Below are 456302 nucleotides of genomic sequence, written 5' to 3' on the forward strand. Positions count from 1 at the left end.
AGGAGGATGGTCATGGAAGCTCCGCAATTTGTTGTTGGATTCACTCATGGTCGATCAGACCGGGTTTGTCACCACCCTCGCGGATGATCGCGGGGCTTGCTTCCGATTGTCAATTTCAGCAAAGTCCGCGCATCGGTACACTTTGCCCCGCCAACAAGCCTGAAAGCAGGAAACAGATGTCATTGATGAACAGCGTCGCCTGCACCCAGCCCGGCAGTCTCGAGATCCGGCAGGTATCCCGGCCGGTGCGCACCGACGGCGACGTGCGGCTCAAGATCCGGCGCATCGGCATCTGCGGCACGGATTACCATATTTTCGATGGCAAGCATCCGTTTCTCAATTACCCCCGGGTGATGGGGCATGAACTGGCAGCGGAAGTTACTGAGACTGGTCCTGACAGCGCTTTTGCCGTGGGCGACCATGTCATCGTCAATCCCTATATTGCCTGCGGCAGCTGCCGGGCCTGCACGCGCGGCAAACCCAATTGCTGCACGGCGATTGCCGTGCTTGGCGTGCACCGCGACGGCGGCATGTGCGAGGAAATCTGCATTCCCGAACGCAATCTGGTGCACTCCGATGGCCTGTCTCTCGATGCTTGCGCGACGGTCGAATTCCTGGCCATCGGCGCCCATGCAGTGCGGCGTGGCGGCATCGGCCCGGACGACCGGGTGCTGGTGACCGGCGCGGGACCGATCGGACTGGGGGCGGCGATCTTCGCCCGGCTGGCCGGCGCCGCGGTGTCGATCCTCGATCTTGATCCAGCCCGGCTGGAAGAGGCCTGCGCAATTGCCGGTGATTGCCAGCCGATTGTCGCCGGCGCGTCGGCTGACGCCGAGATCAGCCGGCTGACGGAGGGTGACGGTTTTGATGCGGTGTTTGACGCCACCGGCAATCTGGCCTCGATCCAGTCAGGCTTTGTGCGGGTGGCGCATGGCGGGCGCTATATTCTCGTCAGCGTCGTCAACGAGACCGTGGCGTTTTCCGATCCGGAATTCCACAAGCGCGAAATGAGCCTGATCGGCAGCCGCAATGCCACATCGGAGGATTTCCGCACTGTCATTGCTGCGCTCAAGGCCGGGCATGTGCCGCTTGAACGGATCATCACTCACAGAACCGATTTCGACGGTGTCATTGCCGACCTGCCACGCTGGGCGAACCACAAGGACGGACTGATCAAGGCAATGATCACGCTCGATTAAAACCATGCGCACACAAGCCTGATCCGTTTTTCGGCTGCAGATCCAAGGGCACTGTTCCTTGGCTAACAAGCGCTCATGCCATGCTCAAATGCCGGTATTGCAACCGTGACATCGCCGCATCTATTCTCAACAAGTTTTGTTGCACCGCCGTTCTGCCCTTGCAAATCGGCGCAGTTGCAGCCAATAAGCCGCCATGCTTACGATTACAGACCTTTCCGCACGCATTGCCGGGCGCCTTTTGATTGACAATGCCTCGCTGGCGCTGCCCACGGGCATCAAGGCCGGGCTTGTCGGGCCCAATGGCGCAGGCAAGTCGACCCTGTTCAAGATCATCACCGGCGAGATGGCGACCGAAACCGGCCATACCTCGATTCCGAAGCAGACACGCATCGGCCAGGTGGCGCAGGAAGCTCCCTCGGAAGAGACATCGCTGATCGAGATCGTGCTGCGCGCCGATATCGAGCGTACCAAGCTGATGAAGGAAGCGGAAACCGCCAAGGACCCGCTCCGCATTGCTGAAATCCAGATGCGGCTCGTCGATATCGACGCCCATTCGGCCGAAGCCCGCGCCGCCTCGATTCTGGCCGGCCTTGGTTTTGACCATGATGCCCAGCAACGCCCGGCCTCGAGTTTCTCCGGCGGCTGGCGCATGCGCGTGGCGCTGGCCTCGGTGCTGTTTTCCGAACCCGACCTCTTGCTGCTTGACGAGCCGACCAACTATCTCGACCTTGAAGGCACGCTGTGGCTGGAGGATTATATCCGCCGCTACCCGCACACCGTGCTGATCATCAGCCATGACCGCGACCTCTTGAACACCGCGGCCAACGCCATCGTCCATCTCGACCAGAAGAAGCTGACATTCTATCGCGGCGGCTTCGACCAGTTCGAGCGGCAGAAAGCCGAGCGTGACGAGCACCAGATGAAGGCGCGCGAAAAGAGCCTGGCTGCGCGCAAGCACATGGAAGAATTCGTCGAACGCTTCCGCGCCAAGGCATCCAAGGCACGTCAGGCCCAGTCGCGCATCAAGGCGCTGGAAAAGATGGGCACCGTCGATGCTGTGATCGAGAACGATGTCAGCGGATTTTCGTTTCCGCGCCCCGATCGCGGTGTCGCCTCGCCGATCATCGCTATTGAAGGCGGCTCTGTCGGCTATACGCCCGGCTCGCCGATCCTGACCCGGCTCGACCTGCGCATCGATGCCGATGACCGCATCGCGCTTCTGGGCTCGAACGGTAACGGCAAGTCGACCTTCGCCAAATTCATCGCCGGACGGCTGCAGGCCGAGGCCGGCCTGATCCGCACAGCACCAGCGCTGAAGACCGGGTTTTTCGCCCAGCACCAGATGGACGACCTGATTCCCGAGGAATCGGCGGTTGCCCATGTGCGTGCCTTGATGCCCGATGCCCAGGAAGCCCGCGTCCGCGCCCGGGTGGCGCAGATGGGCCTCAAGCAGGACAAGATGAACACCCCGGCCAAGGACCTCTCCGGCGGCGAGAAGGCGCGCCTGCTGATGGGTCTGTCGTCGTTTCATGCGCCGAACCTGATGATCCTCGATGAGCCGACCAACCACCTGGATATCGACAGCCGCGCGGCACTGATCCGGGCGCTCAATGCCTTCCCCGGCGCCGTGATCCTGATCTCCCATGATCGCCATCTGATCGAGGCCACGGTCGACCGGCTGTGGATCGTCAAGGATGGAACCGTCAGCGTGTTTGACGGTGACCTTGAGGATTACCGCCAGGAAGTTGTGGGCACCTCGGGCAAGGGCAAAAAGAGCGGCGACAACGACGGCGTTTCCAAAGCCGAGAAGCGCAAGCAGGCCGCCCAGGAGCGCGCCGACCTTGCGCCGATGAAGAAAAAGATCAAGGATTTTGAAGCCTTGGTCGAAAGACTTGGCAAACAGATTCAATCGCTGGATGCCGAACTGGCGGATCCGGATCAGTTTGCCGACGCGCCTTACAAGATCGCGCAAAAAACCAAGCAGCGCGGCGAACGGGCCGCGGAACTGGCCAAGGCCGAAGAAGATTGGCTGGCATTGACCGGCGAGGTCGATGACGCCGAGGCGGCAGAATAAAATTTGCCGCCAAACGGCTGTTGCATGTCGCAGGAGCCAGCAGATCCCCTGCCCGCACAAAGTGGCGTTCACAAGCCGCCATCACGGCCCGGGATGGCGGCAGCAAATTGATCCCGCCCGGAGCCGCGCTTGACTCATATCAAGCGTGGCGCGCTGCGACCATGCTAGCAAGGTCCCAAACCACGGGACCTGCACATGCCACCTTCCAAATCAGATATCGAATCGATCGTCAAAACAGCTGACAGCGGATCGCCTCGCCGACGCTGGCTGATATGGGGACTGGTGCTGATCTTTGCTGTGGCCGGGCTCTGGTACTGGTGGAGCGCAGCCTCAAAGCAAAGCCTGCCGGTCTATGCGACACAGGCGGTCGAACGGGCCGATATCATCGTCCAGGTGACGGCGACCGGAACGGTCGAGCCAACCAACGAAGTCGAGATATCGAGCGAGCTTTCGGGCACGGTCCGGTCGGTGGAAGCCGACTTCAATGATGAGGTCAAGAAAGGCCAGATTCTGGCGCGACTCGATACCGACAAGCTTGAGGCCAATGTTGAACTCAGCCAGGCTTCACTGACTGCGACCCAGGCCCGTCTCGCAGAAGCAACCGCAACGCTGAATGAAACCAAGGACAATTATGACCGCGCGGTGCTGCTTGAGCAAAAGCATGTCACCACGCTGGAGGGATTGCTCAAGGCGAAAGCTGCCTATGACCGCGCCAAAGCCGCGCTGAAAAGCGCGGAAGCCGATATTCGCGTGTCCGAGGCCAATCTGAAGATCAATCAGGCCAATCTTGAAAAGGCCTGCATCTGCTCGTCCATTGATGGCGTCGTGCTGGACCGCAATGTCGAGGTCGGACAGATCGTGGCCTCGTCGCTGCAGGCGCCGGTGCTGTTCACGCTGGCTGCCGATCTGACGAGCATGCAGTTGCAGGTGGACATCGACGAGGCTGATATCGGCAAGGTCAAGGTCGGTGACGCGGCCCTGTTCTCGGTGGAGGCCTATCAGGGCCGCACCTTCCCGGCTGCCATTTCCGAATTGCGGTTCGCGCCAAAAACTGTCGATGGAGTGGTCACCTACGAGGCAATCCTGTCGATCGACAATTCCGACATGTTGCTGCGTCCCGGCATGACTGCCACCGCCGACATCACGGTTGCCGAAATCAAGGATACGCTGGCAATTCCCAACGCCGCGCTACGGTTCGCGCCGCCAGCAGTGGAGGTCGACAGCGGCGGAACCGGGCTGTTGGGGATGCTGTTTAAGAATGCACCGCGACCTCCGGCTGCGACACCGAAAGCCGATACCGAAGGACGTCGCGAGATATGGATCCTGAAGGATGGACAGGCCACAGCCGTCGATATCCTGACCGGCGAGACCGACGGATCGAAGACCGAAGTTCGCGAAGGCGACCTGAGCGAGGGCGATCTGGTGATTACCGATCAGACCACCGAATGACGGACACGCCCACTGCCGCCACCGAAACGTCTGCCGACATGCCGCTGATCAGGCTTCGCGGCATCACCAAGATCTACGGAACCGGGGACGCGGAAGTCCGGGCTCTGCGCGGCATCGACATGGACATCCGTGGCGGCGAATTCGTCGCGATCATGGGACCCAGCGGCTCGGGCAAATCGACCGCCATGAACATTCTGGGATTTCTCGACAAACCGACAGGCGGAACCTATCTCTTCGGCGGCGCAGAGGTTGATCATCTCGGTCGCGATCAACTGGCGCTGCTGCGCCGGAATTTTCTGGGCTTTGTCTTCCAGGGCTACAATCTTCTGGCCCGCACTTCAGCGCTCGACAATGTCGAACTGCCGCTGATCTATCAGGGCATGGCCGCGACCAAACGGCGCCAACTGGCGCGCGAGGCGCTTGCCAAGGTCGGGCTGAAGGGCCGCGAGGACCATGACCCGTCCCAGCTCTCGGGCGGACAACAACAGCGCGTGGCGATTGCACGTGCCATTGTCACCAACCCGGATGTGATCCTGGCCGATGAACCCACCGGAAACCTGGATACTGCCCGCAGCCGGGAAATCATGGACTTGCTGACCAACCTCAACCGGAAGGATGGCATCACCATCCTGATGGTCACCCATGAACCGGACATGGCCGAGTATGCCGACCGGCTGATCCATTTCCTTGATGGACGCATTGAAACCGACTCCAGCAACACCAGGGAGCCGGTCAATGCTCTATGAAGCGGTCCGCCTGGCGTTGCAGGCGATATTGAGAAACGCATTCCGGTCATTCCTGACTGTTTTGGGAATCGTCATCGGTGTCGCCGCAGTCATTGCCATGGTCACTGTCGGACAGGGCTCCACCGAGCAGGTGCAGGCGGACGTGTCGACGCTCGGCACCAACCTGCTGATGATCCGCCCCGGCCAGCCTTCGCAAGGTCCCGGCTCCGGCGCTGGCGGCACTGCGGCAAGCCTGACGCTGAAGGATGTCGAAGCCATTGAGCAGCAGATACCGAGCGTTGCGGTTGCGACCCCGAGCAATTCCCGGTCGATGACGACGATCTTTGGCAATGTGAATTACACGACCACCGTGACCGGCACCGACAACCGCTTTCTCACCGCCCGCGACTGGGCGCTGGCCAGTGGCCGATCATTTTACGAAAGCGAACTGCGGACCGGATCCTCGGCCTGTATTCTGGGCAATACCGTGAGCGAGAAACTGTTCGGCAATGGCGATCCGCTCGGCGCCAATATTCGGCTCAAGCAGATTTCCTGCCGGGTCATCGGTACGCTTTCGGTCAAGGGGGCTTCCAGCTTCGGCACAGATCAGGACGACATCGTGCTGATCCCGATCCGGGCATTCATGCGGCGTATTTCCGGCAACCAGGATGTCTCGATGATCTACGCCTCGATCAGGGACGGCGTTTCCACAGACAAGGGAAAAGCCGATATCGAGAGCCTGATGCGCGAACGCCGGCGGATCGGTCCCTTCGAGGAAGACGATTTCAATGTCTTCGACATGAAACAGATCAGCTCGATGCTGACCGGCATCACCAGCGTCCTGACCGGCCTGCTCTCGGCCGTCGCGGCGGTGAGCCTGCTCGTCGGCGGTATCGGTATCATGAACATCATGCTGGTCTCGGTGACCGAGCGCACCCGCGAAATCGGCATCCGGCTGGCGGTTGGGGCGACCGAGCGACAGGTGCTGTTGCAGTTTCTCGTTGAAGCCACCGTTTTGTCACTTATCGGCGGATTGATCGGCATTGTGCTGGGGCTCTCGTTGGGCTTGCTCGGCGCACGGTTGCTGTCGGTGCCGTTTTCTCCGTCGGCTAGCCTAGTGCTGGCGGCCTTCGTCTTCTCTGCCCTGGTGGGAATCGTGTTCGGCTATTTCCCCGCCCGCCGGGCTGCGCGGATGGATCCGATCGAGGCGCTGCGGCATCAGTAAAACATCAACGATCCCGAATCGTTAGCGGCAAGCGTTGGCAAACTGATTCCGCCTGCCAGTGCGAGCCATCCGTTGTTGCCGACCCATTTTGAATAGACGCCCGAATTCAGGCTGACGCCGGACAGTTGCGGCGCTAGTCTGAGCCATGTTGTTTGATCTGCCAGGCCCCGCCACCCTTTACGATGCGCTGCTCAACCGTGATCCCGATTACGATGGCCGCGCCTATGTCGGTGTGTCATCGACCGGCGTGTTTTGCCGACTGACTTGCCCTGCACGCAAACCCAAGCGTGAAAACTGCAGCTTCTACACCAGTGTCGGCGAGTGCATTCAGGCAGGATTCAGGCCCTGCAAGCGCTGCCATCCTTTAGCGACCGCCGCCGAAGCCGAGCCGGCGATCAGGATCCTTCTGGCGGCACTGAACGAGCGCAAGGGCCACCGCTGGAGAGAGCCCGACATTACCCGGATGGGACTTGATCCTTCCACCGTACGGCGTGCCTTCAACCGGCATTTCGGGATGACATTTCTGGAAATGGCACGGCTTGACCGGTTGCGCGACGGCCATGTTGCGCTGGCAGGCGGCAGTAAGGTGATCGAGGCGCAACTGGATGCCGGCTTTGGATCGCCGAGCGCCTTCCGCACTGCATTTGCCCGGCTGATGGGCCTGCCGCCAGGCAGTTTTGCCGCTGACGGCTTGATCAAGGCCGATTACATCGACACGCCCCTGGGGGCGATGATCGCGCTGTGCGACACCACTCATTTGCATCTGCTCGAATTCGCCGACCGCAAGGCGTTGCCGGCGGAATTGCGCCGTTTGCACCAAAGTTTCAAGGGCCGCATCGGCTTTGGCCGCCAAGCTCCGATGGATCTTCTGGAGCGGGAACTCGAGTCCTATTTTTCAGGCCGCGGCGCGCAGTTCAGCGTGCCGATGGCGTTTCATGGCAGTGATTTCACCAAATCGGTCTGGCGTGCGCTGGTGCAGATTCCGGCTGGAGAAACCAGAAGCTATTCGACAATCGCCAACGAGATCGGGCGACCCATAGCTGTTCGGGCGGTGGCGCGTGCCAATGGCGCCAACCAGATCGCGCTGCTGGTGCCATGCCACCGGGTGATAGGCGCCGACGGGTCGCTGACCGGCTATGGCGGCGGGCTGTGGCGCAAGCAGAAACTCATCGAAATCGAACGGCAATATGCCCGAAACTCAAAGGACCCCGGACATGACCCAATCCGCTAAAGCCAAGCATTTTGCCGCCTTGCATGTAGCGGGTGATCCGCTGGTTCTTTACAATATCTGGGATGCGGGCAGCGCCAAAGCCGTCAGTGATGCTGGCGCCTCCGCGATTGCCACCGGCAGCTGGTCGGTCGCAGCCGCCCAGGGCTATGGCGATGGCGAGAAAATCCCGCTGGAACTGCTGCTTGATATCGCCGGGCGGATTGTTGCCGCCACCGATCTTCCGGTATCGATCGATTTCGAGGGCGGCTATGCCCGCGAGCCTCGGCAATTCGCAGACAACATCCGCCGCCTGCTTGCGTCCGGCGCCATAGGCATCAATCTCGAGGATCAGATCGTCGGTGGCGATGGACGCTACGGAGTAGACGAACAGGCGGAGCGGATCGCCGCAATCCGGGCAGCGGCGGACCAGACCCAGGTACCGCTGTTTATCAATGCGCGCACCGATTTGTTCCTGAAGGAAAAAGAGCCGTCCAGCCATGCCGGACTTGTCGATCAGGCGATCGAGCGGGCTGGCCGCTACGCTGCCGCCGGCGCCAGCGGGTTCTTCGTCCCCGGCCTTTCGGACCCGGAGCTGATTGCCCGGATCTGCAAGGCAGTGTCGTTGCCGGTCAATGTCATGCGGCCGGGAAGCAGCCCGTCGCGGGCCGATCTCGGCGCGCTTGGCGTCGCCCGCATTTCGGCCGGACCTGCGCCCTACCGGACGATGATCGCCGAATTGACATCACAGTTCAAAGCGCAGGGTTAACCCAACAACAAACTCCTGATCACGACGATCCAGATTAGGTGTTAAACTCGCTGCCCTTACAAGCTGGGGGGCTTGAAGCGCATGAGTTTTGCATCGAAACCTTGGGTGGCTGGGCGTTGCCCGGCTCGGGCTGCACCAGACAGCGGCGGACGGGAGATGATGATCCGGCTGCGCCCACTGTGCTGTCTGTTCCTGCTGCTGGCCGGGTGCACCACCGGCAAGCCGGGCACCACAAATCGTCCCTACACCGTTTACGCTGAAAACCCGGCCGGATTCAGTCGCAGCGTGCGCGCCAGGGGCCCGCGCGGCGGACGCGCGTTCGGGCTGGTCGAAATCACCTTCCACCCGGATTACGATCTTGTGCCAGAGACAAAGGGCTGCACAACCAAGACGCGGAGTGTCGGCCTGGAACTGGTGATCGTGCTGCCGAAATGGCGGGAGGGCAAACCCGTCCCGCAATCGGTCAAACGGCGCTGGATGCGGTTTCGCCGGACTGTCACCGCGCATGAAGACTCCCACATCCGCATTGCGAAGAATTATGCCGAGAAGATGCGCAGATCCATAGCCAGCCTCCGCTCAGGCAAAAGCTGTGGTGACCTGTCAAACCGGATCAGGACACGCATCACCGAACTCAAACGGCAGCACATCAGCGCTCACCAGCGCTTTGACAACCGCGAGAAAATGCGATTGAAGACACTGCTCTGAGCAGCATTCCGACCGCCGTCTAGGCCTTCTTTTCCCAGCGCCGGTCAGCCGTCTGCTGCCAATAGGTCAAGGCATGGCCATCGGCCTTGAGGCTTTTCCATTGTGCCCGCGCTGTCTCCAGCTGGGCCTGGTCATGGCCGTCAAACATCATCACCAGACGTTCAACACCGTTGAGCGAGGGAACGGCGGCGCCATCTGCAACGAAGCGGACTGTGGCTTCGTTCGCAGCTTCAGCAGCAAGGGTCAAAAGCACGGGCTGGCGCGCGGCATGTTCGCCCTCCTCCCCGCCATGCGGCAGGAAGCTGTCCTCGCGAAAGGTCCACAAATGGGCGTCAAGAGCGGCGCGCCGCTCTTCACTGCCCATATGCACCGACACACGCCACCCGCGATCCAGGCTTTTCTCGAGAAGCGGCGGCAACGCATCCTCAAGCCGGGATTCGGTCAGATGATAGAACAGGACCTCTGCCACGCTACCGGTTCCTAGCTTTCGTAATTGGCGCGCACCAATTCATCGAGAAGCCGCACGCCAAAGCCCGACGCCCAGGACTGGTTGATGTCGGTTGCCGGCGAGCCCATGGCTGTGCCGGCGATGTCGAGATGCGCCCAGGGCGTATCCTTGACAAAGCGCGCGAGGAACTGGGCCGCGGTGATCGAGCCGGCGTAGCGGCCACCGGTGTTTTTCATGTCGGCGAATTTGGAATCGATCATCTTGTCGTAGTCAGGTCCAAGCGGAAGGCGCCAGACCCGCTCCTGCGTGGCTTCGCCGGCCTTGCTCAGAGCTTCGGACAGCTTGTCGTCATTGGAAAACAATCCTGCATGATGCTGACCCAGCGCCACCATGACGGCACCGGTGAGCGTGGCCAGGTTGATCATCACCGACGGCTTGAACCGCTCCTGGCAGTAGGTCAGCGCGTCGCACAGCACCAAGCGGCCTTCGGCATCGGTGTTGATGATCTCGATGGTCTGGCCGGACATCGAGCGAACGATATCGCCAGGACGCTGGGCCGCACCGTCGGGCATGTTCTCGACCAGGCCGATGATGCCGATGACGTTGACCTTGGCCTTGCGGGCCGCCAGCGTGTGCATCAGGCCGGTCACGGCGGCGGCGCCCCCCATGTCGCCCTTCATGTCCTCCATGCCTGCAGCGGGCTTGATCGAGATACCGCCGGTGTCGAACACCACGCCCTTGCCGACAAAGGCCACCGGCTTGTCCTTGGCCTTGCCGCCCATCCAGCTCATGATCGCCATGCGCGGCGGCCGGACGGAGCCGAGCGAGACCCCGAGCAAGGCCTCCATCTTGAGTTTCTTCATTTCCTTCTCGGTGAGTATTTCAACCTCGACGCCGAGCGCTTCAAGCTCCTTGGCGCGGGCGGCAAATTCGACCGGCCCCAGCACGTTTGCAGGTTCATTGACCAGGTTGCGGGCCAGCGTTACGCCATCCGAAACAGCCTGGCGGATGGCAAAGAGCTTCTTGCATTCGCCCGCATCGCCGTGCTGGAAAACCACACTGACTTTCTGCGAACCGGTGTCGTCATCGTCCTTTTTCTTGGTCTTGTAGATATCGAAATCGTAGGACCGCATCAGCAGCCCCAACGCCATGTCGGCGGCGGCTTCCGACGACGGCGCGCCCGCATCGCCCAGAAGCACTGCCACTTTTTCGGCCTTGCCGATCAGCTTGCAGATCTTGCCGCCGATGCGCATCCAGTCATGGGCGGTGAGTTTGGCCGGATCGCCAGTACCGACCAGGGCGATACGGTCGGCTGCAGTTTCGACCGGTGCGATGACATCGACGGTCGAGAAGGATTTTCCGGTGAAGCCTGCGACCTTGATTGCCTTGTCGAGTTGGCCGGCTGAATCGGCGGACCGCGCGGCGTCGGAGACGGGAGAGGCCAACGAGCCGATGGCGACGACCAGTCCTCCCGAGATTTTCGCTGTTTTGGAAAAACTGATTTCAATGCTCATCGACATGACGGCTCCAATGGAATTTGCGTGATTTGCGTTGGCGGCGATCTTCGCGGTTTCGCGCCATAAGGCAAGGGCCGCGACCAGATCAAGGCATGGCCATGATATTGCATTTGCTGCGCGCCCCTGCAAGAAACTGTTAACCGTGTTTGTTTGCCACACATTATCCAATTTGGGGTTTGATAAGGCTCGTGCATGGTCGGGATGATCGAAGCCGCAACACAAGCGCCGCGCGAATCACAGCGTATGCCCACCGCTTGCTCCGGAAAGGCGCAATGAAGCAAATCGAACGTTACATATTGCGCCGAATGAGTTCGCTGACCTTTTGGTCGCTGACGGCGGTAACGCTGCTTGTGATGACCACGCAGGTGCTGGTTCGCGTCGATGTGCTGACCACCACCGGTCAGGCGCTCAGCGCGTTCCTTTTGCTGGCCGCCACCCTGATTCCGTCGGTGCTGTCGATCGTGGCGCCGTTTGCATTGCTGATCGGGGTAAGCCAGGTCTTGTCAGGCATGAATGCCGACAGCGAACTGGTGGTGATCGAGGCAGCCGGCGTTCCACCGGCGACTGTGCTCAAACCCGTGCTGGTGTTGTCTGCGGTGCTTTCGATCCTGGTGCTTCTGGTCAACAACTTTGTCGAGCCATGGTCAAACCGCAAGCTTTATGACGTGCTTGCCCAGGCACAATCGGATCTGTTTTCGGTTGCGGTTCGTTCCGGCACCTTCATGCGCCTGGAAAACGGACTCTATGTGCAAGTCAACGAAAAGCTGCCTGGCGGTGAACTGGGTGGAATTTTCCTGGCTGATTCACGGACGGAGGGCAACGAATCCATCTATTACGCCCGCAGCGGCGTGGTCAAAACCGTCGGTGAAACCAACATCCTATATTTGGTCGATGGCGAGTTGCAGCAACGCAACCTGAGCAACAACCAGATATCGATTGTTACATTCACCTCTTATGCGCTGGACATGGCCGCTTTTGTCCCCGCTGGCGGGGCTTCGGCACGCAGGCCGAAGGAACAGTCCACGCTCTATCTTCTCGATCCGGCGGAGGATGACTATTATGTCCAGAAGGCCGACTTTGTGATCAAGCAGGAATTGGTGCAGCGGTTTTCTACATGGATGTACCCCCTGGCTTTCGGGCTCGTCGCCTTCACGTTTCTGGGCAAAGCCCGCTCAAACCGGCATGAACAGTTTCAGAACGGCGCCATCGTGGCAGGCATCACGCTGGGCACCCGCGGCTTTGGCTTTTACAGCGGCGATGAAGCCGGCTCCAGTGTTTTCATGGAGGTTTTGACCTACGCGATCCCCGCCGGGATCATTGTTGTCTTCGGTTTCCTGGCCCTGACCGGCAGGACGCTGACGATCCCCAGGGCATGGGCTCGCCTCAATGACCGGCTCATCGAGTATGTACGGGGTAAGTTCGACCGACGGAAGCGCCAACGCCAGGCATCGACCGAGAGTGGTTCGGCATGAGCATCCTGCCTTCGACCTTGTCGCGCTATTTCTTCCGGCGCTACGTCGCCACCTTCATCACTTACTGCCTGGCGATCCTGTTCGTGATCTTGCTGGTGGACTTCAACGAATCTGCCCGGCGCCTGTCTGGCGCGGCCGACTACACGGTGTCTCTCGGCTTGCTCATATCAGCACTCAGAGTGCCGACAGTGCTTCAGGCGGTCATCCCTTTCGTGGTGTTGATCGCCTCGATCGCTACGCTTTTGCAGCTCAACCGCAAATATGAACTCGTCGTGACACGGGCGGCAGGCGTTTCGGCGTGGCAGTTCCTCGCACCGATCATTGTGGCCAACCTGCTGATCGGAGCATTGTCGATCACCGCCTTGAACACATTCGCAGCTAAATCCCTTCAATTTGCCGAGACTATCATCGTTGAGCGCAATCTGGGTGCGCGGAGCCCTACCGACAACGCACCGTGGCTGCGGCAGCGGACCGACGAAGGCGACACTGTGTTGGGAGCCCGGGCCACATCCGATGGCGGAACCAAGCTTTCGGACGCCTCCTTCTTCCTGTTTGACGAAGATCAGCGAATCAAGGAACGCTTGGAGGCCGAACACGCCGAACTGGGAGATGGTGTCTGGGTGTTGACGAAGGTGAGAAGAATTCGCGGATCCGAGCCGGTTGAGCTGCTGGAAACAACAACTGTGCCGACCAGTCTCAAGGCCGAATTCGTTGGGGAATCACTGACTTCACCGGACACTGTGCCGTTTTTTGAGCTGAGTGGGAAAATTGCCACGGCCAAGTCATTTGGGCTTCCAGCCACCAGTTATGAGATGCAATTCCATCGTTTGGTGGCACTTCCAGCTCTTCTGGCGGCGATGACGCTGATTGCGGCGATGGTGTCGCTGAAATTTGTGCGCTTTGGCCAGTCTTTAACGGTTATCCTGGGTGGAATCCTGGCGGGCTTCGTGCTTTATGTCGTTTCCGAGTTGATCCAGGCGTTTGCAAATGCCGGGACCATTCCGCCTGTAGTGGCGGCCTGGCTTCCGGTTCTGGTGGCTTCGGCGTTGGGGACGACAGTGCTTCTCCACAAGGAGGACGGATAGTGGCGAATATGCGCCGGTCTAGAGTTAATGCGTTCGCTAGCGTCTTGTGCGCTGGCGCGGCCTTTTGTGCTATTTTTGCATTCGCGACACCCCAAGCTGCCGCGCAGCTCGCAATTGCGGGCGACGTCAGTGTGCCTGAAAACGCCAAGATGCTGCTGGCATCGGATGAGCTGATCTACAACAATGACACCGGCGTTGTGATTGCGACCGGTGGTGTGCAGATTGATTATGGCAATTACAAGCTGGTGGCCGACCGGGTCGAGTATGATCAAAACTCCGGCCGCATGAAGGCAATCGGCTCGGTCGAGATGATCGAACCGAGTGGCAACCGGATCTACGCCGACAACCTTGATGTGACCGACGATTTTGCTGACGGATTTCTCAATGCATTGAGAATCGAAACAACCGACAATACCCGCATCGCAGCGGAGAGCGCCGAACGCAGTGGCGGCAGCCAAACCACATTCAACAATGGCGTTTACACCGCCTGCGAAGCTTGTGAGGAGGACCCTGACAGGGCACCGTTCTGGCAGGTCAAGGCCCAGCGTATTATCCAGAACGGCGAGACCAAGACCATCCGGCTTCAGCACGCGACTTTCGAGTTGTTCGGCATGCCGATTGCCTACCTGCCCTATCTCGAGGTTCCCGACAGCTCGGCCAAGCGAAAGACCGGTTTCCTGGCGCCTAGCTACAGCAGCAGTGACACTCTGGGTTACTCGGTCTCTGTGCCGTTCTATGTCGCGATCTCGCCTTATATGGACGCGACCTTCACCGGCAGGGGTTACACCAGGCAAGGTTTCCTCGGCGAAGCCGAATTCCGGCAGAACTTTGCCAATGGCGAAGTGACATTGCGCATGGCGGGCATTTCCCAGCTCAATCCTGACGAATTTACAGCAAATACGTCCGATGCGCTTGAGACCGAACGCGGCATGATCTCGTCAAAGGGCGAGTTCCGGATCAATCCGCGCTGGGTCTTCGGCTGGGATGGCATGCTCCAGAGCGACAACAATTTTTCAAAGACTTACGGGATAGATGGCTACAACAGCACGACGGTGAAGTCGGAAGTCTATCTGACCGGTCTGACAAACCGCAGCCTCTTCGATCTTCGGGCCTATCGGTTCGATATCCAGAACGCGGACGAGTTCAATTCGGCCGAGCACAAGCAGGCAGTTGTTCATCCGTCACTCGATTACAAGCGAACCTTTTCCGACCCCCTCCTGGGCGGCGAGCTGGCGCTCAATGTCAACGGCTATTCGGTGTCACGCCAGACTGATGACATCTCGGTAAAGACACTCGGCCCCGATCGCTACCGTGGCTTTGCCGGAGAGAATTCGCGATTGAGCGCGGAACTTGAATGGAAGAAGACCGTGACCGTCGGCAACGGGCTGCGGCTGACGCCGATTCTGGCTGCGCGCGGCGATTTGAACTCGGTTGATATCGACACCGCTCCTGCAGATTATGACGGGGTGTTCGCCGGCAACGGAACGCATGCCCGCGGCATGGTGACAGCAGGTCTGGAATCCAGCTATCCGGTGCTGATCACCACGGCCAAGTCCAGCCATGTTATCGAGCCGATCGCGCAAGTGTATGTCCGGCCCGATGAGCAACTGGCAGGCGGCATTCCCAATGAGGATGCGCAGAGTTTCGTTTTCGATACGACCTCGCTGTTTGAACGCGACAAATTTACCGGTTTTGACAGAACCGAAGGCGGTATCCGCGCCAATGTCGGGGTTCGGTATACCGGCAGCTACAACAATGGCTTCACCACCCAGGCTGCGTTCGGCCAGTCCTATCATCTGGCCGGGCTGAATTCCTTTGCTACGCCGGACCTGTCGCAAGCGACCCAAAACTCCGGGCTTGAGGAAGACGTGTCGGATTATGTCGGCATGGTCGGATTTACCTACAAAGGCATTTCGCTCACCACGTCGGCCCGTTTTGACAAGGATGATTTTCGCCCGGAACGCACCGATGTGCGCGCTGGTTTCAGCAAGGGGCGGCTGTCGAGTTCGCTCACCTATAGTGAAATCAAGGCGCCCCGGCCAAACACGTATTCAGAAGACGATCGCCGCGAAGTCACCGGTTCTGCCTCGCTCAAAATTCATGACTTCTGGCGGGTCGCAGCGTCAGCCAACTACGATCTGGTGAACGATGAATTCGACAGCACCAAATTCGGGCTGCTTTACGAAGACGAGTGCTTTGCGTTCTCCCTCGCCTATGAGAACATTCGTAGCAGCACAAGCGCCAATGACTGGAGTGTTGGCGCCAGACTGAGCTTTCGGACGCTTGGTGGAATTGACACAGGTGGTGTAGACAGACCGCTGCTGGAACCTAGTTTCTGATGCTATCAGACGAGGACCGGCGGATCCTTCTGGACCGTTGCCTCGTTTCCGCCGCATCGCACAGGCATTTACGAGCGACTCTGGATTTGCGAAACTACCAGTGTCTGTTTCGACTGAAATAGAGGACCAGAACATATGCATATTCCCGCAAATCTCCGCTTTACCGGATTGTTGCTCGCCGCAGTTGTCGCGTTTTCATTCGCACCTGTGTCGACACCGGCCGTTTTTGCCGCCAGTCAAATCAAGATCGTGGTCAACAACCAGGCCATCACCAGCGTTGACCTTGCTCGCAGGGTGGCATTTCTGAAATTGCAGCGGACAAGCGGCAATCTCGGCAAAAAGGCGCGTGAGCAGCTCGTCGACGAAGCCCTGAAGCTTCAGGAAGCGATCAGGGTCCGTGCACTCGTCAGCGACGGGCAGGTCGATGCTTCGTTCGCGCGGTTTGCATCGTCCAACAAACTGTCGCCAAAACAGCTGACCCAGATCCTCAACCAGGCTGGCGTGACCCCAAAGCACTTCAAGAACTTTATCCAGATCCAGATGAGCTGGCCGCGCGTCCTGCAGGCGGTTGGTGTTGGCTCCAGCAGCGGCGGCTTGTCGACCCAGGAACTGGTTTCGAAAATGCTCGAACGGGGCTCTGACCAGCCCTCGACCACCGAATATATCCTTCAACAGGTGATTTTCGTGGTCCCCGCCAGCAAGCGTAACAATGCGACGCTCAACGCCCGCAAACGCGAAGCAGATCAATTACGTGGTCGGCTCAAGGATTGCGACAGCGCTGGTTCGATGATGACCGGGCTGCGCGACGTCTCCTTGCGCAAGCTTGGCCGGATCATGCAGCCGGAACTGCCGCCGGAATGGCGTCCGCTGATCGAAAAAACCAAGTCCGGCGGGTCAACATCGACGCGCGTGACTGAGCGCGGCATTGAATTCATCACCATCTGCTCGGCCAAGACCGTGTCCGATGACAAGGCCGCAGAACTGGTTTTCCGCTCTGAGAATGATGATGCGGGTGAGACAGCGGACGCGAAGAAATACCTCGAAGAACTCCGCGGCCGCGCAGTCATCGCCAACAAGTAGGGATTTCAATCCATATGACCGGGAACCGCCGCGCCCTGGCACTGACCATGGGCGACCCTGCAGGCATCGGACCCGATCTGGCGCTGACAGCCTGGCAAAACCGGGCCGGCCTTGGGTTGCCTGCGTTTTATCTGATCGGCGACACGGAGATGTTGGCCGCACGGGCAAAGCTGCTTGGAATGGATGTCCCTATCCGCGAGTCCTCGCCGGAAAGTGCCACGACCGACTTCGCCACGGCCCTCCCCGTCCTGCCGGTTTCGCTTGCAGTACCGGCGCGCGTCGGCACGCCTGATCCGGCCAATGCCGGGCCGGTGATTGAAGCAATCAGGCTAGCTGTCGAACTCACCCTGGATGGCCGTGCTCGTGCTGTGGTGACCAATCCCATCGCCAAATCGGTGCTTTATGCATCCGGCTTCGAATTTCCCGGACACACCGAATATCTGGCGCATTTGGCAAGCCAGGCGCAGGGCCTGCCGCAGGACCGCTCGCTCAGGCCGGTGATGCTGCTGGCCGGACCGAATTTGCGTGTGGCACCAGTCACCATACATATCCCGCTCAGGCAGGTGCCGGACATGCTGACCACCGAGGCCATTGTCGAGACCGCAGAGATTGTCGCCCGGGATCTGGCCAGCCGCTTCGGTATCGCGGCGCCGCGCATTGCCGTGTCCGGCCTTAACCCGCATGCAGGAGAGGATGGCGCGCTGGGCGCGGAGGATGCCGAAATCATTGCGCCTGCCATCGCATCGTTGCGGGCGCGCGGCATCAATGCCTTCGGTCCGCTGCCGGCCGACACCATGTTTCATGCCGAGGCCCGGGCTGACTACGATGCGGCCATATGCATGTATCATGATCAGGCGCTGATCCCGGCCAAGACGCTCGGTTTTCATGATTCGGTCAACGCCACACTGGGGCTTCCCTTCATCCGCACATCGCCTGACCATGGAACAGCGTTCTCGCTGGCTGGAAAGGGTGTGGCGCGGGCAGACAGTCTTGTCGCTGCGCTGAGGCTCGCCGGCACCATGGCCGACGCCGAGACCACTCCTACAGAAAGCACATTGTAATGGCGTCTACACCTGACGGCCTGCCGCCACTGCGCGATGTGGTGGCCACCCACGGTCTGGCGCCGAAAAAGGCGCTGGGCCAGAATTTTCTGTTCGACCTCAACCTGACGGCGAAAATCGCCCGCTCGGCCGGCCCGCTGGAAGGCTTTACCGTGTTCGAGATCGGACCCGGCCCCGGCGGCCTGACCCGGGCGCTGCTGGCCCAAGGCGCTTCCCGGGTGGTGGCGATCGAGACAGATCCACGCTGCCTGCCCGCCCTTGCCCAGATCGCCGATCACTATCCCGGCCGACTTGAAGTGGTTGAAGCCGATGCATTGAAGATCGACCTGGCGGCTATTGCTGGCGGCGCGCCGGCAAAAATCATCGCCAACCTGCCCTATAATGTCGGCACGCAATTGCTGATCAACTGGCTGACTGCAGATCCGGAAAACCCGTTCTGGACTTCGATGACACTGATGTTCCAGAAGGAAGTGGGGCAACGGATCGTGGCGGCGCCGGGGTCAAACCACTATGGCCGCCTTGGCATTCTGGCCGGCTGGCTGGCCCACAGCGAGATCCTGTTCGACGTATCGCCGCAGGCGTTCACACCGCCGCCAAAGGTGACATCGAGCGTTGTGCAGCTTGAGCCATTGGCCGAGCGCCTGCCCTGCCAGCTCGACAAGCTCGAGCGCGTGACCCAGGCAGCCTTTGGCCAGCGCCGCAAGATGCTCAGGCAAAGCCTGAAATCGCTGGGCGGCGAGACCTTGCTCGACAAGGTCGGGATCGATTCGTCCCGCCGTGCCGAAACCCTGAGTGTTGAAGAATTTTGTGCGCTAGCCCGCGCAGTTTGATCAGCTCTCCAGCAGATCCGTGACGAAATCAAACAGTCCAGGACGGCGGTCGCGGCGCAGGCGTTCGGCCTGGACAATGGCGCGTACGGCGGAATAGGCCCGGTCGAGATCGTCGTTGACGACGACATAGTCATACTCCCGCCAGTGCTCGATTTCGGACCTGGCATTGGCCAGCCGCTGTTCGATCACTTCGTCGGCGTCCTCGGCGCGGCGATGCAGTCGGGCCCTGAGCTCTTCCATAGAAGGCGGCAGGATGAAGATCGACACGACATCGGCGTTCATTTTTTCCTGCAATTGCTGAGCGCCTTGCCAGTCGATATCAAACAGCATGTCGCGGCCTTCGGCCATCGCGATTTCAGCCGCTTCACGCGGTGTGCCGTAGCAATTACCATGCACTTCCGCCCATTCCAGCAGTGCTTCGGAATCACGCATGCGCTCGAAATCACGGCGCGATTTGAAATGGTAATGCACGCCCTCGATCTCGCTGCCACGACGCGGGCGCGTGGTGACGCTTACCGAGAGGCTGAGCCCGGAATCATGTTCAAGAAGATTGCGGGCAATGGTCGACTTTCCGGCGCCTGATGGCGATGAAATGACCAGCATGAGGCCGCGCCGCTTGATTCGGGCCGACGGAAGATTTTCGGGCGGCTGATTCATCTCTACTCCAGATTCTGTACCTGTTCGCGAAACTGATCTATCAGGACCTTCAAATCAAGTCCGATAGCGGTGACCGGCGCCGCATTCGATTTCGAGCAGATCGTGTTGGTTTCGCGGTTGAACTCCTGGGCGAGAAAATCGAGCCGCCGCCCGGCACCGCCGTCACCTGAGAGCAACGCGCGTGCCGCCTCCACATGTGCCTTGAGCCGATCAATCTCTTCGCGCAAATCAGACTTGGTGGCCAGCAACGCTGCCTCCATGTAGAGCCGGTCGCGATCCAGTCCCGCGCCCGTATCCATCAGGCTTGCCACCTGTTCTGCAAGCCGGGCACGAATGGCCTCGGGCGAGCGCGATGGATCGGCCTCGACCGCCAGGGTCAATGCCTCGATGCGATCGACCTGCTGACCGAGGATCTTGGCAAGGGCGGCGCCTTCGGACAACCGCATCGCCTTGAGCGCATCAAGTGCCAGCATGAAGCCGGCAAGAACCGCCTGATCGCGCGCCAAACGGGTCTCATCCGAGAGTTCCGGATCGCGGAATTCGAGCACGCCCTTGATGTTGAGGATCCCGTCGAGCGCCGGCTTGCGGGCATCAATACGACTTGCCAATTTGTCGACAAGACCAATCACGGCTTCAAGCGCTGCTTCGTTGACCACGGCCTCGACTGCAGCGCCCTTGGCGCTGATCGAAAGGCTGACCTGCAGGTTGCCGCGTGTTAGTGCAGCGGCTGTTGCCTTGCGCACCGGTTGTTCAAGCGCTTCGAAGCCTTGAGGCAGCCGAAGCCGCACGTCCAGGCCCTTGCCGTTGACCGAGCGGAGTTCCCAGACGAAGCGGCACCCTTCGGCCTCGCCCTCGTGACGCGCGAAGCCTGTCATCGACTGGATCGCCATGTCCCCCACCCCTCTTGTACCCGGATTTCAATCAGCTCATGACCGGCGTAGCCGGATCAATTGCCTTCCGGCTTCGGTTCACTTTCGGCAGCTTTTGCTGCGGCAGCTTCAGCGGCAGCCGCTTTTTCTGCTGCAATCGCTTTTTCCTGCTCGGATTCCAACCTGCGCCACCGTGCAACATTGGAATTGTGATCGGCCAGTGTTTCTGCGAAGGCGTGCCCCCCGGTGCCGTCCGCAACGAAGTAGAGATCCTTGGTGCGCGACGGATTGGCCACTGCCTCCATCGCCTCGCGACCCGGATTGGCGATCGGCGTCGGCGGGAGACGGTCGATGACGTAGGTGTTATAGGCGGTCGGCTTTTCGATGTCGGATTTGTAGATCGGACGATCAGACGGTTTTCCGGCGCCCCCGAACAAGCCATAAATGATGGTTGGATCCGACTGCAGGCGGATGCCCTTGTTGAGACGGTTGATGAAAACGCCGGCGACGCGCGGGCGTTCGTCCGCCTTGGCGGTTTCCTTCTCGACAATGGAAGCAAGGATTACCAGTTCTTCCGGTGTTTCCAGAGGCAGGTCCGGAGCACGCCGCTCCCAGACCTGTTCAAGCGCCCGTGTCTGGGCCCTGGTCATCTGCTCGATAATCTCCGCACGCGTGGTGCCGCGCGAGAACTTGTAGGTTTCGGGCAGCAGTGCGCCCTCGGCCGGCATTTCTTCGGGCAGATCCCCCTCCAGCAATTCCGCATTTCTCAACCGGTCAAACACCTGCAGGACGGTCTGCCCTTCAGGCACGGTGAAGGAATGCAGGATGGACTTGCCCGACTGCATCAACTCGACAATATCGCGCATGGAAGCATGCGCCTTGATTTCATATTCACCGGCTTTCAGCGTGTCATCGCCTAGAATGCCCTGGGCGCCCAGGGAGAAAATCCGCTGGTTGGCAACGATACCCTGGCTCTCCAGCCCGGCGGCAATCTGCTTGAGAGCAGCGCCATCGCGCACCATGAAATCAGTGGTCTGATCAAGCGGCCCGGGTCCTTCGAATTCGGTCTTGCCATACCAGAAAACACCGATTCCTATGATGGCAATGAAGATCACCAGCGACAGCACGAAATTGAGAAATATCACGACCTGATTGCGGGCCCGGCGCGAGCGCCTGGGCGGAGGCGGTGCTTTTTCCGGCTTCAGCGCCTGGGAAGGCGACACCGGCACGATGGGACCGGACACGGCCTTGTCACCTGCAGCACGGCCAAAAATGCTCTTGTTCTGATCGTTGCGGTCATTCACGTGTCAATCTCCACAGGAATTGGGAAAAGGGCCAAAACCCGATGCTGTGTTCTTGCCGCGCAATGTGGCGAAATACCGGTTAATGCAGCAGTCGCCATCCGGCGGCCAGCACCATCACCCCTGATATCGTCTCAAAACAAGCGATGCGTTGGTGCCGCCGAAGCCGAAAGAATTGGACAGGGCCACATCAATCTGGCGCTTGCGCGCCACCTTAGGGACCAGATCGATCTTGGTCTCGACTTCCGGATTGTCGAGATTGAGCGTCGGCGGGGCGACATTGTCGCGAATGGCCAGAGCCGAGAAGACAGCTTCCACTGCACCGGCCGCGCCGAGCAAATGGCCAATGGCGGATTTGGTCGAGGACATCGAAATCTGAGGTGCCGCATCACCGACCAGCCGCTCGACTGCCGCAAGTTCGATGGTGTCAGCCATGGTCGAGGTGCCGTGAGCGTTGATGTAGTCGACATCAGCGGCTGCCAGGCCGGCGCGTTTGAGCGCCATCTGCATGCAGCGGTAGGCGCCATCGCCATCTTCAGCCGGCGCGGTGATGTGATAGGCATCGCCTGACATCCCGTAACCAACCACTTCAGCAATGATGTTGGCGCCGCGCGCCAGGGCATGGTCGAGTTCTTCGAGAACCACCGTTGCAGCGCCCTCACCCATGACGAAGCCGTCGCGATCGCGGTCATAAGGCCGCGAGGCCTTTTCCGGAGCATCATTGTAGGAGGTCGACAGCGCCTTGCAGGCGGCAAAGCCGGCCAGCCCGATTCGGCATATGGCAGCTTCTGCGCCACCGGCGACCATGACGTCAGCGTCACCAAGCGCAATCAGCCTTGCCGCATCGCCAATGGCGTGCGCGCCGGTCGAGCAGGCTGTCACAACTGCATGGTTGGGGCCGCGAAGGCCGTGGCGGATAGAGACCTGGCCGGACACAAGATTGATCAGACGGCCGGGAATGAAGAAAGGGGAAATCCGTCGAGGACCCTTGTCGCGCAGAGTATAGCCCGCCTCGACGATGCCCTCCAGGCCGCCAATGCCAGAACCGATCATCACGCCGGTGGCGATCTGGTCTTCGCGGCTTTTGGGGTGCCAGTCTGCGTCGTTGAGTGCCATTTCGGCAGCGGCGACGCCAAACAGGATGAATTTGTCGATCTTGCGCTGTTCCTTGGGCTCCATCCAGTCATCCGGATTGAAGGCCCCCTCCACCGATGGATCGGTGGGGACGGAGCAGGCGACCTGGGCCGCGATGTCACTGACGTCGAAAGCCGTGACCCGCGACGCGCCATTCTGGCTGCCGATCAAGCGAGACCACGTAATCTCCGTGCCGCAGCCAAGCGGAGAAACCACACCAGTGCCGGTGATGACGACTCTTCGCATCGTCTCAAGTCCCAGTCATGCCAGAAAAGAAAGATAAACCGGCGCAGGTGTTGCGCCGGTCTTGAAGGCGGGCAGTTGAGGCGCCCGCCTGTTGGTGTCCATTCAGGCCTGAGCCTTGGTGATGAACTTGACTGCGTCACCGACGGTCAGGATTGTGTCGGCAGCGTCGTCAGGGATTTCAACACCGAATTCTTCTTCGAATGCCATCACCAATTCGACCGTATCGAGCGAATCCGCACCTAGATCATCAATGAAGCTTGCGCCTTCGTTCACCTTTTCAGCGTCAACGCCCAGATGTTCGATGACAATTTTCTTTACGCGGTCTGCGATGTCGCTCATGTCGGATTCCTCGACCTGTTTCACATTGTTCTTGCGCCTCGTTACCTGCGCAAGCATGGGTAATCAAGCTTGTTGCACATCTTTATGCGCCAGACTTGGTTCCGTCAAAGCCGGAGCTGTGGATTACGGCACATTTCGGTCTCGAAATTTGCTCTCGTCCACACTCTCAGCGAGGGCGAAGTACCATGGTTTGGCATGCGGGCAAAGCCGGAAAGTGCACTGACCGCGCGATTCCCGTCGCATAATGAAGTAACTGGCTGATCATTTGTCTCAAGATGGATCAGACCATCAACATGCCACCGTTGACGTGAATGGTCTGCCCGGTGACATAGGAAGCTTCATTGGATGCAAGCCAGGTGACGGCGGAAGCGATTTCAGCGCCTGTGCCCATACGACGCATCGGAATGCCCCCCATGATCGCCTCGCGCTGCTTGTCATTGAGCTTGTCCGTCATGGCGCTTTCAATAAAGCCCGGAGCAACGCAGTTGACCGTGATGTTGCGCGGTGCAATTTCCTGGGCAAGGCTTTTGGAAAAGCCGATCATGCCCGCCTTGGCCGCACAATAATTGGCCTGGCCAGGATTGCCGGCAACGCCGACAACCGAGGTGATGTTGATGACGCGGCCATGGCGGCGTTTCATCATGGGATGGGTCAGCTCTCGGGTCAGGCGGAAAACCGCGGTCAGATCGACTTCAAGAACCTGATCCCAGGCATCGTCGGTCATACGCACGAACAATCCGTCTTTGGTGATCCCGGCATTGTTGACCAGAATATCGACACCCTCGAGTTGCTCCTCGGCAGACTTGCCAAGGGCTGTGACGGCGTCCCGGTCGGATAAATCGGCGGGAAACATAATCACCCGTTCGCCAAGATCGGCAGCGAGCGCCTCAAGCCGCTCGACGCGGGTTCCGTGGATACCGACGGTGGCACCGCGGCGATGGAGCTGGCGGGCAATGGCTTCACCGATTCCACCGGAGGCACCGGTCACCAAGGCCTTGCGGCCGGTCAGATCAAACATGGGTCGTCCTTTCGGATTTTTTCAGTTCAAGCCTGCAATGAGGCTGTCATCAGGTCTGCAGTTCAGGTTTTTTGCGCGTCGATTGCGGCCAGAAACGGATCAATGTCATCCGGCCCGGATATATTCAGTCCGGTGATCGAGCGTTCAATGCGACGGGCCAGACCGGTCAGCACCTTGCCTGCGCCGATTTCGGCCAGCGTGTCGACACCGTTTGCGGCAAACCACACCACCGTCTCGCGCCAGCGCACCTGACCAGTAACCTGCTCGACGAGCAATTGCACAATTTCGTCCGGATCGGAGACCGGCGCTGCGCGGACATTGGAGATCACCGGAACGACTGGTGCGGATTTGGCAACGCCAGCCAGCGCTTCGCGCATGGCGTCGGCGGCTGGCTGCATCAGGCTTGAATGGAACGGCGCAGACACAGTCAGCATCAAAGCCCGCTTGGCGCCTCTCGCGGTGGCGTTGGCGGCAGCCGCCTCGACAGCGGCTTTCAAGCCCGAGATCACCAATTGGCCGCCGCCATTGTCATTGGCGATCTGCACCGCGCCGAGCAACCGGGCTTCCGCACAGGCGGCTTCCACATCTTCGTTCTCCAGCCCGATGATGGCTGCCATGGCGCCCTCGCCTGCCGGCACCGCTGCCTGCATGGCATTGCCGCGAATGCGCAAGAGCCGAGCGGTGTCGGAAATCGAGAACATGCCGGCGGCGCACAGCGCCGAATATTCGCCAAGCGAATGGCCGGCGACATAGCTGGCGGTGTTTGCCAGATTAAGGCCACGGGATTCGAGCACGCGGACCAATGCCATCGACACCGCCATCAGCGCCGGCTGGGCATTGGCGGTCAGCGTCAGGCTTTCTTCTGGTCCCTCAAAGATCACTGACGACAGCTTTTCGCCAAGCGCCGCATCGACCTCGTCAAAGACTGCCTTGGCCTCGGGATAAGCTGCGGCGAGGTCCTTGCCCATGCCGACGGCCTGACTGCCCTGCCCCGGAAAAGTGAATGCTATGGCCATGTCGCGGCTCCAATCCTGTGTGTCCCGTTGCCGCTTCAATTCACATTCGCAGCGCCGGTGTCAAGCTCAGGCACCACAGCGGACCGTAGCGGAAGGCCGGATATGACCACGAATAGCCTCGCTACGCCCTGTTGACAGTTAATAATTTCGCAATTACGTTAATTAACGAAATACTGAAAGAGCATACATGACCGGCTTGTCCACACTCTTCGCCGCACTTGGTGATCCAACGCGTTTTGCCATTGTCGAGCGGCTGCTCAAGGACGGGGAACAGAGTGCGGGCGCGTTGCAGGACACCGGTCCGATATCGGCGCCCGCCATCTCGCGCCATCTCAAGGTGCTGCGGCAAGCCGGCATTATCGAGCAACGGATCGACCGGCAGCGCCGGCTCTACTCGGTGCGACCGGAAGCGGTGCAGACGATCGGCGCCTGGACCATGAGCCATCGGGATTTTTGGCAGACCAGCCTCGACCGGCTGGAACTTGCCCTGCAACAGGAAAGTGACCGGAAATGAGCGTTCTGAAACTCGAAAGAACATTCTCGCAGCCGCCGGAGAAAGTTTTTGCCTTTGTCACCCGGACAGAACATCTTTTGGAATGGTGGGGACCGGAAGGGATGGGTCTGCGCGCGCACCAGCTCGACCTGTCACGACCCGGCGCCTGGTCCTCGACGCTGGTCAACGCCGAGGGCGGACTGCACAAGATGAGCGGCGAAGTTGTCGAAATCGATCCGCCGCACTCGGTGGAATTCACCTGGGGCTGGCACGACGAAGACGACGTTCGCGGCCATGAAAGTCGGGTCAGGTTCGAAATCGAACCCGACGGCGAGACCGGCAGCCGGTTCAGGCTGATCCATTCTGGGCTTGTCGACGACGAAAGTGCCAGCAATCACAACCGAGGCTGGACCTCGACCCTGCGCAAGCTCCAACAACTGGCTGGCGCAACCTGACGCAGGTGACCACACAAACACACCAGAGGAGGAAGACACATGCCTGATTATGTATTTGCCTATCACGGCGGGAGAAAGCCTGAGACCGCCGAAGAAGGTCAGAAAGAAATGGAAAAATGGGGCGCTTGGTTTGCGCACATGGGAGACGCGGTGGTCAATCCCGGCAACGCGGTTGGTCAGTCATGGACCGTCAGCAGCAGCGGCATTAGCCATGATGGCGGCGCCAACCCGCTTTCGGGTTTCACCGTTGTCAGGGCCGACAGCATGGAAGCCGCAGCCGAAATGGCCAAAGGCTGCCCGATCCTGAATGGCGGCTCCGTCGAAGTCGCTCCGGTCATAGAGATGTAAGGGCGTCTGCAAGCAAAGGAGTGCAATCACATGTCCGAACTCACAACCGGCGTTAGCTGGCTTGCCGTCATCATTGGTGCAGTGGTCTCGTTCCTGGCAGGCTGGCTGTGGTATTCCCCGATACTGTTCGGACCCAAATGGGCCAAGGGTGTCGGCGTTGAAATGGGTACCGCGAACGACATGCCATTTGCCGCCATGGCTGCTCAGTTTTTAGGCTTGCTGCTGATGAGTTGGTTCGTCGGCGTCACCGCTGCCACGAACGCGTTGTCCACGGTCATTCTGGCCACCCTGGCGTTCACTGTGCTGGCCTATTCCGGCGGGTTGTTCACCAGGAAACCTGCCTATGCCCGCAATGTCGACGCCGGATACTGGATCATTGCGCTGGTGATCATGACCTTGTCGCAAGGCCTCATCCGAAGCCTGTGAACGCCGATTGCTGACTGTATGATACGACGCACCGGCTCACCGCCGGTGCGCCGCAGTTGCGTGGCACGAAAAATATTTGCTGCCGGGTCCGCAGCGCATCTTGTATTTGCCACGGATCGGCGACACATCTTGATCGTTGCGCTCAAACCCGGCAGCGCCTTTTCGGATCAACACAGATGTCGCACCCCGCGTCACCCTCCTCCCCGGTCAATTTTTCCACCGGCTCGCACATGCCTTTGCCCAAAACCAGGTTTGTGGCGTTTTCGACTGCAATCGGCGCGATTGTGCTGATCGGCTCTGAAATCTGGCTCGCAGCCGTCGCCACCATATGGGCTGCCGATGGCCTTCTTGATCTCGCCACCACCGGCGACCTGATCATGATCGCACTGATTGGCCCGCTGGCCATCTGGGCGACATGGATGACCGCGAAGCTGGCGATCTCGGCGGAAATGAACCCCGAAAACGCCGACTGAGCCAAGCAACGAGTGCCGCCACTGGCGCTCGCGCCTTGAGCATTTTTCCCGACGCCTGCCCAGGCCACGCGCTACACCACTGTTGCGCGCGGTCGCGCTGGTCGATGAACTGAGGACAGACAGCATGCTTTTGAACGTGGTTATGCTCATTGCAGGGCTTACGCTGCTGACCTTTGGCGCGGATTTTCTGGTACGCGGCGCCATTTCGCTGGCCAACCGGCTCGGCATGCCGCCGCTTCTGATCGGATTGACCGTGGTCGGGTTCGGCACCTCGATGCCGGAACTGCTTGTGTCGCTGCAGGCAGCGCTCGACGGCTCCCCCGCCATCGCCATCGGCAATGTGGTCGGGTCGAACATTGCCAATATCCTCCTCATCCTCGGCACTGCCGCAGTGATCTCGCCGATCGCCGCGCGCATACCCAATCTCAATCGTGACCTGGTGATGATGCTGGCGGCGGCGGTCATCATGCTCGGCCTGGGATTTTGGGGCGTTATCAACGCCTGGCTCGGCCTGGTGATGTTTGCATCGCTTGCTGCCTACCTCGCCTGGGTTACCCATACCGACCGCCGCCGCTTGTCGGCGGAAGAAACCGAGCTGGTGGTCAGGATCGAGGGCTGGAAAGAGGCCCTATTTATCGCGGGTGGACTTGGCGCACTGTTTGTCGGCGCCAGCCTGCTGATTGGCGCCGCAACGGCCATCGCACGGGAATTCGGGATTTCAGAGGCCGTCATCGGGTTGACCGTCGTTGCTGTCGGCACCAGCCTGCCCGAACTTGCAACCTCGGTTGTCGCCGCCTTTCGCCGCCATGCCGAAGTGGCTCTGGGCAACGTCGTTGGCTCCAATATCTTCAACATCATGGGCATTCTCGGCATCACCGGAATGGTTACGCCGTTGACGATTGATGCCTCGATGGCGCGATTCGACATTCCTGTCATGGTTGCGGTGTCGTTGGTGCTCATAGGCCTTGTTCTGGTTGCCGGAAAGATCAGCCGTCTGGCCGGGTTTGCGATGCTGTGCGCCTATGCGGGCTACGTGATCTGGCTGTTCTGAACTCGCCAAACTGCCTGTTGTGATGTTCTGATTGTTTCCATGTCAAATGGGTTGCACCGCGCCGCGCGGTGTCTATGGTGCGGCCAAATTTGACATGTTCCCGGAAACAACCGGGCCACAATCACGAGGAATGTCCCGCATGAAATTGAATCCACTCGGACGCACCGGCATGATGGTGAGCGAAATCTGCCTGGGCACCATGACCTGGGGCGAACAGAACACCGAAAGCCACGCCCATGAGCAGATGGATTACGCGCTGACCCAGGGCGTGAATTTCTTCGATGCGGCAGAGATGTATCCGACCCAGCCAACGCGCGCTGAAACGCAAGGACGGACGGAAGAGTATATCGGCAGCTGGTTCCGCGCCTCGGGCAAGCGCAATGACGTGATTCTGGCCACCAAGATGGTCGGCAACGGGGTCAAATGGATCCGCGATGGCCAGGGCTTTACCCGGGCGTCGGTGATGGAGGCGATCGATGGCAATCTGAAGCGGCTCGGCGTTGATCACATCGACCTGTATCAGCTGCACTGGCCCAACCGCGGCTCGTATCATTTCCGCAAACACTGGGCGTTTGATGCCAGCACCCAGGACAAGGCCACGACGACCGATGACATTCGCGAAACGCTGGAAGGGCTCGGTGACGCGGTCAAGGCCGGCAAGATCCGCGCGATCGGCCTGTCCAACGAAAGCGCTTGGGGCACCATGCAATTTGTCCGTCTGGCCGAAGAACACGGCCTGCCGCGCGCAGCCTCGATCCAGAACGAATACAACCTGATCTGCCGGATGTTCGATACCGATCTTGCCGAAGTGGCGCATCACGAGGATATCGGCTTGCTGGCCTTCTCGCCACTGGCGGCCGGCATCCTGTCGGGCAAATACCAGGGCGATGTCACACCCGAAGGTTCGCGCCGCAGCAAGGTGCCCAATCTGGGCGGACGGTGGGGCCCCGGCACCGAAGCAGCAACACAGGCCTATCTCGACGTCGCCCGCAAACACGGACTTGATCCGGCGCAAATGGCCATCGCCTTCTGCCTGAGCCGGCCATTCATGACGGCAGCGATCATCGGTGCAACGTCGGTGGAACAGCTCAAGACGGCCATCGAGTCCAAGGACGTCACATTGTCGGATGAGGTTCTGGAAGACATCGCGGTCGCACGGCGGGCGCATCCGATGCCGATCTGAGGCTTGCCACGTTCTCTCGGCTCTGATTTGCGGGCCTCCATGCGGACACTTCGTGCCGGCTGCGGGCCCGCAGGTCTGAGCTTAAAGCGCAGCGCATTTATCAGTGTCTGCGCTTGCCCAATCCCGGGTGCGTCCGCCGGGCGATCAGGGCACAGCCGATCAGCACCACGCCGATGGCAGCAAACACGCCTTGCACCGGCGCGACCACCAACACCAGCCGCGCGAATGCGGGCGACCCGACCGAGGCGACGTCGCGGTAAGTGGAATAAACCGCCGCCATCTCGGTGCGCTCTGACGGCTTGACCGTCAGCAGGAACGGCAGGCCGCCGCTGATATCGAGCAGCACCAGAAACACGGTCGCCAACACCAGCATGGCGATCGCCGGATAGGGAAAGGTCGACATCAGGGTCGCGGCAATGAACAAGACGCCACAGCCGCCAAATCCGGTAACGATGGCGCGGCGAACGCTGGTTTTCTGCAAGAACCTGAGCATGAACGGCGTCGAAAACAGAAATCCGTTGGAGATCGACAGCGCCAAACCGCCGATCTGGTCGCTCAATCCGGATTTGACTGCGAAAATCGGCACGTAAATGATGTAAATCGACCAGCCTACGGAGCGCATCGTGGCGTAAAACCAGCCCCCGACCAGGGTTGGCTGGCGAAAAAATCGCGGAATGTAGCGCAGCGGATTGGTTGGCGGTCGGCGGGCCTTGGTGATGATCTTGCCGTCACCAAGCCGCAAATACCAAAAGAAACCGAGCATCAGCAGACAGGCGGTGATCGAGATCAGGAACGGCACCTGCGGGTGCCAATCCATCAACACCACGCCAAGGAACGGTCCGACGCTCCAGGAAATGCCGCTGAACAGCAAGCGGCGGCTTTCGTTCTTGCCCATCGAGGCGCGCTCGACATAGTCCATCACATAGGCGTTGAAACAGACAGCCAGAATGACCAATCCGACCGAATTGGCCGCAACCGCGTAAGGCACGTAGCGGGCATCGAAGAAACCGCCCAGCACGCTGCCGCAGATCATGATCACCGCCCCCAGCGTGTAAAGCCAACGCCGCGGCACGAAGCGAGCCAGCAAGGGCACGCTCAGCGCGCAAATCATCCCGGTAATTCCGATCAGCACATAGACCTCAGACACCGATGTGGCGCTGCCGAGAGCCCGGTACATCAACACCGGATAGACCGACACCAATGTTGCCCGCGCTGATGCTTCACAGGCGGCCAGTATGGCGAATGAATTCACACCGGGTCTGGGGGGCGGGAATTCGACGAGCGGAAGGCGATGCTGGACCAATGTGCTGGCTAACGCTGAATAAGAGGCAACTGACAATGTCTAATGACAGCACAGTCTGCGCGAAACCTGATTCTGGCAAGGCACCGGAGCGACATCAAATACATGAACCAGCGACTTCGCCACCTACGGGGGCCGGGATTTGCTGTGCCGCTGGGGGCAGTCCTCAGATGCTGACAGCCAAGTTAGGCTCCGCATCAGCCTGAGCAAAGGATTTCAGCAGCGTCAAATGCACCTGATCAATCGGTTCCGGGCGACCGAACAGATAGCCCTGAGCGATGTGGCAGCCGCTCTTGCGCAGGATCCCGAGTTGGTCGGCTGTCTCTACCCCTTCGGCGACGACTTTCATACCGAGTTCGGTGGCCAGGTCGACCACCGCCTCGATAATGGACAGGGAGCGCGGGTCATGGCCAAGATCGTCAACGAAGGACTTGTCGATTTTCAATTCGTCCCAATCGAACTGCCGCAGATAGGACAGCGCCGAATAGCCGGTTCCGAAATCGTCGAGTGCGATCGAAATCCCCAGATCCTTGAGACCGTTCAAGATGCGCGCAGCCAATTGGGGCTCGGACATCATCACCGATTCTGTCACCTCGAGCGTCAAACGGCTCGCCGGAAACCCGGTGCTCGCAAGTATGTCGGTCACCATTCCAATGACATCATCACGCAGCATCTGGCCAACTGAGAGGTTGACCGAGACCCGGATGTTGTCCGGAAACGCCATCGCCTGCGCGCATGCGGTCGTCAGAATGCAGCGTCCCAACTCGACGATTTGCGACGAGCTTTCGGCGATCGGAATGAATTCGTACGGTCCGATCCAGCCCAGTTCCGGATGGTTCCACCGCGCCAAAGCCTCGAAGCCGACCAGTTGGCCGGTTTCGATGTCCACCTGCATCTGATAAAACGGGAATATATCGCCATTGCGAAGCGCGGATTTCATATCGGATTCGAGCCGGCCGCGTCTTTCGAAATCCTTCCGCATCGAGGGCTCGAACTTGACCACAATGCCCTTGCCCAGCGCCTTGGCATTGCTAAGCGCCAGATCAGCATCGAGCAGCGGATCGGAAGCTGAGTCATTGACGCGGTCCAGCAGCGCCAGTCCAACCGTGGCGCCGATTGCCACGGTGCTGTTTTGAACCACGTAAGGCTCGCGCAATTCCGCCAACATTTGCGCCGCAATAGCTTCATGCCGGCAAACGACAGCCTCGCCTTGCAACAACACGACAAATTCGTCTCCGCCGAAACGGGAGACGATGTTTTCAACACCCAGATTCAAGAACAGACGTCTGAGCCGGTCGGCAACAGAAACCAGCAAATCATCGCCGGCGGCGTGGCCGAGCAGGTCGTTGACCCCCTTGAACCCGTCAAGATCGATGGCAAACACCGCCAGTCTATTGCGTCCTCCATCTTGGAGGGCCATGGCTGTTTCAAATGCGCTCTTGAAGGCAAGCCGGTTGGGAAGTCCGGTCAAGCTATCATGGTGGGCAAGATCAGAAAATCCCTCGGCTGCACGGCGGGCGCCGCGATTGGCGCGTTCGAGCGATCGGTTCTGATAGATCATGATCAACACCATCAATATGCCGGCGCCAACCAATCCGAAGGACAGGTATTTCTGAACACGCTGCTCTTCAAACAATGTATTACGAATTTCTGCATTGACCGTCATTGTACTGGTGTGGGCATCCGCGCCGATGCGGTGAATGACCGGTGCAATCTTGTTCAATCTTGCGACAAGGATCTGCTGAACCTGCGGATCATCAAGATTGCCGATTTCGGCAACGGCGTCGATAAATTCTGCACGAATGCTGTCAAAGGAAGCCCGCCGATCTGGCAACATGTCCAGATACTCCCCGAACTTGCCTGCGTTCCAGTTGGCCAATCGACCCTCGACAATCTGACTGTACAACTCAACTTGAGCTGCATCTTCCGGGCTGCCGCTTGCTATATAGTCAGATATCCATTTCTGCAGTTCCAGAATTTCCATCCGCCCCGCCGAGCCGGTCCATGTCACGTCATAGCGGGCCGAAAGGGCAACGGACTCCTCGGTCGCTGCCGTCAGGCGAGCGTGAATCCAGCCGACGGCGCCGAGCGCGATGAGACCTGCAAGGGCGAGCAGATTGAATGTGGTTGTGGGAAGCCGCATGAATTAATCGGTCTTTGTGCTCAGGGCTATTCGATGATGATGCTGCGGACCTGCCAGGCGGACCGCGAGTGATAGATTTCCGTGTTCAGCTCAGGTTTGCCATCAAAAGGATAGACGACGAACAACGGACCTTTATCGCTGATAGGCATAGGCTCACCATTCTTGCGGCTTGCGAGAATGACGCCATGATCGGCAAAATCCGAGACCGGGACTTCGGTGCGGTATTTGTTGAGCGCTACAATGGCAGTTTTATCACCCGTCGCACCCACCACCTGCATCAACGTGACCATAGGCACGCCTTCATAGGTAATAGCATTCGTTTCCCAGGGCGAACTGGTGGTAATGCTTGAGGTTCCCAGTGCCTCGAGTTCAGCGAGGGTAAAGTCCACCGCTTCGCCGTTGGTCACTTTTCCGGAGACGGTCAGCACCACCTTGTCGGACTCCGCTGCCTGCGCAGCGATACCCCCGAATGCCAGCGTCGCGCCAACAAGCAGGGCTTTCAACAATGAAGACATCAGCATTTCCTTCTGTTTTACAATCTCGCCGGCTTTGCCACCAGACGGCGCTTGGGCGGCAGAATCCGAAAACCATACTGCTCAAACTCCGATGAAACCGGGGTTAAGCTGGCGATACAGAAGTAAATGGTACTAAATTGGGGGTGATCGCGGCGAACAGGCATACAGGGGAAAACAGTTCATCGCCCTGGCGAGGGTTGCCGCCAGGACGGTGGATCAACTCAAGATCCCGGTCGGCACCAAAGATGCCCATTTTCCGATAGCGCGAGCCTGCCTGCAGCGACGGACCGGCCGCAGAACCAATGCCACGACCGAACGGCCGCTGCATTGGTATGCTGATCAGCGGCTTTACATTCTGACCTTGCCGCTATCGCCCATATCAGGCTTGCCAAGCCCGGCGGCCGCTGCGACCATTTTGATTGTCGACACAACGTCGTGAGGGCCGTCCCATGCTTCTGCATCTTCGGGAACCAGCCTGATCAGTCGAAGGTTGGCGTCTTCCGGTCCGTCCCACCAGGATTTCATCATTGGCGACCACAGTTCTTCGATTTTGGTGCGGTCATTGGAGAGGGTTGCTGTACCGGTAAGGGAGACATAGTCATTTTTTGACTGGTCAACAAACGTCAGGGTGACAATCGGAAACTCTTCGATCTGACCGTCTTTTTCTGCTGTTGCGTCAGTGAAGAAATATATGGCGTGCTCGTCCTGCCTTGGCATATGGGCCATGGGGCGTGCCCGCTGACGGCTGCCGTCCCATGTGATGAACATGCAGATGTTGATGTCCTCAATCATTTCCCAAACATGTTGCTGATTTATCTTCGTCATAAACGTGCTCCTGTTCAAGGTTATCTCAGCAATCGCAACGCGGCATGGAGCGATTGGTTGCATGTTCCCCGGGCAATTGATCGGCAACAGGTGAGCGCAGAACCGTTGAACTCGAGGCAAACAATCCCCACCGGGCTCCGCAGCGCTTGCAATACGGCAGAATCCGCGTATAAGCCGCCTTGTTCGAACACCCGGTCATCTGGCTGGTGGCTGAACGGAGGGTGCGATCCTTGTCAAAGGGTCCCAGGGGCAACAGCGCTCCGGCCTCCCGTGTCTCCGCTCACGACCGTCTCGATACCACGTCTTTCTTGCCCGGCCTTAAACGCCGACAGGACAAGTCGCTGGGGCTTAGCGCCGGATCCGGGTGATGTAAAATGCAAGAAAGGCAAGAAAATCATGGCTCTATATGAACATGTACTCCTTGCCCGGCAGGATGTCTCCAGCCAGCAGGTCGAAGCCCTCGTAGAACAGTACAAGGGTGTGATCGAAGCTAATGGTGGACAAGTCGGGCGTATTGAACATTGGGGACTGAAGTCCCTGACCTACCGCATCAACAAGAACCGCAAGGCGCATTACGCGCTTATGGACATTGATGCTCCGTCGGATGCCGTCAAGGAAATGGAGCGCCAGATGCGCTTCAACGAAGACATTCTTCGTTTCATGACCGTTTCCGTCAAGGCTCATGAAGAAGGCCCTTCGGCCATGCTTCAGAAGCGTGACCGCGACGACCGTCCACGCGGCGACCGTGACGACCGCCCCCGTGGCGACCGTCCTGATCGCGGCGACCGTGGCCCGCGCCGTCCGCGCGAAGACCGCGAATAGGAGATACGACCATGGTAGACATCAATCAGATCCCGACCCGTCGTCCGTTCCATCGCCGTCGCAAGACCTGCCCGTTCTCGGGTGCGAACGCGCCGAAGATCGATTACAAGGACGTCCGTCTTCTGCAGCGCTACATTTCCGAGCGCGGCAAGATCGTTCCTTCCCGCATCACCGCTGTGAGCCAGAAGAAGCAGCGCGAACTCGCCAAGGCGATCAAGCGCGCCCGTTTCCTCGGCCTGCTGCCTTACGTGCTGCGCTAGGATAAATTCGGATCCGGCGTTTCGGCGCCGGATCCTGTTCCCATCCCGCGACGGGCGCGGGGCCTGGGTTTTTGAAAATCCCGTGTTGGGGTTGAGGCGTGAAATCATTCGCGACTGACCTCTAACTGCTTGAAGGCAGGACAGCGACTGATGACACAGCAAAGCACATCGCTCCTTGTGGGCCTGCTCGCCGGCGTTTCCGCCGCGCTTTTGCTTGTCAGCGCCGGATCCCCCTCAGGCCTGTCATTCTTTCTTTTTGCCGCCGCCGCACTGCCTGTGCTGATCGCCGGACTGGGCTGGTCGAACCTCGCCTCCATCGTTGCCGTTGCCTGCGCAATGGCGATTATCGGGTTCGCCACGACGCCACAGGCAGCGCTCGTTTCCGCTGTCACCACCTTGGCGCCCGCGGCCTGGATTGCACATCTCTCCAATCTCGCCAGACCGGCCGAGGAAATTGGCGGACCGGAAGGCGGCGTTATCTGGTATCCGCTGTCCGACATTTTCATGAACATCGCGGCCTGTGTCTGTGTCGGGCTTGTGGCGATCGGACTGGCCACCGGATATGGACCGGAATTCATCGACGATCTGGTCAACGTGTTTGTCGACACCATCAAGGCCAGCAACGCCGATTACCAGCCTTCGGCCGAAGGCCTGATCGAGATGAAACAGTTCTTTCTGTTTGCACTGCCTGCGATCCAGGCTGCTATGTGGGTGCTGATCCTGTTCGCGGGCTGGTATGTCGCCTCGGCGATCGTGCGCCTGTCCGGACGGTCCAAACGCCCCAAGGATGACATTCCATCACAGCTCAGAATACCGCGTCTGGGAGCCATTGCCCTGAGTGCCGGTGTAGCGATGAGCTTTTTTGACGGTGGCATCAGCCTGATCGGCTGGACACTTATCGGGGCATTCGGCATCGGCTTTGTCGTGGCCGGGTTCGCCATCGTGCATCACCGCACGCGCGGCAAGCCGGCGCGCGGGCTGTTGTTGTGGACTGCCTATCTGACGACAGTGATCTTCACACTGCCGCTGGGTTTCTTTCTCTTCCTCGGGCTGTTCGACACGGCCCGAACTCTGACGGTGACCGGATCCGGTCCCAACTCCAAAACCTGACACCCCTCCTCGAAAGGAACATTACCATGGACGTCATTCTTCTTGAACGCATCGCAAAGCTCGGCCAGATGGGCGACACCGTCAAGGTTCGCGACGGCTACGCTCGCAACTTCCTGCTGCCTCAGGGCAAGGCGCTGCGCGCCAACGCCGCCAACAAGACCCGTTTTGAAGCCGAGCGCGTGGTGCTGGAAGCCCGCAACCTCGAGCGCAAGTCGGAAGCCGAACAGATTGCCGAAAAGCTCGACGGCAAGACCTTTGTCGTGGTTCGCTCGGCCGGTGAAACCGGTCAGCTCTACGGTTCGGTTGCTGCCCGCGACGTGATCGCCGTTCTCGCCGACAATGGCTTCGCCATCGGCCGCAGCCAGGTTGACATGAACAACCCGGTCAAGACCATCGGCCTGCACACCGTGCCGCTGGTGCTTCACGCCGACGTCCATGTCACTGTCACCTTCAACGTGGCCCGTTCCGCTGACGAAGCCGAACGCCAGTCGAAGGGTGAAGATCTGTCGTCGGCCGATGCCATCTACGGCATTGACGAGGAAGCTGTTGCGGAAGCTGCCGAAGCTGCCGAAAACGACCCGGACTACAATGACGACGAAGACGGTGAAGGCAACGAAGCCTCAAGCGAAGAAAACCACAACGCCTGAGACTGACTTCTATCGCTTGAATTTGACGCCCGGAACATGTTTCCGGGCGTTTTTTTGACGATCAGACCAGGATCACCGGGGCCAGTCCTCCGCCGGGCGTGCGAAAATTGGTGGTCTGGCCCGAATACATGCGCGCTACCGGAAACAGCGGCTTGCCGGCATAGGCATAGAGCCGGATATCAAATTTGAGACGCACTGGAACACCGTCGACCATCAGGCCGCGATCAGCCGGCGGGACGAATGTCTGGGCGACATAGTCACCCGCCAATATGGTCTTCCAGACACCGGTCGTCAGCTTGTCACCACGATAGGCCGCCCGGCTGCCATAGCCACCCGACGGCTTGAAAAACATTGTCTTGCGCGCTTTCCAGGCGGCTACCGGGTCGATCGAGCCGAGGGCTTGGGTTTGCGGGATCATGGTGCGGAGATCTGCATTGACCGCGCCGGGCTCACCGTCATCACCACCGAGCAGCACGAGATTGCGCTTGTCTGCATAGAGTGCGTGGTGGCGTGGAGATGGCGAAATCACCGCACCGTCATCAAGATAGGCCTGCCGCAGCATTCTGTTGGAACCAGCCTCTAGCCTGAAATCGGTCAGGCGGTTGTAGACCATGTCAATGATTTCATCGCCGTGCCACAATATGCCATCACGGTAGTCGAGTGCCGACGGGTCTGCGATGAGCGTGCTGATCCCGTGTGATCGCAAAAGCTCAGCTGCCAGCAGCATGTCCGGATACAGATACTGGTGTTCGGGGTCCTCATCGACAATGGCGAGCGTGCGAAGCTTCTCCCCCGGCCTGACAGCAGCCCACTCCTCCAGGAACATCGACACCAACAGGTGATCCAATTGCGCCTCATCGAAAGCCGGGCGGACTGCTCCGGCAGGCAGGCAACCCGATCCTGCATCGGCAAATTGCTTGGTGAGGAATGCCGCACCGGCGTTGGTGTTGATTTCGATCAGCCGCGGTCCAGCCGATGACACATGGAAATCGAAGCCCATCAGCACACTATGGCTCGCTCTCTGGCGCGTCAGGTCGACACCCGGATCGCGGGCCTGAACGGCAGCCTCATAGGAGGGGCGCGCGGTGCTTTGGGCGACCGCCTCCACCAGCTTCGCCATTTGCGCGTAGTGATCCCATGAGACAAACACGGCGGTGCCGGCATAGAGCCCGGGGCGATCGGTCAGAAGCCCTGCCAGGCGCTGATCGGGGCTGCCGACAGCAACGCGGATGCGGCGCTCCTCAGCGTCATAGGGCAGGCAATGGCAGAAACTGTTGATCGCTTCGACAGGTCTCGTCCCGCAGCATGCGGTCTCCGCACTCGGGGTCAGCATTTGCAGACCCGCTGGACTGTCCGGCGCAGGTCCTCGTTGCCACCACAGCAATCATGCATGATGAAAGAAAAAAGCGCGCCCAGCGTCTCGTATTGAGCACAATAGATCATCTGTTTTCCCTCGCGACGGGCGATGACCAACTCAGCATCGGCCATCAGTAGCAATTGAGCAGATACGGTTTTGAGGTTTTGCCCGATTGCATCTGCCAATGCGCTCACAGACGAGCCCTTGTCACCGGCCTGAACCAGTGTTTGCAGCAACTGCACGCGCCCTTCGTGGGCCAGAACCGAGAAAACCTTGACTGCGGAGTTCATTTTCATCATTCTCTTATTCCATGGATTATCGGAATATTCAAGCGGCCAGTGAAATTTTTGACAAACGGCACAGTGGACCGGGGCGCTTGCAGCCCTTCCAACTCCCATCCCCATCAGATAGAACTGCCTGATGGCAGGTATGGCACTTGAAATGGACTCGGCGGAACTGGCGGCGCTTCTGCACTTTTACGCTGACAGCGGCGTCGTCGATCTGTGCGAAGAAGCACCCATTGACCGCTTCGCCCAATCGGCGGAAATCCTTCAGTCCCGCGCCCGTGCCCAGGCACAGCCCAACGCTGTTGCGCCAATCGCCGCAGCACAGACCCCATCAGCCAAAGCATCTTCCCCTGCCCCTGGCGAGGGCCGCAAGATCGCCGCGCAACCAGTTGCGCCAGCACCGCAAGCGTCACAGCTGACGGTTCCCAATGAAGCCGCGTTCGAGAGCGCCCGCAGCTTGGCCGCCAGCGCCAATTCCATTGCGGAACTGCGCATGGCACTCGACAGCTTTACCGGCTGCAATTTGCGCCACAGCGCCAAGTCTCTGGTGTTTGCCGATGGCAATCCGGAGGCAGACGTCATGTTCATTGGCGAGGCGCCAGACCGCGAAGAAGACATTCAGGGGATGCCTTTTGTCGGTCGCCCCGGGCAACTTCTGGACCGCATGCTGGCTGCCATCGGGCTCAGCCGGGAAACGGTTTATATCACCACCATGATTCCCTGGCGCCCGCCGGGCAACCGCACCCCGGCTGTGCACGAAATCGCACTCTGCCGTCCCTTCATCGAGCGCCATGTCGCACTTGCCGCACCAAAGATCGTGGTGATGCTCGGCAACGTCGTCAGCAAGTCGCTGCTGGGCACCGACAAGGGCATCCTGTCACTGCGTGGCACCTGGATGGACTACAAGGCGGACGATAGCGTTATCCCGGCCTTGCCAACCCTGCATCCTGGCTACCTGCTCAAATATCCGGCGCAGAAACAACTCGCCTGGATGGATCTGTTGTCGCTGCAGGCCAGGATCGAGAACCTCAAGGCACAATAGCCAAGCTGCCAAGCGGACGTTGGGCAAATATATTTTTGCTGCGTCGCAATCGGGCCTTTGCGTCGTGTTCCGACATGGCACTTTCTCCTCAGGAATCGCAGTTACAATTGAACCTGCAGACTTCGGGAGAGATGTCCGGAGTTTGCAGGTTCGCGCATTTGGCAAGGAAAGCCGCCATGATCCAGTCCGTTCGATCGGTGGCATCGCTGCTGCTTTCAACCTTTTTTCTGTTGGCCGCGATGGGACTGTCGGGCTACCTGATCCCGATCAGAGCGGTGGCTGAAGGCTGGACGACCTTCAGCATTTCACTTATTGCAACCGGCTACGCCATTGCCTTTACGGCCAGTTGCATCATCACCCCCAGACTGGTCCTCAAGGTTGGCCATGTGCGCGTGTTCGGCGCACTGACGACCATCATGGGCATGTCCTATCTGCTGCACTCGCTGGTGGTGCATCCCGGTGTCTGGGTGCTGACCCGTGCGCTGGCCGGTTTTTCAATCGCCGGCTGTTACATGATCATCGAAAGCTGGCTCAACGAAAAGGTCAGCAACGAAAACCGCGGCGCACTGTTTTCGGTCTACATGATGGTCAGCATGTCGGCGGTGATGGTCGGGCAATACATCGTACCGCTTGGCGACCCGAGTGGCCCGACATTGTTCATGGTGTGTGCGCTGATCTGTTCGATGGCGGTCATGCCGACCCTGCTGTCCGGTGCGCACTCGCCAAAACCGCTGACCCAGGTGAAGTTCGATGTTCCCGCCCTTTACAAGCGGTCTCCGGCAGCCGTGATAGGCACATTGCTGGCAGGATTGATCGCCAGCGCATGGGGCGGACTCGGACCTGTCTATGCGACACAACTGGGCCTGTCGACGACCGAGGGCGCGTCAATGCTGGCCATTGCCATGATCGGCGGTGCGATCTTCCAGTATCCGCTGGGACGAATCTCCGATCGCATGGACCGCCGCAGAGTTATGATTTTTGCCGGCATCATCGGCATCCTGGCCTGCTCGATAACGGTGACCTTCGGCGTGGAAAACAGGATCATATTCTTTGGCGGAATGCTTTTTCTGGGGACGGTTCTGTTGCCGATCTACTCTCTCAATGTCGCGCACGCCAATGACCACGCAGAGCCGGATGAATTTGTTGAGGTCGCCAGCGGGTTGATGATCACCTATGGCGTGGCCACCATGATCGGTCCGCTGATCACCGGCGCTGCGATGGACTGGTTTGGCCCACATGCGTTGTTTGCGGTCATTGCCCTGTGCTTTGCAGCCTATTCCGCGCATGCGGCCTGGCGGATCAGCCGCCGCGAGCAGGCGCCGGAAGAAATGCGGTCAGACTTCCTGCCGATGGCAGCCATGCCTGACCAGACGCCGCAATCCGCAGAACTCGACCCACGCTCCGATCCGGGCTATGGCGAACAAAGCGAGATGGAAGACAACGATACCAATGTTCCGGCGTAACTCGGTCTGATGGCTCGTTGCAATCTACAGCACCGCGCATCCGATTGAATGTGCGGCGCTGTCATTCTTTGAGTGATCCATTCAGAGCATCGGTTCAGCGAACAATGAAGATCGAAATAGCCATGTGAGTGGCCAGGTAACCGGCGTTGGATGCAAAAAAACGATCCCTGAAGCCCGGCACATGCGAGGCCATGACCACCAGATCTGTACCGGTCTCTTCCGCCGCCTGCTTGAGTTTAGGGTCGAGGTCGACTGCCGGATCATGCGATGTCAGGGCCAGAGGCGTGAATGTCACGCCGCGTTTGTCGGATTGCGCCTGAGCAAATTCCTGCAGCCGGACCTGATATTCGGCGGGGTTGTGGGCGACCTTGCCGGGCGCCGTGCTGACCACACCTGCCACGGTCAGAGTTGCACTGTACAGTCGGGAAAGATCAGCCGCGGCGGCAAGCGCCTTGTCGAGTTTGTCGGCGTGATCAAGATCCACGGGCACCATGATGTGCTTGAACATGACGGGTTCTCCTATATTTTCGCCGAATTCCGGTTCGGCGCCCGGCTGTCCTGAAAACTGGCGGACAGCAAAATCATCAGACAGGAAAGTCGCCTGGCATGCCTTGATCATGATCAAGCGGGGCCGGCGACTGGCATATTACCGGGCAAAAAGCCGATCCGGGCGGAAACAGGTCAGCCTTGAGGCGTCACCAGCTTTCGTTGGGCCTTGCGCTCCAGTCCGAGCGCGTGCTCGCGCAGGATGACGGACACCCCTGCCCCGACCACAATCGCGGTGCCGATCAGCATGGTCCAGGTCGGCACATCGCCAAAGATGAAATAGCCGATCAGGATGCCGAGCACGATCGAAGTGTATTCGAACGGGGCAATGGTCGAAACCTCGGCATGGCGGTAGCTCTGGGTCAGCAGGATCTGCCCGATGCCGCCACAAAACCCCGCCAGCGCCAGAAGACCCAGGGTCTGCCAGTCGGGGACGACCCAGCCAAAGGGCAGCGAGGCCAGAGAGAGCAACGTCGCCGTCAGCGAGAAATAGAGCACGATGGTCGGTGTTTTTTCCGTCAGCACCAGCTTACGCACCAGGATCATCGCCGTGGCACCGAATGCGGCGGACGCCAGCACCGCGAGCGCCCCTTGTGCTTCGCTGGAGCCAAAACTGTCGCCAAACAGGCTCAACCGCGGCCAGGTGATGATCAGCACGCCGCCAAGGCCAACTGCCACCGCCGACCAGCGAAAGATCCTGACGGTCTCGCCGAGGAAAACTGCGGCAAACACCACCGTCAACAACGGCATGGCGTAGCCGATGGCGATCGCGTCGGGCAAGGGCAAGCGCATGATTCCGTAAAACCCCAGGCCCATGGCAGTGACGCCAACCAGCCCGCGGCCGAAATGCGACAATGGATTTGAGGTGTGCCAGGCTGTCACCAACTGGCCGCGAAAGGCCAGGAAGATCATGATCGGGACAACAGCGAATGCCGAGCGAAAAAAAACGATCTGGCCTGCGGGCATGCCTTCTCCGGAGGCCTTGATCAGTGTCGACATGGTGACAAACACAGTGACCGAAGCAACCTTGAGCATTATCCCGATTATCGGCGATCCGGTTGGCGAAACAGCGGATGGACGTTTTGTGGGTGGCGTGGTGGCAACTTGTGGGTTTTCGGTCACATGACCTCTTTCGTGATCGATCGGCGGAAACGGCAATGCCCGCAGATCAGGTATGGCGTGTGTACCGGCTTCTCCAGCCGCCGATTCAGACCATAGCCCGATCTCAAGCCATCCGTCTGATCAAAAAGCCTGATGAACACCCTACGTTTCGCTGATGGACCAGCGATCCGGGATCACCCGTTCAAGGCTTCCCAGACGCGCTGTGGAGTGGCCGGCATCTCAATATGACGCACGCCCCTGGCGCGGTCGAGCGCATCGACAAGCGCGTTCATCACCGCAGGACATGATCCGATTGTCGCCGCCTCGCCTGCCCCCTTCATCCCCATGGCATTGGTGGTGGAGGGCACATTGCGAGTTTCGAAATCGAAGAACGGCAAATCGTCAGCGCGCGGTACCGCATAATCCATGAAGCTTGCGGTCAGCAACTGGCCATCCTCGGAATAGACAACGCCTTCGCTCAGGCATTGGCCGATTCCCTGGACAATGCCGCCATGGATCTGCCCCAACAGCAACACCGGATTGACCGTCATGCCGAAGTCATCAACGATGGTGTAGCGAACGATTTCCACCCGGCCGGTTTCCGGATCGATCTCGATTTCGCAGACGTGGGTGCCGTTGGGATAGGTCGCCTCGTCCTGCACCACATCGGCGAGACCTGTGCGGTCCTCGTCGGATTTGGCAGCCCGGGCAAGGTCGGCGTAACTCATCACCCTGTCGGTGCCGACAATGCGCGCTGCACCATCCACCAGCTCGATGTCGGAAGGTGAAGCTTCCAGCTCGTCGGCGGCGAGTTTCTTCATCTTGTCGGCCAGAACGCCGGAGGCGGCTGACACAGAGACGCCGCCGAGCGGGATCGAGCGTGATCCACCGGTGCCACCGCCCTTGGCAAGTTCATTGGTGTCGCCCTGGCGGACAGTGATCTTGTCGAAATCGATGCCGATCTTGTCGGCAACGAACTGGCTGTAGGCCGTGGCATGGCCCTGCCCGTTGGTCTGTGTGCCGATGTAGAGCGTGATGCCGCCATCGGTATCGAGCGTCAGCTTGGCTGGCTCCGACCCGGCAAAGGCGCAAGCCTCGATATAGACCGCCGAACCAAGGCCACGCAGCTTGCCGCGTGTCTCGGCTTCTTTGGCGCGGTCGCCAAAATTGTCTGCATCGGCCTTTTCCAACGCGCGAGTCATGTGACCATCGAACTCGCCGACGTCATAGTTGCGGCCGCCGGGCGTGTGATAGGGAAACTGCTCGGGGCGAATGAAATTCCGGCGCCGCAACTCGGCCACGGGCATTTCAAGTTCGCGGGCAGCCGCATCGATCAGGCGTTCGATCAGGAATGCCGCTTCCGGGCGTCCAGCACCGCGATAGGCATCAACCGGCGTGGTGTGGGTGTAAACGCCGCGCAATTTGAAATCGAGATTCTGGATGTCATAGACGCCGGTGGCCATGGAGCCACCGAAGGTTGGCACGAAAGGTCCGAACTGGCTCAGATAACCGCCCATATTGGCGAGAAGATCGATTCTTAGCCCGGTAATGCGGCCATCCTTGTCCATCGCCAGCGATGCGGTGACCTGGTGGTCGCGGCCATGGGCGTCGGCAAGAAAATGCTCGGTTCGATCACCAACCCATTTGACCGGACGGCCAAGCTGGCGCGCAGCTTCCAGCGACAGCGGGTATTCACGGTAGTTGAACGCCTTGGTGCCAAAACCGCCGCCGACATCGCGGGTGACAACCCGGAAGTCATCGGGATCCATGCGGAACACATCCTTGGCGAGTGTCCGGCGAATGCCGTGAACGCCTTGTGAACCGAGTGTCAGTGTAAATTTTTCCGCCTCCGCGTCCCACTCGGCCAGGCAGGCGCGGGTTTCCATATAGTTGGAAACCAGCCGGTTGTTGGCGTACGTAATCGTGGTGACATGGTCCGCCTTTGCAAAAGCCGCGTCCGTCACCTCAGGATTGCCGACCCTATACAAATAGGCCTGGTTTGTGCCGAGATCCGGCCAGACCAATGGCCGACCTTCGTCCAGGGCGGTGGCAAGCTCGGCATGCGCCTCGACCATCTCCCAGTCGATATCTATGAGTTCGGATGCATCCTGGGCCTGCGCCAGGGTATCGGCGACAATGAAGGCCACCGCATCGCCGACATGGCGAACCTCACCGTCGCACAGAAGCGGCGTATGCTTGAGCGCATGAGGTGTTCCGTCAGGCTGCTTCAGCGGCGTCTGGCAGATCACCGGCCCGAGATGGGCGACGTCTCGCGCGGTGAGCACCAGATGCACACCGTCAGCCGCGCGGGCGGCCTCAAGGTCGACTATTGCAAACCGCGCCGCAGCATAGGGCGAGCGCAGCACGAAGCCACGCAGTTCGCCTTCGGCCTTGATGTCATCGGTAAAGGCGCCCTGCCCCTGGATCAGCTTGGGATCTTCCTTGCGCAACGCAGATGCGCCCACGCCAAATTTCGGTGTCGCGATGTTCATGGCAATTCCCGATGACGGATTGGTTTTGTGGCCGCAAGCGCGACTCCTGCCCTCATAGTTATCGTGACAGCAGCATTTGTCCAGTCTGGGCGAAGCCTCATAGATGGCCTCTCCAACGGCTGTCATTTTTAACCCGCCGTCAGGAACCGTTGTGATAGCGTCCCACGCGAAATTGCAAAATTGCGGGACACACAAGATATGCGGACTGAAACCGGACAAGTCTTCAAGCTCAAGGATTACAAGCCGACGGATTTCGTGGTCGAAACCATCGATCTGACGTTCGAGCTGGACCCTACTGCAACCAGGGTTGTTTCCCGGATCAGCCTGCATCGCCGCGACGGCGTGGCTGCTGACGCGGCACTGGTGTTTGATGGCGATGAACTCGCGCTCGACAGCCTGCAGCTTGATGGCCAGGGCATCGACCCGTCGCTTTTCGAGGCAACGCCACACAGTCTGAGCGTCCGTGGCCTGCCTGCGAGCGGCCGGTTCGAAATCACCATCACCACCACGCTTTCGCCGCAGACCAACACCCAGTTGATGGGGCTCTACCGGACCAATGGCGTCTATTGCAGCCAGTGCGAGGCGCAAGGTTTTCGCCGCATCACCTATTTCTACGACCGGCCGGATGTGCTGGCCGTCTATACCGTCACCATCATTGCCCGCGAGAGCGAGACAAAATTCCTGTTGTCGAACGGCAATTTTGTCGACGGCGGACCCAAGGATGCAGGCCGTCATTACGCGACCTGGTTCGACCCGCATCCAAAACCGTCCTATCTGTTTGCGCTGGTGGGCGGTGACCTTGGCCTGATAGAAGACAGTTTTACCACCATGAGCGGCCGCGACGTGGCGCTGAAGATCTATGTCGAGCACGGCAAGGAAGACCGCGCCGGATACGCCATGGATGCGCTCAAGCGCTCGATGAAATGGGACGAAGAGGTCTATGGCCGCGAATATGATCTCGACATTTTCCAGATCGTCGCGGTGTCGGATTTCAACATGGGCGCCATGGAAAACAAGGGGCTCAATGTCTTCAACGACAAGTATGTGCTGGCCGATCCGGACACGGCGACGGACGCCGACTATGCCAATATCGAAGCCATCATCGCGCATGAGTATTTTCACAACTGGACCGGCAACCGCATCACCTGCCGTGACTGGTTCCAGCTCTGCCTGAAGGAAGGCCTGACGGTCTATCGCGATCACACATTTTCAGCTGACCAGCGCTCGGCACCGGTCAAGCGCATTGCCGAAATCCGGCTGTTGAAAGCACATCAGTTTCCCGAGGATGCCGGCCCGCTTGCACATCCGGTCCGCCCCGAAACCTATCGTGAAATCAACAACTTCTACACCGCGACAGTCTATGAGAAGGGCTCCGAGGTGGTGCGCATGATCCGCACCATTCTCGGACCTGACGACTTCCGCAAGGGCATGGATCTGTATTTCGAACGGCATGACGGCGACGCCGCCACCATCGAGGATTTCCTCGCCTGTTTCGCTGAAGCCAGCGGCCGAGATCTCAAGCAATTTGCGTTGTGGTACAGCCAGGCAGGCACCCCTTCGGTGTCGGTATCGACGGACTGGAATGAGCCGAAAAAAACCTTCAAGGTCACGCTGGAGCAGTCACTGGCGCCAACGCCGGGGCAGTCCCGCAAGGCGCTGATGCACATTCCGCTGGCCTACGGCCTGATCCTGCCAGACGGCACGGAATTTGACGGTCAACCGTCCGGAAACGAGACTGAGAACGGCGTGTTTCACCTGACACGGCGCAAGCAGACTTTCACATTTAGCGGTGTGCCGGGACGCCCGGTGTTGTCGATCAATCGCGGCTTCTCGGCGCCGGTCACCGTCGCCATGGAACAAAGTGATGCCGATCTGGCGCACATCGCCCGGCATGACAGCGACGGCGTGGCGCGCTGGCAGGCGCTCAACGAGCAGGCGACCCGGCATCTCGTGGCCGCCTCCAAGCTCTGCCGCGACGGCCGCAACTTGCCATCCGCCAAGGACCTGGCCGAATTGCTCGTTGCCACTGCGGCCAACGAAAGCCTGGAATCTGCCTTCCGGGCGCAGGCGCTGGCTTTGCCGGCGGAAAGCGATATCGCCCGCGAGATCGGCTCCAACATCGATCCCGACTCGATCCACAAGGCGCGTGAAGCGGTGTTGTCGGAAGTCGCGCGTTTCGGGGTGGCGGTTTTCGCAAGGTTGGCTGACAGCGCGCCAAAGGGCGACTACAGTCCGAACGCAGAGGATGCCGGTAAACGGGCACTGGCTGGCGCGGCAATGGCCTATGCCTCGATCGCCGAAAGCAGTCCCGGCCGCGCCAAGGCCGCATTCGACGCAGCCGACAACATGACGATGCTCTCGCAAGCCCTGCAGGTTCTGGCGCAGTCCTTTCCTGCCGCCGGGGAAACCGGCGAGGCGCTGGCTTCGTTCAAGACCCGGTTCTCCGGCGATCCGCTGGCGCTCGACAAATGGTACGCGGTTCAGGCGATGATGCCCGGAGATGACACCTGGGAACGGGTCGAGGGGCTTCTCGAAAGCGAGGATTTCGACCGCAGCAACCCAAATCGCGTGCGCGCCTTGATCGGCGGCTTCTCGGCGGGCAATCCGACAGGCTTCAATGTCGCCAGCGGCGCCGGATACCGGCTGCTGGCGCGCGAGGTGATCGACATCGACAAGCGCAATCCGCAGTTGGCTGCTCGGCTGCTGACCGCCATGCGGTCGTGGCGCTCGCTGGAAACCGGACGGCAGGAACAGGCACGGCTAGCGCTGGTGTCAATCCGCGAAGCCGGCGACCTCTCCCCCGATGTCAGCGACATTGTTGACCGAATGCTGGCGGGGTGATCCGCGGGCATTCTGCGACAACATTTCCCTCTGCGCCTGCGTTGTATGGTTTGGCGGGCGCGCACATTTTCCAGCCATCCGGAAGTGATTTGCCCCGATGCTGCACATCTGCCCGATAGTCCGGCGTGAAAGCAAGAATCGAATCCGAATAAACCAGTGCAAATTCAATTCGTTAACAAATCCCTTTTTTTTGCACTGGACAAGGCGAATCACCTTTGATTCATTAGGGTAGATTCGGAGATGCGGTAGTCCGGATCCCAATGGGGAATTCAAGAATTATGACGGACGCGCAGCATATTCCTGCGGCCGAAGGGTCGATTCACGCCCGCAATACAGGGGCTAGGCAAGCAAAGGAGCGGGGGCTTTCCGGTCACGCGAAACTGTTTGCGCAGCCAGCCTATGAGCGTCTGGTTGGCGCCGAACCGTTTCTCAAACGTCTTATTCCGGTGCTCATTGTCGCTTTTCTGGTGGTTGTCGCAGCCGCCCGTTATGTCAATCTCAGCGAAGGCCGCGATCTGTCCATGGTTGCCGCCGAACACATGACAGCATTGTCCCTGGTTGCAGGCAAGGCCACACTGTCGGCTGATCCTTCATCCGTAAAGCAGGCCTTGCGATGGGAAACCGAAGCCCGGCTCAACCGGGTATTGAGCCCGATGCCGGATACTGGCGGCCGTTTTCTGCTTGTCCTGAATGGGGAGAACCGGGTGTTCGCGGCTACCGCCGGCGGACAGCATCTGGTGGGTGCACCGGCCACGCGGGTGGTGTCGGAATCCTCGCCGCTGTGGCTGTTTGGTGAGCGCGCCGGTGTTCAGACCGTGGAGTTGGACGATGGCCAATATCTGGCAGCAATGTCGCGGCTGCCGGACGGCGCAGGTACCATTCTGGCGTTGAACCCGATCTCCACCATCAATGCGGCATGGCGGAAGTCGGTGTCGGTCAATGTCACGCTGTTCATTGCCACATCTTCCATTCTGCTGGTCATTTTATACGCCTATTTCAGCCAGGCCGGTCGCGCCAATGAAGCCGACGGGATCTATCAGGAGAGCCACCGCCGGGTCGACATGGCGCTGTCGCGCGGACGTTGCGGATTGTGGGACTGGGACATGGCCCGCGGGCGTCTTTACTGGTCACGATCGATGTATGAAATACTCGGGCTCAAACCGCGCGACAATGTCATTTCCTTTGGCGAAGCCTCGGAACTGGTTCACCCCGACGATGGCGATCTTTATGAAATTGCCCAGAAAGTTGCCAGCGGGGACATCAAGCAAGTCGATCATCTTTTCCGGATGCGCCACGCCGACGGGCATTATGTCTGGATGCGGGCGCGGGCTCAGGTTGTCGATCCGACGTCGGCTCAGACCCACCTGATCGGCATCGCCATGGATGTCACCGAGCAATACCGGCTGCAGCAACGCACCTTTGAGGCCGATCAACGCCTGTTTGACGCCATCGAAAGCACCTCGGAAGCCTTCGTGCTGTGGGATCGCGATGACCGGTTGGTGTTGTGGAACAAGCATTACCAGGAAATTCATGGATTGCCCGCCAGCATCCTGGAACCCGGAACAGCCCGCGCTCTGGTCGAGGCGGCCGCAACCCGTCCGGTGGTCGAGCGGCGTCTGGCCGTGCCCTGCGCCGAAGGACTGGCGCAGACCTATGAGGTGCAGTTGGGCGACGGGCGCTGGCTGCAAATCAATGAACGCCAGACCCGCGATGGCGGCCAGGTTTCGGTGGGGACCGACATCACGCCGCTCAAGCGCAACCAGGAGCGTCTGCGCGACAGCGAAAAACGATTGATGGCAACCATCGGCGACCTCACCACCTCCCAGTCAGAACTCAAACGCAAGGCGGCGGAACTTTCAGCACTCAACGGCGATTACCAGATCGAGACCGAGCGGGCCGAAGCCGCAAGCAGAGCCAAGTCCGAGTTCCTCGCAAATATGAGCCATGAGCTCAGGACGCCACTCAACGCCATCATCGGCTTCTCTGAAGTCTTGCAGGCGCGCATGTTCGGTCCGCTGGGTTCGGACAAATATGTCGAGTATGCCGATGACATCCACAATTCAGGCATTCATCTGCTGACCGTCATCAACGATATTCTGGACATGGCCAAGATCGAAGCCGGACAGATGCATATCGATCGCGAGGATGTTGATCTGGCTCCGCTGCTGGAAGAAACCCTGCGGCTGGTGGCGATCCAGGCGGAGCAGAAGGGCATCGAGGTTCAACACCGGATTTCGCCGCGGCTGTCGCTGGCCGCGGACCGCCGCGCAATGAAGCAGATCCTGCTGAACCTCTTGTCCAATGCAGTCAAGTTCACCGAACCAGGTGGACGCATTCTGGTGCGGGCGCGCAAGACCTCCTGCGCCGTTACGCTGACCATCGAAGACACAGGCATCGGCATCCCAAAGGCGCTGCTGGCGCGTATCGGTCAGCCTTTTGAACAGGTGCAGAACCAGTTCTCCAAATCCACCGGCGGTTCCGGCCTCGGCCTCGCCATCTCGCGCAGCCTTGCCGAGCTGCATGGCGGCGCAATGAAAGTGCGCTCGACCGAGGGCGTAGGCACCATCGTCAGCGTTCGGGTGCCGGTCGATTGCCCCGAACACCCCATTGCCGCTGAATAGGCTCTGCAGCGGATCAATAGACGGCTTCAGCCGCGGTCGTGAATCAGGCCGTGGATGAATTCGAGCTTGGCGAAAATCGTGTCCGAGAGCACAAAGGGATAGAAGTCACTTAATCCGATCGATCGATTCATGGCGTTCATCGCCACCGTTAACGGCACCCAGGCATCCATCAATGGGCGAAATTCAACCGCGCCATAGGGGCCAGCATCGGACCAGCCGCCCGGTGTGCGATTGAGACCCGCATCGGGCGTATGGCCGTCGAGCCCATACCAACCTGCGGTCTCAAGGCCGTCGACAATGTGGAAATAATGCGCCCAGGTCTCGGCAAAATCCTCCCAGGAATGGGCGCAGGCATAGGAGCTGACATAGTTCGCTTCCCATCCGGCAGGCGCACCATTTTCATAATGCCGCTTGAGCGCTTCGCCATAGTCCTCACGCTCATCACCGAAAATCGCCCTGTAGGGCTCCAGCTTCGGTGTGTTCCAGACCAGATGGTCCCAATAGTAGTGGCCAACCTCATGACGGAAATGTCCGATCAGGGTGCGGTAGGGCTCGCCCATGGCCTTGCGGTATTTTTCGCGGGTCGGGTCGTCCGCCTCGGCGATATTGATGGTGATCAGGCCGTGTTCGTGGCCGGTCAGCACGCGCTTGGTCTTGCCGTCAGCCGTTAGCGTGTCGGCCTTGAACTCAAACCGCAAAGCCGTCTCCGGTGCGTCAATGAGATCGCCAACTCCCAATCCGAACTTCTGGATCGAATAGAACAACCGACGCTTGGATTCCTCAAGCGAGGCCCAATGATCGCGATTTTCCGCCGACGACAGATCTGGGATGACCAGCGTATGCCGGCAGCTCAGACAGTGCTCGTCTTCAACACCGTCCTCGACCAGCCAGTTGCAGAAAATCACCTGCCGGTTGGCGCAGGCTTTGTAAACCGTGGCTCCATCGTGCCACTGGGTCTCATCCGGCTTGGCGTAAAACATCTGGTCCCACGCCGGCACATAACCTAGACGCGAATGGCAATTGACGCATTCGCTGTTGCGGAAATGAACTTCGTTGGAGCAGTTGGGACAGGCATAGCGGCGCATGGGACAAATCCAGTGGCTTGTTGGTGGTGGCCGTCAACGGCATTCTTGTCAAAGTGTCGTCAGTCTTAGCAGATCTTCTGTACGCAAGGCATATTACCCCACGGCGTAGATTACGCAGGGCCCGGCAGAACGCGCGGAAGCGGCAAATGTTCCCAGCTTTTTCGTCGGCGCCATCGTCTGCTCAGGCCGGCGGGCGACCACGGACGAATGGCAGACCGACTTCAGCTACCGCCCCGGGCATTGGCGTCGACGCGCCCCAGCAGATCAAACAGCAGGTCAGCCTCGCTGTCACTGATGCCCTTGAGCAGCCGGGCGTTCACCCGTTCATGAAAATCGCTGAGATGGGAGAAGCTGCGGCCATAGTCAGTAAGGTGCACGCGAACCACGCGTTTGTCGTCGGGCGAAGGGACACGCCTGACCAGCCCCCCCTCCTCCATCCGGTCGATAATGCGTGAAGCAGCGGGCGCGTTGTTGCCGGTATAGTCGGCAATCTCGCTGATCAGCATACCGTCGTGCCGCCACAGCGCTGACAAGATAACCCACTGCGCCAGAGTCAGATCATGCTCGGCCAGCATGTCATGGCACATCGCACCGGTTGCCGCAGTGGCGAAAGTCAGCACTTGGCTAAGGGAGTGCGGGCGCGCCAATGGTTTTTTATTTGCCATGTAAACATTTCCGTGTAAACTATTATCAATCCGGATCAGATATTCCAACCGGAAACCGATGGCTTGGCACCAACTGGTGCCGGACAGCATCAGATTGAAAGGATTATCCGGGATGACGCGCAAAAGCACCCCCACAACTTACGGCACCGTTGCTGTCAGCATTCACTGGCTCACCGTCATTCTGATCGTCGCCCTGCTGGCATCAGGAATGCTGGCTGACGACACAACGGACGCGGCAAGCAAGGCCGAAATTCTGTCGGTTCATGCCCCGATGGGAATTGCAGTCCTGCTTCTGACCCTGGCCCGCCTGGTCTGGTGGTGGCGCTTGGATGCGTGGCCTGAACCGCTTGGCGGCGATCTTGCATGGCAGGAAAAAGCTGCCAAAGCGGTCCACGCGCTGCTCTACCTCGTGATTCTCGGCATGGCGGCCAGCGGCATCACCTTGTTCGTTCTCTCCGGAGCGGGCGCGATTCTGTTCGCAGGCGCACCAGGTCCGTTTCCCGATTTTTCCGATTTTGCGCCTCGCGGGCCGCACGGAATTGGCGCCAGGATCCTGTTGGTGCTGTTTGCCGGGCATGCAGGCGCTGCACTGTACCATCACTTCATCAAGGGTGACGCAACACTGCGGCGGATGTGGTTCGGCCGGTAGAAAGGTTCATATCTGCGGCGAACCAAACGCGCCCGACCACATGCGGGCAACAGCAACGTGATATCCGGACCAGCGTCCCTACTATCCCAGAAGGCCTTCGGAAACGGCTTCGCGCAATTCAAATTTATCAATCATTTCAACAATTCCATGCGATTTGCACAAATTGAGACTGACTTTGTCGCGATCAGCCGAAATCAAGTAGATATCACTGTCCGGGCTAATATCGACTATTCCGCCGATTGTTTCTGTAAAATCAGAATAGGGCGGCAGCCGGTTGTCTAGAAAGATCACGTCAAAGGATTGCCCTGCAAGATGCGCCAGGGCTTCATCCAGATCCAGCGCGGATGTGAAGTCGGCATCAGCGCCATATTTCTTGCGCAGGAAACAGGACAGTATCTTGTGCTGGTTAGGATCATCATCGATCAACAATAGGTTCAGCATCAATCCCCCTGCATTTGGCGTGGTATGGTATTTCGAGTTGACGCAGTACCAAACGCTTGATCGCGATAGCACACACAAAACCGAGAAGCCTACTGGGAGTTTTCGGACTAGAACTTATAGTTCTACTTACTATAGGTTCCGCGAATTCGGTGCAAAACCGATTCGCGCATCACTAACCCCCTCGCTTTCTGCCCTCCGAGAGTGTCTGAATGAGGTCTGATTGAACGATGGGACGGAACATGCAACCGAACAATTCATGACAGACATCAGGGCGCAATTCGAAGCGGTGATGGACCAGTTGTGCTTTCCGGTTTTCATGGTCGATGTCAATTCAGCCGGGGAATTCTCCTTCCGCGCATTGAATGCGAACCACCTGTCTGTAACCGGTCTGGACCATGCAAGCGTCAAGGGCCGCAAGGTCCACGATGTCCTGCCCTCGCGTCTCGCCGATACAATCACCGCCAACTACGCCAAATGCGTCGACAGACGAGCGCCCTACAAATACGAAGAATTGCTCAACTTCGAGACCGGTGAAATCTGGTGGCTTACAACGCTGTCACCGGTGTTTGATCATGACGACGTCGTGGTCGGGGTAATCGGCATTGCCGAAGACATAACTTCCTACAAGCAGCGCCAGTTCCATGCACTCGACTCTGTGGTGGAGTCCAAACGGCTGAGCGAAGAAATCAGCCTGTTTACCGGTCTGGCGGCGCATGATCTGCGCGGGCCATTGCGACAAATTCGCTTGGTAACCGAACTGGTGGAGGACGGGTTCGTTGACCGGGGTGACGGCAAGGTTGAACTCCTGACCATGATCAAGAATGTTTCTGATCTGGCTCTGGAGAAACTGGACGAAGTCTTGAAGCACGCCCGGTCTTTTATGGGCGTAAACGAAACCAAGGCACAGGTGGATTTCGGACATCTCTGTTCAGATCTGGCGGCGATTCTTGACCCGTTGTCACGGATAGAGGTCAGCTATCCGAATGCCCATATCATTGTCGAATCCGTAGCCCTGCAGGTGGAACTGCGCAATATTCTCGACAATGCTCTCAGGCATGCCACGTCAAAAGTGCGCATCGATCTGAAGAAAACGGATTCCGCCAGAAACATGCTGGAAATTCGTGTTTCAGACGACGGACCGGGCTTTGCCTATCCCAACGAAATGCTGGACATGATGAAAAACAATTCTCCAGACATGAACAGGGGATATGGGCTGGAAACCGTTGCAAGGCTGGCAACGTCACGCGGCGGACGATTGTGGGTGGCAGAGCCGGAATTCGGCAGAGGGACTACTGTTTGCTGGACCATCGACGCCGCCCTGATTGTTTACGACTCGAGGGACGTCCCGACACCTAAGCAAACGTAGCGGGAGGGGCCACCTCTCAGCTGAGGACAAACTCCATGATCTCCGAGCCCAGGTCACGATAACCGTCGAGGGAATCGGGCTTGACCCGATACCAGTTCACACCCAGGTCTTCAGCCTTCTGCAGGTCGGGCACCGACGTTGATCCCGACAGCATCAGCACTCTGATGTCGCCCAATCGCTCATCCGAGCGAACCGCTGACAAAACTGCAAATCCATCTGGCTCCGGCATGCTCAGATCCACGATGGCCAAAGCCGGGCCTTCGCTGGCAATCACTTTCATCGCCATGGCACTGTCACTGACCTCGATCAGATCGACATCCGCGCCTGCGGCGCGCAATCCACGGCGCAACATGGATATATCAAATAAATTGTCGTCAACAACGACCACTTTTTTAGTCATTCAGGCTTCACTCCACAAACGGCCATACAAGAACCTAAGCCGGGCTCCTGACGAATCAAGACTAGACAGTCGCGGAACTAGTCGAAACGTCGCTTCGTCCCTGTATCAGGATCGCGTTCGCATCTGGACGTGATAGCCGCCACAATCATCCACCACGTACAGAGGCGAAGAACATTCGTTGTTCCGCTGCTGTAACTTTTCAAAGAAATAGTGGATTGCGGCCAATAACATGAGCATGGCGAACATTGAAACTGACGTATTGTTTCAATTATGTATTGTCAGCCATCAATTGTCGGCACCGCGGCAAGGCTGATGCCGGTCACGCGCCTATGTCGTCACCTTCTTGAACAGCGACCGGATGCGCTTCGAGGTTGCTTTGAAATCGGATTCCAAACTGACCAAATCCGGCGCCTGACCGGTTCGTATAACGAGGTCGATCAAGCCTGCCGGGGCTTGTTTGGGGTCAAATCCGCCTTCGGTACACAACCGCACGATCTGGGCGTGCCCGCTCCACAAGGCCAATGCATGGCACAATTCTTCGGTGGCCTCTTCGCCGAGTGCATCGGGACCGAGTATCTTCAGCGTCGCATCGGTGCTGGTGCATTCATTGCTATCAAACCTGGAGGCCGACTGACTGGACTCCACAACACTGATCAAACCGGCAGCGCCGTCATCCTCCGGCGCGGGCAGCCAGCCGGAAGCCCGGGCCTTCAAAGACAGATATTGCGCAATGAATTCGATGTCGATCAGTCCTCCGGGGATCAGCTTGACGTCCCAGATGTCGCGTGGCGGCTTTTCCTGCTCGATCAGGCCACGCATTTCCTTCAGGTCAGCCAGCAGCCTGGCTTCATCGCGCGGCTTGGCCAGCACCTCGTCGATCAAATCGCGGGCCTCAAGGCGAAGACTGTCTTCGCCTGCAACCGTTCGGGCACGGGTCAGCGCCATATGCTCCCAGGTCCAGGCTTCCTCGGACTGGTATTTGGAGAACGCCCGGATCGAGGTCGCCACCGGCCCCTTGTTGCCCGAGGGCCTGAGCCTGAGGTCAACCTCATAGAGAATACCCTCTGCGGTGGGCGCCGACAGCGCCGCAACCAGCCGCTGGGTCATGCGGGTGTAGTAGCGCACCGGATCGAGCGGCTTGGCACCGTCGGACTCGTCGGCGTCCGGGTCATGGTCGTACAGCAGGATGATGTCGATGTCAGAGCCTGCGGACAGCTCATAGCTGCCGAGCTTGCCCATGCCGATGACCGCCACGCGGCCGCCTGCCACCTTGCCATGGGCTTCCTCCATGCCGTCACGCACCGCATCGAGCGCTGCCCCGATGATCAGATCGGCAAGGTGGGAGAAGCTGCGGGCTGCGCGTTGGGGCGAGATTGCCCCGGTCAGCAGACGGACGCCAATGAGAAATTTCTGTTCCAGAGCAACAATCCGCAGCCGGTCGAGGATCTCTTCATAGGCGTTGGCGCCCTCAAGGAAGGCAACCAGCCGCTCGGAGAGATAGTCGCGAGTGGGCAACTCCGCCATCAATCCCGGGTCCAGCATGCCATCAAATACATGCGGTTTGCGGGCAATGATTTCGGCCAGACGGGGCGCCGCGGCCATGATCGTCACCATCAGCGACAGCAAGGCCGGGTTGCTGCCGATCAGCGAGAACAGCTGGATGCCGGCCGGAAGGCCGGAAATGAAGGCATCAAACCTGAACAGAGCCTCGTCGGCGCGCTTGGTGGCGCCGAACACGCGCAGCAGCTCCGGCGTCAGCTCGGTCAACCGTTCGCGCGCCTCCACCGACTGGGTGGCGCGATAGCGGCCATAATGCCAGGTGCGGATGGTGCGCGAGATGTCAGACGGACGCTCGAACCCCAGATCCGCCAGCGTCTTGAGCGTGCCGGGATCGTCGTCCTCACCGGTAAAAACCAGATTGCCGATGGCGCCTGAAAGCCCCTGCTCCTTCTCGAACAGATCCGCATAGCATTGCTCGACGCGGGCCAGAACCGCAACATAGGTCTTGCCAAAGCTCTTGGTGTCGGCCTCGCCCATCATCAGCGCGATACGAGAGAGTTCGGCCTCGCTTTCGGGCAAGGTGTGACTTTGCTCATCGCGCACCATCTGGATCCGGTGCTCGACGTCACGCAGATACCAGTAGCTTTCGGCGAGCGTCCTGGCGGTCGCAGGATCGATCCATCGGGCGCGGGCCAGTGCCACCAGCATCTCGTCGGTACGCCGGAGCCGCAAACGCGGCATCCGTCCGCCGGCAATCAACTGCTGGGTCTGGACAAAAAACTCGATCTCGCGAATGCCGCCACGGCCAAGTTTGACATTGTGGCCCTTGACCGCGATATCGCCAAAGCCGCGGTGGGCGTGGATCTGCCGCTTGATCGAATGAATATCCGATATGGCGGCAAAATCGAGGTATTTGCGGAAGACGAAAGGCGTCAGCCCCTTGAGGAAATCCTCACCCGCCGGCAAATCGCCTGCCACCGGCCGTGCCTTGATGAACGCTGCCCGCTCCCAGTTCTGTCCGCGGCTTTCGTAGTAATTCATCGCGGCTTCCAGCGGAAACGCCAGCGGCGTCGAGCCGGGGTCGGGTCTCAGCCGCAGATCGGTACGAAACACATAGCCGTCGCCGGTTCGCTCCTGCATGATCCGCACCAGTCGCCGAACTATGCGGGCGAACACGTCAGTGACTTCATCACGATCGCGCACCACCCCGGCTTCCGGATCGAAAAACACGACGATGTCGATGTCTGAGGAGTAATTGAGCTCGTGGGCGCCGTGCTTGCCCATGCCGAGTACGATCAGACCGGATTTCTTGCAGGGATTGTCGGGGTCGGGCAGGATGAGCTTGCCTGTCTCGTGGCCGGCGCGCAGCAGATGATCAAACGCCGCGCCCAGAGCTGCGTCCGCCAGATCGCTCAACACTGCGGTTGTGTGCCGCGCATCGACCAGCCGTGCCAGATCATGCAGCGCCAGCACCAGCGACACCCGCCGCTTGGCCCGGCGCAATTCGCGCATCAGCTCAGCTTCGCTGGCGAGGCTGCCGTCGGAGTTACGCCAGCAAGCCCGGGCATCTTCCAGGGTCTCGGCCATCACATAAGTCGCGGGCATCGAAAGCGCCAGCACCAGCGAATCCGGATCCGCCAGGGCGATCTCGCGCAGAAAGGGCGACAAGGCCAGTGCTGCCAGCAGAAATTCGCGGGCCGCCCCATCACTGGAAAGCAATGATGCGATCGCCGGATGGTCTGCGGACAGCGGCTTGAGATCGGCCAGAACCGATTTGACAGCATTGGCCGAGGGCGCGCGTATCGGGCTTTTTGCAAGTTCGGAAAGCAGTCCGGCAACTGGCTTCTGTGTCATTTCTCCCCCGGCAGTGCCATGGTAACGGCGAGGCCGGGATAATCCTTGGCCTCTGGCGACGCGTCATCCAGCACCAGCCGCCCACCATGCAGCGCCGTCACCGCCTGGACAAGGCTCAATCCAAGTCCGGTACCAGGTTTTGAACGGCTTTCATCGAGCCGGACGAAGCGTTTGACCACATCCTCGCGCCGCTCGGCGGGAACACCGGGTCCGTTATCACGAACACACAGCAGCACATCACCGCCCGAACGAGATAGCGTGACTGCAATCCTGGCCGCAGGCGCACCGTCGACATATTTGATTGCATTGTCGATCAGGTTGGACAGAGCCTGAGCCAGCAGTTCCCGATTACCGCGGATTGTCAGGCCCGGCGCAATCTGCGCTGTCAGCGTGACCCCCTGCTCCTCGGCAACAGGCTCGTAAAGTTCGGCCGCGTCCTGAGCCAGCCCCGATAGATCCACCACACTCATCTGCGCCGTCGACGAACCGGCTTCTACGCGGCTGATCATCAGCAGTGCGTTGAAGGTGCGGATCAGCTGGTCGCTGTCGGCGATCATCTGTTCGAGCGCTTCGTAATGAGCCTCGGGTCCGCCATCGCTGGTCAACGCGGCTTCGGCGCGATTGCGCATCCGGGTCAGCGGAGTCTTGAGATCGTGGGCGATATTATCGGAAACCTGCCTGAGGCCTTCGTTGAGCCGTTCGATCCGGCCCAGCATGGTGTTGAGCGACAAGCTCAACCGGTCGAACTCATCGCCGGACCCATTGACCGGCAAGCGCTGCGACAGATCTCCGGCAAGGATTTTCTTGCTGGCATTCGACATGTGATCAATGCGCTTGAGCGCCCGGCGCCCGACGAAGAACCAGATTGCCAGCGCGCCGGCGAACATGATTGCCAGCGCCATCACCAGCGCCTGCTGTACAAGTCCCCGCACCTGCTCGCGCTCTCCCAGATCGCGGCCGACCATCAGCCGCATGCCATTGGGCAGGAACACCACCTGAGCCAGCGCCCGATGATTTTCATTGGCGGTTTCGCCGATGCGCTGATACCGGAATGGCACCGCGCTCCAGCCTTCGGCATCGAGTACACCCGGCTGCAACGAAGCGATGTTGCCGGCAATCAGGTCACCGGTGGGCGTCGCAATGGCGTAAAGATTTGCGCCCGGCTGGCGTGAGCGGCGTTCAATGCCCCGGACGAGGCCAGCCAAACCGCCACCACGATAGGCGCCGGCGACGATGCGCAACTCGTTGCCAATGGCGGTCTGGGTCCGGTCGCGCTGCATGCCCTCGGATATGGCGGTAACATAAAACACCAGCGCGATGGCGCAAAGCGCGAACAGGCCAAGATAGAGCGCCGACAACCGCACCGCAGTCGTCGACAACATGGCGCGCAGCCGGTTCATACTGGTCTAACTCCCGGATTTCATCATGTAGCCGGCACCGCGAACAGTGCGCAGCAAGGACTCGCCGAAATCCTTCTCGATTTTCGATCTCAGCCTGGAGATATGAACATCGATAACATTGGTCTGCGGATCAAAATGATAGTCCCAGACATGCTCGAGCAACATGGTGCGGGTGACCACCTGACCGGCGTTTTTCATCAGATATTCCAGCAGACGGTATTCGCGCGGTTGCAGCGCTATCTGCTGTCCGGCGCGCCGGACCTCATGGCTCAGCCGGTCGAGTTCGAGATCGCCGACACGGTAGGTGGTTTCCTGGTCGCGACCGCCCTTGCGGCGACCAAGAACCTCGATCCGGGCTAACAATTCGGAGAATGCATAGGGCTTGGTCAAATAGTCATCGCCGCCGGCGCGCAGACCGGTCACCCGGTCATCCACCTGGCCCAGGGCCGAGAGGATCAACGCCGGGGTGTCGTCGCCTTTGCTGCGCAACTCGCTGATGATCGACAACCCGTCACGCTTGGGCAACATCCGGTCGACCACAAGCGCGTCATACGTGTTTTCAGACGCCAGAAAATACCCCGAATCACCATCGCTGGCGTGATCAACAGTGATTCCGGCCTCTCGAAACGCCTTTGACAGATAGGCAGCGGTTTCCAGATCGTCTTCGATAATGAGAATCTTCATGACATGATCCTAGAGCGTTTCATGGCCAGATTGAAACAATTCTGTTTCTCGTCTGATGAGGCGATCCACGCGGAAGGTGGTGAGGGCGATGTGGCACATAGTCAGAAACCGCCTGACAAAGTGAGCGTCCGTCAGAAGGAAACCAGAAGGGCCGGACCGGCACAATAGTTCCATCTGGCCATGAAGCGCTCTAGCGCTTTTTGTCTGAATGGAATCGCTGGAAATCCGGACAAAAAAACGCGGCGGGCATAGGGGGGCAGCCCACCGCGTCGATGCATCCGGGACGCAGGCTGAGCCGCGCCGCCGGATGCGGGGTTGACCTGGATCAGCCCTTTTCGATGGGCAGAGCGACGAACCGCGAACGGTTCTCGTTTTCCACCTGGAACAGGGCAGCCTTGCGGCCGTCCTTGGCGGCGGCATCGATGATGCTGACCACATCGGATGCGTTGGTCACATCCTTGTTGTTGACGGCAAGGATGACATCGCCAGCGCGCAGGCCACGTTCTTCGGCAACGCTATCGGGTGCGACCGAGGTGATGACAAGACCGGCACCGGTTTCGGCAGGAACCACCGTCAGCCCGAAATTGTCGAGCGTGGCTTCAGCCTGCGGAAGCGAGGGGGCGGTGTCTTCATCAGGGGAAACCGCGGCCATGTCTGTTGGAAGCGATCCCAGATCGACCTTGACGGTCTCGCTCTTGCCATTGCGCCACACCGTGATTTCCACGGACTTGCCCGGTTCCATCGCAGCAATCATCTTGGCCAGTTCGCGCGGGCCCTTGACCGTATCGCCATCGACTGCAGTGACAACGTCACCGGCGACGATACCAGCCTTGGCTGCAGGCGCATCCTTCTGCGGTTCTGTGACCAGTGCGCCTTCCTCGGCGGCAAGACCCAGCGATTCGGCGATATCGGCGGTGACCGGCTGAATCTGCACACCAAGCCAGCCGCGCTCGACCGAACCGTCCTTGATCAGGTCATCGATGACCGCGCGGGCGGTGCTTGCAGGGATGGCAAATGCAATACCGACATTGCCGCCCGATGGCGAGAAGATCGCGGTGTTGATGCCGATCACTTCACCGTTAAGGTTGAAGGTTGGGCCACCGGAATTGCCGCGGTTGACGGCAGCATCCACCTGGATGAAATCGTCGTAGGGGCCGGCGCCGATGTCACGGCCACGGGCCGAAACGATGCCGGCGGTCACTGTTCCGCCAAGGCCGAAGGGGTTGCCAACTGCGACGACCCAATCACCGACGCGAATCTTGGAATCATCTGCAAAATCGACATAGGTGAACTTGCGATCTTCCTCGACCTTGAGCACAGCCAGGTCGGTACGCTTGTCGCGACCGATCAGCTTGGCATCGAGTTCGGTGCCGTCATCCATGATCACGGTGAAGGCGGAGCCGTCTTCAACAACATGGTTGTTGGTCACCAGCAAGCCATCTTCCGAAATGAAGAACCCCGATCCCTGGCTCACCGGACGAACCCGGCCTGGGCGTTTCTTCATGTCCGGACCACGGCGATCACGTTCCGCGCGACGGTCACTGTCCGGGCCCTGCTTGTCACTGAAGCCACGGTTGAACTGGTCGAAGAACTTCTTCATCGGATGGTCATCGGGAAGATCGTCAAAACCCTTGCCGTTGAAATCGAAGTTGAACCCGCTGTCATTTGAGACCGCCTTGACCTCGGCCTGGACGCGAACCGACACAACAGCCGGCGACACGGCGTCGACCACGTCGGCGAAACTCGGCGCCTGCGGCGCTTCAACGCGCACGGCATCAGCGAAGGCGCCGGTGATCGGCGCTGGAACGCCCGTGGCAAGCAGGGCAGCGGCAACGCCAGCGATTGCGGTCGTGCTCAGGAAACCCTTGGTAAATTTGCGTGATGCTTTGGACATGTATCAACCTCATCTTTGTCATCAAAGCCGTTGATCCGGCTCTTGGTGACTACAGATAGGCGTGTGTCGGTTACGACAAGCTTTCCGGATCATTAAACCTTTGTAATGTTTGCCGCCTTGTCTTGGCCACATTGAAAGGCGGCGGAGTTTCGCTCATGCGCGAAACCCCGGAAATGCGCCAATGAAGACCAGTACCCCGGTCTCCTACTCCACCGTGGTCACCACCTTGGCGCCGTGTTCGAGCGTCCTGTGGACAGGACATTTATTGGCAATCTCGACAATCTTGTCGGCGAGCGCGGCCGGTGTGCCGCCGTCTATCGAAATGAATCGTTCGAACCGGTCGATCTTGCCACCATTGCCGCGCTCACTCTCGGTGCATTCCAGGCAATCGGCCGCATGCACCTTGTTGTGCCTGACCGTGACCGTCACCAGACCGAGATCGATTTTCTTCAGGCGCGCATACATGCGCAATGTCATGGCGGTACAGGCGCCAAGTCCTGCCGCCATCAGATCGTAGGGCGAAGGCCCGGTATCGGAACCGCCGACACTTGCAGGCTCATCCGCAAGCAACCGGTGCGGACCGGCCTGCACGGAGACCTGGAACTTGCCCTGCCCGGTTTCACCCACGATCACGGCCTCGACAGGCTGGTCATCACGACGCTGCGCTTCGGCTGGCAGATATCGCGCGGCCCAGGAGGCGATGATTCCGGCGGCATAATTGGCATCTGCCGCATTGGACAGCATGTGATCGGCGTCATCAAGCGACACAAAGCTTTTGGGGTGCTTGGCGGCAGTGAAGATCGCGGCAGCATTGTCGATGCCGACCACCTGATCACGCGGCCCGTGCAGCACCAGCAGCGCGGTCTTCATGTGCCCTATCCGCTCAGCCAGGCTGGTGGCGTTGAGATCCTCGACAAACTGGCGCTGGATGGTGAAGGGCCTGCCGCCCAGATTGACGGCCGCCTCGCCCTTGGCATTGATTTCGTCAAGATGACCGCCGAAATTCTCGATGACATGGCTTGCTTCCGCCGGCGCGCCGATGGTGACCACGGCCTTGACCGATTTGAGGTCTCCGGCGATCGCCAGCACCGCTGCGCCGCCGAGCGAATGGCCGACGAGAATTTCCGGCGCGTCATAGTGGACCGCCAGCCAGTCAGCGGCGGCGCGCAAATCTTCGATATTGGAGGAAAAATTGGTCGAGGCGAATTCGCCGCCGCTTGAACCCAGGCCGGTAAAGTCAAACCGCATCACGGCAATGCCGGCACGCGCCAGTTCACCCGATATCCGGCGGGCTGCAAGGGTGTCCTTGGAGCAGGTGAAGCAATGAGCAAACAGTGCCCAGGCGCGGATTGAACCTGCGGGCAGATCCAGCCGCGCCGCCAGTTTCGCTCCGGAATGGCCATCGAATTCCGCCTTGATGGTGTGTGCCGTCATGTCGTGCCCCTTTGTCTCGTCTCAGTATCAGGTCGGGGCACTCATATCAGGCTTGGCGATCACGGTCTTTCAACAGTTTCGCAAGCTCGAGTTGTTCGGCGTCGGTCAGACCGTTGCCACCGGCTGCAATGGTCGTCCTGTCGCGGCCGCGGCCGTTGACCAGCATCACGGTTGCGCCGATCAGAAAGATCAGCACCGGCGCGCCCCACAACAGCCATGTCTGCATCGAAAACCGTGGTTTGAGCAGCACGAATTCGCCATAGCGCGAGACCACGTAATCGATCACATCCTGATCGCTGTCGCCCGCTACCAGCCGTTCACGCACCAAGAGCCGCAGATCACGGGCAAGTTCGGCGTTGGAATCGTCGATCGACTGGTTCTGGCAAACCAGACAGCGAAATTCCAGCGATAGGGTCCGCGCCCGCGCCTCAAGCACCGGATCAGCCAGCACCTCGTCGGGATTGACCGCCGCTGCCGGCCCGATCAGCGCCAGCGTCAGCACGATGGCAGTCAGGATTTGACGCAGCAGGATCACGCCGGAGCCTCGGCGTTTTTCTTTGCTGCTTTCCTGGCATTGGCCCGGTTGGGCGCACCAACGCGCAACCGGCGGTCGGACAGCGAGAGAATGCCGCCCAGCACCATCAGGATGGTGCCGTACCAGATGAAGGTCACCCAGGACTTCCACCAGATCCGCACCACCAGCCCGCCATTGGCCTCGGGATCGCCGAGCGCGATATAGAGCTGACTTGCGCCAAAGGTCAGGATACCGGCCTCTGTCGTGGGCATGCGGCGGGCCGGATAGTAGCGCTTGGCCGAGGCAATTTTTGCCACCTCAACGCCACCACGCGACACCGTGAACTCACCCGATTGGGCGGTGAAGTTGGCGCCGGTCACGTCTTGAAGACCATCAAAGCGCAGCTCGTAGCCACCTGCGCTGGCGGTGTCGCCGGGCTCCATTGTGACAACGGTTTCGGTTGAGAACACGCTCGCGGCAACAACACCTATCACCGTGACACCCATCCCCATGTGACCCAGCGCCGAGCCGAAGGCCGAGCGCGGCAGTCCGGCCAGACGGTGCCAGGCAACGCGCGCACCGACACGGCCAATACCAGCCCGTAGCGCCAGGTCGGTCAGGCCGCCGAGAACAAGGAACGCGCCCAGTGCAATACCGAGACCGGCCAGCACCGGCGCACCGGTTTTGAGGAAGACGACGCCAAGACCAACCATCAAGGCAATGCCGATGGCGAAATACAGCCGGTGTGCCGCACCCGCCAGATCTCCACGCTTCCAGGCCAGCAGCGGCCCGAACGGCACAGCCAGCAACAAGGGAACCATCAGCGGTCCGAACGTCAGATTGAAGAATGGTGGACCGACCGAAATCTTGGTGCCGGTCGTGGCTTCCAGCAGCAATGGATAGAGTGTGCCAATCAGCACGGTCGCCGCAGCCGTGGTCAGAAACAGGTTGTTGAGCACCAGCGCGCCCTCGCGCGAGATCGGTGCGAACATGCCGCCGGCTTTCAAGGTTCCCGCCCTGAAACCGAACAGTGCCAGCGCGCCGCCGATGAAGATCACCAGAATGCCCAGAATGAACACGCCACGGGTCGGATCGGTGGCAAAGGCATGCACCGATGTCAGCACGCCGGAGCGGACCAGGAAGGTGCCGAGCAGCGAGAACGAGAAGGTCAGAATGGCGAGCAGCACCGTCCAGATCTTCAGCGCCTCACGCTTTTCCATTACCAGCGCCGAATGGAGCAGTGCTGTGCCCACCAGCCAGGGCATGAACGAGGCGTTTTCGACCGGATCCCAGAACCACCAACCGCCCCAGCCGAGCTCATAATAGGCCCAGTAGCTGCCCATGGAGATCCCGGCAGTGAGAAATATCCACGCCGTCAGGGTCCACGGACGGACCCAGCGAGCCCAGGCTGCGTCAATCCGGCCTTCGATCAGCGCGGCAATGGCAAACGCGAACGAGATGGAAAACCCGACATAACCGAGGTAAAGCAGCGGCGGGTGGATCGCGAGACCAATGTCCTGCAGGATCGGGTTGAGATCATTGCCTTCAACCGGCGCCGGATCGAGACGCAGAAACGGGTTGGATGTCAGCAGGACGAACAGCAGGAACGCCACGGTGATCCAGGCCTGCACCGAGAGCACATTGGCTTTCAACGTATCGGGCAGATTGCGCCCGAACAGCGCCACAAGGCCTGAAAACAGCGTCAGGATCAGCACCCAGAGCAGCATCGAGCCTTCATGATTGCCCCAAACGCCGGTGATCTTGTACAGCAGCGGTTTGAGCGAATGCGAATTCTCGAACACATTCTGGACCGAGAAATCCGACGTGACATAGGCATTGGTCAGCGCAAAGAACGATATCGCCACCAACATCAGCGACGTCACCGCTGCCATGGGACCGATCGCCATCAGGCTGGCATCGCGACGGCGCGCGCCAATCAGCGGTGCGATCGATTGAACAATTGCCGACGCCAAGGCGAGGATCAGGGCGAAATGGCCGATTTCTGTGATCATGGCGTCCAGTCCTCCATGCTGACACGGCGTTTGCCGTGCTAGCGAAGTTCGGGTTTATTGGGTTTCGACACCGGGTGTCGGATCGCCGTCCTGCCAGACGCCTTGCGCCTTCAGTGAATCGGCAACTTCCTTGGGCATGTAATTCTCGTCATGTTTGGCCAGAACAGAGTCGGCCATAAAGGTACCTTCATCCGCCGAGAACACGCCCTCGGTGACCACGCCCTGACCTTCGCGGAACAGATCCGGCAAGATACCGATATAGCGTATCTTGACCGACGCGTTGGTGTCGGTGACCAGGAATGTCACCGACGAGTTCTCGCCGCGCTTGATCGATCCTTTTTCAACCAGACCGCCTAGCCGCACCCGGGTTCCGGGCGCCAGCGGTTGGGAGAGCACATCGGTGGGCGAATTGAAAAACACAATCTGCTCACGCAACGCCGAGGTGATCAGCGCGGCGGCGGCGATAAGAAACACCGCGCCGCCGGCAATAATCGACAATCGTTTTTGCTTGCGGTTCATTGGCCCTCCGCCACAGGTTCAAGTCCGAGTTGGAGCGCGAGTTGAGCCAAGGCTTGTCCGCCCTCGCTACCGCCGGGAAATGTCACGCCGGCCCGGCTCATCGCCTGCTCGGCAGCTGCCCGATCGCCCAACACAGCGTAAGAGCGCACCAGCCGCAACCAACCCTCGATATTGTCCGGATTGTCGACAAGCTTGGCATCAAGCGACGCAACCATGTCGCGGATCATGGCAGTCCGGTCCTCGACCGGCATGGTGGCTGCAGCCGCCATATCTGCCTCCGAAGGCCCGCCCGGTGCGGTGGATGGCGCATCTTCAGCTTCAGGATTAACGCGCGCACCCTGCAGAATAAACGGGCTTTTTGCAGCATCCGACCGCTCGACCGGCACAGCCTTCTTGGTTCCGGTGTTGGGCGCCATTTGGACACCACCAAGCGTCGAGCCGGTGATCAGACCGAGCTCTCTAGCCATTTCATTTAGTTCCTGGCTTTCCTTGCCCGAGGGGGCAAATGCGGCAATGGCGCGATCGAACGCAGCTTGGGCCCTGTCGCGGTTGCCGGTCACGACATGTGACTGCACGAGCCGCAGCCATCCGGCAATGTTGTCGGGATTTTCGGCAAGCTTGGCTTCCAGATTGTCAATCATCGAGCCTATCATGGCCTGACGCTGGTCCGGGCTCATGTTCTGCGCGGCGGCAATGTCGGCGGCGGTCGGATCGCGCGGTGTCACAGTCCCGGTGCCCTGCAGCGGAGTGGGTCCGGTATCGGCCCCCAGTGCTGCCAGTTGGCTTTGCACTGCCGGAATCCAGGGCGCATCGGCGGGCGCGCTTTGAAGCATGCCGTTAAAGGCCGCGCGGGCTTCCGTTGTCTTGCCTGACTGGGCCAATGCGACCGCCAGAAAGAATCTGGGTCTCGGATCAGTCGAATCGAGCTCGCGGGCAGTCTGGAAAGCAAGGCTGGCTTCTTCGGTCACAACACCGCCGGCGGCCGAGAACAAAGCCTCGCCAAGGCTTGCAAGCCGGGTCGGCGATGGTCCCAGAATCGATATTGCCTTTTGAAACGCCGCAGCGGATTCGGCGAAGCGACCGGTCCTGAGATAAATCGGTGCAACCACGTCCCATCCGCGACCGTCCCGAGGATTTTCAGCCAGATGCCGCTCTGCCTGCGCAATCAGCATGGCGATGTCCGTGCCCTCAGGCTGGGCCTGAAGCCGCGCTGCAAGCGGCATTTGCGGCAGGTCGGGTCGCCCGAGTTCCAGATAGGTTACCACTGCTGCCAGCGGCATGAAAATCGCGATAGCCGCCACCGCTGCTCGACGCAATCCGCGGCTGTCAGCGCGCTTGCCCTCAGCGATTGCCGCATCACCCTTGCGGGCTGCTGCCAACAAACGACGCGAAATCTCGGTGCGCGCAACTTCGGCCTGAACCGGATCGACGAGACCGTCAGCCAGGTCGCGGTCGACTTCGGTCAACTGATCCCGATACACCTCGACATCATGCAGTTCAGGAATATCGGACTTGGAAGAACGACTACGCGCCACCGGCCCGAGGAGGGCCAAGGTCGTTGCGGCGGTCATGACGGCTGCGATTACCCAAAATATCATGTGGCTTCAATATCCGAGCATCGTTTGTTTTCCAACAGCAATCAGCATCAAGAACGAGATTGGGGCGTTTGGTCGCGTCACAGACACGCCGCGGCCGTCCCAATCGACGGCACCACAGGACACATAGGCTTGCGAATTGCGCAAATCAGCTTCTGGCGCCTCGGATTCAAACATGCTGGTGTTTCTCAATTCATCGTCATGGACCAACTTTCGCATCATTGCGACGGCCAACGCCATGACCCAAATCAACCCAATTTTGTGCGGGTCAGCTCAGCGGCGTCCAGCTGCCGTCCTGATTGCGGCAGGCTGCGCCCTGACCTGTCACCGGAGTACCCTTGATCATGGCTTTGTGCGTGTATTGACGGCAATTTTGCTGTCCAACCTGATAGGGCGTGCCAGCCGACACTTCGCCAGCAGCTCCGCCGGTCTGGCCAGTCCAGGCCACTTTTTGCCCAAGCGGCGTCTTCTCCAGCGCCTGATATTCGGCCTCCAGCGCACGCAGCTTGTCGGGCTTGCTCAAACCGCTGGCGGCGCCTTGTGGCAGTATCCCGCCATTCAGGGCCGACAATATTGCACTGCTGCCATCGCTAGATGCGGTTGAAATCGGTCCGAACGACAATGGCCGCACCCTGCCCGCGCCAGTGCAGCCCGCGATTGTCGCGGAAACTGCCACGACCAAGGCTACCCTCGTCATACCCGACATTGAAAAAACCATCCTGCAACCGTCCTTGACCAAATGCATCAAATACCTCGATTTCAAAGGCTTCGTGCATCATCTTTGTGCCGTCATCCTGTGGCGGCATTGTGACGTGAGTTCGTGCCTTTCGGCAACCCTAACTGCTTTGGCTGCCTATGTCCCGGTCGGCGCCATTCCGCATGATGAACTGTGTTCAAGCCTGCGTGATCAGCGCCGGCAGCGTCAGGCGCGCCGACAGGCCACCGGATGTCGCTTGTGCCAATGCAAACCCGCCTTTGTATTCGGATGCGATCTCGCCGACGATGGAGAGACCAAGGCCGGTTCCCGGCTTGGTTTCGTCAAGCCTGCGCCCCCGCTTCACCGCCTCGCGCATGCCTGTCTCGTCAAGCCCCGGCCCGTCATCGTCGATATCGATTCGGAACATCGCCCGCTGCCCCTCGGTTTCCGGCGCTGGTCGCAGCCTCACAACCACGCCGGTTCGCGCGAACTTGGCGGCGTTCTCCACCAGATTGCCCAGCGCTTCCTCGAGATCCTGGGTTTCCATCGCAAGCGTTGCCTGACGCGGTTCGATGTCGGTGGAAAAAGCCAGATCAGGGTTCAGCTTGGCCATCACGCGAACCAGCCGCTCGATAACGGGAGCTGCCTCGGTTCGGGCCAGCACGCTGCCGCGCTGCGCGGCGATGCGGGCCCTGTCGAGATAGGTCTGGACTTGCGCCTGCATGGTTTCGGCCTGGGCTCGCACCAAGGTGCCATGCGCCGGCGTCATGTCGCGGGATTCATTGATCAGAACGGCAATCGGCGTTTTCAGCGAATGCGCCAGATTGCCGACCTGCATGCGCGCCCGCTCGACCACACGGTGATTGGCGCTGATCAGTTCGTTGATCTCTCCGGCCAGTGGTGCAATTTCGCGGGGGAACTCGCCATCGAGCTGCTGCGCCTCACCCGCGCGGATCTTGCCCAGCGCCTTGCGGGCATGATCGAGAGGTCGCAAGCCGTAGAGAATGGCTACCGCGTTGACCAGCAGACTGCCGATGCCGAACAGCGCCAGCACCAGGTAGAGATTGCTGGAAAACGCAGCGATCTCATCTTCCAGCACCTGGCGGTTTCCGGCCACGCGAAAACGCGCGGCGTGACCCTCGGCATCGAGTTCGACTTCAGTTTCGACAACCTCGAGCGGATTGCCCTGATCATCGCGCGCGGTATAGCTGCGCTGGTAGCGCTGGTTGAACGGCAGGTCCGCAACCGGTGGCGAGGCAATTGTTGCGTCGCCAATCGAGACCGAGGCCAGCCTGGGTTCTCCCAGATCGCCAAGCGGCTCTACCAGCCAGATCCAGCCGCTGCCGGGCTGCTCAAACACCAGATCACCCAACTGCAGGTTGCCGGACAGTTCGCCGCTGGAATCAATGGTGACTGCGTTGATGACGCTGTTGAGATGGGCGCGCAGCAGATCGCCAAAGGCGCGCTCGCTGCCGGCGCGATAAAGCTGCGAAATAACAATGGCGATGGCGACAAGCGCAATCACCGCCCACACCGATGCGAACAGCAGGACGCGTGCGGTGAGAGACCCGCGACTCATCCAGCCTTGCCTGCATCCACGGATTCGGGCGGAACCATCCGGTATCCCAGGCCACGCACGGTTTCGATCAGCTCGACACCGATTTTCTTGCGCAGCCGACCAACAAACACTTCAATCGTGTTGGAATCCCTGTCGAAGTCCTGATCATACATGTGCTCGACCAGTTCGGTGCGCGACACCACCTCGCCCATGTGATGCATCAGATAGGACAAGAGCCGGTATTCATGGCTGGTCAGTTTCAGCGTAACCCCGTCAACGCTGGCTTTCGACGCCTTGGTGTCTAAGCGCACCGGACCACAGGCAATTTCCGATGAGGCATGGCCGGAGGCACGGCGGATCAGCGCACGAATGCGCGCCAGCACTTCCTCGACATGGAACGGCTTGGTCACATAATCATCGGCGCCCGCGTCTATGCCAGAAACCTTGTCGCTCCAGCGATCACGCGCGGTCAGTATCAGCACCGGCATGATCCGTGCGTTGGCACGCCATTTCTCCAGAACCGTAACGCCGTCCATTTCCGGCAAGCCGATATCGAGGATCACCGCATCATAGGGTTCTGTGTCGCCAAGGAAGTGGCCTTCCTCGCCATCATAAGCCCGGTCGACCACATAGCCTTGCTCAAGCAGCGCCTCGGCCAATTGGCGATTGAGATCCTTGTCGTCCTCAACAATCAGTATTCGCACGTGCTTTGCCCTTGCTATTGGATCTTATGGTGCGCCGGCGTCATATCAGCCGCTGCGCGCTATTGAATGGCCTTATTGGGGGACTTTCACCGTTACTTTTTTCGGCCGGTCAGAGCCGTTGCCCGGCACCAGTACTGTGATCTCGCAGACTACACTGCCGCCACTGGACTTAGCCGACGCTGACAGCAATTGACCACCGGTCTGGCCGACGACCTGCGCCGCAGCACCGGAGCAATCCACGGCGACCCGCTGGATTGCCGTGCCGTCCGGGGCATGCAGACCCGTCGACGTCGCAGCAACCGGCGACATCGTTGCCGCCTGCACTGCGATCAATCCAATACTGAGCAAATTCATAGTCATGGTCAGCCCTGACACGGTTGGTATTTCATCTTGGAGCCAGTGATACAAGATCATGCCTGAACCGCAAATGAATGGAAACCGGGGTGTGACCGCTTTTGATCACCCGATCCGGTTCTTCGCCGTGATTCGTCCGAAAATCGCGATAAGCCCGCCAATGGCGGCACCAAGCGAGGTCAAAAGCTCGATCAGGGCTTCCCGATCCGTATCCAGAACGTCAAGTCCGGCCAGTCCGAGTGCTGCCGAACCAAGGGTGACAATGGCGCCCCACAGGGTCTTGGATTGCCACCAGGGTTTGATGTCAGTCATGGCGATGTCCCTTTCAAGGTTGGATTTGATCAGAGCTCGAGCGTGGCGGTTCGCGTCACGCCCCAGGGCACGCGCTTGCCAGCTTGCGCAACGCGGTATGTCAGCGAGGTCTGCGGGGCGCCGAAGTCTGCCATCTCGTCGGCTGCCGGGTAGATCCAGTCCGGCGTTTCTGTTTCGACCGTGCGGATCACCGAGCCAGCGCTCAGGACCTCAAGCCGGTAGCGCTCGAACCCCTCATCATTGGCAACTTCGGCCGCAGCCCAGCTGTCTGCCGACAACCGCCCGCGTCTGATCCAGGAGAGTGCAATTCCTTCATCCCGCCGCGCTGCCCGCAGATGCACCGGCGACAGCGGGGTCAAGGCCCTTTCGCCGCCAGCAAAGACGCTCAGTGAGAGGGTTCCCGCCAAACCGCCTGACGCTTCAGCGATCCAGTTGAACTCCCGTCCGGCTTCATCAAGTGAAAGGTCGAGAGATTTCAAAGTGCTGTCGACCATAATGAAACGCGCGCCCGGGCCTGCGCCTGCCCGCATGGCGTCGTCGGTTCCGGCCTGACCGCGCAACAGGCTGCCAAGTCGCCAGCGCCCGGCCAGAATTTCCTCGGCGGTCTCGAACTGGACAATCTCCCACACGCCTGCGTCAGAGCGGATGGCCGCTACGTTGGCGCCGTTGAGAACCGACAAGCGACCGGCGGTTGAAAGGCTGCCAAAAGCCAGATCGACCAGCAATGTGGAAACAGGGTCAAAGCGGCCTTCGCTGTCTCCCGGTGGCAACGCCTCAACCAACACGCCGATCCTGGCGGGCGCATCCAGCGTTGTCCGGGCCGCATAGCCTTCCTGTTCCACCGAACTCGACAACGTGATTTGCCGCCATGGACTGCCGAAAGCTCCGGCGCGGGCCCATCCGGTTTCATCAGTGCCGGACAAGACCGGGAGATCGAGAAAGACGATCTCCGGTGCGAAATGGGCGTTGGCGTCATCGGGCGCACGGGTGACGAAAGATTCTGTCACCGTACTTGCAGACGCGGATGCATGCGCGACCGCCTCGATCCGGCGCATTTCGCCGTCTTCAATTCGCATAATTCGAAATCGGTTTAGCGGCGCATTTTCCAGCGAAAAGCGGATTGTATCGCCGGGCTGCAAACCGGCTGCCTGCGGCGGCATGGCAAATCTGAGCCGGCGGCGCTGGAGCCGGTGGTCATGCAGCCAGCGGTCAGCGGTTACCCGCGCCAGCCCCGGGTCGATTGCCAGGCTCAAGGGCATATCGCGCTGGCGCACCGGCTCTCCTTCAAGCCGGCGCGACCGGGCCGAAGCCGGCGCGTAATCGGCCAGCGGGTCGGCGGATAGCACAACGGCTTCATTGGCAAATTCGCTGTTTTCGCCGCGGGTTTCCTCAAACAACGCCCCCTCGCCCGGCTCGGCCACCGCCGCAATCTCCAGCGGGCTTGCTCCAAGGGTCAGTCGAGAGATAAAAACCAGACCCTCCGGCGCTTCGCGCACATCAATGCAAAACGCCTCGACCATCGGTTCCAGCACCGCGCGCGCTGATGCCGGGCTCGAAATCACATGTCCCGTCACCATGCCTTCGACACGATCTGTGTTGAAGTCGGTCACCCCGGCGTCGCGGAGCACAGCAGCGATCAAGTCCTTTAGCGCCACCGTGCCCAGGCGCCCGTTGAGCCAATGGCCGGTGCGCCAGTTGGCGCCGTCCGACCACACCGCCGAAGACAGCGGAAAAGCCGGAAACGGCCGTGCATCCCAGGTCCAGAGGTGAATGTGATCGGTTGCAACCATGCCATCGCTGTTGGCCGCCCCGGACCAATGCGTCAGATGCGCCTCCAGAAACGCCCGCTGGGCCAGATCGTCACGCGCGCCGGTGGAAAACCACGGCAGCGCGCCTTCGGAGGATTTCGGATCGGGGAACAGGTTGGGCTGCGCCGCGCCCTTGTCGACCGCCGGGCACCCCAGCTCAGTAAACCAGAACGGTTTCGAGCCGGGAACCCAAGCGCTCGCGACGGCCGTCTCGCTGCCGCTGATCCGGTCAAAATGCTGGTTCTCCCACCAGCCGCGCAGATCCTTGACCCGGTAAATCCAGTCCTTGCCGGCAAGCCCGTCGCTGATCGGCAGCCGGTTCCGGGCATTTCTCCCGGCTTCATCGGCATAATACCAATCATGGCCTTCAGCACCGGCAATGGCATCGCCCAGCGCCTGGAGATCATTACTGCTGCGCGCGCCATCGGGATTGCCATTGGCAAGATCGTTGTCGCGCCAGTCGCTCAGCGGCATGTAATTGTCGATGCCGATGGCGCCAATTGCCGGATGCGCCCACAGCGGGTCAAGATTGAAATAGACATCGCCGGAACCGTCATCGGGCCGATAGCCGGCATATTCGGTCCAGTCGGCGGCATAGGTCAGCACTGTCGGCGTACCCAGCAGCAATTTCACGTCCGTCGCCAATTGGATCAACTCATCGACAAAGGGAAACGCGCCGGCGTCATCGCGCAATCGCGTCAGGCCGATCATTTCCGAGCCGATGATGAAGCCGTCAACGCCGCCTGCTGCCTGGGCCAGCGCGGCGTGATGCAGAATGAAACGGCGATAGCCCTCATCGCCGCCAGACCAGCTCACCGTGTCGCCACTGACAATGAAATCAGCAACCGCGGTCAGCCCGCTCAACGCGGCGATATCACTCCGCATTGCCGCAGTGCCATCCGGTGTGCCGGGAAGTCCGGGCGCCGGGCTCGCGGTCAAGCGCCCGCGCCAGGGATAGGCCGGTTGTTCAATCGCTCCCCTGGGGTCGGGCAGAGCATTGCCGTCAGGCACATCCATCAGCACAAACGGATAGAGCACCACGTTGAACCCGCGCAGTTTCAAATCGCGGATCGCCTCGATGATCGACATATCGTCAGGCGTGCCGCCATAGGCCGGGCCGCCGTCCTTGGTGCTGATCAGATGAGCGCTGGCCCGGTTCAGCCCACCAACCTTCCAGGCCCGAGTTTCATCGGTGCGCGCCACCACCTCGACGCCGGGGCGAAACCGGCAATGGCTGGCGCGCAGATCATCGCCGAACCAGGCCGAGACCAGCGCCACCGATTTCAGATTGGGACACAGCGCCTGCAGTTCCTCGAGCGACTGGGTCCAGTCGCTCGAGGCCTGGCGCATGTTGCGGTTGAGTATCCGCGCCGCTCCGACGCCCAGGCTTTCGCGCACGGGCGTGATGGCATAGCCATGTTCGGTCGATCCGGGGATCAGCGCCACCGCCTCGATCGCCGGCTCCAGTGCACCCACCGGGCGCACCACCTCAAACTGCAGCGTCGGGATGCGATTGCCGAAATCATCCAGCGGCAATCGTTCGAACACCACATAGGCCAGCCCGCGCCATGCCGGAACTGTTCCCGTACCCTGCTTGGCTTCGATCAGCGGATCAGGCAATTGCGTCGTGGTCCCCCGGTAGATCCGCATCTCGAGAGTTTCGAGATCAAGCTCGCGACCATCGGCCCAGACCCGGCGGATCGACGCAATCGGGCCTTCGCACAGGCCAAGCGCGAAATTGGCGTGATACTGATAGCTTTCAACCTTCGGCCCACCGCCCTTGCCGCCCTGGCGCTCCCGCGTCACGGTTTCCTCAAACCGAGTTGCCCAGATCAGCGCACCGGCAATCCGCATTGAGCCATGCACTCTCAGAATCGGCGACCCCTCGTCTGCCGAGGGAATTCGGGCACCGCTCAGGCCACGACCGCCAATGGTCCGGGTGGAATTGATCAGCGAGGTATCGAGCATGCCGCCAATTGTGGCGCCGATGGCCGAGCCGATTGCCGTGCCAACCGGTCCGAAAATACCGCCGACAGCGGCTCCGGCCACCTGCAACAGGATTGTCGCCATGTCGTTGTCTCGCTTTTCAGTCTGCTTGAGGAATCCGGTGCACCGCAGCGATGCGATGCCGCCAGGAGGGAACCAGCACGCTTTCGATGACGCCGACGGGTTCATAGGCGTGGATGAAGTGATCCGGGCCTGAGAGAATGCCGGCATGTTTGGCCGAAACCCCGGCGCGCCAGCGGAACAGAATGATGTCTCCCGGTCTCGCTTCCGAAACAGGAATGGCATCACCGCAATGGCTTCGCGCGGCAATGATCAGCCGGTCGCTTCCAGCACGCTCAGCCCAGTCCGGTGCATAGGCTCCGGGGTCTTGCGTGCTGCTTCCGGTGATCTCGGCCCAGACCCCACGGACCAGGCCGAGGCAGTCGCAACCCACCCCTTTGCGCGACCCCTGATGCCGGTAAGGCGTGCCGATCCAGGCGCGCGCCGCGGCAACAATGCGCAGGCCCTGATCATCGCCGCTCATGGTACTATCGGCCTGCCGTCATGCACCGTGTCGGCATCGGCGTAGCCATAGGCAAAGTCGCTGCCCGGTAGATAGGGAAAGCCCTGAAAATTGAGTCCGTTGGCAAACTTGGCTGAACAGGTTTCGAACGCCTTGTCGCACCCCGCTGACACCTGAATCTGATCACCCGGCACGGGCAGCCGCGCCAAAGGCTGCCACAGCGCAAGGCGCGCTCCTCCAGCCTCGACCGTGTGGCTTGAGATGTCTGCGGACAAGCCTGAAAGCAACCCGGTCGAAAAGCTGATACGGCCATTGCCGAACCAACCGGCGGGCTGGCTTTCGAGCCCGCTGACGACCAATGTCATCTCGTCGACCACTTCGACGATTGCCCCGCTCAGCCTGAACGGTGCCACCGAGATATCTTTGCCGCAGCGCGCGTCACCCAGATCGGCGTCGCAACGGCTGCCATAAAGCCGCCCCTGCGGCTGGTCGAGCCGGGCTGCCAGGCTGCGCAATTCAACCGTGAAGGCCTGTCCCGCCGTGCGCACCTCGCCCAGTTCGCGGGTCGACAACAGCGCGTGGTCGCCGGGGTTTTGCCAGTTGACCAGAAAGGTCTCGACCCGTGCACCGTCATAGCGCCCCAGCGCCAGATCAGCGGTGCTGATCGCCGCATCGGAAAAAGCACCCGCCACATCGGCGGCGTCGGCTTCCAGCCCCAGCCCGGTTTCCACCTCGCTGGCGCGAAACCCGGTGGCGGCGGAAAACACCGTGCCATCGAATGCGAGATCACGGTCATGCTCGGTAAAACCCAGCACCAGGCCATCAGTCCGGGTCAGCCGCCAGGCATGGCATGTCGTCGTCGACGTCTCAGCAAGATGCGCAACAAGCGCGCTCGGCAAATCCCTCATGGCTTGATCTCCACCAATGGCACGCTTGGCACCGAGCCCGCCTTGAACGCCGCAAGGCTCACTTCGATGCGGTCGGTGTCAAAGCGCACCGGAATGTCAAACTCAAAGCCTGCGGTCACGACCGCGCCGGGCGCAGGTGTTGATCCCGGCGCAATCGTCACCAGCCCGGCAGCGTGATCGACAGCGTAGTCGCCCGGCTCCAGAGCCAGGCCGTCAACCGCCAGCACGACAGATCCCTCGCTTGGTTTTTCGATCCGCCGTGTGGTCGCACCTCCCGCATCGGCATAGGTTTTTGTCAGTTCAAACACCGTCTGCACCCCGTCGCCGGTGCCGATCTGTTGGTCGATGGCGGTAACCGCCTGTCCCGGCGGTGCCGAGGCATGATCAACCGGATCGCGGAAGCGAAAACCATAGAACTGGCCGCGGCGGGCTTCGAAAAACGCGGTGAGTTGATAGAGATCATCGAGCCCGCGCAGGCCGGTGCCCGCATCATAGCGTCGCCGCGCTTCGGCCCAGCGGGCATTGCGGGTTTCGCCGCCATTTGACAGCGCCACAATGTCGGTGCGCCGCCACTGGCGCCCAGCGATAGCCGCAATGGAAACTGTACTTCGTGAAAGCCGTTGCTCATGCCTCACCTCCCGTTTCACAAGCCGCGACGGCCACGGCCGACCGCACGGGCTAGCATGGCGGTCACCTGGGCCTCGGATTTTGCAAAACTCTGCGCATCCGGCGTGGTCACATTGAAGGTCACCTGCACCGTCTGGGTCGCGCCGCCCGAGGCCACGCCCAGCCGGCCGTCGACCCCGCGGCTCAACGGCAGGATCGCTTCCGCGCCCGCCTCGCCCATCAGCCCGACATCGCCGCCCGGCATCGGAAAATAGGATGGCCCGCCAACCACGCCGCCATCGGCGAACGCGTTGACGCGTCCCGGCACGCCGCCCTTGGCAAAGTGCAACAGCCGGCCAAGGCTGCCGGTCAGCCCGGCGACCGAATTGCTCATCAACTGCTCCAGCGGCTTCATCCCGGCATCGAGCGCAATGCCGACCATGCGGGTGCCCAGCGTGCGCAGCACACCGTCGAGATTTCGCCCCTCCACCGTCGCCGATTTTAACGCGCCCGACAGCGCTCCACCAAAGGCATCGGCCTTCTGTGTCAGCTCATCAAGCGCCCGGTCGGCACCGTTGAGATCGAGTTCGACATCGACATTCAGGCTCGCCTCATCGGCCATCGGAAGGCTCCTTTGCAAAGGCAGCATCGCTGCTGCGGGTGTCGGGAAACTGCGCCATCAGCGCCTCGAGCCCGCGCCGGGTTGCTGTGTGCGGCGCGTCGGCCCCACCAATCAGCGCGGTCAGTTCCGGCAGGCTCAGCCGCCAGAACGCGTCAGGGGTCAGCCGCAGGTGGCCAAGGCCGAAGCGGATCACGGACGCCCAGGGGAAAAACGCCCGCTCCGGCTTCGTCACCTCGTCGCGACCTGCGGCCCGGGAGGGTTTGCCGGCCTGTCCGGAACCGGGCCCTCCCGATCTGATGTTGTGTGTAAAATCGCGTCTGCCTGTTCGCCGCCAAAACTCACCCACAGCAGTTCGGTGGCAATGCGGACAAAGCCCGCCGCGCCGCCCTCTGTCGACATTTCGGCCACGTCCTCATCGCTGAGCCTGTTGCCTGCGCCACGGAGCCCGGCCCCGACAATGCGGATGATGTCGCTTGCCGAAAGCCGGCCTGCCTCGAAGCGGCCGGCAAGCTCCATCAGATTGGCGACGCCGAAAGCGCTCTCGAGCTCGGCCAGCGCGCCCAGCGTCAAGCACAACAGCCTTGTCTCGCCATCGAACTCGGCCGCGATTTCGCCGCGATGGCGGTTGGGGTGAATCCGCATCCCCGCCTCACTCCGCCGCAAAGAGCAGCGCGCCGGCCGATTCCAGCGCGATCTCGAAGGTCATCTCGCCGTCATGACGTCCGGCATATTCGAGCGCCGTGATCTGGAACGGCCCGGTCACGGTTCCGAAATCCGGGACCGCCACCTGCCAGTCGCGGATCTCCGTGGCAAAGAACACGGTTCGCGTCAGCGCATCGCTGGCCTGGTCCTTGAACAGCCCGCCGCCCGACAGCGACGCCCGCTGCACCCCGGCGCCGCCCAAAAGTTCGCGCCAGCGCCCGGCGGATTCGGCGTCGGTGATGTCAACGGCTTGCGCATTGAAGGCCAGCCGCCGGGCACGCAATCCGGCGATGGTGACGAAATTCCCGCCATCATCGATCTTGATGAGCAGGTCCTTGCCTTTCTGGGCGGTCATCGAAATGTCCTTTCAAACTCGTGGTTCGGAGTATCAGCGCCAGCCGGGATCACGGCTCGGTCACCGCACGAAACCTCAGCCGCGCCACATGCAGCCCGGTCCTGGACGCGCGGCGGCTGACCGTGCGTTCGTGGCGAAGGTTGATCAGCACTGCGCCGTCAAGCATCAGATCAGCATCATGGAGTGCTGCACGCACCGCGTCACCCAGCTCGACCGCCTGCTTGCGCCCGTTCTGTTTGGTCCAGGCCTCGATCTCGAAACGGTGCTGGCTGGCATCCGCATCACCGGTGGAGAAATCAGTTGTCGTGGTCTCGCCCAGCACCAGATAAGGCGGCTCGGCACGGGTGATCAGCCGGTCGAAAATCCGACCGGCTCCGATGATCGCGAGCACGTTCAGATCTGCTGCCAAACGCTCGATCACCGCTTGCTGCAATGCATTGGCACTCATGGCCGGGCCTCCTCGCAGTCGCAGACCAGATAGCGGCGGCTCTCTTCCGGATCGCGCAAACTGCGAATGAACAGCGTGCGATCCCGGTAGGCAAAGCGCATGGCGTGCCGGACATCGCCGCGATAGCGGATGGTGACCCGGTGGGTGATTGGTGCAGTGGCGGCACCGGCCTGTTCTTCAGCCTTTGCCCGCAGCGGTTCAATCCGTCCCCAAAGCTCTGCGAGCAGCGTCCAGCCCTCCGCAACACCACCCTGCCCGTCGGGCAGATCTGTCGGTGCTTCGAGCGCCAGCCGAGCGCTCAGGCGGCCGGGATCAACAAACAGCGAGGCCATCACAGAGCCCGCCTTTGCCAAGGCGCGATCAGCCGGTCGTAGCCCGCCGGAATGGAGGCCGGCTGCATGTCGGCGGTCACCGCACCGCGGAATTCATAAAGGTGCGCGGCATGTATGAGGATGGCCCGTTTGAGCTCCGGCGGCACTTCGTTCACCGAGCTGAAGCCCGCGGTAAACTCGATCTCGATGCCGTTGATCGGCGGCTCTGGCCGCGACCGTTCCCGCATCACCAGCCGCGCGGGCTTCGCCGTCGCATCTAGCAGCAGGCCAGTCAGATCCTGATCCTGCGCCACGCCATCGGCGTCATAAACCAGAATCGCATCAATGTTTTGAACCGGCGTTCTCATCAACTGAATCACCTCGCTCCGAGGCCAGTCATCGAGAAACAAACGGAACCCCTGGCTCATCAAAGCCACGCCGGTGACAGCTTCAAGATGGGCGCGAGCCACGCGGATCAGGCTTTCGAGAAGATCGTCTTCATCGCCCGCGTCGATGCGCAGATGCGCCTTCAACTCGGCAAGCGTCACCGGTTCCGCCAGCGGCGGATCGGTCTGAATCAGGGTCATGGCAGTCTCCGGCAATGAAGTATTTCGGGGGGCGTGTCCCTCCCCCGGAAGCCGGGAGAGGGTTAGTTTCGGCGGACCGAAAATTCCGTCAGGCGGCGAATTTCAGAAGCTTGATCGCCTCGAAATTCTGCACCCCGCCGCCCACGCGCTTGGTGGTGTAAAACAGCACATAGGGCTTGGCCGAATAGGGATCGCGCAGGATGCGAACCCCGGTGCGGTCAACCACCAGATAGCCGCGACGGAAATCACCAAAGGCGATCGACGCCGAGTCCGCGGCGATGTCGGGCATGTCCTCGGCCTCGACCACCGGAAAGCCCATCAGGGCTGCCTGCTGGCCCGCGCCCGCCGGCGGCGTCCAGAGATAGTTGCCGTCGGCATCCTTGAACTTGCGGATCTGGGCCTGGGTCTTGCGGTTCATCACGAAACGGCCGTTCTGGCGGTGCCCGGCCTTGAGCGCATAGATCAGCTCCACCAGCCGGTCGGAGGGATCAGCGCCAAAAGCGCCCGATGATCCGGTGGAGATATGGCCGAGATTGCCCCAGCTCCAGCTGTCATCGTCGACGCTCGGGTAATCGAGAAAGCCGCGCGGCTTGTTGGCGCCATCGCCATTGACGAAGGCCGCCCCCTCCTGCTCGGCAAACGCGGCTTCGACTTCGCTGGCGATCCAGCCCTCGATGTCGACAGCACTGTCCTCGATCAGCGAGGCGGTGGCAGCCGGCATGGCGTAGAGCTCCATGGTCGGAAACTGCAATTCCGCCAGTTGCGGTGCCGCCGTCTGCGGCCGTGCATCGGTCTCGCCAACCCAGCCGGTGGCCATACCGTCAAGCGCAAAGGGCTTTTTCAGCACAGCACCCGAGACCTGCCGCACCGTGGCCATCGAGCGGATCGGCGACAGCTCGGAGAGACGCCGGCCGATCTCGCTGTCGAGCTCGTCGGGCACCAGATAGCCGCCATCTGCATCACTGCCCGCCGACATGGCTTTGAGTTCAGATTGCCGCAACCCCGCCTCATCGCCGCGGCGCACATAGGCATCAAAAGCCTGCCGCACTGGCCCCGGCGCAGCGCTGCCGCCGCGTCCGAGATCAGGACGGGCACGCTTGACCAGCAACGCGTCGAGCGTCCGCTTCTGCTCGTCCAGCGCCGTGTCGATGCGCGCCATCTTTTCCTCGGTGATCACATCACCGCCGCCGCGCCGCTCGATCTCGGCCAACCGCTCGTCATTGGATTGCTTGTAGTGCTCAAACGCGGACATGAAGTCCTCGAAAGCGGCAGAGACGTCGGCATCGACGCTTTTGGTTTCGGGCGCTCGCCCGGTTTTGATCAGGGTGTTCATCGGTCGTCCTTTCAACAGATTGGGTTCGGTGGGCCGGGAAGTGCGAGACAACGCGCTTGTCAATGTGCGCATCTGGCGTTCCAGGCGTTTGAGATCCTCCGGCGCAGCGTCCTGCCTGTCCGAAAGCGCGCCAAAGCCACGGGCAATCAGCCCGCGCGCCTGGCGTCTGCTCAGCCCCGCATCCCGCGTGAGCCGGCGTTCGAGTTCACGCCGCGTCGGCGCCGGTGTTGCCTGCCCGAACCCTTTGACCGCGGTCACCCGCGCGCCCGGCTGCATCGGGAAGGTCACCACCGAAATCTCCCAGAGATCGGCGCTCAAAATCCGCCGCACCCCGACCTTGGCTTCATTGCGAGCGCGCAAGGTCTGAAACCCGATCGACAGCCCGTCGAGCGCGCCGGATTTCATCAGCTCATGGACTTCCCGGGCACGAGCCACGCCAAGCGCCAGCTTGCCCTCGACATGCAGCCCGCGACTGTCTTCGCGGATCGACAGCCAGCGGCCGATCGGCTGGTCCGGGTCGTGCTGGTAGAGCATGCGCACATCGCTGGCGCCGCGCCGCTTCAGCGACGCTGCAAAAGCGCCCGGCTCGATCACGTCACGGCCCAGATCAACCGCGCCAAACAGGCTGGCATAGCCCGAGAAACTGCCGTCGCCGCTGACGTCTTCCAGTGCCAGATCGACACGTTTGTGCTGCCGTCCGGATGCGCTCCAGTCGCTTGTCATGGTTTTGTCCTTGATGTTGTCGAAGTGTTTTCTGTCGCGCCGCGTGCAGCGTTTATGCTCTGGGGCCGCGCCCGGTTCGGTCGGCAATTCGCGCCAATGCGCCGAGCACCCACCAGGCGGTCATGCTGGCGGCGGCCGATCCGGTCAGCAGGGTTTCGGTCCTGGACAACAGCCCGCTCACCCCCATCCACTGCGCTAGCGCCACGCCTGCCGGAGCACCGAAAACCAGGCCGGAGACAATGCCGGCGATGGCCCGCGCCACAGCTTCGCGCGCGCCTTTGGGCATCATGTAGGCGAGCGAAACCAGCGCACCGGCGACAGCCCCGGCAATGCGGGCGGCCAGCATTGCCGGCTCCGGATCCATGCTTTGCATCGCTTCACCTCCGGCGGTCAGATCCGCCTCACAGATTGAATCAGGCGATTGCCGGTTTGAATCCGGTTCAGCCCGCAACACGCTGATATCCCACAGCTTCCCGCTTCTCTTCGTCAGTCAGGAAATCAGCAGCACCGACCCGCGCCCACAGCCCGTCACGCTCGGCGGAAAGGCCCGGCAGGCGGTCGGCGTCATAGTCGATCTTGAGCCCCGCCCCGTGAACGGGCTGCAGCCAGGCGGTCAGCGCGGCCGCCGTTCGGTGCACCAGCGGCAGCACCGTGAGGCGGCAGAAGGCGCGGTTGGCCTCCTGGTAATTGGCGTAGGTCAGATCGCCCGGGATGCCCAAGAGCATCGGCGGCACACCCAGCGCCAAAGCGATGTCACGTGCAGCCCCGTTGCGCGCCTCAATGAAATCCATGTCGCGCGGCGTCAGCCCCATCGCTTTCCAGTCGAGCCCGCCCTCAAGCAGCATCGGACGACCTGCCTTGCGCGCACCCTGATAGCCTTCCTGGAGCTCGGCCTTGAGCCGCTCATATTGCTCGGGCGTCAGATTGCCGCCGTCCTTGGGTTGATAGACCAGCGCGCCGGATGGCCGAGCGGAATTATCCAGCAGCGCCTTGTTCCAGCTCATCGCCGCATTGTGCAGATCCAGCGCCATCAGCGCGGCTTCCAGCGGCGCAAATCCACGATGATCATCAAGCGGGTGAAACAGTTTCAGATGCAGCAGACCCGGCCCCTCTTCCGGGCTCACCGCAAAGCGCTGCCGCCGGCCACCGGCCTGATGCTCATAGGCCACGGGCCATCCATCCGGCCCGGTGATCACCCGCATCCGGTCGGGCCGCAAGAGCTGCAACCCGGCCACCCGTCCGCCGGCGCTGACCGGGTTGATCCAGGCATTGCCCGAGAGCACCAGATGGCCATACAGCGTCTCGAAGAAGCCGTCGCCGGCGCCATTCGGGTCCGGTCGGTTGAGCAGATCCAGCACCGGGTGCCGCTCCTGCTCGCGGCCACCGTCAAATACCAACCAGGGCACCGAAGCGGCTGCTTCGGCAATCATCCGCGTTGCCCGGTGCGCCACCGGATTGCGCATGAAGCCTTCGCGCGCAATCGCGGCATAGCTGCGCCCGCTCCACTGCGCGCCCGCGTCACCCGCAAGTGCGGCGATCGCGCCCGGCAGCCAGCTCTTGGCGGCAGGGGCGCGGCTCTGCGCTGCACGGGTCCAGGGAAGCCTCAATCCGAATGCCATATCAATGCCCTTTCAAATTCAGTGATGAAACCCCGGCGTTTACTTGCCGTCGCGGACCGCCTAGAAAACCGCATGCCGCCCGTAAGGAGTGACCGCGTTGCTGTTTCAATGGTTGATCGTCGCCAGCATTGTCGCGCTGGTGGCCACGTCTCTGGTCCACTCCGTCGGTGGCGAAATCTACCTGCTGCGGCCGCTGTTCAAGCATCGGGGAAACCGCGTGCTCGATCACTCGCTGGCGCGCATGGTCCTGCGGTTCGTTTGGCATGTGACGTCCGTCTCCTGGCTCGTGCTGGCCGTCATCCTGTACGCGCTGGCCTTCGACGAACCGCATCTGCGCACCGTCATCCTTGGCGGCGTCGGTCTCAGTTTTTCCGCGGTCGGGCTCTTCGATCTCATTGCCAGCCGGGGCCGGCACATCGGCTGGCCGCTGTTGCTTCTCACCGGCCTGTTCGCGCTTGCGGCGCTGGCCTACTCCTGACGCATTGCCGTCAATAACCGTGCCGAAGCGAAATTTTCTCCGTCACCCCGGACTTGATCCGGGGTCCAGCGACCCGGCATCCGCCGGGTCAAAAGACTCTCTTCAGCCCAAGGACTTGGGCTTGCTGGATGCCGGATCCGGGGTCCGGCATGACAAAGGAGTGAAACACCGCCGCACGCCAACCCCCTCACAAATGCCTGATTTGCGGCGCGCCTCTGCGCCCCAGCATCAGCTCGGTCAGCGCCCAGACCAGCGCGTCGAGCCGGTCGGGCGAACGGCCTGACGACAGCCCGTCGGGGCCGAAATCACACATCTGGTCTTCGAGCCCGCCAAAATGGCCGGCATGGACCACCCGGCCCTGCTCGTAGAGTGCCGCCACCGGTTCGGCGCGCAGCCACTTGCCGCGCGTTGCCCGCACGGTGCGGACCGGCAGCGAAGCATCGACGGTGCGCAGCACGCTTGTCACCATGTCGCCGCCCTGGTTGATCTCGGCCACCACGCAATCGGCGTCAAAGCGGCGGTAGAGCCGGCTCACCGCATTGGCCCAGGCCGACGGGCTTGCGCCCTCCACCGAGCCATCAGCCAGCACCACTGCGCGGCCTTCCGCGTCCAAACCTGCGGCAACAATGCCGCAGCAGGAGTACCTGGCTTCGCTCACCGCCGGCGGATCGACCGCCACCACGATGCGGGCCAGAGGCCCGTGACTTCGCACCGTCAGCGCCTCGATCTGGTCGCGTCGCCACAGCCCGTCCTCGCGGTCGGCGATCAACTCGCCGTCAAGCTCCTGCCGCCCCAACCGTGTGCCGCCATAGCGCGCCCTTATGGCGTCAAGAAAGCCCGTCGCCAGATTGCCTGCGGTGTCTTCAGTCCGTATCCGCGTCACCCGCGTGGCCGCGTCTTTGACCAGCGCCAGCATCAACGGTGTTGCCCTTGGCGTCGTCGTCACCAGTTGCCGTGGCGAGGTCCCGAGCCGCAGGCCAAATTGCAGCATGTCCCAGGTCTCGCGTTGATCGCGCCATTTGCCCAATTCGTCGCACCAGGCCAGATCGAACTGCGGCCCTCGCAGGCTTTCGGGGTCTTCGGACGAAAACATCTGCGCCACAGCACCCGACGGCCACACCAGCCTGCGCCGCGTCGCCTCAAAACTCGGGCGCTCACCGCGCGCCACGCCCATGATCCCCGACACGCCGTCAATCATCACCTCGCGGGCATCGCCAAAGGTTTCCGCCACCAATGCGATGCGGCCATCCTTGCCCAATCCGGCAATCTCGCCGGAAGCCAACCCGTGCACCCATTCGGCGCCGGCGCGGGTTTTGCCCGAGCCCCGTCCGCCCATCAGCAGCCAGGTCCGCCAAGCCCCTTCGGGCGGCATCTGATCGGGTCGCGCCAAAAAGTCCCAGGCGGTGGCATTCTCGATCAGCGCCTCATCGCCAAGCTGGCCCAGATGCGCCGCTATCAGTTCGGCGATGCCAAGCGGTGCCATCTGTGTTTGCAGCCCTTGGAATGCCCCATCCCTGTCGCCGCCTTCCTCACCGGGCTCAACCGCATCGGCTTTCCGTCCGGCTGGCCGGGCGTTCTGCGTCGGCCGGCAATCCAGCCGGGTGTAATAGGGCAGACCCCACTCCGGCTCGGGCCGCGCCCAGACCCCGGATTTGAGCGCTGCTGCCATCGACCGGATCGTCATGCGTCTTTCTCCTGTTTGCATTCAGCACTCGGCAAAATCCGATTTGGGGTGACGCCCCCCACCAACTCCGTCACCCGGACTTGATCCAGACAAGCGAAGCGACGTCGTAGCCCCCGGGGTCCAGCGACCCGGCGTCTGCCGGGTCAGAAGACTCTTTCACCCCACAGTCAGCGGCTCACCGGGCTTCAACCCTTGTCCGGTTCGAATTTTCCTGTCCCGAACCTTCATCGCGGGATGCCGTACTGCCTTCCTCACGCCCGTCTTCACCCCCACTCTCCGCGGCACCGTTAGCCCGCTCAACCGCCAACCGTTCGGCGGCGGTGAGGATCAGTTGCCGCACCGTCTGGCGCAATTGTTCGCGCTCGTCAGGGCTCAGCGTCCGGCTCGTCGAGCGGGCCTGGTCCTCGGCAATCAACCGTTCCATCTGGTCGATCTTTTCCAGTGTCCGAGCGATCAGCGCCACCTGATCCACCGCCGCCTTGCCTTCGGTCCCATCGGCGCCCAGCCGTGCCGCCTCGCGGTCGAGCACGGCGCGCATCTGCGCCAGCATTTTTCGCGTGCTCTCGGCCAGCAAGGTCGGCTCCGGCACGGGCGCGCTCACGGGGCCATCCGTCGCCTCATCCGCTCCCTGCTGCTTGATCTCGACCGGCTCCAGCGCCAGCACCAGCTCGACCAACCGATCAATCAAGCCTGCCTCATCCAATCCAGAGCGGTCAGGTCCAGACAGCATGGCTCCCGCCGCGCACCCAAAAGGTTCGGTCATTAAAGCCTCGCAATTTCCACAATTCCGGCCAGATCCGGCCAACAAAAAAGCGCCCCGGACACTCCAGAGGCGCTTGGCACACAATACACTGTCGTGGCGGCCAAACCGCCTGATCTCTGTCACTTTGACTCAGCGGAAACCCGCCTTCGCCTAACCACCGTTTCCGGCGCACTTCTGTGACGATGACATAAACCTACCAGAGCACCGTAACGCCATCAAGGATTATTTTCCTATTTTGATGCACAAGGTGCCAGAAAACAATCCAAGATAGAGCTACGAAGGCTGACACTGAGAACACTGAGGAAATTCAAATCATACCTGAGGTGATTGAGGCGGGAGAGCGCGTTTGCTTATTTCACTCTGTTGAGAACGTAGCGTTTCCAGATGATTTCGTATCACGGATATTTCGGGCAATGGCCTCCCGATCTCATCGTCTCCCGCAAAATGGGCAGTCAGCTTAAACAGCGCTGTGACCAGCGAGTCGATGGCCGCGGTTAACTTGGCCATTTCGCCGGATGTATAAGGCGCGCTTTGCAGAGTTAGATACCCTTTCCCGTTTTTTGCTGAGAACCCTCCGTAGACGATATCGTCAGACCCAACATAATACGAATGAGCATGAGCTATCGAGTTCCTGCCGATCCGGCACTGGTCAAAAAGCTTGAGTGTTTCTAGGGTATACTCGCACAGTTGGTCATCCTTATACTCACGAAATAGTCAATTCCGAACGAGTGTTAACCGTGTGACAGTCGGCATATCGTTTGTCACAAGTTCAGCGGACGGTGAGGGTATGCGCGCAAGTACCCAAATAAGTTGGGGAAGCATGCAGTCAGCGAGATTCCAGCCGAGGACTACCGAACCGACCGCCGCGAGCCTTTCTTGATCGTAGTCCTCTACTCGAACTAGTTCAAACGGGTATTCAATAGCCATGTCAGACACCAATAAGAAAACAGACCAAGAAAAGGGCGACGAGGTTTTGTGCCGCCTGTTGAAACCCCCTCCCGATCCGGAGACCGGGAAGGGCGGTGGCTCCCTTCCCGTATCAGGATGGAGAGCCGTTCAAAGGTTCTTCTGCAACCACTCAGTCACGTTTTGAGGGTTGCCAGTCCAAGCACCCTCGCCGCTAAGCCCGAGGACGAGTAGCTTATCGTTATCATCGACACACCCCTTTAGGTTGTCTCGGATAGTGGCCGCTGATTGATCCGTTGTGATAATCCATACTGACCGCTGAGCGTGCCAATGGGTTCCATAAGTCTTCAGCTTCTCGGTGATGCACTCATAGTTTTGACCATCTTCGTGAAGGTCATAGGCAACGAGATAAGATTTCATTTAAGTTTCCTGTGTGACGCCACAGGGCGGCTTGACGAGAATCGTGGGAGGATTCAAAGTCTGTTTGCAACTCATTCGGGCCGCCCTGTGGCTCGGTTGAACTAAGGCGGAGGTTGTCTAGGCCTCCGCCTTTCACGTTGCAGTGAGTCGTTCAACTGACGCAAGCGGCGTGTATTGCCAATCCTTGCTATTCACAGGTTGCACGTGTTCTTCTTTCGTTTCGTTGGAATTCTACGGATTTTTCGCTTAGGCGTGACCGGCTTCACCATTCGTCTTTGAGTTGCCCCCTTCGCCATCACGACGCGCATTGACGGAATGCGTCACAGTGGAATTGTTTGCGTATTGCTCGCCAGTCCCGAAGTAGACGCGAGACTCATCGGTTTCGATTTCCCGGCAAAGCCCTGACTTCAGACAAAACTGCTTATGCTTCGCCACGACGGCTTCTCCGGTGGCAAGCCACCAAACCCGCCTTGCCCGCAACAGGGTTGATCTTTGGGTAAAACAACAGCAACATCAAAGACTAGGCGCTCCATGTGGGAATGTCGGTTTGATCTGACTTCCGATCGCACGAAGTGCTCGGGTAACGGCCCGGACAGATCAATCCAGATTCACACAATTAGTGGCGAAATCAGCGTCTGAGTTGAAAGTCGGCAACCCATTCCGGTCTTGCCGCACCCTGTATTGGAGACAAATCATATGTTGAAAAAATTTGGACAAGTCGTGCTTGCCGGGGCATTTGCGATCATCTTGCCTGGCAGCCTGGCTGCGCAGAATTACAAGCTGATCACCAGCAAGGCAGAGTTTATCAGCCTGATGTCAAACAGGACAATTACCGATCACAAGGGTGGCGGCTCAAAGGACATCTACCATGATGACGGGCGGATGACCGGGGATCATGATGATGGCAAGAAGTTCGTAGGCAACTGGACCTGGGACGGGACCGGCATCTGCATTTCCGGAGAAATCATCGGCAAGTGGAAAATTGATCCGGGCTGCGCCGAAGTGTCGGTAAGCGGCTCCACTGCCAAATTGACCTGGCGCGACTTTGCGGAAGAATATTTCACCATAGGAAACTGATTGGCGGCGATGTCCGGTTCATCCGGCCGATTGGTTCGGATAGAGGCCGCATTTATCCATACGACTGTAATAGTTCCCCATCCGCTTCCACCCCGATAAAAAAACCGCCGGGACCATTGGTCACCGGCGGTAGAGGTGTGCTTCAGGGGGGAGGAAGCGGTATTTGGGAGCTAGGCGATGGCGACAATGCCGAGGACGGCGAGCAGGAACAACACCAGCACGATGCCGACCAGAAGCTTGACGCCGGTCAGTGCAGCACCCGACAGTCGGCTGAAGCCGAGCAGGCCGGCCACCGCCGCAACAATTAGCAAGATCAGGATCCATTGGATCATCGAATAAACCCTCCATTTGGCAATACAGGGTATCAATGCAGCCGGGCAGTTTTGGTTCCACGTTTCAGGCACATTTTTATTGTGAACCGCCTGAGCGGTATTGTGCGGGGATGCGAAGCGTCTGACTCAGGCTTCTTCGCCCGGCCATTCGACCAGGTAATCCTCGAAATCCTCGACCGGGATGTCGACCTCGCTCAGCGTGCGGCCGCGCACTGATACGCCGGCTTCGTGCACGGTTTCCGGGTCGCCGGATACCAGCGGGTGCCACCAGTAGAGATCGCTGCCTTCGGCCACCAGCCGGTAGCCGCAGGTCGGCGGCAGCCAGGTGATGGTATCAACCTGATCCGGCGTCAGTCCTATGCAGTCGGGCACCGTGGCCTGACGGTTGGCGTAGTCCTTGCAGCGGCAGCTCTCGCCGTCGAGCAACCGGCAGGCAACATTGGTCCAGGCAATTTCGCCGGTGTCCCAGTCCTCGAGCTTGTTGAGGCAGCAGCGGCCGCAGCCGTCGCACAGGCTTTCCCATTCGACCGCACTCATGTCCTCGAGCCGCTTGGTTCTCCAGAAGGGCTTGGTGCCCATGGTGTCTTCCTTTTTGCATTCCGACGCGGTTGGCAACACGCATCCAGCTTGTCCTTTGACCGAAAATCGGCCAAAAGCATAGACCATGGGGCAAATTTGGCGGTGACATCTCACCGCTTGCAACGCTAACAGGCGCGGCGTCAACTGCCGCCGGCAATGGATTAAAATTCGTGCAGGACCCATTCAACCAGGAAGACCGGCCGCGCAAGCGCTCCAACATTCTGCTGCGCATTGATTCGTGGATCGATTCGACGATCTGGAACGCCGGGTTTTCCTCCGGCGAAATCTGGGAAGAGATCACCATCTTCTTCCGCCGCTTCCGCACCCGTGGCGCCTGGAAAGTCTTCTTCGAGATCGTCGGCGAAGGCATGAATGTCGGCACCGCCGGCTTCGTGCTGCTGCTGGCGCTGGCCATGCCGGCATTCGAGGAAACCGCCGGCAATTGGCGGGCGCGTGATGATTTCGCCGTCACCTTCCTCGATCGCTACGGCAACGAGATCGGCCATCGCGGTATCATCCACGAGGATTCAGCTCCGGTCGATCAATTGCCGGATCATTTCGTCAAGGCTGTGCTGGCCACCGAGGACCGGCGCTTCTTCGAGCATTTCGGCATCGATTTCCTCGGCCTCGCCCGCGCCATGACAGAGAACGTCAAGGCCAATTCCGTTGTCCAGGGTGGCTCCACCATCACCCAGCAATTGGCCAAGAACCTGTTTTTGACCAATGAACGGACGCTGGAGCGCAAGATCAAGGAAGCCTTTCTGGCGTTCTGGCTCGAGGCAAACCTGCCCAAGAAGGAAATCCTGCGGCTCTATCTTGACCGCGCCTATATGGGCGGCGGCACCTTTGGCGCTGCAGCAGCGGCGCAATTCTATTTCGGCAAGAACATCACCGAAGTGTCGCTGGCGGAATCGGCCATGCTGGCGGGCCTGTTCAAGGCCCCTGCCCGCTACGCACCGCACATCAACCTGCCTGCCGCCCGCGGCCGCGCCAACGAGGTTTTGTCCAACCTGGTGCAGGGCAACCTGATGACCGAAGGCCAGGTCATCGGCGCGCGGCGCAATCCGGCCAGCGTCATTGACCGTGGCGATCACGACGCGCCGGACTACTTCCTCGATTGGGCCTTTGAAGAGGTCAAGCGCATTGCCGGCGGGTTTGACCAGCACTCGCTGATCGTGCGCACCACCATAGACACCGGCATGCAAAAGGCCGCCGAAGCCTCGGTCGAGACCAGCCTGAGGCAGGATGGCGAACGCTACCGGGCCAGCCAGGCAGCACTGGTTCTGATCGAGAATGGCGGCGCAGTGCGGGCCATGGTCGGCGGCCGCGATTATGGTGAAAGCCAGTTCAACCGCGCCTCACGGGCGCTGCGGCAACCGGGCTCCTCGTTCAAGATCTACACCTATTCGCTGGCCATGGAAAAAGGCATGACGCCGGACAGCCCGATCACGGATGCGCCAATCCACTGGGGCAACTGGAACCCGAAGAACTACGGCCTGAGCTATCGCGGCCGGATCGACATCAAGACCGCACTTGCCAAATCGATCAACACAATCCCGGTGCGGCTTGCCAAGGAAAGGCTTGGCGAAGACCCGATTGGCCAGATCATGGCGCAGGCGAAGAAATTCGGCGTCGAGACGCCGATCCGGCGGGATGTGACCATTACCATCGGCACCTCGGAGGTCACCGTGCTCGACCAGGCCACCGCCTTTGCCGTGTTTCCGGCCGGCGGTTACCAGTCGCGCCGCCACGGCATCGCGCAGATCCTCAACTACAATGGCGACGTGCTCTATGATTTCAGCCGCGACGAGCCGCCTCCGACACGGGTGCTGTCGGAAACCGCCGGCGATTACATGAACCAGATGCTGACCCGGGTTCCCTATGTCGGCACCGCGCGGCGCGCAGCGGTCGACGGTGTTCTGACCGGCGGCAAGACCGGCACCACGCAGGGTTTTCGCGACGCCTGGTTTGTCGGCTTCACCGGCAATTTCACTGCCGCCGTGTGGTTTGGAAACGACGACTACACCTCATCCAACCGGATGACCGGCGGCTCGCTGCCCGCCATGACTTTTAAAAGGCTGATGGACTATGCCCACCAGGGCATTGAACTGCGGGCCATTCCCGGCGTCGACAATCCGCTGCCCACCCCGCGGGCCGCCCCGTTGGTCGCCAAAGCCGCGGTCGACGCCAATGGCAATGCGCTGGCTCCGCTGCAGCGGCCCCGCACGCTCAACCGTGACACCACGGAAATCCTGCGTGGCCTGCTTGAGCAATTCGACAGCGCCAAACCGCTTGGCGTCACTGAGCGTCTGGCCGCCGCCACCCCCTTGCCGGGACTTGCTCCCGTCACCGCCGAACGGTAATCGGAACAATGCAGTAAAGTTTTTGTTTTGGCATCGGACAGGACTGAAATCCGGTTCCGGGTTTTTTGACCCGATGCACCAGATACATGATGACAGTATGCCGGGCTGGCAGTACACAGTGCCCGACGCGCCGGGCCCATTGCAGTGGGCTCAATTTGCCGGGATTGCCACCCGGCCGATTTGACCAAGGAAATATCCGCTCGTGTTTCGCCTGCCTGTCCTAGTTCTTCTTTCGCTGGCAATCGCCTTTGGTGGTGGGGCCTGGACTGCGTCCAGAACGCTGAAGGCCACCTCCGGTTTTGGGGCTATCAAGCTCGGCTCCTGGAGTGCCTATCCCGAACTGCAAACAGCCAAGGCAGATCCTTTCGCCAAGGCGCACCGCGCCGGCGATGGCCGCATTCTGCTTGGTCGCGCAGAGGGGTTGGTGTTTACCGCCGATACTGACGCCACCGGCGCCGCCCTGTCGGGGCGATGCACCTACGAGATCTCCGGACTAACCCCGCCAACGCGATTCTGGACGCTGCGGATTACCGACAGCAGCGGCAACCCGGTCGAAGCCGGCCCCCGGTTTCCCGCCAGCCTGAATTCGTGGACGACATTGCGCCGCGCCGACGGCACGTTCAGCATCCGGGTCGGCGCTGCGCCAACGCCGGGCAACTGGATCAGGCTCGATACACCGGGCGATGTCAGTTTTGTGCTGAGCCTGGTCGATACGCCGACTGCTGGATCTGCCAGCATGGTCGAACTTGACATGCCCGACATAGCCCTGATCGGATGCAGAGATGCGTAGTGTGCTTCTTGCAATCGTGATCGGACTGGTCGGCGCCGCGCTGATCCATATCATTATCGTTTTGGCCTTGCCGCAATGGACCGGCAAGGATGCCTGGACCCGGGTCACCGCGCTCGGGGCGCAAAACCGGTTCTATTCGCTCGCCAATGAAGCCAACCTGACCGGGCTCTACAACGAAGATCCGAGCATTCGCAGCGCTGTCTGCCACTTTGACATCAGCAATGGTCCGGTCCGGGTTGTCGCCACCGGCGATGTGCCAATCTGGACCGTCTCGGCCTACGATGCCTCGTCAAACGAAACCTACTCGATGAACGACCGTTCCTCGATCGGCGAAAGCGTCAATATTGCTTTCGTCACGCCGGCGCAGATGCTGCAGATGCGCCGCGCCATGCCGGCATTACTTGAGCAAGCGGTGCTGGTTGAGCTGCCCCGGCCGGAGGGCTATGTGGTGTTGCGCGCCGTGGCGCCGATGCCAAGCCACGAACCGGCTGTGCGGGAATTTTTGGCAGGTGCCGCCTGCCTTGGACTGAAGTTCGATCCGGCCTGACCTGACCGGTCAGGTTTCGACAAAGCAGTCAGGGCAGCCAGAACAGGGTCGGCAGATAGCCCGCGGTCTGAAGATACTCAATGCCCTCGATCGCCGGAAACATCGCAAGGAAGTAAAGCGCGTCAAAAAAGGTGCGCTTGAGAGCCTGCGGTGAAAAGGTCACTTCATCGGGCTGATGGTAAAGCCTGAGATCAGGCCAGAACTGCGGCGTTGTGGCTTCATAGGCAAGGTATCCGGCTCCGAATGTGCTGCGCAAAAACGCCGCTTCCTTTTGCGCGGTCAGCGTGAAGACCAGATAGCTCAAAAACCCGAACATAATGGCCACGGCAAGGGAGCCAAACACCAGGCCGACGCCGAAGATGCCGATGGTCGAGAACAGATAGAGCGGGTTGCGGGTGACCGAATAGGGACCAGAGGTGACCAGTTCGCTGTTCTTGCGGCTACCGACATAGAGAATGCTCCAGAGCCGACCGAAGATGCAGACCAGTATCAAGGCAAGACCGGAGATCTCCATCGCTTCGTGAACCACCAGGGCCTCGCTCCAATAGGGGCGTGAAACCAACAGCGCCAAAATCGCCGCAACACTGAACAACTGAACGACCCGCAGCCTCTTTCTCTGCCTGAATGCTTTCGGCTGCACGAAATCCGTCATCCGGGGTTTCCCAATCCGTTTATACGCTCACGACAATCGCGCGCCGGGCCTCAGCCCTTGTGGTCTTGTTCATGGCACAGCGGCGTGGTTGATGTCGATGCGGGATTGAGCCGCAGGAACTGCCCAAAGGCCAGTTCAGCACGCCGGGAGATGGTGGTCTCGTCAAGCGGCAGCACGCCTCCGATGGCGCGGCGAATCTGCAGATCACCGACCAGCAGGTTGAGATACAGTTCCACCGCCTCGCCAGTCACATTGAACGCCAGCGCACCCTCGCGCCTGGCGCGCTCCAGAACCTCACCAATCAGCGGGCCGACCGTCTCCCTGCCCCGCTCTGAAATTGCCGCGCCCAGTTCCCCGGTGGGATCAGCGGCGGCAGCCCGGTTGAGCTGAATGGCACGCGGGCTGACAAGCAACGCAAGCAGACGCGGGCCCAGCGCACGCAGGACATCCAACGGGTTCCTGTCGCTGCGCAAACCGTCTTCCAGCAACGCTTTGACTTGTTCGGCGTTACGCAGCACCAGTGCCCTGAACAGGCCGTTCTTGTCGCCGTACCAGTTGTACAACGTCTCGTTAGACGCCCTGGCCGCCCTGGCGATCGACAGCATGGATGCACCGGCATAGCCCCTGGCTTCCAATACCGCATAGGCCGCCTCTTCGATCGTTTCCTGACGGGAAGCCCTGTTCTCATCGCGCATCAAACTCTCCACTGGTTGACCGCAAGCGTAATTATGTTTACGGATATTTGCAACCGTACACTTAATTACGCTTATGGAGATCACAGAATGCCTCTTCCGAACCAGTCTTCCACCGCTGCCTTGTCCGTGCTGATCATCCTGCAGACTGTCATGCTCAGTGCGCTCTACGCTGGCGTCCCACCGCATCCGCCGGTGGCCACGCCGCTGTTTGGCATCGCACCGTTTCTCGGGGCTGCCATCTCCGCAGCCGTTGCGGCGATGCTGCTCGGCAGCAGTACAAGCCAGTACGGACGGGGATTGAGCCTGCTGGCCACAGTCATGGCGCTGGTTTCGTTCGGCCCTCAGAAATATTTTGATGCGCAGTTCGGATTGATCTGGCCTGCGGTGATCGGCGGACAATTGGCCAGCCTTGCCCTGCTTTGGGGGTTGGTCTCAGGCTTGCTTTCAGGAAATGCAAACGCCCGGCAGGAGGAAACGCAATGATCTCGACCAGGATACTGCCGCTTGTCTCGCTCTTGCTTGTTGCTTCGATTTTCGGATTTTTCTACGCTTGGGTGTGCTCCACCATGTGGGGCCTCGACGCCAGCGATCCCTCCATTGCCATCCAAGCCATGCAGGCGATGAACGCCTCGGTGCGCAACACGGTGTTCTTCCCGGCCTTTTTCCTGACGCCCGTGGTGCTGGCGATCACCGCCGCTGCACTCATCCGCACAGGCCGGAGAGATTCCGGACTTTGGTTCGGGCTCGCAACGGTCGTCTACGGCCTTGGCGGCTTTGGCGTGACCGTCGTCGTCAATGTTCCGATGAACGAGGCGCTGGCCCTGATCGAGCTGCCTCTGGAGCCGGTCGCTGCCGAAGCCGTTTGGCGCGGGTACTCATCGCCATGGCAGGTCTGGAACCAGGTTCGTGCTCTGGCCTGTGGCGCAGCAGTGCTGCTGACAGGGATGGGACTGCTCACAATCAGTCCGGTTTCCGGCAGCGCCGCGCACGCGCGGACGTGACCTGGCAAAGAACGCTGCGGGCTCATCGCATTCATGGCGATAAACCGTCCTGCCAATTGACCTCGGTCAATAAGTTTCCCGGATGATGCGCTATATATAAACGATCACAAATGTGTTCCCGGTCACATGGTTTCCGGCTCGCCAAAGGATAAGCGCATGAAAAAGGCTGTCATAGTCGTTCTTGGAGCAGGTCTCGGTGGAATTTCCATGGTCTTCGATCTGAAGGCCGAAGTCGGAAAAAATCACCAGATCGTTCTGGTCAACAAGGCCGAAAGCTTCCAGTTCACCCCGTCCAATCCGTGGGTCGGCGTCGGCTGGCGCGAGAAGAACGACATTACCATCGAGCTGGCGCCGCTGATGGCCAAGCACGGTATCGATTTCATCCAGGCCTCGGCGAAAAAGCTGGTTCCTGAAGCCAACAAGATCGAAATGGAGGACGGCAGTTCGGTCGACTATGATTACCTGATCATCGCAACCGGCCCGGAACTGGCTTTCGACGAAATCGAGGGATTTGGCCCCGAAGGCCATACCCAGTCGGTTTGTACCGTCGATCACGCTGTGCAGGCCAATGCGGCGTTTGAAGCCTTCTGTGCTGATCCCGGCCCGATCGTTGTCGGAGCGGCGCAGGGCGCTTCGTGCTTCGGCCCGGCCTATGAATACGCGATGATCCTCGACAAGGAACTGCGCAACCGCAAGATCCGCGACAAGGTGCCGATGACCTTTGTCACTTCCGAGCCCTATATCGGTCATCTCGGCCTCGGCGGCGTCGGCGACACCAAGGGCATGCTCGAGCATGAAATGCGTCAGCGCAGCGTCCGCTGGATCACCAATGCCAAGGTGGAAAAAGTCGAAGCCACCACGATGACCGTATCCGAACATAATGATGACGGTTCGGAAAAGACCAGGCATCAGCTCGATTTCAAATACTCGATGATGCTACCGGCATTCCGCGGCATCGCGGCTGTGCGCGACATTGAAGGTCTGGTCAATCCACGCGGCTTCATCATCATAGACAAGCACCAGCGCAATCCGAAATACCCCAACATCTTCGGTGTCGGCGTGGCCATCGCCATCGCGCCTACGGAAAAGACTCCCGTGCCCACGGGCGTCCCCAAGACCGGCTACATGATCGAAAGCATGGTCGCAGCAACAGCCAAGAACATAGGGGCGCTGCTTGACGGCGGAGAACCTAAAGAAGAAGCCACCTGGAATGCCTTCTGCCTGGCCGATTTCGGCGATCGCGGCGTGGCCTTCCTGGCTCAGCCGCAAAACCCGCCCCGCAACATCAACTGGGCCGCTGAAGGCATGTGGGTGCATCTGGCGAAAGTGGCGTTCGAGAAATACTTCATGCACAAGGTCCGCAAGGGCATCACCGAGACCTACTACGAAAACGCGGTGATGAAACTGCTGGCCATGCACAAGCTGAAATAGCGGAAACCACAGTACTGCTGAAAATACGGCCGCACCCGGTATCTGCCAAACCCCGGCAAAGACAGGAGGAGACCGTTAGGTCTATCCGTTTTTGCCGCTCGGTTTGGCGGGCGCCGGATCGTCGAACATTGGTTCATGATGGCGCGGGGCGTATCGGGAAGTGCCGGCATTGAGCGGCTCGCGGCGCACGCCTGTAAACATCAGCACATCGGCCGTCCCGTGCAAGGTTTCACGCCCGGGTGGGCCCTGTGTTGCGGGCCTGCATCTTGATGGATCAAAGCTCAGTATTGTCGTCATATCTGGTCTCCAACTGGGTGGAACAGGAAATACGCTCGACATTCATCTCCATGGTTGAAAGCCATCAAGCCACCACTTGGTTAACAGCTTGCTAACGCTTTTGTTATAACTTGTCCCAAGTGAGTTGTTGCGTTTGAGTTAGGTGTCCCCGTGTCCAACAGTTTCCGCGATCTCGAAAGGCCCGATGCGGCCCACCGCAAAGCTGCAGTGTTGATGGCAGCCATCAGTGCGCTTGAATGTCTCGATCATCCCAACCGACAGGACTTGGCGCAATTCTCCCAGCTGTTCATGCCGCTTTACGCGGCAGCAAGCTCCGAGGTCCGCCGCACTGCATCAGCCACCCTGTCACGACTGCCCCGGGTGCCTGACGACGTGGTCGAAATGCTGATCAACCAGCCCATCACCATCGCCGCTCCCTTCATCGCCCACTATCCGTTGCTCAAGGAAAGCGCACTGGCGCGCGCGGTACTCCACAACGGCGCACCGCACGCCCGTGCCGCGGCTAGACGTCCGGATCTTTCGCCGCAGGCAATTGCAACGCTGCGCCGCCTGAATGATCCCTCCGTCGAAGGTCTGCTGATCCTGCGCGGATTGATCCCTGCCCCCGCAGTGGCGGTTCAAAGCGCCGCCGCGCCGACCACCGTGCCTGACGCCCGGCCGCTGGTCGATGCGCCCCCGCTCGATCCGAGTGAAAAACTCCGCTCCGAACTGCGCGCACTGGTGACGCGCAGCCCGGCAGCCAAGCTGCACAGCGATGAACCGAAACTGCAAGTACAGGTCTCAAGACCGGGCCACCGTGCCCCCGCGCAGCCTCTCAACCGTCCAACCAGCCTGCGCAAAGCGCCTGCCGCATCGGCCGCACAACCGGCAAGACCAGAGACTAAAACTGCTCCAAAAAAGGAATTGTCGCGGGCAGCGCGGCGCAGGATCACCGAGGTCCATCTGGCCAAGCTGGCGCGCCACGCCAGCTCCGATCAGGCGTCCTGGTTTGCCACAGCACTTGCCGACGCCATGGATTCAAGTTTTGCCTTGTCCGAGAGGATCATGATGGACCTGTCCGGCCGCCAGCTGGCCACGGCGCTTATCGGTCTGGGGGCACCCAGCGCGACCATCAAATCGGCGCTCGAAAGCTTTTTCCCGCATCTGGCGCAGCCCTCGCTCAGGCATACGCTGGCCACAGATCTGATCGAAGACCTCGACAGCGAAAGCTGCACCGCCCGGCTTCAGGCCTGGCAGCGCGCCGACAGTTACACCACAGGCAACACAAACCATGTGCCGGCGCTGGCCGAGGGCAAGCCTGTTCGCCAGGATGCCTTCCAGCGCGCCGCCCCTGAGCGCAGCCGCCAGGTTTCGCCGGTCCGCAAAGCGGGCTGAGGCAAGCAGAACCTGCCTGTCAGGCAACTCTGCAGGTTTTGCGGAAATTTCCTATCGTCTGGATTTTCGCCAGCCGGCGGCACGTGCTTCGGCTTCGGTGCAGAACCAACGCTCGCCATATCGCGGTAATATTTTCGTCGGGATATAAAACTTCTGACCGGGCACATGATATATGCGCTCGCCGGTATCGATGCTGACGTTACCCTTGATATTGCACGCAAGCGGGTTTCTGACCGGCGCATTGGTAAATCCAACAGATTTGCTGTCAGGCGCATTGCTAAATCCGAACGCAAAATGCCTGACAGCACTTGGCGCCGCGAAAGCGGCGGCTGAACAGACAATCACCAATGTCGTAAATCTGAACATGACGCTCCAGAAGTCTAGTAATGACTTCCAAATAATACGCGCCATGGATTAACGTCACTTAAGAATTATCGCTATAATTGTTTCTACCGGCCATCAAGACCACTGTACTGGTTCGTCATTGCTGGATGCAGGGCAGCTTTGGGAAGCGCAATTACTCAAGCCCAATTGGCAAGCGCTGCATTTGACCCGTCACCGACGAACGAGCCGAATCCGATCATGGAAAAACAGGCCCAAGTTCATGGCACATCGTCTTCACCGGAAGTGCCACCCTCACCTTCCCAATTAAGGATCTGACCGGTTTCCTGCCTGTTGAACTTCAATCGCAGACCAGCACCTGTGTCATTTTCAGGCAGGAACTCGACGCCGAAATGCTCGAGTGCCTCTGTCAGCCTTGCCAGTGCCGGTTCGTCGAAGGAGTGAACGCCCGCCTCGAAATCGGCAAGCAAAGAGGTGGGCAACCCTGCCTGTTCCGCAAGTTGCGCCTGGTCAATTTCGGCTAGCGCTCTGGCCGCGATCGAGAATTGAGGCGTCAGGACTATCGGCATGTAAACCTCCTTCAGTTAGCGTATCCGGAGGCGGCATCTCAGAAAGAATGCAGCAATCGTCAATTCTCGCTAAAGTCGAGATAGGTTTCCGGGCTGTCAGTCTCAATCTCCACGACCCAGATGTCCAGATCGAACCGCACTTCACGGGCTAATATTTCCGAGATTTCGCTTTCTGGGACGCGGGATCTTCTCAGTTCAAACAGCCGGCCATCGGGATGATCGATATCGAAGGCGGTTTGCGGTGCTGGCGCCGCCAGGCTTTCAGTGCCGTCACGATGGCGGATGCGAACAAAAATCGCTCCGGCTTCCTCGGACCCGTGTTTTTCAACCACCGCCATGCCGCCATCGCCGAAGACCCGGCGGGTCAGCGCGGAGACGAAAATGCCGGCCTTGAGCCTCACAGCGCGCCGATTTCGAGCAGTTTCTTGAGCACGGTCTCATTCGGCTGCCCGGTGACCGGAAGCCGGTAGTGCTTCTCGAACGCGCTGATCGCGGCACGGGTCTGGGAGCCTGCGACGCCGTCAACAGTGATGTCGGCATAGGCAATATTGGACAGGCCGGACTGGATCTGCTGGACCAGTTCACTGGGACCTTCAGCAATAACGGCAGGTATTGTCACTGGCTCGCCGCTGCGCTCGTCGGAAGCGACCACCGGAGTCGGGCGCGGTTTTGGCGCCGGTACCGTATCTGGATCAGCGCTGGCGAGTTTGACCGGCTTGGCAGCAGCAACCGGGCCATTCATGGCGCCAAGAAGCGCCGCCGTTGCCTCTCCGGTTTCCGAGTAACCGTTGGTTTTCTCCCACTTGCGGATTGCCGCAGCCGATTTCGGGCCCATCAATCCGTCAATTTCGCCGGAATAGAGGCCTTGATCGACCAGAATCGCCTGAATCTGACTCAGAATCGGATTGGAGGCGGACTTGGTGGCAACCGGCGCCGGCGCCTGTGCCGGTGTCACGTCGGGGACAGGGATCGAGGCGGTCGGCGTGTCATCGCTTCGCTCAATCCGGAATGTTGTCACGGTCCGCGCCGGAACATCCTTGCCGAACGGAACTCCGGTAACCGGCTTTGCGGCCGCCACAGGTGCTGCCGATGTCGCCACTTCACGGGTCTTGAGGATCGGTGCCGGGTGGCTTCCCGGCTGATGCCACAGTGCATTGGCGGCGACAAAGCCGAAGATCACCGCAAATGCCACGCTGCCGCCGGTGAGCGAGGGATGGGCCGACACAACCTGGCCAAGCGCTGCAAGAACGCCACGGCCGGAGTTGGTGTCATCGGCAAACAAGTCAGGCGCTGCGCGCTGTCTCGACATGGTCTTCATTCCTGTTTTGTACATCTTTGATTGCTGGGCGGGGCAATACCGGCGGGAAAGCCACGGCGGTGACCGCCGTCGTCTCCATGGGTTCGCGGTTAGCGCCGGATCCATCGGCAGGCAGATCGATGGTCACCACGGTGCCCTCACCCTCGGTGCTGGCGATGTCGAAGGTACCACCGTGCAGATCGACAAGGCCCTTGACCAGCGACAGACCAAGTCCGGTGCCCTCATAGTGCCGGCCAAGCCCGTCTTGTGCCTGCACAAACGGTTCGCCAATGCGGGCAAGCTTGTCGGCCGGGATACCGATTCCGGTGTCGCTGACAACCAGCTTCAACTGACCGTCATGGACCGCCACATCGACATTGATGACGCCGCCGGCATCGGTGAATTTGACGGCGTTGCCGACCAGATTGATCAGGATCTGGTGCATCGCGCCCTTGTCGGCGACGACTTCGCCTGCGCCACGGGCCAGTCGGCGGGTCAACGTTACACCGCGATTGGCGGCCTGCAGGCGCAACATGGCATCGCAATTGTCGACCACTTCACCGATCTGGAACGGCTCGACGAAAATTTCATAACGCCCGGCCTCGATCTTGGACATGTCGAGCATGGTGTTGACCAGGCTGAGCAGATGCTCGCCCGACTGGTGGATCAGACCGACATATTCACGCTGGCGTTCATCGTTGAAGGTACCGAAATACTCCCGCGCCAGAACATCGGAAAAGCCGAGAATGGCGTTGAGCGGGGTGCGCAGTTCGTGACTGACGGCAGCCAGAAAGCAGGTCTTTGCGGCGTTGGCGGTTTCAGCCTCTTCGACATTTGAATTGGCTCGGACGCGGTCGGCGATCTCCGCGGAAATGTCACGCGTCTGGGCGACGAACCCCGAAAAATTGCCATCGGGGGTCTGCTCGGCCATCAGCGAAACCGCAGCATGAAGGAACTGGGAACCCTGGCCGGCGCAATCGAAACGAAGCTCGACCTGCTTGCGCTTTTCACCGCGGCGCAGGCAATCAATGGCGTCGAGGAAGGCGATCCGGTCGGCAACGTGGATGTGGTTGACATAGCCCTTGCCGGAAAAATCACCGACACGCCCGATGAAATCGGCCTGGTCGGCTCCGGCAATCTGGATCACGTCACCACGGCCATTGTGACGCGTCACCAGTCCCGGCAACAGATCCAGCGTGGAGAAATCCTGAACCACCACCGTTTCAACGCTTGTCGCGATGACGGTCTGTTCGGCAATCGTGGGTTCAAAGCAGAATGCCAGGCCGCGCACCAGAGCATAAAGTCCAAGCGACAGGCCGGTGGCGATGAAGGCCGCATCGGGGGCAACACCGGTTAATCCGATCTGACCGGCGGCGGCGACGAGCGCCAGCGCCAGACCGGCAGCACCGGCTCCCAGAGCGAGGCCCGAGGTCTTTTTGGAATGGATCGCGGCTTCAAGCGGAAGCAGCGCCAGCAACGGCAGGAAAGGCGATGCCAGGCCGCCACTCAATGCAGCAAGGGCGCCAAGTGCCAATGCGGCGGCGGCAAGCGAGACCCGGCCGGTGATGCGCGGCGAGCCGGTGGACGACAATAGTCCGGCTGCGGCAATGGGCATGGCTGCGGCCGCCAATGCGCCGGCAATGGCCTGTGGCCATGAAAATGCCGTCAGCAGAACCGGCACGGTGATCATCGGAGCAAGAATCGCACTGGACAGACAGGCCGTCATGGCGCGAACCCTGCTGTCATCCGTATCGGCCTCGAGCGCAGCCGCACCCAGCCAGGATTCGGCTGTCTGCCGACCGGCAAGCTGCATTCTATCGATGAGATCATCCAATTTTGTCACTGCCGATTCCGTACACGCCGCAGGTCTTTTTGTTGGTTGGACTTTCGCATTGCCGACTTAAGGAAAGAATAAGCCACACAGCACCCGGGACCGAAATCAAGCGGTTTTTGCCCGCTGGCGCACCTGATCAACCGGCTTTGAGCAACATGGTTAATCAGTGCTTTCCGTAAACCGGTTCCCGCGAGGTCGCGCTGGCCCCGGTGACATTGCAGGGCACTTGAACTGCCAAAACCATAGTCCAGCCATGCCCGCGGCATGGCCCGGATCGCACATCGATTTCCGGCAATATCCAGACAGATACGGACGCGCCCTGGCCGATTGCATAAAATTTGAGACGAATTTGGCTCAAAACTTCGCGCTGGTTTCAAATCAACCTTGAAGAAGCTCCGGCATGATCCCCATCAAGTTCGGAACAACCCGGACATTTCCGCCCAAAGATGGCGGGCAACAGGAAGGGCTCCTCCATGTGGTTTTTGATCAAGGGAAGTTTTTGGTTCTCGCTCGTGCTGATCGCCTTGCCGTTTATCAACACTGAATCGGACAAGGCGCTTGAAAACGCACCGCCGCTGGAAGTCGGCCAGAGCATGGCCGCTGCCGCCGAAGCCTTCGCCGACATCAAACAGATCTGCGTGCGCAAACCTGATATCTGCGAAACCGGCAGCGAGACTTTTGCCGCTCTGGGCATACGCGCCAAGGAAGGCGCCCGCATCGCCTACCAGTTTCTGGACACAAAATTTTCCGACAGCGAGCCCGATCTGGTGACCGGATCGCTGCCTGCGACAAACTAGTCGCGCCATCGCTTTTCCGGGGCCGCACTGAAACGGCGCCATCTCCCAAGTTCATATTGCCTGACACTGCCAACTCAAGCCGCGTTCGACGCGCCGCCGCCGGGAACATGCCCTTCCTCCCGGCGGCGTTTTTTATGATCATGTCCCTGTTAGCGCTGAGCATCGACCTGTCGTTCCAGGTTTTGCGAAGCCCCGGGGTGTATTGGCGGCCAATTCCGCTTATATGGTTGGCGAATACAGGAACACGCCATGGCTTCGCTGCAAACCATCATTGACGACTTTGAATATCTCGACGACTGGGAGGACCGCTACCGTTATCTCATCGAGATCGGCAAGGCGCTTCCGGAGATGCCGGAAACCGAACATACGGATGCCAACAAGGTCAAGGGTTGTGCCAGCCAGGTCTGGCTGGTGGCCGAAACCGAAGCGGGCGAACCCGGCGATCCGGTGATGATTTACCGGGGTGATTCCGATGCTCATATCGTGCGCGGCCTGGTCGCTATCGTGCTGGCCGCCACCTCGGGCGAAAAAGCATCGGTGGTCGAAAAACTCGACGAAGGTGAACTGCTCACCCGGCTGGGTCTGGGCGAGCACCTGTCAACGCAGCGCGCCAACGGGCTGCGGTCTATGGTATTGCGGATCAAGGCGCATGCCGCGGCTGCGCGGGCGGCGGCTTAGAACCACGTCCGGGGTTGTCATAATGCCTAGCGAGTGCCGCCAGTGCTGTGCGCAGCATCAGCTTGGCGGAGCGGACCGGCCATTGACGTTCGCGTTCGACCTCTGCCAGCCGCTTGAGAAAACAACACACGTCGACAAGCACACCGGACAGTTCGGGACCGACTTCCGCCAGTGCGCGCTGCACGCGCAGGCGCGCGGCCAGAGCCGAATCGGTGATGTCTGCCACGCCACCGGCGCCGCCAGTTTGCCGTCCAATGTGAACCGGCTCCCAGCTTTGTCCGAGTGAGGGCTGCATCTGCCCCCTGGTGAAATCGATCCGCAGCCTTTCCCCGGCTTCGACATGAACGGGAGAGAGGAACAACACACCGTCCCTGCCCTTGATCCGCGCCAGGGCCGCCAGCGGCGATTCGCGCGCGTTGACGCTCACCAGCCCCATATCCGGATCGGATCGCGCCTGCAGAGCCCGGTGCTGGTCCTGAAAGGCGCTATCGGGGTCGCAAAGCCACCGCCTGAGCGCCGCCCTACCCTCCGGCGTGGGCGTATAGGTGCACTGCGTTGGCGGCCTTCCCTGCGTCACTTTGCCCACCAGCAATCCGCGTTCCAGAGTCAGCTTCAACAGGCATGTATCGACCATGCGCCGGGTTCCGTCACTGCGTTCGAGTTCCAACCGGGACGTCATCGGCACCGACCGAATGCATTGTCCGGTCACAGGGCCGCGGGCGACAAAGCCGACAAGCGCTGCCAAGGCCTTGCGTGACTGGCGCGGTTCAGAGCTCCGCATGGTCATGTCCAAAAGGCGCAAACACAGCGTTGATACAACGTTCGCAGTTTTCGACGAACCTGTAATAGCCGGCATCATCGCGGCGGTCTTCCGTGACCGAACAGGCGTGCACCACCGTTGTGCGGTCGCGGCCGAAGGCCATTGCGATGCTGCGGTAGGGCACTGACAGCACCACGTGAGAGAGATACATGGCAACCTGCCGCCTGTGGCAGCGGGGTCGGCGGCGAGCAATACCGGCGGGCAAATCCTGTGCGCAGGCGGCAGAGAACAACTCTGTGACCAGGCGCCAGACGATACGGCAACGCAACACATCCACCGGATCGATCCGTATTGCCGCAGCGCTTGAGCGTCCCCCTGCCAGGGCGATGAGTGTGCAATTGGAGCGGGCAGTTCGACAGTCCTGCAGTTCCGCGTTCCAGGAATTGACCACATTCGGCAATGCGTTATGGCTGATGGGCGCAGCCTGCAACAGGCCGCATTGGATTCGGGACGGTTCCATGACGGGTTCGCGCTTTATCTGACGCGTTCTGCGTGGCTTATGGACTGGGTGTTTGGCCATGATGAAAATCTCCTGCAATAGGAATATTTTCTTACATGCTACAAGGGGATGTGGACGTGCAGCCAGCCTCGCCTCGCATCCTTACGTTGTTTTTATGTCATTATTTGAATCAGTAAGAGAATTTTGGAGGAATTTTTTCCTCCCATTTTGACGCTGATTGTTAGCGCAGACCTTCAACAGCAGAGCCAAAAGCGATGAGTCATCAGTCGGCGCGGTACGCCGAACACAAAAAACCGGAGCACAAGGCCCCGGCTTTTGAGTTTGTTCGATCGGCCAACAGGCCGGTCAGATGATCAGACCAATCGCGGTTCAAGGGTTGACGACCAAACCACGATCGACCGGAGCAATTGGTCTAGGCTGCGCGCTTGCGCTTCTGGCCGAGACCCATTTCCTTGGCCAGACGCGACCGCGCCTCGGCATAGGCAGGAGCGACCATCGGATAGTCAGCCGGCAGTTCCCACTTTTCGCGGTACTGCTCAGGTGTCAGGCCGTAATGAGTCATCAGGTGACGCTTCAGCGACTTGAATTTCTGACCATCTTCCAGGCAGATCAGGAAATCGTTCTGGATCGAACGACGCACTGATACAGCCGGCTTCTGCTTTTCGACGACTTCTTCCACAGGGAGTGTGGCGCCGCCAAGTGCTGCGTGCACCTGCGTGATCACACTTGGAAGATCATTCACCGCAACGGAATTGTTGCTGACATAAGCCGCAACAATTTCTGCCGTCAGTTCAATGAGAAGATCGGTGGCGTTGTCTTTGTTTGCTTCATTCATATTCGGGTCCTAACTTTTAGCAAGCATGCTGCCGTAGTCATCGGAATGTATTATTGGGAACTGCGCACATTCCGTGCAACAAGCTGAAGGAACTTCCATACATGAATCTGAAACTTGGACAAGTACTAAATCTCATACAATGACTGATATCCTAATAGAAAAAGTCAAAAATTATTTCAAGAATTTTTTAGATACGTGCGCACAGTTACTCTATGAAGTCATAGGTTGAAATTTTCATAGTTTCAAATCGATTAAACACTATTGTTAACTGTCAGGGCTCATTTCATCCCTTACAGAAGAAGAGTGCAATCGATAGCCGACCGAATAGGCAGCTTTGGCCAGAAGATGTGCTGATACCGGAGCGGTCAGCAAGAAAAACACAACACCGGCCAAGGCCCGGGACACGGTTCCTACATCAGAAGCGTGAATTGCCAGAGCGATCAGCATGAGGCAGGACCCCATGGTTCCGGCTTTCGAAGCGGCATGCATGCGCGTGTATAGATCAGGCAGACGCAGCAAACCAATCGCGGCAATCAAGGCAAATATAGAGCCTATCACCAGCAACGCAGCAGAAATCAGTGTGGCAATATCATTCATTGGCCGGGACTTCTTTACTCTTGTTTGTGGCAAATTGGTGTCCGGCCCCGGTCTTTGCGGTTTGGGCTTGCTGCGCCCTGTTTTGCCGGCGGGCGGTGGCGGCGGCTTCCCGCGCTTCGGTCAGGATGTCGTCTTCGGTCTTTCCACGCGACAACACGAACCGGGCGAAGGCCACGGTGGCCAGAAATCCGACCAACCCCAATGCGATCGCGACATCTACATAAAGCGTGTATCCAGTCTTGATTCCGATCACCGCAATGAATCCGATGGCAATCGCCACCAGCATGTCGAGACCAAGTATACGGTCGGGCAAGGTCGGCCCCTTGACGATGCGGTAGATGGTGATGAGGAACGACAAGCACAAAATGCCAAGCGCCAGTATCACCGCATAGTCGAAAATGGATGCGACACTGATCATCGGAACGCCTCCATGATCTTGCGCTCAAATCCTTCGGCGATGTCGCGCCTTGTGGCGTCGGGATCCGACGCGTCGAGAGCGTGGACATAAAGAATACGGCGATCATCAGAGACATCGACCGATAACGTTCCGGGCGTCAATGTGATCAGATTGGCCAGCATGGTGATTTCGAAATCGCGATCGACCCGCAACGGATAGGCGAAAATTCCAGGTTTGAGATCCATGCGCGGCGACAATACCATCACCGCCACTTTCCAGGACGACAGCACCAGCTCATAAATGAACAGCAGCAACAGCGAAATCACCCGCCGGGCGCGGGAGAAATAGCCGATCGAGCCGACCTGCTGGCGAATAATCGACAATGCGAAGATCGCCAGAACGAAACCAAAGGCGAAATTGAGAAAGCTGAACGAACCGGTGACAGCCGACCAGGCCAGCGCCAACAGCACATTGACAAGAAACAGGCTCATTGCACCACCTCCTCAGGAAACACCGACAACACATAGGCGGACGGATCAAGCAGGCCGAGTGCCGCGTCCTTGGCCAGCGCCATCACCGGCTCAGGCCAGACACCGAAGGCCGTGGTCAGCAGCACCAGCCCCATCAGCGCAGCTGTCGCCCCTGCAGGCAACGGGGTGATGTGCGCTTCGTTCGGTTCTGCCCTCACAGCAGGACGCCAATAGGCAAGCACCCAGATACGGCCGACTGCGATGGTGGTCAGGAAGCCGGTGACCAGGATCGATCCGGCCAGCCACCAGGCGCCGATATCAAGCGAGGCCTTGACCAGCATGATCTTGGGCCAGAATCCGGAGAATGGCGGCAGGCCTGCGACCGAGAAGAACAGCATCAGCGTCATCGCTGCAATCAGGCCATTCTTGGCATAAACACCACCCGCCGAGGTGAGCTCGAAACCGCCACCCAGCCGCGCACCGAGACCGGCGGCAAAATAAAGCGCCGTCATCACCACCATCGAATGAGCTGCATAAAGGATTGCGCCGGAGAGGCCGGCGGGACTGCCCAGTGCCAGACCGGCCAGCATCACGCCGATGCCCGAGATCACCAGGAACCCCAGCGCGCGGCGAATATCGTTTTGCGCCAGCGCGCCCATGACTCCCAGAACCATGGTCAGGGCAGCGACAATGGCGATAATGAACGACAGTTCCTCCCGCTCGAGTGGAAACAGCATTCCCAGAATTCGCAGCAGCGCATAGACGCCGACTTTGGTGAGCAATCCGGCAAACAGCCCCGAGACCACCAGACGGGGCGTGTGGTAGGAGGCAGGCAACCAGAAATTGACCGGAAACGCAGCGGCCTTCATGGCGAAGGCCAGAAGATACAGCGTTACCAGCGTCATCAAAGGTGCCGTGCCGCGCAGCTCGGATGCCTTGATGGCGATATCGGCCATGTTGAGGGTGCCGAACAGGCCATAGAGATAACCGGTGGCGACCAGGAACAGCGTGGTGGCGATCAGGTTGAGGAAGGCGTATTTGACCGCACCATCCAGTTGCTTGCGCTCCGAGCCCAGAACCAGAAGCCCGAAGGACGAAATCAGCAGCACCTCGAACCAGACATAGAGATTGAAGATATCTCCGGTCAGAAACGCACCGAGAATGCCGGCCATGATCAGCATCAGGAACGGGTAGAAGCCATAGCGGCGGCCGGAATCATCCACATCGCTGCGGCCGTAAATCCCGGCGGCGAGCGCCACCAGCGACGAGGTGGCGGCAAAAAATGCGCCCAACAGATCGACGGTGAAGGAAATCCCGAACGGCGGCAACCAGCGGCCCATGGTCATGGTGACTGTGCCGTTCTGGACGACATGGGCAAGCAAACCGAGCGTCATCAGCGCGAGAACAGCCAGCGCCGGAATGGCGATCAGCGGCTGCACATCGGTGCGTTTGCGCAGCATCAGCAGCAACGCACCTGTCAGAATGCACCAGACCACCGGCGCGGCGATAAGCCAGTCGGCAGCCGCAACCGGCCGGAGCACGTAAACGGCGGAGAAGTCCTGAAGACCTTCGCTTGTTCCAGCCATTGCCGGTCTCTCCTCAGTAGCTCGCCGGTGGCGATTGCTCGCCCACCGGTTCGGCTACACGCATTTCATCGGAACTGTCGGTCTCCAGTTCCTGGAATGCGCGGTAACCCAGCACCAGCAGAAACGCAAAAAACGAAAACGAGATCACGATTGCCGTCAGAATCAAGGCCTGCGGCAACGGATTGGCGGCGGCATGAGTCAGCGCATCGGCCCCGTCGGGGATGATCGGCGGAACTTCGCGCGTTACCCGTCCGGCGGTGAAGATCAGCAGGTTGACGGCATTGCCGAGGATCGCCGCGCCCATCAGAATGCGGATGATGTGTTTGGATAAAAACAGATAGATGGCGACGGTGAACAGCGCGCCGACCAGAAGGGCAAACAAGGGCTCCATCAGTCGCGATCCCTTTCCTCGAGCGCCAGGGCGATCGAACTGATCGCGCCGACGACGACAAGATAGACCCCGACATCAAAAACCAGCACGCTCGACAAGGCCAGTTCGACCCCGAAGAAGTGTGGATAGACCCACAAGCCCGACATGTAGGGCACGCCGGCGAAAACCGACAGCACGCCCGCCATGGCCGACATGAACAGCCCAAAGGCAGCAATCGCCATCGGATGGAAATAGATCGCCTGGCGCACAGGTGCCACGCCGCAGGCAATACCGTAAATCGCCAGCGCCGATGCGGCGATCAAGCCACCGATGAAGCCGCCGCCTGGTTCGTTGTGACCGCGCAGCAGCACAAAGACGGAAAACAGCAACATCAGGCTGGTCAGGTAAGGCGCAATCGAGCGAAAGATGACTGTGCGCATGGTTAGAGCCCTCCCCCGTTGCGATCCGGATCATTGTCGGCGACCGGAACGCGCGGCGTGCGAATGCGGATCAGCGACAGAATGGCGAGACCGGTGACCATGACGACGGCGATTTCGCCCAGAGTGTCCGTGCCGCGGAAATCGACGATGATCACATTGACCACATTGGCGCCGTGCGCGACGACTTTCGAGTAGGCCGAGAAGAAATCGCTGAGTTCCGTGTTGAACGGCTGCTGGGTGACAGACAGCAGATACAGCATGAAGCCGCCGCCGCAGGCCAGCGCCACACTCATGTCGATGGCTTTTTCGCCGGTCGGACGATGATCGGCGGCCGTCAGCTTCAAACGGGCCATGACCAGCGCGAGGATGACAACGGCCAGGGTCTCGACCATGAACTGGGTAAACGAAAGGTCCGGCGCGCCAAACAGCAGGAAAATCAGCGCCACGGCAAAGCCCTGAATGCCCAATGACACAATCGCCGTCAGCCGGTCGCGGGCATAGATCACGGCGAGCAGACCGATTGGCACGAGCGCCATGACCACCAGCTCGTGGGGCTGCACTCCTTCCGGCCAGACCGGCATTGCCGGCCATTCGCCATACCAGGCCATCGGCCCGATGAGGGCGGCGGCGATCATCAGGAATGTTACCATCATGTAGATTTCCAGCCGGCCGGGCTGAACGAACCGCGTCACCCTGACGGAAAGCCGCACGATGCCGAAGATCATCTGATCGAAACCGCGATCAGGGCCCCAGCCGAGGGTTTCGAGAAGCCAGGCCATGGCGGCGCGGAGACGATCAAGCATGCGGTAGGCGATGACGCCGAAGACGATGGTGACCAGCGACAGGATCAGCGCCGGGCCCATATGCGGCACCAGCGAGATCGTCACGGTCTCGGCTTGCCCGGCCACCGCACTTGTCATCGGCGAGGAAATGAAGCGGTGGGTGACGGGCGACATCAGTGCTGCCCCCAGCGCCGCAATGCCGAGCGTCAGCGGGCCCAGCCACAACAGCACGGGACCCTCATGGGCCGCCTTCGGGGTTTTGACCGCCGGGCCGAAGAACGGCTTGATGGCGACGGCAAACCCGATGACAAACATCAGGCCATTGCCGACAACAGCCACGGCCACAAAGGCCAGCGACCAGGGATTGATCGCCCAAAGGGCATAGTAGATTTCCTCCTTGGCGAGGAAGCCGATGAACGGCGGCAAACCGGCCATCGAGATTGCGGCAGCCATGGCGGCGATGAAGGTGATCGGCATCGCCTTGCGCAGCCCGCCCAATTTGGTCACGTCGCGGGTGCCGGACTCATGATCGATCAGGCCAGCAACCATGAACAGTGCGCCCTTGAACAGCGAGTGCGCCACCAGATAGAGCACGGCTGCGGCAATGGCGTGATCGGAGCCGAAGCCTGTCAGCATCACCAACAGTCCGAGTGAAGATACTGTGGTGTAGGCCAGCATCAGCTTGAGATCGGTCTGGCGGATGGCAAGCAGCGTGCCGACAATCAGCGTGGTGCCGCCGAACACCGGCAGAATGGTCTCCCACCAGATAGTGTCGCCGAGTACAGGGTTGAGCCGCATCAGCAGATAGACGCCGGCTTTGACCATGGTGGCGGAATGCAGATAGGCCGACACAGGTGTCGGCGCTTCCATGGCGTTGGGCAACCAGAAATGTAGCGGAAATTGCGCCGATTTGGAAAACGCACCGCCGAGAACCAGAATCAACGCCATCAGATAGAACGGGCTGTTTCGCACCTCGTCGCCGTAGCTCAGCAGCAGTGAAATCTGGCTGACGCCGGTGATGTTCCAGATCACCAGAAGGCCCGCCAGCAGCGCCAGCCCGCCACCGCCGGTGACCACCAGCGCCTGCATCGCGGCGCGACGCGAGGCCTCGCGGGTGTGATCAAAACCAATCAGCAGGAACGAGGTAATCGAGGTCAGTTCCCAGTAGACAAACAGCATCAGGAAGCTGTCGGAAATGACCACGCCAAGCATGGCACCCATGAACAGCAGCATGAAGGAGAAAAACCGGCCGAGCTGGTCGTCGCCCTTCAGATAGCCACCGGAATAGAGCATGATCAGCGCGCCGATACCCGAAATCAGCAACGCGAAGGTCAGCGAAAGGCCGTCGATCAGCCAGGAAAAGCTGACATTGAAAGACGGCACCCATTTAAAGCCGCCGGTAACGACGCCGCCATCGGCAACAGCCCCGGCAAAGCCAAGAAAATGCAGGAAAATCGCCGCCGGCGCCAGCGCCAGAATCCAGGCAGCATTATGACCGAGTCGACGTGTCAGCCACGGGGCGACCACCGCCGCCAGAAATGGCAACATCAAGACAAAAAAAGTCGTTCCAGGCGCAACAGCGCTCATAAAAGTTCCCCGGGGCCGGCCCTGTCATATCCGCTTAATACGGTTTGATACCCGTCACTTAATCGTCACACACGTCAAGGACAAGTCAGCGCTTTCATATTTGATGGATAAGCACCTGCCTTTTTAACCCAAACGGTCCGGAGCACCAACACTTGCCGATACTGTCTTGCGTTGAGCCGCGGCGGGATGCCGCAGCGAAAAGCTTTCCAAGCTTCGGCCGGGTTCTGTGATTGTACCGCAAGAGACAGGCCATGAGTGCCGGCACCGGTTGCCGGATCTTCAAATCCGATGCCGGAGGGCTGACGCCGGATGGGCGAGCCTTGACCCTCAGCGCTCACTCAAAAATATTAGGTCAGTATTGTTGACATATATTTCGGTTCGTGATCATTCTTGCTGCAAGAGCGGCGCAAACGCATTTTTGTTGCGCTGCGAAGACTTCATTCGAACCAACTCAATCAGCGGACAGCAAAACGGCAGGCGGCCTTGAGGCGTTCGGATGAACGCGGCGCGCCGGGAGGATCGGGCATGAGCACTGACACAGCACCAACCGCAACGGCAGGCCACGGACTCGACTGGCCGAAGTTATTCGCCACGCGGGCGGAGCGGATGAAGGCGTCTGAAATCCGCGAATTGTTGAAGCTGCTCGATCAGCCCGATGTGATCTCGTTTGCCGGCGGCATTCCCGATCCGGCGCTGTTTCCGGCCGAAGCCTTTGGCGCGGCGCTGACGGCAGCGCTGTCGGGCGACAGCAAGGGCGCGGCTCTGCAATACTCGGTCAGCGAAGGCTACAAGCCGTTGCGCGACTGGCTGGTCACCCGCATGGCCTCGCTCGGCGTCGCGTGCACCGCCGACAACATCATGATCACCTCGGGCTCTCAGCAGGCGCTGGATTATCTCGGCAAGCTGTTCTTATCCAAGGGCGACACCGCGCTCGTCGGCTGGCCGACCTATCTCGGCGCGCTGCAGGCATTCAATGCCTATGAGCCCAATTACGACCGCCTCACCCCGCTGGGCAACCGTTCGGCTGCCGATTTCCGCGAGGCCGCCAGCACCAATGGTGGTGCGGTGAAATTTGCCTATGCCTCGGCGGATTTCGCCAACCCGACCGGCGAAACCCTTGCCGCGTCCGCGCGCAAGAACATTCTCGACCTGGCGGAAGAGCTCGACATCGCGGTGATCGAGGACGCCGCCTACCAGTCGCTGCGCTATGACGGCGACGACGTGCCGCCGATGCTGGCGCTCGACATCGAACGCAATGGTTCGATCGAGAATACCCGGACGATCTATTGCGGCAGCTTTTCCAAGACGCTGGCGCCGGGCCTGCGCGTCGGCTGGGTCTGCGCTGCCAAACCGGTGATCTCGAAACTGGTGCTGATGAAACAGGCAGCCGATCTGCATTCGGCAACGCTGAACCAGATGGCGATCCACAAAGTGGCATCGGACGGTTTCGAGGCTCAAGTCGCCAAGATCCGCAGCGTCTATCAGGCCCGCCGCGACGCCATGCTGACAGCCCTTTCCCGCCACATGCCAGAAGGCGTGAGCTGGACCAGGCCCGATGGCGGCATGTTCATCTGGGTCACCCTGCCCGAAGGTTTTGATGGCGCGAGCCTCCTGGCCGAAAGCCTGAAAACCGAACGCGTCGCCTTTGTGCCGGGCAAGGCATTCTTCGCCGATGGGTCGGGCGCCAACACGCTGCGGCTGTCGTTTTCCTGCGCAAGCGAGGCGATGATCGAGGAAGGGATCATGCGGTTGGGTCGGGTGGTTCGGGGAAGCGCAAACCCCGTCTAGCCCCACTTGACCCCAAACTGCCCGCACAACCACTCCGCCAGATGGTCCCGGTCGCGCGGTGAGCGTCCGGGGTTGATCGGCGCTACGGCATAAAAACCGGTCGCGGATCTGGCTTCGTCACGCCAGACCACCTTGAGGTCACCGGCCTCGATATCCGGCTTGACCAGGGTTTTCGCCGCGATGGCCACGCCGCGGCCGGCGCGGGCGGCGGCGATGGCCAGCGCTGTCTGGTTGAAGCGAGAGACGCGAGCGGCTGGCCCCGTGTCCGGTTTAGGGGCTTCTTCTGTGCCGAGCAGACGGCGCCAGTGGCGGTGGGCGTCCTCGAGCAGGCGGTGAGCGCGGAAACCCTCGAAAGTTCCGATGGCCGGCATGGTGGCAAGATAGGCGGAGCTGGCGACGGCAACCAGATCGAGCGGTGACAGCAGGGTTGATGTGAGCTCTTTTGCGAAGGGCGGGCTGGCCTGCCGCACCACCAGATCGACGCCATCGGTGTCGAAATCCGACAGTTTCTCCGAGGCGATCACCTGCAGGTCAATGTCGGGAAAGCGCGCCTCGAAATCAGCCAGTCGCGGCATCAGCCACATGCTGGCGAAGGATGGCGGCACGCTGAGCACCAGGCTGCGGGTGGGCGGCGCCAGCTGTGCAGTGGCCTGGGCGATGCGGCTGAGGCCGGCATGAGTTTCTGCAAAATAGGCCGCGCCGTTTTCGGTCAGCTCCAGCCCGCGTGGCTTGCGGACGAACAGTTTCTGGCCAAGCGAGGTTTCGAGCTTGCGGACTTGCTGGGCCACCGCGCCCTGGGTCAGGTTCAGTTCCTCGGCAGCAAGGCGGAAATTGAGATGGCGCGCGGCGCATTCGAAAGCGCGCACGCCATTGAGGTTGGGCAGACGCATGCAGCGCTCCGAATGACAGTAGATTTTCTACAGTCTGAGCGAGAAAACATGATTGGTCAACGTCTATGACGCCCGGTACGCTTCCGGAAGATTTACAAGGAGACTGACATGAGCGAACACAAGGTTGCATTGATCACCGCCGGCGGCAGCGGCATTGGCGCGGACGCAGCACGGCGCCTGGCGTCTGACGGTTTCAAGGTCGCCATCCTGTCCTCGTCGGGCAAGGGTGAAGCGCTGGCCGAAGAGCTGGGCGGCATCGGCTACACCGGCTCCAATATCGATCCGGACGCCCTCGCTGCGTTTGTCGAAAAGGCGACCAAGGCCTGGGGACGGGTTGATGTTCTGCTCAATTCCGCCGGCCACGGCCCGAAAGGCGATATTCTGACGATCAGCGATGATGACTGGCACAAGGGCATGGATTTTTACCTGATGAATGTGATCCGCCCGACCCGGCTGGTCACCCCGCTGATGGAAGCCCAGGGCGGCGGCACGATCCTCAACATCTCGACCTTCGCGGCGTTCGAGCCCGATCCGCTGTTTCCAACCTCGGGCGTGTTTCGCGCCGGACTTGCGGCCTTCACCAAGCTTTATACCGACCGCTATGCGGCAAAAAACATCCGCATGAACAATGTGCTGCCGGGCTTCATCGACTCGCTGCCGGAAACTGCGGACCGCAAGGCGCGGATTCCGATGGGCCGCTACGGCCATGCCCGCGAAGTCTCGTCGCTGATCTCCTATCTGGCGTCTGACGATGCGGCCTACATCACCGGCCAGAACCTGCGCATAGACGGCGGGTTGACGCGCTCGGTCTGACGGTCGGCGCGAGCGTATCCTGACTGAATTGACCGCTTCCGCAGAGACGCCGGGCCCCGGATCCGGCGGGCTTTGGCTCGACCTCACTCAAGGATCACGAACGATGGCAACTGCAGTTGTTGCTACCGTTTCGAGCGACCGCATCGCCTTTGCGCTCAAATGGGTAGCATCGATCATCCAGATTATGGGCTACACGGCGACCGGCTTCGGCTGGACGCCGTGGAACCTCTATCTGTTCGTGGTCGGCGTGTTCGGCTGGTTTGCGGTCGGTGTGCTGTGGAACGAGAAGGCGATCATGCTGATCCACATCGTAGCGCTGGCGGCAATGGTGGCGGGGATGAGCGCGGGGTGACCGGTTCGACTTCAGCGGATGGGGGCGCATGCCGGGCAACCGGGCCGATTATTGAATGTACTGGACGGTCCACGTCCCATCAGCATTCAGGGTAACGTCAATGACGCTATAGCCGGGGGTGAAGTCGCAAAGTGCTGCGTTGACGCTGGATTGGGCAAAATTCATGACTGTTCCCGGCGTGTAGGAGCCGGTCTGGACGAAGTATTTCATCACCGGCTGACACTCCGTATTGCTATTGGATTTTGCCACCGTGAAACTCGAAAGGACTATGTCGCCATTCACCTCGATAGCCGTTCCGACATTGTAGACGACCGGCGGCTGGAATGGCGGCATGGTAATGCGGAACGCCCCCGGCTTAACCCCTGTGCCGGCTGCAGGCATCGTCAACCCGAAGGGCAAGACAGACCCTGTCGTCCAGTCGTTGGCGAAACCTGAAGCGGGCGCCAGATTAATGGCGCGACATGCCGATGAGTAGCCTGACGACTGACCGACTTGTGGCATGCTGTGGGCCTGCTGGATCCCGGCATAGGTTTGCATATTGACCTGAAAGGTCAGCACAGAGCCGGTATCTCCGTAATTCCCAAGGCTATGCTCGAAAAGACTGTTGCTGTAGACCTGCTGTCCACCGGTAAAAAGTAATTACCCACCCCCTTGCCATGCACCACAATGTCTGAATCCATGATGATATGGATCGGACTGATTTGCAGCAGCTGAGCAAGGACGAATTGATCGAGATGGTGCTTCGGCTCCAACGGCCTGCCAAGGATTCTCGGACGTCTTCCAAGCCGCCCTCTACGGACAAGAAAGAGAAACGCGTCAACTCACGACCGGGTGGAGCCAAGCCCGGGCATGAACCCCACAATAGGGTGCTGGCGGATTTTGCCGACATGTTTCGCGATCATGAACCGACCGCCTGCAAGAGATGCGGCCATGCGTTTTCCGGTGATGATACGATGGTGCTGGCCGGGGCCTATGACGAGATCGATATTCCTGCGATCCGTCCTCATGTCACCCGGCATCGGCGTTTTTCCTGTCATTGCCCGCAATGCGGCACGACGACAAAAGCCACCGCACCTGCCGTGGCAACCGCAACGCCGTTCGGGCCAGGCATTCACGCGCTGGCGATCTACCTCAAGAGTTTCCATGCATTGTCTTACGAACGCCTGAGCGGTGTGTTCATGGATATCTTCGGCCTCCATGCGAGCGAGGGCGCGATCATGAACATGTTTGCCCGCTCCCGTCCGAGCTTCCAGGCCACAGCACAGGCCGCCAAGGCCAGCCTTCGAGCCGCCCGCGTTGTCGCCAGCGACGAAACCGGTGTGCGTATTGAGGGCACAAATGCCCAACACTGGGTTTTTCATTGCAAGGATGCCGTTGTCCACCAGCCCGATTACTCCCGTGCAGCACGGGTCGTTCACGAGACCATGGGCGGCCATGTCCCCGAGGTATGGATATCTGATCGGTATTCAGCCCAGCAATCTCACGGCCATCGACATCAAACCTGCCTTGCACATTTGGCGCGTGATACAGCCTTTGCGCTGGAACATGGCGAGGATGATCTCCCTCTTCGCTTCCAGCTTTGGTTTGGCCGTGTGTTTGATTTCGCCAGAGCCATAAGCACATTCGCTGCGTCTACCGTCGCAAGCAAGAAGCGCAAATTCGATAAACAGCTTGCCGGGCTTCTATGCGCCCCGACTTCATGCGACCTGGCCCAAAAGCTCCAGGCCAAGATCGGGCGGGCCCGCGATCAGCTGCTGACGTTTTGCGACTATCCCGGAGAAGTCGATGTCACCAACAACACATCTGAGCGAAAGCTCCGTCCATGGGTCATTCAGCGAAAGGTGACAAACGGATATCGCGCCATGTGGGCCGCCCAAGCCGAAGCGAACATACGCACGACAGTCGATACCGCACGCCTCAAAGGCGCAAACCCCTTCCAGGTCATCGCATCCGTCCTGGCATAGGCCGGTAGAAGAACCGGAAATCACGAATTCAGGGGTGGGTAATTACGGTAAAAATTGCCGGCTCCTGGAATACGCAGAACAATTGAGTTGCGGATTCATTGTTTCGCACATGTATTGTCAAATTTGTAGGCATTCCCAATCACCAATAGTCTACTCAATTGAATTTCAATTATAGAAGGCTTATTCTTCATGTAAACGACTGAGTAATATTCACTCTCATCCGTTAAATACCACATATAAACACGTATACTTAACTCGTCAATTTGCAAGCTCTACTTTGCGCCGTTACAATCGACTGGTCAGCTATACCCCTTAGCGGCGGCATTTTCTGACTTGCGCTCAGCAGGGAGAAAACAACTTGCCAATCTGCGCGGCGAGCGCTGGCGACGTAGTGAAGCAGCAGTGATGTCGCTTAAATGATGCAAAAGCAGCTTGATCATCAGGAACTGCGTCGCCAGCACATGGATCAATGGATGATGCGACTGGTAGAAGATAAACGCGACGGGACAGTTCCGGCAAACTGGGTGCTGTAACAGACGGACAAGGCAATCGGACACACAAAAAAGCCAGCCGGCTGGGGATGCCGACTGGCTCAGATGATCTGATGGGGGAATCAGATCACGGGAAATTTAGTTTCCGGTTGCGGCCTTGCAGCGGCTGGCAACCATGTCGGAAAACTCGGCCTTGGCTTCCTGTGCCTTGGTGCAAGCATCCTTCAGCATCGCCTGCTGCTCAGGAGTTGAATTGTCCCAGTTCGACTGGAAGGTCGCATCGTCAACGTCATTGCCTTCGTCATCAAACATCATGCCGAACACGGTGGTGTCGCCGCCTGCATAGGCGTCAAGTTCGCCACGGGCGTTGTCTGCATTGGTCTGCGCAAAAGCGCCGGCGGTGAAGCACATGGTGAGAGCGGCGGCAGCAAGAATCTGTTTCATTTCATTCTCCTCTAGAAAGGCGGGGGCCTTTGATGTTGGTTACAAAGGCACAATGCTACGACCGGTTTTTGGTTCCGAAAATAAATCGAACAAATCTGGTATTCTGACAGAGGCCGGTCTTTCTAATCTGTTGCCCTCCCTGCCCTCGCCACTCCCTCCCACGCCTATGAAAAAAGGCCGGGATCGCTCCCGGCCTCCTGGTTCATTGAACGTTCAATGAAGCTTAGTTCTTGTCCTTGTCGACCAGGGCGTTGCCCTTGATCCACGGCATCATGCCACGCAGCTTTTCGCCGACTTCCTCGATCTGGTGACGATCGTTCATGCGGCGAATGCCCTTGAAGCGCGCTGCGCCACCCTTGTATTCCTGCAGCCATTCCGACGTGAACTTGCCGGTCTGGATGTCGTGCAGAACGCGCTTCATCTCGGCCTTGGTTTCCGATGTGATGATGCGCGGGCCGGAGACATATTCACCCCATTCAGCGGTGTTGGAGATCGAGTAGTTCATGTTGGCGATGCCGCCTTCATAGATCAGGTCGACGATCAGCTTGACCTCATGCAGGCACTCGAAATAGGCCATTTCCGGCGCGTAACCGGCTTCGACCAGCGTTTCGAAACCGGCGCGGATCAGCTCGACCAGACCGCCGCACAAAACAACCTGCTCGCCGAACAGATCGGTTTCGCACTCTTCGCGGAAGTTGGTTTCGATGATGCCGGAACGGCCGCCGCCAACGCCACAGGCGTAGCTCAGTGCCAGTTCATGGGCGTTGCCCGATGCATCGTGATGAACAGCGATCAGGCAAGGCACGCCGCCGCCCTTCTGGTATTCGCCGCGCACGGTGTGGCCGGGGCCTTTTGGCGCGATCATGACGACGTCGACGGTTGCCTTCGGCTCGATGAGGCCGAAATGCACGTTGAGGCCATGGGCAAAGGCGATGGCTGCGCCGTCGCGGATGTTGGCGGCGATGTGGTCCTTGTAGATGTCGGCCTGCAGCTCGTCGGGAGCGGCCATCATCATCAGGTCGGCCCAGCCGGCAGCTTCGGCGACGCTCATGACCTTGAAGCCATCGGCTTCGGCCTTCTTGGCGGTGGCCGAACCTTCGCGCAGGGCGACGGCGACGTTGTTTGCGCCGGAATCCTTGAGGTTAAGCGCATGCGCCCGGCCCTGGGAACCGTAGCCGATGATGGCTACCTTTTTCGACTTGATCAGATTGAGGTCGGCGTCACGATCATAATATACGCGCATGATAAACTCCCGTTTGTGTGTTCGCGTTGTCTTTGTTCTCTCAGCGCCGGACAAAAAAATCCGCCGCCAAATTCCTGAGTTTCTATCCCCGGCCGTGAAGACTGAGGAATTTTGTCACCGCCCGAGCGGAGATGGTGGTGATTTCCGCCTCGCCGGGATGGTTGCCCTCGCCCAGCAGAAGCCGGATTTGCGTGTCAGCCACCACCAGCCCGAAGAAGCTGCGGAACGCATCGGCAACGTCCTCGAAGCCGAGCAATCCCGCTGCCCTGCCCGCTTCCAGCAGCGGTTCGATGCGCTGTTTCATCGCAAAAGGACCATTGGTCAAGACAATTTCGCCAAGCCGGCTCTTGCCCGATCCGGCATGGGAGACGGCGGCACGGTTGAGCGCGATCGACAGATCGCCGGTGATCACTGTCAGCCAGCTTTCGGCAAAGCCGGTGAGCGCGGATTGGAGGCTGTCGCGCGTCAGTTGCTGCTGCGGAAATTTCGGCATCCGCACTTTCGAGGCCTGCCAGCGTACCGTGGCAGTGAGCAGACCATCACGGTCGCCAAACCATTTGTACAAGGTTTCCTTGGAGCAGCTTGCGGCACGCGCCACGGCAGCCACGGAAAACCCGTCCCCCTCGGCCACCATCAGCTTGAGCACCGCGTCGAGCACTTCCTGCTGACGCTCCGACAGCTCCTCGCCCACTGATGCGCCAAAGGCGGCATCAGCAGGCGCTGCGGTCTGCTTGGGAGCAGTGTCTGGGGTAAGGGTCAAATTCATGGAAAGCGATGTACCGTACCGTACGGTACTGTGTCAAGCTAGAATAGAACGGTTGACCAGCCCTCCCCGCCGCAAATAAACCTGAAATCAACCGATATCTCCGCTCCGGACATTTGAGCTTTGGGCGGACACCGGCATGGACATTCAACTCCTGGCCATCATCATTTTGACCTTCGTCATCCACCTGATCGGCACGCTGGCGTTTGCGTTCCGGATTGCCGGCATCCGCACCGGACAGATCGCGATTGCGTTTTCGCTGTTCAACGCCATGGTGCTGGTGTCGCGAACCTCGAACTCGTTTCAGGCGCCGCTGCTGGCCAAGCGGGTGGAAAGCTCGATCCTGGACAGCGCCTCGAGCCATCTGCATCAGGATTTCGCGCTGATCCTGGCGGCAGCCTCGGTCGCTACCATCATCGGCGGCTTGCTGATCCCCACAGTTCAGCGCGTCGCCACCGGTGCGGTGGCAGGCTTCAAGAAACGACGCAATCTGGTGCGGCTCATGCTCAAGGCGCTGACACCGCGCGGGGCAACCGTGGTGATGCAATCGGTGGCGCTGCCGCGCTATCAGAACCTGACATCGCTGCGGGTCTCGAAGGACTTTCCGGCGGTCTATATCGGTATGAACTTCTTCGCCACCGCGCTGTGGACGGTGGGCGTGCTGTCGGCGATTTATGCCGGCACGATCGATCCCGAGTTCCGGGTGACGGCAAGCTCGCTGTCCGCGGTGATCAATGGTGTGGCCACCATCATGATGTTCATCCTGATCGATCCCTATCTCGCCGGGCTGACCGATGACGTCGTCGAAGGCGAAGTCAGCGATGGCTTTTACCGGCGGGTGCTGGTCTGGATGGTGCTGAGCCGATTGGCCGGAACCGTGCTGGCGCAGATCCTGCTGGTTCCCGGCGCGCATCTGATCGTGTCCGTCGCCCGCTGGCTGTGACCGGCCGGCCCGTCATCCCGCGTCTATTTCAGCATATGACAGCGCACAAGGTTCTCAACGGGAGCACCCGGCGCGGGTGTCAGGCGCAATTGCTGGCTGCTGCTCATGACGACACTGATGGTTTTGCGGACGGTCTTGCGGCTCACCTTGCAGGTGGCGTCGAAGTTCAAGGCGGCTTTGCCGGGCTGGCCCGGTTCAAACGTGCAGGTCTCGCCGGGGCGGCGAAGGCTGTCGGGCGTGATCACCGCGTAGCCGTCGAAGGCGGTCTGGTCCATCATCGCGCAGGCGTCGCCATTCCCGGCCCAGACTCCGACATAGGCCAACCGGCTGGCATTGCGGTCATGGGTTGCTGCGGCCACGGTGTCGTCCCGGAGAACCATTTTCGGTGGCATCAGCGTTCCGAAATTGTCGGGTACCGATCTGGCGACTTTGCGGGGCCCCGGTTGATCGACACAGCCAGCCAGCGTCAACGCCAGGGCAGCCATCATCAATGTTGTGAGAAGTCGACTCATAATGCACCCTGTTGAAGCTGCATGGCTTTCTGGCCGAGCCGTGCCGGAATTTCAAGTGCGATCTCAGGCTGGTGCATTTCTGGGACGCTCGCGGACGTAGGGGCCTTTACCCGCAGGCTTTGACAAAGCGGCGGACGGTTTCGGCCATGCCGTGTTCGATGGCATCGGCAATCAGGCCGTGGCCGATGGAGACTTCGAGCAGACCGGGAATGGCGCGGGCCAGGCCCGGCAGGTTTTCGACCGTGAGATCGTGGCCTGCATTGATTCCGAGACCCAGCTCTGTGGCGATCTTGCCGGCGGTCTCAAGCCTCTTGAGTTCTTCGGCAGCGCGGACCGGATCATCATAGGTGCCGCCATAGGGACCGGTGTAGAACTCCACCCTGTCAGCGCCGGTGGCCTTGGCCGCTTCAAGCGCTGTCCGGCTGGCATCGGGATCGCAAAACAGCGAGACACGAGCGCCGTTTTTCTTCAACCGCTGCACCACGGCGCGCAGGAAATTGCCCTTGCCCTGAAAATCCCAGCCATGATCCGAGGTCGCCTGCGACGGATCATCAGGCACAAGCGTCACCTGTTCCGGCTGATTGGCCTCGACAAGTTCGAGGAACTCATCGGTCGGATAGCCCTCGATGTTGAATTCGGCGTTGGGGAACTCATCATCGATCAGGGCGCGGATGCCGGGCAGATCGGAGAAGCGGATATGGCGCTGGTCGGGCCGCGGATGAACGGTCAATCCGTGCGCACCGTTGACCAGCGCAATGCGCCCCAGGCCGGTGACGCTGGGCCATGGCAGATCGCGGCGATTGCGCAGCATGGCGACGGCATTGAGATTGACGGAAAGCTGGGCGGGCATGGCGGCCTCATGGACAAGGACAACGATAAAGGGCCATCGGCCCCTCTTGTTTTCCTAAACCATTGACCGGCGATGTGAAATCAATTTCGCGAAAGCCGGCATTCCGGATTTGAATGAATGTCGTTCAAAGCCACGTCAGCGGCGCGCCGGAGTGTCGGGTAACAGTGGTCAGCGCTGACAATCAGATCAGATCAGAACTTTCCGCGCCGCAGCCGCGTCGAGTAATCTTTCATTTCAGCGTCGTAGGATTCAATCATCCGGCGTTGCCGTTTCTTGCCAATCCGGATCGCAATCCAGAAGAACAGAAATGTTACCACACCTATCAGGGCGAAGATCGGGCCACCCAGTTTGTTCATGTCCGAGGTTCCGAAAGCCATCTTGAGAAGGTGGTCGAACTCCAGCGCTTGGGCAGGTGCCGCCGCCATCACGGCAGTCATAAAAACAGCGATTGCGGACAGGATGCGCATGCGGATTTTCCTTGTGCAGATCGAACAGATTGATCATGCCTGAATTCTCTTAAAAAAGTGGTCACCTGACCCGATCGGACCGGTTTTTCAAACCAGCTTCCGAAGTGGCGGCTTCCAGCGGTGTTTCGCATCCGGTGACGTGCGACCTTGCTCGCGACGGGCCATGGCCTTACCATTGGCGAATGAGCGCACGGACCTTTGCAGCCCGCCGTTTCCGGTCGCGCCAGGGAGGTTTGTGATGATTTTTGTCAGCACTGCCAGAAATGGCGACCGCGTCGAGTACCGCGATAGCAAGCGCTGGCTGTGGATCCTGTCGGTGTTGTCGCCGGCACTACCGGGACTGGGCGCCGTGGCCTATCTGGCGAGCGGCAATCCCTGGTGGGTCCTCGTTCCCATCGTGTTTTATTACGGCGTCTTTGTCGGCGCGGACCATCTGGTTGGTGTCGATCCGAACAACCCGCCCGAAGAGGTGGTCGAGGCCATGGCCGCGGACAACTACTACCGGGTGTTGCTGTTTTTGTCGGTGCCGGTGTTCTGGTTCTCGTTGCTGGCCTGCGCCATTGCCGCGGGACAACCCGGCACGCCGTTTCTGGCATGGCTGGGGCTCTGCATCGGCGCCGGTGTGAGTTCGGGCACGGCGATCACCATAGGCCATGAACTGGGGCACAAGCCCTCGCGTCTTGACCAATGGGGTGCGAAATTCGCCAATGCCTGCTCCGGCTACGGGCATTTCAGCATCGAGCACAATCGCGGCCATCATGTGCATGTGGCGACGCCGGAAGACCCGGCATCGGCCCGGCTCGGCGAAAGTCTGTGGCGGTTTTCACTGCGCGAGATTCCGGGCACGGCGGTGCGCGGCTGGCACATGGAGCGGGCACGGCTCGAGCGCAAGGGCTTGCCGTTCTGGCATTGGCGCAACGACATTCTGCAATGCTACGCCATCACGGTGGTGGCCGACGTGGCCCTGATCGCAGCCTTTGGCTGGACCATGGTGCCGTTCTTGTTGCTGCACAATCTGATCGGCTGGTTTCACCTGACCGTAGCCAATTATATCGAGCATTACGGGCTCAAGCGCGATCTCAAACAGGACGGGCGCTATGGGCCTTGCGAGCCGCGGCATTCCTGGAACACCAACCACATCATCACCAATCTGATGCTGTTTCATTTGCAGCGCCATTCCGACCATCACGCCAATCCGTTGCGGCCCTATCAGGCGCTGCGCTCGTTTGACGATCTGCCGACGCTGCCGTCGGGCTATCCCGGTACGTTTCTGCTCGCGGCAGTACCGGCTTTGTGGTTTCGGGTGATGGATCCAAAGGTGATGGCATGGGCCGGGGGTGATCTGGACAAGACCAATCTCGATCCGGCGAGGGCGGCAGATTACCGGGCCAGATGGAGCCCGGCTGCGGCATGACGGAGCCACGGCTTCCCTCGCCTGAGCGGATCAAGGCCGTTCTGACATTTCTGGATGAGACCAACCGGCTCAAGGACACGCTGCGCAGCGGTCACACGCCCGAGGGTCGGCAGGAAAGCACAGCCGAGCACAGCTGGCGGCTCTCTTTGCTGGTGATCCTGTTTGGCGACGAGATGGAAGGCGTCGACCTTCTCAGGCTTATCAAGATCTGCATCGTCCACGATCTTGGCGAAGCAATTTCGGGAGACGTTCCGGCCATTGATCAACGCGTTGGAGATGACCGCGCCGCGCGCGAACGTACCGATTTGCAGACGCTGTGCGGGTCCCTGCCTGACGACTTGAAAGCCGAGATATTGGCGCTGTGGGACGAGTATGCCGAAGCCAGAACGCCCGAAGCGGTGCTGGCCAAGGGGTTCGACAAGATCGAGACCATGCTGACCCACTCGACCGGCAAGAACCCGGATGATTTCGATTATCGCTTCAATCTGGGTTACGGGCTGCCGGCTACCAACCGCCATCCGTTGCTTGCAGCGATCCGGGCGCAGGTCGATGACCGCACCCGCCGGCTTGACCGCGGCTGAACCGGACCAGGAGAACCATGCACGTTTTCTCCGATTTCATCTTTGTGCGGCACGGCGAAACCGACTGGAATGCGTCTGGCCTGTTTCAGGGCCGCACCGACATCGCGCTCAATGCCAATGGCGTGCGTCAGGCCCACCGCGCGGCTCAACGGCTGAAAACACTTGATATCAGCAAGATTGTCAGCAGCCCGCTGTCACGCGCAATCGACACAGCCGCGATCATTGCAAGGGCCATGAACCTGACGACAAAAACGGACGACAATCTGATCGAGTGCGATTTCGGCTCACTGGAGGGGCAGTCCATCCGGGAGGCCATGACCCACCACGACATCACCCGGCTTGAACAACTGGCCGAAATTCTGCCCGAGGATGGCGAGCAATGGGCGGATGTGCGTGCACGATCTCTAGCGGCGCTCACCGGGTTGCTGCTGCCACGCATGGCGGCGCTCACGGTTCTTGTCGGCCATGACGCGGTGCTGCAGGCGATCTCGGAGCAATTGTGCGGACACTGGTTCAAGAGCCAGCACGCGACACCCTATCTGTTTGCCTTGAGCGACGGGAGCTGGGCGCGAACGGAACTATCTTAAGCGGGCACGACGCTCAGGGCGTCAGCGGATTGCGGCTGTCGGCGAGTATCTTTGCGCCAATGCCGATGAAGCAGACCCCGGCGGCACGTTCGATCCAGTGTTGGGCGTTTTCAAACCGGGCGATCACCGGACGCGATGACATGAACAGCGTCACCAGCGTGTACCAGATCGCTGCACTTGCCATCACCAGTCCAACCATCGCCGCCATCACCCACAGCGGCATGGCATCGGTGACCGCGGTGGCAAAGACGCTGGTAAACAGCACGATCGCCTTGGGATTGGTCAGGGTCACCAGAAAGCCGAAGACCAGCGGATTGCCGGTTCCGGCGTCGTTGCCGCCATCGAGATCAAGTGAGGCGGGCCTGGTCATCAGAAGTCTGATGCCGAGATAGCCCAGATAGAGCCCGCCACAGATCCGGACCGTCCAGGCCAGCCATTGGTATTCGAGCAGGACGGCGGACAGGCCGATCAGGCTGAGGCCGGCGTAGAACCCGAGCCCGATGGTCACACCCAGCGTGGTCATCAGACCGGCGCGCGTGCCCCGCGCCATCGACGAACGCACGACGCCGATGAAATCAGGCCCGGGAAGCATCAGGGCTGGAATGAAAATCGCAAAGACGCTGACAAATGCAAGGGTCCAGTCCATCGGATTTCCTTTCCGTTTCCGACCATTACGTTCAAAGACTCATAGCCAGCACGCGGCTGATTTCGGTCAGTGACCGGCCGGATTGCTGCATCCAGATATTGAACGCAGACTGGACGCCAGCCAAGGCCTTTTTCGAGGCCGGCTGCCTGTCGATGATGCCTTCGGTGATCAGCCGGCCGGTGACGCTTTGCGACAGGATGAAACCGTCCTTGCCCATCGCGCGAAGGCAATAGGGCCCGGTGGCGCCGCCGAGCCGGCTGCCGCGCTTTTTGAGCAACTCCATCAGGCCGATGAAATCGGTTGACGGCCAATCGGAAATGGCCTTGCCGGCGCTTCCCGATTGCGCCGCAAGCGCCTGAACGAAGACCGCGTTTTGCTGGACCGACTTGATCTTGGCGCCATGGCGGATGATGCGTTTATCAGAAACCAGCCGGCCGAAATCCTCGTCACTGAGCATGGCGCATCTACCGACATCGAAGCCGTCAAAGGCCGCCTCGAAACCGGGCCACATGTTTTCAACGACCTTCCAGTTGAAGCCGGCCTGAAACACGCTTCTGGTCATCGCCGCCAGCCAGCGGTCGTCCGGAATGGCAGCCAGTTCCGCGGCAGGTTTTGGGACGCTCAACAGGGCTTCGAGCGCCTCGGTGCCGCCCTTGCGGGCCGCCGCAATGTCATAAATTTCGTCAAATGACCGCATGGTGCCCTCCGGAAAAATACGGACCGAGATTAACCGAGCCATTGCAGGAATGCGAGGCCGTCGTGGCGGCCTCAGTTCAGCCGGCTTTGACAGCAACCCAGATCATGTGGCGCGCACCGCGTTTTTTGGTGCTGGCGCGGGTCGGCACTTCTTCTACAGAAAAGCCCGCCTGTTTCAGCCGCCTTGTGAAAGCGGCATCGGGCGCCGAAGACCAGACCGAAAAGACGCCGCCGGGAGACAGGGCCTGATAGGCGGCGGCCAGTCCGGCCGCAGAGTAAAGCGCATCGTTGCCCTGTCGCGTCAGGCCGTCTGGACCGTTGTCGACATCAAGCAGGATGGCGTCCCAGACGCCGCCGCGGATCAACGCGCCGACATCGCCCTGATGCACCGTGACGCGTGAATCGTCGAGACAGCCACCAAACACCGGCGCCATCGGCCCGCCCGCCCAGTCTATGACCTGTGGCACAAGTTCAGCGACGGTTATGCGGGCTTCCCCACCCAGAGATTTAAGCGCAGCGCGCAAAGTAAAGCCCATGCCGAGGCCGCCGATCAGCATGCGCGGACGTGGCCTGCCCTCAAGCTTCTCCGCCGCGAGATTGGCGAGCGCTTCCTCCGATCCGCTCAAGCGGCTGTTCATCAGCTCATTCGAGCCGAGCATGATCGAGAATTCATCACCGCGGTGCATCAGCCGCAGTTCCACACCGTCATCAAGTTCTACGGCATCAAGCCGGACCCAGGGTATCATCGCAATGTCCGTCGCTGTTGTTGCAGTCGCGCTACCCTATAACACGATGCTGCCGCGTCGCAGCCACCAGCGCAAAGCAAGCAGAATGCAGAAATTTAATATGATCCCGGCCAGCAGCAGCGCGAAGCTCCAGACCTCAGCAGCGCCGGTGCTGACGGGATCGACCAGAAAGAACCATGGCATCGCCAACAGCATGGCGAAGATGGCAGAGAAAGGGTCGGGCTCAAAGCCGGCCAGCCCCAGAACGCCAACAATGGCGAGCGCGAAGGATGCCGCCGCTGCCAATGCGAAACCCCAGATGATGACGGTCAGAACCCGGGCCAGACCGCCCCGGATCGCACCGCCGCTCACTTGTACTCATAGGTGTAGGAGGCGCACATGTCGGCATTGCTGTCTGGCACATCCTGAGTGTCGAAGACGGCGACGATGGTCAGGCTGTCGTCGGATGCGTCCCCCCAGGCAGCGACATAGGTGACGTCGCCCTGGCCGCAAAGCAGGTTGTCATTGTTGAGCACCGGATCTGCCGGTGTCTTGACGCTGTAGACCGAGGCACCAACTTCCTCGCCGTCGACCATGAATGTGTCTGCGACCAGTTCATCAAATTCCAGCGTCTCGCCGTTTTCAAAGACAATCTCGAAATCATCGAGTTCGATATCACCGGTGATCGCCATGGCAGTGGAGGAGATCGCCGCGAGGCTGTCGGCAAAGGCCGGCGAACCAGCACAGACAGAAGCGGCGGCAAGCACCAGGGCAATGCCAAACGGGCGGGCGAACATCATCGGAGGGCTTTCTCGAAAATGGCCGCGAAACGCGACCGTGGGGGAATGATGATAAGGCCGGACCGCAGCCTGCGCAACGGGCAAATGCAGCAGTACCGGCCGCCAGCGTCTTCCAACAAAGCTCATCCGCGCCGCTCGTATTTACCGGGAATACGAGCCCCACCGACCGCAACCATGACTACGCCCCGGTGATTTCTTGCACCGCGACTAGCCGATAAACTTAAGATATGCCGTGGCATTCCTGTCCTGAGACGGATGCACCGATGCCACAGCGTGGCGATCAGACATGTGAGAAGATGTTGGCAGCAACCCACCAGAGCACAGCGCCGCAAGCCCATGCCGAGAAGCAGTCGAACCGGCTGGTTCTTGCCTATCAGGCTGCGTGTGTTCTGGTCATGGCAATAGGCCTGTTGTGGGCCGGTTTCTTTGCCTGGAAGCAGCTATGGACGTTCGCCATCCCGGACATGATCCTGGTCCTGGTGGCTGCTGTGGGCTGGTGGTTGCTCAAGTCCGGCCGGCTGAATGCCGCATTGATTGTTACGCAACTGGCGCTGCTGATCTTCATCACCTGCTACGCTTTGACGTTTGATCCACCAACAGCAGACATTCCGAGAAACACGCATCTGTTTCTGCTGGATATCGCATTGCTCGGCTATATCAACCATCTGCGGGACTCATCGAAAATCCAGCTTGCAATTATCGCTGCCTGCCTTTGCGCTTTCATCGTACTGGCGAGCACTCCTTATGTGTTTCCCTTCGCTCAGCCCATTTCCAATGAAATTCGCGCCAACGGCGTCTGGGTCAACAGCATCCTGGCAACAGCTATATTGTGTGGTGGTATCTACGCCATTCAACGCGAATTCACCCGGCCCAAGGGCTTGGCGCTGGAATTGCGCAATGCGGTTCGCAACGACGAAATGGAACTCTATTTCCAGCCGCAGATCGACCATGCCGGGACCATCCACGGGGCCGAAGCGCTGTTGCGCTGGCAGCATCCGCAACACGGCCAGATTCCGCCGGGCGACTTCATCCCGGTGGCCGAAGACGCCGGCCTGATGCCGCTGCTGGGCGGATGGGTGCTCAACGAGGCCTGCCGCACGCTGGCGCTGTGGAGCGATGATCCGGTGCTCGGCAAACTTACCCTCGCTGTCAATGTCAGCGCCAGCCAGTTTCAGCTTGAGGATTTTGAAAGCTCCGTGCTGGAAACATTGCGTATCCACCGGGTCGATCCGACACGGCTCAAACTGGAGCTGACCGAAAGCGTTCTGGTCCAGGACCTAGGGTCAACAATCGCGAAGATGCAAAGCCTGCGCGCCACCGGCATCACCTTTGCGCTGGATGATTTTGGTACCGGCTACTCGTCGCTGAGCTATCTGCGCCGACTGCCGCTGGATCAGCTCAAGATCGACCGCAGCTTCGTGCAGGAATCGCTCGAAAGCCAGCGTGGTGCAGCACTGGTCAAGAGCATCGTCCAGCTTGGCATCGATCTCGGTTTCGTGGTTCTGGCCGAGGGCATCGAGACCCCGGACCAGCACACCTTCCTGCTGGCGTGCGGTTGCCATGAATTTCAGGGATACTTTTTCGGCCGCCCGGTGCCGGAAGCTGCCTTCGCCGCTCATGTATGGCAGGCCGCTGCACCTGCTCCGGCGCAGGGCGCGCGGAACCAAGCGCCGGCGGCGCGGACAAAGCGGGCAGCGCGGGGTTAGGGCATCCTTCGATTAGCAGGACGATGCTCCAACCCGGGGCGACAGATGCCGCCCCGGGCTGGTCTCACCAGCCGGACCGTTTGCGGGTTCCGTCCGCAAGCACCCTGCCGCTGCGCAGGCAATTGGGACAACCCAGGCATTTTGCGGTGAGAATGCGGTCGCAACCGGTTACCGGCGCACGACTGTTGACAACAGGTTTCAACACAGCTGCGCCTCCAACTCGTCCCACTGTCCAAAGGACCAGGGCGCGCCCATCACATTGGCCATGAACCCCCGAAACACGTCACCGGGCATTCCGGCCTTCATGCCGGTCACCATGTCGATCCGCTCCGGACGGCTGGCTGCGCCGAGCATGGCACGCGAGAACAGCACCATCTTTTCAGGCGCAATGCCGGCAACGATGCGCTCGCGGATGCCGGTTATCTCGGCGGCTGAAAAACAGGCCTCGATCTTTGGCATGATCACGGTTTCCTCCTCATGCATATGCTGGAAGTCATCGGCAACGAACAGGGCAAAACGCTGGTAGAGCCGGCGTAGCCACAGCGGACGATCATGCTCGGCCGCAACCAGTTCACTGGCCAGCAGGCGCAGTTCATCGAAGGCCTCGACATGATGGTCGTGGTCTTCACCGGCATGATCGGCAGCCCCCGGCAGGCGCTGGTCGACTACAGTGTGGACCTCGTTGTTCTCATGGGTGAGATGGCTCATGCCCATGTCGATGTGATCGCAGAGCTGTCTCACCGTGGAGGCGAGCGCGTTCTCATTGAAGGGATCGAGCTGGCCCAGCGCAATCAGCATGCGGGCGTTTGCAAGCCGCAGTCCCTTGTGGACAGCGTAATACAGGTCTTCCTTGTCTTCGTGCGAGGACAAGATTTCGGCGTGGGCATTCATAGGTCAATCTCCATTTTGGCGCCGGTCTGGCCGGCTGTTTGAATGGAGCGCGACATAGCGAGAATTTTTCACTTGAAATACCAATCTACTTTGGATTGAGTATCCTGAATTCCGAGACAATCCATGGACCAGATCCGGGCGATGAAAGTGTTTCTGCGGGTGGCCGAACGCGGCAGCCTGACGGCTGCCAGTCTCGACCTCGGCCTGTCGCGCGGCGGCGCCAGCGCCATTATCACCGAACTTGAAAAATATCTCGGCGTGCAGCTGATCGAGCGCACCACCCGCAGCCTTCGGCTGACCGAGGACGGCCAGTTCTATCTCGACAGGGCCCGCAGCATCACCGAGGCCGTGACCAATCTGGAGAACGAGGTCGGCAGGGCCGAGCGCCAGCCGCGAGGACGGCTCAGGGTGCAGATACCGGCAGGACTGGCCGCGCTGGCGCTGGCGCCGGCGGTGTCCGATTTTCTCGCCGACTATCCGCTGGTGGATCTGGAGATCCTGTCACGCGACGGCGTGCCGGATTTTGTCGGCGACCAGATCGACGCCGCAGTGCTGATCGGCGCCCTGCCGGCCATCGACATCGTGGCGCGGCCTCTGGGCCGCATCCCGTTGAGGACGGTTGCGGCCCCGCGCTATCTCGAGGCCCAGGGCACACCGGACTCAGCCGCGGATCTGGCGCAGCATTGCTGCATCCCGATCATCTCCTCAATCAGCGGCCGCACCGTGCCGTGGCGGTTCCGGATCGACGACGAGGAAACCTCGGTGCCGGTGCACGGACGGGTGGCGTTCGAGACTGCCGCGGCGGCAGTGATCGCAGCCAAGTGCGGCGTCGGCATCATCCAGCTGGCGAGCTATCTGGTCTTCAAGGAGGTTCGCGCCGGAAACCTGGTCCCGGTGCTCGATCAAATCCGCCCTGGCAGCAGTGAAATGTTTCTCGCCCATCCCAGACACCGGCTGAAGCCGAAAAAGCTGAAAGTGTTCGAGCAGTTCCTGATCGAGCTGAATCCGAGGACACGGGCGAAATGGGGCGTGCGGCAGGTTGAGTAATGGACAACGTGGAACCGCATGGCGCAGACGCGCAAGGATTCCAGTTTGCCGGAGCTGGTCAATTCGCTGTGCGGTCTTGATCCTTGGCATAAATTGCATAGCTGTGAGGTCCCTACACAAAGGACACTTCAGACAATGCCTGCATCTCCCAAAATCGATAGCCTGTTTCGCCCCTTCCAGTTCAAATCTCTGAATTTGAAGAACCGCATTGTCATGGCGCCGATGACCAGGAGTTTCTCGCCGGGCGGAGTTCCGGGCGCCGATGTCGCCAAGTATTACCGCCGCCGCGCCGAAGCCGATGTCGGACTGATCCTGTCCGAAGGAACAGTGATCGACAGGCCGGCATCGCGCAATGAAGCCGGCATTCCATTTTTCCACGGCAAGGACGCGCTGGCCGGTTGGAAAACCGTGATCGACGGAGTTCACGCCGCAGGCGGCAAGATGGGACCCCAGATCTGGCACACCGGCGCCACCCGCGGCATGAGCGGCTGGACAGCCGATGCGCCGGTCGAGAGCCCCTCGGGTCTTAACGGCCCCGGCGACCCGAACGGTGTGGCCATGAGTGAGGAAGACATCGCCGACACCATTTCGGCTTTCGCCAGCGCCGCAGCCGACGCCAAACGGCTCGGCTTCGACGTCGTCGAACTGCACGGCGCCCATGGCTATCTGATCGACCAGTTCTTCTGGAAGGGCAGCAACGAGCGCGCCGACCGCTATGGCGGCGCAACGCTGAAGGAACGCGCCCGGTTTGCCGCCGAAGTTGTAGCCGCGACGCGCGAAGCAATGGGTCCCGATCTTCCGCTGATCCTTCGCCTGAGCCAGTGGAAGCAGCAGGACTACAAGGCCAAGCTCGCCACCACGCCGGATGAGATGGCCGACTGGCTGCTGCCGCTGAAGGAAGCCGGTGTCGATATCTTCCACTGCTCGCAGCGGCGGTTCTGGGAACCTGAATTCCCCGAGATCGACGGTGCCGAGGGCCTCAATTTCGCGGGCTGGGCCAAGAAGCTGACGGGTGCTGCCACGATCTCGGTCGGATCGGTCGGGCTTTCGGGCGAGTTCCTGGCAGCCTTTGGAGGCCAGACATCCTCCCCGGTGGGTCTCGACGGCCTGATCAAGCGCATGGAAGCCGAAGAATTTGACCTGATCGCCGTTGGTCGCGCCATCCTTGGCGATCCGCAATGGGTGACCAAGATCAAGACTGGCGATACCGAAGACCTGAAATCGTTCGACCCATCCTCGATGGCCGAACTGGTCTGATAACACCGCCGCCGGAACCTGGTTCCGGCGGCGGTTTCTGCTGATGGGCAGATGAAATACTGAGTGGCGTGGCGGCGGTGAACAGGCCCTTTCATGGTCTGATTTCCGTGGTTCCGGACCTTTTCTTTCCACAAATGGAGCATTTTCAAGCGTTCATCGGACGGCTTGCGAACCATCTTAAGCGGCTATTTACCATAAGGGCATATGGACTGGAGCCCTGATAAGAAGCCTCCACCAACGGCGCGGCTGCGCCGAGGTGCCAAAGATGGAGATCAACATGAAGTCTCTCATGAACGCAATTCTGGCAATGGGCCTTGTAAGCCTGATTGTCCCCGCCCAGGCTGCAGACCTTGCGCCGCCATTTGTCGAGTATCAGGCCATTCAGGCCACATCAGGTTGGTATTTGCGCGGCGATATCGCCTATTCCAAGACCCAGGATTCAAAAGGTGAATGGGATTTCTGGAACCAGTTTGTCGGGGTTCAGGGGATCGACGACACCTATCGTTACGACTCGCTCAAATTGCGTGACACCGTTTCTGTCGGCGTCGGTATCGGCTATCAGGTCAACGAACATGTCAGGACTGACGCCACGCTGGACTTCTTCCACGCAAAGGTCGCCGGCAAGACCGAATGCCCGCTGATGATCAAATCCGACGCCGCGCACGCGCTGCCGTTTCCAGCTGACTGCCACTACGACGACAGTTCAACTGCCAATGTCATGACGGCAATGGCCAATGCCTATGTCGACTTGAAGACCGAGGGTCGCTTCCGTCCCTATCTCGGCGCAGGCGTCGGCGGCGCCTATGTCAAATACGGCACCAAGTCGCGGCAGGAAGTCTGCGCGCTCTGTCCCGCAGGCTATACCCGCTACACCTCCGATTACGAAGGTGTCGGCAGCGTCCGCGCGGCCGCGGCCCTGATGGTCGGCACAACCTATGACCTGACCGACCGGTTGAAACTGGATGCAGGCTATCGCTTCATGCACATCTTTGGTGGCGACGCCTACAAGTATGACGCCCCGGACCGGGCCGCTGGCGCAACCGGTGCCCAGGTCCGTGACAATGGCTTCAACATTCACCAGATCCGTGCGGGACTGCGTTACGCGCTCAATTGAGCTGTTTTTGAAGCAGAACCTGTTTTCAGGGCGGTCATTTGCACCGCCCTGCCTCTACCGGCGCGTTGCCGGTCTCACCTTACAATCACCAGCCGCTCCGCTGCCCGGGTGATTGCCGTGTAGAGCCAGCGCTCGCGGCTTTCGCGAAAAGCGTAGCTTTCGTCGAAGAGGACCACCGACTTCCACTGTGAGCCTTGCGCCTTGTGGACGGTGAGTGCGTAGCCATAATCGAAATCGTCGTAGCGTTTCTTGGTTTGCCAGGGGACTTCGAGGTCGGGATTGTCGAAGGCGCTTTTCAAGAGTTTGATCTTGGCGGCACCCCGGTCCATGTCGTCGTCCTCGGGACGGATCATCAGGTTGATGCCGGGTTTGACGGTTTCCTTAGACGAGGTCATCACCTGCCAGAGCGAACCGTTGAGCAGCGCCTTGGATGGATCGTTTCTCAGGCAGACCAGCTTGTCGCCAGCCTGCGGAAACACCTGGTCAAAGCCCTTGAGTTCGCGCAGGCGCATGTTGTAGCGGCGGCGGGTGCGGTTGGTGCCGACCAGCACCTGATCAGCCTCGAGCACCATGTCACGGTCGACATCGTTCTTGCCGATGACCTGGGCGGTGCCATAGTCGCCATGCATGATCTCGCGGCCTTCGCGCACCTGCATCGCCAGATCTATGATCGGGTTGTCGCGGGCCTGACGGTGGATTTCGGTGAGCAGAATGTCGGGCTCGTGCTCGGTGAAATAACCGCCGCCGGAGATCGGTGGCAGTTGCCCGGGATCGCCAAGCACCAGAATCGGCGTGCCAAAGCTCATCAGATCCTTGCCGAGCGCCTCGTCGACCATCGAGCACTCATCGATGATGATGAGTGCTGCCTTGGCCACCGGGCTCTGGCGGTTGATCGAGAACATCGGCGACACGGTGGTCTTGCCGGTTTCCTCGTCAGAGACTTCTTCCTCTCCGCGCGACCGGTAGATAAGCGAATGGATGGTGCGGGCATTCTTGGCGCCGCGGGTCCGCAGCACCTGGGCTGCCTTGCCGGTGAAGGCTGCAAACAGCACATCGCCATCGACGTTTTCGGCGAAATACTTGGCCAGCGTGGTCTTGCCGGTGCCGGCATAGCCGAACAGCCGGAAGATCGGTGTGCGGCCATCCTTGAGCCAGCGCGAGACGGCCTTTAGCGCCTCATCCTGTTGCGGTGAAAACTTCATATCTTCTCATGGCAGATTCGTTTGGCGAGCGCGACCCGGCAAAAAGGGGCGATGTCGGGGCAACGGCGCAGAAGACTGTCTCAAATGATCGAATTGAGATCATGCTTGGCCAGTGTCTGCAGGAAGGCAAGCTTGGCCTGGCCGAGCACGCCCTTGAGCCCGCAGCGCGGCAGGAACGAGCATGGCTCGTCGGCAAAACAACCGGCAATGTTGAAATCCGGCTCCATGTGTTCCGCCACGGCCTTGAGATTGATGTCACGAGGTGACATGGCCAGACGCAGGCCGCCCTTGCGGCCGCGCACGGTGGAGACAAAACCGCCGGCAGTAAGATTTTGCGCCACCTTCATCAGATGGTTTTTCGAGACGCCAAACTCGCGGGCAAGATCATCCACAGATTTGGTCTCGTCAGGCGCGCGGCCCAGCGCCATCAGCACCCGGAAAGCGTAGTCGGTATGAAGCGTCAGGCGCATGGAAGCCCTCAATACTGGTATTTGAATTATTGCTTTTTGCGGCGCAATCGAATAGTGGTAATTCAAATACCAGAAAAGAGGTCGTGATGAAAACATTGATTTGGCTGTTCCTGCTGCCCGGCGATCTGGTCCGCCAAAAACTCGGCATCACCGTCGAGCAAGATGGCGGGCTGATCCGGGCGTTCATCAACATGTGTTTCTGGGGAGCGGTCACGCTGATGATCGCGTTGAGATATGTCTGACAGGCCTGCACCGACCGTGCTTACGGCGCGCGCGGCACCGCCGCGAACGCCAGCGGTGGAGATATCACCCTCCGAAATCGGCCTGCTGGTTGACCGGTTTTACGAGAATATCCGTGCGCATCCGCGCCTTGGTCCGCTGTTCGAACAACGGCTGGCGGGGAAATGGGACGCGCATCTGGAGCGGATGAACCTGTTCTGGCGCTCGGTACTGCTCTATTCCGGCGAATATTCCGGGCAGCCGGTGGTCAAGCACAATGCCTTGCCGGATCTGCAGGAAGATGATTTCCGGCTGTGGCTGGATTTGTTCGAAACCACCACGGCGACGCTGTTCGGGCCGCCCACCGCAGGGCCGATTGTGGTGATTGCCCGGCGCATCGCCCGCAGTCTGTGGCTGGCGCGCTTCGGCACGCCGTTCAACAAGGCGCCTGATTGGCTCACCTGACAAAGGCGGCGGACAGTTTGTTTTCCATATCTGCCTGACGGCCAGTCGGCAGAGCGCAACAACATACCGTCCCCGGCGTCAGGCGCGTTCGGGATCGTTCTCAAGTTTTATCGGCTGGCCGTGCGGGGTGGCGTGGGCGGCGCGTTGCCAGGCCGACGAGAGCGCGTTGATCACGTCGGGACCCGCGACACCTTTTTGCATGAGCAGCGCCTCAATCGTCGCCAGCCAATGCTGGTAGTAATCACTGCCATCCTGCGCGGCACCCGGTCGGGCAACCTGCCTTGACAGCTCTGCCGCCCATTCAGCCCATGTAAACAGCCCGCGCGCATGCAACGCGACGGCGAGCGCGAAAGCTTGCGCCTGCCAGGGCTCGGAAAACACCGGTGCGTCCGGGCCTGAACCATCAGGCAGGCGGAACGGCGTTTCGCCTGGGGCGTCAGGTGCTGAATCAGGCTGGCCCAAGATAGTTCTCCCAGGCATCGATTGACACGGTCAGTGCCGGATCTGCGCCCTGCCCCCAAAGCTCTCGTCCGTCGAAGCTGACAGTATAGACATGCTGCGGATCTTCGCCCTTGCCGTGGGCATTGGTGTCGGGAAACACAAAACCTTCGCGCACCGCCTCGATGACGCCCAGCTTGTCACGGGCATAACGCGGCAGCCGCGTGTGGCCCTCCGGGTGCTCATTGATCGTGCGTACCGTATCGCCGACCTTGAAGCGTGGCGCGCCCGCAACCTCCCGGTCACACGGTGCGCCGCGCGCCAGAACACCAGCGACATCGTCCTTGTGGAGCACCCGCTTCGGCTTGACGCCCGGCCATTTCTTGTGACCGGCCTCGAGTTCATCAGCGGAGACAAAGCCATGCCGATCAAGCAGGATTTCGAGCGCGCGGATCCAGATCTCGTAATAGCTTGCTGAATAGTAGGTGGCCGGATGCAGGCTTTCGCGGGCATGGCGGCTTTCATCGATGGTCCAGGCGCCGAATGCACCGGTGGCGATGGTGACGCCCAGCGCGCGCCGCTCCCAGTCCGCATGGAACGCCGGTTCGCCAATTTCCGGCGCAACCGGACCAAAGCCCATCTGTCCGCCAAGGTCATGCGGCCCGTTCATGCGTCAGCTCCCGCTTCACCGGATGCAGGCCACAGCGCAGCGGGATCAAGCGATCCGGGCCTGAGCGGCAGTCCGGTGCCGATCATGCAGTCCCGCGTCACCAGTTTGGCGAGTTCTTCCTCGCTCAAGCCATCTGTTTCCACCGGCCGCATCGGCACCACCATGTAGCGCAATTCTGCTGTCGAATCCCACACCCGGATGCGGGTTGTCTCGGGCAGCACAAGACCGAATTCCGCCAGCACGCCGCGCGGGTTGATCACTGCCTGGCTGCGATAGGGCGGCGCCTTGTACCAGACCGGCGGCACGCCGAGCACGGTCCACGGATAGCAGGAGCACAGCGTGCAGACGATAAGGTTGTGGGTGTCCTCGGTGTTGAAGACGGCCTGCATGTGCTCGCCCTGGCGCCCGGTATAGCCGAGCGAAGCGATGGCTGCGGTGGCGTCGCGCTCGAGCCAGCCGGCAAACTCCGGATCAGACCAGGCCTTGGCCACGACGCGCGCGCCATTGCGCGGTCCGACCTTGGTCTCGTAGGTCTCGACAATGGCATCAATCGCAGCAGAATCGATCAATCCCTTTTCAGTCAGGATCGTCTCCAGCGCCTTGACCCGGGCCGCAAAGGGATCGAGATCATTGTCGTGATGGTGGTCGTGATGATCATGGGACATGGCGGCAGGTTAATCCTTCACAATTGTTATCGCAACATCGGCCACAGGCTCGCCACCAGCAGTACCGCCATGGTGATGTTGAACCATTTCAGCCGCACCGGATCGGACAGCCAGGTCCGCAGCACCGAGCCGAAGCCTGCCCAGGTAAAGACCGCCGGGAAATTTGTCAGCACGAATGCCAGACCGACCAGAAACACCGTGAGCGAATAGCGGTCGGGATTGGTGTAGATCGTCATCGCGGTGACAGCCATCACCCAGGCCTTGGGGTTGACCCACTGGAACGCGGCGGCCTGAAGCAATGTCAGCGGCTGTTCGCCGACCTTGCCGTCCGGCATGGCCCGCGACATGCCGATCTTCCAGGCAATATAGACGAGATAGGCAGCACCGGCGATTTTCAGCACCGTATAGAGAACCGGTACTGTTGCCAGCAGAGCGCCGAGACCGAAGCCGACTCCCAACAGCAGCGAAAAGAACCCGGCGCCGATCCCGACCATATGCGGGAACGTCCGGCGGAAACCGAAATTCACCCCCGAGGCAAACAGCATCATGGTGTTCGGACCCGGCGTCACCGAAGTGACGAAGGCGAAGACGACCAGAGACAGAAATGTTTCCAGAGCCATGTGCGTTCCCGTCGGCTCCATGCCGGCCTATGTTTGTTTAACGAGCCTGCCGGGCGATGCCAACACATTGTCGTCATGCCCGCATTCCAGAATGTGATACAACCCCACACTACAGGAGACCCGCATGAGCCATCCGCTTCCCTCAGCCACCTTCCCCGATGGGCAATCCGTGCCGGCACTGGGGCTGGGCACATGGCACATGGGCGAGGACCAAGCCAGCGCAAAAGCCGAGATCCGTGCGCTGCAAGCGGGGATCGATTGCGGCATGACGCTGATCGACACGGCGGAAATGTATGCGGGTGGCGGTGCGGAAGAAATCACCGGCGAGGCGATCAAGGGTCGCCGCGACGGGTTGTTCATCGTCTCCAAGGTGATGCCGTCCAATGCCAGCCACAAAGGCACCCTCGCCGCCTGCGAGGCCAGCCTCAGGCGGCTCGGCACAGAGCGGATCGATCTCTATCTGCTGCATTGGCCAGGTCGTCACCCGTTGCGCGACACCGTCGTAGCCTTTGAGGAATTGCGCAGCTCGGGCAAGATTGCCCGATGGGGCGTATCCAACTTCGACACGTTGGCGATGCGGCAGCTCTCGGCGCTGCCCAAGGGCAAGGACTGCGCTGCCAATCAGGTGCTCTATAACTTGTCGACACGCGGCATCGAGTTCGACCTGCTGCCATGGATGACTGACAACGCCATGCCGCTGATGGCCTATTCACCCCTCGATGAGGGCCGGTTGTTGCGAAATCCCGATCTGGGCAAGATGGCGGGCCAGATGGGTGTCAGCCCGGCACAGCTGGCGCTGGCCTTCCTGCTTGCCCGCGACAATGTCATTGCCATTCCGAAATCATCCAGTCCGGAGCGGGTAGCGGAAAACCGCGCCAGCGCCGATATCGAGCTCACCGACGATCAGATCGCCGAACTCGACCGGCTGTTTCCCGCGCCGCGCTCCCGTGAACCGCTGCAGATGATCTGAGATCACATCCCCTGCGGGCCGCGGTTCATGGCGGCGATGCCGGTTAAAGCTGCTGATTTTTCCACTTGGAACAAGCCGTCATCCCGACGATTTTGAATGCTCTTTTCAATCCTTAAGTAGCGCTTCAATTATCCTTTTTGCATCGTCGCTAAACCGGCGAATTACTTGATCAGGGTCAGCTATGAAATCCGTCATTTTGACACGCGAATTCGCAAGAATATCTCCGCGACCTTCCTGCTCAACTACCCAGCCTTCAACGTCTGCTGCGGCCCCAAGAGAAACCATACTATCATTGTCCAAAAACCTATAAACGTGCAAACAAATCTCTTCGTCGACTAACATCAATATTAAACAATCACTCCTCCCTTCATTTTTCTTATTTTTGTCTCGATAATAATCTATCTCAATACATTTATGCTCCCAAACATCTGATGGGCTTGAATTGGAATAATCAAAAAAACCGTCCCCAAGCCGACTTGCGTTGTTTACTCCAAACGTAGCTTCCCATACGCGATAGAACATCTCTACAAAATCTGTCCTGACCTGAGCAGCAAAAAGCAGAGCTTGATTGTATTCCCGCGCCTCTGACCAATCACATTCAATCATGTCATCACCATCCAATTTCCCAACCAGATCATCGACAGCGCTTCGGACTCTTTTGTTATTAATATACTCTTTCATCGAGAGCGGTACTTCAAACTCAAGCATTCGATACCTCTTGGATTTTACAAATTTATTCTGCGCCAAAGCCAATTCAAGAAAATTTTCAAACTGGGATCATCCTCGGCAGGCCGTGTCCGCTCGAACCGTAGCCATAGGTCACGCCAAGAGACAAACCGCCAATTTGTCCATTGACGCCCTTTTAACCCATGCATGGCGCTATCATCGAGACCGAGAACCACCAATTTGGTCGAAGCATTGTCAATATCCCGGTCTTTTTGAACGATTTTCGTATAATTCGCCAACTGTCCACGTGTAATTATGTGACCAAATTTGGCCTCAATTACTAGGGCCGAATACATTTTTTCTTTTCCGGTCTTTTGATATTTGAGCATCAGATCGATGCGGTTCACCTCTGCTTCCACAACCGCGCTCTTCGCTTCTTGAAGTGTCGGCACGTCCGAAGACTTCAATGCTTTGTAAAAGGCAATCAGTCTTTCCGCCCGGACATCATCTGGTCCTCTATTGAGAAGGTGAGCGATGGTTCTTGTTGCTTGCGGTTCAGTTAGTTCAAAACCCCAATCCAAGCATGGTGCATCAAAAGAGTGATGAGCCTTGGTTAATCCATAAATTGCATTCAAGCCTTTACAATCAACCGGTGTTTGCTTCTGGGCCAGCGCTGAGAGTTGCGCCATCTTATCAAGCAGGAAATTAGTACGCCTCTGGTCGTACCTTCTCAGCACAGCCCCATCAAATGCACCACGATTTGCCCGCGCTTGCATGGCCAAATACCGATAGGGGGTCGACGTTAATTCGGAGTTTTCTGCTCTTATAATTAAATACTTGCCCGCCAAAAACTACAAACACAAAAATATGCGCCGCGCCCCAAAGCATATTTACCCGGACACCTCAAAAGTGTCAGCAAGACATCCATAGGCCTCTTTCCATCCTCAGCCACCCGAAGCAACGATACCTGTCATCATCGCCTCAGATAGTGACAGAAAATTTGAATCACATCCCCTGCGGGCCGCGGTTCATGGCGGCGATGCCGGTGCGGCAAATTTCGACCAGACCGAGCGGTTTCATGATCGAGATGAACTGTTCGATCTTGGACACCCGGCCGGTGATTTCGAAAATGAAATGCTCCGTATTGGCGTCGATCACCTGGGCGCGGAAGGCCTCGGCGAGGCGCAACGCCTCGACCCGGTTCTCGCCGGTGCCGGTCACCTTGACCAGCGCAAGTTCCCGCTCCAGCGGCTTGTCATGACCAAGCTCGACAGACCGCACCGTCAAGTCAACCACGCGGTGGACCGGAATGATGCGTGATAGATGCGCCTTGACCTGTTCAAGCACATTCGGGGTTGCGGTGGTGACGATGGTGATGCGCGAGAGATGCGCCTCATGCTCTGTTTCCGAGACCGTCAGACTTTCGATGTTGTAGCCACGGCCGGAAAACAGGCCGATGACGCGGGCAAGAACGCCCGGCTCGTTGTCGACCAGAACCGATAGGGTGTGGGTTTCCGGAAGAGCGGTTTCGGCGGTCATGAAATAGGCCGAACCGGTGGGTTGATACTGAGCGTTCATGTGATCAGTTCCTCTAACAGGCGCGGCTCAAACGAGCGCGCGGCCTTTGGCATCAATGGCGTTGGCGACAGCTTCGTCGGTGGCTTCGTCAGGCAGCAGCATATCGTTATGCGCCTTGCCTGACGGGATCATCGGGAAGCAGTTTGCGAGTGCCGCCACCCGGCAATCGAAGATCACCGGTCCTGGCGTGTCGATCATCTTGGTGATCGCATCGTCGAGATCGGCAGGCTTGTCGCAACGGATGCCGACGCCACCATAGGCTTCGGCCAGCTTGACGAAGTCAGGCATCGATTCCGTGTAGGAATGCGACAGCCGGTTGCCATGCAGCAATTGCTGCCACTGCCGGACCATGCCCATGTACTGGTTGTTGAGGATGAAAATCTTCACCGGCAGGCCGTATTGCACAGCACAGGACATTTCCTGGATGCACATCTGGATCGAGGCATCGCCGGCAATGTCGATGACCAGACTGTCGCGGTGCGCGACCTGCACGCCGATTGCCGCGGGGAAGCCATAGCCCATGGTGCCCAGACCGCCCGACGTCATCCAGCGGTTGGGTTCCTCGAAGCCGTAAAACTGTGCCGCCCACATCTGGTGCTGGCCAACCTCGGTGGTGATGTAGGTGTCGCGCTCCTTGGTCAGCTCATAGAGCCGCTGGATCGCGTATTGCGGCATGATCACATCCCTGTTGTCCGGATAGGCCAGCGAATTGCGCGCCCGCCACTTGTCGATCTGGGTCCACCAGTCGGCGAGCTGGCTGCGGTCGGTCTTTTTCGACGCACGCCACAACCGGACCATGTCCTCAAGCACATGGCCGATGTCACCGATAATGCCGATATCGGTGCGGACATTCTTGTTGATCGAAGACGGATCGATGTCGATGTGGATTTTCTTCGAATTCGGCGAGAAGGCGTCGAGACGGCCAGTGATGCGGTCATCGAAGCGTGCACCGATGCAGATCATGACGTCGCAATCATGCATCGCCATGTTGGCTTCATAGGTGCCGTGCATGCCCAGCATGCCCATCCAGTTCGTGCCCGATGCCGGATAAGCGCCCAGCCCCATCAAGGTTGAGGTGATCGGCGCGGCGGTCAGTTCAACCAGTTCGCGCAGCAACTGACAGGCTTCCCGGCCGGAATTGATCACACCGCCGCCCGAATAGATGATCGGGCGCTTGGCAGTGGCCATCAGGTCGACCGCGGCGCGGATTGTGTCGAGATCGCCCGAGAGTTTCGGCTGGTAGCTCTTCTGCTCGATCACCGGTGACGGCGGCGTATAGATGCCGGTTGCAAACTGAACATCCTTGGGGATGTCGACAACGACAGGTCCGGGGCGTCCGGTGGTGGCGACACGGAAGGCTTCATGAATGACGCGGGAAAGCTGATTGACGTCCTTGACCAGCCAGTTGTGCTTGGTGCACGGCCGGGTGATACCGACGGTGTCGCACTCCTGGAAGGCGTCGGAGCCGATCAGCGATGTGGGGACCTGGCCGGTGAGGCAGACGATCGGGATTGAATCCATCAAAGCGTCCTGAAGTGCGGTGACCACATTGGTCGCACCCGGTCCCGAAGTCACAAGCACGACGCCGGGCTTGCCGGTCGAGCGGGCATAGCCTTCTGCCATGTGACCGGCGCCCTGCTCGTGGCGAACCAGAATGTGCTCGATATCGTCCTGCTGATGCAGTTCGTCGTAAATCGGCAGGACCGCGCCGCCGGGATAGCCGAACATGTGCTTGACGCCATTGTCTCTGAGCGCCTGCAGAACCATTTCCGCGCCCGTCATTTCCATTTGCTTGCCGGCCATATCGCCTGACCCCTTATTTCAGTCTGTTTGTCGGGCTCAATAGCCCGGATTAAGCCATAAAAAAAGGCCCCCGGAGGAGCCTGTGTTTCGCGCATGGGAGCTTTCGCCGGGTGGCTACGCCACCCTGCCCATGCGCGGTCCTACCACGAGAATGTTCGCGAAGTTGTTCATAACAACTCTCGTATCGCCTCGCAAAGGCCGGGTCAACGGCTTTTTTCGATGATTGATGCCAAACAGACGTCAAAAACAGGCGCGAGCAACATCCCATTAACTCTGGAGTGCGATGCTGCTGCTGTGGAAAATATGCAGAACATGGATGCCGGGATGACTTCATCGAGCCCAGACGCCGAGAACGACGCCGATCGTCGCGGTTCTTTCGCGCCCGGAAACAGGTTGATGGGGCGCGTCATCGGCTGCTCCGGCTCCAAAGCGATGATCAGCGCGCTTGCCGGAAAAGACGGCAACGGGCTGGCCGAATTGTGGTCCGTCGGACGGCTGATTTCGATCAGTGTCGGTGACAACCGGGTTGTTGCACTTGTCTGCTCCATGGCGACAGATACAACGGCATGGTCGGAAACCACAGACAACGTCATGCATATCGAAGTCGAACTGGTCGGAGAGATCCGTCTTGGCGTGACAGGAAAAGCCGAGTTCAGCGCAGGCATAACGCAATACCCCTACCTCGGCGCGATCGTTCACCGCATGCGCTCCGCCGACCTCGCAGTGATTTATGATCCGGGCGTCAGCGATACAGCGGTCATTGGCCGGTTGACCCAGGACACATCGCTGGGTGCGCTTGTTCACGTGCCGTCCCTGTTGTCACGGCATTTCGCCGTGGTCGGAACCACTGGCGTGGGCAAGACCACCGCAGTCACGCTGCTGCTGCACAAGGCACTGCAGTCAGATCCGGCCTTGCGGGTGCTGATTCTTGATCCGCACAACGAATTCGCCGCAGCCTTTCCAACCCAATCGGTCGTCATCGATACCGATACGCTTGACCTGCCGTTCTGGCTGTTCCGGCTTGAGGAATTCACCGAGGTCCTGTTTCGCGGTCGCCCGTCGATCCCCGACGAGATCGACGTTCTGCGCGATATGATCCCGGAAGCCAAGCGGATGTTCAAGGGCAGCACCGACAGCGTTCTGATGCGCCGTGCACCGGAAAAATCCTCGCTGACCGCAGACACGCCTGTGCCCTACAGGATTGCGGATCTGCTGGCGCTGATCGACGAGCGTATCGGAAAGCTCGAGGGGCGCGCCGAAAAACCACATCTGCGCGCGCTCAAGGTGCGCATCCAGGCGGCAGTCAATGATCCGCGCTATGAGTTCATGTTCTCATCCAACACGATCCATGACACGATCCTGACCACGATCAGCCACATCTTCCGCATTCCAGGCGACGGAAAGCCCGTCACCACATTCCAGTTGGCAGGCATTCCTTCCGAAGTGGTGAATTCGGTTGCCTCCATCCTGTGCCGCATGGCTTTCGAGATCGCGCTGTGGAGCGCAGGAGGGGTGAGAATCCTTGTGGTCTGCGAAGAAGCCCACCGCTATGTTCCTGCCGACCCGGAGCTTGGCTTTTTTCCGACCCGGCAAGCCATCTCGCGCATTGCCAAGGAGGGCCGTAAATACGGCGTCAGCCTTGGCGTGATCACCCAGCGTCCCGGCGAACTTGACCCGACGATTCTGTCTCAATGCTCGACGGTCTTCGCCATGCGGCTGTCCAACGACAAGGATCAGGAAATCATTCGCTCGGCTATTCCGGATTCGTCCGCTTCGACCATGAGTTTCCTGTCTTCGATCGGCAATGGCGAGGCCATTGCCTTCGGCGAAGCCGTGGCCGTGCCGATGCGCATGGTGTTCGAACGCGTCCCCGAGGACATTTTGCCACGCGCGAATTCCGGATTGCAGCCGGTTCATCGTGGGGATCCGAACACTGTCGACCTGGGCAAAATTGTCATGCGCATGCGCCATATTGACGAAGGCACAAAGCCTGATGCGCAGGCGCCCAAAACCTTCGCACCGCAGTCGCCGTCCATCGAGCCGCCGGATTACAGCAGCCCCGCCCCGCCGATGCGCCGGGTCAGCGACGTTCCTGTTCAATCGCATTCGCCAGATCGTGATTACGGCACCTACGAAGCGCCGGCTGTCGAAACGACTACCCAGCGGCAGGAACTCACAGCACTTCGCTCTAGCCTGCTGAAAAAGCCACTGTCCTCGCTCCTGAAGTCCTGAGGACTACAGCGCCGCGCATCCAATTGGATGGAACATGGATTATCTCCGCCCGAACGATTTCTTGTTCGTCGGTTGGCGCAGCATGGGTCTCGTTAATGCACGTTGTGGCAACGGTACATATGAACCCTGATTTGATCACAGCCTTTCAAGCCTCGAAGTCAGGCGCACCAGCGTATCGGTCAATCTGATTGATGATTTCTCAGGCCGCGCAAACGCGGTTTCGGCCCTTGCGTTTGGCTTCGTAGAGCTGCTTGTCGGCGCGGCGATAAAGGTCTTCACCGGTTTCGGCTCCATCCCAGATCGCCAATCCGGCGCTGACGGTCACTTTCAGCGTGACGTTGCCGTTCTTGATCTTGAGCTCCGAGATGGCCTGGCGAATCCGGTCCGACAGATTGTAGAGCTGGCGTTCGGTGATGTTGGGCGACAGGATCGCAAACTCCTCGCCACCAAGCCGGGCAAGCACATCATGGTATCGTGTGAACACCTGCAGGCACTCCGCAACCTGGCGCAGGACTTCATCGCCAACATCGTGGCCATGGGTGTCGTTGACTATCTTGAAGTGATCAAGATCGAGGATGACCATGCCGATCGGCTTTCCGATCTGGCCAAACGCATTGAGATATTCGCTCAACGCATCATCAAAATAGCGGCGATTGTACATGCCGGTCAGTCCATCGGTGACGGCAGCATGTTCCAAAGACAACGACCGCACGGACAGGGATTCCGTCATTTCCTGGAGTTTGCCGCGTTCGCGCAAACCGCGCGACATGATCGGGTAAATCAGGCACAAACCACAAACCACCGACAGCATTGCCAGCACCAGGCCCATGAAGGCAAACTTTGCAGAGGTATCCATTCCGCCGACCACAAGGCCGCCCGTCGCGGCGGAAAATGCCGCCCACGAAAACACGCCGCCGAGACCAACAAGCCCCATCAGCAAAAAGAAAAACAGCTCGGCCTTGTGAAAGCGCATGAATCCTAACCGAATGAAATGACGGCGTAGGAAGAACTTACCCCCCACAAGTTATATTTGGCTTAACGCGATAGCCCTCCAGCGGTTGCATGGCAACCGATTATCCCACTTTCGGGTGTACTCTTTCCCATTGCTCGTCGAGTTGGTTTCGAAACCAGGTCATCTGGCGTTTGGCGTATTGCCGGGTGGCTGTGCTTGCCAGTTCTACAGCTTGATCGAGGGATTGGCGTCCGGCAAGATAATCGGCGAGTTGGCTCACGCCGATCGCCTTCATGCCGGGATGTTGAGGCGGGACATTCAGCGACATCAGTTTTCTGACCTCATCAAGAGCCCCCTGCTCCACCATTTTCTCGAAGCGCTGGTTGATCCGTGCGTGCAACTGGGCGCGGTCTGGCTCGATGACGACGCAATGCGCGGTTCGGGGATCGACGATCTGCACGCCGCCACGGCCCTGAAACCGCGTGATGGATTGCCCGGTCGCAACCACGACTTCCAGCGCACGCAAGATCCGCTGGCGGTCGGCGGGCCGGAGCCTTGCGCCCATGTCGGGGTCCAGCCGGAAAAGCTCCGCATGCAATGCCTCAACGCCTTCGCTCTCCAGCCGGGCGCGCAATTCGTTGCGTATCGGGTCAGGAATCACCGGCATGTCAGAAAGCCCGCCTGTCAGCGCACGGAAATACAGACCGGTGCCGCCCACAACCACTGGAAGGGCGCCACGGGCGCGTATCCCGGCAATGGTCTGCGTGGCCTGATCCAGCCACAATCCGGTGGAATAGGCGGTTTCTGGCGAAACATGGCCGTAGAGATGGTGCGGCGCCAACGCGAGATCCTGCTGATCGGGGCGCGCGGTCAAGCGGTCGAGCACGGAATAGACCTGCATGGAATCGGCGTTGACGATCTCGCCGCCGAGATCGCGCGCCATCTCAAGCGCCAGCGCGGACTTGCCGCTGGCGGTTGGCCCGGCTATCAGGATTGCCGAGATATCTTGTCGCCGGAGTATTTGTTTCATGGCCCTCGTTGCCACGCTTGTCGCCAATCCGTCAAATCCTGTTGTGTCGCCAAAGCTGGGCGAAGCGGCTTTCGACGCTGTGAACGGAGTTGGCCTCTACTGGCTCGCCGATGGCGTGGCCTGTGATATCGCGCTCAGGGATGGAACCGATGTCGCAGAAACGCTTGCCCTCCTCAGGGCCGTCATCGGCGACCTGCCGGTGGATGTTGCGGTTCAGATTGCCGAAACCCGGCGCAAGAAAATCCTCATCGCAGACATGGATTCCACCATGATCGGCCAGGAGTGCATTGACGAGCTCGCAGCCGAAGTCGGATTGAAGGACAAGGTTTCCGCGATCACCGCGCGGGCGATGAACGGCGAGATCGCCTTCGAGCCGGCGCTGAGGGAGCGGGTCGGCCTGCTCAAAGGCCTGCCAGTCGGTGTCATTGCCAAGGTGATTGATAGCCGCATCACACTGACGCCGGGGGGCCGCGAACTGGTCGCAACCATGCGCGCCAATGGCCACTACACAGCCCTGGTGTCGGGTGGCTTCACCTCGTTTACGTCTGAAGTTGCCGCCAAGCTGGGGTTTGATGAAAACCGCGCCAACATTCTCGAAAGCGACAATGGCGTGCTCAGTGGCACCGTGCGCGAGCCGATCCTCGGCAAGCAGGCGAAAGTCGATGCGCTGGAGGACATTGCGGCCCGTCTGGGGCTCGATCCGACTGACGCGATTGCTGTGGGCGACGGCGCCAATGATCTCGGCATGCTTTCCTGCGCCGGCACGGGCGTTGCGCTGCACGCCAAGCCGTCGGTCGCGGCCCAGGCCGATATACGCATCGACCATGGCGATCTGACGGCGCTCTTGTATCTGCAAGGCTACCGCCGAAGCGATTTCGTGACGTCATGAAAATCGGCAGCCTGCTGATCACCGATCGCCAGCGAATTCGGCACTGGGAAGATACCGAAGCAGATCGCAGCTTCTTTCACCGGATGAATTCCGAAGACGAAATTCTGAAATATTTCCCATTCCGCCGCAGTCGCGCAGAGGCGGACGAGGTGTTGGACAGGTTGCGTGCCCAAGCCTCCTCCAACGGGTTTGGCTGGGCACTCGCGGAAGATCGCGTCAGCGGCAAGCCAATCGGTTTTACCGGACTTGCGAAGATCCGCGACGAGGACGAGGAGGCAATTTGCCCCGGCGTTGAGATCGGCTGGCGCTATGTCCCGGAAGCCTGGGGCAAGGGATTGGCCAGCGAAGCCGCCCGCGCACTGCTTGCGCACGGGTTTGACGAGATCGGGCTTGATCACATCTCAGCCTTCGCCGTCGCAGACAACCAGCCATCTATTGCGGTGATGCGGCGTATCGGGATGACCGCACGGCCTGATCTGGATTTTGACCATCCCGGCGTCCCCGATGAGATGCCGCATCTCAAACGCCATGTCATCTACCAGATGCACGCAACCGATCCCCGGCCCTGAAACCAAGTCAGCCACAGAGACAAAAAAGGCGGCCCGAAAGCCGCCTGATTGTTTTCAATCGCTTGAGCGCGACCGGATCAGTCCATGCGCACTGTGACAAAGCGCAATTCGCCGGTGCGTCCGGCCAGCATCAAAAGAGCGTTGCGGCGGCCGTCCTGCTTGAGCGCGGCAATGCGATCGACCACATCTTGCGGTGTCGTCACCTCTTCCTGGGCGATTTCGGCAATGACATCGCCGGGTTCGATGCGCTTTTCGGCGGCAGCGGAATCGGCCTCAACTTCGGTGATGACCACGCCTTCAACATCGCCTGCGATGCCAAATTGCTCGCGGATATCGTCGGTCAGTTCGGCGAGCGTCATACCGAGGGTCACGATGGCTGCGGGTGCTGCATCGGGAACATCCGTATCACCATCGTCGCCGGTCTCGGCGTTTGCCAGTTGCTCGCCATCTTCCAGCCGTCCCAATGTCACCTTGATGGTCTGCTCTTCGCCCTTGCGAATGACCACAACATCGACAGCCTCTCCGACCGGGCTTTCGGCAACGACGCGCGGCAGATCGCGCATGACATCGATTTCCTTGCCATCGAAACGGATGATCACGTCACCGGCTTCAATCGAGCCATCATCGACAGGTCCGTCACGAATGACGCCAGCGACCAAAGCACCCCTGGCTTCAGCCATGCCGAGACTTTCGGCGATATCATCGGTAACCGGCTGGATGCGGACGCCGAGCCAGCCACGCCGGGTTTCGCCGAATTCGCGGAGCTGGTTGATGACATTGAGGGCAAGTTCGGTCGGCACCGCAAAACCAATACCGATGGAACCACCGGACGGCGAAATGATTGCGGTATTGATGCCAATGACTTCGCCGGTCATGTTGAACAACGGACCGCCGGAGTTGCCGCGGTTGATGGCGGCATCTGTCTGGATGAAATTGTCATAGGGGCCGGAATTTATGTCACGGCCGCGCGCCGAGATGATGCCGACCGTCACCGTGCCGCCGAGACCGAAGGGATTGCCGATGGCCATCACCCAGTCGCCGATGCGCATGGTGCCGGAGTTGCCAAAGGGCACTTCGGTCAACGGCTTGAGCGGCTTGACCTTCAACACCGCGAGATCGGTTTTGGTGTCGGCGCCAACCAGTTCGGCCGGGAGTTTGGAACCGTCAGCGAAATTGATTTCAATTTCATCGGCACCTTCGATGACGTGATTGTTGGTAACGATGATGCCGTTTTCGGCATCAATGACGAAGCCGGATCCCAGTGAGGACACTTTCCTGTTGGTCGGTCCGCCCTGTTCGCGATCCCCAAAATACTCGTCGAAAAAATCCTGGAAGGGAGAACCGTCAGGGGCCCTCATCCGAGGTTGGGCCTTGTTGCTGGCTACGTTCTGCGACGTCGAAATATTGACCACCGCATCCAGCAGACCCTCGGCGAGATCCGCCACAGAGGCAGGCCCGGAATTGGATTGTGAATAAGCTGGCACCAGGCCCGGCGATGCCATCATCATGGCTGCGGCGAAGGCCATTGTGACTGCGCGAAAGCGAAAATTCCTCATCAAGACGGTCTCCTTGAACGACAATGCCCATTGGCAGTGATCACAATTTATGGCGCTGTTCCGGCACGTCCAGTCACACTTGCGTCATGGCGCATCGGCGCAATTTACAGATGCTGAGCCAGATAGACGAGCCCGACCCCGATCGCGAGCGCGGCAACTCCGAAGATGCGCAGATACTCATCCGCAAGCTTGGGCAATTCTTCCGCCATGCGGCGGATAAAGGAAGGGGCCAGCGCATAGGCCAGCCCCTCCACAACCAGTACAAGTCCAATCGCCAGAAAGATCGTGCTCACTGGCGATCACCCTTCAATCAGTTGGCCGGAACAGCAGGAGCCACCGCTGGAGCGGCTGGCTTCACGTCGGCAGCACTGTTGTTGAAATAGCGGAAGAACTCGGATGTCGGCGACAGCACCATGGTGGTGCCGGTGTCGGCAAGCGCTTCGCTGTAGGCGTTCATCGAACGGTAGAATTCAAAGAATTCCGCGTCTTTCGAAAATGCCTCGGCGAAGATGCGGTTACGTTCACCGTCGCCTTCACCCCGGATCAGTTCGGCATCACGCGCGGCTTCAGACACTATCTCGACAACCTGACGGTCGGCGATAGCGCGAATACGCTGTGCTGCTTCGTTGCCTCGTGCACGGATCAGTTCGGCTTCGGCCAGACGTTCAGCCTTCATCCGTTCAAAGGTCTGCTGCGAGACTTCCTGAGTGAGATCGGTGCGGCGGATACGCACGTCGTCGATCTGCAAACCGAGCGATGTGGCTTCGGGACGAAGCTGATCGCGCACTTCACGCATCATCGAAGTACGTTCTTCCGACAATGCTGCCTCAAACCCGCGCAGACCGTAAACGGTACGCAGAGCCGAGTTCAGACGAGTCCGGAGCCGGGATTCGACAGCCACCAGATCGCCGGAGACAGTTTGACGGAAGACCTCTGCATTGGCGATCCTGTAGAGCACGAATGCGTCGACTTCGTAGAACTTGCCGCCCGAGACCTGCACACGGATGTTTTCGAGGTCGAAGCGCAAGGCCCGGTCCTCGACATATTGCACCGTGTCGGCCTCGATGAAGGCAAACGGCAGTTTGAAGTAAAGACCGGGTTCGGTCTTCACACTCTGAATCTCACCGAAGCGGACGACGATTGCCTGCTGACGTTCGTTGACGACAAACAGCGACGACCAGACGAGAAAGGCGACGACGGCCAGAAGACCGATGATAATTGGAAGACGATTACCCATTAGTTGGTGCCTCCTGCATTCTTGCGGACTTCAGGCAGGGGCAGATAGGGCACGACGCCGGAGCCGTTGCCATCCTGACCGATGATGACCTTGTCAGATCCGCCGAGGACCTTTTCAAGGGTTTCGAGATAGAGCCGTGACCGGGTCACGTCCGGTGCCTTGGCATATTCCGCATAGACCGAAAGGAAGCGGCCTGCTTCACCGGTCGCCTCATTGACGACGCGATCCTTGTAAGCAGAGGCTTCTTCACGGCGCTGGGCGCCTTCACCACGAGCCTGACCAAGTTTCTGGTTGGCGTACTGGTTGGATTCCTCAACGAAACGGTCTTCGTCCTGCTCGGCGCGCTGCACCTCGTCAAAGGCATCAGCCACTTCGCGCGGCGGTGCGGCGTCTTCGATCGAGACCTGGTTGACCACGATGCCTGACGGGAAAGCGTCCATAACGGTTTGCATGATGGTCTGGACTTCCGTTGCAATCACTTCACGATTGTCGCGGAAAATGTCCTGCGCCGGCCTGCGGCCAACAACTTCGCGCATGGCGCTTTCGGCAACCTGGCGCAGCGTGTCTTCAGGACGTGCAACATTGAACAGGAACGCCTTGGGATCCTGAACGGCATAGAGCACCTTGAATTCGACATCGACGATGTTCTGATCGCCGGACAGCATCAAGCCGTCGCTGGAACCTGTGCGGGAAGAACCGCCGGTGTCCATTTCGCGCTCGACGATCCGGGCCAGTTCGACCGTTTCGAAGGGCCAGAAAATCATGTGCAGGCCAGGCTGGGAAACTTCGTCCTTGGGCTTGCCGAAGCGCAGTTCAACGCCGCGCTCGTCCGGCTGGACCGTGTAGACCGACTGCATCAGCCAAAGGCCGGCCAATCCTAAAATGACCAGACCGATGATTGCCTTGTTGCTGCCCGAACCGGGGCCACCGCCGCCGCCGGGAAGCACCTGGCGCAGCTTGTCCTGGCCGCGCCGGATCAATTCTTCAAGATCGGGTGGGTTGCCGCCATTGCGTGGCGGTTGAGGACCCTTGCCCCATGGTCCCTGATTGTTATCTCCGCCGCCGCCCCATGGACCGCCGCCGCCTCCGTTTTGATTACTCCAGGGCATCAATACCTCTTTTCGAACCGTGTTATGGCGCGCCCCGGTGGATTTCCACCAGAACGCGCACGCTGTCCTCGTTATAGGTATCGTACCGGCCGCTTTCAACGCGGCATTGTACAATCGGGCCCAGTTTAGCCATTATTCCGGTCGAATTATCGCTCTCGCCGCTGCCAGAGGGCAAAGCGGACGGGATGGCTGTCTTTTTCTGACTGCACCGGATCCGACAGGCTGACCTTTTGCCACTGGTTCGAATCAATCGCCGGAAACACCGTATCGCCGTCGATCTCTGCATCGACCTCTGTGAGACAGAGTTCATCGGCCAGGCCAATAGCCTGCGCATAGATTTCACCGCCGCCGATCACAGAGACCTGGCTGCCGCCCGCGTTGCGGGCATGGTCGCGCGCCAGTTCCAGTGCGGCCTCCACGCTGTCCACGGTTTGCACGCCATCGGCCGAAAAGCCTGATCGCGAGACCACAATATTGGCGCGACCGGGCAGCGGCCTTCCAATCGAGAGATAGGTCTTGCGTCCCATGATCACTGGAGTCCCCAGGGTCACGGCTTTGAAATGTTTCAGATCAGACGGCAACCGCCAGGGCATATCGCCGTCACGGCCGATCACGCCGTTGCGGGCATGAGCGGCGACCAGGACAATTTTCACATCGGGTTGCTCGTTTGTCATCATCATGATCACACCGCGATCGGAGCTGAAATGGCCGGATGCGGGTCGTAGCCTTCGAGCTTGAAATCCTCATAGGCAAAGGCGAACAGATCGCTGACATCGGGATTGATCCGCATCACCGGCAGAGCCTTCGGCTTCCGGCTCAACAGAAGATCAGCCTGGTCAAAATGATTCTTGTAGATATGCGCGTCACCCAGAGTGTGAACGAAATCGCCCGGCTTGAGGCCGGTGACCTGCGCTACCATCATGGTCAGCAGCGCGTAGGAGGCGATGTTGAACGGTACGCCCAGGAAAATATCGGCGGAACGCTGATAGAGCTGACAGGACAGTTTGCCGTCGGCGACATAGAACTGGAACAGGCAGTGGCATGGCGGCAGCGCCATCTGGTCGACTTCCGCAGGGTTCCAGGCCGAAACGATGAGCCGACGCGATGACGGGTTGGCCTTGATCTGTTTCAGCACGCCGGCGATCTGGTCGATCGTGGTGCCATCCTGTACCGGCCAGGATCGCCATTGCGCGCCGTAGACCGGCCCAAGATCGCCGTTCTCGTCGGCCCATTCATCCCAGATCGAAACACCGTTGGCCTTGAGATAGGCGATGTTGGTGTCGCCTTTCAAAAACCACAGCAGTTCGTGGATGATCGAGCGGAGGTGCAGTTTCTTGGTGGTCAACGCCGGAAAACCCGCCGCCAGATCGAACCGCATCTGGTGGCCGAACAGACTGCGCGTGCCGGTGCCGGTGCGGTCGTCGCGGTCAAACCCCTGGTCGAGAACAAGGCGTAATAGGTCGTGATATTGCTGCATGGCCGCCGCTTGATGATTCGAGGAGCCGCAACCCTAACCGGTTTGGGCATCCGCTTAAACGCCAGCTTCCGGTTATCCCCGCTGCTTAAGCGCGATCGAGAACCTCAACGGCCAGAATCGTCGGCAGGTGCCGGGCGATCTCTTCCCAGCTGTCGCCTTCATCAAGGCTGGCGAAAACCGAACCGCTGTTGGTGCCGAAATAGATGCCGGCCGGATCGCGTGCGTCGCCTGCCATGGCTTGGCGCAAAACGGTGAAATAGCAGCTTTTCTGGGGCAATCCTTGGCGCAAATCCTGCCAGCTTTCGCCACCATCCTGCGTGCGCCTGACCGCGGCGGCCGCATCAGGCGGAAACCGGCCAGCGCTGTCGCCATTGAGTGGCAGCGTCCAGATCGTGTCGGGGTCGCGCGGATGCACCCGGATCGGGAAACCGAAGGTGGAAGGCAGTCCAGCGGTAATATCGTCCCAGTTGCGGCCGCCATCAACCGAGCGCCAGACCCCGTGGTGGTTTTGCTGATAGAGCAGATCGGCGGTGCCCGGCGCGCGCATCATGTTGTGGACGCAGTGGCCGATTTCACCGTCGCGTGGAGCAGCCGGATGGTCGTGATGCGCGCAACTGTCTGCATTGGAAAGCCGGTTGCGGCGCTCCCAGGTCGCACCGCCATCTTCGGTGGCAAAGACACCTGCGGCCGAGATGCCGACCCAGAGTTTTTTCGGATCGGAGGGATCTGAAACAATGGTGTGCAACACCAGACCGGCGGCGCCGGGGTTCCAGCTGTCGGAGGATGGATGGTCGGTCAGGCCTTGCACCCTCTCCCAGGTTTCACCGCCATCATCGCTGGCCAAGAGACTGGCCGGCTTGGTCCCTGCATAGAGTGTACCGTGCGCATAGCCGACCGACCAGATCTGCGAAAAGCCGTCCGCGAACGGCAATGGCTCATCAGTCCAGTTGATCATGGCGGCAAAGTCCGGGTCGTTGGCGGCCCAATCGTCCATCCTGCCCCTGGTCAGGCGGGTGACGGTCCAGTTCTCGCCGCCATCGCCGGAACGCCAGACCCCGGCGCCGTGCCAGTCACCGCCGCCCGCGGCCCAGATCGTGCCGGTCACCGGATCGCCAATCATGTGATTGATCGGCCAGCCATCGCAGAACGGCCCGGTGACAGACCAGCCATCGCGATCTTTGCCAGCGTTGATGCGAAAGGCACCCTTGGTGGTGCCGATGAGGACTGTCACGCTTTTTGAAGACATCAGGGTGCGCTCCGTCAAACCGATTTCAGTTTATCACCGGAACGGGCCGGAGAAAAGACGGGGACGATGGCCTGGCTCAGACGAGCAGCACTCGCTTGCTGCAACAGCCCAGCCGGCCAATCCAGCGATTACGGCGCTTATCCGCCACTTCAACTCAGTCGGAACATTCGATTAAACCGTCATGCCATCTCCGCGCGGTTTGCAACGGCAAGCCATCCCGCCTACGGTCCGGCTGCACCTCCGGAGAAGTCCATGGAATAAAAGCAATTTTTCGCCGCGAGCCAGAATAATTTTAGTGATGCGACTACGGTAACGGCGAAGCTTTCAAGCACCGTGCCACTGACGCGTCGTGCGATTGATTTGAAACTTAACATTACTTGATTGGGAACAGACATGACACGATACTCAACGATCCGCGCCTTTACCCTCCTGTCAGGAACCATCCTGGCAACTGCGGTTGCGCTGCCTGCACTGGCTCAGAGCGACGAACTGTTCGACAGCCGCGATCAGTACACGACCTATGCGAAGACAGCCGGCGGCTGCAAATCGGGAGACCTGATCAATTGGTCGCCGACCAGCATCTCCGGGACTGACTTCCAGTGCGTTCTCGAAACGAGGGTCCCTGGTGCCGGATCCGGCCTTGATGCCATTGACAGCACATGCATGATCAAAGGTGAAAAGGTCTCCGCTCGAGTCGTATTGGGCCTCGGTGTTCGTCCCGATCACTTCAGTGTGGAAATCCCGGATTTCCTGTTTGCAGACATGTACCCCTGCACGCCGGTCGAAGGCCTTGAAGGCACCAATTAAACAAAAAACCCGCCCGAACTGTCTCAGCAAGGGCGGGACTTTTATGATTCAGGCTTGGACTGATCTTACAACGAACCGAGTTTGCCGAGTTGCTTGGCCACCAGATAATAGAATGTGACGCGGGCCTTGGAATTGTCGGCCTTCATCATCTCGCAGACCGCTGCAACCGCATCTTCAGCAGTGGCGCCGCTCACGCCGAGCTTCTTGCCGCACCATTTTTCGACGACACGGCCCAGTTCCTTTGGATCAGAACAGGCAACCATCGACGCATCGCGGCTTCTCAGCGCGATGCCGAGGTGCCTGACGATCTTGCCGATGATCTCATCGGAGGCGCCGGCATCATATTTTTTTACATCGGATGCGTAGTCAGTCATGGAATTCCCCTTATCCTCATTTTGTCCCGGAGCCCGGCAAGACCAGAGCTTCACCCCGATGGCATGGCAATCGCCGCATGTTTCGCGCTGGCGTTAGCACTGTCAATAGCGTTTTATTGACCACAGACTGCTCAAGCCCTTTTCATTGTCAGCTGCTGACCCTATATTGGGGATGCTGCGCAAGCAGATATGACAATAAACGAGCGTTGAAATAAACCATTCGGACCCGGGGGCGGTACCCGGCGCCTCCACCATGATCCGGCGACTATGCCGAGACGGCCAAACGGCCGGATGATGATGGGGGCGAAACAGGATCGACGAGGGTGTAAAGAGCGACTTTTTGTTCGGTATTGTACCACCGTTATCGGGCTAAACTTGTAGTTGCAAATGACAACTATGCGGAAGCTCGTCTCGCTGCTTAATTGCGGTGTGACACTTCAAATCAAGTCCTAGAGGGTCGCACTTCTGGGCGGGGTTCGGAGGTACCTGGCAACAGAAACCTCCACTTTTTTTCAAGACTGCGGTAGCCCGGCGACAGACCTTTTTAGTTCAAAATCGGCAATACCGTAGCTGTGGTCACCACAGACCACATCTCCAATGCATGAGGCAAAGGGCGTTACCGCCCATTGAAATGACGTATTTGCGTTGAAATCCCCGGAATTCCGCACGATCATTGCTGCCGTGAAGCTTTATCCCGCAACACCGCTTTCAAGGTCACTGCCTTTCCGGTTATAAAGACAGTGAATCGGGGGCGTTGATCGCATTCGTAAACAGGAGTTTGCTTCAAACTCCGGGAACCCAGACAGGAAAGACCGCGCTGATGCCGCAAGACCACATTCGATATGACATCCTTGCCCAGGACGCCTTGCGCGGCGTGATCCGCAAGGTGCTGTCCGAAGTGGCGGCCACCGGTTACCTGCCGGGCGACCATCATTTCTTCATCACCTTCCTGACCGAAGCGCCTGGCGTGCGGATCTCCACCGCGCTCAAGGAACGCTATCCGGAACAGATGACCATCGTGGTGCAGCATCAGTTCTGGGAAATGAAGGTCACCGAATCGCTGTTCGAGATCGGCCTGTCGTTCTCTGACAAACCCGAGAAGCTGGTGGTGCCGTTTGCCGCCGTGCGCGGGTTTTATGATCCGTCGGTCAATTTCGAACTGGAATTCGACACTGCACTCGAAAACGCGGCCAATGATGGCGGCGAAGCTGACGAAGACGGCCGCGTTGAACTGGCCGGTACAATCGAACGGCTCGTCGAGCCTGCGGCCAAAACCGAGAAGACAGACGCGGCAGAAGCCGCCGACGGTGAAGCTGTGGCAGGCGAAGACGGAGCCGAGAAAAAGCCCGGTGCAGATGTCGTCTCGCTTGATTCTTTCCGCAAGAAGAGCTGACGGACCTGTCGGATGAGCGGTGACGTCGTCAATCTGCGCATGGCCCGCAAACGCCGCGACCGCACCGCCAAGGAAGCGGACGCGGAGCGAAACCGTTTCGAGCACGGCCGCAGCAAGGCCGAGCGCGAGCTGGCCCGCGCCCGCAATGACAAAGCCACACGCGAGCACGAGGCTTCGCGCCGCGAGCCCGGCGACAGCGGCACCTGAAAGTGCCGTTGCCTGCGCCAGGCGGACAGATCCGCAAACACTCTGTCAGCATTCGCGGGCATCGGACCAGCATCACGCTCGAAGACGCCTTCATGGACGGGCTCAAACGCATGGCGGATGAGCGCGGCATGGCGCTGGCTGCACTGATTGCCGAAATCGACAGTGCCCACGACGCGCCGGTCAACCTGTCCTCGGCGATCCGCGTGGCGGTGCTTGACTGGGCGATGGGCGCCTCTGGTGAACCAACTTCAGGTCATGACGACGATTGACGCATAGGTTGGCGTTGTCGGCATCCTATCGATTGATCAGTTTTTCCAGAGCCTCGACAACAGAATGCGAGATTGATTGGCTTGCGGCCATCGCTTGCAGTGGACAGGGGAGATCCAGACGTTTGAGCGCCTTGGGGATTTCGAATGAGTTTGCCGATGACAGCCGCGCAAGTTGCGGCCATGTCACTGGGATTGCCACCGGTGCACCTTGGCGGGCGCGGATTGAATAGGGCGCGACCGCCGTTGCGCCGCGCTCATTGCGTAACCAGTCGATGAAGATCTTGCCCTTGCGCTTGGCCTTCGACATCGTCGCGACATAGCGGTCGGGATGGCGCTCTGCGAGATGGGTGGCGATGGTGCGGGCGAAAAAGGCCACCGTCTCCCATTCGGCAATGCGCCGCAACGGCACGATCACATGAACGCCCTTGCCGCCGGTGACCATTGGCAGACTGTCGAGGCCGATTTCGGCGAGCATCTTTCTGAGCTGTTTGGCAGCGGTCTTGACCTCGGCAAAATCCAGTCCTTCGTCGGGGTCTAGATCGAAGACGAGACGGTCGGGCTTTTCCAGCGCATCGGTGCGTGATCCCCAGATGTGAAACTCGATCGAGCCCATCTGTGCTGCGGCAACGAATCCCTCCGGTTTCTCGATCACCATATAGGGCTCGGTCTTGCCCGAACTTTCCTCGATATCGACACTGCCGATGCCATCGGGAAAGCCCTGGCCGGCATGTTTCTGGAAGAAGCAATCGCCATCGGTTCCGTCCGGGCAGCGCAGCAGCGAGACTGGCCGGTTGCCGGCAAAGCCCAGCATCCGCTCTGCTGCCTTGGCGTAATAGCTTGCGACGTCGCCCTTGGTGTAACCGTTATCAGCAAACACCACCCGGTCTGGATGGCTGATCCGCACTCCGAGGAAACTCCCGTCCTCATGTTCCGAGGTGGCCGGTTCTTTCGGCATGTCCGGTTTTTCGAGCTTGACCATGGAGGCCTCCTTGTCTTCGCGGACGCCACGGAAAATACCGTGGCGGATACTGCCCTGATCAGTCAGTTCGGCATAATCGACCTCGATCACCAGATCGGGGGTGAGCCAATGTGCGGCCCGGGCAATGTCGGCAGGCACTTCGTCGAACGGGCTCGTCTGGCGCGTGCGCGTTCCCATCAGGGATGACAGCTTGTCGAGATCGCGTTCACCCAGGCCGCCGCCAACACGTCCGCGGTAACGCAGAACTCCATTTTCGAGCGAACCAACCAGCAGCGATGCAAACGGCCGGCCCTTGGCTTGCGACGGCGAATAGCCGCCAACAATGAATTCCTGGCGCAGCCTGGTCTTGATCTTCAACCAGCTGCCGCTTCGGCTTCCCGCATAAACGCTGTCACACGCCTTGGAGATGATCCCCTCGCCGCCCGCTTTCTCGATCGCCTTGAACACTTCCGGACCGTGCCCGACCACATGTTCCGAGTAGCGGATCGGTGTGTCCTTGGATTGTTCTGCAAGCAGCGACGCCAGTGCCTCCTTGCGCTCGATCAGCGGGCGCTTGTCGAGTTTTTCGCCATCAAGCTCAAGCAGGTCGAAGGCCATGAAGATAACCGGCCTCCCCTGCTCCAGATCGCGCTGAAGCGCGGAGAAATTCGAGCCCTTGCCATTGCTGACGGACACCACCTCGCCGTCGATCAGGGCACTGCGGCAATCGAGCTCGGCAAAGGCCTCGTCCAGTCCGGCATAGCGGTCTGTCCAGTCCAGCCCGGAGCGGGTGTAGAGTTTGGTCCCGCCCTTTCCCAGTGCCGCCAGGCAGCGATAGCCGTCGAACTTGGTTTCGTGCAGCCAGTCATCGCCCTCGGGAACATGATCGGAAAGCTTGGCAAGCTGCGGCTTGCGGAATTTTGGCGTGGCCAGGTTGAATCCGGGCTTGGCCTTCGCCTTGCTGGGTTTCTTCGGCTTAGGTTTGGCAGCAGCTTTGCCGGCCGCGATGTCAACCATGCTGCGCCCGGTTGCGATGCTGGTGTCATAGCGTTCAATGAGGCCGTCTTCGGTGTCCTCTTCGAGCGAATCGTGTTCCTTGATGAGCAGCCAGTTCTCGCGCTTTTCCTTCGTGTGCATGCGCACCAAGGTCCACTTGCCCTGCATTCTCTGACCATGCAGAACGAATTTCAGTTTTCCTGACTTCAGGCCTTCGGCGAAATCATCTTGCGGCTGCCACCAGCCCTGATCCCACAGCATCACCGTGCCGGCGCCATATTGCTTGGCCGGAATGGTGCCTTCGAAACTGCCATAATCGAGCGGATGGTCCTCGGTGCGAACCGCCAGCCGTTTGACCGATGGATCGGCGCTTGGCCCCTTGGTGACGGCCCAGCTGAGCAGCACGCCGTCCCATTCCAGCCGGAAATCATAATGCAGTCGGCGCGCGTCATGTTTCTGCACGACAAAGACCGGCCGACCGGAGGTCTTGGGCGGGCTGTCGCCGCTTGGCTCGGCGGTTTTGGAAAAGTCGCGCTTGGCTGCATAGTCAGCAAGTCTTTTGGCAGACACCGCCATCAGGCAGATTTCTTTCTGGCCGAGGCCTTCTTGCCGCTGGCCGTTGATTTGGTTGAGCGCGTGGGTGATTTCTTGCCGGATCCGGTGGAGGCCTTGCCACCCTCGGCTTTGGCAAGGCTCTGCTTCAGCGCCGCCATCAGATCGATCACATTGCCGCCACCGCCGCTGTCGCTGCTGGTGTCATCGGTCTGGACCCGCTTGGTTGATTTGCTTTTGGTCTTGCGGTCGATCAGATCCCTGAGTGCTGCGGTGTAATTGTCCTTGAAAGCGTCAGCCTTGAAGGCAGCCGTCTTGCGCTTGATCAGCGATTTGGCAACGTCGAGCAGATCCTCGTCGGCGGTGTCGTCCTCGATTTCGGAAAACAGCGGATCGGCATCGCGGATCTCGTCCGCATAATGCAGGGTTTCGAGCAGCAGACCATCGCCGCTGGGCTTGACCGCAGCCAGATATTCCTTGCCGCGCATGGTCACCTGCCCCAGCCCGATCATCTTGGTTTCGCGCAAGGCGTCGCGAACGACCCGGTAGGCATCTTCGGCAAGATCGTCGGTAGGCACAAGGTAATAAGGCTTGTTGAAATAGAGCGGGGATATTTCGCAGGCGTCAACGAACTGAACCAGCTCAAGGGTTTTCTTGGTTTCGAGCTTGATGTCATCAACGTCGTCGGGATCGATCAGCAGATACTGATCCTTCTCATATTCAAACCCCTTCATGATATCGTCGGCATCAACCGGGCCAACACCGGGCACAGTCTTCTCGTAGCGGACCGGCTTTCCCGATGGTCCGTGAATCTGCCTGAAACTGATGCGCGCACCTGTCTTGGTGGCGGAATACATTTCCACGGGAATCGACACCAGGGACAACCGCAATTGTCCTTTCCATATCGGTCGCGCTGCCATTACTCCCTCCCACTGCGTTAGCCGGGTCTGGAAGATCGCTTCAGCGCCCCCAACTATCCCGTCAATGGTTCAACGATTGAGACCGGCATGGGTTCCATGGTGGAGAAAAGCAGGGGGTATGCGAAGAGCGATCGGCCTAGGACCAGAGCTCAAAAGCGCGGTGGCTTATTGTCCACCAGCAGCAAAATTGAAGAAGGCATAGGCGTGGTCGATGGCCTCACCACTGGTCTGAGCTGCCCGGGCCAGTTTGGGCAAAAGCGTGGCCGCCAGTTCGACATCTTCCGGCACCGAGGCAAGGAAGCGATCATTGCCCGAAACCACCAGAATGGCCTGTAAATCAGCCTTTCTTTCAGTCATTTCCACCAGCTTGATTTCGAATACCGCCTGACCGCCGGATCGCTTGACGAACTGGTCAATCCGGTAGCAGAAGCCATCGCTGTCGATCAAATAGAAGACGGCGGTGCTGCTGGACGCGCCGGTGAGCACGCCGCGCAATGTTTCACCGCTGTTGATGCGATCATTGTCCAACGTCAGAGCCAGCTCGGACTTGCCGGAAATCGCCGACTGCTCGAGAAAATCGGGCAGTGGACATTGTGCGCTGGACAGCAGTCTGACCTGAAGGTCAGGCTCGAAACCGAAGGCAGACTTGAAGTGATTGTAGAAGATCTGGAAGGCTTCGACCTTGTCGCCCATTCCTTCCAGCGCCATGCTGTCGGGCGTTTTTGACACCAACCGGACTTGAAAACAGGCATTGTCCTGGTGGTCTTCAACCCATTGCACGCGTGGATCCGCCGTTTCCGAAACCGGCTCGGCTGGCGTCTGCGGCTCGACTGCCTCTGCAGCGGCCACCTCATTCTGCTTTGCCCTGGCCGCAGCCTCCATCTCGTCCGCCCTGGCCGCTTCCGATGCCGCCTGGCGTTCTATAATGGCTTTCAATTCAGCTTCATCAGCTGCGGCTTGGCGTTCGGCAGCCGCTTGCAATTCAGCGACTTCCGCTGCCGCCTGACGCTCCGCTGCGGCTTTCTGTTCAGCGGCTTCCGCGGCTGCCTGGCGCTCTGCAGCTGCTTTCTGTTCAGCGGCTTCAGCTGCTGCCTGACGTTCCGCTGCGGCTTTCACTTCAGCGAAGCGGACTTGTTCCGCTTGTTTTTCGGCCAATTCCGCAGCCAGGTCTTCCGCCAACTTTGCTGCGGCTGCAGCGGCCTCTGCCTCACGCGCCTGGCGGGCTTCTTCGGCAACCCGCTTGGCTTCTTCCGCCGCGCGCAAGGCCGCGGCCTTCTCTTCGGCAATGCGGGCTTTCTCGGCTTCTTCCGCCGCCAACTTTGCGGCAGCCGCTTCCGCCTTTCGAATTTTCTCTGCTTCTTCCGCTGCAAGTTTGGCGGCCGCAATCTCAGCTTCTCGCGCAGCCTCCGCAGCAATCTTGGCCTCGGCCTCCTGCTGCAGCCTTGCTTCTTCGGCCAGGCGTGCTGATTCTTCGGCTTGCAGCCGCGCCGCCTCCTCGGCTTCGACCCGCGCCCGTTCTGCGGCCTCACGCTGGCTGGCGCGTTCGGTCAGAAGTGCGATTTCGCGCCTGAGCCGCTGCTTTTCAACAACTCCGGCCTGCAGCAGTTCGACCTTGCGCCGTTCCCGTTCAAAATTCCGCATCGAGAGATAGGTGGTCATCTGGCTGGCGTCGATGGACACTGCCGGGTCAACCAGAAGGCCGCCAATACCGAACACCACAGATGGGTCTGCGCCGGCGATCGCCTCAACGCCGGGCTCGAAGGTCATCCGCCAATTCGCATCGAGATGAAGGTCGGTCAGGTCGACGCGGGCATCACCAGCCAGACGGGTCTGGTCATCCTGGATTTCGGCGTTGGAAAACCGAATGATTCCACCGGTCAGGGTGAAAGGCAGACGCAGCGACTCTGCGCCCAATTCGCCACCGGGCATCAACCCGGCAATCATTTCGGTCACCGGTTCGACCTCAATTTCAAATCCTTCGCGATCGGTCACTCCGAGAATGCGGGGGAAAGCATCGGGATCGAGGCCGGATATCGTCAGATCATCGACCAGCAGTTCTCCACCCCCGGCCAGTGACGTGACCAGTTCGCGGATGGATTTGCCGGTACCTTCCAGGCTGACGCTGGCCCCGGCCCGGCCGGCCAGTACGGAAGAGCCGCGAACCGCCCGATCAAGGGCAGCCAGATCGGATCCAGATGCCGAAATGCGGCCGGACATGAACACCGTTCCATCGGTGTTGGACAGAGACAGAGTGCCGCCCAGACGGCCGCCAAACCAGTCGGCTTCGGCCTGATCGAGAACCATCGTTCCCGTGCCGGTCGACAGATCAGCCGTCAGATTTTGCGCGGTCCCACCCCGCCCGAGATCAAACTCGCCGGCTTGCAAGGCAATTGTCATATCCGGCTGCCCGGGCGCAGGCGGCAGGAACCGGTCGTCGCTCCAGCTTGCGCCATCCGTGCCAGCCAAGTGAGAGCCCAGAGCCTTTTCGCCCAGCCAGCCAAGGCCTATGCGGTCGAACCGCAAGCTGCCGGTGCCGGTTATTCCGGAGGCCGAACGGTCAAACTCCAGCTCGCCCGAAAATCCGTTGTCTACTGCCTTGCCGGTGATCTCGGACAGCAACACCTGCTGATCATTCATGGCCAGAAACGCGGTCATCGATAGCGGCAATCCTGCGCCAGACTGCGGTAGTGACTGACCCAGCATGATGGCGAAAGGCTCGATATCGGCGGCGTCGATTTCGAGATTGAACAGACCCGTGGCCGCCTCACTTGCCGGGATGCTTCCATTGCCCTTGAGGGTGACCATCGAAGCGCCCGAGGTCAACGTTGCGTCAATTTCGAGGTCGCCGTCATCGTCTCCGCCAGAGACGTTCAACCTCAATGCTGCCGGGCCCTCGCCTTCAAGCGGCAGAACGTCCACACCGGCCTGTTCGAGAATCTGGTAGGCCTCGGGGTTGTCCGCAGCAACATCAATGGTGCGCGGGCCATCGCCTCCAGGCATGAAACCGGTTCCTGCGGCACGAATCCTGAACGTACTGCCACCGGCGGTGCCGGTGACAGTGAGATCCGGTCCCGATTCCGGATCGAGGGCAAGATTGATATCGGCAGACAAGGCGTCGAACGCAAAGCTGTTGGCGGCAAGACGGCGGACAATCTGGTGATCGCCGGTCGCCTGCGCGGCCAGATCAAACAGACCGCTGGCTTCAGCAGCGCCGAGCTGACCGCTGATCGTTCCGCCGGGATTTGCCACCGGTCCTTGCAGCGATGCGGAAAACGAGCCTGATGCGCCTCCGAAATCGGCGAATTTGAGACTGTCGACCGTCAAGCGGCTGTCGCGCCACAGCAGCGATGTCTCAAAACCGTTGAGGCGATAAGCGCCAGCGGTAAGAGTGTCGGCCTTGATCCGGGCAGCCAGGTTGTAATCGACAAGCGGACGCACCGAACTGGTCTCGCCGCCCGCAAGCAGCGCCAGCGCCCGAACCGCGTCGACATCGAGCGTGTCGCCGGATAGCTCCACCGAGAGCGACGGTGGTCCTTCGGCCGGCACTTCGCGCTCCAAACGGCCTTTGAGAATTGCGGGACCGACCGCGACTTCCAGCGTTTCGAACCGCTGCAGTGCCGGCGACAGACTGACATTGGCGGAAAAACCGGCAGCACCAAGCCGCCGGATCACAGGATCAACATCTCCGACAAGCCAGTTGGCCAATCCCGACGGCTGGGTCGAGGCGACGGTCAGCGTGCCGTTGAAACTGGCATCCTTGCCCGACACCAGCCGGCCGCGCGCCTCAACGGTTGTGCGTCCGGGCAGATTGGCGGAAAATCCGTCGATCAGCCAGGCGTCGCCATCGGGCCGGGCGTCCAGCGTGATTTCGCGCAATGTCGTGTCTCCGGCAACGATGGCCGGCAGATTGAGCGATACACGCCCTGGCAATGGCGGTGGCGGCAGCCGGTCTATCAGCGCATTGATCACAGCCAGCCGTTCTGCTGCAGGAACAGCCACAGCCCTGTCGCCGGGTGAGGCTGTTTCGTCGCCGATCTGGTCCATGTTGATTTGCTGGCCATCGGCGATCAGCAGGAATTCGGGATTAGGACCGGTGTCGACTGTGGCCTGTCCGGTCACCACATAAGGATCAGCCGACATTCCCATTTCCGCGCGCCACTCCTGGATCGTCAGACGCTCATTGGTGGCGGCAAAATCGCCCTTGGCCACAATCAATGGCCGTTCCGGCGCACTGCCTCCCGCATCGGTATCCGCCAGCGCGGTGAACGTGAAAAGCCCATCATAGTGCGGTTTGTCACCTTCAATCCGCGCTTCGCCCTCCGTCTCCAGAAGCACCGGCCAGGTATCAGGCGCCAGCCGCATGCGCATCCGGATGGCGCCATTGCTTTGGGCAATGCCAGTGGAGATCGACACGCCGCCACGCTGGCCGGCAATCTCGCCTTCGGCTTCAATGGACCACGGACCGGATAGTGATTTCGCGGACACCAGAGCATTAACGTTCTTAATGCGGTGGGTGCGCCCGTTCTGCTCATCGATGACGGTGATATCGGCGTTCTGGATGGTGACGTGCTCAAGCACCACCAGATCCCCCGGTGGTGTCGGTTTGCGCTTGAGCGCCCAATCCAGCGTGCCATCATCAAGAATCCGCACGACAGCCTGGGGAGCTTCCACCCGCATATCGAAGATCCGCACTTCGCCGCTGAGGAACGGTGCCAGTTCAGCATCCATCGAGAATTTGCTGACCGTCATCGCCGGTTGTGCCTCGTCACCGACGGTGACGTCCGAGAAGGTGACTGACGGGAACGGCAACAGCCGCGCATCGGCCTCGCCACGAACCTTCACCGGCTGGCCAATAATGCGCCCCGCCTCGGCCTCAAAAGCGGTCCGATAGCTGCTCCAGTCAATAAAATAGGGAGCGATCAGCGCTGCAAACAGCGCCAACACCAGCAATCCACCAAGACCGACAAATACACGAACCAGTTTCTTAATCCTCCGCCGCGATCAGCATGACCACTCTGTTACGTCTTAGCCGTTGAATGGAAAAATCTTGCCCGGGTTCATGATGTTCATCGGATCAAGCGCCTGTTTGATCTGCCGCATCACGGACACGCTCTCTCCCATTTCAAGGGGTAGATAAGGCCGCTTGCCCTGACCTATACCATGTTCACCGGTGCAGGTTCCATCCATCCCCAGCGCCCGCGCATTGAGCCGTCCGACGAAGGCTTCGGCTGCCGCCACTTCTGCTGGAACGTCGGTATCCATCAACACCAGCACATGAAAATTGCCGTCTCCGGCATGACCGACGATCGGCGCAACAAGGCCGGACGAAGCGATGTCTTCCTGCGTCTGCACAACACATTCGGCGAGCCGCGAAATCGGCACGCAGACATCGGTGGAAAGCCCCTTGGCGCCAGGTCTGAGCAGCAGCGATGCCCAATAGGCGTTGTGGCGCGCCTTCCACAATTCGGTACGGCGTTCGGGGTTAGTGGTCCACAAGAACTCCCCGCCACCGCAGTCGGCGGCGATCTCGGCAAACATCGAAGCCTGCTCGGCAACGCTCGCCTCGGTGCCGTGAAATTCCAGAAACAGCGACGGGCTTTCCGGATTGGAAAGGTTCGAATAGGCGTTGCAGGCTTTCATCTGAAGCGCGTCGAGAAGTTCGATACGGGCAACCGGGATGCCCATCTGGATGGTCATGATCACCGCGTTACAGGCGGCTTCGACGCTCGGGAAAGGGCAGACGCCGCCCGAGATTGCCTGCGGGATGCCCTGCAGTTTCAGCGTCACGGACGTGAGAACCCCCAGAGTGCCCTCCGAGCCGACAAACAGCCGGGTGAGATCGTATCCGGCCGAGGATTTGCGGGCGCGGCGGGCGGTGCGGATTTCCTCGCCGTTGGCAGTCACCGCCGTGACCGCGATGACATTTTCGCGCATGGTGCCATAACGCACCGCATTGGTGCCCGAGGCGCGGGTTGCGGTCATTCCACCGATCGAGGCATTGGCACCGGGATCAATGGGGAAAAACAGACCGGTGTCACGCAGATAAGCATTCAGTTGCTCGCGTGTCACACCCGGCTCAACCGTGCAATCAAGGTCTTCGGCATTGACCTCGAGCACCTTGTCGAGCCGCGCCATATCAATCGAAATGCCCCCATGGGGCGCATTGACCTGGCCTTCAAGCGAACTGCCGGTGCCGAACGGAATGATCGGAACCTTGTGGTCAGCGCAAGCGCGCACGATCAGCTTGATGTCATCAGCGGTATTGGGAAACACCACGGCGTCCGGCAACTGTGCTTTTATATAGGTGGTGGTGTGGGCATGCTGGCCCCGCAACGCCTCGCCGGTTTGCACCTGGTCGCCGAACCGCTGGCGCAATACGCCGACAACAGCGGCGATGCCCTCTTCGTTGCGAAGGCCAGTTTCGACATCACCCATTCGATACTCTCCCGTCAGTCGCGTTTACCGCAATCGGTGGCAAATGCTTGCCGCATCAGTTTGATGAGGTAATGTGCAAACTGCGGCGCACTTGTCCAGTGCGGGCAAGGCCGCAGACATGCTTTCCAGCGCCGCGCGTCGCAAATGACGCACAAAACAGCTGTAACGCATTCAGACGCCGAATGATTTCTGCATTGTCGACTGCGATGCGGAGACCGAGAAAACCGAAAAGGAGACGCCATGTTGTTTGATGCTCCAGTGATCGCGCCCGCGCGCGGACTGGATCCCGCTTGGCTGGATTTCAACGGCCATCTCAACATGGCCTATTACAATGTGCTGTTTGACGAGGCGGCCGATAATGCCTTCGAATTGATCGGTTGCGGACCCGGCTATCGGGCTGCACGCAACCTGAGCTTTTTCACAGCCGAATCGCATGTGTGCTACCTGCGCGAACTCAAACCCGATGCGATGGTCACCGCAAGCGTGCAGATTCTCGATTTCGACGCCAAACGGGTGCTTTTGTTTCAGGAACTCAGACATGTGGACGGCTGGCTGTCTGCAACATCGGAGACACTGCAGCTGCATGTCGACATGACCGGGCCGCGCGTTACGCCGATGCCCGACGACATCCTTGCCAATGTCACCGAAATGGCAGCGGCACACAAAGACTTGCCGCGCCCCGACCAGGCCGGCCGGTCGATCGCGATAAAGCGCGGCCAACCGAGCAGGACTGACTGATTCATGCTCGAAATTCTCCGCGCCCTGCCCTCCCTCATCCGACAATGGGTGACGCCCAACATCCGCGCCTATCTTGACAACCGGCAGCCGATCATCTGGCTACTGTCGCTGTTTATCGGTCTGTCAGTTGCCGGTGCCGCCATCTGTTTCCGGTTGCTCATCGGCGTGGCCCAGCTCTACTGGCTCGGAGACACCACCGAGCAGGTGCTGACGGTAGTCCGTTATACGCCGTGGTACATGATCCTGGCCGGCCCGCTGATTGGAGGCATAGTGGTCGGCTTTGTGATCACCCGTTTTCTTCCCTCGCGCCGCACAGCAGGCGTCGCCGATGTGATCGAGGCGCGGGCAATGACAGGCCGCCGTCTGGGGCTGCGGGAGGGTATCATTGGTTCGCTGACGACTGCGTTTTCGCTTGGCGCGGGCGCAAGTGCGGGCCGCGAGGGCCCGGTCATTCATCTGGGCGCGACACTGGCCAGCGCCGTCGGCCGGCGGTTTCTGCTGCCCGACTGGTCGCGCCGGACGCTGCTGGCCGCCGGTGTCGCCTCGGCTATATCAGCCAGCTTCAACGCGCCCATCGCCGGCGTGCTTTTTGCGCATGAGGTGATCCTCGGCCATTACGCCATGCGCGCCTTCGTACCGATCGTGATCTCCTCTTCCGTCGGCGCGATCGTCTCGCGCATCTGGTTCGGCGACACGGCCTCTTTCATTGTGCCGGTTTACCAGATCACCTCCTATTACGAGTTTCCGGCCTTTGCGCTTCTGGGCGCCGTTTGTGCTTTTGTCGCGGTGCTGTTCCAATTCGCTCTGTTTGGCGCGGATTTTCTGGCGCGGCGTTCACCCATCCCGGTCTGGGCGCTTCCGGTGTGTGGTGGATTGATTGTCGGGTTGATGGGCATCGCCTTCCCGCAAATTCTCGGCGTCGGCTACGAGACCACCGACCTGGCGCTCTGGGGGCAATTGCCGCTTGCTCTGATGCTGACGCTGATCGTGATGAAAACACTTGCCACCGCAGTCACGCTGGCGGCGCGGTTTGGCGGCGGAATATTTTCACCAGCGCTCTATCTCGGCGCCATGACCGGCGGGGCTTTCGGCATTATCGCTGCCAGCTTGTTTCCGGAACTCGCCTCCAGCCAGGCGCTGTATTCGATTCTCGGCATGGGTGCTGTGGCCGGCGCCGTGCTTGGTGCGCCGATTTCGACCACGGTGATCGTGTTCGAGCTGACCGGCGGTTACGCGCTGTCGATCGCCTTGCTGCTCACCGTCGCCATTGCCCACGGCATTGCTCAGGCGCTGCATGGTCATTCCTATTTCCAGTGGCAACTGGAGATGCGCGGCCTGTTCGTCAAGGACGGCCCGCACCGGACAGTCTTGCGCAATGCACGGGTGATGGATTTCATGACCCTGCCCGAGGATGGCGCCGAACCGGAGTATCTTGACCCCGACCAGCCAGCAGTCACACTCAAGCCTACCGACACACTGGAAGCAGCGTTGCGCGTCTTTGATACCGGCGGTCACACGCGCTTGCCGGTGGTCACCGAGGGCGAGTCCAGGCAGATTATCGGCTGGGCCGAGCAGGTCAAAGCGCTCAGCCATTTCAACCGCCGCCTGATCGCTGCCAGCGAGGAAGAGCACCGTTGATCAGCTGCTTACATTGCCAAGGCCGGAGCGAATTTGCTTGTGTCGCGCAGCGTCACTGCTACAGCAGCGTGTATCACTTGAAAGCAAAGCAATTTGATGGAGACAAACAATGCAAGCTTTGACCCCAGCCCTTTCGGCTGTCGGCATTTATGCGGCACTCAACATGATCGTATTGATCTGGATCAGCATTGAAACCGGTCGCCTGCGCGTCAAGTACAAGGTCTCGATCGGCGATGGCGGCGTCAAGCATCTGGTCCGCATCATGCGTGGCCACGCCAATGCGGTGGAGAACATGCCGATGTTTTTCGTTCTGATGATCATCGCGACGCTTCTGGGCATGCCGTTGCTGGCAGCGCATGTGCTGGGTGCCGGCTTTACCATCGGGCGTGCCTTGCATGCCTGGCACTTCATCCAGGAAGACGCTCCCGGCTGGCAGCGCGGCGGCGGTTTCACCCTGTCATTCATGGCGCAACTGGTACTGCTGGTCGGATTGTTCGGCCACGGTGTCTGGATGATGATCGGCTAACAAAGCGGTCGCCCTCGACCATAGCTCTGCTGATTACCGGTCGCCGCCCATGCACATGCCGGCGGCGGCCTCTACAGCGCCGGAGCGGAGCAATTCGCAGCGGTTGGGGAACATCTGCGCTTTGCTGCCAAGCTGGCCGCAGACAGGTTGTATCACCGATGAGCAGCCCCCTGTGACGGTGGCCGGACGAGCCGGTTTGTTCGGGCGAACCGGCGTCTGTGTCCGGTCGGGCCGGTTGCGATCACGCGGGGTCTGGTTGTCATAACGGTTGCGATCATTGTCGCGGCGGCTATCCCGGCTATCAGGGTTGCGGCTATCCCGGTTACGGTCGTCGCGGTCGCGGCGATAATCGCCATACTTCGTTGCCTCGCATCGGCCGCTGGAAACAATACGCCAATCAGATTGACGCGCCTGACAGGCATTGGAAAAGGTGCGCTCCTCGCCGCGCCGTTCGGCGCAGACCGGATTGTAATTGGCAGGACACATCGGGCCGGCGTTGTAATTGCCGCTGGTTTCTGTGACTTCGCAGCCGGTCAGGGTCAAAGCAGCCGCAGTCAGCACCGCTGCACCCAGCAAGGTGGACAATCGTGTGGTTCGTCCGGCTTCGGCAACGTGACGCATGGCAACTCCTCGTGTTGTACGAAACAAGATCACCGTGGACGTTTCCGGTCAAGCAGGAAGTCGCTGCGGCGGGGGTCGATCCGCGCTTTTCGCAGCGTGCTGCTTCTGCTTTACCCCACCCGCTCCACAAACCCGTCCAGCACCCTTTTCTGTCCGGCCTTGTCGAAATCGATGGTCAGCTTGTTGCCGTCGATGACGGCGATGTTGCCGTTGCCGAATTTCATATGAAAGACGCGGTCGCCGACTGTGTATGCCGAGGTGGTGCCGGTGGATTTGGCCACCAGTTCGCCATCGATAGTGGAGCCGCCGCGCGGGCCGCTTTCACCATAGGCGATGCGTTCAACCGAGGGGCCCGAACGGGTCCCCCAATTGTCGCGCGCGGCATCGGTCTTGTTGGCTTGGGCGCGTTTCCAGCCCGGGGTGTTGTAATTGCCGGAGAACGGTTCTGCGCGGTCAAAGCGCGAGGCACCATAGGGGCCGCCGGACTGGCCGCCAAATCCGCCGCCCCGGCCATAGCCGCCATAGCCGGTGTCGACATCGGCGACTTCGACATGGGCTTCGGGCAATTCATCGAGGAAGCGCGAGGGCAGCGTCGATTGCCACAGCCCGTGAATGCGGCGGTTGGAGACAAACCAGATGTGGCAATAGAGTTTTGCGCGGGTCAGCCCGACATAGGCGAGACGACGCTCTTCCTCCAGTCCTGAACGGCCGCCTTCATCCAGCGCGCGCTGGTGCGGGAACAGGCCTTCTTCCCAGCCGGGCAGAAACACGGTCTCGAATTCCAGCCCCTTGGCGGAATGCAGCGTCATGATCGAGACCGCATCGAGATCGGGGTTGTTGTCCTTGTCCATCACCAGCGCAACATGCTCGAGAAAGGCGCGCATGGATTCAAAGCCGGAGATGGTCTGGACGAGTTCCTTGAGGTTTTCGAGCCGGGTCGGGGCATCGGCGGCGCGGTCGTTCTGCCACATCTCGGTGTAGCCGGATTCTTCCAAAATGGTTTCGGCCACTTCATGGCCCGGCCTGGTCTCGAGCATGCCCTGCCAGCGGGTGAACATCTCGACCACATCGGTCAAGGATTTGCGCGGCCGGGGTTTGAGTTCGTCGGTAAGGATCAGGTCGCGGGCGGCGGCCAGCATCGGGATGCCACGGCCACGGGCGACGTCATGGACCTGACGCACTGCCGCTTCACCAAGGCCGCGCTTGGGAACATTGATGATACGCTCGAAGGCCAGATCGTCGGCGGGCTGGCTGACGACGCGGAAAAACGCCATGGCGTCGCGGATTTCCTGTCGTTCATAAAACCGAGGACCGCCGACAACCCGGTAATTCAAACCCAGGGTGACAAAACGTTCCTCGAATTCGCGCATCTGGAACGAGGCGCGGACCAGAATGGCCATGGTGTTGAGCGACCGACCCTTGTTCTGCGCCTGCTCGATTTCCTCGCCGACGGCGCGGGCCTCCTCCTCCGAGTCCCAGCCGGCATGTACATGCACGCGCTCATGATCGGGATCGGATTGCTCGGTGAACAGCGTCTTGCCGAGCCGGCCTTCATTGTGGGAAATCAGATGCCCGGCAGCGCCGAGAATGTGTTCGGTGGAGCGGTAGTTTCGCTCCAGCCGGATCACCTTGGCACCGGGAAAATCCTTGTCGAAGCGCAGGATGTTTTCAACTTCGGCGCCGCGCCAGCCATAGATCGACTGATCATCATCACCGACGCAGCAGATGTTTGGGCGCTCGGGCGCTGTGCGCTGCGCCAGCAGCCTGAGCCACATATATTGGGCGGTGTTGGTGTCCTGGTACTCGTCGACCAGTATGAAGCGGAATTTCTGCTGATATTCCTTCAGCACATCGGGATGGGCGCGAAACATGCGGATCGGCAGGCACAAAAGATCGCCGAAATCGGCGGCGTTCAAGGTCTGCAGCCGCGCCTGATAGGCGGTGTAGAGCGCCCTGCCCTTGCCATTGGCAAAGCCACGGCTGTCGCCTTCGGGAATTTCCGCCGGACCAAGCCCCTTGTTCTTCCAGCCGTCGATCATCTGGGCGAACTGCCGCGCCGGCCAGCGCTTGTCGTCAATGCCCTCGGCCTGGATCAGCTGTTTGCAGAGCCGCACCACATCATCGGTGTCCAGAATGGTGAAATCGGAGCGCAGTCCCACCAGTTCGGCATGACGGCGCAACAGCTTGACGCCGATCGAGTGGAAGGTGCCGAGCCATGGCATACCCTCGACCGCGCCACCGACCAGCACGCTGACGCGTTCCTTCATCTCGCGCGCCGCCTTGTTGGTGAAGGTGACGGAGAGAATCTGCGACGGGAAAGCCAGGCCCAGATTGAGGATATGGGCAATGCGGGTGGTCAGAACCCGGGTCTTGCCGGTGCCGGCCCCGGCCAGCACCAGCACAGGACCTTCTATGGATTCAACCGCATCGGCTTGCTCCGGATTGAGGCCCGAAAGATAATTCGGCGTTGGCCGCGAGGCATTGCGCGCAGCAACAGCGCGTGCCGCAATCGACCCGCCCTGGCTTGCCGGTGGGTTGGCTGCAGGCGGGGGAGCGGGCGCCGGATCGTCGTCGCCGAAAAACGGAATGTCATCATCTGCTGGGTTCATACCCGTGAATGTAGTGATTCGGGGGCGAAAGACCAGTGTTCGCGGTTCATTCCGGCTGTTGATCCCCGCAAACCGGGCCTTGATGGGGCAAGCTGCTGCTTTCGCCTGGCAACGGCTTTGGTTACAGTCGGTTTCCACCACAGGAAGACCGCATGGATCACAAGAGCTTTCTCGCCAGCCTGTCGGCCGAGCAATGCCGCGACCTGACCGAAACATCGGACCGGCGCGGGCTTGCGCATCTGGCCTTGCATTTTGGCGCCATCGCGCTGGTCGGGACGCTGATCGTTGCGCAGGTGCCGTTCTGGCCTGTGCTGATGCTGCCGCAGGGCATTTTTCTGGTGTTCCTGTTCACGCTGCTGCACGAGGCCAGCCACCAGACTCCGTTCCGCTCGCCTTGGCTGAACACTTTTGTGGCTCAGATCAGCGGGTTCCTGACCCTGTTGCCGCCGCGCTGGTTTCGCTATTTCCATTTCGCCCATCACCGCTACACCCAGATACCAGGCAAGGACCCGGAACTGGCGACGCCAAAACCCGAGGGCTGGCGGCAATATCTCGTCCATGTCTCTGGCATGCCGGTGTGGATCAGCCATATCGGCACGCTCATTCGCAATGCCGCGGGGCGGTGCGAGGATGCGTTCGTGCCTGTGGGAAAACGCCGCGCCGTGCGGAATGAGGCGCGGATGATGCTTGGCGCCTATATGGCGCTGCTGCTAGCCTGTCTGGCGCTCAGGTCACCTGTGTTGATTTACGTCTGGATTGTACCGGCGCTTTTGGGCCAGCCGTTCCTGCGGCTATATCTGCTGGCCGAACATGGCCGCTGCGCCTATGTCGCCAACATGCTGGAGAACTCGCGCACAACCTTCACCAATGCGGCCGTGCGACGACTGGCCTGGAACATGCCCTATCACGCCGAACACCACGCTTATCCGACGGTACCGTTTCACAAGCTGCCGGATTTGCACAAGCTGACTGCGGAGCATCTGAAGGTGACCGAACCGGGCTATGCGAGCTTTCACGCCAGATATGCGCCGCAGCTTTCTGGCCCGGTGCAAACCGACCCGGCAGAGTGAGACGTCAGGTGCCGGCGCCGCAGCACTTCTTGTATTTCTTGCCCGATCCACAAGGACACGGATCATTGCGGCCAACGCTGGCTGCGCGGTGTAGCAAAGCATTGGCGGCGCGACCCCAATAGACCCAGGCCCCGTCCAGACGCCGGAATTCGGATGTCTCGGTGTGCGCGGCGTCCTCGCCATTGTGGCGATAGCGCGCAACAAAACTGACCGTGCCTTCGCCATCGCTCTCCCTGCCCTTGGCTGTGGCAATGATCTCAAGCCCGAGCCAGCGCATGCCCAGTTGCGATATCTCCGCCTCCGCCCGATCAAAGGCAAGTGCAGCAGGCCCGGCGCAGGTGGCTTCGATGTAACCGAGATTGCCGGTGGCATAGGCCGCATAGCGCGACCGCATCAGCGCTTCCGCTGTCGGCGCAGGGGTGCCGGCATGGTAGCGGCCGCAGCAGGCGGCAAGGTCAAGATTTGAGCCGCAGGGGCATTGGGACATGTGTGTGGTTCCTGGGGTGGCAGCAATTGGCATGAGTAAGATCTCGGCATTGAATATGGCGGAATCGATGACACGTATAATCTCCTCTCTAAAACCACCCCTTGCGCTTGAACCACAAATACGGGCCCAGCGCCGAAGTCGCCATCACGGCAAGTGCGATCGGATAGGCCCAGGGCTGGCTGAGTTCGGGCATGTTCTGAAAGTTCATGCCGTAGACGGTGCCGATGAAGGTTGGCGGCAGGAACACCATTGCCGCCACCGAGAGCACCTTCATCACCTGGTTTTGCTGCACCGAAATCAGGCCGAGCGAGGCATCGAGCAGGAAGATGATGTTTTCAGAAATGAAGTCGGCGTGTTCGGACAGCGACTGGACGTCACCGGCCATCGAGCGGCAGCGCTGCTTGAGCGTCTTGTCGCCCATGATCTCCGGCAGGGTCTGCAGAAAGCTGGCAATGCGGGCCAGCGACATCAGGCTTTCGCGCACCTTGGCAATGGTGCGCTGGTGGCTGGCGATTACGGTAAGCGTCGCCTCGAGATCGCGGGTGACGGCTTCGGGATTGCTGACTGCGCCGCGCGAAAATACCTCGGTCGACAGCGCATCAATGCGGCGCGAGCGGTGCTCGAGCACTTCGGCGCTGCGGTCGATCATCGCCTCGATCAACCGGGTCATGACATCATGGCCGCCATGCGAGACCAATTCACGATGGGCAAGTTCGCGATGGGCGTTGGCCGCGAACATGGTGAAAGCCTTGGGCTCGGCATAGCGGATGGTGATGAGACGACCACCAGCCAGCACAAAGCCGATATCGGCGATCTCGGCGAAATCGCTGTCGGCTTTCCAGACAACGCTGGCGGTCAGGTAAGCCGCGCCATTCTCGATATAGAGCCGGCTCGAAGGCTCGATATCGTGCAATTCGTCGCGGCTTGGCACCTCGACGCCGATCAGTGCCTCGACCTGCGCTTCCTCGGCGGGCGTGGGATGCAGCAGGTCTATCCAGCAGGCGGAGTCCGCAAGTGGTTGAGCAAGGGTTTGGGGAGCGTCGAGACAGACGCCGGCGCCATCATATGACCGGATCATTTTCGCTCAGCTCTGCTGGCCAGCGTCGAAGGCGGCATCGACAGGGATCTGCATGGCGGTGGCCAGCTGGTTGGTCTTGCCCGCCAGCCCGATGATGGCCAGCAACTCGCCATATTGCTCGCCGCTCATGCCCTTGGCGCGGGCGGCGGCGGTGTGGGAATGGACGCAATAGGTGCAGTTGTTGGCCACCGACACGGCGATGTAGATCATCTCCTTGGTCAGCGGGTCGATCGAAGATGGCTTGCCGACCACCTCTTTGACTTCCGTCCAGGTACGCTCCAGCAGCGCCGGATCAAAGGCCAGCCAGCGCCACATATTGTTGATGAAATCGGTTCCGCGGGTCAGCCGGATATCGTCGAACACGGCCTTGACGCGCGCGTCGGATTCCAGATCGGGGCTCGGTAATATTGTAGTCACGAGGTCATCTCCGTGGATCATGCGAGGGGAAAGGTGCGAACACGCACCGCCGGGGTTGAACTGAGTCTAGCATGGCGGATTCGGCTTGGCGACGCGGATCGCGGGCACCCCAGATATGGATAAGCAAACCGCCCTTTAATTGCCGCAAGATGGGCCTAACTGAGAACCAGTGGTTTTCACGCACCGAGTGCACATGAGGGAGAACGGGCATGACAGATCAACCAACGACCAAGCCGGCTATCACCCAGGCCATGATCAAGGCTTATGATGACTACACCCACCTGACGCTGGACCGTCGCGGCTTCATGAACCGCCTGACCAAGCTGGCTGGCTCGGGTGCAGCTGCGGCAGCCATCGCGCCGCTGCTCGCCGCCAACAGCGCCCGCGCGGCGATCGTGCCCGCCGACGACACGCGGCTGCAGATCTCACAGGTCAGTTTCCCAGGCGCGGACTGGGAGATGACTGGCTATCTGGCCATGCCGGCGGACATGTCCGCTCCCCTGCCCGCGGTGATTGTCATTCATGAAAACCGTGGACTCAACGACCATATCCGCGATGTCGCACGGCGGCTGGCGCTGGAAGGCTTCGTGGCGCTAGCAGTGGACTTTCTATCGCCATTGGGTGGTACGCCCGCTGATGAAGACAAGGCACGCGAAATGATCGGCCAGCTTGAGGGTGGTGAGACCACGGCCAATGCGATGGCGGCGCGGGCCTGGCTCGCCGGGCATGACAAGACCAATGGCAAGGTCGGCGCGGTTGGATTCTGCTGGGGCGGCGGGCTGGTCAATCAGCTGGCAGTGGCCGATCCCGAGCTTGGCGCCGGCGTCGCCTATTACGGCCGGCAGCCCGAGGCTGGCGACGTGCCGTCGATCAAGGCGCCGATGCTGCTGCATTATGCCGGCCTCGATGAGCGCATCAATGCCGGCATCGCCGATTATCGCGCGGCGCTGAAATCCAACGGCAAAACATTTGCCATGCATGTCTATGACGACGTCAATCACGCTTTCAACAACGACACATCGGCTGCACGCTATAACAAACCGGCGGCGGATCTGGCATGGGCACGCACCGTGGCGTTTTTCAAAGGAGTGTTGAATTGATCGCCGACGGATCCCGTCATACGGATGCGTCCCTGCCGGGGTAGTGTGGTGCGGGGGTTGGCGCCGACAAAAGCATCCGGAAAACCCATGCGCCCCGCTTGCAAAGCCGAAATCGCCCGTTTACGCTTACGTTAACGTTATACTCTTGGAGAACCCACCATGGACGAACTCATCAACCGCATCACCACCAATGTCGGCATTGACGCCGATACAGCCAAGCAAGCCGTTGGCGCCATCCTGGCGTTCCTTCAGTCCGAAGGCCCTGCCGACAAGGTCAAGGAATTGCTGGCCTCTGTCCCCGGCGCCGATGCGCTGATCGCCCAGGCACCGGCCGGCGGCATGCTGTCGATGGGCGGCGTGATGGGGCTGGGCCAGAAGCTGATGGGCATGGGTCTCGGCATGGGCGAAATTTCCAGCACAGCCAAGGAAACCATGGGCTTTGCCCGCGAAAATGGCGCTGGCGACGCGATCGATGAAATCGTCGCTTCGATCCCCGGCCTGTCGCAGTTCGTCTGATCTCGGCCGACTTCAAATGCTAAACGATATCAGCCCGGCGGCTTGCTCCGCCGGGTTTTTGTTTGGCATGTAGACGATGAAACGCTGCCCGAAGATGATGCTTCAGGCCGCTACTTCGTCTCTTGCTGCTTCACTGTTTACAACTGCTGGTCTGCGGCGATCGGTGGCCTCGGGCTCGGCTTCGCCGCTGTCACCGGCAAACCAGGCCTGGCCACGACCATTGTCCTTGGCACGGTAGAGCGCTTCGTCGGCACTGCGTATGATGTTCTTGGCCGTCAGAGCATCGTCCGGCCACCAGGCGACCCCGATGCTGGCGCCGATGCGGGCCACGCCACCATCAAAAGCGATGTCCTCGCAGACGCTGGCGATCATCCGGTCGCAGCGGGCGAGCACACTGGCACGATCAAGCTTGTCCCAAAGCAGGATGATGAATTCGTCACCGCCAACGCGTGCGGCCATACCGGCATCGCCGACGGCGTCCGCAATGCGGCGGGCGGCGGTGGTGATCACCAGATCGCCGACCTGATGGCCATGGGTGTCGTTGACCGCCTTGAACTTGTCGAGGTCGAGGCAAAGGATCGCGCATCGATCCTGGCGGTGTTCAGCGACGATGGCGTCAAGCGCATCATCGAACTGCAAACGGTTGGGCAGCCCGGTCAGGTTATCGTGCATGGCCCGGTGGCGGTTGCGCGCTTCGCTCAGTTGCAGCGCCTTGAGAGCGCGGCCATAGCGCAACGAAACCAGCAACAACGCCACGCTCACCAGGACGAACGAGCCGGCAAGCGCGCCGATCGAGCGTTTCCAGATGATCACGGAAGGTTGTTCCACCTTCCAACTGGCAGCCAGCGGCGGCTGGCCGGTGACTTGGCTGATTACCATCGTGCTGCGACCTTCGACCGGGGCTGCAACCGGCGCGACGCTCAAATCCTCAAGACCGACCTTTTCTCCGATGTTTGAAAGGATAGGCTGGTTCAACGGCTTGAAGGTCAGCAACACCTGCGGCATTCCGTCGGGAAGAACCTCGACGTCGTCCGGGATGATGGCTTGCGCGATGACCACTCCGAACTGTCCATCGACGATGCGCACATCTGCCGCATGAAGCGGCGGAGAAAAGCGCGCAGGCTGACCGGTGATCACATAACCACCATTGCGCGGAGTGCGGCGGGCGAGATAATTCTGGCGGGCGGCTTCGACAAGATCGCGGTTGCGGACGACATAGGGAAACCCGGCTGCAGGATCCATCACCAAGGACCGAAACACAGCCACCAACGGCGTACCGTCGGGCTGAACCACGACAGAGGATTCGATATCGAAATCCTCCCACAGCCAGTCGGCGATTTCATTCTCAATGAATTCCTCATCCACAGGGCCGCGCAAGGCTTTGACCGTCTTGTCCCAATAGGAAATCTGCGACTGATCGCGGACGAGCACGTCGATCTGGCGCTCGAACTCGGCCTGTACCAGGTGCTGTTCGACCTCGCTGCGAACATCATCGGCAACGCCACCGGCAAAAGACAGAATTTGCAAATTGGAAACCGCGAAGGCCGCCAGCACGGCAATGCAGAGCGCGTAGACACCGATTGCGATGTTGGGCCGGGCGGTGTGGTTTAACATCTTCTTCATTGCGACCTCTTGAGGTTTCGTGCCTCCTTTTAAAGGAAATCGCTGAAAGTTGGCCTAACCGGTATGGTTCCCGGAGCGTTAACGCCAATCCGGGCAGCCGGTGCGCAACCCTGTCATCGGCCGTACCGGTTTGCCAGCAGGTGCCAGATGTCGCAGGCTGGACCCGTGCGTGATTCCCCCACAGTCGGGGACAGGCGCCAGAGCGAGGTAAACGATGCGAAAGCCTGCCCCTGCATTGGCGTTTGACCGCCGCCGTTTCCTGCGGTTGACCGCTGCGTCCGCGCTCACCGCAAGCCTGGCCGCACCCACTGCGGCCCGGGCCGCATCCGCCGATGTCGACGTCATCGTCATTGGCGCAGGTGTGGCCGGACTGACGGCCGCGCGGCAACTTACCGATCTCGGCTATGAGGTGCTGGTGCTTGAAGCAGCAGACCGCATCGGCGGCAGGCTGCACACGGACTGGTCGCTGGACGCGCCGTTCGAACTGGGCGCCGGATGGGTTCATGGCCCGAAGGGCAATCCGGTCACTGATCTGGTTGCCGCCGCCGGGGGCAAGACCTTCGTCACGGAAGACGACAGCCTGATGGTGCTCTCCGGGGACGGAAACCGCCAGAAAGATGCGGTGATCGAGCGCAAGGAAAAGCAGCTCGCCGCGCTCTACGAGCGCATTGATTCGACCTTTGATGCTGACCAGCCGCTGAAATCGGCTATCGCGCGCCTGGCGCCAAAGGCCCTCGCTGATCCTGTGACGGCATGGATGCTGTCGGCCTATACCGAGTTCGACGCAGGCGGTCCGCTGGAATCGCTGTCAGCTTACCATTTTGACGAGGACGATGCGTTTGACGGCGCAGATGTCATCGTCTCCAACGGCTATGACCGGATTCTCACCCCCCTTGCCGCCGGCCTCGATATCCGGCTTGGCCATCCGGTCGAGATTGTTGAATATGAGGAAGGCGACGGGGCCACGGTGCGAGCAAATGGCCGCGATTTCGAGGCTGATTTTGTCGTCTGCACCTGTCCGCTCGGTGTGTTGCAGGCTGACGGAGTCAGCTTCGATCCGCCGTTGCCGAAGACATATCGCAACGCCATCAGTCGCATCGGCATGGGCAATGTCACCAAGCTGGCGTTGAAATTTGCACAACCGTTCTGGCCAGTCGGCACACAATATTTCGGGCTGACCGGCGAGCCGATGGGACGCTGGGCCTCGTTTTTGAATTACCGGACGTTTTCGGATCAGAACATTCTGGTTGGCTTCAGCGTTGGCAGCTATGCGGAACGGGCCGAGGCGATGAGTGACGCGGAGATGACGGCGGACGCCATGGACGCGTTGCGCTCGATGTTCGGCGCAACCGCACCGGACCCGGTTGCCGTGCTTCCCACGCGCTGGTCGAAAAATCCATGGAGCCATGGCGCCTATTCCTACGCCAAGGCCGGATCGAAACCGGCGGATTTCAACCTCCTGGCCGAACCGGTGGCCGGCACGCTGCTGCTGGCGGGCGAACACACGCTGTTTGATTACCATGCCACCGTGCATGGCGCGCATCTAAGCGGGCTGGCCGCCGCGCGCCGCATCGACGACGATCTGGCCTGAATGTGGCGGGGCGGCCACCTCCCGGCCAGCCCCGCGCTCCTTCCCGTCCCGAAGTCAGGCCGGGCGGATGGCTTTATTGAGTTTTGTGGCGACGAACCAGGACACCGGCAGCGCCACCAAAGCACCGATCACGGCGGCGACGGAAATGGAAACCGCGTCCATACGGCCCATCGTCAATGCCGCAATGATGCAACTGCCCGCAAGCATGGAGCCGGCGATGATGTAGACCATGGCTGTGAGTTTGAGCATGACGCCCCCCTGAGCATTCGGCCCCGCACCTCCACTGGCGCGGATCCCGCTTGAGGGGCAATCTAGCGTGGGTGCCGCGCAGCACTCTTGATCTGGCTCAATAAGTTCGCAGATTTTTGACCCCGCACGACGCCTGATATCTGCCTCGAATGGCAACCGCGCGCAGCTGTCCCAATCTGGCACAACTGCATCTGGCATGGTTCGTGCAACACATCAGGCATGAGCACCAACCGTCCCAGTTTGAGCCGCCGCAGCCTTCTCGCCAGCCTTGCCGGCGCAGGTGCGGCCAGTCTTTTGATCCCGCAGGCAACCGCCGGCGAGTTGTTCAGCCAGGTTGGCCTGCGTGGTGGCCACGATGGAGATCTCGCCGGACTGCTGCCCGATGCGGTCGATGACCAGAGCCGGATGTTCCAATATGCAATCGACGACGCCGCTGCCAATGGCCGGGTCCTGCATCTGCCGCGGGGCAGTTTTGTGATTTCCAATATCAATCTGCCCGACGGAGCCCGGATTTCCGGGGTGCCCGGCGCCACACGGCTGATCTATGGCGGCCGCGGCCACGGATTCCTCAGCGAAGGGGCGCGGCGGGTGGAGCTGTCGGGTCTGGTGCTCGACGGCGCCAACCAGCGGATGGGCGAGCATGTGTCGGGGCTTCTGCACCTGCGCGGTGTGACCGAGGTCATTATCGACGAGCTCACGGTGTCAGGCGCCGACGGCTATGGCATCACGCTGGAAGCATGCGGCGGACGCATCAGCCACTGTGAGGTTTCTGGCGCACGGCTGGCGGGCATTTATGCCATTGAGAGCCGTGGGCTGGCGATCAGCCGCAATGTGGTACGCGACTGCGCCAATGGCGGCATTCTGGTGCATCGCTGGTCGGTCGGTGAGGACGCGACGCTGGTTGACGGCAACCGGGTGATGCGGATTTCGGCGCGGGCCGGCGGCACCGGCCAGAACGGCAACGGCATCAATATCTTTCGCGCCGGCAATGTGATGGTGACGGGCAATCATGTGTCGGATTGCGCGTTTTCGGCGATACGCGCCAATTCCGCCAGCAACATCCAGATTGTCTCCAACCAGGCGATCCGCTCCGGAGAAACCGCGATCTATGCCGAATTCTCGTTTGAGGGCGCGGTGATCGCATCGAACCTGATCGATGGCGGCACGGTGGGGATCTCGGTGGCCAATTTCAACGAGGGCGGGCGGCTGGCATCCGTCACCGGCAACATCATCCGCAACCTGACCACGCACGGCCCCTACCCGGCCGAATATGCCGGATTCGGCATCGGCATGGCGATCGAGGCGGATGCGGCGGTCAGCGGCAATGTCATCGAGGGCGCGCCGAAATGGGGCGTGCTGATGGGCTGGGGTCCGTTTTTGCGAGCGGTCAATTTTACCGGCAACACGCTGCGCGACTGCGGCGCCGGCATCGCCGTCTCAGTGGTCGAGGGTGCTGGTGCTGCGCTGATCTCGGGCAATATGTTCAACGCCACGCCAGGCGGCGCCATTCTCGGCTGCCGCTGGAACGAGGTGGTGACAAAGGATCTGGCCAAGGCTGGCGCGGGCAAGTTTTCGCATCTGACGCTGGAGCGCAATGTGGTGGCGTGAGGGGGAACTAGCTTCTGCTTGCGTGATCGTGGGACGCCCCCAGGCTTCGTCATGCCGGACTCCGATCCGGCATCCATACCGCCCAAGTGGTGACCAGTGACTATGACTTCAATCGCACGTGAAGTTAATCGACAACAGTCTACCGCAATTGCTGCGCTTTGGTGCGGAGGACATCGCGAGGCGCATGCAGTTTGCCGGATCGATCTTGCCAACGCGATGCCACTTGGGTGATTCGCGCCAATTCCAAGCTCCAAACCTGCCAAAAGACCACCGCGTCGCGTATGAACTGCCAAGTATGGGCGGCCTTTGATCCCAATTTCAACAGGCAGCCGGGTTGGAATTCAGCTCCAATCATCAGGAAAATCCTTTTGTCCCGCCGCTTCCCAGCAAAAGCTGGATTTCGATGTGCAGCGGGCGAGCGCATCAAAGGTCTTTACCAGGCGCCCTAACTGTTCCACACTTAACTTCAAAGACTTAGTGGGCCGCAACGCAGCAATCCATGATCTACCCGATCATGTTGGTTTCTGGCTGTGAGTGCAGCCTTCACGCTGAATTGGCTATTCATGCCGCAGGAAAACAAGGATGCGACAATGCGCTGGCTCAAAAGCACAATCATCGGCACGGTTCTATCGGCGCTGACCGCAAGTGCGGCGTTGGCTGGAAGTTGCGCGGCCGAACGCGCCGAAGCGCTGGTGCCGACGGATCTGGCTCTGTGCAAGTCTCTGGCCGACGACATTCGCAATCCCAGCGGTTTCCCGCTTGATGTGTACGAGGACAAGTTCAACAGATTTGTGGGCGGCTATTGCCATCGCGACGCTGATTCGGGCTGGGAGCGCGACAAATTTGTGCGGGACACGGGCCCGTTTACCGCCGTGTTCAGTGAAGGCAGCTGGCAGGGCAGCTATCACGGCACACACACCCCGGTGGTGATCTGGTATTCGCCCGAAATGGTCGAATGGCTCGTCACCAATCGTGGGGCAACACCGCCCGCGCTGGATGCAACTCCGGAGGTGCCGAAGGGCGCCATCATGATCAAGGAAATGTTCCCCTCACCGGCTGCTGACTGTGCTGGCGTCGATCCCTTGCACCTCTTCCCCACCAGCGGCGCAGCCATAATGGTGCGCGACCCTGCGGCCTCGTTCGATGGCTGGTTCTGGGGCTGGTATGGCTTTGCGCCCGACAGCTGGGCGCCCGACTGGCCAGCCGGTGCCAGCAACTCCATCCCCAATATGGGCTTTGCCCAATACTGCATGAATTGCCATGCCTCGGCGGAAAACAATCTCACCTTCGCCACGCCCGACAATATCGAGGGCCAGCCGGGCCAGCCACGGGCCTATCTCAGCCAGAATTTCTTTACGGCCACCCCCGCGCCCGTGCACCACGAAACAGTACACACCCCCGATGGCGCCCTGCAGCTCACCAAACCCCACGACAAGGCCGACAGTGCGGTCATCAACGACCTGCGGGCCTATACCCAGGCCCTGCCGTCGCCAGACACCAACCACGCCATGCCCTCGCAGACCTATGACAACACCTGGGTGGCCGCAGGCGGGCCGACGGCCGCTGATACCTTTTTGACGTCCAGCCAATGCCTTGGCTGCCATGACGCGGGGAGCACTGGCCTGCAGTTCGACATGACCCAGCCCAATCCACATGGCGATGATCTGTCCAATCTGTCGCCTTACGCAACCTGGCGCACCTCGCCCATGGGCCTGGCCGGGCGCGACCCTTTCTTCTTTGCCCAGCTCGCCAGCGAGATGCAGAGCTTTCATCCTGAATCCAAGGACCTGGTGCAGACCACCTGTCTGGGCTGCCACGGCATTGCCGGCGAACGGCAGTTCAATATCGACACCGTGGCCGCCGGCGACGCCTGCGCCCCCTTCCCCCGCACCGCGCTCGATACCCTGCCATGGACTGAAGCCGGCGATGGCCCGGATTTTGCCAAATATGGCATGCTGGGCCGCGATGGCATTACCTGCACCGCATGCCATCGCATCGCGCTGGGCGACCGTGCCACCGCGGCGCAGGCTGCCGCGCCTGAAAATGCCTGCGTCAGCGAGCGTCAGGAGCTTCTCAATCCCGGTGCCACCGGCTTTGCCCGCACCTTTACCGGCAGCTTCCTGGTAGGCCCGCCCGACAGCCTGATCGGGCCGTTCGAGGCACCGAAAACCAAACCCATGCAAAACGCCATGGGCATCAAGCCCGACCACCACGAGACCGTCACCAGTTCCGAGATTTGCGGCAGTTGCCACACGGTTCATCTGCCCGTCCTGAACAAGGGCAAGACGCTCGGTTACGTCTATGAGCAGACCACCTATCCCGAATGGGCCTTCAGTGCCTATCGCACCGGGGTCAGCCCTGATGGTCCGCTGCCGTCTGGACCGGGCGCCAACCCGACCTCGTGTCAGTCGTGCCATATGCCGAGCCGGGACGCAGATGGCGTGCCCTATAAGTCGAAGATCGCCAGTATTCAGGAGTTTTCCAACTTTCCGGCGGCCGATCATCCCTTGCCGCCCGAAGACATCGATCTGGCCGTGCGCGATGGCTTTGCCCAGCACACGCTGGTTGGCCTGAACATCTTCCTGATCGAGGTAGCCCAGCAGTTTTCCGATATTTTGGGCATTCCCACCAGCGACCCCATGCTGGGCAGCAAGGGGACCGATCCCCTGCTGCGAACCGAACAGGCCATGGTCGACCAGGCGCGGCTGCATACCGCTGATCTGGCCATCTCCGATGTTGCCATCACGGATGACAAACTCAATGCCACCGTCACTGTGACCAACAAGGCCGGACACAAATTCCCATCCGGTGTTGGTTTCCGGCGGGCCTTTGTCGAGTTCTCCGTGCTTGATGCCAAGGGCGCTGTGCTCTGGCAGTCCGGACGTACAAATGCCGCCGGTGCTCTGGTGGATGCCGATGCCAAACCGCTGGATGGCGAGTATTGGTGGAAAGACGACTGCTCGGCGCGTCTTGCGCCCGAGAGCCGCCTGCACCAGCCCCACTTCGCCACTGTTACCAGCCAGTCACAGGCTCAGATTTATCAGGAACTGGTCTCCACCCCCGGCAGTGACGCGGCGGTGTGTGGCCCGGCCAGCACGCCGAGCGGTCACCTGACCACCAGCTTCCTGTCGATCTGCAGCACCATCAAGGACAATCGCATCCTCCCCGACGGGTATCTGCCGCTGGCTGAGCGCCAGACCATCGCCGCAGCATTCGGCGCTGGTAAGGACCTGGCCCTTGAGACGGGATCGTTCGCCGTCGACGGCGATCCAGCCTATGAGCAGGGCGGTTTTGACAGCGTGAGCTACGCCATTGATCGCGCCGAGTTCGAGGGCACCCCATCCAGCGTGCAGGCAAAGCTCTACTATCAGGCGACGCCGCCATTCTATCTGCAGGACCGGTTCTGTACTGCCAAAGGACCGGACACCGAGCGCCTCTACGACATGGTCGGACGCCTCAACCTTGACGACACTCCCGCGGCGGGCTGGAAGCTTCAGGTGGCCGGAACGGCAACAATGGCTGTGCAATAGCGCGGGGCCATTGTCCCGCGCATGAAGCGGCCATTGAGACCCGATTACCCCATCCCGGGCCGCGTTTGCATGTAACAATAGCGCAATTCTGCGATGACCTTTGCGATCGCTCGAACAGGGGCGGCCGCATCGTCAATTGCCGCTCAGGCATCGATATGTTCACAAACCCCATCGCAGCGATCGGCGAACACCTCCGGCGCCTGTTCGTTCAGCGAGCGGTCTAAAGATCATTTTAAGGTCTGACTGGCAGTTTCAACGCGCCCGCCCTGGCGACTGCCGCCATGGCTGTCGGGCTTGTCGAACACCTGAAAGGCACTGAACACGATGACCAAGGCCTCCCTCCCCCTGCTGCTGGTTCTGGTCCTGTTCGGCAACGGGTTGCGATCCGTGGTCACGTCGACCGTGTTTGTTTCCGAGGGGGCTTTTTCCAGCTTTTTGGGGATTTCGGTCACGCAAACCTCGGCGGTCATCGAGCTGTTGCTCGGCGCCGTTCTGGTGGCACTGCTGATCGCCCCACGACTGATCGCACGATTTCAACCGCGGCAGCTCGCAGGCGTCATGTGCCTTGTTGCGGGCATGGCCAGTCTGGGACTGGCGCTGGTATTCTGGCTGTCGCCGCCGCTGGCCATGCGCGAGGCCAGTGTGTTTGTGTTGTTTCCATTGCTGGGCTTTTCATTGGCCACCTTGGCGCCGGTGGCGCAACTCATGACCGGCTGGGGCAGCGAAAAACATACCAAGCTGTTGACCGGCGCATGGGCCGTTGCCATGCCGTTGGCCTTTCTGGTGACCCCCCAACTGATCCGTGCCATCGCCCCGCACTATGGGCTGGAAGTTTTCTTCACCGGTTTTGCTTCGGTGGTTTTTCTGCTGATTGCCGGACTTCTCCTGGTCAAGCCGCCGGCCGCCAGTGTTGCCGACATGGGCGATCAACAGCAACGCGCCGCTGTCGGCGGGAGCCTGCTCCCCGTGCTGGCGGCGCTGGTCAGCTTCGAGGTCGCAACCATGCTCGTAACGCTGACGGGTATCACATCGCTCTACACCCTCCTGGCGGCAGCGGTGTTCGTTCTGGCGCTGGGTTATTTTCTCGTGACCATGCGCCGTCAGAAGTCGGTGGCCGCCGGCTCAAGCCAGGCTCCGGACGTCGAGGTGCTTGGCATCTTTGCCTTCATGTTTCTGGTCAACATCGCCACAAACGGATTTTATGACACCGCCTATCTGTTCGAGCACCTGAAGTCCGACACGCTGATTACCAACCGGGCAACGCTGAGCGCGCTGACCCAGGTCGCAGCAGCCATGGGCACAACCACCATTCTGGCCCGTTACGATCTGCAACGCCCGCTGATGCTCATCGGCGCGATCATCACGGCGATCGGCCTGGGCTCATTCCTGCTCTATGAACCCCTTCCCTCTGCCGAAGTGTTTATCGGCTCCAAAATGGTCTCCAGTTTTGGCGCGGGGATGCTGATAACCGCGGCGATATTTGCGTGCTCCAACAGCGCCTCCAAGAGCAGCGCACTGACGTTTTTTATCGCCTTTGTCATTGTAATCGGCACAGAAGTGGGCCTGGAGGGCTTCGAGATCATGACGTCCATAATGCGATTGATCGGCGTGCCCTCGGGCCAGATCTATTCGACCATTTTTCTGATGCAGTGCCTGCTCGTCCTGGTTGCCATCCCCTTCATCTTCATGCGCTCCGCAGCCCGCCAGCGGCCAAGCATGAAACAGGAGAGCGTTGCCTGAGCAGCAAAGACAAGCCAGTCCGGGCACCAATGCCATCAAAAACCCACCAAAACCCCGGACGCATCGCGGTAGGCTTGAAACGTCAGCGATGACAGCATCACACCGGCAAAGGTTTTGGCCAGTTCGTCGGGACCGGCAAGGCCCATTTCATCCCGCATCGTCTGTTGCACAAAAATGACGACGTCGGTTTGGTTCGGCGCGATCACACCGACTATGCGCGCGGCCACGGGACCCTGTTCTGGATGAGTAAACAGCGACACGAACTCGACGGCCGGATGGCCGGCAATTTTCGTAATGCGTCCGCCCAAAATCTTGGCCGTAGGCGGCGGTGTCAGCGACGGGTAGACCTGTTCATCGATCAGCGCAAACAGCCTTTTCAGGCGCTCATCTGCTGTTTCAGCGTCGACTTTCCCCACTAAGATCGTGACATATTCCAGCAACGTCTTGTCGAGAGATAGAAACTGCATTTCGCCCAGGTTTCCCGTCTGTTTCGGGAATCGCGTGCGGGTGAGCAACTTGCCCTTTGAAAACGGCACGCCCATTGTGAAATGAACCGGCACCACGCGTTCTTTGGAAACCTCGAATTCGGCATTTATCTTCATCTGCACTTTTACCGACTGGCCAATGACTGCGCGCCAGTCATAGTCTGGTGCCGTGTCTTGAGCGGTGGCCATAGTTCCAAGCGGCAGCGCCAACACGATGGCCAATGCAATCTTACGCAACATCAATAAATCCTCTCAATTCGCTAACTGTCAGCCAGCCGTCGATCGTCGATGGGGGGATTTCGCGCGGTCATCCGGGACTGCGGTTGGAAGGGGGTGTTTGTCCACCAATGAGTGCGCCAAGAACTGCCCGCAGTGAACGGACGACAGGGACTCAGCAAGGCCTGGGCGGCAGAGCTCGAAGCCCCGCTCAACCCTTGCCGGTCAGAGTTGGCTCAATAGGGGGAGCGGCAAAGCCGCCGTCCGCCATGGTAAGGCTGGTAGGTGTTGTCATATTCCCGGTAGGACCGGTACCTGTTGTAGCAGTAGTTCACATGACGGCGGCTCATGTGACGCGGCTTGTGGCCGTTATAATGGCGCGGGACATGCCGCTTCTTGCGGTAAACCCGGTAGCCGTGTTTCCGGTGTTTCTTCTTCACCTCGATGACATCCGCGCGTTGGGCGGCGGGCTGTTCGATCGCCGTGACGAACGGCATGGTCGGCAAGGCAGCGGCCGGCATCAGCCCGGAAAGAACGAAAGCAGCTGACAGCAAGGTTTTGATGGCGATATTTGACATGATTTAATACTCCTCTTTTTCAAAAATTTCTGTTCGGTTGCGAGGCCCACAGGATACCCCCCAGTGACGGGCCTAGATTATTGTTCTGATGGGGAGATTCAGACGCTCTAGACTTAATTCGTCTCCCCTTTTTTCACGAGGCCAGCCTGAATGAGTGAGGTGCAGTGTCTCGCTGAATTTCGAGACAGGGCTCAGGCTGTTCATCGTGGAAAGGCCTGGGGCCAACCGTTTCGTCTCGCTTGCTCGAAAACTGCCGTCCCAATCCCACCAATCCAAAGGTGATAAAGCCCACCTGAATGATGAATGCCCCAAGGTTGAACGCGCCAACAAGGCTGATTAACACCAGAATGGCTGCTATAACTTTGCTTGCGGAATAGAGTGGTCCATTGCCACAGGTCCGCCCTGACTGAACGAGCGCAAAACCGCTGATGTAAATGATGGATCCAACAACCCCGCTCGCACTGAGCAGGTCGGGATAGGCGCGCATGGTGTCGAATAAGTCCGACATGGTGACACTCCAAAACAGAAAGCCTTCAACGCATGAAAAGTTGCGAGGCTGGCCTACTCCCGAAATTAAAAAAATCGAATATTCAGGGTACGAGGCGGTATAATCCAGTCCTAGGTGATGGCTATGCCTTGCAATATCCCCAGTTGGGGACAATCGCTAACTATCGGGAATTATATACTTGGGGATTACATAGGTGTCCTCCCCGACACTCACGTCACTTCCGACGGCACGCGCCAGAAGCCAAGGCCACCCGGTCAGATGATGATAATGACCATGCTCAGGCAATTCGGTCAGAATGCCATTGGGAAGGCGGCTCACCATCAGCGCCGCTCCGGCCAGCGGCGCCACGTTGTCGAGCGCGCCATGATAGATTTCCACGGGCACCGTGATATTGGCCACGTCGAAATCCCAACCCTGGGCATTGAGCACATTTTCCTCGACCATGCCCGACATCCCCGCAGCAGTACGTTCGGCGAGCATCTCGGCCATTCGTGACCTGATAAACGGGTTTGACAGGGCGGCCACATCATAAGCACTTTTGGTTTTACTGATGTAGCGGTCAAAATAACGATCGACGTTCTGCATGATTGACCGGATCAGAAAGGGCAGCATCTGCCGCAACATCGCCGGCCATTTCCGGCCCAGCACACCCGACATCTGATAAAACAGGTCCAGGTCGCGCCAATTGGGCGGAAGGTATTCAGGATATGGCGCCGCCGACAGAACCACACGGTCGATACGGGCCTGCATTTCATGTGCAACGGCCATGGCAGAGCCCGCACCAAATGACACGGCAAAGACGGTAAACCGATCCACCTCGAGGTGATCGAGCAATTCCACCACATCGCCGCTGAAATCGCGCAAGCTCGTCATTGTCTTGGGGCTGGACCTGAATCCACCCGGGCGACACGGGGTGATCAGGCGGATGTTGTATTTTTCGAGATGGGTCAGCACGCCAGCAGGGTTGCCGACAATATCGACCGTAATCCCTGCCAGGGCATCGAAATGCACCACCGGCCTGCCGGTTTTAGGGCCAAGGATGAAATATTCCAGGATGCGCCCGTCTTTGAGTTGCATAAGCCTGCGCACCCTGTGCTGTTCTTCTTCCAGGGTGCGGCGTTTACGCAGCACGCTCAGCGGGCCTTTGTGCAAATTCTGGATCAGGTCGACCTGTGATCGGCTGCCGGTCTTGTTGTAAATCCGCTTCAGATATGTGCGCGCGCTCTCATAGGACAATTCAATTTCGGCGGCGGCCTGCTTAAGGTCGCTTTTCTGGGTGATCGCGGCGAGCAGGTCAGTCTCCCGTTTGGTCAGGCCGTGTTCGGCGGCAAAGGCCCGTATGCCATCGTTTTCGCCCACATTTGTAACCAGCAAAACAGCCGCAGCCTTGGGTGGGAAACCCATGCGGACGGCCTCGCGGCGGGGCAACATCAGCAGGTTAGCCGCGCCTTTGGTCGGCAGGGCCAAGGCGCTGGGTTCGTCGGTACGGTTGATTTGACTGACCCACTGTTTCATCGATTGTTCGGTTTCGGTGAGCGGACAGCGCAACAATGGTGTCGTCGTTTTGTCAAAAAGCCGCGCAATCTTCGGCTGAGCCATCATCGCGCTGTTTTTCATAATCGTCTCGCCTTGTTCGTTGATCAGGGCAAGCCCGAACGAAAAGGTATTGAGGACCGCACGGTGCTGCCCTTCCCGTTCCTGCAAGTCCACAATGCGTTCGGAAATACTGAACGCGCGCAGAAAATGCTGCGCCATGTTGAAGATTGAGGATTGCTGTTCTGATGCAGGCAGAGTTTCGCGTGCGCTTTCGAGCTGCTCAGCAAGTGTGAGCACCAATTCCGGCCAAAGTGAATTGTCCAGAGAAGCTTCATAAACCAGATGAATAAGTTGCTCGGAGTGGTCGGGCATTTCAAAAATCTCGTTAAGTGCAAGAACATATAGCTTTACACTGAACCTTACTACAGTTTTGCCAGTGCCCCGGTGTCGCCTCTGTGTTCTACATGGACTGGCAGATGTGGCGCGAAACCGGGGCGCTGGTGCCGCTCCGCGCACGGCGATTTCAGCGGCGGCGCCAAAGTGGCACCTGGCCTGAAACCGGAACCTTTTTGACGCTGCCCCGTTGCCTGACAGAGACCGCGCGCCTATGTTCGGGCGACGTTGCGGAATTATCCCGCCGCTCATCCAATTCAAGAGGAGAATTCTCATGGCCCTCGAACTGCCAAAACTGCCCTATGACTACGACGCGCTTGCGCCTTACATGTCGCGCGAGACGCTGGAATTTCACCACGACAAGCATCATCAGGCCTATGTCACCAACGGCAACAAGGCGCTCGAAGGCTCTCCGCTTGAAGGCAAGTCGCTCGAAGAGATCTGCAAGGCGGCCTATGCCGAGAAGAATGCACCGCTGATCAACAATGTCGGCCAGCACTACAACCACCTGCATTTCTGGAACTGGATGAAGAAGGGCGGCGGCGGAACATCGCTTCCCGGCGCGCTGGCCAAGGCAGTCGAGTCCGATCTCGGCGGCTATGACAAGTTCCGCGCTGATTTCATCAATGCCGGTACGACCCAGTTCGGCTCGGGCTGGGCATGGCTTGCGGTCAAGGACGGCAAGCTTGCGGTGATGAAGACCGCCAATGGCGAAAATCCGCTGATGCATGGCGCTTCGCCGATTCTGGGCTGCGACGTGTGGGAGCACAGCTACTACATCGATTACCGCAACGCGCGTCCGAAATATCTCGAAGCCTTCGTCGACAACATGATCAATTGGGATTATGTGGCTGAAATGTACGAAGCCGCCCGCTGAGGGTCAGACAAGACAGAAATCGGAAAAACCCGGCGTTATTCATCGCCGGGTTTTTTATTGCCAGCGGCCGGCACTGGCTGCAGCCGAGCGCTGGCCGGGTGCGCCAAATGATAACGCTGTGTTCACAATCTTGTTACTTCCCAGACATCACCAGCGTGCAATCATGTCGCAGGGGAAATTGTTCATTGATCAACAGGAGAGACCTCATGAAATTTCGGACTTTATTTGCCGCCGCCGTGATCGGCGCTGCCGGGATTGCACCGGCAATTGCCGCTGACGAGCCGCAGGTGGTTCGCCAGGAAATGATGAAGAAGGTTGGCGGAGCGACCGGCGCCATGGCCAAGATGGTCAAGGGTGAGGTCGATTACGACGCTGCCGCAGCTCTTGCAGCATTGTCCACAATCAGTGAAGTGGCGGGTACAATCGGCGCATATTTCCCTGAAGGATCCGAAACCGGGTTTGAAACCGAAGCCGCACCGGCGATCTGGGCCGATATGGACGGATTCAAGGCCAAGCTCGCCGCCTTCAAGGCCGACGCCGATGCCGGCGTTGCTGCAGCACCGGCTGATCTCGATGGCCTGAAGGCTGTGTTCGGCCCGCTGACCAAGAACTGCGGCACCTGCCATGAGACCTTCCGCCTGAAGAAGAGCTGATGGGTTCAAACAATCATTTAACATCCACCGGGCGCCGGTCGTGAAACGGCTGGCGCTCGGTCTTGGCGTTTTGGCAGCAGCTGGTGCTGCGGTCGGTCTGTGGCTGACCGCGCCGGTTCCTGTGGCTGCCGAGCGGCTGCAGCGCATTGCAGCGCTTGACGGCGATGCGGCGGCGGGAGAGATGCTGTTCTGGGCCGGCGGTTGCGCCTCCTGCCATGCAGCACCCGGCGCGAAAGACGATGCCCGCTTGCTGCTGTCAGGCGGGGTTCGGCTGACAAGCGATTTCGGCACCTTCATTGCGCCCAATATTTCGCCTGATCCGCAAGCCGGGATCGGCAGTTGGTCGATTTCGGATTTTGCCAATGCGATGCTGGCCGGCGTTTCGCCCGATGGCAGGCATTATTATCCGGCGTTTCCTTATGGCTCCTACACGCGGATGACCGACGGCGATATCGCTGATCTGTTTGCCTTCATGAAAACGCTGCCTGAAAGCCAGGTCGCATCGCTGCCCCACGAAGTCGGATTCCCGTTCAATATCAGGCGGTCGCTGGGCGGCTGGAAATTGCTGTTCTTTACAGATGCGCCACGCGAAAACGTCAACAGCGACGATCCGCTGATCGCGCGCGGGCAATATCTGGTGGAAGGCCCCGGCCATTGCGGCGAATGCCACACGCCGCGCAATCCGGTTGGCGGCTTTGTCACCAATGCCTGGCTGTCGGGGGCGCAAAATCCCGAGGGCGAAGGGGTGATCCCCAATCTCACACCCGGCGGCAAGTCTATCGGCGGCTGGAGTGCTGCCGATATCGCCTATTATCTGGAAAGTGGTTTCACACCGGATTTCGACAGTGTCGGCGGATCGATGGTGGAAGTGCAAGCCAATATGGCGAAACTGAAAAGCGGCGACCGGGATGCGATCGCCGCCTATCTCAAGGCACTGCCCGAGCGGGCCAACGGCTGGGAGTAGACCCCAGCCTGCCAATCCCGCTTCTCGCGATCGCTTTAGCTGGTAAGCCGCGTGACCTGTTTGACCGCTTCTTCGCCAATATCCTTGAACGCCTTGGTCAAATCGTCGGCGCTATCGGCGTCATAGTAAAAGCTGCTGCCGGAGGAACAGGCGGCCAGCAGATCCTTGCCGCGCTTTGGCGCCTGGAAGGCAACTGCGAAAACCGTCACGCCTTCGTCCTTGGCCTTGTCGCAATATTTGATCGTCTGCTTGTCGGCGTAGTCATTTTCCCAGTCAGAACCTGTGGAGTTCTCACCATCTGTCATGAAGACAATGAACTTCGACGGGTTCTTCGATTCATTGACCGAATAATGGGCGTTGATTTCAGTCGAGCTGGTGATCTGCTCGTAACCCCACTTCATCGCATCTTCGGAATTCGTTCCACCAGTAGCTTCAAGCGCGGCGGCAAAAGCCGTCACCAATGGCTTTGTCCAAGTCATGGTTCGCTTGTCGCCGCTTTTGGTTTCGGAATTGTAGCTGACTGCCCCCATCCGGGTGTACTCGTTGGTCAGGTCTGCTGTCTGCAGATGCACAGTCAGAAGCCCGACCGCTTCCTTCAGGACATCGATCTTGGGAACATCGACCTCCTGGGTGGTGGTTCCGCACTGATACTTACGCCATCCCCGGCCGCAGTATTTGGCAACGGTCTCGAATTTGGTCCTGCCGGACGCCCAATCCATTGACCCGGAGCGGTCCAGCACAAGCATCATCGACAGCGGATTGGAGCCATCACGGGCGGATTCCGATGTACCGCTGATGGTGACATCAATGGTCTCCTTGCCCATGAACCTTGCCAGTCCGCTCAAATCCTGAGATCCGTTGGCTACAACCTCAACGGTCCAGACCGTCTTTGAGCCGGTTCCCGTCTGGGTGACGGTGACAGTCGGGGTGGCTGCAAAACCGGAAAACGCATTGGCATCGTCCGCAATCTGGCCATTGAAGAAGTTTATGGCGTAGGCTTTTGCTTCGCTCTCGACGATCTTTTCTTCGGCGAGCTGGCTGGTGGTGGCCAGCGCCGCGCTGTCAGCGGCGTTCTGGAGCCGGGTTTTCATCGACAACGCATTGGTCGTGTCCAAAGCGAGACTTCCCGCCACGAACATGACCGGCAACATGATGCTGGCCATCATGGCAAAGTTGCCATCGGTATTGCCCAGCAAATTGGCAATTTTGCGTGTTATCCGGGACTTGGCCATCACAGGACCTCGCATGCGTTAAATTTGTTCATAGGTACAAATACAACGAGGTCTATGAGCATCACCTTAATCAGCTTGGTAAAATTTTAGCAAAGATCCTTTTGAGGCTATTTTTTCAAATTAGTCGCTGATTGCGAGCCTCCTCCCTAGCATCTCGGCCAGTATAGCCCGCATATATAAATACCTCTTTCAAGTTTAAATCTTGCCGGTCACCTTGAGCGCGAAAGCATATTCATAGGCGACCTCCTCCAGCCGTTGAAAACGGCCTGAAGCACCGGCATGACCGGCGGACATATTGATCTTGAACAGCACCGGCGCCGAACTGGTGGACATTTCGCGCAAGCGCGCCACCCATTTGGCAGGTTCCCAGTAGGTCACACGCGGATCTGTCAAACCCGCCACCGCCAGGATCGGCGGATAGGCCTGGGCTGTGACATTGTCATAGGGCGAGTAGCCGGCAATGGTCTGATAGTCCTTGAGCGAGACCACCGGGTTGCCCCATTCGGGCCATTCCGGCGGGGTCAAGGGCAGCGTGTCGTCGAGCATGGTGTTGAGCACATCGACAAAGGGAACCGCGGCGATGATGGCGCCAAAGGCGTCAGGCGCCATGTTTACGACGGCGCCCATCAGCATGCCACCGGCAGAACCGCCCTGAGCGACGATGCGGTCATGCGAGGTGAAGTTCTCAGTGTCGAGATAACGGGCGGCGGCAATGAAGTCGGTGAAGGTGTTGGTTTTGTTGCCGCGCTTGCCGGCCTCGTACCAGCCAAAGCCTTTTTCCTTGCCGCCGCGAATATGGGCGATGGCATAGACAAAGCCGCGATCGACCAGCGACAGGCAACTGGTGTTGAAGCTCGCCGGAATTGCGATGCCGTAGGAGCCATAGCCATAGAGCAGGCACGGTGCGGTTCCATCAAGCGGCGTGTCGCGGCGGTAAAGCAGCGTCACCGGCACCTGTTCGCCATCTGCGGACGGGGCCATGACCCGGCGGGTGATGTAGTCGCCGGGGGTGTGACCGGACGGCACCTCGTCGCGCTTGAGCAGCGTGCGCTCGCGGGTCGACATGTTGTAATCATAGAGTTCGGATGGCGTCGTCATCGACGAATAGCTGAAGCGGACGATGTCGGTGTCGTATTCCATCGAGCCCTGGAAGCCGAGCGAATAGGCCTCTTCATCAAAGGCGATAGCATGTTCTTCGCCGCTGGTACGGTCATGGATAACAATCCGCGGCAGGCCGTTTTCGCGCTCCATCCAGACCAGATGATTGCGGTAGGCGCTGACCGACAGGATCAGCCGGCCCGGCTTGTGGCGCACGACTTCGCTCCAGTTGGCCGGCTCCGGCCTTTCAACCGGGGTCTGCATGATCTTGAAGTCCTTGGCGCCATCAGAATTGGTGAGAATGTAAAACACATCCCCGCCTTCGCTGAGCGAATATTCAACGCCGGTTTCGCGTCTGGCCACCAGCTTGGGCTTGGCCGCAGGATCGTCAGCCGGCATGATCCAGTATTCCGATGTCTCGTGATCATTGACGCCGATCATGATAAAATCGTTCAACCGGGTGTCGGAGACGCCCATGAAGAAGCCGGAATCAGTCTCCTCATGGATCAGCACATCCTCGGCCTGTGCGGTGCCGAGGCGGTGATACAAGATCCGGTTGGGACGATGGTTGTCATCAACGGCTGTGTAGAAGAAACCGGTGCAATCAGCCGCCCAGGCAGCACCGCCACCGGTGTTCTCGATCAGGTCGGAACTGTCTTCACCGGTGGCAAGATCGCGCACCTTGAGGGTGAAGAATTCCGAGCCCTTGTCGTCATAGCCCCAGACCATCGCCGCATGATCGGGCGAATGGTCGGCGCCTGCGAGCCGGAAATAAGCCTTGCCCTCGGCCTCGAGATCGCCATCGAGCATCATCTGCTCGTCGCCGCCGTCGCGCGGGATGCGGAAATATTTTGGCTGTTCGCCGCCGGTCACGAAGCGGACGCCGTAGAGCCAGGAACCATCGGGCGATGGCACCGAGCTGTCGTCTTCCTTGATGCGGCCGCGCATTTCGGCAAACAGCGTCTTCTGCAGGGCTTCCGTGTCGGCCATGGCGGCTTGCTGGTAGGCATTTTCGGCTTCCAGATGGGTGCGGATCGCCGGATCGAGAAGGGCTGGATCCTTGAACATCGCCTGCCAGTTGCCATCGCGCATCCAGGCATAGTCATCGGTGCGGGTGACGCCATGGCGGGTATCACTGAGAGGGCGTTTTTCAGCGACGGGGGCAGCAGGCAAGTTTGAAAATGCGGACAAGAAGAACTCCATGATCGAAAAAATGCGTCTCCCCGACATAGAGGCCGTGACAGGCGGGATCAAGGCAGCGCCGCGGGAAAACCGGCAGGCAGGGTAAACGCCTACCGGATGACAAGGGCTGCAAGGGTCAACCCGGATGCGAGCATGCAGGCAATCGTCCGCACAGTGTTGAGACTGACCCACCGCGTCATGTAGGCCTGCTTCCAGAACTCCAAAGCCTGCGGCGTTGCGGGAGCAAGGGCTGCCAGCTGGTTGTTGAGCGGCACATTGCCGGCGGCGGTGAGCGCGAAGACACCGACGAGGTAAAGACTACCGGCCAGCATCAACAGAAGCCGCGGCGTACCGGCGAGATTGACCGCCGCATAGACAACGATGATCAGCGAGACCAGCGTCAGCCCCATGAACAGCACCATGAAGATCGAGCGCATGATCTCGACATTAAGGACCTGCATGGATTCAATGCCGCCCTGACCGGTGACCAGATTGAACGATCGCATGAGGAAATCGGAAAACGCCAGTAACACGCCGCCAATGGCGGCATAGGCAAGGACGGATGCTGCACTAAGCAGGATGAACCATAAAGACATGAGCTTTGCTTTCAGTTGCGGGCGCTGGGCCCCGGGGTTTCAGACAGGTGAACTTCGACCGGCTGACGCGCAGCCGGTCGTCAGGGATGGTGTCAGGCCGCTTTTTTCCAGACACCGGAGGCTGCGGCGTTGCGGCAAAAGTCAGCGAAATCACGCGGCTTGCGGCCCAATGCGCGCTCAACGCCATCGGTGAGATAGGCATTGTGGCCATCAAGGGTTTCGCGGCAGATTTCTGTAAAGACATCGGCGATGACTTGTCCGCCGATGCCAAGCATTGCTTCATGGAACTGCTCGAGCGTGATCGGCATGTAACGGACGGGAATTTCGGCGGCGGCGGAAATCTCGGCCGCAGCCTCAGCGAAGCTCAGAAGCCTGGGACCGGTGATCTCGTAGAGTTCGCCATTGTGGCGGTCATCGGTCAGCGCTGCGACGGCGACATCAGCGATGTCATCCACATCGGCAATCGGCTCCTTGATGTCACCGGCAGGCAGCGCCACCATACCGTCCAGAACCGGGGCCTGCAGATAGCCTTCGGAGAAATTCTGCGCGAACCAGGCGGCGCGGACGAGCGTGAACTCCAGGCCGGAATTGCGGATGATGTCTTCGCACTTGCGGGCGTGGGCTTCCCCCCTGCCCGACAGCAAGACCAGCTTGCGGACGCCGCTGGCCCTGGCGATTTTGGTCAGGGCCTCGATCTTGTCCGTAGCACCCGGAAAGGCAAGATCAGGGAAATAGGAGACGTAGGCGACATGCACGCCCGCAAGCGCTGCGGTCCAGGCTTCAGGCTGGTCCCAGTCGAAGGGAACAGCCGAATTGCGCGAGCCTTCGCGTACTGAATAGCCCTTGTCTCTGAGTGACTTGACGATGCGGCTGCCGGTCTTGCCGGTTGATCCGATGACGAGAATGGGTGGCTTTTGCATGGGTAGCTCCTTGCGCTCAATTAACGATGAGCAGGACCTAACCCCGCATCTCCGGATGAACAATGATTGAAAAACCGCGATGATATGCAGATCGTCCAGACTGATGGACAATTAGCAGATGGCTGACTAATCTGACCTCATGACAACCTCTGAACCAAGCATTCCCGTCACCTCCGATCCTCTCGCCGAAACGCTGCACATGCTGCGGCTGACCGGCACGCTTTATTGCCGTGGCGAACTGACTGCGCCCTGGGCGATCGCCATTCCGCGGCTTGAAGGGGTGATGTCCTTCGTGGTGGCCACCTCCGGCGCCTTGTGGCTGGAACTTGAAGGGATGGAGCCTCGGCTGCTGTCGCAGGGATGCCTGGCGCTGATCCCGCACGGGACGCCGCATACAATCTCCAATGCTGCAGGGCTTGCGGGCGAACCGCTGTTTGACCTGCCGGTGGAGAAGGTCAGCCAACGCTACGAGATCATGCGCCATGGCGGCGGCGGCGCGATGACCCGCACCATGTATGGCGTGGTGCGGTTTGACGATGTCGCCGCCGAGCACCTGCTCAAGCTGCTTCCGCAAATCATCGGCATTGACGCCTGGGATGACCAGACCGGCGGCTGGCTGCAGAGCACGCTGCGGTTCATCGCCAGTGAAGCAGCCTCGCTGAAACCCGGCGGCGAGACAGTGATCACGCGGCTGTCGGATGTGGTGGTGATCCAGGCGATCCGGTCCTGGCTGGAAACAGCGCCGACGACCGAGACCGGCTGGCTGGCAGCGCTACGCGATCCGCAGATCGGCAAGGCGCTGGCGCTGATGCACCGCCGCCCCGGCGAAGACTGGAGTGTGGATTCGCTGGCGGTCCATGTCGGCATGTCGCGCTCGGCCTTCGCGGCGCGCTTTGCCAACCTGGTGGGGCAAACGCCGCTGCGTTACCTGACCGACTGGCGCATGCGCATGGCCCGCAGCCGGCTGATCGATACCACCGATGCGCTGGCGGCAATTTCAGGCGATCTCGGATATCAGTCGGAAGCAGCCTTCTGCCGGGCGTTCAAGCGTGTGTTCGGCAAACCGCCGGGCAGCATTCGCAGAGCCGAGCCCGGGCACGCGGGAGCGGTTATTCCGGATCTGCGGCCGGCCAAAACCGGATAGAGCTTGCCAAGATCTGCGTGTGGTCAGGCCAGTTCGCCTGCCGGGCGGATGGTGCCGACTTCAATGCCGTTCCAGTTTTTCATGGTTTTTTTCGACCAGTTGCCGAGCTTGGCGGAGAGATCCTGATCATCGGCAAACAGCTTGCCTAGAACCGCGCCGATCATCGCTTCGGCGCCACGGGTGGAACCGTCCTCGCATTTGAGCGCGATGCCGTAGCCTTTTTCCGGAATGGTGGCGCAGAAGACGCCCTCGGCGCCGGTCTTGGCGAAGATCTTGCCGGGCGCGATCTGCATGAGTTCGGTGCAGGCGCGGCGTGTGCCTGCGACATACCAGGGCTCGGCCATGCAGGCTGACATCAGCCGTTGTGCCGCCTTTGCGCGCTCAGACCCAAGGCCTGTGCCCGACGCCATGCGGGCAAAACCGTGGGCGATGCTTTTTAGAGGCGCTGCATAGGTCGGGATCGAGCAACCATCTGTGCCGCAATTGTCGTGACCGAGCGCGGTACCGGTGAGATCGGACATGACATCGCGGACCGATGACTGGACGAAATGATCATAGCCGACATAGCCGTGATGGTCGACGCCGGCGTGGCATGACAGGCAGAGGAAACCGGCATGTTTGCCGGAGCAATTGTTGCCGAGCTGGTTGGGTTTGCCGCCTGCACGGGCCTGATCGATCAGCACCTTTTGTTCGGAACTCCAGTGACAGCCGCACTCGAAATCGGCTTCCGACAGACCGGCGCGGGCGACAATATCGCCGGCCAGCCGCATATGTTCAGATTCGCCGGAATGAGATGAACAGGCAAGCGCCAGTTCCATGTTGCCAAAACTGTAGCGGTCGGCTGCGCCGGTCTCGACCAGCGGCAGCGCCTGCATGGATTTCACCGCCGAGCGCGGAAACACCGGAGTTTCGACCTCGCCTAGGCTCATCACCACCGCGCCGTCGCCATCCACCACGACAGCCATGCCGCGATGCCGGCTTTCAACCATCTGGCCACGGGTGACTTCAACTAGAACGGGGTTTTGCATGGGGTGTTTCCTGGAATCGGGTTGACGGTGGCTGACCGGCGGTTGTGGCCGGTTTGCTGGCCTGATTGATCGCAGAAGCGTGGGTTTTGGGCAAGAGGCGGAGACAAAACGAAGGCGGGACATCGAAAGGACGACCGTCCCGTGGTTTTTCCCGGCTAACGTATCTCGCGGATCTATCATACGACAGCGCGTCCGTAGCGATCTGAAATTGCATTAATAATTACGGTCCGGAAAGCGATCACAAGCCTGCCGAGGCAGCTGAAACCCAGCAGCAACGTCCCTCGGGAAGGCCCAATCAACAGCGCCCAAACGTCCCCATCCTGGCAATCCCTGCCTAAACTCGGGCCCATGATCAAAACGGATCGTCTTGCAGATCGGAGACACCATGGCTCGGCTTTCCTTTTTCAACAGCCTGATATCGTGGCTGACGCGGCGGACCGCGCCAGTGCCGGACACATCCAGCCCTGCCGCCTCTCCCGGTCCTATCGGCGCGGCGACGAGCCGCCCGCAGATGCCGGCCGCTGATGCCGACACAAACATCGCCTGGGGGGCGCGGGTCTCGGCACCATTCAAACACAAGGCAATCACTATCTCCCGGCGTCTGGACATGGACCCTAACCACCTGATGGCGATCATGGCGTTCGAGACCGGTCGCACATTTGACCCCGGCATCACCAATCAGGCCGGATCGGGGGCCACTGGACTGATTCAGTTCATGCCGGCAACCGCCAAAGGCCTCGGAACGACCACCGCCCGGTTGGCGATGATGAGTGCGATTGATCAACTCGACTATGTCGAGCGCTACCTCACCCCCTATGCGGGTCGGATGGGCGATCTGGCGAGCGCCTATATGGCGGTGCTTTATCCCCGTGCCGTCGACAAGGACACAAGCTATGTTCTGTTTCGCAAAGGCTCAACCGCCTACAAGCTCAATCGCGGTCTCGACGTAAATCGCAACGGTCAGGTGACCAAGGCCGACGCGGCTGAGAAGGTTTTGGCCCTGCTCACCGAAGGCCTGCGCCCCGGATTGATTGGCTGAATACAGACAAAGCCTACACCGCGACGGTTTCCTGATTGCACCTGCAGGAAGGCTTGATAAGCTGGCGCCCTACTCACCGGATTTCAATCACCTTCCATGCTGCGCACAATCCTGATTACCCTTCTGGGGCCAATGCTCTGGGGCACCACTTATGCGGTGTTCACCGAAACTCTGCCAGTCAGCCATCCATTGCTGACAGGCGCGGTGCGGGCGCTGCCGGCCGGGCTGATCCTGCTGATGCTCAATCCGCGGATTCCGCCGCTGGCGGCGCTGATGCGTCATGCGGTGATCGGATTAAGCAATATCGCGGTCTTCTTCGGGCTGCTGTTTGTTGCCGCGGCGCGAATGCCGGGCGGGCTGGCGGCAACGCTGGGCGCAATTCAGCCGCTGGCGGTGATCCTGATCTCGGCCTGGCTGATTGGTCGCGCGCCGCACCCGGTGCAGATTCTGGCGGGAATCGCCGGCGTTGTTGGTGTTGGGCTGCTTGTGCTTTCACCAGACGCGCATCCCGACCCGATCGGCGTGGCGGCCGCCATTGGCGGGGCGCTGTCGATGGCCATCGGCACTGTTCTGATCGACCGCTGGGGCCGGATGGGCACGCCACTGGAAACCACCACCTGGCAATTGATTTTCGGCGGCGCCATACTGATGCCGGTGGCGCTGGTGTTTGAAGGGCTTCCGCCAGCGCCGGGACTCACCGAAATTCTCGGCTATGGCTGGTTGATAATCCTGGGCACCGCGTTTGCCTATTTCGTCTGGACCCGCGGCATCGGCAAGCTCGGTCCGAGTGCCGCCTATCTGGCGCTGGCAAGCCCGATAGTCGCAACCGCAATTGGCGCAATAGCACTGGGTGAATGGTTCAGCCCGTTTCAATGGGCCGGCATGGCACTGGTCATCGGCGCGACGGCGGTAGGGGTGTCGATCAAGCGGCGGGGGTAAGCCCAATTGCTGCTATGGGGATCACTGTACGACTGCCATGCCAGCAATTGGCTGAGCTCCCCGGCAGCCGGCCTTGATGTCTCAGTTGGCCTCAGCTACCGGCGGTGTCCTTGAGGACAATCGCTGCAAGGTTTTGCACCTCCCGAACCACCAACTGCAGATCCTGGTTTGCCGTTCGGTGATTGTTGATCGCTGCGCGCAGACAATGTTGGCCGTGAACAGTCGTATCTGACAGCACTGCAATTCCATTCTCTTGCAGGCGCAGCATGATTTCGATGTTCAAAGCTTTCAGCTCCGCTTCATCCAACCCGCCAGGATCGTAGCGAAAGCAGACAATGTTGATGCTGGTCGGAAACATCAGATGAAGATTTTCCGCTTCCTCCACCAAACGCGACAGGTGGGCGCCTTTGGCGATATCCTGATCTATCAGCCGTCCGAATTTCTCGACACCGTGTTCGCGAAGCGACATCCAGACCTTGAGCGCACGAAACCCGCGCGATGTCTGAATGCCGAAATCATGAAGCCATTGCGCCGCCGCCAAACCCCGGTTTGCGGTCTTCAAATATTCAGGCGTGAGCGAGAACGTGGACAAATGCGCTGTCCTTGAGCGAATGAGCGCACAGCCAACTTCAAATGGCGCATGCAACCATTTGTGTGGATCAAGGGCGATTGAATCAGCGCGTTCAATGCCTTCAACCCGCCAGCGATTTTCCGGAGCGATGGCAACAAGCGCGCCAATACAACCATCAACATGAAGCCAGATGTCCTGCTCATGGCAAAAATCGGCGATTGCCGCGAGGTTGTCGATTGCGCCTGTATTGACCGTCCCGGCGGTAGCGATCACGCAGGCTGGTACTACGCCGTTCGCCCGGTCATCGGCCACGGCAAATTTCAGCGCTTCCAGATCCATTGTCATATCGCCGCCTGTTCGGATCCGGAACAGGGCTTTGTTCCCCAGCCCAAGCGTCTCCATCGCCTGTTGGTGACAGCTGTGCATCTGGTCAGAGCCATAAAAACGCAAAGGTGCAGGCAGCGCCATCAGGCCTTCTTCACGGATATCGATTCCGGCCTTTGTGTTTCTGGCTACAGTCAAGCCGATCAAGTTGGCGACCGAGCCGCCGCTGACCAGTGTGCCGCTTGCTCCTTCCGGCATGCCAATCATTTGACGAAGCCACTGGACGACCTGCTGGTCCATCAACGCCGCCGCGTGGTTACCACCGCCAAGGTTGGAGCCTTGGACAGCAGCAATGAAATCAGCCATGGCGCCGGTGAAATTGCTGGTTCCCATGTACCACGCCCAAAAGCGTGGATGCGTGTTGCCCATTGGATAGGCCATCACAGTGTCATCGACATCGCGCAGGATGTCTGCCAAAGGCGTCGCGGTCTTGGGAACATCGGTGAGGAACCGATCCCTGATATCACCGGGCATGTCGCGCCAGACTGGCCGGTCTCTTACATTTTTTGTGTAATCAATCGCGCTGTCGACCAGGGCATGAGCCAGTTTTTGGGTTTGCGCCCAGTCTTCGGGATCGAGTGTCTCATAGTCCATGTGGCCCCCTTGCTCGGGTGCCGCGCGTCATTTCGTGCGCACAAAGATCACCCAAATTTTTGGATAGTCGCATCACATTGTTTACAAAATTTCGTACGACTGCTCAAACCATTACTATAGTAAAGCAAAGAATAGTTGGAGTTTTCCGTAGCTGTCAAACCTGCAGAAACGTTGGGCACCAGCACGTTCTGCAAATAGACACCAGTTTGCGGATGGACAGACTTGCGATGAGAGAGACGAATCTCACTGACCTGCAATAATCCCAGATGACGAAAACCCGCCATCGACGGTCAGCACTTGGCCGTTAATGTAGCTGGCCTGGGGGGAGAGCAGGAACAGGATGGCGTCGGCGATCTCTTCCGGTCGGCCGTAGCGGCGAAGCGGGATCTTGCTGGTCCAGCGCTTGCGGTCTTCCATCGTGTGCAGCTGTGAAATCAGCGGGCTGTCGACCGGGCCCGGAGCGACGACGTTGACGCGGACGCCGCTGGCGCCCCATTCATTGGCCAGAACCTGGCTCATCATGATGACGCCCGCCTTGGACGCGCCATAGGCGACACGACCGGCATTGGCCCGGATACCCGATGCGGATGCGAGATTGACGATGGCCAGCGTGTCGCCCATCTGCTCGAGCGTCGCGCGGCACATAATGAAGCTGCCGGTGAGATTGACGTCGAGGATCTGGCGGAAGATCTCGGCGCTGGTTTTTTCAGCCGGAATATCGCGGGCAATGCCGGCGCAATTGACCAGACCGGTGATCGGGCCGAAGGCGTCAACGGCCTGTGAGAGGCACTCGGCCACCTCGTCCTCGTCGGTGACATCACAGACCAGCGCCAGCACATCCTCGCCTTCAAGCCTTTCCTCCGAGCGGGCCACGGCATCGTCGCTCGCATCAAGGATGGTAACGGTGGCGCCGTCATCGATCAGCGCCAGCACCGTTGCCCCGCCTATGCCCGACGCACCGCCGGTGACCACAACGTGACTGGCTGCACCGGTGGTCACCGGATGCGCTCGAGGATGGAGACGTAATTGGCGACCGCTGCGCCGCCCATATTGAAGATGCCGCCGAGTTCAGCGTCCTTGATCTGGATACCGCCGGCCTCACCGGTCAGTTGCATGGCGGTGAGCGCATGCATCGACACGCCGGTGGCGCCGATCGGGTGGCCCTTGGCTTTCAAGCCGCCGGATGGATTGACCGGCAGGCGGCCATCCTTCTGGGTTTCGCCGCTCATGGCAAAATAGCCGCCCTGCCCCGGCTTGGCCAGACCCATGGCTTCATACTCGATCAGTTCGGCAATGGTGAAGCAGTCGTGGGTTTCGACAAAGGAGAGATCATCCAGCGAGGTACCGGAATTGGCGAAAGCCCGCTTCCAGCCGAGCGCGCAGCCCTCAAAGGCGAGAATGTCGCGCTTGGACATCGGCAAAAAGTCCTGCACATGCTCGGCGGCGCGGAACAGAACGGCGCGTGGTGCCTGCATGGCGGTCGAGACATCGGCGAGAACGATGGCTGCGGCACCGTCGGAGACCAGCGAGCAGTCGGTGCGCTTGAGCGGGCCGGCGACGAACGGATTCTTGTCGCTCTCGGTGCGGCAGAATTCAAAGCCGAGATCCTTGCGCATCTGCGCCCAGGGATTTTCGACCCCGTTCTTGTGGTTCTTGGCGGCAATGGCTGCGAGGCCGTCTGACTGGTCGCCATATTTCTGGAAATAGCCATCGGCGATCTTGCCGAACACGCCGGCGAAGCCTGCGGGCGTTTCACCATCCTCGGGCAGATAGGAGGCCTTGAGCAAATTGGCGCCGATCTGCGGTCCAGGCGTCGTGGTCATCTGTTCGACGCCGACCACCAGCACCCGGCGCGCGCTACCTGCGCGAATGGCCTTGATGCCCTGATGGACAGCTGCGGAGCCGGTGGCGCAGGCGTTTTCCACGCGAGTTGTCGGTTTGAAACGGAAGCCATCATCGGCCTGCAGCACCAGGCTGGCGGTAAAATCCTGCGCCGAAAAGCCTGCGTTGAAGTGACCGAGATAGATTTCATCAATATCGCCGGCTTCAAGCCCGGCATGCTCAAGCGCCTCGCGCGCCACTCTGGTGACCAGGCTTTCAACTGTTTCGTCGGTGTGTTTGCCAAAGGGCGTATGGGCCCAGCCGATGATGCAAGCGGTCATGAATGTCTACTCCCGGAATCTCGAAATGCTGCCGCGCAGTTTTGGGGGCGCGGACAGCATTGTAAAGAGGCTTGGAGATTTCAAGCGATTTGATCGGCGGATTATATTTTGGCGCATCGTGGATTGCGGTTTGCGTCGGCCTGATCAGGCAATGGCCGGCCAACGCCGATTGGAGATCAGGCGAGCGACAAAATTCAGTTGGCGTGGCCTTCCAGACCATAAAGCGCCGGACGGATTTACTCGAGCAGCGCAAATGGATCCTGCAGGGAGGCGACCACATCGATGAAGACCGTCGGCAGGTCGTGGAGGAAGCGAATGTTGAGCATGCCGTCCTGCCGGCCGACAATGGCGCAAGCGATGAGCATCTGCTTGTCACCGATGCTGATGTAGAAATTGTCCGGGATATCGGTGCGGCGCGATGTGGCGAGCAATCCGCCTTCGGAGATGTTGAAGACGCGCAATTGTGCCTTGCTGATCTGGCGGACCCCCTTGCGCATGAAAAAGATATTGAACAGGACGCTGCAATCGCGCCGGGGCCATTTCCGTTCCTGCTGATCGAGAGCCATCCTGGTCAGGTAATTGGAGGAGGATGTTGCGGCGGCATGCTGAGATGGCATCGAAAAAGGTCCTTCAACCAGTGGCATCGATCGGTCTTGGCGAATTGCAGCGCAGCGTGCCTTGCCGGCGCATCGCCGTGTCGGGTTTAAAAGATCCAAAGCCGTTGCGGCAAGCCGCAGCGCTTCACCACAAAGACCAAATGCCGCTGTGCGGGAATGGTTTCATGGAAATCACCGGCAGTTGACCAGAGCAGCGTCCTGTCGTGGCGCCGAACTGCATGAAATCGCCATATCTATCTGTTTATAATTAGCTTTTACTATTTACCATTGATTAACCATGGCATTTGTTTGCTGCAGACAGTGATAGCAAAAGCCACGCAACCGGGTCAAAAAATTCGCATTGAGGATTGCATCCGTCGTTTGCGGCTGTGGGCTGCACTTTTCGAGTCTCACCAAGATTTGATGAGCTTGGTGCAAACGGGACTGGAATTGGCCACATTTGCCGCTAAGACCATCCTGATGCCTATGCACCGTATTCTCCTTCTGTGTTTCCTGACCGCCACGCTCGCGTTGACCGGTCCGTTTTCGCGTGGGTTGTCCTCAAAGGCGGCGGTGTTTCCGCAGCCGGTGGAACTCGTCCACTCCGGTGCGATGGCAAATGCGAAGACCGGTGCTGTGCCCAGCAAGCGCTGCCAGCGCGGCGCCATCACATGGTCCAACTGCACGCTCGACACCGGATACACCGCTTCAACACCGCGGCTGATCCTTCTCGGCACGGCCCGGAGCTTTGAGACCCAGCTTGGTGGCGCGGCTGACAATCTGCGCTCAAGCCGGATCTTCAGACCGCCTCGGTCCCGCTGACGTAACGATGAGGAACTGTCACTTCGTCTGTCAGTTCCGCTCCCCTTCAGCCTCAAAGGACCAAGACCCATGATAACCCGACGCCTTTTTCTGGGCGCAGCTCCGCTGGCTGTGCTTTCCGGCTGCACCACATTTGGCAGCAGCAATGACATCAGTTCCAAGCCCGCAATCGAACCGGCACCCAGGGTGATGCCGGCCGCCTATGGCGCTGTGCTTGACGAACCCTATCCGATCCCCGCAGTCCCCAACGGCATCGTGCCCGAACGTTTCTGGCGCCAGCAGGTGGTCAATCCGTTCCCCAACGAAGCACCGGGAACACTCATCGTCGATCCGAACGCGTTCTACCTGCATCTGGTGGAAGGTCGCGGCAACGCCATGCGCTATGGCATTGGTGTCGGCCGCCAGGGATTTTCCTGGGCCGGCGACGCTGTGGTTCAGTACCGGCGCAAATGGCCACGCTGGAAGGCGCCCGACGACATGGTGGCGCGCAATCCCGAGCTGACGCCCTACTCTGTCGCCAATGGCGGGATGGAGCCGGGGCCCAACAATCCGCTCGGCGCCCGCGCCCTCTATCTGTTCCAGAACGGCAAGGACACGCTGTACCGGATTCACGGCAATCCGGAAGCCAATTCCATCGGCAAAGCCGTGTCGTCGGGATGCATCCGGATGCTCAATCAGGATATCATTGATCTGCATGCGCGGGTTCGCGACGGATCGAAAGTGATTGTCCGACCCTCTGTGATGCCGGGGGGCATGGTCTGATCGCCTGAAACACCACCAAGGTGGCGGAGACATATCCCCGCCGCCCCGGTGATCTCGCAGCAAGTCACAACCGGCACTATCCTCCCTTTCAGCCTCACCGAACAGCGATGGGTGCATCTGGATTTGCCTGCAGGATCTGATGCCGAGGATGGCGAAAATGCCACCACATTAAGCAATCAACCGTTTTTAATTGATTGAGCAGTCAATCAAGCCTACATTCTAGGTCCAACTCGCTTGCGGGATGATCCAAGACCTGGAGAGCACGAATGCCAAAAATCGGCATGGAACCAATCCGCCGCAAGGCGCTGACCGACGCTGCCATCGAGGCCATCGGTGCGCGCGGTACAATGGATGTGACAATGTCCGACATCGCCGGACGAGCCGGCGTCTCGCCGGCGCTGGCGCATCACTATTTCGGGTCCAAGGATCAGTTGATCATCGAATCTGTTCGCGCGATGCTGCGCGAGTTGAGACGCGATGCGGAACAGGCACTGACAAAAGCCAGATCCCACCGCGCCCGGATCTCGGCGGTCATTGCCGTGAGTTTTTCCGACAAGCAGTTTTCCGACGAGGTCGTGGCCGCCTGGCTGGCGTTTTACGTTGATGCCCAGCGGGCGCCTGAAATCCGGCGGCTGCTGTCTATCTATGCCCGACGGCTGCATTCCAACCTGTTGAGCGGATTGAGCCCGCTGGCCGGAGAAAGCGACGCCGAGCGCATCGCCGAAGGAGCGGCTGCGATGATTGACGGGCTCTACATCCGCAAGGCGCTAGGCACCGGGCCGGCTCGATATGATGCAGTGGCTCTGGTTGAGGATCACATCGAGACACAATTGCTGGAAATTCGCCGGAGGACCTTATGATCGACAGTCGCACCGGGGCTGCTCGTCCCAACATTCTCATTATCATGGTCGATCAGCTCAACGGCACCCTGTTCCCCGATGGCCCGGCGGACTTTCTACAAGCGCCAAACCTGAAGAAGCTTGCTGCGCGTTCAGTGCGGTTTGCAAAGAACTACACCGCCTCGCCGCTCTGCGCGCCGGGACGGGCGTCGTTCATGTCGGGGCAATTGCCGCGTCGGACACGGGTCTATGACAACGCTGCCGAATATGCCTCTGACATTCCAACCTATGCGCACCATCTGCGCCGCGCGGGCTACTACACCTGCCTGTCGGGCAAGATGCACTTTGTCGGGCCTGACCAGATGCACGGCTTTGAAGAACGGCTGACCACCGACATCTACCCTGCCGATTTTGGCTGGACGCCGGATTACCGCAAGCCCGGCGAGCGGATCGACTGGTGGTATCACAATCTCGGTTCTGTCACCGGTGCGGGCGTGGCGGAAACCTCGAACCAGATGGAATATGATGACGAGGTGGCGTTCTTCGCCACCCAGAAGCTGCACCAGTTGTCGCGCAGCAGCGATGATGCTTCGGCACGGCCATGGGCGCTCACCGTTTCCTTCACCCACCCGCATGATCCTTACGTGGCGCGGAAAAGATACTGGGACCTGTACGAGGATTGCGCTGAACTGACGCCGCGGGTGCCGCCGATCCCTTATGCGGAGATGGATCAGCATTCGCAGCGGCTTTACAATGCCAATGACTCAGAACGCTTTGACATTACCGAGGACAATGTCCGTCGCTCGCGGCAGGCCTATTTTGCCAACATCTCCTATCTCGATGACAAGATCGGTGGCATTCTCGCGACGCTCGAAGCCACCCGGATGGCGGACAACACCATCGTGGTGTTCTGCTCCGACCATGGCGACATGCTGGGCGAACGCGGCATGTGGTTCAAGATGAGCTTCTTTGATGGCTCGGCGCGTGTGCCGCTGATGATTGCGGTTCCGGGCGCCGATGGCCGACTGATTGAGGAACCAACCTCCAATCTCGACATCACCCCGACACTTGCCGACCTTGCTGGCGTCTCAATGGAAGACGTCGCACCGTGGACCGATGGCGAAAGCCTGACGCCGGTGATGGCGGGCGAAACCCGGACAGCGCCGGTGCTGATGGAATATGCGGCGGAAGGTTCGGAAACCCCCTTGGTGGCAATCCGCGACGGCCGTTACAAGTTCATCCATTGCGAACTTGATGCACCGCAACTGTTCGATCTCGATGCCGATCCCGACGAACTCGTCAATCTGGCGGAGGATCCCGCCCATGCGGAGCGGGTCGCGACCTACATGATCAAGGTCCGGTCGAAATGGGACATGGCGCGCTACGATGCCGAGGTGCGCGAAAGCCAGGCACGGCGCTGGGTGGTTTATGAGGCGCTGAGGAACGGCAACTACTACCCCTGGGATTTTCAGCCTTTGCAGAAGGCCTCGGAGCGCTACATGCGCAACCATATGGACCTCAACGTGCTTGAGGACTCCAAACGCTTTCCGAGAGGAGAATGACATGCTGACTGTCTGGGGACGAGCAACTTCGTCGAATGTGCAGGCCGTGATGTGGACTATTGCCGAATTGGGACTGGCCCATCAGCGCCACGACATCGGTCATGTCCATGGCGGCAACAAGACACCCGATTATCTGGATATGAACCCGAACGGGCTGGTACCAGTGCTGCGCGACGGCGATGGCGCCCCGATGTGGGAAAGTGCGGCCATCGTGCGTTATCTTGTGGCGACCTATGGCGATGAGGCGTTCTGGCCACGCGATCCTGCTGCCCGGGTGCAGCTCGACATGTGGGCGGAATGGATCAAGACCAGTTTTGGTCCGGCCTTTGCCGGCCAGGTCTTCCGGCCACTGGTGCAGCTTGGGTCGACCCCATTGCCGCCGGAACAGCTGAAAGTCGCCACCGAAGCCGTCAAACCACTGGCGCTGATGCTCGACAGGCGGCTTGGCGATGGCCCCTATCTCGGTGGCGCCGACCTGACATTTGCCGACATGATCGTCGGCAACCTGCTTTACCGTTACTATACGCTGGATTTCGATCGCGCCGTCACCCCGGCGCTCGATGCCTATTACGCCCGCCTGAGCGCGCGCCCACACTATCGCGAACACGTGATGGTCTCCTATGAAAGTCTGAGGACACGCCCATGACCGCACAACCCAAAGCTTCCCACCACATTGCCGGCGTTTATGTCGAAGATACGGCCGGAGCCGTGATAGAAAGCATCTATCCGGCTACTGGCGAGCTCAATGCCAAGCTGCACTCGGCCACGCCGGCGATTGTCGAGCGAGCCGTCTATGCAGCCAAGGCGGCGCAACCGGCCTGGGCGGCGCTGAAGGGGATCGAACGCGGACGTATCCTGCTGCGCACCGCTCAGATCTTGCGTGAGCGCAATGAAGAACTCTCGCGGATCGAAACACTCGACACCGGAAAGGCGATCCAGGAAACGCTGGTTGCCGATGCGGCATCAGCAGCCGACGCGCTTGAGTATTTCGGCGGACTGGCCGGTGCGATCACCGGCGAGCATATCGATCTGGGTGGCGGTGATTTTGCCTACACCCGCCGTGAAGCGCTCGGTGTCTGCGCCGGCATTGGTGCCTGGAACTACCCGATCCAGATTGCTGCCTGGAAAGCCGCCCCGGCGCTCGCTTGCGGCAACGCCTTCATCTTCAAGCCCTCGGAAATGACGCCGCTGACAGCCCTGCTGCTGGCAGAAGCCTTTACCGATGCCGGCCTGCCTGCAGGTATCTTCAACGTGGTTCAGGGCTATGGCGACGTGGGTGCCGCGCTCGCCAGCCATCCCGACATTGCCAAGGTGTCGCTCACAGGCTCGGTGCCGACCGGCGCCAAGGTGCTGGCCGCGGCAGCCCAGACGATCAAGTCAGTGACCATGGAACTTGGTGGCAAATCGCCGATCCTGGTGTTTGACGATGCTGATCTCGAAAGCGCCATTGGTGGCGCTATGCTGGGCAATTTCTATTCAACCGGGCAGATCTGCTCGAATGGCACCCGCGTGTTCGTGCAGCGCGGTGTCTATGACCGCTTCCTGGAAAGACTGAAAGCCCGTACCGAAGTGATCCAGATCGGCGATCCGCTCGATCCCGATACGCATCTCGGCCCGATGGTCTCCGTGGCGCAGCGCGACAAGGTGCTGGGCTACATCGAGGCTGGTAGACGCGAAGGCGCCCGGCTGGTTACCGGCGGCGGCGTGCCTGTGCTTCAGGGGTTCGAGAACGGCGCCTGGATCCAGCCGACGGTCTTTGCCGATGTCACCGACGAGATGACAATCGCGCGCGAGGAAATCTTCGGACCGGTGATGAGCGTCTTGCCTTTTGAAGACGAGCACGAAGCGCTACGCCGCGCCAACTCGACCCAGTTCGGCCTGGCAGCAGGCGTGTTCACCGCCGACCTGACCCGTGCACACCGGGTTGTTGCAAATCTCGAGGCGGGCACCACTTGGATCAACACCTACAATCTGACCCCGGTCGAGATGCCCTTCGGCGGCGTAAAGCAATCGGGCATCGGACGCGAAAATTCGCGTGCGGCCATCGAGCACTACACCCAGCTCAAAACCGTCTACGTGGCCACCGGGCCTGTCGACAGCCCTTACTGAGGACGGAACAAGATGAGTGACATGCAAGCAGATTTCGTCATCATCGGGGCTGGTTCGGCTGGCTCCGCCATGGCTGCGCGGCTGAGCGAAGACGGCAAGCATTCGGTGATGGTCATTGAGCATGGCGGATCCGATTTCGGGCCGTTCATCCAGATGCCGGCAGCACTGTCCTTCCCGATGAACATGTCGACGTATGACTGGGGTTACTCCACTGAACCGGAAGCCAATCTGGGCAACCGGCGGCTGGCTGCACCACGCGGCAAGGTGATCGGAGGATCGTCCTCCATCAACGGCATGGTGTTCGTGCGCGGCCATGCGGAGGACTTCAACCACTGGGCGGACCAAGGTGCTTCCGGCTGGTCGTTTGCCGATGTGCTGCCCTATTTCAAACGCATGGAAACCTCGCATCAGGGCGGTGGTATCGGCGGCGAAGAAGGCTGGCGCGGCACCGACGGGCCGCTGCATGTGCAACGCGGACCGGCGGTCAATCCGCTTTTTCAGGCGTTCATCGATGCAGGCGAACAGGCAGGTTACGGGGTGACGCAGGATTACAATGGATCGCGTCAGGAAGGCTTTGGCCTGATGGAGCAGACCATCCACAAGGGCCAGCGCTGGTCGACGGCGGAAGCCTATCTGAAGCCGGCGCTGAAGCGGAAAAACGTGAGTCTTGTCAGAGGTCTGGCGCAGCGCGTTGTCATAGAGAATCATCGCGCTACCGGCGTGGAAGTCGAGATTCACGGAAAGATTCAAGTTGTTAAAGCACGGCGTGAGGTGGTGATTGCCGCGTCAAGCTTCAACTCGCCCAAGCTCTTGATGCTGTCGGGTATCGGTCCGGGCGCACATCTGGCTGAGCATGGCATCGAGGTGATTGCAGACCGGCCCGGCGTCGGCGCCAACCTGCAGGATCATCTCGAGGTCTATATCCAGCAGGAATGCATCCAGCCGATCACGCTCTACTCGAAACTCAATCTGATTTCGAAAGCGATCATCGGCGCGCAGTGGCTGTTTCTCAGACGCGGGCTCGGCACCTCGAACCAGTTCGAGGCAGCCGCCTTTGTGCGCTCGGCGGCAGGTGTGCCCTACCCTGATATCCAGTTCCATTTCCTGCCCGGCGCCATCCGCTATGACGGCAAGGCGGCAGCTCCGATGCATGGCTTCCAGGCCCATGTCGGACCGATGCGGTCGTCCTCACGCGGTGCGGTGACGCTTCGATCGGGGGACGCCAAGGACGCCCCGGTTATCCGGTTCAACTATATGAGCCACGAGGAAGACTGGCGCGATTTCCGCAAGGCTGTGCGAATTGCCCGTGATGTGTTTGCACAAAATGCGTTTGATCCATACCGTGGCATGGAAATCCAACCGGGAAGCGATATCCAGAGCGACGAAGAGATTGACGGCTTCATCCGCGAACACGCCGAAAGTGCCTATCATCCTTGCGGCACCTGCCGGATGGGCCGGGCCGATGATCCCAACGCAGTGGTCGATCCGGAAACACGGGTCATCGGTGTCGAGGGCCTGCGTGTTGCCGACTCGTCGATCTTCCCGCGCGTGACCAATGGCAATCTCAACGGTCCGTCGATCATGACCGGCGAAAAGGCCGCCGATCACATTCTGGGCCGCACGCCGCTGGCACCGAGCAATCTAGAACCGTGGATGAACCCGGACTGGAAAACCACAGACCGGCTGAAACAAAACTGAAGCTGAAATAAGCGAAGGCCTGCATTTGCGGGCCTTTGCTTTTTCAGGACTTACGCGTCGGGGGCGCTGCCCCAGCCGACAAAGCGGGCGCAGCCGAAATTTGCGTCCTCGACACCATAGCGCAGGGGAACGCCATCGAGCGTCAGCGTCATGCCTCCTGCGGCGCGCAACACCGCATCTCCGGCGGCGATGTCCCACTGCTTGAGGCAGACCAGACGCGGATAGACATCGGCCCGCCCTTCGGCCAGCAGGCAGAACTTGAGTGAAGACCCGACACTGGCGATCTCATGCTCGGGCATGTTTTTGAGCCAGGCGTCGGTTGCGGGTTCCTTGTGAGTGACGCTGACCAGAGCCACTGGCGTTTTGGGACGTTGTCTGGTGTGAATGTCGCGCTGGCCGGAAATCTCACCCTCCGCGCTGACCTCGGCAACTTGGGCATGGCCGGTGATGCCGCTCCACATCTTTCCCAGAGCCGGCGCATAGACGACGCCAGCGACCGGAGATTGCCCGCGGATCAACGCGATGTTGACGGTGAAGTCATTGCGTCCGGCGATGAAATCGCCGGTGCCGTCGAGCGCATCAACCAGGAAAAACATGTCCTTGGCGTGGCTGGGGCAATGGCCGGCTTCGGCCAGTTCTTCGGCGACCACGGGAATGCCGGGGTAGGATTTGGCGAGAAAATCGAGGATCAGGGTTTCGGCCCGTTGATCGGCCTGCGTCACCGGGGTGCGGTCGGATTTGACCGTCACCGTAGCACCCGCAGCGCGGACCGCCAGGATCTCCTTGCCAGCAGCAATTGCTACTGTTTCAAGCTCCCGGATCAGCGCCTGTATGGAACCGGTGGAAGGATCATCAAAGTCAAACGCGCCCATCAGCGGGCTCCGTGATACTTGTTACTCGACCCAAATGGCGTGACATGTTTGGCTACTCCGGTCAATGCACTGTTGCCCGCAGCATCAGACCGAATTGGGCAGATTTTGCGGCACTCCCCGGTTCAAGCGGAACAACCGACCTGAACCGGGCGCACAAAAAGACTGTGATGCCTCGTTTTGGCAGCAGCAAGGCGCGACTATGGCTGCGTTAATCGGAGCCTGAACCATGCCCCTGCATCACCCTCTGCCCGTCGACAACGTTTCGTCGCGCCCGTCCTACGGACCTGAGTTCGCGGCAAATCTCGCCGGCGAACTGGCGCAACTGTCCTTGCCGGGGCGTATGCTGCGCATTGCAGCGCTGGGCAATGCTGTGTTCACCACATCGCTGGGGCTGGAAGATCAGGTGCTGACCTCGGTGATCGCCGCAACCAACGCGGATGTGCGTATTGTCACGCTGGATACCGGACGGCTGTTTGCCGAGACGCTGGCGCTGATCGGCGAGACCGAAGAGCAGTACGGACTTGCCATCGAGGTTTTCAAACCCTGGAAGGACGAGGTCGACGGCTTTGTCGCGCTTTATGGCCAGAATGGGTTTTATGACAGCGTCGAAGCCCGCCACGCCTGCTGCCATGCCCGCAAGCTGCAGCCGCTGGGCCGGGCGCTCGCTGATGCCGAGATCTGGGTCACCGGCCTGCGGCACGGCCAGTCAGGCAATAGGGCCAGTGCGCCACTGGCCGAATGGGATGCCGATCGGAGCCTGATCAAGGTCAATCCGCTGGCCGACCAGTCGCGGGATGTGCTGCAGGCCCGCGCCAATGCCGACGATGTGCCGATCAATCCGCTGCATGCCAAGGGCTTTCCGTCGATTGGCTGCGAACCCTGCACCCGCGCCATCAAGCCGGGCGAACCGGAACGCGCCGGGCGCTGGTGGTGGGAACAGGACGAGCGGCGCGAATGCGGGCTGCATCTGTCGGCATCTGTTTCCGGAACGCGCGCGGGCCAACCCAAAGTCACAGCCTCGTGAACCCTTCAAAGGACTACCCCATGAACGTGATTGAACACGGGCGCGGCAAGCCGCCGCTCGACCCGCATCTCAAGGCGCTGGAAAACGAGGCGATCCACATCTTCCGGGAAGTGGCGGCAGAGTTCGAACGCCCGGTGATGCTCTATTCGGTCGGCAAGGATTCCTCGGTGCTGCTGCATCTGGCGCTGAAGGCGTTCCACCCGGGCAAGCTCCCGTTTCCGCTGGTGCATATCGACACCGGCTGGAAGTTCCCGGAGATGATCACCTTCCGCGACGCGGTGGTGGCCAAACACGGGCTTGAGCTGATTTCCCACACCAATCCGGACGGGCTTCGCGATCAGGTCAGCCCGTTCAGCCACGGCTCGTCCCGCTACACCGACATCATGAAGACCCAGGCGCTGAAACAGGCACTCGACATGGGCCGTTATGATGCAGCTTTTGGCGGCGCACGGCGCGACGAAGAGGCCTCGCGCGCCAAGGAGCGGATCTACTCGTTCCGGACGCCCGATCACGCATGGGACCCGCGCAACCAGCGGCCGGAACTGTGGTCGATCTACAACGGCATGATCCATCCGGGCGAAAGCGTGCGGGCGTTTCCACTGTCAAACTGGACCGAGGTCGACATCTGGCGCTACATCCAGGCCGAAAACATCGACCTGGTACCGCTCTATTTTGCCGAACGTCGCAAGGTTGTTGAACGCGACGGCATGCTGATCCTGGCCGAAGACAAGCGGCTGGAACTGCTGCCTGATGAGCAAGTGCGCGAAGAACTGGTGCGGTTCCGCACGCTCGGCTGTTTCCCGCTGACCGGTGCGGTGCGCTCGGAAGCGACGACGCTCGACGAAGTCATCACTGAGCTCGAGATTGCCACGGTGTCGGAACGGCAAGGCCGGGCGATTGACCGCGACCAGTCCGGCTCGATGGAAAAGAAAAAACGCGAAGGGTATTTCTGATGAGTTCTCAATCACTTTCGCGCAATACTGAATCTGTTGAATCCAGTGACCACGCAAACACCCTCGACCCGCAGACCGCCAAAGCAGGCAGGCAGGCGCGGCCTTTGCGCTTCATCACCTGCGGCTCGGTGGACGACGGCAAGTCGACACTAATCGGCCGGCTGCTGTGGGACACCAAGGCGGTCAAGGAAGATCAGGCGGCGACGCTGAGACGCGATTCCACCGGCAAGCAGAACGAACTCGGCCTGCCCGATTTCGCGCTGCTGCTCGACGGGCTGCAGGCCGAGCGCGAACAGGGCATCACCATCGATGTCGCCTACCGCTATTTCGCCACCGACCGGCGTTCGTTCATCGTCGCCGACACGCCCGGCCATGTGCAGTACACCCGAAACATGGCGACCGGCGCCTCGACCGCTGATCTCGCCGTGCTGCTGGTCGATGCCCGCGCCGGCATTCTGGAACAGACCCGGCGCCATGCGACAATCGCGGCGTTGATGGGCATCCGGCAGTTCGTGCTGGCGGTCAACAAGATCGATCTCGCGCACTATGACGAGGCCGGATTTCGCGCAATCACCCGGGATTTCAAGGAAATCGCGCTGTCGCTTGGCGTGCGCCAGGTGATTGCCATTCCGGTCTCGGCGCTGAAGGGCGAGAACATCGTGCTGCGCGGCGATGATGTGATGCCATGGTATTCCGGCCCGACGCTGGTCGAGGCGCTGGAAAAAGCCACCCAGCGCACGGGCCAGACCACCGGCTTCCGGCTTCCGGTTCAGCGGGTCTCGCGGCCCGGCGAGGGCTTTCGCGGCTATCAGGGCACGGTTGCCGGCGGCTCGATCAAGCCCGGCGACAGTGTTGTGGTGCTGCCCTCGGGCGTCGAGGCCAATGTCAAAGCCATCGTCACCTATGACCTGGTGCGTAATGCCGCCGTTCACGGCGACGCCATAACGCTGGTGCTCGACCGCCCGGTTGACGTGGCCCGCGGAGACATGATCGCTGCCATCGACCAGCGTCCGCAGACCGGCCGCGCGTTTACCGCCCGGCTGGTGGCCTTGTCGCAAGACGGCATCGTACCCGGAAAACGCTATTGGCTGAAGGCCGGCTCACGCCGCCAGCGGGTGATGGTGCGCCCGACCTCGGCGCTGGATCTGACCACAGGCAACTGGGATGACGCGCCGTTTCTCGCCATGAACGGCATCGGCGTGGTCGAGCTCGATTTCGAGGAGACGGCGATCTTCGATGCCTATGAGACCAACCGCGAGACCGGCGCCTTTATCCTGATTGATCCCGAAACGCTCAACACCGTGGCAGGCGGCATGATCGATGGCAAACGCTCGAAATCCGGTCGCTTTGACGCCTTGCCCGACGCCGACCGCGCCACAGTCACCCTGCCCGCACGGCTGCTGGAAGCGTTCCTGAAAACCGAATTTGCCCGTGCGCATGCCGGCGAGATCCGGGTGACCGGGCCTGAGGAGGTTGATGCGGAGTAGAGTGAGGATCGGGACCGATTTGCCTGTTTGCCAATTGGCCCCCTTGCTTCTGGCCATCCCTACCCGCGAACTGACGGCAGGCGACTCAAAATGAGATTGCAAGAATGGTGCCCGCCTTCGAGCACGAAGATTTCGAGTATGCACTGGGACTTTGACGCACAGCCGATGACGAAGATTTCGATCACTGCCGATACTGCAGCTGTCAGTCTCAGCTTTCCCCCATGGATTTTATCAGTTCGGCGCCACCGGTCAGCACCACCTCTCCGACGGGCGCTGCAAGGGCCCATTGGACGCCGGTCGGGGCGTAGTCAAGGTCGACCTTGCCGCCCACGGATATCGCCGCCATGCGCTCGATTACAGTACGGCCGAAGCCGCTGTCTTGAGGCGGCGCCACCGGTGGGCCGCCATGTTCGTGCCACCGGATCCGGAATGTCTTGCCGTCTTCGACGGTATCCCAGTCTATCGAGACCGTGCCCGCAGTTCCCGACAGCGAGCCGTATTTCAGCGCATTGGTCGACAGTTCGTGCAGCGCCATGCCGATGCCTTGTGCAGCCGTCGGAGTGAAGACCATCTCGGGACCCTCGATCCTGATGCGATTGGCTTGCACCTCCTCGCCAAGATGCCTGAGTTGCGATTCGACCAGATCCCTGACGCTGACACCGCCCCAGTTGCCCTGCACGATCAGATCCTGCGATCCCGACAGGGAAAACAGCCGCTGCGAAAACCGGTCGATGAACTCTGCCGGCGGACTGGCGCGGGCGGTCTGACGCGCCATGGAGATAACCACTGTCAGCAGGTTCTTGGAGCGATGGTTTACCTCGCGCATCAAATACCGAATATGCTCGTCATATCGTTGCCGTTCGGACAGATCATAGAAATTGCACACAACTACCAGGCGACCGTCGGGCATGGTTATGCGTTCGAGTTTCCAATCGTAGGATTCGGTGACCTCGCTGTCGCGCCTGCGCTCTGTGGTTGCAGGCGCATGATAGGGCTCTCCGGTTGCCAGCGTGTGCCGAAAGAGGCCAATGGCCTCCTCCGCGAAAGGAGCCGGCCAGATGACCCGCAGTGCTTCGGCAAAATCGCGACCGATCAGAGGACGCACATTGGCAAAGACCGGTTGGGCACCATCACTGACATGGGCAAGGCGAAAGTCGGCATCCACGGTGTAGATTCCGAAGGGAGAGCCGGTGACCAGGTTCTGGAATGTGCTGTGGGAGGTTTCGAGCGCCTCCATCATCGCTTTACGGTCGGAAACATCAATGCCGGACGGGATCAGGTTGACGATCTTGCCGTCTCTGTCGAAAAGCGGCGCCAGTTGAAAATCGATCCATATCAGCTGCCCGCCGGCGACCTGGACCTGGATATCATAGCGAACGGTGTCCCCGTCCCGCACGCGCTCGCAGGATTCCTGTATCTGTTTCTGGGTCTCCGGCGCATAGCTCCACCAGTAGCAATCCCAGAACTTCTTGCCGATGACGTCCTTGGCGTCGATCCCAGCGGCATCCAGAGGCGCGCGGTTGGCCTCGACAAGGGTGCCGTCAGGCTCCAGCACACCGACAAAGGCGAAGAGGTTGTCGAGAATGCTGCGCAGCCTTTGCTCGGCCCGGCGCTCTTCAGTGACGTCACGATGCACGCTTGAGGCACCGATGAAGTTGCCGGACGCTGAGCGAACCGGCGCGGCCGTGACTGCAATGGTGCGCAACTGGCCAGATCTGGTTTGACGCGTCACGTCGAAATGCTGGAGTTCGCCGGCGACGATTTCCGCAATGTAGTCCTGGGCCCTTCGCGGCCAGTCGGGAGGATAGATCATTTCGATGGACTGGCCGACCATACCTCCGCGGTCATATCCATAGAGCTTCTCGGCGGCGGCATTCCAGCTGGTAATGTGGCCGTCAAGATCAAAGGCGATCACGGCATCGGGCATGGTGGCGACGATTGCCGCGAGATTTCGGGTGTTCTGTTCGGCGTGGGTCAGCTCGATTTTCGCCAGTTCCCTGGTCGTGATGTTGCGATGGGAGATAAGGACAAAGCGCTCCCCACCGAGTTCAAGCGGTGTCGCGATCAACTCGAACCAGCGCTGCTCGGTTTTGGAGTGACAGGGGTATTCAACTTGAAACTGTTTGGCACCAGAAAGCACCTTGGCCAATCCGGCTTCGACCTGCGCAGCCAGCATATCGCCCTTGGCGGCGCTCTCGCGACAGATGTGGATGTAATTTTGGCCGAGATAATGGTGGGTCGGATCACCGTTGTTTTCGCTGCTGAACTGCCGCCAGATTTCATTCACGCATCGGATGGTCCCATCCTGCTACATGATGGCGACGCCGTCCGGCATGGCGTCAATCACCGGCTGCAACGCCAGTTCGACTGGTTCCGGATCAAGCTGTCTCACGTATCAACCACCCCATCAATGCCCTTACTCAAAACTCCTATCTGGAAAACTATACGATCTGCGACACCTTGACTACAGGTGCAGCGCTGAGGAGGTGCAACCTGCCGGCAATGGCATCGGTTCGGGATTGTGGCTGCAGTGCAATCGGCAGGCTGCCGCCGGCCGTGCCGATATTGCGCTGCCATCGCGAGGGTTTCTATGTGTCTTTGACGACGCGCTGGACAACAGCCCGCAGGCTCAGCCCCTGAACAACAACGGTGAACAGAACCAGCGCATAGGTGGCGGCGAGAATGACCGACTTTTCGGGGCCCTCCGGGATTGAAAGCGCCAGAGCGATGGAGATGCCGCCGCGCAATCCTCCCCATGTCAGCACCGGAATTGTACCCCGTGTGAAGCTATAATTCGCACTCAAGGCAAGCACCGGAATGGCCACCGCCAACAAACGCGCGCACAGGACGAGCGGTATCGCCACCACGACCAGCCAGCCAAAAGACGAGTCGAGGCGCAGAACCAGCACTTCAAGGCCAATGAGAAGAAAAAGCACCGAGTTCAGGATCTCGTCGACAAGCGTCCAGAACCCGAACAGATACCGCTCTGTCTGGTCGCTCATCGCATCATGCAGGCCACGGTTGCCGATCAGGACACCGGCAACAACAACTGCAATGGGACCGCTCATATGCAGCTTGGCCGCAAGCGTGTAGGTGCCCGCAACCAGCGCCAGCGAGATCAGCACCTCGATCGGATAATCATCGATCGCACGCATTGCCCGGTAGGCTATGTAGCCGGTGGCAAAACCGAGCACGGCGCCGCCCAATGCCTCGATGAAGAAAAGTTCGCTGACCTCAACCAGATCAATACCGCCGCCCGAGGCGCTAATTGCGGCCGCCATCAGGACGGTAAAGATGACGACGCCGACGCCATCGTTGAAGAGCGATTCGCCGACCATTTCGGCCTTGAGGATTGCCGGAACATGAACCGTCTTGAGGGTGGACAGGACGGCCACCGGATCGGTCGGGCTGATCAGAGCACCGAACACCAGTGCCCAGGAGAAGGCGATGGGAACGCCAAGCGCACCGGCGGCAAACCAGAAGCCGACGCCGACAATCACGGTGGAGAGCAAAACCCCGACCGTTGCCATCGAGCCGACAACCCAGGCCCGGTCACGCAAGCGCTCGAGATCGACATGCAAGGCGCCCGCAAACAGCAGAAAAGCCAGCATGCCGTCGAGCACGGTTTTCTGAAAATCGATTTCCCGAATGATCCGCGCCAGATCTGCATAGGGAAGCACTCCGGGAAAGATGAACTCAGCACCGATAAGCACGAGCGAGGCGACAAGCCCCATGACGAGCAGACCAATCGTGTGCGGCAGCCGGATGATGCGATGGTTGATCCAGGCAAACGCAGCCGTCAGAACCAAAAATATTGAAACGAGATCGTAAACTGTCAGCATGTCGAGCAAGGCCTAAAAGAAAGAGTATAGCGCAAACGACGTCGGGAGCCATGTGCGGAAGCCTGAAGAATCAAGGTCGAGGCTAAGCCTTAACAACATCTGACTGACGCGCTTGATAAACATCAAAGAGATCTGCGGCAGATGATTACCGCTAATACTCGAATTCGGACGCAAGCGCATTGAAATGCGGTGCGAGTACGCCCCTGCAACAGGACTCCATAAACCGCGACACGGTCGAAGCTGTTTTGAAGCTCTTCGCCGCAAGTTTGGAGGACAGATCATTTCGATAGATTGACCGACCATTCCGTCGCGGTCATATCCATAGAGTACCTTGCAACGGCTGAGAGAAACTAAAGGATTGGCAGTTTTGCGCCGAAAGGTGTAATATTGGCAAAACTGTGATTGCCGATTCCGGAGCAACGACATGAGCCTTCTGACCGACAGTATTGATGCAATAACATTTGATCTTGGCCCTGACGAAACTCCTATCGAAAGTATTAACACGTCAGGCGCAAGCCCTTACGTTATGAACTTTCAATATGCATCAAGCCAGCCGGCTGATCTTTGGAATACCTATACTGGATGGACATCTTTCTCCGCAGCGGAAAAAGCCACCTACCGTGGGCTGCTTGATTATGTCGAGACGCTCATCAACGTGACTTTTCAGGAAGTTAGCGGATCTTCGGATCCTGATATGAACGTAGGGAAAGTCCAGATTGATGATGCTGCTGGAAAAGGCGGCTTTCAGTATTACTACACTACAAGTGGCCAAACCGCGACGCTGACCGACTATGACGCTTTCACGGTGTTTGAAAACGACATTTCGCTTGAATCCGGTTCTGCCGACCTGATCCTGCATGAGATCGGCCACGCGCTGACCCTCAAGCATCCGTTTTCCGGCAGCCCGGTGTTGCCTACGGCCTACGACAACAACAAATACACGATCATGTCCTACACCTCCAATCCAGATACCGGGTTGGACAATGAAGGCTATCTTGCTTTTGATATTGCGGCCCTGCAGCAGCGCTGGGGCGCGAACATGAACACCGCGACCGGCAATGATGTCTACACAGGCCCACGAATTCCGACCGTAGACGTGATCTGGGACGCAGGGGGCACCGACAAGCTTTCCGCATTCGGATATTCAACCGACGTGTTGATTGATCTGAATGAAGGCGCCTTTTCGAGATTCGGCACAAATGACGATGTGGCCATCGCCTATGGCGTGGTGATCGAGAATGCCACCGGCGGCAACAGCCATGACCTCATCATCGGCAACGCACAGGCAAACACCCTTGCAGGCGGCAACGGCAACGACAATCTGTCCGGTGGCGGCGGCAATGATTACTTCATCGGTGGAAATGGCATCGACACCTATGATGGCGGCTCCGGTTCCGACACGGCCCGGTTCGACGGCAATGTCGGCTGGCGGGTCGATCTTGGAACGGGCACTGCCAAGGTCGGCTCCCAGACCGAAATGCTGACATCGATCGAGAACGTTGTCGGATCCAATGGCAATGACACCATTACAGGCACCGCCTATTCCAATGACCTGTATGGCGGCAATGGCGATGACATGCTGATCGGCGGCGGCGGCATTGACGATTATTATGGCGGTTCGGGTAGCGATACCGTCGACCTATCGGGCAGTAATTCGAAATGGCGGGTTGATCTCGGCAACGACACAGCCGAAATGACGACGGCAACAGGCAATGTCTACAATGTTGATTTTGAAAATATCGAATCTGTCATCGGACCGCGCAACAGCCTGACCTTGCTGGGAACCAGCGGCAACGAGGAAGCACGAGGCAACAGTTTCGCCGATATCTTCTACACCCGCGGCGGCGTTGACGAGTTCCATGGCAGCTATGGCAGCGACACGGTCTCGTTCAGCGGCTACGGCGAAGGCCTGACCATTCGTGGATCGGCAGGCTATGGCCGGCTTGGTGACGGCACCCAGGTGACGACTTTCACCGGGATCGAGAACATCTTCGCGACGTCTGAGGACGATGACATCACCGGCACGGCCGGCAACAACACCATCGTCGGCCGTTCGGGCGCCGACCGCATCAATGGCGGCTCCGGTAACGACATCATTCAAGGTGGGCTGGGCCGCGACCTGCTGACCGGAGGACGCGGCAACGACACCATCGACGGCGGCAGTGACCCGAATGACTACGCCTTCTTCTCGGGCAATCAGAGCCAGTACAATATCTCCACCTCAGCCGGTGGTGTCACGACGGTCGAATGGATCGGCCCCGGCAACGGCGACGGCACCGACACGCTGACCAACATCGAGTTCCTCGGCTTTGATGACGGGTTTTATTACGTTTGAGGTGATAGCGGGCTGGAGATCAGCGCTTTATCTTGTGAAGCTGGCTGACCCCCGACGTTCGGCTGCATAGGGCTGTCCGGGGTTAGTGGCGGGTCTCGGTCGGCATCGATTCTAACGGCACGCAGCACACAACCCGCGCAATTCAACCACCGCCTTCTTGACAGTGAAGCCATCCTCGCGGGCGAGATCGCGCAGCCGGGTTTCCAGCGCTTCATCGGAGATCTCTGTTACCTTGCCGCAGGTTTCGCAGATGGCGAAGGCGATGGTCTGGTGGGTGTCGCAACCGGGGTGGCTGCAGGCGACGAAGGCGTTGAGGCTTTCAAGCCGGTGGACCATGCCGGTCTCGACCAGCTTGTCGAGCGCGCGGTAGACCTGCAGCGGCGCGCGGAACCCGTCATCGCGCAACTGGTCGAGAATGGTGTAGGCCGACAATGGTCCCTCGGCGCGGGACAGCGCACCGAACACCAGCGACTGGTTCTTGGTCAGGTCGGACGGAGCACGCCCGTGATCATGGCTGTGGGTGTCCCGGTTCATGATGAGGTTCCGCCTGCTTTGGCTGGAGGAGTCCGGCCACGCACGAGCCGCATGATCAGTGTGCCGATGGGAGACATGGCGACCAGAAACAGGACAAGGGCGGCGACGACAATGCTCGGACCGGACGGCGTGTCCCATCTCAGCGAGCTTTCAAGACCAAGCACGATGGCTGCCATGCCGGCAAGCGAGGCGAAGACTGCCATCTGCTCTGGCCCCGAGGCAAAGCGCCGGGCGGTGGCGGCGGGAATGATCAGCATGGCGGTGATCAGCAACACACCGACAATCTTGATCGACATGGCAATGACCGTAGCCATCAGGATCATGAAGATGAGATTGGCGCGGTCGGGATGCATGTCTTCGGCTTCCGCCAGTTCGGCGCTGACGGTGGCTGCAAACAACGGCCGCCAGATCAGGGCCAGCACCACCAACACGGCTACGCCACCAGTCCAGATGACGGCGATGTCGATCTTGGAGACAGCCAAGATGTCGCCGAACAGCAGGCCCATCAGATCCATGCGGACCCAGGTCATGAAGGCCAGCGCGACAAGACCCAAGGCAAGGGCTGAATGCGACAAAAGACCGAGCAGCGCGTCGGAGGACAGCGTGGCGCGTTTTTGCAGCAGCAGCAGGGCGAGCGAGATCAGCACCGAAACCGCAAAGACGGCGAGCGTTATGTTGATCTCGAACAGGAAGGCCAGCGCCACGCCGAGAAGCGCAGCATGGGACAGCGTATCGCCAAAATAGGCGAGCCTGCGCCAGACGACGAAGCAGCCAAGCGGGCCTGCGACGAGCGCGACGCCAAGACCGGCAAGAATGGCACGGGTGAAAAAGTCATCCAGCATCGCGATCGCCCTTCCCTGTCTTTGAACTGGAGCTGCCGCCCGGCGAATGGTGATGGTCATTGTGCTGATGAGAGGAATGATCGTCGTCATGATGACCATCACCCGGATGGTGGTTTTTATGGTGGCCATCGTCGGGATGGCAGCTGGCCGTCACCGATCCGTCGGCGTGGCGCACTGTTCCATCGGGCAAATGGGTGTGATCATGGTCGTGCTCATAGACTGCCAACGCTGCATCAACCCGGTCACCAAACATCCGGCGGTACTCGTCGCTCGCCGCCACCGCGATCGGCGTTCCCTGACAGCAGACATGGCCGTTGAGGCAGATCACCCGGTCGGTGGCAGCCATCACCACGTGCAGATCATGCGAGATCAGCAGGACGCCGCAGCCAATGTCATCGCGGATGGACTTGATCAGATTGTAGAGCGCGATCTCGCCTGAGTAGTCGACGCCCTGCACCGGCTCGTCGAGAACCAGCAGGTCGGGCTTGCGGGCAATCGCGCGGGCCAGCATGGCGCGCTGGAATTCGCCGCCGGAGAGATTGCGGACTTCGGATGCCAGCAGATGCGAAATGCCGGTGGCGCTCAATGCCTGCTCCGCAGCCTGGGCCGAGACGCCGCCGGTGAGACGCATGAAGCGCGCCACCGTCAAGGGCAGCGTCCAGTCGACCGAGAGTTTCTGCGGCACGTAGCCAACGCGCAGACCGGGTTTGCGGTGCGCGCTGCCCTCGTCGGGCTTGATCACCCCGAGCGCAATCTTGGCGGTGGTCGATTTGCCCGAGCCATTGGGCCCGATCAGGGTGACGATCTCGCCCTTGCGGATGGTCAGATCGACCCCGCGCACCAGCCAGCGGCCGCCGCGTTCGGCACCAGCGCGCTCCAGCGAGATCAGAGGTCGTTCAGGATGCAGCATTTCGATTCCTTAAAAAAACCGGCTTCCCGATCTTGTCTGAGGATATGGCACACGTTATACCGTTACACAAGATTGTAACTTTATAACATATTCCGGAGAACCACATGATATCGTTTCGCTCCCTTGCCGCAAGCGCCGCGCTTTGTCTCGCGATGTTGCCATTCTCAGCGGCGCAAGGATTCGCCGAGCCGCACGTCGTGGCCTCGATCAAGCCCGTTCATGCGCTGGTTGCGGCAGTGATGGAGGGTGTTGGGAAACCTAATCTGATTGTCGGAGGTGCTGCCTCCCCACATGCCTATGCGCTCAAGCCGAGCCAGGCGCAGGCGATGGAAAACGCCGACCTGATCTTCTGGGTCGGCCACGAGCTCGAGAGTTTTCTTGAAAAACCAATCGAGACAATCGGAGCACACGCCCGCTCGGTGGAACTGATTGATGCCGAAGGACTGATCAAACTGCCGTTCCGCGAAGCCGGTCCGTTTGAAGCCCATGACCATGATGACCATGCGACAGAGGATACCGATCACGCGCAGGATGATCATGACGAGATGGCCAGCGAAGAGCATGATCACGGCAGGGACGGATTCGATGCTCATCTCTGGCTTGATCCGCTCAACGCCAAGGTCTTCGTCCGGGTTATCGGAGAGGCACTGACAAAGGCAGACCCTGACAACGCGGCAACCTACGCTGCCAACGTCGCCACGACCAATGAGCGGCTCGACGCTCTGATCGGCGAGGTCAACGCCACCCTCGCCCCGGTGCATGGCAGTCAGTTCATCGTCTTTCACGATGCGTACCAGTATTTTGAGAAGCGCTTTGACATGCAGGCCGCAGGCTCGGTCACGGTCAATCCGGAAGTCCGCGCCAGCGCCGAGCGGGTTGCGGCGATTCAGGACAAGGTGCACGATCTCAATGCCGTCTGTGCATTTTCCGAGCCGCAGTTTGATGGCCAGTTGATCGACGTTGTCATTGAAGGCACTGATGCCCGCTCTGCTGTTCTCGATCCGCTGGGCGCAACGCTTGATGATGGCCCGGAGCTCTATTTCGACCTCATCCGGAACCTCGGCACGTCAATGCGCGATTGTCTTCAGGAGCGTTGAATCGATCTGCCGTCCTGTTCGGATGCTCAAGGAAAGGGCTTGCGGAACCATATCGGATTTCGCAAGTTGCCTGTACGCATAGTAGTTAGGGTTGCCGGGACTGGCCGTATCGGTTATCCGGCGACCTCTACCGGACCACGCCATATCGGCGTATGGGCAAGCATGGACAGGAAGATCACCACATGAGCGGACTGCTTGCCCTACTCGATGACGTCGCCGCATTGACCAAGCTTGCTGCAGCGCAACTCGACGATGTCACCGCGCAAGCCGCCAAAGTCGGGGTCAAGACAGCCGGCATCCTGATTGACGACACCGCGGTGACACCGAAATACGTAACCGGTCTTCCGGCAGCGCGAGAATTGCCGATCGTCTGGAAGATCGCCCGTGGATCGCTGTTCAACAAGCTCGTCATCCTGCTGCCGATTGCCATGCTGCTCAACGTGTTCGCACCCTGGCTGCTCTCACCGTTGTTGATGATCGGCGGCGGGTATCTGTGTTTTGAAGGCGCGGAAAAGATATGGCATATCTTCCATCCCGAACCGTTGCCGGTCGATGACGGCAATCCGATCGATCATGCGCATCTGGAAAAGCAGCGGGTCGCCGGCGCGATCAAGACCGACTTTATCCTGTCGGCAGAAATCATGACGATTGCGCTGTCCTCGATCGAATCCGGCACAGTGTGGATGGAAGCCATGGTGCTGGCGCTTGTGGCAGTGGGCATCACCGCCCTCGTCTATGGCAGCGTCGCCGTACTGGTCAAAGCCGATGACGTCGGTTTGAAGATGGCGCAGGGCGCCTATTTTGACGCGACGCGCAGCCTCGGCCGCGCCATTGTGCGTGGCATGCCCACCTTCATGGAAACGGTTGCCAGCATTGGCACCGCGGCCATGCTCTGGGTTGGCGGCTCAATCATCATCCACGGTCTGGAAGGCTTCGGCATCTCGTTCTTCGGCCATCTGGTCGAAGACTCGTCAGCCGCGGTTCGCGAAGCTGTTGCTTTCGCGTCAGGTTTCCTCGGCTGGGCGACGGAAGCCCTGCTCAGCGGCATTTTCGGCCTTGCTGTCGGGCTGGCGCTTCTGGCGATTATCAGCGTGGGCAAGCGCGTGTTCAAGCGTGGCTGACCGTATGAAATCTGCGCCGCGCCAATCGCCAAACTTGACAGTCAGCTCTTCACGATGACGTGACGGTCATTGAAGCGGAACTCCCAAGCGGCCATCTGCGTTGTCTCCATCCGTTGTCTGATCGACTGAGCGGACGCTTGCCAAGGCGACGCTCTGACGTTCAGACCCTGCCCTTCAATTTACGTAAAGCGGCGCGCTGCCCGAGCGGGCAACAGAGCCATTCGCGCCCAACACAAACCATTTAGGACTGCCATAATGAGAGCCGCCATCATCAACAATTACGCCACTGACATCGAGATTTCGGAGATCCCTGAGCCGGTCCTGACTGCTGATTCCGTATTGATCCAAGTGTATGCCGCCAGTCTCAACCCGATCGATAGCATCGTGCGGGCCGGCTACATGAAAGACATGGTTCCGCTAAGTTTCCCGCATGTGATGGGTTATGACGTCTCCGGTGTTGTCACCAAGGTCGGCACTGACGTAACCGGCTTCAAGCCTGGCGATGCGGTCTATGCACGTCCCAATCAGGAAGATGCCGGTTCACTGGCCGCAGTCGCCCGCGTCAAGGCTGCCGAACTGGCGCTGAAGCCGGCAAGCATCAGCCACGCCGAAGCGGCCTCTATTCCGCTTGCCGGACTGACAGCATGGCAGGCACTGGTCGACAAGGCCGGACTCAAGGCCGGGCAGAAGATCCTGATCCATTCCGGGTCAGGCGGTGTCGGCACCCTGGCGATCCAGATTGCCAAGCACATTGGCGCGCATGTCGCCACCACCACCAGCGCCAAGAATGCAGATCTGGTGCGTTCACTCGGCGCTGACGAAGTGATCTATTACAAGACCGAGAAATTTGAAGACACTGTCTCAGACTATGATGTGGTGTTCGACACGTTGGGTGGCGAAACCATGGCCCGCTCCTTCAGTGTTATGAAGAAAGGTGGCGTCCTGGTTTCGATCAAGGGGCAGGACACCGACAACCTGGCCGAGAAGCATGGCGTCCGGTTCGAATGGTTCTTCATGTCGCCCAGCGGCGCACAACTGACCGAACTCGGCGCCTTGATCGACAAGGGCATCGTCAAGCCAGTGATCGACAGCAGCTATGAACTCAGCGAGATTTCGGCTGCCTACGACAAGCTGGCCGATGGCCATGCGGTCGGCAAGATCGTCGTCACCATCAGGTAACCCCGAAAGCAAAGCGCCGGCTTTCGTGTTGTAGCTCTTTGAATTGATGCATGAACGTTATCGTTCAAAAGAATCCATTTGAACACGACATGCATAGGGCCCGTGTGTCTTCCCCTGACACACGGGCCTCTTTTGATTCATTCGCCCGGCGAGAGTTCCTGCTGGCTGGCACGACGGCCAGCCATGTCGCCGGCCTCGCGCAATTCGGTATCAAGGCGGCGTTCTTCCTCCGCAGACGGTGTGGCAAAGCGTGCCAGCAGCAGATAGGCAACGGGGGTCAGGAACAACGTCGCTATCATCGCCAGACCAAGACCGCCGACGATCACCCAGCCGAGCGCGATGCGCGCTTCAGCGCCGGCGCCGAAGGCCAAAAGCAGCGGCACGGAACCGAGCACGGTTGAGATCATCGTCATCATCACCGGACGCAGGCGGATGTTGGAGGCCTCCTCGATCGCCTCGCGGATATCCATGCCCTTGTTGCGCAACTGGTTGGCGAATTCGACAATCAGGATGCCGTTCTTGGCCATGACCCCGACCAGCAGCACAAGGCCGATCTGGCTGTAGACATTGAGCGATCCACCGGTGAAGGCCATGGCGAAAATGGCGCAGGCAAGCCCGAGCGGCACCGTCGAGATGATGATGAACGCACTGACGAAGCTTTCAAACTGGGCGGCGAGCACCAGCAGCACGACGATGATGGCGATGCCGAAGGTGATGAGCATATCGTTCGACGACTGATCCAGCGTCGCGGCTTCGGCCAGCGGAATAATGCGCACACCGCCCGGCATCAACGGCTCGGCGAGATCAACAGCATTGGACCAGGCTTCGCCCAGCGCAAAACCGGGCGTCAGACCGGCGGTGATGGAAACCGAGCGCATCTGGCTTTCGCGCCTGAGATCGGGGGCGACAGCTTTCTCGGTCAGCGAGGCAATGGTAGACATCGGCACGATGCGGCCATCGCCGGCCTTGAGGTAGATCGATTCCAGGTCTGTCGGATCATTGATCGGGTTGGTGGTCGACATCAGCTTGACCGGGTAGGACCGATCCTCGATAAACACCTGCGCCACTTCGCTGCCGTCGAGAAGCGCCTGTAAGGCCTGCGCAAGGCCATCGATATCGACGCCCAGATCGGAGGCGCGGGCACGATCGATCTGCACCGAGATCTGCGGCTGGGTGGTTTCATAGGAGAGCTGGATCTGGCTGTAGCGCGGGTCCTGCTCCAGTTTCTCGACCATTTGCTGGGCAACGCCGGCCAGTTCACCATAATTGTTGCCGACAAAGGCAAACTGCAGACCGTTGCCGGCGCCACGGATGCCGAGACTGTTGGGCTGGATGGCGAAAGCCCGCAAGCCCGGAACAGTAGCCACGGCGCGGTTGAGATCGGCGACAATCTCGGATTGAGGCCGCTCCCGTTCGCTCCAGGGCGCAAGACTGAGCACCATGAAGCCGGAGTTGGCAGAGCCGCCGTTTCCGGCAATGGCAAACACATTCTGAACTTCGCCACTTTCGCGAAGCGGTGCGACAAGGCGCTCAATTTCCGTCATGCGAGCACGTGTATAGTCGAGGCTGACGCCCTGCGGCGCGGAGATCCGCATGATCGCCAAGGCCCTGTCCTCGGGCGGTGTCAGTTCCTGCGGGATGGTGGGGAGAAGCGCCAGCGCTGCGCCTGCCGTCAACAATGCAATGACGACGACGATCAATGGCGCATCAAGTGCGCGGTGCAGAACCGAAGCATAGGCTTTCGACATGCGGGCGCCGAATCTGACGAAGGCGCTTTGCTTGCCACCCGCCTTGGTCATGTCGCGCCGCTTGATCAGCCGTGATGCCAGCATCGGGCACAAGGTCAGGGCGACAACGCTGGAAATCATCACAGTGAAGGCCAGCACGAAACCAAATTCGGTGAACAAACCGCCCGCCTGCCCCGGCAGGAACGAGATCGGGATGAAGACGGCAGCGAGCGTCGCCGTGGTGGTGATGACGGCGAAGAACACTTCCTTTGTGCCGATCACGGCGGCGGCGCGCACGCCCATGCCTTCATTGCGTTTGCGCACGATGTTTTCGAGCACGACGATGGCGTCATCGACGACCATGCCGGTGGCGAGAACCAGAGCCAGAAGGGTGAGGATATTGACCGAAAATCCAGCCAGCCAGATCGCTGCAAACGCTCCGATCAGCGACACCGGAAGGGTCACAGCGGGGATCAGCGTCGCCCGCCAGTCGCGCAGGAACAGGAAGATGATACCAATAACGATGATGACGGCCAGGATCAGCGTGGACCGCACCTCGTCAATAGCGCCGCTGATGAAAGTAGCGTCATCGCTGGTCACCCTGATGTCGACGCCTTCGGGCAGAATTGCCTGAATTCCGCCTATGGCAGCCCTGACCCCTTGCGAGATCTCCAGTGTATTCGAGGCTGCCTGCCTGATGATGCCGATCCCGATGCCGGTGCGGCCATTGGCGCGCAGCACCGATTCCCCGATATTGGCGCCCAGGGTAATGCTGGCAACATCGCGGAACCTGACCCGATCATTGATATAGAGGTTCTCAAAACCTTCGGGCGTGGTGACATCGGCGGTGGCGCGAACCACGATATCCGATGTTCGTGCCGTCAGTGATCCGGCAGGCACATCAAGTGCCACATTGCTCAGCGCACGGCGCAAATCGGCCAGTGTCAGGCCGAAGGCAGCCAGCCGCGAAGGATCGACATCGACACGGAAGACCTTCTCCCGGTCGCCGTAAACATTGACGTCGGCGACCCCGGCAACGGCTGCCAACCTGTCGACCACCAGGTCCTCGACCAGAATGGTCATGTCCTGGACGTTGTAGCGATCCGACGTCACCGCCAGACGCATGACCGGATCGGAATTGGCGTCGGCCTTGACGATGCGGGGATCGTCGGCGCCATCGGGCATGTTGTTGGTCACCCGGCCGAGCGCATCCCGGACATCGGAGGCTGCAACATTGAGATCGGTGCTTTCGGTGAACTCGATGGTCACCCGGCTTCGGCCGAGTGTCGATGTCGATGACATTGAGGCAACGCCAGAGACGCGCGCCACGGCGCCTTCAACGACCGCAGTCAGCTCCCTGTCGACGGTTTCGGGTGCTGCGCCTGAAAAAGTTGTGGTCACGGTGATCACTGGACGGTCAACATCGGGCAGTTCACGGATTTCGGCACCGTAAAGACCGGCAAGACCGGCGACAACGATGAGCAGGCTGATCACCATGGCCAGCACCGGCCGACGCACCATCAGTGCGGTGCCGCCGCCGGACTCCATCGGGCCGTTTGAATCAGTCTGGTCGGTGGGTGTTTCGTCGCGGTCGATCATGCGCCATCCCCGCTCTTGGCCTTGTCCGGAGAGACGCGCTGAGCTGTCGGCTCCTGATCTGCCGGGCTGCTTGCTTCCGGCCGATCAGCGCCGCCAATCACCCGAACAGTGGCTCCGGGGCGAACACTCTGGACGCCTTCTGTCACGACCTCGTCGCCGGTAGACAGGTCAGCCTTGACCAGAACTGTCTCGGCATTGCGCTGAATGATCGTCACGTTGACCCGACGGGCCTTGTTGTCTTCAACCTGCCAGACATAAGAGCCGGTTGAATCCCACTGGATCGCCAGCGGATCGACGGTTGGCCATCGTTCGCCGTCAAACCCGACACTGACCTCAAACGACATGCCGGCGCGCAGAGTGTCATCGGCATTGGCGATCTGGGCTCGCACGCGCAAGGTGCGGCTTGCTTCATCGACACGGTTGTCGACTTCAGAAATCTGTCCCTCGAAGGTCTCCCCGGGGCGCGATATTGCAATGGCCGTGACCTGCTTGCCAACCTCCATGCCGGAGGTGAAGCGTTCGGGTACAAAAAACTCGATCAGGATTTCACTGCGGTCATCGATTCTGGCTATCTCGCTCTGGCTGGTGACATAATCGCCGGTATTGACCGACAGGATACCGAGCGAACCGCTGATCGGCGCGGTCACGGTGCGGCGGGACAGGTCAAGTTCAGCTTCCCTGAGCGCGACCTTTGCCGATTCCAGTGCATTTTGCGCCTGATCGGCTTCAACACTCGAGGCAGCGCGACTGGCGACCAGGCTTTGCAGACGCTCCACCTTGGCTTTCGCATCATTGACCGTAAGTTTGGCTTTTTCGACGGCAAGTTCCTCTTCGGCGGCATCCAGCCGGATCAGGACGTCACCATGCTCGACCTTGCCGCCCGGACGGATCGGAATTTCAGCGATCTGACCCGACACCAGTGTTCTGACCGAAACCGAACGGACCGCCTGACCGGTACCAATCGCCGTGAGCTTGTCGTTGACCAGCCCTTCCTCCACCGGGGCAAGAATGACAAGTGCTTCGCGCTGCCCGCGGCCCCTGACCCGACCGGCTGCGCCCGGCCCGGCAGCCGTGTCGACTTTGGCCTCATCGCCAGCGGGCGCGAACAGCGAAATCCGTTCAAGCCCGTTTCGGGCTAGGACATCATGCGCGCCCGGGTAAAGCCAGGACCAGCCAACAAATGCGACCGCAAGCAGGATCAGTGAGAGAAGCAATTGTTTCCAGAGTTTCAAATTCACATCTTTCAGATATGTGCTGACGAGAGCACCAGTTAACGCGTCTCGTCTGCACGACCAGGGTCCGGACCGAGCATGCCGGCTGTGTCAGCGGCAAATGCAGGTTGCATGCGGGAAACATAGCGCGTTGTTTGCCGACTGCACCTTACCATTTAAACAGATTCCGAAAATCGGAAAGACGGTTTCTTTAAGAAAAGAATCATTTCATGGCAGGTCATGACGGGGGCCTGGCCGGGTATAGCCGCGTTGAAAACAATGGACCGGGCTTGTGTCTCGTGCGCGGCGCACCAGTTACATGACCAAAGTCATTGGCAAGCGCTGACCGGTGTGGCAGGTGCATCATCCTTGCCGGGCGGCTTTCTTACCTGCGCCCGATGCAACAGGACAGGACCATGAATGTGCAACCGATACTGATACCTGCCATTGCCGAAGACGGTTCGTTGTATCCGGTCGAGAAACTCGCGGCCCATGCCGATGGGCTGTTTCATCTTGCAGTGTCGGTTTTCGTGTTCGATGGCGAGCATCTGCTGATCCAAAAGCGTGCCGCCGCGAAGTATCACAGCGGCGGGCTTTGGGCGAATACCTGCTGCACCCATCCGCATTGGGACGAACCGGCCGAGCTTTGCGCCCGGCGGCGCCTGCAGGAAGAACTCGGCTTCAGCGTGGCCCTGTCGGAACGTCGCGTGGTTGAATATTCCGCCGATGTCGGCAACGGGCTGCATGAGCACGAGCGAGTGACGATGTTTGTCGGCACGGCGGACCGGGCTGCGCTTGCAGTCATGCCCGATCCATCAGAAGTCGAAGACACAAGGTGGATTAGCCGTGACCAGCTTCACGCCGAAATCGCTGCCCATCCGGAACTGTTCACGGCCTGGTTCCGGATATATGCCGAGCGCCATCCCGAACTGGTTTTCTGATCCCGGCCGCTGTTTGGTCTTCATTCCGACGGTGTTCAGTCACTCGGATCAGGTCCACGCATTTTGAGTGATGTCTGCACCATGCCGATTGCCAGCACCGAGAGCGCCACGCAGATCCAGAAAGCGTTGACGCCGATCATGCCGAAGACCACGCCGAAGCCAGCGACGACGAGAATGGAAAAGCCCTGCATCATGACGCCGAACAGGCTCTGCGCCTCGGCCGAGATGTCTTCGCTGGTGCGCTTGTTGATGAAATAGAGGCAGCCGAGATAGGCGAAGGTGAAGGTGACCGCCTGGCCAAGCTGCATCACCACGATGACGGCGAGCGGCGGAGACTGGGTCATGCCGATCCAGCGGGCGATCGCCACAACACCGGCAATCAGGATCAGAACACGGGCGGGAAAGCGGGTGTTTATCCGTTTCCAGGCAAACATGGTGGCCGCTTCCGCAGCCGCGCCCAGCGCAATCAGAACACCGATGACCGGCTCGGACAGGCCCTGCTGTTTCCAGACCAGCGAGGAAAACGCGTTCATGACCATGTGATTGGCAAACAGGATTGCGCCAGCGATCACCGGCAGCAGCACCCAGGGCTGAAACGCCGCCATCACCTCGCGTGACAGCAGCTTGCCTTCCGGATTGCTGCGCGGCTTGTCAGCATCGCGCAGTTTTGGCAGGCCGGTGGCCGCCCAGAACCGCATCCCGCAAGCGATCGCAAACAGCCAGACAAAAGATGACGCCCCGAACCAGAGGATCAGATAGCCGGTGGCAAAACACATCACCAGAAAGCCGATGGTGCCCCAGGCGCGGGTCGTTCCGAAGGAAAACCCCAGGCGCATTGACAATCGCAATGTCGCAGCATCCGCCACAGGACTGACCAGTCCCGCGGGCAGGATGGCCATGGTCCAGACCAGCAGGATCATCCAGAACCCTTCAGCAAGGCCCAGCAGCAGCGAAAAGACGGCGCACAGCCCGGTTCCGAGCATGATCGCCTGTTTCCAGTCTGACGCGCGGTCGGCAAGCCGTCCGACAAACACCGAAAACAACAGCATGCCGGCCATCGGCACCGTGTTGATCAGGCCGATGCCGGCATCGCTGATGCCGCGTTCATTGAGCCAGATCGGCAGATAGGTGATGGTGACCGCGGGCGCCAGAAAAGCCAGGGCATAGTAGCGGGTCGCCGCAAATTCCGGTTTTGCCATTCGGGGACAGCCTTGAAACGGCCCGGAGCCTGTGTCCGGAGTGATGATCTCAGACTTTAGTCCTTCGCCCCCTCCCGCACTATCGTCAAGCTCTATTCCTTTATGAAAGCCTTGACGGGATGCGCCTGCTGGCTGTCATCGGGCGCTTCGTCGCGAGAGAACGATAGCGACAGCAGCTTGCCGGATATCGCGCTGCCGTCAAGCCTAACGCTGATGCGCCTGAATGACCTTCAGGAAGGCATCGCCGTAACGTTCCAGCTTCGACTGGCCGACGCCGGAAACGCCGAGCATTTCCTCGTGGTCTGATGGACGGTCTGTTGCGAACGCCACCAGCGTGGTGTCGGGAAACACCACATAGGGCGGCACCGACAATTCCTTGGCGATGGCCATACGGGCAGCGCGGAGTGCCTCGAAAAGCTCCATATCTGCCTCTTCCAGCGCGGATTTGGCGTTGGATGAACTCGATGACGCGCCGCGTGCGGATTTGCCCGAAACCGGCGGGTCCTTGCGGAACCGCACCTCGCGCTCGTGCTTGAACACGGCGCGTGCCGCCTCTTCGAGCTTCAGCGCGCCAAAGGCCTGATGGTCGACGCTCACCAGACCGGCGGCGAGCAATTGCCTGTAGACCGACTGCCAGGTCTTGGCGGAAATATCCTTGCCGACGCCGAACACCGGCATTTCGACATGGCCGAAACGGGTGGTCTTGTCGTTTTCATTGCCGAGCAGCACGTCGATCAGATGGCCGGTGCCGAAACGTTCTCCGGTCCGGTAGACTGCTGCCAGCGCCTTAATGGCGGCGTCGGTGCCGTCCCAGGTCTCTACCGGCTTGAGACAGGTGTCGCAATTGCCGCAATTGCCCGGATGCGCCTCACCGAAATGCGACAGGATCGCCTGCCGGCGGCAGCCCGCGGTTTCGCAGATGCCGAGCAGCGCATTGAGCTTGGCGCGCTCCACCCGCTTGATATCGTCGCCCGATCCGCCGCCGTCGATCATCCGTCCGCGCTGAATGACATCGGCCATGCCATAGGCCATCCAGGCATCAGACGGCAACCCGTCGCGCCCGGCGCGGCCGGTTTCCTGGTAATAGGCCTCGACGGAACCCGGCAGATCGAGATGGGCAACATAGCGCACATTCGGCTTGTCGATGCCCATGCCGAAGGCAACTGTGGCGACGAGGCAGAGATCCTCTTCCTTCAGAAACGCATCCTGATGGGCATCGCGCATGCCGCGGTCCATGCCTGCATGATAGGCCTTTGCCCGGATACCCTGCTTGTTGAGCCATTCGGCGGTGTCGTCGACCTTGGCGCGCGACAGGCAGTAGACGATGCCGCTCGAGCCCTTGTGGCGAGACAGAAAGCGCAGCAATTGCTGACGCGGCTGGTCACGGCCGACAATCTCATAGGCGATGTTGGGGCGGTCAAACGAGGTGGTGAAGACTTCCGCCGAACGCAGCGCCAGCTTGTCGATGATGTCTTCGCGGGTGTGCGGATCGGCGGTTGCCGTCAGCGCCATGCGCGGCACGCCGGGATAGGCTTGGCCCAAATGGCCGAGTTCGCGGTATTCGGGCCGGAAATCATGTCCCCATTGCGAGACGCAATGAGCTTCGTCGATGGCGAAAAGCGCAATTTTGGCGTTGCCGATCATGTCCTTGAAGCCGGAGGTGACAATGCGTTCCGGGGTCACATACAGAAGATCGAGTTCGTCCCTGGCGATGGCGCTGCGCACACCCATGAATTCTTCGCGGGTCAACGAGGAATTGAGTGCTGCGGCGCGCACGCCCAGTTGCTTGAGCGCTTCGACCTGGTCGCGCATCAGCGCAATCAATGGTGAGACGACGATGCCGACGCCCTCACGGCACAGCGCCGGGATCTGGAAACACAGCGACTTGCCGGCGCCGGTGGGAAACAGCACCACCGCATCGCCACCCGAGATCACCTGGTCAACAACAGCCGCCTGCTTGCCGCGGAACGCCGGGTAGCCGTAGACCTGCTTGAGGATGGCAAGCGGGTCGCCCGCTGCCTTGCGGTCAAACGTCGGCTCGATACGGCTACTGGACTGCGGCATGGAATCGCTTTCGTGGGAACGTCCGTGTTTATCGCACAGTCTCAGTGCTACAGGCGAGAGCTCAAAAATATAGCCCGCCACTGACGTGGCGAGCCATAACAATCGAAGAGAAAATGCCCAGCCGAAGCTCCTCAGAGCCTGGATGGCATCAGGCTCAAACGGCGGCGATGCAGAGGATCTCGACGTTGTATTCCGGGGTAGCCAGCTTGGATTCGCCAGCGGCGCGCGCAGGCGTGTGGCCCTGTGGTACCCAGCTGTCCCAGACAGCGTTCATCTCGGCGAAATCAGCCATCGAGGACATCCAGATGGTGGTCTGCAGGATTTTGGTCTTGTCCGATCCGACTTCAGCCAGCAGGCGATCGACTTTGGCGAGGATTTCCTGGGTCTGCACCGTGACGCTGGCGCCGGCTGTGCCGACCTGGCCAGCCAGATAGACGACGCCGCCATGGACAACGGCCTGGCTCATGCGTGGACCGGTTTCAATGCGTTTGATGTCACTCATGTGTTTTGTCCTTGTTGAAATTTCAGTGCCGCGCGTCGCGGGCTGAGCGCATCTACCACGGCATGCCCCAGAGGCGACAGACGCCCCATGCATAAATCAGCCGTCAGTTGCGACAGAGCGGGCGCAGTCTGCATACCATAGCCGCCCTGTCCGGCAAGCCAGAAGAAGCCGTCAGCATCAGCCGCGAAGCCTACAACCGGCGAGCGGTCGGGCGCAAATGTCCGCATTCCGGCCCAGGAATGATCGACCCGTGTGACCGGAATTGTGACAGCCTGCTCGAAACGATGCAGCCCCTCGGCAATCACCATATCGTCGGCCCAGACATCATGTGGTTCGACCGGGTCTTCTTCGGCCGGCGAAATCATCAGCTTTCCGGCTTCCGGCTTGGCGTACCACTGGTCGCCGGCGTTGGCGAATAAGGGCCAACGGGTGATGTCGTGATTTTCAGGCGCCGGGATGAGAACTGCCGAGCGACGCAGTGGCCGCAGGCCCAGCGGCCGGACACCGGCGATGTCGGCCAGAGTATCGGCCCAGCCGCCCGCTGCATTGATCACGATAGGCGCGGAGAATTCCCCCGCCGGCGTGACCACCGTCCACAGACCGCCATGACGGGCCATCGACTGTACCGGCGCGCCGGTGACGACCTGGCCACGGTGACGGCGAAGCTTGCGGGCAAAGCCCTGCAGCATGCGGTCAACATCGATATCCTGTGCATCCCACTCAATCGCGGCGGCAGCAATCGCCTCGCCCCTGAGGATCGGCACCAGTTCCAGCGCCTGCTGCCGCGACAACCGCTCGATGCCTTCACTGCCATTGAGATAGGCATCATAGGCCGGCATATCATCATCCGTTGCCACCAGCATTTCGCCGCGCGGCGAGAGCAGGCTCGAATCTGACACATCTCCCGGCACGGCCAGGAACGGCGCCGATGCGGCGTTCAGCGCCCGCAAGACGGAATTGCCGTAGTTGCGAATGAAAACCGCGGCCGACCGTCCGGTGGAGTGATGTCCGATCACCGGTTCTGCTTCGAGCACGGTAACCTTCGCGTCGGGCGCCAATTGCGCCGCAGCGCTGATGCCGGCGATACCTGCACCGATCACCAGAATGTCCGAACTTGACTTCATTTTGCTTGGTATCCGTTGAGAAAACTGGTCAGATTGTCGCCGAGATCGGCGGACAGATACCCTCCCTCCTGCACGATGACGGCGGGAAGGTCCAGTCTGGAAATTGCCCCGGCAATTTTGGCAAACCCCGGAGTCGTGATGCTGAAACCGTGAAAAGGGTCGTTTTCATGGGCATCGAGACCAAGCGCCAGCACGAGTACATCGGCGCCGAAATGCCGCACCCGGCCGAGCGCGATATCGAGAGCAGACAGATATTCCGCGTCCTTGGTGCCGCGCGGCATTGGCAGATTGAGATTGTATCCCCGCCCCTCGCCTTCGCCGCGCTCCTCGGCATGGCCCCAGAAGAACGGATAGAATCGTGCCGGGTCGGCATGGATCGACACAGTGAGCACGTCTTTGCGCTGATAGAATATGCCCTGGGTCCCATTGCCGTGATGCACATCGACATCAAGGATGGCTGGACGCCGTCCAGCACGCAGCAGCGCCTGAGCCGCAATCGCGGAATTGTTGAGAAAGCAGAACCCGCCAGCCAGATCACCAAAGGCGTGGTGACCCGGCGGGCGGCACAGGGCATAGGCGGATGCCTCACCAGCGAGCACACTGTCAGCGGCGCTCAATGCGGTTTGCGCCGACCAGTAGGCCGATTTCCAGGTACCCGCAGCGATCGGACAAGAGGTGTCGGCCTGATGGAAGCCCGCCTGACCGGCGGCTGAACTGGGATAGCTGGCTATGCGCCGGTCGGGGTGGATGTTGGGGATCACCTCTTCGGAGGCGCCCTCTGTGCGGATCCAGCGAGCATGGATGGATTCGAGAAAGGCCAGATATTCAGGTGAGTGGATCTCGGCGATCGGGCCCAATCCATGGTCTGCCGGCGCAAGTAGCGCACAATTGGCTGCCTTGGCACCACGGGTCAATTCGGCGACGCGCTGCGGCTGCTCGGGATTGGCCGAAAGCCGGCCATTGGCCATGAAATGTTTGGGGTCATGCGCCCGTTGGCGCTCGTCAAAAAAGGCCTTCATGATGGGACTCCCAAGGATGTCATGGCCTCACCTGCCAGTGTCATGAACTGTGTTTCCGAATAGGCGACAAAGCCCAGGCGCTCGTAAAAGCCGCGCGCCCGGGGATTGGAATGATAGACATTGAGCCGGATGAAGCTGGCATCCCAGTCGGTGGCGCCGGCATCGCGAACCGCTGCAAGAAGTCGAACGCCGAGCTGTTGTCCACGTGCCGATTCGGCCACCCAGAGATCGGAGACATAGATGCCGACAGTGCCCAGGGTGGTTGAGAAGAACGGCGAATAGGCGGCAACACCGACAATGGCGCCGACTGCCGTTTCAGCCAGCAGAGTGTGAAACACCTGGGACTCACCAAAGCCGAAACGCGCGATATCTGCATCACTGGCCCGGTGCACGTCGCCCATGTCGGCGGACAATTGCGCAAGTGCCTGATTGAGTGCTGCGGCATCCTCGACCACTGCCGGCCGGATGCTGATCTGTTCGATAGTCAAAATGCCACCTCTTGCTTGCCCTTCAGTCCCAGCATGACACGCGCCTCATCCGGTGTTGCCACCACACGCCCGATGTCTTCGACGATGCCGCGCACCAACTCCACCTGCTCCGCATTGGACTTCGCCAGCTGACCTTGGGCGATATAGAGATTGTCTTCCAACCCGACCCGGACATGACCGCCTATTGCTGCGCCGAGTTTGGCCATCGCCATCTGCTGCCGACCGGCGGCGAGAACCGAAAAGGTGTAATCATCTCCAAACAGAGTGTCGGCTGTCAGCTTGAGGTGCGCCAGATGTTCCGGTTCCGCTGCAATACCGCCCAGCACACCCATGACGAACTGGATGAATAAGGGTGCTGTAATCAGGCCGCGATCGGCAAAATGCGCCAGCATATAGAGATGACCAACATCGTAACATTCAAACTCGAAGCGGGCGCCGCGATCCTGGCCCATCCGCGTGAGAATGGTTTCGATATCTCGCGGCGTGTTCTTGAACACCATGTCATCGGAATTTCTGAGGAATGGCTCTTCCCAATCATGCAGCCACTCGGTGCGTTTGGCGAGCATTGGATATAGCGCGAAATTCATCGTGCCCATGTTGAGCGAGCACATTTCCGGCTCGGCGGCCATCGGTCCGGCCAGACGGTCCTCGATTGTCATTACCGCACTGCCGCCAGTGGTCAGGTTGATCACGGCATCGGTTTGCGCCTTGATGGCAGGCAAAAACCCCATGTAGTGCTCAACCAGGGCTGATGGTCGTCCGGTCTCAGGGTTGCGGGCGTGCAGGTGCAGGATCGCCGCCCCGGCTTCCGCAGCACCAATGGCCTGTTCAGTGATCGCCGCGGCAGTTAACGGCAGAAAAGGCGACATCGACGGCGTGTGAATCGAGCCGGTAATGGCGCAGGAAATGATGATTTTCGACATGCTGGTCCCTGTCAGACCGCTGTTGCGGCGACCCCGGTGGTGACTGGAACAACGCGCGGACCAGCGTGTCTGGTGCTGTTGCGCGCATCCAGGGAATAGCCGCGCAGAGCCAGGCCATGGGTTTGCGCCGGGGGCTGCCGCTGGGACAGGACCTTGCGGAGCAATTGGCGCGCGGAGGTCAAGACCTGCTCTCGACGGCCAGCGCGGCACAATCCTTCGCGCGGAATCGCAGGGCAACCGTGGCGCCATTGGCAAAGGGATGATCCTCGATCATGTTGATGGCCTGCAACTGATGATCGCCGACACGCAGGAAATAGCGCGCCGACTGGCCCTGGTAATCGACATTCTCGACGATGGCTTCGACCGACACGCGGCCATCGGGGGCGGCGTCGGCGGGTTTGAGATGCAATTTCTCGGCACGGATGACAAGCCGCACCGGGCCGGTTCCAAGACTATCAGGAGCCCTTTCCCGCGGAATTACAATGGTGGGGAAGCCTGGCAGTTCAAGCGCCATTTCGCCGCCTGACACACTTGTGCATTTCGCCGTCAGAAGATTGGAGGCGCCGAGAAACTGGGCGACAAATTCCGTCGCGGGCGAATTGTAGACGTGCTCAGGTGCGCCAACCTGTTCGACGCGGCCTTTCGACATGACAATGATCTGGTCCGACATCGCCAGGGCTTCGGTCTGGTCGTGAGTGACAAACACCGTGGTCACACCGATGCGCTGCTGAATGCGCTTGAGCTCAACCCGCATGTCTTCGCGCAGATTGGCGTCGAGCGCCGACAACGGCTCATCGAGCAGAAGCACGTCCGGCTCGATGACAATGGCACGCGCCAGCGCGATGCGCTGTTGCTGGCCGCCGGAGAGTTCCTTCGGGTAGCGGGCGCCGAGATCGGGCAGTTGCACCAGATCCAGAGCATCAGCCACTTTGCGGGCAACATCCGCCTTTGCGACATCGCGATAGTTGAGGCCGAAGGCGACGTTTTCGGCCACCGTCTTGTGCGGAAACAGCGCGTAGTTCTGAAACACCAGACCGAGATTGCGTTTGTGGATCGGGATATCATTGACCCGTTTGCCCTTGATGGCGATTTCACCCTCGGTGGGATCGAGCAGGCCTGCGATCATCCGCAGGGTCGTGGTCTTGCCGCAACCTGACGGCCCGAGCAAGGTGACGAAACTGCCTTCCTCGATATCCAGCGACATCGGATGAACAGCGGTGAAGTCACCAAAGCGCTTGACGATTTGGGTCAGGGAAACTGCGCTCACGGCATCGTGCCTCCGATTGAGAAAAATTCCGGCCCCGCCAACTGACGAGGCCGGGTGTTGGGCCTAGTAGCCCTTCTGGACGCGACCGAATTCCTTCGACCATTCAGCTTCGTTGCCATTCCAGTATCCCGGATCGGCGAATGTCAGGCCGGCGAGTGTGCCGGTGGCGTCAAATGCCGGGAGTTTCGGGATCTTGGCGCCGAGATCGACCTTGGTCGGATCGAGCGCAGGCGGATAGCTCTGGCCTTCGGCCACCGCAATCGAGGTGTCCTTGTCGAGCATGAAGTTGAGCAGTTCTTCGCAGGCTGCCATCGGGCTGCCCTTGAGCACGAACAGGCATTCCTGCCAGCCAAAGCTGCTCGGCGGATCGTAATAGCCGATATCGTGGCCCTGCTCCTGCAGCGCATAGATGCGGCCGGACCAGCCTTCGGTGACATAGATCTCTTCCTCTGCCATGAGGCTCATCAGTTCGGCACCCGAAGCCCAGTATTTGAGTGCCAGATCGCGGTGCTTGCGCACGGCATCCCAGGCGGCGTCGAGATCCTGGATGTCGTTGGGATCCTGTCCGGTCTGCAGTGCGGCGTACCACATCCGGGTGCGCCAGTCGCTCCAGCCGCCGATCTTGCCCTTGTACTTCTCGTCGATGAGGATCTTGGCGCCCTTTTCCTTCATTTCCTCGTCGCTGATGTGCTTGCGATTGTAGGCAAGTCCGGTGGTGCCGTAATCGTAAGGCGCAGCGCTGAGGCTGTCGGGGGTGATCGACTTGAAGGCGTTCATCAGCGCCGGCATGACATTGGCCATGTTCGGAATATTGGCGACATTGAGTTCGCTGGTCAGATCGAAGCTGTGGTAGCGGGCGTAATCGAACACGCCGGAAAGGTGAGCGATGTTGTATTCGCCCGGCTGGCTGGCACGCACCAGAGCGAGATATTCGTCGCCGCCGGGGAAAGTGCCGTCGATGACCTTGATGCCGGTCTTTTCGGTATAGGGATCGAAAGCGTGCTTGCGGAAGGCTTCCGATACAACACCGCCCCAGCCGTCAAAACGGACCTGGGTCACATCGCCGGCTGCCAGCGCCTGACGGGCGAAAGGCATCTGCAGGCCATAGGCAGCGCCGGCTGCGCCGAGAAGGCCGAAAAAACAGCGGCGGCTGATGTCGCCATTCTGGAACCGCTCGCGCAGCCGCTCATAACGTTTGGTATCATCCATGTGTGTTCTCCATCTTGGTTTGTGGACCTTGGGCGGTTCATGCGCCGCTTTTTGTTGCGAGTATTCGAGCCACGGCTACCCCGATAAGCGGCAGCCCGACCGTCAACACGATAATGACCGTGCCGAGAGCGTTGATCTCGGGCGAGATCGAATTGCGAAGCATCGAGAAGATCTGTGTCGGGACGGTTTCGATACCGCCCGGCTTCCAGAACAGTGTCCCGGTGATATCGTCGAAGCTGATGGTGAAGGCGAACAACCCGCCCGCTGCCACCGCCGGCATCAGCAGCGGCAATGTGACGGAAAAGAAAGTCTGCATTGGTGAGGCACCAAGGCTGAGTGCTGCCTCCTCGACATCGCGTCGAATGCTGACCAGCCGCGCCTGCACCACGAGAATGACAAAGGGCAGCGTGAAAATGACGTGGCCCGCCAGCAGCAGCGTAAAACTCTTGCCGATATTGAGAAAATTAAGAAACAGCAGCAGCGCTACCGCCAGCACCACTTCGGGCACCAGGATCGGCGCGATCAGCAGGGTGGTGATCAGGTTGCGGCCGGGGATCTTGTAACGCACCAGCGCCAGGCTTGCGAGCACGCCGAGCACGGTCGAGATGGTGGCGGTCATCAATCCGAGCACGATCGAGGTGCGGAAGGCGCGCAGGATGGCGTCATTGTTCCACAGCGCCTCGAACCAGCGGGTCGACAGGCCGGTCATCGGAAAGCTGCCAAACTGGTTGGCGTTGAACGACAACAGCACCACCACCACGATCGGCAGGAACATGAACAGATAGACCAGGATCGTGTAGGTGCGGATCAGACGCCAACCCATCAGCCAAGCCCCTTTGCCAGTTGCGCCATGCCGAGATAGCGGTTGTAGATCAACACCAGAACTCCGAGCACGACCAGCAAGAGCAGCGACAGCGCCGAGCCGAGCGGCCAGTTGAGCTGCCGGATGATGGCCTCGTAGACGAGATTGGCAAACATCGCATCACGCGGCCCGCCGAGGATCACAGGCGTGATGTAAGTGCCAGCGGACAACACGAAACACAGCAGCCCGCCAGCCGCCAGTCCGGGCAGCGACAGCGGCAGCGTCACCTGCAAAAAGCCCTGCCAGCGGGTTGCCCCCAGCGATGACGCGGCGTCTTCCAGATTGGTGTCGATACCGTCGAGGCTCACGAAGATATTGAGCACCATGAACGGCAGCAGGAAATGCACCAGGCCAAGGATGACTGTTGTCTGATTGTAGAGCATCTGGATCGGCTCATCGATGATGCCCACATAGATCATCGCCGAGTTGAGCGCTCCGGAGACACCGAGAATGTTGATCCAGCTCATGGTGCGGATGATGTAGCTGATCCAGAAGGGCAGCATCAAAAGCAGCAGCAGGATCATCTTGTTTCCCTTGGAGCGGGAGATGAAATAGGCCGCCGGGTAGCCGAGCAAAGCGCATGCGATGGTGGTTATGGCGGCAATCTTGAGTGTGTTGAGCAAAATGTCGCGATAAAACCGGTCGGTCAGCGCTTCAGTCCAGTTGTCGAGAAAGAAACCCGGCGTGTCTGCGCCGGCAGCACTTTTGAGCCAGAACGAGTAGACAACGATAAACATCAACGGCACGATCAGCAGCAAGCCGATGGCCGTAAGCGCTGGCGCCAGCAGAATCCACGGCTGCCGCGCCTCGCGTTGTTCGATACTCATATTCCCCGCGCTCCTTGGCGCTTTTTTTATTACCCCCATGATGCGGAGAGATCGCGCATTGATCAAATAGATAATTGAAATTGCAATCATAGATGATATCAATAATGAATGAACAGCCTGACACCCCCCGAGCGGCTGGCCCGCGACCTCGACTGGAATTTGCTGCGCACATTCCTTGTGCTCGCCAATGCCAGCTCGGTAACCGACGCCGCCGAGCGGCTGAGCCTGAAGCAACCGACTGTTTCCAGCGCGCTGAAACGGCTTGAAAATCGACTCGGCAAGCGCTTGATAAACCGAAAGCCGGGCCGTTTCGAGCTCACCGCTGCCGGTAGGCTTCTCTATGATGAAGCCATCGACATCCACGGCGCGATCTTGCGGCTCGGCACCGTTATCGCCGATGTCGAGGACGAAGTCAGCGGTCATGTCCGCATCGTCATGGCGAGCCACGTCGTCAGCCCGCTGTTTGACGCAACCTTGAACCAGTTCCATTCAGACCACCCCCGCGCGACTTTGTCGATCGAGGCGATGGCCAGCAGGAGCGCCTTGTCCGCCGTGGCCGCGCGCCGCGCCTCGCTGGCGATCTGCCTGGTCAGGGAGAAGAGCCCGCAGCTCGAGTACCGGCATTTGTTTCGCGAGCATTTTGGCCTGTTTTGCGGCCCCACCCATCCGCTTTATGGCCGTGAGGGCGTCACCACTGCCGATCTCGCCGGCCACTCGTCGGTGAGTTTCGTCACCGACCAGATGGACGACGCGCTGAGGCCGGTGGCGGAAATGCGCGCCGCGGCGCAACTTGACGCCCGCATTGTCGGCACATCACCCAACCTTGAGGAAGTGCGGCGTATGATCATTGCCGGCCTCGGCATCGGTCCGCTGCCGTTGCATGTGGTGCGCGAGGATGTGGAGCGGGGAAGGCTCTGGCGGCTGCCGCCCTATGAAGCACCACCAGCAATTGATGTACATGTGGTGTGGAACCCTCACGCCAAACAGAACCGCGCCGAGGCCGCCATGCTCACCGGCCTGATCAGCCTGATCGAGAGCACGCCCATGGAGCGCCGAATCTACAGTTGAGTCACACCGTCTCTGGCAGCCAGAACGGCGGGCGATGTCACATCCAACAGCCTGTCGGGTGACCTTGCAATGCCGCCAAATCCTGTGAACCCGTGACATTGAAAACCGTCATGCGGACGACGGTCCCGCCTCAACGAAAGTCTTAACCGGCTGTCGCGGCGACGCTGGAAGAACCAAATAATTGCCGGTACTAATTCACAGTATTGGCCCGTCTTTTGCTGCCCACGGCCCGAATACCGAAACATGAAGAAGTGTATACTGCGAGATCAAGCCTGTAAGAACTCGTGGATCCAATTCATCCTAATTTCATCCCCAACTTATAGTTAGGTAAGAATAAATACCGACAACAGACCTAACACCTGCTTGTGAAAACGAAAGCCAAGGATGCAACCGCAAAAGCCAGATAAAAACGCCGTCAATTACCTGACCCGCATCGCCCGCGAGGATGGAAATCGACGTCAGTTTGAGCGCCGCGACTGCCATATCAATGCCGGGGTGATGTTTTCCAACAAAGGCGTACGGGGCCTGGTGCTGGGCAAGGTCAAGCTGCTCAATGTTTCCGAAGGCGGCGCCTTTGTTCACGTCAACAAAGCGGAGATCCCGCAGCATTTCGTGATCTATTTCGGCGAGTTTCAGTATCACATTGCCTGCGTCACCATCGCCATGACGCCAAAGGGCCGCGGTGTGAGCTTTCTCAAAGAGCAGCCGACGGAATTCATCGACATCCTCGGCCGCATCAGCGATCCCAACGAATTCATCGGCAGGATCCGGCCAACCATGTACGGCTTGCCGGAGCTTCCGACCATTCCACAAAAATACGTTCGCCAGAAATAGAACGAAGACGCTTGGCCGCCAGGCCCATCGTGGCCGCGTGACCGATGTGGTGACGAACAAACGCAAGGGGCTACTGCAGCCCTAGGTCCCAAGGGGCGATGCTCCTCAAACCAATTTGGCTTATCAATACCCTCTCAGGCGGCGAAACTTATCGCGCGCCCTCGAGAGTCTGCCGGTCTCAAAGCCCAGCCCGCTCAATAGAACAGCCGCTTCAACGACCGCTTCCATCGCCGGGCTGGTGCGGTGCGCCCTACCCCTGCTCCACCCGGACTGCTGCAAATTTGAACTCGGGTATCTTCCCGTAGGGGTCGAGCGCCGGGTTGGTCAGTACATTGGCGGCGGCCTCGACAAAGGCGAAGGGAACAAACACCATGTCCTCCGAGACTGCCCGGTCCGCCCTGGCCATCAGCGAGATCGTGCCGCGCCGCGTGGTCAACCGCACATGCCCGCCCGGCTCGACGCCGAGTTTGCGCAGCGTGGCGGGATGGAGCGAGCAATTGGCCTCCGGTTCCACCGCATCAAGCACCACCGAGCGGCGTGTCATCGACCCGGTATGCCAGTGTTCAAGCTGCCTGCCTGTGGTCAGGATCATCGGATAGTCCGCATCCGGCAGCTCCGCGGGCGCGATGATGCTGGCCGGCGTGAACTTCGCCCGCCCGCCGTCGCGCGGAAAGCCTGAACCAAAGACAATAACCTGGCCGGGGTCCTGTGGCGAAAGCGACGGATAGGTGACGGCTCCTTCGTGCTCCAACCGGTCCCAGGTGATGTTGTCGAGGGACTTCATCCCCGATTTCATCTCGGCAAATACTTCGCGCGGGTGGCTGTAGGTCCAGCCCAGACCAAGCCGATTGGCCAGCGCCATGGTGATCGCCCAATCCTCGCGCGCCTCGCCCGGAGGGGCAACAGCGGCGCGGCCCATCTGCACCTGCCGGTTGGTGTTCGTCACCGTCCCGTTCTTCTCGTAAAAGGCAGCGGCAGGCAGGATCACGTCAGCGTAATTCGCGGTCTCGGTCAGGAAGATGTCCTGCACGACGAGGGTGTCGAGCTTGGCCAGCGCCTCGCGGGCATGGTTCAAATCGGGATCCGACATCGCCGGATTTTCGCCAAGGATATACATGCCCTTGATCTGTCCGGCGTGAACCGCATCGAGGATCTCGGTGACCGTAAGACCCTTCTCGTTCGAAAAGTCGTCCGAACCCCACAATGTCGAGAAATGCTCTCTGATACTGTCGTCGGTGACTGTCTGGTAATCAGGCAGAAACATCGGGATCAGGCCCGCGTCCGAGGCCCCCTGCACGTTGTTCTGGCCGCGAAGCGGGTGCAGCCCGGTGCCCGGACGACCGACATGGCCGCACATCAATGCCAGCGAGATCAGGCACCGCGAATTGTCGGTTCCGTGGATGTGCTGGGACACGCCCATTCCCCAGAAGATCATGCCGGACTTCGCTGTGGCGAAGTCGCGCGCCACCTGTCTCAGCGTCGCGGCAGGAACGCCGCAAAATGCTTCCATTTTTTCTGGCGGGAAGTTCGCAAGATGCGCCTTTTGCGCCTCCCAGTTTTCGGTGTAGGCTTCGATATATTGCCTGTCGTAGAGCTCCTCCTCGACGATCGTGTGCATGATCGCATTGAGCATCGACACGTCGGCGCCGGCGCGGAACTTCAGCATCGAGGTGGCAAACCGGCTCAGTCCGACACCGCGCGGATCCATGACGATGAGCTTTCCGCCGCGCTTGGTGAACTGCTTGAAATAGGTCGCGGCAACGGGATGGTTTTCCACTGGATTGCAGCCGATGAGGATCACCACGTCGGCGTTCGCAACCTCGTTGAAGCTCGCCGTCACGGCTCCACTGCCGACATTTTCCAGCAGTGCTGCAACCGACGAGGCATGGCAGAGCCGGGTGCAGTGGTCGACATTGTTGTGACCAAAGCCCTGCCTGATGAGCTTCTGGAAGAGATAGGCTTCCTCATTGGAGCATTTTGCCGAGCCGAAACCGGCGACGGTTCCGCCGCCATGTTTGTCGGTCAGTGCCTTCCAGCCATTGGCGGCCTTATCAAGGGCTTCATCCCATGTCGCTTCGCGGAAGAATTCCTGCCAGTTGGCAGGATCCACGTTCAGCCCCTTGGCCGGCGCGTCGTCGCGCCGGATCAACGGCTTGGTCAACCGGTGCGAATGGTGGATGTAGTCGAAACCGAACCGGCCCTTGACGCAGAGCCGGCCCTCGTTTGCCGGACCGTTGATGCCCTCGACATATTTGACCTTACCGTCCTTGACCTTCAGCGAAACCTGGCAGCCGACACCACAAAACGGGCAGACCGAAGTGACTTCGGTGTCGATATCGGCGCGGTCGCCGAGCTGATCTGCATTGACGACGGTTGCCGGCATCAGCGCGCCGGTAGGACAGGCCTGTACGCATTCACCACAGGCGACGCAGGTCGAGTCACCCATCGGATCGTCCATGTCGAACACGGGGTAAGCCTGATGCCCGCGGCCGGCCATGCCGATCACGTCGTTGACCTGGACGTCACGGCAGGCGCGAACGCAGAGCCCGCACTGGATGCAGGCATCGAGATTGACGCGCATTGCAACATGGCTGTCATCGAGCAGCGGAAAGTGGTCGGGTTCAAGTTTTGGAAACCGGCTGGACTGAACATCATTGGCAGCCGCCATGTCCCAAAAATGCGCCGAAGCGTCATGGGCCTTTGATTGCTCCGGCTGATCGGTCAGGAGAAGCTCCATGACCAGCTGGCGCGACTTTTTTGCACGATCGCTGCTGGTCTTGACGACCATGTCGTTCGATGGTTGCCGGCAGCAGGAGGCCGCCAGCACACGCTCGCCGTCAATCTCGACAACGCAGGACCGGCAATTCCCGTCGGGGCGATAGCCCGTCTGGTCCTTGTGGCAGAGATAGGGGATATTGGTGCCATGACGCTTGGCCACTTCCCACAGCGTTTCGCCGGGGGCTGCCGAGACTTCCTGGCCGTCCAGGGTGAAGCGAATTTGCTCGGTCACGTCAGATCTCCTCGGGGAAATGTTTGATCGTCAGGCGGATCGGATTGGGCGCCGCCTGCCCTAACCCGCAGATCGAGGCATCGGTCATCACACCGCAGAGTTCTTCCAGAAGCCCCGTATCCCATTTTGGCGCCTGCATCAGCTTCACCGCCTTCTCGCAACCGACCCTGCATGGCGTACACTGGCCACAGCTTTCGCTTTCGAAAAACCGCAGCATGTTCAGCGCTGCCAGTCTGACGCTGTCCTTGTCAGACAGAACCACCACGGCCGCCGAGCCGATAAAAGTGTCATGCGCCTGTAGCGTATCGAAATCGAGCGGCACATCATTGAGCGACGCAGGCAGCAGTCCCGAGGAAGGGCCGCCCGGCTGATAGGCCTTGAATTCGTGTCCCGGCACCATCCCGCCACAAGATTCAATGATATCCATTATGGTCGAACCGGCAGGCAAGAGGTGGACGCCGGGGTGAGCCACACGGCCCGAAACCGAGTAGGAGCGGAGGCCTTTTCTGCCATTCTTCTCAATGGAAGAAAGGATGTGCGGCCCTTCACGGCAGATACGCGTGATCCAGTGCAGCGTCTCGACATTGTGCACCAGCGTGGGCCGGCCGAAAATGCCCACAGCCGCCACATAGGGCGGGCGCAGGCGCGGGATGCCGCGCTTGCCTTCAATGCTCTCGATCATCGCGCTTTCTTCGCCGCATATATAGGCGCCGGCGCCGCGGCGGAGTTCGATATAGCCAGGCGCGACGATCCCTGCCGCTTCCAGCGCTTCGATTTCTTTGCGCAGGATATGCAGGACTGCCGGGTATTCATCACGCATGTAAATAAAGCAGCGCTCAGCCTCGACCGCCCAGGCGGCGATCAACATGCCTTCGAGCTTCAGGTGGGGGGTGCGCTCGAGATAGTGACGGTCCTTGAATGTGCCGGGCTCCCCCTCATCGCCGTTGACCGCGAGATAGCGCGGCCCGGGATTGGCGCGAACAAAACCCCATTTGCGGCCTGACGGAAACCCGGCTCCACCAAGACCGCGCAATCCAGACGACAGGACCAACTCCTGAACTTCTTCCCAGTTGCCGGATCTGCGCAATTCGGCGAGCTTGGCATAGCCGCCTGTCGCCCGATAAGCAGCCAGATCCTCATAGTCAGGAATTTCGGCGTGGAAATGATCGTCCGCCAACACCATGTCGACCTTTTCGGGCGTCGCATGATCGATGTGACGGTGGCCGATTTCCAGCACCGGCGCGGTGTCGCAACGACCCATGCAGGGGGCGCGCAAGACACGGACCTTGTTCGGATCGTGCCCGGCTTTCAGGGCGGCAAGCAGGGCTTCGGAACCGGCCATTTCGCACGACAGCGAGTCGCAGACCCGGATCGTCAGGTCGGGTGGCGGCGTTTCGTTCTCCCTGACCGGATCAAAATGCGCATAGAAAGTTGCGACTTCCCAGATTTCCGCCATTCCGGTGCGCAGCTCTTCGGCAAGCGCCCGCAGATGACGAGCAGACAGATGGCCATAGGCGTCCTGGATGAGATGCAGGTATTCGATCAGAAGATCACGGCGGTGTGGTCCCTCGCCCAGAAGCGCCTTTACCTCCGCCCAAGCCTGATCTTCAAGCTGGCGCCCCTTTGGAGTTCTGCGGCCACGCCCACCGCCTGATTTCCAAATGCCGTCCGTTCGTTTCACATCCACGTCAGCGTTCATGTTCCAGCAACTCCCAAACTCCCTAACTTCTCACTACGTTAGGATATAATTTCCTGTGGCCATATCGAAAATACGACACTTAGCGCTCCTTAACTGCCCCTACCCGGCAGACGTGAAGCCATATGTTCCTCAACCGATATATCCGATGGTGTCACCGCAACATTTGCCGCAGTTGTCTGCAGGAACCAGCGTCATGCCCAACATCTGCCGGCGGAGCCCCGCACTGGAGACTTGTTCCGGACCTGCACGGAACAAGTCTTCAGATTTGGCCGGAATTTTTCAGGTTCCATCTGGCTGCGTTCCAGCCGAAATTGTGCCGACAAATCAGGCCCTGTTGCGATTCTGCAGCAATGCTGCCGATATCTCCGTCTTCCCAATTCCGGGAGGGTAAGGGATATGTGACGCGAGTAACCGCATATCTACACGATGGGCATTTAAGACCGGCAGGTCAGCTTCCAAGTGATCTTGCGCGCTCCGCTTCATCTTCTCTGAAGCGAAATCACGCCCAGCGAAAAGGTAGTGGCGTCAGCGATGCACACGCCACCACCCTAAAACAACATTCATCAACAACATCAAGTGGAAAGACTGGTCGGAGTGAGAGGATTCGAACCTCCGACCCCGTCGTCCCGAACGACGTGCGCTACCAGGCTGCGCTACACTCCGTGACCAGCGGCTGGCTTATAGACCGGCACAATCGTCGCCACAAGCCCCCTCACCGTCAATTCCCGGCACGAGAAGAATGATCTTGCAGATGCACCTCGGTGGGCATTATCCGGGGCTCGCATGCGCTATTCGTTGTCTTTAGGCGTTGTCACCTCATCAGCCGCAGTGGCGGCGTCGAGTGGTTCGTCGGGCTGACCGGAGAGAAAAAAGCCCCAACCGACATAGGCCGTGAGTGCAGCAAAAAAGATGACCCACCCTTGCGAACCGGCAAAGAACTCGACAACCGTCCAGATCGCTACAAAACAAAAGATGACAACCCGCCGGGTCATGGGACGAAAGAACGGATGGCGAAAATCGATCAAAACCAATCTCATCGGATCATTTTTCCTTCAATTGATCGCATCGGCAGCGGTGCATTGCCGGGCCTGCATGCAATATCACGATTGCGTATCAGGGCGCACATGACTTCACCGCAGCGTTGAGGTCAATGCTGCATGTGTTACCATTGCAGCGTTGCCGCGCCAATCCAGCCGACAGTTCCCATCCGCCAGCGCGCAGAGCCGGTGTCAGCATGGCGCAAGTTTGATTTGACAGGGTTGGGGAAGACGCGCCCTACATGAAAGCTTCCCATGGTTCACCTGACAATCTGCCTGCCGACGCGCAATCGTCAGGCCTATTGCACCCAGACCATCGAGGCACTGGCGGCGTCTGAAGGCAGCGATTTCGAAGTTCTGGTTGCCGACAATTCCGATGATCCGGCGCCACTCGCCGATTTCTTCGCTTCCACGCTCAAGGACAGCCGGTTCCGGTTGATCCCGCCTGCGCCATCAGTTTTGTCGATGGTCGACAACTGGGAACGATTGCTGAATGCGGCCCAGGGGCGCTGGATCTCTGTGATCGGCGACGATGATTATCTCGACCCGCGGGTGACCGGGCTGATCAGGCGATGCGAGGTTCTCTACAGGAACGTCGATTCAATCAGCTGGGATTGCATGACGTTCCAATGGCCCGACAATCGCCCGATACCGACGCTTGCCAGCATTCCTATGAGCGCCGGCACAGCGGTTCAATCGAAGACACAGATCAGTGATCTGCTGTTTGGATGGAGCGAAGGCAAACGCCGGCCATCGGTGGGGACCGGCATCTATCATGGCGCGGTCCGAAAATCGCTGATGGAGCGCATCAAACATGCCTATGGCGGGCGCTATTTCGAGCATCCCAATGTCGATTGGGAAAACACCTGCAAGGTGGTGGCACAGGCCACCACGCTGGTCCATTGCGAACGGCCCTTCTCGGTGCTCGGTGCCTGTGCCGCGTCAAACTCGGCAGCCCATCTGTCGCGGGAAACCATGCAGGCCCGGCTCGATTCGTTCGAGCGCGAAAACACCGGCGCCATTCGTCTCGATCAGCCTGATTTTCCATTCTCGATGTTTGACCCGGGCGCGTCACTGTGCCTGAGCATCGCCACCACCATTGCGTGGTTCTGCCGGACCTATGAGATAAATCAGACCGGGTTCGGCGCCAATTTCGCATTAGCAGCAATGGATGAATGCAAATATTGCCACACGCAGGCGGAGTACGACGCCAAGGACAGCAGTTTTTCACGCGGCTTTGCGCTGTGGGAAGACGGCAAATGGGCGGGATATTTCAAACCGGCGCCGTTCAAACCGCCCAAGACAGTGAACCAGCTGTCGGGGCTTGCCAATGACACGCTGCACATTCGCGAAACCGGCATTGGACCGTCGACACCGGCAGAGTTCTACCGGTTCGGCGAGCATGCGATCATGCCGGTGTCGAGCCTGCTGAGCGGCGCACGGGTGTTTGCACCATGACGCTGCTGTCGATCTGCATACCGGTTATGGCACCAGACGTGGCGCTTGCCGGGACTGTGCGGCAGATGTTGCAAAGCAGGCGAGACGATTACGAAATCCTGATCGCTGATTTCACTGGTGGCGAAGCAGCCGGGCTCTCCGGTCTGGCAGAAGAGCTGAACGACACACGGATGCGGCTGATCACGCCCGGACCAAACTACCCGACGACCCCGGAAACAGAGATCAGCCGTTACTGGAACCTGATCATCCCCGAGACCCGCGGCGCATGGATTACATTCATCAATTCGTCCGACTATGCCGATCCAGGCATCTGCGAGGTGATCCGGGCCCTGCTGAAGCGCGTGCCGGAGGCGGATGCCCTTTCGTGGGGACGGGCTTGCTATGTGCCGCCTGCGGAGCGAGCCGGGCTGGAGATTGCCAAGATCCCCACCGGCAGCAGTCTCACCCTGCCAGAGCAGACCGACATGATGCGCAGCCAGTTCTACTGGGACGGCGCCAGCGACCGGCCGGCCTGCCATTTCGGCGTCTGGCATGGCGCAGTGCGGCGGGATCTGCTGGAGCGGACCCGCGAGGCGTTTTCGGATGCCTATTTCGAGCAAGCGGAGCCCGCGACAGACAGCACCTGCAAAACGGTGATGCTCGCCCGGCGGATGGTGTTTTGGGAGCGCCCGCTGTCGGTTCAATGTGCAGCGGGCGGCCAGCTGCCAGCGGCGGCTGATCAGGACAAGCCCCCCTTCCCGGATTTCCCTTTTTCGATAAACACCGGGATTGCGGCAGCTGTGGCTCTGACGATCGAGGCGTTCAAACGCCGCTACGGCATCGAACTCGATGGGTGGGAAGACAGTTTCGTCAAGGCCTGCGCGCATGACTGCGAGACCGCAGCAACCGGTGAGCAGTTCCATGCCAGAAAAGCCGCCTACGCCAAGGCGATTGCCAACTGGCGCGGCAAGCGGGCGCTGGCGGGATTCAAACCCGAATTCAAGCGCAAACCCAAATTGCCCCGGTTTCAGGGCGTCAAGGATGCTCACCTGCATTTTGACATGGCCATGGATGACACCCAAACTGCGGCCGAATTTTACCGGCTGATCGACGCCATGCTGTTCCCCGGTGCATCTGCTCGACGATAAACTCGCCTAGACAGCCATCTACAGCGCAGCTCTGGCTGCTTGATACATATTATATTTGCGATCTTTGATATAATCACTTATATGGATCGCAACCGGACGTCGAGCGCTTGATCTGGCGCAATGACAGCTCATTGCAGCATGACCATGATGGCTTTGGTGTCCCCCAGACTCTTTGCAATGAGGCAACCCATGAAAATGCTAAGTATAGCCCTTCTCATCATAGCATCCACCGGTTTGGCCGCCACCAGTTTCGCCGGGGCCGAGACCGTGACGCTGTCGCCTACGGAAATCACCGAATGGAAAGCCGTTCAGGCCAGGGTGGAATCACGCGATATCGTGCCGGCGCGGGCGCGCATTGGCGGGGTGATTGAGGAGCTGACGATCAGCGAGGGGGATCTAGTCACCGCCGGACAGCAGCTCGGTTTGGTCAAGGATGACAAGATCGCGTTTCAGATTGCGGCAATTGACGCCCAGCTCGCGGCCTTTGCTGCACAACTCGAAACAGCAGAAGCAGAGTACAAGCGCGGCGAGACACTGGTCAATCAGGGTGTCGTGACACGGCAACGGCTGGCGCAACTGTCCACCGATGTCGAGGTCACCCGCAACCAGATTGCCGCCACGCAGGCCAACCGCGCCGTGCTGACCCAGCAGGAAACCGAAGGCGCGGTTGTCGCACCTGCCGACGGACGGGTGCTGACCGTACCGGCCAGCCGTGGTTCGGTAATCATGCCGGGCGAACCGGTCGCCACCATCGGATCGGGCGGTTTCTTCCTGAGGCTGGCAATCCCCGAGAGATTTGCAGACAGTCTGCAGGCAGGCGCCGAAATTCGCATCGCCACCGAGAGCGGTGAAGCTGCCGGGCGGCTGGCGAAAATCTATCCGCAAATCGACAATGGCCGGGTGATCGCCGATGTGGAAGTCGACAAGCTCGACACCGCCTTTGTCAACGCCCGCATATTGGTGGAAGTGCCGATCGGCACCCGCACCGCCCTGCTCGCTCCGCTTGACGCAGTGGTCAACCGTCACGGCATCGATTTCATCACCGTTGAAGATCATGCAGGCGTGGCTGTCGAGCGCACGGTCATCCTGGGGGCTGCTCAGGATGGCGACCATGCCGGATTGATTGAAGTGATCAGCGGCGTCTCCGCTGGCGACAAGGTGGTACGGCCATGAAAACTCCTGCATTGGGGATTGCGGGCCAGCTGACGCGCGCCTTCATTGTCTCCCCCCTCACCCCGCTGCTCCTGCTGGCGGCCTTTGCTTTCGGCGTGGTGGCTTTGATGACGCTGCCGCGCGAGGAAGAGCCACAGATCTCAGTGCCGATGGTCGACATCATGCTGAGCGCCCCCGGGCTGAAGGCCGATGATGCGGTCAAGCTGGTTTCCGAGCCGCTCGAAACCATCGTCAAGAGCATTGACGGGGTCGAACATGTCTATTCGCAGACCTCGGACAACAAGGTGCTGGTCACTGCCCGGTTCATCGTTGGCACGCAGACGGATTCTGCCATCCTGCGGGTGCATGACAAGGTCCGCGCCAATCTCGACCGGATCCCGGTCGGCATCCCCGAGCCGATGATCGTCGGGCGCGGCATCGATGATGTCGCGATTGTCTCGCTGACATTGACACCGTCCGCTGAAGCAGGCGATGCAGTCTCGTCCAATGATCTGACCCGCGTTGCCCGCGAGCTTCGGACCGAACTCTCCAAGATCGACGATGTCGGGCTTACCTATCTGGTTGGCGACACAAACGAAATCATCCGCATCGCGCCAGATCCCGCCCGACTGGCGCTCAATGGCGTGACGTTGCAACAGCTCGCTGCCAAGGTCAGTGGCGCCAACCGCGCCTTTCCCGCCGGTCAGGTCACCCTTGACGGTAACTCTGCCGAGTTGATGGTTGGGGAAACGCTCTATGCGCCGGCCGAAATCGGCAATCTGCTGATCACCACCCGCGACGGACGGCCGGTCTATGTCCGCGACCTGGCCGACATTTCATTTGCCACCGACAGCACCGCGCAGATCGTTGCCACCGTCACACGTACCCAGGACGGGGCGGAAAACGGCGTCGACCGCAAACCCGCCGTCACCCTGGCGATCGCCAAGCGTGCTGGCGCCAATGCCGTGCTGGTGGCCGAGAAAATTCTCGAACGCACCGAGGCTCTCGAAGAATCACTGATCCCGCATTCGATGGCGGTGGAAGTGACACGCGACTATGGCGAGAGCGCCAACGAAAAGGCCAAGGAACTGCTCTACCATCTGGGTCTGGCCACCGTGTCGATCATCGCGCTGGTCTGGCTGGCGATCGGCTGGCGCGAGGCGCTGGTGGTGGCCATCGTCATCCCGATGACGATCCTGCTCACCTTGTTTGCCTCGCGGGTGATGGGTTACACGCTCAACCGCGTCTCGCTGTTCGCACTGATCTTCTCAATCGGCATCCTGGTCGATGACGCCATTGTGGTGATCGAGAACATCGCCCGCCATTGGGGCATGGGCGACGGCCGCGAGCGCAAGCAGGCGGCGATCGAAGCTGTGGCCGAGGTTGGCAATCCAACCATCGTCGCGACGCTGACCGTGGTTGCAGCACTGCTGCCAATGCTGTTCGTGTCCGGCATGATGGGTCCCTATATGAGCCCGATCCCGTCCAATGCCTCGGCGGCGATGGTGTTCTCGTTCTTCGTCGCCGTGATGGTGACCCCTTGGCTGATGCTGAAGATCGCCGGCCGCGCGCCGGTACACCATGGTCCAACCGAGGGTGTTGAAGCCGGTGGCCTGCTTGGAAAAATGTATCGCGCCGTGGCGCGGCCGGTGCTGCACAGCAAGACAACAGCATGGATTTTCCTGCTCGTCGTCGGTGCCATGACACTGGGCTCGCTGTCGCTGTTTTACACCAAGGACGTCACCGTCAAGCTCTTGCCGTTCGACAACAAGTCGGAACTCTCGGTGGTCATCGACATGCCGGAAGGCACCTCCGTCGAGGCGACCGATGCCATCGCCCAGGCCGTGGCGCGCGAGGCATTGCAGCTCGAGGAAGTGCACTCGACCCAGACCCATGCGGGCACGGCGGCGCCGTTCAACTTCAACGGCCTGGTGCGGCACTCCTTCCTGCGCTCGGAAACCCAGATGGGCGGTGTGGCGCTCAATCTGACACCAAAGGAGGAGCGTGACCGTTCAAGCCACGACATCGCGCTGGATCTGCGCAATCGCATTGCCGCGATTCCGTTGCCGCAAGGTGCAAGCCTGAAAGTGGTGGAGCCGCCGCCGGGACCGCCAGTGATGGCGACGCTTCTGGCCGAAATCTACGGGCCTGACGCTGAAACGCGACGCTCAGTGGCGCGGCGAGTGGAAGAAGCATTCCGTTCGGCCGACTTCATTGTCGACATCGACAATTCCTGGGGCCAGCCCGCCGACCGGGTCAGGGTTAAAATCTCGACCGATGAACTCGAGTTCTTCAAGGTCGAGGAGCGCGATGTGTTTGACACCATCGCAATCCTCAACACAGGCCAGACCGTGGGCTACTCGCACCGTGGCGGTGGGCGCACGCCAATTGCCATCCGGCTGGAACGGCCGCGTGCTGACCGCGTCGTCAATGAGAGTTTTCTGACCACGCCGATCCCGGCCAATGTGCTGCCGGGCGACCGCAGCATCGTTGAACTGGGTGATGTGGTCGAGGTCTCCCGCGAGACATCATCGTTCCCGGTGTTTCGCCACAATGGTCGCGCCGCCGAAATGGTGATGGCCGAAATGGCCGGCGCCTATGAAGCGCCGCTTTACGGCATGCTAGCCGTGCAGGAAGCGCTTGATGCGATGGACTGGACCGGACTGAAGAAGCCGGTGATCGCACTCAACGGTCAGCCCGCTGACGAACAGGTCTCGACCCTGTTGTGGGACGGCGAATGGGAAGTCACCTGGGTCACCTTCCGTGACATGGGCGCTGCCTTTGGCGTGGCTCTGCTCGGGATCTATATTCTGGTCGTTGCCCAGTTCGGCTCGTTCAAGGCGCCGCTGGTCATTCTCACCCCGGTGCCGCTGACCTTCATCGGCATTCTGCTCGGACACTGGCTGTTCGGGGCACCGTTCTCGGCCACCTCGATGATCGGCTTCATCGCGTTGGCGGGCATCATCGTGCGCAACTCGATCCTGCTGGTGGATTTCATCCGTCATGCCCATGTGCCGGGCACACCGCTGACGCCGGTGCTGATCGAAGCGGGCGCGATCCGTTTCAAGCCGATCATCCTGACGGCACTTGCGGCGATGATCGGGGCTGCGGTGATCCTGACCGATCCGATCTTCCAGGGGCTGGCGATCTCGCTCTTGTTCGGCCTCGCCTCATCGACGGCGCTGACCGTGCTGGTGATCCCGGCGATCTACCGGGTGCTGCGCACCTGAACCGGCCTGCCGCCATCTGGACTTGAAACTGTGCCGCCCGTCATTTTGACGGGCGGAATGCTTTCAGGATGTCATCATGGGTTTCGATGCGGCCGGCTTCGATGAGGTCAAGGCAGAACGGAATCGCCGGGAACACCGCCGTGAGGCAGGTGTCGATCGAGCCCGGCTTGCCCGGCAGATTGACAATCAGGGTCTTGCCGCGCGTGCCCGCTGTCTGCCGTGACAGGATGGCGGTCGGCACGAATTCGAGGCTCTTCTTGCGCATCAATTCGCCAAAGCCCGGCAATTCCTTCTCCATCACCGCTTTCATCGCTTCGGGCGTGAGATCGCGCGGTGACGGGCCAGTGCCGCCGGTGGTCAGAACCATATCGACGCCGTCAACGTCACACAGGCGGATGAGGGTGTCGCGGACGCTTTCAAGCCCGTCCGGAATGACGTGTATGGCGATTTCGACAGGGCTGGAGATCACCCGTTCGAGCCAGGCCTTGACCGCAGGGCCGCCCAGATCTTCATACTCGCCACGACTGGCGCGGTCGGACACGGTGAGAACGGCGATACGAACGGTCATGAGTGGCTCCGGAGCAAACGGGGAAGACGCCGGGTTTCTAGCAAGCGCACGGGCGAGCGGCAACAGGATGCGGAGCGGGCCATGCTGTTAGTGCCCCTCACCCTTCGCATGCGCCCTGATCATGTCGGCGGCTTTTTCGGCGATCATCACTGTGGGTGCATTGGTGTTGCCGCCAATCAATGTCGGCATCACCGAAGCATCAACGATGCGCAATCCCTGGATCCCGTGAACTCTGAGCTGCGGATCAGTGACGGCAAGCGCGTCACGGCCCATGCGGCAGGTGCCGACGGGGTGGTAGATCGTGTCGGCGCGGGCGCGGATATGGCCCATCAGTTCGGCGTCATCCATACCGTCACGGGTGTAGACTTCCCTGAGCCGATATTTGCGCAAAGACGGTGCATCCATGATTTCACGGGTGATCCGGGCGCCTTTGAGCATCAAATCCGCATCGCGGTCATCGCAGAGATATTTCGGATCAATCCTTGGCGCCCGCATCGGGTCGGGTCCGTCGAGCCCGACCTCGCCGCGCGAATGCGGCCTGAGCACGCAGACATGGCAGGAATAGCCATAGCCCATGTGCAGTTTGCGGGAATGATCATCAACCAGTGCTGCGACGAAATGCAGTTGCAGGTCGGGGCGATCGAGATCCGGATCGGATTTGAGGAAGGCGCCGGCTTCCGCGCCCGGAGAAGCGACAACCCCGGTTCCATCCCGCCGCCAGCTCAGGATATCGCGGACCAGCTTGTAGGCGCCGACCGGTCCGAACCCCAGCACATCGGTGTCGCGGGTCTTGGCTGCGTAAATGTAATCGAGATGATCCTGCAGGTTCTGGCCAACGCCGGGAAGCTCCTTTGCCACATCAATGCCGCGAGCACGCAGATGCTCTCCGGGCCCGATGCCTGACAGCATCAACAGTTGCGGCGAGTTGAACGCACCGCCACACAGGATCACCTCCGCACGGGCCTTGACCTGATGCTCGTGTCTGCCCTTGCGGTATTTGACGCCACTGGCGCGAAGACCTTCGAGCACCACTTTGGTGGCGTGGGCGCCGGTGATGACCTCCAGATTGGGACGGTTCATCACCGGATGCAGATAGGCAGCGGCAACCGAGCAGCGTTCGCCCCGTTTGCCGTCACGCCAGAACTGGGTGACCTGAAAAAGGCCGGCCCCTTCCTGGTCGGGACCGTTGAAATCATCGTTGCGGCGGATCTGGACTTCGGCGGCGGCGTCGACAAAGGCGTGGCTGATCGGCCGCGGACTCCGTTGTTCGGCCACCTCGAGCGGTCCGGACCCGCCGTGCAAGTCGTCGGAGCCCCGCACATTGCGCTCGGAGCGACGAAAAAGCGGCAACACGTCAGACCAGCCCCAGCCGTCGCATCCGGCTTTTGCCCAATCATCATAATCGGAGGGATGGCCGCGGACATAGAGCATGGCGTTGAGCGCGCTCGATCCACCCAGCGCACGGTCGCGTGGCTGATAGCCCCGGCGTCCGCCAAGTCCGGGTTGCGGAACCGTTTCGAAGGCCCAATTGTTGATTTTCGGTCGTCCCGGCAGCGTAACGATCATGCCGAGTGGCGCGCGCACCAGAATATTCTTGCCGTCGCCGCCGGCTTCCAGCAGGCAAACCGTCACCGAGGGATCTTCGCTCAAACGTGCAGCAAGAACCGACCCGGCCGAGCCGCCACCGACGATGACATAGTCAAACTCCATCCACGCCTCCTGCCAAGCCCATGCAGGGGAGCCTAGTACAGAAGCTTTCCGTTACAAACAGAAATTGACGTAACCAAAAAAAGGTAAGCCTGCAGGCCTAGACGCCGGCGCGTTCTGACAGGCGTGACAGATCGGGAACTTCGACATGGCGATTGTTGACCACCTTGATGACGTCTTCCTTGCGCAGCTTGGTCAATTGCCGGCTGACGGTTTCCATGGTCAGGCCAAGGAAATCGGCGATATCGGTCCGGCTCATCGGCAGATCAAAAGCGACCGAATCTTCTTCATTGTCCGGAAAAGCATGGGTGGCGATCAACAACAGATAACTCGCGACCTTCTCGCCTGCGGTCTTGCGCCCGAGCGTCAGCATCCAGTTGCGCGCTTCATCCAGTTCGTTGAGCGTTTGCTCCAGCAGCTTGTGCTCGAGTTCAGGCATTTCGCCGATCATGCGTTCAATGACGTTCTTGGGAAAGGAACAGACCTTGACGTCGGTAGCCGCCTCGGCGCTCACACCGTTCTCGGCGCGGAAGGGCCGGCCAAGGAAATCCGGCGCGAATTGCAGACCGACAATCTGCTGACGACCATCGGCCATCATTTTCGACAGCTTCACCACACCGGAAATGATGTTGGAATAGCTTTTTGTGGATAAGCTCTCGCCGATCAATTCCGTGCCCGGCTCAACCTCGCGCCGGCTGGAATGCTTGCTCAATTTCAGGAGTTGTTCGCTGGTCAATGCTCCGCACACACCGCGATGACGGCTCTCGCAAGCCTGGCACAGCAGAGGTGTATCCGAGTTGTGTACGTCTTTACGCTGAATATCCAAGGGGCGTTCTCCGATAAACTTCACTCTAACCGAACGCGCAGTACTTCCATATACACAAGATGTCGCAGAGGCTGATCTCCGTCGGCGCAACCAACCATTAACACGGAAATATCACTTTCACTGCATATTTCACAAAGCAGCTTGCAGGATTTGACCCGAATCAAAAAATATCCTCGCGGATCTGTTAGGGTCCGGTGGATGAGACCTGAAGCAGACACTCCGATGCCGCCGGTTTTCCAGATCACCGGCCTGACCAAGATCTACCGCACCGGAGACGTCGAAGTGCGGGCGCTCAATGGAGTCGATATGACACTCGAATCAGGCGAAATGGTGGTTTTGCTGGGTCCATCAGGCAGCGGCAAGTCCACACTGCTCAACATTATTGGCGGACTTGACCGGCCGACTTCGGGTTCGGTCAAGTTCAAGGGCGAGGAACTGGCCGGCGCCAATGACCGGCAACTCACCTCCTACCGCCGCGACCATGTCGGCTTTGTGTTCCAGTTCTACAACCTGATTCCCAGCCTGACCGCGTGGGAGAATGTGGCGTTGATCACCGAAGTGGCGTCAAAACCCATGTCAGCCGGCGATGCGCTGGCGCTTGTCGGGCTCGAAAGCCGCATGAACCACTTTCCGGCGCAGCTTTCCGGCGGCGAGCAGCAGCGTGTGGCTATTGCCCGGGCGATCGCCAAAAGACCGGAAGTGCTTTTATGCGACGAGCCAACCGGCGCGCTTGATTCAGCCACCGGCATCATCGTTCTTGAAGCGCTCGCCCGGGTGAACGAGGAAACAGGCGCAACCACTGCCATTATCACCCACAATGCCGGCATCCGGAAGATTGCCCACCGGGTGTTCACGTTCCTGGACGGCCGCATCGCCTCGTGTGAACTCAATCCCACCCGGATCAAGCCGTCGGAGGTAAGCTGGTGAAGGGCTTGAGCATGCTTGACCGCAAGCTGGTCCGCGATCTTGTGCGGCTGTGGGCGCAATCGCTGGCCGTGGCGTTGGTGATGGCCTGTGGCGTGATGACGCTGATCCTGGCACTCGGCGCGACACGGGCGCTTGAAGATACCCGTGAGGCGTTTTACGACAGGACCCGATTCGGCCAGATTTTTGCCAGCGCGACACGGGCGCCCGAAAGCCTCAAGGCCGAAATCGCGGCTATCGACGGCGTCTCGGCTGTGGAAACCCGTATCGTCAATCCGGTGATCATCGACATCACCGGCATGGCCGAACCGGCGACAGGCATGCTGATTTCGATCCCCGACGATGGCGAACCAGCGGTCAACCGGCTCTATCTGCGCTCGGGCCGCATGCCGGAACCTGGCCGTCCCGATGAAGCGACCATCATCGAGGCCTTCGCTGAAGCCCACAATTTTCGCCCCGGCGACGGCTTCGACGTGCTGATCAATGGCCGCCAGCGGCATCTGTCGATCACCGGGATCACGCTGTCTCCGGAATATGTCTATGCCATCGGCCCGGGCGACATGGTGCCGGACCAGAAGCGCTTCGGCGTCATTCACATGCACCGGTCTGTGCTCGAAGGCGCCTATGACATGAAGGGAGCGTTCAACGACGTATCGCTGACACTGTCGCGTAATGCAGACAGCAGGGATGTGATTGCGCGGCTCGACACCATCCTCAAACCGCATGGCGGCGCCGGCGCCTATGACCGCACCGACCACATGTCAGATGCGTTCCTTGATTCCGAATTGACCCAGCTCAGAGCCATGGCGCAGGTGATCCCGCCGATCTTTTTGTTCATTTCGGCTTTTCTGGTCAACATGATCCTGAGCAGGCTGATTGCGCTGGAACGCGAACAGATCGGCCTTTTGAAAGCCGTCGGGTACTCCAATGCAGCAATTGCCTGGCATTATGCCAAGCTGACGCTGGTGATCTCGGTCGTTGGCGTGGCGATCGGCGCCATCGCCGGCACCCGGCTGGGCCACGGCATGGCCTCGCTTTACGGCGAATTCTATTCGTTCCCGTTTCTGGTGTTCTCGCAATCTCCCGATCTCTATGTGATTTCCGCACTGGTGACCTTCGCCGCCGCGCTTGTTGGCGCTGCCAACGCCATCATCGGTGCGGTGCGGTTGCCGCCGGCCGTGGCGATGCGGCCACCAGCGCCGACCGGATATCACAGCATCTTCAGCGGCTTGTCGGGGCGTTTCCGGCTGCCGTTCTCGCAACTCACCACCATGGCGCTGAGACATCTGGTGCGATGGCCGCTGCGCACCGCATTGACGACGCTGGGCACCGCCCTGCCGGTGGCGCTGCTGATCACATCGCTGTTCGCGTTTGATTCCATCGACCACATGATCGACACCATCTGGTTCAGGGCCGACCGGCAGGATGCGACGCTGACATTCGCTGCACAACGCTCCGACGAAGCCCTGCGCGATGTTGCCCGGTTGCCCGGCGTGCTGGCGGCGGAGCCGTTCCGCGCCGAAGCGGCAACGCTGAGGAACGGGCACCGGTCGCGAAATGTCGCGATCATCGGTTCCGACCCCGATACGGACATCAGCCGGGTTCTGGATCAGGATTTTGGTGCGATCAGACTGCCGCCGGCGGGGATATTGCTGTCAGAACGTCTGGCCAGCCACCTTGATCTCGTGCCCGGAGACCAGGTTGATGTCGAACTGAGTGACGGACAGGGCCGCCGGGTACTGGTGCCACTGGTCGGTGTCACCAACAGCTATGTCGGATTGACAGCAAACATGAGCCGAGAAGCGCTCGACCGTCTGTCAGGCCGGGGTTTGCGGATTTCCGGTGCACGGGTGATCGTCGACGAAAGCCGCATCAATGATCTCTATGACGAGGTCAAACAAACGCCGGCGATCGCCTCGGTGGCTCTGCAAGGGATATCGCGGAAGCGGTTTCAGGCCGTCATCGAGGAAAATATCGGCATCAGCATCACCATCTATGTGTCGCTGGCCATGATCATCACGTTCGGGGTGATCTACAATTCGGCCCGGATCCAGCTGTCCGAGCGGGCCCGCGAACTTGCCAGCCTGCGCGTCTTTGGCTTCACCAATGGTGAAGTGTCGAAGGTGCTGCTCACCGAGCTTGGTGTGATGGTAATCCTGGCGCAACCCCTGGGCTGGCTGATCGGTCACAGTTTTTCGAAACTGGTCGCAAAGGGCTTTGAAAGCGATCTGTTCCGAATTCCGCTTATCATCAATGCGTCCACCTATGCCGTGTCGAGCCTGATCGTGCTTGGCGGGGCGCTGGTGTCGGCGCTGATCGTGCGACGCCGCATCGACCGGCTCGATCTTATCCGCGTCTTGAAAACAAGGGACTGAAACCATGGCCTCTGTGCTTGTCAAAAGCCTCGCAGGATTGGTATCCGCCGCCGTGATCGGCGGGGCGCTCTATGTCGCGTTCAGGGAAAGGCCGATCCTGGTCGATCTTGCCACGGTGACGATTGCGCCGCTGCAGGTGACGGTGAAGGAGGACGGGATCACCCGCATTCGCAATGTCTATGCAGTCTCTTCACCCATCACCGGCCATCTCGACCGAACCGAATTTTCAGTTGGCGACGAGATTGCTGCGGGCCAGAGCATCGCAAGCATCCACCCGCTCGATCCGCCGTTCCTGGATACACGAACGCGAACTGAACTAATGGCCGGCATCGACGCGGCGCGTTCCAGCGTTGCGGTGGCCGAAGTGGAACTGGTTCGCGCTCGCACCGGACGCAACCTCGCCCGTGCCACGCACAACAGGGCCCTGAAACTTGCCGCGACCAATATTATGTCCCCGAGTGAACTGGAGCGGCTGGGCGGAGAACTCGAACTCGCCGAAGCTCAGGTGACCTCCGCCGAAGCGATGATTGCACTTAGGCGAGCAGAGCTTGCCAGTGCGCAGGCCAGGCTGGCTCAGCCGGGGCAAACATCAACGCCGGAAGCCAATGGCGAATGCTGCATTGATATTGTTTCACCGATCGACGGGATCATCCTCTCGCTCACCGCCAAGAGCGAACAGGCCGCCACGGTGGGACAGCTGATTGCCGAAGTCGGCGACCCATCAGATCTCGAAATTCTGGTGGATTTGCTGTCGGCTGATGCGGTGAAGGTGCATCCGGGCAGTCCGGCGCTGATCACCGACTGGGGCGGGGTGGAGACATTGCAGGCGCAGGTGGAACGGATCGAACCGTCGGCCTTCACCAAGACCTCTGCACTGGGAATCTCCGAACAGCGGGTCAACGCCATCCTTGCCCTTAATCGCCCTCCGCCGGACGACCTCGGCCATGGATTCCGGGTGATCGCCAATCTGATCACGTGGTCCTCAGATGCGGCCCTGCAGATCCCGGTCAGCGCCCTTTACCGCGATGGCGGTGACTGGGCCGTGTTCAAGATGGACGATGGCCATGCGCGGGTGGTGCCGGTCGAGATCGAGCACATGACCGACCGGCGCGCCGAGATCCTGTCGGGCCTGACCGAAGGCGATCAGGTGATCCTTTATCCCGGTGACGCACTGGAGGACGGCAGCCTCATCGGTGACCGTGCCGAAGCGGATTAGGCCAGTTCAACGGTGATGACTAAAGGGCGGCCAATGCCGCCCTTTAGCATTTTCGATCATGCAATGATGCTTCAGCCGCCCTGCTTCATTTTGCTATGGTCCATCTTGCCGTGGTCCATGTTCTCGTTCATTTTCTGAATGGTCTCAACGTTGAACTCGACATCCACCGAACCGGCCTTTTCGAAGACAAGCGTGACGGGGTATGTTTCGCCTTCCGTGAGCTGCTGCTCAAGACCGATGAACATGATGTGGTAACCGCCTGGCTTGAGCACGACCTCGCCGCCGGCTGGAACTTCCAGGCCATCGACGAGCTGGCGCATTTTCATGACTTCGCCCTCCATCGACATTTCATGAATTTCAACGCGGCCGGCAAATGCGGCTTCGCCACTGACAAGCCGGTCAGCCTCGGAACCATTGTTATGGATCGTCATATAGCCGCCGGACACGGGCGCATTGGGCGGTGTTGCACGCGCAACCGGGTGGTCGATCATCAGTTCACCGACCTTGTAGTCGTGGGCGGACACGATCGCGGTTGAAAAACCGAGAAGGGCAGTGGAGAGAAGAATGGCAATTTTTTTCATGGGATTGGCTTTCTTTCAGAGTGCCCGGAACGGGCGGAATGGACTGGAACAGGACAGACGCCTTGCGAGGCGAATCTTGACCCGGCAATGGCAAGATTGACGACCCACGCCCAAGCTCAGGCGTTGATCAGGTCAAAGGCTGCGACAGGCGCAACGGTGCGCCAAGGCAGCAGAAAAATCAGGCTTGGGAAGAAGGGGGGCCGCGCGGAGACGCGCTGGACTGCAGCACCGGAGGCGTGAACCCGATGTTGCGGGCGCGCACCGGTTCGGCAGGCGCAATCCTGCGGTTGATCACAAAGACGTCCAACGGGGACGGCAGATCAACAGAGGAGACAATGCGACAGGCTTCGCAAGGGCTGGCAACGCCATGTTTGCCGGTGCCCTCCCCATCAAGGCAGAGATCGGGAAGCGTGCCGTCGGGAAGAACGTAATCGGCGACATTGACGCCGGCATAGGCTGAGGCCGCTGCCGAAGAAATGAGCGGTTTGTGGGCGAAGGCAACGAGCAGCAGCGACAGCGCGCACAGCATGCGCACCAATCCCGAACTGCTGATAACCCGTCGTGTCCCGATCATGTTCCTCACCTGTACTGCGAACCCGCCAACAGATACAGATCCGCAATGGCACTCACAAGAGCTTTGAGGCTTCTGCGTCAAGTTGCGCGGCAGTCAATTTCAATGGTGGGCCGGGTTATGAAACTCATCATTACCTCAACGCCAGGCATCCGTTGGCCAGCGCCGGCAGGACTATCCAGGCGCCAGCGGCATAGAGCGATTTCCCCGCCTGCCCGGTGGTCATATTGACCACCACCGTGTGATTGCCGGTGCGCAAGATTCGCGCTTCCGGCCCGAGGTTTTCGATAATCCGGTGTTCGGGACCGATCGCCAGAAATTCACTCGACACCGGCAGGAACCGCGCCGATGCAGCCATTGCCAGAACCCAGACAAACAGGATCGCAACCAGCATTGCCGCGTGGTTTACCAAAAGCATAATGGAAGAATCGGAATTTGCGGGTTTCGAGTTTATTGGCAACGCCAATCCATCCAGTCTAGGCCGAAGCCGGTTGCTGCCCATAGCGTCGGGACTGAAGCCCAAGACAAACCAATAGGTGATCAAGCCTTTCACACTTAGAGCATCGTTCGATTAATAAGGCTTACATCGCGATGCCACTGAGTATCACAAAATCGCACTATCCGCTGCCAGCGGTCTGGTTTGCTGTCAGCATCAAACAATCATGGATTGTCGGCGAACTCCAGTTCACTCTTGTCAATTTGGCGGTGCGCGATAGTGTTCGGCGCAATCACGTCTGCACTCCGTGTTAACCTGATTGCTGCAATTTCCGGCAACAGCGTTCCGGATGTGTCTCATTGTCATGCCAATTTCCGGACGAACACACTGCGGGAAGCCAAATGAACAAGATTACACGCAGATCCCTGCTCGCCGGTGCGGGCGCTGTTGTCGGTGCGGGCGCCTACAGAGCCTGGGATCAGCAGACAATTCCGGCCGGATTGCCTTTCCCGGCGACCGATCCCGTCCAGGCAACCGGTACCATTCTCAATGACGCCAGCCTGCTCAGCCCGACGCCGGTGGCGCGGCATCTGACGTTCTCTGAAGCCCCTGAGACGAAACTGCTGACCGCGCTCAGGTCTGAATTGACCGACGCGCAATCTGCCTCGCGGGCGTTTTCGGCAAGTGCGGCGCGGCATTCTATGGGTGGGCAAAGCCTGCCGCGCGAGGGAACCGCGGTGACGTTTGAGCAGAGCACGCTCACGCCTGACACCCAGGCAGGGACCTACCGTGTGGCGGCGGGTGTGCGCTGGAGCCAGGTGATCGCCGACCTCGACAAAATCGGTTTCTCGCCAAAGGTGATGCAGTCCAACAATGATTTTGGCGTCGCCAGCACCTTTGCAGTCAATGCCCATGGCTGGCCGGTTCCGCACAGCGCCTTTGGCAGCACAGTTCGCTCGCTGCGGCTGATGCGGGCCGATGGCGAGGTGATCACCTGTTCGCGCAATGAGAATGAAGACCAGTTCAGCCTCGCCATGGGCGGCTACGGGCTCAATGGCGTTATCCTCGATCTCGACGTCGAGATGGTCAAGAATGAACGGCTGATGCCGACATTCGAAACTGTCTCCGGAGCAGATTTCGGGCCGAAATTTGCCGGGGCTCTTGCCTCCGATCCATCGATCAGCATGGCCTATGGCCGGCTCGATGTGACCATTGACGGGTTCTTCGACGAGGCACTGATGATCACCTACCGGACTGACGAGAATCAGGCCGATCTGCCGCCCGCCTCCGGTTCAGGCTGGATGAGCAAGGTTTCGCGGGATATTTTCCGCGCCCAGCTCGGCTCGGACCGGGCCAAACGACGCAGATGGTTTGTGGAAACCGAGGTCGGACCACGGCTCGGTAGCGGCGGCGTCACCCGCAACAGCCTGATCAACGAGCCGGTGGTGACGCTGGATGATGGCGACCCGACGCGAACCGATATTCTGCATGAGTATTTCGTCTCACCTGCCCGGTTCCATGAATTCATCGCCGCATGCCAAGACGTGATTCCGTCGTCGTTTCAGGAACTGCTCAACATCACGCTGCGCTATGTGGCGACTGATACCGACAGTGTCCTGACCTACGCCACCGAACCCCGGATCGCCGCCGTTATGCTGTTTTCGCAAGAGATGTCGGTGCGCGGCGAAGCCGATATGGCGCGTATGACCCAGGCGCTGATCGAGCGGACGCTGGAGATTGGCGGCACCTATTACCTGCCCTACAGATTGCATGCCACTGACCCTCAGTTTCAGCGCGCCTACTCCCGCGCGGCTGAATTTGCCGCACGCAAGCGGGCTGCCGACCCCGGCCTTGTGTTCCGCAATGCGTTGTGGGACCGCTACATGGCGAAGCTTTGAAACCATGGGCGAAGTTTTGAGAACAGGATTGTCATCATGATTACATTACGCTCGATATCCGCCGTTTACGCCGTGGTGCTGCTGGGTGCTGCGAGCCTCAACTACATTCCCGGCCTGACCGACAGTGAAGGCCGCGCCTTCGGCATTTTCGCACTCGATATCTTTGACGACCTGCTGCATGTCGCTTCGGCGCTGTGGGCCGCGATCGCTGCCTGGCTCGGTCGCAATGCATCGCGAAAATTCCTGCTCTATTTCGGCATTCTGTATCTCGGTGACGGTTTGCTAGGTCTCGCCACGGGGTCGGGCTATCTCGATCTGGGGATCATCAATTATGGCGTTGTCGATCTTGATTTCGGTTTCAAGATTCTCGCCAACCTGCCGCATATCGCGCTTGGCGGCGTTGCTGTTCTCTCCGCCCTTTTTGTCGAACGGACCAACCGCACATGAGGCGGCTCTGGCGTGTGGTAAAATGGACAGCGCTGGCGCTGGTGCTTGGCGTCGTCGCGCTTTTGTCGCCGGTGGCCTATGTCGAAAGTTTTTGCCGCGCCGATCCGGAATCGACTGCCTATCAGCCGCTGATCACCGATCCGGCGTTTCAGCGGGCGGAGGCCAACAGTTATCTCACCTATCCCGAATGGCACATTGTCTATGCCTATGAGGGATTGGCCAAAACGCTGGAGACTACGGACGAATACGCCTTTGATTACAGCGCCAGTATTTCGGGCTTCTGGCGCTCGTTCTGCGCCCTGAACCAGCAAGCCAACCGGCATGGCGGCGGTGATTTCAACACCCGCGCCACCATCCATGTCATCGGTGTCAGCTATACGCTCGAAATGGTGATGAAGGCTGCTTACGAGGAAACCATCGGGCGGCTGTTTGCCGTCATTCGCGGCGCTGACAAATCCCCGCAAGATCTTTATGCCGCTCAGATGGCAGCCGATTATGCCACTTTCCTGCAGCAGGTACCCTGGTACAAATATGATTTCGAGACTGCAAAGGATGAGCTATGGGCCGAGCCGGTTACGTCATTCCTGCGCGGCTGGGAACGGCGGCTGGCGCTTGGCGGTGAGTTCAGCGCCAAGAGTGCCTATGCCGGTGTCATTGCTGAAGCGGTTGAAGCCGCGGGCGTCGCCCCCCTACGCATAAGAAGCGTGGTGACCGGACTTGAAGCATCTTCGCTTGAATTGATCGATGGCGTCGATGTGGTTGACACGACATCTGACGGGCTGATCATCGAGACGCCGCGCTACCGAAAATTTACCCATATTCTTGAAGCCATCATTGCCGGCGGCGGGACGGTCAACGAGATCGCCGGCAATGATGACATCATGCTGTCGATGGTCGGATGGGATGATCCGGATCTCAAAACCCTCAAGCATGGCGCAATTCTTTCCCGAATTCCGCGTGACGGATATGGCGGCAGCGCCCGCTGGCTGGTCGGTGTCAGGGTATCAGAACTCGAGCCTGCGCTGTCCGAGATCAAGGCCCAGGGCCTTCAGATCGAGCATATCTACGATTACTGACATGACCTTCTCGGCAGCACAGGCATATTGATCTGCCGGCTATCAGGGCTGGCTGGTCAACACATAGGTCTTGCGCAGGCGCTCATGGATGGTCCATTCGCCTTCCCAGCCGAGCGGCAGGACGAGCACGTCGCCCGGTCCGATGCTGCGCGTGTCGCCGCCCTGTTTGCCTTCCACCGTCGCCGAACCACTCAGTACATGGCAGATTTCCGCGGATTTGGTCCGGTCGGCGGAAAACCGTCCTGGGGTGCATTCCCACACACCGACCTTGGTCATGCCGTCTGTCGAAGCCCAGAGTTGCTTGGCAGCCTCAACCTGCCCTTCGGTGAAGGTCGTTGGCTTGGGGGAGAATTCACCCAATTCGAGGCTTGTAAGGTCGCCGAAGCTCTTGAGATCTATCATTGCAATTCCTTGATGGTTGAGGCTCGCCGATATGGACCCGCGGCGCTGCAACCGGTGTCACTGGGAAGTCAGTTCAGGGTGTATGGCGACCTAAATTGGGTGTGTGATTCATTATCAAGCCTTTGGTGCGTCAGGCAAGGCAACCCCGCCAGATATCTCCCCTCAGAGTAGGCAATCAGGTTTCAGTGGAGCGTGAAGGCCGCCATTGGTGAGACGTTCCTCTTGCAATTCGCAAAATTACCATCCATATACCATCCACATGGAAGGAATTTTGCATGAGCAACATCAGACAGCTTCGGGAAAAGCCCCCGGAAACCGAGAAAATCACAATCAATCTGGGCTATGTCGACCTTGGCCGCATAGACCTTCTGGTGCAGGAGGGTTTTTATTCGAACCGGTCAGATTTCATTCGCACCGCCATTCGCAATCAACTGGTCAGCCACCAGGATGCTGTTGCCGGCTCCATCGAACGGCACACCATGGAACTGGGGCTGCGCGACTACAGCCGCGCCGACCTTGAATCGCTGAGGGTCGCCGGTGAAATTCTGCATGTCAAAGTGGTTGGCCTGGCCCGCATCGCCGACGACGTGACGCCCGAACTGGCGCTCGCCACGATTGGAACGATAACCGTGTTGGGGGCGTTGCAGGCAAGCAAAGAAATCAAGACCGCACTGGCCGACCGCATCAAGTAGGCATTTCGACACTTCTAAGGAAAACAACGATGACATTCTTCAATGCCGACGCGCTGCGTCAGGCAATGGCTTCCGCACGCCGTGGCCGTTTCGATCCTGATCGCCTGGTGCAGGAAACACTGTCCCGTCACGGCCTTTCCTGGGATGGACCGGAGGGCGTGGCCAACACTGCGGCCGATGCCGGTCCGGGTTCGGCCTGGGGTCGGTTGCCAGGATTTACGTCACCGACCGCCCACGCAGGTCAGGCGTTCGTGAAGCCTGAAACCCGCGTCAGGCCAGACACTCCGGCGAGCGCCGGTTTCACCCAACACCGGTTTGACCACGCTGCCGGTAGCAGGGAGTTCCGGGTCTACCGTCCGGCTTCGGCCAGCAAAGGGCCGACAGGGCTGATTGTCATGCTGCATGGCTGCACCCAAACGCCCGAGGACTTTGCTGCCGGAACGGCGATGAACGAACAGGCTGAAAAACATGGTTTCGTCGTCGCCTACCCCGCTCAGTCGCGTGGCGCCAATGCGCAGACCTGCTGGAACTGGTTCAGCCGTGGCGACCAGAATCGCGACCGCGGCGAACCGGCAATCATCGCCGGTCTTACCCGGCAGGTCTGTGAAAGCCACGATATCCCGTTGGATCGGGTTTTTGTTGCGGGGCTGTCTGCGGGCGGCGCGATGGCCGTCATCATGGGCGAGACCTACCCGGAACTTTATTCCGGCGTCGCCGTTCACTCCGGCCTGCCGTTCGGAGCAGCGCGCGACGTTGCCTCAGCCTTCGCTGCGATGGGCGGCAAACCAATGGAGGGAAAGGCACGCTCCACGATGACCCCACGTACAATCGTGTTTCACGGTACTTCGGACGCTGTTGTCCATCCGGTTAACGGCGATCTGATTGCGCGGGACGCGATGTCGAACGGTACCGACACACAGTATCAGACCACCGAGCGCGGCACATTTGGCAGCCGTCAGTTTGAAAAACACACCACTTTCGGATCCCACGGCCAGTCGAGCATCGAGCACTGGGTGATCGACGGAATGGGCCATGCCTGGTCCGGCGGTCGAGCTGCGGGATCTTACACCGATCCCGATGGTCCGGATGCCAGCGCCGAGATCGTCCGATTTTTCCTGAACCCGCAAGAAGGGAACCGCTAACATGGCCGATGCTTGCTTGAGATTTGACGCAATTAGAGAAGACCTGCCCGGGCCGAAATGGAAGGCCCGCTGGGATCGCTCATGGCCCGCCTATGAAGGCTGGTTCATCGCCCGAGGCGGCGACAGCGGACCGTCGCGCGCGGACTGTGAAGCAGCGCTGAGCCAACACATGCCCGAGCTCGTTCCCGTGTACAGGCGCCTAGTTGACCTTGCCGGTGGATCGGACCGCGCGGCGCGCTTCCTTTCGACCTGGTGTCCGCCAAACTACCTCGGCGGCTGTTCGCTTGTGGCTATGTCAAACCACGACACGGTCCGGCTGGTGCGCAACTATGACCTTTCGCCTAACCTCAATGAGGGGCTTCTGCTCAAGTCAGCCTGGACGGGCCGAGGCGTGATGGGGATGGTGGAATTCCTCTGGGGCCTGTCCGATGGCATCAATGACGCAGGTCTCAGCATCGCGCTGGCCTATGGCGGCCGCCAGGTCACGGGCACCGGCTTCGGCATCACCACGATCCTTCGCTATGTGCTGGAAACCTGCCGGACGGTCGAGGACGCGCTTGCTGTGCTGCGGCGGGTGCCATCTCATATGCCCTATAATGTCGTTCTGGCCGACGCGTCGGGAACCACTGCCAGCGTCGAGATGCTGGCGGGGGGCGGCATTCAGATTGTTGCCGACCCTGTGGCGACCAACCACCAGCACGACGGGTCACAGCCCGACCGCGGCCCGTTCACCCGGACATACGAACGTGCGGCCCATCTCAAACGGATCGCGGATTCACGCAGGGACCCCAAGGGGCTTGCTGCGGAGTTTTTGAAAGAGCCGTTGCGTCAGGTCAGATATGAAGAGGGCTTCGGCACCTTGTTCACAGCGGAGTATGATCCCCTCACCCGTGGCCTGACGCTTCACTGGTCTGACACTGAATGGCGCCAAAGTCTGGACGACTTTACCGAGCGCCAGACCGTCATCACCTATGGCGGCAGCGAGCGGTCGATCCAGCTCAATCAGGGTTTGGAACGGGAGATCGACTGGGTGGCAATCGGGATGCGGTATGCTTCAGGCAACGCGCCCGACTGGCGCGAGTTTGCCACTCCGGGATACGGGTTCGAACCACAGCAGGTCTGCAGCGGCTGCCACTGACCTGCTCACCTCCCGGCGCCAACGCGCCGGGTTGAATGTTTCAGACCCCGGTGGCGGCGCGAATGCCGATTGCCAGCTTGTCGATCAGTTCATCGATCTGTTCGGGTGTGATGATGTAGGGCGGCGCCAGCAGCACGTGGTCGCCGCTGCGGCCATCGATGGTGCCCGACATCGGATAGCAAATCAGGCCGGCATCAAAAGTCGCGGTCTTGATTTTGGGTGCTATACGGTCGGTGGGCGCGAAGGGTTGCTTGGTCTCGCGATCCTGCACCAGTTCGACGCCGACAAAGAGGCCGCGACCGCGTATGTCGCCGAAATGGGGATGCTGGCCAAAACGATCCTGCAGGCGGGTTTTGAGCAATTGGCCCATTTCCTCGACCTTCGTCAGTAATTGGCGATTCACGATCGCCCCGACAACGGCAAGCCCCGCAGCGCAGGCGGCCGGATGGCCCATATAGGTGTGGCCGTGCTGGAAGAAGCCACTGCCGTTCTCGATCGCCTTGTAGATTTCGCCGGAACACAGCATCGCTCCAAGCGGCTGGTAGCCGCCGCCAAGTCCCTTCGCGATGGCAATGATGTCGGGCCTGACGTCATCCTGCTCGGATGCGAACAGGCTGCCGGTGCGTCCCATGCCGCACATCACCTCATCGAGGATCAGCAGAACGCCGTAGCGGTCACAAATTTCGCGAATCCGCTTGAAATAACCCGGTGCTGGCGGCACTGCGCCTGATGTGGCCCCGACCACCGGCTCGGCCATGAACGCCATCACCGTTTCAGGACCGACACGAAGAATTTCTGTCTCCAGCGCATTGGCGGCGCGCAGACCATAGGCCTCCGGCGTTTCATCAGCGTGGCGCAAGCGGTAGTCGTAACAGGGATCGATGTGGCTCACATCCAAGAGCAGCGGGCCGAACTGGGCGCGGCGCCATTCATTGCCGCCCGCCGACAGGGCGCCGATGGTGTTGCCGTGATAGCTCTGCTTGCGCGCGATCAATCGGGAGCGGCCGGGCTCGCCCTTCTCTACGAAATATTGCCGGGCGAGCTTGATCGCCGCTTCTGTCGCCTCGGATCCGCCGGAGACGAAATAGACCCGGTCGATCCCTTCGGGCGCTTTCGAAATCAACAGATCAGCCAAAGTCTCAGCCGGCTCGGATGTGAAAAAGCCGGTATGAGCGAAGGCTATTGCGTCGAGTTGAGCCTTTACTGCATCGATGACATCGGTGTCGCCGTGTCCAAGGCAGGACACCGCCGCGCCGCCCGATCCGTCAAGATACTGCTTGCCGCTCTGATCAAACAGGTAGCACCCCTTCCCCGAAGCCACGACAGGCGGGTGAATTTTCGTATGGCGGGAAAAGACATGGCTCATGGGGTTTGCGCTCCTTAGACCGGAATATGAATCATCCGCTGATCTTCAACGAAATTATGGATATCGAATGGCCAGGTCCCCAAGGGCCAGCGAAGCTCCATTTGTCCGAGCCGGGGGCGATATATGGCAGTATAGAGCGTGCCAAATCCGTCGGCGAAGGCTGAGGAATATAGTGGCGGTTTGAGGAAGGCAGAAATGAATTTTTCCTCGGTATCTCTATGCATCGTCATCCGCTGCAGCAGATAGCGCTCGCGCTCGACGGTCGCAGTGAAGCGGGCATGCGCCGCCCATTCAACCTTTTCCTGATGATTGGTCGCAACTGCCGACTTGGTGATCAGCGTCGGTCTGTCGGGCGCCATATAGGCGGTGATATAATTCCGTTTCGCGTCCAGCACGGTGACATTGTAGCTCATGTGACTGGGAACGCGGGCCAGAACAGCCGCGGCCTGTTCGGTGGTTTCGCAGGTCTGCAGCACATAGCGCAGAATGATCGGCACGCCGAAGCCGTCACCGACTACGTGACGGCCGCCGAAGGTCAGGGAAATTGCCAGACCGGCATCGTTCATACCGTCGACCAGCCCCCAGAGGCCATCAGATGTTCCCAATACCGTGCGCCCCTGCCAGCCGGTGCGCATGATGAGCCGGTCAAAGGCCAGCGGACTGTAGTCGTAATTGCGCACCAGAACCGGCTCTGCACCGGTCCAGACTGCCTGGGAACAGCCGGACAGATAGGGCGGCGGATTGTAGAGGCTGAGAAAGCGGGCGGCTTCATCGCCGCCGCCGGCCAGTTCGCAGAGCTGCTCATAGATTACCAGCAGTTCGGGCATGTGGTGCTTCAGCGCCTGATAACACTGCCAGTATGTCGGCCGCGCTTCGACGCTCTCGCTGCTCCACCAGCGCTTGTAATCCGGCCAGTACTCGGCAAAAAGCCCGGCCCATTTCGGGCCAGGTTCCACTTCATCGACTGAACGCCAAAGATGTTGCATTTGACGTCCATGCTCCGGAGTTTAAAGAATCTTGAAGGCCGGCTCTGAAAACACCGGACCGACGTCTGCTGCCGGCAGCGGCTTTGCCACAAAGCTGTTCTTGATCCCGTGAATCCACTTCTTGGCGCGGTCGTTCAAAACGAAATTGTTCGTCATCGAACGCCCGCGAGTCACCAGAATGCCGAGGTCGGCGCCTTCATAGCGGTAATCGCCCGGCTTTTGAATACGCAGAAAGAAAGCCTCGTTTTCGCTCTCGACTGCGCGCCGGTGATAATCGAAGCGGTCGAACACAACGCGTCCGTCATCATGCATCTTGTAGATGCCGGTCTGCGGCGCTTCAGTGATGATGTCGACGCTGTCTTCGGTGTGCTTGACCACCATCTGGCTCCAGCTGTCGATCATGTCCGGATCGGCCCAACGCGAATTCAGCTCGGCGATGTCGAGATTGAATTTGACCTTCGAGAAGTCGAGCAGATGGAACAGGAACAGGGGCGCATCCGCATGGGCAAATGCCGCATGATTGGTCATCGAGCTGGCGCCCGTAATGCGCGGATTGAGTTCGCCGAGCCAGATGTCACCGGTTTTGGTGTCGATGAGAAAATCAAGTTCGAAATAACCGCTGTAGCCTTCCTTGCGCAACTGCTCGCCGAACTTGAAGGTGAGCTGCCTGGCCTTCTCACGCACCTTTTTCGGGAAGGCGGTGGAGAAGATCTCGTTGCCGCACCAGCCACCGCGGTATGGCGTGAGTTCCTTGAAGCCGACAAGCTCGGTCATCAGTGGCCCGACAATGGTCCCCTTTGACGTGGTGCAGGCTTCGATTGCCGAACCGCGGCAATCGATCCGCTTCATGATCTTGATCTCGCCCTCGCCGATGATCTCGTCCGCATGGCTGCGGAAATCGGCTTCAGACTTGATGAAAAATGTGGTGTGACCGCTGTCGCCAAAGGCCGACTGCAGAACCAGATCATGCCCGATTCCGGCCTTGTCGCAGGTTTCGCCCAGGTTTTCATAGGAGGTTACCTCGGCCAGCACGTTCGGCACGGAGGGAACGCCGGCCTTGTTGCCAACCCGCACGGTCTCGATCTTGTTGTCCATCGAGGTGCGAAGCTTGGCGCTCGGGAACCAGACGACGGCGCCGAGTTCATTGGCCAGACGCTCGGTCTCTTCATCGAACATCAGGAAGACGAATTTCGGGTTGCCGCCGCGGCGCTTGATGAAGTCGATGACTTCCTTGTGCTGCAGCAGGTAATTGTTGATGTCCTCGATCGACTGAAACTCGGCATGGGGCTGCTCGGACGGGCAGAACACGTTCGGATGGCGGCCGTCATAGCAATCGAGGTAGCAGATGTATTTGAAGTTCTTGCACCACTCGTCAATGCCGAGCAGGTTGAAGTTGGTCGCGGAAATGAAATAGATCGGGTCTTCGTTCCGGTGAAAGAACCGGCGGATTTCCGACATGTTTTTCAGCATTTTCTTCGGCATCTTAGTCCCCTTTTTTATTTTTTGGTTTTGCCAAGGCGAGCCCGGCATGATTGTCCAGGGCTGCCTGAGTGAACACGCGCAGGCCCAGGTCCGGCCGGTATCCATGGATTTCACTGACATCGAGCGCGCGCATGAAGGCCAGAATCTCTCGCGACACCACCTGCCCCGGCACCAGAATCGGAAACCCGGGCGGATAAGGGATGATGAAGGAGGCTGATACGATCTCGCGGCCGCTTTCGATCGCGTCGATGATCGAACCGTCGAGCTCGAGATAATCGCAGTTCTTGTCATCGTAGCTGAGAAAGAATGCCGACCTGATGTCACCTTCGATGGTGTCGTTGTCTGTGCGGAAGGCATCATGGAACCGGCTGAAATCGGGCAGTGGCGGCAAGTCATGCATGAGGTTTTTGACGCGTTTTTCGAAACTCAGGCGCTCCATGCGCGATGCATCGTCAAGCAGGTCGTCAAGGTCGTTGGCGATTTCAACCAGCACCTCGATCAGGTAGGCAACGGACGACCGCGTGGTGCCGATATTGGTCATGAACAGGACAGTGTTGCGCGACGTCTTGTTGATCTGGATGCCGTATTTGTCCATCAGGATCTTGTTCTTGAAAGTGTCGCCGTCCCAGCCGGTGCCGCCGACCACAACTGTCACGCGGGTCGCATCGAGAACAAACTCGTCTTTCTCCCAGCAATTCCAGATGTCGGTCCAGCCCTGATCCGGCTCGTAGTAACTGGTGACGCCGCTCTCGCGGTGGGTTTCCGGAATCATATCGCCGGCTGTCAGAACCTTGAAATATTTCTGCAGCACCGGGTGTGTCGAAATCGCCCGGCGCATCGACATGGCCGCCTCGACCTGGCGTTGAACGAATTCGAACCCCTCCAGTTCCACCTGCCGCCGGCCGACATCCAGCGAGGCTATGATCTGGTAATTTGGCGAGGTTGACGTGTGCGTCATGTAGGCTTCATGAAAGCTCTGCTCGACCTCCCCCTTGAAGTCCTGATCGTTGACATGAATCATCGATCCCTGCCGCAAGGATGTCAGCGTCTTGTGGGTCGATTGGGTCGAATAGACCCGGATCCGTGAACTCGGTGGTGGCAGCAAACGCGTCTTGAGCAGCGTCTCGTCATCCGCATCCTTGAGTTTGGCCTGCTGCTTTTCGTAGAGCTTGGCGTATTGCGGCGTCTTGATCTTCTCCCGCAGGGTCTTGGCGGCGTTCATTCCGGTGCGCTGACGGTAGGTCGGGCCAAAACGGGCAAAGGCGAACCACGCCTCGTCCCAGAGGAAGACCAGATCGGACTTGATGGCGAGGCATTCCTCCATCACCCGCTCGACATTGTAGACAATGCCGTCAAACGTGCAGTTGGTCAGAAGCAGCATTCTGACGCGGTCGAGCTTTCCGGCCGCCTTCAATTTCAGCAACTGGTGCTTGATTTCCTTCAGCGGTACCGCGCCATACATCGAGTATTCATTCAGCGGATAGCTGTCGAGATAGACCACCTGGGCGCCGGCCAGGACCATCCCGTAGTGATGGGATTTGTGGCAGTCACGATCGACCAGCACGATATCACCGGGCCGCACCAGAGCCTGGACGACGATCTTGTTGCAGGTCGATGTGCCATTGGTGGAAAAGAACGTCTGCTTGGCGCCAAAAGCCCGCGCCGCGAGTTCCTGCGCTTCCTTGATCGGCCCATGCGGCTCAAGCAGGCTGTCGAGTCCGCCACTGGTGGCTGAGGTCTCGGCCATGAAAATATTGGGGCCGTAAAAAGCGCCCATATCCTGGATCCAGTGCGACCGGGAGATCGATTTGCCGCGGCTGATCGGCATGGCGTGGAAAACGCCGGTCGGCTGTTTCGAGTATTCCTTCAGGGCGGTGAAGAATGGTGTCTTGTAGCGCGCCTGAACACCACGAAGGATGTTGAGGTGCAGCTCCATGAAGTCTTCCTGATTGTAGAAGACACGGCGACAGATGCCGAGATCGAGACCAGCAATGGCTTCAACCGAGCGGTCGGTCACCAGATAGGCGTCAAGTTCGGGGCGAACTTTCGCGATCAGACGGCAAAGCTCAGGGCCATAGTCCTCCGGCGCGATCTCTTCAATTTCATCGATGCCGCCGGCACGGTTGAGGTAGCGGGTCAGGATCGGCAGTTCGACCTTGGATTCGAGCTTCAGACCGGGGCGGACGATGATGGCCTGAATGTTATGGTTGAACAGAATGCCTATGAGCGCGTCCTGAAGACTTGGAACGACCACCGATTCATAGGTGAACTGGTCATCCGCGCGGCGCATGGATTGAAGACTGTTCTTCAGCCAGCGCTCCTGGTGCTCGTTGAGGTCATCAACAATCATGACCTCGAAATAGGGTTTGGTCAGCGCCCGTGCTTCCGGCGACAGTACGGCCTCGTCTTCGTTCTCCTCGGCATCGACCACATCCCGGTCGAGCGGAATGTGACGGCGGCGATAGGCGCCGGTCGTCAGAGCGCGAAGCACGCGGCGGACGCTGAACGCAGCATCATCGACGTTTCCGTGATCGAACTGGCGTTGCATGTGGTTGAATGCCGAAACACCGGGAAAGGCCCAATAGGCTTCAATGAGCGACAGCGACTCGAATAGTTCGTTGATCTTTGCCCGCGTCGCCTTGGCCTTGCGGCCATCAGGCTCGCGTTTGAGAAAGTCCAGTGCTTCGCGCAAGGCACTCCATCGATCTGTCCGAAGTTGAACCGCAGAGTAGTAATCGCTCATTGATTGCATCAATTTTTCCTTTTCGGTTACACAATCTTCTGCAAGATCTCCGTTTTTTCGTCGTTTCTTGATCCCGTATGCTTCAGCCTGCTACCGTCTTGCCGGCAGCCATCGGTAATCCTGTTGCCGGGGTAGCTTCCGATGCCGGCAACGGTGGAAGCGGGGCAACACCTGCCGGGAGAGCGGATGGCGGTAGACCGGCCTTCGATCCCTGCCCCGGGGTTTCGAGCGGGCCGAGGCTGTGCAGATATGCATCAACGCCGCTGGCCCGGTCGTAAACAGGAAAATCGACGGCGCGGTCCCGGAAACTCTTGAGCACCTGACCCAGCCCCATGAACCCGGTTTCGCGCTGGCGTCGGACCTGGTCGAGGTCAATTTCGACAGGGAACATATCCTCACCCGCCATTGAGCGATGCAGGATCGTCGCCGAGGGAGACACCACACAGGATTGACCTATGCCACCAGCGCCCAGGCCGTTGATGTCGAAGATATAACACTGGAATTGCGCGGCGGTGGCTTGTGCAATCGCGATCTCGGTCGATCGGTCAATGGTGCCAGTCAGCACCGGGTGGATGAGGACTTCGACTCCCATGCTGGTCAAATGGCGCGTCGTTTCCGGGAACCAGATATCGTAGCAGATCGAGAGACCAAAGCGGCCAACACCGGGCACATCAAAGACACAGAATTCAGTGCCTCCGGCAATTCCTGCTTCATAGGGCAGGAAGGGAAACATCTTTCGATAATGCGAGACGATCTCGCCTTGCGGATTGATCACCGTGGAGGTGTTGTAGATCAGTCCATCGTCGGCCTGTTCGAACATCGACCCGGGGATCACCCAGACATTATACCTGCGCGCTGCTGCCTGAAACCGTTCGATGGTTTCGTTGAGAAGCGGTTGCGCAAATCGCGACAGCGGCCCGAATGACGCCAGTTCGCTGAACACCACCATCTGGGTCCAGGGAAACCGGGCCATGACCACGTCGAGCTTGTGCAACATGGTTTCGACATTGGGTTCAACGGCATTGACATACATCTGGATGCCGGCAATTGCGAAAGGTGTCATAGGGGGGCGAACTCCGTGGATCTTTTTCCAGGTCTAGTTCCGCAGGATCGCGGTTGAGGCTCCGGCTTGGTTAGTTTCTGACGATCAGGACCGAAACGGGCGAACGACGCACCACCCGGTCGGCCTGCGAACCGACCAGAAATTCACGCACCCGATCCGGAGAATGGCTGGCCATGACCACCAGGTCCGCGTGATAGGTATCAATCGCCTTGAGGACTTCCGTGTGCACGACCCCATGAGCCAGATGAACATGGGTTTCGATTGAGTTGTCGATATTGTCTTCGACAATCGAGCTGAGCTGTGAATTGGCTTCCGTGAGCGCATGGGTTTCGAAACCCTCCTGCAGGAAACCGGCGACCAGCGGTGACCGGATGTTGGGCACCACCGACAACACGTGCAGCACACCGCCACCGGCCTTAGCCAGCGCTACCGCTTCGGGCAGAGCAAGTTCCCATGATGGCTTATGCGTCAGATCGATGGTGACAAGGATCGTCTTGTACATATCAATTCTCCTGGTTCAGTTTATGCAGCCGCGGTTGAAACAAACCGCGGCGACCGGCGCCGCTGCAACATCACGACCATGGCCAAGAGCAGAAGGGCAGGAATGAACATCCAGTATTTGCTGGGCACGTCGACAGGCTTGAGCACCCGCAAAACCTGCTGATCCCAATCCAGACCGGCGGACGATGCCGACGAGCCGAAAGCGACATCGTCGATGAACATCTTGTCGCCGTCCTGGCGGAAGGTGAGCCCGGCATTGGCCAGCTTTTCTTCCCCTGTCGCGCCCTCCCCGATGGGAAGCAAGGCAACAAACTCGATCGGATCGCCGAGATCATTGACGCCCGCAACCCGTACCCGCAAGGAGTCGCCACTGGCCGTACCTGCCGCAGCCTCGGTGATTTCAGCAGGGTCCTTCTCCAGATAGGGCGGAAAGATCATGTCCATGAAAAATCCGGGCCGGAACAGGGTGAAGGCAACCAGCAACAGGATTGCGGATTCATAAATGCGGTTGCGAACCAGGAACCATCCTTGGGTGGCGGCAGCAAATAGCAACATCGCCACCGTCGCTATACAGAAGACGAATATCCCCTGCACCCATGTCACATTGATCAACAGAAGTTCGGTGTTGAAGATGAACAGGAACGGCAATGCGGCGGTACGCAGGCTGTAGAAGAAGGCAATCACGCCGGTCTTGATCGGATCGCCTCCCGAGACTGCGGCCGCAGCAAAACTTGCCAGACCGACCGGCGGGGTCACATCAGCCATGATGCCGAAGTAGAACACGAACAGATGAACCGCGATCAATGGCACAATCAGGCCATTCTGCTGTCCGAGCGTGACAATCACCGGCGCCAGCAGGGCCGATACGACGATGTAATTGGCTGTCGTCGGCAGACCCATCCCCAGGATCAGCGACAGGATTGCGGTGAGGAACAGGATTGCCATGATGTGGCCGCCCGAGAGAACTTCGACGACATCTGCAAGCGATGACCCGACACCGGTCTGGCTCACCGTTCCGACAATGATGCCGGCGGTTGCAGTGGCGATGCCGATACCGATCATGTTGCGGGCACCAGTTACCAGTCCGTCAATGAGGTCGTTCCACCCCTGACGGACCGCATTTCCGATCTGGCTACTGCCGCGGAACATGGCCATCAATGGCCGCTGGGTCAGAAGAATGAACACCATGTAGGAGGTGGCCCAGAAGGCTGACAGACCCGGAGAGAGGCGGTCCACCATCAGCGCCCAAACAAGAACTACCACCGGAAGAATGTAGTGCAGGCCCGAGCGGACCGTTGGTCCGGGCAATGGCAATTTGGTCACTGCCGCATTCGGATCATCCAGTTCAAGCGGCTCCTCCTTGGAGGCAACGCGGACCAAAGCGACATAAGCGGACGAAATCAGCACAAAAACGATATAGGGAGCGGCAACCGGGAACGCCGGGCGCAGCCAGCCCATACCGTAATAGACGGCAAACGAGACCGCACAGATTGCGGCGATAGTAAAGGCGATACCGATCAGGCGCTGGACGATGGGTTTCGGGGTGTAAGCACGAGGCAACCCCTCCATGCCCGCCTTCATCGCTTCAAGATGCACGATATAGACCAGCGCGATGTAGGAGATCACTGCAGGAAGAAACGCGTGCTTGACGACGTCGAAATAGGGAATGCCGACATATTCAACCATCAGGAAGGCCGCGGCCCCCATGACAGGCGGCATGATCTGGCCGTTCACAGAAGATGCGACTTCAACCGCACCGGCTTTTTCAGCGGAGAATCCGACCTTCTTCATCAGCGGGATGGTGAATGTGCCTGTCGTCACCACATTGGCGATGGACGAGCCCGAAATCAGGCCGGTCATTGCAGATGAAACGACGGCTGCCTTTGCAGGTCCGCCACGCATATGCCCCATCAGGCTGAAGGCCACCTGGATGAAATAATTGCCTGCGCCGGCGCGGTCGAGCAACGAGCCGAACAGAACGAAGAGAAACACGAACGACGTCGAGACACCCAGCGCGATGCCGAAGACACCTTCGGTGGTGATCCACTGATGGTTGACGATCTCGGAGAGATTGTTGCCCTTGTGGGCAATGATGTCGGGCATGTAGGGCCCGAGGACGGTATAGGCCAGGAAAAACGAAGCGACGATCATCAGCGCGGCGCCCAGTGACCGGCGGGTTGCTTCCAGCAACAGCAGAATGCCAATCACCGCAACCACGAAATCCTGGATGATCGGCGCGCCAACGCGGCTCGAGATGTCACGGTAGAAGAAATAGAGATAAAGAGCCGCCATGGCGCCGATGGCAGCCATTGCCCATTCCCAGGGTGGAATCCGGTCTCTTGCTGACCCGAGATAGACCGCGCCCGACACGGCCAGCGCCACAATCGGAATCCACCAGACAGGCGTGGCATCCTTCGACGACCACATGAACAGGGCTGCAAGGATCAGCGGTACCGCCATTCCGAGTCCGAGTTGAAATTTGGTCCGGTCCGCAGGAAACGCCGCAAAGGCGAGAAAAATGGCAAACGCCAGATGAATGGAGCGGGCTTCGGTGTCATTGAAGACGCCAAATCCGATCACGAAAGGAATGGGAGAGGCAAACCAGAGCTGAAACAGTGACCAGAACAGGGCGACAAGCATGATAAACTTGCCCACTGCACCATGCGTGCCTCGCGCACCGGTATCGGACGAGGCGACAAGCGCGTCCAGCTCCGATTGAGAGAGCCCGTGCTGGGCAGCGTCTGCTGATGTCTGCGGGTTGTTATTGTCTGCCATGAAATCCCCCTCGCCGCCCGATTCCGGGTCGATCACCTGTCCACTTTGGAACATATTTTGTTGGCAAGGGCGCGAGGTGATAATGCGCCCTTGCCAATTCAGGCTACTGACTTTGACAAGTCAGCAGTGCGGATCACATCCAGCCGCGTTCCTTGTAGTACTTCACAGCACCGGGATGAAGCGGTGCGGACAGACCACCGGAGATCATGTCCTCTTCCTTGAGGTTGGCAAATGCCGGGTGCAGACCCTTGAAGCGATCGAAGTTGTCAAACACAGCCTTGACGACCTGGTAGACAACATCGTCATCGACATCGGCAGAGGTGACGAATGTCGCCTTCACGCCAAATGTTTCAACATCGTCGGGCGTGCCGGGATACATGCCGCCGGGAACTGTTGCCTTGGCATAAAAGGCATTGTCGGCGACCAGCTTGTCGATAGCTTCTCCGGTGACGGGCACCAGCTTGGCTTCGACAGTCGAGGTTGCTTCCTGGATCGAACCATTGGGATGTCCTACGGTGTAGATGATCGCGTCAACCTTGTTGTCGCCAAGTGCTGCGGCCTGTTCAGCTGGCTTCAATTCCGAAGCAAGCGCGAAATCATCCATGGTCCAGCCTTTTGCCGCCAGCACCACTTCCATGGTTGCGAGCTGACCGGAACCGGGGTTGCCGACATTGACGCGCTTGCCCTTGAGGTCATCAAAGTTTTCAATTCCCGAATCTGCACGGGCAATAACCGTGAACGGCTCGCCATGGACGGAGAACACCGCACGAAGCTTGTCGACCTTGTTGCCTTCAAACTTGGAAGTGCCGTTATAGGCATGGTACTGCCAATCGGACTGGGCCACGCCCATGTCCATATCGCCGGCAGCAATGGCGTTGATGTTGGCAATCGAACCACCGGTGGAAGGAGCTGTGCATTTGAGGTTGTGCTCGGCTGCGCCACGGTTGACGAGACGGCAAATCGACTGGCCGACCACGTAATAAACGCCGGTCTGACCGCCTGTGCCAATGGTTATGAACTTATCCTCGGCCACGGAAGGCGAAATCGCCATCGCCATCGCGCTCGCCAAGATCAGGTTTCTCACATGTTTCATTCATTTTCTCCCTTGTGAACTCTTTGCCGTTGCTGCCCCCAGCCGCCAACGGCACAGACAGTATTCATACTTTCGCCTTCCAGAGCTACCTCTAAAAGGCCAAGCCACTCATTGAGGCAGAGATGAGCGGCAACGACGACAGAGTACGAACCGTGTTGCCGCCACACGCCCAGGTAGGCAGGAACCTGCAAGCATCCTGTGGTACCGCGCTGCCACGCTGTTCGAAACTGGAAGCATTGCCGGACCTCGTACGCATTGCCTTTTAAACTGTTGCGGACCTTTGGCTGCCCGCACTTGTCTGCCGCTTGGGACATCATTTCCTGCTCAACGCTCGAATGAAAACCCCCAATTTGTTACTGGCAATCCTAGGCATGTTTAATATATTATGCAACCCCGTTGAATAAACCGGTTGATTTTGAAATGATGGGCGCACAGAACCAGGGGCACCCGCGGGAGAACATGCATGTCAGCAGCACATGAACCGGAATTGAACATCGGCCAGCGTTTGAAAGCTGTACGGACTGCACAGAAAATGTCGCAACGGGAACTGGCGCGCAAATCCGGTGTAACCAACGGAATGATTTCGCAAATCGAGGGAAACTCCACCAGTCCCAGCGTCTCGTCGCTGAAGCGGATTCTCGACGCGATTCCGATGAGCATGTCCGATTTCTTTTCCAACGAAACACACAATGCAAAGCAGGTCTTCTTCCGTGCCGGAGAATTGCGTGAGCTCAATCCCAATGCAATTATTGCGAAAGACAGCGGTGACGTGAACAGCCTTTCGTTGCGCCAGGTGGGGAACAGCCGCAATTCGGCAATCCAGATGCTGTACGAACGCTACGCTCCGGGAAGTCACACCGGAGCGGACCTCTACAGTCATAATGGCGAAGAGGCGGGGATTGTCATTTCAGGGACCATAGAGGTGACTGTCGGTGATCAGACTGCGACACTTGGGGCGGGAGATGCCTATTTGTTCGAAAGCCGGGAACCGCATCGGTTTCACAACAGCAGCGATGATGAATGCATTGTCGTCAGCGCCTGCACGCCACCGTCGTTCTGATTATTTTTTGACCTGAACAGGGATTGCCGGACACCATGATGACCAAATCAGACACTTCGCCGGCATCGCTGCCAGCCATCATGATCGCACCGAATGGCGCGCGCCTGAAAAAAGTGGACCACCCTGCCCTGCCGGAAACCGTTGCAGAAATCGTTGCGACGGCGCTGGCCTGTGTGCGGGCCGGTGCGGACGGGATTCATGCGCATGTTCGCGACAAGGACGGCAACCACACACTCGATGCCGGCCTCTATGGTGAACTCCTTGCCGAACTGGCGCGGGTTGTTCCCGGGATGGTTCATCAGATCACCACCGAAGCGGTCGGCCGCTACAGTCCCGAAGAGCAGATCCGGCTGGTCAGGACCGTCCAGCCCAAATCGGTTTCGGTGTCGCTTGCAGAAATGACCTCTGAAGGATGGACCAGCCAGGTCGAGAGTTTCTACCGGTGGTGCGATGAGGCCGGCGTGGCGGTCCAGCACATCCTCTATATGCCGGATGACCTGCGCAATCTCGCAAGGCTGTGTTCGCAGAAACTGATCCCGGCTGATGAACTTATGATGCTGTTTGTCCTGGGCCGGTACGGCCAAGGCGTGCCCAGCGAACCGCAAGCGATCTCCGGGTTCCTTGAATTACTGCCGCAACTGGCAGTGTCAGCAGATTGGGCGGTCTGTGCCTTCGGCCAAAGTGAGACCGCCTGCCTCCGCGCCGCCGAACGCCTGGGCGGGAAAATCCGCATCGGATTTGAAAACAACACACTGAATGAAGACGGCACCGTGGCACGCGACAATGCCGAACGGGTTACCCAGTTCATCGCCAGCCGCGGCATGCTTGCCTGAGCAGCAATCTCAAATGGGGAAAACGGCGGTCACGAATGCATGCCGGATAAATATGAGTTGGCTGGGGCGCCTGGACAGTAATCCGTCTACTTTTAAGTCATTGCAGAGCAATTAAATAATTGTTTATGTTGACTATTTTTTCAAACTTGTAACACATGACTGTAACACACGGACCATCCGCATGGAGCAATCATGGCACGTCTCAGCTACCTTCTTCGACGTAACGGGAGCTACTATGCTCGGATGCGAGTGCCAATCGAATTAGTCGATGCAATTGGCAAAAAGGAGCTTGTGAAGGCTCTCGGCACTAAAGACGAGAACGAAGCTAAACGCTTGATGTGGCGGGTGGTGGAGGGATGGAACCGGGAGTTCGATGAACTCCGTTCACGGCGCGACATCACGCCAGATGACCAGGCCGTTGCAGTCTGGCAACGGTACGAAGAGATCACCGAACAGTACGACCAAAAAAGCCGAACGTTGCCTACATCGGCTGAAATCGAAGTTGAGGAAAGCCGTGTGATGCGTCGGCTTGAGAAAGGTGAAATTCGGTCCGACCTGATAAGCACCGTCAATGCCTACGCCGATTATGAGATGATGCTGAGCGCTCGCACCGACGATGCCAATGTTCGCGCCCGTCGCCTAGCAGCGCTCAGGCGCGCACTAAATGGCGGCGACTTCAAACTTGTGGAGTCGACGGCTCAAAAGTTCGTTAGCAACAACAGACTTCTGATCGATTCCGGCTCCGAACAATACCGAGAGCTCTGTTCAAAATTGATGCGTTCGGAGATCGAAGGTTTGCAGCGCACTCTTGAACGCGACGACGGCGACTATTCCGGCATTCCAAAAGACCCAATTGTAAAGCCCGCGACCGGTAAAGCTCGTGAAACCGCAGAGCCAGGAGAAGAGACCATGGAACTGTTCGAGACCTACGCGAGCGAGAACCCAAGGAACATTACTGCCGACACAATTAACCAGGCCCGCCGCGACATAGGAAGCTTCGTTGATTATGTCGGCAATACCTGTCCGGCGCACCGGATCGATAAGAAGGCTGTCCGCGAATGGAAGGCGCTCTTGATGAAATACCCAGTCAAGGCAACTGAAACCAAGGCGTTCGCAGGGATGAGGCTTGTCCAGATCATCAAGCACAATGAGACAGTAGGTAAACCCGTCCTGACACCGCGCACCGTCAATCGCTACCTGTCGAGTCTTGGCGCATTCTGCAATTGGTTGGCGGCCCATGGATACTTGGATCAAAGTCCGACCATCGGTATGTCCCTGGCGAAGGTGAAGAAGAAAAGCACCCTACCCTTCACGACAGAACAGTTGAACACTCTTTTCAAATCTCCGCTCTTTGCTGGATGCCAAAGCGCGGCGGCATGGAGCACGATTGCCAAGCCGGGCAATGAAAAAATCCGCGACCATCGCTTTTGGGTTCCACTCATAATGCTCTATTCCGGAGCGCGCCCGGCAGAGATAGCGCAGTTATCCATTGACGACATTCGAGAGCAACACGGCCATTGGATAATGCACATCACGACCGAAGGCGGCGGCGATAAGAGCGTGAAAACCGACGGCTCGATGCGCGTCGTGCCGGTTCACAAGGAACTCATAAAGCTCGGCTTGCTCAATTATCAAGCTGGGATGAAGTCGGCAGGACAGGCCCGGCTATTCCCTCAAGCTGAACGGAACTCGCGTGGTCAGATGATTGCCGACTTCAGCCGTGAGTTTGGCCGGTATCTCACGCGGATCGGAATTAAGAACGGTCGCGGTTTGTCCCTGTACAGCTTCCGCCACGGCGCTGCTGATGCACTTCGCCGCGCCGGGCACCTTGATGAACAATTCGGCTTCATCCTTGGCCACACCAGCGGCACCATGACGGGGCGATACGGGAATCTGCCGGAAGGGATGCTTGAACAGCGGGTGGCGCTGATTGACTCGATAGCCTATCCGGGCCTGGAATTGGATCACCTTAACTCGATCTGATTATTTTCCTAATACATAGGATTATTTTCTTGATACCAGATTCGACACATGAGACAATATTGCCAAGTTCAAATCGACTTGGAAATACCAATGTATCAGACTGCATTAAATGGAATTAAGAAAACTCTAGGGTTCACGCCAGAAAAGAAATCATACTCACTTACTGATCCCATTTCGATTGACATATTTGGTGGAAACCCAACAGCTTCCGGCATGCCTGTTACGGCAAATTCAGCACTACACAATGCAGCAGTGCTTCACGCAATCCGCCTGATTGCTGAAACAATTGGTTCTCTTCCTTGTAAGCTCTACCGCGAGGAAGCCGACAGCAAGGAACCAGCCAAAGACAATTCAAGCTATCGCCTTGTTCATGACCGGGCGAACGAATGGACCAGCGCAGGGCAGATCCGCGTCGATTTGACGACCGACGCCCTTATGCATGGCGCTGGCTTCGCCGAACTGATCCGCTTCGGCGACGGTCGGCCTTTTGAGCTTCACCGGCTCACGCCCGGCACGGTTCGACGCTGCTTTGAAGACAATGGCGAACCCTACTATCTGATCCAACTTTCGAATGGCCAAACCCGGCGGCTCTCCTTCCGTGACGTGCTCTATGTGTCGGCATTCAGTGGCGTGTCACCGATCAAGCTCGGCAAGGAAGCCATCGGTGTGGCGATGATTCTTGAGCGCCATGCTTCGCAGTTCTTCGGCTCCGGGACACGTCCATCTGGCGTGATCTCCAATGATGACAAAGCGCTCAATGGCGACGCTGGTGCGAAAACGATTTCCAACATTCTCAAGTCCTTCCGGAACTGGCGGCAAAGCGCGAATGGCGACCCCCTGATTCTTGACGGCGGTTGGAAGTTCGATCAGCCCGCAATGACCTCGACCGATGCGCAGTTCCTCGAAAACCGAATTGAGCAGATCAACGAAATTGCCCGCATTTTTGGCGTACCGCCATCGATGCTCTATCAGCTTGATCGCGCCACCTGGGGCAACGCCGAACAGATGGCCGCAAGCTTCCTACAGCTCTGCCTTCGCCCATGGCTCGATAAATGGCAGGACGCTTACGCCACGGCGCTACTGACCGAAGACGAGCGCGACACGCACTATTTTGAGTTCGTAGTAGATGACCTGCAACGCGCAGATGCAGCGGGCCGGGCTGAAATCTTCAGCAAGCTAGTCGCCATGCGCGCCATGACCCCGAATGAAGTCCGCGCCGCGATGAACCTTCCGGCGATGGACGGCGGCGACGAACTGGCCAACCCATACACAACAACCACGCCGCCGAACGGCAGCAATGACAACGCCCGACCGGCGAAGGAATCAGCGTGACACACATCGCATTTTTTGGAGATGGCGAAAAAACCTTCCTTCTTCCTTCCGAACAGATTCTTGAACTTGAGCGCAAGACCGGCACCGGCATTGGTGCGATCTACGCCCGAGTGATGACCGGACAGTTTCAGTTCGATGACATCATTGAGGTGATCCGGCTCGGCCTTATCGGTGGCGGCACGACGCCGATGGAAGCACAGGCGCTTGTCGAAGCCTATGCCAAGCCAACGCCGATCATCGAAGTATTCCAGCTTGCTGCCGATATTCTCGAAGCTCGATGGAGCGGCAAGGTCGAAACTGAAACCGTTTCTGGTTTGCCAGCATGACCGAACGTCTCGAATTCAAAGCGGCCCTCACGGTTGACGATACCGGTGAGATCACCGGCATGGCGTGGCCATTCGGTTCACCGGATCGCGTCGGCGACGTTATCGAAAAAGGCGCCATTTCAATGCCTGCCAGCGTTCCGATGCTGTTCGCCCATGATCAAGGGCAAGTTATTGGCATCTGGGATCAGCTCACAGAAAACAGCGATGGCCTGACCGTCAAAGGCCGGTTGCTTGTCGAAGATGTTGAGCGAGCCCGTGAAGTGCGCGCCATGATCCGCAGCAAGGCAGTTACCGGCTTGTCTATCGGTTTCGTGACCAAAACCGCCAAGCCCCGCCAACACGGGCGCACGATTACCGCCCTCAACCTCCACGAAATCTCAGTTGTCGCGATCCCATGCCATCCGGGCGCGCAAATCACGTCGATCAAAGCCGCCGATGGCACGGCAACGCAAAAGGAAAATCATATGGAAAATGAACTCGAAAACACCCAGGCACCAACCGCCGACCCGGTGATCGAAAAGAAGGACTTCGACGCCCTGAAGGCTCGCCTCGACAAGATGGAAGCCAAGGCCAATCGACCGGTTGCAGCTAACAACAACAACCCTGACGGCTCGAACGACAACATCGAACGCAAGGCGCTCGCAAGCTTTGTGCGCACCGGTTCCGATATTGAAGTGAAGGCGGCAGCGTCCGACTCCAATGTCGATGGTGGCTATTTCGTATTGCCAACTGTGGACCTGTCCATTCGCAGCCTCATGACTGACCTTTCACCGCTGCGCGGACTGGCTGAAGTTGTCACTATTTCGAGCGATACCTATGAGCGCTTCTATTCGCTCGGCAAGCGTGGTGCGCAACGAGTTTCCCAGCGTGACGATCGCCCGCAGGACACGGCACGCCCGGAACTGATCAAGCACAGCTACGGCGTCGGCGAATATTATGCTGCACCAGCCGCAACCCGTCATTTGCTGGATGATGCCAGCGTCGACATAGCAGCATGGTTGCTCGACAACGCCGTTCATGATTTCGCAGAAACCGAAGGCGAGGATTTCCTTACCTACACCGGTATGGACGGCTTTCCGCGCGGCTTGCTCGACTATCCCACCGCAGCCACAAAGGACTTCACCCGCGAATGGGGAATGTTTCAGTTTGTCCCTGCAGGCCATGCTAGCGCACCGACCGACGACAATCTGGCGAAAGCCTTAATCGCGCTCGTTAGCTCGCTTCGCCGCCCCTACAAGGGTAACGCCCGCTTCCTGATGAATTCGGCAACGGCGCTTCGCCTTCGTCAAATTCAGGACACCACCAAGCGCTTCCTTTGGGCACCGACAGGCAACCTGATTGAAGGCATTGATCATCCGTTGCTCGGCTTCCGCGTCGAGATTGACGACAACATGCCCGACATTGGCGAAAACGCCTTCCCGGTCGCCTTCGGCGATTTCCGGCAGGGATACGTGATCGTTGACCGGCACGGCATCCGCGTCGAACGCGATTCTGTGACTGTGAAGGGCCGCATCCTATTCGACACCTACAAGCGTGTCGGCGGTGGTGCTGGCGACTTCAACGCCATCAAATTCCTGAAAATCGCAGCGGCATAAGGAGACCCATCATGCGCGATATTTATTCCGACTTCGGCATTGCCGCTACCATTGCTCCGGCAGTTCAAGCCGCCACGATCAAGGGAACGGCAGTCGATACCAAGGGCTTCGGCTCTGCCATGCTGGCCATCAATACCGGCGCGATCGTTGGCGATGGTCTTTACAGCGTGAAGCTTCAGGAAAGCGACACGACCACAGACGGCGATTTTGCTGATGTTGCCAGCGCTGACCTTCTTGGTGAGCTTCCGGCAGCACTTGCCGCAGCCACGGCCTATAAGCAGGGCTATATCGGCAGCAAGCGCTACATTCGTGCCTTGATCACCAAGGCCAGCGGCACCAGCATCGCTGCTGGTGCGGTTGTGATGCTCGGCCATCCGAACATGGCTCCGGTTGCCTAACCATGACCTTGTCGCTCGCAAATGACGAACAGACGCTTACGCTCGGTGGAAACACCGTGCGCTTGCGTCCGTCATTGCGGGCGGCGGCTCGCCTTGAACGCCTTCACAACGGCCTCGCAGGTCTCAGCCGTAGCATTAGCGAATTCCACATCGGCACTATCCGGGACATCATCAAAGCAGCCGCGACCGACCACGACCAGGCAAAGGCATTCATCGCCGCCTTCGACGCCATGCCATTGAACATCGTAGCAAGCACCGTGGCCGCGCCAATCATCGCCTTGATCACCGGTTGCGTTCCCGCTTCAAGTGACGATGACAAGCCATCCACAACCGGCAAGCCCGTGCCTTGGCAGACCGTCTACAAAGAGCTTTATCGCATTGCGACCGGTTGGCTCGGCTGGACACCGGAAACAGCCTGGAACGCCACACCGACCGAAATCAATGAAGCCTTCACCGGGCACGTTGCCAAGCTAAAAGCTATTCATGGCAGCAATGACAACGAAACGAGCGCTCAACAGTCTCTTCCCTACTCTGCCGATCATCTCAAAGAGATAGACGCGCAAGGGTTTGATCCCGCGTTCGATCGAGACGGGTTAACTTCCGTTCGGAACCAGATCGCGAGGAAGCGCTAATGTCACGCCCACCCCGTATCTGTTCTTGCGGCAATGTCGTGCCGCACGGGTTCACCTGCCAATGCCAGCGCCAAATGACACGCGAGCGCAACGCCCGGCATGACACCAACCGGCCTTCAGCCCGCCAACGTGGCTATGATTCACATTGGGAGAAAGCCCGCGCGGATTATCTCATAGCGCACCCTCGCTGCCAGTTTTGCAGCGAAGTAGCCACAACTGTTGATCACATCATCGCTCATCGCGGCGATCGTGGCTTGTTCTGGAATTCCGCGAACTGGCAACCCCTTTGCAAACGTTGCCACAACAGCGTGAAGCAGCGGATCGAGCGTGAGGCGGGGGTAGTCTCTAACTTGCAAGCGTTTGAGGGGACCGGCGGGGGGAGCACCGCGCAAGAGACGTCCGAAATAACTTTTTCTGAAAAGGCCAAAACTTCATGAGTGCCGTCACCCTTGCGCTCGCAAAAGCGCACATGAACATCGACGGCACTGCCGACGATGAACTGATCCAACTCTACATAGACGCGGCTGAAACCTTCGTCGGCAATTATATCGGCAAGCCCCTCGCCGACCTCGACCCTATGCCGGACGATTTGAAGCTCGCGGTGCTGAAGCTGGTCGCCTTCTACTACGAACAGCGGGAAGCCGTTGCCTTTGGCATAACCATGCAGATTGCGCCCTACGGCGTAACCAGCATCGCCAACTCCTACCGGGAAAATTGGTTTGGTGAAGATGGCGAATAACGACAACGGCCTCGCCGCAACGATGGCGGCTTTTGAACGTGCTCGGACAACGCCACGGGCCACAATTTTACCGGCTCTCATCAAGTCCGGAGAAGAACTCGCACAAGCCCAAAGTGCTCTCGCTGAAACGTCGCGGGATTCGGGGGCATTGATCGACAGCATTGAAACTACACTGCCTGGCCAATCGACACCGCCCTACTCGCAGCCAGGTGGCTCGCGAGTAGCTGGAGAAACTGAAGTGCTCGTAACCGCTGGCAATGCAGCCGTTCGCTATGCGCATCTGGTTGAGTTCGGAACCGCGAACGCTGAAGCACAGCCATTCTTTTGGCCAGCCTTCCGGCTGCTACGGAAGCGTCTGCAAAACCGCATCAATCGCGCTGCAAAGAAAGCCGTGAAAGACGCTTGGGGCAAATCATGATTGAGCCAACATTAGCGCTTCAGAGCGCCATTCGTTCAGCGCTCACAGCCTCACCGGACGTGACAGCCCTTGTTCCCGCTGACCACATTCGCAGCGGTAGCACACGCCCGGAGAAGCTGCCGACGATCATCATGAGCAATGGCCGAACCATGTTCCTTGGCAATGCGTCAGGCTCGCAATACATCGCGCGCGTTCTTTTGGACCTTCACATTTGGGCATTGGAGGATGGCGCGGACACAGCGCAAGCGATTGGCTTTGCCGTCTGCACGACGCTAAAGACAGCGCCCGACGCTGCCGATTTCAGCTTCGATGAATTCAGCCTGCCCGCCGTTCGTTGGATGCGCGACCCTGATCCTGACTTGTCCTACACTCACGGCGTTGTCGCCATCGAAGCAGTCATTCGGTGGACCGTATGATGCGCGCTGGCAAGCTTGATCGCACAATCACAATCGAACGGCTTGCCGAAACGATTTCACAGACGGGCGCGGTTTCATCCGCCTGGACAAATATCGCCACGGTTCGCGCTGAGATCGTGACACAATCAGCGACTGAATTCCTGAACGGGTTTGGCGAAGCTGAAGACGGCAGCATCGTTTTCCGTATCAGGCATCTTTCAAACATCTCGACCGCCGACCGCGTGATCTACGACGCGACAGCATACAACGTGAAAGAGATTTCCGAGATTGGACGGCGGCGCGGGCTCGAGCTTCGCACGGTGGCCACATCATGACGCGCGGCCTGAAACCTTCGACCATCACGCCTGGCACATCACCGGTAGTCCGTGTTCCGTCTGCACCGTCCTATCTGTCCAAGGAAGCCAAAAGCGAATGGCGGCGTGTGGCACCGATCTTGGTTCGTGAGCGCAAGGTGCTCACAGTTGCGGACCTGGCTACCCTTGAAAACTTCGTGATCGCCAGCGGCACCATGCGCGAAATGCACACGCTGCTTCAGGCTGAAGGCTATGTTTTGCCGAACGGAAAGAGACACCCCGCTGTAGGCATCCTGACAGCTATGCAGCAACAACAACTCCGATGCGCAGGCGAGCTTGGCCTTACACCTACCGCCCGATCGCGCGCCGTTATGATCGGCACCGACGACGATGATGACGACAACCCGCTCGCAGTGACATGATGGCGAGCACCTACCCCGAATGGATTTTCGACGGCAGCCCGATAGACGACCCCTTTGGCTATGGCGAGCGGGCCGTCCGTTTCCTTCGGCTACTCAAGCACCCGGCAAGCACCGCACCGAAATCAGCATTCCAACTGTTCGACTGGCAAGAACGCATTATCCGCCGAATTTACGGGCCGCGCCATCCGGACGGCAGACGCATAGTCGAAACCGTGTTTTGGATGATCCCGCGTGGCAACCGAAAGACAAGCCTTGCCGCTGCGCTGGCGCTGCTTCACACCATCGGCCCGGAAAGAGTTCCTGCCGGGCAGGTAATCTTTGCTGCTTCCGACCGTGAGCAAGCCGGTCTTGGCTTCAAGGAAGCGGCCAATATCGTCCGCATGGACAAGCGCCTGGTCGCGGCGACAAAGATTTATGACGCTCACAACTCGGCAAAGAAGATCGCCTTCAAAGCAGAAGGCGTCGAGCTTCAGGCAATTTCCAGTGATGGCGCGGCACAGCACGGCAAAACACCATCCTTCGTGCTGGTCGACGAGATACACGTATGGAAGGGCCGCGATCTTTGGGAAGCGCTGAAGTCCGGAATGGTAAAAACCAGCGGCACCCTCATGGTGATCGCCACGACTGCCGGGCGCGGCTCTGAGAATATCGGCTTTGATCAATACGATTACGCCCGCCGCGTGGCATCGGGGGAAATCGAGAACCCCGCCTATCTGCCCATTATCTTTGAAGCTGCCAACGACAACGATTGGCAGGATGAAGATGTATGGCACCGCGTTAATCCCGGCTTGAAGTACGGCTTCCCTAACCTCAATGCACTTCGTACGGCAGCCAAGGAAGCCGAACACCGCCCGGCAGACCGTTACGCATTTAAGCAATTCAATCTCAATGTCTGGATGGCGCATTCCCGCGATCCGATTTTCGATATGGCTGTATTCGACAGCGGCAAAATGCCGATCGACCTTGCAGACCTAGAAGAACTGCCCTGCTTCATCGGAGTCGATATGTCGGTGAATGGCGATCTGACTGCCGTTGTCGCCGCATGGCGGCATGATGATGGCCGGATCACAGTTCATCCTTGGTTCTTCGTGCCAAGTGAAGGTCTAAAAGGACGGGCAGAACGCGATGGCGTTCCCTATGAGCAATGGCGTGATGAGGGTCTTATCAACGTGATCGAAGGACCGGTGATCGAACCGACCGAAGTCGAAAAACACATTCGCGAACTTTGCGCCCGTTTCGATGTTCGGGAAATCGCATTCGATCCTCATCTTGCTCGCATGACCATGCAGCGCCTTCATGATGACGGCTTACCGGCAATCGAGATGCGACAAGGCCCGCTCACCATGGGTCCGGCCATCGGCACACTTGAGCGCGTGGTGAATGGCCGGGCGCTCCGCCACAATGGTCACCCGGTCCTTCGCCATCACTTTGACAGCGTCGTTGCGTCGCGAAACGACACCGGTCTGGTTCGGATGCACAAAGCTAGAAAGACCGATCGGATCGACGGCGCGATTGCCGCAGTTATGGCGGTTTCCCGTGCCGCTGCAAATGACAATCGCCGCTCAATCCTCGACATGGACCCCGACGAATTCAATCGGTTGGTCGCAGAAGCAGCATAGGAAATTCAGATGGAAGACACGCAACGCCTTGTGGTGAGCCTTGAAGCCCGCCTGACCAAATATGAAAAAGACATGGCGCGCGCCGGGAAAGCCACGAACGACAATTTCCAAAAGATGGAGCGACGTTCTACCCGCTTCTCTCAGAATATGGTGAAGTCGACCGGCAGGGTAAACACCGCGCTGGCATCGACCGCCGCAAGAGTTGGATCGCTTTCCAAGCTTTCGGGATTCAACGTATTTACAGCCGGGGCAGTTGCAGCTCTCGCACCGGTGCTTTCCATATCCGCAGCCTTGATGAAGGCGCGAGATGCTGTCACCAGCTTTGACAAGATCGCCAAGAACGCAAAGGCAACCGGGCTTGATTCCGATTTCTATCAAGGCCTCATTCACGGCGCGGACCTTGCCGGAGTGGGTGTAGATGAACTCAATGCTGGTATGGTCGCTTTTATCCGCAATAGCGGCCTTGCAGCGGTCGGCCAGGGCGAGCTTGCGGGCAAGTTGAAGGAACTGAACCCGGAATTGCTGAAGCAGCTTCAAAGCGCCAAGACGCAAGAGGAGCGGTTTCGCCTGGTCGCCGACGCAGTCAAAGCAGTCACCTCCGAAACACAAAAAGCGGCGATCGCATCGGCAGCATTCGGGCGCAACGGCGCGCGCATGGTCGAACTTCTAAAGGACGGCGCGGACGGACTCGACGCAATGGCGACCGAAGCTCGCCGCCTGGGGCTTGTGATCGACCGCGATGTGCTCGCCAAATCCGAAGCGATGAACGATCAATTGAGTATCGCCACGCGCATTATGGACGCTGAATTCAAGAAGGCGCTTGTAGACCTCGCACCGGTCCTCGTTTCGACAGCGCGCCTTGCCGCCGATGTTGCGGGCGCTATTCGCCAAATCGTTGACGCCATGAAGGGGCTTGAAACCAAATCGAAGGCCGGGCTTCTGGAAATGCTGGCCGAAAAGGAGGCCAATCTCAAAAAAGCCGAAACCTCATCTGTTGCCGGGTTCATCCTTAGCGGTGCGGATGGCGAGGGGTTGGACCGGTTGAAAGGCGAGATCGCCGGGATCAAGGCCGAACTGAAAAGCCGGGCGATCGATGAACTGCGCGGCGGGCTCAATCGACAAACTGCCGAATTGCAGCGCAAACCGGATGATATTCCCGATACCGGCAATGGCCGATCGACAAGCCGCAACAAAGCCGCTGAAGCCGCATTGCGTGAAGCCGCTGCCGTCACGGATCTGATCACCGACTTGCAGGCCGAACGCAACGAGATCGGCATGAGCGATGTCGAACGGGATAAAAGCCGGACGCTTCGCCGGGCCGGGACAGGCGCAACCGCAGAACAACGGCAAGAGATCGGTCGATTGATCGAAGCCATAAACGTCGAGAAGGAAGCACAACAGCAAGCCGCCGACACGGCGGCTTTCTTCAAAGACAGCACCTATCAGGCATTCACCGACCTGATCCCGACGATCGAGACGGGCAACGCGGCACTAGACGGCTTCATCAACCGGCTGATCGAAGCCGTGGCACAAGCTGCGCTTCTAGGCGAAGGACCGCTCGCTGGCATGTTCGGTGGCACCGGTGCTGGTATCATCGGCGCGTTGTTCGGGTTTGCCGGTGGCGGCTATACCGGCGATGGCGATAAGAACCAACCGGCAGGTATCGTCCACCGTGGCGAATTTGTCATGAGCAAACGGGCAACCAAGAACATCGGCATCGACCGTCTTACTGCGCTACATGGAAGTGCTTTGCGCGGCTTTGCGGACGGGGGATATGTCGGCACGGCACCGTCGATCCTGAAGCCGGACTTTCAGCCAGCGAACCAGAATGTTGCGCAGACAATTTCGATCAGTGCACCGATCACGATTGAAGGCTCCGCCGGCACACCCGATCAAAACGACGACCTGGCCAAGAAAATGCAGCGCGAACTTGAGGGCACCATGCGCGGCGTAGTGGCTGATGAGTTGCGCGTGCAGATGCGGCCTGGCAACATGCTGAACAACGGAAAGAGGTAATCAAATCCATCCGGATTCTATATTCTAAATTTTTGTAACGAAATAGAAAGCGTAGTTTGCTACGGATGACACAATAAGCCCTATAAATACGTCACGAACAAGCCTAAAGGGTTCTTTGCTCTGTTCAAAGCGAAACTCTTTCATACTTTTTTCCGCTTTTTTATTTAGTACAACATAAGATTTTTTCTTACTTCCGGAATTTCCTACCCATATAGAGAAAAAAATCATTGATGCAAAAAATATTATATAATACAATATTTGAAATGCAGATGGCCCAACCTCAAGGTATCTCCTCAATACCTCTATTGTTGAGCTATAAAATTTTTCAATTCCGTCATTTTTATTAAAAATTGGAGTAATTATATTGTCTATTTGCGCTTTTGTTCTGTAGTAATCCACTATTACAGGAACACCAACGGAGGACGCAAGAAAAATTGAAACAAAAATACTTCTTACAATACTTATAAGCTTGTATGGAGTTTTTTCATCAATGATAAAATCGTCTAATGACGCCTTTAACATATTATCTATGTCTTCCGCCCATGTTCGCTCCGTAGATCTTATCAAATAAACAATTCCATAAGTATCGTAATTACTCCCAGTAATAAAAACCCCAGGTTTATACGATCTACTCAAAAAATTGTGAGAAGAAAATGCTTTAAAATCGATTTCTTGTTTTTCTGGTATCTCTTTTCCGGGGAAAAAAATTAAATACGTAATAATAAATTTGATAGATACAGTTTCTGAATTTGATGTGTCAACGTAACTTGAAAATGTTTCAATGTTCGAGATAGTACGAATATGCCCATCTGCGTAACCAATCTTTGCATTGAACTCGATTAAGTCAAATTCGTTCTGTTGAGCAATTCTTTGTTCAATGAGCTGAATTAGATGATTTACACCTTCTTTATTTAAGTCGAACTGACCTTTAATGGGCCTCTCAATTTCATAAGGTTGCCCCAATAGGCTTTTCACAAAATCTCCAATTTTTTCACGCTTTACGCGAAAAGAAAAACCTGAGGAACCCTCACCGTCTCCGTCCTCTGAGAGTATTAGTTGATTTGCCATCTTTGCCCCATTCATCTGAAATAGATAGGAATCTTTAAGGCGAGAGGCTCGCATAGATCGTTGCTTTTCTCAAATCCGTTTTGGATTGCCTAATCAAGCCATAAGTCTCGCTTTGATAGGCGGGGAGAGCCCTTGGCTGCCCCCCCCCCGCCTAAGTACAAAATTGCTGCGACCGTTCATACGCTGTCTAACCCTTGAAAGTCGGTTAAGGGCCGAATGTGTCGACGCAAATTCCGCCATAACCCGCACCCGCGATCTCTTGTCGGGCCTTGCTGGATTCTGTTGTTTCGTGTATATTGGTGGTCACAATAAGGAGCCCGTCATGGCGAACCATATCAAACTACCTGCAGAGCGAATTCAGCAGTTAAGCGCACTCTCTAAAAATCTGAATATGAAGATACCAGATTGCATCGCGATGTTCATCAACGAACAGATCGCTAAGGGGAATTTGCCTGATGAAGTGCCTGGAATGAAAGTCGAGCGCGCTGGCGACAGGGTCAAGCTTGACCTCGGCACTTTCTCCAAGACACTCACACGCGACCTGGCGAAATCCTATGCCGATACGATCAGGGGCATTACCGGTCCCATTCTGAAGCCATCGAAGAACAATCCATTTCTTTCAGACGCCAATCTCGGCGCTGTGAGAAGGGGAATGAGCGTCAAGCTTCTGGACCTTGATACCGGCGCGGAGAAGACCGTTTCCCGCTCGGTCGCCAATGACTTTGCCGCCAATTTGAGCAAGGCAGCCAATTAAAGCCGTGGCAAATGTTGACAAAAATGCGAAACAGAAGCGGGTGAAATCGGCCTATCGCGACGGCAAATTTCACCCGTTGTTTCAGGCGGTTGATGCATTCGAGCAAGCGGTGGCTGAAGGGGGCATTTCAGTTACATACGTAATACCCCCCTCACGCCCTACACAACCAACCAAAGTCATCTCTATCAATAAGCCACCCCAGACCAACAACAAGCCCAAGACCACACCCGAACAACTCACCGACAAAGAACGCGAACACTCCGACCGCTTCTGGCGTCAGTACAACATAGAAACCCCACACCTCACAAATCACCGCAAACCAGCCTTGTGGCGCGATCTGTCGGATCAGGCTCGCATCGAGTGGTTTCACCGCGCAATGCACTCCACGGGCAACCTGGCGGACTTTACGCTCAACCTATCGCCGGAGATAGAAGCAAAGGTGCGGGCAGCCAAGTCCGCTACCAAATACCTGGCCGATCGCCTTAACCGTGAGCTCAAAGCTGCACTTGGTCGGAAGGTCGATCTCTGGTTCGTGTTTGAGCTAACAGACCGGAAACGGCTGCATATTCATGGCGAGGTGAATCTCGCAGCCAAAGATTTCCAAGCAGCTCGAAAAGCCATGCGCCGGGCCGGTGGAGAATGGACGAAGAACCGTCAGCATCAAGTTAAGATTAGAGAAGCACCAACAGTGGTGTGGGCTAACTACTGCGCAAAAGAATCCTATAAGACCCAGCCAAAAGCCGGATATCTCTCGATCATTAAGAGGCCAATATCCGGTGATTGGTATTACGCATCAAACAATGTTCGCTCTGAATCATGTATATTCTACAACAAGCGTCGAACGAAACTTCTTTCTGAATACACAAATATCGTTATGATCGATTGATATAGTTTTTTAATATTGCATAAAAACAATATTTGATATATAGTTTACATGTTCATGAAACTCCAAATGAACAATCAACATAATGGCCGGTTTGGATTCGTCCTTTCCGGCCATTTATATCAGATAAGTCAATTTTGACTTACCTATCTATTTGATTTTATTTGATTTTTATTGTTGACATGAGAATCCACAAGATTCAGTTATAGCGCTCACCTCAACCAAGGAGAGCACAATGCTAACCGACACCTACCTTTCAGACACAACCTACCAGAACCTCATCGAAGCACTGCTGAAGCTCACACCTTCAGCGCTCGAGATCGAATGCACCGACCGGCTCAAGATGATCCTTGGCGAGACTGCCCGGATTTGGCCCGACAGCATTCGCAGCGATGAACCTGCCGGTTAGGCCGCGCCCTGTTTCGTTATGCTCTGAAGCTAACACTTGACAAATCGTTATGATTAGAACATAACGCTCCTTAATGGGAGAAAGTCATGGCACTCAGCAATGCAGAACGACAACGAAGGCATACCAAGCGCAAGCGGGAAGCTCAGAAGGCACCTGGCGATGCAGTGAGCAATCTTGCGTCGCGTCCATTTTCGGAATTCTACGCCGATGACGCGAACGTCGAAGACTTCGAAATCCCGCTATTGATAGCGAGCATTCCGATCCCGGACTTTTACCATGACGGGCCAGCAGAATTTGCGGATGAATTGAAATTCTCCGAACTGCCCGACGCTAGCAACTCACTCCAACGGGCAGAAATGACCGTGGCTTGCCTTATCGACGCTGCCAGCGGCTTGGCGGCGCTCATCAACAAACATAAACGCGAGGAAATAGACGCACAGCTTCAACTACATGCAAACTCACAACCCATCGACCCCGTCGCGGCCAAGGCGAAGGAAGCTGACATTGCTCGGCTGAAAAAGATGCTGGCCCGGCTAGATAAGCAGGTCCGGTGGTCATTTCCACAGTGGAAAGTGACGGGCGATTAGCCATTTAAAAAGGGACTGGCCAAGCAACGTTTCTCAGGCACCGCTTGGCCAGTCCACACATTAGAGACATCACCAACTTAGGAAACTTAGCGATGACAAACGACAATAACACACCATCCACACCCGCCACAATGCACAAGGATGCGCAGCTTGCGGAGAGTTTCAAGCTAGCAAGCTCGCGACACAACAAATTGCAGGACGCCTATTCGAAATATGAAGAAGTCTCCGAGCTTCACCGTTCCCACTTGGAAAATTGGGGGGGTGAATTGTTGATGGCAATAGGGGCCTTGGAGCCTGCCGGTAACGTGCCTGATGATCTGATGGCCATGGTAACCGCCTTCAATCTTCACAGCGCTCAATTGCAGAACGAACTTCGAAGCCCGCAACCGCTGAAATTGAGTTTTGAAGAACAGATAGAATGCACAAAAAGCTTATGCGATGAAATCGAGAAGCCTGAAATCCCCGTCAAGCGCATTCATGAACGTATGGAACGGAAACAGTTCAACAGCTTCATCAACGGCCTTCATGGGCGGACAGGAACCGAAGACACAATGGCCGACAGCATTTATGAAACGGATGAGTTCTTCGTCGAAATTTTCAACAGTTCTCCGTCCGGCCTCTTCATCGCGGCTCACTACAACAAATCGAACCTCGATTATCATGTTGTAGATGTTATTCGGACCCCCGATCCTGAGTTACAGGCTATGGAAATGAAGGGGACAGCATAATGCCGATGCCGAAGGACACGCCTGCCGTTTTCGAAGAAATCCTTGCCGACTACCTGCATGGCACCATTGACGCCGATACGGTTCGCAGTCGGGTCGCTGACGCCATCAAGACAGAACCCGGCTTGCAGAAGTTCAAAGATGAGCATTTGGCATGGACGGACTATGACGAAAGCGTTGTTTGGCTTCAATCCACCTAACTATCGCAAGCCCGCCGGTCTCATTCGGCGGGCTTACAGTTTTAGGATATTCTTTTCAATCATGAGTCGGCTAAGTTGGGAAGCATCCGCATGAGCAAGCAAAGTGATGAACGTGGCGTTGGAGATTGGCCTGCGATATCCGAAAATCACTGGTATACACTTGCTATTACCAGCGCGATATTCACGGCACTCGCTGTCCTATGCTCATTCCTTTGGATTTTCGCTGATGGGTTTGACCCCGAAAAAGACGTAAAGAGTGCGCAAGTGCTAGCTCCCTTCGGAGTCGCATTGTTCGCTCTTGTGACTTTTTGCACAGCAGGTTGGCGTGGTTCTATCAATACACGTCAGGCGAATCAGTCAGAAAACGAAGGTCGTGCAAAACTATTGCAGGAGGGTGCAAAGTTGCTTGCGGATGTCGAAAAACCGGCTCACGTCTCTGCGGGAATCGCTACACTCGGTGTTCTAATATCAGGTCCAGATAAGGGGTATGCTTTTCAAGGTATGAGCTTACTTGCAGATTTTGTAGAGGACCGAATGTCAGAAAATCATAGCAACCGTCATCGTTCTCAAATTTCTGGCGCGATGCGAAGCGGCGAGCAGAATGGTGTGAACACAGGGCGCGAAATCTCATTCGACTGCACCAACTATGATCCTGACAATCACTATGATGACGACTACGTCACTTATTGGAACTTTATCCCAGGATTCGCATCTATTCAGTACAAGAGTGGCATTTTCGATTACGACATTCACTATGAAATAGATAATCTCGACAATGTTAATTTCAATAATGTTGAAATTCGCGGATGGCGACCAGTAAATGTAGATGATCGGTTCTACCGGTGTAGTTTTTCGAATTGCGATATAGGTTCTGTTTCTTCCCTCATCGCGCTTAGAAATCACAAAGAATTTGAATTTTCGTTTGAAAATTGCGACTTCTCAGGTTGTATCATACATGTTCGCGAACTTGTTGAAATAGGTCTGAAGAAACAACATAACTACTATCTACGCGGTCGACCGCCTATCTTACTTGGTTTCGACGAGCCGATTGATTGGTCAAAAATACTGCTTTGCGAGGAAACGAAGCCGGATCGACACTTCCTGCTTTGAATCCAGGATTGGCTAAGTGCGACCGCTTGCGAAGCGTAAACCCAGCAGATCAGCGTCGGAACGCAGAAAAATAGGGTTTTTCCCAATTGTTATCCCAAGGTGTAAAATCGGAGGGTGGCTGATACGCTTGTATCATCCACAAAACTGTAACACTTGGCGTTTTCTAATTTAATCTATCTATTTGATTTTAAACAATAAATATGAGTTGGCTGGGGCGCCTGGATTCGAACCAGGGGTGACGGTACCAAAAACCATTGCCTTACCACTTGGCTACGCCCCAACACTCAGCCCGACGCGTGGATCAATCGCCGGGCGCATCCCGGAAATCTCCGGAAGCATCGCCGGGATAGCAAAAGACGCGCCCGATCACAAGCGGCGAAACCATCCCTCGGCAAGGAAATTCAGTGCATCAAAAAACCCGCGCAGCATCACGCTACGCGGGTCACTCATTCAGTCACCCGAACAAAGCCCGAGTTTCGAAGTGTGTTTCGGCTTAGCGCCGCAGCAGGTTGGCGATCTGCCAGCCAGCGGGAACCACCGCAGCCGCCAACGCTGCCTTGATCACGTCGGTGGCGATGAACGGGCCAACGCCCCAGGCAAGCGCCTTGTCAGGTCCGAAGACCATTGCGATCCAGGCTGCGCCGAGAAGCAGGATGATGGCGGTGCCTGTCAGGTTGACGGCGAACAGCTTGAACGCGTTGCGGTCATACCCGCGATCGGCGGCCCAACCGGTCAGGCCGGCGGCAATAACGAAACCGGCGAGATAACCGGTTGTCGGACCTGCAAAATAGGCAAGACCGCCGCCATTGGTAAACACCGGAAGACCGGCGGCACCCTCAATCAGGTAAGCGGCAAGCGTTGCAAGCGCGAGTTTGCGACCGAAAGCAGCAGCGATGACAAAAATCACCAGCGTCTGCATCGTGACCGGGACAGGCCAGAACGGAACGGTAATCTTGCCGGCAATGGCGATGGCTATGCTGCCAAACAGCGCAAGAGCGCCAAAAGTCGCGTAGCGGGCGGCTGTGCTTTCAGGGGCGAAAGACTCGACGAGGGAGCGAGCGGGGGCGATGGCCATGGATCTTTCTCCAGTTGGTTGGCATGCTGGCGCAGTCACGCCTTCAAATCGGTATATTGACTTAAGGGGCTGACAGCAAGACAGTCCCGCCAAAATCAACGGCCATCCACAACTGGCCATGGCAAAGGGCTTTGGCATTGAGCCAAGCCATTGCGGAAATTGGAGACATTGGTGAAAGAACCGGAGTTCGACAAGGCTTTCGAGCCGGCCCATGGTGATGCCGTGGCTGTTGCCGAGAATGTGCTGCGGGTGACCGCACCCAATGCCGGTCCGATGACCTTCCATGGCACCAACAGCTATATAATTGGCCGCGACACACTGGCGGTGATCGACCCGGGGCCGGAAGATGAAAGCCATTGGCGGACCCTGGTCACTGCCATTGCCGGCCGTCCGGTCAGCCACATCTTCGTGACCCACACCCACAAGGACCATTCACCACTGGCCGCGCGGCTCAAAGCTGACACGGGTGCTACGATTGTCGCCGAGGGGCCGCACCGCGCCGCGCGCCCGCTTTTCACCGGCGAGGTCAATCCGCTCAAGGAAAGCTCGGACATGGATTTTGTCACGGATGTCGCCTCTCTGCATGGCGACGTGATCAGTGGCGACGGCTGGGCCATGGAAACCTTGCACACGCCGGGCCATACGGCCAATCACGCAGCCTTCGCGCTGATGGGCACCGGCCTCGTTTTTTCCGGCGATCATGTCATGGCGTGGGCGACATCGATCATTGCTCCACCCGATGGCGCGATGAGTGATTTCATGGCTTCGCTCGACATGCTGGCCGCACGCGACGACCGCGGCTACCTGCCTGGTCACGGCGGACCGGTAAAGGAGCCACGGCAATTTGTCCGGGCGCTGAAAACGCACCGGCGGATGCGCGAACGCGCCGTTCTCGGTCGAATTGAAAAGGGCGACCGGCTGATCAGCGAGATGGTCAAGGTGATCTACCGCAGCACCGATCCGCGGCTGCATGGAGCGGCGGCATTGTCAGTGCTGGCGCATCTGGAGGATCTGGTCAGCCGCGGCGAGGTCGTCACCGACGGACCGCCGGCGATCAACGGCGAATACCGGGCGGCTTAGGAGTTGTAGGGTGAACCCTGTAGCGTCAGTATCTAGCCGCCGGCAATGCCGAGCAACCGGATATCGAGGTCGCGCAGAAAGTCCTTCAGCAATTCGGCGTTCAGACCAAGATCATGGTCTCCGTCCCGTGTTGCGGCGCGCATGTCGACAAAGGTGGTTTCCTCCTCTTCGACCAGCTGGATCAGCACATCTTGCGGAATGCCGAGGATCAGGGTTTTGGTTGCGTATTGCACGAGGGCGAATGTGGGTTGGGCTGCAAGCGGCTGGTTCTCGATGTCCGGGCGCGGCAGGGGGATGGGGGCCCGCGCAGGGTCAACCTCGCCACTGGATGTGACCTCGCTCTCGCCTGCTTGCTCAGTCGTCCGCTCGAGACCATCGACCAGCGCTTCAACTCCGACATTGGCAACCTGCGTCCACTTGTTTTCCTCCACCACCGCGCGCACCGCCAGAAGCACACGGTCGATGGCGCCCTCATAGCGTCGCCCGGTGACCTGCGGATAAGCCATGATTTGCAAGTCTCGTGCAGCCGGATCACCGCCATCCGACCGCCGCATCCAGGACGCGGTGATGACTGGTGGCTCAAGCCATTCCGGCGCGTCGACAATATCTGTCGACACATCATGGATCGTGGGAAGAAGAACATAGCGGCTGGCCGCAATGCCGACGGGGATCAGCACCAGCAGCGCCATCACCAGGCCACTGAAAGACGCATGGCCGCCTTTGGCGCCGACATGCCAGAGCATGAAAAAGCCTATCATCGACAGTCCCAGCACAAAGATCGCCAGAACCGACGCCAGCAAAATGGCAGCAACCGCATTGGGCAGCACCAGTATGCCCGCCCGGTGCAGTGCCAAAGCCATCAATGCCAGCAGCAGGGCGAATCGGCCAAGCCTGCGCGACCAACTGGCGGCGATGGATTGCGGTCGGTGAGGTCGGAAGGGCATGGTGACGACCGGGTCTGCGGGACAAGAGGCGCGCGGGACTGCACGCATGGATGAGGTGGAATTCCTTAGCCGCTCAGGGCAGTCGCGGCAAGCGCCTCACTTCAGCCATGCTTGAAAGCAATCCTCGTTTCCGGGGGTAGATCAACCCGGACAAGGTCCACGGTTTTCAAGGAGATCCGCCATGGCGACTGACGCCACATCAACGCCCATGCATGGCCAAGTGCAGCCTGCCTCAACATCCGTGGGCGTGACGCAGCCAACATCTCTGCGCCGCCCAAGCGAAGCCACCCGCTCCCCGATGGCGCTGGATCTGGTTGAACTTGATCTGGCGCTGGACCTCAATGACGTCGGCGGAAACGGATTTTGCGAAGCCGTTCGCGAAGCCGCCAAGCGCGTAAACGGCGAATTCCTGTTTGATCTGCCTGCATCCGGGCTACTGGACGATGCGCAGCGAATTGCCGTTGTCTGCCTGTCGCGCGAAAATGGCGGACGGTTTGGCCTCGTGTTGCTGAGCAATGATGGCGACCAAGCCTGGGCAGTGGAACCTGATGATACAACTGCTGACCTGCTGCGGTTCGCCAAAGCCTTTGTCGCTGTGCTGGAAAAGCTCTGACATTCTTGGATCCAGCCATGATCTGATTGCACACTGACAGCCATCGCAAAAGCCGGAACGTGGTGCATCCGGACGGATCGGGGTGAGTGAATTCAACTCGATTTTTATGTGCTGAACTCGCAAAATCGCTGCACATTGTTACACACGATGCTTTAGTCTCCGCACTTCAAGCGCGGGGATAGCCAAGTGGAATTGACGCAGACAGATCGTGACATCATGGAGGGCCGGCAGGGGCGAGCGGCTGCAGATGCATTCGGCCTTGTGGTGCGATTCGCCCAGGCTGTCGGCGCCAGGCGTCTGCTGCCTTGCGCCAGCGCCCATGTCGATGGATGCCTGTATCATGGGCAGGCCAGTCTCGACTTCGTCGAGCGTTTCGTGGCTCTGGAGGGCCGCGTCAAGGTTCCCACCACCCTCAATGTCGGCTCGGTCGATCTCATCCACCCGGATTTATTCATCGGCGACCCTGCGATTGGTGCTGCCGGAAAGCGGTTGATGGAAGCTCATGTTGAACTTGGCTGCACGCCAAGCTTCACCTGTGCGCCCTACCAGACCTTGCTCAGGCCGAAATTCGGCGATCAGCTGGCCTGGGCCGAATCCAACGCCATCGTATTTGCCAATTCTGTCATCGGTGCGCGCACCAACCGATATGGCGACTTCATCGATCTGGCCTGCGCGTTGACCGGCCGGGTTCCTGATTACGGCCTGCATCGGCCCAGAAACCGGCTCGCGCGCGTGATCGTCGAGATCAGCGGATTTGCCGATGCCGGCCCGGACCAAGCAGGCGGCATTGCAGTGGCGGCCGGACTGATTGTCGGCAAGCAATGCGGCGACACGATTGCCGCTATCACCGGACTGCCGGCCTGCACGAGCGAGGACGATCTCAAGGCACTTGGTGCGGCCGCTGCATCATCGGGCAGTGTGGCGATGTTTCATGCCGTCGGCCTGACGCCGGAAGCGCCGGATCTTCAGACTGCGACGGGCGGGGAAGACATTCCTGTCGTGGCGCGGCTCGGGCCGGCGGACATTTCGGACATTCTGGCCAAGCTCTGCACCGTGCCCGACGGCACGGCCCTCACGGCAGTGGCGCTTGGAACACCGCATTTTTCACTGACCGAGTTTGACAGGCTGATTCCGATGCTCGATCTGGCGCCGTTTTCCGTGCCTATCTACATCAACACCGGACGTCATGAATGGCAGCAGCTGAGCGAAGATGGCCGTGCCGCGCGGCTGGAACGGGCCGGTGTCACCGTGGTTGTCGACACTTGCACCTATGTCACGTCGATCATCCGGGATCTGTCGGGGGCAGTGATGACCAATTCCGGAAAATGGGCCTATTACGCACCCGGAAACCTCGGGATTGATGTCGCCTTCGGCACCCTTGCCGACACGCTTTTGTCGGCCAAGGCCGGACGGGTGGTGCGGTCATGAGTGCGCGCGCTCTGGTGCACGGCACTGCCGAAGGCCCGGTTTTTCGGCTTGATGATCCCTTGAGCTTCTGGGGCGGGTTTGACAGCGCCAGCGGCACGGTGATCGACCGGTTTCACCCGCAGAACGGGGCCTGTCTGTCAGGCGCGATCCTGTTGATGGAGCGCGGCCGCGGCTCGTCCTCCGGCGCATCGGTGCTGGCCGAGGCGATCCGGCTCGGCACTGCGCCCGCGGCGATCATCCTGCTTGAAAATGACGCCATCATCGCCACCGGCGCGCTTGTGGCGCAGATGCTCTACGGGATCGATTGTCCGGTGGTGGCCATTGGCGAGTGTGCTGAGTGGCAAAATCTGTCATCCCTGCCCCGGCTCGTGGTTGAAGCAGGGACGGAGACCGTAAGGATCACTCCGCAGCAATGATTGCGGACGGGCTGGCAGACTCGCGCGCCACGGAGCGCAAGACAAGCTGGGTCAGCGCCGCGCCGCCAATCATCGAGGCCAGGCCGAGCAGCGAAGACACCGCCAGCACCGAACCGCCTGTGAGACCAGCGCCGATGGTGCAGCCGACGGCCAGAATGCCGCCAAAGCCCATCAGCACCGATCCTGCTGCGTAGCGCCAGATTGACGGCACACCCGGCTCGGAGAAGGTCGAGATGCGGAACTCACCCGAAAGCAGTGCGGCGACAAATGCACCGATGACAGCACCCAGGAGAACGCCCTGATCGAGCCCGGCAAATCCGCTTTCAAGCGCCAGTTCGCCGGTGGTGGCAAGCGGACGGATGAAGGACAGGCTTTCGGCCTGGATCGGCTCGAACACCTGGGTTGACAGCTGCCAGGTGAAATACCAGCCGGTAGCAACTGTGAGGCCGATCATGACACCGCCGAAAAGCCGCCAGAGCGACAGCTTCGCCTTGATCGCGAACCCGAGGGCAACGATGGCCAGGACTGCGCCAAGGGCAATGCCTGTCCAACGATCAAGACCTGTGAGTGCGAGCAAATCATTGTCGCCGATTGCAGCTGTACTCCAGACGCTGCCAATGCTGTCGCGCAGGGGCACCAGAACACCGCTATAGGTGGCGAGTGCGGTTACCGCGATGATGGCGATCGAAAAGACGCCGCGCAGATTACCCGAAGCGCCAAGCACCAGAAGCCGCGACACGCAGCCACGCGCCAGCACCATGCCGATACCGAACACTAGGCCGCCGATGATGGCGCCTGACAGGCTCTGTGCCGTGGAGAAAAACCGGGTTTCCTCGACATTGATCAGGTCCGACCCGAGCAGAAGCTGCACCGCCAGAATGACGGCTGCAAATCCTGCGGCCCAGGTTGCCAGCGGTTTGAGGTCGCTCTCGCCCATGGCAGCAAGAACCGCCGAACGAGTGCAATAGCGGCTGCGCTGGGCAAACACGCCAAATGCAAGGCCAAGAACGAGGCCGCCAACAAGTGCTGTTTGTGGCTCGCCGATAAGATCGATCAGAGGTACGAGATCCATCGCATTAGTCTCCATGAATTGTATCGGCAAAATACAATCTATGGCGAGTGATGAGATGGGCGGCATTTGCCGCGCGTCGAAGAGAAGTGGTTTTTTCTTCTCAAGGCCTCCGGATTATTGGAACAGCATTCCTCTTCGCAGATTCATTGGCATTTTAACGCCGATGCGATGTCGAGTTTATGCGCTGCGTGTTTTCTCGATTGCCGCCTGCGCTGCCGCCAACCGGGCAATGGGCACCCGGAACGGCGAACAGCTGACATAATCCAGACCGAGCGAATCACAGAATTTCACCGATGCCGGATCACCACCATGCTCGCCACAGATCCCGAGCTTGATGTCAGGACGCGTCGCCCTGCCCTTGTCCGTCGCGATACGAACCAGTTCGCCGACACCGTCGATATCAAGCGTGACGAAGGGGTCCTGCTCGATGATGCCCTTTTGCTGGTAGGTCAAAAGGAACGATGAGGCATCATCACGGGATATGCCGAAGGTGGTCTGGGTCAAATCGTTGGTGCCGAAGGAGAAGAACTCGGCAACCTCGGCAATTGCATGGGCACGAATGGCGGCGCGCGGCAGTTCGATCATGGTGCCGACAAGATAGGTGATGTCGACGCCGGCCTCGCCTATCACTTCGCGCGCCACGGCATCGATCCGCGCCTTGACGAAGTCAAGCTCCTCGCGAAGGCCGACCAGCGGGACCATGATTTCCGGCACAACCGGTGCGCCAGTGGATTTGGCAGCTTCAACGGCGGCTTCAAAGATGGCGCGGGCCTGCATTTCGGCGATTTCCGGATAGGAAATGGCCAAGCGGCACCCACGATGGCCGAGCATCGGATTGAACTCGTGCAGTTCGTCGACGCGCTGGCTGAGCTTTTCGACCGAAACCCCGATAACGCTCGCCACTTCGGCGATCTCTTCATCGGTTTTGGGCAGAAACTCGTGCAACGGCGGATCGAGCAAACGGATGGTGACCGGCAGGCCCTTCATGATCTCGAACAACTCGATGAAGTCGGAGCGCTGCATTGGCAACAGTTTTGCCAGTGCGGTTCGGCGACCGCCTTCGGAGCCGGCGAGAATCATCTCGCGCATGGCGGTGATCCGGTCGCCCTCAAAGAACATGTGCTCGGTGCGGCACAGGCCAATGCCTTCGGCGCCGAAGGAGCGCGCGGCACGGGCATCGGCCGGTGTTTCGGCATTGGTGCGGACTTTCATCCGCCGAGTAGCGTCGGCCCATTCCATGATCAGTCCGAAATCGCCCGAGAGTTCAGGCTGCAGCATTGCCACCGCGCCCCTGAGTACCTGGCCGGACGAGCCATCAAGCGTGATGACATCGCCTGCCCTGAGCGTTGTTCCGAGCGCTGTCAGCGTGCCGTTTCGCACATCGATCCGTATGCCGCCGGCACCGGATACGCACGGCGTCCCCATGCCACGGGCGACCACAGCCGCATGGCTGGTCATGCCGCCGCGCGAGGTGAGAATGCCTTCGGCGGCGTGCATGCCGTGAATGTCTTCTGGACTGGTTTCGACCCGCACCAGAATGACCTTGCGGCCGGTCTTGGCGGCTTCAACAGCCTCGTCGGAGGTGAAGACGATCTCACCGGTCGCAGCCCCGGGGGAGGCCGGCAGTCCGGAGCCGATGATGTTGCGGCTGGCATGCGGATCAATGGTCGGATGCAAAAGCTGATCGAGCGAGGCCGGGTCGATGCGCAGCACCGCTTGCTCGCGCGTAATCAGCCCCTCACCCGCCATATCGACGGCGATTTTCAAAGCCGCTTTGGCTGTCCGTTTGCCGGATCTGGTCTGAAGCATCCACAGCTTGCCGGATTGAATGGTGAATTCAAGGTCCTGCATGTCGTGGTAATGGCGTTCGAGCCGATCGCAGATGGCAAGGAATTCGGTGAAGGCTTCCGGCATCAGCTTTTCAAGCGAAGGCCGGTCGGAGCCGGCTTCGATCCGCGCGGCTTCGGTGATCGATTGCGGTGTGCGAATACCGGCGACAACATCTTCGCCCTGGGCGTTGACGAGGAATTCTCCATAGAGCTCGTTGGCGCCGGTTGACGGATTGCGGGTGAACGCCACGCCTGTGGCGGACTGATCGCCGAGATTGCCGAACACCATGGCCTGGACGTTAACTGCCGTACCCCAGGAGGCGGGGATGTCGTGCAATTGACGGTAGGTGATGGCGCGGGCGTTCATCCAGCTGGAAAAGACGGCGCCGATGGCGCCCCAAAGCTGCTGATGTGGATCCTGCGGGAACGGCACACCAAGTTCTTCCTCAATGATCGCCATGTAGCGGGCGATGATCTCGCGCCATTCGGCGGCGGACACATCGGTATCGAGTTCATGACCGAGGCGGGCCTTCTCGTCTTCGAGAATATCCTCAAAGACCTCGTGATCGAGCCCCATCACCACGTCGCCATACATCTGAATAAAGCGGCGGTAACTGTCGAAGGCGAAGCGCTCGTCGCCTGAATCGCGCGCAACAGCCAAGACGGTTTCGTCGTTGAGGCCGAGATTGAGTACGGTGTCCATCATGCCCGGCATTGAGGCGCGGGCGCCGGAGCGGACGGACAGCAACAGCGGCTTGTCCGGATCGCCAAAGGCACGCCCGGCTATTGTGCCAACGCCGACAAGCGCATCGCTGACCGCAGCTTCGAGACCATCAGGCATTTTGCGGCCATTGTCGTAATACCAGACGCAGGCATCGGTGGTGATTGTCAGACCCGGGGGCACCGGCAGGCCGAGATTGCACATTTCAGCAAGGTTTGCGCCCTTGCCGCCCAAGAGGTTCCGGTCCGCAGCCGAGCCTTCCGCTTGCCCGTCTCCGAAAGTGTAGACCCATTTCGTCATGCCGTTAGTCTCCGCGTCGCTCACCGGAAAGAATGAACCTGACCGGCCATGCGCATGGCTTATGCGGTGCGTGGTTGAAAGGTCAACCCCGCCCTTGGCTGCACATGCGCCTATATCGATTGAAAGCCGCCTGACAACCTTTCGGACATCTGCACGGTTTCGTTCCGTGAGGCGCTATCCACCAATCTTGAAGAATCGCTTAGTGGGATCAGGCCCCGGGTTTATGCGTCGGCTTGCAGGCTGCGTGGAATGATCCCATGCCGTCGGCGGGCCGCAGCTGTCACGGTGCATCACCAAAAGCAACGCAAAGTGATTGTTACGGTGGCATAATCCGCAGCAATCGAGCGATAGCATATGGACCCGGATGGCGCGGCGCTTTAACACGATTGTGAAATCCGGTCGTTGTTGGGCTCGCGGCGGAGAATATCATCAGCTTTGAGCCCCGGGACACCACCACGATGCCAACTGACAGCCGCGATCCAGTCCGTTTTGTCGATCTTGCTGCGCAGCAGGCGCTGATCCGCGATCGGGTCGACGCTGCAATTGCGCGGGTGCTTGACCACGGCCAATACATCATGGGCCCAGAGGTTGGTGAACTTGAGGCGCAGTTGTCGGCCCATTGCGGGGCAACGTATAGCGTTGCCTGTTCGTCAGGAACGGATGCACTGGCCATGGTTCTGATGGCCAAGAATCTCCGGCCCGGCCAAGCCGTCTTCTGCCCCGCCTTCACCTTCGTCGCCACGGCGGAAGTGGTGGCCTGGCTCGGCGCGCATATCTGGTTTGTTGATGTGGATGCCGACACCTTCAACATGGACCCGGCTTCGCTCGAAACCGCGATTGCCAACGCCCGGGAAGCAGGACACGAACCGGTCGGCGTCATTCCGGTGGATCTTTTCGGCATTCCGGCTGACTACGACGCGGTCTCAAAGATTGCCGCGCGCGAAAGCCTCTGGGTGCTGGGCGACGGCGCACAGGCCTATGGCGCACGCTACCACAACCGCCGGGTCGGCACGCTGGCGATGGCGACAGCCACCAGCTTCTTTCCGGCCAAGCCGCTGGGCGCCTATGGCGATGGCGGCGCGATCTTCACCGATGATGCCGAGCTGGCCGACACGCTTCGCTCGATCCTGTTTCACGGCAAGGGCACCAGCCAGTATGACAATGTCCGCATTGGCATGACCGGCCGGATCGACACCATGCAGGCGGCGATCCTGATCGAGAAACTCAGAATTTTCGATGATGAAATCGAAGCCCGCAACCGCATCGCGGCGCGCTATTCCGCACAGCTCGAAAGCCATGTCGCCACGCCGGTAGTGCCCAAGGGGCTGCAGTCGGTGTGGGCGCAATACACGGTCAAGCTACCCGAAGGCGCCGAACGCGCGGCCATCCAGACCAAGCTCAAGGAGCAGGGTGTGCCCAGTGCGGTCTATTATGCCAAGCCGCTGCATCTGCAGGATGCCTACAGCCATCACGGCATCGCCGGCGGCGCATTGCCGGTCACCGATATGCTGTCAGGTTGCGTGCTCAGCCTGCCGATGCACCCCTATCTCGATGAAGAAACCCAGGACCGGGTGACGAATGCGCTGATTTCGGCGCTGTAAGCCTGAGCTAACACTCACTCCGTGGTGACGGTGTAATCCCGGGTGCCGTTCCAAATCATTTTCCAGCGCGCGCCCGGACGGACATTCTGCACCGAATGCGGCTCGAAGGCGACGAGGCAGGTGCCTCCCATCCTGCGTGCCGAGCGGTAGACGAAACCGCGTGATCCCTGCCCGCGCATCGCCCGCGCCAGCGCCTGCCCCGCCGGATAGGCGACCGCAATGTCGGGCGACAGGCAGGGCGTGCCAAGCGGTGCGGATCGCAGATCATGGAAATCGCCCATCAGGCCTGCAAGCAGTGCCTGATAGATGGCTTCGTCGTGGAAATGGTTGATGTGTTCGAGTTCGCGGCTGCGGTGATTGGCGACCTCGGCGATGGCCGTGAGATCGTCAAAGCCTGAATACCAGGCACCGCGCGCCGCGTCGTTGAAGCGGTTGCCTTCGCTGCGGGTATAGGCGAAGGCGGCGTTGACATGGGTCTGTCCCCAGGCGCGAAACAGCAATTCGCGCGGGTCAAGATCGGCAAGCCCGGTTTTCTCCGCGATCAGGCGCTGGCTGGTGAGCCCTTCGAGGGCTTCAAGGACGGCAAGGTCCTCCGCGTCGTTTACCAACGGCGTCAGCACCGGCGGCTTGTAATAGGCCGTCGGGATCAGCCGCACCGTTGCGGACAGCGCCAGTGTTGCCAGAGGCAGCGTCACACACCGCCCCGCAGGGCATCAATGTGGTTGCGGGTGGCGAGAATGGTGGGGAGACCGCCCTCGATCATCGCCTCCAGCGGCGTCCTTCCGTCAAACAGGGGTCCGGTGTTGCGCATCGTGACCCAGCGGTCGGCCAGCTCATCGCTGAAATAAAGATGCAAGCCTTTGTAGAGTCCGGTGACAGCACTGACACGCATCAGCTGGTCGCGGCTCAGACGGCCCTACCAGTTTTCGCTTTTCATCCGGGCGAAGGTGCGCGGGCTGATGTCGAGCAGTTGTGCCGCGGCCTCATTGCCGAGGCGCCAGGCCTGCACGATGCGCGAAAAAGCGGTGGCGGAGACCCGCGCCAGGCGGGCGGGATCCACTGCTGCCAGCGAGACCTGGTTTTCCAGGTCCGATCCTGACGTGTGCAGAGGTTCCATTGCGCGCATCCTTGCCATCTGGCAGATAATATCACGCCAAATGGCAGACTTCAATCGAAACCGGTTCTGACATCACCGCACGCGCGGCCCGGATATCAGTAGATCGCGTCACATGGATTATCCCGCGTCGCGCAATTGCTCGGCGGTCTGCAGATCCACCGAGACCAGCTGGCTGACGCCCTGCTCGGCCATGGTGACGCCGAACAGCCGGTTCATCCGGGCCATGGTGATCGGGTTGTGGGTGATGATGACGAAGCGGGTCTCAGTCGATGACGCCATTTCGTCCATCAAATTGCAAAAACGCTCGACATTGTGATCGTCCAGCGGCGCGTCGACCTCGTCGAGCACGCAGATCGGTGCCGGGTTGGTCAAAAACACCGCGAAGATCAGCGCCATGGCTGTCAGCGCCTGCTCGCCGCCCGACAGCAGCGTCATGGTTTGCGGCTTCTTGCCGGGCGGCCGGGCAAGAATTTCAAGCCCGGCCTCCAGCGGATCGTCGGATTCAATCAATTGCAGTTCCGCCGTGCCGCCGCCGAAGAGATGGGTGAACAGCCGCTGGAACTGGGCGTTGACGACATCGAAGGCGACGAGCAGGCGTTCGCGGCCTTCCTTGTTGAGCCCCTGAATGCCGGCGCGCAGTTTCTTGATCGCGTCGATGATGTCCTCGCGCTCGGTGATGATCAGGTTGAGCCGGTCCGACAGTTCGGTCTGCTCTTCCTCGGCGCGCAGATTGACCGCGCCCAGCCGCTCGCGCTCGATCTTGAGGCGCTCGAGATTGCGTTCGACCAGGGCCGGATCCGGCATATCCGCATCAGCAGCCAGACCGGTGTGGCGCATGGCTTCATGTGGCGGGCAATTGAGCGATTCGCGGATGCGGGCCTCACCCTCTTCGCGGCGTTCCCGTGCCGCCATCAAGCGTTCCTCGGTGCGCCCGCGCACTTCACGGCCTTGCGACAACGCGCCGATGGCTTCGGTGGCGAGCTTGTCAGCCTCGCGCGAGCGGGTTTCGGCCAGCGCCAGCGCGTCGGCAGCGTCCTTGCGGCGTTTTTCGACCTCGCTCAATTGGGTCAGCAAGGCGCGGCGACGGGCAGCCACTTCATCGGGCGCATCGGCAATGCCTGCAACCTCGGTCGCGGTTTCCCCGGACCGGGCGCGCAGTGCGGCGAGATGGCTTTCGGCATTGGCGGCGCGCTCGATCCATGAGGTCCGTTCCGATGCGATGGCTTCGAGCCTGCGGACACGACCGGCGTTTTCCCGCTCCAGCCCCTCATGGGCGGCGCGGGCTTCGGCCAGCGCGCCGCGATCAGTCGCAACTTCCGCATTGACCTGCACCAGCGCCGCGTCGAGGCCGGCCAGATCGGGACAGGCTTTCAGCGATTCCATCGCCTGCTCCAGCGCTGTGACGGCTTCAGCCAGTTGCGCGCCCACTTGCGCGCGGGATTCGGTCAGCACTGCACGGCGGTTTGACAACTCACCCGAGGCACGCTCGGCACTCGCAAGTTCATCACGGGCACGGCTGAGCTTGCCGCTGGCGTCGCGGATCAGGTCACGCGCCAGACGGCCCTCGCCGACCCGGGCTGCGACCGCGGTCTCGCTCAGGGTCAGGGCTTCTTCGGTCAGGCGCAGTGCCTTGGTCGCCTCGACGGCTTCGGCATCCAGCTCAGTCAACCGGTTTTTCTGCCCGAGCCTTAAAGCGGCAGGGGTTGGTGCGTCAGCCGATGCGACATAGCCATCCCAGCGGAACAACGCGCCATCGCGGGTGACCAGCCGCTGGCCGGGCTTGAGCGATCCATGCAGCGCCAGGCCATGGGCGGCATCAGCCACCAGCCCGACATGGGCAAGGCGGCGGGCGAGCTCCAAAGGCGCGCGGACATGGGTCGACAACGGCGTCACACCATCAGGAAGCGCAGGGTCCTGGCCGTCATTTTGCAGCTTCGCCCAATGGGCGGGTGCTGCCGGATCAAGCGGCAGATCGAGATCGTCGCCAAGAGCTGCGCCGAGTGCCGTCTCATAGCCACGATCTACCTTGATGCTCTCCACCACCGGCGGAAACAGGTCCGAGCCCTGGCCGGCATTGAGCATGCGGGCGATGGTCTTGGCTTCAGTCTCGATGGCATTGAGCCGGGCCTTTGCTTCGGTGACCGGCTGGCGCGCGGCAGTCTCGGCTTGGCGCGCCGCTTCAAGCGCTCCTTCAATCCCGGCCAGAGCGCTCTCGGCATCAGCAAGCGCCTTTTCGGCGATTTCGGTGTCGCGACGCTTGGCAGCAGGATCGGGCAGCCCGGCAACGCGCTCGGCGATCGTGGCGAGGTCGGCATCCTGGCTGCCGATCTGACGCTCAAGCCGGGCCTTGCGTTCGCCCGCCTCGCGGATGACGCGGTCGAGCTGGGTGCGCTCAGCTGCTGCTTCAGCGCGCTCGGCTGTGACGACACCCAGCGAAGTTTCGCTTTCCGTCAGTCTGGCCTGCGCCGCTTCAAACACGGTTTTGAGCGCAGCGGAGCGCTCGCCACTGCCTTCGAGCGCCAGCTTCAGCTCGGCCTCCTCGGCAGACAGCCGCTGCATAATCCCGGCATTGTCGGCGATCAGACGTTCCTCGCGTTCAATGTCGGTTTTGAGCTGTGCCAGCCGCTGGTCGAGTTCGGCGCGGCGACGTGAAATCCGTTCGGCTTCCTCGTCAATCTGGGTGCGGGCGATCTGCAGCCGTTGCAAGGCGGCAGCGGCGGCGGCTTCTGCGTCCCGGAGTTCGGGCAATTTATGCGCGGCAATGGCTTGGCACTTCGCCGCTTCCATCTGCGCCTGCGCCAGTTCGGCGACATGGGAGGTGGCCTTGGAAAGCGCGCTTTCAGCCTCCCCCTCCTGGGCCTTGGCTATCGACCAGCGAAGGTGCAGCAATATTGCCTCCGACTGCCGCACTTCCGCAGACAGGGCCTTGAACCGGTTGGCCTGGCGGGCTTGCCGCTTGAGGCTTTCGATCTGCGATTCCAGCTCGGATGTAACGTCATCAAGCCGCTCGAGATTGGTTTCGGCAGCGCGCAGCCTGAGTTCCGCCTCGTGACGGCGCGAATACAGGCCGGAAATGCCAGCCGCCTCTTCGAGCAATTGCCTGCGCGCCTGAGGCTTGGCCTGGATCAGCTCGCCGATACGGCCCTGCCCCACCATCGAGGGCGAGCGGGCGCCGGTGGAAGCGTCGGCAAACAGCAGCTGCACATCCTTGGCGCGGGCTTCCTTGCCGTTGATGCGGTAGACCGAGCCGGATTCGCGTTCGATGCGGCGGGTGACCTGAATCTCGTCGGAATCATTGAAGGCCGCAGGGGCGGTGCGATCGGAATTGTCGAGATAGAGACCGACTTCGGCAGTGTTGCGGGCCGGACGGTTGCCGGAGCCCGAGAAAATCACGTCGTCCATGCCCGAGGCGCGCATGTTCTTGTAGGAGTTTTCGCCCATCACCCAGCGCATGGCTTCAACAAGATTGGACTTGCCGCAGCCATTGGGGCCGACCACGCCGGTCAGCCCGCGCTCGATCACGAACTCATTGGGTTCGACGAAGGACTTGAAGCCGAGCACCCGAAGCTTTGTAAACCTCATGACCGGAGCTCCCGGTCATGCATACTCATCGGCACAGCAAAACATCCCCGGCGAAATACTCGCAGGGGATTGATGTGTTTGACCCGCTTAAAGCAGCGGGTCGATGATTGCCGACATGATTTCAATCGACATGTTCCCCGGATACCGCTTGCCGTTGATGATGAAGGTCGGGGTAGACTGCACCCCAAATTCATTGGCGGCCTTGGTTCTGACTGCATTCACATCGTCCAGAAGCTTCTGGTTCGTCAAGCAAGCCTCGAAGGACTCCTGTGTAAAACCGGCCAAACGGGCGATTTGCAGCAAGGCTTCACGTCCATCAGGCGCTGTCGCCCAGGTGCGCTGCTGCTGGAAAAGGACATCTACCATTGGGAAAAACCGCTCTTCGGGCGCACATCGCGCCAGCATGATGGCGGCTGCGGCGCGCGGATCGAACGGGAATTCGCGCAGGATGAAGCGCACCTTGCCGCTGTCGATGTATTTTTCCTTGAGTGGCTTGAAATTCTCTTCGTGGAACGAAGCGCAATGCGGGCAAGTCATCGACATATATTCAACGATGGTGACCGGTGCGGTTTCTTCACCAAGTACCATATCCTTGAGCGACCCCTGCTCCAGCACCTTGGCCATATCGACATCGCCATCAGCCTTGGGGGCTTCAACAGCGGCTTCGATGGCTCCGGTGATTTCAGATGTCACTCCGGCGGCGGCAGTTTCGGTCGAAACAACGGCAGCGGCACTGTCGGAAGCCTGCGTGGTCTGGTCAGACGAGTCCGAACAAGCGGTCAATGTCAGCGCGAGCAGAGATACCGTCGCGGCGGCAGTCAATCGGGACGTCAAACGGAACATCAAATCACCCATTCTCTCTAAATTGCTACGACACGCATCCAAATCCGTTCGGTCATCCCGTTCAGCATACTGGCCGCGCCCGGCGTCCATATTGTTACAGCGAACGCCAGTCTTACCCAACTCCTATAACGTGAAATGTGGCCAAACAAGTGCCCCATGTTCACTGAGCCGTGATCACGGCTGGCGTTTTGGCTGACGGCTGATGACGCCTGCGCCCAATCGCTCCAGCGACTCGCGCAGCTTCGGGTCCTCCACATCGGCCAGCAAATCCGCGAGACGGTGCTTTTCTGCGCTGTCGAGCGGGCGGCTTTTGGGCTTGCGGGTCGGCACATGAATCGCCTTCTGGACGATACGGATTTGCGAGACGGCACGAAAACCGAAGAAGCTGTTGAGCCTGGAGATCAGCTCGGCTTCCTGGTGCATCAGAAACAAGGCACGCGCGCCTTCGCAGGCAATGGTCAACAGGCCCGGCGAAAACCCGCCGCCGGCTTCATCCGGTCCGTCCTGGCGCGGCCAGCGGATACGCTCGGGACGCGAGCAGCCGGCAAATTGCTCACCGGCGATCTCATCCCAGGAAGCGAGCAACAGCGTGTTGATTCCGGCGCGCTTGGACAGAATCGGATCGATCAGCCCGTTGGCGATCTCCGCGATCTGGAATGTCTTGCGATAATGGCTTGGCTTGGCCACAGCTCTGCCTTTGTTCAAATGTCAGCCGGCACATCGCCCGGCCAGACCTTGTCTGGTGATCGATAGCGCGAAATGGCGATGATGGAAAGCGCGCCCCTCCCCTGATGGAACCATTTCCGGACAAAACAGTTTGTTAAATGCAACGCAACATTTCAGCGCGGTTCGGCGCGACCATATTTGGAGATTTTGACATGGGTTTTGAATACAGCGGAATTCTGGGCATCATCATTCTGGTTCTCGACATCTGGGCGATCCTCCAGATCATCAAGGGCGGCGGCTCGACCGGCCGCAAGATATTGTGGATCCTGGTCATCCTGTTGCTGCCGGTGATCGGTTTGATCATCTGGTTCCTGGCTGGCCGCGGCAGGGTCTAGTCTCAGGACTGAACCACGAACTTGGCTGGCGTCCCTGGCGGGATGCCAGTCTGCCGATCCCGGATCGGTCGAATTGGCAGCGCCGATCAATGCGGGCGCTGCCTTTTCGTTTGAGCAAGTCGAGTACCCGATCAAGCGTTTTGCCAGACAACGGCAACCAGCGCATGATCACGGGAAAACCTGTGGGGCGGATTGCGCCTCGGCGACCGGCACGACATGATCCCGGCTTGCGTTCACTGCGGCGCGCCCTAATTGCTGTCATTCCCGCCCCTAGCACCGCCCCATGAGTTCAATGTCATCTGCAAAGCCCTCAAAGACTACGCCTGATCCTGATTTGGCGGATTTGCTGCTTGCCTGGTACGACCGGCACGCGCGCGCTATGCCATGGAGGGTCAGCCCGGCTGAACGGGAACGTGGCGTGGTAGCCGATCCCTACCGGGTCTGGTTGTCCGAGATCATGCTGCAACAAACCACTGTGCAGTCGGTAAAATCCTATTTCGAGGCCTTCGCCACGCGCTGGCCGACCGTGACGGACCTGGCCGCCGCCAACACCGAAGATGTGATGAAGGCCTGGGCGGGGCTGGGCTATTATTCGCGCGCCCGCAATCTGAAAAAATGCGCCGACGTGGTGGCGAGCGAGCATGGCGGGCGCTTTCCTGACAGCGAAGACGGCTTGCGCGCCCTGCCTGGCATCGGCCCCTACACGGCGGCGGCAATAGCTGCGATCGCCTTCGACCAACCGGCGGCAGTGGTGGACGGAAACATCGAACGGGTGTTCACGCGGCTGCTGCAGATTGAAACACCGCTACCCGCCGCCAAAACAGAAATTCGCGCCGCCGTGGCTCTTGCCACCCCGAATGAACGACCGGGTGATTTCGCCCAGGCACTGATGGATCTAGGCGCAACCATCTGCACGCCGAAGCGTCCGGCCTGCGCCTTATGTCCGATCGATGAGATGTGCCAGGCCCGTGCCTCCGGCAGACAGGAGCAGTTTCCGGTCAAGCCCGCAAAAAAGTCAAAGCCGGTCCGCCTTGGCGCTGCCTTCGTGGCCGAACGCGGCGATGGGTCAGTGCTACTGGTCAAGCGTCCGGACAAGGGCCTGCTCGGCGGCATGACCGGGGTTCCGACCACCAACTGGACTGTACGGGCGGATGGCGAAACAGGCGCGAATTCGGCTCCATTCGCTGCGAAGTGGCAGCACAAGGGCGTCATAACACATGTGTTTACACATTTTGAATTGCGACTGGAGGTGTTTCATGCGGTTGTTACGAGCGCCGCTGATCATCAAGGTTGGTGGAGCGATGCTGATTCGCTGCCCGGCGAAGCGCTGCCAACCCTGATGAAGAAGGCCCTTAGCGCCGCCTTCCCTGCGCTGTTTAGAAAAGGCAAGACATGAGTGAGACCACCCGGCCCGTGCGCCACATTGTGTTTGATATCGGCAAAGTCCTGATCCATTACGATCCGAATACTCCATTCAGCCGTCTGATTCCGAACGAGGCCGAGCGAAACGAATTCTTCGCCACGGTGTGCACCCATGAATGGAATCTGGAACAGGATCGCGGACGCAGCTGGGCCGATGCCGAGGCGCTGCTGATTGAAGAGTTTCCCGACAAGGCGGATCTGATCCGGGCGTTTCGCACCCATTGGCATGAAATGGTCAGTCACGCCTATGATGGCAGCGTCGATTTCATGCTCGACCTGATCCAGCAGGGACGCGACGTGACCATGCTGACCAATTTCGCCGCCGACACCTTCAAGCAGGCACGCGAGATATACCCGTTCCTGAAGGTTCCGCGCGGGGTGACGGTGTCGGGCGAGATCGGATTGATCAAGCCGGACCGGGCGATCTACGAGACCCATGCGAAGAGTTTCGATCTGGACCCGGCTGCCTGCCTGTTCATTGACGACAGCCAAAAGAATGTCGACGGCGCCATTGCAGCGGGATGGCAGTCGGTGCTGTTCACAGATCCCGAAACACTGCGGGAGGACGTGACGCGTCTGATCTCGGCCTGACCGGCAAATTACCGGCAAATTGCGATCTGGGTGCCCGGCCGCTTGACGCGACCGGGCACCGTTGAACCAATTACAGCGCCCCGTATCCAATTGGATGCGCAAAGGACGCTGTAGCTCTTTTGAAGTGACGCATGTGCGTCAGAAGCGGCCGGTCAGTGCAAGCACAATGACGATCAAAAGTGCCAGTCCCAGAAAGCCGGACGGGCCGTAACCCCAGCTGCGCGCATGCGGCCACGACGGCACCGCACCGATCAGAAGAACGATCAGAATAATGATGAGAAGAGTTGAAATTGCCATGGCAAAAGCATCCTGCGTTGTTGTACTTCGTGTGACAAACACACGAGCCGCAAAATGGTTCCATCCGGCATTTTCTGATCAGCCGGCACTGCCCTCTTCAACAACGTCCGCGTCCTCTATTGCCGGTCGCCCTGACAGGAACTGACCAAAGGCGTTCATCGATTCAAAATTGTCGCACAGCACCTTGATCGCCACCAATATCGGCACAGCCATCAGCGCTCCCACCAGACCCCACAGCCAACCCCAGACAGTGACGGTCAGGAACACGGCGACAATGTTGAGTTCAAGCCTGCGGCCTACGATCATCGGAGTCAGGAAATTGCCTTCCAGGGTCGTGACACCAAAATAAATGGCTGGCGCAACCAGTGCCGCTCCGAGCGTCGGATAGACAACCATCGCTGTGGCAGCGACCGCCGCTGCACCCGCCCAGGCCCCGATAAACGGGAGGAAATTCAGGATCGCCGCGATGCAGCCCCACATGATGGGGTTTGGCATGCCGTAAAGCCACAGACAGGTGCCGATGACCGCGCCCAGGCCAGCATTAATAACGGTTATCGTGAACAGATAGCGCGAGACTTGCCGCTCAACGTCATAGATCACACGCAATGCCCGTTTTTTTTCGCTCATCAAGGGCATGATGCCGACGACTTTTTCGTAAAACAGCGTGCCGGTCGAGAGCAGGAACAATGCAAGGATCAAGGCAACCACAAAAGTTGTGAGACCACTGAATGCATTGGATGCAGCGGAGGCGAGCAAGGCCGGCTGCTGGACGACAACCTTTTGGGCTGCGGTTGTACCCGAGCCTTGCGCCAATGTCTCGACCTGTTCGCTCGCTTCCTTCACGGCTTCGATCTCATCGCGGTATTCGGCAAATTTTGCCCTGACCTTGATAGCCGTTTCAGGTGCGGATGAAATCAGGTCTGTTATCGGTCCCGACAGCGAATAGGCGCCAAACCCGAGTCCACCAGCGAGGAACACGATAATCAAAACGGCGGAAATTCCCGAGGGAATACCGCGTTTTTCGGCAAAGCGCACAACCGGCCTCAAGGTCAGGGCAATCAGCACGCCCAGGACCATCGGCATGACGACATCCTGGGCGACGAACAACACCTGGGCAACGATGACAATGAAAATTCCAATCAAGACGCGCTTAATCGTTGCGATGTCGGGATTGGTGAGAGCCGTCTGCGGTTTCATGATCAACCTCACCGTAAAAGGGAAAAAGGCCGCGGCCCAATCGGGCCGCGACCAGTTGGCAAGGAAACAAGTCTAAATGTCAAACCTTGTCACCCAAAGCGCCCTTGATAGAGCCTGATGCGTGCTGAACGGTGCCTTTTGCCTTTTGCGCCTTGCCTTCCGCCTGCAGCTTCTTGTTGTCGGTTGCCTTGCCGACAGCGTCTTTGGTTGCGCCGGCAACCTTGTTACCGGCTGCCTTGGTCTTGTCGATCATTTCACCCATGCCACTATCTCCTCTTAGATCCGCTGAACTCGCAGCGCTGGTTACGCAAGTCTGACTTGCCTGAGAGAACGTTTGGCAACGGGTTTGGTTCAGTTCACATAAAAAGAACGGCAGACTGAATTTGTTCAGACTGGAATGTTGCACCGTCGGCACTCAGGGGCCGGTTTTCAAGCACCGCGCCGCACGGCGCTTGGGCACAAACGAATAACGCCCGGGATGCTATGAAACATCCCGGGCGCTGCAGGACCGGCGGTGACTGAAGGTACTTGACGCCCGCCGGATCTGGATGCTGGAAATTACCCCGCGTGCGCCATCTCCAGACGGATTGTGGTGCGGAAATCATCGATCAGCTTGAGGCCGTCCGGCGTTTCGAGATGCCAGAAGGTCCATCCGTTGCAGGCATCGAACCCCTGCACAACGGCGCCGATCTTGTGGATCGAACCCGCCGTGCCGTTGGCAACCAGCGTGCCGTCGGCGCGGACAATCGCCTGATGCTTGCGCTTGGCATCGTGCAGGACGTCGCCGGGTTTGACGTGGCCGGCCTCGATCAGCACATTGAAGGCCACCCGCGGTTCGGCGCGCTTGCCGGTCATCACCGTCAGCTCGTTCTTGCCCAACGACTCGACGGCGTCGATCCGGGCCTGTGCCGCGTCGATATAGACCTGCTCTCGCTCGATACCGACGAAGTGACGGCCAAGACGTTTGGCCACCGCGCCGGTTGTGCCGGATCCGAAGAACGGGTCGAGCACCACATCGCCAGGCTTGGAGGACGCCATCAACACACGCGCCAGCAGCGCTTCGGGCTTTTGAGTCGGATGGACCTTCTTGCCATCGTCGCCTTTGAGGCGCTCGCCTCCGGTGCAGATCGGAAACAGCCAGTCCGATCGCATCTGCACATCGTCATTGGAGGCTTTCATGGCTTCATAATTGAATGTGTAGCCTTTGGAATTCTGATCGGGCGACGCCCAGATCATGGTCTCATGGGCATTCTGAAACCTGCGGCCACGGAAATTCGGCATCGGATTGGTCTTGCGCCAGACAATGTCATTGAGCAGCCAGAAACCGATGTCCTGGAGCTGTGTGCCGACGCGGAAAATATTGTGATAGGAGCCGATCACCCAGATGGTGCCGTTGGGCTTGAGCACCCGGCGGCAGGCCAGCAGCCAGGCACGGGTGAAGGCGTCATAGGCGGCAAAGCTGTCGAACTGATCCCAATGATCATTGACGGCATCCACCATCGACTGATCGGGACGGGCAAGGTCGCCGCCGAGCTGCAGATTGTAAGGCGGGTCAGCAAAAATCACATCGACGGAATTTGCCGGGAGCGCTTCAAGCGCTGCCACACAGTCCCCCTTGATGATGGTGTCGAGCCAGGTTTGACGTGCGGCATCGGTGGTGTGGACTTCAGAAAGCGAAACGGATCGGGCCATGGGATACTCACTCTACACATACGCAACAACTGATCCTTATGGTTACCGAACAGAGTAAACATCTGGTGAATGACTAAAAATGACCGTGTTGTTTTTGTGCCTGAGCAAAATTCACAGGGGCTTGCTCACCCAGATCCTGATGTTTTGTCAGCCTTCCGGCGGGATCCGTTTCACTTCAAATGCCAACAATATTGATGCCCTCAACCCCGAATATCGGTCGCACCCGGGCGATTGGCGTTGCATCTCTTGCCTGCTGTACGGGCATGCTGTAGGTCCCGTGGCGTTTCCCCAACACACCGACCCAAAAATTGCAGGAGCAGTTCCATGCCCGGTTTCGACCTTATCATTTTTGATTGCGACGGCGTCCTTGTCGACAGCGAGATCATCGCAGCGCAGGTTGAATCGAAGCTTCTGACCGAGGCCGGCTTTCCGATCAGCGCGGAAGATGTGGCCGAGCGCTTCGCCGGCCTGACCTGGAAAGACACGCTGTTCGAGGTCGAGCGCGAATCCAGCATTCCCTTTTCAGCCACACTGCTTGATGCGTCCGACAAGTTGCTCGACCAGAGGCTCGCATCGGAAGTTGTTGCCATTGACGGTGCAATCGAGGCAATCTCGCGTATCCCCGGACCCCGCTGCATCTGCTCAAATTCCGAGTTGAAGCGTCTTAAAATGATGCTTGCGCGCACCGGGATTGATCGGCTGTTTGGCGAGCATGTCTATTCGGCGCGGGAAGTAGGCGAAGGCCGCACCAAGCCGGCGCCGGACGTGTTTTTGTACGGTGCCAAGCAGTTCGATGTCGACCCGGCCAAGGCTCTGGTGATCGAGGATTCCGTGCACGGGATCCACGCGGCAATTGCTGCGGGCATGCGCGTGGTGGGTTTCACCGGCGGTTCGCACAGCTATCCCGGTCACGCCGACAAGCTGACTGAAGCTGGCGCCGAGACCGTGATCCGGCGTATGGCCGAACTTCCGGCCACCGTTGAAGCGCTGGCTGGATGGTCCGAACTGATCTGAAAAAATCGCCGTTACGGTGTGTTGTACGGCCCCGGATCGATACCGACATAGAGCTTGGCCGAGCTCGCCGCGCTGGCCGGGAATGCAACACTGGCATTGGTGAATATGAACTGCTCGGCCGGCATGCCTTCAAGCAGGATGACCGGCTGTTTCTGCAGTTCCGAATAAAGCACCGTCTCGCCATCAACTACGGCGACGCGAACCGGGATCTCGACAGTTCCTGCCTTGCCTGCCGGCCCTGAAACCACACGGCCGGAGGCGACAACCGTTATAATCATCTGATCGCCGCTGATCCGGCATTGCCGCGTGGTGTCGGTAATCGAAGCCTGGTGCATGACCTTGGTGGCATCACCATCGCCGCCCTTGGCGTAGCGCGTGTAATAGGCGGTGCCTTCACGCAGGATTATCTGCGGACAGGCCCCTTGCACCACTGGCAAATTAGTCGCCGGATCTACCGCAGTCTGCTGATCAGAGACACCGGGATTGAGAACGGCGCGCGGATCAGACGATGTGCAACCGGCAATCGCGGCGGCACCAATCAGAACCGGGATGAAACGCAACAATCTTTTTGACACGATATACCTACCTTCATTCACACAACGCCCGTGGGCGAATATTGCAGACGTCGTCTAGCCTTTGCATGACGACCGCCCATGGTCTATATCAGCCGCGCGGCGAGAATTCGACCGGCTTTATCTCATCTTGCGCGATCCGCGTCCACCATCGAGGAACATGTCTGTGGACTATATTTCGACACGGGGCGAAGCCCCAGCACTTGGTTTCAGCGATGCACTCCTGGCCGGCCTTGCCCGCGACGGCGGGCTATATGTTCCGCGTGAGTGGCCAACATTCACGCGGAAGGACATCCGGGCGATGCGCGGCCAAAGCTATCAGGAGATTGCGTTCCGCGTCATGGAACCGTTCACCGCGGGTGAAATCGAGGCCGACGCACTGCGCGCCATGATCGATGAGGCCTATGCCACCTTCCGGCATCCGGCGGTCGCGCCACTGGTGCAAAGCGGTGCAAACTCATTCGTTCTCGAGCTGTTTCACGGCCCGACGCTCGCCTTCAAGGACGTGGCAATGCAGTTGATTGCACGGCTGATGGACCATGTTCTGGCCAACCGCGGTGAACGCGCGACAATCGTCGGCGCCACATCCGGAGACACAGGCGGCGCTGCAATCGATGCGTTCGCCGGGCGTGACCGCACCGACATTTTCATCCTGTTTCCCGAAGGCCGGGTCTCGCCGGTTCAACAGCGGCAAATGACCACATCCAAGGCCGCCAATGTGCATGCCATGGCGCTCAAGGGCAATTTCGACGATTGCCAGGATCTGGTCAAAGCCATGTTCAATCATGGCGCGTTCCGTGATCAGGTGCGCCTGTCCGGCGTCAACTCGATCAACTGGGCGCGGATCATGGCCCAGATCGTCTATTATTTCACCGCTGCCGTTTCGCTTGGCGCCCCTGACCGAAAAGTCTCGTTCACGGTTCCCACTGGCAATTTTGGCGATGTCTTTGCAGGCTATTGCGCCAAGCGCATGGGACTGCCGATCGCCAAACTGGTGATCGCGACCAACGAAAACGACATTCTGGCACGCGCCATGCGCACCGGCCGCTATGAGATGCGCGGCGTCAGCCCGACCACCTCGCCGTCGATGGACATCCAGATATCGTCCAATTTCGAACGGCTGCTGTTTGAAGCCAGCGACCGTGACGCCGAAACCGTGCGCCGGGCCATGTCGGGCCTGAAGCAATCGGGCGCTTTCGACATCAACGAGACAGCACTCAAGGCGATCCGCAAGGAATTCCGCGCCGGCCGCGCCAGCGAGCGCCAGGTCAAGGCGACCATCCGCGATGTCCAGGCCGAAACCGGATATGTGCTTGATCCACACACTGCAGTGGCATTCCATGTCGCAGGCAGGGTGGAAAAACCCTCCGCTCCCATGATAACGCTGGCGACAGCGCATCCGGCAAAGTTCCCGGACGCCGTAAAACAAGCCTGTGGTATTGACCCCGCGCTCCCGTCGTGGCTCTCTGATTTGATGAAACGGGAGGAACGGTTCAGCGTGTTGCCGAGTGAACAGGACAAGGTGGAAGCCCATATCTTGTCCCTGACGCGGGCTGCACGGTGACCCGAGGAAAGTGACACGTATGAAAGTCAAAACAACAACTCTCGACAACGGCGTAACCGTCGTGACCGAGACGATGGCCCATCTCGAGAGCGTCGCTCTGGGGGTTTGGGTGAAGTCCGGGTCCCGTGACGAGACCGCCGACGAGCACGGCATTGCGCATCTGCTCGAGCACATGGCGTTCAAGGGAACCCATAAACGCACCGCGCGCCAGATCGCCGAAGAGATCGAAAATGTCGGTGGTGAAGTCAACGCCGCGACGTCGACAGAAACCACGTCCTATTATGCCCGCGTGCTCAAGGACCATGTGCCGCTGGCCGTGGACATCCTGCATGACATTCTGACCAATTCGATTATTGACGAAGATGAGCTGGCACGCGAAAAACACGTGATCCTGCAGGAAATCGGTGCTGCCAACGACACGCCGGACGATGTGGTCTATGACAAATTCGCCGAGGCCGCCTTCCGCGATCAGACTATCGGACGGCCGATTCTGGGCACGCCCGAGACGGTCAAGGCCTTCACCACTGCGCAGATCCGCAATTATCTTGCCCGGCATTATACCGGTGACCGCATGGTGGTTGTCGCCGCCGGCGCGGTCGATCATGACGCCTTCGTCAAACTTGTCGACGAGCGTTTTGGCAAGTCGATCAAGCCGACTGGAACCCAGTTGCGCGCCATTCCGACAGCAATCTACACCGGCGGGGATTACCGCGAGAGCCGCGACCTGATGGACGCCCAGGTTATGATTGGCTTTGAAGGCCGCGCTTATCAGGTTCGCGACTTCTATTGCTCGCAAATGCTCGCCAACATTTTGGGCGGCGGCATGTCGTCGCGTCTGTTCCAGGAGGTCCGTGAGGAACGCGGGCTTTGTTACTCCGTCTACGCCTTTCACTGGGGCTTTTCGGATTCGGGTCTGTTCGGCGTTCACGCCGCAACCGGTGCCGAGGATCTGGAAGAACTGGTTCCGGTTATTCTCACCGAACTGGCCAAAGCGGCCGATGGCGTTGAGGAACAGGAAATCAACCGATCGCGGGCACAGGTCCGCTCAGGCCTGTTGATGGCGCAGGAAAGCCCGGCGGCCAGAGCCAGCCAGATTGCCCGCCAGATGCTGTTGTTCGGCCGTCCAGTCAGCAATATCGAGTTGATGGAGCGGCTGGTCAACATTACACCAAAGCGGCTTTCCGATCTTGCCGGAAAGCTGTTCTTCGAAACCCCGATCACAGTGTCGGCAATTGGGCCGATCGACAAACTTCTGCCGCTTCCCGACATGGCACATGCACTTGGCCAACGCGGCGGGCGTACCGCCGCGGCCGAGTAAAGCCTCGAGGTTGCCATGGCGCCTCCGGTATTTCGATTCCGCGGCCGGGCCCAGGAAGAATTCCGGATAGACGGGGAGCGCATCTACCTGCGCCACCCGCTGTCCAGTGATTTTGCCGAATGGAGCCAGCTTCGCGCGGCAAGCCGCGACTTTCTGGCGCCGTGGGAACCGCGCTGGTCGGACGATGACCTGACCCGCCCGGCATTCCGGTATCGAATCCGCCGTTACGATGCCGATCGGGAGGCCGGATTGGCGCTGCCGTTGTTTATCTTTCAAAAGACGAATGGCCGCCTTGTCGGTGGCGTGACGCTGGGTTCGATCCGGCGGGGGGCAGCGGAATGTTGCTCAGTGGGCTACTGGATGGGCGAGCAGCACGCAGGCAAGGGCTTGATGCGGGACGCACTTAAATGTCTCATTCCCCATGTGTTTGACCGTATGCGGTTGCACCGGATAGAGGCGGCCTGTATTCCCGATAATGCAAGGAGCCAGCGGCTCCTTGAAAATGTCGGCTTTCGGCGTGAGGGATACTTGAACGGCTACCTGAAAATCAACGGCGCCTGGCGTGATCACCTGCTTTATGCGCTGATTGCCGAGGATTGGCATGCCGCGCGTGCGAAAGGATCCGGTTCCGGCGGATGACATGTATAACCCGTTTCAGTACCATCAGACGCCTCGGCGGCCTGACCGCCAGCGGCATAAGGATCGCATGTGGTCTGTTTTTCATGTGTCTGGTGCTGGGTTTCGCGCCGGTGGCGCATGCGACCGAACCAGTTAAAATCAGCCGGGATGACACCGCGCTTGATCTGACCGCCACCACGGAGATCTACAAGCGGCGCGGCGAGGCCTTTCAGGTTTCCACGGCAGCAGGCGCCGACGGCATTGTCCGCCGAATCGAGGTGCGCGCCAGTTCACCGCAGCATTCCGGCGACTGGGCAGTGTTTGCGCTGGCCAATGTCACCGACGAGCAGATCGACCGGCTCATCGTCGCGCCGCATTTCCGGCTTGTCGGTTCCGGTCTTTTGTGGCCCGATCTCGGCTCCGCGCGCATCCTGGGCATTACCCCGAGTGAGGGCTTTGCGCTCGACAAGGTCGAGAGCAGCGAGGACGACGTCTTCCGCATTACGCTGAACCCCGGAACCGTCATCACTTTTGTTGCCGAACTGGCTGCACCCGATCTGCCGCAAATCTATCTGTGGGAACCCGAGGCCTACAAGGACGCCGTCAACGCCTACACGCTCTATCGCGGTATCGTGCTCGGAATTGCCGGACTTCTGGCTGTGTTCCTGACTATCCTCTTCGTCGTCAAAGGCACCTCGATGCTTCCGGCCACAGCCGCGCTGGCCTGGGCCGTGCTGGCTTATGTCTCAGTGGATTTCGGCTTTTTGTCGAAGCTTATCAGCGTCACCCCCGGCGACGAACGGATCTGGCGTTCGGGAACCGAAGTGCTGCTGGCGACAGGGCTGGTGGTGTTCCTGTTCACCTACCTCAACCTCAATCGCTGGCACACCAATCTGTCCTATGTGACGGTAGCCTGGATTCTCGGACTGGGCGGGCTTTTTGCCGTCGCGATCTATGATCCGCCGGTGGCGTCGGGCATTGCGCGCATGTCCTTTGCAACCACGGCGTTGGCCGGCGTCGCTCTGATCACGTATCTCGGCTTTCATCGTTATGACCGGGCGGTGATGCTGATCCCCACCTGGGCGCTGATCCTGGGCTGGCTGTTTGGCGCCTGGCTGACGGTAACCGGACAATTGGCCAATGACATTGTGCAACCCGCACTCGGCGGCGGACTGGTGCTGATCGTGCTGCTGATGGGCTTTACGGTGATGCAGCATGCGTTTGCCGGCGGCGCTTATCATCAGGGCTTGTTTTCCGACATGGAGCGCCAGGCCATGGCGCTTGCAGGGTCCGGCGATACGGTCTGGGACTGGGACGTGACGCGCGACCGCGTCGTTACCTCCCCCGACCTCTCGCCACAACTGGGGCTCTCTCCAGGTTCGCTAGCAGGACCGGCACGGCTTTGGCTGCCACGCATTCATGCTGATGACCGCGACCGGTTTCGCACCACGCTGGACGTTCTTCTCGAGCATCGCAAGGGTCGGCTGAACCACCAGTTTCGCATGCGCGCCGAAGATGGGCATTACCACTGGATGTCACTCAGGGCGCGGCCGGTACTTGGTTCCAACGGCGAAGTCATCCGCTGCGTGGGAACCATCATCGACGTTACCGAACAAAAAACCTCGGAAGACCGGCTGCTGCATGACGCGGTACACGACAATCTGACCGGATTGCCCAACCGGCAATTGTTTCTGGACCGGCTTCAGACCATGATCAGCATGGCCGAACGCTACCCGGATGTGCGCCCGAGCGTGTTCATGATCGATCTCGACCGGTTCAAGCAGGTCAATGACAAGCTTGGAATGTCGGTAGGCGACACCATATTGCTGGCGCTGACGCGGCGCCTGAAACGGCTTTTGAAGCCACAGGACACATTGGCCCGTATTTCAGGCGATCAGTTCGGTCTGGTGCTGGTTTCCGAGCAGGATGCCGTCAAGGTGGCCGCTCTGGCCGAGGCTATCTCCAAAGCCATTTCCGCCCCTATCGATTTCGCCGGACAGGACATCAGGCTCACCGCTTCCATCGGCGTGGTAACCTGGGTCGAGAACAACGCCGTCCCCGACGACCTGATGAAGGATGCGGAACTGGCGATGTACCAGGCCAAGAGATTTGGCGGCAACCGGATCGAACCTTTCAGGCCTGCATTCAGGACCGTGGGTTCGGACCGCCAGCGGCTTGAAAGCGATCTGCGCCGGGCACTGGAACGGCGTGAACTGACACTGGTGTATCAGCCGATTGTTGAACTGAAAGATGCAGAGATCGCAGGCTTTGAAGCCTTGCTCAGATGGGAAGATCCCAAGCGTGGTACGGTACCTCCGTCCGAATTCATTCCCATTGCCGAAGCCTCCGATCTGATCCTCGAACTCGGGATGTACTCGCTCAAGCAATCGGCGGAAGACCTGGCGCGGTGGCAAGAGGCCGTCGGTGACGTTGCTGTGTTCATGTCGGTCAATTTGTCGAGCGCACAATTGTTGAAAAGCGATCTGTGCAATGACGTCATCAAGGCGATCTCGGCCTCGCACTGTGATCCGAAACTGTTTCGTCTGGAACTGACCGAAACTCTGGTCATGCACAATCCGCAACAAGCCCTCATGACACTGTCACGGCTGGCGGATGCCGGCATTGGCCTGACACTGGACGATTTTGGCACCGGCCATTCCTCACTTGCTTACCTGACGCGGTTTCCGTTCAAGACCATCAAGATCGACCGATCACTGGTCGTCGACCAGTCAGACAAGGGCGGGGTCCTGATCCGGTCCATCGTTGATCTGGCCAAGAAGCTCGACATGCGTGTGGTCGCCGAAGGCGTAAAGTCGGAGGAAGATGCGGTCAAACTCTCGGAGATGGGCTGCGATTACGGACAGAGTTTTCTGTTCGGCCCCCCGATTGGCACGGATTCAGTTCTGAAGCTTCTCAAGGAGCGGTTTCCGGTGACAAAGCCGAACTGATTGCCGTCTGGTCGATCTGTAAAAGCAGCCGAAGTCAAATGACTATGCGTGGCCAGTCTGCGTTGAGAGCATGGCTGGCGCGATCCCCATGGTGGCCAGTACCCGGTCATATTTGCCTGAATGGTCGGGATCGAAAACGATGTCATCGGTTGCCGGGGTGCTGAGCCAGGCATTGCCGGACATCTCATCCTCAAGCTGCCCCGGTCCCCAGCCGGCATAGCCAAGCAACATGATTCCGCGACGTGGCCCGACGCCTTCCTTGATGGCGCGCAGGATATCAACCGTCGCGGTCAGGCACAGCTCGTCATTCACCGGCATCGTCGACTGACTCATATAGTCGTCCGAATGCAGCACAAAACCGCGACCGGCATCCAATGGACCGCCAAGCTGGATCGGAAAATCCGGAGCGCAATCATTGCCTTTGGTCTTGGGGCGTCTGCTGGATTTTGGATGATTATCGAGATCCAGTTTCTCGAGCAATTCATGAAACAGAACAGGTTGCGGGCGATTGAGTATAAACCCCATGGCACCATCCTCGGAATGGGCGCACACGAATATGACCGTGCGCTCGAAGCGCTCGTCATTCATTCCCGGCATGGCGACAAGGAAATGCCCGTCCAGACTTCCGCGCTTTCGCCGAGACAAATGGTCTTCAATTCCGATCATTGTTCAAGCCTATCAAGTTTTGGGGTTTTGGAAAGGGGCCAACGGCAAGCCAGGACCGGGCGATTGCAGCGCTGGTGGCAGTCACGGAAATATGAGCATTTTTTCGAAGGATTGAATGGATTTGGAGCCCTCCGTTCCGCTAGACTGACTGCATGTTCAAATCTCTCAACCGCTTCCCGCCACGCCAGTTGTTCTTGCTGATTGCAGGCCCGTTCATGGCTTCTGTGCTGGCAATCTGTCCCGCTTGGTCGCTCGACAGCGGCTGGGCTGAAACCGAAGGCGGACGCATGCGCCTGGTGATCGATCCGGCACCGCGCCAAGACGGTACGATTGGCGGCATTCTGGATATCGATCTCGATCCGGGCTGGAAAACCTACTGGCGTGACCCGGGCAGTGCCGGCATTCCGCCGATGCTGGATGTGTCTGCAAGCCGGAACATTGATCTCGACGCCATGCATTATCCGCCGCCGGTCCGGGTTGATGACGGCTATGCAATCTGGGCCGGGTATACTGCGCCTATCCGATTTCCATTGACGTTCCGTCGCACCGGATCGGGCAAAGCGGTGCTCCGGGCGCTGGCATTCGTCGGCATATGCGAAAAGATCTGCGTACCGTTCCAGGCCGAATTTACGATTGATTTGCCCGAAGGCTCCGTCTCTGACGACCAAGCCCGGATCATGATCGCGGATGCATTCGCCCGGCTTCCGGAAACTCCGGGGCCCGATTTCGAGCTTAAAACGGCGAGCTTTGACGCTGGCAGCAAGCAGCTTGAAATATCAGCAAGCCTGCCCGGGTTCAGGCCTGCCGGAGCAACCCCACAACTGTTCGTCGCCGGTCCACAGGGTTTTGCCTTTGCACAGCCCGAAATTGTCAGCGATGAGAATGGCCTCGCCAAATGGATCGTGCGCATTGAAGACCTGCCGAACCTTGCGCCGGACAGCACTGGCGAAAACATCAATGTCGTGGTGACATTCGGTCAACGCGCCGTTGAGCAAAACGTACCGACCGGTCGTGTCCCCGAGAATTGAATTAGTCGCAATTATCGGGCCGCCCCACTCGCAATCTGCGTGAAACTCTCTAAATCATCTTCTGACATTTGGTAAAATCAGGGAGTGCTGACGTGACGATTGCAATTGGGGACAAACTGCCCGAAGCCACCTTCAAGGAAAAAACGGCAGACGGCATGTCGGAAGTAAAAGTCAGCGAGCTTTTCGCCGGCAAGAAAGTCGTACTGTTCGCCGTTCCAGGCGCGTTCACACCAACCTGCCACCTGAACCACGTGCCCGGTTACATCGAAAACCGGGACGCCATTCTGGCCAAGGGCGTTGACGAGATTGCGGTGGTGTCGGTCAATGACGCTTTCGTCATGGCAGCCTGGGAAAAGGCCACCAACGGCACGGGAAAGCTCAGATATCTTTCGGACTGGGATGCAAGCTTCACCAAGGCGATCGGCATGGATGCCGACCTCTCGGCAGGTACAATGGGCATTCGTTCGCAGCGCTACTCGATGATTGTCGAGGATGGCACAGTCACCTCACTCAACATCGAGGAAGCTCGCGGTCAGGCAGTGATCTCCGGCGCTGCCGCGCTGCTCGAGCAGCTTTGATTTCCAGCAAGACCGAATGATCTAGACGGCGCTCCTTCGGGGCGCCGTTTTGCCTTTGAACGGCTCCATGCCCTCACGTGCCAGTTCATCGGCCCGCTCATTTTCGGCATGGCCGTCATGGCCCTTGACCCAATGCCATTTGACCTTGTGGCGCTGGTTGGCTTGGTCAAGCGCCTGCCAGAGTTCGGCGTTTTTCACCGGCTTTTTCGCGGCGGTTTTCCAGCCGTTTTTCTTCCAGCCGAAAATCCATTTCGATATGCCGTCCATGACATATTTGCTGTCGGTGTAGAGATCGACTTCACAGGATGTCTTCAGCGCATTCAGCGCCGAAATCGCTCCCAGCAGTTCCATGCGGTTGTTGGTGGTTTCCGCCTCGCCGCCACATAGTTCCTTCTGGGTCTCGCCATGGCGCAGAATGGCGCCCCAGCCACCCGGACCGGGATTGCCGGAACAGGCGCCATCGGTGAAAATATCGATATGCTTCACTTGCTCAGATCCTTGGTGCGTAGGCCGTATTCGGAGGCCGAATCTATCTGGCGATGGAACCGCAGTTTGCGCATATATTCCAGCGGGTCCTTCTTGACCACCAGTGCGCCTTCGGGCGTGGTCAACCAATCGTGCAGTCGAGTGAGGAAAAACCGCAACGCCGCGCCTCGCGCCAGCAATGGCAGCGCGGCTGCCTCCCCTTCTTCCAAGGGACGCACGGACACATAGCCATCGATCAGCGCCATGCCCTTGGTAAGGTTGAATGCGCCATCCGACTCGAAGCACCAGGCATTCAGGCAGATGGCAACGTCATAGGCCAAAAAGTCATTGCAGGCGAAATAGAAGTCGATCAGTCCGGACAGACGGTCCTCGATGAAAAACACATTGTCGGGAAACAGATCGGCGTGGATCACCCCTTCCGGCAGCTCCGAGGGCCAGCCGCTTTCTAGGCTCGCCAGTTCCCGGTCAATCTCGTCCTTCAATCCCGGTTGGACCTCATCTGCCCGGGCCCGCGAGCCCTCCCACAGGGGGCGCCAATCGCCAACCGTAAGTCCGTTGACCCGGCGGATCGGAAAATCACTGCCTGCCACATGCATGGCGGCGAGCGCCTGGCCGACCTCACGGCAATGCTGTGGTTGCGGCTTGCGCAACCAGGCGCCATCGAGAAAAGAGACCATCGCCGCCGGACGGCCTGCAAGTTCGCTGAGATGGCCACCATCGCGCCGCACGATTGGCAGCGGGCAACTCAATCCCTTCAGCGCCAGATGGTCCATCAACCCGATGAAAAACGGCAGGTCATCCCGATTGACCCGTTTTTCGTAAAGCGTGAGGATGAAGGTTCCACCGGTGGCGCGCAGCAGGAAGTTGGTATTTTCGACGCCCTCTGCAATGCCCTTGTAGGACAGCAGCGTACCAACATCATATTCAGCGAGAAACGCGCGAAGCTGGTCTTCGTTGACATCCGTATAGACGGCCATGCTCAGCGCTCTCCGTTGACAAAGGCCATATCGGCGGTGGTCAGTTCAACATCGCGCAGCTCGCGGTTGACTAGGAAATTCTCTGTTTCCTGCACGGTCTCGGCCAATTCGATGGTGGCGTCGAACCGCGCCTTGAAGGCGTCGATGATCTCGGCGACGACAACTTCCGGTGCCGAAGCGCCTGCCGACAGGCCGAGCAGGCCGATGTCGCCGATCTCGTCCCAATCAATCTCGTGGGCGCGCTGCAGCAGGATGGATTTTTTGGCGCCGGCCTTCAGCGCCACTTCGACCAGGCGCTTGGAATTGGACGAATTGGGCGCTCCGACCACCACGAACAGATCGCAGCCGGGGGCTGCCTGCTTGACCGCATCCTGTCGGTTGGTGGTGGCGTAGCAGATTGATTCCGCTGCGGGTGCTGTGATCTCGGGGAACCTTGCATGAAGCCGGGCAATCACGTCCGCTGTGTCATCCACTGACAGCGTCGTCTGTGTGACAAAGCCGAGCGCGCTAGGGTGAGACGGCTCGAATGCGTCGACATCAGCCACAGTTTCCACCAGCGTCACCGCACCGGGCGGCAGTTGCCCCATGGTGCCGATGACCTCTGGGTGGCCCTTGTGGCCGATCAGCACGACATGCCGTCCCAGCCGCTCATGCCGCATGGCCTGTTTGTGGACCTTGGAAACCAGCGGACAGGTGGCGTCGAGATAGAACAGATTGCGCGCTTCGGCATCAGCGGGCACCGATTTAGCCACGCCATGGGCTGAAAAGATCACCGGCTGGGCATGGTGCTCGGCCGGGATTTCATCGAGCTCCTCCACAAAAATGGCGCCGAGCGCCTCCAGCCCTTCGACGACATAACGGTTGTGGACGATCTCATGACGAACATAGACCGGCGCGCCATATTTCTTCAGCGCCAGAACGACAATCTGAATGGCGCGGTCAACACCGGCGCAAAACCCGCGCGGGCCGCATAGCCTGATTGTCAGGGGAGTTCGGGACATTTGTTGGTTCACTGTTTCAGCCAGCCAACAGGACTGCAATCAAGGCAATTGCCGCCGGAAGCGCTTGAATGACAAAGATCTTGCGCGACGCGGTTGCCCCGCCATAAAGGCCGGCGACCAGAACGCAGACAAGGAAGAACAGCTTGAGCTGAAACGCGAAGGCAGCATCGGGGTGAAGCAGCGACCAGATCAACCCGGCGGCGAGGAAACCGTTGTAAAGCCCCTGATTGGCGGCCATCACCTTGGTCAGGGCAGCTTGTTCCGGCTTCATGCCAAAGGCTTTCATGCCGCGCGGCGTGGTCCACAAAAACATCTCAAGCACGAGAATATAGATGTGCTCGATTGCGATCAGCGCCACCAGAACCATAGCCAGAATTGCCACCAGAATTCCCCTGTTTTCCAAATCGAACACCGGGTTACCATGCCCGCGCCGGTCGACGCCAGCCGCGATCAGGATTTTCGTTTGATCCAGGCAAAAATGCTGACGACCAGCAGGGCAAGCGCCAGTCCGTACCAGGTCACTGCATATTGCAGATGACTGTTGGGCAGATCGATGACCGTCACCCCACCCAGAGGCAGCCCACCTGGCACCGGCGTTGCGTCGGCATCAAGAAAGAACGGCAGCACCAAGTCTACCGGCAGACCGACCGACGTCGCCATCCGGTCCAGATCCTTCCAGTAGAAGATGTTGCCCGTTTCATCGTTGTCCGGAACAATCGAAGATGGCCGTTCGGACAATCGCTCCCGGGCAAGACCGGTGATCTGCTGATTGCCTTCGACCAGGCTTTGCGGGCGGCTGGATTTCTCTTTCAAATCATAGGGAACAAAGCCGCGATTGACGAACAGGAACCGGCCATCTTCAAGTTCGAGAGGCGTATAGAGGTAAAACCCCGACTGGCCTTTGAAGGTCGCGAAGAAATGCCGCTCCTTGTCATGCAGAAACCGGCCTGACGCGCGTGCCGTGCGGTAATCGATCGCCTCACCTGCCGCCAATGCTGATTCGATGCCGATCACACCGAGAGGTTCGGCATGGCTGCGCTGTTCGATTGCGGCCAGCAACTGCTCCTTCCAATGGAGCCGTTTGACCTGCCAGGTACCAAGCGAAACCAGGACAGCCAGGGCGATTGGCAACAGCACCAGCCCAACCCAGAACCGGGTGGCATGGCGCGGTGGTTTGCTCGAAGCCGACTCAGTCACGGTCAATCTGGCCCTCTCCCGCCTTGTGACGGTACTGGACCCCGATCATCAGTCCCTTGAGCGCCCGCAATAGCGTCAGGGACAGGACCGTTGCCAAAGGGATCCACAGGATCAGATGCACCCACAACGCCGGGCTGTAATTGACCTCGAGCCACAGCGCCAGACCAACGACAAAGAAGCCGATAATGAGCATGACAAAGACAGCAGGACCTTCTCCTGCGTCGGCGAAGCTGTAATCGAGCCCGCAGACCTCACATTCGGGTTTGACACTGAGAAGGCCATCGAACAATGCGCCCTCTCCGCATCGCGGGCAACGTCCACGCAGGCCAACAGACAGCATGTCGACGGGAGGATAATGTGCTTGGTCTTCGCTCATCTGTTTTGCCTTTAATCGAGATATGCACACCGTGCAAAAGCACAGGGCGGCAGGTTTCCCCGCCGCCCCATACAGTAGCTTGATTCAGGTCGGACCTAGCCGTGGTAGATCGGCGCACCCCAGGATGCCCAGACATAGATCGTGAAAAACAGGAACAGCCAGACCACGTCAACGAAGTGCCAGTACCAGGCCGCAGCTTCGAAGCCGAAATGCTGCTTGGGAGTGAAATCACCCTTCATGGCGCGGATCAGACAGACGATCAGGAAGATGGTGCCGACCAGAACGTGGAAACCGTGGAAACCGGTGGCCATGAAGAAGGTCGCGCCATAGATCGATTCCTTGAACGCAAACGGTGCATGCACATACTCATAGGCCTGCACGGCGGAAAACAGCACGCCGAGCACAACTGTGAGCGCCAGACCATTGACCAGACCTTTGCGGTCACCGTGCAGAAGCGCGTGGTGGGCCCAGGTTACCGTGGTGCCGGACAACAGCAGGATGATGGTGTTGTAAAGCGGCAGGTGCATCGGATCGAGCACTTCGATGCCGGCAGGCGGCCACTGACCGCCGGTAAAGGCAACGCGGGCGACCTGATGGGCCTCATCGGCAAACAGGCTGGCGTCGAAGAAGGCCCAGAACCAGGCAACAAAGAACATCACTTCCGAGGCGATGAACATGATCATGCCGTAGCGAAGGTGCAGCCCAACGACCTTGGTGTGGTGGCCCTCATGCGCTTCCTTGATGGTATCCGACCACCAACCGAACATGGTGTAGAGCACGATGGTCAGGCCAACCAGGAACATCACCGGGTTGGTGATGGGCATTCCCAGCAGCGATTCCGCCCCCTTCATGCCCTGCATCCAGCCGATGCCGCCGAGCGCCATGACGAACGCGCCGATAGATCCGGTCAGCGGCCATGGGCTTGGATCGATGATATGATAGTCGTGATGTTTTTGATGTGCGTCGGCCATGTCAGTTTCCCCGATGGTCATCATTCCCGCCCCGGACCACCCGTCCGGCGCATTGTTGCTCTTACAAGGTATCCTTGTCTTGCACCGGTCCGGCCACCGCCGCAACGGGTTTTTCCGGTGCGTGTGGGAAGAAAGTGTAAGACAGTGTGATTGTGGTGACATCCTTGGCGTCTACATCGTCGACAATTGCCGGATCGACAAAAAAGACAACCGGCATGTTCATGACTTCACCGGGCGCCAATGCGTTCTCGGTGAAACAGAAACACTGGATCTTGTTGAAAAAGGCACCTGCCGACATCGGCGTGACGTTGAAGGTTGCCTGACCGTAAGTGGTCTGATCTGATTTGTTTTCCGCCGTATAGGCAATCTGAATGGTTTCGCCGATCTTGATTTCGACTTCGCGCTCAACCGGCTTGAAAGCCCAAGGCAGGCCTGCAGCAACATTGCCATCAAACCGCACCTTGATCTTGCGATCGAGGATGGTGTCGGACATCTGCTCGACGCGTTGCGTCGTTCCGCCGTAACCGGTCACCTGACAAAACAGTTGATAGAGCGGAACCGCAGCGTAGCTGACGCCGACCATGGATACCACGAACGCAGAGCACGCAATGACGATTCGCATGTTGGCGCTGGTCTTTGGCTTCTCGGGTTCGATCTGCTGCGGAGTCATTGCCAGATCCTCACATCGGCCGATTGAAGATGCCGGGGCCGACCTTGATGATCGTCACCACGTAAAACATCACTACTAGGCAAGCCAGAACCACGCCAAGCGCCACAGAGCGCGAGCGACGTGCCTTCTTCTGCTTTTCGGTAAGTTCGACTTCGTCCATGATCAAATACCCACGCCGATGAATTTGGTGACAAGCGCATCGATCAATAGCGCGGAAAAGATGGCGAAGAGATAGAGTAGCGAATAGGCAAACAGCTTCTTCGCCGGAACCATTTTCGCGTCGCCGTCAGCCATGCGCCAGACCTGTACCGAATACCAGATGAAGGCTGCGCCCAGCACTGCTGCGATCACGCCATAGGCGATTCCTGCAAATCCCATGAGGGTCGGAACAACGCCGCTGATTGCGGTCAGAACCGCATAGAGCACTATCTGGTGCTTGGTGGCGCGTTCGCCGGCGACATTGGGCAGCATCGGAATACCGGCGCGTCCATAGTCATCTGACTTGAACAGCGCCAGCGCCCAGAAATGCGCAGGCGTCCAGAGGAAGATGATCGCAAACAGCGCGATGCTTTCAAGCGAAATCGAATTGGTCACACAGGCCCAGCCGATGATCGGCGGAAAGGCGCCGGCGGCACCGCCGATGACAATGTTGTGCGGCGTCGAGCGCTTGAGCCACATTGTGTAGACAACAGCATAGAAAAAGATGGTGAAGGCAAGCAAGGCGGCCGACAGCAGATTGACCATCAAGCCAAGGGTCACCACCGAAAACACAGAAAGGAACAGGCCGAAGGCAAGCGTAGTGTCGGCAGATATGCGTCCGGCGGGAACCGGCCGCTTGGCCGTGCGTGCCATCAGGATATCGATGTCGGCGTCGTACCACATGTTGAGCGCGCCCGAAGCGCCTGCGCCAACTGCAATCGACAGAATAGCGATGAAACCGATCACCGGGTGGATTTCACCCGGTGCCATGAGCAGGCCGACCAGAGCGGTGAAGACAACCAGCGACATCACCCGCGGCTTCAGCAGCGCGAAGAAATCACCGGCATCACCTTCCAGGATATCAACGGAAGCTGGTGCTGTCAGAGCCTCATGTTCGTTGGTCATTGCCATCGGCAATCTGCCTTTCTTTCATCTCCCGTCTTTCCGGGCTCCCACTGTCGGGACCCGGATATCGTGTACCGGGGCTTTATGCGCCAGGCCGCCGGATGGTCCCGGCGGCCTGGAAATTGTAGCTGATTGCGCGGATTTTACTTGATGCGCGGCAGCTTTTCCCACTGGTGATATGGCGGAGGCGAAGACAACTGCCATTCCAGCGTTGTTGCGCCCTCACCCCATGGATTGTCGCCAGCGATGCGCTTCTTGGCGAAGGCTTCCCAGACGCCATAGAGGAAGAACAGCACGCCGACGCCGGAGATATAGGATCCGTAGGAAGACACGGCGTTCCAGCCTGCGAAGGCATCCGGATAGTCGATGTAGCGCCGCGGCATGCCGGCCAGGCCGAGGAAATGCTGCGGGAAGAACACCAGGTTGACGCCGATGAAGGTGACCCAGAAGTGGATGCGGGCAATCGTCGGGTTGTACATGTATCCGGTCATCTTCGGGAACCAGTAGTACCAGCCGGCGAAGATGGCGAACACGGCGCCGAGCGACAGCACGTAGTGGAAGTGGGCAACCACGTAGTAGGTGTCATGCATGGCCCGGTCGAGACCGGCATTGGCCAGCTGAACACCGGTCACACCGCCAACGGTGAACAGGAAGATGAAGCCGATCGCCCAGAGCATCGGGGTGCGGAACGAGATCGACCCGCCCCACATCGTTGCAATCCAGGAGAAGATCTTCACGCCTGTCGGCACCGCGATCACCATGGTGGCGAAGACGAAGTAGCGTTGGGTGTTGAGCGATAGCCCCACGGTGTACATGTGGTGAGCCCACACGATGAAGCCGACCGCGCCAATCGCAACCATGGCGTAGGCCATTCCGAGATAACCGAATACCGGCTTGCGCGAGAACGTGGAGATGATGTGGCTGACAATACCAAAGCCCGGCAGGATCAGAATGTAGACCTCCGGGTGACCGAAGAACCAGAACAGGTGCTGGAACAGGATCGGATCGCCGCCGCCTTCAGGCGAGAAGAAGGCAGTGTCGAAATTGCGGTCGGTCAGCAGCATGGTTATGCCGCCAGCCAGAACCGGCAGGGACAACAGCAGCAGGAACGCAGTGATCAGCACCGACCAGGCAAACAACGGCATCTTGTGCAGGGTCATGCCCGGCGCACGCATGTTGAAAATGGTGGTGATGAAGTTGATCGCACCCAAGATCGACGAGGCGCCGGCAATGTGCAGCGACAGGATTGCAAAATCCATGGCCGGACCAGGCTGGCCTGTGGTTGAGAGCGGTGGATAGATGGTCCAGCCGCCGCCGGTTCCGAACCCGCCTGCAGGACCTTCCACGAACATTGACATCAGCAGCAGCAGGAATGCCGGAGGCAGAAGCCAGAACGAGATGTTGTTCATGCGCGGGAACGCCATGTCGGGCGCGCCGATCATGATCGGGACCATCCAGTTGGCAAAACCGCCGATCAGGGCCGGCATGACCATGAAGAAGATCATGATGAGGCCGTGTGCGGTGGTGAACACATTGTACATGTGCTTGCCGCCATCGATGGCTGCATCGCCTTCGTAGCCATAGACCATCGAGGCCAGGCCGTGGAAGATCTGAATGCCTGGCTGCTGAAGCTCCATCCGCATGGCAATCGACAGGGCGCCACCGATGATACCCGCGATAATCGCGAAGATCAGGTAGAGCGTGCCGATGTCCTTGTGGTTGGTTGAATACATCCAGCGACGCACAAAGCCCTTGGGCTTGTGGTCATGATCGTCGTGAGCGACAGTTGAACCGGCCATTGGTCTCAGTCCCCTCTTAGTTCTTGTCGTTGGCAGCAACATCGACCGACTTGGCGTCGGCATCGATGGCGGCAATCAAGTTGCGGTTGGCAGCCTCGACATCGTCGGCGGCGGCTGCAAGCCATTCGTCGAACTTGTCCTGGGCAACCACACGGATCGCGATCGGCATGAAGGCGTGATCCTTGCCGCAAAGCTCGGAGCACTGGCCGTAATAAAGGCCTTCCGCGTCAGCGTTGAACCAGGTCTCGTTGAGACGACCGGGAACCGCGTCAATCTTGATGCCGAAAGCAGGCATCGCGAAGGAGTGCAGAACGTCAGCGGCAGTCACCAGCACACGGACAGTCTTGCCAACAGGGACAACGAATTCGTTGTCGACGGTAAGCAAGCGCGGATAGACCGCCCGGTCTTCCTTGCCCGCATCAGCGCGGTCTTCGTCCTGCAGCAGAAGCGAATCAAAGGAGAGCACGTCATCGTTCTGGTACTCATAGCCCCAGTACCACTGATATCCGGTGGCCTTGACCGTGTAGTCAGCCTCTGGCGGCGAGTACTGCGCAGTCAGGAGGTTAAAGGACGGAATGGCCAGCGCGAGCAAGATCACCACCGGGCCAAGCGTCCAGATCACCTCGATGAGCGAGTTGTGGCTGGTCTTGGAGGGAGTAGGGTTGGCGCTGGCGCGAAATTTCACCATCACGTAAACCAGAAGTGCCAACACCAAGAGCGTGATCGGCACGATGAACCAAAGTGTGTAGGTCTCAAAACCGCGTATCTGCGTCATGATTCCTGTTGCGGCGGGCTGGAAGCCCATTTGCCAATCAACTGGCTGTGCGGCAAAAGCCGGGCCTGCGCCCAGCGAAACCAGCGCGGCAAGCCCTGCAGAAAGCTTGTTGGTCACGTTCAGTCTCCCTCGAGTGTCGTACCGTCTGCGTGACCAGACGGAATCCCTCAATATGATCGGCGCTTCAAACCACAGAATGACACCGCTAGCAACAGGCGTCACGTGTTGATCATGCGGCATTTTTGCGCGGTTATGCCGGAGTTGCCGATTTGAAGGCCGTTTCGCGTGGGGAATGGCCAGTTGCCAGCCCGATAAGGTAGTGGTGCGAATGAGAAAACCGGCAGGCTTTGTCATGAACTTGGTGCTGTATTGCATTCAGGCCGCATTTTTGCCGCACAAAACAGAAGAGAGTGAAGGTGAAGGGTTTCATTTTTGCCCCGCCCATTTACAAAAAGCCTGATGATTCGGCCTTCCCCTGGAGTTCAAATGGCATTTGCACAGAAATCCAACACTGCCAGCGCAGCCTTTTTGGCCAGCCTGATGCTGGTTGCCCCCTTGGCGCTTGCAACACATGCAACCGCCCAGCAGGCGGGCAAGGTCAAATCCTCGCACGGTTCCTGGTCTATCGTCTGTGACACTCCGGCGGGTGCACCCGGCGAACAGTGTGCGCTGATGCAGAATGTCATCGCGGATGACCGGCCAGAGGTCGGGCTTTCGGTGGTGGTCCTGAAAACCGCTGACCAGCAGGCGCGCATCCTGCGGGTTCTGGCCCCGCTTGGCGTGCTGTTACCATCCGGACTAGGACTCAATGTCGACGGCAAGGATATCGGCAGGGCTTACTTCGTCCGCTGCTTCTCCGACGGCTGCTATGCCGAGGTGATTCTCGATGAAACCTTGCTGACCACCCTTCGCGGCGGAACCACCGCAACTTTCATTGTGTTCCAGACGCCTGAAGAGGGGATTGGCATCCCGGTCGATCTGTCTGGCTTCACCGAAGGCTACGCCGCGCTGCCATAAAGAGCTGGGTCATTTGCGACTCACCCGGCTGCGGGATTGTTTGCCCCTCCCAATACCGGCGATCGTCCGGACCGTCCTATATGGATGGATGGTGTTCCCGACACTGATTTTGCCCGTCAACTTGTCCGCCGTGTTTCAATCGCTGGATGATCGCCTATATACAAGACCATGATCGCATCAGAAATGGACACCACCATGCAGGACCCACTCGCCAGTCAATTCGACGTTTCCGAAGCCAAAGTTGAGCGGATCGTTGCCGATGCGCTCAAGGGCGCCGACGATGGCGAGCTTTTTCTCGAATATGAGGAAACCGAATCGCTTGTCTTCGACAATGGCAAGCTGAAGTCCGGGGCCTATTCGACCGACAAGGGTTTCGGTCTACGCTCGGTGCTTGGCGAAACATCCGGCTATGCCCATGCAGGTGAATTCTCGGAAGCGGCGTTGAATCGGGCGGCTGACGCGGTCTCGGCTGTGACGCGCGGTTCGACCGGGACCTATTCAGAAGCGCCGCAGCGCACAAACAAGCTGCTCTATACGGCCGAAAATCCGCTGGCCACGCCGGGTTTTGAGGACAAGGTCAAGCTGCTGCAGAGCATTGATCATTATCTTCGCAACAAGGACGAGCGTGTCCGCCAGGTTTCTGTGTCGGTTGGCGCCAATTGGCAGGTTGTCGAGATCCTGCGTGCTGACGGACATCGGGTTCGCGATGTACGGCCCCTGACCCGGCTCAACATTTCCGTGGTGGCCGGCGTTGGCGACCGGCAGGAAACCGGCTCCTATGGCATGGGCGGGCGCAAGCTGTTCGGCGATTTCCTCACCGAGGAAAGCTGGCACCATGGCGCTGACGAGGCATTGCGGCAGGCGCTGGTCAATCTTGACGCCATCCCTGCCCCGGCAGGCACGATGGATGTGGTGCTTGGCGCCGGCTGGCCCGGTGTGATGCTGCACGAAGCCGTCGGCCATGGGCTGGAAGGCGACTTCAACCGCAAGAAAACCTCCGCCTTTTCCGGCCTTCTGGGCGAACGGGTGGCATCGAAAGGCGTCACCGTGGTTGACGACGGCACCCTTGAAGGACGTCGCGGCTCATTGTCAGTCGACGATGAAGGCACGCCCTCGGGCTACAATGTGCTGATCGAGAACGGCATTCTGGTAGGCTACATGCAGGACCGGCAGAATGCCCGCCTGATGGGCATGAAAGCCACAGGCAACGGCCGCCGCCAGTCCTATGCGCATCAGCCGATGCCGCGGATGACCAACACCTACATGCTCTCGAGCGACAAGAGCCCCGAAGAGATGATTTCGTCGGTGAAGAAAGGCCTCTACGCCGTGTCATTCGGCGGCGGCCAGGTGGATATCACCTCCGGCAAATTCGTTTTCGGCTGCACCGAAGCCTACATGATCGAGGACGGCAAGATCTGCGCCCCTGTGACCGGCGCCATGCTGATCGGCAATGGACCGGAAGCCATGCAGCGGATCTCGATGGTCGGCAACGACTCAGCACTCGATACCGGCATCGGCATGTGTGGCAAGGCCGGCCAAAGCGTTCCGGTCGGCGTCGGCCAGCCGCATCTGCTGATGAACGCCATGACGGTCGGCGGCACCCAAGCCTGATCTTGCGGGAGAACCGGGACGGCAGTCGTTGCAGTTCCTGCACGCTGCTTTGTCGCAGCGCCTTGCGTTCGCCACCTTCCGATCTCACATAGTGTACAGCATATACGAGACACAGGAGACCGGACCATGAGCTACACGATTGACCGCACCTTCAAGGGTGAAAGTTTTGAAACCGTCGTCGAGCGGACCCGCGCCGCACTGGCCGGCAAGGGTTTTGGCGTGCTGACCTAAATCGACGTCAAGGCGACGATGAAGAAGAAAATCGACGCCGACATGGACAATTATCTCATTCTCGGCGCCTGCAATCCGGGCATGGCCCATGAAGCCATCAAGATCGAGCCGCGCGTCGGCGCCATGCTGCCGTGCAATGTCATTGTCCGGTCGCTGCCCGCTGGAGACGTCATGGTCAGCGCCATTGACCCGGTGGCTTCGATGCAGGCCATTCCCAACGACACGCTCCACTCCGTCGCCGGCACGGTACGCGACATGCTGAAACAGGCTGTCGAAGCGATCTGACCTTGGACCCCGCGTTGCTTTGATGTGCAACGCGGGCCAAGCCGCTTGACCTGTGTGCACAGACAGGGCTGATAGACCCAATTGGGAGTCCTAAACGATGTTGATGATATTGTTAGCTGCACACGTCCTGTCAGCAGTGTTCTGGGTCGGCGGCATGGCGTTCGCCTATATGGTGCTCAGGCCCGCAGTCGGCGCGCTCGACGCACCGCAACGGCTTGGGCTGTGGCGGCGGGTTTTCGCGACATTTCTGCCCTGGGCCGGCGTCGCCGCCCTGATCCTCATCGCCAGCGGCTACATGATGATGTTCGCGATCTACAAAACCGCGTCTAACGCGCCGGGATACATCCATATGATGGAAGGGCTCGGCCTGGTGATGCTGGTGATCTATCTCTATCTGGTCATGCGGCCCTGGCAGCGTTTCAAGAAGGCCGTTGACAGTGGTGCAACGGCTGACGCTGCTGCAGGCCTCGCCACAATCCGCAAGATCGTGGCGGTCAACCTTGCCATCGGCGTGCTTGTCATCATCGTCGCCACCGCCGGTCGTTTCTGGTAGGCGGTTTTTCGGGTTCTGCGATGCTGATTGCATTATGAGGCAACGCTTCGGTCTGGCGTATCAGTCCGGAATGTGACTGCACCCGATACGCCGGCATGTTGGCGGCAAAGGCCTCCCGTGCGGAAATCGATAATTTGATTCAACATCGGTTAAGCTGGAACTGGTAATACGTTCCGATTACTGGCGCTCTGTGAGCGCATCGGATCGGAATCATGTACGGACCCAGCACAATCGCCGCACGAAGAATATTCAAGCGCGCCATCATACAAGGTGGGCTGGAAGCGGTGTCGCTGATGTCGAAGGCTGGGATCATGCCTGGGGCACGCGGAATGGGGGCGATCTTTACCCTGCACCATGTCCGCCCCGCGACCACCAAGGAGTTCGATCCGACCGCGCACCTGACCATCACGCCGGAGTTTCTTGATGCAAGCATCACGAAACTCAAGGCGGATGGCCACATCCCGGTGGCGCTCGAAGACCTGCCGGAATTTCTTGCAAATCCCAACCAGGCCGGACCGGCCATGGTGTTCACCCTCGATGACGGGTACCGGGACAATGACATGCATGCCCGCCCGGTGTTTGAAAAGCACGGCGTTCCCTACACCGTCTTCATCTCCGGCGGCTTTGTCGACCGCACCCATTCAATCTGGTGGGAAACCGCCGAGCAACTGATCAACCAGGTCGATGAATTCACATTCGATTATGGTCGCGGCGATGTGTCTCTCCCGACCCGGACCCTGGTTGAAAAATACGCCGCCTTCGATCGCTTGCACAAGACCTTCACATGTGCCGAGCAGGAATCGATTGCCTCTGAACTCGACGCCAAGGCCCGCGCGGCGGGGATCTGCCCGACCGGCATCGTGGACCGGGAAGTCATGGATGAAAACGAATTGCGCCAGTTGGCGACCAGGCCTCTAGCCCGTCTCGGCGCCCATACCATTGGCCATTTGAACCTGGCTCATTTGACATCCGAGCAGATGCGCTCGGAAATCATCCGTTCGTCCGAGCGTGTCGCCGAGATCACCGGCGAGATGCCGCGAACGCTGGCTTATCCCTATGGCGACAGATGCGCTGCCGGTCCGCGGGAATATCAAGCCGCCGAAGAGTTGGGTTTCAAGCTGGCCGTGACCACCAATCCGGGCGTTCTGCATCGCAAGGATCTGCGCAGACAGTTTGCGCTGCACCGTATTTCGCTGAACGGCTATTATCAAAAGCGCCGATATGTCGGCGCTTTGGCGTCGGGCATTCCCTTCGCGCTGATCTAGATCGTCTCACGCCCGGTAGAATGCCGGCTCCAAAAGACAATCAGGGATAAAGACGGGTCTTTTCCCAATCATCCGCTTTGCGCGTAAACACCATGCGGTCATGCAGCCGGAACGGCCGATCGTGCCAGAACTCGATCTGTTGCGGAACAATGCGAAAGCCGGACCAATGCTTGGGACGCGGAATTTCGCCGATCGGAAACCTGGCGGTGTATTCGGCGACAGCCTTTTCGAGCGCAAACCGGCTCTCGAGCGGACGCGATTGCTTTGACGCCCAGGCACCAATGCGGCTTCCACGAGCGCGGGACGCATAATATTCATCAGCTTCCGCATCGCTGACCTGCTCGACCGGTCCACGAATCCGCACCTGGCGTCGCAGGGTTTTCCAGTGAAAGCACATGGCCGCTTTCATCGAGCCGAGGATTTCCACGCCCTTGGCGCTTTCGAAATTGGTGTAGAAAACAAAACCGCGCTCATCAAACCCCTTGAGCAGGACCATCCGGACATCAGGCAACCCATCGGCGTCAACTGTCGCGAGGGCCAATGCGTTAGGATCGTTGGGTTCTGATGCCGTGGCATCCTCGAGCCATTGCGCAAAAAGCCGGTAAGGCTCAGCCGCTTCGGTAAAGTCACCAGTCGTTAACCCTGTTTCGGTCATACTCTTCCCTCATGCCTCCGGGCTGGAGCAACGATACAATGGCTATGGACCTAACAGAAGCAGACAGGGGCGAAAAGGGCCGGACAGCTCGCCGCGTGCTTTTGGCGCTGGCGCTGCCGATCTGCCTTGCCCTGCCGGGCTGTATGAGCAGCGGTTCCTCCGCAGTTTCAGCACTTTCAGTCGACAAGATCACGACTGCCGCGATCACCCCATTGTCCGCCGACAGTGAAATCATGTCCGACGAGACAGTGATTCGCGACCTTGTCGGAGACCTGAATGAAGGTCAGATGAGGGATCCGCTGCCCTGGTCCAATGCCTTGACCGGATCGGCTGGAGTCATCAGCAGTTTTTCGACGTTGACCGACGGAACCAAATCCTGCCGTGTGTTCGAAACCACACGGCACGGTTTTGATGGCGTTGCCTTGTTCAACGGACGTGCCTGCATGCGTCCGGATGGCGGGTGGGATTTGGTCGAATTTGACCGTGCAGGCAGCTGAATCAAAACAAAATTAGCGCACTTGCCTCACCCTGAGTTTTGTACACGGATGGTTAGCAAATCCCCGTTAGGCTTGCCGCAGTAAAGCCCATACGGGAATTGTAACATGCGTAATCCGTACACGGTGCTCGGCGTCGACAAGGCCGCCAAGCCTGAGGCCATCAAGAGTGCCTACCGGCAACTCGCCAAGACATGGCATCCGGATCAGAACCGGGACAATCCGCAGGCAGGTCCCCGGTTTGCGGAGATAGCGCACTCCTACAAGCTGCTGACCGACCCGGACCTGCGCAGAAAATTCGACAGCGGCGATATTGACGCGCGCGGACGGCGCAAGGCCAAGCCCGCCCGTGGCTTTGCCGCCAATCCATTCACAGCCTTCAAGCAGGCGATGGCTGCGGCAGCCGCAGCCGCAGCGGATACGGATAGCGAAGCCTCCGGGCCTCCGGATATTGCCAATTTCGAGGACATGGTCAGCCATATATTCGGCGAGGCTGCGGCGAAGCAGGCCCAAGAAAGTTCTGCGCAAACCACACAACAAGCAGGCCCGCGAACCAAGACAGATGCTCCGGGGATGGATCAGGACCCGCTGGATGCGCTCGACGAACTTTTCGCCAAATGGAAAACCCGGCACAGCTCCGCACCCGAATTGCCGGTGCGGCGCCAATATCTGGATATCAGTCTTGAAGCCGCGCTCGCCGGGTACAAGGGCGAAATAGACTTCGGAAACGGGCGCGCCGTCGGCTTCGAAGCGCCTCCCGGTACAACCGACGGAACCGAAATACGTATCCCCTCGCCTGATCCGCTGACCCAGGGCGACGCCATCGTCACGGTGCGCCACCGGGCTCACCCGCGGTTTCGGTCCTCGGGGCCGGACCTTCACGGCGATCACGCCATCGACCTTGCGCAAGCCGTCCTCGGCGGATCCTTTGTTTACCAGGGCCTTGATGGCCCGTTGCGGATTGAAATTCCGGAATGGTCCGGATCCGACACGGTGCTTCGGATTGCAAAAAAGGGGCTTCCCACCGACAATGGCAAGCGCGGTGCGTTGCATGTCCATTTGCGCGTGATGCTGCCAGAAAAACCGGACCAGCGACTCATCGATCTGATGCGATCGAGCAGGAAGGCCTGGTACGTATGATATCGTTACCATGCTGGGGCCTTTTGCTTGGCGCCCGGAACCATAACCAGCCGCGACTTGCAGCCAGTGGCCCTGTGTGCCATAGCCTGCGCGACAATTTTGAGGGAGAATGCAATGGCTGATACTTCCGGTCTGATGAAGGGCAAACGTGGCTTGATCATGGGCGTCGCCAACAACCGCTCGATCGCCTGGGGCATTGCCAAGGCTTGCGCCGACGCAGGTGCCGAACTTGCGCTGACCTATCAGGGCGACGCGCTGAAGAAGCGTGTCGAGCCGTTGGCAACAGAGCTCGGCGCCATTGTTGCCGGTCATTGCGACGTCACGGATCTCGACACCATCGATGCGGTGTTCGCCGAAGTCGAAAGCAAGTTTGGCAAGATCGACTTCGTCGTCCATGCCATCGCGTTTTCCGACAAGGACGAGCTCACCGGCCGCTATGTCGAGACCAGCCGCGAAAATTTCAACCGCACCATGGACATCTCGGTCTATTCGCTGACTGCCATTGCCAAGCGCGCCGAACCGCTGATGAACGACGGTGGTTCGATCCTGACGCTGACCTATTACGGCGCCGAGAAGGTGATGCCGCATTACAATGTCATGGGGGTGGCCAAGGCAGCCCTTGAAGCCAGCGTGCGCTATCTGGCTGTTGACCTCGGCGGCAAGGGTATTCGCGTCAATGCAATCTCGGCCGGCCCGATCAAGACGCTCGCTGCCTCCGGCATTGGCGATTTCCGCTATATCCTGAAGTGGAACGAGTACAATTCGCCGCTCAAGCGCACCGTGACCATCGAACAGGTGGGCGGCTCGGCGCTGTATCTGCTTTCAGACCTGTCGCAGGGTGTCACCGGCGAAATCCATCACGTTGATTCGGGTTACCATACGGTCGGCATGAAGGCCGTTGATGCGCCTGACATCAGCGTCGTCTGAGTTTTCCAGAGCCGCCTTGTCGCGGCCTGGACTCTCTTGAAGCAACAATTGCGAAACTAGCTGCACGCGGCTCGGAGATCTGACCATGCCTGACCTCGACATGTTCGTGATCCGCCACGGCGAGACCAGCTACAACCGGGAGAGCCGGCTGCAAGGCGCGCGCGACATCGGTTTGAACGCGCTCGGACTTGAGCAGGCAGCCTTCAACGGCAAATCCTTGGCAGCCGTCCCGGACTTTGACGCCAGCCGTTACGACTGGGTTTCAAGCCCCTTGTCGCGGGCTCGCAACACAATGGAACTTGTCCGCGAGAATGCCGGACTTGATCCGAAAGCCTACCGCATCGAACCGCTGCTGATCGAGGTCAGCTTTGGCGACTGGGAAGGTCAGACGCCGGACGAAATCGAAGCCGCCAAGCCGGGCACGATGGCCGAGCGTGAAGACAACAAATGGACCTACCTGCCGCCGGGCGAGCGCGCTGAAAGCTACGAGATGATGGCACAGCGCGTCGATAGGTTTCTGGCGACAGTCAGCGGCCCGATGGTTTGCGTCGCCCATGGCGGCATCATCCGGGCACTGTTCAACCGGATTGGCGGCATGCCCGGCAATGAGGCCTCGATGATGGATGTGCCGCAAGACCGGATCCTCAAAATCAGCGGTGGCATGATCGGCTGGATCTGACAGCCTGCGCGGTGCGCGACTCGGAGGCAATATGGGTGCTGAATTGACCGGCGGATGTGGATGCGGCGCATTGCGCTACCGGCTTAAATCCGGACCGATGATCGTGCATTGCTGCCATTGCAAGGATTGCCAGCGACAGACCGGCAGCGCCTTCGTCATCAATGCCGTCATTGAACGGGACAATATCGAGATCAGGCAGGGCGCCACTGTCGTCTACTCGATGCCGACCGAAAGCTGCGGACCGCATGATCTGTATCGCTGCGAGGATTGCGGCAGCACGGTCTGGTCCGATTATGGACGCCGCGAGACCATGGTGTTTCTTCGCGCAGGAACCCTGGACGAACCGGACCGCCTGCCGCCGGATGTTCACATATTCACCCGATCGAAACTGCCTTGGGTGGAAATTCCAGCCGAAATTCCGGCTTTTGACATCTTCTATTCCAGCGTTGAAGAGTTCTGGCCCGCGGGGGCAATGATGCGACGCAGGGCGCTGGGGTTTTAAATACCGTCAGATGGACTCAATCCAAAGACCGCCAGAGATTATGCCGAATCCCGGTTATTGAACCAATTCGAGGTCGTTGATCATCCGCTTGCCATCGACGACCGTGTAGAAAATGACCACTTCGACGTCCTTTTCGAGCCCGTCGAAATCGAACTCGGCCGGTGTCTGATAGACCTTGCCGTCGTCGAGCTTGATGGTCTGCTCCGTGGTGGAAACCTCATCAATGAGGCCAGTGATATCGGCGCTCTGCGCCATGGCGGCAAACGGGGCGAGCATGGCGGCAACAGCCAATAAAGCGGAAATGGCAAAACGCATCAGACAATCCTTGATCACATGAGTCCCGGTGCCCTCTTGAAGGGGCAGATTGTGGCGAAATTTACGGTGGCATGTGAACTCTAAATAATTGCGATGTCAACGAAACCGATCGGAGTAGACACCCAAATCACAAAAAGGCTTCCCCCAAGAGGCAAATTTCATTTAGAAGTCACGGCGAAACGTCCAGAATGGGCAAGCCCAACAAATTCAACGCCCACAAAATCAACGGTTGACCCGCATGTCGCACAATACCTTCGGCCATATGTTTCGCGTGACTACCTGGGGCGAGAGTCACGGCCCGTCGCTCGGCTGCGTCGTGGATGGCTGCCCTCCGGGAATCAGGTTCACCGAAGCCGAACTGCAGCACTGGATGGACAAGCGGAAGCCGGGGCAATCGCGCTTTGTCACCCAGCGCCGCGAAGACGATCTGGTCAAGGTGCTGTCCGGCGTAATGCCGCAGGAGGATGGCAGCCTGATCACCACCGGGACACCGGTCTCGATGCTGATTGAAAACACCGACCAGCGCTCGAAGGATTACTCCGAGATCGCCAAGCGCTACCGGCCCGGCCATGCAGATTACACCTATGACACCAAATATGGCGTGCGCGACTATCGCGGCGGTGGCCGTTCGTCAGCGCGGGAAACTGCGGCCCGAGTTGCCGCAGGCGGTCTGGCGCGGCTGGTTGTGCCGGGCGTTACCGTCCGTGCTGCTCTGGTGCAGATCGGCACACACAAGGTCAATCGTGACAACTGGAATTGGGACGAAGTCGGCAACAATCCGTTCTTCTGCCCCGATCCTGCCATGGTGCCGGTCTGGGAAGAGTATCTCGATGCCATTCGCAAGGCAGGATCCTCCATCGGCGCGGTTATCGAAGTGGTGGCGGACAATGTTCCCGCCGGACTTGGCGCTCCGATCTATGCAAAACTGGATCAGGACATCGCGTCCAACCTGATGTCGATCAATGCGGTCAAGGGTGTCGAGATCGGCAACGGCTTTGACGCCGCCTGCATCAGCGGCGAGGAAAATGCCGACGAAATGCGCATAGGTGACAATGGCGAGCCGGTGTTCCTGTCCAACAATGCCGGCGGCGTTCTCGGCGGCATTTCCACCGGCCAGCCAGTTGTCGCCCGCTTCGCCGTCAAGCCAACCTCCTCGATCCTCAATGACCGGCGTTCGATTGACTCCGATGGCAATGAGGTGGATGTGAGAACCAAGGGCCGGCACGATCCCTGCGTCGGCATTCGCGCCGTACCTATCGGCGAAGCCATGGTCGCCTGCACGCTGGCCGACCACTATTTGAGAGACCGCGGCCAGACCGGCCGCCTCGATTGAGAGACCGCCTTATGACCTATGATCAAGCCCGCGTTGTTGACGCCATTCGAGCCTTTGAGGCCGGTGAAATCGTTGTCGTCACCGATGATGGCGGGCGCGAGAATGAAGGTGACCTGATCGTTGCTGCTGTTCATTGTACGCCGGAAAAGATGGCGTTCATCGTGCGTCACACCTCCGGCATCGTCTGCACGCCGATGCCGCGCGAGGAAGCCAGGCGGCTCAATCTCAACGCCATGGTGGCCGAAAACGATTCGGCTCACACCACTGCCTTCACAGTTTCAGTCGATTACAAGCATGGCACCACCACCGGTATTTCGGCGAACGACCGGACACTGACAGCACGCAATCTGGCCAACCCTAATGCCGGCGCCAGCGACTTCACCCGTCCCGGCCACATTTTTCCGCTGATCGCACGCGAAGGCGGCGTGTTGATGCGCTCCGGTCATACCGAGGCTGCGGTTGATCTGTGCAAACTCGCAGACCTGCCGCCGATCGCGGTGATCTGTGAATTGGTCAATGATGACGGCACTGTCACACGCGGCGAACAGGTCGATGATTTTTCGGTCAAGCACGGTCTCAGGCAGGTCTCTGTCGCCGACCTGATTGCCTATCGCCAGCGCAAGGAAACCCTTGTCGAGTATATCGACAGTTTTGACGTGGAAACCGTTGCCGGCAAGGCAAAAGCCTATACCTACAAGCTGCCTTGGGACCCGATGCATCACCTTGCCGTGGTGTTCGGCGACATTCGCGATGGGGTCAACATACCGGTCAGACTGCATCAGGAATCTGTGGTCGACGATGTGTTTTCAAAACAGGAACCGATGACGGCGATCGTCAACCGCATGGCTGCCGAAGGCCGTGGCGTGGTGGTTTACCTGCGTGAAGGCTCGGTCGGCGTCGGACCGCAGGCGGCCCGGCGCACCGCCGTGATCGAAGGCGAAGGCCATGCCGAAGCGCAGGCGCGCGAAGACGAGTGGCTGGAAATCGGATTGGGCGCGCAGATCCTCAAGGATCTCGGGATCACCTCGATCAAGCTCTACGCATCGCGCGAGCGGCACTATGTCGGGCTGGAAGGTTTCGGCATCCAGATTTCATCGACCGAAATCATCTAGCGGTTCTGCTTGTAGGCCCGCACCGCATCGCCAAAGGCCTCAAACAGGGGCCGGTTGACGGGGTTGTCCTGCGGATCATATTCGGCATGCCATTGCACTCCGAGCGCGAAGCCTTTGGCATCCTTGAAGCGGATGGCTTCAATGGTGCCGTCTTCGGCCACACCTTCGGCGACGATTTTCGATCCGACGTCGAGCACGCCCTGGCCGTGCAGCGAATTGACCCGGATCGTCTCACGACCCAGGATCTGTGCAAAGATGCCGTCTGGTGTCAGCCGAACTTCATGACGATCGGCAAAAACGACGGTCGGATCGGGATGAATTTCTCCGGTCTCAAGCCGCGGCATGCGATGGTTGATCCGACCCGGCAATTCGCGAATTTCCGGGTGCAGCGACCCGCCTCCGGCGACGTTCATTTCCTGAAAGCCACGGCAGATGCCGAATACCGGAACGCCCCCTGCGACGCAGGCCTCGATCAATGGCAGTGCAACGGTATCACGGCCCTCATCATAGGGTTCGTGCCTGGGATCGGGTTCAGTTCCGAAACGGCTAGGATGGACATTCGCCCTCGCCCCGGTCAGCAGAATTCCATCCACCACAGCCAGCAAGTCCGCTATGTCGGTCAGGCGCGGGTTGCCGGCGAATATCAGCGGCAACGCGCCGGTAACGTCTACCACCGCCTGCAGGTTGCTTACTCCGGCCATCTGCACGGTGAACCTGTTTTCCACACTGTAGGCATTGCCGATGATACCGATGACAGGCCTGACCATAATTGCGACTCGCTTTCAAATCCGGGCAACGCAATCCTGGCCCGTCCGTGCCATGAATTTCATACCTGGAGAAAATCAACAACTCCGGGTTCAACAAATTTCTGCAAATTTCTATCCGGGCGTCCTCATGCCGGAAGCGCGCCAGGCGATTTCACCCAGCGTCGTTCCAGCCCGGAGCATAGACGATCTCGCCAACGCCGGCGAACCGGGCGATGCGGGCAAGCTCGGCTTCGAGCCTAGCCATGCGTCCGGACGAGGCACGGATCTTTGCTCAAGCCACAGCCGTGTGACATTGAGCACGCCGGCCTTGCGGTCGGCCTTGATGTCGATGCGGCCGATCAATTGATCACCTTCGAGCAGTGGAAAGACGTAGTAACCATATTCGCGCTTTGGTTCGGGCACGAAGACCTCGATGCGATAGCGAAATCCGAACAGCCGCTCCATCCGGTTGCGGTCCCTGATCAGCGGATCGAACGGGCTGAGAACCCGGACCCGAGCCGGCGGCTCCGGCCAGTCGTCCGGCTCCGTTGAAAAACCCTGAAAGGCAACGCAGGCGCGCGGCTTGCCCTTGTCGAAGGGCTCGATCTCGACGTCGACAAGTCCTGCCCGGTTGTCCTCGACCCACTGCTTGGCTTCTTGCGGGGTGACCAGATCCCAGAAGGCTGCAATCTCGCCATGGGTTGCAAAGCCCAGACGCTCGAGCGCACCCTTGCAAGCCCAGTCGACGAATTCGTCATGCGACACCTCCGCCTCGCGGTGATGGTCCGGGATAACCCGTTCGCTGAGATCATAGATTTTCTGGAAATTCTGGCGGGCGCTGATCGCCAGTTTCCCGGTCTGCCAGAGAAACTCCAGCGCGGTCTTGGAGGGATGCCACTGCCACCAGCCACCGGATTTGTGGTCCGCCTGCTTGACCTCGCGAGCCAGACACGCCCCACCCTCGGCAAACCGCGCATAGGTCTCGTCAAACACCTTGTCGAAGCCTTCACCACGCCACTTTGCCCAGCGCTTGCGCAAGCCTGCTTCCTTGCGGGCGAAGCGGTGCTTCCAATAGGGGTAGAACGCACAGGGCACGATCGCTGCATCGTGGGTCCAGTGCTCGAACAGCGCCCTGTCCTCCTCCAGCAATTGCCGCAGATGCTCGCGCTTGAATGTCTGGTTGCGGGAAAACAGGATCTGGTTGTGGGCGCGTTCGACGGTGGAAATGCTGTCGACCTGAACAAACCCAAGTTCGTGAATGAGCTCCAGCAGACCCGCTTTGGACATGGCTCGTGACGGCGATGCCGAAAGTCCTTGCCTGGCCAGGAAAATCCGCCGCGCTGTCGTGTTTGAAACCTGAATCACCATGGCCGGAGCCTACACATGTTTTCACCTGTTCCAACACCAAGTCCGAGTTATGTGGACAAGCCCGCTGCCGACTTGCTGCGGTTTCCATGGCTCCAGAGCTTTCTGCCAGACAGGATCAGGCTTCGGCGCTGGCTTCAAGCGCGATCCAACTGTAGATTGGTCGCATGGCGGCTCGTTTTTCTCCAATCCGGTTCTTCTGGAACATCTCGCGGCATTCGGCCACCCGAAACGGCCTCAATGGCGTAGGGCATCCGACGCAGCTGCTTACGGTGCTCCCGGTTCTCGCGCTGCTGGCCACCGTTTGGGCCAATGCTGCTCATGGCCAGACTGTTTACACCATCATCACCCCTGCGCCGGTTGATCGGATCATTGCAACGAACAAAGGTGCTTTCATTCAGTCGGGCGGAAAAGCTTTCGCGGTAGTGACCTGTGATGCTGACGCCCGGATCTGTCTGAAACCTTCTAATCTCGCTCCCAGTCAGTATCCGGCACCTGTCGGCGCGCTTCCCGATGGCCGCGTGGCGATCTCCGATTCAGGCGATATAAGGCAAGCCTGGTTTGCCCGGCCAACAACACGCTACACACATGGCGTGCTTGGCGACGCCATTGAAGCCGAATCGCTGGTCGTTGTCACTGCTTCGGGAACAACCCTTGAGGCCGTCCTGCCAGATGATCAGGTGTTCGAGGACATCACGCCGCGGATCGCGGACCTGGATGGCGACGGGACCAATGAAGTCATCGCCATCCGGTCGTCTACAAGCGCTGGCGCGGGGGTTGCTATATATGGCCTTATTGAAAATCAGCTGGCACAGCGCGGCGCCGGATCGGAGAACGGTCGTCCCAATCGCTGGCTCAACATCGCCGGCCTCATACCGCGCGCGGATGGTGGACTGACACTTTACGGCGTCCGCACACCCCATATCGGCGGGCGCCTGTTTTCCTTGGATTTCCGGGACGGGCAATTTATCGAAAACAACGACATCGCCACCGATGTCTCCAACCACATCATCGGTTCACGGGAGCTGGGCATGTCAGCTACCGGTCAGTTCGGTCATCAGATCGAGCTTGTGCTGCCGTCTCAAAACCGCAGACGTCTGAGGTTTCCGCTGACCGGTCGCGCCGACATCGCCTTGCCTGCCTCGATCGACAAGGCGATCGTTTTGGTCGATGGCCGAGTGGTCACAGCCACGACTGAGGGAACACTGATTGTCGTGTCCCCTTGAATTCCAATGTCCGAAGCACTGGTATCGGCGCATTTTCATCGCTAGATAGGTCTTATGACCACTTTCTATTATTCCAATCCCATCTGCCTCGAACACCTTACACCCCCCGGCCACCCGGAGCGGCCAGACAGGTTGAGGGCGCTTGAGGCTGTATTCGAACACGAGCACTTCAACACGCTGGTGCGGCATCTGGCGCCGGAAGCCGCCGCCGAAGCGGTGTTGCTCGCCCATCCCGAAATCTATCTGGAGCGTGTCCGCGCCGCCATTCCGGAGAACGGCTTTGCCAAGATTGACGCCGACACAGTGGCCAGCCCGCGCTCGATGGAAGCCGCGCTGATATCGGTTGGGGGTGCGATGGCGGCGGTCGATGCGGTTTTCAAAAAGGAAGCTGATAACGCTTTCGTTGCGACCCGGCCTCCGGGGCATCACGCTGAGAAAAACAATTCGATGGGCTTTTGCCTGTTCAATCAGGCGGCGATTGCGGCACGGCATGCGCAGCGCGTCTATGGCGCTGAGCGGGTGGCGATTGTCGACTGGGACGTGCACCACGGCAACGGCACGCAGGACATCTTCTATGACGATGACAGCGTCATCTATTGCTCGACCCACCAGATGCCGCTCTATCCAGGAACCGGTGCTTTGCGGGAAACCGGCAAAGGCAATATCTTCAATGCGCCGCTTTCAGCCAATGACGGCAGCGATCATTTCCGCGAGGCATTCCGCACTCGCATCCTGCCTGCGCTTGAAGAGGCGCATGCCGACCTGATCATCATCTCGGCCGGATTTGATGCGCATCACCGCGATCCGCTGGCCGAAATCAATCTGGTCGCCGACGATTTTGACTGGGCCACGGGCAAGGTGATGGAAATCGCCGGACGCCATGCCGGCAACCGGGTCGTCAGCCTGCTTGAAGGCGGTTATGATCTGGTGGGCTTGGCCGAATCGGCTGCGGCCCACGTGATACGGTTGCAAGAGGGTTGATTGATGAGCGAAGCCAACGACATGTCTGCCATGAGTTTCGAACAGGCCGTGGCCGAACTGGAGCGCATTGTCGAGCAACTTGAGCGCGGCGACGTGCCGCTGGACAAATCCATTGAAATCTACGAGCGTGGCGAGGCTCTGAAGGCGCATTGCGAAAAGCTGCTTTCGGCGGCCGAGAAGCGTATCGAGAAAATCCGCCTTGATCGCCAGGGCCAGCCGACCGGAACGGAGCCTCTCGACGCTGAATAACCCCTAAATCACAGGAGGCAGGCATGAGCTATTTTGGCGGAGAGGACGACCCGCAGCCCGGAGACGCCTTTGCCTGTGATGCGATCGAGCATCTGATCATCCCGTCGTCACATGATATTGGCGGCTTCAGCGTGCGGCGGGCCCTGCCCTCCGCCAGGCGGCGCATGGTCGGGCCATTCATCTTCTTTGACCGGATGGGGCCTGCCATTCTCAGGGGCGGCCAGGCCATGGATGTACGGCCTCATCCGCATATCGGGCTTTCGACAGTCACCTATCTGTTTGATGGCGCGATCCGGCATCGCGACAGCCTTGGCACCGAAATGGTGATCAAACCCGGCGACGTTAACCTGATGACGGCAGGCCGCGGCATCGTCCATTCAGAGCGCTCTCCTGAGGAAATGCGCGGCGGCGAGATGGCGATATCGGGCTTGCAGACCTGGCTCGCCTTGCCCGACCACATGGAAGAGATTGATCCGTCATTCTCCCACATCGCCACCACGGAACTACCGGAAATCACCGACCATGGCATCCGTGCCCGCGTGGTTATGGGCGGCTTCGGCGGACTGGTCTCTCCGGTGCCGCAATACACCGGCACGCTTTATGTCGATCTGGCGCTTGCGCCATCAGCCTCGGCGCCATTCGATGCACATTGGGAAGAGCGCGCGGTCTATCTTCTGGAAGGCGAAATCGAGATCGCCGGCGACCGGTTCGGGCCTGACCAGTTGCTGATTTTCCGCCCCGGCGACGCAATCACCATCAACGCTGGACCAACCGGCGCGCGGATGATGCTGTTTGGCGGCGACAGCATTCCCAGCAAGCGACATATCTGGTGGAACTTCGTTTCCTCTTCCAAGGAGCGGATCGAACAGGCCAAGGCGGAATGGCGCTCCGGACGCTTCGACATTGTGCCGGGAGACCAAGACGAATTCATCCCGCTGCCGGAGAAATGACCTGATCGCACCGCGCACTTGCCACGCAGCATTGTGCGGCAAGTGCGCCCAGACCCTGTTTCCGGCCTCAATCCGGGTTTACACCTTCCTGCATCCGGGCTACGCCGGAGGCAATTGTGAGGCATAATTTGACCAATTCGCCAGTAACACCGCTCCTAGACACCGTTCGGTTTCCATCCGACCTTAAGAGCATTGACGACAAGCTTTTGCCGCAGCTTGCCGCCGAGTTGCGCTCCGAGATGATCGATGCGGTGTCGCGCACCGGCGGGCATCTGGGCGCAGGCCTGGGCGTGGTCGAGTTGACGATTGCCATCCACAAGGTGTTCGACACGCCGCATGACCGGCTGATTTTCGATGTCGGCCACCAGTGTTATCCGCACAAGATCCTGACCGGCCGCCGAGACCGGATTCGCACGCTGCGCCAGGAGGACGGGCTTTCCGGCTTCACCAAACGCACTGAGAGCGAGTATGACGACTTTGGCGCCGGCCATTCCTCCACCTCGATTTCCGCAGGCCTTGGCATGGCAGTCGCCAGCCAGTTGCAGGGCATCCCGCGCAATGTGATTTCAGTGATCGGCGACGGCGCGATGTCGGCCGGCATGGCCTATGAAGCGCTCAACAATGCCGGCGCACTTGATGCACGACTGATCGTCATTCTCAATGACAACGACATGTCGATCGCGCGGCCGACCGGGGCGATGAGCGCTTATCTGGCGCGGATGGCGTCCGGGCGGACTTATATGGGGTTTCGCGAAGCCGGCAAGAAACTGACCGCCTATCTCGGCAAGAACATCGACCGGGCGATCACCCGCGCCGTCGAGCATGCGCGTGGCTATGTCACCGGCGGCACCATGTTCGAGGAACTCGGATTTTACCATATCGGCCCGATTGACGGCCACAATCTCGAGCATCTACTGCCGGTGCTGCGCAATGTGCGCGACAATGGCGACGGCCCGGTGCTGATTCATGTGGTCACCCAAAAGGGCAAGGGCTACGCCCCTGCCGAGGCGGCATCGGACAAGTATCACGGTGTCTCCAAATTCGACGTGGTGACGGGAACCCAGGCCAAGGCCAAGCCGAATGCGCCAAGCTACACCACGGTGTTTGGAGAGGCGCTGGCGCAGGAAGCCAGTCTTGACGACAAGATCGTCGCCATCACCGCAGCGATGCCCGGCGGCACAGGCGTCGACAAGTTTGCCAAGGTGCATCCCACCCGCACTTTCGATGTCGGGATTGCCGAGCAGCATGCGGTGACCTTTGCCGCAGGCATGGCAACCGAAGGCATGAAGCCTTTCTGTGCGATCTACTCGACCTTCCTGCAGCGCGGCTACGACCAGGTGGTCCACGATGTGGCGATCCAGAAACTGCCAGTGCGCTTCCCGATCGACAGGGCCGGATTCGTCGGCGCGGACGGCGCCACCCACGCGGGTTCCTTCGACACCGCCTATCTTGCCTGCCTGCCCGGATTTGTGGTGATGGCAGCAGCCGACGAGGCCGAACTCAAGCACATGGTGCGCACCGCAGCGGCCTATGACGAAGGCCCGATCTCGTTCCGCTATCCGCGCGGCGAAGGCGTCGGCGTCGACATGCCCGAACGCGGCCAGATTCTCGAAATCGGCAAGGGCCGGATTGTGCGCGAGGGCACCAAGGTGGCGATTTTGTCGTTCGGCACGCGGCTGGCGGAATGCCTGGTGGCAGCCGAGGATCTTGATGCGGCGGGGCTTTCGACAACCGTGGCCGATGCGCGCTTTGCCAAGCCGCTCGATCATGATCTGATCCGGCAGCTGGCGCACCACCATGAGGTCCTGATCACCATCGAGGAAGGCTCGGTCGGCGGTTTCGGCAGCCATGTGCTGCAGTTCCTGGCGAGCGAAGGCCTGCTCGATGGCAGCTTGCGGGTGCGCTCCATGGTGATGCCGGACATCTTCATGGACCATGCCTCGCCTGACGCGATGTATGCGCGCGCCGGACTTGATCGTCAGGGTATCGTCGACACCGTGTTTGGCGCGCTGAGTTCAAAGAGCCGCGATGCCGCTCAGGTTACCCTCTTGAAACCATAAGTGTTTGCCTGCTCCTAACCATGTCCCTTGGCCGTTCTGAAAGACCCTTCTGCTAGTCTTTTCCAGATCAGGGACTAGGGGGCCGACCGGCAATGAACAGCAAAGATGGGAATAACCGCTTCGGGCGCAGGATCGTGGCGACACTGTTGCTGGCGGCTTGCAGCATGGTCCCCGCGGCCCTGGCGGACACGCAGCCAACCTATGACCGGCGTATCGAGGAAGCGGCAATCCGCATGTTGCAACCCAAGCTCGGCGACATCCGCGGCACGCTCGATCTTAACACAGACGGACATCTGTTTCCGCCCTTGAGCCGGCGTCTGGACGAGAGCCTGGAGGCATATGCGCCCGCCGAGTTGCTGCGCGGCCACAGCGAAGGCAGCTTCATTCACTTTTAGAGCCCCGCACAAAGCGCTTGCCCTCGCGCGGCTTCCGGGCGAAGACGGCGGCATGACACGCCCCTCTCCCCATGCTCCGCCTGACCGGGACCGCCTCGACCAGATGCTGGTCCGGCTCGGCCTGTATGACAGCCGTTCGCGGGCGCGGGACGCGATTGCCCGCGGCGCGGTGCAGGTTGACGGCAAATCCGTGACCAAGCCGGGTGCTGCGGTCTCAGTGTCAGCCACATTCTCCCTGTCCGATCCGGCGCGCGATTATGTCTCCCGCGCAGCACTCAAACTCAAGGCCGGGCTTGATGCCTTCGGTTTCGATCCGGCGGGCCGCATCGGGCTTGATATCGGCGCATCGACCGGCGGCTTTACCCAGGTGCTGCTGGAAGCCGGCGCCAGCGAAGTCATCGCCGTCGATGTCGGCCACGACCAGTTGCACCCGAACCTTGCCGCTGATCCCCGGGTCAGCAATCTCGAAGCGCTCAACGCCCGTGATCTCAGCCGCGCTCATCTCGACGGCCGCGCGGTCGAAGCCATTGTGTCTGATGTCAGCTTCATCTCGCTCAAACTGGCCTTGCCGCCGGCGCTCGATCTGGCGGCGGATGGGGCTTTTGCGGTGCTGCTGGTCAAGCCGCAATTTGAGGCAGGACGGGCGGCCATCGGCAAAGGCGGGCTGCTCAAGGATCCCGCCCAAGGTCCGGTGATCGCCGATGATCTCGCCAATTGGCTAGACGCGCAGTCGGGATGGCAAGCCGTCGGACCGGTCGCTTCGCCGATTGAAGGCAGCGACGGCAACCACGAATTTCTCATAGGAGGCGTCAAATCATGAGCGCTCAAAAACTCACCATCACCCGGCTTGGCGGTCAGGGCGACGGCATTGCCGAAACCCCGCGCGGCCAGATTTTCGTGCCGTTCACGCTGCCCGGCGATGTGGTCAATGTGGCGGTCGAGAAAGGCCGCGCCACGCTGATGGCTGTGCTGGAACCTTCGCCGGACCGGGTGACGCCGCCGTGCCCGCATTTCGGTCCCGATGACGAGAATGCCGGATGTGGCGGCTGCGCGCTGCAACATCAGGCAGATGAACCCTACCGGGAGTGGAAGCGCGGCCTGGTGGTCGCAGCGCTTGAAAGCCGGGGAATTGATGCCGAAGTCGGCGCGCTGCTCACCACAGCACCGGGCTCGCGGCGGCGGGTGGTGTTTGCCGCACGGCGCACCGACAAGGGCGCGATCCTTGGCTTCAACCGGGCTTCGAGCCACCAGATCGTGCATATCGACACATGCATTGTCGCTTCGCCCCGGATCAATCAGGCGTTGCCGGAACTGCGCCGGCTGGCAACGGCAGTTGCGGTTGGCAAGGAGGCGTTTCGCTTCGCCGTGCTTGATGCGCTGCCGGGTCTTGATATTGCTGTCGATGCGCCCTTCAATCTCAAGGAGACTGACCGGCTCAGGATCATCACTGCGGTCCGCGCAGAGGCAAGCGTGGCACGGCTGAGCTTCAATGGCGAGATCCTGATCGAAAAGCAGCCGCCGGAGCTCAGCTTCGGATCGGTTGTGGTCAATCCGCCGCCGGGCGGCTTCGTTCAGGCGAGCAATGAAGCCGAAATCGTGATGGCCGATCTGGTCTCCGGGCATCTCGCGCAATCCAAGCGGGTGGTGGATCTGTTTTCCGGCTCCGGCACTTTTGCGCTCAGGCTGGCGCAACACAGCCATGTGCATGCGGTGGAAGCCGACGGCCCGTCGCTGAATGCGCTCGACCGGGCGGCGCGGCGCGCACAGGGACTGAAGCCGGTCACTGTGGAAAAGCGCGATCTGTTCCGCCGTCCGCTGATGCTGGCCGAACTGAAAGCCTATCAGGGGCTGGTGTTCGACCCGCCGCGCGCTGGTGCCGAGGTTCAGGTTCAGGACATCGCCCGCTCGACTGTCAAGCGCATTGCTGCCGTCTCGTGCAATCCGACCACGTTGGCCCGCGATCTCGAGACCCTGATCAAGGGCGGTTACAAGATCCTGTCGGTAACACCAATCGACCAGTTCCTGTGGTCCAGCCATGTCGAGGTTGTGGCACTGCTGGAGCGGACGAAGCGATAGGAATGCGATTCCTCTTGTCGTGGTGGGACTCTCCACTCGTCATCCTCATATTTCGTCGTCGTCGTGATTCTCGGGCCTGATCCGAGGACCCATACCGTGATGCTTCAGACGTCATCGGCCTTGGAGAGATCACGGAATGGATCCTCGGCTCGGGGGCCGAGGATGACGAAACGATGGGCCCCAGGATGACGGCGGAGGAATGATGCGGTGGTGGGGAAATCACGCCTGCCCCCAACCCAAGAGGCAATTCGCTACGCTTGTCTTGCTCGGAGGCCGAGGACGACGACACGAGAGAACGGTCAAGACGGCGGAGGGTATTGCGGATCGGCCGAAACCTCGGTGCAACCACAAGGCCATTGCCAACACCGGCGGCAGGCTTCACGGTGGAGATGTGGGTATTTGATCCGCGCCAAGGGAGACTCACGATGACAAAAACCATGGCCATGGCCGCATCTATATTGCTGTCGATCGCCCTGCCCGCCGGCGCGATGCCATTGGGCACGCCAAATCTGTCCGGGCACTCGCTGGTTTTGGACATCGCTGCCGATTGCGAGGGCATGCTGGCTGAGCTTGCCGTTATCCAGGACGACCGGAATGCCTATAATGGCGATGAAGGAAACTGGGCGCTGAAGGATGAAATCGAAGAGCTCGACAAGCGAATCGAAGGTCTTCAGGATGAACTGATATCAGGCGGCTGCGCCTGAGGTCACCGAGTTTCGACACTGCATGATCCATGCTGAGTCCGGCCTGGAGCTTGGATGCGAAGCGCCCGCGGTTGGGGGCCGGCTCCACGTCGCACAGGCTCCGATCACATCGAGGCTATGCGTGCTGGGCAAGCGGTGGTGCAACCGGGACTCCCGTGCTTGTGGTGGTCCCCTGATCTTCTTTTCTTGAGACTGCTGTAGCTCTCTCCGTCACCCCGGACGTGATCCGGGGTCCAGAGACCCACGTGTCACGCGGTGAATGACTACATCTGTGATTGTAAAAAATGTTTTCCGCTTCGCGGACGCGCGCCTGCTGGATCCCGGCTCATGGCCGGGATGACTGGGAGACTTTAGGCGAAGGTCTTCCTCTCGTTGAACTCACGCAACCGGTCGGGCGCGGCGAAAACCGCCTATTTCTTCCGCATCATGAAGGCCTGGAAGGCGGCCAGCGCCTCGGCGCTCTGAAGCTGGTTTGAGAACAGTTCTGCCTCTTCGCGCATGCGGGCCATCACCGGTTCCGGGTCGGGCTTGATCAGACGCCGCGAGATGGCGAGCGCCTTGGGCGGTTTGGCGGCCAGATGCTCGGCTGCGGCCATCACTGCCGGTTCCAGCTCGGCGGAGCTCACCACCTTGTAAATCAGGCCGGCGCGCTCGGCCTCCTCGCCTGAAAACGGAATCCCCGCGGCCAGAAGCGCGAAGGCTTTCTGATGGCCCATGACGGCGGGCGCCAGCAGGCTGGAGCCGGCTTCGGGCACCAGTGCCAGATCGACAAACGGGGTGTGAAAGCGCGAATCCGGCGTGGCGAAGGTCAGGTCGCAATGCATGTGGATGGTGGTGCCGACGCCGATGGCCAGCCCGTCGACGCCGGAGATGACCGGCTTCTTGGCGGTGGCCAGGCTAGCAAGAAAATCGAGCACCTCGGTGCCCATCGAGCCACCCATGGCAACGGCCATGAAGTCCTGCATGTCATTGCCGGAGGTGAATGCGCCGGGCGTGCCGAGCATCACATGAACGCGGACAGTGTCGTCACGGTCGCCTTCGATCAGCGCCCGGGCCATGGTTGAATACATGGCCCGGGTGATGGCGTTTTTCTTGTCAGGCCGGTTGAAGCGGATGACGTTGATGGCGCCGGTCTCGCCTGCGCGTTGGGTCAGGATATGGTCGGTCATGGCTGTTCCCTCGAAGATGGCGCCGGCTTCAGGCCGGAAGGTCAAGTATCAGGCGAGTGCGGCGCTGGCATCCGACAGGCTTGCAACGCCGGCAGTGGCGATGGCGGCAAGTCCCGTAGTTTCCGGCGCCAGAGTGGCGGCTGCAAAGCGGGCCAGTGCGGCACGGCCTGCAGCTTCGGGTGCGCCGGTGTCAGCCAGAGCGCCACGGGCCAGCATGGCCGTGGTGGCGGTTAGGCCGAACAGTCTGAGATAGGGCGTGGCGCCGGACAGCGCATCGGTCTGGCGGCCGTCCGAAGTCGCTGCCTGCATATAGGCGGTGGCGGTTTCGAGATCGGCGATGGCCTGATCGAGATGATCAGCCACGCCTTCGAGCGCCGGTGAATTGGAAGCGCGCACAGCCTCGGCATCGGCCTTGAAATCGGCTATGAAGGCAGCGACGGTGGCGCCACCTGATTGCGGCAGCTTGCGCATTACCAGATCAATCGCCTGAATGCCGTTGGTGCCTTCGTAAATCGGGGCGATGCGGGAGTCACGCAAGAGCCGAGCCGCACCGGTTTCCTCGATGAAGCCCATGCCGCCATGCACCTGGACGCCGAGCGAGGCGACTTCCATGCCGATATCGGTGGAAAATGCCTTGGCAATCGGGGTGATCAGGCTGGCGCGTTCGGCCCAGGCCTTTGCCTCGTCACCTTCACTGACGCGGGCCATGTCGAGCGCTTCGGCACAGGAATAGCAGATGGCGCGGGCTCCTTGCGTCAGCGCCTTCATGGTCATCAGCATGCGGGCAACATCGGGGTGTCCGATGATCGGGCTCATGCCCTCGCCCTTGTAGCCGGGCGCACGGCCCTGGGTGCGGTCATTGGCATAGGCCAGCGCCTTCTGATAGGCGGTTTCGGCAATCGCCACGCCCTGCATGCCGACCGCAAGGCGGGCGTTGTTCATCATCGTGAACATGCAGGCCAGACCACGGTTTTCCTCACCGATCAGCCAGCCGATGGCGCCAGGCGCATCACCAAACTTGCCGTCGCCGTAAATCATGGTGCAGGTCGGCGAGGCATGGATGCCGAGCTTGTGCTCAAGACCGGAGCAGAACACATCGTTGCGCTCGCCGAGTGCGCCGTCATCACCAACGAAGAATTTCGGCACCAGAAACAGCGACAAGCCGCGGGTTCCGGCCGGTGCGTCGGGCAGTCTCGCCAGCACCAGATGGACGATATTGTCGGTGAAATCATGCTCGCCATAGGTGATGAAAATCTTCTGGCCGTAGATCTTGTAGCTGCCGTCGCCCACCGGCTCGGCGCGGGCGCGCAAGGCGTTGAGATCGGAGCCGGCCTGCGGCTCGGTGAGGTTCATGGTGCCCATCCATTCGCCGGTCACCAGCTTTTCCAGATATTTTGCCTTGAGCTCATCGGAGGCATGCTTTTCCAGCGCCTCGATCGCGCCCATGGTCAGCGTCGGCCCAATGCCAAAGGCCAGCGAACCGGAATTCCACATTTCCAAGGTCGCCACCGAAAGCAGCATCGGCAGGCCCTGCCCGCCAAAGTCTTCCGGTCCGGTCAAGCCGTTCCAGCCGCCGGCGATCCAGCTTTGATAGAGTTCTTTCCAGCCTGGCGGTGTGGTGACCGCTGCATCCTCGAGGGACGCTCCAATCTTGTCGCCGATCTCGTTGAGTGGCGCGATCTCGTCAGAGGCAAAGCGTCCGGCTTCGGCAAGAATGGCGTCGACCAGATCCTCGCCGAGGTCGCCGAAGCGGCCTGATTCGAGCGCCTTGCCGAGGCCTGCAACAGATTTGAGTGTGTGAGCGATTTCCCCTACCGGCGCACGATACATGTCATCTCCTCCGTGTTTTCGCCTGCCTGTCGAGGCGCGATCTGACTGTTGTCATGGCTAGGGGATTTTTACGTAAACGTCAATTTCCGAGACGCGGCTTTGGGTCTGCCGGGGAGACTTATGCGCCGCTGTGACGCACCCGCACCGCGCCTGTCTTCGAGGCCAATCCGGCCTCATGATCATGATTGACCTGAGACGGCAAGCCGGAAAAGACCTCTATTTGGGCTGGTGAAAGATCCAGCCTTTATCGGTGCCGGCGGGTGTGGTGTTGGAATATAGCGTGGTTCGATTGCCGCCATCCTTGGCGGATGCGAACATGGCACTTTCAGCATAGGCCACCAATTGACCGGTTTTATTTGCCACCGCCGACATGGCGACGCCAATTGACAAGGTCGGGTTGCCGAGGACGTTGCCGGTTTTGGGATGGAACAGCGGCTTGGATTGGGCTGCCGCACGGAGCCCGTCTACCACGCGCATGATTTCGGGATCATTGCCGGATTTGATCAGGAATGCGAAACGATTGCCGTCGAGATGGATGACGAATTCATGGGTTTTGTTGCCGGCGTTCAAGAGACTGCCGACATGGCGGATCAGAAGATCGCCAAGCCCCTTGTCCCCGGCTTCGCCAAAGCGCTTGAAATCATCGATTTCAGCGTAAGCAAGGCCGCACAACATCGGCCGCTCCGGGTTTGCGTAAATGGCTGATGATGCCTTGATAAAGGCGCGGCGATTGGCAAGACCGGTCTGCTGATCGACAAATTTCATCCGTTCTGTCTTGAGGAAATGCGACTTCATTTCCTCAAGTTCGGCAGCTTGCCTTGCAGCCACCCCAACCATGGCTTCGCTCTTGGACGCCTGCAGCTCGGTGGCCTGGCTGAGCACCTGCGCCGAGCGTGCCAAGGTTTCAAGATCGTCTTTTGCTGCCGATGCAAAACTGCGCGATGCTGCGTCGATGACCTTGCTGTAGTCGGACAATGACAATTTCTCTTGTTCAAGCAGCCCCATGAGCGCGCTCATCTGAGCCTGCATCCGGTCACTTGTCTTGGAAACCACGGTCTCTTCATGATGATGCGGCAAGTATTTTTTGCCCAACTCATCAAGGTCGCGCTGGGATTTTATCTTCCCGATTGCCACGAAATCCTTGGTCAGCTCCGGATTGGTGCCGGAATAGGCCTCATAGACAAGCTCATAGTTCCGCGGCAACCCGTTGATCCCCATCTGAAACATTGCCGTGGCGACACGGGGACCGATGGAATTGACTGTCGGGTTCTGCTTGTTCATGTGAACACCAATTGGAAATACAACAAGACAGTAGTGATGCTGCAAAAAGGTTATCGGCCAACTAAATCGAGAGCCTCAGTTTGACCAGTGCTTTTCTGATTTTTTAGTAGGAATGGCTGATTTTACCCGTGTTGCACCGGTTGGATGCGGCTGATAGAGCGTGGACAATTGAAATGGACAGGCCCGACATGGCGCGCACACTCCCGATTTCCGACCCAGACACGCTCGCCGTTGCAATCGAAGCGCTGCGGCGCGGAGAGCCGATCGCTGTTCCCACGGAAACCGTGTACGGGCTGGCGGCGGACGCCACCAATCCCGAAGCGATCACCAGGATTTACGAAGCCAAGGGACGCCCGCGATTCAATCCGCTGATCGCGCATGTGTCCGATATCGAGATGGCGAAGGCGCATGTGGTTTTTTCCCCGCTTGCCGATAAACTTGCCGAGGCATTCTGGCCAGGACCACTGACACTGGTGCTGCCGCTCAATCCGTCCGCAAAAATCCACCCGCTGGCCACGGCCGGACTGGCCACGGCGGCACTTCGCATGCCGCAAGGTTTCGCCCGTGAGATCATCGCTGCGTTTGGCCAGCCGCTCGCAGCCCCGAGCGCCAACCGGTCAGGCCGTGTCAGCCCGACCACGGCGGCACATGTTGCCGACGACCTGGGGGACAAAATCAGCCTGATTCTGGATGGTGGATCCTGCAGGGTTGGCGTGGAATCTACCATTCTGTCGGTGGAGGGTGACCATTTGCGTCTGCTCAGACCGGGCGGCATAGCGGCGAAAGACATCGAGGACATCGCAGGCATGGCGGTTGAACGCCCAGTGCAGCAATCCGGCAATATGGTGATTGCACCCGGCATGCTGGCCTCACATTATGCGCCAGACAGCGCGTTGCGGCTGAATGCGTCTGCAGTGCGACCTGGCGAAGCCGTCATCCGCTTTGGCGGCGCGCAGATCCCGGGCGAGGAAGAGGCCAGCGTAGTGATGGACCTGTCACCGACAGGCGATTTGCGCGAAGCTGCGGCAAACCTGTTTGATTTCATCAAGCGCGCCGATGCAGCGGGTGTTGTCGGCATCGCCGTGGCGCCGGTGCCTATGCACGGGCTTGGTGAAGCCATCAATGACCGCCTGAGCCGGGCCGCAGCTCCGCGAGAATAGCTCGAGGGCGATTGCCCATACCGGCACCGATCAACCGGTCAGGCGCGGTGTGTTGATGATTTTCTTGAACAGGGTGGTCATGGCTTCGCTGATACCCTCGGTGGGGCTGACCTCGAAGAACAGGCCCGGTGTCGCACATGCTTCCATCTGGACCGGGATTTCATTCTGAAACGGCTTGATCCAGCTGTTGTACCAGTTGTTGGTCGGAAGCGGCAGATAAGTCGTGTAAAGGACCGCGATCTTGTAGCCCTGATCTTTCAGCGCCGTGCAATAGGCAATATCGATCGGCTCCTGGCATCGGCCACCGGTGGTCTTTTTCGTGCAGCTTGAAGGCTTGTAGCTGTCGCCAACTCCGTCGGAGACGAAAAACAGTATTTTTTCCCGGGATGCAGATGTAAGGCCGGATCCCGGTGTGCCCATCTTGTCAACCATCTGCGTCAGGGCGCGATCGAAATCTGTCTGCTGATCATTGTCGTAGCCCTGCTTGGGGATCGACATCAGGTCAACTTTTGCGGCTTCAATTTTTGCGGAGCTGAGGTCGCTGGTCGCTTTCACGACTTCAAGGAGCTTGGTGTCTTCGGCCTTTTCGCCAAACGTGTACACCGCCATTTGGTACTGATCGATGCTCTTGCGTGAATCCTTGGCAGTATCCATCAGGCTTGCAGCAGCCTGAGCCACGACGTTGATGCGAGTGGTCACGCCAAGACTTTTGGCGAGGTTGTAATAACTGGTTGTGTCTTCAATTCCGTCTTTCACGATGTGGCATGCAAAAGCGCAATTGTCGGAGGTATTGTCCACCATTTTGGTCACATCTGCCGGCGTGGCGCCCACGCCCATCGACGGTGTGTTGTCGAGCAACAAATAGAAGTCGCGATACAATTCGGTCTGGTATTCAACCGTTGACTGACCAGCGACCTGGATGAGGTCTCTTCCCAAGACCCTTGAGAGCGTCGTCGGAATTGTGACCTTGTAATTGATGACCGAGAACAAACGGCCGTCCTTCTTGACGACCTTCGCCTCGATTTCATCAACCGTGAAGCCGGTCTCGTTTTCGAGCTGTGCCTTGAAGAAGTTGATTGCGTCAGCCTTGGCCAGCGGCACTTCGCCGTCTTCCGACATCGCGAGAGCTTTCTCCACGCCAACGGAACTTTCAGCAACCGCCGCCAGCGCAGCCGCATCCGCAGCACCCTGAACCTGTGTCTTGACGGAAATTGCATTGCTGTAATCAACAGCCAGTCCAGCCGCGCCAAATACAGGGACAAGCAAAAGCGCAGCCATCATTCCGAAGTTACCGGATCGGTTTTTGAACAAACGTAACAGCATGGCACCCTCTATTTTTAGTAGAGTGATACTTGCAAACAGCTAAGAAACACTAAAATCCGTCCATAAAATCCGATCAACAGACTTTACATATGGACGCGCCTGCAGCTTTCAGGCAGTTGTCGCGATTGCCGCGCGGATTGAGGCCGGGCCCGACCGCGCAATATACAGGCCAGCTATCTGCGCTTTTGCCCATCATTTCGGTTCGCATCTCTCGACTTGATGCCGGCACCCCGATAAATGCTTGAACATGCTCACACCACTGACCGACCCCTCGCTGATCTCCCGTTTCGTCGCCATCACCGGTGCGCAAAACGCCTTGACAGATCCATCCGACATTGCCCCGTATCTGATTGAACTGCGCGGCCTCTATCAGGGCGAAAGCCCGCTAGTGCTGCGCCCGGCCAACACTGAGGAAGTGGCAGCCATCCTGCGGCTGGCCAATGAGACACATACGGCGATTGTGCCGCAAGGCGGAAACACCGGTCTGGTTGGCGCGCAATCGCCGCGGCCTGGAAAGGGCGAAATCGTCTTGTCGCTGTCGCGGCTGAACAAGATCCGCTCGCTCGACCCGGTGGGCCAGACCATGGTGGCTGAAGCCGGTGTCGTGCTTCAGCAGGCGCAGCTTGCGGCCAGTGACAAGGGCTTGCTGTTTCCACTGTCACTGGGATCGGAAGGCTCTTGCCAGATCGGCGGCAATCTCTCGTCCAATGCCGGCGGAACGGCTGTGCTGGCCTATGGCAACATGCGGCAACTCTGCCTTGGCATTGAGGCCGTGTTGCCGGATGGCGAAATCTGGCACGGGCTGCGGGCCCTGAAGAAAGACAACACAGGCTACGATCTGCGCGACCTGTTCATTGGCGCCGAAGGAACGCTGGGCGTCATCACGGCAGCGGTTCTCAAACTGTTTCCGGCGCCACGCGGGCACGAAACGCTTTATGCCGGGATCGACAGTCCCGAGACTGCAGTCGAGTTGTTCCGGCTGGCGCAAGACCTGTGCGGCCCTTCGCTCACCGGGTTCGAGTTGATGCCACGCATCGGCATCGAGTTCACGGTCAAACACATCGAAGGCATGCGCGACCCGATGGGCGAACCCCACCCCTGGTACGCCCTGATTGATATTTCATCGGGCCAATCGCAGGAAGCCGCGCGGACGATGCTTGAAGAGCTGTTCGTCGCTGCCGATGAAAAAGGCTTGATCCGGGACGCGGTGGCTGCCGAAACCGAGGCCCAGCGTCAGGCGTTCTGGAAACTGCGCGAAACAATGTCCCCGGCGCAAAAGCCTGAAGGCGGCTCGATCAAGCATGATGTCTCCGTTCCGGTGGCACAGGTGCCGGCGTTTCTTGAACGCGCTGACCGAGCCGTGCTCAAAGCCATGCCGGATGCGCGCATCGTCGCCTTCGGGCACATGGGCGACGGCAATATTCATTACAACATTTCGCAAGCCCCCGGCGCGGACACGCAAGCCTTTCTGGCACGCTGGAAAGAAATGAACGAGGTCGTTCACGCGATTGTGCTGGAATTGAACGGGTCAATTTCTGCCGAGCACGGCATAGGACAACTCAAGCGCGATGAACTCGCAGCCATCAGGTCGCCCGTTGAAATGGCGCTGATGCAGCAGATCAAGCAGGCTTTTGATCCCAAAGGCATCATGAATCCGGGCAAGGTGCTTGGCTCCCGGTAACCTTTCCAAAACGGAAATGGCACGGTCGTCTTTCGCTAACCATTTCCAGAACATAGGTTTTCTTAACCCAAAACTTTAAGCCGACGGGAAGGTCCGTGCGGCATTTTGCTTCCTGTGAGAGGGCGAAAAGCCCCGAATGAGAAGACCGGATAACCGGCTCTCAAGAGTTACAGAGGCGTTTAACATGACCAATACCGTATTGAAGCCTGTATGGGCCGGGTTCGAATTGCGGCTCGACCCGAACAACTTCCCGCAGCGCGTGTCCTATGCGGCGCGGGAAGAGAGTGACGAAGTTTCGGTAACGCTCGACAAGCGCGGCGCTGTCGTCAAGAAAGTGCTGTCGAAATCCGGACTGCCATTGTCCATTGCTCTGCCCGCCCGTGCCTTTACGGGTGTTGCGGCACGCGCCATTGATCATGGCGATGGCACTGTGACGGTGACGCTGGAACTGCACCACACCGACACTGCGCTCTGCGTGCCGTTGCTGGTGGCTCATGATCTCGATGACATTGCCGCAGACTGGCGCACCTGGTCGGAGCTCTACGGTCTGCCGATGCTGATGGTCGAGGCCGACGGCGTCGCCCGTCCGCTTGATGACGGCTCTATCCCGCAGGTAACGGATTCGCCAACGCGCCGTCGCCGTCACAACCAGATCGCCGAGCGCCGTCCGCGCTTCCTGGTCCGCCGCTCGACCGGCAAGATGGGTGTCCGCATGAAGATCGAAGGCCGTGAAATCATCGCCCGCCGCTAAAGCCCAGCCTCGAAAATATCCATGACCCGGTTGCCCGAAAGGCAGCCGGGTTTTTTCATGCCCAGCCTGCTTCAGGCCCAGATTGCGGCGACCAGGCCGAGGAAAATGATCAGGCCAACCCGGCTGTTGGCCTTGAACAGGGCCAGGCATTGATCGGCATCATCAATATCGATGACGCGAATCTGCCAGCCGAGCATGGCAGCGGCAATCGCAAACCCGGCAAAAGCCGGCCAGGCCACGCCGGTCAGCCAGAAGGCAGCAAGCGTCATGGCGGCAAACAGCCCGTAAAACAGGACAAGCCAGGCCTTGGTGTGATTGCCAAACAGGCGTGCGGTGGACCGAACGCCGACCAGCGCGTCGTCTTCCTTGTCCTGATGGGCATAGATGGTGTCATAGCCGATGGTCCAGGCGACAGCGCCGATGTAAAGCAATACCGCCGGCCAGGCCAGCTCTCCGAAAAGAGCCGCCCACCCCATCAAAGCGCCCCAGGAGAATGCCAGACCGAGAAAGAATTGCGGCCAGTCGGTGAAGCGCTTGGCGAAGGGGTAGATCACCACGACACCAAGCGAGGCGATGCCGAGCAGCACGGTAAACCAGTTGAACTGAAGCAGCACCAGAAGCCCGACCAGCGCCTGGACAACGACAAACGTCATGGCGGCGAGACGGGAAATCCGTCGGGAGGGCAGCGGCCGCGAACGGGTGCGCGCCACCTTGGCGTCGATCCTGTAATCAACGATGTCGTTCCAGGTGCAACCGGCGCCGCGCATGGCGATGGCGCCGATCATGAACAGGACCAGATGCCAGAACGTCAGCGCCGGAAACCAGATCGTGGTGATATTGGCCGGAGAACTGGCAACATTGGCAGCAAGGGCGGCGGACCAGAAGCACGGCCACATCAACAATTGCCAGCCGATCGGACGATCCCAGCGGGCAAGCTGGGCATGCGGCCAGAGCAGGCGCGGCAGCACACGATATACCCAATTGCCAAACGGCGCATCGGCGACGCGGGCGTTGTGATCAGCTGTCTTTTTCGATGATTTTGACATGGCAAGACTGTTGCCCGCAGTGCGGTGCGCCGTCAAGTTGAGAGAATTTCAAATTGCATCATTGCGTATCACGGCGATGAGTCCCGGCTTGTTGTCTTGACGCTGCGACCGTGATTGCCTACCCGTTCCCAAATGGGCGAAAGGCGCGCCGGACGAAAGATGGAGACCTCTCGATGATGAATGTGCTGTTGATCGGATCTGGCGGCCGCGAGCATGCGCTGGCCTGGAAGATCGCCCAGTCACCGCTGCTTGGTACGCTGTATGCGGCGCCAGGCAATCCGGGCATTGCCGACCACGCGATTTTGAGTGCACTTGATGCGACCGACCATGACGCCGTTGTTGCGTTCTGCAAGAACAAGGCGATTGATCTGGTGGTCGTCGGTCCCGAAGCACCGCTGGTGGCCGGATTGGCTGACGCGCTCAAGCAGGCAGGCATTTCCGTGTTCGGACCATCGGGACAAGCCGCACAGCTTGAGGGCTCGAAAGGCTTTACCAAAGACCTGTGTGCGCGTGAAAACATCCCCACCGGCGCCTATCAGCGATTCAACAATGCGCCCAAGGCCAAAGCCTATGCACGGGCCCAGGGCGCGCCGATTGTCATCAAGGCCGACGGGCTGGCTGCCGGCAAGGGCGTCACGGTGGCGATGACCATCGAGGAGGCGCTGGAAGCAATCGAAGATTGTTTTGAGGGGGCATTCGGCGAAGCCGGCGCTGAAGTGGTGGTGGAAGAATTCCTGCACGGTGAAGAGGCAAGCTTCTTCTGCCTGTGCGACGGCAAGACCGCCCTGCCCTTTGGCACGGCGCAGGATCACAAGCGGGTTGGCGATGGCGACACCGGACCCAATACCGGCGGCATGGGCGCCTATTCACCCGCAGCGGTGATGACGCCGGAACTGATTGCCCAGACCATGCGCGAGATCATCGAACCGACCATGCGCGGCATGGCGGCAATCGGCACGCCGTTTAGCGGCGTACTTTATGCCGGGCTGATGATCGACGAGACCGGACCAAAGCTGATCGAGTACAATGTGCGGTTTGGCGATCCGGAATGCCAGGTGCTGATGATGCGGCTCAAGGATGACGTGCTGCTGCTGCTGAAAGCCGCGGCAGAAGGCGGGCTGGCGCATGTCTCGGCGCGCTGGAAGGATGATGCGGCGCTGAGTGTGGTGATGGCGGCAGAAGGCTATCCCGGCACACCGAAGAAGGGCACGCCGATTGCCGGCATTGCCGCAGCAGAGGCAACCGGCGCCAAGGTTTTCCACGCCGGAACTTCGCTTGAGGGCGACCAGTTGCTGGCCAATGGCGGGCGGGTTCTCAACGTCACTGCGCATGGCGCGGACGTGACGGCGGCGCAGGCCAAGGCCTATGCCGCGGTCGATGCGATCGACTGGCCGGGCGGGTTTTGCCGCCGCGATATCGGCTGGCGGGCGGTCGAGCGCGAGGCCAAAATTTAACCCCACGTTTACCGCTTCCAAAAACCGGATCGTAACGGCCCGCTGCTAGAGTGCACTCACCAAAACCGGAAATTCCGGACCGAAGGGGAGTATGCACAATGCTGAGATTGATGATTGCAGCGACGATCTGCGCAGGCGCCGGAGCAGCCAATGCCGGCTCAATCGAGCAGTTCACAGCGACAACAAGCAGCCGCACCAGCATTGTCGAATTCGGCTGCCCGTCCTGCGCTCGTAAAGCAGCGGCAAAGGCTGTGGAAGAGGCCACGATCAAGCTGGAGCCTGGCGAACAGATCATCGAGGTTCGCGATGTTGCTGGTGAGAAGATGATCTACCGGACCGAAAACTGGCTCGGTGGCTCACCCGTCACCATGGTCCGCAAGGCCACCGAACTTGATCTCATCGCCCTTGGGGTGCCAGCGCCGGAAACCAAACAAACGGCTGAAGCTGACAGTGCTGTGACCGAGGCGTCCGAACCGCCGGTGACCGCAAAATCGACCAGCGAACCGTTGCTGTTTGAACCGGTGATCGCCAACACCGCGCCGGGCATCGACAAGGACACCAAGACATCAGCGCTCGGGAATCCGACGGCTGAACCGTTTGATCCATCGAAGCTGGAGCTTCGGCTCAACTAAGATCCGGACGGCGCGTCTAACCGCCCGTCCCTGCCCCGCAAGCCCTCGTTCGGGCGCACGCGATGGCACCCAGCCGGCGCCCACCTCCAGGGGTCGCCGGCTTCGGGCTATGTGGCGTAGCCGAAGGCTTATCCGGCGATGCGGGAGAAGTCCGCAACCGCGCCAGTGGCCTGCCGGATCATGGCGAGCAATGCCAGCCGGTTTGCACGCACCGCTTCGTCGTCGACATTTACCATCACCGCTTCAAAGAATGAATCAACCGGTTCACGTAATGTGGCAAGTGCGGTCATGGCAGCGGAATAATCTTCCGTTTCAATGGCTTGCGTTGCCTGACTGACAGATTGATTCACCGCCGCAAAGAGGTTTTTCTCGGCATCAAGCTCGAACAGAGCCGGGTCAACCGCATCGGCAACCGCAGTCCCCTTCTTCTCCTCGGCGGCCAGAATGTTGGCGGCGCGCTTGGTTCCGGCCAGCAGGTTCTTGCCGTCCTCGGTGTCGAGGAATGCACCCAGTGCTTCAACGCGACGGGTGATATCCAAGAGGTCATCTGAAGCGGGCGTGATCACCGCGTCGATCAGATCGTGACGGGCGCCCTGATCGCGGAGATAGACTTTCAGGCGGTCGTGGAAGAAAGACAGGAGGTCTTTTGGCAATTCCGCCATTTCACCATCCAGCCGGGATTTTCTAGCATCAATCGCGTGCTGCAATTCATCTACGCGCGAGTCGCCGCCAGCCACGGCGTCGAGTACGTAAGCTGAGTTCAAATCGCCTTCAAATTCCTTCGAAAGAATTGCTTCGAGAATGTCTTCTTTGGCAAAAAGAATCTGACTTGTTAAACGAGCTTCCACTCTATTCTCCACGACGATACGGATCACGCCGAGTGCAGCCCGGCGAAGCGCATAGGGATCTTTCGAACCCGTGGGCTTTTCGTCGATGGCCCAGAAGCCAACGAGCGTGTCGAGCTTGTCGGCCAATGCCACGGCAATTGACACCGGCTCGGTCGGCACTTCATCTGAGGGGCCTTGCGGCTTGTAGTGCTCTTCGGCGGCCAGCGCGACGCTGACGTTCTCACCCTGAAGGCCGGCATAGATGCGGCCCATGACGCCCTGCAGTTCGGGGAACTCGCCGACCACTTCGGTGGTCAGATCGGCCTTGGCGAGCATGGCGGCGCGGGCGGCGAGTTTCGGGTCTGCGCCGACGACGGGTGCTAGTTCAGCCGCCAGTTTGACAATCCGCTGGACGCGTTCGCCCTGACTGCCAAGCTTGGCGTGGAAGGTGACGTTGAGCTGATCCAGCCGCGCCATGCGCTGGTCGAGCGGCTTAGCCATGTCGAGGCCGAGCTTTTCGGCTGATGCTGCGAGCTTGTCGCGGTCGGGCAGATCAGCCTGATCGGTGTTCCAGAAATAGAGCGCGTCGGAGAGCCGGGCGCGCACCACCTTGGCGTTGCCGTGGGCGATTTCCTTGCCGCCGTCGCTGGCCTCGATATTGGCGACCAGAATGAACTTGTTCGACAGCCCGCCGCCCGGCTTTTTGAGCACGAAGCATTTCTGGTTGGTCTTGATGGTCAACCGGATGATGTCATCGGGGATCTGGAGGAAATCCTCCTCGAACTCACCCATCAAAACCACCGGCCATTCGACCAGTCCGGAGACTTCGTCGAGCAGGGCCTCGTCCTCAACCAGTTCCAGCCCGGAGGCGAACGCGAGGTTGCGGGCGTCGGAGGCGATGATCTCCTTGCGGCGCTCGGCGTCGAGCACCACGTGGGCGCGCTCGAGCTTTTCGGAATAATCATCAAAGCGACGGACGGTGAAAGACTCGGGCGCATGGAAGCGGTGACCGGAGGTGGTGTTGCCGGCAATCAGACCATCAACCTTGAAAGCGATGACGGTCGGCTCTTCGGTTTCCGGACCGAAGGTGCAGATGATCGACTGCAGCGGGCGTACCCATTTGAGCGCTTCGGAACCCTTGCCTTCGATGCCGTGATAGCTTGAGCCCTTCGGCATGGAAGCAGCACCCCAGCGCATGGATTTGGGCCAGGAGAAGCCGCGAACGATGCCGGGCATCACATCGGCGATGATCTCCTCGGCATCGCGGCCGGGCTTGGAAATATGGGCGACATAGAAATCACCCTTCTTCGGATCAGTGTGGACATGGGCTTCCGAGATATCGGCAAGGCCGGCCTTGCGCATGAAGCCGGCCAGCGCCTGCTCCGGCGCCTTGGTCGACGGGCCCTTGATCTCCTCGTTGACGTCCTTGGACCGTGCGGTCAGGCCGCGAACATCGAGAACCAGACGGCGCGGCGTCCAGTATTCGCGGGCGGCCTCATAGGTCAGTCCCGCATCGACCAGCGCATCGGTGACATATTTGCGCAAATCGCCCGCAGCCTTGCGCTGCATGCGGGCAGGAATTTCCTCGGAACGAAGTTCAATCAACAGGTCGGGCATCAGTTCAACTCCACCATGATACAACGCATGCCACTATTGCCTTTGCCCGTCCTCACGGCGGCGCCGCTGCGGGCGAGCGGGCGGGCAGGAATTTCCTCGGAGCGAAGTTCAATCAGAAGGTCGGGCATCAGGTCTCACGCGGTCAATGGTTTACTGAGCGCGACTTAGCAAGGGCTGGGCAAAATGTCACCTTGCCTTACCGCAAAAACCGAACACGCGCCTTGATCGCAAAGCCCGGTGTTACGCCGAAAATCAGGTGCCGGCCGAAAGAGCCTTGTGGGAGCCATCGCAAAACGGCTCTCCATCAGTCTGCTTGCAGGCGCAGAAAAACTTGGCGGCGCTTTCCTCGGCAGTCCATTTGACCGGCGCGAACTCGGAGCCCTTGTGGCTTCCGTCACAAAACGGCTGCTTGCTGGAGAGCCCGCAGGCACACCAGAAATAGCTCTTGCCGGCTTCGACTTCGATGCGGATGGGCGCGGTTGCGGCGACGTGACCCTTGGTCATGAAAATGCCTCAATATTTGCGGCAGAAGCGCTGACGTTACGCTGCAAGCGCCAGGGCATCAACAGCGGCTGACCGCGCGCACCTTATCGCTCGCCGGGGCGGCCTACCAGCCGCCGCCACCGCCACCGCCACCGCCGCCGCCGGAAGACCCACCACCGCCGGAGCCGGATGAGCTTTTGGGTGCAGGCATAGAGGCAGCCATGGCTGCGGACACGGCCGCAACCGAAGATGCTGCGGCAGCACCTATATTGCCCGGCGACCAGGAATTGCCGTGATACCATTGCGGCTGATAGTCGTTCTGACGATCGGGCGCGATGCGGGCCAGTTGCGCGGCCCAGGCTTCCGACCAGGGTTTTTCGACCCCAAGGCCCGCTGCATAGGGCAGAAACCGCTCGAATAGCTCTTCCGACATTTCGGGCGCATCACGCATGTTCAGCCGATTGGTTTCAGCCGTTTCGAGATAGAGCTTGAAACCCTTGATGTCGGTCAGAACCTTGGCGCCAATCGGGGTCGGTGCGCCCAGAAGCCAAGTCATCATAATCATGACGACAATGCCGATTATGAGCAGGATAGCAGCCAGACGGTAGACCGGCAAATCGCTGGGGACAGACACAACGACGAACCCGATCAGAAAAACGCCGGCGCCGATCACGATCAGGATTCCGCCCATGATCCGGCTCCCGGTTCCTCGCTCCTTGAACAAGGAACGTCCGGCTATCCACATACCGCCGCCAAACAGCGACGTCATCACCACCGGAATGAGATAGAGCATGCCATCCTCCGGCGGGTCCTGAAGCACCAGACCGATGATGAAGGTGGCAATGGCGAGGATAGCGCCTGGAATGTACCAGCCGATATTGGACTTGTAGTATTTGCCTTGATACTCCGCAGAAATCGCAGAGCGCAGACTGGTGACGGCGCTTTGCAGCGCCGGGCCATTTTGCTTGTCGAGAATCATTTCCTCGCGGTTCTTCAGCAGGCCGGAATACAGCGCATTCTCGCCGCCGGGCAGAGCCGGCGGGTTTGGCTGGTCTGCAGCGGTTCCACGCAGCAGCGTGACGGTACCGCCTGCATCTTCTTCAATGCGCAGGAACCGTTTCACACCAAGCGACAAAAGCGCTGCGATGAACGGCAGACCGACGCCCTTCTTGCCGGTCTTGAAGCCGTTGAAATGCGCAAAGGACAAGGCAGCGGGCGACAGTTTTTCCGGCGGATGGAACAACGGAATCACCGGAGGAGACGGCGGATCGCGACCGACCTTGTTCCAGGCGAACAGGAAATAGACCGGCACTGCGAGCCAGCCCAGCAGCAACAGGAATATCCCGGCATTGCTGCCCAGCATCCCTTCGCCTTCGGCATCCGGCGTGACCACGCCTTTGGTGAAGCCGACCGCGATGGTCATGCCCTGTTCGGGGCCCAGCGTTTTTGTCATGTCGAAGCGGACTTCCGAGCGGCCTTCGCCGGACGCTACGTAGTCTTTTCCGGTATCTCCGAATCCTCCGGTATAGGCTTCCAGCTGTTCAGCGCGGACGCCCTCGGGCAAGCGCACCGTGGCGACAGACGATAGAATCGGGAAGGTCCAGAAATTGCCGGTCACATTCCAGTAGAGTTCGTCATAACCATCGAAGAATCGTAATTGCTTCGTGGTCACATAGCGGATCGTGTAGGTGTGTTCGCCGCGCGGGATATAGACTTCTTCGTCGCCGATATAGATACGGAAAAAGCGGCCCTGCCATTCGGTGCTGTAAGGCACCGGCTGGCCATTGTGCAGAACCTCGATGAGATCGAAGCCATTTTCCGCCCACAGGCCCCAGTCATCCAGCGTGCGTAGCGGGATGTCGCGATAGATGCCGCGGCGGATGTCGATTCCTTCCGCATTGACGGTGATGGTCTCGGTGACTTCGATCGATGCGTCGGCCCGAACTTCGATGTCGGCCTGGAAGTTGCGGATTTCTTCCCGCGCCAAAGATCCGCCCGTCATCATGAGCGCGAACAACAATGCGGAAATGGCGGTCAAAATCGATTTCATCGCGGAATATCCTGCCTGTATGTGACCCCAAGAGAGGCCAGCGCATCCCAGTAGCCGGGATAGGTCTTGCCGACGCATCTCGGATCAAGAATGGTAATGCCGTCAATTTTCAGACCGGCAAGCGCAAAGCTCATGGCAATCCGGTGATCGGCAAAGGTGTCGATGTCGGCCGGCAATGTCTGGCCGGCCAGAGCCGGATCGCCATTGACGATGAGATCATCTCCCTCCTCGCGGGCGAGCCCTGGACGGATGGCATTGAGACCCAGCGACAGCGCGCGCACCCGGTCGCATTCCTTGACGCGCAGATTGGATATGCCGACGAAGCGCACCGGTGAGCGATTGAACGCGGCAAGAACCGCGATGGTGGGAATGGCGTCCTGCATCTGCGAACCGTCGATCACGGCGGGCATGTCGGGAAAGGCAGAAATCACCTCGAAGGCCGTGGCATCGGGCTGGGTGAAATCCGCAGCCTGGGTGCCGATATCAATATGGCCGCCGGTGAGTGCTTCGGCACCCCACAGATAGGTGGCGGCCGAGGCGTCCGGCTCGATATGAAAATCAGCAGCGCGGTAACCGGTTGGTTCAATCCGCCAGTTTGCCGGCGTGACCTGTTCGACGGTGGCGCCGAATGCCCGCATCGCCGCGAGCGTCAGATCTATATAACCACGCGCGCCGATGTCATCGCCGGCAAGTTCGACAATGAACGGCTTGCCCGCGCAAGGTCCGGCCATCAGCAGCGCGGAGACATATTGGCTCGACAACCCGGCGTCGATGACGGCGTGATGCGAGGTAAAGCCGCCAGTGCCGCGAATGGTTACCGGCGGACAGCCCGTGGGCGCCTCGATATCAACGCCAAGCGATGTCAGCGCGGTCACCAACGGGGTGATGGGCCGCTTGTGCATGTGCTCATCGCCATCAACAATCACCTCACCAGTGACAAGCGCTGCAATGGCGGCGGGCAGAAACCGTACCGCCGTACCTGCATTGCCAAGAAACAGCGGAGCAGCGGGGGCGCTGAGGCCGCCATTCCCGGTCACGACAAAGACCGTGTCTTCCGGTTCTTCAACGCCGACACCCATGGCGCGCAATGCCTCGGCCATATAGCGGGTGTCATCGCTCTTGAGCGCGCCTGTGAGCCGGCTGGTGCCATTGGCGAGACCAGCCAGCAACAGGGCGCGATTGGTGATCGACTTAGATCCCGGAGGATTGACCACGCCCGAAAGAACATGCCTTGGTGGCACGATCGTCAGTTTTTCAGTTTTCATATCTCATTCTCGAACCGGTCTGCCGCTTGGGCAGGGTCAGAATTTAACCGTCGGAACCGCGCGGTCGCCCTCGTCCTCGATCTCGAAATACTCGGCCTTGACGAAGCCGAATTGCCTGGCGATCAGCGTCGAGGGAAAGGTTTCCACCGACACATTGAGGTTGCGCACAGCGCCATTGTAGTAGCGACGCGACATCGAGATCTCGTTTTCAGTTTCCTCCAACGCCTGCTGGAATTCCTTGAAATTTTCGCTGGCCTTGAGGTCGGGATAGCTTTCGGCAACCGCCATCAGCTTGCCCAGTGCGCCGCTAAGCGCGCTCTCGATGCCGGAGCGCTGCGCCGGCGAACCACTGCTGGCGGAAACCGCCTGGCTGCGCAGCCGGGTGACTTCTTCCAGAAGTCCCTTTTCGTGGGACATGTAGCCCTTGACGGCCTCGAGCAGATTTGGGATCAGATCAGCGCGACGCTTGAGCTGAACGTCGATACCGCTCCAGCCTTCGCCCGCCATCTGACGGTTCTTGACCAGCGTGTTGTAAAGCGAAATCGCGTAAAGCACGATGCCGACCAGCACCGCCAAAAAAATCCAAGTACCCATGCAACCACTCCCGGCTTCAAATAAATTGGTGTTCCCATGCGCAGGCCAGACCTGCATCGAGATAACCTTAAGCACACCGGCTCGAAAAAGCCACGACAATAGCCTCAAGCCTGGCACTTGGTTGCAATGCCAATATGCCTGTGTTCACCTGGGTTCACCAAATCAGGAAACAACACCGCACCGACTTTCGACAGTTGTTTATCAAGCAAAATTTTACCATTGCCGCGCAATAGTCATCTGCAGCACCCAAGCAGATTTTTCGTGGCCTCAGCCTGACGGAATTTGCTTTCACAAGGACTGGCATAGCATGAGTAATCCTGAATCCGCCGTTTTCGATCTTGCACCCGTGGCGATGTGGATCGAGGATTTCAGCGACGTAAAGCAGCAGTTCGATCATTGGCGGGCCGAGGGTGTGACGGACCTGCGGGCCTATCTCAATGCAGACGTTGCGCGCGTTGCGATGTGCGCAAATCTGATCAAAGTTGTTCAGGTGAATGCCAAAACCCTCGACCTGTTTGAAGCGGAGAGTTTTGAGCATCTCGTCGATAACCTGCCGGTCATCTTCAACAATGAGATGTTTGAGAATCACATTCACGAGCTAACGGAGCTGTGGGACGGGAAAACCGAGTTCTCCAGCAACGCGATCAATTATTCGCTGTCTGGAAGGCGCATGGATATCCAGCTCAAGGGCGTGGTCATGCCCGGCCATGAGAGCACGCTGAAGCGCATTCTGCTGACGACCGAGGACGTCACCCAGCGCGAGGATGCGCGTCGCAACGAGATCCGGAGCCGCCGATATGCCGAGGGGCTGCTTGAACACTCGCCGGTGTCACTCTGGGTTGAGGACTTCAGCGAGATCAAGCTGTTGATGGAGGAGGTTCGCCATCGCGGCATTGTCGACTTCCGCGTTTTCATCGATGTGCATCCGGAGTTTGTCCGTCAATGCATGAGCGAGATCCGCATCATCGATGTCAATCAGGCGACGCTGGACCTGTTCTGCGCGCCGGACCTGCAGACGCTGTTGCAGCGCCAGGAAGATATTTTCCGCGACGAGATGGAAAAACCGTTCAAGGAGCAACTGATCGACCTTTGGGATGGCAAGTTTTTCCATCATCGTGAGGTTGTCAATTATGCGCTCGATGGATCAGTGCGTCACATCCTGCTCAACTTCTCGGTCCTGCCCGGCCATGAAGAGGACTGGTCGCTGGTCCAGGTCGCGCTCACCGACATTTCGGCGCGCAAGAAGGCGGAAGCCTATCTTGAATATCTGGGCAAGCACGACGTGCTGACCAAGCTTCACAATCGCGCATTCTACACCGACGAACTCAACCGGCTGGAACGCAAATCACTGCGGCCCGTCTCGGCCATCGCCATGGATCTCAACGGGCTCAAGGAAGCAAACGACCAACTTGGGCACGACGCTGGCGACACATTGCTGCGCCGGTTTGGCGAAGTGCTGAACGGAGTTGTGACGCGCCCCAATCACGCAGCACGAATCGGCGGTGATGAGTTCACTGTGCTGATGCCCGGTGCTGACCGGAAAGAAGCGGAAACGCTGGTCGAGATGATCCGCGAACTGCTGCATATCAACAATCAGTTCTACTCCAATGCACCGCTGAGCGTTTCCTTCGGCCTGGCGACAAGCCGGGATGGCGAAACCATGGAAGCCATGATCAAGCGCGCGGATCTTGCCATGTACGAAGACAAGCGGGCCTTTCGCAGCCGACATGCGTCCAGTTCGCGCGGTCAGACGGCAAAACCGATATCCGCAACGTGAACTGGTCCAGCAGTTTTAAAACAGCTATTGATCTTCCAATAGATCCATAGGCGGCTCATTCGGGTCGAAGCTGGTTTTCGGTCCCCTGCTGACTTCTCGCCAGACCATGGGTGCAATGAACAATAGAAGTATGATCCCGGGCAAGACAGCAGGTAATTACCCACCCCTGAATTCGTGATTTCCGGTTCTTCTACCGGCCTATGCCAGGACGGATGCGATGACCTGGAAGGGGTTTGCGCCTTTGAGGCGTGCGGTATCGACTGTCGTGCGTATGTTCGCTTCGGCTTGGGCGGCCCACATGGCGCGATATCCGTTTGTCACCTTTCGCTGAATGACCCATGGACGGAGCTTTCGCTCAGATGTGTTGTTGGTGACATCGACTTCTCCGGGATAGTCGCAAAACGTCAGCAGCTGATCGCGGGCCCGCCCGATCTTGGCCTGGAGCTTTTGGGCCAGGTCGCATGAAGTCGGGGCGCATAGAAGCCCGGCAAGCTGTTTATCGAATTTGCGCTTCTTGCTTGCGACGGTAGACGCAGCGAATGTGCTTATGGCTCTGGCGAAATCAAACACACGGCCAAACCAAAGCTGGAAGCGAAGAGGGAGATCATCCTCGCCATGTTCCAGCGCAAAGGCTGTATCACGCGCCAAATGTGCAAGGCAGGTTTGATGTCGATGGCCGTGAGATTGCTGGGCTGAATACCGATCAGATATCCATACCTCGGGGACATGGCCGCCCATGGTCTCGTGAACGACCCGTGCTGCACGGGAGTAATCGGGCTGGTGGACAACGGCATCCTTGCAATGAAAAACCCAGTGTTGGGCATTTGTGCCCTCAATACGCACACCGGTTTCGTCGCTGGCGACAACGCGGGCGGCTCGAAGGCTGGCCTTGGCGGCCTGTGCTGTGGCCTGGAAGCTCGGACGGGAGCGGGCAAACATGTTCATGATCGCGCCCTCGCTCGCATGGAGGCCGAAGATATCCATGAACACACCGCTCAGGCGTTCGTAAGACAATGCATGGAAACTCTTGAGGTAGATCGCCAGCGCGTGAATGCCTGGCCCGAACGGCGTTGCGGTTGCCACGGCAGGTGCGGTGGCTTTTGTCGTCGTGCCGCATTGCGGGCAATGACAGGAAAAACGCCGATGCCGGGTGACATGAGGACGGATCGCAGGAATATCGATCTCGTCATAGGCCCCGGCCAGCACCATCGTATCATCACCGGAAAACGCATGGCCGCATCTCTTGCAGGCGGTCGGTTCATGATCGCGAAACATGTCGGCAAAATCCGCCAGCACCCTATTGTGGGGTTCATGCCCGGGCTTGGCTCCACCCGGTCGTGAGTTGACGCGTTTCTCTTTCTTGTCCGTAGAGGGCGGCTTGGAAGACGTCCGAGAATCCTTGGCAGGCCGTTGGAGCCGAAGCACCATCTCGATCAATTCGTCCTTGCTCAGCTGCTGCAAATCAGTCCGATCCATATCATCATGGATTCAGACATTGTGGTGCATGGCAAGGGGGTGGGTAATTACGACAGCAGTCGCTCCCATGTAAACCATCGCCGCCAGGAAAACCGCACCAAGGACAAACAGCAGAGCAGCAACAATCCAGAAAACCCAAAGCGCTGTGCTGCCGGAAAAGAAACGGGCTTTGGGGGCATGGGATGCAATCCGCCTGCAAAGCTCGCGGATAAAGGGCGCGTAACTGTCGCTCCGATTCTCGTAATTGCCAAGACTGACGTAATGGTGGGAGCGTATTTTAATCGATCGGCCGCCGCGACGGCTTACCTTGGCTTGATAATGGGTTCCTTCGCTGCCTCTGGCGCTTATGGAGTAGCTGGTAAGACGCACCGATATGATATCAGCATAGGCAACGGAGTCCGTGCCTGATTTTCCACTCCAGAAAAGCCGGTCAGGCTCGAGCGCGAACAGGGATTCCTTATCCATGAGGCCGTTGCGCACGGAATGCAGGAGCGCATCCGTTACCAAAGCAGCGGTTTCGGCAGTCATGACGCATCATCTCCCGTCCGTGGACGACAGCAGCATTAGGCCTTGTGCGCCCTTGTTCCCCTTGGAGCACGGAGGCTAGTCGCAAACTGGAAAATTGCCAAGCAGGGAGCCGATAGCTCGCCGGAGCCGTGCACGCTTGCTACTCGGCTGCCTGCAGGAAATTGGCACCGCCTGCGTCGGTAAGCAGAAATGCTTCACCGCATTGGCGCGACAGGTTGCGCACGCGCAAAATATAGCCCTGGCGTTCGGTCACTGAAATGACACCGCGGGCATCGAGCAGGTTGAAGACATGGCTTGCCTTGATGCACTGGTCATAGGCCGGCAGCACGCATTTGTGCAGCGCGCCGGGCTCGGACGGCGCACCGGCATTCAGGATGGCTTCGCATTCCTTTTCGGCGTCCTCGAAATGCTTGAGCAGGATGGCGGTGTCGGCCATCTCGAAATTGTAGCGCGAATATTCCTGCTCGGCCTGCAGGAAGACATCGCCATAGGTCACCTTCTCTGCGCCTTCGCGGCCGTTGAAATTGAGATCATAGACATTATCGACGCCCTGCACATACATCGCCAGCCGCTCGAGGCCGTAGGTCAGTTCGCCGGCTACGGGCGCGCATTCGATACCGCAGACCTGCTGGAAATAGGTGAACTGGCTGACTTCCATGCCGTCGCACCAGCACTCCCAGCCAAGCCCCCAGGCGCCAAGCGTCGGGCTCTCCCAGTCGTCCTCGACAAAGCGGATGTCATGCAGCAGCGGATCGACACCGATGGCAGCAAGCGAGCCGAGATAGAGCTCCTGCAGATTGGACGGATTGGGCTTCAGGATCACCTGATACTGATAATAATGCTGCAGCCGGTTGGGGTTTTCACCATAGCGACCGTCTTTCGGACGGCGCGAGGGCTGCACATAGGCTGCGTTCCATGGCTTGGGGCCGAGCGAGCGCAATGTCGTCGCCGGGTGGAACGTGCCTGCACCAACTTCCATATCGTAGGGCTGAAGCACAACGCAGCCATAATCGGCCCAATACCGATGCAGCGCGAGGATGAGCGCCTGAAACGAGCGGGTGGGCTGCATGTGATCTGGAATGGCTGTGGTCATGGCTTTGGTCCGGATGGTGCGCGGTCTCATCACGCCGCGTTTAGGGCGGCCTTGAAAGTGCGGCGACAGGTGCCACGACGGGTCTGTGTGGTCAAGTCCGCGACACAGACAAGCCTGTCATCGAGCCCAGATGCCGGACACTATTCGTCGGGCTTGCGCAGCCGGTACTCGCCGGTTTCGGGATCCTCGATCAGCGTGCCCTGGGCGCCGGTTCGGGTTTCCTTTTCCGCGTCCCTCACCCTTGCGTTGACACGCTCGGCTTCGGAGACAAAACGCTTGTAGCCGAGCCAGGCAACCGCACCCACGGCGGCGAGCAAAAAGAATTGCGGCATGCTGCGGTCCTCTCCCTATAGCGCCGCGCATCCAATTGGACGCACACAGGACGCTGTGAATCTTTGAATTGATGCTTGTCGCGCTCAAATGAATCCAGTTGAACGCGACATGCATCAGGCCTAGAGCCCGTAACGCGACCAAAGTGCGCGTTCTTCAAGCGTATTCAACCCTGCTTCGCCGATCCCTGCAATAGCACCCGCCGCCATGCCGGCACTGACTCCAGGCACACGACGACCGAACAGGCCGCGCTGGGCGCTGACCAGCCGCATCCTGACCTTGTCGCCAAAGCGGGCGCGCAAGGCCGCGCGGATGTCGCCCAACTCATCAACCAGACCCAGATCCTTGCCGCGCATCCCGGTCCAGAATTTTCCGGTGAACATATCGGGGTCATCGCCCAGACGCGCGCCGCGGCCTTCCTTGACCAGATCGATGAAGACCTTGTGGATTTCGAGCTGAAGCTCCTTGAGATAGGCGATATCTTCCGGATTTTCCGGCTTGAACGGGTCGAGCAATGACTTGTTTTCGCCTGCAGTATAAACCCGGCGCTCGACGCCGATCTTGTCTATCAGTCCGGTGAAGCCAAAACTGGCGGAAATCACCCCGATCGAACCGACGATAGATGATGGATCGGCGATGATCTCGTCTCCGGCGCAGGCGATCATGTAGCCACCGGAGGCTGCCACATCCTCGACAAACATCAGCACCTTCTTGTTCTTTTCCGCGGCCAGGTCGCGAATGCGCTTGTAGATCAGCCGCGATTGAACCGGAGATCCACCCGGCGAATTGATCATGATCGCCACCGCAGGCGCCCGCTTGTCTGCAAATGCGCGCGCCAGTAACGGAGCAACGGTGGCGATGTTGAGGTTCTGGCGGAACTGGTTTCCGCCCGCCATGATCGCCCCATGCAGCCGCACCACCGGGATGACGGTCACATCCTTGCGGAAACGGGCCGGGAAAAATGAATTCAAAGAGACCATAACGAAATTCCTGTTGGCAGCGGCCTGCATTCACGGGGATGAGCAAGCTTGGAATCATGTATGCACTTTCCGCCCAAGTGCAATGGCGCGAAGCATCCTGACATTGCGGAACACGCTATTTTGGCGGCTTGGCCTTGATGCGACGGGGCCAGGCGGACTGGCCATTGCTCAACTGTTTCATCAGCTCGGAAAGACCGTTTCCCGCGCCGTCGTGAACAACAATCCGGTCGCGAAAACTCAACCGGGCGCGGCTGCCCTTGATGGCGGTGACGAGGATACGGATCGAATCATCGCCGTCACGCGGACAGACCGGCGTGATTTCAACGCCGCCGAAGCGTTTGCCCAGCGCCAGCAGGATATCGGACACCGATTCGGGACGGGCGATGATGGACACCTGGCCACCGGGTTTGAGAATCGCCCCCGCGGTCCGAAGCCAGCGCTCGAACAGATCATCGATCTCCATGGCATGGGCCTCTGCCTTGAGCGGATCAGGTGTCTGCCGGTCCCTGCCCGAATTGAAGGGCGGGTTCATGATCACATACTCATAGGCATAGTCCGGCAGACCGGCGGACCGGCGCTGATTTCCGTGAAGCGCGACATCGGCCTCAATCACCTGCGCCCGGGCCACGAGATGGGCGTTTTCGGTCAGTACCAATGACCGTCGTGCAAAATCCGCCATGACGGGCGAACGTTCGACCAGAACCACACTCAGGTCCGGCAATCTCGCGGCTGCGGCAAGGCCCGCAGCACCCGCTCCCGCTCCCAGATCGGCAAGCGCTCCGCGCGCTCCTTCCGGAACGGTCGCAGCCAGCAGCATGGCATCCATCCCGGCACGGTGTCCCGACCCCAGTGGCTGCAGCAGATGGAAGCCACCATCGTGGAACGCATCAACAGAATAGTCCGGCGAACCGGGCTCCCGGACTGCCCCCGAGGTTTCCAGGTCATCCCGAGGCTCAGTTTCGGACTTTGCAGAAGCGGGCCGTGCGCCGTTTTGGTCAGGTCGCCGCGTCACTGTCGATCCAGGGCCGGAGCTCGTTTTCCAATCCGGCATCAATGACGATGCGGCGGGCCTGACCTGCCTGTTGCGGATCGACCAGAATTCGCCGGGGAATGATGCCGACTGATCCCTCGAGAATGCTCATGCCGCTGTCAGCGACCATGCAGCCAATGCCGGCATCGCGCATCAGGCTTTCGACAAAAGAAATCAGAACCGGGTCATTGGTGCGGATGAGATCGTGCATTTTTTCTCCTCAGGAATCTTTTGTTGATCCGAACGTATCAGTTATCAACCCCCATCCGCGCCAAATCGCCGCTTGCCGTGTCGGGACGCGCTGAATAATGTGCCCACACAGACAAAACAGGAGTCCGACCCATTGGGCGTAGTCATTTCACTGGAAGATGGAAAACAAAGAGACGCATCCGTCAAACCGCTGGTTGCCAGTACCCGCGCCGACATGGAGCGCGTCAACCAGCTGATTCTGTCCAAGGCAGGCTCCGATGTGGCGATGATCCCGGAGGTGGCCAACCACCTTATTTCCTCGGGAGGCAAGCGACTGCGGCCGATGCTGACGCTGGCTTCGGCAACGATGTTTGGCTACACCGGCGAACATCATGTCAAGCTCGCCACCTCGGTGGAGTTCATGCACACGGCGACGCTGCTGCATGACGATGTGGTTGACGAGAGCGATCTGAGGCGTGGACGTTCCACCGCGCGGATGATCTGGGGCAATCAGGCAAGCGTGCTGGTCGGTGATTTCCTGCTTGGACAGGCCTTCCGGATGATGGTCGAGGTGGGTTCGCTCGAAGCGCTGGACGTGCTGTCGACCGCCGCATCGGTGATCGCCGAGGGTGAAGTGCTGCAATTGTCGGTCGCCAAGAACATGGAAACGACCGAAGATGATTATCTGGCCGTCATCAAATCCAAGACAGCCGCACTGTTTTCGGCTGCCTGTGAAGTCGGCCCCATCATTGCCGGCGTCAGCAAGGCAGAGCGCAACGCGCTGAGGTCTTACGGAATGAATCTCGGCCTGGCGTTTCAGCTTATTGACGATGTGCTTGATTATGGTGGATCGGCCCACGACCTGGGCAAGAATGTCGGCGACGACTTCCGCGAAGGCAAGATCACCCTGCCCGTAGTGCTGGCCTATCGCCGCGGAACCGAATCAGAACGGGCGTTCTGGCGTGACGCGATCGAGGGCGGAAACAGCGATGAGCAAGCGCTGGAAAAGGCCAAGGGCCTGATTGCCAAATATGGCAGCCTGAAAGACACCACTGCCCGGGCCGAACATTATGCTTCCATCGCGCGTGATGCGCTGGCGCCGTTGCCGGACACCGAAGAAAAGGCAGCGCTGTTGGAAGTCATCGCATTTTGCGTGAACCGCGCCAGCTAAAGCGTCTTGAATTGGCTGGACCTTCCGGCCTTGCTGCCCTGCGCCAAAAAAGCCATTGTGTTGGGCAATTGTACTTCAGCAACTGGCTGAAGCATGGCCAAATTGAACATGAGGCAGGACTTTATGCGGCGAATTTTGACAGCCCGGTTAACGGCCAGCGTAGCGCTGGGTGTATTTGTTTCCCTGAGCGGGGTGATGGTTCCTCTGACCAGCCACGCGGCTTCGGCAGCCACTGAGCAGGTGGAAGAACTGCAACCCAACTTCCTCGGTTTCGCAGGTGCTTTCCTGGCCGGACAAACGGCTGACGTCGACAATGATACCGTCCACGCAATCGAATATTATCGCAAGGCGCTGGAGTTCGACCCGGAAAACAGTGATGTCCGGCAGCGGTTGATGGTGGCGCTTTTTATCGATGGCCGTTTTACAGAGGGTGCCGCACTGGCGCGTGAGATGAAGGATGATCCGGCGGTCGCACAGGTTTCGCGTCTGGCGATGATGGTCGAAGCCACAACCAAGCGCGAATACCGCAAGGCGGCAAACCTTCTCGATCCCGACAACAGCAATCCAATCGACCGATTGCTTAATATGCTGTTGAAATCATGGGCGGAATTCGGAGACGGCAAGGGGGAAGCAGCCCTCAAGTCGATCCTCGCGCTGGAAGGTCCGCCCTGGTATCCGGTGTTCACCCGCTATCATGCCGGTGCCATGTCGCTGGCGATGGGCAACAAGGACGCCGCCCGGAAGCACCTTACCGACCTGATTGCCGACCCGCAGGGTGGCGGTGCTGCACCCGACACCTATATCCGCGCCGTCATGGCGCTGGCTGGAATGGAAGCACGCAACGGAAATCAACGCGCTGCCTTGGATGCGCTTGCTGCGGGCGAAGAGTTTTCACCCGGCTACGCACCGCTTGCCGCGCTCAAACAGCTGATCCTGGACGGTAACAAGCCGGAGGCTGGGGTGAAGACTGCGCAGCAGGGCGCGGCGGCAGCCTTGTTCACGCTGGGCAGCGCGCTCAACCGTGATGGCGCGGAAGAGACCGTTGCCGTCTATCTGCAATTCGCCAGAACGCTTGATCCCGCAAATGCCGAGACACTGGTGATTCTGGGTGGCCTGAAAGAACGACTGGGCAAGGCCGAAGATGCCATCGCGATCTATGAAGCTGTACCGGAAGCCTCGCCGATGCGCCGGGTTTCAGAGCTTCAACTGGGGCTGGCACTTGCCGATCTCGGCCGCAATGGCGAAGCCAAGGACCATCTCAAGGCACTCATTGACTCCGATCCCAAGGATATCCGCAGTTACCTGGCCTATGGCAGCGTTCTGTCTCAGGACAAGGACTATGTCGAAATGGCGCTCACCTATGAGACTGCCATCTCGGTTATCGGCCCGGCGCCGACTCGCAGTGACTGGAACTTGTTTTTCCAGGCCGGAATTGCCAATGAACGGCTCAAGCACTGGCCGAAGGCAGAGGCGCATTTCAAGCGCGCACTGGAACTCTATCCCGAACAGCCGCAGGTGATGAATTATCTGGGCTATTCCTGGATCGACATGAACATCAACCTCGAAGAGGGGATGGACCTGATCCGCGCCGCCGTCGATCTGAGGCCTAATGACGGCTATATCGTCGATTCGCTCGGCTGGGCGCATTTCCGGCTTTCCCAGTATGATGACGCAGTGCGTGAACTGGAGCGCGCTGTCGAACTCAAGCCGGCAGACCCGACAATCAATGATCACCTTGGCGACGCCTATTGGCGCGTCGGGCGTGAGCTGGAGGCCTCGTTTCAGTGGAAACGCGCATTGTCCAATGAACCCGAAGCCGACCTCAAGCCGCAGATCGAACTCAAGCTGAGCGAAGGCTTGCCGGTGCTCGATCCGTCGGTGCCGGCAGCCGACAATGGCGGTTCAAAGGACGGCGCACCGGCGCTGCCGCAATCTGAGGAGGCCGGTAGCGACAAGAAGACCGATCTTGGACCGGTCGAGAATGATCCACGCCGGGCCGGGCTGGGAACACCTGATGATACGACGCGGCCAAGTGATTTGAACCAGCGGCTTTATGCTCACGCTTGAGGCGCCGGCCAAGATCAACCTGGCGCTGCATGTCACCGGGCAGCGTGCCGACGGCTACCATCTGATCGAAAGTCTGGTGGTCTTTACCGATCTCGGCGACCTCGTGTCGGTGGAGCTCTCGGACCGGGACGGGTTTATCCTGGAAGGGCCTGAATCCGGTGCGCTGACGGCGGAGGATACACAGAGCAATCTGGTCGTCCGCGCCCGTGACAGCTTGCGCGCTGCGGCACACCGATCGGGAATGGAAGCAGCACCGGTTCAGATCCGGCTCGACAAACGGCTTCCCGTCGCCTCGGGCATAGGCGGCGGATCAGCCGACGCAGCAGCAACGCTGAAAGCCCTGTGCCGGATCTGGAATTTTGCACCGGAACCGGAAACACTGTCGACGATCGCTCTTGGCCTCGGGGCCGATGTGCCGATGTGCCTGAGCGGACAGCCGCTGATTGCCCGCGGCATCGGCGAAGCGCTGGATCCGGTTAAGCTGGGATTTGCGCTCGACCTGGTGATTGTCAATCCGCGCATCGGCATCTCGACGCCTGCTGTTTTCTCAAAGCTTCAGCGCCGGGACAATACCCCCTTGCCCGCGCCCGAAGGGCTCACCGACAAGCACCGCTTTGTCGAGTGGCTATCGCAAACCCGCAATGATCTGCAGTCGCCGGCGATGCAGCTGGTTCCGGATATCGCGGACTGCCTCTCTGCGGTACGTGACTCTGGCGCGCAGTTTGTCCGGATGTCGGGGTCGGGAGCGAGTTGCTTTGGGCTGTATCAGTCCACAGAGGCTGCACAGGACGCAGCACAGCGATTGCGCGATGAACAACCCAGCTGGTTCATCCAAGCCACGCAGACGCTGTCTCAGGGCTGAACAATCGCGGCGTGTTATGACAGCGCCAGAACCGCCGCCGGGACGATTTCACAATTGAGCCGCTTCATCGCCAGACCACGCCCGAGACTTTCAAGTGAATGGCCTGATTTCGCATTCGCGATCGCCTGACGCTTTGGCATCAGCACCCCATGCTCCAGCGCTGACAGACGGCGGCGCCAGCGCTTGAAAAACGGCAGTCTGTATTCACGCGACGGACGCAATCGTGCGGCCTGCTGCGCCACCGCCATATGCTGTCCCATGTGATCGACCCAGCCGAGAAGCGGGCGTGCGCCCGGTTCAATCAGCAAGAGCCAGTCGCCCCGCGCAGAAGCGACGACATCGCGCAGATCCGGATCTTCAAGAAACCGGCATCCCGCCGCATCGGCCAGCAAGGCAGTGCCGTCGGAAGAGCCCCGATCCAGAATAACCACTTCGGCGACGAGGCCCTCGACGGCACCATGGACAAGCGCTGCCAACGTCACCGCCAGCGCCTTTTCCTGGTCCTTGCATTCAATAAACACGCTGATCATGGCGCCTTCTAATCCATGCACGAACGAGATGCCAGCCAGATGAACACGCAAATCGAACCGGGTTCACGGTGCGCCTCGATATTTTGTTCTTGCTACGTTCTCTTTTTTCAGATAGGAATATAGTCAGTTAACCGGCACCATTCCTTGCCAAGCCGCAGTTTTGTCCCCGCTTCGGGGCGTATGGAGGTCTTATGCCGAGCCTTTCGACGTTGAAACAGACAGCATTCGCCCCCGGCCTGAACGCCGGCGAAGCGGATGCGCATATTGTGGCAAGCGGCATGCGCGTGGCCGATGACCGGATTCGCGGTCGCGGCGCCGGGCTCAACATGTCGGGCCGCTTCGAGATCAGCAACCGTGAGGTTTTTGACGACGGCTGGAGCAGCCTCGAGGATCTGGCGCCGTTCAAGACCGAAGTGCAGATTGAAAAGCCGCGTACCATCATCACCAAGAACCAGTCCCCGGATTTGTCCTTCGACCGTTCCATCAATCCCTATCGCGGTTGCGAGCATGGCTGTGTCTATTGTTTCGCGCGGCCGACCCATGCCTATATGGGACTGTCGGCGGGTGTCGATTTCGAGGCAAAACTGTTTGCCAAACCCGACGCGCCGCGGCTTCTGGAGCGGGAACTGTCGAAACCGGGCTACAAGGTTCAGCCGATCGCCATCGGCACCAACACCGATCCCTACCAGCCGGTCGAAAAGCAGTGGCGAATCACCCGGCAATTGCTCGAGGTGCTGGAAGCGGCCGGACACCCTGTCGGCATCGTCACCAAATCGGCACTGGTGGTGCGCGACATCGACATCCTGTCACGCATGGCCTCGAAGGGCCTTGCCCGGGTGGCGCTGTCGGTGACAACGCTTGACCGCAAGCTGGCACGCACCCTGGAACCACGGGCGTCAACACCGGAGAAGCGGCTGGAGACCATCCGCGCGCTATCGGAGGCCGGCATTCCGGTCTCGGTGATGGCAGCACCGGTTATTCCCGGCCTCAATGACCACGAGATCGAGCGCATTCTCGATTCCGCCAAGGCGGCGGGCGCGGATGCAGCAGGCTATGTCATGCTGCGGTTGCCGATTGAAGTCAGTCCGCTGTTTCGCGACTGGCTGCTGCGGCATTACCCGGATCGCTACCGGCACGTGATGTCGCTGGTCCGCTCGATGCGCGGCGGCAAGGACTATGACGCGGAGTTCGGCACCCGGATGCGCGGAACCGGCCCCTATGCCTGGCAAATTGGCCGCCGTTTCGAGCTGACTGCCAAGCGACTTGGCCTGAACTTGAGAAAATCGCCGTTGCGGATCGATCACTTCGTGCCGCCGCATGGCGAAGGGGTTCAGTTGAGCCTGCTGTAAGCCAACCCCGGCTTTCCGGGCTTCGAGAGAATTTCCGCGCGCATATCCACACGCGCGGCGACAGATCCGGACCGTCCGCCGCCCCATTACAGGGCGGTCCGGCGCCCGCGCGGCATCCCGTCCCCGCCGCCGGGCCTTGCAGAGGATCAGGCGGGTGTGCGAGTTTCGCCGCAATGGCTCGTACCCCGCCTGATTCCCTGTTTCCAGATTACCCGGCGATGCCTGATTATCGCTTTGAGCAGCATGCTGTCCAAAGTGGTTTCGGCATTGTGGCCGGTATCGACGAAGCCGGACGCGGCCCGCTCGCAGGACCTGTTGTCGCTGCGGCTGTGATTCTCGATTTCAACGCTATCCCCGAAGGCCTCAATGATTCGAAGCTGTTAAAACGGGCCACACGTGAACGATTGTATGAAGCGATTCTGGCGTCGTCACAGGTGGCGTTTGCCAGCGCCTCGGCCCGCGAAATCGAGGCGACCGACATCCGCGCGGCGAGCCTGACTGCAATGCGACGGGCGCTTGCCGCGCTGCCAATGAAGGTCGGGTTCGCACTGGTCGATGGCCGCGATGTGCCTCCGGGGCTTGATTGCATGGCCCGGGCGCTGGTCAAGGGGGATTCGCGCTCGCTGTCGATTGCCGCAGCTTCGATCGTTGCAAAAGTCACGCGGGACCGGATGATGACACGCGCGGCGCTGGATCATCCGCTCTACGGATTTGACAGCCACATGGGCTACGGGGCGCCAAAGCATCTCCAGGCCATTGCAGATCACGGCCCCTGCCCGCTGCACCGCATGACCTTCCGGCCGATGCGCAAGGATTGAACCGGTTCCGGTTAACGCTGCAGATGTCTGCAAATTGCCCCCACCAAAAACGAAAAAGGCCGGGAGACGATCCCGGCCTAAATTCTGTTACTCGGTCGATCGGCTCAGTTGAGCCGGGCCTTCAGATCGCCAAGCGAACCCTTGAACAGGTCGCCGGAAACCTTGCTGTCAACTTTCGAGCCAATCAGCTTTTCGGCCGCGACAAGCGCCAGATCAACCGCCGAGGCGCGAACCTCGTTGATTGCATCGGTCTCTGCCTGACTGATTTTCAGTTCAGCCATCGCGGTGCGGCGGCTGATGTATTCTTCGGTCTTGGCCTTGGCGTCTTCGCGCAAGACTGCAGCTTCGCGTTCGGCGGCGCTGAGAATGCTCGCCGCCTCGGTTTCAGCTTCCTTGCGCTTGCGCTGATACTCGGCAAGCAATTGCTGAGCTTCTTCGCGCAGCTTCTTGGCCTGTTCGAGTTCGTTGCGGATCTGGTCGGCGCGCTTGTCCAGCGAACCCGTGATCATCCCGGGAACCTTCACGTAAGCGAGGATACCCAAGAAGATGAGGAGGCCGACTAAAGCAAAGAATGTAGCGTCCATGGTCGAGTCCCCTGCTTATTTGCCGGATGCAGCACGGATCGCGGCTGCGACCTCGGCTTTGGTCACGGAACCGCCCAGAAGATGCTTGACCACATCCGTCGCGGTTTCCTCGGCGATGGTGTCAACGTCCGCCAGAGCCTTGGTCTTGATGGCGGCGATGCTCTTTTCAGCGTCGGCCATCTTGGCGCTCAACCCGGCTTCGGTGGATGCCCGTTCGGCTTCGGCTGCGGCTTTGGCCTTTTCACGCGCCGTCTCCGCAATGGCGGAGGCTTTCTTGCGCGCGTCCGCCAGTTCCTGCTCGTAAGCAGCAATAGCGGCGTCGGCTTCTTCCTTCAGACGATTTGCTTCATCGAGATCCTGTGCGATCCGGTCACGCCGGTGCTCCAGAATGCCGCCAATACGGGGCACAATGACCCTCGACATGAACAGATAGAACAAGCCGAAGGTGATCGCCAGCCATAGCAGCTGCGACGCAAAGGTCGATGAATCGAAGGGCGGAAATACGCCGCTGCCGTGGGCTTCGCCACCAACTGCGCCTGTTTCCGAATGGGTCCCTTCGGTGGGGTTGGACTCGGCATAAGCCGGGGTCACAACAAACATGGTCACCTCCAGATGAAATGCCACGCCGGACATCCGGCGTGGCAAGCCTAAACTCAAATTCGTCGATTAGACGGCGAAAAGGAGAAGAAGGGCGACGAGCAGCGAGAAGATGCCCAGAGCTTCGGTCACGGCAAAGCCGAAAATCAAACGGCCGAACTGGCCGTCAGCTGCCGAAGGATTGCGCAGAGCGCCTGCCAGGTAGCTGCCGAAAATGTTGCCCAGGCCAATGCCCGCGCCGCCCATGCCGAGGCAAGCGATGCCTGCGCCGATGTACTTTGCTGCTTCTGCTTCCATGATAAAACTCCTTTAGAATGGGATGGATGCGATATGGTTGGCGGCAAGCCGCCGGTGATTGGAACCTAGTGGCCGGGATGCAGGGCGTCGTTGAGGTACATGCAAGTCAGCACCGCAAAGACATAGGCCTGTAGGAAGGCAACGAGGAATTCGAGACCGGTGAGCGCGACAGTCATCGCCAGCGGCAGAATGGCTGTACCGACGCCAAGCGCGCCCATGCCGCCAAGCGAGACGACAAAGCCCGCGAACACTTTCAGCGTGATGTGACCGGCGAGCATGTTGGCAAACAGACGCACGGACAGGCTGATCGGGCGCGACAGGAAGGAGATCACTTCGATCATCACCACCAGCGGCATCAGAATGCCGGGTACGCCCTGGGGAACAAACAGGTTGAGGAAGTGCAGACCGTGCTTCCAGAAGCCGTAGACCACCACGGTTCCGACCACCAGCATCGCCAGGGCGAAGGTGACAATCAGGTGACTGGTAATGGTGAAGAAGTAGGGGAACATGCCCAGGAGGTTGGCGACCAGCACGAACATGAACAGCGAAAACACCATCGGGAAGAACCGCATGCCTTGGGCGCCGGCTCCGTCCCGCAGCATCGAAGCCACGAATTCATAGGACATTTCGGAAATCGACTGCAGCCGCGACGGCACAAGTCCGCGATTGGCTGTGGTCAGAAACAAAAACCCTGCGGCGACGGCGACAGTGGCCACCATGAACAGCGAGGAATTGGTGAACGACAGGTCCAGTCCGCCAATCTCGATGGGGACGAGCTTGCTGATCTGGAACTGATGAATCGGATCGTTGGCCAACTGACGCCTCTTTCTCGTTACCCGGTCAACCGGACATTATTTACCGTCGTCTTCCGCGTCCGCCCCGGTTTGGCTGCGCCCCGCCGGAGTGGACTGGGCAACCGCGCCGGTCGAGCGCAGAACATTCAATACCCCGGCGCAAAAGCCGAGCAGCAGAAACACAATCAGTCCCCAGGGCGATGTGCCCAAAAACTGATCGAAAAGATAGCCCAGCAGCGCTCCGACAATCACGCCGGCGATGAACTCGCTCGACAGTTTGACCGCAAGTGCATAACCCTGCGCAGCTTCCTTGTTGGAGCTTGCTTCCGGAACCACCTTTCGGTGAACAAGAAGGTCTGCATCCAGACGCTGACGACGGGCCTCTAGTCTATCCAACCGGCCTTCATCCGTTTCATCACTGGCGCTCGTGTTGTCCGAGCCATCAGTACCGCGCTTTTCAACCATGAACACGCACTCCTGACATGCCAGCGACGACCGAAAAAAGGCCGCTTTGAAGTCGGGCGCAACATAGTTTTAGGTCGGGTTATAGTCAAGGCGCGGAAAGGCATCATCGCGCGGCATTTTTTCTTTTATTTATCAGTCGGTTGGGGTGCGCTTGCCGGGATGCCCTACAGAAGTATCAGAAAATCCCGGACCGCCTGCGTCAGACTCACGCATGTCGCGCGAATCCGGACTGACCGGCCCTAGGACCAGCCGCCGCCATAAGTGATGTAGAAAACATGCAGTCCGATCTGACCGACCTTGCGCATTTTCCGGGCCCACGGCGGGTTCACATAGGTGGCATGATAGTGGGTCGAGGACCCGACTTCAGGCAGCCAGATCTTGCCGGCAGTTGTCGCCAGAGCAATTTCCTCGGCCATATCCCAATGTTTGGGAGACCGGACCCGGTCCTTGATGCCGTCGCAAGCAAATGAGAACTGGCAGCGGTTGCGCCAGGTTTCATTCTGGTAAACCACACCGCAAACCGTTTTGGGATAGGTCGGATTGCGCACGCGGTTGAGAATCACCTGAGCGACGGCGGCCTGACCTTTGACGTTCTCGCCACGGGCTTCGAAATAGATCCCCGCAGCCAGGCAACGCTGCTCGGCGGCTGAGAAAGCCGCGGCGGGCAAGGCGGTCTGCGCCCACTCGTGATCATATTTGCCTATCGGGGGAATGAAGCGTCCGCGGGTGGGTTGTTCACGAAGCACAGAGCTGAACGGCGACTGCTTGGCATAGTCAGGCTTGGGCGGCGCGTAGGCGGTGGCTAGAATGTCGGCGTTGTCGTTGGTCACCAGGCTGGCGAGCATCGCCGGCACCTGTGGTGCATTCTTCTGCTTGCCGGTGGTGTAGAATGCCTTGGCGATCTTGATTTCCTGGCCACGGATGTCCGGCTTGAGGAAGGCCATGGTGTTCTTCATGTCAAGCGAAGGCTGGAACAGATTCGATTGCCGCTCCAGCACGGAGCCTGCGGAAAAATCCTTGGGCGGCTGTACCGGGGTCACAGTAATGACCCGGCCCTTCTTGAGCGACCGGGTGACACGGTCTTCATCAGGGCGGGGATCCGCGGCGCCGATCTTGCCCATGAAGGCAATCTTGTCGCCATTTGGCAGGGTCACACCGGCGCCCGACGCAATAGACGAGGTCAGGATCGGGTCTGCGAACTCAAGCTCTGCTGCCTGGATGGAACCGGCCGGTGAAGCGGTGAGAAAGGTTTTCCAGCGGGCATCGGCCCCCTCGCTGCCGCCCAGCATGGTGGCCATGTCGGCATGCGATGTCATCGATGGGGTGGATAGGAAAGCCGCCAGTCCGAAAACCATGGGCGCTGACAAACGGCCAAGCAGGGAATGGCCTTTGCCGGGCAAACTATGCTTCTGACGCAAAACAACAACTCCGAAACTCGGGAACAGATACACGGTACAGTCTGCGAGAATGGAGCATTAACCTTGATGGAGCGTTAATAACCGGCCCTGAATATGCACCCGGACATCCGTGATGTCCGGGTGGGCTCAAAGGTGTGACCGAAGCGGCTTCGAGCGGGACCCTGTTAGCCGCGCCGCTTTTTCGGTGCCAGTTTTCCTGACTTGGTGGCTCTCAAGGATTTTTTTGGCATCACCGAAGCCCGCTTGGTCTTGCCATCCTTGGGCGCATAGGGATTGGCGCCACTGCGATAGACCACACGCAGCGGAATTCCGGGCATGTCAAAATCCTTGCGCAACGAATTGAGCAAATAGCGGGTGTAGGATTCAGGAACCGCTTCAGGCCGGGTGCAGGAAATCATGAAGCCCGGCGGGCGGGACTTGACCTGGGTCATGTATTTCAGCTTGAGCCGCCGTCCCGACACCGCCGGCGGCGGGTGGTGGCCTTGGGTATGATCAAGCCAACGGTTGAGCTTGGCGGTGGAGATCCGCTTGTTCCAGGTCCTGTGGACCATGCCGATGTTTTCCATCAGCCTGTCCAGCCCGTCACCGGTCTGGCCTGCCACGGTCACAGCACGGATGCCGCGGATTTGCGGCAGAAGACGGTCGGTCATCTCGCGCAATTCGGCGAGCTTTTCCTGGCGGTTTTCGATCAGATCCCATTTGTTGAAGGCAATGATCGGCGCCCGGCCTTCGCGGACAACCAGATCGGCGATCTGCAAATCCTGTTTTTCAAACGGAATGGTCGAATCAAAAACAATCACCACCACTTCGGCAAACCGGATGGCGCGCAGCGCGTCGGCGACCGACAGTTTTTCCAGCTTTTCCTGAACCCGCGCCTTGCGGCGCAGTCCGGCGGTGTCAAAGAGTTTGATCTTGCGGCCCTGCCACTCGAAGTCGACAGCAATGGAATCGCGCGTGATGCCGGCCTCCGGACCGGTCAGCAGCCGCTCCTCACCCAGAAACCGGTTGATCAGCGTCGACTTGCCGGCATTGGGTCGTCCGACAATGGCAACGCGCAGCGGTTTCGACTCGTCATACTCCGGACCTTCATCCTCATCTTCCGCGTCACGCGGCATCGGGATGTCGACATCGGTGATGGCCTCGCCGAGCGGATCGCTCTTTGACGGGAAGCAGCGCTCCTCCCCGAAGGCTTCGACAATGGCGTCGCGCAGATCGATCATGCCGCCGCCATGTTCGGCGGAAATCGGACAGGGTTCGCCAAGGCCCAGACGGTAGGCATCATACATGCCTGATTCTGAGCCCTTGGATTCGGCCTTGTTGGCGACCAGAATCACCGGCTTGCCGCGTTTTCTCAAGATATCAGCCAGCAATTCATCGGCCGGGGTCAACCCGGACTTGGCGTCGATCAGAAACAACGCGCCGTCAGCCTCGTCCATCGCCAACTCGCTTTGGGCGCGCATGCGGCCTTCAAGCGTATCAGGTCCGGCGACTTCAAGACCAGCCGTATCGATCATGCGAAAGCGCAGGTCGACAAGCTTGGCATCGCCGGGCCGGCGGTCGCGGGTCACGCCCGGCGTATCGTCGACAAGCGCCAGCTTGCGGCCGGCCAGCCGGTTGAACAGCGTGGATTTGCCGACATTGGGGCGTCCGACAATAGCCAGTGTAATACTCATGGATGGTCCTTGCCCGAAGGCCTAGAGCGCCGTGCGTTCAATTGGACGCACAAAGGACGCTCTATCTATTTGCGTCTAGAGCATCCTGCATCAAGCGATACCGCTGGATCAAGGATGCGCTGGTCATTGTCCCTAGCGCGCCAGCGATCAGGATGCGCCACCCTGCGCGGCGATCATGTCGAGCATGAGGCCGGCACGGGTCTTGATGCCGTTGGGCGTTTCGCTGTCCACAGCGATATCGCCAAACCACTGTGACGCCTGTTTGAGTTCGCCAGCCTTGAAGGCGGCAATCCCCAGAGCCTCACGGGCGGAGTGACGGGCCGGATTTCCCGGAACAGCCAGAACTTCGACCTCTGCCGACACATCGGCATAGCTGCCAGTGTCAATCAGCAGATAGGCTGCACGCAGGCGCGCCGCGTCCCTGATGGCGACAGGTTGCGATACATCCTTGCCGACAGAAGAAAAAGCTTCGATCGCCGCAGCGGTATCGCCCTTGTCTGCCAACACCGTGGCTGCGCGCATACGCGCCAGCACCGGATAGGAACCATAGCCAGTTTTCTCGAGATCCTGGAATTCGATCAGGGCCGCATCGGTGTTTCCGTCACGGGCCTTTTCCAGGGCTGCAAGAAACACGTCACCGGACCTGGCGGCAGTTGTTTTCTGCCAGTAGTCCCAGCCACGCAAGCCCGCGGTGACGGCAACAATGCCAATCGCGATGGCAAGAATGACAAAGCGGAACCGGTTCCACAGCGCCTTCATGTAATCCGAACGCAGATCTTCATTGACCTCGCGGATGAATGTTGAATTGTCGTCTGCCATCGCGTTACCGGCCGGAACCGGTCCTCTCAAAATATTGCCGCACGCGGCGTTGTGTGGGGCCTTCTAACCGATTTTGCAGCTTCTGTAAGGGGGGGATGTGCGGAAAGCTCCCGCGCACCCCGCTTTGACAAGGGTGCAAGGGCACCTATCCAACCGCTGACAGCGTCACTCGGTGGTGTACCGGCCGCCTCACAGACCGACAATCGGCGGCACGCCGATGAGCCATTGATGCAGCCACAGCAGGAACGCCAGATACAGGATCACACCACCGAGCACGGCGATGACATCCCATTTCACCGGTCCTGCCACCGGATTGCGAGTGATGCCGGCGAGCAACCGCTTCTTTTCCGAGATCCGGTCGACGACCGCCCATGCCAGAAAGCTGCCAAACAGCAGAAGCGATGCCAGGTCGCCATTGACCAGAAGGTGGGCCAGCGCCCAGATCTTGACGGCAAGCAGCATCGGATGCTTGACCGCTGCCTTGATGCGACCGGCGGGAACCTGCGATGCGACCAGAAAGATCATGGCCGGCAGCATCAGCAGTGCCACGACATGGCTCGTCCAGGACGGTGCCACCCAGAACGCCACCGGATCAAGCCGCGCTATGCCATAGCCCCAGACGATAATCACAAAACCTGCGATGGAGACGAGCGCATAGATCCCCTTCCAGGTGTTCAGGCCGCGGGCGTCGATCTGCGCAGCACGGAATTCCGGCGCAACGATACGAACGGAATGCACCCCCAGAAACAGAACCAGTCCGACAATAAGCCAGATCATCCGTCATCTCCCCTGTTGTTTCCGGACCTTTTCCGGTCCGCATGTTGCGGCAAACATACCCCGGACTGAGCCCGATGAGAAGCAGCCCGCTGAAGCGATTGTATCCCTGCCGCGACTGGGTCATGATGGCCTCATGGAACCTGATCTGGATGCCGCGCGGAGGCGGCTTGCTGACAAGAAGACGGATCTGGAAAGCATGTCGGCGCTGAGCGCAGAAGCGCGCGCGCCGGTGACGCTGGACCAGCAATCGGTCGGGCGCCTGTCGCGTATGGACGCCATGCAGCAGCAGGCGATGGCATCAGCGCAGGAACGGTCCCGCAAACGCGATCTGGTCCGCATCGAGATGGCCGAACGGCGGCTGGCGGACGGCGACTATGGCTGGTGCGCCGATTGTGGCGAGGCGATCCCGGACAAACGGCTTGCGATCGATCCGATGGCGGAAAAATGCGTCCGCTGCGCGTCGGGTTGTACGCGTTCATCCGGCTCGCTTCCACATCACTGCCGCATTTGACGATCACACAACCTGACTTCGTTCTTCGTCACGCGTAAAGCCAGGTCGCCAAGCATCATGACATCCCCTGCCCCGATCACCACTTCGCCGCCGCCAAGGCTTCTCGCAACGGCTCTCCTGATTTCCGGGTTGTGCACGACAGCTTTACCGGCCACCGCAGCAGACACCGATCGCGAGCAACTGGTGCTGATTTCCTTCGATGGCGCCCATGACAACGCGCTGTGGGACCGAAGCCTCAAACTGGCAGATCAAAGCGGCGCGCGGTTTACCTATTTTCTCTCCTGCACCTTTCTGATGAGCAAGGCTGATCGCAACGGCTACAAGGCGCCGGGACACTCGGCGGGCCGCTCGAATGTCGGGTTTGCGCAAGACAGCGCCGAAGTGCTGACCCGACTCGGTCACATCTGGGCGGCGCATCAGGCCGGCGACGAGATCGGCAGCCATGGCTGTGGTCATTTTGATGGCAAGGACTGGAGCAAATCCGACTGGCAGGCCGAATTCGACCAGTTTGATACAGCCCTGGCCAATGGCTGGAGCCACAATGGCGCGGAAGCACCGGCGGGATGGGCCGCCTTTGCCAAATCAGGAATCCAGGGGTTTCGCGCACCCTATCTGTCAGTCGGAGACGGGCTCTATGCGGCGCTGACGGATCGGAGCTTTGCCTATGATGCCAGCGGCGTGTCGCGCGGCCCGGTAGCCCCCGACTTCACCAAAGTCACCGCCCGCTTCGCGTTGCCGTTGATTCCGGAAGGACCAAAGCAAAGGCGGATCATCGCCATGGATTACAATCTGTTCGTCCGACATTCGGGCGGGGATGAAACGCCGTCGAAATCGGCGCAATTCGAGGAGCGCGCGCTTGCGGCGTTCCGTACCGCGTTCGAGACCGAATACACGGGCGAGCGGCGGCCGCTGCAACTGGGCTTTCATTTCGTCGAGATGAATGGCGGCGCCTATTGGGACGCGCTGGAACGTTTCGCCATGGAGACCTGCAGAAAGCCGGGCGTCGCCTGCGTGACCTACCAGGAAGCCATACGGCGTCTCAATGGCCGGAATGGCTCGGCGAGCTAGAAGTCTACCCAGCCCGCCGGGACAACCCGCTTATTTCGGATCATCAATTGTCTGCACCGCGTCCGGCCCGCCAGCACCAGGCGCAGGGTTCGGAATCGGTTGCACGAAACCACTGCCCTGGCTCGAGAGATAATTCTTCTCGATATCCGACAGGTCCTGACCTTTGAACACGGCCTCAAAGGCGTGCAGACGTTTGTAGATCGAGATCAGCTCGACAATCGTGGTCCAGGAGCTAACCAGAAACTGGAACGAGCTCGACACCTGACCGAAAGCGGTGAGGATCTGCTGCCAGATGCCAAGCGTGATCTTGCCCGCAATAATGGTGGGCACCAAAAGGACACTCACGTAGATATTGTCGGCCTGAAAATAGAGGCTGCGCGCAACATTGAAGTACATGTAGTGGAAATAGAGCCGGAAATAATTCTTCCGGACATTGTTGAACAGCTCGACCACGGTGGCCGGCTGGGCGCGATCCGCATTGTCTTCGCCATAGACCAGTTCCTTGCGATAGGCCGCCTCGACGCGCTGGTTTCTGAACTCGAGTCCCGGCAGCTTGACCCCGACAATGGCCAGCAATCCGGTACCGAAGGCCGCCCAGAACAGCAGCGCAGTGAACAGGGCGTGTGGAATTTCGCCAACCAGTGGCAGCTCCGTCACATATTGCGACAATCCCCACAGGACCGGCAGAAACGCCACCAGTGTCATGACCGCATCGACAAAGGCCACGCCGAGGCCTTCCATGATCGAGGCGAAGCGCATTGTGTCTTCCTGCACACGCTGGGACGCACCCTCGATGTGGCGAACACGGGTCCAGCGTTCCATGTAGAAATCATTCATCGCCGTGCGCCAGCGGAAGACATAATGGCTGACGAAAAAGCGGGTAATGACATAGACGCCAAGCGAGACAAAGGCGATTTGAGCGAAGATCAGAAGCAGGCCATAGAGATCGCCAGCACTCACCGAACCGTCACCGGTCAAAGCCTGCTGGAACTGGTCGAAAAACGGACGCCGCCAATTGTTGATTGCGACAGAGACCTGCACGCCAAAATAGGTGCTGAAGAGAATGAAGATCGAGCCGAGGATCGACCAGAGCTGCCATTTGTGAGGTGAAAAATTGAACCAGAAGACCGTGAAGATCAGCGACCAGATGGTGTAAAAGGCATAGAACCAGAGAAATGACGGGGTGTAGAAATAATACAGCCCGACAATCGGTTCAGCCTCGGGCTCGGGCAAGGCAAAGCCAAGTGCTGCGCCGATGGAATCGCCCACCGTGTACCAGATGACAATGCCCAGACCTGCCCAAAGCAGCATTGACGAGAAAAACAGTTTTGGTCTGGGAAAAAAGGATTCAAACACGGGCGGAGATCCTTGGGTGCATGGCAGGACATGATTCGTCGAAAGTTGGCCGACTACCTAGGACACCGCGACAACTACGGCAATCCGAAGGCGCCTGCAATCACGCCATTGTGCAAAAACAAGAGCCCGCCGCTGTGTGTCAGGGGCGGGCTCCATGAGTTTTCAGTCACACGACAGGGCGTGTTAGCCCTTCTTGAGCATTCGGTGTTCTTCCATCAGGCCCTTGTAGGTGGACCATATCATCAGCAACAGCAGTGCGGCGAACGGAACACCGGTCGCCACGGCTGCCGCCTGCAGCGCGCCGAGGCCACCGCCGATCAGCAGAACGATGGCGACGATGCCTTCGAACGAAGCCCAGAACACCCGTTGTGCCACCGGTGCGTCGACCTTGCCGCCGGCGGTGATGGTGTCGATGACCAGTGAGCCCGAATCCGACGAGGTGACGAAGAACACGATCACGAGAACGATGCCGACAAAGGAAGCGATCTGCGTCATCGGATAGGTCTTGAGCATCTCGAACAGCATCACGGCCTGGTCGGAGTTCTTTACCGCCTCATTGCCCTGATTGATGACCTGATCGATGGCAGCGCCGCCAAAGATCGACATCCAGATGATGGAGACAACCGTCGGCACCAGAATCACGCAGGTGATGAATTCCCGCACTGTGCGGCCGCGCGACACGCGGGCGATGAACATGCCCACGAAAGGAGACCAGGAAATCCACCATGCCCAGTAAAAGGCGGTCCAGCCATGCATGAAGTTGACATCTTCGCGGCCAAACGGATTGGACAGCGGGATGATTTCCTTGACGTAGGCGACGGTGTTGTCGAGCAGACCGGTGACAATGATCATGGTCGGACCGGCAATCAGCACGAAGGCCATCAGCACGAAGGCCAGGACCATGTTGATCTCGGACAGGCGTTTGACGCCGGCGTCCAGTCCGGCAACCACGGAGCAGAGTGCTACCGCCGTGATCATCAGGATCAGCACAATCTTCGATGAGCCGGTGATTTCAATCCCGAACAGGAAATTGAGGCCGGCAATGGCCTGCTCGGCGCCGAAGCCGAGCGATGTGGCCAGACCGAAGAGCGTGGCAAACACGGCCAGCGTATCGATCACGTGACCGGGCCAGCCCCAGACCCGTTCCCCGAGCAACGGGTAAAAGGCCGAACGCAAGGTCAGCGGCAGACCACGATTGTAAGTGAAGAAAGACAGGGCCAGACCGACCACTGCATAAATCGCCCAGGGGTGGAGACCCCAATGGAAGATGGTCGCCGCCATGGCATTGGTTCGTGCTGCTTCGACGTCGCCAACAGCACCGGCAAGCGGTGCCCAGTCGGTGCGGACGCCATTCTCCATCACAGTGCCACCAAATGAGCTGGCATAATGCGAAAGCGGCTCGGAGACACCGAAGAACATCAGGCCGATGCCCATGCCTGCTGCAAACAGCATGGCAAACCAGCCCATGTAGTTGTAATCCGGGGCGGCATCGACACCGCCCAGGCGAATATTGCCCAGCGGAGTGACGATCAGCGCCAGGCTAAACAGGACGAAGATGTTACCGGCCATCAGCAACGGCCAGTCGAACATGTCGGTCAAGGTCGGGCGAAGCCAGCTGAAGAACGCCGAGGACGCCTCGCCGAACATCAAGGTCAGAATGACAAATGCGACGATGATCACCGCCGATACGAAAAATACCGGATTGTGGACGTCCAGCCCCATGACTTGAACATTGTCCTGGCCGACTTCAAAATCAGAGCTCGGTTCCAGGATTGTGGTCTCTGTCTCAGACACTATTTTCCCCTTTTTCAATTGACGTGGCCTTGATCGGCCGCTTCTGCCGGGGCGCAAGCCAGGGAATAGGGTCCTGTTCCCGCGCTCGCACAGTATCAGCCAGAAGAAGGGATGGTTCCGGCGGCTGATCGGCATCGAATGGCCCGTATGCGCCTTTTTGTCTCAGGTGGCCACCTTTGGCCAGATTTCACACAGTATTTGTGCGGATTCTGCAGAATATCAGCACAATTCCACCGGAAATGAGCAATCCGACAGCCGCCGCGAGACTGGCCCAGGTATAGGTGCCCGACCAGTTGGCAAGATAGCCGGCAACGACTGGTCCAAGAATCTGGCCGGTGCCGAATGCCGCCGTCATCATTGCCAACGCCCGGCGCGGACTTTCGATGGCGAGTTGACGGCCGACCTGCAAGCCAAAGGCCGTCACCATGACAAATGTACCGCCCAAAAGCACACCGCCAACAACCGGCCCGGCAGGCAGTGGCACCAGAACGCTTGCCGCGACGCCAAGCGCTTCAACCAGGCAACCGATGGCAAACACATTGACAAGCCCCACGCGCCTGACAGCCGGCAGCCAGTAGGCGACCGAGGGTGCCGCGGCGAGGCCGGTGGCCAGCCAGACTCCGGCTTCAAACAGCGACGAGCCGCCGCCGTCACGGACAATGGCGACCAGAAAGGTTGCCGTGACAATGTAACCGAACCCGAAAATGCCATAGGCGATGGTCAAGGCCAGCAGCGCTGGCGTCCATGTCAGCGGCGGTTCCCTTTTTGCGGGTCCGATCCGCATCACGCCCTGTGGCAGATAACGGCTGACAAGTGCCAGGCCGGCGAAGGCCAGAGCCGCCGCCACGATCCAGGCCATGCGCCAGCCGCCATCCCCGAGAACAATCAGACCGAACATGATGGCTGAAACGGAAATCCCGATGCCGACCCCACCAAAATGACTGGACTGCACCCAAGACTTACCCGTGACGAGGCCGTGTGACAGCACGATCGCCGAGGCAAAAACCATGACAAAGGCGCTGGCGACACCTGCCAGGAAGCGAATCACGCATATAACGATGAAATTGCTCGAGATTCCCATGGCGAGCAGCAGCAGCGCCGTGGCCAGCAGTCCCGCAAGGGCCACCTTGCGCTCGATGCCCTCGGCCCAGCCATAGGCGGCCAGAATGGCGCCAAGCAGGTAGCCGGCATAGTTGGCGGACGCGATCCAGCCAGCCTCGGCCGGTCCCAAATCAAGGCCGGCCATCATCGCTGGCAGCACCGGGGTGTAGAAAAACCGCCCCAGCCCCATCGCCACCGCCATGGCAACCGCGCCTGCCATGGCCGTGGTCAGGACAGAGGGCGCGTCTGATGGTCTATTCGTCTGAGGTTGCGGAGAATCGGTCATGACGGGCGCTGCTTGGACTTCAATTGGTGGCGTCTCCATGAACCGGAATGGCCGGAGTGGCAAGGATGCCAGAACCAAACCCCGTCATTTTGGTTGCTGCTCTCCAAGAGTTGATTGGAGTTTTCAGCAAGAACACCTATTTGTGCATTGCAGCATTTACGAAAGGATCTTGCCATGAAAACCACTATCGTTACCGGATCAACCAGCGGTATCGGCCTCGGAATCGCCGAGAGCTTTGCTCTCGCCGGGTACAATGTCGTTCTCAATGGTCTGGGCAAGGGCGACGAGATCGAAGCGACCCGGGCGCGGCTGGCTTCGCTTGGCGCAGGTGATGTGATCTTTCATGGCGCCAACATGCTCAAGCCCGATGAAATCACCGATCTGGTCAAAACTGCCGAGGCCAAATTTGGCAGCGTGGACGTGATCGTCCCCAATGCAGGCATCCAGCATGTCGAAAAGATCGAGGATTTTCCACCGGAAAAATGGGACGCGATCATCGCGATCAATCTGAGCTCGGCGTTCCATCTGGTCCGCGCTGCCATGCCGATCATGAAGAAACAGAAATTCGGCAGGGTCGTTGCCATCGCGTCCGCCCATGGATTGATCGCGTCGCCCTATAAAAGCGCCTATGTCGCTGCCAAGCACGGCATAATCGGGCTGATGAAGACCGTTGCACTGGAAGGCGCCGAGTTCGGCATCACCGCCAACGCCATCTGTCCCGGCTATGTCGAAACCCCGCTTGTCTCCGGACAGATCTCCGACACCGCCAAGGCGCGCAACATGACCGAAGAACAGGTCATCAACGAGGTGATCCTCAAGGCACAGCCGACCAAGCAATTTGTCACCGTCGAACAGATCGCAGCGTTTGCGATGTATCTGGCGTCAGACCAGGCTGCGCAGATCACCGGTGCGGCATTGCCGATGGATGGCGGCTGGACGGCGCAATGAGCACCGCAACCAAAGCAAAGGCGCCAACCAAGGCCAAAGCCGGCAAGGCCGCAGTCCGCAGGATTAATCTGGCGCTGCAAGGCGGAGGCGCGCACGGCGCCTTCACCTGGGGCGTGATCGACCGGATGCTGGACGAACCCGACATCGAGTTCGAAGGCCTCTCCGGCACCAGCGCCGGCGCGGTCAACGCCGCGGTACTGGCGCATGGCCTGATGGAAGGCGGACGCATCGGGGGACAAGCGGCTCTGGAGGATTTCTGGCGCCGGTCGAGCCGCGGCGGGTCGGTCTGGTCGCCTGTTCGCGTCGTGCCGAAAGGAGCGATCCCCGGCATGGAAATGGTAACGGCTGCAACCTTCGCTGCGTTCGACACCATGACACGCACCTTCTCTCCCTATGAATTCAACCCGTTCGGCATCAACCCGCTGCACGACCTTCTATCGGAAAGCGTTGACTTTGAAGCGTTGCGCGAACGCTGCGAGACAAAATTGTTCCTCAGCGCCACCAATGTGCGCAGCGGTAGAGTGCGAGTTTTCGAAACCAGCGAAGTCAGCGCTGACGTGGTGATGGCGTCAGCTTGCCTGCCGTTCCTGTTCAAGGCGGTCGAGATCGACGGCGAGCATTACTGGGATGGCGGCTATGTCGGAAATCCGGCGCTGTTTCCGTTCTTTTACAATTGCGAAAGCCGGGACGTGATGATCGTGCACATCAATCCGATGGAGCGTGACGAGGTGCCGAAGACGGCGCCCGACATCTTGAACCGGATCAACGAAATCTCGTTCAACTCTTCGCTTCTGGATGAATTGCGGGCCATCAATTTTGTCACCCACCTGATCGAGCGGGAATGGCTCAAGGATGAATTCAAGGACCGGTTGCGGCATATATTGGTGCATTCGGTGCATGCTGACGAGGCGTTGCGGGATCTACCGGTGTCTTCGAAATTCGATGTGAGTTGGTCATTTCTCACCGATCTGCGTGACCGGGGCCGGCTTGAGGCGGATCGCTGGCTGGAGGCAAACCGCGATTCGATCGGCAAGACATCGACAGTCGATTTGGAAAACCAATATCTCGGATTGCCAGGGCCACGCCAGGCAGATGGCAGCCAGACAAGGCACTTATCGACGATGTTTGAAAAGAGCGGCGATTAACCGGCTTTGCCTGAAGCTGTCTAATCCTGCTTCCGGTCTTTCGCCGAATGACATGCTGGAGTAAGTTTTGTCCAACTGGTTCAAATTTTACGAGGCGACATGGCCCACCGCGCTTTCATCCGATTCCTGCTGAACGATCAAACGGTCGAACTTTCAGGCTTCGCGCCCGATCTCACCTTGCTCGACTGGCTCCGGCTCGACCGGCGCTTGACCGGAACCAAGGAGGGATGCGCCGAGGGTGACTGCGGCGCCTGCACGGTGCTGGTCGGGCGATTGGACAATGGAATTCTGACGTACGAATCAGTCAATGCCTGCATCCGGTTTGTCGGTTCGCTCGATGCCACTCATGTGGTGACAGTAGAGCATCTTAACCGGCCAGACGGCGCGCTCAGTGCCGTGCAGCAGGCCATGGTCGACAATCATGGTTCCCAATGCGGCTTTTGCACGCCGGGCATCGTGGCTTCGCTGCATGGCCTGTGGCTTTCCGAACCGGAACCGACAGAGGCCGACATCGAACGCGCCCTGCAGGGCAATCTGTGCCGCTGCACCGGCTACGAGCCGATCGTCAAGGCGGCTGTCGCTGCCGCAAAAACCATTCCGACCGAAGACAACGACCGGCTGGTCGCGGCCTATGGCGCCACCATTGAAGCGCTTACCAGGTTTTCCGACGGCGCACGGGTAACGGTGGAAAGCGATCGTGGCACCACCTTCCTGCCCGCCGATGTCGATGATCTGGCGGAACTCTACGAAGCCCATCCGGAGGCGACGATTGTGGCCGGTTCCACCGACGTCGGGCTGTGGGTGACCAAGCATATGCGGGAGATCGCGCCGGTGATTTTCATCGGGCATCTCGATGGGCTCAAGCAGATATCGCTCGACGAAACGGGCGTGACGCTCGGCGCAGGCGCGTCCTACACAGCGGCGCGCGGTGCGCTGGTGGCGGCCTTTCCGCAGATGGCGGAACTCTGGGACCGGATCGGTGGCGAGCAGGTGCGCAACATGGGTACAGTCGGCGGCAATATTGCCAATGGCTCGCCGATCGGCGACACGCCCCGCCGCTGATAGCGCTCAATGCCACGGTGACGCTGCGCAAGGGTGCTGACCGGCGCACGCTGCCGCTTGAGGCGTTTTTCATCGACTATGGCAAGCAGGACCGGCAGCCCGGCGAATTCGTCGAAAGCGTCTTCGTGCCGGCGCTTGAGGATGGCGTGTTCTTTGCCACCTACAAGATTTCCAAGCGCCGCGACGAGGACATTTCGGCGCTGTGCGCGGCTTTTCATGTGACGCTCGATGCCGAGGGACTTGTGGCTTCGGCGCGGATTGCCTTTGGCGGCATGGCCGGGACGCCGAAACGGGCAGCAGCAACCGAAGCGGCGCTGACCGGTCAGCCATGGAACTGGGACACCATCCAGGCGGCGCGTGCAGCGCTTGCCGAAGATTACCAGCCGCTGTCGGACTGGCGGGCAAGCGCCGAGTACCGGATGCTGTCGGCTCAGAACCTGATGATCCGGTTCTTCCTTGAAACCTGCGGCGCACCTGCCCGCATCGAGCGCCACCCAGCCATGGCGGAGGCATAATCATGGACGCACCCTCGCCTCGCAGCAAAACCGAAATTTCCGGTGGCGCCCATGTGACGCGCCAGCATGATTCCGCCCACAAGCATGTGACCGGCAGTGCCGATTACATTGACGACATGCCCGAACCGGCCGGCACGCTGCATGGCTATCTTGGCTTGTCGGACCGGGCCCACGCGAAAATCACATCGCTTGATCTCGATGCGGTACGCGCCGCTGACGGCGTCATCGCCGTGCTGACGGCTGCGGATGTGCCGGGCAGCAATGACATTTCGCCGTCGGGACGCGACGACGAGCCGGTGCTGGCGACCGATACGGTGCTGTTTCATGGCCAGCCGGTGTTTGCCGTCATTGCCGAAACACGCGAAAAAGCCCGCCGGGCCGCCAAACAGGCCATCTTCAGCTATGAAGACCTGCCGCATGTCACCGATGTGCGCGCAGCCATCGACGCCGATTATCCGCTGGTCACCGATCCTTTGAAGCTGGAGCGCGGCGATATTGAAGCCGGTCTTGCCGCCGCTCCGATGCGGCTTTCGGGCGAGATGCGCATTGGCGGCCAGGATCATTTCTATCTCGAAGGCCATATCGCGATGGCAATTCCGGGCGAAGATGACGAGGTCTCCGTCTGGTCGTCAACGCAGCATCCGAGCGAAGTGCAGCACATGGTGGCGCATGCGCTTGGCACGGTGTCGAACGCGGTCACAGTGCAGGTGCGGCGCATGGGTGGCGGCTTTGGCGGCAAGGAAACCCAGTCCAACCAGTTCGCGGCAATCGCGGCGATCGCGGCCAAGAAACTCAACCGTGCGGTGAAGATCCGGCCCGACCGCGACGATGACATGATCATCACCGGCAAGCGGCATGATTTCGTCGTCGATTATGATGTTGGCTATGACGAGAGCGGCGTCATTCATGCACTCGACGCGACATTTGCCGCCCGCTGCGGCTTCTCGTCGGATCTGTCGGGGCCGGTGACGGACCGGGCGCTGTTTCATGCGGACAACTGCTATTTTTATCAGGATGTGCGGCTGGTTTCCAAACCGATGATGACCAACACGGTCTCCAACACCGCGTTCCGCGGCTTTGGTGGGCCGCAGGGCATGCTCGGTGGCGAACGGGTCATCGAGGAGATCGCCTATGCGCTGGGCCGCGATCCGCTGGAAATCCGCAAGGCCAATTTCTATGGCGGGCCGGGGCGTGACATCACGCCCTATCACCAGACGGTCAAGGACAACATCATCGCCCGCGTTGTCGAGGAACTCGAGACCTCGTCGGACTATCAGGCGCGCCGCGCCGAGATCATCGCGTTCAATGAAACCAGCCCGGTGGTCCGCCGCGGCATCGCGCTGACGCCGGTGAAATTCGGCATCTCGTTTACCGCCACCTGGTACAATCAGGCCGGCGCGCTGGTGCATGTCTATCAGGACGGCTCGATCCATCTCAACCATGGCGGCACCGAGATGGGCCAGGGGCTCAACACCAAGGTGGCGCAGGTTCTGGCCGAAGAATTCCAGGTCGACCTCGACACTATCCGCATCACCGCCACAACCACCGGCAAGGTGCCCAACACCTCGGCGACTGCGGCGTCGTCAGGCACCGATCTCAACGGCATGGCGGCGGCCAATGCGGCGCAGCAGATCAAGACAAGGCTGGTGGCCTTCGCCGCGGAAAAATTCAACATTCCGGAAGACCAGGTGGCGTTTGAGCCCAATCATGTGCGGGTCGGCAACGAGCTGATGCCATTCGGCGATTTCATCAAGCTTGCCTATCAGGAGCGGGTCCAGCTTTCCGCCGCCGGGTTCTACAAGACGCCGGACATTCACTGGGATCGCGCCAGCGGCAAGGGCCGGCCATTCTACTATTTCGCCTATGGCGCAGCCGTGTCGGAAGTCTCTGTCGACACGCTGACCGGCGAATACCAGGTCGACCGGGTCGATGTGCTGCATGACGCGGGAAAATCGCTCAACCCGGCGCTTGATATCGGCCAGATCGAAGGCGCCTTCGTGCAGGGCATGGGCTGGCTGACCACGGAAGAACTGTGGTGGGACGACAAGGGCCGACTTCGGACCCATGCGCCCTCGACCTACAAGATCCCGCTCGCCTCGGACCGGCCAAAGATCTTCAATGTGAAGCTGGCTGACTGGGCTGAAAACCGGGAGCCGACGATCCGGCGCTCAAAAGCCGTCGGCGAACCGCCGTTCATGCTGCCGATCTCGGTGCTCGAAGCGCTCGGCATGGCCGTTGCCTCCATCGCCGATTATCAGGTGTCGCCACAGCTTGATGCACCGGCGACGCCCGAGCGGGTTCTGATGGCGGTGGAACGATTGAAAGCGCTGGTCGCAGAAGCCTATGCGTCCGGAGAGGACGGAGACGACGCCTGATGGCGCGGCTTGGCAGCTATCGCGACTTTTCGGCGAAAGCCAGTGAGGCGGGATTTGTGCTCGTCCGGGTTGTCGATGCCAAGGGCTCGACGCCGCGCGACATCGACGCCTGGATGCTGGTTTCCAAAGCCGCAGCCTTCGGCACCATTGGCGGCGGACGGCTGGAACTGGAAGCCATCGACCGCGGCCGCGAAGTGCTGGCCGGTGCAGACGCCGCGCCGATGGCGCTGCCTCTTGGGCCCGCCATCGGGCAATGCTGCGGCGGGCATGTGACGCTGTCCTTCGAGATTATTCCCCCTGCCCGTTTCGGCGAGATCGAAACGGTAGTGCAAACAGAGGATGCAGGCGATCAGGAAGTCTGGCTGTTCGGCGGCGGCCATGTCGGCCGGGCGCTGGCAAAGGCGCTGCTGCTGTTGCCGGTGAAGGTGCATGTGGTCGAGACCCGGGCGGACGAATTGCAAATGACACCTGACGGTGCGGAGCGACATCTGACCGCCCTGCCCGAGGGTCTGGTTGCAGGCCTGGCACCGGGCAGCGCGATTGTCGTGCTGACCCATGACCACGCACTGGATTTCCTGATTGTCTCGGCTGCTCTGGCGCGTGATGATCTGGCTCAGGTCGGCATGATCGGCTCGGATACGAAGCGCGCAACATTCGCGCATCAATATGTGCGCGAAGGCGGCGACAAGGCCAGGCTTGCAAAGCTGGTCTGCCCTATTGGCCGCAAGATTGCCGACAAGCGTCCGGAGGTGATCGCCGCCACGGTTGCGGCAGACGTCATTGCAGCGCTTGGCGATTGGCGCCAGGCCAACCGTCAGGCATTGTCCTGAAGCACCAGATCTGACGCCCGCCAAGCCGTGGCGATGGCTGCGGCATTGGTGTTGCCGGTGACGATGTTGGGGAAGATCGAGCAATCCACCACACGCAGGCCTTCGACTCCGTGCACCCGCAAGCGCGCATCGACCACCGAGGTTACCGGATCCGGCCCCATGCGGCAGGTGGCAACCGGGTGATAGACCGTTCCGGATCTGCGACGGATATCGTCGATCATCGCCGCATCACTGGTGATATCCGGACCGGGCAGAATTTCAGCCTCGATACATTCGGCGAGCGGACTGCTGGCTGCCATTTCGCGGACGATCTTGCCGGTGGCCAGCATCTCGGCCACATCATCATCATGAGAGAGCGCATTGGGGCTGATGCGGGGCGCTTCGAACGGATCGGCGGAGCGGATCATGATTTCGCCGCGGCTTTTGGGTCGGCAATTGGACCAGCCGATGGAAAAGCCCGGCCATGGGTCAGGACTTAGGATAGGACGTTCGCCGGGGCGCGGGATGACTGTCGAAAACGCCTGGAAATAAAGCTGCATGTTGGGACGGTTCAGCTCCGGCGAGGTACGGATAAAGCCGCCAGCCTGATTGAGGCTGACCGACAATGGCCCGTCGCGCAGCATCAGATAGTGCATTCCCGCCGACAGCTTGCCCCACCAGGACCCGAGTTGCTGATTGATGGTCGGGCAATTGGCGCGGAACGTGTAGTTGATGCCGATATGGTCTTCGAGATTGCGCCCGACATTGGGATTGTCGACGCGGATCTGGATGCCAAGATGTTTGAGATGATCCGCCGCACCGATCCCCGAGAACTGCAGCAGTTGCGGCGAGTTGACCGAACCGCCGCTGAGGATGACTTCGCGCCCGGCTGCTACTGTTTCGATTCTGCCGCGGCGCCTGTAGGTGACTCCGGTCACACGGGTGCCTTCGAAGGTCAGGCCGGTCACCTGTGCGCCGGTGATCACCCGCAGATTGGGTCGCGACATTGCCGGACGAAGGAAAGCCCGTGCCGCCGACAGCCGCCGCCCCTTGTGAATGGTGAACTCGAACTGGCCGACGCCCTCCTGGCTTTCGCCGTTGAAATCCGGGTTCAGCGGCAATCGGACGGCCTGGCATGCTTCGAACCATTTTCGGGTCAACGGATGCGTGGTCTTGTCCGGCACGAACAGATTGAGCGGCCCGTTGCGGCCCCTGATGGCGTCATCGCCGACGACCGCACACTCGACATCGCGGAAGGCGGCAAACATCTCGTCGGCGCCCCAGCCGGGATTGCCCGCGTCGCGCCAATCATCAAAATCAGCACGGTGCCCACGCACCCAGACCATGGCGTTGATCGAGGATGAACCGCCCAGCACCCGGCCGCGCGGCCAGTGATCGACATTTCCGGCCAGGCCCGGATCGGGTTCGGCGCGGTACATCCAGTTCACCTTGGGATCGAAGAAGGTCTTGCCGTAACCGAGCGGCATCTGGACGAAAAAGCGGCGGTCATCGCCGCCGGCTTCCAGCACCAGCACCTTCTGGCGACCCGAGGCGGACAGCCGCTCGGCCATAACGCAACCGGACGAACCGGCGCCGATGATTATGAAATCTGGATTGTCCATGGATGCCTTCAGCGTCAACCGATTGAACGAGAAGCGTTGTCACATTTGCGGTTCGGCATCAACGGGTCCGATGCGGCGCAAGATGGTTCGTGGACGACAATCAACAGGCGGAGCAGACAAGGGCGAACACAGAAAAGTGTCAGACAGGATTCTTGCTTACTAAGCATGCTTATAATATATGACGCTTATGAAAAAAGTGAACATCGATCAATTCGGATTCCTGGTCCACGACGCGGCACGGCTGATGCGCAAGCAATTCGAATGGCGCGGTCAGGAGCATGGCTTGTCGTCGGCCCAGTGGAGACTGCTGGTGCGGGTGGTTCGCGAACAGAAAGCCACCCAGGCACGACTGGCGGAACTGATGGAAATCGAGCCGATCAGCGTCTCCCGTCTGATCGACCGCATGGAGCAAGGCGGCTGGGTCAGGCGCTGCGCCCATGAGACCGATCGCCGGGTCAAGCTGGTGGTTCCGACAGACAAGAGCCTGGCCGCCTATTCCGCCATCAAGGCCGTGGCGGGCGATGTCTACGAGGAAGCCATGGCTGGCCTTGATGAAGATCAAAAGCAGGCGCTGGTCTCGGCGCTTGCCACCGTGGTGGAAAACCTGTCCTCCGATGAAACACAGACGGCATACCCCGCCGATAACAAGCAGGCACAGCAATGACCTCCCAAGCACAACAGACCGCAACCTCCGCAGACGCAGCTTCTCCGGAGAAAAAGACCTCCAAAACCCGACGCAACGTGCTGATGCTGGTTGTGCCGTGCCTGTTGATTGGCGCCGGTGCCTATGCCTGGATTCATGGCGGCCGGTTTGAAGAGACCGAGAACGCCAATATGCGGCTGGCACGGATCACCATCGCCAGCGAGATTTCTGGACGCGTCGTCAGTGTCAATGTGACCGAAAACGGCAAAGTCAAACAGGGCGACGTGCTGTTCCAGGTTGATCCCGAGCCGCTGCAGATTGCGCTCAATCAGGCAAATGCGGCGGTTGAAAGCGCCCGTCTCAACGTCATCGAGCTCAAGGCCGCATACAGTCAGGCCTTGACCCAGGAGCAGATCGCGGCCGATGACGCCTCCTATTTCCAGGATACGCTCAACCGGCAGAAATCCCTGGCCGCCAAGGGAGTGTCGACCACCTCCTCTCTGGATGATGCCCGCCACGCCGCGCAAAAGGCCAATCAGGAACTGATTGCCGCCAAGCAGGCAGTTTCCACCGCGCAGGTTGCTCTTGCCAACAGCCTCGATGGCGAGATTGATGCCCACCCTATGGTGGTCGCCGCCCTGGCCGCCCGCGACAAGGCAGCTTACAATCTCGCAGTCGCGACAGTGTATGCACCTGCCGACGGCCTGGTCTATCAAGCAGCCTCCTTCCGGCCGGGCGAGTATGTGACGCCAGGGGCGTCGCTGTTTTCCATTGTCGAAACCACCGAGCCCTGGATCGACGCCAATTTCAAGGAACCGCAACTGGCGAACATGAAGCCGGATCAAGCGGCTGAAGTGGTGTTTGACCTTTATCCCGACCGCACCTTCAAGGCGCGCGTGGACTCCATCGGCGCAGGCACCGGTGCGGAGTTTTCGCTGCTGCCGGCGCAGAACGCCACCGGCAACTGGGTCAAGGTCACACAACGAATTCCGGTGCGGATCATTCTCGACAATCCTGAAGCCGAGATTCTTGCGCGCACCGGTCTGAGCGCTACTGTGACAGTCGACACCGGCGCGAGCCGCAATTTCGGCGATTTGTTCAGCAGCGCCAGAGCCGCCGAATAACCCGCCGCCGGGAAAGCAAAATCAATGAGCACGACCGACGAACCCGGGCATAATGTGCCACATCGGGGCCTGATCACTGTCTCGATCATGCTTGCGACCATCATGCAGGTGCTCGACACGACGATTGCCAATGTGGCTTTGCCGTCGATGACCGGCGATCTCGACGCCTCGCAAGACACCATCACCTGGGTTCTGACGTCCTATATCGTGGCTGCCGCGATCATGACGCCGGTCACCGGCTGGCTTGCCGACAGGATTGGTCGGCGGCAATTGTTCCTGATCACCATTGTCGGCTTCACCGCCACCTCGATGGCCTGCGGCATGGCCCCAAGCCTGGAAATCATGGTATTTTTCCGGCTTCTGCAGGGTGTGTTTGGTGCGGCCATCGTGCCGCTGTCACAGACCTTCCTGCTCGACATCAACCCGAAGGAACGCCACGGACAGGCGATGGCTATCTGGGGTGCCGGCATCATGGTTGGCCCGATTATCGGACCGACCCTGGGTGGTTGGCTGACCGACACACTAAACTGGCGCTGGGTTTTCTTCATCAACCTGCCGGTCGGCATCATCGCCTTCATGGGCTGCGCTGCTTACCTGCCGGAAATTGCAAAACGGGTGCGGCGCTTCGACTTCTTCGGTTTCGCCATGCTGTCGCTCGGTGTCGGTGCCTTGCAGTTGATGCTTGATCGCGGCGGCGAAGTCGACTGGTTTTCAGCCTGGGAAATATGGATCGAACTTGCGCTGGCGATCACCGGCATCTGGGTGTTCACGGTGCATCTGGCAACGGCGAAGGAGCCTTTTGTCGATCCGAAGATCTTCGCTGACCGAAATTTTGTCACCGGCCTGGTGCTGATTTTCATTGTCGGAATCGTACTTCTGGCCAGCCTGGCGTTGCTGCCGCCGATGTTGTCGCGCGTGTTTGGCTACTCGACCATCACCACCGGGCTGGTGATGGCGCCGCGCGGTGTGGGAACGATGATTTCCATGCTGATTGTCGGCCGTCTGGTGCGCATGATTGATGCCCGCTATCTGGTGATTGCCGGGTTGTTGCTGACCTCGGCCTCGCTTTACATGATGACCGGATTTTCACCTCAGATGGACAGTTGGCCGGTGATCTCGACCGGCATCATACAAGGGCTTGGTCTAGGCCTGGTGTTCGTGCCGCTTTCGACTGTCGCATTTGCCACACTCGAGGTTCGGTTCCGCACTGATGCCGCCAGCCTGTTCAGCCTGGTCCGAAATCTGGGCTCATCAATCGGCATCTCGGTGGTCACGCTGTATCTGACACGCAGCGTCCAGATCAATCATGAAGAGCTCAGCGTCTTCATCAACCCGTTCAATCCGGTGCTGCAGGATCTGTTACCGGGATTTGCGACCGATCCGACAACGCTGCAAGTCCTTGATGGTCTTGTGAACCAGCAGGCGCTGATGATTTCCTACAACAATGACTTCAAGCTGATGATGATGGTGACGCTGTTCGCCATTCCGCTGGCAATGCTGTTACGCAAGCCGAAAGCTGCGCCAGCGGCAGCGCCTGCCACAGCACATATGGATTGAGGAATGTTGCAGAGGGCGCAACCCCTGTTTCGCCAATCGTAAACAGCCGGAACGCGCTCAGTTTTCGGTGCGGCGGCCAGATGCGTCAAAAGCAAGGATGCGTTTGGGATCGATGGCCAAGCCGATGCGCGTTCCATCTGCTGGCAACTTGATCTCGCCATCAATGCGCACCACCAGCTTGTCACCTGCAGCAGTGACGCCGTGGACCAGCGTTTCTGCTCCCAGCGGCTCGCAGAACGCGACATCGAAATCGATCAGTCCTGCGCCGGGGGCGACCAGGTCGATGTGCTCGGGCCTGATCCCGATCACCGCACCGGGATCGAGCGGACCGGCGCCCGGCCGGATGTCGTGGCTGATAACATTCATCGGCGGTGAGCCGATGAAGCCGGCGACAAACAGCGTCGCCGGATTGGCGTAGACCTCGAGTGGCGCGCCGACCTGTTCGGCGACACCGGCGTTCATGACGATCATCCGGTCAGCCAGCGTCATCGCCTCGACCTGGTCGTGGGTGACATACATTGCCGTCACGCCAAGCTTGCGTTGCAGAGCCTTGATCTCCAGACGCATCTGCACGCGCAGCTTGGCGTCAAGATTGGAGAGCGGTTCGTCAAACAGGAAAACAGCCGGTTTGCGGACAATGGCGCGGCCCATGGCGACGCGCTGGCGCTGGCCGCCGGAGAGTTGCCGCGGCTTGCGCTCGAGATAAGGTTCAAGTTCGAGCATCCGAGCAGCTTCATTGACCCGCGACAGGATCTCGGCCTTCGGCACATTGGCGATCTTGAGGCCATAGGCCATGTTGTCGAAGACGCTCATATGCGGATAGAGTGCATAGTTCTGGAACACCATGGCAATGTCGCGCTCGCGCGGCTCCAGATCGTTGACGACGCGATCGCCAATGCTGATGTTACCCGAGGTGATGGTTTCGAGACCCGCGACCATACGCAACAGCGTTGACTTGCCACAGCCCGATGGCCCGACGATCACGATGAATTCGCCGTCCTTGATTTCGGCATCGATACCGTGGATGACCTCGGTGCGACCATAGCTTTTCTTGATCGCTTCAAGTTTGATTTCAGCCATTTGAACTCATTTCTCGCTTTCGACCAAACCCTTGACGAAGAGTTTTTGCATGCCGACCACCACCAGCACCGGCGGCAGCATCGCCAGCATGGCGGTTGCCATGATCACCGGCCATTCGACGGTCTGATCGCCTGTCGGCAGCATCTGCTTGATGCCCATGATGACGGTGTTCATCGACGGGTCGGTGGTGATCAGCAATGGCCAGAGATACTGGTTCCAGCCATAGATGAACAGGATGACGAATAGAGCTGCGATGTTGGTGCGCGACATCGGCAGCAGGATATCAAAGAAGAAGCGGATCGGACCGGCGCCGTCAACGCGGGCAGCTTCGGTCAGCTCATCGGGAATGGTCATGAACAACTGCCGGAATAGGAATGTGGCAGTCGCCGAGGCGATCAGAGGCAGGATCAGACCGGTGTAGCTGTTGAGCAGCCCCAGGCTTGCCACCACTTCGTAGGTCGGCACGATGCGGACCTCGACCGGCAGCATCAGCGTCATGAAAATCAGCCAGAAGAACAACATCCGGAAGCGGAACTTGAAATAGACGATGGCATAGGCCGACAGCAGAGAGATGATGATCTTGCCGATGGTGATGCCAAGCGCCATCACCAGCGAGTTGAGCAGCATTTGCCACACCGGCGCCACGCCGCCTGTCATCAGCGCCTCGAGATAGTTGTCAAAAAAATGCGGCCCCGGCAGCAGCGGCATCGGTGGCCGGATCAGTTCTTCCTGGGTCACCGTCGAGGCGACAAAGGCTATCCAGATCGGGAAGCAGATCACCGCAATGCCGACAATCAGTCCGGCATGGGTGAGCCAGGTTCCGAGCCCCCGTTTTTCGACCATGCCGCTCATCAGTAGTGCACCCGTCGTTCAATGAAGCGGAACTGGACCACCGTCAGGATTCCGACCAGCACCAAGAGCACCACCGATTGCGCCGCCGAGGAACCCAAATCCTGACCGACGAAGCCATCGGCGAAGACCTTGTAGACAAGGATCGTGGTCGACTGCTGCGGTCCTCCTTGCGTGATGGTGTGGATCACGCCGAAAGTGTCAAAGAAGGCATAGATGACATTGACCACCAGCAGGAAGAACGTGGTCGGCGACAGCAGCGGAAAGATGATGGTCCAGAACCGGCGGGCGAAGCTGGCGCCGTCAATCGCCGCCGCCTCAATGACGCTTTTGGGGATCGCCTGCAGACCGGCGAGGAAGAACAGGAAATTGTAGCTGATCTGCTTCCAGGCCGAGGCTGCCACCACCAGCGCCATGGCCTGGCCACCATCGAGATTGTGGTTCCAGACATAGCCGACCTGGAACAGCATCCAGGCGATGATGCCGGTAAACGGATTGAACATGAACAGCCAGAGCACGCCGGCAATCGCCGGGGCGACCGCATAGGGCCAGATCAGCAGGGTCCGGTAGGCGCTTGATCCCTTGATGACCCGGTCGGCCAGCACCGCGAGCCACAGCGCGAACGACATCGAGGACACTGTCACCAGCACCGAGAACACCGCCGTGGTGAGGAAAGATTCGCGATAGTAGCGGTTGCCGAAGAGATATTCGAAATTGCCAAGTCCGACGAACTGGGTCTTGAGACCGAAGGGATCGGGGATGAAGGCGGATTGATAGATCGCCTGTCCGGCCGGCCAGAAGAAAAACACGAATGTGACAAGCAACTGCGGGGCGACCAGCAGATAGGGCAGCCAGCGGTTGTTAAATACGACGCGTTTTTCCATGGATCACCAACCGGGAAGAGAAAACCGGCGGAGCCTCGAAAAGCCCCGCCGGATCTACAATGTTAGCGGTTTGCCTGCTCGAAGCGACGAAGCAGTTCATCGCCACGGGCAGCAGCCGAATCCAGCGCATCCTTGGCGGATTTCGACCCGTTCCATACACCTTCGAGTTCTTCATCGATGACGCCGCGGATCTGGTCGAAGTTACCCAGACGAATTCCCTTGGAATTGGCGGTCGGGGCCTTGCCGGTCATCTGGATGATGGCAATGTCGGTGCCGGGGTTTTCTTCATAATAACCGGAAGCCTTGGTTGCTTCGTAGGCTGCCATGGTGATCGGCAGGTAACCGGTGTCCTGATGCCATTTGGCCTGGATGTCGGAGCTCGAGAGGAAGTTGAAGAACGCCGCGACGCCCTTGTACTCTTCCGCTGTCTGGCCCTCCATCGCCCACAGCGACGCACCACCGATAATGGTGTTTTGCGGCGCGCCTTCAACATCGCTCCAGTACGGCAGAGGCCGGATGGCGAAGTCGAAAGCGGCTTCGTTCTTCACGCCGGCATAGCCAGCCGATGATTCGGTGAACAGCGCGCATTCACCGGCGCGGAACGGGGCACCGCCTTCGTTGCGACGGCCTGAATAGATGAACTTGCCATCCTTGGCCCACTGCCCAAGCGTTTCGATGTGCTTGACCTGAACATCACCATTGAGGCTCAGCTCCGTATCAACACCGGCAAAACCGTTCTCTTTCGAAGCGAAAGGAACGTTGTGATAGGCGGACAGGTTTTCGAGATGAACCCAGCTCTGCCAGGCGGTGGTCAGCGGACATTTGTTGCCCGATTCCTTGAGCGCGTCGAGAGCGGTTCCGACCATCTCCCAGGTCGACAGATCCATTTCCGGATCCAGACCGGCGGCCTTCAGCGCGTCCTTGTTGACATAAAGCACAGGGGTCGAGGAATTGTAGGGCAGAGACAGCATCTGGCCTTCAGTGGTGGTGTAGTAACCAGCAACAGCGGCGAGATAGACCGATTGATCGAATGGCAGGCCTGATTCGGCCATGACTTCATAGACCGGCTTGATGGCGCCCTTGGCTCCCATCATCGTGGCGGTGCCGACTTCGAAAACCTGAAGAACGTCGGGCTGTTCGCCTGCGCGGAACGCGGCGATGCCGGCGTTGAGCGTTTCCGAATAGTTGCCCTTGTTGGTGGCGACCACGGTGTAGTCGCTCTGGGATGCGTTGAATTTCGAAACCTGCTCGTCGAGCAGTTCCCCGAGACGTCCGGTCATTGCATGCCAGAAATCGATCTGCGTGGCGGCACTTGCAGGTGCAACGCCCGACATGAGTGCGGCGACAACGCCGGCGGCGATAAACTTTTTCATGTGAACTTCCTCCCTTGATGGGAAACGCGTGAAAACGAACGTAACCCGAAAGGGAAACGTAACCTCACAGCGTCTACCGCGCAATTGAAAACAGTTTTGTGACAGCAGGTGTGGAAAACGAAACAACGGACAAACCTCCCTGCTTCACCAGACAATCAGTCCTATTATCAGGAAAATCCTGCAACTGATAAATTCCCAGCAGAGCTAAACCGGGCTTTCCATTCCGGCCGGCATTGCGCATCATGTGCACTGCAAAACAAATCGACACCAATATGCGAGGGGCACCGATGTACGACTATCCTGTTTTGTGGGAATGGCTCAGCTTTGCCGTCCGCTGGCTGCATGTGATCACCGCCATCGCCTGGATCGGCTCATCGTTTTACTTCATCGCACTCGATCTTGGCCTGGTTCAGCGGCCCGGTCTGCCGGAAGGCGCTTTCGGTGAAGAATGGCAGGTGCATGGCGGCGGATTTTATCATATCCAGAAATACCTGGTGGCGCCGCCAAATCTGCCCGAGCACCTGACCTGGTTCAAATGGGAAAGCTATGTCACGTGGTTATCGGGCTTCGCCATGCTGTGGGTGGTGTATTACGCCGGTGCCGAACTCTATCTGATTGACGCCAACGTGCTTGATGTCACGGCCCCCGTGGCGATCGCCATTTCCGTGGCCTCGATCGTGTTCGGCTGGATCGTCTACGATCTGCTCTGCAAATCGCCGATCGGGGCAAACACCACCGGGCTGATGCTGGTGCTGTTTGCGGTGCTGGTGGTGATGGCCTGGGGGTATACGCAAGTGTTTACCGGACGGGCTGCGCTGCTGCATCTGGGCGCCTTTACCGCAACGATCATGACCGCCAATGTGGCAATGATCATCATTCCGAACCAGAAAATTGTTGTGGCCGACCTCAAGGCGGGACGGACGCCGGATCCCAAATATGGCCGGATCGCCAAGCAGCGCTCGCTGCACAACAATTATCTCACCCTGCCGGTGATCTTCCTGATGCTGTCCAACCACTATCCGCTGGCATTTGCAACGCAGTGGAACTGGCTGATTGCAGCGCTGGTGTTCCTGATGGGTGTCACCATCCGCCATTGGTTCAATACGATCCATGCGCGCAAGGGCAAGCCGCACTGGACATGGGCCGCCACGGTGGCGCTGTTTGTCGCCATCATCTGGCTGTCGAGCCTGCCGCGCACCGATGAGGTGATCGAGGAAGCCTCGCTGGCGCCGATCCATCAGCGGTTTGTTGACAATGCCCATTTTGAAGCGGTCAGCGAAACCATCATGGGGCGCTGCTCGATGTGCCATGCAGCGGAGCCGTTCTGGGACGGCATTGCCCGTGCGCCGAAAGACGTGCGGCTCGAGACTGCCTCCGACATCGCCCGCCATGCGCGCGACATCTACATTCAGGCCGGACGCAGCCATGCCATGCCGCCGGGCAACGTCACCTTTGTCGAACCGGAAGAGCGGGCACTGTTTGTGGCCTGGTATGAATCCGCAGTCGCCAGCGAGACCAATCCATGACAGCCAGACTTCTGCGCGGACGCACGCTCAGCTTCAAAACGAGGCCGCAAGCGCGGGACGACCATGCCAGCTATGTCTTCGAGGAAGACGGCGCGGTTCTGGTGGAGAACGGTCGGATCTCGGCATCCGGTGCCTATGGCGCTGTTTTGGCCATGGCACCCGACGGTATCGAGATCATCGACCACCGACCCTGTCTGTTGATGGCCGGGTTCATCGATCCGCATATTCATTTCCCGCAGATGCAGGTGACGGCGAGCTACGCGGCAAACCTGCTGGAATGGCTCAACACCTACACCTTTGTCGAGGAACAACGTTTCGCAGACGCGGCACACTCGGCTCGCTTTGCAACATTGTTCTTCGATGAATTGCTGCGCAACGGCACCACCACGGCTGCGGCCTATTGTTCGGTGCACAAGCGTTCGGCGGACGCCTATTTCGCAGAAGCCAGCCGGCGCAACCTCTTGATGGTCGGCGGCAAGGTGATGATGGACCGCAATGCCCCGGCGGCACTCACCGACACGCCCCAGTCGAGCTATGACGACACCAAGGCGGTGATCGCGGACTGGCATGGCAAGGGCCGCAATCACGTGGCAATCACGCCGCGCTTTGCCATCACATCAACGCCTGAACAGCTTGAAGCCGCAGGCACTCTGGCGCGCGAACATCCGGACCTGCTGATCCAGACGCATCTGTCGGAAAACAATGCCGAGATTGCCTATACGCTGGAGCTCTATCCGGACGCCCGGGATTATACCGATATCTATGCACAGTACGGCCTGCTGACGCGCAGGATGCTGCTCGGCCACGCGATTCATTTGTCTGACCGGGAGATGGACGCAATCGCGGAGGCCGGCTCCGTGGCAGTGCATTGCCCGACGTCGAACCTGTTTTTGGGCTCGGGCCTGTTCGATCTCAAGCGGATCAAGGAACACGGAATACGCACTGCGACTGCCACCGATATCGGCGGCGGTTCAAGCTACTCAATGCTTCGGACGCTCGACGAGGCCTACAAGATCCAGCAGTTGCGTGGCCATCGCCTGCCACCGATCGAAAATTTTTGGCAAACCACCCGCGGCAATGCCGAGGCTCTCGGGTTGGTTGACAGGATCGGAACGCTGGAGCCGGGAACCGACGCCGACATCATCGCGCTTGATGCCAGTGCGACGCCAGCCATGCAGATCAGAATGGAGACGGTCCGGACGCTGGAAGAGGAGTTGTTTGTACTGCAAACCCTGGGCGATGACCGCTCGGTGCGGCAGGTTTATATTGCCGGTGAAGCGGTCTAGCGCCAAATAGCTCACACCGTCACAATTCTGTCTTAACTATTCGTTAACACTGTTCCTGCAAGCTGTGTATCAGCAGTGGTCTTTTCGAAGATCACTTATAAGTCGCGTGAGCACGGATGTACTGCCACGCGGCTTTCGCTTTTTCTGCTCCGGTAAATTGCTCCGGACACCTCCTCCCGAAGACAGCTCCACTTCCCCTTAAAGACAAACCGGGCTTCGCCCGCAGCGTCAGCTGCCGCGATAGGTCGAGTAGCTGTAGGCAGAGATCAGCAGCGGCACGTGATAATGGGCGTTGGTGTCGGCGACGCCGAAGCGGATCGGGATTGCGTCAAGAAACGCAGGATCGGGCAACGGGTCGCCCGCGTAGCGCAGATAGTCACCAGCATGAAACACCAGTTCATAAACACCTTTGGCAAGTTCGGAACCAGACAGCAGCGGGGCATCGACCCGGCCATCGTCATTGGTGCGAACAGTCTTGACCAGATGATGATCAAGGCCTTCGATCCGCATCAGTTCGATCACCATTCCAGCTGCCGGGCAGCCGCGAGCGGTGTCGAGCACATGGGTAGTCAGGCGTCCGGTGCCAAGCGGTTGAGCGGACATGGGCGTCTCCTTGGTCAGTTTGGTTCGGTGATCACATAAGCCTGATCATAGCTGATTTCTTCAAGATTGCTGCCGTCGCCTTCGCGGTCCATCACCAGAAAATCACTCGGCTCGCCGACCGCAATCAGCGGGTGATGCCAGACATTGCGGGCATACTGAATTCCGATATCGGCCGGAACGGCAAAGGCGCGGGGTTGTCCGGGACGTCCATTGGCATCAGGTGCCACCACCGCAATCCAGGGACGCGGTGTGAGCGGAAAGAAGGCCTGGCTGCCCAGCGGATGACGCTCCATCATGTCGATCGCATAGGGGAAATTGCGCGGTTGGCCCCGAAACAACGACAGGATGGTGCGGCCGCCTTCGGTTTCGGTATCGGCCATGGCCAGCGCATGAAACCGCTCTGTGGTGCCGCCATTGATCATGCGGATTTCTGCAGAACCTGTATCCAGCACCTTGCCAAATGGCGCAAAGGCCTCGGCGGCCAGCGGTTCTATCTCAAGCTTTTGCATCGGGCTCATTCTTCCATCAGCAGTGCTGCCACTCGGAAACCGGCGATCCGCTCGACCTGCTCACAGGCGGTTTCAAACTCGGTTTCGGGATTATTGCCGACCCGGGTTTCGAAGGCTGCCAGAATACTGTCCTTGGTGTGTCCCTTGACCGCGATGATGAACGGGAAGCCGAAATCGCGCATGTAGCGTGTGTTGAGCTCGGTGAAACGGGCATGTTCATCAGCACTGAGGCGATCAAGTCCAGCGCCCGCCTGCTCGGATTTGGACTCCTCGGTCAGATCTCCGGAAATCGCCAGTTTTCCGGCCAGATCCGGGTGGGCGCGCAACACGCCCATGCGCTCGCCGTGACTGGCTTTGCGGAACTCGACGCACAGTGCCTGATGCACCGCCTCGGCTGCATGTGGCTCTACAATCCGGCCATTGTCGAAAGCGCGTTCGGCAATCCAGGGTGAATGCTCGAACACGCCGCCAAACTGCTCGATGAAATGATCACGGTCCATCATGTCTTCCCCGGATGGTGGTGCGCATGCCAGTGATTGGCGATGTCGATACGGCGCGTCACCCAGGCCTTGTCGTGCGACGCGACATAATCAAGGAACCGCGCCAGGGCTGCGGCACGGCCGGGTCGGCCGGCCAAGCGGCAATGCAGGCCGATCGACATCATTTTCGGGCTGCCCGCAGCACCTTCGGCCATCAGAACATCAAAGCTGTCCTTGAGATAGGTGAAGAACTGGTCGCCTGAATTGAACCCCTGCGGCGTGGCAAAGCGCATGTCGTTGGCATCAAGCGTATAGGGCACGATCAGGTGCGGGCCATTTGGCCCCTCGACCCAATAGGGCAGTTCATCAGCGTAGGAATCGGCTGAATAGACAAAACCGCCCTCCTCCATGACCAGTCGCAATGTGTTGACTGACGGCTTTCCCTGGTAGATGCCGAGCGGGCGCGAGCCGGTTACTTCGGTGTGGATACGAACGCATTCGGCAATGTGGCGACGCTCTTCGGCTTCGGAAAAATCCTTGTATTCGAGCCAGCGTAGTCCGTGACTGGCGATTTCCCAGCCAGCTTCCTTCATGGCGGCAACAGCTTCCAGATTACGCTGCATGGCAATTGCCACACCGTAGACCGTGACCGGCATGTTGCGCTCGGTAAACATACGCCAGAGCCGCCAGAAGCCCGAGCGTGAGCCATATTCATAGAGCGATTCCATGTTGGTGTTGCGCTGCCCCGGCCAGGCCTGCGAACCAACGATCTCGGAGAGCAGGTTTTCCGACGCCGCATCACCATCAAGAACGCAGCTTTCACCGCCTTCTTCGTAGTTGACCACGAACTGGACCGCACAATGCGCGCCTGACGGCCATTGCGGGTCCGGCGTGGTGCGGCCATAGCCAATCATGTCGCGGGGATAGGATGGTGTGCTCATGTATCTGTCCGTTTCAATTCAATACGAACGGTACCAGCCTCACTTCAAATGTCGAGGCCCGGACTTCGAAGAAAAACCGCAAGCAGTTGCAGTGAAATCAACCGGTTGAGCTTTTGCCAGACGCTTTGGCGGCGTGATACTCGACGGAGAAACTCATCGGTGTCTCTGGCCGCTCCGATCCGGTGATTTCTGCGACGAGGACGTCGGCCATTCGATGGGCAATTCCGAAGCTGATCTTGAAGCCGCCGGCCATCGCCAGAACGCCGGGCGCGCCGGGCACAGGCCCAAGCATCGGATCGCCGCCGATGGCGCGCGGGCGCACACCGGCCCAACGGCGGATCACCGGCGCGTGCTTGATCACCGGACACAGCCTGCGGGCGCGCTTGATAATTTCGTCGAGACTCTCGTCTGTGCTGACGGGATCATCGAAATCCCGTTCGCTGGTCGATCCAATGGCGACATGACCATTTTCATGCGCGATCACATAGACGCCGTCGTCATAGACCAGCGGCAGGTCGGGCGATGCCTTGGCGTCCAGAAGTGCCGCCTGCCCTTTGACGCCACTGCCCAGCGCGTGCGCTGGTAGTCCGGCGGCACGCGCAATCAGCGGAAACGCATCAACCCCGTTGGCCAGAGCGATATGGCCATAGCTGACGGTAGACCCATCCGACAATCGGGCCGTATGATCGTCAGGGCTCACATCCACGACACTTGTGCCCAATCGCAGGTCGATGTTCGGCATCACGGCAAGACTGGACAACAGCGCACCGAGCAAACCGGGAGGGGAAATTCTTGCTGACAGCGTCTCATGAACAACCCCGCGCGGGGCAGCCAGTATGTCGGGCCAGTTTTCTACCTCGGCGGTGTGGTTCACCTCATAGTTGAAGCGGCCGCCCCAATTGACGCGTGCTTCATCGATCTGCCCCAGCGCAGCAGCCCGCGCCCGCTCGGTAGACAATGGCAACAAGCGGCCAACGCGGCGATAGCCGCAATAGGCGCCGGTTTCGGCTTCCAGCCGTGCAATTTCGTCTTCGAGATCCATCAGGGCGCGGAACTGGAAATCCTTCTTGCCGTTCCAGCGCTCGGGACTGTGCGGCATCAGCGCGCCGAGAAACCCGCCGCTGGCGCCGCCGCCAGGATTGCCTCGTTCAACCAGCATGACCGACAGGCCGGCGCGCGCCGCTTTCACCGTCAGCCACAGGCCAGCCACGCCGGCCCCCGTGATAAACAGATCCGGAGCGGCTTGACCGCCGTGCACCACGCCGCTATCGGCAATACCCATGATTGACCCCCATGACCCGGATAACGAGGACAGCTCGCAACCCAGACCGCTTTCCTGGATGGAAGGCGATATGCCCTATTCCGAGGAATTTGGCGACTTTTATTATTCCCGCGCAGATGGCAGGGCCGAATGCCGTCATGTCTTTCTGGGAGGAAACGACCTGCCTCAGCGATTTGCCAGCAAGCAGATCTTCGTCGTCGGCGAACTCGGTTTCGGCACCGGCCTCAACTTCATCGAAACCTGGTCGGCCTGGGAAAAAGCGGCGCCGGAGGGCGCACAACTGGAGTTCCATTCGTTCGAATTGAGGCCGCTTCTGCGGGCGGACATGTTGCGCGCGCTGTCGGCCTGGCCGGATCTGAGTGACAAAACATCACGGTTGATCGACGTGTGGCCCGACCAGCCGACGGGCGACATCAAGGCAGACTTTGAAAATGACGGAAAACAGCTCAGACTGCACGTTTACGCGGGCCCTGCTCTGCAGCAACTTGGCACTGCCAGTGTTCTGGCTGACGCCTGGTACCTCGATGGTTTTTCGCCTTCGCGCAATCCGGACATGTGGTCAGCAGACTTGATGTGCAGGGTGGCCGAGCGAACCGCACAAGGCGGTACATTCGCCACCTATTCGGCGGCCGGATGGGTGCGGCGGAATTTGAAGGCTGCGGGTTTCGTGGTGGAAAAGCGCCCGGGGCACGCAGACAAGCGCGATATGAGTGCAGGCCGCCTCGCCGGGCTTGCCGTCAGCCCACAGTGATGCGCGCGGCGATTTCCTCGGGCAACCATTCGCGTATCTTGGCTTCGAGCTTCTCCGGGCTGATCGGCTTGGACATGTAATCGTCCATGCCTGCTTCCAGGCAGCGCTCCTTGTCACCGGTCAAGGCATGGGCTGTCACGCCCACGACCGGCGTGCGGCCAAGTGAAGGGTCCGCGGTTTCCGCTTTTCGTATTGCCTCTGTCGCCTGGTGCCCGTTCATGACCGGCATTGAAACATCCATCAACACCAGGGCCGGACGGAGACTCTTCCACATGTCGAAGGCTCTGCCGCCATCTTCTGCAATCTTGTAACGCACGCCAAGACCATCAAGAATCTGGGTGAACACGATCTGATTGACTTCATTGTCTTCGGCGACAAGCAGGTCAATTTTGCTGTGTGGCGAGGCTGGCCCGGGCGATTGGCTGTTGCTGTCAGGCGCAGCCGAAGCAACCTCCAGCTTCGGATTGTCCAGCGCTGCTAGCGGAACAAGAGTTGGCTTGATCGGGCGCGGGTAAGGCCCAGACTGTTGATTGCGTGTTTCGCCCGAAGACTGCGCGGCAGCCTGAAGAACCTCGACAATTGTTTGTAGCAACAAGGAGGAGCGGGCAGGTTTCATCAATGTTGATTGCACCAGACCCTGTCGAATGTCCGCATCGGATGACTTGATGTCCATTGACGTCAGCATGATGATGGATGGTTTGTCGAGGCCGTGGGCCTTTCGGATGGCACGCGCCGTCATCACCCCGTCCATATCGGGCATGTGATAATCGAGGATGATCGCATCGACGGGCACGCCGAACCGGTTAGCCGCCTCGAGAACATCGAGACCTTCGGAACCCGATACCGCGGCACACGCATCAAATCCCCAGGCGCTGAGCTGCTCTTTGAGGATGGCGCGGTTGACGGGATTGTCATCAATGACGAGAATTCTGGCTCCGGAGACATCAATAGGCGCACTGCGGACAGGTGCGGCGTCGTGATCTAGCGACATGCTGATTTCAACGGTGAACACCGAGCCTTCATCCGGCGCGCTTTCCGCGCGAACTTGGCCGTCCATCAAGCTCACCAGCCGCGAGGTAATCGCCAGCCCCAGCCCGGTTCCTTCGTGACGGCGGGTCGAGGAGTTATCGACCTGAGAGAATTTGTCGAACACCGCTTCAAGCTTCTCCTGCGGAATTCCGATCCCGGTGTCTTTCACCTGCAGCTTCAGGTCTAGCAGACCGGCGGCGTTCACCGATCCTGTCACTTCAATCAGAACATGCCCTGCTTCCGTGAATTTAATGGCATTGCCGGCAAGATTGGTGATGATCTGGCGTATCCGGCCCATGTCACCGATAACTCGCGCCGGCAACTCGGGATCAATACGCACAATCAGCTCAATATCCTTGTCGGCGGCACGGCTGGAGATCAGGGTCGCCACATCTTCGACTGTTTCACGCAAATCAAATGGCGCCGCATCGAGCACCAACTGGCCAGCGTCAATTTTGGAGAAATCCAGAATATCATTGATGATGGTCAGCAGTGCATTGCCGGATTTGACGATGATGTCGGTAAAGGTACGTTGACGGGTATCAAGTTCGGACCGCGACAGCAGTTCCGCCATTCCGAGAACCCCATTCATCGGGGTTCGGATTTCGTGGCTCATATTTGCGAGAAACTCCGACTTGGCCCGATCGGCCATCTTTGCCTTTTCCAGAAGGTCCTTGAGTTCAGCCTCACGCATCTTGGCATCGGTGATATCGGTGTAGGTGATGATCATCCGGTCATTTGCTGCTGGATTGGCATCAATCCTGGCCCACCGACCACCAGCTACCTGACGTTCAAGCGTATGAGCTACAATGCTCTTGTGACCTGCCTTGATATTGGAGCGGGTGATCGAGGCTTTTTCTTCAGTACCGTAGTCACCACGTGACTGGCAGAAATCAAGATAGCCCTCCATGGTCTTCCCCGGTTCCACCACTTCAACAGGGACATCAAGCATATCAATGAAAGCCGCATTGAAGAATTCGATGCGTTCGTCGTGGGTGACCAAAAGGCCTTGCGCCATGGCACTGGTCGCGCCGCGCAGCAATTCACTGGCGTGTTCGATCTCTGACCGGACAAGATCGAGCTCATGCTCACGCTGCTTGAGCTCGCTGATGTCAAAGTACGACACCATACGCTTGCCTTCGGACAGGGCACGGACCGAATAGATGACGGTCCTTCCGTCTGCACGTCGAAATTCTCGCGGCTCAACATATCCCCGGCGGATTTCTTCAAGCCTGGTTTCGACATAGGCGTCGAAATCCTCATCCGCGACATCATAAACGCCTTTGTGCCGATTGACGTCCATCAGTTCCCGGAAAGCGGCGCCGATGTAGGAGTCTTTCGCCTTGATTCTCCAGATCCTGAAAAACGCGTCGTTGACCAACTCGATCTTGTCGTTCTTATCAACGACCACCACGCCCATATGCATGGCGTCGATCACGCTTTCGAGATCCGAACGGTTCAATTCCGCAAGCCGGCGGGTCTCGAATATCTCGTCTTCCCGGCGTTTGATCTCACTGACATCAAGCGTCGTGCCCAGCAGATGTTTCCGGCCGGCCGGATCGGTAATTCCAACCTTCCTGTCGATCAGCACAAGAAGCTCGCCATCGGAGCGGGTGAGTTCCACCTCGCTCTCAATAATTTCGCGTCCGCTCATGACCCGTGTGTCAACGTCCCGCAACGCCTGCCCCTGTTCACCAAACAGGGTAAAATCGTCCTTGCCGACCACATCTGCGCGCGAAAGACCGGTCAAGTCACCATGGGCCCGATTGACATAGGTGTAGCGGAAATCCTCATCCTTCACGAAGCTCGAAACCGGCATTTCATCGAGGATTGCCCGGAACATTTCATTTTCTGAAGCCTGGGTCTTCAGAGCAAATTCCCGCTCCTTGAGTTCGGTAACGTCGACACGCAGGCCAAGCAGGTAGCCCTCATCGAGCCTCCGATTGACAATGCGAAGCCACCGGCCGTTCTTGAGTTGTTCGACAGTGGCCTTGCCATAATCACGATGCGCCGCAAGGCGCTTTTCCACCCAGGCCAGGCGGGCTTCCGGATCATCTTCGGCACTGATGTGGCACGTCAATTCCAGGATTGACCGCAGCGTCTTCCCGACCGGCATCATGTAATCCGGCGCGGTTATCGAATCCATTGCCGGGTTGACGTAAAGCAGCACATCATTCGGATCGTAGAGCACGATGCCGACGTCGAGGCAGTCGAAAATCTCGTTGAACCGGTTCAGAAGTGAAGTGTCGGCCTCCTGATTGGCGGCATCAACGGAGTTAAGGGCCTGCTGTTGCAGATCCGGCGTTTGCGTGACCGTTGATTGTCCGGCGGTATCAAAATGGTGACCGATCTTGGCAATCGCAGTTTCATCCAGATCCGGCTTGCCAATGGGGCGACCTGCCGCTTTAGCCGCTGCCGACATAA

The 456302-nt window shown here is 59.5% G+C and carries 433 protein-coding genes, 2 tRNA genes, 1 other RNA gene and 5 pseudogenes (2 of these 441 cut by a window edge); 195 read left to right on the forward strand and 246 right to left on the reverse strand.

The features are described from left to right. Positions 1-14, reverse strand: partial view of a glutathione S-transferase family protein gene (locus tag IMCC20628_RS12055; RefSeq protein ID WP_047030426.1) — the beginning only. It extends 679 nt beyond the left edge of the window; the window shows 14 of its 693 coding nt (coding positions 1-14); it begins with the start codon at positions 12-14; its stop codon lies off the left edge, out of view. Positions 15-185: 171 nt separating this feature from the next. Here IMCC20628_RS12055 and IMCC20628_RS12060 point away from each other — a divergent pair, with 171 nt between their 5' ends. The 8 genes from IMCC20628_RS12060 (at position 186) to IMCC20628_RS12095 (ending at position 9353) form a co-directional block, all read left to right on the forward strand. After that, positions 186-1199 (forward strand): zinc-binding alcohol dehydrogenase family protein, encoded by a 1014-nt coding sequence (locus IMCC20628_RS12060; RefSeq protein WP_047032506.1) that lies wholly within the window; start codon positions 186-188, stop codon positions 1197-1199. Between the two features lie 193 nt (positions 1200-1392). Next, entirely contained in the window at positions 1393-3273 is a 1881-nt protein-coding gene (locus IMCC20628_RS12065) for an ABC-F family ATP-binding cassette domain-containing protein (RefSeq protein WP_047030427.1), read from the forward strand. Positions 3274-3468: 195 nt separating this feature from the next. After that, positions 3469-4722, forward strand: coding sequence for an efflux RND transporter periplasmic adaptor subunit (locus tag IMCC20628_RS12070; RefSeq protein WP_052766402.1), 1254 nt, complete (start codon positions 3469-3471; stop codon positions 4720-4722). A 38-nt stretch (positions 4723-4760) separates the two neighbouring features. Further along, the gene (locus IMCC20628_RS12075) at positions 4761-5468 is read left to right on the forward strand and encodes an ABC transporter ATP-binding protein (RefSeq protein WP_052766617.1); all 708 of its coding nucleotides are present in this window, start codon (positions 4761-4763) and stop codon (positions 5466-5468) included. Then, the gene (locus IMCC20628_RS12080) at positions 5458-6672 is read left to right on the forward strand and encodes an ABC transporter permease (protein WP_047030429.1); all 1215 of its coding nucleotides are present in this window, start codon (positions 5458-5460) and stop codon (positions 6670-6672) included. The genes IMCC20628_RS12075 and IMCC20628_RS12080 overlap by 11 nt, the downstream gene beginning before the upstream one ends. 145 nt (positions 6673-6817) lie before the next feature. After that, positions 6818-7903 (forward strand): trifunctional transcriptional activator/DNA repair protein Ada/methylated-DNA--[protein]-cysteine S-methyltransferase, encoded by a 1086-nt coding sequence (locus IMCC20628_RS12085; RefSeq protein ID WP_047030430.1) that lies wholly within the window; start codon positions 6818-6820, stop codon positions 7901-7903. Then, positions 7887-8648, forward strand: coding sequence for an isocitrate lyase/phosphoenolpyruvate mutase family protein (locus IMCC20628_RS12090; protein ID WP_047030431.1), 762 nt, complete (start codon positions 7887-7889; stop codon positions 8646-8648). The genes IMCC20628_RS12085 and IMCC20628_RS12090 overlap by 17 nt, the downstream gene beginning before the upstream one ends. A gap of 156 nt (positions 8649-8804) precedes the next feature. Beyond that, positions 8805-9353, forward strand: a complete 549-nt coding sequence (locus IMCC20628_RS12095; RefSeq protein ID WP_047030432.1) for a DUF922 domain-containing protein — start codon at positions 8805-8807, stop codon at positions 9351-9353. Between the two features lie 19 nt (positions 9354-9372). Here IMCC20628_RS12095 and IMCC20628_RS12100 read toward each other — a convergent pair whose 3' ends face one another. Then, the gene (locus IMCC20628_RS12100; RefSeq protein ID WP_047030433.1) at positions 9373-9822 is read right to left on the reverse strand and encodes a DNA polymerase III subunit chi; all 450 of its coding nucleotides are present in this window, start codon (positions 9820-9822) and stop codon (positions 9373-9375) included. Between the two features lie 11 nt (positions 9823-9833). Beyond that, positions 9834-11321 (reverse strand): leucyl aminopeptidase, encoded by a 1488-nt coding sequence (locus IMCC20628_RS12105; protein ID WP_047032508.1) that lies wholly within the window; start codon positions 11319-11321, stop codon positions 9834-9836. 269 nt (positions 11322-11590) lie between these two features. On the opposite strand from IMCC20628_RS12105, the gene IMCC20628_RS12110 reads away from it, so the two are divergent. From IMCC20628_RS12110 to rsmA, 6 genes are all read left to right on the forward strand, one after another. Continuing rightward, positions 11591-12790, forward strand: a complete 1200-nt coding sequence (locus tag IMCC20628_RS12110) for an LptF/LptG family permease (RefSeq protein ID WP_052766403.1) — start codon at positions 11591-11593, stop codon at positions 12788-12790. A gap of 2 nt (positions 12791-12792) precedes the next feature. Then, complete coding sequence (gene lptG, locus IMCC20628_RS12115; RefSeq protein ID WP_047032510.1) at positions 12793-13875, forward strand: LPS export ABC transporter permease LptG; 1083 nt, start codon at positions 12793-12795, stop codon at positions 13873-13875. An 8-nt stretch (positions 13876-13883) separates the two neighbouring features. After that, complete coding sequence (locus IMCC20628_RS12120) at positions 13884-16214, forward strand: LPS-assembly protein LptD (protein WP_047032511.1); 2331 nt, start codon at positions 13884-13886, stop codon at positions 16212-16214. A gap of 135 nt (positions 16215-16349) precedes the next feature. After that, positions 16350-17294, forward strand: coding sequence for a peptidylprolyl isomerase (locus IMCC20628_RS12125; RefSeq protein WP_047030434.1), 945 nt, complete (start codon positions 16350-16352; stop codon positions 17292-17294). Between the two features lie 14 nt (positions 17295-17308). Continuing rightward, positions 17309-18355, forward strand: coding sequence for a 4-hydroxythreonine-4-phosphate dehydrogenase PdxA (pdxA, locus tag IMCC20628_RS12130; RefSeq protein ID WP_047030435.1), 1047 nt, complete (start codon positions 17309-17311; stop codon positions 18353-18355). After that, positions 18355-19185 carry a 16S rRNA (adenine(1518)-N(6)/adenine(1519)-N(6))-dimethyltransferase RsmA gene (gene rsmA, locus IMCC20628_RS12135; RefSeq protein ID WP_047030436.1) on the forward strand — a complete coding sequence of 277 codons (831 nt, stop codon included), beginning with the start codon at positions 18355-18357 and terminating at the stop codon, positions 19183-19185. The genes pdxA and rsmA overlap by 1 nt, the downstream gene beginning before the upstream one ends. Here the strand turns inward: rsmA and gmk are convergent, their stop codons facing one another. The 7 genes from gmk to fabD all read right to left on the reverse strand — a co-directional run bounded on the left by gmk (position 19186) and on the right by fabD (position 25765). Further along, positions 19186-19842 carry a guanylate kinase gene (gene gmk / locus IMCC20628_RS12140; protein ID WP_047030437.1) on the reverse strand — a complete coding sequence of 219 codons (657 nt, stop codon included), beginning with the start codon at positions 19840-19842 and terminating at the stop codon, positions 19186-19188. 2 nt (positions 19843-19844) lie between these two features. Further along, positions 19845-20732, reverse strand: a complete 888-nt coding sequence (locus tag IMCC20628_RS12145) for a YicC/YloC family endoribonuclease (RefSeq protein ID WP_047030438.1) — start codon at positions 20730-20732, stop codon at positions 19845-19847. A 56-nt stretch (positions 20733-20788) separates the two neighbouring features. Continuing rightward, a complete protein-coding gene (gene mltG, locus IMCC20628_RS12150; RefSeq protein ID WP_047030439.1) occupies positions 20789-22015 on the reverse strand; it encodes an endolytic transglycosylase MltG in 1227 nt (408 codons plus the stop codon). A 114-nt stretch (positions 22016-22129) separates the two neighbouring features. Further along, the gene (gene fabF / locus IMCC20628_RS12155) at positions 22130-23392 is read right to left on the reverse strand and encodes a beta-ketoacyl-ACP synthase II (RefSeq protein WP_047030440.1); all 1263 of its coding nucleotides are present in this window, start codon (positions 23390-23392) and stop codon (positions 22130-22132) included. Between the two features lie 102 nt (positions 23393-23494). Beyond that, on the reverse strand, positions 23495-23731 hold the full coding sequence (locus tag IMCC20628_RS12160) for an acyl carrier protein (protein ID WP_047032512.1): 237 nt from the start codon (positions 23729-23731) through the stop codon (positions 23495-23497). 280 nt (positions 23732-24011) lie between these two features. Beyond that, positions 24012-24749, reverse strand: coding sequence for a 3-oxoacyl-[acyl-carrier-protein] reductase (fabG, locus tag IMCC20628_RS12165; RefSeq protein ID WP_047030441.1), 738 nt, complete (start codon positions 24747-24749; stop codon positions 24012-24014). Positions 24750-24811: 62 nt separating this feature from the next. Continuing rightward, complete coding sequence (gene fabD / locus IMCC20628_RS12170; protein ID WP_047030442.1) at positions 24812-25765, reverse strand: ACP S-malonyltransferase; 954 nt, start codon at positions 25763-25765, stop codon at positions 24812-24814. Positions 25766-25952: 187 nt separating this feature from the next. Here fabD and IMCC20628_RS12175 point away from each other — a divergent pair, with 187 nt between their 5' ends. The 7 genes from IMCC20628_RS12175 to IMCC20628_RS12205 all read left to right on the forward strand — a co-directional run bounded on the left by IMCC20628_RS12175 (position 25953) and on the right by IMCC20628_RS12205 (position 30194). Beyond that, the gene (locus IMCC20628_RS12175) at positions 25953-26279 is read left to right on the forward strand and encodes a metalloregulator ArsR/SmtB family transcription factor (protein WP_047030443.1); all 327 of its coding nucleotides are present in this window, start codon (positions 25953-25955) and stop codon (positions 26277-26279) included. Next, a complete protein-coding gene (locus IMCC20628_RS12180; RefSeq protein ID WP_047030444.1) occupies positions 26276-26713 on the forward strand; it encodes an SRPBCC domain-containing protein in 438 nt (145 codons plus the stop codon). The genes IMCC20628_RS12175 and IMCC20628_RS12180 overlap by 4 nt, the downstream gene beginning before the upstream one ends. Positions 26714-26752: 39 nt before the next feature. Next, the gene (locus IMCC20628_RS12185; RefSeq protein WP_047030445.1) at positions 26753-27061 is read left to right on the forward strand and encodes a YciI family protein; all 309 of its coding nucleotides are present in this window, start codon (positions 26753-26755) and stop codon (positions 27059-27061) included. A 30-nt stretch (positions 27062-27091) separates the two neighbouring features. After that, entirely contained in the window at positions 27092-27487 is a 396-nt protein-coding gene (locus IMCC20628_RS12190; protein ID WP_047030446.1) for a DUF1761 domain-containing protein, read from the forward strand. A 176-nt stretch (positions 27488-27663) separates the two neighbouring features. Continuing rightward, positions 27664-27960 (forward strand): hypothetical protein, encoded by a 297-nt coding sequence (locus IMCC20628_RS12195; protein ID WP_047030447.1) that lies wholly within the window; start codon positions 27664-27666, stop codon positions 27958-27960. A 124-nt stretch (positions 27961-28084) separates the two neighbouring features. After that, positions 28085-29011, forward strand: coding sequence for a calcium/sodium antiporter (locus IMCC20628_RS12200; protein WP_047030448.1), 927 nt, complete (start codon positions 28085-28087; stop codon positions 29009-29011). A gap of 139 nt (positions 29012-29150) precedes the next feature. Further along, positions 29151-30194 (forward strand): aldo/keto reductase, encoded by a 1044-nt coding sequence (locus tag IMCC20628_RS12205; protein ID WP_047032513.1) that lies wholly within the window; start codon positions 29151-29153, stop codon positions 30192-30194. A gap of 100 nt (positions 30195-30294) precedes the next feature. Here the strand turns inward: IMCC20628_RS12205 and IMCC20628_RS12210 are convergent, their stop codons facing one another. From IMCC20628_RS12210 to IMCC20628_RS12230, 4 genes are all read right to left on the reverse strand, one after another. Further along, positions 30295-31446: an MFS transporter gene (locus IMCC20628_RS12210; protein ID WP_197078293.1), complete on the reverse strand. Its 1152-nt coding sequence runs from the start codon at positions 31444-31446 to the stop codon at positions 30295-30297. A gap of 214 nt (positions 31447-31660) precedes the next feature. Next, on the reverse strand, positions 31661-33637 hold the full coding sequence (locus IMCC20628_RS12215) for an EAL domain-containing protein (RefSeq protein ID WP_052766404.1): 1977 nt from the start codon (positions 33635-33637) through the stop codon (positions 31661-31663). A 26-nt stretch (positions 33638-33663) separates the two neighbouring features. Then, the gene (locus IMCC20628_RS12220) at positions 33664-34152 is read right to left on the reverse strand and encodes a molybdopterin-dependent oxidoreductase (RefSeq protein WP_052766405.1); all 489 of its coding nucleotides are present in this window, start codon (positions 34150-34152) and stop codon (positions 33664-33666) included. A gap of 348 nt (positions 34153-34500) precedes the next feature. Next, complete coding sequence (locus IMCC20628_RS12230; RefSeq protein WP_245307768.1) at positions 34501-34995, reverse strand: pyridoxamine 5'-phosphate oxidase family protein; 495 nt, start codon at positions 34993-34995, stop codon at positions 34501-34503. Between the two features lie 378 nt (positions 34996-35373). Between IMCC20628_RS12230 and rpsF the strand changes: the two genes are divergently transcribed. The 4 genes from rpsF to rplI all read left to right on the forward strand — a co-directional run bounded on the left by rpsF (position 35374) and on the right by rplI (position 37816). Then, entirely contained in the window at positions 35374-35799 is a 426-nt protein-coding gene (gene rpsF, locus IMCC20628_RS12235) for a 30S ribosomal protein S6 (RefSeq protein ID WP_047030452.1), read from the forward strand. Positions 35800-35810: 11 nt separating this feature from the next. Then, positions 35811-36059, forward strand: a complete 249-nt coding sequence (gene rpsR, locus IMCC20628_RS12240) for a 30S ribosomal protein S18 (RefSeq protein ID WP_035526723.1) — start codon at positions 35811-35813, stop codon at positions 36057-36059. 150 nt (positions 36060-36209) lie between these two features. Further along, complete coding sequence (locus tag IMCC20628_RS12245) at positions 36210-37169, forward strand: DUF2232 domain-containing protein (RefSeq protein WP_047030453.1); 960 nt, start codon at positions 36210-36212, stop codon at positions 37167-37169. A gap of 26 nt (positions 37170-37195) precedes the next feature. Further along, positions 37196-37816 (forward strand): 50S ribosomal protein L9, encoded by a 621-nt coding sequence (rplI, locus tag IMCC20628_RS12250; RefSeq protein WP_047030454.1) that lies wholly within the window; start codon positions 37196-37198, stop codon positions 37814-37816. Positions 37817-37877: 61 nt separating this feature from the next. Here the strand turns inward: rplI and IMCC20628_RS12255 are convergent, their stop codons facing one another. Together IMCC20628_RS12255 and IMCC20628_RS12260 are read right to left on the reverse strand one after the other, a co-directional pair. Then, complete coding sequence (locus tag IMCC20628_RS12255) at positions 37878-39149, reverse strand: hypothetical protein (RefSeq protein ID WP_047030455.1); 1272 nt, start codon at positions 39147-39149, stop codon at positions 37878-37880. Then, positions 39143-39577 (reverse strand): metalloregulator ArsR/SmtB family transcription factor, encoded by a 435-nt coding sequence (locus IMCC20628_RS12260; protein ID WP_156174497.1) that lies wholly within the window; start codon positions 39575-39577, stop codon positions 39143-39145. The genes IMCC20628_RS12255 and IMCC20628_RS12260 overlap by 7 nt, the downstream gene beginning before the upstream one ends. A 16-nt stretch (positions 39578-39593) precedes the next feature. On the opposite strand from IMCC20628_RS12260, the gene IMCC20628_RS12265 reads away from it, so the two are divergent. Both IMCC20628_RS12265 and IMCC20628_RS12270 read left to right on the forward strand, forming a co-directional pair. Continuing rightward, complete coding sequence (locus IMCC20628_RS12265) at positions 39594-40502, forward strand: uracil-DNA glycosylase (protein WP_047030457.1); 909 nt, start codon at positions 39594-39596, stop codon at positions 40500-40502. Between the two features lie 176 nt (positions 40503-40678). After that, on the forward strand, positions 40679-41965 hold the full coding sequence (locus IMCC20628_RS12270; protein WP_047030458.1) for an MFS transporter: 1287 nt from the start codon (positions 40679-40681) through the stop codon (positions 41963-41965). A 94-nt stretch (positions 41966-42059) separates the two neighbouring features. Here the strand turns inward: IMCC20628_RS12270 and IMCC20628_RS12275 are convergent, their stop codons facing one another. From IMCC20628_RS12275 to IMCC20628_RS12285, 3 genes are all read right to left on the reverse strand, one after another. Beyond that, the gene (locus tag IMCC20628_RS12275) at positions 42060-42473 is read right to left on the reverse strand and encodes a universal stress protein (RefSeq protein WP_047032516.1); all 414 of its coding nucleotides are present in this window, start codon (positions 42471-42473) and stop codon (positions 42060-42062) included. 173 nt (positions 42474-42646) lie between these two features. After that, on the reverse strand, positions 42647-43546 hold the full coding sequence (locus IMCC20628_RS12280; RefSeq protein ID WP_047032517.1) for a DMT family transporter: 900 nt from the start codon (positions 43544-43546) through the stop codon (positions 42647-42649). Between the two features lie 260 nt (positions 43547-43806). Beyond that, positions 43807-46104, reverse strand: a complete 2298-nt coding sequence (locus tag IMCC20628_RS12285; RefSeq protein WP_047030459.1) for a xanthine dehydrogenase family protein molybdopterin-binding subunit — start codon at positions 46102-46104, stop codon at positions 43807-43809. A gap of 198 nt (positions 46105-46302) precedes the next feature. Between IMCC20628_RS12285 and pepN the strand changes: the two genes are divergently transcribed. Further along, a complete protein-coding gene (pepN, locus tag IMCC20628_RS12290) occupies positions 46303-48945 on the forward strand; it encodes an aminopeptidase N (protein WP_047030460.1) in 2643 nt (880 codons plus the stop codon). Between the two features lie 278 nt (positions 48946-49223). Next, positions 49224-51566, forward strand: coding sequence for a PAS domain-containing sensor histidine kinase (locus IMCC20628_RS12295; protein ID WP_156174498.1), 2343 nt, complete (start codon positions 49224-49226; stop codon positions 51564-51566). Between the two features lie 26 nt (positions 51567-51592). On the opposite strand, the gene IMCC20628_RS12300 is transcribed toward IMCC20628_RS12295, so the two are convergent. Continuing rightward, positions 51593-52651, reverse strand: coding sequence for a putative zinc-binding metallopeptidase (locus tag IMCC20628_RS12300; protein WP_047030462.1), 1059 nt, complete (start codon positions 52649-52651; stop codon positions 51593-51595). Positions 52652-52872: 221 nt separating this feature from the next. Continuing rightward, complete coding sequence (locus IMCC20628_RS12305) at positions 52873-53439, reverse strand: MarR family transcriptional regulator (RefSeq protein ID WP_156174499.1); 567 nt, start codon at positions 53437-53439, stop codon at positions 52873-52875. Here IMCC20628_RS12305 and IMCC20628_RS12310 point away from each other — a divergent pair. Next, positions 53429-53965, forward strand: a complete 537-nt coding sequence (locus tag IMCC20628_RS12310) for a cytochrome b/b6 domain-containing protein (protein WP_047030464.1) — start codon at positions 53429-53431, stop codon at positions 53963-53965. The genes IMCC20628_RS12305 and IMCC20628_RS12310 overlap by 11 nt on opposite strands. 81 nt (positions 53966-54046) lie before the next feature. On the opposite strand, the gene IMCC20628_RS12315 is transcribed toward IMCC20628_RS12310, so the two are convergent. Then, on the reverse strand, positions 54047-54406 hold the full coding sequence (locus IMCC20628_RS12315) for a response regulator (protein WP_047030465.1): 360 nt from the start codon (positions 54404-54406) through the stop codon (positions 54047-54049). Between the two features lie 256 nt (positions 54407-54662). Between IMCC20628_RS12315 and IMCC20628_RS12320 the strand changes: the two genes are divergently transcribed. Next, the gene (locus IMCC20628_RS12320; RefSeq protein ID WP_156174500.1) at positions 54663-55772 is read left to right on the forward strand and encodes a PAS domain-containing sensor histidine kinase; all 1110 of its coding nucleotides are present in this window, start codon (positions 54663-54665) and stop codon (positions 55770-55772) included. A gap of 16 nt (positions 55773-55788) precedes the next feature. Here the strand turns inward: IMCC20628_RS12320 and IMCC20628_RS24255 are convergent, their stop codons facing one another. The 31 genes and pseudogenes from IMCC20628_RS24255 to IMCC20628_RS12475 all read right to left on the reverse strand — a co-directional run bounded on the left by IMCC20628_RS24255 (position 55789) and on the right by IMCC20628_RS12475 (position 85734). Further along, on the reverse strand, positions 55789-56172 hold the full coding sequence (locus IMCC20628_RS24255; RefSeq protein WP_052766406.1) for a response regulator: 384 nt from the start codon (positions 56170-56172) through the stop codon (positions 55789-55791). Between the two features lie 327 nt (positions 56173-56499). After that, on the reverse strand, positions 56500-59526 hold the full coding sequence (locus IMCC20628_RS12330; protein ID WP_047030467.1) for a bifunctional [glutamine synthetase] adenylyltransferase/[glutamine synthetase]-adenylyl-L-tyrosine phosphorylase: 3027 nt from the start codon (positions 59524-59526) through the stop codon (positions 56500-56502). Then, positions 59523-60926, reverse strand: coding sequence for a HAMP domain-containing sensor histidine kinase (locus IMCC20628_RS12335; RefSeq protein WP_047030468.1), 1404 nt, complete (start codon positions 60924-60926; stop codon positions 59523-59525). The genes IMCC20628_RS12330 and IMCC20628_RS12335 overlap by 4 nt, the downstream gene beginning before the upstream one ends. A 6-nt stretch (positions 60927-60932) precedes the next feature. Beyond that, positions 60933-61610 (reverse strand): response regulator transcription factor, encoded by a 678-nt coding sequence (locus IMCC20628_RS12340; protein ID WP_047030469.1) that lies wholly within the window; start codon positions 61608-61610, stop codon positions 60933-60935. Positions 61611-61935: 325 nt separating this feature from the next. Continuing rightward, positions 61936-63504: a Do family serine endopeptidase gene (locus IMCC20628_RS12345; protein WP_047030470.1), complete on the reverse strand. Its 1569-nt coding sequence runs from the start codon at positions 63502-63504 to the stop codon at positions 61936-61938. A 204-nt stretch (positions 63505-63708) separates the two neighbouring features. Further along, the gene (locus IMCC20628_RS12350; protein WP_047030471.1) at positions 63709-64938 is read right to left on the reverse strand and encodes a bifunctional alpha/beta hydrolase/OsmC family protein; all 1230 of its coding nucleotides are present in this window, start codon (positions 64936-64938) and stop codon (positions 63709-63711) included. Positions 64939-64984: 46 nt separating this feature from the next. Beyond that, positions 64985-65467 (reverse strand): cytochrome c-type biogenesis protein, encoded by a 483-nt coding sequence (locus tag IMCC20628_RS12355; RefSeq protein WP_047032519.1) that lies wholly within the window; start codon positions 65465-65467, stop codon positions 64985-64987. A 2-nt stretch (positions 65468-65469) separates the two neighbouring features. Beyond that, positions 65470-67464, reverse strand: a complete 1995-nt coding sequence (locus tag IMCC20628_RS12360; protein ID WP_047030472.1) for a heme lyase CcmF/NrfE family subunit — start codon at positions 67462-67464, stop codon at positions 65470-65472. A gap of 54 nt (positions 67465-67518) precedes the next feature. Then, positions 67519-67983: a cytochrome c maturation protein CcmE gene (gene ccmE, locus IMCC20628_RS12365; protein WP_047030473.1), complete on the reverse strand. Its 465-nt coding sequence runs from the start codon at positions 67981-67983 to the stop codon at positions 67519-67521. Then, the gene (ccmI, locus tag IMCC20628_RS12370; RefSeq protein WP_052766407.1) at positions 67980-69581 is read right to left on the reverse strand and encodes a c-type cytochrome biogenesis protein CcmI; all 1602 of its coding nucleotides are present in this window, start codon (positions 69579-69581) and stop codon (positions 67980-67982) included. The genes ccmE and ccmI overlap by 4 nt, the downstream gene beginning before the upstream one ends. A 265-nt stretch (positions 69582-69846) precedes the next feature. Then, positions 69847-70149: a hypothetical protein gene (locus tag IMCC20628_RS12380; RefSeq protein ID WP_052766408.1), complete on the reverse strand. Its 303-nt coding sequence runs from the start codon at positions 70147-70149 to the stop codon at positions 69847-69849. A 19-nt stretch (positions 70150-70168) separates the two neighbouring features. Further along, positions 70169-70357 (reverse strand): hypothetical protein, encoded by a 189-nt coding sequence (locus IMCC20628_RS25635; protein ID WP_245307769.1) that lies wholly within the window; start codon positions 70355-70357, stop codon positions 70169-70171. A gap of 114 nt (positions 70358-70471) precedes the next feature. After that, the gene (locus tag IMCC20628_RS12385; protein WP_047030475.1) at positions 70472-71854 is read right to left on the reverse strand and encodes an ATP-binding protein; all 1383 of its coding nucleotides are present in this window, start codon (positions 71852-71854) and stop codon (positions 70472-70474) included. Next, the gene (locus IMCC20628_RS12390; RefSeq protein ID WP_047030476.1) at positions 71851-72537 is read right to left on the reverse strand and encodes a response regulator transcription factor; all 687 of its coding nucleotides are present in this window, start codon (positions 72535-72537) and stop codon (positions 71851-71853) included. The genes IMCC20628_RS12385 and IMCC20628_RS12390 overlap by 4 nt, the downstream gene beginning before the upstream one ends. Positions 72538-72609: 72 nt before the next feature. Then, positions 72610-72846: a hypothetical protein gene (locus tag IMCC20628_RS12395; RefSeq protein WP_047032522.1), complete on the reverse strand. Its 237-nt coding sequence runs from the start codon at positions 72844-72846 to the stop codon at positions 72610-72612. A 150-nt stretch (positions 72847-72996) separates the two neighbouring features. Then, positions 72997-73203 carry a hypothetical protein gene (locus IMCC20628_RS12400; RefSeq protein WP_047030477.1) on the reverse strand — a complete coding sequence of 69 codons (207 nt, stop codon included), beginning with the start codon at positions 73201-73203 and terminating at the stop codon, positions 72997-72999. Positions 73204-73232: 29 nt separating this feature from the next. Next, positions 73233-77081: a glycoside hydrolase TIM-barrel-like domain-containing protein gene (locus IMCC20628_RS12405; RefSeq protein ID WP_047030478.1), complete on the reverse strand. Its 3849-nt coding sequence runs from the start codon at positions 77079-77081 to the stop codon at positions 73233-73235. Between the two features lie 16 nt (positions 77082-77097). Further along, the gene (locus tag IMCC20628_RS12410) at positions 77098-77541 is read right to left on the reverse strand and encodes an NlpC/P60 family protein (RefSeq protein ID WP_047030479.1); all 444 of its coding nucleotides are present in this window, start codon (positions 77539-77541) and stop codon (positions 77098-77100) included. Further along, positions 77538-78428: a DUF2163 domain-containing protein gene (locus IMCC20628_RS12415; protein WP_047030480.1), complete on the reverse strand. Its 891-nt coding sequence runs from the start codon at positions 78426-78428 to the stop codon at positions 77538-77540. The genes IMCC20628_RS12410 and IMCC20628_RS12415 overlap by 4 nt, the downstream gene beginning before the upstream one ends. After that, a pseudogene (locus IMCC20628_RS12420) lies at positions 78425-79056 on the reverse strand (DUF2460 domain-containing protein). The gene IMCC20628_RS12415 and the pseudogene IMCC20628_RS12420 overlap by 4 nt, the downstream one beginning before the upstream one ends. 15 nt (positions 79057-79071) lie before the next feature. Further along, a complete protein-coding gene (locus IMCC20628_RS12425; protein WP_047030481.1) occupies positions 79072-79656 on the reverse strand; it encodes a phage tail tape measure protein in 585 nt (194 codons plus the stop codon). Beyond that, positions 79646-79888, reverse strand: coding sequence for a rcc01693 family protein (locus IMCC20628_RS12430; protein ID WP_047030482.1), 243 nt, complete (start codon positions 79886-79888; stop codon positions 79646-79648). The genes IMCC20628_RS12425 and IMCC20628_RS12430 overlap by 11 nt, the downstream gene beginning before the upstream one ends. After that, the gene (locus IMCC20628_RS12435) at positions 79885-80298 is read right to left on the reverse strand and encodes a gene transfer agent family protein (RefSeq protein ID WP_082128121.1); all 414 of its coding nucleotides are present in this window, start codon (positions 80296-80298) and stop codon (positions 79885-79887) included. Before IMCC20628_RS12435 ends, IMCC20628_RS12430 begins: the two co-directional genes overlap by 4 nt. Positions 80299-80305: 7 nt before the next feature. Beyond that, positions 80306-80713, reverse strand: coding sequence for a phage major tail protein, TP901-1 family (locus tag IMCC20628_RS12440; protein ID WP_047030483.1), 408 nt, complete (start codon positions 80711-80713; stop codon positions 80306-80308). A gap of 49 nt (positions 80714-80762) precedes the next feature. Then, complete coding sequence (locus tag IMCC20628_RS12445) at positions 80763-81161, reverse strand: DUF3168 domain-containing protein (protein WP_047030484.1); 399 nt, start codon at positions 81159-81161, stop codon at positions 80763-80765. Beyond that, the gene (locus tag IMCC20628_RS12450; protein ID WP_047030485.1) at positions 81158-81493 is read right to left on the reverse strand and encodes a phage head closure protein; all 336 of its coding nucleotides are present in this window, start codon (positions 81491-81493) and stop codon (positions 81158-81160) included. The genes IMCC20628_RS12445 and IMCC20628_RS12450 overlap by 4 nt, the downstream gene beginning before the upstream one ends. After that, complete coding sequence (locus tag IMCC20628_RS12455) at positions 81493-82059, reverse strand: head-tail connector protein (RefSeq protein WP_047030486.1); 567 nt, start codon at positions 82057-82059, stop codon at positions 81493-81495. The genes IMCC20628_RS12450 and IMCC20628_RS12455 overlap by 1 nt, the downstream gene beginning before the upstream one ends. 88 nt (positions 82060-82147) lie before the next feature. Beyond that, positions 82148-83392, reverse strand: a complete 1245-nt coding sequence (locus IMCC20628_RS25640; protein ID WP_047032524.1) for a phage major capsid protein — start codon at positions 83390-83392, stop codon at positions 82148-82150. A 255-nt stretch (positions 83393-83647) separates the two neighbouring features. Next, positions 83648-84115, reverse strand: a pseudogene (locus tag IMCC20628_RS25645) (HK97 family phage prohead protease); the annotation flags it as partial. A 52-nt stretch (positions 84116-84167) separates the two neighbouring features. Continuing rightward, complete coding sequence (locus IMCC20628_RS12470; protein WP_156174501.1) at positions 84168-84569, reverse strand: DUF6107 family protein; 402 nt, start codon at positions 84567-84569, stop codon at positions 84168-84170. After that, positions 84556-85734, reverse strand: a complete 1179-nt coding sequence (locus IMCC20628_RS12475) for a phage portal protein (protein ID WP_047030487.1) — start codon at positions 85732-85734, stop codon at positions 84556-84558. The genes IMCC20628_RS12470 and IMCC20628_RS12475 overlap by 14 nt, the downstream gene beginning before the upstream one ends. 97 nt (positions 85735-85831) lie before the next feature. Between IMCC20628_RS12475 and IMCC20628_RS12480 the strand changes: the two genes are divergently transcribed. Beyond that, a complete protein-coding gene (locus IMCC20628_RS12480; RefSeq protein ID WP_047030488.1) occupies positions 85832-86212 on the forward strand; it encodes a hypothetical protein in 381 nt (126 codons plus the stop codon). A 187-nt stretch (positions 86213-86399) separates the two neighbouring features. Here the strand turns inward: IMCC20628_RS12480 and IMCC20628_RS12485 are convergent, their stop codons facing one another. The 3 genes from IMCC20628_RS12485 to IMCC20628_RS12495 all read right to left on the reverse strand — a co-directional run bounded on the left by IMCC20628_RS12485 (position 86400) and on the right by IMCC20628_RS12495 (position 89985). After that, complete coding sequence (locus IMCC20628_RS12485; protein ID WP_245307770.1) at positions 86400-87896, reverse strand: terminase family protein; 1497 nt, start codon at positions 87894-87896, stop codon at positions 86400-86402. Between the two features lie 175 nt (positions 87897-88071). Then, positions 88072-88626 carry a hypothetical protein gene (locus IMCC20628_RS12490; protein WP_156174502.1) on the reverse strand — a complete coding sequence of 185 codons (555 nt, stop codon included), beginning with the start codon at positions 88624-88626 and terminating at the stop codon, positions 88072-88074. A 1089-nt stretch (positions 88627-89715) separates the two neighbouring features. Then, positions 89716-89985: a hypothetical protein gene (locus IMCC20628_RS12495; protein WP_047030490.1), complete on the reverse strand. Its 270-nt coding sequence runs from the start codon at positions 89983-89985 to the stop codon at positions 89716-89718. A gap of 696 nt (positions 89986-90681) precedes the next feature. Between IMCC20628_RS12495 and IMCC20628_RS12500 the strand changes: the two genes are divergently transcribed. After that, positions 90682-91062 carry a hypothetical protein gene (locus IMCC20628_RS12500; protein WP_047030491.1) on the forward strand — a complete coding sequence of 127 codons (381 nt, stop codon included), beginning with the start codon at positions 90682-90684 and terminating at the stop codon, positions 91060-91062. Positions 91063-91232: 170 nt separating this feature from the next. Here IMCC20628_RS12500 and IMCC20628_RS24720 read toward each other — a convergent pair whose 3' ends face one another. Together IMCC20628_RS24720 and IMCC20628_RS12510 are read right to left on the reverse strand one after the other, a co-directional pair. Next, on the reverse strand, positions 91233-91394 hold the full coding sequence (locus IMCC20628_RS24720) for a DUF1328 family protein (protein WP_047030492.1): 162 nt from the start codon (positions 91392-91394) through the stop codon (positions 91233-91235). 126 nt (positions 91395-91520) lie between these two features. Then, positions 91521-91973, reverse strand: a complete 453-nt coding sequence (locus IMCC20628_RS12510) for a YcgN family cysteine cluster protein (RefSeq protein ID WP_047032528.1) — start codon at positions 91971-91973, stop codon at positions 91521-91523. 170 nt (positions 91974-92143) lie between these two features. On the opposite strand from IMCC20628_RS12510, the gene IMCC20628_RS12515 reads away from it, so the two are divergent. The 3 genes from IMCC20628_RS12515 to IMCC20628_RS12525 all read left to right on the forward strand — a co-directional run bounded on the left by IMCC20628_RS12515 (position 92144) and on the right by IMCC20628_RS12525 (position 95673). Then, positions 92144-94336, forward strand: coding sequence for a PBP1A family penicillin-binding protein (locus tag IMCC20628_RS12515; RefSeq protein ID WP_047030493.1), 2193 nt, complete (start codon positions 92144-92146; stop codon positions 94334-94336). Between the two features lie 202 nt (positions 94337-94538). Continuing rightward, entirely contained in the window at positions 94539-95126 is a 588-nt protein-coding gene (locus tag IMCC20628_RS12520; protein WP_047030494.1) for a DUF1214 domain-containing protein, read from the forward strand. Further along, positions 95119-95673 (forward strand): DUF1254 domain-containing protein, encoded by a 555-nt coding sequence (locus IMCC20628_RS12525; protein WP_047030495.1) that lies wholly within the window; start codon positions 95119-95121, stop codon positions 95671-95673. The genes IMCC20628_RS12520 and IMCC20628_RS12525 overlap by 8 nt, the downstream gene beginning before the upstream one ends. 28 nt (positions 95674-95701) lie before the next feature. On the opposite strand, the gene IMCC20628_RS12530 is transcribed toward IMCC20628_RS12525, so the two are convergent. After that, positions 95702-96325 (reverse strand): isoprenylcysteine carboxylmethyltransferase family protein, encoded by a 624-nt coding sequence (locus IMCC20628_RS12530; protein WP_047030496.1) that lies wholly within the window; start codon positions 96323-96325, stop codon positions 95702-95704. A 50-nt stretch (positions 96326-96375) separates the two neighbouring features. Further along, positions 96376-97020: a TetR/AcrR family transcriptional regulator gene (locus tag IMCC20628_RS12535; protein ID WP_047030497.1), complete on the reverse strand. Its 645-nt coding sequence runs from the start codon at positions 97018-97020 to the stop codon at positions 96376-96378. 87 nt (positions 97021-97107) lie between these two features. Between IMCC20628_RS12535 and IMCC20628_RS12540 the strand changes: the two genes are divergently transcribed. From IMCC20628_RS12540 to IMCC20628_RS24265, 4 genes are all read left to right on the forward strand, one after another. After that, positions 97108-97503 carry a hypothetical protein gene (locus IMCC20628_RS12540; RefSeq protein ID WP_047030498.1) on the forward strand — a complete coding sequence of 132 codons (396 nt, stop codon included), beginning with the start codon at positions 97108-97110 and terminating at the stop codon, positions 97501-97503. Beyond that, positions 97500-98021: an anthrone oxygenase family protein gene (locus IMCC20628_RS12545; RefSeq protein WP_047030499.1), complete on the forward strand. Its 522-nt coding sequence runs from the start codon at positions 97500-97502 to the stop codon at positions 98019-98021. The genes IMCC20628_RS12540 and IMCC20628_RS12545 overlap by 4 nt, the downstream gene beginning before the upstream one ends. A 156-nt stretch (positions 98022-98177) precedes the next feature. Then, on the forward strand, positions 98178-99452 hold the full coding sequence (locus tag IMCC20628_RS12550; RefSeq protein ID WP_047030500.1) for an FAD-dependent oxidoreductase: 1275 nt from the start codon (positions 98178-98180) through the stop codon (positions 99450-99452). Between the two features lie 447 nt (positions 99453-99899). After that, positions 99900-101123, forward strand: coding sequence for a hypothetical protein (locus IMCC20628_RS24265; protein ID WP_052766411.1), 1224 nt, complete (start codon positions 99900-99902; stop codon positions 101121-101123). A 51-nt stretch (positions 101124-101174) separates the two neighbouring features. Here IMCC20628_RS24265 and IMCC20628_RS24725 read toward each other — a convergent pair whose 3' ends face one another. From IMCC20628_RS24725 to IMCC20628_RS12575, 5 genes are all read right to left on the reverse strand, one after another. After that, on the reverse strand, positions 101175-101534 hold the full coding sequence (locus IMCC20628_RS24725; protein ID WP_082128123.1) for a hypothetical protein: 360 nt from the start codon (positions 101532-101534) through the stop codon (positions 101175-101177). 191 nt (positions 101535-101725) lie between these two features. Then, positions 101726-102034: a helix-turn-helix transcriptional regulator gene (locus tag IMCC20628_RS12560; protein WP_052766412.1), complete on the reverse strand. Its 309-nt coding sequence runs from the start codon at positions 102032-102034 to the stop codon at positions 101726-101728. Positions 102035-102093: 59 nt separating this feature from the next. Then, positions 102094-102435, reverse strand: a complete 342-nt coding sequence (locus IMCC20628_RS12565; protein WP_047030501.1) for a DUF1491 family protein — start codon at positions 102433-102435, stop codon at positions 102094-102096. Further along, on the reverse strand, positions 102432-103343 hold the full coding sequence (locus IMCC20628_RS12570; RefSeq protein WP_047030502.1) for a peptidoglycan-binding protein: 912 nt from the start codon (positions 103341-103343) through the stop codon (positions 102432-102434). Before IMCC20628_RS12570 ends, IMCC20628_RS12565 begins: the two co-directional genes overlap by 4 nt. Further along, positions 103318-105174 (reverse strand): PAS domain-containing sensor histidine kinase, encoded by a 1857-nt coding sequence (locus tag IMCC20628_RS12575; protein ID WP_052766413.1) that lies wholly within the window; start codon positions 105172-105174, stop codon positions 103318-103320. The genes IMCC20628_RS12570 and IMCC20628_RS12575 overlap by 26 nt, the downstream gene beginning before the upstream one ends. Before the next feature lie 464 nt (positions 105175-105638). Between IMCC20628_RS12575 and IMCC20628_RS12580 the strand changes: the two genes are divergently transcribed. Then, the gene (locus IMCC20628_RS12580; RefSeq protein WP_052766414.1) at positions 105639-105962 is read left to right on the forward strand and encodes a DUF5330 domain-containing protein; all 324 of its coding nucleotides are present in this window, start codon (positions 105639-105641) and stop codon (positions 105960-105962) included. Between the two features lie 249 nt (positions 105963-106211). Further along, positions 106212-106640: a SufE family protein gene (locus IMCC20628_RS12585; RefSeq protein ID WP_047030503.1), complete on the forward strand. Its 429-nt coding sequence runs from the start codon at positions 106212-106214 to the stop codon at positions 106638-106640. Here the strand turns inward: IMCC20628_RS12585 and IMCC20628_RS12590 are convergent. The 10 genes from IMCC20628_RS12590 to IMCC20628_RS12635 all read right to left on the reverse strand — a co-directional run bounded on the left by IMCC20628_RS12590 (position 106603) and on the right by IMCC20628_RS12635 (position 114984). Then, on the reverse strand, positions 106603-107421 hold the full coding sequence (locus tag IMCC20628_RS12590) for a DUF6456 domain-containing protein (protein WP_052766415.1): 819 nt from the start codon (positions 107419-107421) through the stop codon (positions 106603-106605). The two genes, IMCC20628_RS12585 and IMCC20628_RS12590, sit on opposite strands and share 38 nt — an antisense overlap. Beyond that, positions 107408-107998 carry a helix-turn-helix domain-containing protein gene (locus IMCC20628_RS24730; RefSeq protein WP_156174503.1) on the reverse strand — a complete coding sequence of 197 codons (591 nt, stop codon included), beginning with the start codon at positions 107996-107998 and terminating at the stop codon, positions 107408-107410. The genes IMCC20628_RS12590 and IMCC20628_RS24730 overlap by 14 nt, the downstream gene beginning before the upstream one ends. A 334-nt stretch (positions 107999-108332) precedes the next feature. Beyond that, positions 108333-108755, reverse strand: coding sequence for a MucR family transcriptional regulator (locus IMCC20628_RS12600; protein WP_047030505.1), 423 nt, complete (start codon positions 108753-108755; stop codon positions 108333-108335). Between the two features lie 264 nt (positions 108756-109019). Then, entirely contained in the window at positions 109020-109352 is a 333-nt protein-coding gene (gene mnhG, locus IMCC20628_RS12605) for a monovalent cation/H(+) antiporter subunit G (RefSeq protein ID WP_047030506.1), read from the reverse strand. Next, complete coding sequence (locus IMCC20628_RS12610) at positions 109345-109770, reverse strand: cation:proton antiporter (protein WP_047030507.1); 426 nt, start codon at positions 109768-109770, stop codon at positions 109345-109347. Before IMCC20628_RS12610 ends, mnhG begins: the two co-directional genes overlap by 8 nt. Next, positions 109767-110240, reverse strand: a complete 474-nt coding sequence (locus IMCC20628_RS12615) for a Na+/H+ antiporter subunit E (RefSeq protein ID WP_047030508.1) — start codon at positions 110238-110240, stop codon at positions 109767-109769. The genes IMCC20628_RS12610 and IMCC20628_RS12615 overlap by 4 nt, the downstream gene beginning before the upstream one ends. After that, positions 110237-111805 carry a Na+/H+ antiporter subunit D gene (locus IMCC20628_RS12620; RefSeq protein WP_047030509.1) on the reverse strand — a complete coding sequence of 523 codons (1569 nt, stop codon included), beginning with the start codon at positions 111803-111805 and terminating at the stop codon, positions 110237-110239. Before IMCC20628_RS12620 ends, IMCC20628_RS12615 begins: the two co-directional genes overlap by 4 nt. A gap of 13 nt (positions 111806-111818) precedes the next feature. Next, a complete protein-coding gene (locus tag IMCC20628_RS12625; protein ID WP_047030510.1) occupies positions 111819-112196 on the reverse strand; it encodes a Na+/H+ antiporter subunit C in 378 nt (125 codons plus the stop codon). Continuing rightward, positions 112196-112615, reverse strand: a complete 420-nt coding sequence (locus IMCC20628_RS12630; RefSeq protein WP_047030511.1) for a Na(+)/H(+) antiporter subunit B — start codon at positions 112613-112615, stop codon at positions 112196-112198. The genes IMCC20628_RS12625 and IMCC20628_RS12630 overlap by 1 nt, the downstream gene beginning before the upstream one ends. A gap of 2 nt (positions 112616-112617) precedes the next feature. Then, positions 112618-114984 (reverse strand): putative monovalent cation/H+ antiporter subunit A, encoded by a 2367-nt coding sequence (locus IMCC20628_RS12635; RefSeq protein WP_047030512.1) that lies wholly within the window; start codon positions 114982-114984, stop codon positions 112618-112620. Positions 114985-115509: 525 nt separating this feature from the next. Between IMCC20628_RS12635 and IMCC20628_RS12640 the strand changes: the two genes are divergently transcribed. Continuing rightward, on the forward strand, positions 115510-116772 hold the full coding sequence (locus IMCC20628_RS12640) for a PLP-dependent aminotransferase family protein (RefSeq protein ID WP_047032534.1): 1263 nt from the start codon (positions 115510-115512) through the stop codon (positions 116770-116772). Here IMCC20628_RS12640 and IMCC20628_RS25800 read toward each other — a convergent pair. Beyond that, positions 116769-117662, reverse strand: a complete 894-nt coding sequence (locus tag IMCC20628_RS25800; RefSeq protein WP_047030513.1) for a LysR substrate-binding domain-containing protein — start codon at positions 117660-117662, stop codon at positions 116769-116771. The two genes, IMCC20628_RS12640 and IMCC20628_RS25800, sit on opposite strands and share 4 nt — an antisense overlap. Before the next feature lie 108 nt (positions 117663-117770). Here IMCC20628_RS25800 and IMCC20628_RS12650 point away from each other — a divergent pair, with 108 nt between their 5' ends. Together IMCC20628_RS12650 and IMCC20628_RS12655 are read left to right on the forward strand one after the other, a co-directional pair. Next, positions 117771-118475, forward strand: a complete 705-nt coding sequence (locus tag IMCC20628_RS12650; protein WP_047030514.1) for an SDR family oxidoreductase — start codon at positions 117771-117773, stop codon at positions 118473-118475. Positions 118476-118578: 103 nt separating this feature from the next. Beyond that, a complete protein-coding gene (locus IMCC20628_RS12655) occupies positions 118579-118827 on the forward strand; it encodes a DUF6552 family protein (RefSeq protein ID WP_047030515.1) in 249 nt (82 codons plus the stop codon). A gap of 48 nt (positions 118828-118875) precedes the next feature. Here the strand turns inward: IMCC20628_RS12655 and IMCC20628_RS12660 are convergent, their stop codons facing one another. Continuing rightward, a complete protein-coding gene (locus IMCC20628_RS12660; protein WP_047030516.1) occupies positions 118876-119385 on the reverse strand; it encodes a hypothetical protein in 510 nt (169 codons plus the stop codon). Between the two features lie 128 nt (positions 119386-119513). Between IMCC20628_RS12660 and IMCC20628_RS12665 the strand changes: the two genes are divergently transcribed. Then, entirely contained in the window at positions 119514-120791 is a 1278-nt protein-coding gene (locus IMCC20628_RS12665; RefSeq protein WP_047029005.1) for an IS66 family transposase, read from the forward strand. Between the two features lie 629 nt (positions 120792-121420). Here the strand turns inward: IMCC20628_RS12665 and IMCC20628_RS12670 are convergent. From IMCC20628_RS12670 to IMCC20628_RS12680, 3 genes are all read right to left on the reverse strand, one after another. Then, a complete protein-coding gene (locus IMCC20628_RS12670; protein ID WP_047030517.1) occupies positions 121421-121726 on the reverse strand; it encodes a hypothetical protein in 306 nt (101 codons plus the stop codon). Positions 121727-121949: 223 nt separating this feature from the next. Further along, complete coding sequence (ilvC, locus tag IMCC20628_RS12675) at positions 121950-122969, reverse strand: ketol-acid reductoisomerase (RefSeq protein ID WP_047030518.1); 1020 nt, start codon at positions 122967-122969, stop codon at positions 121950-121952. 82 nt (positions 122970-123051) lie between these two features. After that, positions 123052-123735 (reverse strand): TetR/AcrR family transcriptional regulator C-terminal domain-containing protein, encoded by a 684-nt coding sequence (locus tag IMCC20628_RS12680; protein WP_156174504.1) that lies wholly within the window; start codon positions 123733-123735, stop codon positions 123052-123054. 136 nt (positions 123736-123871) lie between these two features. Here IMCC20628_RS12680 and IMCC20628_RS12685 point away from each other — a divergent pair, with 136 nt between their 5' ends. Beyond that, the gene (locus IMCC20628_RS12685) at positions 123872-124675 is read left to right on the forward strand and encodes a lipid II flippase Amj family protein (RefSeq protein WP_047030519.1); all 804 of its coding nucleotides are present in this window, start codon (positions 123872-123874) and stop codon (positions 124673-124675) included. A 23-nt stretch (positions 124676-124698) separates the two neighbouring features. Here IMCC20628_RS12685 and IMCC20628_RS12690 read toward each other — a convergent pair whose 3' ends face one another. The 3 genes from IMCC20628_RS12690 to IMCC20628_RS12700 all read right to left on the reverse strand — a co-directional run bounded on the left by IMCC20628_RS12690 (position 124699) and on the right by IMCC20628_RS12700 (position 126504). Then, a complete protein-coding gene (locus tag IMCC20628_RS12690) occupies positions 124699-125187 on the reverse strand; it encodes a hypothetical protein (RefSeq protein WP_156174505.1) in 489 nt (162 codons plus the stop codon). Positions 125188-125293: 106 nt separating this feature from the next. Next, positions 125294-126037, reverse strand: coding sequence for a pyridoxine 5'-phosphate synthase (locus IMCC20628_RS12695; RefSeq protein ID WP_047030521.1), 744 nt, complete (start codon positions 126035-126037; stop codon positions 125294-125296). 191 nt (positions 126038-126228) lie between these two features. After that, on the reverse strand, positions 126229-126504 hold the full coding sequence (locus IMCC20628_RS12700; protein WP_047030522.1) for a hypothetical protein: 276 nt from the start codon (positions 126502-126504) through the stop codon (positions 126229-126231). A 238-nt stretch (positions 126505-126742) separates the two neighbouring features. Between IMCC20628_RS12700 and IMCC20628_RS12705 the strand changes: the two genes are divergently transcribed. The 3 genes from IMCC20628_RS12705 to IMCC20628_RS12715 are packed head-to-tail and all read left to right on the forward strand — an operon-like array spanning position 126743 to position 129086. Continuing rightward, positions 126743-127918, forward strand: coding sequence for an alkane 1-monooxygenase (locus IMCC20628_RS12705; protein WP_047030523.1), 1176 nt, complete (start codon positions 126743-126745; stop codon positions 127916-127918). Beyond that, positions 127915-128499, forward strand: coding sequence for an HD domain-containing protein (locus IMCC20628_RS12710; protein WP_047032536.1), 585 nt, complete (start codon positions 127915-127917; stop codon positions 128497-128499). Before IMCC20628_RS12705 ends, IMCC20628_RS12710 begins: the two co-directional genes overlap by 4 nt. 17 nt (positions 128500-128516) lie before the next feature. Then, positions 128517-129086: a histidine phosphatase family protein gene (locus IMCC20628_RS12715; protein ID WP_047030524.1), complete on the forward strand. Its 570-nt coding sequence runs from the start codon at positions 128517-128519 to the stop codon at positions 129084-129086. Between the two features lie 13 nt (positions 129087-129099). Here the strand turns inward: IMCC20628_RS12715 and IMCC20628_RS12720 are convergent, their stop codons facing one another. The 5 genes from IMCC20628_RS12720 to IMCC20628_RS12740 all read right to left on the reverse strand — a co-directional run bounded on the left by IMCC20628_RS12720 (position 129100) and on the right by IMCC20628_RS12740 (position 131953). After that, complete coding sequence (locus IMCC20628_RS12720; RefSeq protein WP_047030525.1) at positions 129100-129732, reverse strand: LysE family translocator; 633 nt, start codon at positions 129730-129732, stop codon at positions 129100-129102. Between the two features lie 31 nt (positions 129733-129763). Continuing rightward, on the reverse strand, positions 129764-130429 hold the full coding sequence (locus IMCC20628_RS12725; protein ID WP_047030526.1) for a DNA-3-methyladenine glycosylase I: 666 nt from the start codon (positions 130427-130429) through the stop codon (positions 129764-129766). 76 nt (positions 130430-130505) lie between these two features. Then, positions 130506-131174, reverse strand: a complete 669-nt coding sequence (locus IMCC20628_RS12730; RefSeq protein ID WP_047030527.1) for a hypothetical protein — start codon at positions 131172-131174, stop codon at positions 130506-130508. A 36-nt stretch (positions 131175-131210) separates the two neighbouring features. Further along, positions 131211-131525: a hypothetical protein gene (locus tag IMCC20628_RS12735; RefSeq protein WP_047030528.1), complete on the reverse strand. Its 315-nt coding sequence runs from the start codon at positions 131523-131525 to the stop codon at positions 131211-131213. Beyond that, positions 131522-131953, reverse strand: coding sequence for a hypothetical protein (locus IMCC20628_RS12740; RefSeq protein ID WP_245307771.1), 432 nt, complete (start codon positions 131951-131953; stop codon positions 131522-131524). The genes IMCC20628_RS12735 and IMCC20628_RS12740 overlap by 4 nt, the downstream gene beginning before the upstream one ends. Positions 131954-132216: 263 nt before the next feature. Here IMCC20628_RS12740 and IMCC20628_RS12745 point away from each other — a divergent pair, with 263 nt between their 5' ends. After that, entirely contained in the window at positions 132217-133659 is a 1443-nt protein-coding gene (locus IMCC20628_RS12745; RefSeq protein ID WP_052766416.1) for an EAL domain-containing protein, read from the forward strand. Between the two features lie 198 nt (positions 133660-133857). Here IMCC20628_RS12745 and IMCC20628_RS12750 read toward each other — a convergent pair whose 3' ends face one another. Further along, positions 133858-134550 carry a hypothetical protein gene (locus IMCC20628_RS12750; RefSeq protein ID WP_047030529.1) on the reverse strand — a complete coding sequence of 231 codons (693 nt, stop codon included), beginning with the start codon at positions 134548-134550 and terminating at the stop codon, positions 133858-133860. 123 nt (positions 134551-134673) lie between these two features. Here IMCC20628_RS12750 and IMCC20628_RS12755 point away from each other — a divergent pair, with 123 nt between their 5' ends. The 3 genes from IMCC20628_RS12755 (at position 134674) to IMCC20628_RS12765 (ending at position 137968) form a co-directional block, all read left to right on the forward strand. Beyond that, complete coding sequence (locus tag IMCC20628_RS12755; protein ID WP_052766417.1) at positions 134674-135597, forward strand: LysR family transcriptional regulator; 924 nt, start codon at positions 134674-134676, stop codon at positions 135595-135597. A 135-nt stretch (positions 135598-135732) separates the two neighbouring features. After that, positions 135733-136854, forward strand: a complete 1122-nt coding sequence (locus IMCC20628_RS12760) for an NADH:flavin oxidoreductase (RefSeq protein ID WP_047030530.1) — start codon at positions 135733-135735, stop codon at positions 136852-136854. A 277-nt stretch (positions 136855-137131) separates the two neighbouring features. Continuing rightward, positions 137132-137968: an outer membrane beta-barrel protein gene (locus IMCC20628_RS12765; protein ID WP_047030531.1), complete on the forward strand. Its 837-nt coding sequence runs from the start codon at positions 137132-137134 to the stop codon at positions 137966-137968. A gap of 74 nt (positions 137969-138042) precedes the next feature. Here IMCC20628_RS12765 and IMCC20628_RS12770 read toward each other — a convergent pair whose 3' ends face one another. After that, positions 138043-139170 carry an ATP-dependent RecD-like DNA helicase gene (locus IMCC20628_RS12770; protein ID WP_047030532.1) on the reverse strand — a complete coding sequence of 376 codons (1128 nt, stop codon included), beginning with the start codon at positions 139168-139170 and terminating at the stop codon, positions 138043-138045. Between the two features lie 80 nt (positions 139171-139250). Next, entirely contained in the window at positions 139251-139640 is a 390-nt protein-coding gene (locus tag IMCC20628_RS12775) for an Rrf2 family transcriptional regulator (protein ID WP_047030533.1), read from the reverse strand. Between the two features lie 86 nt (positions 139641-139726). Between IMCC20628_RS12775 and IMCC20628_RS25430 the strand changes: the two genes are divergently transcribed. Together IMCC20628_RS25430 and IMCC20628_RS12780 are read left to right on the forward strand one after the other, a co-directional pair. Continuing rightward, positions 139727-139882, forward strand: coding sequence for a hypothetical protein (locus IMCC20628_RS25430; protein ID WP_197078294.1), 156 nt, complete (start codon positions 139727-139729; stop codon positions 139880-139882). Further along, the gene (locus IMCC20628_RS12780) at positions 139875-140324 is read left to right on the forward strand and encodes a group III truncated hemoglobin (RefSeq protein WP_047030534.1); all 450 of its coding nucleotides are present in this window, start codon (positions 139875-139877) and stop codon (positions 140322-140324) included. The genes IMCC20628_RS25430 and IMCC20628_RS12780 overlap by 8 nt, the downstream gene beginning before the upstream one ends. Before the next feature lie 78 nt (positions 140325-140402). Here the strand turns inward: IMCC20628_RS12780 and IMCC20628_RS12785 are convergent, their stop codons facing one another. Genes IMCC20628_RS12785 through IMCC20628_RS12800 form a run of 4 tightly spaced genes read right to left on the reverse strand, consistent with a single transcriptional unit; the run spans position 140403 to position 142717 of the window. Beyond that, on the reverse strand, positions 140403-140786 hold the full coding sequence (locus IMCC20628_RS12785) for a nitrile hydratase accessory protein (RefSeq protein WP_245307772.1): 384 nt from the start codon (positions 140784-140786) through the stop codon (positions 140403-140405). After that, positions 140773-141432: a nitrile hydratase subunit beta gene (nthB, locus tag IMCC20628_RS12790; protein WP_047030535.1), complete on the reverse strand. Its 660-nt coding sequence runs from the start codon at positions 141430-141432 to the stop codon at positions 140773-140775. The genes IMCC20628_RS12785 and nthB overlap by 14 nt, the downstream gene beginning before the upstream one ends. Then, on the reverse strand, positions 141429-142097 hold the full coding sequence (gene nthA / locus IMCC20628_RS12795; RefSeq protein WP_047030536.1) for a nitrile hydratase subunit alpha: 669 nt from the start codon (positions 142095-142097) through the stop codon (positions 141429-141431). The genes nthB and nthA overlap by 4 nt, the downstream gene beginning before the upstream one ends. 26 nt (positions 142098-142123) lie before the next feature. Then, the gene (locus tag IMCC20628_RS12800; protein WP_047030537.1) at positions 142124-142717 is read right to left on the reverse strand and encodes a LysE family translocator; all 594 of its coding nucleotides are present in this window, start codon (positions 142715-142717) and stop codon (positions 142124-142126) included. Positions 142718-142841: 124 nt separating this feature from the next. Between IMCC20628_RS12800 and IMCC20628_RS12805 the strand changes: the two genes are divergently transcribed. Further along, positions 142842-143687, forward strand: coding sequence for an aldo/keto reductase (locus IMCC20628_RS12805; RefSeq protein ID WP_047030538.1), 846 nt, complete (start codon positions 142842-142844; stop codon positions 143685-143687). A gap of 105 nt (positions 143688-143792) precedes the next feature. Here IMCC20628_RS12805 and IMCC20628_RS12810 read toward each other — a convergent pair whose 3' ends face one another. From IMCC20628_RS12810 to IMCC20628_RS12825, 4 genes are all read right to left on the reverse strand, one after another. Beyond that, complete coding sequence (locus IMCC20628_RS12810) at positions 143793-144395, reverse strand: hypothetical protein (protein WP_047030539.1); 603 nt, start codon at positions 144393-144395, stop codon at positions 143793-143795. 17 nt (positions 144396-144412) lie between these two features. Further along, on the reverse strand, positions 144413-145129 hold the full coding sequence (locus tag IMCC20628_RS24270) for a PD-(D/E)XK nuclease family protein (RefSeq protein ID WP_082128127.1): 717 nt from the start codon (positions 145127-145129) through the stop codon (positions 144413-144415). A gap of 229 nt (positions 145130-145358) precedes the next feature. Next, positions 145359-145931, reverse strand: a complete 573-nt coding sequence (gene ilvN, locus IMCC20628_RS12820; protein WP_047030540.1) for an acetolactate synthase small subunit — start codon at positions 145929-145931, stop codon at positions 145359-145361. A 27-nt stretch (positions 145932-145958) separates the two neighbouring features. Further along, complete coding sequence (locus IMCC20628_RS12825) at positions 145959-147734, reverse strand: acetolactate synthase 3 large subunit (protein ID WP_156174506.1); 1776 nt, start codon at positions 147732-147734, stop codon at positions 145959-145961. Between the two features lie 324 nt (positions 147735-148058). Here IMCC20628_RS12825 and IMCC20628_RS12830 point away from each other — a divergent pair, with 324 nt between their 5' ends. Then, the gene (locus IMCC20628_RS12830; protein WP_156174507.1) at positions 148059-149966 is read left to right on the forward strand and encodes an ATP-binding protein; all 1908 of its coding nucleotides are present in this window, start codon (positions 148059-148061) and stop codon (positions 149964-149966) included. Positions 149967-150165: 199 nt separating this feature from the next. Here the strand turns inward: IMCC20628_RS12830 and IMCC20628_RS12835 are convergent, their stop codons facing one another. Beyond that, positions 150166-150939 carry a GGDEF domain-containing protein gene (locus tag IMCC20628_RS12835; protein WP_047030542.1) on the reverse strand — a complete coding sequence of 258 codons (774 nt, stop codon included), beginning with the start codon at positions 150937-150939 and terminating at the stop codon, positions 150166-150168. A 100-nt stretch (positions 150940-151039) separates the two neighbouring features. Next, complete coding sequence (miaA, locus tag IMCC20628_RS12840; RefSeq protein WP_047030543.1) at positions 151040-151948, reverse strand: tRNA (adenosine(37)-N6)-dimethylallyltransferase MiaA; 909 nt, start codon at positions 151946-151948, stop codon at positions 151040-151042. Between miaA and serB the strand changes: the two genes are divergently transcribed. Then, entirely contained in the window at positions 151947-152837 is an 891-nt protein-coding gene (gene serB / locus IMCC20628_RS12845; protein ID WP_047030544.1) for a phosphoserine phosphatase SerB, read from the forward strand. The two genes, miaA and serB, sit on opposite strands and share 2 nt — an antisense overlap. Beyond that, positions 152834-153406 (forward strand): GNAT family N-acetyltransferase, encoded by a 573-nt coding sequence (locus IMCC20628_RS12850; protein WP_047030545.1) that lies wholly within the window; start codon positions 152834-152836, stop codon positions 153404-153406. Before serB ends, IMCC20628_RS12850 begins: the two co-directional genes overlap by 4 nt. Before the next feature lie 77 nt (positions 153407-153483). Here the strand turns inward: IMCC20628_RS12850 and IMCC20628_RS12855 are convergent, their stop codons facing one another. The 7 genes from IMCC20628_RS12855 to IMCC20628_RS12885 form a co-directional block, all read right to left on the reverse strand. After that, a complete protein-coding gene (locus IMCC20628_RS12855; protein WP_047030546.1) occupies positions 153484-154962 on the reverse strand; it encodes a DegQ family serine endoprotease in 1479 nt (492 codons plus the stop codon). Between the two features lie 104 nt (positions 154963-155066). Continuing rightward, positions 155067-155255: a DUF2065 family protein gene (locus tag IMCC20628_RS12860; RefSeq protein WP_047030547.1), complete on the reverse strand. Its 189-nt coding sequence runs from the start codon at positions 155253-155255 to the stop codon at positions 155067-155069. Between the two features lie 17 nt (positions 155256-155272). After that, positions 155273-156199 (reverse strand): protease modulator HflC, encoded by a 927-nt coding sequence (locus IMCC20628_RS12865; RefSeq protein WP_047030548.1) that lies wholly within the window; start codon positions 156197-156199, stop codon positions 155273-155275. Further along, complete coding sequence (gene hflK, locus IMCC20628_RS12870) at positions 156199-157308, reverse strand: FtsH protease activity modulator HflK (RefSeq protein WP_047030549.1); 1110 nt, start codon at positions 157306-157308, stop codon at positions 156199-156201. The genes IMCC20628_RS12865 and hflK overlap by 1 nt, the downstream gene beginning before the upstream one ends. 146 nt (positions 157309-157454) lie before the next feature. Further along, positions 157455-157982, reverse strand: a complete 528-nt coding sequence (locus IMCC20628_RS12875; protein ID WP_047032543.1) for a dihydrofolate reductase — start codon at positions 157980-157982, stop codon at positions 157455-157457. Between the two features lie 8 nt (positions 157983-157990). After that, on the reverse strand, positions 157991-158785 hold the full coding sequence (locus tag IMCC20628_RS12880; protein WP_047030550.1) for a thymidylate synthase: 795 nt from the start codon (positions 158783-158785) through the stop codon (positions 157991-157993). Positions 158786-158870: 85 nt separating this feature from the next. After that, entirely contained in the window at positions 158871-160031 is a 1161-nt protein-coding gene (locus IMCC20628_RS12885) for a sialidase family protein (RefSeq protein WP_047032544.1), read from the reverse strand. A gap of 393 nt (positions 160032-160424) precedes the next feature. On the opposite strand from IMCC20628_RS12885, the gene IMCC20628_RS12890 reads away from it, so the two are divergent. Next, positions 160425-160838 carry a hypothetical protein gene (locus IMCC20628_RS12890; protein WP_047030551.1) on the forward strand — a complete coding sequence of 138 codons (414 nt, stop codon included), beginning with the start codon at positions 160425-160427 and terminating at the stop codon, positions 160836-160838. A 65-nt stretch (positions 160839-160903) separates the two neighbouring features. On the opposite strand, the gene IMCC20628_RS12895 is transcribed toward IMCC20628_RS12890, so the two are convergent. Continuing rightward, positions 160904-161212, reverse strand: coding sequence for a DUF2853 family protein (locus tag IMCC20628_RS12895; protein ID WP_047030552.1), 309 nt, complete (start codon positions 161210-161212; stop codon positions 160904-160906). Positions 161213-161347: 135 nt separating this feature from the next. Between IMCC20628_RS12895 and ssrA the strand changes: the two genes are divergently transcribed. From ssrA to IMCC20628_RS12910, 4 genes are all read left to right on the forward strand, one after another. Continuing rightward, positions 161348-161719: a transfer-messenger RNA gene (gene ssrA, locus IMCC20628_RS24735) on the forward strand. A 313-nt stretch (positions 161720-162032) separates the two neighbouring features. After that, positions 162033-162605 (forward strand): SspB family protein, encoded by a 573-nt coding sequence (locus IMCC20628_RS12900; protein ID WP_047030553.1) that lies wholly within the window; start codon positions 162033-162035, stop codon positions 162603-162605. Positions 162606-162617: 12 nt separating this feature from the next. Next, positions 162618-162812 carry a DUF4169 family protein gene (locus IMCC20628_RS12905; RefSeq protein WP_047030554.1) on the forward strand — a complete coding sequence of 65 codons (195 nt, stop codon included), beginning with the start codon at positions 162618-162620 and terminating at the stop codon, positions 162810-162812. A gap of 8 nt (positions 162813-162820) precedes the next feature. After that, positions 162821-163081 (forward strand): ribbon-helix-helix domain-containing protein, encoded by a 261-nt coding sequence (locus IMCC20628_RS12910; protein WP_047030555.1) that lies wholly within the window; start codon positions 162821-162823, stop codon positions 163079-163081. 25 nt (positions 163082-163106) lie between these two features. On the opposite strand, the gene ligD is transcribed toward IMCC20628_RS12910, so the two are convergent. From ligD to IMCC20628_RS12935, 4 genes are all read right to left on the reverse strand, one after another. Then, complete coding sequence (gene ligD, locus IMCC20628_RS12915) at positions 163107-165611, reverse strand: DNA ligase D (RefSeq protein ID WP_047030556.1); 2505 nt, start codon at positions 165609-165611, stop codon at positions 163107-163109. Beyond that, positions 165611-166507: a Ku protein gene (locus IMCC20628_RS12920; protein WP_047030557.1), complete on the reverse strand. Its 897-nt coding sequence runs from the start codon at positions 166505-166507 to the stop codon at positions 165611-165613. The genes ligD and IMCC20628_RS12920 overlap by 1 nt, the downstream gene beginning before the upstream one ends. Positions 166508-166672: 165 nt before the next feature. Then, positions 166673-171496, reverse strand: a complete 4824-nt coding sequence (locus IMCC20628_RS12930; RefSeq protein ID WP_343123259.1) for an AsmA-like C-terminal region-containing protein — start codon at positions 171494-171496, stop codon at positions 166673-166675. Positions 171497-171532: 36 nt separating this feature from the next. Continuing rightward, positions 171533-172942: an FAD-linked oxidase C-terminal domain-containing protein gene (locus IMCC20628_RS12935; protein ID WP_047030558.1), complete on the reverse strand. Its 1410-nt coding sequence runs from the start codon at positions 172940-172942 to the stop codon at positions 171533-171535. 240 nt (positions 172943-173182) lie between these two features. Between IMCC20628_RS12935 and IMCC20628_RS12940 the strand changes: the two genes are divergently transcribed. The 3 genes from IMCC20628_RS12940 to IMCC20628_RS12950 all read left to right on the forward strand — a co-directional run bounded on the left by IMCC20628_RS12940 (position 173183) and on the right by IMCC20628_RS12950 (position 175844). Next, positions 173183-173680 carry a thioesterase family protein gene (locus IMCC20628_RS12940; protein ID WP_047030559.1) on the forward strand — a complete coding sequence of 166 codons (498 nt, stop codon included), beginning with the start codon at positions 173183-173185 and terminating at the stop codon, positions 173678-173680. A 3-nt stretch (positions 173681-173683) separates the two neighbouring features. Next, positions 173684-175318 carry a chloride channel protein gene (locus IMCC20628_RS12945; protein WP_047030560.1) on the forward strand — a complete coding sequence of 545 codons (1635 nt, stop codon included), beginning with the start codon at positions 173684-173686 and terminating at the stop codon, positions 175316-175318. Between the two features lie 109 nt (positions 175319-175427). After that, positions 175428-175844, forward strand: a complete 417-nt coding sequence (locus IMCC20628_RS12950; RefSeq protein WP_047030561.1) for an MAPEG family protein — start codon at positions 175428-175430, stop codon at positions 175842-175844. Between the two features lie 33 nt (positions 175845-175877). On the opposite strand, the gene IMCC20628_RS24275 is transcribed toward IMCC20628_RS12950, so the two are convergent. After that, positions 175878-176465 (reverse strand): Kazal-type serine protease inhibitor, encoded by a 588-nt coding sequence (locus tag IMCC20628_RS24275; RefSeq protein WP_052766420.1) that lies wholly within the window; start codon positions 176463-176465, stop codon positions 175878-175880. A 110-nt stretch (positions 176466-176575) separates the two neighbouring features. Further along, entirely contained in the window at positions 176576-179074 is a 2499-nt protein-coding gene (locus IMCC20628_RS12965; RefSeq protein ID WP_047030562.1) for a UvrD-helicase domain-containing protein, read from the reverse strand. 152 nt (positions 179075-179226) lie between these two features. Between IMCC20628_RS12965 and IMCC20628_RS12970 the strand changes: the two genes are divergently transcribed. Beyond that, positions 179227-180144, forward strand: a complete 918-nt coding sequence (locus tag IMCC20628_RS12970) for a fatty acid desaturase family protein (RefSeq protein ID WP_047030563.1) — start codon at positions 179227-179229, stop codon at positions 180142-180144. A gap of 4 nt (positions 180145-180148) precedes the next feature. On the opposite strand, the gene IMCC20628_RS12975 is transcribed toward IMCC20628_RS12970, so the two are convergent. From IMCC20628_RS12975 to IMCC20628_RS12985, 3 genes are all read right to left on the reverse strand, one after another. Continuing rightward, the gene (locus IMCC20628_RS12975; protein ID WP_047030564.1) at positions 180149-180631 is read right to left on the reverse strand and encodes a YchJ family protein; all 483 of its coding nucleotides are present in this window, start codon (positions 180629-180631) and stop codon (positions 180149-180151) included. A gap of 88 nt (positions 180632-180719) precedes the next feature. After that, positions 180720-181709 (reverse strand): magnesium transporter CorA family protein, encoded by a 990-nt coding sequence (locus tag IMCC20628_RS12980; protein WP_047030565.1) that lies wholly within the window; start codon positions 181707-181709, stop codon positions 180720-180722. 6 nt (positions 181710-181715) lie between these two features. Continuing rightward, positions 181716-182126 carry a carboxymuconolactone decarboxylase family protein gene (locus tag IMCC20628_RS12985; RefSeq protein ID WP_047030566.1) on the reverse strand — a complete coding sequence of 137 codons (411 nt, stop codon included), beginning with the start codon at positions 182124-182126 and terminating at the stop codon, positions 181716-181718. Between the two features lie 209 nt (positions 182127-182335). On the opposite strand from IMCC20628_RS12985, the gene IMCC20628_RS12990 reads away from it, so the two are divergent. Next, positions 182336-183226: a dienelactone hydrolase family protein gene (locus IMCC20628_RS12990; RefSeq protein WP_047030567.1), complete on the forward strand. Its 891-nt coding sequence runs from the start codon at positions 182336-182338 to the stop codon at positions 183224-183226. A 159-nt stretch (positions 183227-183385) separates the two neighbouring features. Then, a complete protein-coding gene (locus tag IMCC20628_RS12995; RefSeq protein ID WP_047030568.1) occupies positions 183386-183742 on the forward strand; it encodes a DUF2780 domain-containing protein in 357 nt (118 codons plus the stop codon). A 102-nt stretch (positions 183743-183844) separates the two neighbouring features. On the opposite strand, the gene IMCC20628_RS13000 is transcribed toward IMCC20628_RS12995, so the two are convergent. Then, positions 183845-185365, reverse strand: a complete 1521-nt coding sequence (locus tag IMCC20628_RS13000; RefSeq protein WP_047030569.1) for a diguanylate cyclase — start codon at positions 185363-185365, stop codon at positions 183845-183847. A gap of 214 nt (positions 185366-185579) precedes the next feature. Between IMCC20628_RS13000 and IMCC20628_RS13005 the strand changes: the two genes are divergently transcribed. Further along, on the forward strand, positions 185580-186956 hold the full coding sequence (locus IMCC20628_RS13005; RefSeq protein WP_047030570.1) for an FAD-dependent oxidoreductase: 1377 nt from the start codon (positions 185580-185582) through the stop codon (positions 186954-186956). A gap of 54 nt (positions 186957-187010) precedes the next feature. Here the strand turns inward: IMCC20628_RS13005 and IMCC20628_RS13010 are convergent, their stop codons facing one another. Further along, positions 187011-187205, reverse strand: coding sequence for a hypothetical protein (locus IMCC20628_RS13010; RefSeq protein WP_047030571.1), 195 nt, complete (start codon positions 187203-187205; stop codon positions 187011-187013). Between the two features lie 219 nt (positions 187206-187424). Between IMCC20628_RS13010 and IMCC20628_RS13015 the strand changes: the two genes are divergently transcribed. The 3 genes from IMCC20628_RS13015 (at position 187425) to IMCC20628_RS13035 (ending at position 194083) form a co-directional block, all read left to right on the forward strand. Beyond that, positions 187425-188813, forward strand: coding sequence for a TIGR03808 family TAT-translocated repetitive protein (locus IMCC20628_RS13015; RefSeq protein WP_047030572.1), 1389 nt, complete (start codon positions 187425-187427; stop codon positions 188811-188813). A gap of 590 nt (positions 188814-189403) precedes the next feature. Beyond that, positions 189404-192343, forward strand: a complete 2940-nt coding sequence (locus tag IMCC20628_RS13025; protein ID WP_047032549.1) for a hypothetical protein — start codon at positions 189404-189406, stop codon at positions 192341-192343. A gap of 324 nt (positions 192344-192667) precedes the next feature. Next, entirely contained in the window at positions 192668-194083 is a 1416-nt protein-coding gene (locus IMCC20628_RS13035; RefSeq protein WP_047030575.1) for a hypothetical protein, read from the forward strand. Between the two features lie 35 nt (positions 194084-194118). Here IMCC20628_RS13035 and IMCC20628_RS13040 read toward each other — a convergent pair whose 3' ends face one another. The 4 genes from IMCC20628_RS13040 to IMCC20628_RS13055 form a co-directional block, all read right to left on the reverse strand. Beyond that, positions 194119-194808 (reverse strand): hypothetical protein, encoded by a 690-nt coding sequence (locus IMCC20628_RS13040; protein WP_047030576.1) that lies wholly within the window; start codon positions 194806-194808, stop codon positions 194119-194121. 212 nt (positions 194809-195020) lie between these two features. After that, positions 195021-195362, reverse strand: coding sequence for a BA14K family protein (locus IMCC20628_RS13045; protein ID WP_047030577.1), 342 nt, complete (start codon positions 195360-195362; stop codon positions 195021-195023). A 133-nt stretch (positions 195363-195495) separates the two neighbouring features. Next, positions 195496-195870: a hypothetical protein gene (locus IMCC20628_RS13050; protein WP_047030578.1), complete on the reverse strand. Its 375-nt coding sequence runs from the start codon at positions 195868-195870 to the stop codon at positions 195496-195498. Positions 195871-196026: 156 nt separating this feature from the next. Then, positions 196027-197778, reverse strand: a complete 1752-nt coding sequence (locus IMCC20628_RS13055) for an alpha/beta hydrolase (RefSeq protein ID WP_047030579.1) — start codon at positions 197776-197778, stop codon at positions 196027-196029. 295 nt (positions 197779-198073) lie between these two features. Between IMCC20628_RS13055 and IMCC20628_RS13060 the strand changes: the two genes are divergently transcribed. The 3 genes from IMCC20628_RS13060 to IMCC20628_RS13070 all read left to right on the forward strand — a co-directional run bounded on the left by IMCC20628_RS13060 (position 198074) and on the right by IMCC20628_RS13070 (position 200293). Beyond that, complete coding sequence (locus IMCC20628_RS13060; protein ID WP_047030580.1) at positions 198074-198676, forward strand: superoxide dismutase; 603 nt, start codon at positions 198074-198076, stop codon at positions 198674-198676. A gap of 206 nt (positions 198677-198882) precedes the next feature. Then, entirely contained in the window at positions 198883-199329 is a 447-nt protein-coding gene (locus tag IMCC20628_RS13065) for a cytochrome c (protein WP_047030581.1), read from the forward strand. 40 nt (positions 199330-199369) lie between these two features. Beyond that, the gene (locus IMCC20628_RS13070; protein ID WP_047030582.1) at positions 199370-200293 is read left to right on the forward strand and encodes a cytochrome c; all 924 of its coding nucleotides are present in this window, start codon (positions 199370-199372) and stop codon (positions 200291-200293) included. A gap of 35 nt (positions 200294-200328) precedes the next feature. On the opposite strand, the gene IMCC20628_RS13075 is transcribed toward IMCC20628_RS13070, so the two are convergent. The 4 genes from IMCC20628_RS13075 to IMCC20628_RS13090 all read right to left on the reverse strand — a co-directional run bounded on the left by IMCC20628_RS13075 (position 200329) and on the right by IMCC20628_RS13090 (position 205321). Beyond that, complete coding sequence (locus IMCC20628_RS13075) at positions 200329-201525, reverse strand: pilus assembly protein (RefSeq protein ID WP_047030583.1); 1197 nt, start codon at positions 201523-201525, stop codon at positions 200329-200331. A 195-nt stretch (positions 201526-201720) separates the two neighbouring features. Next, positions 201721-203826: a S9 family peptidase gene (locus tag IMCC20628_RS13080; RefSeq protein WP_047030584.1), complete on the reverse strand. Its 2106-nt coding sequence runs from the start codon at positions 203824-203826 to the stop codon at positions 201721-201723. Positions 203827-203915: 89 nt separating this feature from the next. After that, on the reverse strand, positions 203916-204401 hold the full coding sequence (locus IMCC20628_RS13085) for an anthrone oxygenase family protein (protein WP_047030585.1): 486 nt from the start codon (positions 204399-204401) through the stop codon (positions 203916-203918). A gap of 92 nt (positions 204402-204493) precedes the next feature. Beyond that, positions 204494-205321 (reverse strand): NmrA family NAD(P)-binding protein, encoded by an 828-nt coding sequence (locus IMCC20628_RS13090; protein ID WP_047030586.1) that lies wholly within the window; start codon positions 205319-205321, stop codon positions 204494-204496. 139 nt (positions 205322-205460) lie between these two features. Between IMCC20628_RS13090 and IMCC20628_RS13095 the strand changes: the two genes are divergently transcribed. Beyond that, positions 205461-206465, forward strand: a complete 1005-nt coding sequence (locus tag IMCC20628_RS13095; RefSeq protein ID WP_047030587.1) for an AraC family transcriptional regulator — start codon at positions 205461-205463, stop codon at positions 206463-206465. A 23-nt stretch (positions 206466-206488) separates the two neighbouring features. Here the strand turns inward: IMCC20628_RS13095 and IMCC20628_RS13100 are convergent, their stop codons facing one another. Further along, positions 206489-207493 carry an asparaginase gene (locus IMCC20628_RS13100; protein ID WP_047030588.1) on the reverse strand — a complete coding sequence of 335 codons (1005 nt, stop codon included), beginning with the start codon at positions 207491-207493 and terminating at the stop codon, positions 206489-206491. 385 nt (positions 207494-207878) lie between these two features. On the opposite strand from IMCC20628_RS13100, the gene IMCC20628_RS13105 reads away from it, so the two are divergent. Both IMCC20628_RS13105 and IMCC20628_RS13110 read left to right on the forward strand, forming a co-directional pair. Further along, the gene (locus tag IMCC20628_RS13105; protein WP_245307773.1) at positions 207879-208532 is read left to right on the forward strand and encodes a transglycosylase SLT domain-containing protein; all 654 of its coding nucleotides are present in this window, start codon (positions 207879-207881) and stop codon (positions 208530-208532) included. Positions 208533-208628: 96 nt separating this feature from the next. Then, positions 208629-209471, forward strand: coding sequence for an EamA family transporter (locus IMCC20628_RS13110; RefSeq protein WP_047030589.1), 843 nt, complete (start codon positions 208629-208631; stop codon positions 209469-209471). 91 nt (positions 209472-209562) lie between these two features. Here IMCC20628_RS13110 and IMCC20628_RS13115 read toward each other — a convergent pair whose 3' ends face one another. The 4 genes from IMCC20628_RS13115 to IMCC20628_RS13130 all read right to left on the reverse strand — a co-directional run bounded on the left by IMCC20628_RS13115 (position 209563) and on the right by IMCC20628_RS13130 (position 213799). Then, positions 209563-211020: a pyridoxal-dependent decarboxylase gene (locus IMCC20628_RS13115; RefSeq protein ID WP_047030590.1), complete on the reverse strand. Its 1458-nt coding sequence runs from the start codon at positions 211018-211020 to the stop codon at positions 209563-209565. A gap of 243 nt (positions 211021-211263) precedes the next feature. Further along, on the reverse strand, positions 211264-212019 hold the full coding sequence (locus IMCC20628_RS13120) for an SDR family NAD(P)-dependent oxidoreductase (protein ID WP_047030591.1): 756 nt from the start codon (positions 212017-212019) through the stop codon (positions 211264-211266). Beyond that, the gene (locus IMCC20628_RS13125; protein WP_047030592.1) at positions 212016-213182 is read right to left on the reverse strand and encodes an acetyl-CoA acetyltransferase; all 1167 of its coding nucleotides are present in this window, start codon (positions 213180-213182) and stop codon (positions 212016-212018) included. Before IMCC20628_RS13125 ends, IMCC20628_RS13120 begins: the two co-directional genes overlap by 4 nt. Before the next feature lie 236 nt (positions 213183-213418). Further along, complete coding sequence (locus tag IMCC20628_RS13130) at positions 213419-213799, reverse strand: hypothetical protein (RefSeq protein ID WP_156174510.1); 381 nt, start codon at positions 213797-213799, stop codon at positions 213419-213421. On the opposite strand from IMCC20628_RS13130, the gene IMCC20628_RS13135 reads away from it, so the two are divergent. The 8 genes from IMCC20628_RS13135 to betA all read left to right on the forward strand — a co-directional run bounded on the left by IMCC20628_RS13135 (position 213793) and on the right by betA (position 221570). Next, a complete protein-coding gene (locus IMCC20628_RS13135) occupies positions 213793-213984 on the forward strand; it encodes a hypothetical protein (RefSeq protein ID WP_156174511.1) in 192 nt (63 codons plus the stop codon). The genes IMCC20628_RS13130 and IMCC20628_RS13135 overlap by 7 nt on opposite strands. Positions 213985-214201: 217 nt before the next feature. Further along, a complete protein-coding gene (locus IMCC20628_RS13140) occupies positions 214202-214600 on the forward strand; it encodes a hypothetical protein (protein WP_156174512.1) in 399 nt (132 codons plus the stop codon). Between the two features lie 69 nt (positions 214601-214669). After that, the gene (locus IMCC20628_RS13145; protein ID WP_047030596.1) at positions 214670-215362 is read left to right on the forward strand and encodes a L,D-transpeptidase; all 693 of its coding nucleotides are present in this window, start codon (positions 214670-214672) and stop codon (positions 215360-215362) included. Positions 215363-215628: 266 nt separating this feature from the next. Continuing rightward, positions 215629-216222, forward strand: a complete 594-nt coding sequence (betI, locus tag IMCC20628_RS13150; RefSeq protein WP_047030597.1) for a transcriptional regulator BetI — start codon at positions 215629-215631, stop codon at positions 216220-216222. Further along, positions 216219-217763 (forward strand): choline-sulfatase, encoded by a 1545-nt coding sequence (gene betC / locus IMCC20628_RS13155; RefSeq protein ID WP_047030598.1) that lies wholly within the window; start codon positions 216219-216221, stop codon positions 217761-217763. Before betI ends, betC begins: the two co-directional genes overlap by 4 nt. A 1-nt stretch (position 217764) precedes the next feature. Then, positions 217765-218409, forward strand: coding sequence for a glutathione S-transferase family protein (locus IMCC20628_RS13160; RefSeq protein WP_047030599.1), 645 nt, complete (start codon positions 217765-217767; stop codon positions 218407-218409). After that, positions 218406-219872 carry a betaine-aldehyde dehydrogenase gene (gene betB / locus IMCC20628_RS13165; RefSeq protein WP_047030600.1) on the forward strand — a complete coding sequence of 489 codons (1467 nt, stop codon included), beginning with the start codon at positions 218406-218408 and terminating at the stop codon, positions 219870-219872. Before IMCC20628_RS13160 ends, betB begins: the two co-directional genes overlap by 4 nt. A 21-nt stretch (positions 219873-219893) precedes the next feature. Continuing rightward, positions 219894-221570, forward strand: coding sequence for a choline dehydrogenase (gene betA / locus IMCC20628_RS13170; protein WP_047032551.1), 1677 nt, complete (start codon positions 219894-219896; stop codon positions 221568-221570). Positions 221571-221620: 50 nt separating this feature from the next. On the opposite strand, the gene cysQ is transcribed toward betA, so the two are convergent. After that, on the reverse strand, positions 221621-222442 hold the full coding sequence (cysQ, locus tag IMCC20628_RS13175) for a 3'(2'),5'-bisphosphate nucleotidase CysQ (protein ID WP_082128130.1): 822 nt from the start codon (positions 222440-222442) through the stop codon (positions 221621-221623). A gap of 226 nt (positions 222443-222668) precedes the next feature. On the opposite strand from cysQ, the gene IMCC20628_RS13180 reads away from it, so the two are divergent. Genes IMCC20628_RS13180 through cysN form a run of 3 tightly spaced genes read left to right on the forward strand, consistent with a single transcriptional unit; the run spans position 222669 to position 225906 of the window. Then, positions 222669-223466 (forward strand): phosphoadenylyl-sulfate reductase, encoded by a 798-nt coding sequence (locus IMCC20628_RS13180; RefSeq protein ID WP_082128131.1) that lies wholly within the window; start codon positions 222669-222671, stop codon positions 223464-223466. Positions 223467-223486: 20 nt separating this feature from the next. Beyond that, on the forward strand, positions 223487-224419 hold the full coding sequence (gene cysD / locus IMCC20628_RS13185) for a sulfate adenylyltransferase subunit CysD (RefSeq protein ID WP_047030601.1): 933 nt from the start codon (positions 223487-223489) through the stop codon (positions 224417-224419). Continuing rightward, positions 224419-225906 carry a sulfate adenylyltransferase subunit CysN gene (cysN, locus tag IMCC20628_RS13190; RefSeq protein ID WP_047030602.1) on the forward strand — a complete coding sequence of 496 codons (1488 nt, stop codon included), beginning with the start codon at positions 224419-224421 and terminating at the stop codon, positions 225904-225906. The genes cysD and cysN overlap by 1 nt, the downstream gene beginning before the upstream one ends. A gap of 208 nt (positions 225907-226114) precedes the next feature. Here cysN and IMCC20628_RS24280 read toward each other — a convergent pair whose 3' ends face one another. Together IMCC20628_RS24280 and IMCC20628_RS13200 are read right to left on the reverse strand one after the other, a co-directional pair. Continuing rightward, complete coding sequence (locus IMCC20628_RS24280) at positions 226115-228193, reverse strand: PAS domain-containing protein (RefSeq protein WP_052766421.1); 2079 nt, start codon at positions 228191-228193, stop codon at positions 226115-226117. A gap of 301 nt (positions 228194-228494) precedes the next feature. Continuing rightward, on the reverse strand, positions 228495-229748 hold the full coding sequence (locus IMCC20628_RS13200; RefSeq protein WP_197078295.1) for a sodium:proton antiporter: 1254 nt from the start codon (positions 229746-229748) through the stop codon (positions 228495-228497). Positions 229749-230442: 694 nt separating this feature from the next. Here IMCC20628_RS13200 and IMCC20628_RS13205 point away from each other — a divergent pair. Continuing rightward, positions 230443-232083, forward strand: coding sequence for a M10 family metallopeptidase C-terminal domain-containing protein (locus tag IMCC20628_RS13205; protein ID WP_197078296.1), 1641 nt, complete (start codon positions 230443-230445; stop codon positions 232081-232083). A gap of 111 nt (positions 232084-232194) precedes the next feature. Here the strand turns inward: IMCC20628_RS13205 and IMCC20628_RS13210 are convergent, their stop codons facing one another. Genes IMCC20628_RS13210 through IMCC20628_RS13220 form a run of 3 tightly spaced genes read right to left on the reverse strand, consistent with a single transcriptional unit; the run spans position 232195 to position 234369 of the window. After that, a complete protein-coding gene (locus tag IMCC20628_RS13210; protein ID WP_047030604.1) occupies positions 232195-232617 on the reverse strand; it encodes a Fur family transcriptional regulator in 423 nt (140 codons plus the stop codon). Further along, positions 232614-233459: a metal ABC transporter permease gene (locus IMCC20628_RS13215; protein ID WP_047030605.1), complete on the reverse strand. Its 846-nt coding sequence runs from the start codon at positions 233457-233459 to the stop codon at positions 232614-232616. Before IMCC20628_RS13215 ends, IMCC20628_RS13210 begins: the two co-directional genes overlap by 4 nt. Beyond that, complete coding sequence (locus tag IMCC20628_RS13220; RefSeq protein ID WP_047030606.1) at positions 233449-234369, reverse strand: metal ABC transporter ATP-binding protein; 921 nt, start codon at positions 234367-234369, stop codon at positions 233449-233451. Before IMCC20628_RS13220 ends, IMCC20628_RS13215 begins: the two co-directional genes overlap by 11 nt. A 104-nt stretch (positions 234370-234473) precedes the next feature. Here IMCC20628_RS13220 and IMCC20628_RS13225 point away from each other — a divergent pair, with 104 nt between their 5' ends. The 3 genes from IMCC20628_RS13225 (at position 234474) to IMCC20628_RS13235 (ending at position 237766) form a co-directional block, all read left to right on the forward strand. Further along, a complete protein-coding gene (locus tag IMCC20628_RS13225; protein WP_047030607.1) occupies positions 234474-235466 on the forward strand; it encodes a zinc ABC transporter substrate-binding protein in 993 nt (330 codons plus the stop codon). A 182-nt stretch (positions 235467-235648) separates the two neighbouring features. After that, positions 235649-236587: a DUF808 domain-containing protein gene (locus IMCC20628_RS13230; protein WP_047030608.1), complete on the forward strand. Its 939-nt coding sequence runs from the start codon at positions 235649-235651 to the stop codon at positions 236585-236587. A gap of 255 nt (positions 236588-236842) precedes the next feature. Further along, entirely contained in the window at positions 236843-237766 is a 924-nt protein-coding gene (locus IMCC20628_RS13235) for an NADP-dependent oxidoreductase (protein WP_047030609.1), read from the forward strand. 137 nt (positions 237767-237903) lie between these two features. Here the strand turns inward: IMCC20628_RS13235 and IMCC20628_RS13240 are convergent, their stop codons facing one another. Together IMCC20628_RS13240 and IMCC20628_RS13245 are read right to left on the reverse strand one after the other, a co-directional pair. Continuing rightward, positions 237904-241041, reverse strand: a complete 3138-nt coding sequence (locus IMCC20628_RS13240) for an efflux RND transporter permease subunit (protein WP_047032556.1) — start codon at positions 241039-241041, stop codon at positions 237904-237906. A 47-nt stretch (positions 241042-241088) separates the two neighbouring features. Next, positions 241089-242330: an efflux RND transporter periplasmic adaptor subunit gene (locus IMCC20628_RS13245; RefSeq protein WP_245307774.1), complete on the reverse strand. Its 1242-nt coding sequence runs from the start codon at positions 242328-242330 to the stop codon at positions 241089-241091. A 389-nt stretch (positions 242331-242719) separates the two neighbouring features. Between IMCC20628_RS13245 and IMCC20628_RS13250 the strand changes: the two genes are divergently transcribed. Next, positions 242720-243244 carry an NUDIX domain-containing protein gene (locus IMCC20628_RS13250; protein ID WP_082128134.1) on the forward strand — a complete coding sequence of 175 codons (525 nt, stop codon included), beginning with the start codon at positions 242720-242722 and terminating at the stop codon, positions 243242-243244. Positions 243245-243279: 35 nt separating this feature from the next. On the opposite strand, the gene IMCC20628_RS13255 is transcribed toward IMCC20628_RS13250, so the two are convergent. From IMCC20628_RS13255 to IMCC20628_RS13305, 11 genes are all read right to left on the reverse strand, one after another. Continuing rightward, a complete protein-coding gene (locus IMCC20628_RS13255; RefSeq protein ID WP_047030610.1) occupies positions 243280-244443 on the reverse strand; it encodes an MFS transporter in 1164 nt (387 codons plus the stop codon). A gap of 204 nt (positions 244444-244647) precedes the next feature. Next, positions 244648-246507 (reverse strand): DNA helicase RecQ, encoded by a 1860-nt coding sequence (gene recQ, locus IMCC20628_RS13260; RefSeq protein ID WP_047030611.1) that lies wholly within the window; start codon positions 246505-246507, stop codon positions 244648-244650. A 154-nt stretch (positions 246508-246661) separates the two neighbouring features. Then, on the reverse strand, positions 246662-247009 hold the full coding sequence (locus IMCC20628_RS13265) for a RidA family protein (protein WP_047030612.1): 348 nt from the start codon (positions 247007-247009) through the stop codon (positions 246662-246664). Further along, positions 247006-248133, reverse strand: coding sequence for an FAD-dependent oxidoreductase (locus IMCC20628_RS13270; RefSeq protein ID WP_047030613.1), 1128 nt, complete (start codon positions 248131-248133; stop codon positions 247006-247008). The genes IMCC20628_RS13265 and IMCC20628_RS13270 overlap by 4 nt, the downstream gene beginning before the upstream one ends. Next, positions 248130-249152, reverse strand: coding sequence for a histone deacetylase family protein (locus IMCC20628_RS13275; RefSeq protein ID WP_047030614.1), 1023 nt, complete (start codon positions 249150-249152; stop codon positions 248130-248132). The genes IMCC20628_RS13270 and IMCC20628_RS13275 overlap by 4 nt, the downstream gene beginning before the upstream one ends. Further along, complete coding sequence (locus IMCC20628_RS13280; protein WP_052766422.1) at positions 249149-249640, reverse strand: GNAT family N-acetyltransferase; 492 nt, start codon at positions 249638-249640, stop codon at positions 249149-249151. The genes IMCC20628_RS13275 and IMCC20628_RS13280 overlap by 4 nt, the downstream gene beginning before the upstream one ends. Next, positions 249637-250563, reverse strand: coding sequence for a 3-keto-5-aminohexanoate cleavage protein (locus tag IMCC20628_RS13285; protein WP_047030615.1), 927 nt, complete (start codon positions 250561-250563; stop codon positions 249637-249639). The genes IMCC20628_RS13280 and IMCC20628_RS13285 overlap by 4 nt, the downstream gene beginning before the upstream one ends. 178 nt (positions 250564-250741) lie before the next feature. Beyond that, positions 250742-251830: an ABC transporter ATP-binding protein gene (locus IMCC20628_RS13290; RefSeq protein ID WP_047030616.1), complete on the reverse strand. Its 1089-nt coding sequence runs from the start codon at positions 251828-251830 to the stop codon at positions 250742-250744. A 63-nt stretch (positions 251831-251893) separates the two neighbouring features. Then, on the reverse strand, positions 251894-253039 hold the full coding sequence (locus IMCC20628_RS13295) for an extracellular solute-binding protein (RefSeq protein WP_047030617.1): 1146 nt from the start codon (positions 253037-253039) through the stop codon (positions 251894-251896). 37 nt (positions 253040-253076) lie between these two features. Further along, positions 253077-253862, reverse strand: a complete 786-nt coding sequence (locus IMCC20628_RS13300; protein WP_047030618.1) for an ABC transporter permease — start codon at positions 253860-253862, stop codon at positions 253077-253079. Next, complete coding sequence (locus tag IMCC20628_RS13305) at positions 253862-254728, reverse strand: ABC transporter permease (RefSeq protein ID WP_047030619.1); 867 nt, start codon at positions 254726-254728, stop codon at positions 253862-253864. The genes IMCC20628_RS13300 and IMCC20628_RS13305 overlap by 1 nt, the downstream gene beginning before the upstream one ends. Positions 254729-254836: 108 nt before the next feature. On the opposite strand from IMCC20628_RS13305, the gene IMCC20628_RS13310 reads away from it, so the two are divergent. Together IMCC20628_RS13310 and IMCC20628_RS13315 are read left to right on the forward strand one after the other, a co-directional pair. Beyond that, positions 254837-255796, forward strand: a complete 960-nt coding sequence (locus IMCC20628_RS13310) for a LysR family transcriptional regulator (protein WP_047030620.1) — start codon at positions 254837-254839, stop codon at positions 255794-255796. 384 nt (positions 255797-256180) lie between these two features. Beyond that, the gene (locus tag IMCC20628_RS13315; RefSeq protein ID WP_047030621.1) at positions 256181-256630 is read left to right on the forward strand and encodes a PilZ domain-containing protein; all 450 of its coding nucleotides are present in this window, start codon (positions 256181-256183) and stop codon (positions 256628-256630) included. Positions 256631-256880: 250 nt separating this feature from the next. On the opposite strand, the gene fdhF is transcribed toward IMCC20628_RS13315, so the two are convergent. From fdhF to IMCC20628_RS13335, 4 genes are all read right to left on the reverse strand, one after another. Then, positions 256881-259640, reverse strand: coding sequence for a formate dehydrogenase subunit alpha (fdhF, locus tag IMCC20628_RS13320; protein ID WP_047030622.1), 2760 nt, complete (start codon positions 259638-259640; stop codon positions 256881-256883). A 1-nt stretch (position 259641) separates the two neighbouring features. Continuing rightward, positions 259642-261339 carry an NAD(P)H-dependent oxidoreductase subunit E gene (locus IMCC20628_RS13325; protein ID WP_047030623.1) on the reverse strand — a complete coding sequence of 566 codons (1698 nt, stop codon included), beginning with the start codon at positions 261337-261339 and terminating at the stop codon, positions 259642-259644. A gap of 586 nt (positions 261340-261925) precedes the next feature. Next, positions 261926-262002 (reverse strand) — tRNA-Pro (locus IMCC20628_RS13330). 125 nt (positions 262003-262127) lie between these two features. After that, on the reverse strand, positions 262128-262376 hold the full coding sequence (locus IMCC20628_RS13335; protein WP_047030624.1) for a hypothetical protein: 249 nt from the start codon (positions 262374-262376) through the stop codon (positions 262128-262130). A gap of 255 nt (positions 262377-262631) precedes the next feature. On the opposite strand from IMCC20628_RS13335, the gene IMCC20628_RS13340 reads away from it, so the two are divergent. The 4 genes from IMCC20628_RS13340 to IMCC20628_RS13355 all read left to right on the forward strand — a co-directional run bounded on the left by IMCC20628_RS13340 (position 262632) and on the right by IMCC20628_RS13355 (position 269343). Beyond that, entirely contained in the window at positions 262632-263834 is a 1203-nt protein-coding gene (locus IMCC20628_RS13340) for a glycosyltransferase family 2 protein (RefSeq protein ID WP_047030625.1), read from the forward strand. Next, the gene (locus tag IMCC20628_RS13345) at positions 263831-264961 is read left to right on the forward strand and encodes a hypothetical protein (RefSeq protein ID WP_047030626.1); all 1131 of its coding nucleotides are present in this window, start codon (positions 263831-263833) and stop codon (positions 264959-264961) included. The genes IMCC20628_RS13340 and IMCC20628_RS13345 overlap by 4 nt, the downstream gene beginning before the upstream one ends. 189 nt (positions 264962-265150) lie before the next feature. Then, positions 265151-266134 (forward strand): efflux RND transporter periplasmic adaptor subunit, encoded by a 984-nt coding sequence (locus tag IMCC20628_RS13350; RefSeq protein WP_047030627.1) that lies wholly within the window; start codon positions 265151-265153, stop codon positions 266132-266134. After that, positions 266131-269343 carry an efflux RND transporter permease subunit gene (locus IMCC20628_RS13355; RefSeq protein ID WP_047030628.1) on the forward strand — a complete coding sequence of 1071 codons (3213 nt, stop codon included), beginning with the start codon at positions 266131-266133 and terminating at the stop codon, positions 269341-269343. Before IMCC20628_RS13350 ends, IMCC20628_RS13355 begins: the two co-directional genes overlap by 4 nt. Positions 269344-269383: 40 nt before the next feature. Here the strand turns inward: IMCC20628_RS13355 and mog are convergent, their stop codons facing one another. The 3 genes from mog to IMCC20628_RS13370 all read right to left on the reverse strand — a co-directional run bounded on the left by mog (position 269384) and on the right by IMCC20628_RS13370 (position 272444). Then, positions 269384-269911: a molybdopterin adenylyltransferase gene (mog, locus tag IMCC20628_RS13360; RefSeq protein WP_047030629.1), complete on the reverse strand. Its 528-nt coding sequence runs from the start codon at positions 269909-269911 to the stop codon at positions 269384-269386. A gap of 87 nt (positions 269912-269998) precedes the next feature. Continuing rightward, positions 269999-271621: a GMC family oxidoreductase N-terminal domain-containing protein gene (locus tag IMCC20628_RS13365; protein ID WP_047030630.1), complete on the reverse strand. Its 1623-nt coding sequence runs from the start codon at positions 271619-271621 to the stop codon at positions 269999-270001. Between the two features lie 97 nt (positions 271622-271718). Further along, complete coding sequence (locus IMCC20628_RS13370; RefSeq protein ID WP_047030631.1) at positions 271719-272444, reverse strand: Crp/Fnr family transcriptional regulator; 726 nt, start codon at positions 272442-272444, stop codon at positions 271719-271721. Between the two features lie 198 nt (positions 272445-272642). Here IMCC20628_RS13370 and IMCC20628_RS13375 point away from each other — a divergent pair, with 198 nt between their 5' ends. From IMCC20628_RS13375 to IMCC20628_RS13385, 3 genes are read left to right on the forward strand one after another with little or no spacing between them, the layout of a single operon-like run. Then, positions 272643-273371, forward strand: a complete 729-nt coding sequence (locus IMCC20628_RS13375) for an ABC transporter ATP-binding protein (protein WP_245307775.1) — start codon at positions 272643-272645, stop codon at positions 273369-273371. A gap of 11 nt (positions 273372-273382) precedes the next feature. After that, complete coding sequence (locus IMCC20628_RS13380) at positions 273383-275743, forward strand: FtsX-like permease family protein (RefSeq protein WP_047032561.1); 2361 nt, start codon at positions 273383-273385, stop codon at positions 275741-275743. 4 nt (positions 275744-275747) lie between these two features. Continuing rightward, positions 275748-276959, forward strand: a complete 1212-nt coding sequence (locus IMCC20628_RS13385) for an HlyD family efflux transporter periplasmic adaptor subunit (RefSeq protein ID WP_047030632.1) — start codon at positions 275748-275750, stop codon at positions 276957-276959. 71 nt (positions 276960-277030) lie between these two features. On the opposite strand, the gene IMCC20628_RS13390 is transcribed toward IMCC20628_RS13385, so the two are convergent. The 3 genes from IMCC20628_RS13390 to IMCC20628_RS13400 all read right to left on the reverse strand — a co-directional run bounded on the left by IMCC20628_RS13390 (position 277031) and on the right by IMCC20628_RS13400 (position 278529). Continuing rightward, complete coding sequence (locus IMCC20628_RS13390) at positions 277031-277540, reverse strand: copper chaperone PCu(A)C (RefSeq protein WP_047030633.1); 510 nt, start codon at positions 277538-277540, stop codon at positions 277031-277033. A gap of 178 nt (positions 277541-277718) precedes the next feature. Beyond that, the gene (locus tag IMCC20628_RS13395; RefSeq protein WP_156174513.1) at positions 277719-278114 is read right to left on the reverse strand and encodes a hypothetical protein; all 396 of its coding nucleotides are present in this window, start codon (positions 278112-278114) and stop codon (positions 277719-277721) included. Between the two features lie 130 nt (positions 278115-278244). After that, the gene (locus tag IMCC20628_RS13400) at positions 278245-278529 is read right to left on the reverse strand and encodes a hypothetical protein (protein ID WP_047030634.1); all 285 of its coding nucleotides are present in this window, start codon (positions 278527-278529) and stop codon (positions 278245-278247) included. A gap of 419 nt (positions 278530-278948) precedes the next feature. Between IMCC20628_RS13400 and IMCC20628_RS13405 the strand changes: the two genes are divergently transcribed. The 3 genes from IMCC20628_RS13405 to IMCC20628_RS13415 are packed head-to-tail and all read left to right on the forward strand — an operon-like array spanning position 278949 to position 281968. Further along, entirely contained in the window at positions 278949-280445 is a 1497-nt protein-coding gene (locus IMCC20628_RS13405) for an FAD-binding oxidoreductase (RefSeq protein ID WP_047030635.1), read from the forward strand. Between the two features lie 36 nt (positions 280446-280481). Continuing rightward, positions 280482-280892, forward strand: coding sequence for a membrane protein (locus IMCC20628_RS13410; RefSeq protein WP_047030636.1), 411 nt, complete (start codon positions 280482-280484; stop codon positions 280890-280892). Continuing rightward, positions 280889-281968, forward strand: a complete 1080-nt coding sequence (locus tag IMCC20628_RS13415) for a hypothetical protein (protein ID WP_047030637.1) — start codon at positions 280889-280891, stop codon at positions 281966-281968. The genes IMCC20628_RS13410 and IMCC20628_RS13415 overlap by 4 nt, the downstream gene beginning before the upstream one ends. 42 nt (positions 281969-282010) lie before the next feature. Here IMCC20628_RS13415 and IMCC20628_RS13420 read toward each other — a convergent pair whose 3' ends face one another. Next, the gene (locus tag IMCC20628_RS13420) at positions 282011-282370 is read right to left on the reverse strand and encodes a cupin domain-containing protein (RefSeq protein ID WP_047030638.1); all 360 of its coding nucleotides are present in this window, start codon (positions 282368-282370) and stop codon (positions 282011-282013) included. Between the two features lie 275 nt (positions 282371-282645). On the opposite strand from IMCC20628_RS13420, the gene IMCC20628_RS13425 reads away from it, so the two are divergent. The 3 genes from IMCC20628_RS13425 to IMCC20628_RS13435 are packed head-to-tail and all read left to right on the forward strand — an operon-like array spanning position 282646 to position 285342. Further along, positions 282646-283062, forward strand: a complete 417-nt coding sequence (locus tag IMCC20628_RS13425; RefSeq protein WP_047030639.1) for a CopG family transcriptional regulator — start codon at positions 282646-282648, stop codon at positions 283060-283062. Positions 283063-283091: 29 nt separating this feature from the next. Then, complete coding sequence (locus IMCC20628_RS13430; RefSeq protein ID WP_047030640.1) at positions 283092-284204, forward strand: PHB depolymerase family esterase; 1113 nt, start codon at positions 283092-283094, stop codon at positions 284202-284204. Position 284205: 1 nt separating this feature from the next. Then, positions 284206-285342, forward strand: a complete 1137-nt coding sequence (locus IMCC20628_RS13435; protein WP_047030641.1) for a C45 family peptidase — start codon at positions 284206-284208, stop codon at positions 285340-285342. 40 nt (positions 285343-285382) lie between these two features. On the opposite strand, the gene IMCC20628_RS13440 is transcribed toward IMCC20628_RS13435, so the two are convergent. The 8 genes from IMCC20628_RS13440 to IMCC20628_RS13475 all read right to left on the reverse strand — a co-directional run bounded on the left by IMCC20628_RS13440 (position 285383) and on the right by IMCC20628_RS13475 (position 297351). Beyond that, positions 285383-286708, reverse strand: coding sequence for an aspartate aminotransferase family protein (locus IMCC20628_RS13440; protein ID WP_047030642.1), 1326 nt, complete (start codon positions 286706-286708; stop codon positions 285383-285385). Positions 286709-286722: 14 nt separating this feature from the next. Then, complete coding sequence (locus IMCC20628_RS13445; protein ID WP_047030643.1) at positions 286723-287694, reverse strand: C45 family peptidase; 972 nt, start codon at positions 287692-287694, stop codon at positions 286723-286725. A gap of 21 nt (positions 287695-287715) precedes the next feature. Then, positions 287716-289176: a biotin carboxylase gene (locus IMCC20628_RS13450; RefSeq protein WP_047030644.1), complete on the reverse strand. Its 1461-nt coding sequence runs from the start codon at positions 289174-289176 to the stop codon at positions 287716-287718. Between the two features lies 1 nt (position 289177). Beyond that, on the reverse strand, positions 289178-291928 hold the full coding sequence (locus IMCC20628_RS13455; protein ID WP_047030645.1) for an aminotransferase class I/II-fold pyridoxal phosphate-dependent enzyme: 2751 nt from the start codon (positions 291926-291928) through the stop codon (positions 289178-289180). Positions 291929-292001: 73 nt separating this feature from the next. Continuing rightward, positions 292002-292982, reverse strand: coding sequence for a carbon-nitrogen hydrolase family protein (locus IMCC20628_RS13460; protein WP_082128136.1), 981 nt, complete (start codon positions 292980-292982; stop codon positions 292002-292004). Positions 292983-293052: 70 nt separating this feature from the next. Then, the gene (locus IMCC20628_RS13465; protein WP_047030646.1) at positions 293053-293484 is read right to left on the reverse strand and encodes a universal stress protein; all 432 of its coding nucleotides are present in this window, start codon (positions 293482-293484) and stop codon (positions 293053-293055) included. Positions 293485-293504: 20 nt separating this feature from the next. Next, complete coding sequence (locus tag IMCC20628_RS13470; RefSeq protein WP_047032564.1) at positions 293505-296258, reverse strand: TRAP transporter permease; 2754 nt, start codon at positions 296256-296258, stop codon at positions 293505-293507. 133 nt (positions 296259-296391) lie between these two features. Next, on the reverse strand, positions 296392-297351 hold the full coding sequence (locus IMCC20628_RS13475; RefSeq protein ID WP_047030647.1) for a TAXI family TRAP transporter solute-binding subunit: 960 nt from the start codon (positions 297349-297351) through the stop codon (positions 296392-296394). A 463-nt stretch (positions 297352-297814) separates the two neighbouring features. On the opposite strand from IMCC20628_RS13475, the gene IMCC20628_RS13485 reads away from it, so the two are divergent. The 16 genes from IMCC20628_RS13485 (at position 297815) to IMCC20628_RS13560 (ending at position 311433) form a co-directional block, all read left to right on the forward strand. After that, positions 297815-298411 carry a cupin domain-containing protein gene (locus tag IMCC20628_RS13485; RefSeq protein ID WP_197078298.1) on the forward strand — a complete coding sequence of 199 codons (597 nt, stop codon included), beginning with the start codon at positions 297815-297817 and terminating at the stop codon, positions 298409-298411. Between the two features lie 35 nt (positions 298412-298446). After that, a complete protein-coding gene (locus IMCC20628_RS13490) occupies positions 298447-299244 on the forward strand; it encodes a 3-keto-5-aminohexanoate cleavage protein (RefSeq protein WP_245307776.1) in 798 nt (265 codons plus the stop codon). Between the two features lie 192 nt (positions 299245-299436). Further along, on the forward strand, positions 299437-301227 hold the full coding sequence (locus IMCC20628_RS13495) for a site-specific integrase (RefSeq protein WP_047030649.1): 1791 nt from the start codon (positions 299437-299439) through the stop codon (positions 301225-301227). Between the two features lie 90 nt (positions 301228-301317). After that, positions 301318-302559, forward strand: coding sequence for a phage portal protein (locus tag IMCC20628_RS13500; RefSeq protein WP_047030650.1), 1242 nt, complete (start codon positions 301318-301320; stop codon positions 302557-302559). Further along, positions 302556-302885 carry a gene transfer agent family protein gene (locus IMCC20628_RS13505; RefSeq protein ID WP_197078299.1) on the forward strand — a complete coding sequence of 110 codons (330 nt, stop codon included), beginning with the start codon at positions 302556-302558 and terminating at the stop codon, positions 302883-302885. Before IMCC20628_RS13500 ends, IMCC20628_RS13505 begins: the two co-directional genes overlap by 4 nt. Then, complete coding sequence (locus IMCC20628_RS13510; RefSeq protein WP_047030652.1) at positions 302882-304480, forward strand: phage major capsid protein; 1599 nt, start codon at positions 302882-302884, stop codon at positions 304478-304480. Before IMCC20628_RS13505 ends, IMCC20628_RS13510 begins: the two co-directional genes overlap by 4 nt. Before the next feature lie 11 nt (positions 304481-304491). Further along, entirely contained in the window at positions 304492-304878 is a 387-nt protein-coding gene (locus tag IMCC20628_RS13515) for a hypothetical protein (protein WP_047030653.1), read from the forward strand. Positions 304879-304880: 2 nt separating this feature from the next. Then, the gene (locus tag IMCC20628_RS13520; RefSeq protein ID WP_052766424.1) at positions 304881-305510 is read left to right on the forward strand and encodes a hypothetical protein; all 630 of its coding nucleotides are present in this window, start codon (positions 304881-304883) and stop codon (positions 305508-305510) included. Between the two features lie 74 nt (positions 305511-305584). Continuing rightward, positions 305585-305947 carry an HNH endonuclease signature motif containing protein gene (locus IMCC20628_RS24740; RefSeq protein ID WP_343123260.1) on the forward strand — a complete coding sequence of 121 codons (363 nt, stop codon included), beginning with the start codon at positions 305585-305587 and terminating at the stop codon, positions 305945-305947. After that, complete coding sequence (locus tag IMCC20628_RS13530) at positions 305944-306249, forward strand: head-tail connector protein (protein ID WP_047030654.1); 306 nt, start codon at positions 305944-305946, stop codon at positions 306247-306249. Before IMCC20628_RS24740 ends, IMCC20628_RS13530 begins: the two co-directional genes overlap by 4 nt. 22 nt (positions 306250-306271) lie before the next feature. Then, complete coding sequence (locus IMCC20628_RS13535; protein WP_047032569.1) at positions 306272-306667, forward strand: HK97-gp10 family putative phage morphogenesis protein; 396 nt, start codon at positions 306272-306274, stop codon at positions 306665-306667. Further along, the gene (locus IMCC20628_RS13540) at positions 306664-307083 is read left to right on the forward strand and encodes a DUF3168 domain-containing protein (RefSeq protein WP_047030655.1); all 420 of its coding nucleotides are present in this window, start codon (positions 306664-306666) and stop codon (positions 307081-307083) included. The genes IMCC20628_RS13535 and IMCC20628_RS13540 overlap by 4 nt, the downstream gene beginning before the upstream one ends. Next, positions 307080-307397: a phage head closure protein gene (locus IMCC20628_RS13545; RefSeq protein WP_047030656.1), complete on the forward strand. Its 318-nt coding sequence runs from the start codon at positions 307080-307082 to the stop codon at positions 307395-307397. Before IMCC20628_RS13540 ends, IMCC20628_RS13545 begins: the two co-directional genes overlap by 4 nt. Beyond that, entirely contained in the window at positions 307394-307798 is a 405-nt protein-coding gene (locus tag IMCC20628_RS13550) for a phage terminase small subunit P27 family (protein ID WP_047030657.1), read from the forward strand. Before IMCC20628_RS13545 ends, IMCC20628_RS13550 begins: the two co-directional genes overlap by 4 nt. Then, entirely contained in the window at positions 307798-309417 is a 1620-nt protein-coding gene (locus IMCC20628_RS13555; protein WP_343123261.1) for a terminase TerL endonuclease subunit, read from the forward strand. The genes IMCC20628_RS13550 and IMCC20628_RS13555 overlap by 1 nt, the downstream gene beginning before the upstream one ends. A 9-nt stretch (positions 309418-309426) precedes the next feature. After that, positions 309427-311433, forward strand: a complete 2007-nt coding sequence (locus IMCC20628_RS13560; protein WP_047030659.1) for a hypothetical protein — start codon at positions 309427-309429, stop codon at positions 311431-311433. Between the two features lie 24 nt (positions 311434-311457). On the opposite strand, the gene IMCC20628_RS13565 is transcribed toward IMCC20628_RS13560, so the two are convergent. Next, entirely contained in the window at positions 311458-312501 is a 1044-nt protein-coding gene (locus IMCC20628_RS13565; RefSeq protein ID WP_156174514.1) for a hypothetical protein, read from the reverse strand. A gap of 322 nt (positions 312502-312823) precedes the next feature. Here IMCC20628_RS13565 and IMCC20628_RS13570 point away from each other — a divergent pair, with 322 nt between their 5' ends. The 7 genes from IMCC20628_RS13570 to IMCC20628_RS13595 all read left to right on the forward strand — a co-directional run bounded on the left by IMCC20628_RS13570 (position 312824) and on the right by IMCC20628_RS13595 (position 317169). Further along, on the forward strand, positions 312824-313255 hold the full coding sequence (locus IMCC20628_RS13570) for a hypothetical protein (RefSeq protein ID WP_156174515.1): 432 nt from the start codon (positions 312824-312826) through the stop codon (positions 313253-313255). A 4-nt stretch (positions 313256-313259) separates the two neighbouring features. Beyond that, the gene (locus IMCC20628_RS13575; RefSeq protein ID WP_047030662.1) at positions 313260-314141 is read left to right on the forward strand and encodes a hypothetical protein; all 882 of its coding nucleotides are present in this window, start codon (positions 313260-313262) and stop codon (positions 314139-314141) included. A 232-nt stretch (positions 314142-314373) separates the two neighbouring features. Then, the gene (locus tag IMCC20628_RS25140; protein WP_156174516.1) at positions 314374-314547 is read left to right on the forward strand and encodes a hypothetical protein; all 174 of its coding nucleotides are present in this window, start codon (positions 314374-314376) and stop codon (positions 314545-314547) included. An 86-nt stretch (positions 314548-314633) separates the two neighbouring features. Further along, positions 314634-315134, forward strand: coding sequence for a hypothetical protein (locus tag IMCC20628_RS13580; RefSeq protein ID WP_047030663.1), 501 nt, complete (start codon positions 314634-314636; stop codon positions 315132-315134). A 92-nt stretch (positions 315135-315226) separates the two neighbouring features. Further along, a complete protein-coding gene (locus IMCC20628_RS13585; RefSeq protein ID WP_047030664.1) occupies positions 315227-315862 on the forward strand; it encodes a hypothetical protein in 636 nt (211 codons plus the stop codon). Then, entirely contained in the window at positions 315862-316059 is a 198-nt protein-coding gene (locus tag IMCC20628_RS13590; protein ID WP_047030665.1) for a hypothetical protein, read from the forward strand. The genes IMCC20628_RS13585 and IMCC20628_RS13590 overlap by 1 nt, the downstream gene beginning before the upstream one ends. Before the next feature lie 90 nt (positions 316060-316149). Next, entirely contained in the window at positions 316150-317169 is a 1020-nt protein-coding gene (locus IMCC20628_RS13595) for a hypothetical protein (RefSeq protein ID WP_047030666.1), read from the forward strand. A 206-nt stretch (positions 317170-317375) separates the two neighbouring features. Here the strand turns inward: IMCC20628_RS13595 and IMCC20628_RS13600 are convergent. Both IMCC20628_RS13600 and IMCC20628_RS13605 read right to left on the reverse strand, forming a co-directional pair. After that, positions 317376-317449 (reverse strand) — tRNA-Gln (locus tag IMCC20628_RS13600). A 213-nt stretch (positions 317450-317662) separates the two neighbouring features. Further along, on the reverse strand, positions 317663-318244 hold the full coding sequence (locus IMCC20628_RS13605) for a biotin transporter BioY (RefSeq protein WP_047030667.1): 582 nt from the start codon (positions 318242-318244) through the stop codon (positions 317663-317665). A gap of 171 nt (positions 318245-318415) precedes the next feature. Between IMCC20628_RS13605 and IMCC20628_RS13610 the strand changes: the two genes are divergently transcribed. Continuing rightward, the gene (locus tag IMCC20628_RS13610; protein ID WP_047030668.1) at positions 318416-319324 is read left to right on the forward strand and encodes an MBL fold metallo-hydrolase; all 909 of its coding nucleotides are present in this window, start codon (positions 318416-318418) and stop codon (positions 319322-319324) included. 32 nt (positions 319325-319356) lie between these two features. Here IMCC20628_RS13610 and IMCC20628_RS13615 read toward each other — a convergent pair whose 3' ends face one another. Beyond that, positions 319357-320268: a DUF1499 domain-containing protein gene (locus IMCC20628_RS13615; protein WP_047032570.1), complete on the reverse strand. Its 912-nt coding sequence runs from the start codon at positions 320266-320268 to the stop codon at positions 319357-319359. A gap of 181 nt (positions 320269-320449) precedes the next feature. Here IMCC20628_RS13615 and IMCC20628_RS13620 point away from each other — a divergent pair, with 181 nt between their 5' ends. The 3 genes from IMCC20628_RS13620 (at position 320450) to IMCC20628_RS13630 (ending at position 322725) form a co-directional block, all read left to right on the forward strand. Continuing rightward, entirely contained in the window at positions 320450-320881 is a 432-nt protein-coding gene (locus IMCC20628_RS13620) for a hypothetical protein (protein WP_052766427.1), read from the forward strand. Positions 320882-321067: 186 nt separating this feature from the next. Next, positions 321068-322309, forward strand: a complete 1242-nt coding sequence (locus IMCC20628_RS13625; RefSeq protein ID WP_280949417.1) for an aconitase X catalytic domain-containing protein — start codon at positions 321068-321070, stop codon at positions 322307-322309. Further along, entirely contained in the window at positions 322306-322725 is a 420-nt protein-coding gene (locus IMCC20628_RS13630; RefSeq protein WP_047030669.1) for a DUF126 domain-containing protein, read from the forward strand. Before IMCC20628_RS13625 ends, IMCC20628_RS13630 begins: the two co-directional genes overlap by 4 nt. Here IMCC20628_RS13630 and IMCC20628_RS13635 read toward each other — a convergent pair. Then, entirely contained in the window at positions 322709-323797 is a 1089-nt protein-coding gene (locus IMCC20628_RS13635) for a YeeE/YedE family protein (RefSeq protein WP_047030670.1), read from the reverse strand. The two genes, IMCC20628_RS13630 and IMCC20628_RS13635, sit on opposite strands and share 17 nt — an antisense overlap. Positions 323798-323974: 177 nt before the next feature. Continuing rightward, positions 323975-326647: a pyruvate, phosphate dikinase gene (ppdK, locus tag IMCC20628_RS13640; protein ID WP_047030671.1), complete on the reverse strand. Its 2673-nt coding sequence runs from the start codon at positions 326645-326647 to the stop codon at positions 323975-323977. Between the two features lie 458 nt (positions 326648-327105). Here ppdK and IMCC20628_RS13645 point away from each other — a divergent pair, with 458 nt between their 5' ends. Then, positions 327106-328248, forward strand: coding sequence for a DegT/DnrJ/EryC1/StrS family aminotransferase (locus IMCC20628_RS13645; RefSeq protein ID WP_047030672.1), 1143 nt, complete (start codon positions 327106-327108; stop codon positions 328246-328248). 14 nt (positions 328249-328262) lie between these two features. Here IMCC20628_RS13645 and IMCC20628_RS13650 read toward each other — a convergent pair whose 3' ends face one another. The 6 genes from IMCC20628_RS13650 to IMCC20628_RS13670 form a co-directional block, all read right to left on the reverse strand. Next, a complete protein-coding gene (locus IMCC20628_RS13650; RefSeq protein ID WP_245307777.1) occupies positions 328263-328943 on the reverse strand; it encodes an RES family NAD+ phosphorylase in 681 nt (226 codons plus the stop codon). Beyond that, complete coding sequence (locus tag IMCC20628_RS13655) at positions 328940-329140, reverse strand: antitoxin Xre/MbcA/ParS toxin-binding domain-containing protein (protein WP_245307778.1); 201 nt, start codon at positions 329138-329140, stop codon at positions 328940-328942. The genes IMCC20628_RS13650 and IMCC20628_RS13655 overlap by 4 nt, the downstream gene beginning before the upstream one ends. 24 nt (positions 329141-329164) lie before the next feature. Then, the gene (locus IMCC20628_RS25660; RefSeq protein ID WP_245307779.1) at positions 329165-329365 is read right to left on the reverse strand and encodes an antitoxin Xre-like helix-turn-helix domain-containing protein; all 201 of its coding nucleotides are present in this window, start codon (positions 329363-329365) and stop codon (positions 329165-329167) included. Positions 329366-329482: 117 nt separating this feature from the next. Beyond that, the gene (gene smc, locus IMCC20628_RS13660) at positions 329483-332947 is read right to left on the reverse strand and encodes a chromosome segregation protein SMC (RefSeq protein ID WP_047030673.1); all 3465 of its coding nucleotides are present in this window, start codon (positions 332945-332947) and stop codon (positions 329483-329485) included. Between the two features lie 87 nt (positions 332948-333034). Then, positions 333035-333790 carry a DsbA family protein gene (locus IMCC20628_RS13665; protein WP_047032574.1) on the reverse strand — a complete coding sequence of 252 codons (756 nt, stop codon included), beginning with the start codon at positions 333788-333790 and terminating at the stop codon, positions 333035-333037. Positions 333791-333964: 174 nt separating this feature from the next. Beyond that, on the reverse strand, positions 333965-334477 hold the full coding sequence (locus IMCC20628_RS13670; protein WP_047030674.1) for a DciA family protein: 513 nt from the start codon (positions 334475-334477) through the stop codon (positions 333965-333967). 191 nt (positions 334478-334668) lie between these two features. Between IMCC20628_RS13670 and IMCC20628_RS13675 the strand changes: the two genes are divergently transcribed. The 3 genes from IMCC20628_RS13675 (at position 334669) to IMCC20628_RS13685 (ending at position 336864) form a co-directional block, all read left to right on the forward strand. Beyond that, positions 334669-334851, forward strand: a complete 183-nt coding sequence (locus IMCC20628_RS13675) for a PLDc N-terminal domain-containing protein (protein ID WP_047032575.1) — start codon at positions 334669-334671, stop codon at positions 334849-334851. A gap of 292 nt (positions 334852-335143) precedes the next feature. After that, positions 335144-336247 carry an A/G-specific adenine glycosylase gene (gene mutY, locus IMCC20628_RS13680; protein ID WP_047030675.1) on the forward strand — a complete coding sequence of 368 codons (1104 nt, stop codon included), beginning with the start codon at positions 335144-335146 and terminating at the stop codon, positions 336245-336247. Further along, entirely contained in the window at positions 336244-336864 is a 621-nt protein-coding gene (locus IMCC20628_RS13685; protein ID WP_047030676.1) for an HAD family phosphatase, read from the forward strand. The genes mutY and IMCC20628_RS13685 overlap by 4 nt, the downstream gene beginning before the upstream one ends. A gap of 138 nt (positions 336865-337002) precedes the next feature. Here the strand turns inward: IMCC20628_RS13685 and IMCC20628_RS24745 are convergent, their stop codons facing one another. The 4 genes from IMCC20628_RS24745 to IMCC20628_RS13705 form a co-directional block, all read right to left on the reverse strand. Beyond that, the gene (locus IMCC20628_RS24745) at positions 337003-337161 is read right to left on the reverse strand and encodes a DUF3309 domain-containing protein (protein ID WP_047030677.1); all 159 of its coding nucleotides are present in this window, start codon (positions 337159-337161) and stop codon (positions 337003-337005) included. A gap of 78 nt (positions 337162-337239) precedes the next feature. Next, a complete protein-coding gene (locus tag IMCC20628_RS13695; protein ID WP_052766428.1) occupies positions 337240-338358 on the reverse strand; it encodes an AI-2E family transporter in 1119 nt (372 codons plus the stop codon). A gap of 79 nt (positions 338359-338437) precedes the next feature. Continuing rightward, on the reverse strand, positions 338438-338620 hold the full coding sequence (locus IMCC20628_RS13700) for a CsbD family protein (protein ID WP_047030679.1): 183 nt from the start codon (positions 338618-338620) through the stop codon (positions 338438-338440). Positions 338621-338916: 296 nt separating this feature from the next. Beyond that, positions 338917-340050, reverse strand: coding sequence for a site-specific DNA-methyltransferase (locus tag IMCC20628_RS13705; RefSeq protein WP_047030680.1), 1134 nt, complete (start codon positions 340048-340050; stop codon positions 338917-338919). Between the two features lie 324 nt (positions 340051-340374). Here IMCC20628_RS13705 and IMCC20628_RS13710 point away from each other — a divergent pair, with 324 nt between their 5' ends. Continuing rightward, the gene (locus tag IMCC20628_RS13710; protein WP_047030681.1) at positions 340375-341064 is read left to right on the forward strand and encodes an HAD family phosphatase; all 690 of its coding nucleotides are present in this window, start codon (positions 340375-340377) and stop codon (positions 341062-341064) included. 11 nt (positions 341065-341075) lie between these two features. Here IMCC20628_RS13710 and IMCC20628_RS13715 read toward each other — a convergent pair whose 3' ends face one another. Then, the gene (locus IMCC20628_RS13715; protein ID WP_245307780.1) at positions 341076-341639 is read right to left on the reverse strand and encodes a hypothetical protein; all 564 of its coding nucleotides are present in this window, start codon (positions 341637-341639) and stop codon (positions 341076-341078) included. A gap of 163 nt (positions 341640-341802) precedes the next feature. On the opposite strand from IMCC20628_RS13715, the gene thrC reads away from it, so the two are divergent. The 4 genes from thrC (at position 341803) to IMCC20628_RS13735 (ending at position 348084) form a co-directional block, all read left to right on the forward strand. Next, on the forward strand, positions 341803-343200 hold the full coding sequence (thrC, locus tag IMCC20628_RS13720) for a threonine synthase (RefSeq protein ID WP_047030683.1): 1398 nt from the start codon (positions 341803-341805) through the stop codon (positions 343198-343200). A 19-nt stretch (positions 343201-343219) separates the two neighbouring features. Then, positions 343220-344518 (forward strand): pitrilysin family protein, encoded by a 1299-nt coding sequence (locus IMCC20628_RS13725; protein ID WP_047030684.1) that lies wholly within the window; start codon positions 343220-343222, stop codon positions 344516-344518. A 15-nt stretch (positions 344519-344533) separates the two neighbouring features. Continuing rightward, positions 344534-345157, forward strand: a complete 624-nt coding sequence (locus tag IMCC20628_RS13730; RefSeq protein WP_047030685.1) for a GNAT family protein — start codon at positions 344534-344536, stop codon at positions 345155-345157. A gap of 83 nt (positions 345158-345240) precedes the next feature. Next, complete coding sequence (locus IMCC20628_RS13735; RefSeq protein WP_156174680.1) at positions 345241-348084, forward strand: EAL domain-containing protein; 2844 nt, start codon at positions 345241-345243, stop codon at positions 348082-348084. 42 nt (positions 348085-348126) lie between these two features. On the opposite strand, the gene IMCC20628_RS13740 is transcribed toward IMCC20628_RS13735, so the two are convergent. After that, positions 348127-348750: a YqgE/AlgH family protein gene (locus IMCC20628_RS13740; RefSeq protein ID WP_047030686.1), complete on the reverse strand. Its 624-nt coding sequence runs from the start codon at positions 348748-348750 to the stop codon at positions 348127-348129. A gap of 152 nt (positions 348751-348902) precedes the next feature. On the opposite strand from IMCC20628_RS13740, the gene IMCC20628_RS13745 reads away from it, so the two are divergent. Continuing rightward, positions 348903-349778, forward strand: coding sequence for a protein-disulfide reductase DsbD domain-containing protein (locus tag IMCC20628_RS13745; RefSeq protein ID WP_052766430.1), 876 nt, complete (start codon positions 348903-348905; stop codon positions 349776-349778). A 92-nt stretch (positions 349779-349870) separates the two neighbouring features. Then, positions 349871-350356 carry a peroxiredoxin gene (locus tag IMCC20628_RS13750; protein WP_047030687.1) on the forward strand — a complete coding sequence of 162 codons (486 nt, stop codon included), beginning with the start codon at positions 349871-349873 and terminating at the stop codon, positions 350354-350356. A 21-nt stretch (positions 350357-350377) separates the two neighbouring features. Here IMCC20628_RS13750 and rnhA read toward each other — a convergent pair whose 3' ends face one another. The 12 genes from rnhA to coxB form a co-directional block, all read right to left on the reverse strand. Further along, entirely contained in the window at positions 350378-350842 is a 465-nt protein-coding gene (rnhA, locus tag IMCC20628_RS13755) for a ribonuclease HI (RefSeq protein WP_047030688.1), read from the reverse strand. Further along, positions 350839-351819 (reverse strand): homoserine kinase, encoded by a 981-nt coding sequence (locus IMCC20628_RS13760; RefSeq protein WP_047030689.1) that lies wholly within the window; start codon positions 351817-351819, stop codon positions 350839-350841. The genes rnhA and IMCC20628_RS13760 overlap by 4 nt, the downstream gene beginning before the upstream one ends. Positions 351820-351821: 2 nt before the next feature. Beyond that, positions 351822-352820, reverse strand: coding sequence for a 4-hydroxy-3-methylbut-2-enyl diphosphate reductase (gene ispH, locus IMCC20628_RS13765; RefSeq protein ID WP_047030690.1), 999 nt, complete (start codon positions 352818-352820; stop codon positions 351822-351824). A gap of 16 nt (positions 352821-352836) precedes the next feature. Continuing rightward, positions 352837-353187: a DUF1304 domain-containing protein gene (locus IMCC20628_RS13770; RefSeq protein WP_197078482.1), complete on the reverse strand. Its 351-nt coding sequence runs from the start codon at positions 353185-353187 to the stop codon at positions 352837-352839. Between the two features lie 83 nt (positions 353188-353270). Further along, entirely contained in the window at positions 353271-354017 is a 747-nt protein-coding gene (locus IMCC20628_RS13775) for an SURF1 family protein (RefSeq protein ID WP_047032579.1), read from the reverse strand. After that, entirely contained in the window at positions 354010-354393 is a 384-nt protein-coding gene (locus tag IMCC20628_RS13780) for a DUF983 domain-containing protein (protein ID WP_047030691.1), read from the reverse strand. The genes IMCC20628_RS13775 and IMCC20628_RS13780 overlap by 8 nt, the downstream gene beginning before the upstream one ends. A gap of 95 nt (positions 354394-354488) precedes the next feature. Further along, complete coding sequence (locus IMCC20628_RS13785; protein WP_047030692.1) at positions 354489-355364, reverse strand: cytochrome c oxidase subunit 3; 876 nt, start codon at positions 355362-355364, stop codon at positions 354489-354491. A gap of 61 nt (positions 355365-355425) precedes the next feature. After that, positions 355426-356034, reverse strand: coding sequence for a cytochrome c oxidase assembly protein (locus tag IMCC20628_RS13790; RefSeq protein ID WP_047030693.1), 609 nt, complete (start codon positions 356032-356034; stop codon positions 355426-355428). 10 nt (positions 356035-356044) lie between these two features. Continuing rightward, positions 356045-356194, reverse strand: coding sequence for a hypothetical protein (locus IMCC20628_RS25435; RefSeq protein ID WP_197078300.1), 150 nt, complete (start codon positions 356192-356194; stop codon positions 356045-356047). Between the two features lie 2 nt (positions 356195-356196). Beyond that, positions 356197-357144, reverse strand: a complete 948-nt coding sequence (locus tag IMCC20628_RS13795; protein WP_047030694.1) for a heme o synthase — start codon at positions 357142-357144, stop codon at positions 356197-356199. Positions 357145-357281: 137 nt separating this feature from the next. Next, complete coding sequence (gene ctaD / locus IMCC20628_RS13800; RefSeq protein WP_047030695.1) at positions 357282-358937, reverse strand: cytochrome c oxidase subunit I; 1656 nt, start codon at positions 358935-358937, stop codon at positions 357282-357284. Positions 358938-358953: 16 nt separating this feature from the next. Continuing rightward, positions 358954-359829 carry a cytochrome c oxidase subunit II gene (coxB, locus tag IMCC20628_RS13805; RefSeq protein ID WP_047030696.1) on the reverse strand — a complete coding sequence of 292 codons (876 nt, stop codon included), beginning with the start codon at positions 359827-359829 and terminating at the stop codon, positions 358954-358956. 423 nt (positions 359830-360252) lie between these two features. Between coxB and IMCC20628_RS13810 the strand changes: the two genes are divergently transcribed. The 5 genes and pseudogenes from IMCC20628_RS13810 to IMCC20628_RS13830 all read left to right on the forward strand — a co-directional run bounded on the left by IMCC20628_RS13810 (position 360253) and on the right by IMCC20628_RS13830 (position 364674). Next, positions 360253-360729, forward strand: a complete 477-nt coding sequence (locus IMCC20628_RS13810; protein WP_245307948.1) for an invasion associated locus B family protein — start codon at positions 360253-360255, stop codon at positions 360727-360729. 195 nt (positions 360730-360924) lie between these two features. Then, positions 360925-362340, forward strand: a complete 1416-nt coding sequence (gene tldD / locus IMCC20628_RS13815; protein WP_047032580.1) for a metalloprotease TldD — start codon at positions 360925-360927, stop codon at positions 362338-362340. A 126-nt stretch (positions 362341-362466) separates the two neighbouring features. After that, a pseudogene (locus IMCC20628_RS13820) lies at positions 362467-362856 on the forward strand (DUF302 domain-containing protein). A 97-nt stretch (positions 362857-362953) separates the two neighbouring features. Continuing rightward, positions 362954-363409 carry a CopD family protein gene (locus tag IMCC20628_RS13825; RefSeq protein WP_052766431.1) on the forward strand — a complete coding sequence of 152 codons (456 nt, stop codon included), beginning with the start codon at positions 362954-362956 and terminating at the stop codon, positions 363407-363409. A 212-nt stretch (positions 363410-363621) separates the two neighbouring features. After that, on the forward strand, positions 363622-364674 hold the full coding sequence (locus IMCC20628_RS13830; protein WP_047030698.1) for a polysaccharide deacetylase family protein: 1053 nt from the start codon (positions 363622-363624) through the stop codon (positions 364672-364674). A gap of 40 nt (positions 364675-364714) precedes the next feature. On the opposite strand, the gene pdxH is transcribed toward IMCC20628_RS13830, so the two are convergent. Next, a complete protein-coding gene (gene pdxH / locus IMCC20628_RS13835) occupies positions 364715-365329 on the reverse strand; it encodes a pyridoxamine 5'-phosphate oxidase (RefSeq protein ID WP_047030699.1) in 615 nt (204 codons plus the stop codon). A gap of 38 nt (positions 365330-365367) precedes the next feature. On the opposite strand from pdxH, the gene IMCC20628_RS13840 reads away from it, so the two are divergent. From IMCC20628_RS13840 to IMCC20628_RS13860, 5 genes are all read left to right on the forward strand, one after another. Beyond that, complete coding sequence (locus tag IMCC20628_RS13840; RefSeq protein ID WP_197078302.1) at positions 365368-365826, forward strand: RT0821/Lpp0805 family surface protein; 459 nt, start codon at positions 365368-365370, stop codon at positions 365824-365826. 105 nt (positions 365827-365931) lie between these two features. Next, the gene (locus IMCC20628_RS13845) at positions 365932-366963 is read left to right on the forward strand and encodes a DnaJ C-terminal domain-containing protein (RefSeq protein WP_047030701.1); all 1032 of its coding nucleotides are present in this window, start codon (positions 365932-365934) and stop codon (positions 366961-366963) included. Positions 366964-367077: 114 nt separating this feature from the next. Further along, a complete protein-coding gene (fabI, locus tag IMCC20628_RS13850; protein WP_047030702.1) occupies positions 367078-367890 on the forward strand; it encodes an enoyl-ACP reductase FabI in 813 nt (270 codons plus the stop codon). 85 nt (positions 367891-367975) lie between these two features. Beyond that, positions 367976-368569 (forward strand): histidine phosphatase family protein, encoded by a 594-nt coding sequence (locus IMCC20628_RS13855; RefSeq protein ID WP_047030703.1) that lies wholly within the window; start codon positions 367976-367978, stop codon positions 368567-368569. A gap of 31 nt (positions 368570-368600) precedes the next feature. Beyond that, complete coding sequence (locus tag IMCC20628_RS13860; RefSeq protein WP_047030704.1) at positions 368601-369071, forward strand: GFA family protein; 471 nt, start codon at positions 368601-368603, stop codon at positions 369069-369071. A 54-nt stretch (positions 369072-369125) separates the two neighbouring features. Here the strand turns inward: IMCC20628_RS13860 and IMCC20628_RS13865 are convergent, their stop codons facing one another. After that, entirely contained in the window at positions 369126-369386 is a 261-nt protein-coding gene (locus IMCC20628_RS13865) for a DUF1344 domain-containing protein (RefSeq protein WP_047030705.1), read from the reverse strand. A gap of 238 nt (positions 369387-369624) precedes the next feature. Here IMCC20628_RS13865 and aroC point away from each other — a divergent pair, with 238 nt between their 5' ends. Then, positions 369625-370719, forward strand: coding sequence for a chorismate synthase (gene aroC / locus IMCC20628_RS13870; protein ID WP_047030706.1), 1095 nt, complete (start codon positions 369625-369627; stop codon positions 370717-370719). Between the two features lie 11 nt (positions 370720-370730). After that, entirely contained in the window at positions 370731-371831 is a 1101-nt protein-coding gene (gene ribB, locus IMCC20628_RS13875) for a 3,4-dihydroxy-2-butanone-4-phosphate synthase (RefSeq protein ID WP_047030707.1), read from the forward strand. On the opposite strand, the gene IMCC20628_RS13880 is transcribed toward ribB, so the two are convergent. Further along, positions 371828-372598 carry a gamma-glutamyl-gamma-aminobutyrate hydrolase family protein gene (locus IMCC20628_RS13880; RefSeq protein ID WP_047030708.1) on the reverse strand — a complete coding sequence of 257 codons (771 nt, stop codon included), beginning with the start codon at positions 372596-372598 and terminating at the stop codon, positions 371828-371830. The genes ribB and IMCC20628_RS13880 overlap by 4 nt on opposite strands. A 151-nt stretch (positions 372599-372749) precedes the next feature. Then, a pseudogene (locus tag IMCC20628_RS13885) lies at positions 372750-373945 on the reverse strand (winged helix-turn-helix domain-containing protein). A 164-nt stretch (positions 373946-374109) separates the two neighbouring features. Between IMCC20628_RS13885 and IMCC20628_RS24285 the strand changes: the two are divergent. The 9 genes from IMCC20628_RS24285 to IMCC20628_RS13930 all read left to right on the forward strand — a co-directional run bounded on the left by IMCC20628_RS24285 (position 374110) and on the right by IMCC20628_RS13930 (position 382583). Then, positions 374110-375168, forward strand: coding sequence for a hypothetical protein (locus IMCC20628_RS24285; protein WP_052766433.1), 1059 nt, complete (start codon positions 374110-374112; stop codon positions 375166-375168). Between the two features lie 54 nt (positions 375169-375222). After that, entirely contained in the window at positions 375223-376149 is a 927-nt protein-coding gene (locus IMCC20628_RS13895) for a histone deacetylase family protein (protein ID WP_047030709.1), read from the forward strand. Positions 376150-376152: 3 nt separating this feature from the next. Then, positions 376153-376398 carry an exodeoxyribonuclease VII small subunit gene (locus IMCC20628_RS13900; protein WP_047030710.1) on the forward strand — a complete coding sequence of 82 codons (246 nt, stop codon included), beginning with the start codon at positions 376153-376155 and terminating at the stop codon, positions 376396-376398. A gap of 23 nt (positions 376399-376421) precedes the next feature. Next, a complete protein-coding gene (locus tag IMCC20628_RS13905) occupies positions 376422-377348 on the forward strand; it encodes a pirin family protein (protein WP_047030711.1) in 927 nt (308 codons plus the stop codon). 128 nt (positions 377349-377476) lie between these two features. Beyond that, positions 377477-379408 carry a 1-deoxy-D-xylulose-5-phosphate synthase gene (dxs, locus tag IMCC20628_RS13910; RefSeq protein WP_047030712.1) on the forward strand — a complete coding sequence of 644 codons (1932 nt, stop codon included), beginning with the start codon at positions 377477-377479 and terminating at the stop codon, positions 379406-379408. Positions 379409-379500: 92 nt separating this feature from the next. After that, positions 379501-379803 carry a hypothetical protein gene (locus tag IMCC20628_RS13915; RefSeq protein ID WP_047030713.1) on the forward strand — a complete coding sequence of 101 codons (303 nt, stop codon included), beginning with the start codon at positions 379501-379503 and terminating at the stop codon, positions 379801-379803. Positions 379804-379855: 52 nt separating this feature from the next. After that, positions 379856-380623, forward strand: a complete 768-nt coding sequence (locus IMCC20628_RS13920; protein WP_047030714.1) for a TlyA family RNA methyltransferase — start codon at positions 379856-379858, stop codon at positions 380621-380623. Then, entirely contained in the window at positions 380620-381879 is a 1260-nt protein-coding gene (locus IMCC20628_RS13925) for a class I SAM-dependent RNA methyltransferase (protein WP_047030715.1), read from the forward strand. The genes IMCC20628_RS13920 and IMCC20628_RS13925 overlap by 4 nt, the downstream gene beginning before the upstream one ends. Before the next feature lie 425 nt (positions 381880-382304). Next, positions 382305-382583, forward strand: coding sequence for a hypothetical protein (locus IMCC20628_RS13930; protein ID WP_047030716.1), 279 nt, complete (start codon positions 382305-382307; stop codon positions 382581-382583). A gap of 410 nt (positions 382584-382993) precedes the next feature. Here IMCC20628_RS13930 and IMCC20628_RS13935 read toward each other — a convergent pair whose 3' ends face one another. The 3 genes from IMCC20628_RS13935 to IMCC20628_RS13945 form a co-directional block, all read right to left on the reverse strand. Further along, on the reverse strand, positions 382994-383752 hold the full coding sequence (locus IMCC20628_RS13935; protein ID WP_047032583.1) for a crotonase/enoyl-CoA hydratase family protein: 759 nt from the start codon (positions 383750-383752) through the stop codon (positions 382994-382996). A 48-nt stretch (positions 383753-383800) separates the two neighbouring features. After that, positions 383801-385582: an acyl-CoA dehydrogenase gene (locus tag IMCC20628_RS13940; RefSeq protein WP_047030717.1), complete on the reverse strand. Its 1782-nt coding sequence runs from the start codon at positions 385580-385582 to the stop codon at positions 383801-383803. Positions 385583-385798: 216 nt separating this feature from the next. After that, positions 385799-386863 (reverse strand): GGDEF domain-containing protein, encoded by a 1065-nt coding sequence (locus tag IMCC20628_RS13945; protein WP_047030718.1) that lies wholly within the window; start codon positions 386861-386863, stop codon positions 385799-385801. 188 nt (positions 386864-387051) lie between these two features. Between IMCC20628_RS13945 and IMCC20628_RS13950 the strand changes: the two genes are divergently transcribed. Next, positions 387052-388023 carry an L-threonylcarbamoyladenylate synthase gene (locus IMCC20628_RS13950; RefSeq protein ID WP_047032584.1) on the forward strand — a complete coding sequence of 324 codons (972 nt, stop codon included), beginning with the start codon at positions 387052-387054 and terminating at the stop codon, positions 388021-388023. Positions 388024-388053: 30 nt separating this feature from the next. Here the strand turns inward: IMCC20628_RS13950 and IMCC20628_RS13955 are convergent, their stop codons facing one another. Then, a complete protein-coding gene (locus tag IMCC20628_RS13955) occupies positions 388054-389346 on the reverse strand; it encodes a pilus assembly protein TadG-related protein (protein ID WP_047030719.1) in 1293 nt (430 codons plus the stop codon). 247 nt (positions 389347-389593) lie between these two features. Here IMCC20628_RS13955 and IMCC20628_RS13960 point away from each other — a divergent pair, with 247 nt between their 5' ends. Next, positions 389594-391027 (forward strand): FAD-binding oxidoreductase, encoded by a 1434-nt coding sequence (locus IMCC20628_RS13960; protein ID WP_047030720.1) that lies wholly within the window; start codon positions 389594-389596, stop codon positions 391025-391027. 184 nt (positions 391028-391211) lie between these two features. Beyond that, positions 391212-391778, forward strand: coding sequence for a DUF6101 family protein (locus IMCC20628_RS13965; protein WP_047030721.1), 567 nt, complete (start codon positions 391212-391214; stop codon positions 391776-391778). 71 nt (positions 391779-391849) lie between these two features. On the opposite strand, the gene ubiA is transcribed toward IMCC20628_RS13965, so the two are convergent. Continuing rightward, positions 391850-392824 carry a 4-hydroxybenzoate octaprenyltransferase gene (ubiA, locus tag IMCC20628_RS13970; protein WP_047032585.1) on the reverse strand — a complete coding sequence of 325 codons (975 nt, stop codon included), beginning with the start codon at positions 392822-392824 and terminating at the stop codon, positions 391850-391852. A 176-nt stretch (positions 392825-393000) separates the two neighbouring features. On the opposite strand from ubiA, the gene purD reads away from it, so the two are divergent. Together purD and IMCC20628_RS24290 are read left to right on the forward strand one after the other, a co-directional pair. Further along, positions 393001-394278 (forward strand): phosphoribosylamine--glycine ligase, encoded by a 1278-nt coding sequence (purD, locus tag IMCC20628_RS13975; protein WP_047032586.1) that lies wholly within the window; start codon positions 393001-393003, stop codon positions 394276-394278. A 98-nt stretch (positions 394279-394376) separates the two neighbouring features. After that, positions 394377-394910 carry a plant virulence effector HPE1-like domain-containing protein gene (locus IMCC20628_RS24290; RefSeq protein ID WP_052766434.1) on the forward strand — a complete coding sequence of 178 codons (534 nt, stop codon included), beginning with the start codon at positions 394377-394379 and terminating at the stop codon, positions 394908-394910. A gap of 128 nt (positions 394911-395038) precedes the next feature. On the opposite strand, the gene glyS is transcribed toward IMCC20628_RS24290, so the two are convergent. The 5 genes from glyS to IMCC20628_RS14005 all read right to left on the reverse strand — a co-directional run bounded on the left by glyS (position 395039) and on the right by IMCC20628_RS14005 (position 401746). Beyond that, on the reverse strand, positions 395039-397354 hold the full coding sequence (gene glyS, locus IMCC20628_RS13985; RefSeq protein ID WP_047030722.1) for a glycine--tRNA ligase subunit beta: 2316 nt from the start codon (positions 397352-397354) through the stop codon (positions 395039-395041). 252 nt (positions 397355-397606) lie between these two features. Beyond that, positions 397607-397858, reverse strand: a complete 252-nt coding sequence (locus IMCC20628_RS13990) for a CDGSH iron-sulfur domain-containing protein (RefSeq protein ID WP_047030723.1) — start codon at positions 397856-397858, stop codon at positions 397607-397609. Positions 397859-397961: 103 nt separating this feature from the next. Next, positions 397962-399887, reverse strand: a complete 1926-nt coding sequence (locus IMCC20628_RS13995) for a DUF2207 domain-containing protein (RefSeq protein WP_047030724.1) — start codon at positions 399885-399887, stop codon at positions 397962-397964. Continuing rightward, entirely contained in the window at positions 399884-401152 is a 1269-nt protein-coding gene (aroA, locus tag IMCC20628_RS14000; RefSeq protein ID WP_047030725.1) for a 3-phosphoshikimate 1-carboxyvinyltransferase, read from the reverse strand. Before aroA ends, IMCC20628_RS13995 begins: the two co-directional genes overlap by 4 nt. A 36-nt stretch (positions 401153-401188) precedes the next feature. Further along, positions 401189-401746, reverse strand: coding sequence for a LemA family protein (locus IMCC20628_RS14005; RefSeq protein ID WP_047030726.1), 558 nt, complete (start codon positions 401744-401746; stop codon positions 401189-401191). Between the two features lie 307 nt (positions 401747-402053). Between IMCC20628_RS14005 and IMCC20628_RS14010 the strand changes: the two genes are divergently transcribed. Next, entirely contained in the window at positions 402054-403523 is a 1470-nt protein-coding gene (locus tag IMCC20628_RS14010) for a sensor domain-containing diguanylate cyclase (protein WP_047030727.1), read from the forward strand. A 198-nt stretch (positions 403524-403721) separates the two neighbouring features. On the opposite strand, the gene IMCC20628_RS14015 is transcribed toward IMCC20628_RS14010, so the two are convergent. From IMCC20628_RS14015 to IMCC20628_RS14045, 7 genes are all read right to left on the reverse strand, one after another. Continuing rightward, entirely contained in the window at positions 403722-404999 is a 1278-nt protein-coding gene (locus IMCC20628_RS14015; RefSeq protein WP_047029005.1) for an IS66 family transposase, read from the reverse strand. A gap of 12 nt (positions 405000-405011) precedes the next feature. Continuing rightward, complete coding sequence (locus IMCC20628_RS14020; RefSeq protein WP_047030728.1) at positions 405012-405527, reverse strand: hypothetical protein; 516 nt, start codon at positions 405525-405527, stop codon at positions 405012-405014. A 139-nt stretch (positions 405528-405666) separates the two neighbouring features. Then, complete coding sequence (locus IMCC20628_RS14025) at positions 405667-406620, reverse strand: glycine--tRNA ligase subunit alpha (RefSeq protein WP_047030729.1); 954 nt, start codon at positions 406618-406620, stop codon at positions 405667-405669. A gap of 140 nt (positions 406621-406760) precedes the next feature. Continuing rightward, positions 406761-406952, reverse strand: coding sequence for a hypothetical protein (locus IMCC20628_RS14030; protein ID WP_047030730.1), 192 nt, complete (start codon positions 406950-406952; stop codon positions 406761-406763). A gap of 120 nt (positions 406953-407072) precedes the next feature. Further along, complete coding sequence (locus IMCC20628_RS14035; RefSeq protein WP_047030731.1) at positions 407073-407930, reverse strand: S49 family peptidase; 858 nt, start codon at positions 407928-407930, stop codon at positions 407073-407075. 115 nt (positions 407931-408045) lie between these two features. Next, positions 408046-408870: a methyltransferase gene (locus IMCC20628_RS14040; RefSeq protein ID WP_047032588.1), complete on the reverse strand. Its 825-nt coding sequence runs from the start codon at positions 408868-408870 to the stop codon at positions 408046-408048. A gap of 55 nt (positions 408871-408925) precedes the next feature. Beyond that, positions 408926-409171, reverse strand: coding sequence for a DUF2007 domain-containing protein (locus IMCC20628_RS14045; RefSeq protein ID WP_047030732.1), 246 nt, complete (start codon positions 409169-409171; stop codon positions 408926-408928). Positions 409172-409303: 132 nt separating this feature from the next. On the opposite strand from IMCC20628_RS14045, the gene IMCC20628_RS14050 reads away from it, so the two are divergent. From IMCC20628_RS14050 to IMCC20628_RS14060, 3 genes are all read left to right on the forward strand, one after another. After that, positions 409304-410320: a polyprenyl synthetase family protein gene (locus IMCC20628_RS14050; protein WP_047030733.1), complete on the forward strand. Its 1017-nt coding sequence runs from the start codon at positions 409304-409306 to the stop codon at positions 410318-410320. A gap of 195 nt (positions 410321-410515) precedes the next feature. Next, entirely contained in the window at positions 410516-412387 is a 1872-nt protein-coding gene (locus IMCC20628_RS14055; protein WP_245307782.1) for a tetratricopeptide repeat protein, read from the forward strand. Then, complete coding sequence (locus IMCC20628_RS14060) at positions 412374-413249, forward strand: 4-(cytidine 5'-diphospho)-2-C-methyl-D-erythritol kinase (protein ID WP_047030734.1); 876 nt, start codon at positions 412374-412376, stop codon at positions 413247-413249. Before IMCC20628_RS14055 ends, IMCC20628_RS14060 begins: the two co-directional genes overlap by 14 nt. Positions 413250-413263: 14 nt before the next feature. On the opposite strand, the gene IMCC20628_RS14065 is transcribed toward IMCC20628_RS14060, so the two are convergent. Beyond that, complete coding sequence (locus tag IMCC20628_RS14065; RefSeq protein WP_047030735.1) at positions 413264-413779, reverse strand: glycosyl transferase; 516 nt, start codon at positions 413777-413779, stop codon at positions 413264-413266. A gap of 191 nt (positions 413780-413970) precedes the next feature. Between IMCC20628_RS14065 and IMCC20628_RS14070 the strand changes: the two genes are divergently transcribed. Together IMCC20628_RS14070 and IMCC20628_RS14075 are read left to right on the forward strand one after the other, a co-directional pair. Beyond that, complete coding sequence (locus tag IMCC20628_RS14070) at positions 413971-415128, forward strand: PA0069 family radical SAM protein (protein ID WP_047030736.1); 1158 nt, start codon at positions 413971-413973, stop codon at positions 415126-415128. Positions 415129-415301: 173 nt separating this feature from the next. Continuing rightward, a complete protein-coding gene (locus IMCC20628_RS14075; RefSeq protein WP_047030737.1) occupies positions 415302-415946 on the forward strand; it encodes a ribonuclease HII in 645 nt (214 codons plus the stop codon). A 104-nt stretch (positions 415947-416050) separates the two neighbouring features. Here the strand turns inward: IMCC20628_RS14075 and IMCC20628_RS14080 are convergent, their stop codons facing one another. The 9 genes from IMCC20628_RS14080 to IMCC20628_RS14120 all read right to left on the reverse strand — a co-directional run bounded on the left by IMCC20628_RS14080 (position 416051) and on the right by IMCC20628_RS14120 (position 423370). Next, on the reverse strand, positions 416051-416530 hold the full coding sequence (locus tag IMCC20628_RS14080) for a F0F1 ATP synthase subunit B (protein WP_047030738.1): 480 nt from the start codon (positions 416528-416530) through the stop codon (positions 416051-416053). A gap of 15 nt (positions 416531-416545) precedes the next feature. Continuing rightward, positions 416546-417130 carry a F0F1 ATP synthase subunit B gene (locus IMCC20628_RS14085; protein WP_047032590.1) on the reverse strand — a complete coding sequence of 195 codons (585 nt, stop codon included), beginning with the start codon at positions 417128-417130 and terminating at the stop codon, positions 416546-416548. A 66-nt stretch (positions 417131-417196) separates the two neighbouring features. Next, a complete protein-coding gene (locus tag IMCC20628_RS14090; RefSeq protein WP_045648097.1) occupies positions 417197-417424 on the reverse strand; it encodes a F0F1 ATP synthase subunit C in 228 nt (75 codons plus the stop codon). 65 nt (positions 417425-417489) lie between these two features. Beyond that, complete coding sequence (locus IMCC20628_RS14095) at positions 417490-418239, reverse strand: F0F1 ATP synthase subunit A (RefSeq protein WP_047030739.1); 750 nt, start codon at positions 418237-418239, stop codon at positions 417490-417492. A gap of 36 nt (positions 418240-418275) precedes the next feature. After that, complete coding sequence (locus tag IMCC20628_RS14100) at positions 418276-418683, reverse strand: AtpZ/AtpI family protein (RefSeq protein ID WP_082128141.1); 408 nt, start codon at positions 418681-418683, stop codon at positions 418276-418278. A 239-nt stretch (positions 418684-418922) separates the two neighbouring features. Next, positions 418923-420038, reverse strand: a complete 1116-nt coding sequence (locus IMCC20628_RS14105; RefSeq protein WP_082128333.1) for a cell wall hydrolase — start codon at positions 420036-420038, stop codon at positions 418923-418925. Between the two features lie 227 nt (positions 420039-420265). Beyond that, on the reverse strand, positions 420266-421774 hold the full coding sequence (gene der, locus IMCC20628_RS14110; RefSeq protein ID WP_047030741.1) for a ribosome biogenesis GTPase Der: 1509 nt from the start codon (positions 421772-421774) through the stop codon (positions 420266-420268). A 147-nt stretch (positions 421775-421921) separates the two neighbouring features. After that, on the reverse strand, positions 421922-422593 hold the full coding sequence (locus IMCC20628_RS14115) for a tetratricopeptide repeat protein (RefSeq protein WP_047030742.1): 672 nt from the start codon (positions 422591-422593) through the stop codon (positions 421922-421924). A 189-nt stretch (positions 422594-422782) separates the two neighbouring features. Next, a complete protein-coding gene (locus IMCC20628_RS14120) occupies positions 422783-423370 on the reverse strand; it encodes an NnrU family protein (RefSeq protein WP_047030743.1) in 588 nt (195 codons plus the stop codon). A 133-nt stretch (positions 423371-423503) separates the two neighbouring features. On the opposite strand from IMCC20628_RS14120, the gene IMCC20628_RS14125 reads away from it, so the two are divergent. Both IMCC20628_RS14125 and IMCC20628_RS14130 read left to right on the forward strand, forming a co-directional pair. Then, entirely contained in the window at positions 423504-423881 is a 378-nt protein-coding gene (locus IMCC20628_RS14125; protein WP_047030744.1) for a TraR/DksA C4-type zinc finger protein, read from the forward strand. 57 nt (positions 423882-423938) lie between these two features. Beyond that, positions 423939-424949 (forward strand): polysaccharide deacetylase, encoded by a 1011-nt coding sequence (locus IMCC20628_RS14130; protein ID WP_052766435.1) that lies wholly within the window; start codon positions 423939-423941, stop codon positions 424947-424949. 30 nt (positions 424950-424979) lie between these two features. Here IMCC20628_RS14130 and sbmA read toward each other — a convergent pair whose 3' ends face one another. From sbmA to IMCC20628_RS14145, 3 genes are all read right to left on the reverse strand, one after another. Next, positions 424980-426305, reverse strand: coding sequence for a peptide antibiotic transporter SbmA (gene sbmA, locus IMCC20628_RS14135; protein ID WP_047030745.1), 1326 nt, complete (start codon positions 426303-426305; stop codon positions 424980-424982). A gap of 183 nt (positions 426306-426488) precedes the next feature. Next, complete coding sequence (locus tag IMCC20628_RS14140) at positions 426489-428099, reverse strand: BCCT family transporter (protein WP_245307783.1); 1611 nt, start codon at positions 428097-428099, stop codon at positions 426489-426491. A gap of 187 nt (positions 428100-428286) precedes the next feature. Then, positions 428287-429420, reverse strand: coding sequence for a YbfB/YjiJ family MFS transporter (locus IMCC20628_RS14145; protein ID WP_245307784.1), 1134 nt, complete (start codon positions 429418-429420; stop codon positions 428287-428289). 240 nt (positions 429421-429660) lie between these two features. On the opposite strand from IMCC20628_RS14145, the gene IMCC20628_RS14150 reads away from it, so the two are divergent. From IMCC20628_RS14150 to xdhC, 5 genes and pseudogenes are all read left to right on the forward strand, one after another. Continuing rightward, the gene (locus IMCC20628_RS14150) at positions 429661-430434 is read left to right on the forward strand and encodes a 3-hydroxybutyrate dehydrogenase (RefSeq protein ID WP_047030748.1); all 774 of its coding nucleotides are present in this window, start codon (positions 429661-429663) and stop codon (positions 430432-430434) included. After that, entirely contained in the window at positions 430431-431579 is a 1149-nt protein-coding gene (locus IMCC20628_RS14155; RefSeq protein WP_082128143.1) for a patatin-like phospholipase family protein, read from the forward strand. Before IMCC20628_RS14150 ends, IMCC20628_RS14155 begins: the two co-directional genes overlap by 4 nt. A 99-nt stretch (positions 431580-431678) precedes the next feature. Beyond that, a pseudogene (gene xdhA, locus IMCC20628_RS14160) lies at positions 431679-433156 on the forward strand (xanthine dehydrogenase small subunit). Between the two features lie 2 nt (positions 433157-433158). Beyond that, positions 433159-435531, forward strand: a complete 2373-nt coding sequence (gene xdhB, locus IMCC20628_RS14165) for a xanthine dehydrogenase molybdopterin binding subunit (protein ID WP_047030749.1) — start codon at positions 433159-433161, stop codon at positions 435529-435531. Next, complete coding sequence (gene xdhC, locus IMCC20628_RS14170) at positions 435531-436361, forward strand: xanthine dehydrogenase accessory protein XdhC (RefSeq protein ID WP_047030750.1); 831 nt, start codon at positions 435531-435533, stop codon at positions 436359-436361. The genes xdhB and xdhC overlap by 1 nt, the downstream gene beginning before the upstream one ends. Here xdhC and IMCC20628_RS14175 read toward each other — a convergent pair. Continuing rightward, positions 436346-437962, reverse strand: coding sequence for a GMC family oxidoreductase N-terminal domain-containing protein (locus tag IMCC20628_RS14175; protein ID WP_047030751.1), 1617 nt, complete (start codon positions 437960-437962; stop codon positions 436346-436348). The genes xdhC and IMCC20628_RS14175 overlap by 16 nt on opposite strands. Positions 437963-438149: 187 nt before the next feature. On the opposite strand from IMCC20628_RS14175, the gene IMCC20628_RS14180 reads away from it, so the two are divergent. The 3 genes from IMCC20628_RS14180 to IMCC20628_RS14190 are packed head-to-tail and all read left to right on the forward strand — an operon-like array spanning position 438150 to position 441286. Continuing rightward, positions 438150-438626, forward strand: a complete 477-nt coding sequence (locus tag IMCC20628_RS14180) for a MarR family transcriptional regulator (RefSeq protein ID WP_047032594.1) — start codon at positions 438150-438152, stop codon at positions 438624-438626. Further along, positions 438623-439729, forward strand: coding sequence for an HlyD family secretion protein (locus tag IMCC20628_RS14185; protein ID WP_047030752.1), 1107 nt, complete (start codon positions 438623-438625; stop codon positions 439727-439729). The genes IMCC20628_RS14180 and IMCC20628_RS14185 overlap by 4 nt, the downstream gene beginning before the upstream one ends. Positions 439730-439753: 24 nt before the next feature. Then, complete coding sequence (locus tag IMCC20628_RS14190; RefSeq protein ID WP_047030753.1) at positions 439754-441286, forward strand: DHA2 family efflux MFS transporter permease subunit; 1533 nt, start codon at positions 439754-439756, stop codon at positions 441284-441286. Between the two features lie 57 nt (positions 441287-441343). Here the strand turns inward: IMCC20628_RS14190 and IMCC20628_RS14195 are convergent, their stop codons facing one another. The 4 genes from IMCC20628_RS14195 to ugpB form a co-directional block, all read right to left on the reverse strand. Continuing rightward, complete coding sequence (locus IMCC20628_RS14195) at positions 441344-442366, reverse strand: sn-glycerol-3-phosphate import ATP-binding protein UgpC (RefSeq protein WP_047030754.1); 1023 nt, start codon at positions 442364-442366, stop codon at positions 441344-441346. Between the two features lie 6 nt (positions 442367-442372). Beyond that, the gene (gene ugpE, locus IMCC20628_RS14200) at positions 442373-443209 is read right to left on the reverse strand and encodes a sn-glycerol-3-phosphate ABC transporter permease UgpE (protein ID WP_047032595.1); all 837 of its coding nucleotides are present in this window, start codon (positions 443207-443209) and stop codon (positions 442373-442375) included. 8 nt (positions 443210-443217) lie between these two features. Beyond that, a complete protein-coding gene (gene ugpA / locus IMCC20628_RS14205; protein WP_047030755.1) occupies positions 443218-444099 on the reverse strand; it encodes a sn-glycerol-3-phosphate ABC transporter permease UgpA in 882 nt (293 codons plus the stop codon). Between the two features lie 62 nt (positions 444100-444161). After that, positions 444162-445472 (reverse strand): sn-glycerol-3-phosphate ABC transporter substrate-binding protein UgpB, encoded by a 1311-nt coding sequence (ugpB, locus tag IMCC20628_RS14210; RefSeq protein WP_047030756.1) that lies wholly within the window; start codon positions 445470-445472, stop codon positions 444162-444164. A gap of 287 nt (positions 445473-445759) precedes the next feature. On the opposite strand from ugpB, the gene IMCC20628_RS14215 reads away from it, so the two are divergent. Further along, entirely contained in the window at positions 445760-446998 is a 1239-nt protein-coding gene (locus IMCC20628_RS14215; protein ID WP_047030757.1) for a urate hydroxylase PuuD, read from the forward strand. Continuing rightward, entirely contained in the window at positions 446995-448284 is a 1290-nt protein-coding gene (gene guaD / locus IMCC20628_RS14220) for a guanine deaminase (RefSeq protein ID WP_047030758.1), read from the forward strand. The genes IMCC20628_RS14215 and guaD overlap by 4 nt, the downstream gene beginning before the upstream one ends. A 228-nt stretch (positions 448285-448512) precedes the next feature. On the opposite strand, the gene uraH is transcribed toward guaD, so the two are convergent. From uraH to IMCC20628_RS14245, 5 genes are all read right to left on the reverse strand, one after another. After that, positions 448513-448887, reverse strand: a complete 375-nt coding sequence (gene uraH / locus IMCC20628_RS14225; RefSeq protein WP_047030759.1) for a hydroxyisourate hydrolase — start codon at positions 448885-448887, stop codon at positions 448513-448515. A gap of 14 nt (positions 448888-448901) precedes the next feature. Continuing rightward, positions 448902-449405 carry an ureidoglycolate lyase gene (locus tag IMCC20628_RS14230; protein ID WP_047030760.1) on the reverse strand — a complete coding sequence of 168 codons (504 nt, stop codon included), beginning with the start codon at positions 449403-449405 and terminating at the stop codon, positions 448902-448904. Then, positions 449402-449899: a 2-oxo-4-hydroxy-4-carboxy-5-ureidoimidazoline decarboxylase gene (gene uraD, locus IMCC20628_RS14235; protein ID WP_047030761.1), complete on the reverse strand. Its 498-nt coding sequence runs from the start codon at positions 449897-449899 to the stop codon at positions 449402-449404. The genes IMCC20628_RS14230 and uraD overlap by 4 nt, the downstream gene beginning before the upstream one ends. Continuing rightward, positions 449896-450816 carry an allantoinase PuuE gene (gene puuE, locus IMCC20628_RS14240; protein WP_047030762.1) on the reverse strand — a complete coding sequence of 307 codons (921 nt, stop codon included), beginning with the start codon at positions 450814-450816 and terminating at the stop codon, positions 449896-449898. Before puuE ends, uraD begins: the two co-directional genes overlap by 4 nt. A gap of 97 nt (positions 450817-450913) precedes the next feature. After that, the gene (locus IMCC20628_RS14245) at positions 450914-452098 is read right to left on the reverse strand and encodes an FAD-dependent oxidoreductase (RefSeq protein ID WP_047030763.1); all 1185 of its coding nucleotides are present in this window, start codon (positions 452096-452098) and stop codon (positions 450914-450916) included. Between IMCC20628_RS14245 and mnmD the strand changes: the two genes are divergently transcribed. Beyond that, a complete protein-coding gene (mnmD, locus tag IMCC20628_RS14250) occupies positions 452097-452849 on the forward strand; it encodes a tRNA (5-methylaminomethyl-2-thiouridine)(34)-methyltransferase MnmD (protein ID WP_047030764.1) in 753 nt (250 codons plus the stop codon). The two genes, IMCC20628_RS14245 and mnmD, sit on opposite strands and share 2 nt — an antisense overlap. On the opposite strand, the gene IMCC20628_RS14255 is transcribed toward mnmD, so the two are convergent. Beyond that, a protein-coding gene (locus tag IMCC20628_RS14255; protein ID WP_052766436.1) for a PAS-domain containing protein crosses the window boundary here: on the reverse strand, positions 452836-456302 show its 3' portion. The gene runs 481 nt beyond the window's last position; 3467 of the gene's 3948 nt are visible here — the last part of the coding sequence; its start codon lies off the right edge, out of view — the gene reads right to left on this strand; the stop codon is at positions 452836-452838. The genes mnmD and IMCC20628_RS14255 overlap by 14 nt on opposite strands.

It is taken from the genome of Hoeflea sp. IMCC20628, from assembly GCF_001011155.1.
Classification (GTDB): domain Bacteria; phylum Pseudomonadota; class Alphaproteobacteria; order Rhizobiales; family Rhizobiaceae; genus Hoeflea.

Coding starts and splice junctions, on each gene's coding strand:
- IMCC20628_RS12060 (WP_047032506.1), top strand. CDS start 186: ATGAACAGCGTCGCCTGCACCCAGCCCGGCAGTCTCGAGATCCGGCAG.
- IMCC20628_RS12065 (WP_047030427.1), top strand. CDS start 1,393: ATGCTTACGATTACAGACCTTTCCGCACGCATTGCCGGGCGCCTTTTG.
- IMCC20628_RS12070 (WP_052766402.1), top strand. CDS start 3,469: ATGCCACCTTCCAAATCAGATATCGAATCGATCGTCAAAACAGCTGAC.
- IMCC20628_RS12075 (WP_052766617.1), top strand. CDS start 4,761: ATGCCGCTGATCAGGCTTCGCGGCATCACCAAGATCTACGGAACCGGG.
- IMCC20628_RS12080 (WP_047030429.1), top strand. CDS start 5,458: ATGCTCTATGAAGCGGTCCGCCTGGCGTTGCAGGCGATATTGAGAAAC.
- IMCC20628_RS12085 (WP_047030430.1), top strand. CDS start 6,818: ATGTTGTTTGATCTGCCAGGCCCCGCCACCCTTTACGATGCGCTGCTC.
- IMCC20628_RS12090 (WP_047030431.1), top strand. CDS start 7,887: ATGACCCAATCCGCTAAAGCCAAGCATTTTGCCGCCTTGCATGTAGCG.
- IMCC20628_RS12095 (WP_047030432.1), top strand. CDS start 8,805: ATGATGATCCGGCTGCGCCCACTGTGCTGTCTGTTCCTGCTGCTGGCC.
- IMCC20628_RS12105 (WP_047032508.1), bottom strand. CDS start 11,321: ATGTCGATGAGCATTGAAATCAGTTTTTCCAAAACAGCGAAAATCTCG.
- IMCC20628_RS12110 (WP_052766403.1), top strand. CDS start 11,591: ATGAAGCAAATCGAACGTTACATATTGCGCCGAATGAGTTCGCTGACC.
- IMCC20628_RS12120 (WP_047032511.1), top strand. CDS start 13,884: ATGCGCCGGTCTAGAGTTAATGCGTTCGCTAGCGTCTTGTGCGCTGGC.
- IMCC20628_RS12125 (WP_047030434.1), top strand. CDS start 16,350: ATGCATATTCCCGCAAATCTCCGCTTTACCGGATTGTTGCTCGCCGCA.
- pdxA (WP_047030435.1), top strand. CDS start 17,309: ATGACCGGGAACCGCCGCGCCCTGGCACTGACCATGGGCGACCCTGCA.
- rsmA (WP_047030436.1), top strand. CDS start 18,355: ATGGCGTCTACACCTGACGGCCTGCCGCCACTGCGCGATGTGGTGGCC.
- gmk (WP_047030437.1), bottom strand. CDS start 19,842: ATGAATCAGCCGCCCGAAAATCTTCCGTCGGCCCGAATCAAGCGGCGC.
- IMCC20628_RS12145 (WP_047030438.1), bottom strand. CDS start 20,732: ATGGCGATCCAGTCGATGACAGGCTTCGCGCGTCACGAGGGCGAGGCC.
- fabF (WP_047030440.1), bottom strand. CDS start 23,392: ATGCGAAGAGTCGTCATCACCGGCACTGGTGTGGTTTCTCCGCTTGGC.
- IMCC20628_RS12160 (WP_047032512.1), bottom strand. CDS start 23,731: ATGAGCGACATCGCAGACCGCGTAAAGAAAATTGTCATCGAACATCTG.
- fabG (WP_047030441.1), bottom strand. CDS start 24,749: ATGTTTGATCTGACCGGCCGCAAGGCCTTGGTGACCGGTGCCTCCGGT.
- fabD (WP_047030442.1), bottom strand. CDS start 25,765: ATGGCCATAGCATTCACTTTTCCGGGGCAGGGCAGTCAGGCCGTCGGC.
- IMCC20628_RS12175 (WP_047030443.1), top strand. CDS start 25,953: ATGACCGGCTTGTCCACACTCTTCGCCGCACTTGGTGATCCAACGCGT.
- IMCC20628_RS12180 (WP_047030444.1), top strand. CDS start 26,276: ATGAGCGTTCTGAAACTCGAAAGAACATTCTCGCAGCCGCCGGAGAAA.
- IMCC20628_RS12185 (WP_047030445.1), top strand. CDS start 26,753: ATGCCTGATTATGTATTTGCCTATCACGGCGGGAGAAAGCCTGAGACC.
- IMCC20628_RS12190 (WP_047030446.1), top strand. CDS start 27,092: ATGTCCGAACTCACAACCGGCGTTAGCTGGCTTGCCGTCATCATTGGT.
- IMCC20628_RS12195 (WP_047030447.1), top strand. CDS start 27,664: ATGTCGCACCCCGCGTCACCCTCCTCCCCGGTCAATTTTTCCACCGGC.
- IMCC20628_RS12200 (WP_047030448.1), top strand. CDS start 28,085: ATGCTTTTGAACGTGGTTATGCTCATTGCAGGGCTTACGCTGCTGACC.
- IMCC20628_RS12205 (WP_047032513.1), top strand. CDS start 29,151: ATGAAATTGAATCCACTCGGACGCACCGGCATGATGGTGAGCGAAATC.
- IMCC20628_RS12215 (WP_052766404.1), bottom strand. CDS start 33,637: ATGCGGCTTCCCACAACCACATTCAATCTGCTCGCCCTTGCAGGTCTC.
- IMCC20628_RS12220 (WP_052766405.1), bottom strand. CDS start 34,152: ATGTCTTCATTGTTGAAAGCCCTGCTTGTTGGCGCGACGCTGGCATTC.
- rpsF (WP_047030452.1), top strand. CDS start 35,374: ATGGCTCTATATGAACATGTACTCCTTGCCCGGCAGGATGTCTCCAGC.
- rpsR (WP_035526723.1), top strand. CDS start 35,811: ATGGTAGACATCAATCAGATCCCGACCCGTCGTCCGTTCCATCGCCGT.
- IMCC20628_RS12245 (WP_047030453.1), top strand. CDS start 36,210: ATGACACAGCAAAGCACATCGCTCCTTGTGGGCCTGCTCGCCGGCGTT.
- rplI (WP_047030454.1), top strand. CDS start 37,196: ATGGACGTCATTCTTCTTGAACGCATCGCAAAGCTCGGCCAGATGGGC.
- IMCC20628_RS12255 (WP_047030455.1), bottom strand. CDS start 39,149: ATGCTGACCCCGAGTGCGGAGACCGCATGCTGCGGGACGAGACCTGTC.
- IMCC20628_RS12260 (WP_156174497.1), bottom strand. CDS start 39,577: ATGGGGATGGGAGTTGGAAGGGCTGCAAGCGCCCCGGTCCACTGTGCC.
- IMCC20628_RS12265 (WP_047030457.1), top strand. CDS start 39,594: ATGGCAGGTATGGCACTTGAAATGGACTCGGCGGAACTGGCGGCGCTT.
- IMCC20628_RS12270 (WP_047030458.1), top strand. CDS start 40,679: ATGATCCAGTCCGTTCGATCGGTGGCATCGCTGCTGCTTTCAACCTTT.
- IMCC20628_RS12275 (WP_047032516.1), bottom strand. CDS start 42,473: ATGTTCAAGCACATCATGGTGCCCGTGGATCTTGATCACGCCGACAAA.
- IMCC20628_RS12280 (WP_047032517.1), bottom strand. CDS start 43,546: ATGCTCAAGGTTGCTTCGGTCACTGTGTTTGTCACCATGTCGACACTG.
- IMCC20628_RS12285 (WP_047030459.1), bottom strand. CDS start 46,104: ATGAACATCGCGACACCGAAATTTGGCGTGGGCGCATCTGCGTTGCGC.
- pepN (WP_047030460.1), top strand. CDS start 46,303: ATGCGGACTGAAACCGGACAAGTCTTCAAGCTCAAGGATTACAAGCCG.
- IMCC20628_RS12295 (WP_156174498.1), top strand. CDS start 49,224: ATGACGGACGCGCAGCATATTCCTGCGGCCGAAGGGTCGATTCACGCC.
- IMCC20628_RS12300 (WP_047030462.1), bottom strand. CDS start 52,651: ATGCGCCGCTATGCCTGTCCCAACTGCTCCAACGAAGTTCATTTCCGC.
- IMCC20628_RS12310 (WP_047030464.1), top strand. CDS start 53,429: ATGACGCGCAAAAGCACCCCCACAACTTACGGCACCGTTGCTGTCAGC.
- IMCC20628_RS12315 (WP_047030465.1), bottom strand. CDS start 54,406: ATGCTGAACCTATTGTTGATCGATGATGATCCTAACCAGCACAAGATA.
- IMCC20628_RS12320 (WP_156174500.1), top strand. CDS start 54,663: ATGACAGACATCAGGGCGCAATTCGAAGCGGTGATGGACCAGTTGTGC.
- IMCC20628_RS24255 (WP_052766406.1), bottom strand. CDS start 56,172: ATGACTAAAAAAGTGGTCGTTGTTGACGACAATTTATTTGATATATCC.
- IMCC20628_RS12330 (WP_047030467.1), bottom strand. CDS start 59,526: ATGACACAGAAGCCAGTTGCCGGACTGCTTTCCGAACTTGCAAAAAGC.
- IMCC20628_RS12335 (WP_047030468.1), bottom strand. CDS start 60,926: ATGAACCGGCTGCGCGCCATGTTGTCGACGACTGCGGTGCGGTTGTCG.
- IMCC20628_RS12340 (WP_047030469.1), bottom strand. CDS start 61,610: ATGAAGATTCTCATTATCGAAGACGATCTGGAAACCGCTGCCTATCTG.
- IMCC20628_RS12345 (WP_047030470.1), bottom strand. CDS start 63,504: ATGTCCAAAGCATCACGCAAATTTACCAAGGGTTTCCTGAGCACGACC.
- IMCC20628_RS12350 (WP_047030471.1), bottom strand. CDS start 64,938: ATGACGGCACACACCATCAAGGCGGAATTCGATGGCCATTCCGGAGCG.
- IMCC20628_RS12360 (WP_047030472.1), bottom strand. CDS start 67,464: ATGATCACAGAAATCGGCCATTTCGCCCTGATCCTCGCCTTGGCGTCG.
- ccmE (WP_047030473.1), bottom strand. CDS start 67,983: ATGAACCGCAAGCAAAAACGATTGTCGATTATTGCCGGCGGCGCGGTG.
- ccmI (WP_052766407.1), bottom strand. CDS start 69,581: ATGATATTTTGGGTAATCGCAGCCGTCATGACCGCCGCAACGACCTTG.
- IMCC20628_RS25635 (WP_245307769.1), bottom strand. CDS start 70,357: ATGATGCACGAAGCCTTTGAAATCGAGGTATTTGATGCATTTGGTCAA.
- IMCC20628_RS12385 (WP_047030475.1), bottom strand. CDS start 71,854: ATGAGTCGCGGGTCTCTCACCGCACGCGTCCTGCTGTTCGCATCGGTG.
- IMCC20628_RS12395 (WP_047032522.1), bottom strand. CDS start 72,846: ATGTCGCCGGTTGCTGCGACGTCGACGGGTCTGCATGCCCCGGACGGC.
- IMCC20628_RS12400 (WP_047030477.1), bottom strand. CDS start 73,203: ATGACTGACATCAAACCCTGGTGGCAATCCAAGACCCTGTGGGGCGCC.
- IMCC20628_RS12405 (WP_047030478.1), bottom strand. CDS start 77,081: ATGGCGACAATCCTGTTGCAGGTGGCCGGAGCCGCTGTCGGCGGTATT.
- IMCC20628_RS12410 (WP_047030479.1), bottom strand. CDS start 77,541: ATGAGCGGCGATGATCAGGGCCTGCGCATTGTTGCCGCGGCGCGCGCC.
- IMCC20628_RS12415 (WP_047030480.1), bottom strand. CDS start 78,428: ATGAGGGATTTGCCGAGCGCGCTTGTTGCGCATCTTGCTGAGACGTCG.
- IMCC20628_RS12425 (WP_047030481.1), bottom strand. CDS start 79,656: ATGGCCGATGAGGCGAGCCTGAATGTCGATGTCGAACTCGATCTCAAC.
- IMCC20628_RS12435 (WP_082128121.1), bottom strand. CDS start 80,298: ATGCGGATTCACCCCAACCGCCATCGCGGCGAAATCGCGGCCGAGTTC.
- IMCC20628_RS12440 (WP_047030483.1), bottom strand. CDS start 80,713: ATGACCGCCCAGAAAGGCAAGGACCTGCTCATCAAGATCGATGATGGC.
- IMCC20628_RS12445 (WP_047030484.1), bottom strand. CDS start 81,161: ATGAGTGCCAATGCATTGCAGCAAGCGGTGATCGAGCGTTTGGCAGCA.
- IMCC20628_RS12450 (WP_047030485.1), bottom strand. CDS start 81,493: ATGGCCTCGCTGTTTGTTGATCCCGGCCGCCTGAGCGCTCGGCTGGCG.
- IMCC20628_RS12455 (WP_047030486.1), bottom strand. CDS start 82,059: ATGACCCTGATTCAGACCGATCCGCCGCTGGCGGAACCGGTGACGCTT.
- IMCC20628_RS25640 (WP_047032524.1), bottom strand. CDS start 83,392: ATGAACACCCTGATCAAAACCGGGCGAGCGCCCGAAACCAAAAGCGTC.
- IMCC20628_RS12475 (WP_047030487.1), bottom strand. CDS start 85,734: ATGGCATTCGGATTGAGGCTTCCCTGGACCCGTGCAGCGCAGAGCCGC.
- IMCC20628_RS12485 (WP_245307770.1), bottom strand. CDS start 87,896: ATGACGATCCGGTCGATGGCAGCAGCGCTCAAATCCGGGGTCTGGGCG.
- IMCC20628_RS12490 (WP_156174502.1), bottom strand. CDS start 88,626: ATGCTGTCTGGACCTGACCGCTCTGGATTGGATGAGGCAGGCTTGATT.
- IMCC20628_RS12495 (WP_047030490.1), bottom strand. CDS start 89,985: ATGAAATCTTATCTCGTTGCCTATGACCTTCACGAAGATGGTCAAAAC.
- IMCC20628_RS12500 (WP_047030491.1), top strand. CDS start 90,682: ATGTTGAAAAAATTTGGACAAGTCGTGCTTGCCGGGGCATTTGCGATC.
- IMCC20628_RS24720 (WP_047030492.1), bottom strand. CDS start 91,394: ATGATCCAATGGATCCTGATCTTGCTAATTGTTGCGGCGGTGGCCGGC.
- IMCC20628_RS12510 (WP_047032528.1), bottom strand. CDS start 91,973: ATGGGCACCAAGCCCTTCTGGAGAACCAAGCGGCTCGAGGACATGAGT.
- IMCC20628_RS12525 (WP_047030495.1), top strand. CDS start 95,119: ATGCGTAGTGTGCTTCTTGCAATCGTGATCGGACTGGTCGGCGCCGCG.
- IMCC20628_RS12530 (WP_047030496.1), bottom strand. CDS start 96,325: ATGACGGATTTCGTGCAGCCGAAAGCATTCAGGCAGAGAAAGAGGCTG.
- IMCC20628_RS12535 (WP_047030497.1), bottom strand. CDS start 97,020: ATGCGCGATGAGAACAGGGCTTCCCGTCAGGAAACGATCGAAGAGGCG.
- IMCC20628_RS12540 (WP_047030498.1), top strand. CDS start 97,108: ATGCCTCTTCCGAACCAGTCTTCCACCGCTGCCTTGTCCGTGCTGATC.
- IMCC20628_RS12545 (WP_047030499.1), top strand. CDS start 97,500: ATGATCTCGACCAGGATACTGCCGCTTGTCTCGCTCTTGCTTGTTGCT.
- IMCC20628_RS12550 (WP_047030500.1), top strand. CDS start 98,178: ATGAAAAAGGCTGTCATAGTCGTTCTTGGAGCAGGTCTCGGTGGAATT.
- IMCC20628_RS24725 (WP_082128123.1), bottom strand. CDS start 101,534: ATGGCGCGTATTATTTGGAAGTCATTACTAGACTTCTGGAGCGTCATG.
- IMCC20628_RS12560 (WP_052766412.1), bottom strand. CDS start 102,034: ATGCCGATAGTCCTGACGCCTCAATTCTCGATCGCGGCCAGAGCGCTA.
- IMCC20628_RS12570 (WP_047030502.1), bottom strand. CDS start 103,343: ATGTCGAGACAGCGCGCAGCGCCTGACTTGTTTGCCGATGACACCAAC.
- IMCC20628_RS12580 (WP_052766414.1), top strand. CDS start 105,639: ATGTGGTTTTTGATCAAGGGAAGTTTTTGGTTCTCGCTCGTGCTGATC.
- IMCC20628_RS12585 (WP_047030503.1), top strand. CDS start 106,212: ATGGCTTCGCTGCAAACCATCATTGACGACTTTGAATATCTCGACGAC.
- IMCC20628_RS12590 (WP_052766415.1), bottom strand. CDS start 107,421: ATGCGGAGCTCTGAACCGCGCCAGTCACGCAAGGCCTTGGCAGCGCTT.
- IMCC20628_RS12600 (WP_047030505.1), bottom strand. CDS start 108,755: ATGAATGAAGCAAACAAAGACAACGCCACCGATCTTCTCATTGAACTG.
- mnhG (WP_047030506.1), bottom strand. CDS start 109,352: ATGAATGATATTGCCACACTGATTTCTGCTGCGTTGCTGGTGATAGGC.
- IMCC20628_RS12610 (WP_047030507.1), bottom strand. CDS start 109,770: ATGATCAGTGTCGCATCCATTTTCGACTATGCGGTGATACTGGCGCTT.
- IMCC20628_RS12615 (WP_047030508.1), bottom strand. CDS start 110,240: ATGAGCCTGTTTCTTGTCAATGTGCTGTTGGCGCTGGCCTGGTCGGCT.
- IMCC20628_RS12620 (WP_047030509.1), bottom strand. CDS start 111,805: ATGGCTGGAACAAGCGAAGGTCTTCAGGACTTCTCCGCCGTTTACGTG.
- IMCC20628_RS12625 (WP_047030510.1), bottom strand. CDS start 112,196: ATGGAGCCCTTGTTTGCCCTTCTGGTCGGCGCGCTGTTCACCGTCGCC.
- IMCC20628_RS12630 (WP_047030511.1), bottom strand. CDS start 112,615: ATGCGCACAGTCATCTTTCGCTCGATTGCGCCTTACCTGACCAGCCTG.
- IMCC20628_RS12635 (WP_047030512.1), bottom strand. CDS start 114,984: ATGAGCGCTGTTGCGCCTGGAACGACTTTTTTTGTCTTGATGTTGCCA.
- IMCC20628_RS12640 (WP_047032534.1), top strand. CDS start 115,510: ATGAGCACTGACACAGCACCAACCGCAACGGCAGGCCACGGACTCGAC.
- IMCC20628_RS25800 (WP_047030513.1), bottom strand. CDS start 117,662: ATGCGTCTGCCCAACCTCAATGGCGTGCGCGCTTTCGAATGCGCCGCG.
- IMCC20628_RS12650 (WP_047030514.1), top strand. CDS start 117,771: ATGAGCGAACACAAGGTTGCATTGATCACCGCCGGCGGCAGCGGCATT.
- IMCC20628_RS12655 (WP_047030515.1), top strand. CDS start 118,579: ATGGCAACTGCAGTTGTTGCTACCGTTTCGAGCGACCGCATCGCCTTT.
- IMCC20628_RS12665 (WP_047029005.1), top strand. CDS start 119,514: ATGGATCGGACTGATTTGCAGCAGCTGAGCAAGGACGAATTGATCGAG.
- IMCC20628_RS12670 (WP_047030517.1), bottom strand. CDS start 121,726: ATGAAACAGATTCTTGCTGCCGCCGCTCTCACCATGTGCTTCACCGCC.
- ilvC (WP_047030518.1), bottom strand. CDS start 122,969: ATGCGCGTATATTATGATCGTGACGCCGACCTCAATCTGATCAAGTCG.
- IMCC20628_RS12680 (WP_156174504.1), bottom strand. CDS start 123,735: ATGAATTTGACCCTTACCCCAGACACTGCTCCCAAGCAGACCGCAGCG.
- IMCC20628_RS12685 (WP_047030519.1), top strand. CDS start 123,872: ATGGACATTCAACTCCTGGCCATCATCATTTTGACCTTCGTCATCCAC.
- IMCC20628_RS12690 (WP_156174505.1), bottom strand. CDS start 125,187: ATGAGTCGACTTCTCACAACATTGATGATGGCTGCCCTGGCGTTGACG.
- IMCC20628_RS12695 (WP_047030521.1), bottom strand. CDS start 126,037: ATGCCCGCCCAGCTTTCCGTCAATCTCAATGCCGTCGCCATGCTGCGC.
- IMCC20628_RS12700 (WP_047030522.1), bottom strand. CDS start 126,504: ATGCGCATCCTGTCCGCAATCGCTGTTTTTATGACTGCCGTGATGGCG.
- IMCC20628_RS12705 (WP_047030523.1), top strand. CDS start 126,743: ATGATTTTTGTCAGCACTGCCAGAAATGGCGACCGCGTCGAGTACCGC.
- IMCC20628_RS12710 (WP_047032536.1), top strand. CDS start 127,915: ATGACGGAGCCACGGCTTCCCTCGCCTGAGCGGATCAAGGCCGTTCTG.
- IMCC20628_RS12715 (WP_047030524.1), top strand. CDS start 128,517: ATGCACGTTTTCTCCGATTTCATCTTTGTGCGGCACGGCGAAACCGAC.
- IMCC20628_RS12720 (WP_047030525.1), bottom strand. CDS start 129,732: ATGGACTGGACCCTTGCATTTGTCAGCGTCTTTGCGATTTTCATTCCA.
- IMCC20628_RS12725 (WP_047030526.1), bottom strand. CDS start 130,429: ATGCGGTCATTTGACGAAATTTATGACATTGCGGCGGCCCGCAAGGGC.
- IMCC20628_RS12730 (WP_047030527.1), bottom strand. CDS start 131,174: ATGATACCCTGGGTCCGGCTTGATGCCGTAGAACTTGATGACGGTGTG.
- IMCC20628_RS12740 (WP_245307771.1), bottom strand. CDS start 131,953: ATGATGTTCGCCCGCCCGTTTGGCATTGCCCTGGTGCTTGCCGCCGCT.
- IMCC20628_RS12745 (WP_052766416.1), top strand. CDS start 132,217: ATGCCACAGCGTGGCGATCAGACATGTGAGAAGATGTTGGCAGCAACC.
- IMCC20628_RS12750 (WP_047030529.1), bottom strand. CDS start 134,550: ATGAATGCCCACGCCGAAATCTTGTCCTCGCACGAAGACAAGGAAGAC.
- IMCC20628_RS12755 (WP_052766417.1), top strand. CDS start 134,674: ATGGACCAGATCCGGGCGATGAAAGTGTTTCTGCGGGTGGCCGAACGC.
- IMCC20628_RS12760 (WP_047030530.1), top strand. CDS start 135,733: ATGCCTGCATCTCCCAAAATCGATAGCCTGTTTCGCCCCTTCCAGTTC.
- IMCC20628_RS12765 (WP_047030531.1), top strand. CDS start 137,132: ATGAAGTCTCTCATGAACGCAATTCTGGCAATGGGCCTTGTAAGCCTG.
- IMCC20628_RS12770 (WP_047030532.1), bottom strand. CDS start 139,170: ATGAAGTTTTCACCGCAACAGGATGAGGCGCTAAAGGCCGTCTCGCGC.
- IMCC20628_RS12775 (WP_047030533.1), bottom strand. CDS start 139,640: ATGCGCCTGACGCTTCATACCGACTACGCTTTCCGGGTGCTGATGGCG.
- IMCC20628_RS25430 (WP_197078294.1), top strand. CDS start 139,727: ATGAAAACATTGATTTGGCTGTTCCTGCTGCCCGGCGATCTGGTCCGC.
- IMCC20628_RS12780 (WP_047030534.1), top strand. CDS start 139,875: ATGTCTGACAGGCCTGCACCGACCGTGCTTACGGCGCGCGCGGCACCG.
- nthB (WP_047030535.1), bottom strand. CDS start 141,432: ATGAACGGGCCGCATGACCTTGGCGGACAGATGGGCTTTGGTCCGGTT.
- nthA (WP_047030536.1), bottom strand. CDS start 142,097: ATGTCCCATGATCATCACGACCACCATCACGACAATGATCTCGATCCC.
- IMCC20628_RS12800 (WP_047030537.1), bottom strand. CDS start 142,717: ATGGCTCTGGAAACATTTCTGTCTCTGGTCGTCTTCGCCTTCGTCACT.
- IMCC20628_RS12805 (WP_047030538.1), top strand. CDS start 142,842: ATGAGCCATCCGCTTCCCTCAGCCACCTTCCCCGATGGGCAATCCGTG.
- IMCC20628_RS12810 (WP_047030539.1), bottom strand. CDS start 144,395: ATGCTTGAGTTTGAAGTACCGCTCTCGATGAAAGAGTATATTAATAAC.
- IMCC20628_RS24270 (WP_082128127.1), bottom strand. CDS start 145,129: ATGCAAGCGCGGGCAAATCGTGGTGCATTTGATGGGGCTGTGCTGAGA.
- ilvN (WP_047030540.1), bottom strand. CDS start 145,931: ATGAACGCTCAGTATCAACCCACCGGTTCGGCCTATTTCATGACCGCC.
- IMCC20628_RS12825 (WP_156174506.1), bottom strand. CDS start 147,734: ATGGCCGGCAAGCAAATGGAAATGACGGGCGCGGAAATGGTTCTGCAG.
- IMCC20628_RS12830 (WP_156174507.1), top strand. CDS start 148,059: ATGACTTCATCGAGCCCAGACGCCGAGAACGACGCCGATCGTCGCGGT.
- IMCC20628_RS12835 (WP_047030542.1), bottom strand. CDS start 150,939: ATGCGCTTTCACAAGGCCGAGCTGTTTTTCTTTTTGCTGATGGGGCTT.
- serB (WP_047030544.1), top strand. CDS start 151,947: ATGGCCCTCGTTGCCACGCTTGTCGCCAATCCGTCAAATCCTGTTGTG.
- miaA (WP_047030543.1), bottom strand. CDS start 151,948: ATGAAACAAATACTCCGGCGACAAGATATCTCGGCAATCCTGATAGCC.
- IMCC20628_RS12850 (WP_047030545.1), top strand. CDS start 152,834: ATGAAAATCGGCAGCCTGCTGATCACCGATCGCCAGCGAATTCGGCAC.
- IMCC20628_RS12855 (WP_047030546.1), bottom strand. CDS start 154,962: ATGAGGAATTTTCGCTTTCGCGCAGTCACAATGGCCTTCGCCGCAGCC.
- IMCC20628_RS12865 (WP_047030548.1), bottom strand. CDS start 156,199: ATGGGTAATCGTCTTCCAATTATCATCGGTCTTCTGGCCGTCGTCGCC.
- hflK (WP_047030549.1), bottom strand. CDS start 157,308: ATGCCCTGGAGTAATCAAAACGGAGGCGGCGGCGGTCCATGGGGCGGC.
- IMCC20628_RS12875 (WP_047032543.1), bottom strand. CDS start 157,982: ATGACAAACGAGCAACCCGATGTGAAAATTGTCCTGGTCGCCGCTCAT.
- IMCC20628_RS12880 (WP_047030550.1), bottom strand. CDS start 158,785: ATGCAGCAATATCACGACCTATTACGCCTTGTTCTCGACCAGGGGTTT.
- IMCC20628_RS12885 (WP_047032544.1), bottom strand. CDS start 160,031: ATGTCTTCAAAAAGCGTGACAGTCCTCATCGGCACCACCAAGGGTGCC.
- IMCC20628_RS12890 (WP_047030551.1), top strand. CDS start 160,425: ATGACACGATACTCAACGATCCGCGCCTTTACCCTCCTGTCAGGAACC.
- IMCC20628_RS12895 (WP_047030552.1), bottom strand. CDS start 161,212: ATGACTGACTACGCATCCGATGTAAAAAAATATGATGCCGGCGCCTCC.
- IMCC20628_RS12900 (WP_047030553.1), top strand. CDS start 162,033: ATGCCGCAAGACCACATTCGATATGACATCCTTGCCCAGGACGCCTTG.
- IMCC20628_RS12905 (WP_047030554.1), top strand. CDS start 162,618: ATGAGCGGTGACGTCGTCAATCTGCGCATGGCCCGCAAACGCCGCGAC.
- ligD (WP_047030556.1), bottom strand. CDS start 165,611: ATGGCGGTGTCTGCCAAAAGACTTGCTGACTATGCAGCCAAGCGCGAC.
- IMCC20628_RS12920 (WP_047030557.1), bottom strand. CDS start 166,507: ATGGCAGCGCGACCGATATGGAAAGGACAATTGCGGTTGTCCCTGGTG.
- IMCC20628_RS12935 (WP_047030558.1), bottom strand. CDS start 172,942: ATGGGTGATGTCGAAACTGGCCTTCGCAACGAAGAGGGCATCGCCGCT.
- IMCC20628_RS12940 (WP_047030559.1), top strand. CDS start 173,183: ATGTTGTTTGATGCTCCAGTGATCGCGCCCGCGCGCGGACTGGATCCC.
- IMCC20628_RS12945 (WP_047030560.1), top strand. CDS start 173,684: ATGCTCGAAATTCTCCGCGCCCTGCCCTCCCTCATCCGACAATGGGTG.
- IMCC20628_RS12950 (WP_047030561.1), top strand. CDS start 175,428: ATGCAAGCTTTGACCCCAGCCCTTTCGGCTGTCGGCATTTATGCGGCA.
- IMCC20628_RS24275 (WP_052766420.1), bottom strand. CDS start 176,465: ATGCGTCACGTTGCCGAAGCCGGACGAACCACACGATTGTCCACCTTG.
- IMCC20628_RS12965 (WP_047030562.1), bottom strand. CDS start 179,074: ATGAACCCAGCAGATGATGACATTCCGTTTTTCGGCGACGACGATCCG.
- IMCC20628_RS12970 (WP_047030563.1), top strand. CDS start 179,227: ATGGATCACAAGAGCTTTCTCGCCAGCCTGTCGGCCGAGCAATGCCGC.
- IMCC20628_RS12975 (WP_047030564.1), bottom strand. CDS start 180,631: ATGTCCCAATGCCCCTGCGGCTCAAATCTTGACCTTGCCGCCTGCTGC.
- IMCC20628_RS12980 (WP_047030565.1), bottom strand. CDS start 181,709: ATGATCCGGTCATATGATGGCGCCGGCGTCTGTCTCGACGCTCCCCAA.
- IMCC20628_RS12990 (WP_047030567.1), top strand. CDS start 182,336: ATGACAGATCAACCAACGACCAAGCCGGCTATCACCCAGGCCATGATC.
- IMCC20628_RS12995 (WP_047030568.1), top strand. CDS start 183,386: ATGGACGAACTCATCAACCGCATCACCACCAATGTCGGCATTGACGCC.
- IMCC20628_RS13000 (WP_047030569.1), bottom strand. CDS start 185,365: ATGAAGAAGATGTTAAACCACACCGCCCGGCCCAACATCGCAATCGGT.
- IMCC20628_RS13005 (WP_047030570.1), top strand. CDS start 185,580: ATGCGAAAGCCTGCCCCTGCATTGGCGTTTGACCGCCGCCGTTTCCTG.
- IMCC20628_RS13010 (WP_047030571.1), bottom strand. CDS start 187,205: ATGCTCAAACTCACAGCCATGGTCTACATCATCGCCGGCTCCATGCTT.
- IMCC20628_RS13015 (WP_047030572.1), top strand. CDS start 187,425: ATGAGCACCAACCGTCCCAGTTTGAGCCGCCGCAGCCTTCTCGCCAGC.
- IMCC20628_RS13025 (WP_047032549.1), top strand. CDS start 189,404: ATGCGCTGGCTCAAAAGCACAATCATCGGCACGGTTCTATCGGCGCTG.
- IMCC20628_RS13035 (WP_047030575.1), top strand. CDS start 192,668: ATGACCAAGGCCTCCCTCCCCCTGCTGCTGGTTCTGGTCCTGTTCGGC.
- IMCC20628_RS13040 (WP_047030576.1), bottom strand. CDS start 194,808: ATGTTGCGTAAGATTGCATTGGCCATCGTGTTGGCGCTGCCGCTTGGA.
- IMCC20628_RS13045 (WP_047030577.1), bottom strand. CDS start 195,362: ATGTCAAATATCGCCATCAAAACCTTGCTGTCAGCTGCTTTCGTTCTT.
- IMCC20628_RS13050 (WP_047030578.1), bottom strand. CDS start 195,870: ATGTCGGACTTATTCGACACCATGCGCGCCTATCCCGACCTGCTCAGT.
- IMCC20628_RS13055 (WP_047030579.1), bottom strand. CDS start 197,778: ATGCCCGACCACTCCGAGCAACTTATTCATCTGGTTTATGAAGCTTCT.
- IMCC20628_RS13060 (WP_047030580.1), top strand. CDS start 198,074: ATGGCCCTCGAACTGCCAAAACTGCCCTATGACTACGACGCGCTTGCG.
- IMCC20628_RS13065 (WP_047030581.1), top strand. CDS start 198,883: ATGAAATTTCGGACTTTATTTGCCGCCGCCGTGATCGGCGCTGCCGGG.
- IMCC20628_RS13075 (WP_047030583.1), bottom strand. CDS start 201,525: ATGGCCAAGTCCCGGATAACACGCAAAATTGCCAATTTGCTGGGCAAT.
- IMCC20628_RS13080 (WP_047030584.1), bottom strand. CDS start 203,826: ATGGAGTTCTTCTTGTCCGCATTTTCAAACTTGCCTGCTGCCCCCGTC.
- IMCC20628_RS13085 (WP_047030585.1), bottom strand. CDS start 204,401: ATGTCTTTATGGTTCATCCTGCTTAGTGCAGCATCCGTCCTTGCCTAT.
- IMCC20628_RS13090 (WP_047030586.1), bottom strand. CDS start 205,321: ATGCAAAAGCCACCCATTCTCGTCATCGGATCAACCGGCAAGACCGGC.
- IMCC20628_RS13095 (WP_047030587.1), top strand. CDS start 205,461: ATGACAACCTCTGAACCAAGCATTCCCGTCACCTCCGATCCTCTCGCC.
- IMCC20628_RS13100 (WP_047030588.1), bottom strand. CDS start 207,493: ATGCAAAACCCCGTTCTAGTTGAAGTCACCCGTGGCCAGATGGTTGAA.
- IMCC20628_RS13105 (WP_245307773.1), top strand. CDS start 207,879: ATGGCTCGGCTTTCCTTTTTCAACAGCCTGATATCGTGGCTGACGCGG.
- IMCC20628_RS13110 (WP_047030589.1), top strand. CDS start 208,629: ATGCTGCGCACAATCCTGATTACCCTTCTGGGGCCAATGCTCTGGGGC.
- IMCC20628_RS13115 (WP_047030590.1), bottom strand. CDS start 211,020: ATGGACTATGAGACACTCGATCCCGAAGACTGGGCGCAAACCCAAAAA.
- IMCC20628_RS13125 (WP_047030592.1), bottom strand. CDS start 213,182: ATGACCGCTTGCATCATCGGCTGGGCCCATACGCCCTTTGGCAAACAC.
- IMCC20628_RS13135 (WP_156174511.1), top strand. CDS start 213,793: ATGGCATCGAAAAAGGTCCTTCAACCAGTGGCATCGATCGGTCTTGGC.
- IMCC20628_RS13130 (WP_156174510.1), bottom strand. CDS start 213,799: ATGCCATCTCAGCATGCCGCCGCAACATCCTCCTCCAATTACCTGACC.
- IMCC20628_RS13140 (WP_156174512.1), top strand. CDS start 214,202: ATGAGCTTGGTGCAAACGGGACTGGAATTGGCCACATTTGCCGCTAAG.
- IMCC20628_RS13145 (WP_047030596.1), top strand. CDS start 214,670: ATGATAACCCGACGCCTTTTTCTGGGCGCAGCTCCGCTGGCTGTGCTT.
- betI (WP_047030597.1), top strand. CDS start 215,629: ATGCCAAAAATCGGCATGGAACCAATCCGCCGCAAGGCGCTGACCGAC.
- betC (WP_047030598.1), top strand. CDS start 216,219: ATGATCGACAGTCGCACCGGGGCTGCTCGTCCCAACATTCTCATTATC.
- IMCC20628_RS13160 (WP_047030599.1), top strand. CDS start 217,765: ATGCTGACTGTCTGGGGACGAGCAACTTCGTCGAATGTGCAGGCCGTG.
- betB (WP_047030600.1), top strand. CDS start 218,406: ATGACCGCACAACCCAAAGCTTCCCACCACATTGCCGGCGTTTATGTC.
- betA (WP_047032551.1), top strand. CDS start 219,894: ATGCAAGCAGATTTCGTCATCATCGGGGCTGGTTCGGCTGGCTCCGCC.
- cysQ (WP_082128130.1), bottom strand. CDS start 222,442: ATGGGCGCGTTTGACTTTGATGATCCTTCCACCGGTTCCATACAGGCG.
- IMCC20628_RS13180 (WP_082128131.1), top strand. CDS start 222,669: ATGCCCCTGCATCACCCTCTGCCCGTCGACAACGTTTCGTCGCGCCCG.
- cysD (WP_047030601.1), top strand. CDS start 223,487: ATGAACGTGATTGAACACGGGCGCGGCAAGCCGCCGCTCGACCCGCAT.
- cysN (WP_047030602.1), top strand. CDS start 224,419: ATGAGTTCTCAATCACTTTCGCGCAATACTGAATCTGTTGAATCCAGT.
- IMCC20628_RS13200 (WP_197078295.1), bottom strand. CDS start 229,748: ATGCTGACAGTTTACGATCTCGTTTCAATATTTTTGGTTCTGACGGCT.
- IMCC20628_RS13205 (WP_197078296.1), top strand. CDS start 230,443: ATGAACGTAGGGAAAGTCCAGATTGATGATGCTGCTGGAAAAGGCGGC.
- IMCC20628_RS13210 (WP_047030604.1), bottom strand. CDS start 232,617: ATGAACCGGGACACCCACAGCCATGATCACGGGCGTGCTCCGTCCGAC.
- IMCC20628_RS13215 (WP_047030605.1), bottom strand. CDS start 233,459: ATGCTGGATGACTTTTTCACCCGTGCCATTCTTGCCGGTCTTGGCGTC.
- IMCC20628_RS13220 (WP_047030606.1), bottom strand. CDS start 234,369: ATGCTGCATCCTGAACGACCTCTGATCTCGCTGGAGCGCGCTGGTGCC.
- IMCC20628_RS13225 (WP_047030607.1), top strand. CDS start 234,474: ATGATATCGTTTCGCTCCCTTGCCGCAAGCGCCGCGCTTTGTCTCGCG.
- IMCC20628_RS13230 (WP_047030608.1), top strand. CDS start 235,649: ATGAGCGGACTGCTTGCCCTACTCGATGACGTCGCCGCATTGACCAAG.
- IMCC20628_RS13235 (WP_047030609.1), top strand. CDS start 236,843: ATGAGAGCCGCCATCATCAACAATTACGCCACTGACATCGAGATTTCG.
- IMCC20628_RS13240 (WP_047032556.1), bottom strand. CDS start 241,041: ATGGAGTCCGGCGGCGGCACCGCACTGATGGTGCGTCGGCCGGTGCTG.
- IMCC20628_RS13250 (WP_082128134.1), top strand. CDS start 242,720: ATGAATGTGCAACCGATACTGATACCTGCCATTGCCGAAGACGGTTCG.
- IMCC20628_RS13255 (WP_047030610.1), bottom strand. CDS start 244,443: ATGGCAAAACCGGAATTTGCGGCGACCCGCTACTATGCCCTGGCTTTT.
- recQ (WP_047030611.1), bottom strand. CDS start 246,507: ATGCCGCAGTCCAGTAGCCGTATCGAGCCGACGTTTGACCGCAAGGCA.
- IMCC20628_RS13265 (WP_047030612.1), bottom strand. CDS start 247,009: ATGAGTGACATCAAACGCATTGAAACCGGTCCACGCATGAGCCAGGCC.
- IMCC20628_RS13270 (WP_047030613.1), bottom strand. CDS start 248,133: ATGAAGTCAAGTTCGGACATTCTGGTGATCGGTGCAGGTATCGCCGGC.
- IMCC20628_RS13275 (WP_047030614.1), bottom strand. CDS start 249,152: ATGAAGGCCTTTTTTGACGAGCGCCAACGGGCGCATGACCCCAAACAT.
- IMCC20628_RS13285 (WP_047030615.1), bottom strand. CDS start 250,563: ATGTCGAAAATCATCATTTCCTGCGCCATTACCGGCTCGATTCACACG.
- IMCC20628_RS13295 (WP_047030617.1), bottom strand. CDS start 253,039: ATGGATGATACCAAACGTTATGAGCGGCTGCGCGAGCGGTTCCAGAAT.
- IMCC20628_RS13300 (WP_047030618.1), bottom strand. CDS start 253,862: ATGGGTTGGCGTCTGATCCGCACCTACACGATCCTGGTCTATCTGTTC.
- IMCC20628_RS13305 (WP_047030619.1), bottom strand. CDS start 254,728: ATGAGTATCGAACAACGCGAGGCGCGGCAGCCGTGGATTCTGCTGGCG.
- IMCC20628_RS13310 (WP_047030620.1), top strand. CDS start 254,837: ATGAACAGCCTGACACCCCCCGAGCGGCTGGCCCGCGACCTCGACTGG.
- IMCC20628_RS13315 (WP_047030621.1), top strand. CDS start 256,181: ATGCAACCGCAAAAGCCAGATAAAAACGCCGTCAATTACCTGACCCGC.
- IMCC20628_RS13325 (WP_047030623.1), bottom strand. CDS start 261,339: ATGAACGCTGACGTGGATGTGAAACGAACGGACGGCATTTGGAAATCA.
- IMCC20628_RS13335 (WP_047030624.1), bottom strand. CDS start 262,376: ATGAGATTGGTTTTGATCGATTTTCGCCATCCGTTCTTTCGTCCCATG.
- IMCC20628_RS13340 (WP_047030625.1), top strand. CDS start 262,632: ATGGTTCACCTGACAATCTGCCTGCCGACGCGCAATCGTCAGGCCTAT.
- IMCC20628_RS13345 (WP_047030626.1), top strand. CDS start 263,831: ATGACGCTGCTGTCGATCTGCATACCGGTTATGGCACCAGACGTGGCG.
- IMCC20628_RS13350 (WP_047030627.1), top strand. CDS start 265,151: ATGAAAATGCTAAGTATAGCCCTTCTCATCATAGCATCCACCGGTTTG.
- IMCC20628_RS13355 (WP_047030628.1), top strand. CDS start 266,131: ATGAAAACTCCTGCATTGGGGATTGCGGGCCAGCTGACGCGCGCCTTC.
- mog (WP_047030629.1), bottom strand. CDS start 269,911: ATGACCGTTCGTATCGCCGTTCTCACCGTGTCCGACCGCGCCAGTCGT.
- IMCC20628_RS13365 (WP_047030630.1), bottom strand. CDS start 271,621: ATGGAGTTTGACTATGTCATCGTCGGTGGCGGCTCGGCCGGGTCGGTT.
- IMCC20628_RS13375 (WP_245307775.1), top strand. CDS start 272,643: ATGAGACCTGAAGCAGACACTCCGATGCCGCCGGTTTTCCAGATCACC.
- IMCC20628_RS13380 (WP_047032561.1), top strand. CDS start 273,383: ATGCTTGACCGCAAGCTGGTCCGCGATCTTGTGCGGCTGTGGGCGCAA.
- IMCC20628_RS13385 (WP_047030632.1), top strand. CDS start 275,748: ATGGCCTCTGTGCTTGTCAAAAGCCTCGCAGGATTGGTATCCGCCGCC.
- IMCC20628_RS13390 (WP_047030633.1), bottom strand. CDS start 277,540: ATGAAAAAAATTGCCATTCTTCTCTCCACTGCCCTTCTCGGTTTTTCA.
- IMCC20628_RS13395 (WP_156174513.1), bottom strand. CDS start 278,114: ATGATCGGGACACGACGGGTTATCAGCAGTTCGGGATTGGTGCGCATG.
- IMCC20628_RS13400 (WP_047030634.1), bottom strand. CDS start 278,529: ATGCTTTTGGTAAACCACGCGGCAATGCTGGTTGCGATCCTGTTTGTC.
- IMCC20628_RS13405 (WP_047030635.1), top strand. CDS start 278,949: ATGAACAAGATTACACGCAGATCCCTGCTCGCCGGTGCGGGCGCTGTT.
- IMCC20628_RS13410 (WP_047030636.1), top strand. CDS start 280,482: ATGATTACATTACGCTCGATATCCGCCGTTTACGCCGTGGTGCTGCTG.
- IMCC20628_RS13415 (WP_047030637.1), top strand. CDS start 280,889: ATGAGGCGGCTCTGGCGTGTGGTAAAATGGACAGCGCTGGCGCTGGTG.
- IMCC20628_RS13420 (WP_047030638.1), bottom strand. CDS start 282,370: ATGATAGATCTCAAGAGCTTCGGCGACCTTACAAGCCTCGAATTGGGT.
- IMCC20628_RS13425 (WP_047030639.1), top strand. CDS start 282,646: ATGAGCAACATCAGACAGCTTCGGGAAAAGCCCCCGGAAACCGAGAAA.
- IMCC20628_RS13430 (WP_047030640.1), top strand. CDS start 283,092: ATGACATTCTTCAATGCCGACGCGCTGCGTCAGGCAATGGCTTCCGCA.
- IMCC20628_RS13435 (WP_047030641.1), top strand. CDS start 284,206: ATGGCCGATGCTTGCTTGAGATTTGACGCAATTAGAGAAGACCTGCCC.
- IMCC20628_RS13440 (WP_047030642.1), bottom strand. CDS start 286,708: ATGAGCCATGTCTTTTCCCGCCATACGAAAATTCACCCGCCTGTCGTG.
- IMCC20628_RS13445 (WP_047030643.1), bottom strand. CDS start 287,694: ATGCAACATCTTTGGCGTTCAGTCGATGAAGTGGAACCTGGCCCGAAA.
- IMCC20628_RS13450 (WP_047030644.1), bottom strand. CDS start 289,176: ATGCCGAAGAAAATGCTGAAAAACATGTCGGAAATCCGCCGGTTCTTT.
- IMCC20628_RS13455 (WP_047030645.1), bottom strand. CDS start 291,928: ATGCAATCAATGAGCGATTACTACTCTGCGGTTCAACTTCGGACAGAT.
- IMCC20628_RS13460 (WP_082128136.1), bottom strand. CDS start 292,982: ATGACACCTTTCGCAATTGCCGGCATCCAGATGTATGTCAATGCCGTT.
- IMCC20628_RS13465 (WP_047030646.1), bottom strand. CDS start 293,484: ATGTACAAGACGATCCTTGTCACCATCGATCTGACGCATAAGCCATCA.
- IMCC20628_RS13470 (WP_047032564.1), bottom strand. CDS start 296,258: ATGGCAGACAATAACAACCCGCAGACATCAGCAGACGCTGCCCAGCAC.
- IMCC20628_RS13475 (WP_047030647.1), bottom strand. CDS start 297,351: ATGAAACATGTGAGAAACCTGATCTTGGCGAGCGCGATGGCGATGGCG.
- IMCC20628_RS13485 (WP_197078298.1), top strand. CDS start 297,815: ATGTCAGCAGCACATGAACCGGAATTGAACATCGGCCAGCGTTTGAAA.
- IMCC20628_RS13490 (WP_245307776.1), top strand. CDS start 298,447: ATGATGACCAAATCAGACACTTCGCCGGCATCGCTGCCAGCCATCATG.
- IMCC20628_RS13495 (WP_047030649.1), top strand. CDS start 299,437: ATGGCACGTCTCAGCTACCTTCTTCGACGTAACGGGAGCTACTATGCT.
- IMCC20628_RS13500 (WP_047030650.1), top strand. CDS start 301,318: ATGTATCAGACTGCATTAAATGGAATTAAGAAAACTCTAGGGTTCACG.
- IMCC20628_RS13510 (WP_047030652.1), top strand. CDS start 302,882: ATGACCGAACGTCTCGAATTCAAAGCGGCCCTCACGGTTGACGATACC.
- IMCC20628_RS13515 (WP_047030653.1), top strand. CDS start 304,492: ATGCGCGATATTTATTCCGACTTCGGCATTGCCGCTACCATTGCTCCG.
- IMCC20628_RS13520 (WP_052766424.1), top strand. CDS start 304,881: ATGACCTTGTCGCTCGCAAATGACGAACAGACGCTTACGCTCGGTGGA.
- IMCC20628_RS24740 (WP_343123260.1), top strand. CDS start 305,585: ATGACACGCGAGCGCAACGCCCGGCATGACACCAACCGGCCTTCAGCC.
- IMCC20628_RS13530 (WP_047030654.1), top strand. CDS start 305,944: ATGAGTGCCGTCACCCTTGCGCTCGCAAAAGCGCACATGAACATCGAC.
- IMCC20628_RS13535 (WP_047032569.1), top strand. CDS start 306,272: ATGGCGGCTTTTGAACGTGCTCGGACAACGCCACGGGCCACAATTTTA.
- IMCC20628_RS13540 (WP_047030655.1), top strand. CDS start 306,664: ATGATTGAGCCAACATTAGCGCTTCAGAGCGCCATTCGTTCAGCGCTC.
- IMCC20628_RS13545 (WP_047030656.1), top strand. CDS start 307,080: ATGATGCGCGCTGGCAAGCTTGATCGCACAATCACAATCGAACGGCTT.
- IMCC20628_RS13550 (WP_047030657.1), top strand. CDS start 307,394: ATGACGCGCGGCCTGAAACCTTCGACCATCACGCCTGGCACATCACCG.
- IMCC20628_RS13555 (WP_343123261.1), top strand. CDS start 307,798: ATGGCGAGCACCTACCCCGAATGGATTTTCGACGGCAGCCCGATAGAC.
- IMCC20628_RS13560 (WP_047030659.1), top strand. CDS start 309,427: ATGGAAGACACGCAACGCCTTGTGGTGAGCCTTGAAGCCCGCCTGACC.
- IMCC20628_RS13565 (WP_156174514.1), bottom strand. CDS start 312,501: ATGGCAAATCAACTAATACTCTCAGAGGACGGAGACGGTGAGGGTTCC.
- IMCC20628_RS13570 (WP_156174515.1), top strand. CDS start 312,824: ATGGCGAACCATATCAAACTACCTGCAGAGCGAATTCAGCAGTTAAGC.
- IMCC20628_RS25140 (WP_156174516.1), top strand. CDS start 314,374: ATGCTAACCGACACCTACCTTTCAGACACAACCTACCAGAACCTCATC.
- IMCC20628_RS13580 (WP_047030663.1), top strand. CDS start 314,634: ATGGCACTCAGCAATGCAGAACGACAACGAAGGCATACCAAGCGCAAG.
- IMCC20628_RS13585 (WP_047030664.1), top strand. CDS start 315,227: ATGACAAACGACAATAACACACCATCCACACCCGCCACAATGCACAAG.
- IMCC20628_RS13590 (WP_047030665.1), top strand. CDS start 315,862: ATGCCGATGCCGAAGGACACGCCTGCCGTTTTCGAAGAAATCCTTGCC.
- IMCC20628_RS13595 (WP_047030666.1), top strand. CDS start 316,150: ATGAGCAAGCAAAGTGATGAACGTGGCGTTGGAGATTGGCCTGCGATA.
- IMCC20628_RS13605 (WP_047030667.1), bottom strand. CDS start 318,244: ATGGCCATCGCCCCCGCTCGCTCCCTCGTCGAGTCTTTCGCCCCTGAA.
- IMCC20628_RS13615 (WP_047032570.1), bottom strand. CDS start 320,268: ATGCCCTTCCGACCTCACCGACCGCAATCCATCGCCGCCAGTTGGTCG.
- IMCC20628_RS13620 (WP_052766427.1), top strand. CDS start 320,450: ATGGCGACTGACGCCACATCAACGCCCATGCATGGCCAAGTGCAGCCT.
- IMCC20628_RS13630 (WP_047030669.1), top strand. CDS start 322,306: ATGAGTGCGCGCGCTCTGGTGCACGGCACTGCCGAAGGCCCGGTTTTT.
- IMCC20628_RS13635 (WP_047030670.1), bottom strand. CDS start 323,797: ATGGATCTCGTACCTCTGATCGATCTTATCGGCGAGCCACAAACAGCA.
- ppdK (WP_047030671.1), bottom strand. CDS start 326,647: ATGACGAAATGGGTCTACACTTTCGGAGACGGGCAAGCGGAAGGCTCG.
- IMCC20628_RS13645 (WP_047030672.1), top strand. CDS start 327,106: ATGCCAACTGACAGCCGCGATCCAGTCCGTTTTGTCGATCTTGCTGCG.
- IMCC20628_RS13655 (WP_245307778.1), bottom strand. CDS start 329,140: ATGCGTGTCAGTGCTGTCACCGGACTCTACAAAGGCTTGCATCTTTAT.
- IMCC20628_RS25660 (WP_245307779.1), bottom strand. CDS start 329,365: ATGGAACCTCTGCACACGTCAGGATCGGACCTGGAAAACCAGGTCTCG.
- smc (WP_047030673.1), bottom strand. CDS start 332,947: ATGAGGTTTACAAAGCTTCGGGTGCTCGGCTTCAAGTCCTTCGTCGAA.
- IMCC20628_RS13665 (WP_047032574.1), bottom strand. CDS start 333,790: ATGTTCCGTTTGACGTCCCGATTGACTGCCGCCGCGACGGTATCTCTG.
- IMCC20628_RS13675 (WP_047032575.1), top strand. CDS start 334,669: ATGGGTTTTGAATACAGCGGAATTCTGGGCATCATCATTCTGGTTCTC.
- mutY (WP_047030675.1), top strand. CDS start 335,144: ATGTCATCTGCAAAGCCCTCAAAGACTACGCCTGATCCTGATTTGGCG.
- IMCC20628_RS13685 (WP_047030676.1), top strand. CDS start 336,244: ATGAGTGAGACCACCCGGCCCGTGCGCCACATTGTGTTTGATATCGGC.
- IMCC20628_RS24745 (WP_047030677.1), bottom strand. CDS start 337,161: ATGGCAATTTCAACTCTTCTCATCATTATTCTGATCGTTCTTCTGATC.
- IMCC20628_RS13695 (WP_052766428.1), bottom strand. CDS start 338,358: ATGAAACCGCAGACGGCTCTCACCAATCCCGACATCGCAACGATTAAG.
- IMCC20628_RS13700 (WP_047030679.1), bottom strand. CDS start 338,620: ATGGGTGAAATGATCGACAAGACCAAGGCAGCCGGTAACAAGGTTGCC.
- IMCC20628_RS13705 (WP_047030680.1), bottom strand. CDS start 340,050: ATGGCCCGATCCGTTTCGCTTTCTGAAGTCCACACCACCGATGCCGCA.
- IMCC20628_RS13710 (WP_047030681.1), top strand. CDS start 340,375: ATGCCCGGTTTCGACCTTATCATTTTTGATTGCGACGGCGTCCTTGTC.
- IMCC20628_RS13725 (WP_047030684.1), top strand. CDS start 343,220: ATGAAAGTCAAAACAACAACTCTCGACAACGGCGTAACCGTCGTGACC.
- IMCC20628_RS13730 (WP_047030685.1), top strand. CDS start 344,534: ATGGCGCCTCCGGTATTTCGATTCCGCGGCCGGGCCCAGGAAGAATTC.
- IMCC20628_RS13735 (WP_156174680.1), top strand. CDS start 345,241: ATGTGTCTGGTGCTGGGTTTCGCGCCGGTGGCGCATGCGACCGAACCA.
- IMCC20628_RS13740 (WP_047030686.1), bottom strand. CDS start 348,750: ATGATCGGAATTGAAGACCATTTGTCTCGGCGAAAGCGCGGAAGTCTG.
- IMCC20628_RS13745 (WP_052766430.1), top strand. CDS start 348,903: ATGTTCAAATCTCTCAACCGCTTCCCGCCACGCCAGTTGTTCTTGCTG.
- IMCC20628_RS13760 (WP_047030689.1), bottom strand. CDS start 351,819: ATGGCCGTCTATACGGATGTCAACGAAGACCAGCTTCGCGCGTTTCTC.
- ispH (WP_047030690.1), bottom strand. CDS start 352,820: ATGTCCCGAACTCCCCTGACAATCAGGCTATGCGGCCCGCGCGGGTTT.
- IMCC20628_RS13770 (WP_197078482.1), bottom strand. CDS start 353,187: ATGGTTCTGGTGGCGCTGATCGCAATCGAGCACATCTATATTCTCGTG.
- IMCC20628_RS13780 (WP_047030691.1), bottom strand. CDS start 354,393: ATGAGCGAAGACCAAGCACATTATCCTCCCGTCGACATGCTGTCTGTT.
- IMCC20628_RS13785 (WP_047030692.1), bottom strand. CDS start 355,364: ATGGCCGACGCACATCAAAAACATCACGACTATCATATCATCGATCCA.
- IMCC20628_RS13790 (WP_047030693.1), bottom strand. CDS start 356,034: ATGACTCCGCAGCAGATCGAACCCGAGAAGCCAAAGACCAGCGCCAAC.
- IMCC20628_RS25435 (WP_197078300.1), bottom strand. CDS start 356,194: ATGGACGAAGTCGAACTTACCGAAAAGCAGAAGAAGGCACGTCGCTCG.
- IMCC20628_RS13795 (WP_047030694.1), bottom strand. CDS start 357,144: ATGGCAATGACCAACGAACATGAGGCTCTGACAGCACCAGCTTCCGTT.
- ctaD (WP_047030695.1), bottom strand. CDS start 358,937: ATGGCCGGTTCAACTGTCGCTCACGACGATCATGACCACAAGCCCAAG.
- IMCC20628_RS13810 (WP_245307948.1), top strand. CDS start 360,253: ATGCTGGTTGCCCCCTTGGCGCTTGCAACACATGCAACCGCCCAGCAG.
- tldD (WP_047032580.1), top strand. CDS start 360,925: ATGCAGGACCCACTCGCCAGTCAATTCGACGTTTCCGAAGCCAAAGTT.
- IMCC20628_RS13825 (WP_052766431.1), top strand. CDS start 362,954: ATGTTGATGATATTGTTAGCTGCACACGTCCTGTCAGCAGTGTTCTGG.
- IMCC20628_RS13830 (WP_047030698.1), top strand. CDS start 363,622: ATGTACGGACCCAGCACAATCGCCGCACGAAGAATATTCAAGCGCGCC.
- pdxH (WP_047030699.1), bottom strand. CDS start 365,329: ATGACCGAAACAGGGTTAACGACTGGTGACTTTACCGAAGCGGCTGAG.
- IMCC20628_RS13840 (WP_197078302.1), top strand. CDS start 365,368: ATGGCTATGGACCTAACAGAAGCAGACAGGGGCGAAAAGGGCCGGACA.
- IMCC20628_RS13845 (WP_047030701.1), top strand. CDS start 365,932: ATGCGTAATCCGTACACGGTGCTCGGCGTCGACAAGGCCGCCAAGCCT.
- fabI (WP_047030702.1), top strand. CDS start 367,078: ATGGCTGATACTTCCGGTCTGATGAAGGGCAAACGTGGCTTGATCATG.
- IMCC20628_RS13855 (WP_047030703.1), top strand. CDS start 367,976: ATGCCTGACCTCGACATGTTCGTGATCCGCCACGGCGAGACCAGCTAC.
- IMCC20628_RS13860 (WP_047030704.1), top strand. CDS start 368,601: ATGGGTGCTGAATTGACCGGCGGATGTGGATGCGGCGCATTGCGCTAC.
- IMCC20628_RS13865 (WP_047030705.1), bottom strand. CDS start 369,386: ATGCGTTTTGCCATTTCCGCTTTATTGGCTGTTGCCGCCATGCTCGCC.
- aroC (WP_047030706.1), top strand. CDS start 369,625: ATGTCGCACAATACCTTCGGCCATATGTTTCGCGTGACTACCTGGGGC.
- ribB (WP_047030707.1), top strand. CDS start 370,731: ATGACCTATGATCAAGCCCGCGTTGTTGACGCCATTCGAGCCTTTGAG.
- IMCC20628_RS13880 (WP_047030708.1), bottom strand. CDS start 372,598: ATGGTCAGGCCTGTCATCGGTATCATCGGCAATGCCTACAGTGTGGAA.
- IMCC20628_RS24285 (WP_052766433.1), top strand. CDS start 374,110: ATGGCGGCTCGTTTTTCTCCAATCCGGTTCTTCTGGAACATCTCGCGG.
- IMCC20628_RS13895 (WP_047030709.1), top strand. CDS start 375,223: ATGACCACTTTCTATTATTCCAATCCCATCTGCCTCGAACACCTTACA.
- IMCC20628_RS13900 (WP_047030710.1), top strand. CDS start 376,153: ATGAGCGAAGCCAACGACATGTCTGCCATGAGTTTCGAACAGGCCGTG.
- IMCC20628_RS13905 (WP_047030711.1), top strand. CDS start 376,422: ATGAGCTATTTTGGCGGAGAGGACGACCCGCAGCCCGGAGACGCCTTT.
- IMCC20628_RS13915 (WP_047030713.1), top strand. CDS start 379,501: ATGAACAGCAAAGATGGGAATAACCGCTTCGGGCGCAGGATCGTGGCG.
- IMCC20628_RS13920 (WP_047030714.1), top strand. CDS start 379,856: ATGACACGCCCCTCTCCCCATGCTCCGCCTGACCGGGACCGCCTCGAC.
- IMCC20628_RS13925 (WP_047030715.1), top strand. CDS start 380,620: ATGAGCGCTCAAAAACTCACCATCACCCGGCTTGGCGGTCAGGGCGAC.
- IMCC20628_RS13930 (WP_047030716.1), top strand. CDS start 382,305: ATGACAAAAACCATGGCCATGGCCGCATCTATATTGCTGTCGATCGCC.
- IMCC20628_RS13935 (WP_047032583.1), bottom strand. CDS start 383,752: ATGACCGACCATATCCTGACCCAACGCGCAGGCGAGACCGGCGCCATC.
- IMCC20628_RS13940 (WP_047030717.1), bottom strand. CDS start 385,582: ATGTATCGTGCGCCGGTAGGGGAAATCGCTCACACACTCAAATCTGTT.
- IMCC20628_RS13945 (WP_047030718.1), bottom strand. CDS start 386,863: ATGAACAAGCAGAACCCGACAGTCAATTCCATCGGTCCCCGTGTCGCC.
- IMCC20628_RS13950 (WP_047032584.1), top strand. CDS start 387,052: ATGGCGCGCACACTCCCGATTTCCGACCCAGACACGCTCGCCGTTGCA.
- IMCC20628_RS13955 (WP_047030719.1), bottom strand. CDS start 389,346: ATGCTGTTACGTTTGTTCAAAAACCGATCCGGTAACTTCGGAATGATG.
- IMCC20628_RS13960 (WP_047030720.1), top strand. CDS start 389,594: ATGCTCACACCACTGACCGACCCCTCGCTGATCTCCCGTTTCGTCGCC.
- IMCC20628_RS13965 (WP_047030721.1), top strand. CDS start 391,212: ATGACCAATACCGTATTGAAGCCTGTATGGGCCGGGTTCGAATTGCGG.
- ubiA (WP_047032585.1), bottom strand. CDS start 392,824: ATGTCAAAATCATCGAAAAAGACAGCTGATCACAACGCCCGCGTCGCC.
- purD (WP_047032586.1), top strand. CDS start 393,001: ATGAATGTGCTGTTGATCGGATCTGGCGGCCGCGAGCATGCGCTGGCC.
- IMCC20628_RS24290 (WP_052766434.1), top strand. CDS start 394,377: ATGCTGAGATTGATGATTGCAGCGACGATCTGCGCAGGCGCCGGAGCA.
- glyS (WP_047030722.1), bottom strand. CDS start 397,354: ATGCCCGACCTGTTGATTGAACTTCGTTCCGAGGAAATTCCTGCCCGC.
- IMCC20628_RS13990 (WP_047030723.1), bottom strand. CDS start 397,858: ATGACCAAGGGTCACGTCGCCGCAACCGCGCCCATCCGCATCGAAGTC.
- IMCC20628_RS13995 (WP_047030724.1), bottom strand. CDS start 399,887: ATGAAATCGATTTTGACCGCCATTTCCGCATTGTTGTTCGCGCTCATG.
- aroA (WP_047030725.1), bottom strand. CDS start 401,152: ATGAAAACTGAAAAACTGACGATCGTGCCACCAAGGCATGTTCTTTCG.
- IMCC20628_RS14005 (WP_047030726.1), bottom strand. CDS start 401,746: ATGGGTACTTGGATTTTTTTGGCGGTGCTGGTCGGCATCGTGCTTTAC.
- IMCC20628_RS14010 (WP_047030727.1), top strand. CDS start 402,054: ATGAGTAATCCTGAATCCGCCGTTTTCGATCTTGCACCCGTGGCGATG.
- IMCC20628_RS14015 (WP_047029005.1), bottom strand. CDS start 404,999: ATGGATCGGACTGATTTGCAGCAGCTGAGCAAGGACGAATTGATCGAG.
- IMCC20628_RS14020 (WP_047030728.1), bottom strand. CDS start 405,527: ATGACTGCCGAAACCGCTGCTTTGGTAACGGATGCGCTCCTGCATTCC.
- IMCC20628_RS14025 (WP_047030729.1), bottom strand. CDS start 406,620: ATGACCACAGCCATTCCAGATCACATGCAGCCCACCCGCTCGTTTCAG.
- IMCC20628_RS14030 (WP_047030730.1), bottom strand. CDS start 406,952: ATGCCGCAATTCTTTTTGCTCGCCGCCGTGGGTGCGGTTGCCTGGCTC.
- IMCC20628_RS14035 (WP_047030731.1), bottom strand. CDS start 407,930: ATGGTCTCTTTGAATTCATTTTTCCCGGCCCGTTTCCGCAAGGATGTG.
- IMCC20628_RS14045 (WP_047030732.1), bottom strand. CDS start 409,171: ATGCACGATCTCATCCGCACCAATGACCCGGTTCTGATTTCTTTTGTC.
- IMCC20628_RS14055 (WP_245307782.1), top strand. CDS start 410,516: ATGGTTCCTCTGACCAGCCACGCGGCTTCGGCAGCCACTGAGCAGGTG.
- IMCC20628_RS14060 (WP_047030734.1), top strand. CDS start 412,374: ATGCTCACGCTTGAGGCGCCGGCCAAGATCAACCTGGCGCTGCATGTC.
- IMCC20628_RS14065 (WP_047030735.1), bottom strand. CDS start 413,779: ATGATCAGCGTGTTTATTGAATGCAAGGACCAGGAAAAGGCGCTGGCG.
- IMCC20628_RS14070 (WP_047030736.1), top strand. CDS start 413,971: ATGCCGAGCCTTTCGACGTTGAAACAGACAGCATTCGCCCCCGGCCTG.
- IMCC20628_RS14075 (WP_047030737.1), top strand. CDS start 415,302: ATGGCTCGTACCCCGCCTGATTCCCTGTTTCCAGATTACCCGGCGATG.
- IMCC20628_RS14080 (WP_047030738.1), bottom strand. CDS start 416,530: ATGGACGCTACATTCTTTGCTTTAGTCGGCCTCCTCATCTTCTTGGGT.
- IMCC20628_RS14085 (WP_047032590.1), bottom strand. CDS start 417,130: ATGTTTGTTGTGACCCCGGCTTATGCCGAGTCCAACCCCACCGAAGGG.
- IMCC20628_RS14090 (WP_045648097.1), bottom strand. CDS start 417,424: ATGGAAGCAGAAGCAGCAAAGTACATCGGCGCAGGCATCGCTTGCCTC.
- IMCC20628_RS14100 (WP_082128141.1), bottom strand. CDS start 418,683: ATGGTTGAAAAGCGCGGTACTGATGGCTCGGACAACACGAGCGCCAGT.
- IMCC20628_RS14105 (WP_082128333.1), bottom strand. CDS start 420,038: ATGGTTTTCGGACTGGCGGCTTTCCTATCCACCCCATCGATGACATCG.
- der (WP_047030741.1), bottom strand. CDS start 421,774: ATGAGTATTACACTGGCTATTGTCGGACGCCCCAATGTCGGCAAATCC.
- IMCC20628_RS14115 (WP_047030742.1), bottom strand. CDS start 422,593: ATGGCAGACGACAATTCAACATTCATCCGCGAGGTCAATGAAGATCTG.
- IMCC20628_RS14120 (WP_047030743.1), bottom strand. CDS start 423,370: ATGATCTGGCTTATTGTCGGACTGGTTCTGTTTCTGGGGGTGCATTCC.
- IMCC20628_RS14125 (WP_047030744.1), top strand. CDS start 423,504: ATGGAACCTGATCTGGATGCCGCGCGGAGGCGGCTTGCTGACAAGAAG.
- IMCC20628_RS14130 (WP_052766435.1), top strand. CDS start 423,939: ATGACATCCCCTGCCCCGATCACCACTTCGCCGCCGCCAAGGCTTCTC.
- IMCC20628_RS14145 (WP_245307784.1), bottom strand. CDS start 429,420: ATGGCAGGCGCGGTTGCCATGGCGGTGGCGATGGGGCTGGGGCGGTTT.
- IMCC20628_RS14150 (WP_047030748.1), top strand. CDS start 429,661: ATGAAAACCACTATCGTTACCGGATCAACCAGCGGTATCGGCCTCGGA.
- IMCC20628_RS14155 (WP_082128143.1), top strand. CDS start 430,431: ATGAGCACCGCAACCAAAGCAAAGGCGCCAACCAAGGCCAAAGCCGGC.
- xdhB (WP_047030749.1), top strand. CDS start 433,159: ATGGACGCACCCTCGCCTCGCAGCAAAACCGAAATTTCCGGTGGCGCC.
- xdhC (WP_047030750.1), top strand. CDS start 435,531: ATGGCGCGGCTTGGCAGCTATCGCGACTTTTCGGCGAAAGCCAGTGAG.
- IMCC20628_RS14175 (WP_047030751.1), bottom strand. CDS start 437,962: ATGGACAATCCAGATTTCATAATCATCGGCGCCGGTTCGTCCGGTTGC.
- IMCC20628_RS14180 (WP_047032594.1), top strand. CDS start 438,150: ATGAAAAAAGTGAACATCGATCAATTCGGATTCCTGGTCCACGACGCG.
- IMCC20628_RS14185 (WP_047030752.1), top strand. CDS start 438,623: ATGACCTCCCAAGCACAACAGACCGCAACCTCCGCAGACGCAGCTTCT.
- IMCC20628_RS14190 (WP_047030753.1), top strand. CDS start 439,754: ATGAGCACGACCGACGAACCCGGGCATAATGTGCCACATCGGGGCCTG.
- IMCC20628_RS14195 (WP_047030754.1), bottom strand. CDS start 442,366: ATGGCTGAAATCAAACTTGAAGCGATCAAGAAAAGCTATGGTCGCACC.
- ugpE (WP_047032595.1), bottom strand. CDS start 443,209: ATGGTCGAAAAACGGGGGCTCGGAACCTGGCTCACCCATGCCGGACTG.
- ugpA (WP_047030755.1), bottom strand. CDS start 444,099: ATGGAAAAACGCGTCGTATTTAACAACCGCTGGCTGCCCTATCTGCTG.
- ugpB (WP_047030756.1), bottom strand. CDS start 445,472: ATGAAAAAGTTTATCGCCGCCGGCGTTGTCGCCGCACTCATGTCGGGC.
- IMCC20628_RS14215 (WP_047030757.1), top strand. CDS start 445,760: ATGTACGACTATCCTGTTTTGTGGGAATGGCTCAGCTTTGCCGTCCGC.
- guaD (WP_047030758.1), top strand. CDS start 446,995: ATGACAGCCAGACTTCTGCGCGGACGCACGCTCAGCTTCAAAACGAGG.
- uraH (WP_047030759.1), bottom strand. CDS start 448,887: ATGTCCGCTCAACCGCTTGGCACCGGACGCCTGACTACCCATGTGCTC.
- IMCC20628_RS14230 (WP_047030760.1), bottom strand. CDS start 449,405: ATGAGCCCGATGCAAAAGCTTGAGATAGAACCGCTGGCCGCCGAGGCC.
- uraD (WP_047030761.1), bottom strand. CDS start 449,899: ATGATGGACCGTGATCATTTCATCGAGCAGTTTGGCGGCGTGTTCGAG.
- puuE (WP_047030762.1), bottom strand. CDS start 450,816: ATGAGCACACCATCCTATCCCCGCGACATGATTGGCTATGGCCGCACC.
- mnmD (WP_047030764.1), top strand. CDS start 452,097: ATGATTGACCCCCATGACCCGGATAACGAGGACAGCTCGCAACCCAGA.
- IMCC20628_RS14245 (WP_047030763.1), bottom strand. CDS start 452,098: ATGGGTATTGCCGATAGCGGCGTGGTGCACGGCGGTCAAGCCGCTCCG.